General features: G+C 66.7%; 390 protein-coding genes, 4 tRNA genes and 4 pseudogenes (1 of these 398 cut by a window edge). 158 read left to right on the top strand and 240 right to left on the bottom strand.

Translation table 11 applies throughout. The features are described 5' to 3' along the window. Nucleotides 1-192: 192 nt before the first annotated feature. The 3 genes from AC1DFR_RS06875 to AC1DFR_RS06865 form a co-directional block, all read right to left on the bottom strand. On the bottom strand, nt 193-681 hold the full coding sequence (locus AC1DFR_RS06875; protein WP_028275739.1) for a PTS sugar transporter subunit IIA: 489 nt from the start codon (nt 679-681) through the stop codon (nt 193-195). Between the two features lie 89 nt (nt 682-770). Beyond that, entirely contained in the window at nt 771-2522 is a 1752-nt protein-coding gene (locus tag AC1DFR_RS06870) for a glycerol-3-phosphate dehydrogenase/oxidase (RefSeq protein WP_028275740.1), read from the bottom strand. Nucleotides 2523-2614: 92 nt separating this feature from the next. Beyond that, nucleotides 2615-3751 (bottom strand): GuaB3 family IMP dehydrogenase-related protein, encoded by a 1137-nt coding sequence (locus tag AC1DFR_RS06865; RefSeq protein WP_230007196.1) that lies wholly within the window; start codon nt 3749-3751, stop codon nt 2615-2617. 54 nt (nt 3752-3805) lie between these two features. Between AC1DFR_RS06865 and AC1DFR_RS06860 the strand changes: the two genes are divergently transcribed. Further along, the gene (locus AC1DFR_RS06860; RefSeq protein ID WP_230007195.1) at nt 3806-4438 is read left to right on the top strand and encodes a hypothetical protein; all 633 of its coding nucleotides are present in this window, start codon (nt 3806-3808) and stop codon (nt 4436-4438) included. Here the strand turns inward: AC1DFR_RS06860 and AC1DFR_RS06855 are convergent. From AC1DFR_RS06855 to AC1DFR_RS06845, 3 genes are all read right to left on the bottom strand, one after another. Continuing rightward, entirely contained in the window at nt 4425-6275 is a 1851-nt protein-coding gene (locus AC1DFR_RS06855; RefSeq protein WP_476873028.1) for an ABC transporter ATP-binding protein, read from the bottom strand. The two genes, AC1DFR_RS06860 and AC1DFR_RS06855, sit on opposite strands and share 14 nt — an antisense overlap. A gap of 189 nt (nt 6276-6464) precedes the next feature. Further along, nucleotides 6465-7976 (bottom strand): IMP dehydrogenase, encoded by a 1512-nt coding sequence (gene guaB / locus AC1DFR_RS06850; protein ID WP_018773740.1) that lies wholly within the window; start codon nt 7974-7976, stop codon nt 6465-6467. 261 nt (nt 7977-8237) lie between these two features. Then, complete coding sequence (locus AC1DFR_RS06845) at nt 8238-10322, bottom strand: acyltransferase family protein (RefSeq protein ID WP_476873027.1); 2085 nt, start codon at nt 10320-10322, stop codon at nt 8238-8240. A gap of 267 nt (nt 10323-10589) precedes the next feature. Between AC1DFR_RS06845 and AC1DFR_RS06840 the strand changes: the two genes are divergently transcribed. Next, on the top strand, nt 10590-11471 hold the full coding sequence (locus AC1DFR_RS06840; RefSeq protein WP_459385362.1) for a DUF389 domain-containing protein: 882 nt from the start codon (nt 10590-10592) through the stop codon (nt 11469-11471). 76 nt (nt 11472-11547) lie between these two features. On the opposite strand, the gene AC1DFR_RS06835 is transcribed toward AC1DFR_RS06840, so the two are convergent. The 4 genes from AC1DFR_RS06835 to AC1DFR_RS06820 all read right to left on the bottom strand — a co-directional run bounded on the left by AC1DFR_RS06835 (nt 11548) and on the right by AC1DFR_RS06820 (nt 16859). Continuing rightward, nucleotides 11548-13629, bottom strand: coding sequence for an acyltransferase family protein (locus AC1DFR_RS06835; protein ID WP_476873026.1), 2082 nt, complete (start codon nt 13627-13629; stop codon nt 11548-11550). Nucleotides 13630-13898: 269 nt separating this feature from the next. Beyond that, nucleotides 13899-15509 (bottom strand): chaperonin GroEL, encoded by a 1611-nt coding sequence (gene groL, locus AC1DFR_RS06830; RefSeq protein WP_018773736.1) that lies wholly within the window; start codon nt 15507-15509, stop codon nt 13899-13901. An 81-nt stretch (nt 15510-15590) separates the two neighbouring features. Beyond that, on the bottom strand, nt 15591-15887 hold the full coding sequence (gene groES / locus AC1DFR_RS06825; protein WP_028275747.1) for a co-chaperone GroES: 297 nt from the start codon (nt 15885-15887) through the stop codon (nt 15591-15593). A gap of 537 nt (nt 15888-16424) precedes the next feature. Next, a complete protein-coding gene (locus AC1DFR_RS06820) occupies nt 16425-16859 on the bottom strand; it encodes a hypothetical protein (protein ID WP_476873025.1) in 435 nt (144 codons plus the stop codon). Nucleotides 16860-16925: 66 nt separating this feature from the next. On the opposite strand from AC1DFR_RS06820, the gene AC1DFR_RS06815 reads away from it, so the two are divergent. Beyond that, nucleotides 16926-18149 carry a class I SAM-dependent methyltransferase gene (locus AC1DFR_RS06815; protein WP_476873024.1) on the top strand — a complete coding sequence of 408 codons (1224 nt, stop codon included), beginning with the start codon at nt 16926-16928 and terminating at the stop codon, nt 18147-18149. A 96-nt stretch (nt 18150-18245) separates the two neighbouring features. Here AC1DFR_RS06815 and AC1DFR_RS06810 read toward each other — a convergent pair whose 3' ends face one another. Next, nucleotides 18246-19079 carry a shikimate 5-dehydrogenase gene (locus AC1DFR_RS06810; RefSeq protein ID WP_476850297.1) on the bottom strand — a complete coding sequence of 278 codons (834 nt, stop codon included), beginning with the start codon at nt 19077-19079 and terminating at the stop codon, nt 18246-18248. 308 nt (nt 19080-19387) lie between these two features. Between AC1DFR_RS06810 and AC1DFR_RS06805 the strand changes: the two genes are divergently transcribed. Then, nucleotides 19388-20539: a glutamate--cysteine ligase gene (locus AC1DFR_RS06805; protein WP_476873023.1), complete on the top strand. Its 1152-nt coding sequence runs from the start codon at nt 19388-19390 to the stop codon at nt 20537-20539. Between the two features lie 82 nt (nt 20540-20621). Here the strand turns inward: AC1DFR_RS06805 and tsaD are convergent, their stop codons facing one another. From tsaD to AC1DFR_RS06775, 6 genes are all read right to left on the bottom strand, one after another. Continuing rightward, complete coding sequence (tsaD, locus tag AC1DFR_RS06800) at nt 20622-21722, bottom strand: tRNA (adenosine(37)-N6)-threonylcarbamoyltransferase complex transferase subunit TsaD (RefSeq protein WP_476873022.1); 1101 nt, start codon at nt 21720-21722, stop codon at nt 20622-20624. Continuing rightward, a complete protein-coding gene (rimI, locus tag AC1DFR_RS06795) occupies nt 21719-22186 on the bottom strand; it encodes a ribosomal protein S18-alanine N-acetyltransferase (protein WP_079550539.1) in 468 nt (155 codons plus the stop codon). The genes tsaD and rimI overlap by 4 nt, the downstream gene beginning before the upstream one ends. A gap of 47 nt (nt 22187-22233) precedes the next feature. Beyond that, entirely contained in the window at nt 22234-22905 is a 672-nt protein-coding gene (gene tsaB, locus AC1DFR_RS06790; protein WP_028275754.1) for a tRNA (adenosine(37)-N6)-threonylcarbamoyltransferase complex dimerization subunit type 1 TsaB, read from the bottom strand. After that, complete coding sequence (tsaE, locus tag AC1DFR_RS06785) at nt 22905-23609, bottom strand: tRNA (adenosine(37)-N6)-threonylcarbamoyltransferase complex ATPase subunit type 1 TsaE (protein WP_476873021.1); 705 nt, start codon at nt 23607-23609, stop codon at nt 22905-22907. Before tsaE ends, tsaB begins: the two co-directional genes overlap by 1 nt. Further along, the gene (gene alr, locus AC1DFR_RS06780; RefSeq protein ID WP_476873020.1) at nt 23606-24826 is read right to left on the bottom strand and encodes an alanine racemase; all 1221 of its coding nucleotides are present in this window, start codon (nt 24824-24826) and stop codon (nt 23606-23608) included. Before alr ends, tsaE begins: the two co-directional genes overlap by 4 nt. 656 nt (nt 24827-25482) lie before the next feature. After that, nucleotides 25483-26574, bottom strand: a complete 1092-nt coding sequence (locus AC1DFR_RS06775; protein ID WP_476850291.1) for a carbohydrate kinase family protein — start codon at nt 26572-26574, stop codon at nt 25483-25485. A gap of 93 nt (nt 26575-26667) precedes the next feature. Here AC1DFR_RS06775 and AC1DFR_RS06770 point away from each other — a divergent pair, with 93 nt between their 5' ends. After that, the gene (locus tag AC1DFR_RS06770) at nt 26668-28128 is read left to right on the top strand and encodes a family 4 glycosyl hydrolase (protein ID WP_476873019.1); all 1461 of its coding nucleotides are present in this window, start codon (nt 26668-26670) and stop codon (nt 28126-28128) included. A 69-nt stretch (nt 28129-28197) separates the two neighbouring features. Here AC1DFR_RS06770 and AC1DFR_RS06765 read toward each other — a convergent pair whose 3' ends face one another. Next, entirely contained in the window at nt 28198-28725 is a 528-nt protein-coding gene (locus AC1DFR_RS06765; RefSeq protein WP_476855721.1) for an N-acetyltransferase family protein, read from the bottom strand. 127 nt (nt 28726-28852) lie between these two features. Here AC1DFR_RS06765 and mshA point away from each other — a divergent pair, with 127 nt between their 5' ends. The 3 genes from mshA (at nt 28853) to AC1DFR_RS06750 (ending at nt 33059) form a co-directional block, all read left to right on the top strand. After that, a complete protein-coding gene (mshA, locus tag AC1DFR_RS06760) occupies nt 28853-30118 on the top strand; it encodes a D-inositol-3-phosphate glycosyltransferase (protein WP_476855720.1) in 1266 nt (421 codons plus the stop codon). An 89-nt stretch (nt 30119-30207) separates the two neighbouring features. Next, nucleotides 30208-31920 (top strand): formate--tetrahydrofolate ligase, encoded by a 1713-nt coding sequence (locus tag AC1DFR_RS06755; RefSeq protein WP_476873018.1) that lies wholly within the window; start codon nt 30208-30210, stop codon nt 31918-31920. Between the two features lie 179 nt (nt 31921-32099). Continuing rightward, the gene (locus tag AC1DFR_RS06750) at nt 32100-33059 is read left to right on the top strand and encodes a hypothetical protein (protein WP_476873017.1); all 960 of its coding nucleotides are present in this window, start codon (nt 32100-32102) and stop codon (nt 33057-33059) included. Between the two features lie 184 nt (nt 33060-33243). On the opposite strand, the gene AC1DFR_RS06745 is transcribed toward AC1DFR_RS06750, so the two are convergent. The 8 genes from AC1DFR_RS06745 to glmS form a co-directional block, all read right to left on the bottom strand. Further along, nucleotides 33244-34329 carry an inositol-3-phosphate synthase gene (locus AC1DFR_RS06745; protein WP_476850285.1) on the bottom strand — a complete coding sequence of 362 codons (1086 nt, stop codon included), beginning with the start codon at nt 34327-34329 and terminating at the stop codon, nt 33244-33246. 184 nt (nt 34330-34513) lie between these two features. Next, entirely contained in the window at nt 34514-35554 is a 1041-nt protein-coding gene (mgrA, locus tag AC1DFR_RS06740) for an L-glyceraldehyde 3-phosphate reductase (RefSeq protein WP_476850284.1), read from the bottom strand. Between the two features lie 15 nt (nt 35555-35569). Next, nucleotides 35570-37375, bottom strand: coding sequence for a malto-oligosyltrehalose trehalohydrolase (treZ, locus tag AC1DFR_RS06735; protein ID WP_476873016.1), 1806 nt, complete (start codon nt 37373-37375; stop codon nt 35570-35572). A gap of 51 nt (nt 37376-37426) precedes the next feature. Then, on the bottom strand, nt 37427-39763 hold the full coding sequence (treY, locus tag AC1DFR_RS06730) for a malto-oligosyltrehalose synthase (RefSeq protein ID WP_476873015.1): 2337 nt from the start codon (nt 39761-39763) through the stop codon (nt 37427-37429). Next, nucleotides 39760-42132 carry a glycogen debranching protein GlgX gene (gene glgX / locus AC1DFR_RS06725; protein ID WP_476873014.1) on the bottom strand — a complete coding sequence of 791 codons (2373 nt, stop codon included), beginning with the start codon at nt 42130-42132 and terminating at the stop codon, nt 39760-39762. Before glgX ends, treY begins: the two co-directional genes overlap by 4 nt. 91 nt (nt 42133-42223) lie before the next feature. Then, a complete protein-coding gene (locus tag AC1DFR_RS06720) occupies nt 42224-43762 on the bottom strand; it encodes an NAD(P)H-hydrate epimerase (protein WP_476873013.1) in 1539 nt (512 codons plus the stop codon). Nucleotides 43763-43847: 85 nt separating this feature from the next. Further along, entirely contained in the window at nt 43848-44195 is a 348-nt protein-coding gene (locus AC1DFR_RS06715; protein ID WP_018773713.1) for a holo-ACP synthase, read from the bottom strand. 4 nt (nt 44196-44199) lie between these two features. Beyond that, on the bottom strand, nt 44200-46092 hold the full coding sequence (gene glmS / locus AC1DFR_RS06710; RefSeq protein ID WP_476873012.1) for a glutamine--fructose-6-phosphate transaminase (isomerizing): 1893 nt from the start codon (nt 46090-46092) through the stop codon (nt 44200-44202). Nucleotides 46093-46237: 145 nt separating this feature from the next. On the opposite strand from glmS, the gene coaA reads away from it, so the two are divergent. Next, complete coding sequence (gene coaA, locus AC1DFR_RS06705; RefSeq protein WP_026266484.1) at nt 46238-47203, top strand: type I pantothenate kinase; 966 nt, start codon at nt 46238-46240, stop codon at nt 47201-47203. A 10-nt stretch (nt 47204-47213) separates the two neighbouring features. Here coaA and AC1DFR_RS06700 read toward each other — a convergent pair whose 3' ends face one another. Further along, nucleotides 47214-47507, bottom strand: coding sequence for a hypothetical protein (locus AC1DFR_RS06700; RefSeq protein WP_476873011.1), 294 nt, complete (start codon nt 47505-47507; stop codon nt 47214-47216). Nucleotides 47508-47586: 79 nt separating this feature from the next. Here AC1DFR_RS06700 and AC1DFR_RS06695 point away from each other — a divergent pair, with 79 nt between their 5' ends. Then, nucleotides 47587-48156 carry a M15 family metallopeptidase gene (locus tag AC1DFR_RS06695; RefSeq protein ID WP_476873010.1) on the top strand — a complete coding sequence of 190 codons (570 nt, stop codon included), beginning with the start codon at nt 47587-47589 and terminating at the stop codon, nt 48154-48156. A gap of 178 nt (nt 48157-48334) precedes the next feature. On the opposite strand, the gene glmM is transcribed toward AC1DFR_RS06695, so the two are convergent. From glmM to rplM, 3 genes are all read right to left on the bottom strand, one after another. After that, nucleotides 48335-49696, bottom strand: a complete 1362-nt coding sequence (gene glmM / locus AC1DFR_RS06690; protein WP_476873009.1) for a phosphoglucosamine mutase — start codon at nt 49694-49696, stop codon at nt 48335-48337. A 200-nt stretch (nt 49697-49896) separates the two neighbouring features. Beyond that, nucleotides 49897-50406, bottom strand: a complete 510-nt coding sequence (gene rpsI, locus AC1DFR_RS06685) for a 30S ribosomal protein S9 (RefSeq protein WP_018773707.1) — start codon at nt 50404-50406, stop codon at nt 49897-49899. A 36-nt stretch (nt 50407-50442) separates the two neighbouring features. Beyond that, nucleotides 50443-50886 (bottom strand): 50S ribosomal protein L13, encoded by a 444-nt coding sequence (gene rplM / locus AC1DFR_RS06680; protein ID WP_015937805.1) that lies wholly within the window; start codon nt 50884-50886, stop codon nt 50443-50445. A gap of 321 nt (nt 50887-51207) precedes the next feature. Here rplM and AC1DFR_RS06675 point away from each other — a divergent pair, with 321 nt between their 5' ends. The 18 genes from AC1DFR_RS06675 (at nt 51208) to AC1DFR_RS06590 (ending at nt 67638) form a co-directional block, all read left to right on the top strand. Then, a complete protein-coding gene (locus tag AC1DFR_RS06675) occupies nt 51208-51909 on the top strand; it encodes a prepilin peptidase (protein ID WP_476873008.1) in 702 nt (233 codons plus the stop codon). A 268-nt stretch (nt 51910-52177) separates the two neighbouring features. Continuing rightward, entirely contained in the window at nt 52178-52390 is a 213-nt protein-coding gene (locus AC1DFR_RS06670; protein ID WP_476855709.1) for a Flp family type IVb pilin, read from the top strand. Nucleotides 52391-52557: 167 nt separating this feature from the next. Then, a complete protein-coding gene (cpaB, locus tag AC1DFR_RS06665; RefSeq protein WP_476873007.1) occupies nt 52558-53286 on the top strand; it encodes a Flp pilus assembly protein CpaB in 729 nt (242 codons plus the stop codon). Further along, complete coding sequence (locus AC1DFR_RS06660) at nt 53283-54476, top strand: CpaE/TadZ family protein (RefSeq protein WP_476873006.1); 1194 nt, start codon at nt 53283-53285, stop codon at nt 54474-54476. Before cpaB (AC1DFR_RS06665) ends, AC1DFR_RS06660 begins: the two co-directional genes overlap by 4 nt. Continuing rightward, nucleotides 54473-55921 (top strand): CpaF family protein, encoded by a 1449-nt coding sequence (locus tag AC1DFR_RS06655; protein ID WP_476873005.1) that lies wholly within the window; start codon nt 54473-54475, stop codon nt 55919-55921. The genes AC1DFR_RS06660 and AC1DFR_RS06655 overlap by 4 nt, the downstream gene beginning before the upstream one ends. Then, entirely contained in the window at nt 55918-56871 is a 954-nt protein-coding gene (locus tag AC1DFR_RS06650) for a type II secretion system F family protein (RefSeq protein WP_476858981.1), read from the top strand. Before AC1DFR_RS06655 ends, AC1DFR_RS06650 begins: the two co-directional genes overlap by 4 nt. 283 nt (nt 56872-57154) lie before the next feature. Beyond that, nucleotides 57155-57766 carry a type II secretion system F family protein gene (locus AC1DFR_RS06645; RefSeq protein ID WP_476873004.1) on the top strand — a complete coding sequence of 204 codons (612 nt, stop codon included), beginning with the start codon at nt 57155-57157 and terminating at the stop codon, nt 57764-57766. Continuing rightward, nucleotides 57738-58304 carry a TadE/TadG family type IV pilus assembly protein gene (locus AC1DFR_RS06640; protein WP_476863737.1) on the top strand — a complete coding sequence of 189 codons (567 nt, stop codon included), beginning with the start codon at nt 57738-57740 and terminating at the stop codon, nt 58302-58304. Before AC1DFR_RS06645 ends, AC1DFR_RS06640 begins: the two co-directional genes overlap by 29 nt. 53 nt (nt 58305-58357) lie before the next feature. Beyond that, complete coding sequence (locus tag AC1DFR_RS06635; RefSeq protein ID WP_476858984.1) at nt 58358-59755, top strand: pilus assembly protein TadG-related protein; 1398 nt, start codon at nt 58358-58360, stop codon at nt 59753-59755. Nucleotides 59756-60023: 268 nt separating this feature from the next. After that, the gene (locus AC1DFR_RS06630; RefSeq protein ID WP_476855701.1) at nt 60024-60266 is read left to right on the top strand and encodes a Flp family type IVb pilin; all 243 of its coding nucleotides are present in this window, start codon (nt 60024-60026) and stop codon (nt 60264-60266) included. 86 nt (nt 60267-60352) lie between these two features. Beyond that, nucleotides 60353-60727, top strand: a complete 375-nt coding sequence (locus AC1DFR_RS06625) for a TadE/TadG family type IV pilus assembly protein (RefSeq protein ID WP_476858985.1) — start codon at nt 60353-60355, stop codon at nt 60725-60727. After that, nucleotides 60715-61689 carry a pilus assembly protein TadG-related protein gene (locus AC1DFR_RS06620; protein ID WP_476873003.1) on the top strand — a complete coding sequence of 325 codons (975 nt, stop codon included), beginning with the start codon at nt 60715-60717 and terminating at the stop codon, nt 61687-61689. The genes AC1DFR_RS06625 and AC1DFR_RS06620 overlap by 13 nt, the downstream gene beginning before the upstream one ends. A 17-nt stretch (nt 61690-61706) precedes the next feature. After that, nucleotides 61707-62468, top strand: a complete 762-nt coding sequence (cpaB, locus tag AC1DFR_RS06615; RefSeq protein WP_476873002.1) for a Flp pilus assembly protein CpaB — start codon at nt 61707-61709, stop codon at nt 62466-62468. Further along, nucleotides 62465-63655, top strand: a complete 1191-nt coding sequence (locus AC1DFR_RS06610) for a CpaE/TadZ family protein (RefSeq protein WP_476851472.1) — start codon at nt 62465-62467, stop codon at nt 63653-63655. Before cpaB (AC1DFR_RS06615) ends, AC1DFR_RS06610 begins: the two co-directional genes overlap by 4 nt. Beyond that, nucleotides 63655-65163 carry a CpaF family protein gene (locus AC1DFR_RS06605; RefSeq protein ID WP_476873001.1) on the top strand — a complete coding sequence of 503 codons (1509 nt, stop codon included), beginning with the start codon at nt 63655-63657 and terminating at the stop codon, nt 65161-65163. The genes AC1DFR_RS06610 and AC1DFR_RS06605 overlap by 1 nt, the downstream gene beginning before the upstream one ends. Nucleotides 65164-65170: 7 nt before the next feature. Beyond that, entirely contained in the window at nt 65171-66106 is a 936-nt protein-coding gene (locus AC1DFR_RS06600) for a type II secretion system F family protein (RefSeq protein ID WP_476873000.1), read from the top strand. A 7-nt stretch (nt 66107-66113) separates the two neighbouring features. Beyond that, on the top strand, nt 66114-66998 hold the full coding sequence (locus AC1DFR_RS06595; protein WP_476851475.1) for a type II secretion system F family protein: 885 nt from the start codon (nt 66114-66116) through the stop codon (nt 66996-66998). A gap of 127 nt (nt 66999-67125) precedes the next feature. Continuing rightward, nucleotides 67126-67638 carry an Hpt domain-containing protein gene (locus tag AC1DFR_RS06590; RefSeq protein ID WP_476851476.1) on the top strand — a complete coding sequence of 171 codons (513 nt, stop codon included), beginning with the start codon at nt 67126-67128 and terminating at the stop codon, nt 67636-67638. A 65-nt stretch (nt 67639-67703) separates the two neighbouring features. Here the strand turns inward: AC1DFR_RS06590 and AC1DFR_RS06585 are convergent, their stop codons facing one another. Next, a complete protein-coding gene (locus AC1DFR_RS06585) occupies nt 67704-68471 on the bottom strand; it encodes a response regulator transcription factor (protein WP_476851477.1) in 768 nt (255 codons plus the stop codon). Between the two features lie 235 nt (nt 68472-68706). Between AC1DFR_RS06585 and AC1DFR_RS06580 the strand changes: the two genes are divergently transcribed. After that, nucleotides 68707-70356, top strand: coding sequence for a sensor histidine kinase (locus AC1DFR_RS06580; RefSeq protein ID WP_476872999.1), 1650 nt, complete (start codon nt 68707-68709; stop codon nt 70354-70356). A gap of 155 nt (nt 70357-70511) precedes the next feature. Here the strand turns inward: AC1DFR_RS06580 and AC1DFR_RS06575 are convergent, their stop codons facing one another. From AC1DFR_RS06575 to rpsJ, 31 genes are all read right to left on the bottom strand, one after another. After that, complete coding sequence (locus AC1DFR_RS06575) at nt 70512-71402, bottom strand: tRNA pseudouridine synthase A (RefSeq protein ID WP_476872998.1); 891 nt, start codon at nt 71400-71402, stop codon at nt 70512-70514. 31 nt (nt 71403-71433) lie between these two features. Further along, nucleotides 71434-71988 (bottom strand): 50S ribosomal protein L17, encoded by a 555-nt coding sequence (gene rplQ / locus AC1DFR_RS06570; RefSeq protein WP_476872997.1) that lies wholly within the window; start codon nt 71986-71988, stop codon nt 71434-71436. A 76-nt stretch (nt 71989-72064) separates the two neighbouring features. After that, entirely contained in the window at nt 72065-73075 is a 1011-nt protein-coding gene (locus tag AC1DFR_RS06565; RefSeq protein WP_018773683.1) for a DNA-directed RNA polymerase subunit alpha, read from the bottom strand. A gap of 133 nt (nt 73076-73208) precedes the next feature. Further along, nucleotides 73209-73610: a 30S ribosomal protein S11 gene (gene rpsK, locus AC1DFR_RS06560; protein ID WP_018773682.1), complete on the bottom strand. Its 402-nt coding sequence runs from the start codon at nt 73608-73610 to the stop codon at nt 73209-73211. A 52-nt stretch (nt 73611-73662) separates the two neighbouring features. Next, nucleotides 73663-74037 carry a 30S ribosomal protein S13 gene (gene rpsM / locus AC1DFR_RS06555; RefSeq protein WP_028275004.1) on the bottom strand — a complete coding sequence of 125 codons (375 nt, stop codon included), beginning with the start codon at nt 74035-74037 and terminating at the stop codon, nt 73663-73665. A 173-nt stretch (nt 74038-74210) separates the two neighbouring features. Continuing rightward, nucleotides 74211-74324, bottom strand: a complete 114-nt coding sequence (gene rpmJ, locus AC1DFR_RS06550; protein ID WP_009358722.1) for a 50S ribosomal protein L36 — start codon at nt 74322-74324, stop codon at nt 74211-74213. Between the two features lie 69 nt (nt 74325-74393). After that, nucleotides 74394-74615, bottom strand: a complete 222-nt coding sequence (gene infA / locus AC1DFR_RS06545; protein ID WP_009358723.1) for a translation initiation factor IF-1 — start codon at nt 74613-74615, stop codon at nt 74394-74396. Between the two features lie 188 nt (nt 74616-74803). Further along, nucleotides 74804-75838, bottom strand: coding sequence for a P1 family peptidase (locus AC1DFR_RS06540; protein WP_476872996.1), 1035 nt, complete (start codon nt 75836-75838; stop codon nt 74804-74806). Between the two features lie 122 nt (nt 75839-75960). Continuing rightward, nucleotides 75961-76788, bottom strand: a complete 828-nt coding sequence (map, locus tag AC1DFR_RS06535) for a type I methionyl aminopeptidase (RefSeq protein WP_476851482.1) — start codon at nt 76786-76788, stop codon at nt 75961-75963. Nucleotides 76789-77033: 245 nt separating this feature from the next. Beyond that, on the bottom strand, nt 77034-77603 hold the full coding sequence (locus AC1DFR_RS06530) for an adenylate kinase (protein WP_173403039.1): 570 nt from the start codon (nt 77601-77603) through the stop codon (nt 77034-77036). Between the two features lie 5 nt (nt 77604-77608). Next, a complete protein-coding gene (gene secY, locus AC1DFR_RS06525; protein WP_026266474.1) occupies nt 77609-78919 on the bottom strand; it encodes a preprotein translocase subunit SecY in 1311 nt (436 codons plus the stop codon). Nucleotides 78920-79106: 187 nt separating this feature from the next. After that, on the bottom strand, nt 79107-79598 hold the full coding sequence (gene rplO, locus AC1DFR_RS06520) for a 50S ribosomal protein L15 (protein ID WP_018773677.1): 492 nt from the start codon (nt 79596-79598) through the stop codon (nt 79107-79109). Further along, nucleotides 79599-79805, bottom strand: coding sequence for a 50S ribosomal protein L30 (gene rpmD / locus AC1DFR_RS06515; RefSeq protein ID WP_018773676.1), 207 nt, complete (start codon nt 79803-79805; stop codon nt 79599-79601). It abuts the gene before it with no gap. A 3-nt stretch (nt 79806-79808) separates the two neighbouring features. Then, nucleotides 79809-80489, bottom strand: coding sequence for a 30S ribosomal protein S5 (gene rpsE / locus AC1DFR_RS06510; protein ID WP_173403037.1), 681 nt, complete (start codon nt 80487-80489; stop codon nt 79809-79811). Nucleotides 80490-80515: 26 nt separating this feature from the next. Then, nucleotides 80516-80899: a 50S ribosomal protein L18 gene (gene rplR, locus AC1DFR_RS06505; RefSeq protein ID WP_018773674.1), complete on the bottom strand. Its 384-nt coding sequence runs from the start codon at nt 80897-80899 to the stop codon at nt 80516-80518. 2 nt (nt 80900-80901) lie between these two features. Further along, nucleotides 80902-81438 (bottom strand): 50S ribosomal protein L6, encoded by a 537-nt coding sequence (gene rplF / locus AC1DFR_RS06500; protein WP_011692797.1) that lies wholly within the window; start codon nt 81436-81438, stop codon nt 80902-80904. An 18-nt stretch (nt 81439-81456) separates the two neighbouring features. Beyond that, the gene (gene rpsH / locus AC1DFR_RS06495) at nt 81457-81855 is read right to left on the bottom strand and encodes a 30S ribosomal protein S8 (RefSeq protein WP_018773673.1); all 399 of its coding nucleotides are present in this window, start codon (nt 81853-81855) and stop codon (nt 81457-81459) included. Between the two features lie 96 nt (nt 81856-81951). After that, nucleotides 81952-82533 (bottom strand): 50S ribosomal protein L5, encoded by a 582-nt coding sequence (rplE, locus tag AC1DFR_RS06490; protein WP_018773672.1) that lies wholly within the window; start codon nt 82531-82533, stop codon nt 81952-81954. After that, nucleotides 82533-82892 carry a 50S ribosomal protein L24 gene (rplX, locus tag AC1DFR_RS06485; protein WP_028275000.1) on the bottom strand — a complete coding sequence of 120 codons (360 nt, stop codon included), beginning with the start codon at nt 82890-82892 and terminating at the stop codon, nt 82533-82535. The genes rplE and rplX overlap by 1 nt, the downstream gene beginning before the upstream one ends. 3 nt (nt 82893-82895) lie before the next feature. Beyond that, the gene (gene rplN / locus AC1DFR_RS06480; RefSeq protein ID WP_003803789.1) at nt 82896-83264 is read right to left on the bottom strand and encodes a 50S ribosomal protein L14; all 369 of its coding nucleotides are present in this window, start codon (nt 83262-83264) and stop codon (nt 82896-82898) included. A 549-nt stretch (nt 83265-83813) separates the two neighbouring features. After that, nucleotides 83814-84122 (bottom strand): 30S ribosomal protein S17, encoded by a 309-nt coding sequence (gene rpsQ, locus AC1DFR_RS06475; protein ID WP_018773670.1) that lies wholly within the window; start codon nt 84120-84122, stop codon nt 83814-83816. Continuing rightward, complete coding sequence (rpmC, locus tag AC1DFR_RS06470; RefSeq protein WP_018773669.1) at nt 84119-84448, bottom strand: 50S ribosomal protein L29; 330 nt, start codon at nt 84446-84448, stop codon at nt 84119-84121. The genes rpsQ and rpmC overlap by 4 nt, the downstream gene beginning before the upstream one ends. A gap of 2 nt (nt 84449-84450) precedes the next feature. Continuing rightward, the gene (gene rplP, locus AC1DFR_RS06465) at nt 84451-84867 is read right to left on the bottom strand and encodes a 50S ribosomal protein L16 (RefSeq protein WP_018773668.1); all 417 of its coding nucleotides are present in this window, start codon (nt 84865-84867) and stop codon (nt 84451-84453) included. Next, entirely contained in the window at nt 84868-85710 is an 843-nt protein-coding gene (gene rpsC / locus AC1DFR_RS06460) for a 30S ribosomal protein S3 (RefSeq protein ID WP_028275116.1), read from the bottom strand. Then, entirely contained in the window at nt 85711-86076 is a 366-nt protein-coding gene (gene rplV / locus AC1DFR_RS06455) for a 50S ribosomal protein L22 (protein WP_003803798.1), read from the bottom strand. Nucleotides 86077-86114: 38 nt separating this feature from the next. Beyond that, nucleotides 86115-86396: a 30S ribosomal protein S19 gene (gene rpsS, locus AC1DFR_RS06450; protein ID WP_018773666.1), complete on the bottom strand. Its 282-nt coding sequence runs from the start codon at nt 86394-86396 to the stop codon at nt 86115-86117. Between the two features lie 12 nt (nt 86397-86408). After that, nucleotides 86409-87248, bottom strand: a complete 840-nt coding sequence (gene rplB, locus AC1DFR_RS06445; RefSeq protein WP_026266473.1) for a 50S ribosomal protein L2 — start codon at nt 87246-87248, stop codon at nt 86409-86411. 29 nt (nt 87249-87277) lie between these two features. Next, nucleotides 87278-87583: a 50S ribosomal protein L23 gene (gene rplW / locus AC1DFR_RS06440; RefSeq protein WP_018773664.1), complete on the bottom strand. Its 306-nt coding sequence runs from the start codon at nt 87581-87583 to the stop codon at nt 87278-87280. Further along, on the bottom strand, nt 87580-88200 hold the full coding sequence (gene rplD, locus AC1DFR_RS06435; protein ID WP_028275117.1) for a 50S ribosomal protein L4: 621 nt from the start codon (nt 88198-88200) through the stop codon (nt 87580-87582). Before rplD ends, rplW begins: the two co-directional genes overlap by 4 nt. A 4-nt stretch (nt 88201-88204) precedes the next feature. Next, entirely contained in the window at nt 88205-88855 is a 651-nt protein-coding gene (rplC, locus tag AC1DFR_RS06430) for a 50S ribosomal protein L3 (RefSeq protein WP_003803812.1), read from the bottom strand. Nucleotides 88856-88872: 17 nt separating this feature from the next. Beyond that, nucleotides 88873-89181: a 30S ribosomal protein S10 gene (gene rpsJ / locus AC1DFR_RS06425; RefSeq protein WP_003803825.1), complete on the bottom strand. Its 309-nt coding sequence runs from the start codon at nt 89179-89181 to the stop codon at nt 88873-88875. A gap of 410 nt (nt 89182-89591) precedes the next feature. Between rpsJ and AC1DFR_RS06420 the strand changes: the two genes are divergently transcribed. Next, entirely contained in the window at nt 89592-91016 is a 1425-nt protein-coding gene (locus AC1DFR_RS06420) for a GH1 family beta-glucosidase (protein ID WP_476858994.1), read from the top strand. Nucleotides 91017-91033: 17 nt separating this feature from the next. On the opposite strand, the gene AC1DFR_RS06415 is transcribed toward AC1DFR_RS06420, so the two are convergent. The 7 genes from AC1DFR_RS06415 to rpoB all read right to left on the bottom strand — a co-directional run bounded on the left by AC1DFR_RS06415 (nt 91034) and on the right by rpoB (nt 103712). Further along, entirely contained in the window at nt 91034-91159 is a 126-nt protein-coding gene (locus AC1DFR_RS06415) for a hypothetical protein (protein WP_256860042.1), read from the bottom strand. Nucleotides 91160-91303: 144 nt separating this feature from the next. Continuing rightward, nucleotides 91304-92494, bottom strand: coding sequence for an elongation factor Tu (tuf, locus tag AC1DFR_RS06410; RefSeq protein WP_018773660.1), 1191 nt, complete (start codon nt 92492-92494; stop codon nt 91304-91306). Between the two features lie 267 nt (nt 92495-92761). Further along, the gene (gene fusA / locus AC1DFR_RS06405) at nt 92762-94876 is read right to left on the bottom strand and encodes an elongation factor G (protein ID WP_079550516.1); all 2115 of its coding nucleotides are present in this window, start codon (nt 94874-94876) and stop codon (nt 92762-92764) included. Between the two features lie 69 nt (nt 94877-94945). Beyond that, nucleotides 94946-95416: a 30S ribosomal protein S7 gene (rpsG, locus tag AC1DFR_RS06400; RefSeq protein WP_011692813.1), complete on the bottom strand. Its 471-nt coding sequence runs from the start codon at nt 95414-95416 to the stop codon at nt 94946-94948. Between the two features lies 1 nt (nt 95417). Next, complete coding sequence (gene rpsL, locus AC1DFR_RS06395) at nt 95418-95792, bottom strand: 30S ribosomal protein S12 (RefSeq protein ID WP_018773658.1); 375 nt, start codon at nt 95790-95792, stop codon at nt 95418-95420. A gap of 399 nt (nt 95793-96191) precedes the next feature. After that, nucleotides 96192-100091: a DNA-directed RNA polymerase subunit beta' gene (locus tag AC1DFR_RS06390; RefSeq protein WP_223913813.1), complete on the bottom strand. Its 3900-nt coding sequence runs from the start codon at nt 100089-100091 to the stop codon at nt 96192-96194. A 105-nt stretch (nt 100092-100196) separates the two neighbouring features. Next, complete coding sequence (rpoB, locus tag AC1DFR_RS06385) at nt 100197-103712, bottom strand: DNA-directed RNA polymerase subunit beta (RefSeq protein WP_476872995.1); 3516 nt, start codon at nt 103710-103712, stop codon at nt 100197-100199. Between the two features lie 396 nt (nt 103713-104108). Here rpoB and AC1DFR_RS06380 point away from each other — a divergent pair, with 396 nt between their 5' ends. Beyond that, nucleotides 104109-105308, top strand: a complete 1200-nt coding sequence (locus tag AC1DFR_RS06380; RefSeq protein ID WP_476872994.1) for an acetyl-CoA C-acetyltransferase — start codon at nt 104109-104111, stop codon at nt 105306-105308. A 90-nt stretch (nt 105309-105398) separates the two neighbouring features. Then, nucleotides 105399-105884: an aminoacyl-tRNA deacylase gene (locus AC1DFR_RS06375; RefSeq protein WP_223913811.1), complete on the top strand. Its 486-nt coding sequence runs from the start codon at nt 105399-105401 to the stop codon at nt 105882-105884. A gap of 95 nt (nt 105885-105979) precedes the next feature. Here the strand turns inward: AC1DFR_RS06375 and AC1DFR_RS06370 are convergent, their stop codons facing one another. The 10 genes from AC1DFR_RS06370 to AC1DFR_RS06325 all read right to left on the bottom strand — a co-directional run bounded on the left by AC1DFR_RS06370 (nt 105980) and on the right by AC1DFR_RS06325 (nt 114907). Then, the gene (locus AC1DFR_RS06370) at nt 105980-107833 is read right to left on the bottom strand and encodes a bifunctional metallophosphatase/5'-nucleotidase (protein ID WP_476872993.1); all 1854 of its coding nucleotides are present in this window, start codon (nt 107831-107833) and stop codon (nt 105980-105982) included. Nucleotides 107834-108075: 242 nt separating this feature from the next. Next, nucleotides 108076-108447 carry a 50S ribosomal protein L7/L12 gene (gene rplL, locus AC1DFR_RS06365; protein ID WP_028276543.1) on the bottom strand — a complete coding sequence of 124 codons (372 nt, stop codon included), beginning with the start codon at nt 108445-108447 and terminating at the stop codon, nt 108076-108078. Nucleotides 108448-108524: 77 nt separating this feature from the next. Continuing rightward, complete coding sequence (gene rplJ / locus AC1DFR_RS06360; RefSeq protein ID WP_028276542.1) at nt 108525-109118, bottom strand: 50S ribosomal protein L10; 594 nt, start codon at nt 109116-109118, stop codon at nt 108525-108527. A gap of 326 nt (nt 109119-109444) precedes the next feature. Then, nucleotides 109445-110554 carry a GNAT family N-acetyltransferase gene (locus AC1DFR_RS06355; protein ID WP_028276541.1) on the bottom strand — a complete coding sequence of 370 codons (1110 nt, stop codon included), beginning with the start codon at nt 110552-110554 and terminating at the stop codon, nt 109445-109447. Between the two features lie 167 nt (nt 110555-110721). Next, nucleotides 110722-111861, bottom strand: a complete 1140-nt coding sequence (locus AC1DFR_RS06350; RefSeq protein WP_476872992.1) for a GNAT family N-acetyltransferase — start codon at nt 111859-111861, stop codon at nt 110722-110724. Between the two features lie 173 nt (nt 111862-112034). Continuing rightward, the gene (gene rplA / locus AC1DFR_RS06345) at nt 112035-112742 is read right to left on the bottom strand and encodes a 50S ribosomal protein L1 (protein WP_018773648.1); all 708 of its coding nucleotides are present in this window, start codon (nt 112740-112742) and stop codon (nt 112035-112037) included. A gap of 184 nt (nt 112743-112926) precedes the next feature. Then, nucleotides 112927-113358 carry a 50S ribosomal protein L11 gene (gene rplK / locus AC1DFR_RS06340; RefSeq protein WP_018773647.1) on the bottom strand — a complete coding sequence of 144 codons (432 nt, stop codon included), beginning with the start codon at nt 113356-113358 and terminating at the stop codon, nt 112927-112929. 129 nt (nt 113359-113487) lie between these two features. Next, the gene (nusG, locus tag AC1DFR_RS06335) at nt 113488-114357 is read right to left on the bottom strand and encodes a transcription termination/antitermination protein NusG (protein ID WP_476872991.1); all 870 of its coding nucleotides are present in this window, start codon (nt 114355-114357) and stop codon (nt 113488-113490) included. Nucleotides 114358-114470: 113 nt separating this feature from the next. Further along, nucleotides 114471-114755, bottom strand: coding sequence for a preprotein translocase subunit SecE (secE, locus tag AC1DFR_RS06330; protein WP_028276538.1), 285 nt, complete (start codon nt 114753-114755; stop codon nt 114471-114473). A gap of 79 nt (nt 114756-114834) precedes the next feature. Continuing rightward, nucleotides 114835-114907: transfer RNA gene (locus tag AC1DFR_RS06325), tRNA-Trp, on the bottom strand. 276 nt (nt 114908-115183) lie between these two features. Here AC1DFR_RS06325 and AC1DFR_RS06320 point away from each other — a divergent pair. Next, nucleotides 115184-116401: a pyridoxal phosphate-dependent aminotransferase gene (locus tag AC1DFR_RS06320; RefSeq protein WP_476872990.1), complete on the top strand. Its 1218-nt coding sequence runs from the start codon at nt 115184-115186 to the stop codon at nt 116399-116401. Between the two features lie 204 nt (nt 116402-116605). On the opposite strand, the gene AC1DFR_RS06315 is transcribed toward AC1DFR_RS06320, so the two are convergent. Together AC1DFR_RS06315 and AC1DFR_RS06310 are read right to left on the bottom strand one after the other, a co-directional pair. Beyond that, nucleotides 116606-117283 carry a LuxR C-terminal-related transcriptional regulator gene (locus tag AC1DFR_RS06315; protein ID WP_476872989.1) on the bottom strand — a complete coding sequence of 226 codons (678 nt, stop codon included), beginning with the start codon at nt 117281-117283 and terminating at the stop codon, nt 116606-116608. Beyond that, nucleotides 117280-118662 carry an ATP-binding protein gene (locus AC1DFR_RS06310; protein WP_476872988.1) on the bottom strand — a complete coding sequence of 461 codons (1383 nt, stop codon included), beginning with the start codon at nt 118660-118662 and terminating at the stop codon, nt 117280-117282. The genes AC1DFR_RS06315 and AC1DFR_RS06310 overlap by 4 nt, the downstream gene beginning before the upstream one ends. A 124-nt stretch (nt 118663-118786) precedes the next feature. On the opposite strand from AC1DFR_RS06310, the gene AC1DFR_RS06305 reads away from it, so the two are divergent. The 5 genes from AC1DFR_RS06305 to AC1DFR_RS06285 all read left to right on the top strand — a co-directional run bounded on the left by AC1DFR_RS06305 (nt 118787) and on the right by AC1DFR_RS06285 (nt 123022). Further along, nucleotides 118787-120421: a PspC domain-containing protein gene (locus AC1DFR_RS06305; protein ID WP_476872987.1), complete on the top strand. Its 1635-nt coding sequence runs from the start codon at nt 118787-118789 to the stop codon at nt 120419-120421. Between the two features lies 1 nt (nt 120422). Next, nucleotides 120423-120686, top strand: coding sequence for a hypothetical protein (locus AC1DFR_RS06300; RefSeq protein WP_028276533.1), 264 nt, complete (start codon nt 120423-120425; stop codon nt 120684-120686). A gap of 3 nt (nt 120687-120689) precedes the next feature. Continuing rightward, the gene (locus tag AC1DFR_RS06295; protein ID WP_476851311.1) at nt 120690-120944 is read left to right on the top strand and encodes a PspC domain-containing protein; all 255 of its coding nucleotides are present in this window, start codon (nt 120690-120692) and stop codon (nt 120942-120944) included. Between the two features lie 227 nt (nt 120945-121171). Then, a complete protein-coding gene (locus tag AC1DFR_RS06290; RefSeq protein WP_018773638.1) occupies nt 121172-122197 on the top strand; it encodes a 6-phosphofructokinase in 1026 nt (341 codons plus the stop codon). Between the two features lie 114 nt (nt 122198-122311). Further along, entirely contained in the window at nt 122312-123022 is a 711-nt protein-coding gene (locus AC1DFR_RS06285) for a GNAT family N-acetyltransferase (protein ID WP_223913802.1), read from the top strand. 16 nt (nt 123023-123038) lie between these two features. Here the strand turns inward: AC1DFR_RS06285 and AC1DFR_RS06280 are convergent, their stop codons facing one another. The 7 genes from AC1DFR_RS06280 to AC1DFR_RS06250 form a co-directional block, all read right to left on the bottom strand. Then, complete coding sequence (locus AC1DFR_RS06280) at nt 123039-124601, bottom strand: MFS transporter (RefSeq protein ID WP_476851313.1); 1563 nt, start codon at nt 124599-124601, stop codon at nt 123039-123041. 82 nt (nt 124602-124683) lie between these two features. Then, complete coding sequence (locus AC1DFR_RS06275; RefSeq protein ID WP_476851314.1) at nt 124684-125247, bottom strand: PadR family transcriptional regulator; 564 nt, start codon at nt 125245-125247, stop codon at nt 124684-124686. Between the two features lie 139 nt (nt 125248-125386). Then, nucleotides 125387-125782: an ankyrin repeat domain-containing protein gene (locus AC1DFR_RS06270; protein WP_028276529.1), complete on the bottom strand. Its 396-nt coding sequence runs from the start codon at nt 125780-125782 to the stop codon at nt 125387-125389. A gap of 14 nt (nt 125783-125796) precedes the next feature. Next, the gene (ygfZ, locus tag AC1DFR_RS06265) at nt 125797-126879 is read right to left on the bottom strand and encodes a CAF17-like 4Fe-4S cluster assembly/insertion protein YgfZ (RefSeq protein WP_476872986.1); all 1083 of its coding nucleotides are present in this window, start codon (nt 126877-126879) and stop codon (nt 125797-125799) included. 105 nt (nt 126880-126984) lie between these two features. Then, complete coding sequence (locus tag AC1DFR_RS06260; protein ID WP_476851316.1) at nt 126985-127734, bottom strand: flavodoxin family protein; 750 nt, start codon at nt 127732-127734, stop codon at nt 126985-126987. Between the two features lie 53 nt (nt 127735-127787). Further along, nucleotides 127788-128402: a nitrobindin family protein gene (locus AC1DFR_RS06255; RefSeq protein ID WP_476851317.1), complete on the bottom strand. Its 615-nt coding sequence runs from the start codon at nt 128400-128402 to the stop codon at nt 127788-127790. 167 nt (nt 128403-128569) lie between these two features. Next, a complete protein-coding gene (locus AC1DFR_RS06250) occupies nt 128570-129304 on the bottom strand; it encodes a permease (RefSeq protein ID WP_476872985.1) in 735 nt (244 codons plus the stop codon). Between the two features lie 243 nt (nt 129305-129547). Between AC1DFR_RS06250 and AC1DFR_RS06245 the strand changes: the two genes are divergently transcribed. The 10 genes from AC1DFR_RS06245 (at nt 129548) to asd (ending at nt 139912) form a co-directional block, all read left to right on the top strand. Further along, entirely contained in the window at nt 129548-130246 is a 699-nt protein-coding gene (locus AC1DFR_RS06245) for a winged helix-turn-helix transcriptional regulator (RefSeq protein ID WP_277526303.1), read from the top strand. Between the two features lie 335 nt (nt 130247-130581). Next, the gene (mshD, locus tag AC1DFR_RS06240) at nt 130582-131604 is read left to right on the top strand and encodes a mycothiol synthase (RefSeq protein WP_476870457.1); all 1023 of its coding nucleotides are present in this window, start codon (nt 130582-130584) and stop codon (nt 131602-131604) included. Nucleotides 131605-131693: 89 nt separating this feature from the next. Continuing rightward, nucleotides 131694-133958 (top strand): RNA degradosome polyphosphate kinase, encoded by a 2265-nt coding sequence (locus AC1DFR_RS06235; RefSeq protein WP_223913793.1) that lies wholly within the window; start codon nt 131694-131696, stop codon nt 133956-133958. An 11-nt stretch (nt 133959-133969) separates the two neighbouring features. Beyond that, complete coding sequence (locus AC1DFR_RS06230; RefSeq protein WP_476855676.1) at nt 133970-134947, top strand: NUDIX hydrolase; 978 nt, start codon at nt 133970-133972, stop codon at nt 134945-134947. 78 nt (nt 134948-135025) lie between these two features. Next, nucleotides 135026-136672: a hypothetical protein gene (locus AC1DFR_RS06225; RefSeq protein ID WP_476872984.1), complete on the top strand. Its 1647-nt coding sequence runs from the start codon at nt 135026-135028 to the stop codon at nt 136670-136672. Beyond that, entirely contained in the window at nt 136669-137070 is a 402-nt protein-coding gene (locus AC1DFR_RS06220; protein WP_476851322.1) for a GntR family transcriptional regulator, read from the top strand. The genes AC1DFR_RS06225 and AC1DFR_RS06220 overlap by 4 nt, the downstream gene beginning before the upstream one ends. Nucleotides 137071-137103: 33 nt before the next feature. Continuing rightward, the gene (locus AC1DFR_RS06215) at nt 137104-137907 is read left to right on the top strand and encodes a thymidylate synthase (protein ID WP_230007391.1); all 804 of its coding nucleotides are present in this window, start codon (nt 137104-137106) and stop codon (nt 137905-137907) included. Beyond that, entirely contained in the window at nt 137904-138497 is a 594-nt protein-coding gene (locus AC1DFR_RS06210; RefSeq protein WP_476872983.1) for a dihydrofolate reductase, read from the top strand. Before AC1DFR_RS06215 ends, AC1DFR_RS06210 begins: the two co-directional genes overlap by 4 nt. Next, nucleotides 138497-138724 (top strand): NF038396 family protein, encoded by a 228-nt coding sequence (locus AC1DFR_RS06205; protein ID WP_028276519.1) that lies wholly within the window; start codon nt 138497-138499, stop codon nt 138722-138724. The genes AC1DFR_RS06210 and AC1DFR_RS06205 overlap by 1 nt, the downstream gene beginning before the upstream one ends. Nucleotides 138725-138769: 45 nt before the next feature. Then, nucleotides 138770-139912, top strand: coding sequence for an aspartate-semialdehyde dehydrogenase (asd, locus tag AC1DFR_RS06200; protein ID WP_043435910.1), 1143 nt, complete (start codon nt 138770-138772; stop codon nt 139910-139912). 68 nt (nt 139913-139980) lie between these two features. On the opposite strand, the gene AC1DFR_RS06195 is transcribed toward asd, so the two are convergent. Next, nucleotides 139981-141087, bottom strand: coding sequence for a winged helix DNA-binding domain-containing protein (locus AC1DFR_RS06195; protein WP_476872982.1), 1107 nt, complete (start codon nt 141085-141087; stop codon nt 139981-139983). 89 nt (nt 141088-141176) lie between these two features. On the opposite strand from AC1DFR_RS06195, the gene AC1DFR_RS06190 reads away from it, so the two are divergent. Next, entirely contained in the window at nt 141177-141695 is a 519-nt protein-coding gene (locus AC1DFR_RS06190) for a hypothetical protein (RefSeq protein ID WP_476855671.1), read from the top strand. A gap of 78 nt (nt 141696-141773) precedes the next feature. Here AC1DFR_RS06190 and AC1DFR_RS06185 read toward each other — a convergent pair whose 3' ends face one another. The 4 genes from AC1DFR_RS06185 to AC1DFR_RS06170 are packed head-to-tail and all read right to left on the bottom strand — an operon-like array spanning nt 141774 to nt 145157. Then, nucleotides 141774-142841 carry a UDP-N-acetylmuramate dehydrogenase gene (locus tag AC1DFR_RS06185; RefSeq protein WP_476872981.1) on the bottom strand — a complete coding sequence of 356 codons (1068 nt, stop codon included), beginning with the start codon at nt 142839-142841 and terminating at the stop codon, nt 141774-141776. A gap of 56 nt (nt 142842-142897) precedes the next feature. Beyond that, nucleotides 142898-144208 carry an MFS transporter gene (locus AC1DFR_RS06180; RefSeq protein ID WP_476872980.1) on the bottom strand — a complete coding sequence of 437 codons (1311 nt, stop codon included), beginning with the start codon at nt 144206-144208 and terminating at the stop codon, nt 142898-142900. Between the two features lie 29 nt (nt 144209-144237). Beyond that, nucleotides 144238-144675 carry a MaoC family dehydratase gene (locus tag AC1DFR_RS06175; RefSeq protein WP_223913782.1) on the bottom strand — a complete coding sequence of 146 codons (438 nt, stop codon included), beginning with the start codon at nt 144673-144675 and terminating at the stop codon, nt 144238-144240. 2 nt (nt 144676-144677) lie between these two features. Next, on the bottom strand, nt 144678-145157 hold the full coding sequence (locus tag AC1DFR_RS06170; protein ID WP_476859391.1) for an FAS1-like dehydratase domain-containing protein: 480 nt from the start codon (nt 145155-145157) through the stop codon (nt 144678-144680). Between the two features lie 197 nt (nt 145158-145354). On the opposite strand from AC1DFR_RS06170, the gene AC1DFR_RS06165 reads away from it, so the two are divergent. Continuing rightward, nucleotides 145355-145768 carry an ArsR/SmtB family transcription factor gene (locus tag AC1DFR_RS06165; RefSeq protein WP_476851331.1) on the top strand — a complete coding sequence of 138 codons (414 nt, stop codon included), beginning with the start codon at nt 145355-145357 and terminating at the stop codon, nt 145766-145768. After that, entirely contained in the window at nt 145765-147462 is a 1698-nt protein-coding gene (locus AC1DFR_RS06160; RefSeq protein WP_230008290.1) for a SulP family inorganic anion transporter, read from the top strand. The genes AC1DFR_RS06165 and AC1DFR_RS06160 overlap by 4 nt, the downstream gene beginning before the upstream one ends. Here the strand turns inward: AC1DFR_RS06160 and AC1DFR_RS06155 are convergent. The 5 genes from AC1DFR_RS06155 to AC1DFR_RS06135 form a co-directional block, all read right to left on the bottom strand. Beyond that, complete coding sequence (locus AC1DFR_RS06155; RefSeq protein ID WP_476870450.1) at nt 147452-147676, bottom strand: DUF3188 domain-containing protein; 225 nt, start codon at nt 147674-147676, stop codon at nt 147452-147454. The genes AC1DFR_RS06160 and AC1DFR_RS06155 overlap by 11 nt on opposite strands. A 127-nt stretch (nt 147677-147803) precedes the next feature. Beyond that, nucleotides 147804-148748: a DUF2797 domain-containing protein gene (locus tag AC1DFR_RS06150; RefSeq protein WP_476872979.1), complete on the bottom strand. Its 945-nt coding sequence runs from the start codon at nt 148746-148748 to the stop codon at nt 147804-147806. 25 nt (nt 148749-148773) lie between these two features. Continuing rightward, nucleotides 148774-149637, bottom strand: coding sequence for an HpcH/HpaI aldolase/citrate lyase family protein (locus tag AC1DFR_RS06145; protein ID WP_223913776.1), 864 nt, complete (start codon nt 149635-149637; stop codon nt 148774-148776). 163 nt (nt 149638-149800) lie between these two features. After that, nucleotides 149801-150796 carry an aldo/keto reductase gene (locus AC1DFR_RS06140; RefSeq protein ID WP_476859388.1) on the bottom strand — a complete coding sequence of 332 codons (996 nt, stop codon included), beginning with the start codon at nt 150794-150796 and terminating at the stop codon, nt 149801-149803. Continuing rightward, on the bottom strand, nt 150793-152499 hold the full coding sequence (locus AC1DFR_RS06135; protein WP_476859387.1) for a glycoside hydrolase family 13 protein: 1707 nt from the start codon (nt 152497-152499) through the stop codon (nt 150793-150795). The genes AC1DFR_RS06140 and AC1DFR_RS06135 overlap by 4 nt, the downstream gene beginning before the upstream one ends. 103 nt (nt 152500-152602) lie before the next feature. Here AC1DFR_RS06135 and AC1DFR_RS06130 point away from each other — a divergent pair, with 103 nt between their 5' ends. Further along, entirely contained in the window at nt 152603-153781 is a 1179-nt protein-coding gene (locus AC1DFR_RS06130) for an ROK family transcriptional regulator (RefSeq protein WP_476870447.1), read from the top strand. A 15-nt stretch (nt 153782-153796) separates the two neighbouring features. Here the strand turns inward: AC1DFR_RS06130 and AC1DFR_RS06125 are convergent, their stop codons facing one another. From AC1DFR_RS06125 to AC1DFR_RS06105, 5 genes are all read right to left on the bottom strand, one after another. Next, complete coding sequence (locus AC1DFR_RS06125; RefSeq protein WP_476872978.1) at nt 153797-155368, bottom strand: Na+/H+ antiporter; 1572 nt, start codon at nt 155366-155368, stop codon at nt 153797-153799. A gap of 85 nt (nt 155369-155453) precedes the next feature. Then, nucleotides 155454-156113, bottom strand: coding sequence for an NAD(P)H-binding protein (locus AC1DFR_RS06120; RefSeq protein ID WP_476870446.1), 660 nt, complete (start codon nt 156111-156113; stop codon nt 155454-155456). Then, the gene (gene yidC / locus AC1DFR_RS06115; protein ID WP_230007959.1) at nt 156110-156910 is read right to left on the bottom strand and encodes a membrane protein insertase YidC; all 801 of its coding nucleotides are present in this window, start codon (nt 156908-156910) and stop codon (nt 156110-156112) included. Before yidC ends, AC1DFR_RS06120 begins: the two co-directional genes overlap by 4 nt. A 146-nt stretch (nt 156911-157056) precedes the next feature. Beyond that, on the bottom strand, nt 157057-158460 hold the full coding sequence (locus AC1DFR_RS06110) for a sensor histidine kinase (RefSeq protein ID WP_476870445.1): 1404 nt from the start codon (nt 158458-158460) through the stop codon (nt 157057-157059). After that, nucleotides 158457-159140, bottom strand: coding sequence for a response regulator transcription factor (locus AC1DFR_RS06105; protein WP_476859381.1), 684 nt, complete (start codon nt 159138-159140; stop codon nt 158457-158459). Before AC1DFR_RS06105 ends, AC1DFR_RS06110 begins: the two co-directional genes overlap by 4 nt. A 132-nt stretch (nt 159141-159272) precedes the next feature. Between AC1DFR_RS06105 and AC1DFR_RS06100 the strand changes: the two genes are divergently transcribed. Beyond that, nucleotides 159273-159680 carry a hypothetical protein gene (locus tag AC1DFR_RS06100; RefSeq protein WP_476851342.1) on the top strand — a complete coding sequence of 136 codons (408 nt, stop codon included), beginning with the start codon at nt 159273-159275 and terminating at the stop codon, nt 159678-159680. Between the two features lie 55 nt (nt 159681-159735). Here AC1DFR_RS06100 and AC1DFR_RS06095 read toward each other — a convergent pair. From AC1DFR_RS06095 to AC1DFR_RS06080, 4 genes are all read right to left on the bottom strand, one after another. Then, nucleotides 159736-159809: transfer RNA gene (locus AC1DFR_RS06095), tRNA-Met, on the bottom strand. A 62-nt stretch (nt 159810-159871) separates the two neighbouring features. Beyond that, nucleotides 159872-159943, bottom strand: a tRNA-Thr gene (locus tag AC1DFR_RS06090). Nucleotides 159944-160176: 233 nt separating this feature from the next. Next, nucleotides 160177-162294, bottom strand: coding sequence for a DEAD/DEAH box helicase (locus AC1DFR_RS06085; RefSeq protein WP_476872977.1), 2118 nt, complete (start codon nt 162292-162294; stop codon nt 160177-160179). 389 nt (nt 162295-162683) lie between these two features. Continuing rightward, a complete protein-coding gene (locus tag AC1DFR_RS06080) occupies nt 162684-163337 on the bottom strand; it encodes an MOSC domain-containing protein (RefSeq protein WP_476872976.1) in 654 nt (217 codons plus the stop codon). Between the two features lie 187 nt (nt 163338-163524). On the opposite strand from AC1DFR_RS06080, the gene AC1DFR_RS06075 reads away from it, so the two are divergent. From AC1DFR_RS06075 to AC1DFR_RS06055, 5 genes are all read left to right on the top strand, one after another. Further along, nucleotides 163525-164121, top strand: coding sequence for a Tat pathway signal protein (locus AC1DFR_RS06075; RefSeq protein ID WP_476872975.1), 597 nt, complete (start codon nt 163525-163527; stop codon nt 164119-164121). 2 nt (nt 164122-164123) lie between these two features. Then, nucleotides 164124-165335: a glutathionylspermidine synthase family protein gene (locus tag AC1DFR_RS06070; RefSeq protein ID WP_476872974.1), complete on the top strand. Its 1212-nt coding sequence runs from the start codon at nt 164124-164126 to the stop codon at nt 165333-165335. After that, nucleotides 165332-166867 (top strand): APC family permease, encoded by a 1536-nt coding sequence (locus AC1DFR_RS06065; protein ID WP_476872973.1) that lies wholly within the window; start codon nt 165332-165334, stop codon nt 166865-166867. Before AC1DFR_RS06070 ends, AC1DFR_RS06065 begins: the two co-directional genes overlap by 4 nt. 9 nt (nt 166868-166876) lie before the next feature. Further along, on the top strand, nt 166877-168085 hold the full coding sequence (locus AC1DFR_RS06060; RefSeq protein WP_476872972.1) for an acyl-CoA dehydrogenase family protein: 1209 nt from the start codon (nt 166877-166879) through the stop codon (nt 168083-168085). A 296-nt stretch (nt 168086-168381) separates the two neighbouring features. Further along, nucleotides 168382-168864 carry a hypothetical protein gene (locus AC1DFR_RS06055; RefSeq protein ID WP_476872971.1) on the top strand — a complete coding sequence of 161 codons (483 nt, stop codon included), beginning with the start codon at nt 168382-168384 and terminating at the stop codon, nt 168862-168864. A gap of 90 nt (nt 168865-168954) precedes the next feature. Here AC1DFR_RS06055 and AC1DFR_RS06050 read toward each other — a convergent pair whose 3' ends face one another. From AC1DFR_RS06050 to AC1DFR_RS06025, 6 genes are all read right to left on the bottom strand, one after another. Beyond that, entirely contained in the window at nt 168955-169716 is a 762-nt protein-coding gene (locus tag AC1DFR_RS06050; RefSeq protein ID WP_476872970.1) for an SDR family oxidoreductase, read from the bottom strand. Nucleotides 169717-169798: 82 nt separating this feature from the next. Next, on the bottom strand, nt 169799-171157 hold the full coding sequence (locus tag AC1DFR_RS06045; RefSeq protein ID WP_476872969.1) for a glycosyltransferase 87 family protein: 1359 nt from the start codon (nt 171155-171157) through the stop codon (nt 169799-169801). Nucleotides 171158-171265: 108 nt separating this feature from the next. Further along, nucleotides 171266-172627, bottom strand: a complete 1362-nt coding sequence (locus tag AC1DFR_RS06040; RefSeq protein WP_223913762.1) for an MFS transporter — start codon at nt 172625-172627, stop codon at nt 171266-171268. Continuing rightward, nucleotides 172624-173145, bottom strand: coding sequence for a winged helix-turn-helix transcriptional regulator (locus AC1DFR_RS06035; protein ID WP_223913761.1), 522 nt, complete (start codon nt 173143-173145; stop codon nt 172624-172626). Before AC1DFR_RS06035 ends, AC1DFR_RS06040 begins: the two co-directional genes overlap by 4 nt. 106 nt (nt 173146-173251) lie before the next feature. Beyond that, a complete protein-coding gene (locus AC1DFR_RS06030; protein WP_476859371.1) occupies nt 173252-174472 on the bottom strand; it encodes a cystathionine gamma-synthase in 1221 nt (406 codons plus the stop codon). Nucleotides 174473-174489: 17 nt separating this feature from the next. After that, nucleotides 174490-175875: a cystathionine beta-synthase gene (locus AC1DFR_RS06025; RefSeq protein WP_243181137.1), complete on the bottom strand. Its 1386-nt coding sequence runs from the start codon at nt 175873-175875 to the stop codon at nt 174490-174492. 81 nt (nt 175876-175956) lie between these two features. Between AC1DFR_RS06025 and AC1DFR_RS06020 the strand changes: the two genes are divergently transcribed. Then, complete coding sequence (locus AC1DFR_RS06020) at nt 175957-177150, top strand: ArsB/NhaD family transporter (protein ID WP_476851355.1); 1194 nt, start codon at nt 175957-175959, stop codon at nt 177148-177150. Nucleotides 177151-177184: 34 nt separating this feature from the next. On the opposite strand, the gene AC1DFR_RS06015 is transcribed toward AC1DFR_RS06020, so the two are convergent. After that, entirely contained in the window at nt 177185-177613 is a 429-nt protein-coding gene (locus AC1DFR_RS06015; RefSeq protein ID WP_476851356.1) for a VOC family protein, read from the bottom strand. Between the two features lie 164 nt (nt 177614-177777). Here AC1DFR_RS06015 and AC1DFR_RS06010 point away from each other — a divergent pair, with 164 nt between their 5' ends. Beyond that, on the top strand, nt 177778-178758 hold the full coding sequence (locus AC1DFR_RS06010) for a DNA-3-methyladenine glycosylase family protein (protein WP_476872968.1): 981 nt from the start codon (nt 177778-177780) through the stop codon (nt 178756-178758). 111 nt (nt 178759-178869) lie between these two features. Here AC1DFR_RS06010 and AC1DFR_RS06005 read toward each other — a convergent pair whose 3' ends face one another. After that, a complete protein-coding gene (locus AC1DFR_RS06005) occupies nt 178870-179787 on the bottom strand; it encodes a hypothetical protein (RefSeq protein WP_476872967.1) in 918 nt (305 codons plus the stop codon). Nucleotides 179788-179919: 132 nt separating this feature from the next. After that, nucleotides 179920-181608, bottom strand: a complete 1689-nt coding sequence (locus tag AC1DFR_RS06000) for an AMP-binding protein (protein ID WP_476872966.1) — start codon at nt 181606-181608, stop codon at nt 179920-179922. A 111-nt stretch (nt 181609-181719) separates the two neighbouring features. Between AC1DFR_RS06000 and AC1DFR_RS05995 the strand changes: the two genes are divergently transcribed. Next, nucleotides 181720-181998 carry a putative quinol monooxygenase gene (locus AC1DFR_RS05995; RefSeq protein WP_091558751.1) on the top strand — a complete coding sequence of 93 codons (279 nt, stop codon included), beginning with the start codon at nt 181720-181722 and terminating at the stop codon, nt 181996-181998. A gap of 108 nt (nt 181999-182106) precedes the next feature. On the opposite strand, the gene trxA is transcribed toward AC1DFR_RS05995, so the two are convergent. The 3 genes from trxA to AC1DFR_RS05980 form a co-directional block, all read right to left on the bottom strand. Beyond that, nucleotides 182107-182520 (bottom strand): thioredoxin, encoded by a 414-nt coding sequence (gene trxA / locus AC1DFR_RS05990; protein WP_018773584.1) that lies wholly within the window; start codon nt 182518-182520, stop codon nt 182107-182109. Between the two features lie 78 nt (nt 182521-182598). Then, nucleotides 182599-183144, bottom strand: coding sequence for an acyl-CoA thioesterase (locus AC1DFR_RS05985; RefSeq protein ID WP_476872965.1), 546 nt, complete (start codon nt 183142-183144; stop codon nt 182599-182601). A gap of 53 nt (nt 183145-183197) precedes the next feature. After that, nucleotides 183198-183926 carry a Type 1 glutamine amidotransferase-like domain-containing protein gene (locus AC1DFR_RS05980; RefSeq protein WP_476872964.1) on the bottom strand — a complete coding sequence of 243 codons (729 nt, stop codon included), beginning with the start codon at nt 183924-183926 and terminating at the stop codon, nt 183198-183200. Between the two features lie 182 nt (nt 183927-184108). Here AC1DFR_RS05980 and AC1DFR_RS05975 point away from each other — a divergent pair, with 182 nt between their 5' ends. Next, complete coding sequence (locus AC1DFR_RS05975; RefSeq protein WP_043436157.1) at nt 184109-184543, top strand: DUF7144 family membrane protein; 435 nt, start codon at nt 184109-184111, stop codon at nt 184541-184543. A gap of 13 nt (nt 184544-184556) precedes the next feature. Here AC1DFR_RS05975 and AC1DFR_RS05970 read toward each other — a convergent pair whose 3' ends face one another. The 5 genes from AC1DFR_RS05970 to AC1DFR_RS05950 form a co-directional block, all read right to left on the bottom strand. Further along, nucleotides 184557-184973, bottom strand: a complete 417-nt coding sequence (locus AC1DFR_RS05970; RefSeq protein ID WP_476872963.1) for a VOC family protein — start codon at nt 184971-184973, stop codon at nt 184557-184559. A 32-nt stretch (nt 184974-185005) separates the two neighbouring features. Beyond that, nucleotides 185006-185548: a GNAT family N-acetyltransferase gene (locus AC1DFR_RS05965; protein ID WP_476855641.1), complete on the bottom strand. Its 543-nt coding sequence runs from the start codon at nt 185546-185548 to the stop codon at nt 185006-185008. 84 nt (nt 185549-185632) lie between these two features. Then, nucleotides 185633-186364, bottom strand: coding sequence for an MgtC/SapB family protein (locus tag AC1DFR_RS05960; RefSeq protein ID WP_476870429.1), 732 nt, complete (start codon nt 186362-186364; stop codon nt 185633-185635). Nucleotides 186365-186481: 117 nt separating this feature from the next. Beyond that, the gene (locus AC1DFR_RS05955) at nt 186482-188074 is read right to left on the bottom strand and encodes an ABC transporter permease (protein WP_476872962.1); all 1593 of its coding nucleotides are present in this window, start codon (nt 188072-188074) and stop codon (nt 186482-186484) included. After that, complete coding sequence (locus AC1DFR_RS05950) at nt 188067-188999, bottom strand: ABC transporter ATP-binding protein (protein ID WP_476872961.1); 933 nt, start codon at nt 188997-188999, stop codon at nt 188067-188069. Before AC1DFR_RS05950 ends, AC1DFR_RS05955 begins: the two co-directional genes overlap by 8 nt. Nucleotides 189000-189115: 116 nt before the next feature. Between AC1DFR_RS05950 and AC1DFR_RS05945 the strand changes: the two genes are divergently transcribed. After that, nucleotides 189116-189592, top strand: coding sequence for a DUF1810 domain-containing protein (locus AC1DFR_RS05945; protein WP_476859362.1), 477 nt, complete (start codon nt 189116-189118; stop codon nt 189590-189592). On the opposite strand, the gene AC1DFR_RS05940 is transcribed toward AC1DFR_RS05945, so the two are convergent. From AC1DFR_RS05940 to AC1DFR_RS05925, 4 genes are all read right to left on the bottom strand, one after another. After that, nucleotides 189589-190737, bottom strand: coding sequence for an EAL domain-containing protein (locus tag AC1DFR_RS05940; RefSeq protein WP_230009956.1), 1149 nt, complete (start codon nt 190735-190737; stop codon nt 189589-189591). The genes AC1DFR_RS05945 and AC1DFR_RS05940 overlap by 4 nt on opposite strands. Next, nucleotides 190734-190910 (bottom strand): DUF1059 domain-containing protein, encoded by a 177-nt coding sequence (locus tag AC1DFR_RS05935; protein ID WP_162159079.1) that lies wholly within the window; start codon nt 190908-190910, stop codon nt 190734-190736. The genes AC1DFR_RS05940 and AC1DFR_RS05935 overlap by 4 nt, the downstream gene beginning before the upstream one ends. Before the next feature lie 133 nt (nt 190911-191043). After that, complete coding sequence (locus AC1DFR_RS05930) at nt 191044-191421, bottom strand: META domain-containing protein (protein WP_230009962.1); 378 nt, start codon at nt 191419-191421, stop codon at nt 191044-191046. Nucleotides 191422-191491: 70 nt separating this feature from the next. Beyond that, the gene (locus tag AC1DFR_RS05925; protein WP_476872960.1) at nt 191492-192085 is read right to left on the bottom strand and encodes a DinB family protein; all 594 of its coding nucleotides are present in this window, start codon (nt 192083-192085) and stop codon (nt 191492-191494) included. Nucleotides 192086-192205: 120 nt separating this feature from the next. On the opposite strand from AC1DFR_RS05925, the gene AC1DFR_RS05920 reads away from it, so the two are divergent. Next, on the top strand, nt 192206-192769 hold the full coding sequence (locus AC1DFR_RS05920) for a LysM peptidoglycan-binding domain-containing protein (protein WP_476872959.1): 564 nt from the start codon (nt 192206-192208) through the stop codon (nt 192767-192769). 117 nt (nt 192770-192886) lie between these two features. On the opposite strand, the gene AC1DFR_RS05915 is transcribed toward AC1DFR_RS05920, so the two are convergent. Together AC1DFR_RS05915 and AC1DFR_RS05910 are read right to left on the bottom strand one after the other, a co-directional pair. Continuing rightward, nucleotides 192887-192968 (bottom strand) — tRNA-Tyr (locus AC1DFR_RS05915). 172 nt (nt 192969-193140) lie between these two features. Beyond that, nucleotides 193141-193395 (bottom strand): hypothetical protein, encoded by a 255-nt coding sequence (locus tag AC1DFR_RS05910; protein WP_028276970.1) that lies wholly within the window; start codon nt 193393-193395, stop codon nt 193141-193143. A 196-nt stretch (nt 193396-193591) separates the two neighbouring features. Here AC1DFR_RS05910 and AC1DFR_RS05905 point away from each other — a divergent pair, with 196 nt between their 5' ends. Further along, on the top strand, nt 193592-194083 hold the full coding sequence (locus tag AC1DFR_RS05905) for a YajQ family cyclic di-GMP-binding protein (protein WP_018773569.1): 492 nt from the start codon (nt 193592-193594) through the stop codon (nt 194081-194083). Nucleotides 194084-194195: 112 nt separating this feature from the next. Here the strand turns inward: AC1DFR_RS05905 and htpX are convergent, their stop codons facing one another. Continuing rightward, nucleotides 194196-195065: a zinc metalloprotease HtpX gene (htpX, locus tag AC1DFR_RS05900; RefSeq protein ID WP_243181996.1), complete on the bottom strand. Its 870-nt coding sequence runs from the start codon at nt 195063-195065 to the stop codon at nt 194196-194198. Nucleotides 195066-195135: 70 nt separating this feature from the next. After that, the gene (locus tag AC1DFR_RS05895) at nt 195136-196407 is read right to left on the bottom strand and encodes an MFS transporter (protein ID WP_476872958.1); all 1272 of its coding nucleotides are present in this window, start codon (nt 196405-196407) and stop codon (nt 195136-195138) included. Between the two features lie 102 nt (nt 196408-196509). Between AC1DFR_RS05895 and AC1DFR_RS05890 the strand changes: the two genes are divergently transcribed. The 3 genes from AC1DFR_RS05890 to AC1DFR_RS05880 all read left to right on the top strand — a co-directional run bounded on the left by AC1DFR_RS05890 (nt 196510) and on the right by AC1DFR_RS05880 (nt 199339). Then, on the top strand, nt 196510-196977 hold the full coding sequence (locus AC1DFR_RS05890) for a Fur family transcriptional regulator (RefSeq protein ID WP_026537503.1): 468 nt from the start codon (nt 196510-196512) through the stop codon (nt 196975-196977). Nucleotides 196978-196999: 22 nt separating this feature from the next. Continuing rightward, complete coding sequence (locus tag AC1DFR_RS05885; protein WP_223913739.1) at nt 197000-198499, top strand: catalase; 1500 nt, start codon at nt 197000-197002, stop codon at nt 198497-198499. 189 nt (nt 198500-198688) lie between these two features. Further along, nucleotides 198689-199339 carry a DUF2461 domain-containing protein gene (locus AC1DFR_RS05880; protein ID WP_476872957.1) on the top strand — a complete coding sequence of 217 codons (651 nt, stop codon included), beginning with the start codon at nt 198689-198691 and terminating at the stop codon, nt 199337-199339. Between the two features lie 8 nt (nt 199340-199347). On the opposite strand, the gene AC1DFR_RS05875 is transcribed toward AC1DFR_RS05880, so the two are convergent. The 7 genes from AC1DFR_RS05875 to AC1DFR_RS05845 form a co-directional block, all read right to left on the bottom strand. Further along, nucleotides 199348-199953, bottom strand: coding sequence for a TetR/AcrR family transcriptional regulator (locus AC1DFR_RS05875; RefSeq protein ID WP_028276965.1), 606 nt, complete (start codon nt 199951-199953; stop codon nt 199348-199350). Between the two features lie 140 nt (nt 199954-200093). Further along, nucleotides 200094-201650 (bottom strand): amino acid permease, encoded by a 1557-nt coding sequence (locus AC1DFR_RS05870; RefSeq protein ID WP_476872956.1) that lies wholly within the window; start codon nt 201648-201650, stop codon nt 200094-200096. A 174-nt stretch (nt 201651-201824) separates the two neighbouring features. Then, nucleotides 201825-202235: a DUF779 domain-containing protein gene (locus tag AC1DFR_RS05865; RefSeq protein WP_223913736.1), complete on the bottom strand. Its 411-nt coding sequence runs from the start codon at nt 202233-202235 to the stop codon at nt 201825-201827. 16 nt (nt 202236-202251) lie between these two features. Further along, nucleotides 202252-203262, bottom strand: coding sequence for an alcohol dehydrogenase AdhP (adhP, locus tag AC1DFR_RS05860; RefSeq protein WP_476873032.1), 1011 nt, complete (start codon nt 203260-203262; stop codon nt 202252-202254). Nucleotides 203263-203428: 166 nt separating this feature from the next. Next, nucleotides 203429-204952, bottom strand: a complete 1524-nt coding sequence (exaC, locus tag AC1DFR_RS05855) for an acetaldehyde dehydrogenase ExaC (RefSeq protein ID WP_230008636.1) — start codon at nt 204950-204952, stop codon at nt 203429-203431. 145 nt (nt 204953-205097) lie between these two features. After that, nucleotides 205098-206477, bottom strand: coding sequence for a GAF domain-containing protein (locus AC1DFR_RS05850; RefSeq protein WP_476872955.1), 1380 nt, complete (start codon nt 206475-206477; stop codon nt 205098-205100). A gap of 115 nt (nt 206478-206592) precedes the next feature. Continuing rightward, nucleotides 206593-208038 carry an FAD-dependent oxidoreductase gene (locus tag AC1DFR_RS05845; RefSeq protein WP_230007477.1) on the bottom strand — a complete coding sequence of 482 codons (1446 nt, stop codon included), beginning with the start codon at nt 208036-208038 and terminating at the stop codon, nt 206593-206595. A 130-nt stretch (nt 208039-208168) separates the two neighbouring features. Between AC1DFR_RS05845 and rarD the strand changes: the two genes are divergently transcribed. The 4 genes from rarD to AC1DFR_RS05825 all read left to right on the top strand — a co-directional run bounded on the left by rarD (nt 208169) and on the right by AC1DFR_RS05825 (nt 212070). Further along, nucleotides 208169-209188 carry an EamA family transporter RarD gene (gene rarD / locus AC1DFR_RS05840; RefSeq protein ID WP_476872954.1) on the top strand — a complete coding sequence of 340 codons (1020 nt, stop codon included), beginning with the start codon at nt 208169-208171 and terminating at the stop codon, nt 209186-209188. A gap of 92 nt (nt 209189-209280) precedes the next feature. Next, nucleotides 209281-209685, top strand: a complete 405-nt coding sequence (locus tag AC1DFR_RS05835) for a DUF7793 family protein (RefSeq protein WP_223913730.1) — start codon at nt 209281-209283, stop codon at nt 209683-209685. After that, nucleotides 209672-211204, top strand: a complete 1533-nt coding sequence (locus AC1DFR_RS05830) for a putative bifunctional diguanylate cyclase/phosphodiesterase (RefSeq protein ID WP_476872953.1) — start codon at nt 209672-209674, stop codon at nt 211202-211204. Before AC1DFR_RS05835 ends, AC1DFR_RS05830 begins: the two co-directional genes overlap by 14 nt. Before the next feature lie 35 nt (nt 211205-211239). Beyond that, nucleotides 211240-212070 (top strand): class I SAM-dependent methyltransferase, encoded by an 831-nt coding sequence (locus tag AC1DFR_RS05825; protein WP_476872952.1) that lies wholly within the window; start codon nt 211240-211242, stop codon nt 212068-212070. Here AC1DFR_RS05825 and AC1DFR_RS05820 read toward each other — a convergent pair. After that, a complete protein-coding gene (locus tag AC1DFR_RS05820; RefSeq protein WP_223913727.1) occupies nt 212037-212909 on the bottom strand; it encodes a universal stress protein in 873 nt (290 codons plus the stop codon). The two genes, AC1DFR_RS05825 and AC1DFR_RS05820, sit on opposite strands and share 34 nt — an antisense overlap. Before the next feature lie 192 nt (nt 212910-213101). On the opposite strand from AC1DFR_RS05820, the gene AC1DFR_RS05815 reads away from it, so the two are divergent. After that, the gene (locus AC1DFR_RS05815) at nt 213102-213878 is read left to right on the top strand and encodes an AMIN-like domain-containing (lipo)protein (RefSeq protein ID WP_476872951.1); all 777 of its coding nucleotides are present in this window, start codon (nt 213102-213104) and stop codon (nt 213876-213878) included. Between the two features lie 164 nt (nt 213879-214042). Here the strand turns inward: AC1DFR_RS05815 and gabT are convergent, their stop codons facing one another. Both gabT and AC1DFR_RS05805 read right to left on the bottom strand, forming a co-directional pair. Next, nucleotides 214043-215407, bottom strand: coding sequence for a 4-aminobutyrate--2-oxoglutarate transaminase (gene gabT, locus AC1DFR_RS05810; RefSeq protein WP_476851247.1), 1365 nt, complete (start codon nt 215405-215407; stop codon nt 214043-214045). A 77-nt stretch (nt 215408-215484) separates the two neighbouring features. After that, the gene (locus AC1DFR_RS05805; RefSeq protein WP_476872950.1) at nt 215485-216915 is read right to left on the bottom strand and encodes a gamma-aminobutyraldehyde dehydrogenase; all 1431 of its coding nucleotides are present in this window, start codon (nt 216913-216915) and stop codon (nt 215485-215487) included. 146 nt (nt 216916-217061) lie between these two features. On the opposite strand from AC1DFR_RS05805, the gene AC1DFR_RS05800 reads away from it, so the two are divergent. The 5 genes from AC1DFR_RS05800 to AC1DFR_RS05780 all read left to right on the top strand — a co-directional run bounded on the left by AC1DFR_RS05800 (nt 217062) and on the right by AC1DFR_RS05780 (nt 224650). Beyond that, the gene (locus tag AC1DFR_RS05800) at nt 217062-218504 is read left to right on the top strand and encodes a PucR family transcriptional regulator (RefSeq protein WP_079550035.1); all 1443 of its coding nucleotides are present in this window, start codon (nt 217062-217064) and stop codon (nt 218502-218504) included. 168 nt (nt 218505-218672) lie between these two features. Next, nucleotides 218673-219965 carry an MFS transporter gene (locus AC1DFR_RS05795; protein WP_476872949.1) on the top strand — a complete coding sequence of 431 codons (1293 nt, stop codon included), beginning with the start codon at nt 218673-218675 and terminating at the stop codon, nt 219963-219965. Beyond that, nucleotides 219962-220642, top strand: coding sequence for a FadR/GntR family transcriptional regulator (locus AC1DFR_RS05790; protein ID WP_223913963.1), 681 nt, complete (start codon nt 219962-219964; stop codon nt 220640-220642). Before AC1DFR_RS05795 ends, AC1DFR_RS05790 begins: the two co-directional genes overlap by 4 nt. Before the next feature lie 377 nt (nt 220643-221019). Beyond that, nucleotides 221020-221853, top strand: a complete 834-nt coding sequence (ppk2, locus tag AC1DFR_RS05785; RefSeq protein WP_476872948.1) for a polyphosphate kinase 2 — start codon at nt 221020-221022, stop codon at nt 221851-221853. Between the two features lie 28 nt (nt 221854-221881). Beyond that, complete coding sequence (locus AC1DFR_RS05780) at nt 221882-224650, top strand: cation-translocating P-type ATPase (protein WP_476859348.1); 2769 nt, start codon at nt 221882-221884, stop codon at nt 224648-224650. Nucleotides 224651-224744: 94 nt separating this feature from the next. Here AC1DFR_RS05780 and AC1DFR_RS05775 read toward each other — a convergent pair whose 3' ends face one another. Then, a complete protein-coding gene (locus AC1DFR_RS05775; RefSeq protein ID WP_476851241.1) occupies nt 224745-225281 on the bottom strand; it encodes a hypothetical protein in 537 nt (178 codons plus the stop codon). 256 nt (nt 225282-225537) lie between these two features. Here AC1DFR_RS05775 and AC1DFR_RS05770 point away from each other — a divergent pair, with 256 nt between their 5' ends. Together AC1DFR_RS05770 and AC1DFR_RS05765 are read left to right on the top strand one after the other, a co-directional pair. Then, nucleotides 225538-226377 (top strand): DUF1206 domain-containing protein, encoded by an 840-nt coding sequence (locus AC1DFR_RS05770; RefSeq protein ID WP_476872947.1) that lies wholly within the window; start codon nt 225538-225540, stop codon nt 226375-226377. A gap of 113 nt (nt 226378-226490) precedes the next feature. After that, nucleotides 226491-227072: a hypothetical protein gene (locus AC1DFR_RS05765; RefSeq protein ID WP_476872946.1), complete on the top strand. Its 582-nt coding sequence runs from the start codon at nt 226491-226493 to the stop codon at nt 227070-227072. 25 nt (nt 227073-227097) lie between these two features. Here AC1DFR_RS05765 and AC1DFR_RS05760 read toward each other — a convergent pair whose 3' ends face one another. From AC1DFR_RS05760 to AC1DFR_RS05705, 12 genes are all read right to left on the bottom strand, one after another. Then, on the bottom strand, nt 227098-228099 hold the full coding sequence (locus AC1DFR_RS05760) for a DNA topoisomerase IB (RefSeq protein WP_476859345.1): 1002 nt from the start codon (nt 228097-228099) through the stop codon (nt 227098-227100). 174 nt (nt 228100-228273) lie between these two features. Beyond that, nucleotides 228274-229749 carry an FAD-dependent oxidoreductase gene (locus tag AC1DFR_RS05755; protein ID WP_476872945.1) on the bottom strand — a complete coding sequence of 492 codons (1476 nt, stop codon included), beginning with the start codon at nt 229747-229749 and terminating at the stop codon, nt 228274-228276. A gap of 88 nt (nt 229750-229837) precedes the next feature. Further along, nucleotides 229838-231124, bottom strand: coding sequence for a uroporphyrinogen-III C-methyltransferase (cobA, locus tag AC1DFR_RS05750; protein WP_476872944.1), 1287 nt, complete (start codon nt 231122-231124; stop codon nt 229838-229840). Nucleotides 231125-231247: 123 nt separating this feature from the next. After that, nucleotides 231248-231544 (bottom strand): putative quinol monooxygenase, encoded by a 297-nt coding sequence (locus tag AC1DFR_RS05745; RefSeq protein ID WP_476872943.1) that lies wholly within the window; start codon nt 231542-231544, stop codon nt 231248-231250. A gap of 199 nt (nt 231545-231743) precedes the next feature. After that, nucleotides 231744-232682, bottom strand: a complete 939-nt coding sequence (locus AC1DFR_RS05740) for an ABC transporter permease (RefSeq protein ID WP_476872942.1) — start codon at nt 232680-232682, stop codon at nt 231744-231746. Then, entirely contained in the window at nt 232672-233397 is a 726-nt protein-coding gene (locus tag AC1DFR_RS05735; protein ID WP_018775157.1) for an ABC transporter ATP-binding protein, read from the bottom strand. Before AC1DFR_RS05735 ends, AC1DFR_RS05740 begins: the two co-directional genes overlap by 11 nt. Before the next feature lie 44 nt (nt 233398-233441). Further along, the gene (locus AC1DFR_RS05730; RefSeq protein WP_476872941.1) at nt 233442-234617 is read right to left on the bottom strand and encodes an ABC transporter substrate-binding protein; all 1176 of its coding nucleotides are present in this window, start codon (nt 234615-234617) and stop codon (nt 233442-233444) included. 283 nt (nt 234618-234900) lie between these two features. Further along, nucleotides 234901-236340 (bottom strand): sulfate adenylyltransferase subunit 1, encoded by a 1440-nt coding sequence (locus AC1DFR_RS05725; protein WP_223913711.1) that lies wholly within the window; start codon nt 236338-236340, stop codon nt 234901-234903. Then, nucleotides 236340-237407: a sulfate adenylyltransferase subunit CysD gene (cysD, locus tag AC1DFR_RS05720; protein WP_476872940.1), complete on the bottom strand. Its 1068-nt coding sequence runs from the start codon at nt 237405-237407 to the stop codon at nt 236340-236342. Before cysD ends, AC1DFR_RS05725 begins: the two co-directional genes overlap by 1 nt. Beyond that, nucleotides 237404-238114 (bottom strand): phosphoadenylyl-sulfate reductase, encoded by a 711-nt coding sequence (locus AC1DFR_RS05715; RefSeq protein WP_476872939.1) that lies wholly within the window; start codon nt 238112-238114, stop codon nt 237404-237406. Before AC1DFR_RS05715 ends, cysD begins: the two co-directional genes overlap by 4 nt. Then, nucleotides 238111-239856 carry a nitrite/sulfite reductase gene (locus AC1DFR_RS05710; protein ID WP_476872938.1) on the bottom strand — a complete coding sequence of 582 codons (1746 nt, stop codon included), beginning with the start codon at nt 239854-239856 and terminating at the stop codon, nt 238111-238113. The genes AC1DFR_RS05715 and AC1DFR_RS05710 overlap by 4 nt, the downstream gene beginning before the upstream one ends. A 131-nt stretch (nt 239857-239987) precedes the next feature. Beyond that, complete coding sequence (locus AC1DFR_RS05705; protein WP_476872937.1) at nt 239988-240734, bottom strand: sirohydrochlorin chelatase; 747 nt, start codon at nt 240732-240734, stop codon at nt 239988-239990. A 61-nt stretch (nt 240735-240795) separates the two neighbouring features. Here AC1DFR_RS05705 and AC1DFR_RS05700 point away from each other — a divergent pair, with 61 nt between their 5' ends. Continuing rightward, nucleotides 240796-241461, top strand: coding sequence for a trimeric intracellular cation channel family protein (locus AC1DFR_RS05700; RefSeq protein WP_476851228.1), 666 nt, complete (start codon nt 240796-240798; stop codon nt 241459-241461). A gap of 20 nt (nt 241462-241481) precedes the next feature. Next, nucleotides 241482-241910 carry a hypothetical protein gene (locus AC1DFR_RS05695; protein WP_243181967.1) on the top strand — a complete coding sequence of 143 codons (429 nt, stop codon included), beginning with the start codon at nt 241482-241484 and terminating at the stop codon, nt 241908-241910. On the opposite strand, the gene AC1DFR_RS05690 is transcribed toward AC1DFR_RS05695, so the two are convergent. The 4 genes from AC1DFR_RS05690 to AC1DFR_RS05675 all read right to left on the bottom strand — a co-directional run bounded on the left by AC1DFR_RS05690 (nt 241907) and on the right by AC1DFR_RS05675 (nt 246626). Then, on the bottom strand, nt 241907-242905 hold the full coding sequence (locus AC1DFR_RS05690; RefSeq protein ID WP_476872936.1) for an endonuclease domain-containing protein: 999 nt from the start codon (nt 242903-242905) through the stop codon (nt 241907-241909). The genes AC1DFR_RS05695 and AC1DFR_RS05690 overlap by 4 nt on opposite strands. A gap of 427 nt (nt 242906-243332) precedes the next feature. Beyond that, complete coding sequence (locus AC1DFR_RS05685; RefSeq protein ID WP_230007829.1) at nt 243333-244433, bottom strand: polyprenyl synthetase family protein; 1101 nt, start codon at nt 244431-244433, stop codon at nt 243333-243335. Nucleotides 244434-244442: 9 nt separating this feature from the next. Then, nucleotides 244443-245822: a geranylgeranyl reductase family protein gene (locus AC1DFR_RS05680; protein WP_476872935.1), complete on the bottom strand. Its 1380-nt coding sequence runs from the start codon at nt 245820-245822 to the stop codon at nt 244443-244445. 12 nt (nt 245823-245834) lie between these two features. Further along, nucleotides 245835-246626, bottom strand: coding sequence for a demethylmenaquinone methyltransferase (locus AC1DFR_RS05675; protein WP_084476083.1), 792 nt, complete (start codon nt 246624-246626; stop codon nt 245835-245837). Nucleotides 246627-246779: 153 nt separating this feature from the next. Between AC1DFR_RS05675 and AC1DFR_RS05670 the strand changes: the two genes are divergently transcribed. From AC1DFR_RS05670 to AC1DFR_RS05655, 4 genes are all read left to right on the top strand, one after another. Continuing rightward, complete coding sequence (locus AC1DFR_RS05670; RefSeq protein WP_476859331.1) at nt 246780-248186, top strand: isochorismate synthase; 1407 nt, start codon at nt 246780-246782, stop codon at nt 248184-248186. A 268-nt stretch (nt 248187-248454) separates the two neighbouring features. Then, nucleotides 248455-249408, top strand: a complete 954-nt coding sequence (locus AC1DFR_RS05665; protein WP_476851223.1) for an ABC transporter substrate-binding protein — start codon at nt 248455-248457, stop codon at nt 249406-249408. 35 nt (nt 249409-249443) lie between these two features. After that, complete coding sequence (locus tag AC1DFR_RS05660) at nt 249444-250415, top strand: amino acid ABC transporter permease (protein ID WP_476851222.1); 972 nt, start codon at nt 249444-249446, stop codon at nt 250413-250415. Then, nucleotides 250412-251188 (top strand): amino acid ABC transporter ATP-binding protein, encoded by a 777-nt coding sequence (locus AC1DFR_RS05655; RefSeq protein ID WP_028276658.1) that lies wholly within the window; start codon nt 250412-250414, stop codon nt 251186-251188. The genes AC1DFR_RS05660 and AC1DFR_RS05655 overlap by 4 nt, the downstream gene beginning before the upstream one ends. A gap of 81 nt (nt 251189-251269) precedes the next feature. Here AC1DFR_RS05655 and menD read toward each other — a convergent pair whose 3' ends face one another. From menD to AC1DFR_RS05635, 4 genes are all read right to left on the bottom strand, one after another. After that, nucleotides 251270-253003 (bottom strand): 2-succinyl-5-enolpyruvyl-6-hydroxy-3-cyclohexene-1-carboxylic-acid synthase, encoded by a 1734-nt coding sequence (gene menD / locus AC1DFR_RS05650; protein WP_476872934.1) that lies wholly within the window; start codon nt 253001-253003, stop codon nt 251270-251272. Further along, nucleotides 253000-254835, bottom strand: coding sequence for an arginine--tRNA ligase (argS, locus tag AC1DFR_RS05645; protein WP_476872933.1), 1836 nt, complete (start codon nt 254833-254835; stop codon nt 253000-253002). The genes menD and argS overlap by 4 nt, the downstream gene beginning before the upstream one ends. Nucleotides 254836-255021: 186 nt before the next feature. After that, complete coding sequence (locus AC1DFR_RS05640) at nt 255022-257118, bottom strand: PhoX family protein (protein WP_476872932.1); 2097 nt, start codon at nt 257116-257118, stop codon at nt 255022-255024. 158 nt (nt 257119-257276) lie between these two features. Continuing rightward, on the bottom strand, nt 257277-258314 hold the full coding sequence (locus AC1DFR_RS05635) for an o-succinylbenzoate synthase (protein ID WP_476872931.1): 1038 nt from the start codon (nt 258312-258314) through the stop codon (nt 257277-257279). Nucleotides 258315-258673: 359 nt separating this feature from the next. Here AC1DFR_RS05635 and AC1DFR_RS05630 point away from each other — a divergent pair, with 359 nt between their 5' ends. Further along, nucleotides 258674-259747 carry a phosphatase PAP2 family protein gene (locus tag AC1DFR_RS05630; RefSeq protein ID WP_476872930.1) on the top strand — a complete coding sequence of 358 codons (1074 nt, stop codon included), beginning with the start codon at nt 258674-258676 and terminating at the stop codon, nt 259745-259747. A gap of 60 nt (nt 259748-259807) precedes the next feature. Here the strand turns inward: AC1DFR_RS05630 and AC1DFR_RS05625 are convergent, their stop codons facing one another. From AC1DFR_RS05625 to AC1DFR_RS05605, 5 genes are all read right to left on the bottom strand, one after another. Then, nucleotides 259808-260314 carry a hypothetical protein gene (locus tag AC1DFR_RS05625; RefSeq protein ID WP_476855601.1) on the bottom strand — a complete coding sequence of 169 codons (507 nt, stop codon included), beginning with the start codon at nt 260312-260314 and terminating at the stop codon, nt 259808-259810. Nucleotides 260315-260541: 227 nt separating this feature from the next. Beyond that, nucleotides 260542-261756: an MFS transporter gene (locus AC1DFR_RS05620; protein WP_476872929.1), complete on the bottom strand. Its 1215-nt coding sequence runs from the start codon at nt 261754-261756 to the stop codon at nt 260542-260544. A 38-nt stretch (nt 261757-261794) separates the two neighbouring features. Then, complete coding sequence (locus AC1DFR_RS05615) at nt 261795-262532, bottom strand: GAF and ANTAR domain-containing protein (protein WP_476855599.1); 738 nt, start codon at nt 262530-262532, stop codon at nt 261795-261797. A gap of 36 nt (nt 262533-262568) precedes the next feature. Then, nucleotides 262569-263855, bottom strand: a complete 1287-nt coding sequence (locus AC1DFR_RS05610) for a MinD/ParA family ATP-binding protein (RefSeq protein WP_476855598.1) — start codon at nt 263853-263855, stop codon at nt 262569-262571. Between the two features lie 117 nt (nt 263856-263972). Beyond that, nucleotides 263973-264788 carry an MBL fold metallo-hydrolase gene (locus AC1DFR_RS05605; protein ID WP_459385497.1) on the bottom strand — a complete coding sequence of 272 codons (816 nt, stop codon included), beginning with the start codon at nt 264786-264788 and terminating at the stop codon, nt 263973-263975. Between the two features lie 231 nt (nt 264789-265019). Here AC1DFR_RS05605 and AC1DFR_RS05600 point away from each other — a divergent pair, with 231 nt between their 5' ends. Continuing rightward, on the top strand, nt 265020-265655 hold the full coding sequence (locus AC1DFR_RS05600; RefSeq protein WP_476872928.1) for a TMEM175 family protein: 636 nt from the start codon (nt 265020-265022) through the stop codon (nt 265653-265655). Nucleotides 265656-265704: 49 nt separating this feature from the next. Here the strand turns inward: AC1DFR_RS05600 and AC1DFR_RS05595 are convergent, their stop codons facing one another. Genes AC1DFR_RS05595 through pdhA form a run of 3 tightly spaced genes read right to left on the bottom strand, consistent with a single transcriptional unit; the run spans nt 265705 to nt 269692 of the window. After that, complete coding sequence (locus tag AC1DFR_RS05595) at nt 265705-267357, bottom strand: dihydrolipoamide acetyltransferase family protein (protein ID WP_476872927.1); 1653 nt, start codon at nt 267355-267357, stop codon at nt 265705-265707. Nucleotides 267358-267359: 2 nt separating this feature from the next. Next, on the bottom strand, nt 267360-268472 hold the full coding sequence (locus AC1DFR_RS05590; RefSeq protein ID WP_476872926.1) for an alpha-ketoacid dehydrogenase subunit beta: 1113 nt from the start codon (nt 268470-268472) through the stop codon (nt 267360-267362). After that, the gene (pdhA, locus tag AC1DFR_RS05585) at nt 268469-269692 is read right to left on the bottom strand and encodes a pyruvate dehydrogenase (acetyl-transferring) E1 component subunit alpha (protein WP_476859318.1); all 1224 of its coding nucleotides are present in this window, start codon (nt 269690-269692) and stop codon (nt 268469-268471) included. The genes AC1DFR_RS05590 and pdhA overlap by 4 nt, the downstream gene beginning before the upstream one ends. A 159-nt stretch (nt 269693-269851) precedes the next feature. Here pdhA and AC1DFR_RS05580 point away from each other — a divergent pair, with 159 nt between their 5' ends. Beyond that, nucleotides 269852-270316, top strand: a complete 465-nt coding sequence (locus AC1DFR_RS05580) for an Lrp/AsnC family transcriptional regulator (protein WP_026537452.1) — start codon at nt 269852-269854, stop codon at nt 270314-270316. Here the strand turns inward: AC1DFR_RS05580 and galU are convergent. From galU to paaA, 7 genes are all read right to left on the bottom strand, one after another. Next, nucleotides 270313-271203, bottom strand: a complete 891-nt coding sequence (gene galU, locus AC1DFR_RS05575) for a UTP--glucose-1-phosphate uridylyltransferase GalU (protein WP_476855591.1) — start codon at nt 271201-271203, stop codon at nt 270313-270315. The two genes, AC1DFR_RS05580 and galU, sit on opposite strands and share 4 nt — an antisense overlap. 98 nt (nt 271204-271301) lie before the next feature. Next, the gene (locus AC1DFR_RS05570; protein WP_476855590.1) at nt 271302-272081 is read right to left on the bottom strand and encodes an enoyl-CoA hydratase/isomerase family protein; all 780 of its coding nucleotides are present in this window, start codon (nt 272079-272081) and stop codon (nt 271302-271304) included. 41 nt (nt 272082-272122) lie between these two features. Then, on the bottom strand, nt 272123-273349 hold the full coding sequence (paaE, locus tag AC1DFR_RS05565) for a 1,2-phenylacetyl-CoA epoxidase subunit PaaE (RefSeq protein WP_476872925.1): 1227 nt from the start codon (nt 273347-273349) through the stop codon (nt 272123-272125). A gap of 15 nt (nt 273350-273364) precedes the next feature. Next, complete coding sequence (gene paaD, locus AC1DFR_RS05560) at nt 273365-273949, bottom strand: 1,2-phenylacetyl-CoA epoxidase subunit PaaD (RefSeq protein WP_476873031.1); 585 nt, start codon at nt 273947-273949, stop codon at nt 273365-273367. Between the two features lie 11 nt (nt 273950-273960). Next, complete coding sequence (paaC, locus tag AC1DFR_RS05555; RefSeq protein ID WP_476859406.1) at nt 273961-274857, bottom strand: 1,2-phenylacetyl-CoA epoxidase subunit PaaC; 897 nt, start codon at nt 274855-274857, stop codon at nt 273961-273963. A gap of 20 nt (nt 274858-274877) precedes the next feature. Next, nucleotides 274878-275237 (bottom strand): 1,2-phenylacetyl-CoA epoxidase subunit PaaB, encoded by a 360-nt coding sequence (gene paaB, locus AC1DFR_RS05550; protein WP_476870388.1) that lies wholly within the window; start codon nt 275235-275237, stop codon nt 274878-274880. Next, nucleotides 275234-276259: a 1,2-phenylacetyl-CoA epoxidase subunit PaaA gene (paaA, locus tag AC1DFR_RS05545; protein WP_476859315.1), complete on the bottom strand. Its 1026-nt coding sequence runs from the start codon at nt 276257-276259 to the stop codon at nt 275234-275236. The genes paaB and paaA overlap by 4 nt, the downstream gene beginning before the upstream one ends. A gap of 104 nt (nt 276260-276363) precedes the next feature. On the opposite strand from paaA, the gene arfB reads away from it, so the two are divergent. Further along, nucleotides 276364-276786 (top strand): alternative ribosome rescue aminoacyl-tRNA hydrolase ArfB, encoded by a 423-nt coding sequence (arfB, locus tag AC1DFR_RS05540; RefSeq protein WP_476855587.1) that lies wholly within the window; start codon nt 276364-276366, stop codon nt 276784-276786. A gap of 126 nt (nt 276787-276912) precedes the next feature. After that, nucleotides 276913-277536 (top strand): arsenate reductase/protein-tyrosine-phosphatase family protein, encoded by a 624-nt coding sequence (locus tag AC1DFR_RS05535; RefSeq protein WP_476872924.1) that lies wholly within the window; start codon nt 276913-276915, stop codon nt 277534-277536. A 53-nt stretch (nt 277537-277589) separates the two neighbouring features. On the opposite strand, the gene AC1DFR_RS05530 is transcribed toward AC1DFR_RS05535, so the two are convergent. Beyond that, a complete protein-coding gene (locus tag AC1DFR_RS05530) occupies nt 277590-277841 on the bottom strand; it encodes a hypothetical protein (protein WP_343213085.1) in 252 nt (83 codons plus the stop codon). Nucleotides 277842-278294: 453 nt separating this feature from the next. Here AC1DFR_RS05530 and AC1DFR_RS05525 point away from each other — a divergent pair, with 453 nt between their 5' ends. From AC1DFR_RS05525 to AC1DFR_RS05500, 6 genes are all read left to right on the top strand, one after another. Then, complete coding sequence (locus AC1DFR_RS05525) at nt 278295-279290, top strand: LCP family protein (RefSeq protein ID WP_476872923.1); 996 nt, start codon at nt 278295-278297, stop codon at nt 279288-279290. Nucleotides 279291-279364: 74 nt separating this feature from the next. Further along, entirely contained in the window at nt 279365-280462 is a 1098-nt protein-coding gene (locus tag AC1DFR_RS05520) for an LCP family protein (RefSeq protein ID WP_476872922.1), read from the top strand. Between the two features lie 27 nt (nt 280463-280489). Further along, a complete protein-coding gene (locus AC1DFR_RS05515) occupies nt 280490-282706 on the top strand; it encodes a S9 family peptidase (RefSeq protein ID WP_476872921.1) in 2217 nt (738 codons plus the stop codon). Nucleotides 282707-282951: 245 nt separating this feature from the next. Continuing rightward, nucleotides 282952-283734 carry a peptidoglycan-binding protein gene (locus tag AC1DFR_RS05510; protein ID WP_476872920.1) on the top strand — a complete coding sequence of 261 codons (783 nt, stop codon included), beginning with the start codon at nt 282952-282954 and terminating at the stop codon, nt 283732-283734. Nucleotides 283735-283741: 7 nt separating this feature from the next. Further along, nucleotides 283742-286291, top strand: a complete 2550-nt coding sequence (locus AC1DFR_RS05505; RefSeq protein WP_476872919.1) for a hypothetical protein — start codon at nt 283742-283744, stop codon at nt 286289-286291. Nucleotides 286292-286707: 416 nt separating this feature from the next. After that, complete coding sequence (locus tag AC1DFR_RS05500) at nt 286708-287334, top strand: dihydrofolate reductase family protein (protein WP_476872918.1); 627 nt, start codon at nt 286708-286710, stop codon at nt 287332-287334. An 87-nt stretch (nt 287335-287421) separates the two neighbouring features. Here the strand turns inward: AC1DFR_RS05500 and AC1DFR_RS05495 are convergent, their stop codons facing one another. Both AC1DFR_RS05495 and AC1DFR_RS05490 read right to left on the bottom strand, forming a co-directional pair. Then, nucleotides 287422-287985, bottom strand: a complete 564-nt coding sequence (locus tag AC1DFR_RS05495; protein ID WP_476870382.1) for a GNAT family N-acetyltransferase — start codon at nt 287983-287985, stop codon at nt 287422-287424. 60 nt (nt 287986-288045) lie between these two features. Beyond that, nucleotides 288046-289215 (bottom strand): acetate kinase, encoded by a 1170-nt coding sequence (locus AC1DFR_RS05490; RefSeq protein ID WP_476872917.1) that lies wholly within the window; start codon nt 289213-289215, stop codon nt 288046-288048. 205 nt (nt 289216-289420) lie between these two features. On the opposite strand from AC1DFR_RS05490, the gene AC1DFR_RS05485 reads away from it, so the two are divergent. Beyond that, on the top strand, nt 289421-289699 hold the full coding sequence (locus tag AC1DFR_RS05485; RefSeq protein ID WP_476872916.1) for a hypothetical protein: 279 nt from the start codon (nt 289421-289423) through the stop codon (nt 289697-289699). 44 nt (nt 289700-289743) lie between these two features. Here AC1DFR_RS05485 and pta read toward each other — a convergent pair whose 3' ends face one another. After that, a complete protein-coding gene (gene pta / locus AC1DFR_RS05480) occupies nt 289744-291855 on the bottom strand; it encodes a phosphate acetyltransferase (protein WP_476872915.1) in 2112 nt (703 codons plus the stop codon). 91 nt (nt 291856-291946) lie between these two features. On the opposite strand from pta, the gene AC1DFR_RS05475 reads away from it, so the two are divergent. The 7 genes from AC1DFR_RS05475 (at nt 291947) to gad (ending at nt 299159) form a co-directional block, all read left to right on the top strand. Then, nucleotides 291947-292498 (top strand): hotdog fold thioesterase, encoded by a 552-nt coding sequence (locus tag AC1DFR_RS05475; RefSeq protein ID WP_476870379.1) that lies wholly within the window; start codon nt 291947-291949, stop codon nt 292496-292498. Nucleotides 292499-292514: 16 nt separating this feature from the next. Then, on the top strand, nt 292515-293843 hold the full coding sequence (gene paaK / locus AC1DFR_RS05470) for a phenylacetate--CoA ligase PaaK (RefSeq protein WP_476870378.1): 1329 nt from the start codon (nt 292515-292517) through the stop codon (nt 293841-293843). A 32-nt stretch (nt 293844-293875) separates the two neighbouring features. Next, nucleotides 293876-294481, top strand: a complete 606-nt coding sequence (locus tag AC1DFR_RS05465) for a TetR/AcrR family transcriptional regulator (protein WP_028276376.1) — start codon at nt 293876-293878, stop codon at nt 294479-294481. A gap of 69 nt (nt 294482-294550) precedes the next feature. After that, nucleotides 294551-295411, top strand: coding sequence for a DUF427 domain-containing protein (locus AC1DFR_RS05460; RefSeq protein ID WP_476872914.1), 861 nt, complete (start codon nt 294551-294553; stop codon nt 295409-295411). A gap of 266 nt (nt 295412-295677) precedes the next feature. Beyond that, nucleotides 295678-297054, top strand: a complete 1377-nt coding sequence (locus tag AC1DFR_RS05455) for a chloride channel protein (RefSeq protein WP_476872913.1) — start codon at nt 295678-295680, stop codon at nt 297052-297054. Then, nucleotides 297047-297748 carry a hypothetical protein gene (locus tag AC1DFR_RS05450; protein WP_476850183.1) on the top strand — a complete coding sequence of 234 codons (702 nt, stop codon included), beginning with the start codon at nt 297047-297049 and terminating at the stop codon, nt 297746-297748. Before AC1DFR_RS05455 ends, AC1DFR_RS05450 begins: the two co-directional genes overlap by 8 nt. A gap of 31 nt (nt 297749-297779) precedes the next feature. After that, nucleotides 297780-299159: a glutamate decarboxylase gene (gad, locus tag AC1DFR_RS05445; RefSeq protein ID WP_476855571.1), complete on the top strand. Its 1380-nt coding sequence runs from the start codon at nt 297780-297782 to the stop codon at nt 299157-299159. 41 nt (nt 299160-299200) lie between these two features. Here the strand turns inward: gad and AC1DFR_RS05440 are convergent, their stop codons facing one another. Further along, nucleotides 299201-300082, bottom strand: a complete 882-nt coding sequence (locus AC1DFR_RS05440; RefSeq protein WP_476859300.1) for a helix-turn-helix transcriptional regulator — start codon at nt 300080-300082, stop codon at nt 299201-299203. A gap of 297 nt (nt 300083-300379) precedes the next feature. Between AC1DFR_RS05440 and AC1DFR_RS05435 the strand changes: the two genes are divergently transcribed. The 4 genes from AC1DFR_RS05435 (at nt 300380) to AC1DFR_RS05420 (ending at nt 303123) form a co-directional block, all read left to right on the top strand. Further along, on the top strand, nt 300380-301261 hold the full coding sequence (locus AC1DFR_RS05435) for an aldo/keto reductase (protein WP_476855569.1): 882 nt from the start codon (nt 300380-300382) through the stop codon (nt 301259-301261). 18 nt (nt 301262-301279) lie between these two features. Beyond that, nucleotides 301280-302308: an aldo/keto reductase gene (locus AC1DFR_RS05430; protein WP_476872912.1), complete on the top strand. Its 1029-nt coding sequence runs from the start codon at nt 301280-301282 to the stop codon at nt 302306-302308. A 72-nt stretch (nt 302309-302380) separates the two neighbouring features. After that, nucleotides 302381-302713 carry a carboxymuconolactone decarboxylase family protein gene (locus AC1DFR_RS05425; RefSeq protein ID WP_476850188.1) on the top strand — a complete coding sequence of 111 codons (333 nt, stop codon included), beginning with the start codon at nt 302381-302383 and terminating at the stop codon, nt 302711-302713. Between the two features lie 8 nt (nt 302714-302721). Continuing rightward, entirely contained in the window at nt 302722-303123 is a 402-nt protein-coding gene (locus AC1DFR_RS05420) for a (R)-mandelonitrile lyase (protein WP_476870370.1), read from the top strand. 164 nt (nt 303124-303287) lie between these two features. Here AC1DFR_RS05420 and AC1DFR_RS05415 read toward each other — a convergent pair whose 3' ends face one another. Beyond that, a complete protein-coding gene (locus AC1DFR_RS05415; RefSeq protein WP_476855566.1) occupies nt 303288-303695 on the bottom strand; it encodes a VOC family protein in 408 nt (135 codons plus the stop codon). A 189-nt stretch (nt 303696-303884) separates the two neighbouring features. Beyond that, complete coding sequence (gene paaZ, locus AC1DFR_RS05410; protein ID WP_476872911.1) at nt 303885-305987, bottom strand: phenylacetic acid degradation bifunctional protein PaaZ; 2103 nt, start codon at nt 305985-305987, stop codon at nt 303885-303887. A 165-nt stretch (nt 305988-306152) separates the two neighbouring features. Here paaZ and AC1DFR_RS05405 point away from each other — a divergent pair, with 165 nt between their 5' ends. Next, nucleotides 306153-306569 carry a PaaI family thioesterase gene (locus AC1DFR_RS05405; protein ID WP_223913660.1) on the top strand — a complete coding sequence of 139 codons (417 nt, stop codon included), beginning with the start codon at nt 306153-306155 and terminating at the stop codon, nt 306567-306569. 234 nt (nt 306570-306803) lie between these two features. Next, the gene (locus tag AC1DFR_RS05400) at nt 306804-308111 is read left to right on the top strand and encodes a globin domain-containing protein (protein ID WP_476872910.1); all 1308 of its coding nucleotides are present in this window, start codon (nt 306804-306806) and stop codon (nt 308109-308111) included. Nucleotides 308112-308224: 113 nt separating this feature from the next. Here AC1DFR_RS05400 and AC1DFR_RS05395 read toward each other — a convergent pair whose 3' ends face one another. After that, on the bottom strand, nt 308225-310801 hold the full coding sequence (locus AC1DFR_RS05395; RefSeq protein WP_476872909.1) for a S1 family peptidase: 2577 nt from the start codon (nt 310799-310801) through the stop codon (nt 308225-308227). Here AC1DFR_RS05395 and AC1DFR_RS05390 point away from each other — a divergent pair. Then, entirely contained in the window at nt 310800-311177 is a 378-nt protein-coding gene (locus tag AC1DFR_RS05390) for a hypothetical protein (RefSeq protein WP_476872908.1), read from the top strand. The two genes, AC1DFR_RS05395 and AC1DFR_RS05390, sit on opposite strands and share 2 nt — an antisense overlap. Before the next feature lie 11 nt (nt 311178-311188). Here the strand turns inward: AC1DFR_RS05390 and AC1DFR_RS05385 are convergent, their stop codons facing one another. Beyond that, entirely contained in the window at nt 311189-311926 is a 738-nt protein-coding gene (locus AC1DFR_RS05385; RefSeq protein WP_476872907.1) for a tyrosine-protein phosphatase, read from the bottom strand. A gap of 153 nt (nt 311927-312079) precedes the next feature. On the opposite strand from AC1DFR_RS05385, the gene AC1DFR_RS05380 reads away from it, so the two are divergent. Then, nucleotides 312080-312916: an SGNH/GDSL hydrolase family protein gene (locus AC1DFR_RS05380; protein WP_476850195.1), complete on the top strand. Its 837-nt coding sequence runs from the start codon at nt 312080-312082 to the stop codon at nt 312914-312916. On the opposite strand, the gene AC1DFR_RS05375 is transcribed toward AC1DFR_RS05380, so the two are convergent. The 6 genes from AC1DFR_RS05375 to AC1DFR_RS05350 all read right to left on the bottom strand — a co-directional run bounded on the left by AC1DFR_RS05375 (nt 312913) and on the right by AC1DFR_RS05350 (nt 317724). Next, nucleotides 312913-313536, bottom strand: coding sequence for a GNAT family N-acetyltransferase (locus AC1DFR_RS05375; RefSeq protein WP_476872906.1), 624 nt, complete (start codon nt 313534-313536; stop codon nt 312913-312915). The genes AC1DFR_RS05380 and AC1DFR_RS05375 overlap by 4 nt on opposite strands. A gap of 32 nt (nt 313537-313568) precedes the next feature. Next, nucleotides 313569-314441: a 3-hydroxyacyl-CoA dehydrogenase family protein gene (locus AC1DFR_RS05370; RefSeq protein WP_476870365.1), complete on the bottom strand. Its 873-nt coding sequence runs from the start codon at nt 314439-314441 to the stop codon at nt 313569-313571. Nucleotides 314442-314443: 2 nt separating this feature from the next. Next, entirely contained in the window at nt 314444-315253 is an 810-nt protein-coding gene (locus tag AC1DFR_RS05365; RefSeq protein ID WP_230012431.1) for an enoyl-CoA hydratase/isomerase family protein, read from the bottom strand. After that, nucleotides 315253-316464 carry a thiolase family protein gene (locus AC1DFR_RS05360; protein WP_079554859.1) on the bottom strand — a complete coding sequence of 404 codons (1212 nt, stop codon included), beginning with the start codon at nt 316462-316464 and terminating at the stop codon, nt 315253-315255. Before AC1DFR_RS05360 ends, AC1DFR_RS05365 begins: the two co-directional genes overlap by 1 nt. Before the next feature lie 109 nt (nt 316465-316573). Continuing rightward, entirely contained in the window at nt 316574-317251 is a 678-nt protein-coding gene (locus tag AC1DFR_RS05355) for a pentapeptide repeat-containing protein (protein ID WP_476872905.1), read from the bottom strand. Next, complete coding sequence (locus tag AC1DFR_RS05350) at nt 317251-317724, bottom strand: SRPBCC family protein (RefSeq protein ID WP_476872904.1); 474 nt, start codon at nt 317722-317724, stop codon at nt 317251-317253. Before AC1DFR_RS05350 ends, AC1DFR_RS05355 begins: the two co-directional genes overlap by 1 nt. A 175-nt stretch (nt 317725-317899) precedes the next feature. On the opposite strand from AC1DFR_RS05350, the gene AC1DFR_RS05345 reads away from it, so the two are divergent. The 3 genes from AC1DFR_RS05345 (at nt 317900) to AC1DFR_RS05335 (ending at nt 319898) form a co-directional block, all read left to right on the top strand. Next, nucleotides 317900-318076, top strand: coding sequence for a CsbD family protein (locus AC1DFR_RS05345; RefSeq protein WP_476872903.1), 177 nt, complete (start codon nt 317900-317902; stop codon nt 318074-318076). A 102-nt stretch (nt 318077-318178) separates the two neighbouring features. Beyond that, nucleotides 318179-318952 carry a dienelactone hydrolase family protein gene (locus AC1DFR_RS05340; RefSeq protein ID WP_476859286.1) on the top strand — a complete coding sequence of 258 codons (774 nt, stop codon included), beginning with the start codon at nt 318179-318181 and terminating at the stop codon, nt 318950-318952. Between the two features lie 88 nt (nt 318953-319040). Continuing rightward, the gene (locus AC1DFR_RS05335; RefSeq protein ID WP_223913646.1) at nt 319041-319898 is read left to right on the top strand and encodes a prephenate dehydratase; all 858 of its coding nucleotides are present in this window, start codon (nt 319041-319043) and stop codon (nt 319896-319898) included. Nucleotides 319899-319943: 45 nt separating this feature from the next. On the opposite strand, the gene AC1DFR_RS05330 is transcribed toward AC1DFR_RS05335, so the two are convergent. Then, entirely contained in the window at nt 319944-321857 is a 1914-nt protein-coding gene (locus tag AC1DFR_RS05330; protein ID WP_476872902.1) for an FAD-binding monooxygenase, read from the bottom strand. Between the two features lie 249 nt (nt 321858-322106). Between AC1DFR_RS05330 and AC1DFR_RS05325 the strand changes: the two genes are divergently transcribed. The 6 genes from AC1DFR_RS05325 to AC1DFR_RS05300 are packed head-to-tail and all read left to right on the top strand — an operon-like array spanning nt 322107 to nt 328619. After that, nucleotides 322107-323612, top strand: a complete 1506-nt coding sequence (locus AC1DFR_RS05325) for a fumarylacetoacetate hydrolase family protein (protein WP_476850202.1) — start codon at nt 322107-322109, stop codon at nt 323610-323612. Continuing rightward, the gene (locus AC1DFR_RS05320) at nt 323605-324306 is read left to right on the top strand and encodes a GntR family transcriptional regulator (protein ID WP_026537409.1); all 702 of its coding nucleotides are present in this window, start codon (nt 323605-323607) and stop codon (nt 324304-324306) included. Before AC1DFR_RS05325 ends, AC1DFR_RS05320 begins: the two co-directional genes overlap by 8 nt. 56 nt (nt 324307-324362) lie before the next feature. Further along, nucleotides 324363-325877: a 5-carboxymethyl-2-hydroxymuconate semialdehyde dehydrogenase gene (gene hpaE, locus AC1DFR_RS05315; protein ID WP_476872901.1), complete on the top strand. Its 1515-nt coding sequence runs from the start codon at nt 324363-324365 to the stop codon at nt 325875-325877. A 48-nt stretch (nt 325878-325925) separates the two neighbouring features. Then, complete coding sequence (gene hpaD, locus AC1DFR_RS05310) at nt 325926-327014, top strand: 3,4-dihydroxyphenylacetate 2,3-dioxygenase (RefSeq protein WP_028276400.1); 1089 nt, start codon at nt 325926-325928, stop codon at nt 327012-327014. A 1-nt stretch (nt 327015) separates the two neighbouring features. Continuing rightward, on the top strand, nt 327016-327801 hold the full coding sequence (gene hpaH, locus AC1DFR_RS05305) for a 2-oxo-hept-4-ene-1,7-dioate hydratase (protein WP_459385538.1): 786 nt from the start codon (nt 327016-327018) through the stop codon (nt 327799-327801). Further along, complete coding sequence (locus AC1DFR_RS05300) at nt 327786-328619, top strand: aldolase/citrate lyase family protein (protein WP_476872900.1); 834 nt, start codon at nt 327786-327788, stop codon at nt 328617-328619. Before hpaH ends, AC1DFR_RS05300 begins: the two co-directional genes overlap by 16 nt. Before the next feature lie 103 nt (nt 328620-328722). Here the strand turns inward: AC1DFR_RS05300 and AC1DFR_RS05295 are convergent, their stop codons facing one another. Both AC1DFR_RS05295 and AC1DFR_RS05290 read right to left on the bottom strand, forming a co-directional pair. Further along, nucleotides 328723-330180, bottom strand: a complete 1458-nt coding sequence (locus tag AC1DFR_RS05295; protein ID WP_018775070.1) for an amino acid permease — start codon at nt 330178-330180, stop codon at nt 328723-328725. Between the two features lie 269 nt (nt 330181-330449). Next, nucleotides 330450-332132, bottom strand: a complete 1683-nt coding sequence (locus tag AC1DFR_RS05290; protein ID WP_230008319.1) for an ABC-F family ATP-binding cassette domain-containing protein — start codon at nt 332130-332132, stop codon at nt 330450-330452. 185 nt (nt 332133-332317) lie between these two features. Here AC1DFR_RS05290 and AC1DFR_RS05285 point away from each other — a divergent pair, with 185 nt between their 5' ends. From AC1DFR_RS05285 to AC1DFR_RS05260, 6 genes are all read left to right on the top strand, one after another. After that, nucleotides 332318-333079: a lysostaphin resistance A-like protein gene (locus AC1DFR_RS05285; RefSeq protein ID WP_476850208.1), complete on the top strand. Its 762-nt coding sequence runs from the start codon at nt 332318-332320 to the stop codon at nt 333077-333079. A 130-nt stretch (nt 333080-333209) separates the two neighbouring features. Then, nucleotides 333210-334487 carry a S1C family serine protease gene (locus AC1DFR_RS05280; protein WP_476872899.1) on the top strand — a complete coding sequence of 426 codons (1278 nt, stop codon included), beginning with the start codon at nt 333210-333212 and terminating at the stop codon, nt 334485-334487. A 39-nt stretch (nt 334488-334526) separates the two neighbouring features. After that, nucleotides 334527-334967: a VOC family protein gene (locus AC1DFR_RS05275; protein ID WP_476872898.1), complete on the top strand. Its 441-nt coding sequence runs from the start codon at nt 334527-334529 to the stop codon at nt 334965-334967. 21 nt (nt 334968-334988) lie between these two features. Then, nucleotides 334989-335957 carry a 1,4-dihydroxy-2-naphthoyl-CoA synthase gene (locus AC1DFR_RS05270; RefSeq protein WP_476872897.1) on the top strand — a complete coding sequence of 323 codons (969 nt, stop codon included), beginning with the start codon at nt 334989-334991 and terminating at the stop codon, nt 335955-335957. Nucleotides 335958-335980: 23 nt separating this feature from the next. After that, nucleotides 335981-337126 (top strand): AMP-binding protein, encoded by a 1146-nt coding sequence (locus AC1DFR_RS05265; RefSeq protein WP_476873030.1) that lies wholly within the window; start codon nt 335981-335983, stop codon nt 337124-337126. A gap of 73 nt (nt 337127-337199) precedes the next feature. Further along, nucleotides 337200-338081, top strand: coding sequence for a 1,4-dihydroxy-2-naphthoate polyprenyltransferase (locus AC1DFR_RS05260; protein ID WP_028276409.1), 882 nt, complete (start codon nt 337200-337202; stop codon nt 338079-338081). Nucleotides 338082-338347: 266 nt separating this feature from the next. On the opposite strand, the gene AC1DFR_RS05255 is transcribed toward AC1DFR_RS05260, so the two are convergent. Then, nucleotides 338348-338671, bottom strand: coding sequence for a DUF4229 domain-containing protein (locus AC1DFR_RS05255; RefSeq protein WP_476872896.1), 324 nt, complete (start codon nt 338669-338671; stop codon nt 338348-338350). Between the two features lie 129 nt (nt 338672-338800). On the opposite strand from AC1DFR_RS05255, the gene AC1DFR_RS05250 reads away from it, so the two are divergent. Continuing rightward, on the top strand, nt 338801-339229 hold the full coding sequence (locus AC1DFR_RS05250; RefSeq protein WP_223913634.1) for a PLD nuclease N-terminal domain-containing protein: 429 nt from the start codon (nt 338801-338803) through the stop codon (nt 339227-339229). A gap of 409 nt (nt 339230-339638) precedes the next feature. Then, nucleotides 339639-340628, top strand: a complete 990-nt coding sequence (locus AC1DFR_RS05245) for a hypothetical protein (protein WP_476872895.1) — start codon at nt 339639-339641, stop codon at nt 340626-340628. Nucleotides 340629-340957: 329 nt separating this feature from the next. Here the strand turns inward: AC1DFR_RS05245 and ccsB are convergent, their stop codons facing one another. Genes ccsB through AC1DFR_RS05220 form a run of 5 tightly spaced genes read right to left on the bottom strand, consistent with a single transcriptional unit; the run spans nt 340958 to nt 345904 of the window. Beyond that, nucleotides 340958-342076: a c-type cytochrome biogenesis protein CcsB gene (ccsB, locus tag AC1DFR_RS05240; protein WP_476855544.1), complete on the bottom strand. Its 1119-nt coding sequence runs from the start codon at nt 342074-342076 to the stop codon at nt 340958-340960. Then, nucleotides 342076-343848: a cytochrome c biogenesis protein ResB gene (gene resB, locus AC1DFR_RS05235; RefSeq protein ID WP_476870350.1), complete on the bottom strand. Its 1773-nt coding sequence runs from the start codon at nt 343846-343848 to the stop codon at nt 342076-342078. Before resB ends, ccsB begins: the two co-directional genes overlap by 1 nt. Beyond that, nucleotides 343848-344603: a cytochrome c biogenesis CcdA family protein gene (locus tag AC1DFR_RS05230; protein WP_028278104.1), complete on the bottom strand. Its 756-nt coding sequence runs from the start codon at nt 344601-344603 to the stop codon at nt 343848-343850. Before AC1DFR_RS05230 ends, resB begins: the two co-directional genes overlap by 1 nt. A gap of 12 nt (nt 344604-344615) precedes the next feature. Beyond that, nucleotides 344616-345236, bottom strand: coding sequence for a TlpA family protein disulfide reductase (locus AC1DFR_RS05225; RefSeq protein WP_476850216.1), 621 nt, complete (start codon nt 345234-345236; stop codon nt 344616-344618). 2 nt (nt 345237-345238) lie between these two features. Next, nucleotides 345239-345904 carry a histidine phosphatase family protein gene (locus AC1DFR_RS05220; protein ID WP_476872894.1) on the bottom strand — a complete coding sequence of 222 codons (666 nt, stop codon included), beginning with the start codon at nt 345902-345904 and terminating at the stop codon, nt 345239-345241. Between the two features lie 213 nt (nt 345905-346117). Between AC1DFR_RS05220 and AC1DFR_RS05215 the strand changes: the two genes are divergently transcribed. The 3 genes from AC1DFR_RS05215 (at nt 346118) to AC1DFR_RS05205 (ending at nt 348743) form a co-directional block, all read left to right on the top strand. After that, nucleotides 346118-346666 (top strand): YceI family protein, encoded by a 549-nt coding sequence (locus AC1DFR_RS05215; protein ID WP_028278101.1) that lies wholly within the window; start codon nt 346118-346120, stop codon nt 346664-346666. A gap of 218 nt (nt 346667-346884) precedes the next feature. Beyond that, complete coding sequence (locus tag AC1DFR_RS05210) at nt 346885-347622, top strand: hypothetical protein (RefSeq protein ID WP_476872893.1); 738 nt, start codon at nt 346885-346887, stop codon at nt 347620-347622. A 212-nt stretch (nt 347623-347834) separates the two neighbouring features. After that, nucleotides 347835-348743 (top strand): Yip1 family protein, encoded by a 909-nt coding sequence (locus tag AC1DFR_RS05205; RefSeq protein ID WP_476872892.1) that lies wholly within the window; start codon nt 347835-347837, stop codon nt 348741-348743. 65 nt (nt 348744-348808) lie between these two features. On the opposite strand, the gene AC1DFR_RS05200 is transcribed toward AC1DFR_RS05205, so the two are convergent. Both AC1DFR_RS05200 and AC1DFR_RS05195 read right to left on the bottom strand, forming a co-directional pair. Beyond that, nucleotides 348809-349504 carry a redox-sensing transcriptional repressor Rex gene (locus AC1DFR_RS05200; protein WP_079555510.1) on the bottom strand — a complete coding sequence of 232 codons (696 nt, stop codon included), beginning with the start codon at nt 349502-349504 and terminating at the stop codon, nt 348809-348811. A 74-nt stretch (nt 349505-349578) separates the two neighbouring features. Continuing rightward, on the bottom strand, nt 349579-349851 hold the full coding sequence (locus tag AC1DFR_RS05195; protein ID WP_476872891.1) for a glutaredoxin family protein: 273 nt from the start codon (nt 349849-349851) through the stop codon (nt 349579-349581). Nucleotides 349852-349982: 131 nt separating this feature from the next. Between AC1DFR_RS05195 and AC1DFR_RS05190 the strand changes: the two genes are divergently transcribed. Further along, nucleotides 349983-350801, top strand: coding sequence for an HAD family hydrolase (locus tag AC1DFR_RS05190; RefSeq protein WP_476872890.1), 819 nt, complete (start codon nt 349983-349985; stop codon nt 350799-350801). A gap of 226 nt (nt 350802-351027) precedes the next feature. Here AC1DFR_RS05190 and AC1DFR_RS05185 read toward each other — a convergent pair whose 3' ends face one another. From AC1DFR_RS05185 to AC1DFR_RS05175, 3 genes are all read right to left on the bottom strand, one after another. After that, nucleotides 351028-351126, bottom strand: coding sequence for a 30S ribosomal protein bS22 (locus AC1DFR_RS05185; RefSeq protein WP_003792170.1), 99 nt, complete (start codon nt 351124-351126; stop codon nt 351028-351030). A gap of 205 nt (nt 351127-351331) precedes the next feature. Continuing rightward, nucleotides 351332-351553 carry a helix-turn-helix domain-containing protein gene (locus tag AC1DFR_RS05180; protein ID WP_018775046.1) on the bottom strand — a complete coding sequence of 74 codons (222 nt, stop codon included), beginning with the start codon at nt 351551-351553 and terminating at the stop codon, nt 351332-351334. Nucleotides 351554-351752: 199 nt separating this feature from the next. After that, nucleotides 351753-352868 (bottom strand): 3-deoxy-7-phosphoheptulonate synthase, encoded by a 1116-nt coding sequence (locus AC1DFR_RS05175; RefSeq protein WP_476872889.1) that lies wholly within the window; start codon nt 352866-352868, stop codon nt 351753-351755. A 396-nt stretch (nt 352869-353264) separates the two neighbouring features. Between AC1DFR_RS05175 and AC1DFR_RS05170 the strand changes: the two genes are divergently transcribed. Further along, a complete protein-coding gene (locus AC1DFR_RS05170; protein ID WP_476872888.1) occupies nt 353265-354611 on the top strand; it encodes an alpha-hydroxy acid oxidase in 1347 nt (448 codons plus the stop codon). A gap of 103 nt (nt 354612-354714) precedes the next feature. On the opposite strand, the gene AC1DFR_RS05165 is transcribed toward AC1DFR_RS05170, so the two are convergent. Together AC1DFR_RS05165 and AC1DFR_RS05160 are read right to left on the bottom strand one after the other, a co-directional pair. After that, nucleotides 354715-355278, bottom strand: a complete 564-nt coding sequence (locus AC1DFR_RS05165) for an ArsR/SmtB family transcription factor (RefSeq protein WP_476855779.1) — start codon at nt 355276-355278, stop codon at nt 354715-354717. A gap of 81 nt (nt 355279-355359) precedes the next feature. Next, on the bottom strand, nt 355360-356583 hold the full coding sequence (locus tag AC1DFR_RS05160; protein WP_476855537.1) for an acetoin utilization protein AcuC: 1224 nt from the start codon (nt 356581-356583) through the stop codon (nt 355360-355362). A 118-nt stretch (nt 356584-356701) separates the two neighbouring features. Between AC1DFR_RS05160 and AC1DFR_RS05155 the strand changes: the two genes are divergently transcribed. Then, nucleotides 356702-358132, top strand: a complete 1431-nt coding sequence (locus tag AC1DFR_RS05155; protein ID WP_223913623.1) for a TrkH family potassium uptake protein — start codon at nt 356702-356704, stop codon at nt 358130-358132. A 40-nt stretch (nt 358133-358172) separates the two neighbouring features. Beyond that, the gene (locus AC1DFR_RS05150) at nt 358173-358811 is read left to right on the top strand and encodes a potassium channel family protein (RefSeq protein ID WP_374208249.1); all 639 of its coding nucleotides are present in this window, start codon (nt 358173-358175) and stop codon (nt 358809-358811) included. A gap of 71 nt (nt 358812-358882) precedes the next feature. Here the strand turns inward: AC1DFR_RS05150 and proC are convergent, their stop codons facing one another. From proC to AC1DFR_RS05115, 7 genes are all read right to left on the bottom strand, one after another. Further along, a complete protein-coding gene (proC, locus tag AC1DFR_RS05145; RefSeq protein ID WP_476850224.1) occupies nt 358883-359716 on the bottom strand; it encodes a pyrroline-5-carboxylate reductase in 834 nt (277 codons plus the stop codon). A 488-nt stretch (nt 359717-360204) separates the two neighbouring features. Then, nucleotides 360205-361506, bottom strand: a complete 1302-nt coding sequence (locus AC1DFR_RS05140; RefSeq protein ID WP_476872887.1) for an RNA polymerase sigma factor — start codon at nt 361504-361506, stop codon at nt 360205-360207. Nucleotides 361507-361526: 20 nt separating this feature from the next. Next, nucleotides 361527-361868: a YciI family protein gene (locus AC1DFR_RS05135; protein ID WP_028277719.1), complete on the bottom strand. Its 342-nt coding sequence runs from the start codon at nt 361866-361868 to the stop codon at nt 361527-361529. 114 nt (nt 361869-361982) lie between these two features. Continuing rightward, nucleotides 361983-362987 carry a Ppx/GppA family phosphatase gene (locus AC1DFR_RS05130; protein WP_476850226.1) on the bottom strand — a complete coding sequence of 335 codons (1005 nt, stop codon included), beginning with the start codon at nt 362985-362987 and terminating at the stop codon, nt 361983-361985. Between the two features lie 92 nt (nt 362988-363079). Next, on the bottom strand, nt 363080-363523 hold the full coding sequence (locus AC1DFR_RS05125) for an SseB family protein (protein WP_476850227.1): 444 nt from the start codon (nt 363521-363523) through the stop codon (nt 363080-363082). Between the two features lie 115 nt (nt 363524-363638). Further along, a complete protein-coding gene (gene topA / locus AC1DFR_RS05120) occupies nt 363639-366377 on the bottom strand; it encodes a type I DNA topoisomerase (RefSeq protein WP_476872886.1) in 2739 nt (912 codons plus the stop codon). Nucleotides 366378-366591: 214 nt separating this feature from the next. Then, nucleotides 366592-367293, bottom strand: a complete 702-nt coding sequence (locus tag AC1DFR_RS05115; RefSeq protein ID WP_476850229.1) for an ArsR/SmtB family transcription factor — start codon at nt 367291-367293, stop codon at nt 366592-366594. Between the two features lie 79 nt (nt 367294-367372). On the opposite strand from AC1DFR_RS05115, the pseudogene AC1DFR_RS05110 reads away from it, so the two are divergent. Then, nucleotides 367373-368638: pseudogene (locus AC1DFR_RS05110) on the top strand (MFS transporter); the annotation flags it as partial. A 111-nt stretch (nt 368639-368749) separates the two neighbouring features. On the opposite strand, the gene AC1DFR_RS05105 reads toward AC1DFR_RS05110, so the two are convergent. Together AC1DFR_RS05105 and AC1DFR_RS05100 are read right to left on the bottom strand one after the other, a co-directional pair. Next, nucleotides 368750-370429, bottom strand: a complete 1680-nt coding sequence (locus tag AC1DFR_RS05105) for a DUF7059 domain-containing protein (protein WP_476872885.1) — start codon at nt 370427-370429, stop codon at nt 368750-368752. A gap of 91 nt (nt 370430-370520) precedes the next feature. Then, a complete protein-coding gene (locus AC1DFR_RS05100; protein ID WP_476872884.1) occupies nt 370521-371300 on the bottom strand; it encodes a MerR family transcriptional regulator in 780 nt (259 codons plus the stop codon). 192 nt (nt 371301-371492) lie between these two features. Here AC1DFR_RS05100 and AC1DFR_RS05095 point away from each other — a divergent pair, with 192 nt between their 5' ends. Then, nucleotides 371493-371951, top strand: coding sequence for a hypothetical protein (locus AC1DFR_RS05095; protein ID WP_476872883.1), 459 nt, complete (start codon nt 371493-371495; stop codon nt 371949-371951). 110 nt (nt 371952-372061) lie between these two features. Beyond that, nucleotides 372062-372607 carry a DUF6023 family protein gene (locus tag AC1DFR_RS05090; protein WP_476872882.1) on the top strand — a complete coding sequence of 182 codons (546 nt, stop codon included), beginning with the start codon at nt 372062-372064 and terminating at the stop codon, nt 372605-372607. Between the two features lie 34 nt (nt 372608-372641). Here the strand turns inward: AC1DFR_RS05090 and trhO are convergent, their stop codons facing one another. Continuing rightward, nucleotides 372642-373535 (bottom strand): oxygen-dependent tRNA uridine(34) hydroxylase TrhO, encoded by an 894-nt coding sequence (gene trhO / locus AC1DFR_RS05085; protein WP_028277710.1) that lies wholly within the window; start codon nt 373533-373535, stop codon nt 372642-372644. Nucleotides 373536-373652: 117 nt separating this feature from the next. Here trhO and AC1DFR_RS05080 point away from each other — a divergent pair, with 117 nt between their 5' ends. Together AC1DFR_RS05080 and AC1DFR_RS05075 are read left to right on the top strand one after the other, a co-directional pair. Next, a complete protein-coding gene (locus AC1DFR_RS05080; RefSeq protein ID WP_223913610.1) occupies nt 373653-374345 on the top strand; it encodes a GNAT family N-acetyltransferase in 693 nt (230 codons plus the stop codon). 162 nt (nt 374346-374507) lie between these two features. Then, nucleotides 374508-376934, top strand: a complete 2427-nt coding sequence (locus AC1DFR_RS05075) for a DEAD/DEAH box helicase (RefSeq protein ID WP_476872881.1) — start codon at nt 374508-374510, stop codon at nt 376932-376934. A gap of 151 nt (nt 376935-377085) precedes the next feature. Here AC1DFR_RS05075 and AC1DFR_RS05070 read toward each other — a convergent pair whose 3' ends face one another. From AC1DFR_RS05070 to AC1DFR_RS05060, 3 genes and pseudogenes are all read right to left on the bottom strand, one after another. Further along, the gene (locus tag AC1DFR_RS05070; protein ID WP_476872254.1) at nt 377086-377568 is read right to left on the bottom strand and encodes an Rv3654c family TadE-like protein; all 483 of its coding nucleotides are present in this window, start codon (nt 377566-377568) and stop codon (nt 377086-377088) included. Then, on the bottom strand, nt 377568-378038 hold the full coding sequence (locus AC1DFR_RS05065) for a TadE family type IV pilus minor pilin (RefSeq protein ID WP_476859265.1): 471 nt from the start codon (nt 378036-378038) through the stop codon (nt 377568-377570). The genes AC1DFR_RS05070 and AC1DFR_RS05065 overlap by 1 nt, the downstream gene beginning before the upstream one ends. Further along, nucleotides 378035-378142 (bottom strand): annotated as a pseudogene (locus AC1DFR_RS05060) (DUF4244 domain-containing protein); the annotation flags it as partial. The pseudogene AC1DFR_RS05060 and the gene AC1DFR_RS05065, both read right to left, overlap by 4 nt. A 281-nt stretch (nt 378143-378423) precedes the next feature. Between AC1DFR_RS05060 and AC1DFR_RS05055 the strand changes: the two are divergent. Then, nucleotides 378424-379506 (top strand): DUF4062 domain-containing protein, encoded by a 1083-nt coding sequence (locus AC1DFR_RS05055; RefSeq protein ID WP_476872880.1) that lies wholly within the window; start codon nt 378424-378426, stop codon nt 379504-379506. A gap of 1148 nt (nt 379507-380654) precedes the next feature. Here AC1DFR_RS05055 and AC1DFR_RS05050 read toward each other — a convergent pair. Then, nucleotides 380655-381050, bottom strand: coding sequence for a helix-turn-helix domain-containing protein (locus AC1DFR_RS05050; RefSeq protein ID WP_476872879.1), 396 nt, complete (start codon nt 381048-381050; stop codon nt 380655-380657). Between the two features lie 251 nt (nt 381051-381301). Here AC1DFR_RS05050 and AC1DFR_RS05045 point away from each other — a divergent pair, with 251 nt between their 5' ends. From AC1DFR_RS05045 to istB, 7 genes are all read left to right on the top strand, one after another. After that, entirely contained in the window at nt 381302-381556 is a 255-nt protein-coding gene (locus tag AC1DFR_RS05045) for a helix-turn-helix transcriptional regulator (protein ID WP_476872878.1), read from the top strand. After that, nucleotides 381553-381735, top strand: a complete 183-nt coding sequence (locus AC1DFR_RS05040; protein ID WP_476872877.1) for a hypothetical protein — start codon at nt 381553-381555, stop codon at nt 381733-381735. Before AC1DFR_RS05045 ends, AC1DFR_RS05040 begins: the two co-directional genes overlap by 4 nt. A gap of 103 nt (nt 381736-381838) precedes the next feature. Beyond that, complete coding sequence (locus tag AC1DFR_RS05035; protein ID WP_476872876.1) at nt 381839-383512, top strand: DNA primase family protein; 1674 nt, start codon at nt 381839-381841, stop codon at nt 383510-383512. Between the two features lie 417 nt (nt 383513-383929). Then, complete coding sequence (locus tag AC1DFR_RS05030; protein ID WP_476872875.1) at nt 383930-384511, top strand: recombinase family protein; 582 nt, start codon at nt 383930-383932, stop codon at nt 384509-384511. Between the two features lie 253 nt (nt 384512-384764). Further along, nucleotides 384765-385754, top strand: coding sequence for a hypothetical protein (locus AC1DFR_RS05025; protein ID WP_476872874.1), 990 nt, complete (start codon nt 384765-384767; stop codon nt 385752-385754). 210 nt (nt 385755-385964) lie between these two features. Then, the gene (gene istA / locus AC1DFR_RS05020) at nt 385965-387641 is read left to right on the top strand and encodes an IS21 family transposase (RefSeq protein ID WP_476872873.1); all 1677 of its coding nucleotides are present in this window, start codon (nt 385965-385967) and stop codon (nt 387639-387641) included. Beyond that, on the top strand, nt 387638-388456 hold the full coding sequence (gene istB, locus AC1DFR_RS05015) for an IS21-like element helper ATPase IstB (protein WP_476872872.1): 819 nt from the start codon (nt 387638-387640) through the stop codon (nt 388454-388456). The genes istA and istB overlap by 4 nt, the downstream gene beginning before the upstream one ends. 701 nt (nt 388457-389157) lie before the next feature. Here the strand turns inward: istB and AC1DFR_RS05010 are convergent. The 8 genes from AC1DFR_RS05010 to AC1DFR_RS04975 all read right to left on the bottom strand — a co-directional run bounded on the left by AC1DFR_RS05010 (nt 389158) and on the right by AC1DFR_RS04975 (nt 407316). Continuing rightward, the gene (locus AC1DFR_RS05010; RefSeq protein ID WP_476872871.1) at nt 389158-392418 is read right to left on the bottom strand and encodes an RHS repeat domain-containing protein; all 3261 of its coding nucleotides are present in this window, start codon (nt 392416-392418) and stop codon (nt 389158-389160) included. Nucleotides 392419-393277: 859 nt separating this feature from the next. Further along, nucleotides 393278-394414: an AbiH family protein gene (locus AC1DFR_RS05005; protein WP_476872870.1), complete on the bottom strand. Its 1137-nt coding sequence runs from the start codon at nt 394412-394414 to the stop codon at nt 393278-393280. Between the two features lie 117 nt (nt 394415-394531). Beyond that, entirely contained in the window at nt 394532-397465 is a 2934-nt protein-coding gene (locus AC1DFR_RS05000) for a type I restriction endonuclease subunit R (protein ID WP_476872869.1), read from the bottom strand. Nucleotides 397466-397467: 2 nt separating this feature from the next. Further along, the gene (locus AC1DFR_RS04995; RefSeq protein ID WP_476872868.1) at nt 397468-398775 is read right to left on the bottom strand and encodes a restriction endonuclease subunit S; all 1308 of its coding nucleotides are present in this window, start codon (nt 398773-398775) and stop codon (nt 397468-397470) included. 101 nt (nt 398776-398876) lie between these two features. Further along, entirely contained in the window at nt 398877-400742 is a 1866-nt protein-coding gene (locus AC1DFR_RS04990) for a DUF262 domain-containing protein (protein ID WP_476872867.1), read from the bottom strand. Then, entirely contained in the window at nt 400739-402712 is a 1974-nt protein-coding gene (locus AC1DFR_RS04985) for a type I restriction-modification system subunit M (protein ID WP_476872866.1), read from the bottom strand. The genes AC1DFR_RS04990 and AC1DFR_RS04985 overlap by 4 nt, the downstream gene beginning before the upstream one ends. 248 nt (nt 402713-402960) lie before the next feature. Continuing rightward, nucleotides 402961-405912 (bottom strand): DEAD/DEAH box helicase, encoded by a 2952-nt coding sequence (locus AC1DFR_RS04980; protein WP_476872865.1) that lies wholly within the window; start codon nt 405910-405912, stop codon nt 402961-402963. A 906-nt stretch (nt 405913-406818) separates the two neighbouring features. Continuing rightward, nucleotides 406819-407316: a hypothetical protein gene (locus tag AC1DFR_RS04975; RefSeq protein WP_476872864.1), complete on the bottom strand. Its 498-nt coding sequence runs from the start codon at nt 407314-407316 to the stop codon at nt 406819-406821. Between the two features lie 336 nt (nt 407317-407652). Here AC1DFR_RS04975 and AC1DFR_RS04970 point away from each other — a divergent pair, with 336 nt between their 5' ends. Beyond that, nucleotides 407653-408168, top strand: coding sequence for a hypothetical protein (locus AC1DFR_RS04970; RefSeq protein WP_476872863.1), 516 nt, complete (start codon nt 407653-407655; stop codon nt 408166-408168). 368 nt (nt 408169-408536) lie between these two features. Here AC1DFR_RS04970 and AC1DFR_RS04965 read toward each other — a convergent pair whose 3' ends face one another. Further along, on the bottom strand, nt 408537-408827 hold the full coding sequence (locus tag AC1DFR_RS04965; RefSeq protein WP_476872862.1) for a hypothetical protein: 291 nt from the start codon (nt 408825-408827) through the stop codon (nt 408537-408539). A 129-nt stretch (nt 408828-408956) separates the two neighbouring features. Here AC1DFR_RS04965 and AC1DFR_RS04960 point away from each other — a divergent pair, with 129 nt between their 5' ends. Continuing rightward, nucleotides 408957-409733, top strand: a complete 777-nt coding sequence (locus AC1DFR_RS04960; RefSeq protein ID WP_476872861.1) for a hypothetical protein — start codon at nt 408957-408959, stop codon at nt 409731-409733. A gap of 294 nt (nt 409734-410027) precedes the next feature. On the opposite strand, the pseudogene AC1DFR_RS04955 reads toward AC1DFR_RS04960, so the two are convergent. Continuing rightward, nucleotides 410028-410782: pseudogene (locus tag AC1DFR_RS04955) on the bottom strand (SDR family NAD(P)-dependent oxidoreductase). 52 nt (nt 410783-410834) lie between these two features. Between AC1DFR_RS04955 and AC1DFR_RS04950 the strand changes: the two are divergent. The 3 genes from AC1DFR_RS04950 to AC1DFR_RS04940 all read left to right on the top strand — a co-directional run bounded on the left by AC1DFR_RS04950 (nt 410835) and on the right by AC1DFR_RS04940 (nt 414149). After that, nucleotides 410835-411788, top strand: coding sequence for an HNH endonuclease family protein (locus AC1DFR_RS04950; RefSeq protein WP_476872860.1), 954 nt, complete (start codon nt 410835-410837; stop codon nt 411786-411788). 108 nt (nt 411789-411896) lie between these two features. After that, nucleotides 411897-412829: an ABC transporter ATP-binding protein gene (locus AC1DFR_RS04945; protein ID WP_476872859.1), complete on the top strand. Its 933-nt coding sequence runs from the start codon at nt 411897-411899 to the stop codon at nt 412827-412829. 6 nt (nt 412830-412835) lie between these two features. After that, nucleotides 412836-414149 (top strand): ABC transporter permease, encoded by a 1314-nt coding sequence (locus tag AC1DFR_RS04940; RefSeq protein WP_476872858.1) that lies wholly within the window; start codon nt 412836-412838, stop codon nt 414147-414149. 125 nt (nt 414150-414274) lie between these two features. Here the strand turns inward: AC1DFR_RS04940 and AC1DFR_RS04935 are convergent, their stop codons facing one another. Continuing rightward, complete coding sequence (locus AC1DFR_RS04935; RefSeq protein WP_476872857.1) at nt 414275-414730, bottom strand: prevent-host-death protein; 456 nt, start codon at nt 414728-414730, stop codon at nt 414275-414277. A 326-nt stretch (nt 414731-415056) separates the two neighbouring features. On the opposite strand from AC1DFR_RS04935, the gene AC1DFR_RS04930 reads away from it, so the two are divergent. Together AC1DFR_RS04930 and AC1DFR_RS04925 are read left to right on the top strand one after the other, a co-directional pair. After that, on the top strand, nt 415057-415308 hold the full coding sequence (locus tag AC1DFR_RS04930; RefSeq protein WP_476872856.1) for a hypothetical protein: 252 nt from the start codon (nt 415057-415059) through the stop codon (nt 415306-415308). A 420-nt stretch (nt 415309-415728) separates the two neighbouring features. Next, on the top strand, nt 415729-416391 hold the full coding sequence (locus AC1DFR_RS04925) for a helicase associated domain-containing protein (protein WP_476872855.1): 663 nt from the start codon (nt 415729-415731) through the stop codon (nt 416389-416391). A 224-nt stretch (nt 416392-416615) separates the two neighbouring features. Here the strand turns inward: AC1DFR_RS04925 and AC1DFR_RS04920 are convergent, their stop codons facing one another. After that, the gene (locus AC1DFR_RS04920; protein WP_476872854.1) at nt 416616-418748 is read right to left on the bottom strand and encodes an AAA family ATPase; all 2133 of its coding nucleotides are present in this window, start codon (nt 418746-418748) and stop codon (nt 416616-416618) included. Between the two features lie 300 nt (nt 418749-419048). Continuing rightward, nucleotides 419049-419333, bottom strand: a complete 285-nt coding sequence (locus tag AC1DFR_RS04915; RefSeq protein WP_476872853.1) for a hypothetical protein — start codon at nt 419331-419333, stop codon at nt 419049-419051. A gap of 272 nt (nt 419334-419605) precedes the next feature. On the opposite strand from AC1DFR_RS04915, the gene AC1DFR_RS04910 reads away from it, so the two are divergent. After that, nucleotides 419606-419728 (top strand): YegP family protein, encoded by a 123-nt coding sequence (locus AC1DFR_RS04910; protein ID WP_476872852.1) that lies wholly within the window; start codon nt 419606-419608, stop codon nt 419726-419728. 374 nt (nt 419729-420102) lie between these two features. On the opposite strand, the gene AC1DFR_RS04905 is transcribed toward AC1DFR_RS04910, so the two are convergent. The 4 genes and pseudogenes from AC1DFR_RS04905 to AC1DFR_RS04890 form a co-directional block, all read right to left on the bottom strand. Further along, complete coding sequence (locus AC1DFR_RS04905) at nt 420103-420825, bottom strand: hypothetical protein (RefSeq protein ID WP_476872851.1); 723 nt, start codon at nt 420823-420825, stop codon at nt 420103-420105. Further along, nucleotides 420815-421360 (bottom strand): hypothetical protein, encoded by a 546-nt coding sequence (locus AC1DFR_RS04900; protein WP_476873033.1) that lies wholly within the window; start codon nt 421358-421360, stop codon nt 420815-420817. The genes AC1DFR_RS04905 and AC1DFR_RS04900 overlap by 11 nt, the downstream gene beginning before the upstream one ends. A gap of 33 nt (nt 421361-421393) precedes the next feature. Continuing rightward, nucleotides 421394-421474: pseudogene (locus AC1DFR_RS04895) on the bottom strand (hypothetical protein); the annotation flags it as partial. Continuing rightward, on the bottom strand, nt 421464-422125 hold the 3' portion of the coding sequence (locus tag AC1DFR_RS04890) for an endonuclease NucS domain-containing protein (RefSeq protein WP_476872850.1). Its footprint extends 325 nt past the window's final position; only the last 662 of its 987 coding nucleotides appear in the window; its start codon lies off the right edge, out of view; its stop codon occupies nt 421464-421466. The gene AC1DFR_RS04890 and the pseudogene AC1DFR_RS04895, both read right to left, overlap by 11 nt.

Below are 422125 nucleotides of genomic sequence, written 5' to 3'. Positions count from 1 at the left end.
GGGCCTGCCCCTAGAGAGGGGCAGCCGGGTCCCTGCGTGGCGACGGAGTCGACACGAAAGGGCCTGCCCCTAGAGAGGGGCAGCCGGGTCCCTGCGTGGCGACGGAGTCGACACGAAAGGGCCTGCCCCTAGAGTGGGGCAGCCGGGTCCCTGCGTGGCGACGGAGTCGACACGAAAGGGCCTGCCCCAATCTCAGTGGTCGAAGAACACCAGGCTGGAATTGATCAGTTCGGCGATCACTTCGGCGTCGTAGGCGCGGCGGAGCGATTCGCGGAAGGACTCTTTCGACAGTGAGCGTGCCAGCGTCGCCAGCACTTCGAGGTGATCGGAAAAGGAGCTCGCCGGGGTGGCGATGAGCAGAATCACTGTGGCCGGGCCGTCGGCCGCGCCGAAGTCCAGCGCCCTGCCGTACTTCGTGATGCCGACCGCGATGGATGTCTGTGACACGAGCTCGCTGCGGGCGTGCGGCAGGCCGACACCGCCGGGCAGGCCGGTGGCGAGCTGGTGCTCCCGGGCATTGACCTGCTTGAGGAAGCCCTCGAGATCGGAGATTCGTCCGGCAGCATGCATGCGTTCCGCGAGCTGGGCAGTGGCGTCGAGCTTGTCCGTGGCATCCATTTCGAGGATCACCATCTCGGGTGTGGTGAGCTCGGCGTCGTACCGGTCCAGTGGTTCCGCCAAGAGATGTCCCTTCGAAGTGGCGTCAGTGACGCCGGCCGGCAGTCCAATGACTAGCGTTGCAATCCTGCACTGCCGGCCGGCGCTGAGTCTTAGCGCAGGGGCACAATGTCCTCCACGCCCAGCCGTGCGGCGTCGGCGGATTCGTCGTCCGGCTGCTGTTGGCTCAGGCGCTCGGCATCAACCCGGGCCAGATAGTGCTTGATTTCGCCCTCGCGCTGCGCATCACTCCAGCCGAGAACGTCTCCCATTAGTTTAGCGACTACCGGAGCGGCGGACACACCGCGGTCCCACGCTTCAATCGAAATCCGGGTGCGGCGGGTCAGGACGTCCTGGACGTGCCGGGCTCCCTCGTGCGTGGCCGCGTAGACGGCTTCGGCGGCCAGGTAGTCGTCAGCACCCGGCAACGGTTCGGCCAGTTCCGGGCTGTCGGCGATGAGCGCCAGCACCTCCGGTGTCATGGCACCGTAGCGGTTGAGGAGGTGTTCGATCCGGGCAACGTGGACGCCGGTCTCCTCCGCCATCCGGTTCCGCTGGTTCCACGCGGCCTTGAAACCGCTCGCCCCCAGCAACGGGACGGATTCCGTGCAGCTGGCCGGGACGCGCTCGTCCATGCTGCGCGTCGCCTCGTCGACCGCGTCCTTGGCCATGACCCGGTAGGTGGTCCACTTACCGCCCGCCACCACCACGAGACCCGGCACGGGGTGGGCCACCACGTGTTCGCGGGAGAGCTTCGCGGTGGAATCGCTTTCCCCGGCCAGCAGCGGCCGCAGCCCCGCGTAGACGCCCTCGACGTCCTCGCGGGTCAGCGGGCGCTTGAGGACCTTGTTGACGTGCTCGAGCAGGTAGTCGATGTCCTTGCTGGAGGCCGCGGGGTGGGCCTTGTCGAGGTGCCAGTCGGTGTCAGTGGTCCCGATGATCCAGTGCCTGCCCCAGGGGATCACGAAGAGCACGGATTTCTCGGTCCTCAGGATCAGCCCCACCGTGGACTGGATCCGGTCGCGGGGCACCACGAGGTGGATGCCCTTGGACGCCCGCACCTTGAGCTGCCCGCGGTCTGTCACCATGGCCTGGGTCTCGTCCGTCCAGACCCCGGTGGCGTTGATGACCTGCTTGGCGCGGATTTTGAAGCTGGAGCCGTCCTCGTGATTGACCACCTTGGCGCCGACCACGCGCTCGCCCTCGCGTACGAAGTCCACAACCGACATCTGGTTGACCGCGTGGGCGCCGTAGTGCGCCGCGGTCCGCACGAGGTTGGCGACGTACTTGGCGTCGTCGACCTGGCCGTCGTAGTAGCGGATGGATCCGACGAAGGCGTCGTCCTTGAGGCTGGGGGCGGCGCGCAGGGTCCCTCGCCGGGACAGGTGCTTGTGGAAGGGGACGCCGCGGCTGTGTCCGCCGGTGATGGACATCGCGTCGTACAGGGCGATTCCGGCGCCGACATAGGGCCGCTCCAGGAACGGTTTGTGGAGCGGGTACAGGAACGGGACCGGCCGGGCCAGGTGCGGCGCCAGGACGGAGAGAATGAGGCCGCGCTCATGCAGTGCCTCTTTGACCAGGCCGAAGTCGAGCATTTCCAGGTACCGGAGGCCACCGTGGATGAGCTTCGAGGACCGCGACGACGTCCCCGCAGCCCAGTCGTTCGCCTCGACGATGCCCACACTGAGCCCGCGGGTCACGGCGTCGAGGGCGGCGCCGGCACCCACGATGCCTCCGCCCACGATCAGGATGTCGAGCTCTTTGCCGGGGGCGGTGCTGCCCCTGAGCACAGTGATTGAAGCCTCGCGAGCCGCTGGCCCGAGGGCACCTCCGGCCTCGGCAGAACCGCCGGGAAAACTGTTCATGTCACGCCTCCATCCGGATCAAACCTCGTAGGGCACCAGACTACGTCCAAGTTTCCCGGATGGGCAGGGCCCTCAACGGCCCGCGCGCGGTTTCAGTTGCCGGCGTACGGCGAGACGACGACGTCGACGCGCTGGAATTCCTTCAGGTCCGAGTAGCCGGTGGTAGCCATTGAACGGCGCAGCGCGCCGACGAGGTTGGAGGTGCCGTTGGTGTGGTGGCCGGGCCCGAACAGAACCTCTTCGAGCGGCCCGACCGTTCCCACGTTGACCCTGTCGCCGCGGGGCAGTTCGAGGTGGTGGGCTTCCTGGCCCCAGTGCCAGCCCTTGCCGGGGGCTTCGTCGGCGCGGGCCAGGGCGCTGCCCAGCATCACGGCGTCGGCGCCCATGGCGATGGCTTTGACGATGTCGCCGGAGGAGCCCATGCCGCCGTCGGCGATCACATGGACGTAGCGTCCACCGGACTCGTCCATGTAGTCCCGGCGGGCCGCCGCGACATCGGAGATCGCGGAGGCCATGGGCGAGTGGATGCCCAGGGCGCGCCGGGTGGTGGTGGTGGCTCCGCCGCCGAAGCCGACCAGCACGCCGGCGGCGCCGGTGCGCATCAGGTGCAGGGCCGGGGTGTAGCCGGCCGCCCCGCCGACGATCACGGGGACGTCGAGTTCGTAGATGAACTGCTTGAGGTTTAGCGGCTCGTGGTCCTTGGAGACGTGCTCGGCCGAGACAGTGGTCCCGCGGATGACGAAGATGTCGACGCCGGCGGCCACCACGGTCTTGTAGTGTTCCTGCGTACGCTGCGGGGTCAGGGAGCCGGCCACCGTGACGCCGGCGGCGCGGATCTCGGCGAGGCGGGAGGTGATCAGCTCAGGCTGGATCGGCGCCTGGTAGAGCTCCTGCATGCGCCGGGTGACGGCCGGGCTGTTGGTCTCGTCAGCGAGGCCCGCGATTTCGTCCAGTACGGACTGCGGGTTCTCGTACCGGGTCCACAGGCCCTCGAGGTCGAGCACACCGAGTCCGCCGAGGCGGCCCAGGGCGATGACTGTCTCCGGCGACATGGCCGAATCCATCGGCGCCGCGATGACCGGCATGTCGAACTTGTAGGCATCGATCTGCCAGGAGACGGAGACGTCCTTGGGGTCACGGGTGCGCCGGTTGGGGACGATCGCAATGTCATCCAGGGAGTAGGCACGACGCCCACGCTTGCCACGGCCAATCTCAATCTCGTAAGTCACTGCTCTAGGTTATCCCAGCGGACGCGGGGCGCCGCTTCGGCGTACTGTGGCGTCATGCTTTGGCGTAACGGACAGCGGTGGATCTTCGACGGACACATTGCCGGACTCGGCACGGGCTCGGGCCTGCGCGCGGTGGTGGGCCTATGGACGCAGTCCCCGTTCGGGTCCTTCACCGACGCGATGGTCCAGCTGCCCTCCGGCCACCGGATCCTGCTGGCACCGAGCGTCGAGGCCGCCGGCTTCATCAGCGCGGTCTATAACTTCGACGAGACCTGCATCGTGCCCCTGGCATCAGAGCATGGGGCGGGGCAGCTCGCCGTCGACGCCGGGCCGCTGCGGATCCGCGCCCGGCTCGGGTCCCGCACCCGGCTGGGCGCCGTGGCGCGGCTGGTCCCCCGGGCTCTGGCGGTGCATCCGCGCTGGCTGCGTGCGGTCAACCCCATTGCGGGCAGAATCATCCCCGGCGTGCGCACTGCGGGCACGGCCAAGGGCGGCCGGCGGGAATACTACGGGGTCACCGATCTGCACCGCATCGACTCCGCGACCGTCAGCTGGGACGGCGCCGACGCCGGCCCGCTCACCGCCATCCGCCCCGCCGTCAGCTTCGGCTTCAGCAGCGTCCCGCCCGAACCCAGCCTGGCCCGGGTGCGGACGACCATCGAGGGCGCTCCGCTTACTCGCCGCTGACGTTCTCGGTGTCCGGGACGGTGAGCTGGGACTCGAACATCCGGAAGTACCGGCCGCGGCGCGCCACAAGTTCCCTGTGGGTGCCTTGTTCCACGATGCGGCCTTCCTCGAGCATGTAGACCACATCGGCCTTCTCGATCGTGGCCAGGCGGTGGCTGATGGCGATGATGGTGCTGCTGCGGTCAGCGAAGAGCCGCGTGAAGATCCGGTGTTCCGCCAGCGCGTCGATGGCCGACGTCGGCTCGTCCATCACCATGAACGATGCGCCGCGGTAGAAGTTCCGGGCCATCGCCAGCCGCTGCCACTGCCCGCCGGAAAGGCCGGAGCCCTTCCGCCCGCGCGGGTCCTCCATCCAGTTGCTGACGTGGTTGTCCAGGCCGTTGGGCAGTTTGTTGATGAATTCGAGGGCCTCGGCATCCGCGGCGGAGCGCCGGACCCGTCCGTCGTCGCGGGGCGAATCGACGTCGCCGAAGAAGATGTTTTCCGCCGCGGTGGCGAATTCATACTTCAGGAACTCCTGGCTGAGCACCGCCAGGTGCCGGTGCCAGGAGGTGACGTCGACGGCGGCGAGGTCCACGCCGTCGAGCAGCACCTGCCCGGAGTCGGGACGGTACAGCCCGGCCAGGATACGGATCAGGGTGGACTTGCCGGCGCCGTTCTCCCCCACGATCGCGATGTGCTGGCCCTGCCTGATGGTCATCGAAATGCCGCGGATCACCTCCAGTTCGCTGCCGGTGTACGTGAAGCGGATGTCCCGCAGTTCCACCGTCTTCGGCGCCTGCAGCAGCGGCGGCGCGTGGCCGGACGGCACGGGCAGGGCCATGAAGAGCTCGTAGTCCGTGAGGTTCGCCAGGTCCTCATCGATTGAGCTCAGTGAGGAGACGAGGCTGTTGGCGGTCGAGAGGGCGCGGCTGACAATCTGCTGGACATAGAGGAACTGCCCCACCGGCTGGGCCCGGGCGATGATCTGGCCCACCACCCAGATCAACGAGACCACCTCGGCGCCGTACTGCAGGGCATCGGCCGCGAGCTGTTTGGGGATGTAGCGCTTCTGGAAGTCCAGCCGGCGCTTTTCATCGGCGTCCCGCAGGCGGGAGCGCAGGCCCATCAGGTAGCCGACAATCCCGTAAAGCCGCATCTCGGCGATGTGCTGCGGCCGCAGGAGGTTGGTTTCGATCATCCTGCGCTGCCGGCGCGAATCGACCTGGGTGTTCCAGTGCGCGATCTGTTCGCGGGAGAGCTTGAACTGCAGGTAGACGCTGGGGACGATCGCAACCAGGACGATCACGGCGATCCACCAGCTGACCAGCAGCAGCGCGCCGATCGCCAGCAGCACGGAGACCAGCTGGGTGAAAATGGCGGCGATCCGGTCCAGGACGCGGGCGTAGGAGTCGGAGAAACGCTTCGCCCGGTCGTACAGGTCCACGGTCTCTTTGTCGTCGTAGCGCCAGAAGTCCAGGGTCAGGAAGCGCTCGTACATCAGGTCACCGACGATCGCGCCGACCCGGAAACTCATGAGCTGCTGGATGTAGCGGTCCACGCTGCTGAACGATCCCCAGAAGAGCCCGAGTGCCGCGGTGATGATGACGTACACGACGGCCTGCGCGCCGGCGTCGGCGTCGCCCGCGTAGGCGGCGGCCAGCGCCGTGGTGGTCAGGGCGGCGAAGTACGTCGTGACCAGCGGCAGCAGTGCCGAGATCAGCGAGCCCAGGACCTTCATGACGACGGCGGCGGGCGAGGCGCGGAAGCTCACCCGCAGCACTTGTGCCACGGCGCGGGCGTAGGGCTTGAGCGCGAGCTTGCGTTTGGGCGCGCGTGCCGGCAGGAGTTCGGACATGCCTCCAGCCTAGGACACTCCCCCTGCCCAACTAGCTCGCAGCAGGGGGCGTTATGAGCCGCCAAAACGGCCCCTGCTGCGAGCTAGTTGGGTGGGGTCATGCCGCCGGGATTCGGTGCGCCCTTAACCCGGGTGAGCCCGCCGAAACTGTGGTTTCGGCGGGCTCACCCGGGTTAAGGGCGGCGGGTCTTAGCGTGACCCGTAGTTCGGGGCTTCGACCGTCATCTGGATGTCGTGGGGGTGCGACTCCTTGAGCCCGGCCGCGGTGATGCGGACGAACTTGCCGCGCGCCTTCAGCTCCGCCACGGTCGGTGCGCCGGTGTAGAACATGGTCTGGCGGAGCCCGCCGACCAGCTGGTACGCCACCGACGACAGCGGACCGCGGTACGCGACCCGGCCCTCGATGCCTTCCGGGATGAGCTTGTCATCGCCGGAGACGTCGGCCTGGAAGTAGCGGTCCTTGGAGTACGAGGTGTTCTTGCCGCGGGTCTGCATGGCGCCGAGGGAGCCCATGCCGCGGTAGCTCTTGAACTGCTTGCCGTTGACGAAAATCAGGTCGCCCGGGGATTCGTCGCAACCGGCCAGGAGGGAACCGAGCATCACGGTGTCGGCGCCGGCGACGAGCGCCTTGCCGATGTCACCGGAGTACTGCAGGCCGCCGTCGGCGATCAGCGGCACGCCGGCCGGGATGGCGGCCTTCGCCGACTCGTAAATGGCCGTGATCTGCGGGACGCCGACGCCGGCCACCACACGGGTGGTGCAGATGGACCCGGGACCGACGCCGACCTTGATGCCGTCGGCACCGGCGTCGATCAGGGCCTGGGCGCCTTCGCGGGTGGCGGCCTGGCCGCCGATGATGTCCACGTGCGCGGCAACGGGATCGGACTTGAGCCGGCGGATCATTTCCAGCACACCCTGGGAGTGGCCGTTCGCGGTGTCCACGAAGAGGGCATCCACACCGGCGTCGATCAGCGCCATGGCGCGTTCCCAGCCGTCGCCGAAAAAGCCGATCGCCGCGCCGACGCGCAGGCGGCCTTCGTCGTCCTTGGTGGCCAGCGGGTACTGCTCGGCCTTGGTGAAGTCCTTCGTGGTGATCAGGCCCTTGAGCCGGCCCTGCTCGTCAACGAGCGGGAGCTTCTCGATCTTGTTCGTGGCCAGCTTGTGCGAGGCTTCCTCGCGGCTGATGCCGACGTGTCCGGTCACGAGCGGCATCTTGGTCATGACATCGCTGACCAGCCGCAACGGGAAATCGGATTCGGGCACGAAGCGGGTGTCGCGGTTCGTGACGATGCCCAGCAGCCTGTTGCCCTCGTCCACGACCGGCAGGCCGGAAACGCGGTAGCGTGCGCAGATTTCGTCCAGCTCGGCCAGCGTGGCCTCGGGGCCGATGGTCAGGGGGTTGGTGATCATGCCGGATTCGCTGCGCTTGACCCGGTCCACCTGGTCGGCCTGGTCGGCGATGGAGAGGTTGCGGTGCACGACGCCGAGACCGCCCTGGCGGGCCATGGCGATGGCCATCCGGGACTCCGTGACGGTGTCCATCGCGGCGGAGAGCAGCGGGGTCTGGACCGTGATGCGCTTGGAGATCCGGGACGACGTGTCCGCTTCCGAGGGGATCACGTCGGTGTGGCCGGGCAGGAGCAGGACGTCGTCGTACGTCAGGCCGATGAAGCCGAAGGGATCGTGTTCGGGCTGGGTCATGAGTGCGCCTCTTACCTTGGGTTACGGGTTCACGGGTAGGGGTTGCAACAGATGACCAGCCCGTCATTACGGGTCTGGCCTGTGCAGAAGGTCATGCAGAAGGTTCGTGCAGATGATTCGTGCAGAAGTCCTCAATAAATAGTAGAACCTTGGCGGCGATAGCCATATTCCGGGCGGTAATGTCCGGTTTCAATGTGAGCCGCCCCATGCCGGACGGCTCCCCCGTCCGGCCGGGCCTGCTCCCGGCCGGTCGGCGTCGGACTACTTCCAGCCGGTGGCGGCGAGCAGCCGCCGTTCGAACATGGGGATCATGGTCTGGACGTACGTCTTGGTCAGGTGGTTGTCGTCCTTGTAGACGTACACGTTGCCGACCACCGCGGGGCATGTTCCGTTGGCGCAGATGAAATCGCTCATGTCCATGAGGTGCAGCCTGGGCACCTGGCCGCGGTACGCGTCCAGCGGTGAGGACCCCGCGAGCGATTCCTGCTCCGGCACGTTGCACTCCGAGGCATCCGGGCCGTTCTTCTGGACGCACTCGGGCATATTGATGGTGAAGCGGGGGTTGTCGCGGATGCCCACCACGTCCATGCCGGCGTCGGTGAAGGGCTTGATGCCCGCCAGGTACTCAGGCACTTCGGTCTCGAACGGCGCTTCCTTGTGGGTCAGGGACGCAACCGTAAAAACGGCGTCGGGGCGGTGGTCCAGGACGTACTGCGCGCTGGCCCGGTTGAAGGCGTTGCAGTCCGCGTCCCGCTCCGGGGACTCCCCGCCGAAGCGGCAGTTGCCCTTCAGCAGCGTGACAACTTCCCAGCCGTGGCTTTTCGCGATGGGGCCCAGCGCCGCCATGTACTGCTGGGCATGGGAGTCACCGAGCACCACGATCCGTTTGGTGACCTTGTCCGGCTTGTTGTTCTGCAGGCACCCCTGAAGCAGGGGGTCGCTGGGGACGTTGGCGTCCGTGCACGGCCCGTCGATGTCCGCCCACTCGTTCTTCATCGCCGCCGGCGCGGGGATGATCTTGGCTTCCGGCGTGGGCTTGCCGGCGTTTTCCGGTGCCAGGGCGGCCGCGCCGGGAGTCAGTTCCTTGGGCTGGGACGCCGCCTCGGCTTCGTCGGCCAGGAGCTGGCTCTGCCACACGGCGACGGGACCCGCCAGCAGGGCACCACAGGCGGCAATCACGACGGCGGTGCGCCAGGCGCGGCGCTTGGGCCAGTGCCATTCGCGCAGGGGCTTCTCGACGAAGCGGGTGGTGAGCACGGCCAGGACGAGGGACGCGGCAACGATGCACAGCCCCTGGAACAGGTTGGGCGCCGTGATGCCCGCCCCGGCGAGGGCCAGGACCAGCAGCGGCCAGTGCCAGAGGTAGAGCGCATAGGAGTTATCCCCCAGCGCCACCAGGGGTTTCCAGGTCAGGAAGCGGTCAACCCCGAAGCGGCTGCCGCTTTGACCGGCGGTGATGATCGCCGCGGCGGCCAGCGTGGGCCACAGCGCGATGAATCCGGGGAACGAACGGTCCACGGTCAGCAGGAGCCCGCAGGAGAGCATGGCCACGAGGCCGGCCCAGCCGAGCACGACGCGCAGGACCCTGCCCGGTTTCAGGTACGGCAGGGCGAGGGCCAGGAGCGAGCCGAGCGCGAACTCCCAGAGCCGGGCTCCGGTATCGAAGTAGGCGTGGGCCTGGTTCGTTGCGGTCTGCTGGATCGAGTAGGCCAGGGACACCGCGAAGATGGCGCCGAAGGCCGCGGCCAGCAGGGAGCGGTAACGCAGCAGGACGTGGTCCTGGCCGGTCCGGCGGCGGAGCAGGCGGGAAAGAAGTGCGGTGCCGGCAAAGACGAGCGGCCAGAGCACGAACACCTGGCCCTGGATCGAGAGTGACCAGAAGTGCTGGAGCGGGCTCGCGCCCGAATGGTCCTGGGCGTAGTAGTCCACGGCGCTGTCCGCCAGGAGCCAGTTCTGCCGGTACAGCAGGGAGGCCCAGGCCTGTTCAAGGACGTCGGGCCAGCGGCTTTGCGGCAGGATGGCCCAGGTGCCGGCGAGGACGCCGAGAACCACCACGACGACGGCGGGCAGCAGGCGCTTGAGCAGATGCAGCCAGTGGCTGAGCAGCCGCAGCGGCGCGCCGCTTTCGACTTTCCGCGTGAAGCTGAGTGTCATCAGGAAGGCTGAAATGAGGAGGAAGATGTCCACGCCGCCGGAGACCCGGCCCAGCCACACGTGGTACGTGACCACCATGAGGACCGCGAGGGCGCGAAGGCCCTGGACTTCGGGGCGGTAGCTAGTTTTTCGGGTCGCCGGAGAACCTGCATCCGCCCGTGGCGGGGTGACGGTGGTTCGCTCGTTCGACACAAAGATCCCTTCAGGCCGGTTTCCAAAACATCAATGTTACCGAAACGTAATTTTCTTTGCCAATCACACGGGCCCGGCGGTGTCCTTCACACGCCTGGCCGGCGGCGCACCCAGGGGGGCGGCGGCGCCGTCGGCCGCGGGGCGGAAGCTAGGCTGGTAGGAGTCTGAGGAGGCCGCCACGTGATCGTGCAGGTGCGCATTTGTGTTCCGGGTGAATTATCCGGAGTTGTTCTCGAAAGTTGTACGAACCACGTCGGCGTCTCGGAAGTGGCGCTCGCGAAGGCCTCTTCCGTCACGCCGCCCGGGGACGTCATCGAGGTACTGCTGGCCCGGGAGTCCGTGGAGGGGCTCGTGGAGAAGCTGCACGCCCTCGATGTCCAGCAACGGGGATCGATTACGGTCATCGCACCGGACCTTGTGCTCTCGGACCGCGCCGACAGGGCGGAGGCGGAGGCTCCAGGTGAGGGCGCGGACGCCGTGATCTGGGACGAGGTGTCGCGGCAGACCGGCGAGGATTCGCGCCTGACGTGGAGTTTCCTGGCGTTCCTGGTCCTGGCGACCCAGCTGGCGGCCATCGGCATCGTGACGGACTCCACCATTGCGATCGTCGGCGCCATGGCCGTGGGCCCGGAGTTCGGCCCGCTGGCTGCCCTGGCCGTGGCCCTGGTCCGGCGCCAGCGGCGGCTCGGACGTGACGCGGCGCTGGCCCTCGGCGTCGGTTTTCCCGTCGCGATGCTGGCCGCCGCGCTGACAGCGTGGCTCTCCGTGCCACTCGGGCTGTTCCCCGCGGACGCGCTGGACCACGGTTCGGCAGTTGAATTCATCTACCACCCCGGCCCCTATTCCCTGATCGTCGCCGTCCTCGCCGGAACAGCCGGGATGCTGTCGGTCATCAGCCGGCGCTCGGCGGCGCTGATCGGGGTGTTCATCTCCGTCACGACGGTGCCGGCAGCCGGTTTCGTGGCCGTGGCACTGGTCCTGGGCGAGTACCAGAAGGCAGCCGGCTCCGCCCTGCAGCTGTTCCTGAACCTAGTCGGAATCGTGGTGGCCGCCGTCGGGGTCCTGCTGTTCTACCGGCTGGTGACCAGGCGGCTGGCACCGGACACCGCCCGCCAGCTGCGGCGCAGGGCGGACCGCTCCCAGCACTGACGCACGGGCGCCGCAGGTGCCCGCAACGGCCGGCAGTCCTGGGGACTACGGCCGGCAGGCCCGGGGACCGTGGAGCTTAGGGGCCCCATCCGGTCGCGGCGAGGAGCCTCTCGCTGAACATGGGGGCCATGCTGGCCGCATAGCTCCGGCTGAGGTGGTTGTCGTCCAGGTAGACGTAGGTGTTGCCGACCGCGCCCGGGCATTCCGTGCCATTGCAGATCAGGTCAGTCATGTCAACGAACGCGACGCCCGGCACCTTGCCATCCAGCGCGGCCAAGGGATTCGTTGCCGCAAGCATGCCCTGCTCGCGCGGCCTGCAGTCCGGCGCGTCGGCACCCTTCGTCGCTACGCACTCTGCCATGTTGAAGGTAAAACGCGGATTGTCCCGGAGGGCCACGACCTTGATGCCCTCGTCCGTCCAAGACTTCGCGGTGGCTTCGAAGCCCGGGATCACGGTCTCCTGTGGCGACGACGGCGCCGCCTCAGTGCCCACGATGATAATGGCGTCCGGCGGGTTGTTCTTCACTTCGGATGCGACGGCCGCATTGAAATTGTCGCAATCCGCCGAGACGTGCTGCGGCGCGATGTTGGGCTTGCAGGCACCCTTGAGCATGGCGTAGAGCCGCCAGCCCTTCTCATCGCTGAGGGGAGCAATCGAGCCCAGCCATTGCTGTGCGTGGGAATCCCCGATCACGAGGACCTTTTTCGCTCCGGTGTCGGATTGATTGTTCTGGAAGCAGTCCTTCTGAAGGACCGGGTCCTGTGGCTGCAGGTCACCGGAGCACGAGTTAGGGAGGCTGGCCCAGTCCTGCGGCAGCGTCTGCGGGGTGGGGAGCAGGACGGCGTTGGCGTCGGCCTGGTCCACAAAGCCCGGCGTCAGCGCCAGGGCGCCCGGGTTGTTCTTCGGGGCTTGGGCCAGGACTGCTTCGCTTTCGAGGTGTTGCTGGATCTGAATCCCCGCCAGCGGCACGGCGGCGGTGACCACGGCCACGGCGATGGCAACGAGGGCGCGGCGCCGCCGCACCTCCGGCCACTGCCACTCACGCCAGGGCTTCTCAATGAAGCGGGTGGTGAGGTAGGCGAGCACCAGGGAAACAGTGACGATGACGGCGCCTGTGATCAGACCCGCTTTTTCCCTGTGCATCACGGCAAGGGAGATGACCAGAACCGGCCAGTGCCACAGGTACAGGGCATACGAAATGTCGCCCAGCCGGACCAAGGGCTTCGAACTCAGGATCCGGTCGACGCCCAGCTTGCTGCCCGACTGCCCGGCTGCGATGACACAGGCGGCCGCCAGGGTGGGCCAGAGCGCCACAAACCCGGGAAAGGAAGCCTGGACGTTGAGCAGGAGGCCGCAGCTGAGCATGGCCACAATGCCCAGCCAGCCAAGCCCGATCCGCCAGCCCCGCGGAAGCCGCAGGGCAGGAAGGGCCAAAGCCACGAGCGTGCCCAGGGCAAACTCCCACAGCCGGGCCCAGGTGTCGAAGTACGCCTCCGTTTGGCTCGCCTGGGTGAAGACGATCGAGTAGAGCAGCGAAACAAGGAAGATCACGGCGAAGACGTAGGACAGCAGCACACGGTAGCGGAGCCTGAAGCGCTTGGCGACGAACGCGGCCCCCACAAAAATGAGCGGCCACAGGATAAAGACCTGGCCCTGGATCGAAAGGGACCAGAAATGCTGGAAGGGACTGGCCTGGCTGTGATCCGCGGCGTAGTAGTTTGTCGCCTGGGTCTGCAGGAGCCAGTTCTCGGCATAGCCCAGGGAGGCCCAGCCCTGGTTGATGATTTCCATCCACCGGGTCCGGGGCAGGAAGAGGACAGTTGCGGCAAGGATGGCCACCAGGACGGTGACGGCGGCAGGGACGAGGCGCCGGAAAAGGTGCAGCCAGTGTTTGATGAGGGCCATGGACCGGCCCTGCTCGTACCGGCCCACGAACTGCAGCGTCATAAGGAAGGCCGAGATCAGCAGGAAGACGTCCACGCCGCCGGAAACCCGGCCCAGCCAGATGTGATAGGTCATGACCATCAGCACAGCGAGGGACCGGAGTCCCTGGATTTCGGGCCTGAAGGTGGATTTTCGGCCAGACTTGGCTGCGGGATCGTGCCCCGTCGCGGCAATGTGCCGGGCAGGCCGGGGCAAGGTTCCTTGCTGTGTCATAGAACTACCCCTCAACCAGATAACCAAAGCCTCCATGTTACCAAACCGTAATTTTGATGGCCAATCGTCACGGCGGCCACTGAACCCCATTGAGGCATGCCAACGTGGGAGTTTCCAGTGAACCCGGGACGCTGGAGCGGCACCTGACGGGTTAACTCTGCCAGAATCACGGCAACTTGCGGCCACGAACACGGCAGGACGGCAGCAGAGACTCGACAGAAAAAGGGACGGCCCGGCAGATGCCGGACCGTCCCCCCTGCGGGCAGAGCCTAGTGCTTGTGCCCTGCGTGCTCGTCTTCGTCAGCCGGCTTCTCCACCACGAGGGTTTCCGTGGTGAGGACCAGTGCCGCGATGGAGGCCGCGTTGCGCAGAGCCGCACGCGTCACCTTCACGGGGTCGATCACGCCGGCGGCGATCAGGTCTTCGTATTCGCCGGACTTGGCGTTGAAGCCCTGGTTCACGGCGGATTCGGCGACCTTGGCAGCCACGACATAGCCGTCGAAGCCGGCGTTCTGGGCGATCCAGCGCAGCGGCTGGACCAGGGCGCGGCGGACGATGCCGACGGCCGCAGCCGCGTCACCTTCGAGGGCCTGGACGGCCGCGTCCTCGTCGAGCGCCTTCAGCGCGTGGATGAGGGCGGAGCCGCCGCCGGCCACGATGCCTTCTTCGAGGGCAGCGCGGGTGGAGGACACGGCGTCCTCGATGCGGTGCTTCTTTTCCTTCAGCTCAACCTCGGTGGCGGCGCCGACCTTGATCACGCCGATGCCGCCGGCCAGCTTGGCCAGGCGTTCCTGCAGCTTTTCCTTGTCCCAGTCCGAATCGGTGCGGGTCAGCTCGGCGCGCAGCTGGGCAACACGGGCGGCGACGTCCTCGGCCGAACCGGCGCCGTCGACGATCGTGGTGTTGTCCTTGGTGATCGTGATGCGGCGTGCGGTGCCGAGCACCTCGAGGCCAACGGTGTCCAGGCTCAGGCCCAGCTCCGCGGAGACAACCTGCGCACCGGTGAGGGTCGCGATGTCCTGCAGCATGGCCTTGCGGCGGTCACCGAAGCCCGGCGCCTTGACGGCGACGACGTTCAGCGTGCCGCGGATGCGGTTGACGATCAGCGTGGACAGGGCCTCGCCCTCGACGTCTTCGGCGATGATGAAGAGCGGCTTGGAGCTCTGCAGCGCCTTTTCCAGCAGCGGCAGGAAATCCTGCACTGAGGAGATCTTGCCCTGGTTGATCAGGATCAGGGCGTCCTCGAGGACGGCCTCCTGGCGTTCCGCGTCGGTGACGAAGTACGGGGACAGGTAGCCCTTGTCGAACTGCATGCCCTCGGTCAGTACCAGCTCGGTCTGCGTGGTGGAGGACTCCTCGATGGTGATCACACCATCCTTGCCGACCTTGCCGAACGCCTCGGCCAGCAGCTCGCCGACCTCGTCGCTCTGGGCGGAGATTGCGGCAACGTTGGCAACCTGCGTGCCTTCAACCGGGCGGGCGTTCTCCAGCAGACGGGCGGCGACGGCCTCGACCGAAACCTCGATGCCGCGCTTGATTTCGCCAGGCGCGGCGCCTGCCGCTACGTTGCGCAGGCCTTCCTTGACCAGGGCCTGGGCCAGGACGGTGGCGGTGGTGGTGCCGTCGCCGGCAACATCGTTGGTCTTGGTGGCGACCTCCTTGGCAAGCTGCGCGCCAAGGTTCTCGTAGGGGTCATCCAGCTCGATTTCACGGGCGATGGTCACACCATCGTTGGTGATCGTGGGGGCGCCCCACTTCTTGTCCAGTACGACGTTGCGGCCGCGCGGACCCAGCGTGACCTTGACGGTGTTGGCGAGCTTATCGATGCCGGCTTCAAGCGACCGGCGGGCAGCGTCGTTAAACGCAAGCTGCTTTGCCATGGTTTTGTCCTTTCAAGACAGAACCCCGCGCAACTGATCCATTCAATGCGAAAGGATCGGCTGCGCGGGGGTCCAAGAGAGTTACTTTACGACGATCGCCAGAACGTCGCGGGCGGAGAGCACGAGGTACTCGGTGCCGCCGGTCTTGACTTCGGTTCCACCGTACTTGGAGTAGATGACGACGTCGCCAACGGCAACGTCAACGGGAACGCGGTTGCCGTTGTCATCGAAGCGGCCGGGGCCTACTGCAACAACTTCGCCTTCCTGCGGCTTCTCCTGCGCGGAGTCCGGGATAACCAGGCCGGAAGCCGTGGTCTGCTCGGCTTCGAGCGGGCGGACAACAATACGATCCTCAAGAGGCTTAATAGAGACCGACACTCGGACCTCTCCTTTTCGTCAGCAAATTCGTGGACTATGAAGCGGTGATGCCAAGGCGCACAGACCGTCGTCGCGGTGCCGGCAGCGTGCCTGGCGGAACGCGCTTCATGTGTTAGCACCCTCCTAGGGAGAGTGCTAATGACGACTCTATGTAAATGGTTAGCACTCGGTCAAGGCGAGTGCCAGAAATTCGTTCCGGGTGAACATTTCCCCTTAGGGGACATGCCCATTTTTCGCTGCGGCCGGAGGACACTTGGGCGTCATGCTCTGTACCCGTGCTGAGCGATGGACATACCCAACGGGTGCGGGCTGCCCGGGAGGACATGCCCATTTTTTGTTGCGGCCAGAGGACACTTGGGCGTCATGCTCTGTGCCCGCGCTGAGCGATGGACATACCCAACGGGTGCGGGCTGCCAGGGAGGACATGTCCATCCGTGGCGCAGGAGGCTGGGCATGTCCCCTGGCCCGTGGCCGTTGGCCGTTTGGCGGTGCGGTGCGCGCCCACCAGCGGCGTCTATTCGCGCGCCTACTCGATGGCTACTGGTCTGCGAGGTCGTCGAAGTCCACGTCCTCGCCGTCGTCTTCGTCCGTGTTCTGGCCTTCGTCATTCCGGTGCCGGAACGACAGCACGGCGCCGGCGGCGGCCAGCAGAATGCCGGCGACGAGGAAGATGATGCCGCCGAGCCGGGCCGCGGTATAGGTCTCGCGGATGGCCCGGGCCTCGTCCGTGGCGTCCTGGACGTTCTTGCCGCCGACGGAATACACGGTGGCGTTGAAGGAATCGAGGAAGAAGATAATCACCAAAAGTGCGACGGACACGACGGCGATCACCGCGCCGGCGATCAGCGCCGGTTTTGCGTAGCGGGCAAGTCCCTGCGGCCGCCGGCGCTCCTGCCTGGCGTCGTCGTCGCCGGCCGTGTCCTGCCCGGCCGTGTCCGCTGAGATGCTGTCGCCTGTGCCGCTGTCTTCCATGCCATCAAGCCTAGCCCCCGCCGTCCGGTCACAACGCGCCCGCGGACCTCAACTACGCTGGATGCCATGACTGACGCACCGCAGGAATATATTGCCCCGATCCTCACCCCCGAGGGCTGGGAGCTGCTGGCGTCGTTGGGCCCGTACCGCGAGGACGAGGCCTTCCGCCTCACGGCGTCGCTGCGCAAGGCCGGCCACTCCCCCGAGCTGGTCTCGGCCGTGCTCACCCAGTCCCGGCTGCGGACCAAGGCCGAGGCGAAGTTCGGCGAATTCGCCCGGCAGATGATTTTCACGAAGGCCGGTCTGGAGCAGGCCACCCGGCTCACGGTGGCGGCACGGCACGCGCAGCGGTTCGCGGAGGCCGGGATCGGCCACGTCGCGGATCTCGGCTGCGGGCTCGGGGCGGACTCCATGGCCCTGGCCTCCCTGGACCTGGTGGTCACCGCCGTGGAAATGGACGAGGCCACGGCCGCCTGCGCCACGATGAACCTGATCCCGTTCCGCAACGCCACGGTGGTCCATTCCGATGCAACGTCGGTATCCCTCGAGGGGATCGACGGCGTCTGGCTCGACCCAGCCCGGCGCACGACGTCCACTTCGGGAACCAAGCGGATCTGGGATCCGGAGGATTTCTCCCCGCCGCTGTCCTTCGTGGAGTCACTCGCCGGCACCGGTCGCGCCGTCGGCGTGAAGATGGGCCCCGGCATGCCGCACGATTCCGTGCCGGCCGGCTGCGAGGCGCAGTGGGTCTCTGTGGGCGGGGACGTGACCGAGGTGGCCCTGTGGTTCAACGCAGTGCGGCGTCCGGGGGTGCGGCGCGCGGCCCTCGTGCTCGGCCCCCTTGGTTCCGCTGAGCTCACCAGCGGCGAGGACTTCGGCGCCGGCCCGGTGGCGCCCGTTGGGCCCGTGGAGGGGTACCTGTATGAGCCCGACGGCGCGGTGATCCGCGCCGGCCTGGTGGCCGACGTCGCGCTCCAGCTGGGCGGGCACCTCGTGGACGAGCACATCGCCTACGTCTGCGCCCCGGAGCTGCATGACACCCCGTTCGCCAAGGCGTACAGGGTCCTGGAGGTGATGCCGTTCAACGTCAAGGCACTCAAGGCGTGGGTCAAGGATCAAGGCATCGGGGTCCTGGACATCAAGAAGCGCGGTATGGCTGTCACGCCCGAAGAGCTGCGCAAGCAACTCCTGCCCGGCGGCAGCGCAAAGCACAAGGACAAGAAATCCGCCACCCTGGTCCTCACCAGGATCGGCGAGGACCGGGTGGCCGTCTCGGTGGAGCCGGTCTAGCCCCGCCAGCGGGATCCCACCGGCCGAGTGCCCCGCGGCGCCGTGCCCCGCCGCCGCCGGATGTCAGCGAAGCGGCCGGTCAACTGGGCTGTCGGGCTACTGGGCCCGCGTGAACTCCTCGGCTGCCCGGATTTGCTCGTCGGTCGGCCGGACGCCGGTGTACAGCACGAACTGCTCGAGCGCCTGGATCGTGGCGACCTCGGCTCCGGTGATCACGGTCTTGCCGGCCGCGCGGCCGGCCTTGATCAGCGGTGTCTCGGCCGGGAGCGCGACGACGTCGAACACCACTTTGGCGGCATCGATGGCCTCCTGCGGGAAGGGCAGCGAGGCGGCGTCCGGGCCGCCGGCCATCCCGATGGGGGTGACGTTGATTAGCATGTCCGCCGTGCCGGTACCGGAGTCCGCAGAGCCCAGGTCCGCGCGCCAGGCGAAGCCGTACTGTTCGGCCAGGGCGCGGCCGGAGCCCTCGTTGCGGGCCACGACGGTCACGTCCTTGAACCCGGCATCCCGGAGCGCGGCCACGGTGGCCTTGGCCATGCCGCCGGAGCCCAGGACCAGCACCGAGTAGTCCGTGGGGACTGCATTGCTCTGCAAGAGCTGCTCGATTGCGGTGTAGTCGGTGTTGTACGCCGTGAGCCGGCCGCCGTCGTTGACGATGGTGTTGACCGAGTCGATGGCCTTCGCCGACGGGTCCATGACGTCAACGAGGGCGATCACGTCCTCCTTGTAAGGCATGGACACCGCGCAGCCGCGGATGCCGAGGCCGCGCACCCCGGCGATCGCCTGGGCGAGGTCGGTTGGGGCAAAGGCCTTGTAGATCCAGTTCAGGCCCAGCTGTTCGTACAGGTGGTTGTGGAAGCGCGTCCCATTGTTGCTGGGCCGGGCCGAGAGCGAGATACACAGGGTCATGTCTTTGTTCAGAATGGGCACAGCTCCATTAAACGCCAGGATCGCTCCGGCCACCCGCAGCCCAACGCGCAACCGCGCGCGCCGTCGCTGACCAGCGACGTTGTGAATACACTCACGCAGCAGCGGCAACTTTGACACCGTCCCGGGGCCGCCCCTGCACTAGACTTGGACCACCCGTAGCCCTGCCGGCCCCCGGCCGGCGCACTGGTGTGTGGGAAATTGCACGTGACACCGCCGGTGCCATGTCCAGAGGCATGTCCGAGGATGTTCGCCAGCGCATTTCCCCACCAGGACCACGGCCAGCGACAGCAGAACAGTGAAGGGACCACATGAAGATCGAGTTCGCTTCATCCAGGCAGTCGACTCTTGGCGTGGAATGGGAGCTGGCGCTCGTCGACGCCGAGACCGGTGAGCTGGCCTCCGTGGCGAACCAGGTGCTGCGCGGCGTCGCTGCCCGGCATCCCGAACTCAATGAGGACGACGAGCACCCGCACATCAAGCAGGAGCTGCTGCTGAACACCGTGGAGCTCGTCACCGGCATCTGCACCACCGTCGCGGAGGCCAAGGCGGACCTGAGCAGCTCGCTCGCGGCTGTCCGGGACGTGACCGATCCGATGGGTGTGGAGATCTTTTGCGCCGGGAGCCACCCCTTCAGCCCGCCCCAGCTGCAGCCCGTCACGGACAAGGAACGCTACGCCAAGCTCATTGACCGGACCCAGTGGTGGGGCCGGCAGATGGTCATTTACGGCGTCCATGTGCACGTCGGACTGGACAGCCGGGACAAGGTCCTTCCGGTGCTGGACGGCCTGGTCAATTACTTCCCGCACTTCCAGGCGCTCTCCGCGTCCAGCCCGTTTTGGGGCGGCGAGGACACCGGATACGCCTCGCACCGCGCCCTCATGTTCCAGCAGCTGCCCACCGCCGGGCTGCCGTTCCAGTTCGCCAGCTGGGAGGACTACGAGTCCTACGTCCAGGACATGTTCACCACCGGTGTGATTGACACGCTCTCCGAGATCCGGTGGGACATCCGCCCCGTTCCGGCGCTTGGCACCATCGAGATGCGCATTTGCGACGGCCTGGCGACCCTCGAGGACGTTGGGGCGATCGCGGCGCTGACGCAGTGCCTTGTCGACGAATTTTCCACCACGCTGGAAAACGGCGGCACCATTCCCACGATGCCCCCGTGGCATGTGCAGGAAAACAAGTGGCGCGCGGCCCGGTATGGCCTGGACGCGATCATCATCCTCGACGCCGACGGCAACGAGCAGCTCGTAACAGAGCACCTGCGCGAGACGCTCAAGCGGCTTGAGCCGGTGGCGGCGAAGCTGGGCTGCAGCGCCGAACTGGCCGACGTCGAGAAGATCATCGAGCGCGGCGCCGGCTACCAGCGGCAGCGCCGGGTCGCCGCCGAGCACGGCGGGGACCTGCGCGCCGTCGTCCTGGACCTGGTCAAGCAGATGCGCCAGGGCCCGGACGCCTAGCTCCGGCGGCAGCCGCCACGCAGGCGGCCGAAGCCCCCCGGGCCGTCCTAGCTCCACGCGGACGAAGCCTCAGGCTGTGGCCTCAGGCGGAGACTGTCGTGACCGGCATTGAGGAATCCGGCGCAAAGCCGATCCCGCTCGGTTTCACGCCGGCCATCACCAGTTGCGCCCCGAGCGCGGCCACCATGGCGCCGTTGTCCGTGCACAGCGGCAGCGGCGGCACTGTCAGCCGGATGCCGGCCGCACTGCAGCGTTGTTCGGTGAGCTGGCGCAGCCGCGAGTTGGCGGCGACCCCGCCACCCAGGAGGACCTCCGTGATGCCGTTTTCGCGGCAGGCGAGCACTGCCTTGGCGGTAATGACATCCACCACGGCTTCCTGGAAGGCCGCGGCGATGTCCGCCACGGGCACCTCCTCGCCGCGGGCCTCGAACTGCTCCACGCAGCGGGCGACGGCGGTCTTGAGCCCGCTGAAGGACCAGTCGTAGCGGTGCGGCCCGGGCTCCTCGGCGGTCCCCATGTACTTGGGCTGGGTGAGCCCGCGCGGGAACCGGATGGCTTTGGCGTTGCCCGTGCGCGCGAGCTTGTCGATGGCCGGACCGCCCGGGTAGCCCAGGCCCAGGAGCCGCGCCACCTTGTCATACGCTTCGCCGGCGGCGTCATCGATCGTGGAGCCCAGCAGCCCGACGTCGTCCGTGATGCTCCGGATCCGCAGGATCTCGGTGTGCCCGCCGGAGACCAGGAGCGCGCCCATATTCTCCGGCAGGGCGTGCGGCGTTGTTTGCGGCGACGGCGCGCCGGCGCCCTGTTGCAGGAGCCCGACGCCGACATGCGCCACCAGGTGGTTGATGGCGTAGAGCGGTTTGCCGGTGGCGACGGCGAGCGCCTTGGCCGCGCACACCCCCACCATGAGGGCACCTGCCAGGCCCGGCCCGGAGGTGACGGCGATCGCGTCGATGTCCGCGAGCGTCACTCCCGCCTCCGCGAGGGCCTCCTCGAGGGTGGGGACGAACGCGTCGAGGTGGGCGCGGGAGGCGATCTCGGGGATCACGCCGCCGAAGCGGACGTGTTCGTCCATGGAGGACGAGACGGTGTTCGTCAGCAGGGTGGTTCCCCGGACGATGCCGACGCCGGTTTCGTCGCAGGAGGACTCGATGCCGAGCACGAGCGGCTGGGTGCGGTTCATGGTCGGCCTGCTTCCGTTGGCTGGGGGCTGAGCGGTTCGCGGGGCAGCTGGAGCCGCATGATCAGGGCGTCGACGCCGTCCCGGTAGTAGCGGGGCCGGACGTGGATCTGTTCGAAGCCGAAGCGCAGGTAAAGCTGCTGGGCCCGGGGGTTGTCCGCCCTGACCTCGAGCAGCACGTCCTGGGCGTGCCGGCGCCGGCTTTCCGCGATCAGCTCGGTGAGCAGGGCAGAGCCGATGCCCTTGCCTTCCTGCTCGGGCACCACGGCGATCGTCTGGACGTCCGAGATCGGTTCGATGCACATGAGCCCGGCATAGCCCACGATCCCGCCGTGGACCTCCGCCACGAGGTAGCGGCGGGTATCCACCTGCGCCAGCTCGTCGTGGAACATCTGCAGCGGCCAGGCATCCACGGGAAAGAGCCGGAGTTCCAGGGCGTGGATGGCGGGGATGTCCGCGGCGTCCATGTCCCGCAGGGTGACTCCGCCGGGCAGCCGGACGGCTCGCTCCGCGCTCACAGGGCACGCTTCCGCGGTCCGGGCACCTGGGCGTCGGATTCGCGCAGGTACAGGGGGGTGGAGTCCAGGAGCTGTTCCCCCGCGGAGAGCCGGGCGAGTGCGAACTGGCCGAGCGAGAGGGCCTCCGGCTGGCGGGTGCTGAATTCCGCGACCGCCTTGACGGCGTCGGAGTAGATTCCTGCCCCTGCACCGTACACGGGCAGATCCGGCAGGTCCGCGGCGAATCCCACGTGCGGGCCGTCCTCCAGATGCGGCAGCTGGGCATCGGAGAGGGTGTACCGGGCCCAGTACACTTCCTTGCGGCGCGCATCGGTGGCGACAATGAACTCCGCGGCCGAGTCGGTGGATTCGGCTACTTCCAGGGCGATCGCGTCCAGGCTCATGACGCCGTACAGCGGCTTGCCCCAGACAAAGGCGAGGGTGCGGGCCGTGACGATCCCGGAGCGCAGTCCTGTGAACGGGCCGGGGCCGACGCCGGTGACGATAGCGTCGACGTCGTGCCCGCTGACGCCGGCCTCAGCCAGGAGCCCGTCGATCCCCGGGGCCAGGACCTCCGCGTGGGTGCGCGTGTCCTCGGTGGCGAAGCTGGCGAGCACGGATTCCGGCGCATCATCGGAGACCAGGGCGGCGCTGGCGACAGCTGAGGTGTCGATGGCGAGGATCAGCATCAGGGATTCCGTTCCGGGGTCTGGGGCGTGGTCCCGGGGAGGGGCCTGGCGCCGGGCATAGTCTCGGACAGCGGCTCGGCGCCGGGCAGCGTCTCGGGCAGGGGCTCGACGACGTGCCCGGGCTCGGCGCCGGGCAGCGTCGGCGCTTCAGCCCAGCGCGGACCAAAGCCGCGGATCACGACGGTCCGCGGCTCGTCGTCGTCGTCCGTGTCGAAATCCAGAACGGGACTGGCGCCGGTTTCGGCGGGGGCTTCGGGGGTTTCGGCGGAAGCGGCGGCGCCTCCGCGGGTGCGGTGGAGCTCCACCTCCAGCCGGCTGTCGCTGAGGTGCTCAACCCGGCCGCGACCCCACTCGACCACCGTCACGGAGCTGTCCATGGTGTTTTCAAGATCGATGTCGTCGATTTCAGCGGCCGACTCCAGCCGGTAGGCGTCCACATGCACCAGGTCCGGTCCGCCCGGCCGGGGTCCTCCGGGCAGGTTGGGGTGGATGCGCACCAGGACAAAGGTCGGCGAGATGATGCCGGCCCGCACTCCCAGGCCCTCCCCCAGCCCCTGCGTGAACGTGGTCTTGCCGGCACCCAGTTCGCCGGTCAGGACCAGCAGATCGCCGGTTTCCAGCACGGCGCCGAGGGCCGCGGCGAGCGCATGCGTCTGCGCCGCCGTGTGGACCTCAAGGCTCCGTTCCCACGCGGGCGCGCTCACGGCCGCTCTTCGCCGGTGGAGGGCTCTTCGTTCAGGTAGCGGCGCGGCACGCGGGGGCTGATCCTGGTGACGATCTCGTAGTTGTTTGTACCGGCGGCCTTGGCCCAGTCATCTGCCGTGGGTCCGCCGTCGGCGCCGTCGCCAAACAGCACTGCCTCGGCGCCGAGGATGCTCGGGCCTCCGGCCGCCACGTGGCGGGGTCCGAGGTCGATCACCATCTGGTCCATCGCAATGCGACCCACTACCGGATAGTTCACGCCCTCGACCCGGACGGGGCCGCCGGTGGCGATGCGCGGCACGCCGTCGGCGTAGCCCAGCGGGATGAGCCCGAGGGTGCTGACGCCGTCCGTGCGGTAGTTCAGCCCGTAGGAAACGCCCTGCCCGGCGGGCACGTCCTTGCAGTGCGAGACCACCGTGCGGACCGTCATGGCCGGGCGCAGCCCGAGCTCGGCCGGACTTTGCCCTTCGAAGGGTGACAGCCCGTACAGGCCCAGCCCCACGCGGACGAGGTCAAAGTGGGTGTCCGGCCGGGAGAGGGTGGCCGGGGTGTTGGCGAGGTGGCGGACCTCGGGGTCCACGCCGGCGTCCTGGGCGACGGCGAGGACCTGGCGGAACGCGGCGAGCTGGTCGTCGGTTTCGGGCCGTTCGGGTTCGTCGGCGACGGCCAGGTGGGAGAAGATCCCCACGACCCGGAGCAGGCCCTGGTCCTGGTGTTCCATGGCTTCGCCGACCAGGCTGTCCCAGGCGTCGAGGGTGGCGCCGTTGCGGCCGAGCCCGGTGTCGACCTTCAAGTGGACGCGGGCGGGCCGTTCCTGCTCGCGGGCCGCGGCCACGATCCGGTCCAGTTCCCAGCCCGAGCAGCCGATGTCGATTCCTGCGGCCACTGCGGCGGCGAAGTTGCTGTCCGGGGTGTGCAGCCAGGCCAGCAGCGGCGCCTCGATCCCGGCGGCGCGCAGGGCGAGGGCCTCGGAGATGTGGGCGACGCCAAGCCAGCTGGCCCCCGCGCCGAGGGCCGCGCGGGCCACCTGGACGGCGCCGTGCCCGTAGGCGTCGGCCTTGACCACGGCCATGACCTGCGCGGGTGAGGCCACCGCTGCGATGCGGCGGACGTTGTGCCGGATGGCGTCGAGATCGATTACGGCTGAGCGCTCCTCAGCGTGGGCCGGCACTGCCGCCGAACCGGGCAGGAGATCGCCTGTTGCTGCTTGGTAAGTCACCTAACGATTCTAGGCGCGGCGCTGCGGGCCGAATAATCGGCCGGGCCCGGCCACCGCTGGACATGCCCATTCCTCCCCGCGGGACATGCCCAATCTTCACGCCCAGGGCCGCGCAGAACGGGTCCATGCCCAAGCCCCGGCCCCAGCGGAGGACATGCCCACTGGTGGCACGAATCCGGCCGCACCCCCCACCCCGGGACATGCCCAATCTTCACACCAGAGGCCGCGCGCAACGGGTCCATGCCCACGCCCCGTCCCCTGCGGAGGACATGCCCACTGGTGCCACGAATCCGGCCGCACACCCACCCCGGGACATGCCCAATCTTCACACCCAAGGCCGCGCAGAACGGGTCCATGCCCACGCCCCCGCCCCAGCGGAGGACATGTCCACTGGTGCCATGAATCCGGCTGGACCCCCACCGCGGGATATGCTCATTTTCACGCCCAAGCCCGCGCACAACGGGTCCATGCCCACGCCCCGGCCCCACCGGAGGACATGCCCACTGCTGCCACGAATCCGGCCGCACCCCCACCCCGGGACATGCCCAATCTTCACTCCCGCGGCCGCGCAGAACGGGTCCATGCCCACGAATCCGGCCCCAGCGGAGGACATGTCCACTGGTGCCAGCCACGAAAGCCCAGCCGCGCCCGCCCGTCTACGCGTCGGACTGGTGGGCGATGGTCGCCGTCGCGCGCCGCTGCGCCTCGGGCGGGACGTCGTGCACGATCTCTTCCAGGAAACGGTAGCGGCGAAGCCATTGGCTGCTTTGCCGTTCCTTCCGTGCGTTGGCCCGCTGCCACCAGTCGGCAATGTCGCCCCAGCCGGGCGCGGCCAGCGAGCCGCCCACCTCCTGGACGGCCAGGGCGGCGCACAGATTGGCGAAGCGGAGACGGTCTCCCAGCGGCCAGCCGGCCAGGGATCCGACAATGAAGGCCGCACCGAAGCAGTCACCGGCGCCGGTGGGATCGTAGGCCCGGACCGGCAGGGACGGGACCCACTCCTCCTCCCCCGTTTCCGAATCCACGGCCATGGAACCCTGGGCGCCGAGGGTGACCACCGCCACCGGAACCCGGTCCGCAAGCGAGTACAGGGCGGACCAGGGGTCGTCGCAGCCCGTGAAGTTCATGGCCTCGTGCTGGTTCGGCATGAAAGCGTGGAAATACTTCAGGTGGTCCAGCCGGGTCGAGGACCACGCGCCGGTGGGGTCCCAGCCGACATCGCCGAACAGCTGGACGCCGTTCTTGTGCGCGTCGACAGCCCACGGTTCGAGTTCCTCCCCCAGCTCCGCAACGGCTGCGAGCGCCGGCGGCGGGCATCCAACCAGCTCGGTGGAAGTCACCGGCGCCGGGTGCCCGTGCGTCACCATGGACCGGTCCTTCTCCACGCTCAGGGACACCGTGACGGGCGAATGCCAGCCCGGAACACGCCGGGACAGGGACAGGTCCACGTGTTCCTGGGCGGCCAGAATCTTCCAGTTGTAGTCACCGTAGCCGTCATCGCCGAACACGGCGGCAAGACCGGTCCGCAGTCCCAGCCGGGAGGCGGCGATGGCCTGATTGGCGACGCCCCCGGGGCAGCTGCCCATCCCGTCGCTCCAGATTTCCGTGCCGGGCTGCGGCGCGTGGGGCAGCCCGGTGAAGATGATGTCCTGGAACACGGTCCCGGTCAGGAGCAAGTCGAATCCGTCCGCGGCCGGGCTGCGGACGGCAGAGAGCGGATCAAATCGCCGCGCCGGGGTCGCGTCCATATACGGCACATTACGCCGTACCGCCGTCGAGGGATACCAGGGGAAAGCGGGGCCCAAACCGGCGGCGAACAAGGCGGGGAATAGACTGTCCGCATGCGGCTCACGATCGCCGGCGGGGGCGGCTTCCGCGTCCCCCTGGTCTACCGGGCGCTCTCTGCCGGGCCTTTCGCGGGGCTGGTGCGGGAGCTGGTGCTCTACGACGTCGACCCCGCCAGGCTGGCGGCCATCGAGGCGGTCCTGGCCTCCCTGGCCCGGCAGGGCCCGCCGGGTTCCAGCCCGCCGGGTTCCGGCCCGCAGATCCGTGCCGTGTCCTCGCTCCCCGAGGCCTTGGACGGCGCCGACATGGTCTTCGCCGCCATCCGGCCCGGCGGCACCGCCGGCCGGACCGCCGACGAGCGGATCGCCCTGGACCTCGGACTCCTGGGCCAGGAAACCACCGGCGCCGGCGGGATCTCCTACGCGCTGCGCTCCATTCCGCCGATGCTGCGGCTCGCGGAGGAAATGCGGAGCCGCTGCCCCGGGGCGTGGCTGCTCAACTTCACCAACCCCGCCGGCATGGTCACGGAGGCCCTGGTCCCCGTGCTCGGCCCCAGAGTGATCGGGATTTGCGACTCCGCCAGCGGCCTGGTGCACCGCGCGGCGCGGGCCGCCGGCGTCGCGCTGCCCGAGGGCACGCTCGACGGCGTGGGCTACTACGGCCTGAACCACCTCGGCTGGCTGTACCGGCTGGAGGCCGGGGGCCGGGACGCCCTCCCGGCACTGCTCACGAACCCTGCGGCGCTGTCGGAATTCGAGGAAGGCCGGCTGTTCCCGCCCGGGTTGCTGGCCAGCCTTGGCTGCCTGCCGAATGAATATCTTTTCTACTACTACGACACCGTTCGTGCGGTGGCCGGCATGCGCGCCGCAGGTCAGACCCGGGGGGAATCGATCGCCCGGCAGCAGGCCGAACTCTATCCCCGTCTGGCTGCCGCCGGAGCCGAGGCTTTTGCGCTGTGGGAGGATGCCCGCAGGTCCCGCGAGGAGGGCTACCTCGCGGAGGCCCGCACCTCGGGCGAACGCCGCGACGAGACCGATCTCGCAGGCGGCGGCTACGAGCGGGTGGCGCTGGCGGCCATGCGCGCCCTCTCCGGCGGCGGCCCGGCGGACCTGATCCTCAACACGCGCAACGCCGTCACCACGCCCGGGTCCGCCGGCCCGGAAGCGGCGCCCGCCGGCCCGGAAGCGGGCGGCGCTGGGTCCGGAGCGCAGGTGGTGCCGGTTGTCCCGGGGCTGCCGGCCGACGCCGTCGTCGAAGTTCCGTGCCGGGTGACGCCCGACGGCGCCGAGCCAGTCCCGCAGGACCGCCCGGGACCGGCGCAACTGGAGCTGCTGCGGCGCGTCAAGGACGTCGAACGGCTCGTGGTGGAGGCGGCGACGACCGGCCGGCGGGAGGCGGCCCTCGCCGCGTTCGCCAGGCATCCGCTCGTGGACTCGGATGACCTCGCCGGAAAACTGCTGGCCGGCTATGAAGCAGCCTTCCCGGAACTGGGCCGTCTCTGGCACGGCGGGCCGTAGCTGCCCGTGGGCCTTAACGGCCCGCCAACATCAGCGTCCCGGCGGTCCCGCGGCACCGGGCCGGCTACCCTACAGCTTTCGGTACATCACGTGCAGGCCCACGTACCCCAGTTCAGGGTGGTTGAACGCCTCGGGAATGGTCGCGAGCACCTCGAAGCCCATGGACTTCCACGCTGCCACGGCCCGGACATTGCTTTCCACCACGGCGTTGAACTGCATGGCCCGGAAACCGGCGTCGCGCGCGGCGTCGAGCGAATAGGCGCAGAGGGCCCGGGCCAGTCCGCGGCCGGCCTGGCCCGGGTGGACCATGTAACCTGCGTTGGCCACATGGCTGCCGCCGCCGCCCTGGTTGGGGTGCAGCTCGCCGGTGCCAAGAATCGCGCCGGTGTCGGAGGCAACCGCGACGAATGTCCGGCCCGGCGCCTGCTTGAACCAGCGTGCGCGGGCCTCGTCCTCGGCGGTGTCCCGGTCCCAGGTGAAGGTCTCCCCGGCCCGGACGACGGGTTCCAGGATCGCCCAGATGCCCGGCCAGTCCTCCGGGCGGGCCTCCCGGATGGTCCAGCCGGCTGCAGGTTCTTGTCCTGTCGTTGTGTTCACAGCGGCCACGTTAGCAGCACGCCCCGGTCTGCGAACCGAACGGCCCCGTGAACCGGCCGGCACTTCAGGAGTAATGTTTTATCGACATGCATTGGGCAGAAAAAAATGGGCAGAGGAAAGGGGAACCGTGTCGCTGATCCGCCGCGTCGCTTTCCTTTCCCTGCACACCTCGCCCATGGAACAACCCGGCTCCGGTGACGCCGGCGGCATGAACGTGTACGTCCGGGCGCTGGCCGCCGCCCTCGCCGAAACCGGCGTGGAAGTGGAGATCTTCACCCGGTCCACCTCGGCCACGCAGCCCGCCGTCGAACACCCGTCCCCGGGCGTGTGCGTGCACAACGTCCTCGCCGGCCCGCCCCGTAAGCTGCCCAAGGAGGAGCTCCCGGGGCTGCTGCACAGCATGGTCGCCGAGATCAACCGGATCCGGCTGCTCCAGCCGCACGGCCGGTATGACGTCATCCATTCCCATTACTGGGTCTCCGGGGTGGCCGGGCTGGAGCTCGCGGAGCTGTGGCGGCTGCCCCTCGTCCACACCATGCACACGATGGCGAAGGTCAAGAACCAGCTCCTCGAGTCCGGCGAACAGCCCGAGCCGCGGCGGCGTGAGGACGGCGAGCACCGGATTGTCGACGGCGCGACCCGGCTGATCGCCAATACCGGCACCGAAGCGGCCGAGCTGGTCTCGCACTACAACGCCGACATCGACCACATCGACGTCGCGCCGCCCGGCGTGGACCTGGCCGTCTTCACGCCGGCCTTCAGGAACCGGGCCAGGGCACAGCACGGCATCGCCCCGGGCAAGTTCCATCTGCTGTTCGCAGGCCGTATCCAGCGGCTCAAGGGCCCGCAGATCCTGATCAAGGCGGCGGCGCTCCTGCGCTCCCGGCGCCCGGACATCGACCTGCAGCTGACCATCCTGGGGGCCGTCAGCGGCGCCAAGGACTTCAACCTCAAGACGCTGATCAGCGCCGCCGGAATGGACGACGTCGCCACCCACCACCCGCCGGTGAACGCCCCGGAGCTGGCCGGCTGGTACCGGTCCGCCGACGTCGTGGTGATGCCCTCCTACAGCGAGTCCTTCGGCCTGGTGGCGCTGGAGGCGCAGGCCTGCGGGACGCCGGTCCTCGCCACGAAAGTCGGCGGCCTCTCCCGCGCCGTCCAGGACGGACGGACCGGGATGCTGATCGAGGGCCACAAGGCCAGCGACTGGGCGGACGCCCTCGAGTCGCTCTTCGACGACACCCAAACCCGCACCGACATGGGGCGCGCCGCCGCGATCCATGCCCAGGAGTTCGGCTGGCAACGCACCGCCGCGATTACGCTGGAGAGCTACCACACCGCCGTAAGCCAGTATTTTGGAAGCCTGACCATCCCGGTGGGCCACACACCCTGAACCGGTTCCACCCCCTCCGCCCGCTCCAACCCCGCCCGTCAACACCGGACCGGGACAAACCCGCCGACGCCACGAGCCGAAGGACAACGATGTCTGAGACCACCACTGCCGGGAACAACGTCCCCAGCGACCTGGAAATTGCCCAGCGGGCAGTCATGAAGCCGATCGGGGAGATTGCGGCGGCCGCCGGCATCACCCCGGACGCGCTGGAATTCTACGGACCCTACAAGGCCAAGATCGACCCGGCGAAGCTGACCGTTCCGGCGGGCACCCCCGTGCGCGCGCCCGGCAAGGTGGTGCTGGTCTCCGCGATGTCGCCCACCCCCGCCGGCGAAGGCAAGTCCACCACGACGGTGGGGCTCGCGGATTCCCTGGCCCGGGCCGGGCACAGCGTGATGATCGCACTGCGCGAACCCTCGCTCGGCCCCATCCTGGGCATGAAGGGCGGCGCGACCGGCGGCGGCTACTCCCAGGTGCTGCCGATGGACCAGATCAACCTGCACTTCACGGGCGATTTCCACGCCATCACATCAGCGAACAACGCCCTCATGGCCCTCGTGGACAACCACATCTTCCAGGGCAACGAACTCAACATCGATCCGCGCCGGATGACGTTCAAGCGCGTCCTGGACATGAACGACCGGTCCCTCCGGGAGGTCGTGATCGGCCTCGGCGGGCCCGCCCAGGGCACGCCGCGGCAGGACGGCTTCGACATCACCGTGGCCTCGGAGATCATGGCCGTGTTCTGCCTCGCCACGGACCTGAACGATCTGCGCGACCGGCTCGGCCGGATCACGTTTGGCTACACCTACGACCGCCGGCCAGTGACCGTGGCCGACCTCGGCGTCCAGGGCGCCCTGACCATGCTGCTCAAGGACGCGATCAAACCCAACCTCGTGCAGACCATCGCCGGCACCCCGGCGCTGGTGCACGGCGGGCCCTTCGCCAACATCGCCCACGGCTGCAACTCCCTCATCGCCACGCAGACGGCCCGCCGCCTTGCGGACATCGTCATCACCGAGGCGGGGTTCGGCGCGGACCTCGGCGCCGAAAAGTACATGGACATCAAGTCGCGGATGGCCGACGTCGCCCCGTCCGCCGTCGTCCTCGTGGCCACCGTCCGGGCGCTCAAGATGCACGGCGGCGTGCCGAAAGACCTGCTCAAGGAGCCCAACGTGGAGGCGCTGGCCGCCGGCGTCGCCAATCTGCGGCGCCACATCCGCAACGTCGAGAAGTTCGGCATCACCCCGGTCGTGGCGGTCAACAAATTCGCCACGGACACCGCCGAGGAGCTGGACTGGCTGCTTCAGTGGTGCGCCGCGGAGGGTGTCCAGGCCGCGGTGGCCGATGTCTGGGGCCGCGGCGGTGGCGGCGACGGCGGCGACGAGCTCGCGGCGAAGGTAGCGGCCGCGATCGACGCCCCGCACGGCTTCCGGCACCTGTATCCGCTGGAGATGTCCGTGGAGGACAAGATCCGGACCATCGTGCAGGAGATTTACGGCGCCGACGGCGTGGATTTCTCCGTGCCCGCGCTGAAACGGCTGGCCGAGATCGAGAAGAACGGCTGGTCCGGGATGCCGGTGTGCATGGCGAAGACCCAGTACTCCTTCACCGACGACGCCACCCGCCTCGGCGCGCCCAAGGGCTTCACCATCCACGTCCGGGATCTCATCCCCAAGACCGGCGCGGGCTTCATCGTGGCCCTCACCGGCGCCGTGATGACCATGCCGGGCCTGCCCAAGGTGCCGGCAGCGATGCGGATGGACGTCGACGACGCCGGCAACCCGGTCGGCCTCTTCTAAACCACCTGACGCTCCCTCACCTCCTGCATCCCCCCAACCAACGATCCCTCAGGTCCGGCAACTCCCCAACCGACGCTCCCTCAGGTCCGGCGCGGCGCTTGCGCCTGCCGCCGCGGGCCGATCCGGGACATCTGTGGATAACTCCTGCGCGGCTCTCCAAATAGGTTCAAAATGCCAGCATGGAAAAGCCTACGAAGCTTCCCGGTCCACTCAGCGCAGCACCCTTTACCATCGCGGATGCAAGGTCCTTGGGAGTGCCGAGAACCAGGCTCCGGCACTCCGACGTAATTCACATCAGCCGGGGTCTCTACCGGCCCACGGATTGGGACTTCGAGCTGGAGGCGGCGGCTCGTGCGTTGGCCGCAGCGTCGCCCGGCGCCTGGATCTCCCACGTCACCGCTGCCAGGCTCCGATGCCAGATATTGCCTCCTTGGCTCTCGGACTCGGAGGAGCTACACCTGAGCAAGCCGCGGGCGCTCCCGGAGGTCCGGCGCAAAGGCATTCTCGGACACACGGTTCTTGCGTTGGAGGGCGAGGTCGAGACAGTGGACGGGATCCGGATCAGCACGCGCTCCCGGACGTGGCTCGACCTCGCCCTGCGGTTGAGCATGCCGGAGTTGGTCTGCCTGGGTGATGAGCTGGTGCGGATTCCCCGACTGGGGTTGGAAGGGCGCAGTGATCCCTTTGCGACCATCGATGAGCTGCGTTGGATGGTGGGCCGTCACCCGAACCTGCAGGGAATCGTCCGCGCCCGTGCCGCACTGGACTTGATGCGCGTGGGCTCGGATTCAGCGCCGGAGACGTTGCTGCGGCTGGCGATGTGCGACGCCGGGCTCCCGGAACCGGAACTGCAGCTCCCGCTGCGACCGGACAGTCCTGCCGCGCCGACGGCGGACCTTGGGTATCGCCGTCGGCGGCTGGCGGTTCAGTACGACGGCGGGCACCACCTGCTCCCCGCACAGATCTTCAGCGACCGCCGCCGTGACAAGGCCTTCGAGGCAGCCGGATGGACAGTGCTCGTCCTGACAAAAGATGACCTCGCGGATGGCTTCTCCGGCGCCGTCACCAAGATGAAGCGAATCCTCCGCACCTCATACCTCAGCCCGCCGGCCGCAGCTGGCTTTTCCAGCGCAATCTGAGGCAGCGAGCCGCCGATGTCTGCAAGACGTGAGGGAGGATCGGGTCGGTATCGGCCAAAGGTGAGGGAGCATCCCGGACCCAATCCGAAAACGACGACGCTCCCCCACCATTGGTGAGGGAGCGTCGGGTTGGAACACGCCAAACGTGAGGGAGCGTCCAGAGGCAGGGCGGCAGCGGGGGCGGTTAGCGCTCCAGGTCGCCGCGGATGAAGGCCTCGACCTTTTCACGGGCGAGGTCGTCGTTGAACTGCTCCGGCGGGGACTTCATGAAGTAGCTCGACGCCGAGACCAGCGGGCCGCCGATGCCGCGGTCCAGGCCGATCTTGGCGGCACGGATGGCGTCGATGATCACGCCGGCGGAGTTGGGCGAGTCCCATACTTCGAGCTTGTATTCCAGCGACACCGGGGCGTCGCCGAAGTTGCGGCCCTCAAGGCGGACGAAGGCCCACTTGCGGTCATCGAGCCACTGGACGTAGTCGGACGGGCCGATGTGGACGTCCTTGGCGGCGAGCTCGGCCTCGACGTTGGAGGTGACGGCCTGGGTCTTGGAGATCTTCTTGGACTCCAGGCGGTCGCGCTCGAGCATGTTCTTGAAGTCCATGTTGCCGCCGACGTTCAGCTGGTACGTGCGGTCCAGGGTGACGCCGCGGTCCTCGAACAGCTTGGCCATGACGCGGTGCGTGATGGTGGCACCGATCTGGCTCTTGATGTCATCGCCCACGATCGGCACGCCCGCGGCGATGAACTTGTCCGCCCACTCCTTGGTGCCGGCCAGGAAGACCGGCAGGGCGTTGACGAACGCCACGCCGGCATCGATCGCGCACTGGGCGTAGAACTCGGCGGCCTGCTGGGAGCCGACCGGCAGGTAGCAGACCATGACGTCAACCTGGGCGTCCTTGAGAGCCTGGACGACGTCGACCGGCTCCTCCGGGGACTGCTCGATGGTCTCGAGGTAGTACTTGCCCAGGCCGTCCAGGGTGTGGCCGCGCTGGACCGTGACGCCGGTCGGCGGGACATCGGCGATCTTGATGGTGTTGTTTTCGCTGGCCAGGATGGCGTCGGACAGGTCCTGCCCCACCTTCTTGCCGTCGACGTCGAACGCGGCAACGAACTGGACGTCGCCGACGTGGTACTGGCCGAACTCCACGTGCATCAGGCCCGGGATCGTGGCCTTGGGGTCGGCATCTTTGTAGTACTGGACGCCCTGGACCAGCGAAGCGGCGCAGTTACCTACGCCGACGATTGCAACACGAATCGGATGTGAAGACACGGAACTCCTTTTGAGAAACAAGGGTGACCGGCGCGGCCGCACTCTGAGGTACTGCATCAGTTGTGCGGGCGGCAGGCGGACACGACGCCGTAAGGCGCCCTTAGTAGTCTAGTCAACGCCGCCGGGGCCGCGGTTGTTCCCCGGCGGACCCGGCGCTTCTGTTAACTGCGGTAACTGCGGATGCCTACGACTTCTGGGCCCACAGGTTGATGTCTGATTCGACGGCGAATTCATCGATCGCGTCGATCTCATCAGCCGTGAAATCCAGGTTGTTGATCGCCGACAAGGTGTCCTCAAGCTGCCGGACGCTGGACGCGCCCACCAGTGCGGACGTGACCGACGAGCCCTTGCCCTGATCGCGCAGGATCCAGGCGATGGCCAGCTGCGCGAGCGTCTGCCCGCGGCCCTCGGCGATCCGGTTGAGCCCGCGCACGCGGTCCAGTTTCTCCTCGGTGATCATGGATTCGCCCAGGGACTTGTGCTGGGCGGCCCGGGAGTCGGCCGGAATGCCCTTCAGGTAGCGGTCGGTGAGCATGCCTTGGGCCAGCGGCGAGAACGCGATGGATCCGGCGCCCACCTGCTCCAGCGCCTCGAAGAGGTTGGGGCTGCCGTTCTCGGTCCAGCGGTTGAGCATGGAGTAGCTGGGCTGGTGGATCAGCAGCGGGGTGCCGAGTTCCTTGAGGATCCCCGCGGCCTCGATGGTCTGTTCCGGGGTGTAGGACGAAATGCCTGCGTAGAGCGCCTTGCCGGAGCGCACGGCCTGGTCCAGGGCGCCCATGGTTTCTTCCATCGGCGTTTCGGGGTCCGGGCGGTGGCTGTAGAAGATGTCCACATAGTCCAGGCCCATCCGGCCCAGCGACTGGTCCAGGCTGGCCAGCAGGTACTTGCGGGAGCCAAAGTTGCCGTACGGGCCCGGCCACATGTCGTAGCCGGCCTTGCTGGAGATGATCAGCTCGTCGCGGTACGGCTTGAAGTCGTCCTTGAAGTGGCGGCCGAAGTTGGTCTCGGCGCTGCCATAGGGCGGTCCGTAGTTGTTGGCGAGGTCAAAGTGGGTGACGCCCAGGTCGAAGGCCCGGCGCAGGATGGCGCGCTGGATCTCGAACGGCTTGTCGTCGCCGAAGTTGTGCCACAGGCCCAGTGAGATGGCCGGGAGTTTCAGGCCGCTACGCCCCACGCGGCGGTAGGGCATGGAGTCGTAGCGGGTATCAGCTGCCAAATATGTCATACGTCATATCCTGCCTTAGTGGGTGAGTACCGCGGCGCTGTGGCCGGGTAGATGCAGTGTTGTGGCCGGCGCCGCGCCGCCATGAGCGGGTTCAGCATCGGAAGCCGGGTCCAGCCGGACGCCGTCGTCGGTTGCCAGGGCCAGGGCCGCCCCGCGGACCGGGACCCGCCGCGCCTCGGCGGAAAAGTTCATCGCCACCTCGGTGCGGCCGCGGCGCAGCAGCAGCCAGCCCTCGTCCTCGCTGACGTCGACGGCGGTGTCCTCGAAACCGGGTTCCGTCAGGTCCGGCGTGGTGCGGCGCAGCGCGATGAGCGCCCGGTACAGCTCCAGGAGGCGGGCGTGGTCCCCTCCCGAGGCCTCGGCCCAGTCCAGCTTGGACCGGGTGAAGGTCTCCGGATCCTGCGGGTCGGGGACGACGGCGGGGTCCCAGCCCATGCGCTCGAACTCCCTGATCCGGCCCTCGGCCGTCGCCTTGCCCAGCTCCGGTTCCGGGTGGGAGGTGAAGAACTGCCACGGGGTGGTGGCCCCGTATTCCTCGCCCATGAACAGCATGGGCGTGAACGGCGAAGTCAGGGTGACGACGGCGGCGAGCGCGAGCGGCCCGTAGCCCAAGGTCTGGGACAGCCTGTCTCCGGTGGCACGGTTGCCGATCTGGTCGTGGTTCTGGCTGCACACCACCAGCGCGGCCGGGTGGACCTGGGCCGGGTCGATGGGCCGGCCGTGGTGGCGGGCGCGGAAGCTGGAGTAGCTGCCGTCGTGGAAGAACCCGCGCTCCAGGACCTTGGCCAGAGCCCCGATCGAGTCGAAGTCGGCGTAGTAGCCGGTGGTTTCGCCGCTGACGTTGACGTGGACGGCGTGGTGGAAGTCATCGCTCCACTGCCCGGCCAGCCCGTACCCGTTGGTGTCCCGCGGGTAGAGCAGGCGCGGGTTGTTCAGGTCCGATTCCGCGATCATCGTGGCCGGACGTCCGGTCTCGGCGGCTATTTCGTCGGCGAGGGCGCCGAAGTCCTCCAGCAGGTGCACGGCGCGCTCGTCCTTGAAGGCGTGCACGGCGTCCAGGCGCAGGCCGTCCACGTGGTAATCGCGCAGCCACATCGCGGCGTTGTCCAGGATGTAGCGGCGCACCTCGTCCGACTCCGGGCCGTCAAGGTTAACCGAGTCGCCCCAGGTGTTGCCCTCCCCCGATTTCAGGTAGGGCCCGAACCGGGGAAGATAGTTGCCGCTGGGGCCGAGGTGGTTGTAGACGACGTCCTGGATGACGCCCAGGCCGGCGGCGTGGGCGGCGTCCACGAAGCGCTGGTACGCGGCGGGTCCGCCGTAGCCTTCGTGCACGGCGTACCAGAGGACACCGTCGTAGCCCCAGTTGTGGGTGCCGTTGAACCCGTTGACCGGCAGCAGCTCGACGAAGTCGATGCCCAGCTCCGCCAGGTACGACAGCTTCCCTACCGCGGCGTCCAGTGTTCCCTCCGGCGTGAACGTGCCCACATGGAGTTCGTAGATGACGGCGCCCTTGAGCTCCCGCCCCGCCCACTGGCCGTCAGCCCACTGGTATTCTCCGGCGTCGAACGTGCGGGAGAGCGCGTGCACGCCCGCGGGCTGGCGGCGGGACCGCGGGTCCGGCAGCGGGGTGGGATCCCCGTCCACCAGGTAGCCGTAGTCCACGTCCCCGGCGGCGGGCGCCCCGGCGGCGGTCCACCAGCCGGGTGCCTCCGTGCCGCGGCGGGTCATGTCGTACTTCCGGCCGTCAGCGAGGAGCGTGACGTCCTGCGCTTCCGGTGCCCAGAGATCGAAGCGGTCGCTTCCGTGTGCAGGCAAGGTCATGGCATTCTTCCGTTCCCCATGTCGGTACTTTTCCCCATATCGAAGGACTGCTTAGGCGGTGGGCACCAGGAGGGCCACGGGGTAGTCCCGCAGGATCTCCCCCACCGCCACGGTGCCCGGACCGTGTGTGGCACCGGTCAGTTCATCGGCCATGGCCGCGGCGAGCTCGACGGTCGTGTCCTGCCAGCCGCCGCGCTGCTCCAGGCCGCGGGGCAGCCGGGTGGCGAGCGTCAGCGCGCCCGGGGCTGCGGGAGTCCCGCGGTCAAAGGCGAGCAGGTGCGCAGCGGCGGAGCCCGTGGCGGTGACCGGGGCGTACCCGGTGAACAGCTCCGGCCGGTCCCGGCGCAGCCGCAGGGCCCGCGAGGTGACGAGGAGTTTCGCTGCCTCGTCCAGGAACGACGCCGGACGCTCACCGGCGTCGAGCGCGGCGAGGGCGCGCCGGCGGGCACCGAAGTCGAACGGCCGCCGGTTGTCCGGATCGGTCAGCGAGCGGTCCCAGAATTCGGTGCCCTGGTACACGTCCGGCACCCCGGGCATGGTGAGCTGCACGAGCTTGGCGCCCAGAGAATTGGCGGCCCCGTAGGGCTCCAGCAGGGCCACGAGGGACTCCAGTTCGGCGGTCACCTCCGGGGTGTCGAAGGCGGCGTCGACGGCGGCTGCAAGTTTCGCCTCAAAGGCCTCGTCCGGATCGATCCAGTTGGTCGAGTTTCCGGCCTCCCGGGCGGCTTTTTGCGCGTAGGACTGCAGCCGGTCCCGGTCTGCGGGCCAGACGCCTGCTAGGGCCTGCCACAGCAGGTTGGCCAGCGGGCCGTCCGGCAGCGGCGCCAGCTTCTGCAGCCGCTGCAGGGATGCCTGCCATTCCGGTGCGAGCTCGGCCAGGACCGAGATCCGGGCCCGGGTGTCCTCGCTGCGCTTGGTGTCGTGGGTGCTGAGGGTGGTCATGGACAATGGCAGCTCGGCCTGGCGCCGGGCCATCCGGGTGTGGAATTCCTCCGGTGCCACGGCGAACTCGGTGGGGTCGGCGCCGACTTCGGTCAGGGTGCCCAGCCGGGTGTAGCGGAAGAACGCGGTGTCTTCCACGCCCTTGGCCATGACCATCCCGGAGGTCTGCTGGAAGCGCATGCCCAGTTCTGCGGAGGGGGCTGCCTGCGCGTCGAGCAGCAGCGGCAGCAGCACGCCGACGGCGCCTTCCAGTTCGGGGCGGCGGCGGACCGCGAGTTCGCATGCCTCCCTCAGGACGTCAGCACCCTCCGGAAGATAGCTGCGGTAGACCGGGAACGCGGCGATGATCTCGGACAGTGCGTCCGCCGCGGCTTCCTGGCCCAGTCCTGCGGCGGCAGGGACCAGCCGTGCCAGCCGGAGCATCTCCGAGTGCAGGATTCCGTCCGTGATCCGGCGTTTGGTGCCGCGGATCATGTCCTCGTAGTCGGCAGCGCCGCCGCGCAGTTCGGCGTCGAGCGCGTCAAGCGGGGCCTGGCCCGCGGCGTCGACGAACACCCGGTCCACGTCAGCGAGGGCGTCGTAGCCGGTGGTGCCCTCGCACTCGAAGCCGGCCGGCAGGGCCTCGCCCGGCTCCAGGATCTTCTCGATCAGCAGGTAGCTGCCGCCCGTGGCCTCCCGCAGCCGGTGCAGGTATCCCTCCGGATCGGCGAGGCCGTCCGGGTGGTCGATCCGCAGCCCGTCGACGAGCCCCTCCCGGAACCAGCGCACAACCTCCGCGTGGGCTTCATCGAAGACCTCGGGGATCTCCACCCGGATCCCGGCCAGGCTGTTGACGGCAAAGAACCGGCGGTAGTTCAGGTCCGTGTCGGCCCGGCGCCAGCCGATCAGTTCGTAGTGCTGACGGTCGTGGACCTCGCGGGGATCGTCGGCAGTCGAGTCACCTGCGGTATACGTGCCCTCTGCAAGCGGAAAGCGGTGGTCGTAGTAGCGCAGTTCCCCGTCCTTGATTTCCAGCGCGTCGACGTCGGAGTCGTCCCCCAGCACCGGGATCCGCACCCGGCCGCCGCCGAAGTCCCAGTCGACGTCGAACGCCTGCGCGTAGCGGGACTGCTGCCCCTCCTTCAGGAGCGACCACCACCACGGGTTCTGGGCCGGGGTCGCGACGCCGACGTGGTTGGGCACGATATCGACCAGCACACCCATGCCGGCCTCCCGCGCGGCGGCCGACGCCGCCAGCAGGCCGTCCGCGCCGCCCCGGTCCGGATCAATGGCGGAGGGATCGGTGACGTCGTAGCCGTGGTCCGAGCCGCGCTCCGCCGTGAGGATCGGCGAGAGGTAGATCCAGTCCACGCCCAGCGACTTCAGGTACGGCACGGTCTGCGCGGCGTCCTGCAGCGTAAACCCGGGCCGGATCTGCAGCCGGTACGTCGAGACGGGGGTTCTCATTTAGCCCGGCCCTTCGGGGTCTTCGGCTTGTCGGCCCCCGCCTTTTTCGAGCCGGAGGCTTTCGTCGAGCCCTTGGAGGCGCCGGTTGCCGGGGCCTCCGGAGCCGGGGCCTCCGGTGCCGGGTCCGCCGGAGCCGGCGCCGCCGGTGCCGGGTCCGCCGGAGTTTCCGGTGCCGGGACCGCGGAACCTGCATCCGCCGAATCCTCGTGCTCGGCCATCGCGGCGAGGGAGGCTGCCGCGGAGTAGTCCACTTCCACCTCGGGGCCGGAGTGGGCCCGGAGCACCACCATCGACTTTGCCGCCAGCTTCAGCACGGACCCGGCTTTCAGCGGGGCCTCAGTGTCCGCCTGGTCCGCGGTGTCCACCAGCACGTCCCAGAACCGTGAGTATTCCTCGGCCGGCAGGGCGAAGTCCACGTCGCCGTCGTGGGCGTTGAAGCCGAGCAGGAAACTGTCGTCGGTGATCCGGCGTCCGCGGGAGTCCTGTTCCTGGATGCCGTGGCCGTTGTAGAACACGCCGATGGTCCGGCCGAAGCCGCTGCCCCAGTCCTCCGGGAGCATTCCGGTGCCGTCGGTCTTCAGCCAGACGATGTCCGGCAGTTTCTCGCCCTCACCGCGGACCACCGGGCGGCCGTCGAAGAAGCGGCTGCGGCGGAACGTCGGGTGGTCGTGCCGGATCTTGTTGACGACGGCGGTGAACTCCACCAGCGGCTGGTCCATCGCGTCCCAGTGGATCCAGCTCAGCTCGGAGTCCTGGCAGTAGGTGTTGTTGTTGCCCTGCTGGGTGCGGCCGAGCTCGTCGCCGTGCAGGAGCATCGGGACGCCCTGCGAGAGCAGCAAGGTGGCGATGAAGTTGCGCTGCTGGCGGGCACGGAGGGTCAGGACCTGGTCGTTGTCCGTGTCCCCTTCCTCGCCGCAGTTCCAGGAGCGGTTGTGGGATTCGCCGTCGTTGTTGCCTTCGCCGTTGGCGTCGTTGTGCTTCTCGTTGTAGGACACGAGGTCGCGCATGGTAAAGCCGTCGTGCGCCGTGACGAAGTTGATCGAGGCCACCGGGCGCCGGGCGGAGCTTTCGTAGAGGTCCGCGGAACCGGTCAGGCGGGAGGCGAATTCGCCCAGGGTCGAGGGCTCGCCGCGCCAGAAGTCGCGGACCGTGTCGCGGTATTTGCCGTTCCACTCGGTCCACTGGGGCGGGAAGTTGCCCACCTGGTAGCCGCCCGGGCCGATGTCCCACGGCTCGGCGATCAGCTTCACCTGCGACACGATCGGGTCCTGCTGGATGAGTTCGAAGAAGGTGGACAGCTTGTCCACGTCGTAGAACTCGCGGGCCAGGGTGGAGGCGAGGTCGAAGCGGAAGCCGTCGACGTGCATTTCCGTCACCCAGTAGCGCAGGGAGTCCATCAGCAGCTGAAGGGAGTGCGGGTGCCGGACGTTGAGGGAGTTACCGGTGCCGGTGTAGTCCATGTAGTGCTTCTGGTCATCGTCCACCAGCCGGTAGTAGGCCTGGTTGTCGATGCCCTTGAAGGACAGCGTGGGGCCGAGGTGGTTGCCTTCAGCGGTGTGGTTGTACACCACGTCCAGGATCACTTCGATGCCGGCCTTGTGCAGCTCGCGGACCATGGCCTTGAATTCCTGCACCTGGTGCCCGACGTCGCCGGAGGAGCTGTAGGTGTTTTGCGGGGCGAAGAAGCCGATGGTGTTGTAGCCCCAGTAGTTGTTGAGGCCCTTCTCCTCGAGCGTGCCGTCGTTGACGAACTGGTGGACGGGCATGAGCTCGATCGCGGTGACGCCGAGCTTCTTCAGGTGCTCAATCACGGCCGGGTGGGACACGCCGGCATAGGTGCCGCGCTGCTCTTCGGGAATTTCCGGGTGGAGCTCGGTCAGGCCCTTGACGTGCGCCTCGTAGATGACCGACTGGTGGTAGGGGATCCGCAGCTGGCGGTCGCCGTCCCACTCGAAGAACGGGTTGATGACGACGCCGTGCATGGTGTGCGGGGCCGAGTCGCTGTCATTGCGCGAGTCGGGGTCGCCGAATTCGTAGGTGAAGAGCGCCGGGTCCCAGTCGATCTGGCCCTGGACGGCCTTGGCGTAGGGGTCCATCAGCAGCTTGTTCGGGTTGAAGCGGTTGCCGTGTTCGGGTTCGTACGGGCCGTGGACCCGGTAGCCGTACTTCTGTCCGGGCTGGACCTGCGGCAGGTAGCAGTGCCACACGTAGCCGTCCACTTCGGTCAGTTCGATCCGGGTTTCGGTGAGGTCGTCAGCGAGGAGGCACAGTTCCACCCGCTCGGCACGCTCGCTGAACAGGGCAAAGTTGGTGCCAGTGCCGTCAAAAGTGGCTCCCAGCGGGTAAGCCGATCCGGGCCAGACTTCCATGTGTACTCCTCGTGCGGAACGAATATTCTCTAGACAGACTACTTGTAAGTAGGGTTAGTATTTGCCCGGGCGCTCGGAGCGCCCCCGTTTGTTACAGCTCCCGCATCACCTCCGGAATGGCACGGGCGATGGCCGTTGCGGTCACTGGCCCCCCGCGGGAAGCCCGGACTCCGGCAAGACCGTGGATGCTGGCTGCCATCGCCGCGATCGCCGCCCATCTGGCGTCGGGGTCGATGTCATATGCACCGAAGCGCCCGACGTCGGCGCCCAACTGGGCCAGCAGCGCGCCGATGACTCCGGCCAGGACGTCGCCGCTGCCTGCCGTGGCGAGCCAGGGCGTGCCTTCGGACTGGCTGAAGAAGTCCTGGAAGGGGGAGGCCACAAGGGTCGTGGCGCCCTTGAGCAGCACGGTGGCTTCAGTCAGGCCCGCAGCCCGCCGCACAGCGCTGAGGGTGGATGCTTCGACGGCGGAGCGGTCCAACCCAGCCCCGAGGCGCTGAAGCAATGCCGACAGTTCGCCGGCGTGGGGTGTCAGGATCACTTGCGGGGCGAGCACATCAGGCAGGGCCGGCAACGCGCCGGCGTCGGCGATCGTCGGCAGGCCCGAGTCTGCGGCGTCACGGGCGCGCTGCAACTGCTCCTCATCGGAGTCATCGAGTCCGGAGCCAACGAGCCACGCCTGAACGTGCGTGTCGGCCACGGCGCCGGCGCTGCACACCACCTCGGGACAGGAACGGCGAACCAGGTCGGCGACGTCCGGCGGCCCCAGGTACCGCACCATTCCGGCGCCGGCTGCCAGGGCGCCCTGGCAGGCCAGCACCGCGGCGCCGGGATAAGCGCCGGAGCCCGCGACCACCCCCAGCACCCCCCGGGAGTACTTGTGCGCCCGCCGCTGCGGGCGTGGCAGGAGGGCGGACAGGTCTGCGGCCTCAAGCCGTCGCAGGGACGGCCATGGCAGCGCCTGCTCGATTCCGATCGGGACCACCCGGATGGCGCCCGCGAAGTCCGCGCCCGGGTCCGCCAGCAGGCCGGCCTTGGCGGCCCCAAAGGTCACCGTCATGTCGGCCGCCAGCACCGGCGCGTGCGCCTCCCCCGTGTCCGCGTCCACCCCGCTGGGGATATCGCAGGCCACCACCAAGGGGGAACGGGAGCCTGGCCGGGAACGCTCCAGGGCCGCGACCAGTTCGGCGGCCGGTCCGCGCAGCCCGCCCTGGGCTCCGGTCCCGAGGACTGCGTCGAGCACGACGTCGGCGCCGCCGGCCAGCGCGGCGAGTTCGGCAGCGTTGTCACCGGTGAGGGCCACGGCATGGCCGCCGGCCTTCCGGAACGCCGCCAGCCCGGCGTCGTGGGCCGCGCCCCCGGTGAGCACCGCCGTCGTGCGCATGCCGCGGCGGGCCAGCAGCGCGGCGGCGAAGAGCCCGTCTCCGCCGTTGTTGCCCTTGCCCGCCAGCACGGCCACGCTGGAGCCGTACAGCCGCTGCCCGCGGCTCCGCAATTCGCGGATCACGGCGTTGGCGAGGCCGTACGCGGCCCGCTGCATAAGAACAGCGCCCGCACCGGAGCCCAGTGTGTCGTCGAGAAATGGCTTTTCGGCCTCTCGCACTTGGGTTCCGGTGTAGGCGCTGATCATGGTTTCAGTCCATTCGCGGTCGCTGGGGAATGCTCGGCGCTGGGGAATGCTCGGCGCTGGGGCCGGTTCTGCCTGAACGGCCGTCTCAGCCTTCGGCGACAACCGTCGCCGTGGCGATCCCGCCGTCGTGGCTCATGGACAAGTGCCAGCGCTTGACGCCCTTGGACTCCGCCACGGCCAGCACGGTGCCTTTGACCTGGACGGTGGGGCCGTTCTGGTCCAGCCCAATCCAGCAGTCCTGCCAGTTCATGCCGGCCGGCGCCCCCAGCACCTTGGCCACGGCCTCCTTCGCGGCAAACCGCGCGGCGAGGGACCGCGTGTTCAGTTCCCGCTCGGCGGGGACGAACAGCCTGTCGCGCAGCCCGGGGGTGCGCTCGAGCTGGCGCCCGAACCGCTCAATGTCTACGACGTCTACGCCTATGCCAACAATCATGGCGTTATTCTACGGTCACGCTCTTGGCCAGGTTGCGTGGCTGGTCCACGTCGTAACCCTTGGCCGAGGCGAGTGCGAGGGCGAAGATCTGCAGCGGAACCGTTGCGAGCAGCGGCGCCAGGAGCGTGGGGGTCTCGGGGATGTAGAAGACGTGTTCGGCGTACGCCTTGACGGCCTCGTCGCCTTCTTCGGCGATCACGATCGTCTTGGCGCCGCGGGCACGGACTTCCTGGATGTTGGAGACCACCTTGGAGTGCAGCGAGTCGCGGCCGCGCGGGGACGGGACCACCACGAAGACGGGCTGGCCTTCCTCGATCAGCGCGATCGGGCCGTGCTTGAGTTCTCCTGCGGCGAAGCCCTCGGCGTGGATGTACGCGAGCTCCTTGAGCTTGAGCGCGCCCTCCATCGCCACCGGGAAACCGACGTGGCGGCCCAGGAACAGCACGGACTTGGCGTCAGCCATGGACTGGCCGAGTTCCTTGATCTGGGCCTCGTTGTCGAGGATGCGCTGGATCTTGGCCGGGATCTTGCCCAGGTCGGCCAGGATGTCCTTGATCTCGCCCTGGAACTTGTTGCCGCGCAGCTGTGCCAAATAAAGGCCCAGCAGGTAGGCGGCCGTGATCTGGGCCAGGAACGCCTTGGTCGAGGCCACGGCGATTTCGGGTCCGGCGTGCGTGTAGAGCACGGCGTCAGATTCGCGCGGGATGGTGGAGCCGTTGGTGTTGCAGATGGAGACGGTCTTGGCGCCCTGTTCCTTGGCGTAGCGGACCGCCATGAGGGTGTCCATGGTCTCGCCGGACTGGGAGATGGAGACAATCAGCGTGTTCTCGTCCACGATCGGATCCCGGTAGCGGAATTCGTGCGAGAGCTCGACCTCGGTGGGGATCCGGCACCAGTGCTCAATGGCATATTTCGCCACCTGCCCGGCGTAGGCGGAGGTGCCGCACGCGAGGACGATGATCTTGTTGACGTTCTTGAGCAGCTGCGGATCGACGCGGAGCTCATCAAGCGTCAGCTTGCCGTGGATGTCGGAGCGGCCCAGCAAAGTCTGGAGCACCGCATCCGGCTGGTCGTGGATTTCCTTTTCCATGAAGGACGGGAAGCCGCCCTTTTCCGCCGAGGCCGGGTCCCAGTTGACGTGGTATTCCTTGCCCTCGGCGGGGGCGCCGTAGAAGTCCGTGATTTCCACGGAGTCGGCGGTGATCGTAACGATCTGGTCCTGGCCGAGTTCCACAGCGCGCCGCGTGTAGTCGATGAAACCGGAGACGTCGGAACCGAGGAAGTTCTCGCCTTCGCCGAGACCGACGACGAGCGGGGAGTTCCGGCGGGCAGCGACCACAACGTCGGGCTGGTCGGCGTGGACGGCGAGGAGCGTGAAAGCGCCTTCGAGCCGCTGGCAGGCAAGCTGCATGGCCCGGGTGAGGCCGCCGTTGCTGGCGTCACCGCCGAGCTGGTTCCGGTACACATCCCCGAGCAGGGCGGCCGCCACTTCCGTGTCGGTCTCGGATTCGAAGGTGACGCCCTTGCGCTGGAGCTCGAGCTTGAGCTCGGCAAAGTTCTCGATGATGCCGTTGTGGATCAGGGCCAGCTTACCGCCGTCGGACAGGTGCGGGTGCGCGTTCTGGTCCGTCGGGCCGCCGTGCGTCGCCCAGCGCGTGTGGCCGATTCCCGTGAGGGATTCCGGCAGCGGGCGGGCGTCCAGCTCCGCAATGAGGTTGCTCAGTTTGCCGGACTTCTTCCGGGAAGAAATCGTGCCGTCGGCCACTACAGCGATACCCGCGGAGTCGTAGCCGCGGTACTCCAGGCGCCGCAATCCTTCAAGGACAACGTCCAAGGCATTGTGTCCAGCATTTACCCGGCCATCTGAGTGGCCCACATATCCAACGATTCCACACATGGTCATAAGCCTAGCGGGTTTCCGGGAGGGAGGACGTGGGACGGCCGGGCGTGACGGCCCCTGCGCGGGGCTCAGGACGGCCGGCCCCGGCTTCCACCGGCCAGTCCATTTCGCTCTCGGCGTTGTGAAGGGCAGAATCTCTAGGGTGACTTTGCAACGCAATGAAGCGAACGGGGAAGGTGTCTCCCCGTTCGTGGAGCTGGACCGGCAGACCTGGTCCCGGCTCGCTGCCCAGATGGAGCAGCCCCTTAATGAAGAGGATGTGTTCCGCCTTCGCGGCCTCGGGGACCCCCTCGACATCAAGGAAGTGCGCGAGGTCTACCTGCCGCTGTCCAGGCTCCTGCACCTTTATGTGGAAGCCGCGGGCCAGCTTCACGCGGCCACCACCACCTTCCTCGGCGAAAGCACCCAGCGCACGCCGTTCGTGATCGGCGTGGCCGGTTCGGTGGCCGTGGGCAAGTCCACCATCGCCCGCGTCCTGCGCGAAATGCTCCGGCGCTGGCCCGGCACCCCCAACGTGGAGCTCATCACCACGGACGGATTCCTCTACCCGCTCGCCGAGCTCAAGCGCCGGCAACTGCTCGAGCGCAAGGGTTTTCCGGAGTCCTACGACCGCCGTGCCCTGCTGCGCTTCGTGAGCGAGATCAAGGGCGGTGCCGAGGAGGTCCGGGCCCCCTGGTATTCCCACGTCACCTATGACATCGTCCCCGGCAAGGAAGTGGTGGTGCGCCGCCCGGACGTGCTGATTGTCGAGGGGCTGAACGTCCTGGCCCCGGCCCGGCCGCGGCAGGACGGCAGGCAGGGCCTGGCCCTGAGTGACTTCTTCGATTTCTCCATCTACGTCGACGCGAAGACCTCGTATATCGAGGAGTGGTACGTGGACCGGTTCCGCAAACTGCGGAGCACAGCCTTCGCCCAACCGGAATCGTACTTCCACCGTTACGCAACACTCTCCGATGCCGAGGCCGAAGAGACCGCCCGTGAGATCTGGAAGCGCATCAACGAGCCCAACCTCGAGGAAAACGTCCTCCCGACCCGGGGCCGCGCGCAACTGGTCCTCACCAAGGACGCCGACCACTCCATCCGCCGGATGCTGCTGAGGAAGGTCTAGCACACATGTGCTACGACGACGCGGACGGGACGGCGGGACGGCAGGAAGCCGGCCAGGAATCGCCGAGCCGCCGGGCCTTCAGCCGCCTCCTGCTGGCGGGCACGGGCCTCGCGGCGCTGTCCGCCTGCACCCCGGCCCAGTCCTTCACCCCGTCCGGCACGCCGGGGCCGACGCCGGGCACGGGCAGTTCGACGCCGACCGCCGCCGCCGCGGCGTCGACCCCGCCGGCAACCTCATCGTCGGCTTCCGTTCCGGAAAGCACCACTGCGGCGGCACAGACGCCGACGACGGCGCCGTCTGTCACTCCATCGTCCGCTGCTCGCCCTCCATCGGCCGCGGCGCCGGGGCCGCAACATTCCCTCGCGGACCCCACCAGCCCGTGGGTGGTCGTCAACAAACACCGCCCGCTCTCCCCCGCCACCTTTGTGCCGCCGGACCTGGCCCGGCCGGCCGTCCGCCTGGCAACGTCGGGCGAGGCGGCGCTGGTGAACGGCACGACGGCGGCAGCGGCTGAGAGGATGTTCGCGGCCGCGGCTGCCGACGGCGTCATCATCACCCTGGCCAGCGGGTACCGTTCGTTCGCGACGCAGCGGGCCACCTACGGCAGCTACGTGAATTCCCGCGGTCAGGCGGAGGCTGACACCGCCTCGGCCCGGCCCGGCTACTCAGAGCACCAGACGGGCTGGGCGTTCGACATCGGCGACGGCAGCGGGGCGGACGCTTTCACGCCCCAGTTCAAGGACCGTCCGGCGGCGATCTGGGCCAAGGCGAACGCCCACCGCTTCGGCTTCGTGGTCCGCTACCCGTGGATGCTGCACGAAATCACCGGGTATTTCTACGAGCCATGGCACCTGCGCTTCATCGGTGTCCAGGCCGCCACGGACATGGCCGCCCGCGGGATCGCCACGTTGGAACAGTACTTCGGCCTGGAAGCCGCCCCGGCGTACTTGTAGGGCGGCGCCCGCCTACCCGTGGGGTAGCGTCGGTCCGCGCGGAATTTCCCCATCTTTGCCACCACGACGCCGGCACACGCCGGCGCAACCGGCCCACACGCCGTCGGACGCGGGCATAGGTGGGGAAACCCGGCGTCGCCGGGCACAGCGATTCGCGGACGAAACGGTTGCCGGCCGGCTACTCGGGGACGAGCTCCAAAGCCAGTTCGGTCCGGACCACCTGGGCCAGTCGCTCCGCGACGCCCTGGGCGGTTTTGTGGTCTGCGGCCTCCACCATCACGCGCACCACCGGCTCGGTGCCCGAGGGGCGCAGCAGGACGCGTCCGGTGTCGCCGAGTTCGGATTCTGCCGCGGATACTGCCTGTGCCACCACCGCATCGCCCTTGACCCGGGTACGGTCCACGCCCTTGACGTTGATGAGGACCTGGGGCAGCTTGGTCATCACCGTGGACAGCTCCTTGAGCGGGCGGCCGGTGAGTGCCACCTGGGCAGCAATCTGCAGTCCCGTCAGTACGCCGTCGCCGGTGGTGGCGTGGTCGGCAAAAATTACGTGCCCGGACTGCTCGCCGCCAAGGCTGTAGCCGCCGTTGCGCATTTCCTCGAGGACGTAGCGGTCCCCCACGCCGGTTTCGCGCAGGCTGATCCCGGCATCGCGTAGGGCGATCTTCAGTCCGAGGTTGCTCATGACGGTGGCCACGAGGACATCATCCCTAAGCTTTCCGGCGTCCTTGAGTGCCACGGCCAGGATGGCCATGATCTGATCGCCGTCCACCTCGTTGCCTTCGTGGTCCACGGCGAGGCAGCGGTCGGCGTCGCCGTCGTGCGCGATACCGAGGTCCGCCCCGTGGTCCAGAACCGCCCGCTTGAGCGGGCCGAGGTGCGTGGAGCCGACCCCTTCGTTGATGTTGAGCCCGTCAGGTTCGGCGCCAATGACGATCACGTTGGCCCCGGCGTCCTTGAACACCTGCGGGGAGCAGCCGCTGGCCGCGCCGTGGGCGCAGTCGAGGACGACCTTCAGGCCGTCCAGGCGGTGCGGAAGCGTGCCGAGCAGGTGCACGATGTAGCGGTCCTCGGCGTCGGAGAAGCGCTGGATGCGTCCCACCTCACCGCCGACGGGCCGGAAGGGCTCCTTGCCGAGCTGCACTTCGATGGCGTCCTCGACGTCGTCGGGCAGCTTCTGGCCGCCGCGGGCGAAGAACTTGATGCCGTTGTCCGGCGCGGGGTTGTGCGAGGCGGAGATCATGACGCCGAAGTCGGCGTTGAGGTCCGCCACGAGGTAGGCGGCGGCCGGGGTGGGCAGCACGCCGGCGTCGTAGACGTCGATTCCCGAGCTGGAGAGCCCCGCTTCCACGGCAGCCGCGAGGAACTCGCCGCTGGCTCTCGGGTCGCGTGCCACCACTGCGATCGGCCGCTTTCCGGTCGTGTTGCGGTCATGGCCAAGTATGACGGCGGCGGCCTGGGCCAGCTGCAAGGCGAGCTCGGCGGTCAGCAACCCGTTCGCCAGGCCCCGGACTCCATCGGTTCCAAATAATCTAGACATCGGCCCAAGTTTAGTCGATGGGCGGGGCAAGTCCGGCTTAAACGGCGAAAGCCCGCCCCGCCGAGGGGCGGGACGGGCTTTCGTGCAAGCGCCAGAAGCGCTTGGAAGCAGAATTAACGCTTCTGGACCCGAGCGCTAAAAAGCGCCGAGGGCCCCAACCGTCGATCGCGCCAGCGGCCGACGGTTGGGTAGGCGCATTTTTAGCGCTTGGAGTACTGCTGAGCCTTGCGAGCCTTCTTGAGACCAGCCTTCTTACGCTCGATGACGCGGGCGTCACGACGCAGGTAACCGGCCTTCTTCAGGGTGGCGCGGTTGTTCTCGGTGTCGATCTCGTTCAGCGAACGGGCGATGCCGAGGCGCAGGGCACCGGCCTGGCCGGAGATGCCGCCACCGTGGATACGGGCGATGACGTCGTAGGCGCCGTCAAGATCGAGGATCTTGAAGGGCTCGTTGACATCCTGCTGGTGCAGCTTGTTCGGGAAGTAGTTCGCCAGCTCGCGGCCATTGATGGTCCACTTGCCGGAGCCCGGCACAACGCGAACGCGTGCGACGGCTTCCTTGCGACGGCCAACTGCAGCGCCGGCAACGGTCAGTGCCGGGCGTTCCTTCTTCGGCGCAGCTGCTTCAGCAGCACCGCTCTCCGAGGTGTAGCTGGTCAGGTTTTCCTCAGCCTCAACGGCTTCGGTGGTCAGTTCTTCGTTCTGAGCCACGATTCTCCTTGATAAAAAGTTGGTTGGTGGCCAGGACTACTGGGCGACCTGGGTGATTTCGAAAGTCTTGGGCTGCTGGGCGGCGTGGGGGTGCTCTGCACCGCGGTACACCTTCAGCTTGCCCAGCTGCTGTGCAGCGAGGGAGTTCTTCGGGAGCATGCCCTTGATGGCCTTCTCCACGGCGCGAACCGGGTTGGACTCAAGCAGCTCCGCGTAGTTGACGGAGGTCAGGCCGCCCGGGTAGCCGGAGTGGCGGTATGCGCGCTTCTGCTCCAGCTTGGCGCCGGTGAGGGCAACCTTTTCAGCGTTGATGATGATGACGAAGTCGCCCATGTCCATGTGGGACGCAAAGGTGGCCTTGTGCTTGCCGCGCAGCAGGATTGCGGTCTGGCTGGCAAGACGACCAAGGACAACGTCGGTGGCGTCAATGACGTGCCACTGGCGGTTGATATCGCCGGGCTTCGGGGTGTACGTACGCACGGTGTTTGCCTCGTTCTTGTTCTGGCGTTCTTGTTTTAGGCGTCACTCTTACGGTGCACCTACTATCTATGCGCTACCGGAACAGAGGTGAGGGCTCTATGTAACCAGTCATCCTGAGGTCTCGAATGTGCACGTTGAGTAGCTATCCTGCAACCGGATTCTCAAGCGGGCACGCACCATCGAGATAGGACACGCACAACGACTACCAAGAATAGCCGACTGCGGCCTCTTGGGTCAAAATGGGGTGTCCGGATGCATCCTGTCTGCCCCTCTCGTTGCGCAGACTGTCCCATGCCGGCCCGCCGCATCCCTGGAGGAACCGTGTCCCACCCCGTCACCGCCGGCTCCATCTCCCTGCTCTCCGTGCAGCCGACCGGACCGTCAACCGGGATCCTCTTTATAGCCGGCATTGGCCTCCTGGGAGCGTGCCTGGGCCAGTTGGCAGAGCTCCTCATCGGGCGCGTACTCCCCCATGTCAGCGGACCGCTGACGGTACGACTGAGAATTACGACGGCGGCGGCCACTTTTGCACTCTCGGCCCTGCTGGCCTGGCGCTTCGGGCCCTCCCCCGAGCTCCCCGCCTATGTCTTACTGGCGGTTGCCGGCGTCCAGCTGGCGCGAATCGACCTTTTGCACCATTTACTGCCCAACCGGATGGTTTTACCCCTATTGGGAGCCGGAATTGTGCTTCTTGGGATCGCCGCAGGGATGTCCGGCGAGGCAGGTAGCCTGCTACGCGGAGCTGCCGGCGCCTTAATTTTGTTCGTTTTGTACCTCTTTCTTGCCCTGACCAGCCGAAACAGCCTCGGAATGGGTGATGTGAAGCTCGCCGCGCCGCTTGGCCTGTACTTGGGCTACCTAGGCTGGCCCCACTTGTTCTACGGCGGAGCACTGGGATTCGTCGCCGGAGGTCTCGCCTCGGCTGTCATTATGCTGAAAAACCGCGGAAACAAGCCAAAGGAAGTGGCCTACGGGCCCTCCATGCTGGCAGCCGGCCTGGCCGTTATCCTGCTGCTGCCCTAGGTAGCCTCCGCACGCGCAAAGGTGCCGATTAAGTAAGACGCCTTATTAAACCAAGTAATCGGGCCCCGCCCCTACTTGGAAACTGAGTACACCTCTCAAATGCGGGCAGGTGGTGTCCACATTTTCCTTCCAAAAGTCGAGTATCGAACTTCATTGCCGTGCCGTTTGCGGCCGTGCAAATGTTGTTCCAACGAAGCTCCAGCAAATACGCAAAGGGGATTTGCCGGAAATTCGTTCACTATTCAAATCTCTGGAAAAGGAAAAGAAAATGACTGGTCTCATGGTCTCAATGCTCGCTTTTGTCTCTGGAATCAAGAACCGCCTCTCGGACGAGGAAAAGGGCGCCACCGCCGTTGAATACGGAATCATGGTCGCCCTGATCGCGGTCGTCATCATCGGCGCGGTTACCACCCTTGGCAACAACCTCAACACGGCCTTCGGCGACATCGCCCGCCAGGTCGCACCCCGGGTAGGACCGTAGCGGCCAACCGCCCACAACGCACGCCACTCTGCCGGCTGTCCGCCACACCGGGCAGCCGGCAGAGGCGTTTCGGCGGAGGGAGTACGGTGCGGCAAGCCGCGCCCAGGCTGACGCCCTAATGTGCGCCCAAGCAATCTTGAGGTTTTCCAAGAGGTGAGGAATTAGTCATGAAATCTCGTTTAGTCGCGGGGCTGGCTGCGCTAGTCCTGGCGATCGCCGGCACTCTGATGTTGGTAAATTACGTGTCGAATGCAGACCGTCGGGCACAAGAATCTCTCCAGCCCGTCGACGTCGTCGTGGTCGATTCAGCGGTTCCGGCCGGCGCGACGGTGGAAGAACTCCGTTCGCACGTACGGCTCCGGTCCATTCCGGATGCGGCAAAGGCCGACGGTGCGTTGTCCACGCTGGACGGAATCACGGGTCAGGTCACGGCTGTGGCCTTGGAACCGGGCGAACAGTTGCTGGCAAGCCGGCTGGTGGACCCGTCCCAGCGTGTCACCCCGGGCGCAGTGGAGGTGCCCGCCGGCATGCAGGAAGTCACCGTTCTCCTGCCCCCGGAAAGCGTGGTCGGCGGCACCCTTCGTGCCGGAGACTTGGTGGGACTCTACGTTACCCAGGGGGATCCTGCGGCTCCGCAAGTCATGAGCACTCAGCTGGTCTTTGACAAGGTTCTGGTGACTGCAATCCAGCAGGCGCCGCCCAGCAGCGGCAACACGGCAGATGGAACGTCCGCTGTTCCCACCGGCTCCTCGTTTGTGACCCTCGCCCGCAATTCCACTGACTCCGCCAAGATCATTCTCAGTGCCCGCGTAGGCAATATCTGGCTGACCAAACAAACGGCGAAGACACCCGCAAGCCAGCGCACAGCCGTCACCACCAGCGGGATCTTCCAATGAGCCGCTTCCTAGTCCTGACCTCATCCCCGGAGTTCGAGCGCCATCTCGCCACAGCCCTGGGCGACACCCACGACGTCCAGGTCCTTGCATCCGAAGCCGCGGGCGGCAGCCCCGGCCATCTGCTGGCCCAAAACTTGGGCGGCGCCATCGATGTGATGGTCTTCGGCCCGGACGTCCGGTCGGAGCAGATGCTCACCCTGGCGGCAAGCTTGGAGCACGCTTTCCCGGACATTGTGCTCGTGCTGGCGGCAGTCGCGGCACCCGAGCTTACGCTGGCCGCCATGCGGTCCGGCATCCGCGATGTCCTGCCGCCGGACACGGAGCCTGGACTAATGCGTCAAGCGTTGGAACACGCTGCCGAAACGTCCAGGAGCCGCAAGCAGATTGCCGCCGATGATGCCAGCCAGAAACGGGTACGTGGGCGGGTGATCTCTGTGATGTCCCCGAAGGGCGGAGTGGGGAAGACCACCGTTGCCACCAATTTGGCCGTTGGTCTGGCCAAACTGGCACCGATGGGGGCGGTCATTGTCGATCTCGACCTTCAATTTGGCGACGTGGCCTCAGGGCTTGGCCTGGAGCCGCAGTACACCATCAACGACGCAGTCTCGGGTGCCGCATCAAGTGACGCCATGGTGCTCAAGGCTTTCCTCAGCCCGCATCCGTCGGGGGCGTACGCCATGTGTGCGCCGCGCCGGCCGGCAGACGCCGACCTCATCAAGCCGGCGCACGTAACAACTCTGATCAACCAGCTCTCGCTGGAGTTCCCGTTTGTCATTTTGGATACGTCACCGGGGCTCGGGGAAGAAGTCCTGGCCGTTCTGGAACTGGCCACCGACGGGGTCTGGGTTTGCGGCATGGACATTCCCAGCATCCGTGGGCTCAACCACGGACTGGACGTGCTGCGGCAACTGGACCTCATGCCCCCGTCGAACACAATTGTCCTCAACTTCGCCGACAAGCGCAGCGGACTAACCGTCCAAGACGTTGAAGCCACGGTTGGCCTGCCGGTGGACATCATCCTGCCGTGGTCCCGCACATTGCCGTTTTCAACGAATGCCGGCGTCCCGCTAATCCAGGACAGCCGTCGGGATCCTGCCCTGAAAGGGCTGAGAAACCTGGTTGCGCTTTTCGGGCAGAATTCGTCCTCACCCGCAAGCCAGCGTCCAAACCGAAGGGGCGAAAAGCCATGAGTCTCGTTGACCGACTTGAAGCCGTCCGAATGGCCACGGAAGGCCCCGCCCGGCCAGACCATACGCCCGGTATCGCCATGGTTCCAGTGCCTGCGGCGGCCGAACCCGTCGGCACCAATCTGCTGGGAACCCTGGCCGTGGCACCCCAAGCCAACTCCTCGGACGCCCTGGCCGGGATCAAGAAGCGCGCGGCCGAGGAGCTGACAGCCCGTCTTGGCAATCGCATCACCGACAGCAGCCTGGACGAAGGCGACGTGCGCCGCATGGTGCGCGAGGCCCTTGGCTCCTTTATCGATGACGAGCAGGTCCCCCTGACACCGGAAGAAAGGCGGCGTCTCATCAGGGAGATCGTGGACGAAGTCCTGGGCCTCGGGCCGCTGCAGCGGCTTCTAGACGACCCGCTGGTCTCCGAGATCATGGTCAACGGCGCTGGCCGCATCTACGTGGAACGCGGCGGCCGGCTGCACTTGACCGGGACAACGTTCAGTTCGGATGCCCACCTGCGCAGAGTCATCGAAAGGATTGTCTCGCGGGTGGGACGCCGCATTGACGAGTCCTCGCCGCTGGTTGACGCCAGGCTTGAGGACGGTTCGCGAGTCAATGCCGTCATCCCGCCCCTCGCCGTGGACGGCCCCTCCTTGACGATCCGAAAGTTCTCCGCCGTACCACTGACCGTCGAGGACCTGATCAAGTTCGATTCCGTCTCACCGGCCATGGCACAGCTGCTCCACGCCTGTGTACAGGCTCGCCTGAACATCATCGTCTCCGGTGGTACCGGCACGGGAAAAACCACACTGCTCAACGTTCTTTCCTCGTTCATTCCCGACGACGAACGCATCGTCACCATTGAGGACGCCGTGGAACTGCAACTGCAGCAGGAGCACGTGGTCCGTTTGGAAAGCCGGCCTGAAAACATCGAAGGCCGCGGAGCCGTTGGCATCCGCGATCTCGTCCGGAACTCCTTGCGAATGCGCCCGGACAGGATCGTAGTTGGCGAAGTCCGGGGCGGGGAAGCCCTGGACATGCTCCAGGCCATGAACACCGGCCATGACGGATCCATCTCCACCGTGCACTCGAACTCCCCCCGGGACGCGGTAGCCCGCATGGAGACCCTGGTGCTTATGGCGGGGATGGATCTTCCACTGCGGGCCATCCGCGAACAAATCGCCAGCGCAGTCCATCTGATCGTCCAGTTGAGCAGGCTGAAGGACGGCACGCGTCGGGTGACCCACATTACTGAAGTCCTCGGAATGGAAGGTGACGTGGTGACTCTCCAGGACGCATTCGTCTTCGACTACGCGGCGGGCGTCGACCAGGATGGCCGGTTCATCGGCAAGCCCGTTCCCACGGGTGTCCGCCCGCGCTTCGTCGAACGGTTCGCCGACCTGGGAATCAGCATCCCCGGCGAAATCTTCTTCCCCGCCTCCGCCAAGACAGGACGGTGAGCACCGTGACCCACGACTACGCTCTGCTAGCCGGCACCGTACTCATTCTGGTTGCCTTTGCCCTCGCCCTTTTTGTCGCGTTCCGTCCCCGGTTTACGGACATCCACGTCGATCGGAGGAGGCCGCCGGCGGAGTCCAACTCCTCGATGATTTCGAAGCTGAGCGGCGTCACAGTTGCCGCCGTGGAGCGTCGCGTCGGGCACAAGAGTAGCGGCCCATTCGGCCGCGATGCACTCAGCGAGGCCGGCCTGAAACTCCAGCCCTCCGAATTCATCGTTCTCATCCTGGTTGCCTCCTTCATTCTGGGCCTGGCAGGCTACGTGCTGCAGGGCTGGCTCCTCACCGTCCTGTTCGCGGTCATCGGTCCGGTGGGCGCTAAGGCGCTACTCTCCCTCAAAACGGGGCGCCGCCGCGCCGCCTTCGAGGGTCAGCTCAGCGACATGCTCATGTCCGTCTCCGGCAGCCTGCGCGCAGGCCACAGCATTGCCCAGAGCATGCACACGGCCAGCGCCGAGATGCCGGCTCCGATGGGCGAGGAACTCGCCAGGATCGTCAACGAGGCCAGGGTCGGCCGGCCGGTTTCGGAATCGATGGCCGAGGTCGGCCGCAAGATGCAATGTGAAGACTTCGAATGGCTCAGCCAGGCGATTGAGATCAACCGTGAAGTCGGCGGCGACTTGGCTGGGGTCCTCGACCATGTCGCGGAGACTGTGCGCGAAAGAGCTCAGATCAAGGGCCAGGTCCGCGCCTTGGCGGCAGAAGGAAAGTTCTCGGCATACATCCTGATTGCGCTGCCGTTCTTTGTCGCAATCTTCATCAATCTCGTCAACCCGGGATACATGTCGGTCCTGACAACCACGGTGCTGGGCTGGGTACTCATCACAGCCAGCGTGGTCATGATGGTCATCGGCTCCTTCTGGATCAGCCGCATGGTCAAGATCGAATTCTAAAGGAGCTGAGCACATGACCCCCACAGTCTGGCTGCTGATCGCCAGCATCATCCTTCCTTTGACCTACTTCACCTGGTCCCTGATCGGCGTCGACAGGGCTTCCGGCCGCGTGATCCAATCGAGATTGGCTGCCGTTTCGGCCCCGCAGGCAGGGGCCTCCCCGGCTGGCCCTCACTGGCTGCTACGTCTTGCCCGCAGGCTGACACCCGCTGCCTATGTGTCCCACTTGGACCGGATGCTCGGGAACGCGGGCCGGCCGGCCTCCATGCCGTTGGATCGCCTCTTGAGCCTGAAACCGCTAGCGGCCCTTGGCGGAGTTCTGTTGGCACTACTTTTCGGCGGCACAAAGAGTCCGCAGGGGGTCCTGCTGTCAGTGTGCCTCACGGCAGCCTGTTACTTCCTCCCGGACCTTCTGGTCTACAACAGCGGCACGAAACGCCAGGCGAGATTGCAGCTGGACCTGCCCAATGTCTTGGACCAATTGCTCATCTCGGTCGAGGCCGGCCTCGGCTTTGAAGCCGCAATGGCCCGCGTGGGGACGAGCGGGAAGGGTCCGCTGGCGGACGAGATGGTGCGCACCCTGCAGGACATCCAGGCCGGCAGAACCCGCCGTGAGGCCTACAAGGCCATGGCCGCGCGGTCCACGGTTGCGGATTTGAAGAGTTTCGTGGGTGCCGTCATCCAAGCCGATGTGCAGGGCCTTTCTGTCGCCCGGGTCCTGAAACCCCAAGCGGACCAGATGCGGATCAAGAGACGTCTTCGGGCAGAGGAAAAAGCAATGAAACTTCCGGTGGCCGTGGTATTTCCGTTGCTTCTCTTTATTTTTCCGCCGCTGTTTATCGTCATCCTCGGCCCTGCCGTCATCAATGCAATCGCCACGTTTTCGGGCCGGTAGCGAAAGCATCCAAGCCGGCACGCAATTCATCACTCACCTCGCCGGAGTGGGCAGGAATCAACCAGATTGTAAGGAGCAACAGATGTTTAGGTCCAGGACAGGACATCGAAAGGTTCGGGATGGCCGGCAGCGCGGTGCGACGGCAGTTGAATTTGCCTTGGTGCTTCCCTTGCTCCTGTCCATGCTCCTTGGAGTGATCGATTTTGGGACGGCCCTCGGGCAAAGCGTCAGCCTGCAAGGGGCGGCACGCGAAAGCGCACGGCAGGGAGTCACACAGGGTGATGTCATTGCGTCCGCCAACCGCGCACGGGGGTCGCTTGACAGCACCAGGCTCCAGGTGCGATTCGCCGTCGACACGTCGGCTGGGGCTCCCGGGCTTATGGTTGTCTGCCTGCGCTACCCCCAGTCGTCGCTGAGCGGATTCTATTCGTGGGCACTCGGCGGCGTGTTCGAAGCAAAAGCCGTCATGAAAATGGAAAGCCCCGCGACCGTGGCCGCGGGCGCACAGCGTTGGACCGGAGGAACATGTACCCCCTGACACCAGGATCGATCCTGAAGTGGATACGTCGCGTCGGTAGTAACCGGGGGCCAGTGAACGACACGAACATGCGCGGTAAGGCAAACCGGCAGCGCGGGGCGGCGACGGTCATTTTCGCGTTGCTGGTTCCCGTACTCTTCGGAGCCCTTGCGATGGGCGTCGACGTCGGCAAGCTGGTCTACGAGCGCCAGCACCTGAGCAATGCGCTGGACGCCGCCGCACTGGCTGGTGCGTCATACCTCCCCGGCGACCCGGTGGCCGCCCGCAACGCCGCGGCGTCATTCGCCCGGGCCAACGACCCCGCGGCGGCGCCCACGGTCAACTTCTGGTGTGTGGTGGCGTCAACAGGCGCCGGCCGGACCGTGCTGAGCAGCCAGATCCCGAGCGTCTGCAATCCCGGAACGATCGCCGGTGCCAGGTGCAGCGAAACCATTTGCGCGATCCCCTGCATCCCGGGGGGTAGCAACGCCTGCAATTCGATCACCGTGACCGACGATAAGGACGTCGCGTTCAGCTTCGCGCCCGTGATCGGGATTAATACCGGCAACACCGGCTCGCTGGCGTCAGATGCCTGCAAGGGTTCCTGCGGCTCCCAGATCCCGAATCCGATGGATATTGCCATAGTGGCAGACCGAACCGGCAGCATGAGCACCGCGAATCGGGACCTGATGGTCGCCGGGATCAAGAGCACCCTCCAAACCATGACCCGGGATCAGCAATACGTGGCGCTGGGCACAATCCACCGAAGCAAGACATCTCCGGGAAGTTGTATCACCACGCCATCCACGGACAACACAGGTCCTTGGATCCCGGTTCCGTTCTCCAACGACTACACCCAAAACCCCGCAATTCCAGGCGGAACGCCACCACTGAACGCGGGCAGCACGCTGGTCAAGGGCCTGACCTGCCTGTCGGCTTCGAGCGGAGGAACGTATCTGGCGGCGCCGCTGAAAGCCGCCTCGCGGTACGTGCTTGGCACACCCAGCCTGCCCTCGCGCGCTGGAACGGCACGCAAGGCCATCATCCTGGAAACGGACGGCCAACCCAACGAGCAAAACGTCGCGGGATCCGACAACTCATTGAACAACGCAAACGACATCGGGACTACCAACGCGTCAGCTGCGTGCAACAACCTGAACGCGGTCGCAACCAACGCCAAGGCGGCGGGCCTGCTCATCGTGACAGTCGCATTCGGAGACGCAACAAGCGCGCAGTGCGGCAGCGGCGGCGCGTTTGTCCGGAACGTCCTGGCCACCGCGGCGTCGAAGGACTCACACGGCATCCCCAGCGACGCCGACAACGACTGCTCCACAGCGGCGCTCCGGAATATCGAGAACTCCGACGGAGACTTCTTCTTCTGCGCAGCAAGCGGAAACGAACTCGGCCCGATCTTCGTCTCTGCGGTCAATGCGATCAGTTCCAACTCCCGGCTGATACGGATCCCGAGCTGAATGATCGGCCGGCGTGCACGGGGCCGGCCGCAGGAGACCCAGATACCGGACCCCCTTGGACCAGAGCCAAGGGGGTCCTTCTGTGGGCCCGGCTACAGCAATGTTGCATTCCAGGCGCAAGATGCGCGCAGGGAATGTACAGGAAACGTGCAGTTTGGGAAGCCTTGGCACAGGAAGCGGCAAAGGCAATCGTCGGCGTGTCGGCGGTTGCTAAGTTCCTCTCAGTGCTGGTGCAGGGCCAGCCTCCCAACTCGCTCAGGAGTCACCAATGCGTTCCATTCTCTCCAGCTTCGCAGCCCGTCTTCGCCGCGACCAGCGCGGCGCCACCGCCGTCGAATACGGCATCATGGTCTCCCTCATCGCGGTCGTGATCATCGTCGCCGTCACGATGCTCGGCGGCACTTTGGCGACCACATTTGAATCGGTATCGTGCAGCGTCAGCGGTAAGTCGTACACGGCAGCCGTGCCGGCAAGCACCGGTGTGACTGCAGCGGCCTCTTCCTGCCGCTAGTCCGACTGCCAGCGGGTGGCAGTGGCCCTGGGCCGCTGCCACCCTGTCGCATCCAGAGCCCACACTCGAACGGAAGGCGGTCGCCCATGTCCAAAACATCGGAGAGGGGCGCCGTCGCCGTGGAATTCGCTCTTCTCGCGCCAATCCTGGTGATGCTGCTGCTCGGCATCAGCGAATTCGGCCGGGCCTACAACGCCCAGGTCACCCTCTCCAGCGCCGCCCGCGAAGGCGTCCGGGTCATGGCCATCAGCAACAGCCCCAGTGCTGCGCGGACGGCGGCCAGGAATTCAGCCACCGCGCTGAAGCCGGCGCTCAGCGACACCAATATCACCATCACCCCCGCCACCTGCGCCACCGGAATCCAAGTGACCCTCAAGATCACTTATTCGCTCTCGACGATGACCGGCATCGCGGGTCCGTTCACCATGGAAGGCAAAGGAGTCATGCTGTGCGGCGGCTAGCAGCGTCACCAGCCAACGGCGAGCGCGGCGCCATCAGCATCCTGGTCGCGATCCTCATGGTTACCCTGTTGGGGTTCGCGGCGCTGGCGGTCGACGTCGGCATGCTTTATGCCGAGCGGACCCAACTGCGCAACGGGGCTGATGCCGCAGCCCTGGCCATCGCGCAGAAGTGCGCGAAAAACATCAACGACGCCGATTGTTCCACCACCTCCGCCCTCGCCCGCAGCCTCGCCGATAGCAATGCTGCTGACGGGAAAAGCAACGTTGCCGACCTCGTACTGGACAAGGCCGCCCGCACCGTGAAAGTGACAGCCGGGGCACAGGAAACCGGGAAAGCGCCTAACCGGGTTACCCTGTTCTTCGCCCGGGCCTTGGGCCTTTCAAGCGCCGAAGTAACCGCTACCTCCCGCGTGGAGTGGGGAACGCCGTCCACGGGCACGATCCTTCTGCCCCTGGCCATTGCCCAATGCAAGCTCAACCTGCCGCCAGGTTCGCTGGCTGGCGCCGAACAGGTCCTGGACATGGATTCCGGCGGCTGTGGCGAGATCCCGGGTGGCTTCGGCTGGATTTCGGACAGCGATGCAAAATGCGGAGTCACCCTGTCAGCCGGACAAGCAAACAACTCTGGCGTTTGGTTTTCCAGCAACACGGGCGCGAGCGCACCAGGCGAATGCACCGCTGCGGACTTGAGCAAGATGAACGACCAAACAGTCCTTTTCCCGCTGTACGACGTGGCCACCGGCAACGGCTCCAGCGGCAAGTACTACGTGAAGGGATTTGCCGCCTTCCATGTCACTGGTTACCACTTTGCCTCTAACAGCTGGTCATTAGGCGGGACGCTCAAGAACAAGACCATCAGGGGCTACTTCGTGCGATATGTCTCTTTGTCCGACGCCTTCGCACTCGGCGCAGCACCGGACTACGGGACCTCAATAGTCCGCCTTACCATTGGAGTGCCCTAACAGTGAAGTCACGCTTATTGGCAGGAATCGCGGCCCTGGTGCTGGCCGTCGTCGGGGCCGTCCTGGTAGTCAGCTACGCGCAGGGCGCCGACAGCAGGGCAGTGCAGGGCCTGCAGCCCGTCACCGTTCTCGTGGTGTCGAAAGCTGTGCCGGCCGGGACGTCGGTCGCGGCCCTGAAAGCTTTCGTGACCAGCCAGGATCTTCCCGGTAAAGCCGTCACGAAGTCGGCTCTCACGAACTTGGACGGGCTGGCCGGCAAAGTCACCGCCGTCGACCTCCTCCCCGGCGAGCAGCTCGTCGCCGAGCGGCTGATTGAGCCGGAGGCACTAAAGGCGAGCGGAGCGATTGAAGTGCCTAAGGGCCTGCAAGAGGTTTCCTTCCAGCTCGAGCCCCAACGGCTCGTCGGCGGCCGTCTCGCGGCGGGCGACCATGTGGGTGTCTTCATCAACCTCAAGGACGGCGGCCTCGAGGCGAAGGCAGACAAAGAGACTACCCAGCTGACGGTACACAAGGCTCTCGTGACGGCTGTCCAGCGCGCCCCGGTGGTGGCCCCGTCCCCGCAGCCCTCTGCCGCCGGCTCCCCCGCGGAAGCCGAGGACACGTCGCTCCCCACCGGCTCCATGATCGTTACGGTCGCCGTGAATGATATGGACGCCACAAAGATTGTCTATGCCGCAAACTTCACGGAATCGGCCAGCATCTGGCTGAGCAAGGAACCGCTCAACGCCACGGACAGCGGCCGCCCCGGCATCGTAACGCGACCAGAGGTGTACAAATGAGCCGCTTTGTCCTGATTTCGCCGAACACTGATTTCGATGCCCGCGTCCGCCAGGCCCTGGCCGGCGGCCTTCCGGGCGGCCTGCAGACCTTCGCGTTCGTCAATCCCGCGAACCCGGCGGAGCTCTTCGCCAGCCTCAACCAGGAACGGCCCGAGGTCTTGATCCTGGGACCGGACGTGCCGGTGGAGGACGCCCTGCGCCTGGCGACGGTATTCGACGTCCAGCTTCCCGAGCTCAGCGTCATCCTGGTCGGCGAGGCCGATCCGAACTTCGTCCTGCTGGCCATGCGGGCCGGCATCCGCGACATCCTCAGCCCGGCGGCGGACCCGGCCCAGATCCGGGTGCTGCTGGAGCGGGCCTGCCAGTCGTTCGCCACCCGCAACCGAACCACGGCGGCCAGCCAGCCTGACAGCGCCAGGGGGTTGGTGATCGGCGTCTTCTCCCCCAAAGGCGGGGTCGGCAAAACCACGATCGCCACCAACATCGCCATCGGGCTGGGCAAAGTGGCGCCCATGGGCGTGGTCATTGTGGACCTGGACCTGCAGTTCGGGGACGTGGCCTCGGGCCTGTACCTGCACCCGGAGCACACCGTGACCGACGCCGTCTCGTCCGCGGCCAGCCAGGATTCCCTCGTCCTCAAAGCCTTCCTCACCGTCCATCCCGGGAGCATCTACGCCCTCTGCGCCCCTCGGACGCCCGAGGAGGCCGACGACATCACACCCCAGCAGGTCACGCGCCTGCTAGAACAACTGGCCGAACAGTTCCAATACGTCGTGGTCGACACCGCACCCGGGCTCCCGGAGGTCGGGCTGGCCGCCCTCGAGCAGTGCACCGACGCCGTCTGGGTGACTGCCATGGACGTGCCGAGTATCCGCGGGCTGCGCTCCGGCCTGGATATCCTCCGGCGCCTGGACCTGCTGCCCGAGACCCGCCACGTGGTGCTGAACATGGCGGACTCGAAGTCCGGGTTGAGCGTCCAGGACGTCGAGGCGACCATCGGCGCGCCCGTGGACGTCAGCATCCCGCGGTCCAAGGCAGTGGCGTTCTCCACCAACCGCGGCATCCCGGTCCTCCAGGACGGACGCAAAGATCCTGCCATCAAGGGACTGAAACAGCTCGTCAACCGGTTCGATCCCGCCTGGCGCGCCACCGCCCAGAAGAAACTGCACCGCCGGGTGGTGGTCTGATGAAACTGTCCGAACGGCTCCGCTCCGCCGAGGGAACGATTGCGTCCGCCCCACGGGCCGAATCCCCGCAGGCCGCATCTCCGTTGGCCATGTCCCCCACCGGAGGAAGCGCGACGACGGCGGCAGCGCCGGCCGCCGTCGTGCTCCAGAAGACTGACCGCCCACCGCTGCCGGCTTTCCCGGAGCACCAGGACTCCCGCGCCCGGGGCCAGCAGCCCGTCGACGCTTTCGCCGCCCTCAAACAGCGGGCCGCCACTGCGTTGTTCGAGCGCATGGGAACCCGCTTCAACGATTCGGCAACCACGGAAGAGGACCTCCGCACGTCCGCGCGGGAGGAGCTGACGCGCATCATCGACGCCGAACAGGTCCCCCTGTCCGCCGAAGAGCGCTCCCGGCTGGTCCGCGACGTGGCCGACGACGTCCTGGGCTACGGCCCGTTGCAGCGCCTCCTGGACGATCCCGCCGTCACGGAAATCATGGTCAACCGGATGGACCAGATCTACGTGGAACGCAACGGCAAACTGACCTTGACGGAGTCGCGGTTCAGCTCCGAGGACCACCTCCGCAAGGTGATCGAGCGCATCGTTTCCAAAGTGGGCCGGCGCATCGATGAGTCCTCGCCCCTCGTGGATGCTCGGCTCGAGGACGGGTCCCGCGTCAATGCCGTTATCCCGCCGCTCGCCGTCGGCGGTTCGTCGCTGACCATCCGAAAGTTCAGCAAGGTGCCGCTGACTGTCCGGAACCTCATCGAGTTCGGCACGTTGACGCCGGAAATGGCGGAACTGCTGAACGCCTGCGTGAAGGCCAAGCTCAACATCATCGTCTCGGGCGGCACCGGCACCGGCAAAACGACACTGCTGAACGTCCTTTCCTCGTTCCTGCCCCACGACGAGCGGATCGTGACGATCGAGGACGCCGTCGAACTCCAGATCCAGCAGGAACACGTGGTGCGGCTGGAAAGCCGGCCGTCGAACACTGAGGGCAAGGGCGAGGTGACCATCCGCGAACTGCTGCGGAACTCCCTGCGCATGCGACCGGACCGGATCGTGGTGGGCGAGGTCCGCGGCGGCGAATCGCTGGACATGCTCCAGGCCATGAACACAGGCCACGACGGGTCGCTCTCGACAGTGCACTCCAACTCGCCCCGGGACGCCGTGGCCCGTCTGGAGACGCTGGTGCTCATGGCCGGCATGGACCTGCCGCTGCGCGCCATCCGGGAACAGATCGCCTCGGCCGTCAACCTGATTATCCAGATCTCCCGGCTGCGGGACGGCACCCGGCGGATCACCCACGTCACGGAGGTCCAGGGCATGGAGGGCGACATCGTCACGCTTCAGGACGCCTTCGTGTTCGACTACGGCGCCGGCGTCGACGCCCACGGCCGGTTCCTTGGCAGGCCCGTCCCCACCGGCATCCGCCCGCGTTTCATCGACCGTTTCGAGGACCTGGGCATCCATGTCTCCCCCGCTGTGTTTGCTGCTCCGCTGACCCCTGCCGGAAGGGCGTGATCTGTCCATGACTCTGCTGCCCATCGGCGTCGGCCTGCTTTTCAGCGCAGTGGTGGTCCTGGGATTCGCGCTGCTCTCCCCCGGCGGGGCCAGTGTCCCCCTGGACCGGCGCAGGCCCGTCCAGGGCCAGGCCGACTCGCAGCTGACGCGGTTCGCCGGCTCGGCCGTCCACCTGGTCGACGGATTCTTTTCCGGCCGCAAAGTCCGGCTCTTCAACCGCGAGTCGCTGGAACAGGCCGGCCTGCGCCTGAGCCAGGCCGACTTCTACGTCCTGCTCCTGGCCGGAGCGGTTGCGGGGGGCCTCGCCGGGTTCGTCGTCGCGGGCCCGTTGCTGGCGGTCCTCCTGGTGCTCCTGGCGCCGGTCGTGGGCCACCTCGTGCTCCGCATCCTGGCCGGCAAGCGCCGCACCAAGTTCGACCAGCAGCTCGGCGATACCCTGCAGCTGCTGTCCGGCGGCCTCCGGGCCGGGCACAGCATCATGCGCGCCATTGACGCCGCCGCGTCCGAATCCCAAAGCCCGACGTCGGAAGAGATGCGCCGCGTGGTTACAGAGACCAGCCTGGGCCGGGACCTCCTGGACTCCCTGAGCGACACCGCAGACCGGATGCGGAACGAGGACTTCGTCTGGATCGCCCAGGCCATCCAGATCAACCGCGAAGTGGGCGGGAACCTGGCCGAAGTCCTGGACCAGGTCAACGAGACCATCCGCGAGCGCAGTGAGATCAAAGGACACATCAAATCCCTCGCAGCCGAGGGAAAGTTTTCCGCGTACATCCTCATGGCCATGCCGATCGGGATCGTGGTGATGCTGATGCTGGTCAATCCCGGCTACATGAACCCGATGTTCACGCACCCGCTGGGCTGGGGCATGATGGCGGCCTCCGTCATCCTCATGACCATTGGCGGGCTGTGGATGCGAAAAATCATCGACCTGAAGTTCTGAGGCGGCTATGGCACCTGCTGTACTACTTGCCACGCTGCTGGTGGCGTTGCCGCTCGGCTATCTGGCGTGGTCGCTGCTCTCCGTCGACCGGAGGTCACAGCGCGCCATGCGGGAGATGCTCGCGCATGGCACCGACCCGGCCGAGCTCACCCATCGGGAGCGCAGCAGCCTGCTGGAACGGGCCGGCTACCGGCTGACTCCCCCGGCGTACGTCCGCAAACTGGACCGGCTGTTGTCCCTCGCCGGGCGCCCCGCGTCACTGCCGTTGGGCCGCGTGCTCGCGGCCAAGCCGCTCCTTGGGCTGCTGGGCGCCCTGCTGGGCTTCTGGATCAGCGCCAACAGCCCGACGCCGGTCCTCAAGCTCGTGGGAATCTTTGTGTTCCTGCTCGGCTACTTCATCCCCGACCTCCTGCTCTACAGCAGAGGGCAGGAACGCCAGAAGACCATGCAGCTGGAACTGGCCAACACGCTGGACCAGATGCTGATCTCCGTGGAAGCGGGCCTGGGCTTCGAAGGCGCCATGGCCCGGGCCGGCGAGAACGGCAAGGGCCCCCTGGCGGAGGAACTTATCCGGACCCTGCAGGACATGCAGGTAGGGCGCAGCCGGCGCGAGTCATACGTGGCACTGGCGGAACGGACCAACGTGCCCGAGCTGCGCAGCTTCGTCCAGGCCGTGGTCCAGGCCGACACCTACGGCATTGCCATCAGCCGGGTGTTGCGGGTGCAGGCGAAGGTCATGCGGGTCAAGCGCCGGCAACGGGCCGAGGAGAAGGCCATGAAGCTGCCCGTCACCATCCTGTTTCCCCTGCTGTTCTTCATCTTCCCCGTGCTTTTCATCGCCATCCTGGGCCCGGCCGTCATCAACGCCATCGACACGTTCAGTGGCCAGTAAACGGCCGCCGACACGGCCACGGCCGGCACCAGCGGCAGGGATTGGTTCCCCTCGGGAAAGCCTCAGGGTTTCCGCAGGATAGACCGGGCTGCAAGGCATCGGCCGCATCAGCAAGTAGCGTGGTCACATGTCCCTTCCAAGCGCTTGCCCCGACGACGGAGATGCGGGCATTGCCCTCGCTCCCACCACCTCTCCGGGACTGCCGGCGCCTGCCCTCACGGCATCCAGCGCGGCAGCGGCCTTCCCAGAGGTCTTCCCGGAGGTCCTCCCCGAGGACCTGCCGGCGGCCCCGCTCGTGGACCCTGCCGCGCTTCAGGACCTGGGTGCACAGCTGGAAAATCCGGCCGTGGCGAAGGGATTTGCCAGGGACTACACCCGGATGTGGGACCAGCGCTACCGCTCGCTGGCCTCGGCCCTCGAACGCGGGGATCTCGCGGGCTCGATGGACGCTGTGCTGAGCCTGAAGACGTCCTCGGCCATGGTCGGAGGCCTGCGCCTGGCCCAGCTCGCCGGCGAACTGGAGAACGCCCTCAGGGCCGGAGACATTGGCCGCGCACTGTCGCTCCTGCGCGACGTTGCCGCGCGCGGCGGGGAAACCGTCGACGAGCTCCAGTTCAGCTACGTCCTGTGGGACAGCTAGGACCGGCGGGACCGCTGCCGCCTACAGGTTTCCCGGGCGCCGGGCGCCGGAAGCCCCTCCAGGGGCTACCGCGCCGGCGACAGCCGGTAGCCCACGCCGCGGACGGTCTGCAGCCAGCGCGGCTGCACGGGGTCCTCGCCGAGTTTCCTCCGCAGGTTGCCGATATGCACCTCGACGGCGCGTTCGTCGGATTCGCTGATGTAGGCGTCCGCCCGGTAGTAATCGCCCCGGACCACGCGCACCAGCTCGGTCTTGGACCGCACGGCGCCGGCGCCCTTCAGGAGCGCCTGCAGGAGGTCGAACTCACTGCGGGTCAGGCTGACCGCCACGCCGTCGACACTCACGGACCGGGTCTCGGGGTTCAGGTCCAGGCCGTTGTGGTGCAGCACCGGACTCTGGGACGCTACCGGGGCGGCGGCCGCCCCAGAATCCACCGCGGATCCGTCCGCGGCGCCGAGGTCCTGCCGGGGCCGGCGCATCATGGCACCCACACGGGCGCGCAGCTCCCGCGGCCGGAATGGCTTCGCCAGGAAATCATCAGCCCCGGTATGAAACGCCGTCAGGGTGTCCAGTTCGTCGGTTCGCGCTGTCAGCATGACCACGTACGCGTCACTGAACTGCCGGATCCGGCGCAGCACCTCGAAACCGTCGATGTCGGGAAGCCCGACATCGAGGGTGACCACGCTTGCCTCCCGTGCCCTGACGACGTCGACCCCTTCACGTCCGCCGGCCGCCGAGTGGACTTCGAACCCTGCCTGGCTCAATACGGCTTCGACAAGGTTCCGAACATCTTCGTCGTCTTCTACAACGACGGCGACTCCCATGTCGGTCATGGCCCCCCTCATGTGTCACGCTACGCTGCCGTTCGCGGATGCGGCGGCAGCAATTATCTCGCCGGCCCCCACCAGCAATGTCAGAATACCCACCCTAAGGGGCAAATTCGCGGCTGCCCGGTAACAGAAATGGCAAAACTTCGATTTATGTCAAATTTGCGTGACACAGGGTGTAAAACTGGAGCAACGGGAAGGGGGCACGGCGTCTTTGCTTAGACAGCGGCTGATCCGCAGTGTGGATCGACACGGGAAGGCTTTGGGGCCGCGCGGGCGGGTCCTCGTATGCCAGTTGCCGCTGGCCGTGATGCTGGCCGGAATCGTCATGGCTGCCCCGGCCGCCTGGCCCGGCCTTCCGGACAGCATCCTGTGCCGGTACGCCTTTGCCCTGCAGGCCGCCCTCCTGGTGGCCTGCGTACTGGTCCCCTGGCAGCGTTTTGGGCCGTTGGCGCCGCTCGTCATCCCTGTCCTGGACCTGGTTGCGATTGGGTTGCTCCGGGACGGCACCTCCGCCGGGCTGCCGGATCCAGGTGTGCTCTCCGTCTTGCCCGTGGTGTGGATTTCGGCGTCCAGGCTCTCCGCCCCCGCGAGCCTTTTATTGAGTTTCTCGGTGCCCCTCCTGGCCGCCCTGCCTTGGCTCCTGGCGGACCGGCCGGCACCGTTTGCGGCCCGCACGGCCGAAGCCCTGCTGGTGCCCCTGATGATGCTCGCGGTCTCCCTGGCCATGCGTTTCGCGCGGGCGCGCCTGCGGCGCGAGCAGCGGCGGATCAAGTCCAAGGAAGCCGAGCTGGAGGTCCTGCTCGCGGACAGCCGGGAGCGCGAAGGGCTCCTGAACACCATTCTTGACACCGTCGACGTCGGGATCGTGGCAGTGGATGCCAGCGGCCGCCGGCTGCTCACGAACACGTGGCAGGCCGAACTCGAGGAATCCGCGGCCGCGGCGCCCCGTCCTACGGCCGAACCGGCGGGGGAAGTACTGCCGGAGGATGAGGGCCGGCTCGTGCTGACCGGGCAGGACCGAAGCACCCCCCTGCCGCTGGAGCGCCGTCCCATCCGGCGGGCGCTGGCCGGCGAGTCGTTTGCCGACTACCTTGTCTGCTTCGGTGAGGCGGCGGCCAGCCGCGTGGTCTCTACCGGGGCCCGGCCCCTGAAGAACGACGCCGGCGACTTCCGCGGCGCCGTGGTGGTCTTCAACGAGGTCACCGGTCTGGTGGACGCCCTGGCAGCGAAGGACGAGGTCGTCTCCACTGTCTCCCACGAATTCCGCACGCCGTTGACGTCCATCATCGGCAACCTGGACCTGGTGCTCGCCGACACCGAGGGCCTGGACAGTCCGGTGGTCCGCCGCGTCGAAGTGGCGCAGCGCAACGCGGAGCGGCTGCTGGCCCTGGTCTCGGATCTTCTCATGTCCGCCAGCGCCGCGGTCCATGTCCATCCGCGCCGCACCGACCTCGCCGGCATCGTGGAGGCGAGTCTCGGCTCGGCCCAGGCCCACGCCCAGGCCTCCCGCGTCTGCCTCGCCACGGACGTCCAGGGTCCGCTCTGGGCCCACGTGGACCCGCTCCGGATCAGCCAGGCCCTGGACAACCTCGTTTCCAATGCGATCAAGTACTCGCCCGACGGCGGATCGGTGCGGGTCTCCGCCAGCTCCGGCGACGGCCTGGTGCGCCTTCACGTCGAGGACACCGGGATGGGCATGACCGCCGCCGACGCCGGGCGGGTCTTCACCCGTTTCTTCCGCAGCCCGGCCGTCCGGGACGGATCCATTCCAGGCGCCGGCCTGGGGCTGTCCATCACCAAGGCCATCGTGGAAGGGCACGGCGGATCCATCTCGTGCCGCACCAGTCCGGGCCACGGCAGCACCTTCACCCTCGAGCTTCCCGCCTAATTTAGGCCCGCAGGCCCACCGCCTTTTCGTGCCCACATGGCTGTGGTGGCGTCAAAGTTTCCCGACCTTTGGTGGCCGACGCCGGCGTGTTGCGCCGACCCGCCGGCGTAGAGCGGCCTCGCTCCGGCAAAGGTGGGGAAAATCGGTGGCGCAGTTTAGGCCCGCAGTGCCCGCGTCAGTTCGGCCCGGGCCAGCATGCCGCTCTCTGTCGGGTAGGCCACTTCCTCGAGCACCAGCGGGTGCGGGGCTGCGAGAACGGAGCGGGCGTCGCGCTGCCGGGCGAGGAGCCGCTCGTAGAGCCATTCCGGGGCCTCTTCGCCCTCCCCCACGTACAACGCCGAGCCCACCAGGGAGCGGACCATGTTGTGGCAGAACGCGTCAGCCTGAACGGTGACGACAATGACCCCGTCCGTGCCGCGCGCGAATTCGAAGCGCTGCAGTTCACGGATGGTCGTGGCCCCCTCGCGGGGCTTGCAGTACGAGCGGAAGTCCTGCAGGCCCAGCAGCGGCGCGGCGCCCTCGTTGAGGAGCCCGACGTCCAGCGGAACCTTGTGCCACAGGGTCGAGGCGCGTCCCAGCGGGTCCCACAGCGCGGGGCCGTCCGCTATCCGGTACGAATAGCGGCGCCAGAGGGCGGAGAACCGGGCATCGAAGCCAACGGGTGCCACGCTCACCCGGTGCACCTCGATGGCGCCGCTGAGGTCGCCCAGGCCACGGCTCAAGGCACCGCGGATGCGGCGGAGAAGGGCGACGGCGGGATCCAGTTCGGCGCCCCGGTTCAGGCCCAGCCACTCCGCCTCGCTGAGGTCCAGGTGGACCACCTGGCCGCGGGCGTGCACCCCGGCGTCGGTGCGCCCGGCAACCGTGACCCGGACGGGGCGGCGGATCAGCAGCGCGAGGGCCTCCTCCAGGACGCCCTGGACGGTGCGCAGTCCCGGCTGCAAGGCCCACCCGCTGAACGGGCCGCCGTCGTACGCCACATCCAGCCGGATACGCAAAAACCCGCCGCCCCCCAAGACGGGGGCAGCGGGTTTGAGCTCGTTCATAGACTTAAGTCTATAAGAAAGATTTAGCGAATTACTTCGCGTCCTTCTCGGACTCAGCGGCTGCTTCCTCAGCGGCCGGAGCCTCTTCGGTAGCGGCTTCGGTCTCAGCGACGGGAGCCTCTTCGGTCTCGGCAACCGGAGCTGCTTCGGCCTTTTCGGCGTCCTTCTTGTCAGCGTCGCGCTTGGCAGCAGAGGTAGCCTCGGCTACCACGGCCTGCTTTGCGGAAACCGGCTCGAGAACCAGTTCGATGACAGCCATGGGAGCGTTGTCGCCCTTGCGGTTGCCGATCTTGGTGATGCGGGTGTAGCCGCCATCGCGGTTTTCCACTGCCTGTGCAATGTCGGTGAACAGCTCGTGGACGACGCCCTTGTTGCTGATCAGGCCGAGTACACGACGGCGGGACGCGAGGTCGCCACGCTTGGCGAAAGTCACCAGGCGCTCGGCGTACGGCTTCAGGCGCTTGGCCTTGGTCACCGTGGTGGTGATCCGCTTGTGCTCGAAAAGTGCGGCGGACAGGTTCGCGAGCATAAGACGCTCGTGAGCCGCTCCGCCTCCGAGGCGCGGACCCTTAGCGGGGGTAGGCATTATAGTTTCTCCTCATTGGAAGCCGTTGGGCTGCGCACACCAGGGTGCATCCAGCCAGCCGGCCAAGATCTGTTGGTTAGAGCTCGTCGTCGCTGAACGCGGCGTCGTCCTCTTCGATGGCTGCGGCACGTGCTGCGAGATCGAAACCGGGAGGGGAGTCCTTGAGGGACAGGCCCAGTTCGACCAGCTTGGCCTTGACCTCATCAATGGACTTCGCGCCGAAGTTGCGGATGTCCATGAGGTCAGCCTCGGAGCGGGCAACGAGTTCACCCACGGTGTGGATGCCCTCACGCTTGAGGCAGTTGTAGGAACGGACCGTCAGGTCCAGATCCTCGATCGGCAGTGCCATGTCGGCTGCCAGGGCAGCGTCCGTCGGCGACGGACCGATCTCGATACCTTCAGCTGCGGTGTTCAGCTCGCGGGCCAGACCGAACAGTTCCACCAGGGTGGTACCTGCCGAAGCAACGGCGTCGCGCGGGGCGATTGCCTGCTTGGTCTCGACGTCGACAATGAGCTTGTCGAAGTCAGTGCGCTGCTCAACACGGGTAGCTTCCACGCGGAAAGTAACCTTCAGAACCGGCGAGTAGATCGAGTCGACCGGGATGCGGCCGATCTCGGAGTCGCCGGACTTGTTCTGAGCTGCCGAAACGTAGCCGCGACCGCGCTCGATGGTCAGTTCGAGTTCGAACTTGCCCTTCGAGTTCAGCGTGGCAATGTGCAGATCCGGGTTGTGGAATTCGACGCCGGCCGGCGGAGCGATGTCCGCGGCGGTGACGACTCCCGGTCCCTGCTTGCGCAGGTAAGCAACAACCGGCTCGTCGTGCTCGGAGGAAACCGACAGGTTCTTGATGTTCAGGATGATCTCAGTGACATCTTCCTTGACACCCGGAACCGTGGTGAACTCGTGCAGCACGCCATCGATCCGGATGCTCGTTACAGAGGCACCGGGGATGGAGGAGAGCAGGGTACGGCGGAGGGAGTTTCCGAGGGTGTAACCAAAGCCCGGCTCCAGCGGTTCGATGATGAACCGTGAGCGGTTTTCGGAGACGACCTCTTCGGAGAGGGTGGGGCGCTGTGCAATGAGCACTTAGGTTTCCTTTCGGCGAGCATCCGCTATATGACGCAACACAGGTGGTGGAAAGATCGGTCTGAAGACTTAACGCGGCCGGGCCTGCCCGGACCGGTGAGGGTCCGGGCAAGCTCCTGGGCGCTGGAAAGCCTTAGACGCGGCGGCGCTTCGGCGGACGGCAGCCGTTGTGGGCGCTGGGGGTGACGTCCTGGATGGAGCCAACCTCGAGGCCAGCGGCCTGCAGCGAGCGGATGGCGGTTTCGCGTCCGGAACCCGGTCCCTTGACGAACACGTCAACCTTGCGCATGCCGTGCTCCTGTGCACGCTTTGCGGCGGCTTCGGCGGCCATCTGGGCAGCGAACGGGGTGGACTTACGCGAGCCCTTGAAGCCAACCTCACCGGACGAAGCCCAGGAGATGACAGCACCGTTCGGGTCCGTGATGGACACGATGGTGTTGTTAAAGGTGCTCTTGATGTGCGCCTGGCCCAGCGCGATATTCTTCTTGTCCTTCTTACGCGGCTTGCGAACCGCGCCACGAGTCTTCGGGGGCATTTTTTCTCCTACAGAAAGTTATCGGGGGAAAACCGAGTTAATCCCTCAGGGATTAACGGGCCTTCTTCTTGCCTGCGACGGTGCGCTTCGGACCCTTGCGGGTACGCGCGTTCGTCTTCGTACGCTGACCGCGCACTGGCAGGCCCTTGCGGTGGCGAATACCTTCGTAGCTGCCGATTTCAACCTTGCGGCGGATATCAGCGGCTACTTCGCGGCGAAGGTCACCCTCAACCTTGTAGTTGCCTTCAATGTAGTCACGCAGCTCAACCAGCTGCGCGTCGGTCAGGTCCTTGACCCGAACGTCAGCGCTGATGCCGGTAGCAGCCAGGGTTTCGTGTGCACGGGTCTTGCCCACGCCGTAGATGTAAGTAAGCGCAATTTCCAGCCGCTTTTCGCGGGGAATGTCTACGCCAGCGAGACGAGCCATATTGGCAGTACTCCTTGTATAAACCGGAGGTCGTAGGCAGTACACCCGCATGTTCAGTGCGGCCCCAGCCTCCGACCGGGGGTTAGCTGTCCGGGCTCATACGTCCCAGTTCAGCTTGTGCTGCCTTTATTTACTTGCGTGGGTTAGCAACCCAGGGTTTCCTGTGAAGGAAATTAGCCCTGGCGCTGCTTGTGGCGCGGGTTCTCGCAGATCACCATGACCCGGCCATTACGGCGGATCACTTTGCACTTTTCGCAGATCTGCTTGACGCTCGGCTTGACCTTCATGGCGTTCCTTTGCGTGTTGCAGTTGGTCAGCTGGACCGGCCCTCGGCTGTTGCCCTGGCCGCCCAGTGTTTACTTGTAGCGGTAGACGATACGACCACGTGTCAGGTCGTAAGGGCTCAGCTCCACCACTACGCGGTCCTCGGGGAGGATCCTGATGTAGTGCTGGCGCATCTTTCCAGAGATGTGTGCCAGAACGATGTGCTTGTTGGTGAGCTCAACGCGAAACATCGCATTGGGCAGCGCCTCGGTCACAACGCCCTCGATCTCAATGACCCCGTCCTTCTTGGCCATACCCTCCGCTAACTGTTGTTGCCGCAGCCTCCCGGTTTGCACCGGTCATGACCGCGGACGTTTTTGATTGATTGGCTGGTGCCACCCGACCCCAAAAGGGCACAACGGGGCAGACAACCAACAGACAACACTACGCCATCGCGGCCCGATTGTTAAATCCGAAGTTAAATCCGCCCATCGTAGCGCACTCAGCGTCCGTACGCACCTAGCGTCCCGGCCGCCGTCGTCACTGCCTCCGCCTGCGAGATCCCGTCGAGGATGGCCAGCCGGACGACGTCGGCGGCCGCGCTCTGCAGGGTAATGAGGCTGATCTGCCGGGCCGCCGGGGTGCTGCGGTCAAGCGCGACGGCGCCCGTCGCCAGCGCGAACACGGTATCGCCGTCGGCGAGGGTGTGGCTTGGATTCAAAGCCCGGGCCAGTCCGGCATGGGCCGCCGAGGCGGTGCGTTTGCAGTCCGCCTTGTCCAGGACGGCGTCCGTGGCGACGACGACGAGCGTGGTGTTGAGCGGCGGGGGCGTACCGCCAACGCCGTAGTCTGCGGCTTCGGCCTCACCTCCCGCCCCAACAGCCGAAACCCTCTGCGTGCTCGCTCCTTCGTCGCTTAGACGCACGCTGCCGGGTTCCGCCTGCTGCGGCGATGTGCCCCACGGCAGTCCGAGCGCGTTGACGACCGCAATGGCGCCGACGGTCACCCCGTTTTCTAGGGTGAGGGAGGCTGTGCCCACTCCCCCTTTGTACGTGCCCCTGCCGATTGCCGCTCCTGTGCCGGCGCCGACGTTGCCGCGTTCGACGTCGTGCCCTTCCGGCTGCCCGGCGGCGGCGGCCGTCGCCGCGTAGCCCATCGCCTCTCCGGGGCGGGCGGAGAAGTCGCCGCCGCGGCCCAGGTCGAAGATCGCGGCCGCCGGCACGATCGGAACAAGCCCGCCGGGGACCGGGAAGCCTCGGCCGTTCTCCTCGCACCAGCGCATGGCGCCGCCCGCGGCTGCGAGGCCAAAGGCGCTGCCCCCGGTCAGGACCACGGCGTCCACGGTCTGGGACAGCGTGGTGGGATCCAGTGAGTCCGTCTCATGCGTCGCAGGCCCGCCGCCCCGGACGTCGACCGAGCCGACGGTGCCCGGCGGCGGGAGAACCACAGTCACTCCGCTCAGCCAGCCGTCGCCGGACTTCTGGACCTGGCCTATCCGGATCCCGGCCACGTCTGTGATGGCTCCTGTTGCTCCCATGGCTCCATTGTGCGCCCCGGCTGACCTGCGACACGCAAAATCCCTGGCGCTATCGTATTCCGGTGTCGCCAGGGATTTTGCGCGTCGCCAGAAAAACTCGCGAGTCGCCGTGTGAGTCGGGCCTAGGGAATCGGGACGGGCACGACGCCGAGCGGCGCCAGTTTCGCCGCTCCCCCGTCAGGTGCCGAGAGGACCCAGATCCCCTTCTCGTGCACGGCCACCGAGTGCTCCCACTGGCAGGAGCGCTTGCCATCCGTGGTGACGACGGTCCAGTCGTCGTCCAGGATTGCGGTCTCGATGCTGCCCCGGACCAGCATGGGCTCGATTGCGAGGCACAGCCCCGGGCGGATCTTCGGCCCGCGGTGGCCGGTGCGGTAGTTCAGCACGTCCGGCGCCATGTGCATCTCGGAGCCGATTCCGTGCCCTACATAGTCCTCCAGGATGCCCAGCGGTTTGCCCGGCACGGAGGAGACGTAGTCGTCCACGGCGTTGCCGATATCGCCCACGAATTTCCCGGTGGCCAGGGCTGCGATGCCACGCCACATGGCTTCCTCGGTAACCTCGGAGAGGCGAACGTCTTCGGGATCGGCGGTGCCGACAATCACGGTCCGCGCCGAATCGGAGTGCCAGCCGTCCACGATCGCACCGCCGTCGATCGAGATGATGTCGCCGTCCGCCAGGACCCGGCCGCCGGGGATGCCGTGCACCACTTCTTCGTTCACCGAGGTGCAGATCGTGGCCGGGAACCCGTGGTAGCCGAGGAAGTTGGACTTGGCGCCGGCGTCCTGGAGCACGGCGGCGAAGACCTCATCCAGCCGGGCAGTGGTGACGCCGGGGGCCGCGGCGGCCACCGCCGCATCCAGTGCCCGGCTCAGGACCAGTCCGGCCTCGTGCATCGTGCGCATCTGGGCGTTGGTCTTGTATTCAATGCGTGCCTGGCCGAATGCCATCGCTACCTCAAATTTTCTCTCGCGGTCCGGGCGGGCTGGATCCCGGGCCTCCACCATGGGTCATCAACCCAAGTCTTCAAGCTCTATTCTCCCGTACCGGTTCAACGGTTCGGAACGGGCTCGCTGCGGGGCCGCCCAACGCCGAAGGGCGCGTCCCGTACCCGATGGTACGGAACGCGCCCTTCTGCACTGCGTCTCTGTTCTGCGTCAGCCGCAATGAGCATGCGTGGATCAGGGGGTGAGGATCAGGCGGCCTGGGCCGACTTGATCGCTTCCATGACGCGCTCGGTGACTTCGTCGATGGCACCGATGCCGTCCACCTGGGTCAGGATGCCGCGTTCGGCATACTTGGCCACCACAGGTTCGGTCTGCTCGTGGTACAGGTCCAGCCGGTGACGGATAACGCCTTCGTTGTCGTCGCTGCGGCCAGTTTCCTTGGCACGGCCCAGGAGGCGGGTAACAAGCTCCTCGTCGTCAGCGGTGAGCTGGAGCACGACGTCGAGCTTCTGGTCAGCGCCGGCGAGGATGTCTTCGAGGTAGTCCACCTGCGCGGTGGTGCGCGGGTACCCGTCGAGCAGGAAGCCTGCCTCGACGTCGTCCTCATTGAGGCGGTCGCGCACCATCTTGTTGGTGACGCTGTCCGGGACGAAGTCGCCGGCGTCCATGTACTTCTTGGCTTCGACGCCGAGCGGAGTCTCACCCTTGACGTTGGCGCGGAAGATGTCTCCGGTGGAGATCGCAACGACGCCGAGGCGTTCTGAAATGCGTTCCGCCTGCGTTCCCTTGCCGGACCCGGGAGGTCCGATAATCAACATTCTCGTCATCGCAAAAGCCCTTCGTAGTGACGTTGCTGTAGTTGCGCATCAATCTGCTTCACGGTCTCCAGACCGACGCCCACCATGATCAGGATCGAGGTGCCGCCGAACGGGAAGTTCTGGTTCGCGTTAATCAGGACCAGTGCAACCAGCGGGATCAATGCCACGAAGCCGAGGTAGAAGGCGCCGGGCAGGGTGATCCGGGATAGGACGTACTGAAGATAGTCCGCGGTCGGCTTGCCGGCGCGGATGCCCGGAATGAAGCCGCCGTACTTCTTCATGTTGTCCGAGACCTCTTCGGGGTTGAAAGTAATCGCAACATAGAAGTAGGTGAAAAACACAATCATGGCGAAATACAGTGCCATATAGATCGGGTGGTCGCCCTTGGTGAGGTTGTTGTTGATCCACTCAACCCAGGGCTGTACCGGCTCGCCGGCCTTGGGCTGGTTGAACTGTGAGATCAGCCCCGGCAGGTAGAGCATGGACGAGGCGAAGATGACGGGCACGACGCCGGCCATGTTCACCTTGATGGGGATGTAGGTGCTGGTTCCGCCGACCGTGCGGCGGCCGATCATCCGTTTGGCGTACTGCACCGGGATCCGGCGCTGGGACTGTTCCACGAAGACCACGAGTGCCACGGTGAGCAGGCCGATGATGAGGACCAGGAAGAACGTGCCGGGGCCCTGGGCCTTCCAGATCGCACCGAGCGAGCCGGGGAAGCCTGCGGCGATGGACGTGAAGATCAGCAGGGACATGCCGTTGCCGACGCCCTTTTCCGTCACGAGCTCGCCCATCCACATGATCAGGCCTGTGCCGGCCGTGAGCGTGATGATGATCAGGACCGTGGTGACGATCGAGCTGTCCGGGATGATGGGCAGCTGGCAGTTAGGCAGCAGCTGGCCGGAGCGTGCCAGCGACACCAGTGTCGTGGCATTGAGCAGGCCAAGTGCGATCGTGAGGTAGCGGGTGTACTGGGTCAGTTTCGACTGCCCTGACGCGCCCTCCTCGTACAGCTGCTGGAAACGGGGAATGACCACCCGGAGCAGCTGGACGATGATGCTGGCGGTGATGTACGGCATGATGCCGAGGGCAAAGATGGACACCTGCAGCAATGCACCGCCGCTGAACAGGTTGACGAGCTGGTAGATCCCGCCCGAGGTCTGACCGTTCTGCAAGCATTGCTGGACATTCTGGTAGCTCACACCAGGCGAGGGGATGAAGGCACCCAAGCGGAAGATTGTGATGATTCCCAGCGTGAACAACAACTTGCGTCGCAGATCAGGCGTGCGAAAGGCCCGGCCAAATGCGCTAAGCAAGCGTCCTCCTGAGTAATAAGTAAAGTCGTGTGAGACAGGTCAAATAAACCCAACAACCGAGTCTAACGGGTGGATGCGCCCCGCGAACAATCGGCGGGGCCCGGAAAATGAAAAAAACTCCCGGCACCGGGGGCCTGAGCCCCTGGTACCGGGAGTTTCAACAACGGGCAACTGACCCGCCGCCTCGTTAGAGGGCGGTGGTGCTTCCGCCTGCTGCAGCAATCTTGTCAGCAGCGCTGGCCGAGAATGCGTGGACGGTGACGTCAACCTTGACGGTGATGTCGCCGGTGCCCAGCACCTTGACGGGCTGGTTCTTGCGAACGGCACCCTTTTCGACCAGGTTCTCCACGGTGACAGCGCCACCTTCCGGGAACAGCTCGTTGAGCTTGTCCAGGTTTACAACCTGGTACTCAACCCGGAACGGGTTCTTGAAGCCGCGCAGCTTCGGCAGGCGCATGTGCAGCGGCAGCTGGCCGCCGGCAAAGCCAGCCTTGATCTGGTAGCGGGCCTTCGTACCCTTGGTACCGCGACCAGCGGTCTTACCCTTGGAACCTTCACCACGACCAACACGGGTCTTGGCGGTCTTGGCACCCGGGGCGGGACGCAGGTGGTGAACCTTCAGTGCGTTCTGCTTCTCAGCGGCGCCCTGTGCCTTTTCGGCGGTGTTCTTCTCTGCCATTTACTTCGCCTCCTCTACCTTTACCAGGTGCGGAACCGTGTTGAGCATCCCGACGGTCACGGCGTCGGCGGTGCGGACGACGGTGTGTCCGATCCGCTTCAGGCCGAGGGACCGCAGGGTGTCGCGCTGGTTCTGCTTGCCGCCAATGGCGGACTTGATCTGAGTGATCTCCAACTTTGCGTCGGAGACAAGCACGTTCTTAGCCATGACTCAGACACCTGCCTTCTGGTTCAGGAGCGCCTTGACCATTGCCGGCGGGGCGATCTCGTCGAGCGGGAGGCCGCGGCGTGCTGCCACTGCTGCCGGCTCTTCGAGGCGCTTCAGCGCGTCAACGGTCGCGTGAACGATGTTGATGGCGTTGGAAGAACCGAGCGACTTGGAGAGGATGTCGTGGATGCCCACGCACTCCAGTACTGCACGGACCGGGCCACCGGCGATAACACCGGTACCGGCGGAAGCCGGGCGCAGCATGACGACGCCTGCGGCGGCCTCACCCTGAACGCGGTGCGGGATGGTGCTGCCGATGCGGGGAACGCGGAAGAAGGACTTCTTGGCCTCTTCAACGCCCTTCGCGATAGCGGCAGGAACTTCCTTTGCCTTGCCGTAGCCGACGCCGACCATGCCGTTGCCGTCACCGACGACGACGAGGGCGGTGAAGCTGAAGCGACGACCACCCTTGACGACCTTGGAAACGCGGTTGATGGTTACGACGCGCTCTACGAACTGGCTCTTCTCGGCCTCGCGGCCGCCGTCACGGCCACCACGGCCGCCACGGTCGCCACGGCCCTGGCCGCGGTCGCCACGCTCGCCACGACGAGCGCCACCACGGCGGTCGTCAGTGGTAGCAGGCGCAGCGGTCTCAGTTGCCGGAGCAGCTACAGCTTCAGTCACCTGAATGTCCTTTTCGTTATTTTCGGTCACAGTGCCAGCCCACCTTCACGTGCGCCGTCAGCGACGGCGGCGATCCGGCCGTGGTACTTGTTACCACCGCGGTCGAAGACAACTGCTTCGATACCGGCAGCCTTGGCACGCTCGGCGACCAGTTCGCCAACGCGCTTGGCCTTGGCGGTCTTGTCACCGTCGAATGCACGAAGGTCGGCTTCCAGTGTGGAGGCGCTTGCCACGGTCAGGCCCTTGGTGTCATCGACAACCTGGACGAATACGTGACGTGCGGAGCGGTTGACGACCAGACGCGGGCGTACAGCCGTTCCGGAGATGCGCTTGCGGATACGAAGCTGGCGGCGGCTGCGCTGGGCAGACTTGCTCTTGTTCGTACGCTTCTTGTTAATTGCGATCGCCATGGTTACTTACCAGCCTTTCCGACCTTGCGGCGGATGACTTCGCCTGCGTAACGGATGCCCTTGCCCTTGTAGGGGTCCGGCTTCCGCAGCTTGCGAATGTTGGCAGCAACCTCGCCGACCTGCTGCTTGGAGATACCTGAAACAGAGAGCTTGGTCGGGGTCTCAACTGCAAAGGTGATGCCGTTCGGTGCCGAGACGTTGACCGGGTGGCTGTAGCCCAGAGCGAACTCCAGGTCAGAACCCTTGGCCTGGACGCGGTAACCGGTACCGACAATCTCAAGCTTCTTCTCGTAGCCTGCGGTGACACCCTGGATCATGTTGGCGATCAGGGTGCGGGTCAGGCCGTGCAGCGAACGTGAGGCGCGCTCGTCGTTCGGGCGGGCGACAGTCAGGGTGCCATCTTCCAGGGAAACCTCGATCGGGCTGGCCACAGTGTGGCTCAGCTCGCCTTTGGAACCCTTGACGCTGACGACAGAGCCGTCAACCTTGACCTCAACGCCGGCAGGAACGGTGATGGGGAGACGTCCAATACGTGACATTATTCTCTTCCTTTCCCGTTACCAGACGTAAGCGAGGACTTCGCCGCCCACGCCCTTCTTGCCGGCCTGCTTGTCAGTCAAGAGGCCGGAAGAGGTGGACAGGATTGCGACACCCAGGCCACCGAGCACGTGCGGCAGGTTGGTGGACTTTGCGTAAACGCGCAGTCCCGGCTTGGAAATACGACGAACGCCAGCGATTGAACGCTCGCGGTTCGGACCGAACTTGAGCTCGAGGGTCAGCTTCTTGCCAACCTCAGCGTCTTCTTCTTTCCAGGAGGCGATGTAACCTTCAGCCTTCAGGATGTCGGCAACGCGTGCCTTGAGCTTGCTGTACGGCATGGTCACGGAATCGTGGTATGCCGAGTTAGCGTTGCGCAGACGCGTAAGCATGTCTGCGACGGGATCTGTCATTGTCATGTGGGCTCTTGCCCTTCCTCATAACGGTTTCCGCCGTGCTGGTTGTCCCGAACAGAATTCGGAAAGGAGCGCGGGCGGACCTTTTACGTAGCTAGATTAGTCTTCGGTCTTGAACGGGAAGCCAAGCGCCTTCAGCAGCGCGCGGCCTTCGTCGTCGGTCTTGGCAGTGGTCACGACGGTGATGTCCATACCGCGAACGCGGTCAATGGAATCCTGGTCGATCTCGTGGAACATAACCTGCTCGGTCAGACCGAAGGTGTAGTTGCCGTTGCCATCGAACTGCTTGCCGCTGAGGCCACGGAAGTCGCGGATACGCGGCAGGGCCAGCGTGACCAGACGGTCCAGGAATTCCCACATGCGGTCCCCACGCAGAGTTGCGTGTGCACCGATCGGCATGCCTTCGCGCAGCTTGAACTGTGCGATCGACTTGCGGGCCTTGGTTACCTGCGGCTTCTGGCCGGTGATCAGGGTCAGATCGCGGACAGCGCCGTCGATCAGCTTGGAGTCCTTGGCGGCATCTCCAACACCCATGTTCACAACGACCTTCACCAGGCGGGGAACCTGGTTGACGTTCTGGTACTTGAATTCCTCAGTCAGCGTGTTCTTGATGGAATCGGCGTACTTGGTCTTCAGACGAGGAACGATCTTGCTTGCCGGAGTCTCGAGAGTCTCAGTCATTAGATGTCCTTCCCTGAGCTCTTGGCCACGCGGACGCGCACGTCACGCTTCACGCCATCGCGCTCAACGGTCTCGGTGCGGAAACCGACGCGGGTGGGCTTCTTGGTGGACGGGTCAACCAGAGCCACGTTGGAGATGTGGATCGAAGCCTCGACGACCTCGATGCCACCGGTCTTGGTGCCGCGCTGCGACTGACCGACCTTGGTGTGCTTGGTTACGCGGTTAATGCCTTCAACCAACACGCGGTTGGTCTCCGGGTACACGCGCAGAACCTTGCCCTGCTTACCCTTGTCGCCGCCGCGCTCAGCCTTGGCGCCAGTGATGACCTGAACGAGGTCACCCTTTTTGATCTTAGCCATGGACTAGAGCACCTCCGGAGCCAGAGAAACGATCTTCATGAACTTCTTGTCGCGAAGTTCACGACCAACCGGTCCGAAGATACGGGTACCGCGGGGGTCACCGTCGTTCTTCAGGATGACGGCTGCGTTCTCGTCAAACTTGATGTAGGAACCATCCGCACGGCGGCGTTCCTTCTTGGTACGGACGATGACAGCCTTGACGACGTCGCCCTTCTTTACGTTGCCGCCCGGAATTGCGTCCTTGACGGTAGCGACGATTACGTCGCCAATGCCTGCGTAGCGACGGCCAGATCCACCGAGAACGCGAATGGTAAGGATTTCCTTAGCACCCGTGTTGTCGGCGACCTTGAGTCGCGACTCCTGCTGAATCACTATTTACTCCTTGCGTCGCGCTGGTTCTCAGACCGAAAATCTTCCTACGGAATGAGCCTTGCGGAACGGTTGATCGGGGTGTCTCTTGACCTGCCTGGATTTTGCCAGACCAGGCCTAAACGCCCGTGCCAAAAACATTTGCTTCCCAGGCGGTTCCCGACGAGTCGGGGCGCAAGGGGGCACTATGCCGTGGCACGATTGTTTACGAGGTTGATGACGGCGCGCAAAAGGCGCCATACAAACTCAAAATCTTAGCACGTTTTGGGCGTATCCCCCTATCACAGCCATGGAGCCCGCACACCCCTCCCGCGCAGCCGCGACGCCGTTACGCCGGACAGGCTTTGGGCCCGCCCGCCGCCGCGCACCCCGGGAACCCGGCCCGCCGGCGTCGTAAGCCCCCCGAAGGCTGCTTCGCGTGACGAACACGGTAAACTGCTGCCGCCAGACGCAGGCTGCCGGCTGCGGCGGCTGCCGGCAACGCAGAAGCCCCCGCTCCCCCAAAGGGGAACGAGGGCTTCTGCTGTATCACCAGGCAAACAGGTGCAGGTGTTACTTGGCCTTCTCGAGGATCTCGACCAGACGCCACCGCTTGGTAGCGGACAGCGGGCGGGTCTCGGCGAGGAGCACGAGGTCGCCGATGCCGGCGCTGTTCTCTTCGTCGTGAGCCTTGATCTTGGCGTTGCGGCGGATGACCTTGCCGTAGAGGGCGTGCTTCACGCGGTCTTCGACCTGGACAGTGATGGTCTTTTCCATCTTGTCCGAGACGACGTAGCCGCGCTTCGTCTTACGGTAACCGCGCTCGTCAGCCTTGGCTGCGTCGGAAACAGTTTCCGTCACGTTCTCGTCCTTTTCACTCACTTGGCATCCTCCTCGGATTCAACCGTTTCAGCCTTCTCAGCCTTCTTGGTTGCAGCCTTCTTGGACTTCTTCTCTTCCTTGGCTTCCACAACCGGTGCGGCAACCTCGGCACGAATGCCGAGCTCGCGCTCACGGAGAACGGTGTAGATGCGGGCGATGTCCTTCTTTACCGCGCGCAGACGACCGTGGTTCTCCAGCTGACCGGTGGCGGACTGGAAACGCAGGTTGAACAGCTCTTCCTTGGCCTTGCGGAGTTCTTCAACGAGACGCTCGTTGTCGAAACCGTCCAGCTGTGCGGATGCAAGTTCCTTGGATCCTACTGCCATTTCTACTCACCACCTTCGCGACGCACAATGCGTGCCTTCAACGGCAGCTTGTGGATTGCCAGGCGCAGGGCCTCGCGAGCTACCTCTTCACTGACACCGGAGAGTTCGAAGAGAACCCGGCCCGGCTTGACGTTTGAGACCCACCATTCCGGAGAACCCTTACCGGAACCCATGCGGGTTTCGGCCGGCTTCTTCGTCAGCGGACGGTCCGGGTAAATGTTGATCCAGACCTTTCCGCCACGCTTGATGTGGCGGGTCATCGCGATACGGGCAGATTCGATCTGACGGTTCGTGACGTAGGCCGGGCTCAGCGCCTGGATGCCCCACTCACCGAAGGAGACCTGGGTGCCGCCCGTAGCAGCGCCGGAACGACCCGGGTGGTGCTGCTTACGGTGCTTGACTCGACGTGGGATAAGCATTTAAGCCTGTCCTCCTTCTACTGACTGTGCCGTGCCTGCGGCACCGGCTTCGACAGCCGGAGCTTCGGCGGCAGGTGCTGCCTCGGCTGCGGGGCGGTCGGGACGACGGCGGCGGTCACCACGGTCGGCGCCACCCGGGCGGCCCGGGCGGTCGCCGGCACGGCCACGGGACGGAGCAGCAGCTGCCTGCTGAGCCAGTTCCTTGGCAGTGACGTCGCCCTTGTAGATCCAGACCTTCACGCCGATGCGGCCGAAGGTGGTCTTGGCCTCGTAGAAGCCGTAGTCGATGTTCGCACGCAGGGTGTGCAGGGGCACACGGCCTTCGCGGTAGAACTCCGAGCGGGACATTTCTGCGCCGCCCAGTCGACCCGAGCAAGCGATCCGGATGCCCTTGGCACCGGCGCGCTGTGCGGACTGCATGGCCTTCTTCATCGCACGGCGGAAAGCCACGCGGGAAGTCAGCTGCTCTGCAACGCCCTGGGCAACAAGCTGGGCTTCCATCTCGGGGTTCTTGACCTCGAGGATGTTCAGCTGAACCTGCTTGCCCGTGAGCTTCTCAAGCTCGCCGCGGATGCGGTCTGCTTCAGCGCCGCGGCGGCCGATGACGATGCCCGGACGTGCCGTGTGGATATCCACGCGGACACGGTCGCGGGTGCGCTCGATTTCGACCTTGGCGATACCGGCGCGCTCCATGCCCGTGGACATGAGCTGGCGGATACGGATGTCTTCGCGAACGAAGTCCTTGTACCGCTGGCCGGCCTTGGTGCTGTCGGCGAACCAGTGCGATACGTGATCGGTGGTGATGCCGAGTCGGAACCCGTGCGGGTTAACTTTCTGTCCCACTTAGCGAGCCTCCTCTTTCTCCGGGGTAGCGACTACCACGGTGATGTGGCTCGTGCGCTTCTTGATCTGAAATGCACGACCCTGGGCTCGCGGCTGGAACCGCTTCATGGTCGGGCCTTCATCAACAAACGCTTCGCTGATGATGAGGTCACCTTCGTCAAACGCCACGCCGTCGCGGTCCGCGAGGACCCGGGCGTTGGAGATTGCCGACTGAACTACCTTGAATACCGGCTCCGAAGCTGCCTGGGGGGCAAACTTCAGAATTGCCAGAGCCTCATTCGCTTGCTTACCACGAACAAGGTTGACGACGCGCCGGGCCTTCATAGGCGTTACGCGGATGTGACGCGCAATTGCCTTGGCTTCCATTGCTTTCCTTCTCTCGTCTTTGACGTAAGTGCAGGCGCCTAGCGGCGCTTGCCCTTACGGTCGTCCTTGACATGGCCGCGGAATGTCCGCGTGGGAGCGAATTCGCCGAGCTTGTGCCCGACCATCGACTCAGTGACAAACACGGGGATGTGCTTGCGTCCGTCGTGTACGGCGATCGTGTGGCCGAGCATGTCGGGGACGATCATCGAACGGCGGGACCAGGTCTTGATGACGTTCTTGGTGCCCTTTTCGTTTTCCCTGGCTACCTTTACAAAGAGGTGCTGGTCAACGAAAGGACCTTTTTTCAGGCTGCGTGGCATGTGTCCAGGCTCCTATCGCTTGTTCTTGCCAGTACGACGGCGACGAACAATAAGCTTGTCGCTCTCTTTGTTGGGACGGCGGGTGCGGCCTTCGCGCTTACCGTTCGGGTTGACGGGGTGACGTCCACCGGACGTCTTACCCTCGCCACCACCGTGGGGGTGGTCAACCGGGTTCATGGCGACACCACGGACGGTCGGGCGAACGCCCTTCCACCGCATACGGCCGGCCTTGCCCCAGTTGATGTTCGACTGCTCGGCGTTGCCGACCTCGCCGACGGTTGCGCGGCAGCGCACGTCAACGTTGCGGATTTCGCCGGAAGGCAGACGCAGCTGGGCGAAACGGCCTTCCTTTGCAACGAGCTGGATCGATGCGCCGGCGGAGCGGCCCATCTTGGCGCCGCCACCCGGACGCAGTTCGACTGCGTGGATTACGGTACCGACCGGGATGTTGCGCAGCGGAAGGTTGTTGCCGGGCTTGATGTCAGCGTCGGCGCCGGCCTCTACGAAGTCGCCCTGGGACAGCTTGTTCGGGGCGATGATGTAACGCTTGGTGCCATCAACGTAGTGCAGGAGGGCGATCCGAGCCGTGCGGTTCGGGTCGTACTCGATTTCGGCAACGCGGGCGTTGACGCCGTCCTTGTCGTGGCGACGGAAGTCGATCAGACGGTACTGGCGCTTGTGTCCACCACCCTTGTGACGGGTCGTGATCTTACCGGAGTTGTTACGGCCACCCTTTTTCGGGAGGGGACGTACCAACGACTTTTCCGGCGTCGACCGCGTGATTTCAGTGAAGTCCGCTACGCTCGAGCCGCGACGGCCCGGGGTAGTCGGCTTGTATTTACGGATTCCCATAATTTATTTCCTCGTTAAAGTGGTCTCCGCTATGAAAGCGGACCGCCGAAGATGTCGATAGTGCCTTCTTTGAGGCTCACAATTGCACGCTTGGTGTTCTTGCGGGTACCCCAGCCGAATTTGGTGCGCTTGCGCTTACCGGCACGGTTGATGGTGTTGATCGATTCGACCTTGACGGAGAAAATCTTCTCCACGGCCAGCTTGATCTCGGTCTTGTTCGAGCGGGGGTCCACCAGGAAGGTGTACTTGCCCTCGTCGATCAGGCCGTAGCTCTTTTCCGAGACAACGGGTGCAAGCACGACGTCGCGCGGGTCTTTGATGGTGGCTGCACTCACTTGGCATCCTCCTCGTTCTTTGCAACCTTGTCAGCAACGAATGCTTCGTAGGCAGCCTTGGTGAAGACTACGTCGTCGGAAACGAGAACGTCGTAGGTGTTCAGCTGGTCTGCGTACAGAACGTGAACTTCCTCGAGGTTGCGCACGGACAGTGCAGCAACATCGTTGGCGCGCTCAATGACAACGAGCAGGTTCTTGCGCTCGGAAACTCCGCGCAGGGTTGCCAGTGCTTCTTTGGAGGACGGCGTGGAGCCGGCAACCAGGTCAGCAACGACGTGGACGCGGCCGTTGCGGGCGCGGTCCGAGAGTGCGCCGCGCAGTGCAGCAGCAATCATCTTCTTGGGGGTGCGCTGGCTGTAGTCACGCGGCGTGGGGCCGTGGACAACGCCACCACCGGTCATGTGAGGAGCACGGATGGAACCCTGACGGGCGCGGCCGGTGCCCTTCTGCTTGAACGGCTTGCGACCTGCACCGGAAACCTCGGCGCGGGTCTTGGTCTTGTGGGTACCCTGGCGAGCAGCAGCGAGCTGGGCAACGACGACCTGGTGCAGCAGCGGCACGTTGGTCTGTACGTCGAAGATCTCTGCAGGCAGGTCAACCTTGACAGTGCTAGTCATTGAACTAGGCTCCCTTCACGGCGGTGCGTACGAGTACGACCTGGCCGCGGGCGCCGGGAACGGCGCCCTTGATCAGGAGCAGCGACTTCTCGACGTCAACCGCGTGGACCGTGAGGTTCAGCGTGGTGTGACGAACGGCGCCCATGCGGCCGGCCATTTTCATGCCCTTGAAGACGCGGCTCGGGGTGGATGCGCCACCGATTGAACCGGGCTTACGGTGGTTCTTGTGTGCACCGTGGGAAGCTCCAACGCCGTGGAAGCCGTGACGCTTCATAACACCGGCGAAGCCCTTACCCTTGGTGGTGCCAACGACGTCGATCTTCTGGCCGGCTTCGAAGAGCTCTACGGAGAGCTCCTGGCCCAGCTCGTAAGAGTCAGCATCTGCAGTGCGCAGTTCTACGACGTGGCGGCGAGGCGTGACGCCTGCCTTTTCAAAGTGACCAGCCAGCGGCTTGGTGACCTTGCGGGGATCGATCTGGCCGTAGCCGATCTGAACGGCGACATAGCCATCAGTTTCTGCGTTGCGCAGCTGCGTGATGACGTTCGAGTCAGCCTGGACCACAGTGACGGGGATGAGCTTGTTGTTCTCGTCCCAGACCTGGGTCATGCCGAGCTTCGTGCCCAGCAGGCCCTTTACGTTACGGGTTGCGGTCATAGTCTCTCAGCACCTCCCTACAGCTTGATTTCGATGTTCACGTCGGCCGGCAGGTCGAGACGCATGAGCGAATCAACAGCCTTGGGCGTGGGGTCGATGATGTCGATAAGACGCTTGTGCGTGCGCATTTCGAAGTGCTCGCGGCTGTCCTTGTACTTGTGCGGAGAGCGAATAACGCAGTAAACGTTCTTCTCCGTCGGCAGCGGCACGGGGCCAACTACAGTTGCGCCTGCGCGCGTGACCGTCTCAACGATCTTCCGTGCTGAAACGTCAATGACCTCGTGGTCATATGACTTCAGCCGGATGCGGATTTTTTGTCCCGCCATGTCGCCTGACTCTCTTTCAGTCTGTGCTTCCCCTGATTAGGGCTGCCCTGTTCACTTACTAGTTGTATGGCTGCCGAAGCATTTGAAGTCGTGACTACCACCCGCCGCACAAGCTGAATCCGGAAAGATCCGGGTTCCTCAACCTGCCGACGCAACCGACCCCCGCGGTCGGGCGTGTCGCATGTTTTCAAACGTACGCGTCCGCAATTCCATGGGGAGTGGGTTATGTTTGGTCTCTTACTTGGACCCTGGCATCCGGCATTATCCGGATCGGGACGCGAAAGAGCGCTTGAACAACTCATCTAGTATGCCGGAATTTGCGGGCAGAAGCGAATCAGCCCTCTGCACGGCGGTGCAATCACTGCCGGAGGGCCATTGTCCTGAATCGCCGTCGAATGGATGATAGGGGCATGACTGTGCAGGACTCTGTAGCAGTTCAGGCCCTCGCCGCACGCCTGAGCCCGGGATTCACCCTGGGTGTTTCCTCCGCGGCATTCCAGATCGAGGGCAGCCTTGCCGCCGGCGGCCGCGGCCCCTCCGGCTGGGACGCCTTTGCCGAAAAGCCCGGCAACATCCTGCACGGGCACTCCCCCGCCGTGGCCTGCGACCACTACAACCGCGCCGAGGAAGACATCGAACTGATGCGGGATCTCGGGATCGATTCCTACCGCTTTTCGATCTCGTGGCCGCGGGTCCAGCCCGAGGGCAGCGGCCGCTTCAATGCGGCCGGGCTGGACTTCTACGACCGCCTGATCGACCGGCTCCTCGCCGCCGGCATCTCCCCCATGGCCACTCTCTACCACTGGGATACGCCGCTGCCCCTCGAGCACCGGGGCGGCTGGATGAACCGTTCGACGGCGGAACGGTTCGCCGAGTACAGCGCGGCCGCCGGCAAGCGGTTCGGCGACCGCGTGGCGCAGTGGGTGACGCTGAACGAGCCCGCCTCGGTTACCCTGAACGGCTACGCCCTGGGCGTCCACGCACCCGGCCGAGGCCTGCTCTTCGATGCCCTGCCGTCGGTGCGGCATCAGCTCCTGGGGCACGGGCTGGCGGTTCAGGCGCTGCGCGCGGAGGGCGTCGCCGGCGCCATCGGGGTCACGAACCTGCATTCCCCCGTCCGGCCTGCTTCGGGTTCGCCAACAGACAGGATGCTGGCCAGGGTGTTCGACTTCGTGCTGAACCGGCTCTACGCTGACCCGATCCTCCTGGGCCGCTTTCCCCGGCTGCCGCTGATCGCCCGGCCGTGGTTCCGTTCAATGCGGAGCATCAGCGACGCGGACCTGGCCACGATCCACCAGCCGCTGGATTTCTACGGTCTGAACTATTACTACCCCGTGAAGGTGGCCACGGGCCGCGGCGTCGACAGCCCCTCGGCAACCGCGGAGGCGATGCTGAAAGTCCCGTTCCACATGGCCGCGTTCCCGGAGTATGAACGCACAGGGTTCGGCTGGCCGGTCGCTCCTGACCACCTGGGGATCCTGCTCCGGGAGCTGAAGGACCGGTACGGGTCCTCGCTGCCGCCGCTCTACATCACCGAGAGCGGGGCGAGCTTCCCCGAACCGGACCACGTCACCGGCCCCATTCCCGATGCCGGCCGGATCAGCTACCTCGCCGCACATCTCAGCCAGGCGGTGGAGGCGACCTCCCCCGGGGGCGTGGCCCACGACGTCGAACTGCTCGGCTATTACGTCTGGACGCTGATGGACAACTTCGAATGGGCGGCCGGCTACTCGCAGCGCTTCGGCCTGGTGCACGTCGATTTCACGAGCCTCAAGCGCACGCCGAAAGACTCGTACTACTGGTACCAGGCCCTCGCGCGGGCACGCCGGGCCTGAGCCCCGCCCGGCCGCTGCTACTGGTTGCGGTTGGACCTATTGATGCGCTTGGCGCGCTCGATCTCCTGGCGGAAGTGCCTCTTCGCCCAAAAGAACGCGACAACGACCGCGGCGGCGATCAGCAGAAAAATGAACCAGCCCATGGTGAGCTCCCTTCCCTTCCTGCAAAGGTATCAGGAACTTAAAAGGAACAGCCCCGCTGCAAGTGCAGCGGGGCTGTTCCCGATCCTCTTCTCAGCTGCCAGACGGCTGGCTGATCAGGGGCAAAGCATCAGATCGGCAAGTAATTACTTGATGATCTTGGTGACGCGTCCTGAACCAACGGTGCGGCCGCCTTCGCGGATAGCGAAGCCGAGGCCCTCTTCCATTGCGATCGGCTGGATGAGCGCAACGGTCATCTCAGTGTTGTCGCCGGGCATAACCATTTCCGTGCCTTCCGGCAGGGTGATAACGCCGGTTACGTCCGTGGTGCGGAAGTAGAACTGCGGGCGGTAGTTGGAGTAGAACGGGTTGTGACGTCCGCCTTCGTCCTTGGAGAGGATGTAGACGTTAGCCTCGAAGTCGGTGTGCGGGGTGATGGAACCCGGCTTGACGACAACCTGGCCACGCTCGACATCGTCGCGCTTCAGACCGCGGAGCAGGAGGCCACAGTTCTCGCCGGCCCATGCTTCGTCGAGCTGCTTGTGGAACATCTCGATACCGGTAACCGTGGTCTTCTGGACCGGGCGGATGCCGACGATCTCGACCTCGGAGTTGATGGCGAGGGTTCCACGCTCGGCGCGGCCCGTAACAACGGTGCCACGGCCGGTGATCGTGAAGACATCTTCGATCGGCATCAGGAAGGGCTTGTCACGGTCACGTACGGGGTCCGGAACGGACTCGTCGACAGCAGCCATGAGGTCCTCAACGGACTTGACCCAGACGGGGTCGCCTTCGAGGGCCTTCAGGCCGGAAACGCGAACAACCGGAGCCTCGTCGCCATCGAAGCCCTGCGAGCTGAGCAGCTCGCGAACTTCCATTTCAACGAGGTCGAGGAGCTCTTCGTCGTCAACCATGTCAGCCTTGTTCAGCGCGACCAGCAGGTAGGGAACGCCAACCTGGCGGGCGAGCAGAACGTGCTCGCGGGTCTGAGCCATCGGGCCGTCAGTGGCGGCAACCACGAGGATTGCACCGTCCATCTGAGCAGCGCCGGTGATCATGTTCTTGATGTAGTCAGCGTGACCCGGAGCGTCTACGTGTGCGTAGTGGCGCTTCTCGGTCTGGTACTCAACGTGGGAGATGTTGATGGTAATGCCGCGCTGACGCTCTTCGGGAGCAGAGTCAATCGACGCGAAGTCACGCTTCTCGTTGAGAGTCGGGTACTTGTCGTACAGCACCTTGGAAATGGCGGCCGTCAGCGTCGTCTTACCGTGGTCAACGTGACCAATGGTACCGATGTTAACGTGCGGCTTAGTCCGCTCGAACTTTGCCTTTGCCACAGGTTCCTCCTAGAACGTTTTCAAATTGACTTACCCTTCGGCCGCGCTTGTCGCGGCAGAAACTCCAGTAAGTCTACTTGGGGGGCTTTGGATTGATGAAATTGCAGATTCAGGTACTAATGCTAGTGCCTAGAGCCTGTTCGTGCAGGCGGCCGAACTCCGGCCTGGCCGGACTACAGCTGACCGGAGTCCGGCCACTTGCACCAGATGTGTCTCCGCTGGCGGAGACGCACCCGAGTTTCTTGTTGCTGCGACGCGTCTAGAAGACTACTCGCCGCGGTTCTTCTGGATGATCTCGTCGGCGACTGCCTTCGGGACCTCGGCGTAGCTGTTGAACGTCATGGAGTACACAGCGCGGCCCTGGGTCTTCGAGCGCAGGTCACCGATGTAGCCGAACATGCCGGACAGCGGGACGTGTGCGCGAATAACCTTGACGCCCTGGGCATCTTCCATGGACTGCATCTGGCCACGGCGGGAGTTGAGGTCACCGATAACTTCACCCATGTATTCCTCAGGGGTGCGGACCTCGACATCCATCAGCGGTTCGAGCAGGACAGGGTTCGCCTTGCGTGCGGCTTCCTTGAAAGCCATACGGCCGGCGATCTTGAACGCCATTTCCGAGGAGTCAACATCGTGGTAAGCGCCGTCAATCAGCGTCGCCTTGATGCCGACAACCGGGTAACCGGCCAGGACGCCGTCGTTAAGCGCATCCTGGATGCCGGCGTCGACCGACGGGATGTACTCGCGCGGAACGCGGCCACCGGTGACCTTGTTCTCGAACTCGTACAGCTCGCCACCTGAGGTGTCCAGCGGCTCGATCGCGATCTGGATCTTTGCGAACTGGCCGGAACCACCGGTCTGCTTCTTGTGCGTGTAGTCGTGACGCTCTACAGCACGCTTGATGGTTTCGCGGTAAGCAACCTGCGGCTTGCCAACGTTTGCCTCGACCTTGAATTCGCGGCGCATGCGGTCCACCAGGATGTCCAGGTGGAGCTCGCCCATGCCGGCGATGATGGTCTGGCCGGTGTCCTCGTTGAGGGAGACCTGGAAGGTCGGGTCCTCAGCGGAGAGCTTCTGGATGGCCGTGGAGAGCTTCTCCTGGTCACCCTTCGTGTTCGGCTCGATCGCAACCGAGATCACGGGCTCCGGGAAGCTCATGGACTCGAGGACAATCTGGTTGGCCGGATCGCACAGGGTGTCGCCCGTGGTGGTGTCTTTGAGGCCGATCGCTGCGTAGATGTGGCCGGCGGTAGCGCCCTCGACGGGCATTTCCTTGTTGGCGTGCATCTGGAACAGCTTGCCGATGCGCTCCTTCTTGCCCTTGGTGGAGTTGACCACCTGCGAGCCTGCTTCCACGTGACCGGAGTACACGCGGACGAAGGTCAGCTGGCCGAAGAAGGGGTGCGCGGCGATCTTGAACGCCAGTGCGGAGAAGGGCTCTTCAGAGGAGGGCTTACGGGTAAGCTCCTTCTCTTCGTCGCGGGGATCGTGACCGATCATCGGCGGGACGTCGAGCGGGTTCGGCAGGTAGTCCACCACAGCGTCGAGCATGGGCTGAACGCCGCGGTTCTTGAATGCAGAACCACAGAAGACCGGGTAGATCTCAGAGTTGATCGTCATCTTGCGGATGCCGGCCTTGAGCTCATCGATGCTGATCTCTTCGCCCTCAAGGTACTTCTCCATGAGTTCCTCGGAGGACTCGGCAACGGTCTCAATGAGCGTTGCGCGGTACTCTTCGGCCTTCGCCTGGAGGTCAGCCGGGATCTCGCGGATCTCGTACTTGGCACCCATGGTGACGTCACCCTTGGCGTCGCCGGGCCAGACCAGCGAACGCATGTAAAGGAGGTCGACGACGCCGATGAAGTCGTTCTCGGCGCCGATCGGCAGCTGCATGACGAGCGGCTTGGCACCGAGGCGGCTGATGATGGTGTCGACGGTGAAGTAGAAGTCAGCGCCGAGCTTGTCCATCTTGTTGACGAAGCAGATGCGCGGAACGTTGTACTTGTCAGCCTGGCGCCAAACAGTCTCGGACTGCGGCTCCACGCCTTCCTTGCCGTCGAACACGGCGACTGCGCCGTCGAGGACGCGCAGGGAGCGCTCAACCTCGACCGTGAAGTCCACGTGGCCGGGGGTGTCGATGATGTTGATCTGGTTGTTTTCCCAGAAGCAGGTCACGGCGGCAGACGTGATGGTGATGCCGCGTTCCTTTTCCTGTTCCATCCAGTCAGTCGTCGAAGCGCCGTCGTGCGTTTCGCCGATCTTGTGGTTCACACCCGTGTAGAAGAGGATGCGCTCGGTAGTAGTGGTCTTGCCGGCATCGATGTGGGCCATGATGCCGATATTGCGGACCTTGCTAAGGTCGGTAAGCACGTCCTGTGCCACGGTGTCTCCCTTTCGGATGGACTGCACGTTCGCCGCCGGCTCAGTCGAGCCGGCGGCGTCCGGGAAGTATTACCAGCGGTAGTGTGCGAAGGCCTTGTTGGACTCGGCCATCTTGTGGGTGTCTTCGCGACGCTTCACAGCGGCACCGAGACCGTTCGAGGCATCCAGGATTTCGTTCTGGAGGCGCTCGGTCATGGTCTTTTCGCGGCGGGCCTTGGAGTAGCCAACCAGCCAGCGGAGGGCGAGGGCCGTGGAACGGCCCGGCTTGACCTCAACGGGAACCTGGTAGGTGGCGCCACCAACACGGCGGGAGCGGACCTCAAGCGAAGGCTTGACGTTCTCCATGGCCTTCTTGAGGGCTGCAACGGGGTCGCCGCCGGACTTGGCGCGAGCACCCTCGAGTGCACCGTAAACGATGCGCTCTGCGGTGGACTTCTTGCCGTCAACCAGCACCTTGTTGATGAGCTGGGTGACCAGCGGGGAGCCGTAAACGGGATCTAGAACTAGCGGCCGCTTGGGGGCCGGACCCTTGCGAGGCATATTACTTCTTCTCCATCTTTGCGCCGTAGCGGCTGCGAGCCTGCTTACGGTTCTTGACACCCTGGGTATCGAGGGCGCCACGGACGATCTTGTAGCGGACACCCGGAAGGTCCTTCACGCGGCCGCCGCGGACGAGCACAATGGAGTGCTCCTGCAGGTTGTGGCCCACACCGGGGATGTATGCGGTGACTTCAATGCCGCCGTTGAGGCGTACGCGAGCAACCTTACGCAGAGCCGAGTTCGGCTTCTTCGGGGTCGTCGTGTAAACGCGGGTGCAAACACCGCGGCGCATCGGGCTGCCGTTAAGCGCGGGAGCCTTGGTCTTTTTGACCTTAGGCGTGCGGCCCTTGCGGACCAGCTGGTTAATCGTAGGCACTCTCGTGTTCTCCGTTTTATCCGGAGCGGCCGTTGGCGGCCGCTCTCTTGTCGCTGCGCCTCGCCGCCCGAGCTTTGAAGTTCTCTCCAGAGCAGCTGAGGCGAAGCCTTAATAGTCGGACCGCACGCCGGGGTCCAAGGACTTTCGACCCGAACTGCCCCTAGGCATGCGAAAATGTGGCATACGTTGCACAAGAACCCTGCAAACCGGAAACGTCGTCCTGGTTGAACCTTTCAGCTGCAAGCTGTCTGGCTCAAACCGGCGCACTCATCCACTGCCACAATAACAATTAGTCTCAAGTCTAACACGGACGGGTCCCAGCCCTTAATCGGCGGGGTTTTACCACTGGAAAGGCCCCGCCCCCACCGAGGTGGGAACGGGGCCTGTCAGTCACTCAGCTCAGCGGAAGTCGCTGCCGAGATCGTAGTCATCCAGCGGGATGGCGTGGAACTCGGGAGCTCCGTCGCCGCCCAGCGAGTCGTAGGAGAAGTCACTGAATGCGCTGGGGCCGGTGAACAGGTTGGCCTTTGCTTCTTCAGTGGGTTCCACGGTGACCTCGGTGTAGCGCGGGAGACCCGTGCCGGCCGGGATGAGCTTACCGATGATGACGTTTTCCTTGAGGCCGAGCAGCGGATCGCTCTTGCCTTCCATGGCCGCCTGCGTCAGAACGCGGGTGGTCTCCTGGAAGGAAGCTGCGGACAGCCAGGACTCGGTCGCCAGGGACGCCTTGGTGATGCCCATGAGCTCGGGACGCCCGGATGCCGGCGTCTTGCCCTCGGACACAACGCGGCGGTTGGCCTCTTCGAAACGGCTGCGTTCGGCGAGCTCGCCGGGCAGCAGGTCCGATTCGCCGGACTCGATGACCGTGACGCGGCGCAGCATCTGGCGGACGATAACCTCGACGTGCTTGTCGTGGATACCGATGCCCTGGCTGCGGTACACGCCCTGGACTTCGTCCACCAGGAACTTCTGCGCGGCACGGGGACCCATGATGCGCAGCACCTGCTTGGGGTCGACCGGGCCGTTGATGAGCTTCTGGCCAACGCTGACGTGATCGCCGTCTTCGATGAGAAGACGTGAACGGCGCAGCACCGGGTAGGCGATCTCTTCAGATCCGTCATCCGGGGTGATGACCAGGCGCATCTGGCGCTCGGACTCTTCGATGGTGATGCGGCCGGCTGCTTCAGCAATCGGTGCGACACCCTTCGGAGTACGGGCTTCGAAGAGCTCCTGGATACGGGGCAGACCCTGGGTGATGTCGTCGCCACCGCTGGCGGAAACAGCACCACCGGTGTGGAACGTACGCATGGTCAGCTGGGTACCCGGCTCACCGATGGACTGCGCGGCAATGATGCCCACGGCCTCACCGATGTCGACGGTCTTGCCAGTGGCCAGCGAACGGCCGTAGCACAGGGCGCAGGTGCCGACGCTGGACTCACAGGTGAGTACAGAGCGGACCTTGACCTCGGTGATGCCGGCTGCGAACAGTTCGGCAATGACGACGTCGCCGCAGTCGGTGCCGGCAGCTGCCAGGACCTTGCCCTTGGAGTCGACGACGTCGACGGCCAGGGTGCGGGCGTAGGCGCTGTTCTCGACGTTCTCGTCCAGGACGAGGACGCCGTTGGCGTCGGCCACGGCGATGGCGGTCATCAGGCCGCGCTCGGTACCGCAGTCCTCTTCGCGGACAATGACGTCCTGCGACACGTCCACCAGACGACGGGTCAGGTAACCCGAGTTGGCGGTACGCAGGGCGGTGTCAGCCAGACCCTTACGGGCACCGTGCGTGGCGATGAAGTATTCCAGCACCGAGAGGCCCTCGCGGTAGGAGGACTTGATCGGACGCGGGATGATTTCACCCTTAGGGTTGGCCACCAGGCCACGGATACCCGCGATCTGACGGACCTGCATCCAGTTACCACGTGCGCCCGAGGACACCATGCGGTTGATCGTGTTCATCGGGGACAGGCTGTCACGCATCGCCTGGGCGATCTCGTTCGTTGCCTTGTTCCAGATTTCGATCAGTTCCTGGCGACGCTCGTCGTCGTCGATCAGGCCCTTGTCGTACTGGCCCTGGATCTTGGCGGCCATGGTCTCGTAACCGGCGAGGATCCGCGGCTTGTCCGTGGGCACCTCGATGTCGGAGATGGCAACGGTCACGCCGGAGCGGGTGGCCCAGTAGAAACCGGCATCCTTCAGGTTGTCCAGCGTTGCCGCCGTGATCACCTTCGGGTAGCGCTCGGCGAGGTCGTTGACGATCCGGGACAGCTCGCCCTTGTCGGCAACATCCTCAACCCACGGGTAATCCGCGGGCAGCGTCTGGTTGAAGATGACCTGGCCGAGGGAGGTCTCGACCAGTGCCATCTGACCGGGCTCCCAGCCCTCCGGGGCTTCCCAGCCCGCGTAGGGCACGAAGCCCTCGAGCCGGATCTTGACCTTGGAGTTCAGGTGCAGCTCGTGAAGGTCGTAGGCCATGATGGCTTCCGCGACCGAGGAGAAGATCCGGCCTTCGCCAGCTGAACCGACACGCTTGGTGGTCAGGTGGTAGAGACCGATGATCATATCCTGCGACGGCAGGGTCACCGGGCGGCCGTCAGACGGCTTCAGGATGTTGTTCGAGGAGAGCATCAGGATGCGGGCCTCGGCCTGGGCTTCGGGGCTCAGCGGCAGGTGGACTGCCATCTGGTCGCCGTCGAAGTCGGCGTTGAAAGCGCCACAAACCAGCGGGTGCAGCTGGATTGCCTTGCCTTCAACAAGCTGCGGCTCGAACGCCTGGATGCCGAGACGGTGCAGGGTAGGTGCACGGTTCAGCAGCACGGGGTGCTCGGTGATGATCTCTTCGAGGACGTCCCAGACCTGCGGACGGTAACGCTCCACCATGCGCTTGGCCGACTTGATGTTCTGGGCGTGGTTGAGGTCCACCAGGCGCTTCATCACGAACGGCTTGAAGAGCTCCAGGGCCATCTGCTTGGGCAGACCACACTGGTGCAGCTTCAGCTGCGGGCCGACGACGATGACCGAACGGCCGGAGTAGTCGACGCGCTTGCCGAGGAGGTTCTGGCGGAAACGGCCCTGCTTGCCCTTAAGCATGTCGCTCAGGGACTTCAGCGGACGGTTGCCCGGTCCGGTGACCGGACGGCCACGGCGGCCGTTGTCGAAGAGGCTGTCAACAGCTTCCTGAAGCATGCGCTTCTCGTTGTTGACGATGATCTCCGGAGCACCGAGGTCAAGCAGGCGCTTGAGGCGGTTGTTGCGGTTGATCACTCGGCGGTAGAGGTCGTTGAGGTCGGAGGTCGCGAAGCGGCCACCGTCCAGCTGGACCATCGGGCGCAGTTCCGGCGGGATCACCGGGACGGCGTCCAGCACCATGCCGAGCGGGCTGTTGTTGGTCGTCAGGAACGCGTTGACCACCTTGAGCCGCTTCAGGGCACGGGTCTTGCGCTGGCCCTTGCCGTTGGCGATGATGTCGCGCAGCATGTCCGACTCGGCCTGCATGTCGAAGTTCTCAAGACGCTTCTTGATGGCCTCGGCACCCATGGAGCCTTCGAAGTACATGCCGTAGCGGTCGCGCAGTTCGCGGTACAGGCCTTCGTCACCTTCGAGGTCGGCGACCTTGAGGTTCTTGAAGCGGTCCCAGACCTGCTCGAGGCGCTCGATTTCGGCGTCGGCACGCTTGCGTACGTTCGCCATCTGGCGGTCAGCGGAGTCGCGGGCCTTCTTCTTGTCGGCAGCCTTCGCGCCTTCGCCTTCGAGACGGGCAAGCTCGTTCTCAAGGTCGCGGGCGATCGTGGCGATGTCCGAGTCGCGGTTGTCGATCAGCTGCTTCTTCTCGATGTCGTGCTCAACCTGGAGGTTGGGCAGTTCTTCGTGGCGGCTGTCGGCGTCGACGCTCGTGATCATGTAGGCCGCGAAGTAGATGACCTTTTCGAGGTCCTTCGGTGCCAGGTCAAGGAGGTAGCCCAGGCGGGAGGGAACACCCTTGAAGTACCAGATGTGCGTGACCGGGGCGGCGAGTTCGATGTGGCCCATGCGCTCACGGCGGACCTTCGCACGGGTGACCTCAACGCCACACCGCTCGCAGATGATGCCCTTGAAGCGCACGCGCTTGTACTTACCGCAGTAGCATTCCCAGTCGCGGGACGGGCCGAAGATCTTCTCGCAGAAGAGGCCGTCCTTCTCGGGCTTGAGCGTGCGGTAGTTGATGGTTTCCGGCTTCTTAACCTCGCCGTACGACCAGCCACGGATGTCTTCCGCGGTGGCGAGGCCGATCTGCATGAGGCCGAAGGAGGATTCGCTGGACATATGGTCCCTGTTCTCTCTTGTTCTCTAAATTCTGAAGTCTTGGGTTACGGGAAGAGGGAGGTGGCTTACGACGGCGAGTGCGAACCCGCCGTCGTAAACCCCCTGCTAAACCTCTTCTACGGAACTGGGCTCTGCACGAGACAGATCGATGCCCAGTTCTTCCGCAGCCGTGAAGACTGCGTCATCAGAGTCACGCATTTCAATTGTGGTTCCGTCCGTGGAAAGCACTTCCACGTTCAGGCACAGCGACTGCATTTCCTTGATCAAGACCTTGAAGGACTCAGGAACGCCCGGCTCGGGGATGTTCTCGCCCTTGACGATGGCTTCGTAGACCTTCACACGACCGTGGATATCATCCGACTTGATCGTCAGCAGTTCCTGGAGCGTGTACGCGGCGCCGTAAGCTTCGAGCGCCCACACTTCCATTTCACCGAAGCGCTGGCCACCGAACTGTGCCTTACCACCCAGCGGCTGCTGCGTGATCATGGAGTACGGGCCGGTGGAGCGGGCGTGGATCTTGTCGTCCACCAGGTGGTGGAGCTTCAGGATGTACATGTAGCCGACCGAGATCGGATCCGGGAACGGCTCGCCGGAGCGGCCGTCGAACAGACGGGTCTTGCCGGAAGAGTTGATCAGGCGGTCGCCGTCGCGGGTGACGTTGGTGGAATCGAGCAGGCCCGTGATTTCCTCTTCACGCGCACCGTCGAAGACCGGCGTCGCCACAGTGGTCTGGCCACTCTCGCGCGGCAGGTTCGGCAGCTGCTTGACCCACTCGGGCTCGCCCTCGATCTTCCAGCCGGTCTTGGCAACCCAGCCGAGGTGCGTTTCCAGCACCTGGCCGACGTTCATGCGGCCCGGAACACCCAGCGGGTTCAGGACGATATCAACGGGGGTGCCGTCGGCAAGGAAGGGCATGTCCTCGATCGGAAGGATCTTGGAGATAACACCCTTGTTGCCGTGGCGGCCGGCGAGCTTGTCGCCGTCGGTGATCTTGCGCTTGGCAGCGACGTAGACGCGCACCAGCTGGTTGACGCCCGGGGGCAGCTCGTCGTCGTTGTCGCGGTCGAAGACGCGGACACCGATCACGGTGCCGGACTCGCCGTGCGGCACCTTCAGGGAGGTGTCGCGCACTTCGCGGGACTTCTCACCGAAGATGGCGCGCAGCAGGCGCTCTTCCGGGGTCAGCTCGGTCTCGCCCTTGGGGGTGACCTTACCGACCAGGATGTCGCCGGCCTCAACCTCGGCACCGATGTGGATGATGCCGCGCTCGTCCAGGCCTGCCAGGACTTCCTCAGACACGTTCGGGATGTCACGGGTGATTTCCTCGGCACCAAGCTTGGTGTCGCGGGCATCGATCTCGTGCTCCTCGATGTGGATCGAGGACAGGACGTCCTCGGCCACGATGCGCTGGGAGAGGATGATGGCATCCTCGAAGTTGTGGCCTTCCCATGACATGAATGCCACGAGCAGGTTCTTACCGAGGGCGAGCTCGCCCTGGTCCGTTGCCGGGCCGTCAGCGATGATGCCGCCGACCTCCAGGCGCTGGCCTTCGCTTACCAGGACACGGTGGTTGTAGCAGTTGCCCTGGTTGGAACGGGCGAACTTGTTGATGCGGTAGTTGGTTTCCGTACCGTCGTCGTTGAGCATGATGACCAGCTCAGCGGAGACCTCGGTAACCACACCGGCCTTCTTGGCGATGACAACGTCACCGGCGTCGACGGCTGCGGCGCGCTCCATGCCGGTACCGACGAACGGTGCCTCGGAACGGACCAGCGGCACGGCCTGGCGCTGCATGTTGGCACCCATGAGTGCACGGTTGGCATCGTCATGCTCGAGGAACGGGATCAGGGCGGTAGCCACGGACACCATCTGGCGCGGGGAAACGTCCATGAACTCGACGTCGGCGGCGGGAACCAGCACAGGCTCGCCTCCACCACCGCGGGCACGGACCAGGACGGTCTCTTCCGCGAAACGCTTGTTCTCGTCGAGCGGTGCGTTGGCCTGTGCGATCAGGACCTCGGCTTCGTCGTCGGCCGTGAGGTACTTGACCTCATCGGAGACGACACCCTCGGCGACAAGGCGGTACGGGGTTTCGATGAAACCGAACGGGTTGATGCGTCCGTAGGAAGCCAGCGAACCGATCAGACCAATGTTCGGGCCTTCAGGAGTTTCGATGGGGCACATACGTCCGTAGTGGGACGGGTGCACGTCACGAACTTCCATGCCGGCACGGTCACGGGACAGACCACCCGGGCCAAGCGCGGACAGGCGGCGCTTGTGGGTCAGACCCGAGAGCGGGTTGTTCTGGTCCATGAACTGGGACAGCTGGGAAGTTCCGAAGAACTCCTTGATGGCTGCCACGACGGGACGGATGTTGATCAGGGTCTGCGGCGTGATGGCCTCGACGTCCTGGGTCGTCATGCGTTCGCGGACAACGCGCTCCATGCGGGACAGGCCGGTGCGGACCTGGTTCTCGATGAGCTCGCCGACGGCGCGGATGCGGCGGTTGCCGAAGTGGTCGATGTCATCGATCTCGACGCGGAGCTCGTGGTCCTGGCCGTCGCGCTTGCCCGTGAGGGTCTTCTCGCCGGCGTGCAGCGCAACCAGGAACTTGATCATGGCCACGATGTCTTCAACGTGCAGGACCGAAGCTTCCTTGTCGCCAAGGGAGCGGTCGATGCCAAGCTTGCGGTTGATCTTGTAACGGCCGACCTTGGCCAGATCGTAGCGCTTGGAGTTGAAGTACAGGTTGTCCAGCAGGGACTGGGCAGCCTCAACCGTGGGCGGCTCGCCCGGTCGCAGCTTCCGGTAGATGTCCAGCAACGCGTCTTCGCGGGTCTCGGTGGCGTCCTTCTCCAGCGTGGCGCGCATGGAGTCGTACTGGCCGAATTCCTCGAGGATCTGGCCTTCGGTCCAGCCGAGGGCCTTCAGCAGTACGGTGACGGACTGCTTGCGCTTGCGGTCAAGACGGACGCCGACCTGGTCGCGCTTGTCGATTTCGAGCTCGAACCAGGCGCCGCGGGAGGGGATGATCTTCGCGGTGAAGATGTCCTTGTCGCTGGTCTTGTCGGCGGTGCGCTCAAAGTAGGCGCCCGGCGAGCGGACCAGCTGGGAGACGACGACACGCTCGGTGCCGTTGACGACGAAGGTGCCCTTCTCGGTCATCAGCGGGAAGTCACCCATGAACACGGTCTGCTGCTTGATTTCGCCCGTGTTGTTGTTCATGAACTCGGCCTTGACGTACAGCGGAGCCGAGTACGTTGCGTCCCGGTCCTTGCACTCAGCCATGGTGTATTTGGGGTCAGCGAACTCCGGCTCGGAGAAGCTCAGGGACATGGTGCCCTGGAAGTCTTCGATCGGGGAGATCTCTTCGAAGATGTCGGACAGACCCGAGGAGGTGGCGACGCTGAGGTCGCCTTCTTCGACGGCCTTCGCAACGCGCGCCTGCCAGCGTTCGTTCCCGACCAGCCAGTCAAAGCTGTCGGTTTGCAGGGCGAGCAGATTCGGAACATCAAGGGGTTCGTGAATCTTTGCGAATGAGAGCCGGCGGGTTGCACCGTCGGTGCTGTCGGCATTGATAGCGGTAGCGTTGTTTACATTAGAGGTGCTCGAGGCGACCAAGAGGGATCCTTCCACAGACCTTCAGGCGTTGTCAGATCTCCCCCGTTATGCACTCTGCAGAATGACTCCGCAGCGCTACCAGTCCGGTTCCGCTATATGACCCGGGACCCGCGCTGTCCATAGCTGGTGCACGTGGTAGACGGCACATTGATGGAACAGCTGTCAGGCTAAGCCCACCGCTATATGAAGGCTGAAGGTAAACAGGGAAGACGCAAATATCTACGATACGGCAAAGCAACCTACTTGTCTACCCCACTTCCGGCGGGATTGCAAGCACGAAGTTTGGCGGAATTTCCCCGACTCCTCGCGGCGACGGTGTCCGCCCTGCCGAATGGATAGGTGACGGGGCTCACGATAACGTAGACATAAGTCGAAAGAAGATCGGAAGAAAACACCATGAGCAATCCTGCAGACAACAACGATGTTGTCATTCTCGCCGCAGCCCGCACCCCCCAGGGGCGCCTGAACGGGCAGCTGGCCAGCTTCACCGCCGTCGAGCTCGGCACCCACGCCATCCGCGCGGCCCTGGCCGCCAGCGGCGTCAAGGCCGACCAGGTGGACAGCGTGATCATCGGCCAGGTCCTGCAGGCCGGCGCGGGCCAGAACCCTGCGCGCCAGAGCGCCATCGGCGCCGGCATCGGCTGGAACGTGCCGACGGTGACCATCAACAAGGTCTGCCTCTCGGGCCTCACCGCCGTGATCGACGCCGCCCGGATGATCCGCAGCGGGGACGCCACGGTGGTGGTCGCCGGCGGCCAGGAGTCCATGACCCGCGCACCTCACGTGCTGCCCGGTTCCCGGCAGGGCTGGGCGTACGGCACGGTCCAGGCCCTGGACGTGGCCGCGCACGACGGCCTGACCGACGCCTTCGACGGGCAGTCCATGGGACTGTCGACCGAGAGCAAGAACCTGACCCTCGGCATTGACCGGGCCTCCCAGGACGAGGTGGCGGCCCAGTCGCACCAGCGTGCCGCCCGGGCCGCGAAGGACGGCGTCTTCGACGGCGAGATCGCCCCGATGAGCGTCAAGCAGCGCAAGGGCGATCCGATCGCCGTCACCTCCGACGAGGGCATCCGGCCCGACACGACCGTCGAGTCGCTGTCCGGCCTGCGCGCGGCGTTCGTCACTGACGGAACCATCACCGCCGGCAACTCCTCTCCCCTGTCCGACGGCGCTGCCGCCCTGGTGCTGAGCAGCCGGAAGTTCGCCGAGGACAACGGCCTCGAGTATCTCGCGGTGGTCGGCAAGCCGGGCCAGGTCGCCGGTCCGGACAACTCGCTGCATTCCCAGCCGTCGAACGCCATCAAGAACGCCCTGGACAAAGCCGGCTGGTCCGCCGCGGACCTCGACTTCATCGAAATCAACGAGGCTTTCGGTTCCGTCGCGGTGCAGTCCCTGAAGGACCTCAACTATCCGCTGGAGCAGTGCAACATCCATGGCGGGGCCATCGCCCTGGGCCACCCGATCGGGGCCTCCGGGGCCCGGCTGGCCCTGCACGCAGCCCACGAACTCAAGCGCCGGGGTACCGGCAAGGCGGCCGTGTCCCTGTGCGGCGGCGGCGGCCAGGGCGAAGCGCTGCTGCTGTACCGCGACTAAGACCGGTAACCGGCGGGCCGGGCGGGCCCGGACCACAGGGCGGCCGGGCGGACCGGAAACAGCCGCCAGGAGTCAGGAAGGTTTGACGCGATGCCAGAGCAGAAAACAACCAGCGGCCGCGAACGGTTCCTCGCCGACGCCGCGGCGCGGGGGCTGGACGTGGAGATCGTCGAACGCCTCGCCGCCCGCAGCCTTGAGGAGGCGGCCGGTATCCTCGGGATCCGGCCCGCGGATATCGTGAAGTCGCTCGTGGTCAAGCACAAGGACGGCAGTTTCCTGTTCGCGCTGGTCCCCGGAGACCGGCAGATTTCCTGGCCCAAGCTGCGGGCGCTGCTGGGCGTCAACAAACTCTCGCTGCCGGCGGCGGATACGGCTTTCGAGGCCACCGGGTACGAGCGCGGGACCATCACACCGCTCGGCAGCATCCGCCCCTGGCCCGTCTACGCCGACCAGACCATCACGGGCCGGCGGATCTCCATGGGCGCAGGGGAACATGGCTACAGCGCGTTCGTGGACGCGGATGCCCTGACGGCGGCGCTGGGCGCCGTCGTCGCCGACATCACTGAACCCAACTAGCGCGCCCGGGTTAACAACAACGCGGGGTCAGTTCGGGCCCATCCGGACGGTCGGGATGGGCCGGAAGTGACCCCGCGTTGCTGTTTGACCGGGCGTCAGGCCGTAACCGAGAGGGGTGCCCCGTTGACGGTGAGGCGCCAGTTGGCCTGGCTGAACACGGCAACGTCCAAGGTCCCGCGGTCCACGACGTAGTCGATGATGCGCTGCCGGATCTCCTGCTGGCTGTTGGACAGCACGGGCGCGCTCTTCACGGCCGGGAAGTTGCCGCCCCCGCTCTGCCGGTAGTTGTTGATGGCCAGCGCGAATTCCTGCTCGAGCCGCAGCGGCTCGCCACCGTAGGTCAGCTTGACGATCCGGTCCCCTGCCGGCCGGGCGAGGTCGATCTCGTAGTTCAGCGGCGCGTCCAGGCCGTAGACAACGTCGTAGTTGTAGTCCGGCGTGCCGTTCGGTGCCGTGGCGGTCACGGCATTGGTGACGTCCTGGGCCCTGGCTGTGGTAGCGGTCACCGGTTTGAAGTACTGGGCGGACCACTCCAGGTATGCCTTGACCTGCGCGCCCGTGACCTTGACGGAGAGCAGCGTGTTGTCGAAGATGTACAGCCCTGCGACGTCGCGGATGGTCAGCGGCCCGGCCTTGACATCCACAGCACGGGAGAAGGCCGCGGCAATGGACAGCACGGGCAGCCCGGCCGCGGGACCGTTGGCCAGCTCAGCCTTGACGGTGCTCGCCTGGACATAGTTGATGGCGTCGATCGCTGCGGAGTCCTCCCAGCAGGCGGTGGCCGTGCTGAGCGGTGCCGTGGAGGTTCCGATGACCTCATTGACGTAGTTCACCGTGGCCTCATGCCCGGCCTGCACGGCCCGGACGACGGCGGGATCCGGGTTCACCGTCTTGGCGTCCAGCAAGTGCGCATGCGCCGACGTGACGGCCCACCGCCCCTGCACCTTGGCGAGCTCGAGGTCCATGACAGATACCCGCATGCCCCACTTGAGCGGCTCGGTCAGGAGCACCTGCTTGCCGGTGGCCTTGTTGGTGACGAAACGCTCGGGGATCTCCAGGTGTGCGTGCCCGACCAGGATGGCGTCAATGCCGGGCACTTCCTCCGCCAGCTGGGTGGAGGCGTTCTCCGGGAACGGCAGGGCGTCGCCGTAGGAAGACCCCGGAGTCGCCCCGGAATGGCTCGTGACAATGACGATGTCCGCGCCGGCGGCCTTCACCTGCGGAATGACAGCTTTGGCCTCTTCGACGATGCCGTTGAAATCGAGCCTGCCTTGGACGTTGTCGCGGTCCCAGAGGGCGCAGCCGGGCGTCACGAACCCGACCAGGCCCACCGTCACCCAGCCGTTGTCCGTCTTGACCCGCTTCAGGACGTACGGCGTGAAGGCGCGCTGGCCCGAGACGGCGTCGTGCACGTTGGCGCCCAGGAGCGGAAAGTCCAGCTGCTTCTCCCAGGTGCGCAGCAGTGGAATGCCGTAGTTGAACTCGTGGTTTCCCAGCCCCGCGGCGTCATAGCCGATCGCGTTCATGGCCAGCGCCATGGGGTGTTTCACGGTGGCCGAGATGGGCTGGATTTTGGCGAAGTAGTAGGCCAGGGGCGTGCCCTGGATGGTGTCCCCGGCGTCGATGGTCAAGGTGTTCGCCGCTCCGCGCTCGGCCCGCATTGCGTTGATCAGGGTGGCAGCCTGGGCAATCCCGATCTTGTTCCCGACGGCGTCGGCATAGGGCACGTTCTTGAAGTAGTCCCAGTTGAAGACGTTGTTGTGCAGATCTGTGGTGCCGAGCACTGTCAGCGTGAAGTGCGCCTTGCCGTCCGGCCCGCCCGTGGCCGCCCGTTCGCCAGAGGCTTGGGCTGCGGGGGCTCCCGCCAGTGCGGCTGCGGCAGCGCTGCCGCCGACGAGGGCGGCTGTGAGCATCGCGCGGCGGGAGGGTGCATCGTGTGGGTTCGGCATGGTGGGTGAACTCCTGAACGTAGGGGGCCGGTGGGCACAAATCCACAGTCTAGGGGCGGCTTTACAACTGCGACAGGGGTATCAGAAAAACTTTGCCAAATCCTTGGACGCCGTTCATCCCGGGCGACGGGAGCGCTCCAGCCAGCGTGGATTCCGGTCCGGGAACGCAGGAAACCCCGCCCACTGAGTGGACGGGGTTTCCTTTGAGCAGTGCGGACCGCGATGGATCCGGACGGCGGGTGTTACTTGAGGGTAACGCGGGCGCCAGCTTCTTCGAGCTGAGCCTTTGCCTTCTCGGCAGCTTCCTTGGTGGCGCCTTCGAGAACAGCCTTGGGTGCGCTGTCAACCAGGTCCTTGGCTTCCTTGAGGCCCAGGGAGGTGATGGCGCGAACTTCCTTGATCACTGCGATCTTCTTGTCGCCAGCAGCTTCGAGGATGACGTCGAAGTCAGTCTTCTCTTCAGCTTCTTCTGCAGCAGCGGCGGGGCCGGCAACGGCAACGGCAGCAGCAGTAACTTCGAAGGTCTCTTCGAAGAGCTTGACGAACTCGGAGAGCTCGATGATGGTCAGTTCCTTGAAAGCTTCAATGAGCTCTTCGTTGGTGAGCTTCGCCATGGTGTGGCGTCCTTCCTATAGTGGTGCGCGGCGGCCCTGAGGCTCGCTGTCGCACCGGAGTCTTATGGAGAAGAGGACTAGTTCTCTTCGGGGGCTGCGGCTTCGGCCGGTGCTTCGGCCTCGGCTGCTGCATCTGCTGCGGGAGCTTCTTCAGCGGCGGGTGCTTCGGCTGCTGCCGGTGCACCGTTCTCTTCTTCAAGCTTGAGGCGCAGTGCGTCGATGATGCGTACAGCGGCGGCAGCAGGAGCCTTGAGGATCCCTGCAACCTTGGCGAGCTGCAGCTCACGGGACTCGAGTGCTGCCAGGGCAGCAACTTCGCTGGCGTTCAGTGCCTTGCCCTCGAAGTAACCGGTCTTGATGACCAGCTGCTTGTTGGCCTTGGCAAAATCCGTCAGGCTCTTGGCAGCTGCAACTGCGTCACCCTTGATGAACGCGATTGCAGTGGGGCCGGCGAGCTGACCGTCGAATGCTTCGACACCAGCTTCCTTGGCTGCAATGGCGGTCAGGGTGTTCTTGACGACCGAGAACTTGGTTTCCTGGCCGAGAGAGACACGCAGCTGCTTGAGCTGTGCAACGGTGAGCCCGCGGTATTCGGTCAGGACAGCGGCGTTCGATTCCTTGAAATCGTTAGTGATCTCAGCTACTGCTGAAACCTTGCTAGGCGTTGCCATAACCCTCCTTCCGGGGATAGTGCCGGTATGTCCGGGTCCCCGCTCAAAAGAGCTAAAAACTAAAAAACGCCCCGCGCAGATGCACGGGGCTTGTCTCGACGCGGTCCATGACCGCGGAGCTTTGCTTCGTTCACCTGCGCCGGCCGCCCTATGTTCAGGGTCCTTCGTCCGGAAATCCACTGCGCTCTCCCGGCGCGACTGCAGAAGTGAGTCTTGCTTGGGAGAGTGGATTTCCAACAACCGACGGTCTTTGGTCCTCCAAGCTTACGGGACACGGCGCGCGTGTTCCAAATCGGGCCCGGCGGGCAGTGCCGGGTGAACAGCCCTCAGCTGACAGCCGGTCCGAAGTTGGGGAGTTCTTTTTGCCAGAGACCCGTCACGCCCGCTGTCGTGAAGCCCAGCTGCTGGTTGACCTTCAGGAGGTAGCGGTTCTCCGGGGCGTTCCACGTGTACAGGACCCGGGCGTCCGGGAACTGTTCGCTGAGCCGTTCCATGTTGGCGACCTTGATCAGCAGCCCGAGCTTGTTGCCGCGGTGTTCCTGCAGCACCACCGTGTCGTCCTGGAAGACGACGTCCGGGCGCAGGGCCAGGACACTGATGGTGGTCAGGCCCACGAGCGTTCCGCTGGCGATGTGCTCGACGGCGGTGACCACCGTCCGGCGGCCCTGGGCTATGGTGACTTCCTCCGCTTCCCGGAGGATGCCGCCGTCGAACACCATTTCCTGGGCATCCGGCCCCGGCACTTCGTCCTCGCCTGCCTGGTTTTCCAGCGCGGCGACGGCCTCGAGCCACTGGTCAGGACACCGGTCCGTCCAGTGGTGCAGACGGTATCGGCCGGCATTGGCTTCCTCGGCCTCGGCCTCCAGATCGGCGACGAGCTTGGTGTCCAGCGGCAACGCACAGGAGCTGAACTGCTCGATGTGCTGCAGGGTGTAGCCGGTATGGCGGGCAAATTCCACGTCACGGCTGCCCAGCGGGACGAACCCGACACCGCTGCCGGGCACGAGCTGTTCGGCCTCCGGGTCCGTCAGGGTTGATCCCGGGTGGTTGGTGTCGATCAGGATCGTGTGGCGGCCCTCGTCCCGGGCGAAATGTTCGGCGGCCGCCAGCAGCTGCCTCCCCACGCCCTGGCGCCGGAATTCCGGCAGGATGTCGAGCGTGAATTCGGCGAGATCGAGGTTGTCCACCAGCGGCAGGGCGATGTCCGCAGTCCCGACAATCACGCCGTCGATCTTGGCGACGAGGATCACCTGGCGTTCGTAGGGGTCCGCCATCTCAAGCAGCTTTTCCTGCGGCGCGTAGGCGAGGTCGTCGGTGCCCCAGGTCTGCATCCGGACCCTGCGCCCCACCTCGATGGCGGCGAGAAAGTCGGCGGCATCGGGCGCGTCAAGGGAATCGGGGATCCACAGCTGCTCAATCCGTACATCGTTTGCCATAGAGGGCATCTTCCCAGCCGTTGTGCCACCCACCATCGGTACGGCCCGGCTCAAACCGGGCTTTCAACCGCCAGCATATGCTGGTTTGGGCCGCTGTTCCATTGGTGACGCCGGGCAGTTTCCGCTCCAGTCTGCGCCCGGCGGCTTCCGCCCCAGCCGGCGCCTGGTCAGTTCCGGATCTCATTGCCGGTGGCTGCGTCCGCGGCGGCAGCGGTCCGCTGCCATTCGCCGTCGTAGCCTGCCGGCTTGAAGCCCAACGCGATGTTGATGCCGAGCATATGGTCGTTTTCGGCGGCGTTGTACGTCAGGACGCGCCGGACCGCTGGGTAGGACTCCCGCAGCAGGCGCAGGTTGCGGATCTTGATGAGCATGCCAAGCCGGTGGCCGCGGTGGCCCACAGCGACGAGGGTATCGTCCTGGTTGGCCAGCCAGGGCTTGTCGGCTGTTGTCTGCAGGACGGTATAGGCGGCCAGTTCGCCGCTGGCCCGGTGCCGTGCCGCCACCACGAGGGAGGACTGGCCGGCGCGCCGCCAGGTGTCCTCGACGTGGCGGACCCGGGCGACGTCCCAGATTTCCGGCTCGTAACTCAGCGCACCGGAGGGGGCATCGGTGCTCATGCGGGACATGAGCACCGCGAGCTGGGCGGCATGTTCCTCCGGGCAGGAATCGGTCCAGTGCAGCAGCTCATAGTCCCCCGCGCGGGCCAGGGCGTCCCGTTCCAGGGCGTCGAGGTCCGCGGCGGGCGGGACGTCGAGCGAACTGAACCGTTCGACCTGCTCCAGGCGGTAGCCGGCTTTTCCGGCGAAACGGACGCCCGGCGCGCCGGCGGGCAGCGCTCCGGTCCCCGTGGCGGGCTTGATGAGGTTGATGCCATCGACGTCGAAATCGGCCGGGTGCTCGGTGAAGGTCTGCAGGATGGTCCTCCCGTCGGCGGCGGCCAGCGCCTCGGCGTGCTCCAGCAGTGCCCGGCCGATCCCCCGCCCGGCGAAGGCATCCAGGACGCTCACGTGCAGCAGCGCACTGCCCAGATTCTCCTGCAGTTCACAGCGGACCCAGGAGTTGGCGGCCATGCGCCCGTCGACGCGGACGAAGAAGAGCCGCAGCCGGGTGTACGCCGTGTCCCGCCAGTACTGCACGCGGGCCGCCGCGGACGATGCCCGGTCCAGGTTGCCCCAAGTCTGCAGGATGAGCTCATCGCAGAGTTCCATGAATTCGAGGAACTCCGCCGTGTCAGCGGCATCGGTGTCGGCGGCATCAAGGCTGGCGGGCAGGGAGAGTTCCTCGATGAGGTACGACGGCGTAGTCACCGGGACAGCCTAACCGGCAAGTCCGGCGGCACCAAGGGTCCCGGATGCCAAACGTTTCGCACGCCACGGGGTCCCGGCGCAGGACGGCAAAAGGCCGCCCCGCAGTTGCGGGACGGCCTTAGGCTGGAACCGGCGACGTCAGCGAAGCCGCAGTTCCGTGGATCCGGTGAGGACTAGACCTCGGTCAGGACCTTGGTGACGTTGGGGTCAACCGAGATGCCCGGGCCGAACGTGGTGGCCACGGTGGCCTTCTGGATGTAGCGGCCCTTGGAAGCGGACGGCTTGAGGCGGAGGACCTCTTCCAGTGCGGCTGCGTAGTTCTCGGCCAGCTTGATGGCGTCGAACGAAACCTTGCCGATGATGAAGTGCAGGTTCGAGTGCTTGTCGACGCGGAAGTCGATCTTGCCGCCCTTGATGTCGTTGACGGCCTTGGCGACGTCAGCGGTCACGGTGCCGGTCTTCGGGTTCGGCATCAGGTTACGCGGACCCAGGACCTTACCGAGGCGGCCAACCTTGCCCATGAGGTCAGGGGTGGCGACGGCGGCGTCGAAGTCGGTCCAGCCGCCTGCGATCTTTTCGATCAGGTCATCGGAACCAACGAAGTCGGCGCCGGCCGCGATTGCGGCCTCAGCCTTGTCGCCCGTTGCGAAGACGAGGACGCGGGCGACCTTACCGGTGCCGTGCGGCAGGTTGACGGTGCCGCGGACCATCTGGTCGGCCTTACGCGGGTCAACGCCGAGGCGGAAAGCGACCTCAACGGTGGCGTCGAACTTGGACGGGTTGGTGTCCTTGGCGAGCGTCACTGCCTCGAACGGCGCGTAGAACTTCTCCGCGTCGATCTTGGCCGCGGCTGCCTCATATGCTTTGCTGCGCTTTGCCATGCTGCTTATTTCTCCTTGTGCAGTTGTGGTCTGCGGACCGCGCTGGGCCCTGCCACAGGCGGCATTCCGGCTGGTGTATCCGTTCCGGAATTCCGCTCTTCATTGTTTAGGTGGTGCCGGCTGGCCGGCGGTGCTGACGGCGTCGTGACCGGTTTCCCGATCCCGGCGCATCAGCGGTGGGGAATTAACCCTCGACGGTGATACCCATGGAGCGGGCGGTGCCGGCGATGATCTTCGCTGCGCCTTCGAGGCTGGTGGCGTTGAGGTCTTCCATCTTGGTGGTGGCGATCTCGTTGACCTGGGCCTGGGTCAGCTTGGCAACCTTGACGGTGTGCGGGGTAGCCGAACCCTTGGCGACGCCTGCAGCCTTTTTGATGAGCTCTGCAGCCGGCGGGGTCTTGGTGATGAACGTGAAGGAACGGTCCTCGTAGACCGTGATTTCCACGGGGATAACGTTGCCGCGCTGGGCTTCCGTCGCAGCGTTGTACGCCTTGCAGAATTCCATGATGTTGACACCGTGCTGGCCGAGCGCAGGACCGATCGGCGGGGCCGGGTTAGCGGCACCTGCCTGGATCTGCAGCTTGATGAGGCCGGTGACCTTCTTCTTGGGAGCCAATGTAGGTCCTTCTCTCAAATACGTCCTGGGGCACAGGAGCGTGCCTCAGGTTGGTGGCCGCCATGGCAAGGCGGCCGGCCGCTCCGTGGCTGCTAAGCGGGCAGCCCGGGGCGAATTCTTAGGGAAAAGCTAGATCTTGCTGACCTGGTTGAACGCCAGGGTGACCGGAGTCTCGCGCTCGAAGATGGACACCAGCACCACGAGGGTCTGGGAATCGATCTTGATCTCGGAGATCGTGGCGGGGAGGGTCTCGAACGGGCCTTCCTTGACGATGACCGACTCGCCAACCTCGAAGTCGACGTCGACCTGGGCGGCGGCGTGCTTGACCGGCTTGCCCTTCTCGGCCTGCTCTTCTTCGAAGACCGGCGCGAGCATGGAGAAGACCTCATCGAGGCGCAGCGGGACCGGGTTGTGGGCGTTGCCCACGAAGCCGGTGACACCGGGGGTGTGGCGGACGGCACCCCAGGAAGCGTCGGTCAGGTCCATGCGGACCAGGACATAACCGGGGATGCGGACACGGTTGATGACCTTGCGCTGAGCGTTCTTGATCTCAACGACTTCCTCCATCGGAACCTGGATTTCGAAGATGTAATCTTCCATGTCCAGGGTCTGGATGCGGGTCTCAAGGTTGGCCTTGACGCGGTTCTCGTAGCCTGCGTAGGAGTGAATGACGTACCAGTCACCCTCCTGGCGGCGCAGCTTGGCTTTGAACTCGTCCGCGGGGTCGACGTCGGCCTTGGCGGCCGCCGCTGCCAGCACGTCGGCGTCAGCCTCATCAGCGTCGGTGTCGTCGGCCTCATCAGCGTCGGTGTCGTCGGCGTCGGCTGCAACTGCTGCCTCTGCGTCGTCTGCCGCTTCTGCTTCCGTGGCTACGGCCTCGTCAGTGACGTCGGATTCGGGCGCAGCAGACACAGCCTCGGACTCTTCCGCGGCTTCCACCGCGGCGTCCTGGCTCTTATCCAGCTCAGTCTCAGTTACCTCGAGCTCCTGCTCAGACACTTGGTCTCCTGCTTCCTCATTGCCTAACATGCCTATTTAAATGACTCAATTCCGCACACCCCGCGGAATCTCCGGTTTCCCGGGGCATCCACGCAGTCTGCGGACCGGTCGCCTTAGCTGTCCGTGGGGCCGCTGCCGCCGAAGACCCAGCTGACCGCGGTCCCAAAGGCCAGGTCCAGCAAGGTGACGATCACCATCATGATGGTCACGAACACCAGTACCACGAGTGTGTAGTTGATCAGTTCTTTACGGGTCGGTGCGACGACCTTCTTCAGTTCGCCAATGACCTGGCGGATGAAGATCGCGATACGAGCGAAGAAGCCGGGCTTGGCGGCATTCTTGGCGGGGCGGCCTTTGGAGCTGCTGGCAGCTGTTTCGGTCACCTGGTCCTCACTCATCCTCGCAATGATCGGATACCCGGCTCTGAACTGAACCATGGTTGCTGCGCTGGTTCCGGATAATCCGGAACAGCATGCGCAGGGCAGACAGGACTCGAACCTGCAACCTGCGGTTTTGGAGACCGCTGCGCTACCAATTGCGCCACTACCCTTCGGGGAGAAAAACCGCTCCGGCCGATGCGTCCCACAGGCTTCCCTGAGGCGCAGGCCATCATCGTGTTTTCAACACCGGAGAACCAGTCTACGCAACAACTGCGTCTACGTCGAACCGGCCCTCTTCGGACCCCTGCGTGCCTGCGAAAACCAACTGACAGCCGTCAGTCACATTCGGGTTCAGGCACCCCGGGGGATCCGCTGAACAGCATAGAGTAGATTTCGTCGAATCCCACATCCAGCCTTCCAGCTGCCAGCGAAGAACGGACCCGCCCATGTCTGCTGCCCGCATTTCCCAGCGCATTTCCGCCATAGCCGAATCCGCCACTCTGGCCGTCGATGCCAAGGCGAAGGCGCTGAAGGCAGCCGGCCGTCCGGTTATTGGCTTCGGAGCCGGGGAACCCGACTTCTCGACCCCCGGCTACATTGTGCAGGCCGCCATCGAGGCCGCCAGCCAGCCGAAATACCACCGCTACTCCCCCGCCGGCGGGCTCCCCGAACTGAAGCAGGCCATCGCGGACAAGACCTTCCGGGATTCCGGCTACCAGGCGGCGGCGTCCCAGGTGCTGGTGACCAACGGCGGCAAGCAGGCCGTCTACAACACCTTCGCCACCCTGCTGGATCCGGGCGACGAGGTCATTGTTCCGACCCCGTTTTGGACCACATACCCGGAGGCCATCCGGCTGGCCGGCGGCGTGCCGGTAGAGGTCTTCGCGGGCCCGGAGCAGGGCTACCTGGTCACCGTGGATCAGCTGGAAGCGGCCCTCACCGAGCGCACCAAGATCCTGCTCTTCGTCTCCCCTTCCAACCCCACCGGCGCCGTGTACTCGCCGGAGCAGGTCAAGGAGATCGGCCAGTGGGCAGCGTCCAAGGGCCTGTGGGTTGTCACCGACGAGATCTACGAACACCTGACCTACGACGGCGTGCCGTTCACCTCGATCGCCACCGCCGTGCCCGAGCTCGGCGACAAGGTGGTCATCCTCAACGGCGTCGCGAAGACCTATGCCATGACCGGCTGGCGTGTGGGCTGGATGATCGGGCCCGCGGACGTCATCAAGGCCGCCACCAACCTGCAGTCGCACGCGACGTCGAACGTCTCCAACATCCCCCAAGTCGCCGCCCTCGCGGCCGTGTCCGGGCCGCTGACCGCCGTCGATGAGATGAAGGTGGCCTTTGACCGCCGCCGCAAGGCGATCGTCGCGGGCCTGAACGCGATTGACGGCGTTGACTGCCCGACGCCGAAGGGCGCGTTCTACGTGTACGCGGACGTCCGCGCGCTGCTGGGCAAGGAGTTCCCGTCTGCGAACGGCCCGGTGCGGCCGGCCACCTCTGCCGAACTCGCGGCGCTGATCCTGGACGAGGTCGAGGTGGCCGTGGTTCCCGGCGAGGCGTTCGGCCCGTCCGGCTACCTGCGCCTGTCCTATGCACTCGGCGACGACGACCTGGCCACGGGCGTCGCCCGCCTGCAGGACTTCCTCGGCAAGGCCAACTAGTAACCCACCAAACGCTCCCGCAGGTCCTGCACCATTCCTACTGACGCTCCCGCAGGTCCTGCACCATACCTACAGACGCTCCCGCAGAACCCGACGAGCGTCCGCCGCATGTACCGCCCGACCTGCGGGAGCGTCCGGGTTTTAGGCGCCGGACGTGCGGGAGCGTCCGGGTCCTAGGCGCCGGACGTGCGGGAGCGTTTGTCGTTACAGGAGCCGGCGCTCGGCGGCCCAGCGGGTCAGCTCGTGGCGGCTGGAGAGCTGGAGCTTGCGCAGCACGGCCGAGACGTGGGTTTCAACGGTCTTGATCGAGATGAACAGTTCTTTGGCCACCTCCTTATAGCTGTAGCCGCGGGCGATAAGGCGCATCACTTCGAGCTCCCGCGCCGAGAGTTTGTCGAGCTCGTCGTCGGCGATGTCCGCGGGGGCCGTGCCGAACGCGTCCAGGACGAAGCCCGCCAGCCGGGGTGAGAAGACGGCGTCGCCGCCGGCCACGCGGCGGACGGCGCCGCTGATCTCCGCGCCGGAAATGGTCTTGGTGACATAGCCGCGCGCGCCGGCCCGGATCACGGACACCACATCTTCTGCCGCGTCGGAGACGCTCAGCGCCAGGAACCGCGTGGTGCCCAGCAGGGGCGCCGAGCCGGCCAGGACCTCGCGTCCGCCGCCACCCCGGCCGCCGGGAAGATGAACGTCAAGGAGCACGACGTCGGGGCGCTGGACTGCGATGACGGCGATTGCCTCCTCCACCGTTCCGGCCTCCCCCGCGACGACGATGTCCGGGTCCAGGTCCGCCTTCAACCCGGAGCGGAAGATGGCGTGGTCGTCCACGATCACCACGCGAATCGGTGCGGGGTTTCCTGATGCTGATGCTGGGCTGGTCACGGTTTGGCCTCTCCGTTGGCGTTGTTGGCGGCGGCCGAGGCAGTTCCGGCAGAGGCGGCGGCGACGGGCAGCCGGAGCCGCACTTCGGTGCCGTCCGGGCTGCTGGTGATCGCGGCGGTGCCGCCGTGGCGGTTCATCCGGCCGATGATCGATTCCCTGACGCCGAGCCGGTCCGGGGGAACGGAATCCGGATCGAAGCCCGGGCCCCTGTCCTTGACGAAAACTTCCGCGGCGGCGTCGGTGACTTCCAGGTAGACGGACACGGCGCCGCCGCCGTGCCGGGCGGCGTTCAGCATGGCCTCTCGGGATGCCTGGACGAGGGCCTCGTGGCGTTGGGTCATGGCGCAGTCCCCCACGCTGACCACCTCGACGGCGTTCCCCAGGGCGTCCTCGACCTCGGCTGCGGCGGCCTTGATGCCGTCGGACAGCTGACCGGATTCCTTGTCGGCGTCCCGGTACAGCCAGCCACGCAGCTCGCGCTCCTGCGCGCGGGCCAGCCTGATGACATCGTGCTCGTTGCCGGCCCGGCGTTGGATCAGGGCGAGGGTCTGCAGCACGGAGTCATGGAGGTGGGCGGCGATCTCGGCACGCTCGGTGGCGCGGACCCGCCCCGCGCGCTCTGTTTCCAGGTCGCGCCAGAACTTCAGCCCCCATGGCAGAAGCACCAGGGCCACGCCGCCGAGCACGGCCACCGAGGCCAGGAGGGCGAGCCAGGTCTGTTCCCAGGACCCCGAGCCGGACACCATGACCAGCACGCCGGCCACGACGAGGGCGAGCCCGGCCGCGAGGCGGGCCCAGCCGCCGGCCTGGTCCGCTTTGGTCTTGTCCACGAGCCCCGCCCGGCGGGTCTCGTCCAGTTGCATCCAGGCGATCGCGGCACCGCCCAGGATCGCCGCGACCGGGATCAGGGTACCCAGCGGCACGTCGACCCCCAGGAGCCGGGCGATCAGGATCCCGGCGGCCAGCAACAGGCCCGCGCCCAGCAGGATCTCCTTGCCGAAGGGCATGCCGGAAACTTTGGACCGCCAGGACCCCGGCGCCGCCGTCGTTGGCGTTCCACTGCTTCCGGGGGCTCCAGGCATGCCGGGGGCGTCGGGCAGGTTTGCCACGCCTGGGGTGTCCGGGAAGCTCACTGCCGGAGCGATGGGCGACGCCGGGCGGCGGGCGTTGCGCCGGGCGTTTTCATCCGCAGTGGGGACCATGATCCAAAGCCAGGCGTAGAAGGCCACCCCGGCCCCGCCGGCGAGCGCAGCCACTGCCATGCCGATCCTGACCATGCGCACCGGCCAGCCCAGGTGGTTGGCGAGGCCCGCGCACACGCCGGCAATCACGCGGTCGCTGCTGCGGACCAGCGGCGGGCGGGCGGGCGCGGTTGTCATGCCTCAATCCAAGCACGGATCGGGGTTTCCCGGACGCGTTTGAGGGCCCAACCGGGGGCCACTCAGGGACCGTTCAGGGTGTTCCCCAGTAGAGGCCGGCGCCGGGAACGGGAAGGATCGAAGTATGAACCCGCACACTCCGCACCCCGATGAAGGCCCGGCCTCCGCAGACCGGCCGGCCACGGATCGATCCCACCCCGAACTTCCAGAATCGGAACTTCCAGAACCGGAACCTCCCGCCACGGATCTTCCGCACACTGAGCGTTCCGTCACGGACCTTCCGCATACGGAACGTCCCGACCCCGAACTTCCAGGCACGGGCCAGCCCGCTCCGGCCTTCTCCGGGCCGGGCGGCGCGCCGCCGGAGCCGCCGCGGCTTTACCCGCCCGGCGACCCGAATGGGCCGTTGCCCGGCCGGCAAACCCAGAATTTCTTCGACTGGATCCGCAGCCAGGGTATTTACCGCGGACGCGACCGCTGGATCGGCGGCGTGGCCAGCGGCATAGCCCACCGGCTCGGCGTCGATCCGCTGATTATCCGCGGCGTCCTGATCGTCCTGACCGTCTTCGCCGGAATTGGCGTTCTCGCCTACGGCCTGGCCTGGGCGTTGCTGCCCGAACCCGACGGCCGCATTCACGTCCAGGAGGCCGCCGCAGGGCGGTGGACAGCCGGCATGACCGGCGCGCTCATCACCTCGGTCATCGGTTTCCCCAGCCTGGGCACCGGGGTCTGGGGCTGGGACCGCTTCGGCTTCGGCGCCTTCGTCTGGACCGTCTTCTGGGTGGGCGGTGCCATCTACCTCGTCTACTACCTGACCCAACGCAACAAGATCCGGGACGGAGCCACTGGCATGCCTTCGCGTTACGACTCAGGCAGCCCGGCCGGCGCCGCGGCTTTTGCAGCTGGCCCCCGCACCGCCGCCGGGCCGCAATCAGCAGGCAGCTTCCCGCAGGGCGGCGGCCGGACGTATGGCGACCCGGCTGACAGCTCTCGAGTCACCGGCACCGGCCCGGGCTGGGGTCCGCCTCCGCCGTCGGGACCCATTGCGTCCGGCCCCGTCCCGCCCGGTCCTGTTCCCCCAGGCGGCTACGGACCGGGGTCCGGCGCCACACCGCCTGCACCGGCCGCGCGCAACCTTGGCCCGGGCGCTCCGGCGGTCGCCATCACCGTCGGCTCCGCCCTCCTGGTGGGCGGGGGCATCAAGGCCCTCGACGCCGCCAACGTGATCGATCTCGGCGATGCCGGCAACGCGCTGGTCTGGGCCTTCGGCGCGGCCATCCTGGGCCTCGGGATCCTGTTCGCAGGGCTGCGGGGCCGGACCTCCGGGATCCTGGGCTTCTTCGCGGTCGTGGCCCTGCTGATCGGCGCCATCTTCAGCGTGGTCCCGCACGGGGACCGGTTCCGCTTCCAGAACGCCGACTGGACGCCGGCGAGCATTCAGCAGGCCCAAGGCGGCTTCGAGATCACCGGCGGCGCCGGAACCGCGGACCTGACCAAGCTGGCGCTGAATCCGCCCCTGGGCTCCGACGTCGTAGTTCCGATCGACGCGACGGCCAGCAACCTCACCGTCGTCATCCCCGCCACCGTTCCGGTGCACATCCAGGCGGACATGACCATGGGCAACCTCCACGACGGCAACCAGGACCGCGGCGGCATGACGACGCAGCAAAGCGACTACAACACCGCGAAACCGGGCGCCCGGCTGGTCCTGGAGATCTCCGGCACCGTCAGCAACGTGACCATCAAGGAAGGCAACTGACATGAGCAGCTATGACGACTCGCCGCTGGCCGATGCCGGGCACGACCCCGAGGCGGGTTCGCCCGCCCGGGTGGGCACAGTGGTCTGGGGACTGACAGTGGTGGCATTGGCTGCACTGATCATCATTTCCCGGCTCGGCCTCGTGGCCCTCAACGGCACCTATGTGCTGATCGGCCTGATGATCGGGGCCGGGGGTGCCCTGGTCGTGGGCGGCCTGGTCTCGGCACGCAGGCGTGACAATAAGTCAACTACAGGGAAGTCTTGACCCATGGATAAATTCTTTGACACCATCCGGGGCCTCGGCCTGAAACGTGGTCCGCAGCGCTGGGTTGGCGGCGTTTGCGGCGGGGTTGCCGCCAAACTGAACGTTGATGTGGCCTATGTCCGGATCGCCTACCTGCTCCTGAGCCTGCTCCCTGGCCCGGCGTTCGTGGTCTACCTCGCGGCCTGGCTCCTCCTCCCGGACCAGCGCAACGCAATCGTCCTCGAAAGCTTCCTCTCGAAGCGTTCCTCCCGGCCCTGACATCCATCACAGGCCGGCCAATCACAGGCCGGCCCGGCCCCGCGGCCCGGCCCGGCGGCAACCTTCCCCGGTAGCTGCGCCGCACCACGAAAAGGTGCCCCCGCCATCATGGCGGGGGCACCTTTTGTAACCGTTTGTGTCCTGCCCCACACCCGCCACTAGACTCTAGGGTGAGCTCAGCGTGGCGCTCTGCCTGTACCCCTTCAAACCAGGATTTGAGCCAAGACATGAAAATTGGAATCCTCACCAGCGGCGGAGACTGCCCCGGCCTGAACGCCGTCATCCGTGGCGCCGTCCTCAAAGGAATCGCGGTCCACGGCCAGCAGTTCGTAGGATTCAAGGATGGCTGGCGCGGCGTTGTCGAGGGCGACATCGTGGAAATTCCCCGCACCATGGTCCGCGGCATCGCCAAGCAGGGCGGCACCATCCTGGGCACGTCCCGCACCAACCCGTTTGAGAACGGCGGCGGTCCCGAGGTCATCAAAGCCAACATGGACCGGCTCGGGATCGACGCCATCATCGCCATCGGCGGCGAGGGCACGCTGGCCGCCGCAAAGCGGCTCACCGACGCCGGCCTCAAAATCGTGGGCGTGCCCAAGACGGTCGATAACGACCTCGACGCCACGGACTACACCTTCGGCTTCGACACGGCCGTGGAAATCGCCACCGAGGCAATCGACCGGCTGCGCACCACCGGAGAGTCCCACCACCGCTGCATGATTGCCGAAGTCATGGGACGGCATGTGGGCTGGATCGCCTTGCACGCCGGCATGGCCTCGGGCGCCCACGCCATCCTGATCCCGGAGCAGAAGGCCTCCATGGAACAGATCGCCGAATGGGTCGTCTCCGCCCACGACCGTGGCCGCGCCCCGCTGCTTGTCGTCGCCGAGGGGTTTGTGCCCGAAGGCCAGGAGTCCCCGCATTCGGAGCGCGGCCTCGACACCTTTGGCCGGCCCCGCCTCGGCGGCATCGCCGAAATGCTTGCCCCCGAACTGGAGGCACGCACCGGCATCGAGACCCGCGCGACGGTCCTTGGCCACATCCAGCGCGGTGGCGTCCCGACGGCGTTCGACCGGGTCCTGGCCACCCGCCTGGGCATGGCCGCCATCGATTCGGTAGTGGAAAAGCGCTGGGGCACCATGGTGTCGCTGCACGGCACGGATATTGTGCACGTCGGTTTCGACGCCGCACTCGGCAACCTCAAGTCCGTACCGCAGAGCCGCTACGACGAGGCCGCAGTCCTCTTCGGCTAAGCGGACACCGGCGGGTCCGGCTCGGGGACGGCCCGCAGGGAAGAAGCGGGCGGGCAACGCCGCAGCCAGGCAGGGAAGAGCCGGGCGCGCGGCCGCGATGGGTAGGGTTGATTCATGACTCTTGAGCCCGGTTCCGCAGAAATTGTCCAGCTCGCATGGGCGCGCCGCCTGGGGTTCGACGACGGCGCCTTCGCGGCTGCCGCCGGCGTGAGGCTCACCCGGGCGGATGAGACAGCCCGGTCCCTGCAGTTCGTCCGCCTGTTCGGCAACTCCGCCCTGGTGGGCCCGCAGTGGGCGCTGGACGCCGCCGAGGGTCTCTCGGACGAGGAACTGGCCCAGCACGTGACGCTGCTGACCATCACCCGCGGGCACGGCGGCCACGGGCTCGGCGCCGCGGCACTCTTCTTCGCCGACGACCTCCCCCTGCAGCAGCCTGCCGGGGAGCTGACGGTCTCGCACGGGAACCCGGAAGCGATCGAGCTGGAGACCTTCTGCCCGCCCGACGACGTCAACGAGGTGGGCCTCGCCGACCTGGAACACCGCTTCACCGTCCTGCATCTGGAAGACGGGCGGCGGACGCCCGTGGCCTGCGGGGCGTATGCCGAATGGGAAGGGCTCCTGGCCCATATGGGCGTTCTGGTCGCGCCCGAATGGCGGCGCCACGGCCTGGGCAAGCTGGCCGCCTCAGTAGCCGCCCACGAGGCCCTCGCAGCCGGACTGACGCTGCAGTGGCGTTCAGAAGTCAGCAACAAGGGGTCGCTGGCGCTGGCCCGGAGCCTGGGATTTTCCGCGGGCGGCATCCAGACCAGCGTGCTGCTGGGCTGATCCGGATGCCGCCAGGCTAGCCGCGCTCCGCGGCGGCCCTGTCCGTGTCTGCCCTGTCGGTGTCTGCCTTACCCGTGTCCGCTGCTGCGGCTGTGGCTGCGGCAGCATCTGGTTCGCCCCAGCCCTGGACCGGCTTGGGCTTGGCGAAGAACAGCGCCACGGCAGCGCCGAGCAGGATGACCGCCGCCGGCAGCAGGATGGACTGGCCCATCGCCGTCGAGAACCCCTCATGAAGCTCCGCCGGCAGGGCCCCGCCGAAGCCCATCGGGCTGGCGTCTGCGCCTGCTCCGGGCCGGGCGGGGAGCTCGGCCGCCAGCCGCGACTGGATCAGGACGGCGATGGCGGCGCTGCCGAGTACGGCGCCGATCTGGCGGGTCGTGTTGTAGACGCCTGAGCCGGCTCCGGCCTGCCGCGGCGGCAGGTTGCGTGTGACGGTGGAACTCAACGGCGCCCAGATGCCTGCATTGGCGAAGCCCAGCACTGCGCTCGGCAGCAGGAACAGCCAGATGGGGGTGTCCGGGTGCATGAGCAGGGCATTCCAGAACAGCGCCACGGACATCAGGACCAGGCCGGTCGCGGTGATGAATTTCGGGTTGACCTTGTCGATGATCCGGCCGACGACGGGGGCGAGCCCGCCCGAGATCAGCGCCATCGGCACCATCATGAGCGCCGACTGGGTCGGGGTCAGTCCGCGGACGATCTGGTAGTAGAAGATCAGCGGCAGGCTGAACGCGGTGACGGTGAAGCCCACCGTGGTGATCGCAATGTTGGCGAGCGAGAAGTTCCGGTCCTTGAAAAGGGACAGGGGCAGCAGCGGTTCACCCGTGTTGAACTTCTGCCACAGGACGAAGACCACCAGCACGGCGATGCCGCTGATGATCAGGCCCCAGACGGTGATGGGGCCGGCGATGGTGCCCCAGTCGTACGTCGCCCCCTCCTGGATGCCGAAGACCAGGAGGAACAGGCCGAGGGCGCTGAGCAGTACGCCGGGAATATCGAACTTGTGCGGGTGGGTGGTCAGCGAGGGCACGAAACGCTGGGCGAGGATGAAGCCGACAATCCCGACGGGAACGTTGATGAAGAAGATCCATTCCCAGCCGAGGCCGTCCACCAGCACGCCGCCGAGGATCGGGCCAACCAGCGTGGCGACGCCGGCCGTGGCACCCCAGATGCCCATGGCCGCTCCGCGGCGGTCTGGGGGGAAGATCCGGGTAATGACGGCCATGGTCTGCGGCGTCATCATCGCCGCGCCGAGGCCCTGGACCACACGGGCCGCGATGAGGATCTCGACGCTGCCGGAGAGGCCGCACCACAGCGATGCCACGGTGAAGACGACGAGTCCGGAGAGGTAGAGCTTTTTCGGACCGAAACGGTCCCCGAGCCGGCCCGTGATCAGCAGCGGCACGGCATAGGCGAGCAGGTAGGCGCTGGTGACCCAGATCACCGAGTTAATGTCAGTGTTGAGGCCCTCCATGATGCTGGGGTTGGCCACCGAGACGATGGTGGTGTCGATCAGGATCATGAAGAAGCCGATCACCAGGGACCAGAGTGCCGGCCATGGCCGGGCTACGTTTTCCATGCGGTTCCTTAGGGGCTGGTGTGAAACGGTGGATGGGCTGTGTGTGGGGCGGCCGGGTCCCGGCCGCGGTCCTGCGCGGGGTTCACCACGGCAGTTCGCCGGAGCGGAGCTGGTCCTGGAGGCTGCGGATCCAGGCGATTTCGGCGCGCAGCGTGCTCTGCTGGAACTGGACATCGATCCAGTACTTGCGCTCCACGCCCTTCTTCGCGAGCAGTTCCTCGCCGGAGACCAGGAAGCCGAGCTGTTCCTCCAACGCCTGAAGGCGCCGGTCGAGGAGTTCGACGACGACGCCGGCGGGCAGGTTGTAGGCCTCGGAGACGGCCAGCGGGAAGGCCGGGTATTCGTTGACCGGGGCGGCGAGCATGTCCTGCAGCCACGTCGTGAACGCTTCGCGGCCGGCAGCCGAGATCGTGTAGGTGGTGCGCTCCGGACGGTTGCCTCCCCGGTCCGTTCCCGTGGCTGTGACCAGCCCCTGATCCTCGAGCCGCCCGACGGCGTGATAAAGCGTTCCTGGCCGCACCTTGACCAGCCGGTCCTCGTGCCGCGCGATCAGGAGCTGGTACATCTCGTAGGGATGCATCGGTTCTTCCACGAGCAGGGAAAGTGCGGCGACACCCAGGGGTGTCAATGCGGTTGCCCGGGCCATGGTGCAGTCCTTCTCGGTTTAGCAGTGTTCTCTTCGGCCTAAACGGCAGTTACTCCACTAAAGATTATTCCACGTGGAGTATTTGAGGGCAATCCTCCCCAACCCGGGCCGGCCGCGCCCCGGCCCCAGGCGCGATTGGTCAGCCGAGGAGGGCCAGGATGTCCGTCCGGGCGAACATCTGCGCGGCGGCCCGCGCGGTGGGGGTGCCGGCGTCCGGATCGGCCCCGGCGTCCAGCAGTTCCCGGGCCACGTCCGTGTAGCCCTTGAAGACAGCACCGGCCAGCGGGGTCTGGCCGCGGTCGTTCGGCGTGTTGGCGTCGCCGCCGTGGTCCAGGATCAGCCGGACAGTGCCGGCGTGGCCGTGGTAGGCCGCCAGCATCACCAGCGAGTCGCCGGAGGAGGTGGTCAGCGTGGCCGGGGCGCCGGCGGCCAGGTAGCTGCCCAGCAGCGCGGAGTTGCCCTCGCGGGCGGCGTCGAAGAGCGCGTGCGCCAGCGCGAGTGTCTCGTCGTCGGGCGCGGCGCCCGGCTCGTTCACTTTGGACCCGCCGTTCATCGGGTGCCCCGCAGGAAGCCGGTCTGGCGGCCCACCACCTGCCCGGCGTCGGGGGCCACAATGACTTCCTGGGCCGCGGAGTACGGCTCGTCCCCGTCCACGACGGTCAGGACCTCCTCCGGGGCGACGGAGCGTTTGATCACGGCCAGGGCGACGGGGCCCATCTCGTAGTGCTGCGCCACGGAGGTCACGGCGCCCACCTTGCGCTCGCCCGCACGCACCTCGCTGCCGGCCGCGGGCAGGGTGTGCTGGGAACCGTCGAGCTGGAGGAACACGAGACGGCGCGGCGGGTGGCCCAGGTTGTGGACGCGCGCGATCGTCTCCTGGCCCTTGTAGCAGCCCTTGGCCAGGTGCACGGCAGTGCGGAGGAGGTCGAGCTCATGCGGGATGGTCTTGTCGTCCGTTTCCGCGCCCCACCGGGGCCGCCACGCCGCAATCCGCAGCGCTTCGGAGGCCATGGTGCCGGCGAGGGCACGGTCGTCCACGGTCGCGACCAGTTGGTCCGCGGGGACCAGGTACTCAAACCACGGCCGTTCCAGTCCTGGATGGGCGTCCTCGCCCACCACAGCGTAGGAGTAGCCGCCGGCGCCGACGTGCGGCCACGGGTCTTCCCAGGCCTGCAGCGCCTCCCATTCCGGGATGCGGTGCGTGGAGCCGAGTACGGCCCAGTCGGCGGAGACGTCCGCGATTTCGACCCGGAGCATGAATTTCATCTTGTTGAGCCATTCGGCGAGCGGGGCCGCCTCGGCTGCCTCGACGATCAGCCAGGTCGTGGCGCCGTCGTCCACCACCCTGGCGTCAAATTCGATCCGGCCCTGCACGCTCAGCAACAGCAGTTCGGTGGACTGGCCAGGGGCCAGGGAAGTGAGCTGCTGGGAGGACAGCGTGTTGAGCCAGCTCAGGCGGTCCGGCCCGCTGACCGTCACCACGCCGCGGTGTGAGAGATCGACGACGGCGGTGCCGGCGGCCAGCGCCCGCTGCTCCCGGAGCGGCTCGCCGTAGTGGGCGGCGACGCCGGCATCGGCGCCGCCGGCCTCAACCGCGGCCGGGCGCGACAACAGGGGGCTTTTGATAGTCATATTGAAAGGAACGTCCTTAGCTCTGTGCGTATTCCGGCCCCGGCAGGGACCATCTGGCTCCGGCAGGGACCATCTGGCTCCGCCGGACTGTGGGGCAGGCCGGTCCTAGCGGTATTCCGGATTTTCAAAGTCGAAGCGGGTGCCCGCTTTCCAGGCGTCGGGCAGGTTTCCGTAGGCGGGAATGCCGCCCGCGTCCTTGAGCATGCGCGCCAGGTGCAGCATGTTCCAGGTCATGAAGGTGGTGTTGCGGTTGGTGAAATCGCTCTCCGGCCCCCCGGACCCCTGGTCAAGGTAGCTCGGTCCCGGCCCGACGGGACCGATCCAGCCGGCATCGGCCTGCGGCGGGATGGTGAAGCCGACGTGCTGGAGGCTGTACAGGACGTTCATGGCGCAATGCTTGATGCCGTCCTCATTGCCGGTGATGAGGCAGCCGCCCACCTTCGGGTAGTAGGCCCACTGGCCCTTCGCGTTCAGCTGCCCGGAGTGGGCGTAGAGGCGCTCGATGAGCTTCTTCGTCTGCGAGGAGTTGTCCCCCAGCCAGATGGGCCCCGCGACGACGACGATGTCCGCTTCCTGGACGGCCGGGTAGAGTTCCGGCCACTCATCGGTGGCCCAGCCGTGTTCGCGCATGTCCGGGTAGACCCCGCTGGCGATGTCGTGGTCCACCGTGCGGATCACGCGGGTGCTGACGCCCTGCTTCTCCATGATCCGGCGGCTGACCTCGATCAGGCCCTGCGTGTTGGACACGTCCGGGGACTTCTTGAGCGTGCCGTTGAAGAACACGGCCTTGAGGTCGGCGTAGCTGGCGCTGCCGGGTGCTGTGCTGCCGGCTGAGCTGGTGACTGTGTCATTCACGGTATTTCTCCTGGGTCGATGGTGACAACGGAAAAATCAGTGAGACCGCGTAATTAGCCTGCTTTGGCGAGGATGGCCGATGCGTGGGCCTCCAGGCCGCCGCCCGCCGTCGAATTCTTGCCGGTGGCCACGTCCCAGCGCCACAGCAGGTTTCCTTCCACCAGCCCGAAGATCCGGGTGGCCGCCGTGTACTCCTTGGAGTGGCTGCCGCGCATCACCATGTCGGTGCTGAGCTGGATCTGGGGGCCCTTGATCTGGCCGTAGTACAGCTCCGAGATCCCGCCGGGGTGGGCGATGGAGACCGAGATGTCGAAGCCGCCGTCGCTGTTGCGCAGGGCCTCCACCTCGTCGGCGCTCTTGAGCACCGGGACGATGTCCGCCGGGATCAGGCCGGGGCCGCCGTCCTCCTCGCGCTGCTTACGCTCCAGCGCCCAGAAGCCGGTCTCGACGGTGAGGGGACGCAGCTTCGTGCCCTCGTCGTCGGTCAGCCAGCTCTCGGCGCGGTACTGCAGGTACGGCAGGCCGTTGTGCGTAAACGAGACGTGTTGCAGGAAGTGCTCGGAGTCCTCGTCTCCAGCCCCCAGCCGGCCGCTGCCCTCCCACTCACCAATGAGCCAGGACAGCGGAACGATTTCGGGGGTCAGATCAGTAGGGATTTCAATCGGCACAGCATCTACCTCTGGAAGCTACGGGGTCTGGAACGTGTTACTTCTGGCCTTTGAAGAGGCGGTACACGACAAAGCCGGCAAACCACGCCATGGACAGGCTGGCCACGCCAAGCAGGACAAGGAAAAAGATCTCATATGCAAGTACGGACATGATGCCATCCTAACGCTTAGTAGATGAGTAGTTTGTCTATGAAGTAGGCCAGGGAACCGACAGCAGAAACCGGCCCGAGCCCCATGCCCACGGCCGCCAAAACATTAAGGCCTTCACCGTTGAGGATGACGAGGCGGCGGAAACTTACCAGCACCGCCCCCACGACGACGCCGACGAGGGCCGCCGGCAGCACGGCGATGTCGGAGAACACCAGGCCGGCGAGCGGCCCGGCAAGGCCGGCGCTCACGATGCCCAGCGGCGCCACGATCCGGTCCGGCCAGCGGATCAGCCCCGCCAGCAGCGCGATCGCCGAGCTGCTGGCCGCCACGAGGATCATTTCGCGGACCCCGTTGAAGCGCGAACTCGCAATCCAGCCGGCGCCGAGGCAGGAGAGCAGGACACCCGCGCACGAGCCCAGGGTGGATTCGAGGCGCTGGGCCTGACCGGTGCCCCGGATCAGCTGCATGACGAAGATCGCCATGACCCCGACGGCCAGGAATGACGGCGTCCAGTCCAGGAAGCCCGGAGCCGGGAGATAGGTCGCAGCCACTGCCGACCCGACGCCGGGCAGGCCAATCAAGACCGCAAGGGTCTTCTTGGCGGGGATGCCGAGAAAGTAGGGCCAGCCGATACCGATGCCGGCGGCGGCGAGCGCCGCGACGGCCAGGAGGACCTCAGGCGAGGCATAGGCTCCGGCGACAATCGCCGCGAGACCGGCCAGGCCGATGATCCCGACGCTCCACGGCTTCACTGTCTGCTCGCCATCGGCAGACCCAGCATGGCCAGACCTTCGCTCACTGCGGACCCCAATTCGACTCGGCTCAATTTCGACGGGCCGCGGGCCCTGACGGTTCAATCCTGCCCTATGTGAACGGTATGTGTCGCAAAAGGAGGCGCCGGAGGTGACGGGACCATGGCCGGAATGGGGCCTTTAGGTATACTCAACATCAGCAACAAGACGCCCAACGATGCGCGGACACCCCTTGGAGGAACAATGTCGCACATCCTGCTATTGACGAACAGCACGGGAACATCCGTGGACGTCCTGCCTGCTCTGGAACTGCTGAACCACCGGGTGCATATCCTTCCGGCCGAGCCCACTGCCCTGCTCGAGACCGACCCCTGCGACATCGTCCTGCTCGATGCCCGCAAGGACCTGGTCGGCGCACGTTCCCTCACCCAGCTGCTCAAGGCGACCGGCCTCAGCGCCCCGTTGATGCTGATCCTCACCGAAGGCGGCATGGCCGCGGTCTCCTCGGCGTGGGCCGTGGACGACATCCTCCTGGAATCCGCGGGCCCGGCAGAAGTCGAGGCCAGGATCCGGCTCGGCGTCGCGCGCGCCGTTCCGGACAAGGAAGACGTGCCGACCGAAATCCGGGCCGCCGGCGTCGTGATTGACGAGGCCAGCTACACCGCACGGGTCAACGGCGCCGCGCTCAACCTGACCTTCAAGGAATTTGAACTGCTGAAATACCTGGCCCAGCACCCCGGCCGGGTGTTCACCCGCCAGCAGCTGCTGACCGAAGTCTGGGGCTACGACTACTACGGCGGCACGCGCACCGTGGATGTCCACGTCCGGCGGCTGCGGGCCAAACTGGGCGCCGACCACGAGAACCTGATCAGCACCGTCCGCAACGTCGGCTACCGCCTGACCCTGGTCCGCCAGCCCGAGGACGAACTGACCGAGGCCTGAGCGCGCCACGGCCGCCACAGCGCGGCGGCGCCGGTACGCAGGCACTGTACACAAGCACTGAACGCAGGCACTGAACGCACAAGGCCCCGGACTCTGGAATCCAGAGTCCGGGGCCTTCCTGGTGCACCAAACCATCGGCACAAACTTCTCAGTATCTAGCAGTATTTCTCAGTATTTGTCAGTGGAGGACATACGGGTCGAACGTATCGAGGCCACCCCAGTGGTGGATCCCCCTCGCATCTGGCTCAACGCCGGACGAGATAATGACTATACGCGGCCGTCCTCAGTTCGACAAAATCGGCCGCTGACCCCCATGCACCCGATAGCCTTGCACCATGAGCCCTGCGCACCCGGAAAACTGGCCCGTACACACTGAAAAAGGAACCGTGGACGCCGCGCTGCTGCGGGACGTCGCCGCCCTTGTCGCCGCGGCGGAAGAGTCCGACGGCAATCCGCCGTTGTCCGAACAGACCCTTGTCACGCTGCGCGCCGGCGATGCGGGCGAGCACTCGGTGCTTGCCCTGGCCCTCTATGCCCCGGATGACAAGTTGGATCCCGCGACGGCGCAGGACCTGGCCGGCGTCGCCGTCGTCATCGAGGAACCGGACGGCACCGGCATCCTCGAGGTCGCCGTCCATCCCAGCTACCGCAACCAGGGCGTGGGTGACCGCCTGCTGGGCGAACTGAAGACCGTCCGCGGCTTCGCCGGCCTGAAAGCCTGGTCCCACGGAAACCACGAGGCCGCGGCCGACCTCGCGGCCCGCTACGGATACGGCGCCGTGCGTGAGCTGTGGAAGATGCGGTTGATGACGGCGGCGGCGGCCCTGCCGGAGGTCCAACTCCCGGACGGCGTACAGCTCCGCGCCTTCGTGCCCGGCCGGGACGAGGACGCCTGGCTGGCCGCAAACAAGGCCGCCTTCGCCCACCACCCGGAGCAAGGCAACATGACGCGGGCCGATCTGGACGCCCGTATGGCCGAACCGTGGTTTGATCCCGCGGGCTTCCTGCTGGCCGTCGACCCGGCGGACCGGCTCCTGGGATTCCATTGGACCAAGGTGCACCCCCGGCACGGCGACCACCCCGCAATGGGCGAGGTCTACGTGGTGGGCGTGACCCCCGATGCCCAGGGGTCCGGGCTGGGCAAGGCCCTCACCGTCGCCGGCATCAGGCATCTTCAGGACCTGGGGCTCCGCGCCGTCATGCTCTACGTCGATGCCGACAACACCCCCGCCGTCGCCCTCTACCGCCGGCTCGGATTCACCCGCTGGGATGTCGACGTGATGTACGCGCCGCTGCCGCAGCAGCCATCACCGGCCGCCGCTCCCGCGCCGGACGGCGTTAGTCAAGTCGGCGGATAACCGTCCCGGCCCGGGCCGAAACCTGGGGTCATCCGGCCATGATTGCTTGTAAGGTTGAAGCTACATCGCGCCAGCATTGAGGAGACACCATGCCACGGGATACCGCCCGGACATCCACGTCTGAACCAGCAACGCCGGAAAAGGGGGCGCGTCCGGTACGTGCCCGCTTTGGCTCCTCCGAAGTGCCGGCCTCGCGCGCCACGCAGGACCGGATCGACATTCCGGAGTTCGCACCGAACCTGGAACCGGAAGGCGACATCCGCCCCGACCGGTTCCTGGACCGGGAACTGAGCTGGCTTGCGTTCAACGCGCGGGTCCTGGAATTGGCCGAGGACCCCAACCTGTACCTGCTGGAGCGGGTCAGCTTCCTGTCCATCTTCGCCTCCAACCTGGACGAGTTCTTCATGGTCCGGGTGGCCGGGCTGAAGCGGCGGATCGCCACGGGGCTCGCCGTCCCCTCCCCTGCCGGGCTGAGCCCCATGCAGGTCCTGGAGCAGATCGGCGAGGAGGCCCACCGGCTGCAGCAGCGCCACGCCCGGGTCTACGCCGAACAGATCCGTCCGGCGCTGGCCTATGAGCACATCCACCTGATGCACTGGGAGGAGCTCGACTCGCAGGCCAAGGACCAGCTCAGTGCCATGTTCGCGGAAAAGGTTTTCCCGATCCTGACGCCGCTGGCCGTGGACCCGGCGCACCCGTTCCCCTACATCTCCGGGCTGTCCCTGAACCTCGCCGTGGTGGTCCGCAACCCGGTCAGCGACAAGGAGCTCTTCGCCCGTGTCAAGGTCCCTGACCAGCTCCCGCGCCTGATCTCCATCGACGGCGCCCGCGCCGGCTCCGTCCCGGGACGGGTGGCACGGTTCATAGCGCTCGAAGAAGTGATCGCCGTGCACCTGGACCAGCTGTTCGCCGGCATGGAGGTCCTGGAACACCACATCTTCCGCGTGACCCGCAACGAGGACGTCGAGGTCGAAGAGGACGACGCCGAAAACCTGCTGCAGGCCTTGGAGAAGGAACTCCTGCGCCGCCGGTTCGGCCCGCCCGTCCGCCTTGAGGTCACCAATGACATCAACCCGAACATCCGTGCCCTGCTGATCCGCGAGCTCGGCGTCGAGGAATCCGAGGTCTACTCCGTGCCGGCGCCGCTGGACCTGCGCGGACTCTCGGTGATTGCCGGGATCGACCGGGCGGACCTGCACTACCCCAAGCACGTCCCGCACACCTCGCGCTACCTCAACGAATCGGAAACGTCCAAGGCGGCCAACGTCTTTGCCGCCATGCGGCGACGGGACATCCTCCTGCACCACCCGTACGACTCCTTCTCCACGTCGGTCCAGGCGTTCCTGGAACAGGCAGCCGCGGACCCCAAAGTCCAGGCCATCAAGCAGACCCTGTACCGCACTTCCGGTGACTCCCCGATTGTCGATGCCCTGATCGACGCCGCCGAGGCCGGCAAGCAGGTCCTGGCGCTCGTGGAGATCAAGGCGCGCTTTGACGAGCAGGCGAACATCTCCTGGGCCCGGAAACTGGAACAGGCCGGCGTCCATGTGGTGTACGGCATCGTGGGGCTCAAGACCCACTGCAAGCTCTCCCTCGTGGTCCGCCAGGAAGTGGACGGCCTGCGCCGCTACTGCCACATCGGCACCGGCAACTACCACCCCCGCACGGCCCGCTACTACGAGGATCTGGGCCTGCTGACGGCGAACGAACAGGTCGGCGAAGACCTGTCGAAGCTGTTCAACCAGCTCTCCGGCTACGCGCCGAAGTCCACGTTCAAGAGGCTGCTCGTGGCGCCGCGCTCGGTCCGTTCCGGGCTGATCGACAGGATCGAGACCGAGATCAGGAACGCCCGGGCCGGCATCCCCGCCCGCGTCCAGATCAAGGTCAATTCGATGGTGGACGAAGCCATCATCGATTCCCTGTACCGCGCGTCCCAGGCCGGGGTGCAGGTGGATGTCATTGTCCGCGGCATCTGCTCCCTGCGGCCCGGCGTTCCGGGCCTGAGCGAGAACATCACGGTCCGCTCCGTGCTGGGCCGCTTCCTGGAACACTCCCGCGTCTTCGCTTTCGCCAATGCCGGCGACCCGGTGGTTTACATCGGCTCGGCCGACATGATGCACCGCAACCTCGACCGCCGCGTTGAAGCCCTCGTTCAGCTGACGAGCGGCGACGACACGAGCTACGTCCTGGACTTGCTCAACCGCTACATGGTGCCCGAAACCGCGAGTTGGCATTTGGACAAGCAGGGTGAATGGACCCGCCACCACCTGGCGGAAGACGGCCAGGACCTCAAGGACGTGCAGTCCTGGCTGCTCGCCTCCCGCTCGCGCCAGCGCTCGACCAGCCTGCGGTAGGGATCGTGAGTGTGAGCAGCGATGCACTGGTTGCGGACCAGGCTGACCAACCCGGCGAAGAGGTTTCCGTCACGGCGGCGGGCGCCATCCCCTGGCGCCTCAATTCGGTAAACAAGGACCAGCTCGAGGTCCTGCTGATCCACCGTCCGAGGTATGACGACTGGTCCTGGCCGAAGGGCAAAATAGACGCCGGCGAGACCATCCCGGAGTGCGCCGTGCGCGAGGTGGAGGAGGAGATCGGGCTCACCGCTCCGCTGGGGATCCCGCTCCCGCCCATCCACTACCACGTGGCGGCCGGGCTGAAGGTGGTTCACTACTGGGCGGTCGACGTCGACGGCGCCGTCTTGATCCCGGACGGCACGGAAGTCGACAGCGTCATGTGGTGCCCGCCCGAGAAGGCCGCCCGCCTCCTGAGCAACCCGAGCGACATCGAGCCGCTGCAGCACCTGGTGAACGCCCACGACCGCGGGGAGCTGGCGACCTGGCCGCTGCTGATCGTGCGCCATGCGAAGGCCAAGCCCCGCTCGTCCTGGTCCAAGGCCGAGGGCGACCGCCCGCTGGCCGCCACCGGCATGCGGCAGGCGCAGTCGGTGGGGCGGCTCCTGCAGGCGTGGAAGCCCGCGCGGATCGTTTCAAGCCCGTGGTTGCGGTGCGTTGCCACCATCGCACCCTACGCCAAGGCGGCCGACGCCAAGGTCAAGCTCAACGAGGCCCTCACCGAGCACCGGCACAGCCGCAGCCCGCACAAGACGGCAGCCGTCGTCGAGGGATTGTTCGACAAGCAGCGGGCCGTCGCGCTGTGCACGCACCGTCCGGCCCTGCCCACGGTCCTGAAGCAACTCGCGAAGCACATGAACTCCCGGCTGCGGGACCTGCTGCCGTCCTCGGACCCGTTCCTGGCGCCGGGCGAGATCGTGGTCTGCCACGTCGCCCGCGGCAGCAAGAAAAAAGTGGTCGCGGTGGAGCGGTTCAAGCCGTTCGACGACTGAGGTCCTTGACCCCGGGGGGCCCTAAGCCTAGTTTGTATCAATAGCTTGATACATTACTGCTGAATCTTGGGGGATTCCGTGCCGGTCCTGTTGAACGTGCCGCCGATGCTGTTGCTCGGCCCGGCGATCGCCGCCCTGCTGGTGTATGCCGTCCTGAGGTGGGTGATCTGGGCTCCCGGGACCGGAACGTCGCCGCAGACAGTATCGGAGCACGGGCTGTGGGTAGGTGTGATCGGCTGGCTCGCAAGCTCACTCCAGGGCGCCATGACCCTGGGCATCATCCCGGCCAATCCGTCAGCGTCCGCCGTGGTGGGCGCCGACTCGATCATCCCGGCGCTGGCATGGCCGGTCCTGGGCTGCCTGGGCGTGCATGCCCTGGGACAGGTCACCTACCCGGGTCCGCGGCGAATGCGGCGGCAGGCCGTGCTGTCCGTGCGGCGCATCAAAGACTTCCTGCCCCGCAGGCTGGCATTGACCACGGCTGCGATCTTCGTCTCGGCTGCCGCGGCCATCGCCCGGACTGCCACGCTGCCCGGGTTCGCGGCCGTGGCTCCCACTACGGTCAGCGACGGCGCGTACGGCTACTACAACAGCGGCGGCGACGGCCGTATCCCCGGACCGGAGGTGGCCGCATGGCTCGGCGGCGCCCTGCTGGTGCTGGCCGTCGGCACGTGGCTGGTTTTGTGGCTGATCGCCCGCCGCCGGCAACTGGAGGCCCTTGACGCGGCGGACAACGCTGTACTGCGGACCATCGCGATGAACCGGCTGCTGCGCACAGTGTCCACAGTGGCTGCCGGCTTGGCGGTCATCGCGGGGAACTTCGCGGCCCGTCCCGATCCGGCCCAGCAAACGGGATCGTGGACGAACTTCGCCGGCCTCGCGGCGACCGTGGTCCTGCTCGTGATGTGGTGGTGGCGGCCGCCTCGGCTTGCTTCCGCCGGGCTGGGCGTCCGGAACCGGCCGGAATCAGGGATCGCCGCCGGCCGCCAGCACCCGGCCGCCAGGCTGGTCTCCTCACTTGGAGCGCTCCTGGGCCTCGCGGCCGCCGTGCCGCTGGTCGCCGGAGCCTTCCTCGCCCCCGTGATCATGGCGGCCGCCGGCTACGGACTTGCGGGACTCGTGGCCGTGATGGGCACCTGCGTCCTGCTGGTCATCGCCGGAGGCGAGCTGGTCCTGCAGCGCAACTACGGAACGCCGGAGGCGCCGCGCACCTGGCCCCGGCAGCCGGTCAGCCCGGCCCTGCTGACCACGGCGGTCCTGGCGCTGCTGGTCTTCCTGGCAGCCCTCGCCGTCACCGCCGCGGGACAGGCCCTGCTGGCCGAAGATCGCGGCTGGGTTCCGGTTGCACTGCTCACCGCCGGGACCTGCGTTGCCGCCCTGCCGGCGTTCCTCCGGGCCCGGTCCCGCCAGGGCGTCCGCGACGCCCCGCGCGGTCTGGACCCCGCGCTGCGAGCCATCACTGTCCACCGCGTCGTGCGGACCCTCGCCGCAACCCTCACGGCCCAGGCCGGTGTCCTCCTGCTGACCCAGACCAATGCCTGGGCGGCGGTGTTCGGGCCGGACGCGTTCGGCGACGCCGTCGATCCGGCCGCCGGATCGTGGTGGCCGGCGACCCTGGCAGGCGCTGTCCTGGCCGCCAGTGCCGTGGTCATCGCCGTCATCCCCGTGGGCGGCCTGGCCCGGAAGACCCCCGCTCCCCTGCCGCGGAAGGAAGTCGCCGCGTGACGGCGGGCATCGCCGTCAACCTGCGTTCGCCAGTTCCCCCCTTCGAGCAGATCCGGACGCAGATCGCCTCCCTCATCAGCGCCGGGACGCTGGCAGCGGGAACCCGGCTGCCGACCGTCCGCAGCCTCGCGTCGGACTTGGGCCTCGCGGCCGGGACAGTCGCGCGGGCCTACAAGGAACTCGAACTGGCCGGACTGGTCGAAACCCGGCGGCGCAACGGCACGGTGGTCGCCGGCAGCCAGCCGATCCTGACCCCGCCCGCACCTCCGCCGGGCACGGTCCCGGTGGAGGTGATCGCCGCCGTCGACCGCTGCATTGCGGAAGGCCGCACTGCCGGGCTCGACGACGCGGCACTGCTGGCGATCCTGCGGGCGAGGCAGGGAGGGTCACACAAATAAGGAGAGCCGGCGAGTTCTCAGTAGACTGGAACGGTGAGCATCCCTACGCCCTATGAAGACCTCCTGCGCGACGTCCTCGAGCACGGCACGCACAAATCGGACCGCACCGGCACCGGCACCCTGAGCGTTTTTGGCCGCCAGCTCCGCTTTGACCTGAGCACGAGCTTCCCGCTGATCACCACCAAGCGGGTGCATTTCAAGTCCGTAGCGGTGGAGCTGCTCTGGTTCCTCCGCGGCGACACGAACGTCAAATGGATGCAGGACCAGGGCGTCACCATCTGGGACGAATGGGCCGACGCCGACGGCGAACTCGGTCCCGTTTACGGGGTCCAGTGGCGTTCCTGGCCCACGCCCGACGGCGGCCACATCGACCAAATCGCCGAGCTCATCGAGAACCTGAAGTCCAACCCGGATTCGCGCCGGCACATCGTCTCGGCCTGGAACGTCTCCGAACTCAAGGACATGGCCCTGCCCCCGTGCCACGCGTTCTTCCAGTTCTACGTGGCGGACGGCAAGCTTTCGTGCCAGCTGTACCAGCGGTCGGCGGACACCTTCCTGGGCGTGCCCTTCAACATCGCGTCCTACGCCCTGCTGACACGCATGATCGCGCAGCAGACCGGCCTGGAACCGGGCGAATTCGTCTGGACCGGCGGGGATGTCCACATCTACGACAACCACATGGACCAGGTCCTCAAGCAGCTCGCCCGCGAGCCCTACGACTACCCCCAGCTGAACATCACCCGAAAGCCGGACTCCATCTTCGACTACACCCTCGAGGACTTCGAGGTGGTCGGCTACCAGCACCACCCGACGATTAAGGCCCCGATAGCCGTATGAGCAACGACAACACCGCGGGCGTGCAGCCCGGCGATTTCACGGAACAACTCCGAGCGTCCACCACTGGCCTCGGGCTCGTCTGGGCCCAGACCAGCACCGGGGTGATCGGCAAGGCCGGTGACATGCCGTGGCACCTGCCCGAGGACATGTCGCACTTCAGCCGCCTCACCACCGGCCACCCGGTCATCATGGGACGCAAGACCTGGGAATCATTCCCGGACAAGTACCGCCCCCTGCCCGGCCGGACGAACATCGTCATCACCCGCCAGGCCACCTGGCAGGACACCCCGGGCGCGGAAGGCGCCGTCGCCGTCGCGTCGCTCGATGACGCCTTGCTTGAATCCCAGTTCGTGGCCGGCCATGAGACCGTGTGGATCATCGGCGGCGGCGAAATCTTTGCCCAGTCCCTGGACCTTGCCGACGTCGCCGTCGTCACCACCATCGACACCAACGCCGAAGGGGACACCTTCGCTCCGGAACTCGGCTACGACTGGACCTTCTCGGCCAGCCTCCCGGCCAACGGCTGGCTGACCTCCGCCAACGGCACCCGCTACCGGATCACGCTGTGGCGCCGGACGGAGGCCAAGTAATGCTGAGGAAGCCAGAAACACTCTTTGTCCTGGGGTACATGCTCCTGCCCCTGCTCGCACTGCTCTCCGCGGTCGTGGGATTGACCATGATCCTGGGCGGCAACAAGATCCTCGGGGCGATCGTGCTGGTGGTGGTGACCCAGGTCTTCACGTTCGGGGCGGTTTTCGCGCTGCGCCGGCGCAAGGCGGCACTGCTGGAAGAGCCCCGCGGCGACTATAACGCGTGACGTAACCGACTGCGCCGGGCGGGCCGTGAAGTCTAAACTGGGCCCATGACTACAGCAGCTACCCCGTCCGTCGGCCTGGTTGGTTGGCGTGGCATGGTCGGTTCCGTCCTCATGCAGCGCATGCAGGATGAGGGCGACTTCGCCAACATCAACCCGGTCTTCTTCTCCACCTCGAACGCGGGCGGTGCCGCCCCGGCCCTGGCCGGCGCCGCTGCGGGCGCCGCCGGCAAGCTTGAGGACGCGTTCGACCTCGAGACCCTGGCGAAGCTGCCCATTATTGTCACCGCCCAGGGCGGGGACTACACCAAGCAGGTCCATGGGGAGCTCCGCAGCCGCGGCTGGGACGGCCTCTGGATCGATGCCGCCTCCACGCTGCGCATGAATGAGGATTCCATCATCGTGCTGGACCCCATCAACCGGGACGTCATCGACGCCGGCCTCTCCGGCGGTGTGAAGGACTACGTCGGCGGCAACTGCACCGTGTCCTGCATGCTGATGGGCCTGGGCGGGCTGTTCAAGAACGACCTGGTCGAATGGGGCACGTCCATGACGTACCAGGCGGCCTCCGGCGGCGGGGCGCGCCACATGCGTGAACTGCTGAACCAGTTCGGCAGCCTCAACGCCGAGGTCAGCACCGAACTGGACGACCCGGCGTCGGCGATCCTCGAGATCGACCGCAAGGTCCTGGCACACCAGCGCGCCGGCATCGACGCCACACAGTTCGGCGTTCCGCTGGCCGGTTCGCTGATCCCCTGGATCGACGCGGACCTCGGCAACGGCCAGTCCAAGGAGGAATGGAAGGCCGGGGTGGAGACGAACAAGATCCTTGGCACCTCCGCCGCGAACCGCGTCGTCATGGACGGCCTGTGCATCCGGATCGGTGCGATGCGCTCCCACTCCCAGGCCCTGACACTGAAGCTGCGCGAGGACCTCCCGGTCGCCGAGATCGAGAAGCTCGTGGACGCGGACAACCAGTGGGCCCGCGTGGTGCCAAACACCAAGGAAGCCTCAATGGCCGAGCTCACGCCCGTGGCGGCGTCCGGCACCCTGGACATTCCGGTGGGCCGGATCCGCAAGCTCGAGATGGGTCCGCAGTACATCAGCGCGTTCACGGTGGGCGACCAGCTGCTGTGGGGCGCCGCGGAGCCGCTGCGGCGCATGCTCCGCATCGCCACCGGAAACCTGTAGGAGCCCGTCCGGGACACCCTACAGGCATACGTTCAGGCACCCCTTCAGGCACCTGTTCCGGCACCTGTTCAGGCGCCAAGGAATCTGCGGTATTTCGCGGCCTGCAGCCCAAAAGACTTTTGGGCGGCAGGCCGCAGCCCGTTAACAGTGTCGAAGGGTTCGGGCACGACGCCGGCTCCCCTGCCGCCGGGTGGCCCGGCCCAGGTGCCGATCACGCCGCCGCCGGCCACGATGGTCTTCTTGAACACGCCGTTGCCGCCGGGGACGATCTTGTCGGCGTGCTCCGGCGGCAGCACGAGGGACCGGTCCGCGTATCCGAGCAGGAATTCATCGAACCCCGGCAGCGCCAGCACCGTGCGCTGACCGGGGACGCCGTCGTCGAGCAGCGCGGCTGTCTCTGCAGAGAGCCAGTAGCTGGTCCCCTCAAACTCCAGTTCCGCCAGCCGGTCCGACACCCGGGCCAGGGCGGCCCGGGTTTCCGTCAGCGGAATGCCGGCCCACCAGGCAAAATCACGTTCCGTGGCGGGGCCGTGACTGCGAAGGTAGCGCAGCAGCCACTCGGCGATGCCGTCGGAACGGTCCAGGGTCCGCGACTCGGTGATCCAGTCGCCGAAGGCCACGACCAGCTGCTGGTTGCCGGCCAGCGGACCCTGCACCAGCAACCCCCGCTGGCACAGGATCCCGAGCAGATGGATGCCGCGCTGGCCCGCCGTGGACTGGCCCGCCCGTTCGAAGGCCTGGAACAGCTCCGCCCGGCTGGCAGCTCCTCCGGAGACCAGCTGCAGGGCAGTTGCCGCGGCGGCGTCGACGTCCGCGGCCGTGATCTCGAGCTCCCGGTGGCGCCGGGCCAGGCCCTGGATCAGCCGGTCGGAGGTGATGGCCAGCATCCATTTCAAGTCCTCGGGCGCCAGCACGTGCAAGGTGCCGCGCATTGGCCAGGAACGGACGATCTCCGCCCGGTCCAGCGCCCCGCGTACGTCTTCGGCGCGGGAACCCGGCACGCGCTGGCCGACGGCCCAGAGCACGGCCTGCAGGTCCTGGGCCTGCATCGCAGTCATGCCGCGAACGGCGTCGGGGACGGACTGAAACCCCGGTCCCAGCAGTCCCTGGGCGGCGAGCCGCAGCCTGCCGATGATTCCGGGGCCAAGCCGGCGGACGCCCGTCACTGCTGCCATGGAACCATGGTAAGTCGCGTGTGCTGCCTGTCGGGTTGTTGCCCGGCCGTTCCCAGCCGCCATCCAGCAGGCTTCCCTACCCTTGAATCATGACTATGAGTGAGGTGTGGCCGCTACTGCGGCCCCTGTGCCGGAAGCTGGCCCTGCTGGGCTGGGCGTCCAGCGCCGCCGGCATGGCTGCCGGGCTCGCCGTCGCCATCGCCAGCGGTACCCGGCTCTCGCCCATGATGAGCACCCTGCAGCTGGTGGCCGCCTCGTCCATGGCGGTGTCCGTGGCCAGCTTCGTCACGGCCGCGGCGTTGCAGCCGCGGGCACGGTCTCAGGCACGGGTGCAGGCGGCCGTGAAGCACGGAAGCATCGCCCCGCAGGGCCGGGAGCTCCAGCTCGACTATGGCGGCGAATTTCCGGCCACCGTACAGGCCTTCCTGCTCGGCTCCCTGGCGTTCCTCGCCGGCGCCGTGGCGTTTGCGTGCGCCGGACTGGTGCTGCAAAGCGGGCCCAGCGTCCAGTCCGTGGCGTTCTGCCAGGTCTTCCTGCTCGGGGCCGCGGCCTCCGGTTTCACCTTCATGCTTTTCAGCAAGGTGGCACCCCGCCACACGGAACCGTAGCCGGGGCGCGGCGGTGCCCGGCCGGCGCTGCCCCGGCCTTGCCCGGGCAGCGGCCCTTTTCCTGGGGCCGGACTTTCCCTAGAGATCGACGCCGATCAGCAGCGGCTCCGGGTGCAGTTCAATGCCGAAACGTTCGACGACGCCGTGGCGGACCTCGCGCGCGACGGCCAGCATGTCCGCCGCGCTCGCCCCTCCCCGGTTGGTGATGGCAAGGGTGTGCTTGGTGGACAGCGAGGCCCGGCCGCCCGAGACGCTGTCCGGGTCCAGGCCGAAGCCCTTGGCGAACCCGGCCTGGTCGATCAGCCACGCCGCCGAGAGCTTGGTCAGCCCGTCCGCACCGGCGGGGTACCGCGGGGCCTCCTGCGGCAGCCGTGCCGCGACGTCCTCGGCCACGATCGGGTTCGTGAAAAAGGATCCCGTGGAGTAGGTGTCACGGTCGTCCGCGTCCCAGACCATGCCCTTGGACGCCCGGAGCCGCAGCACCTCGCGCCGGACGTCGGTGGAGTAGGCGCGCTGGCCCTGCTCGACGCCGAGCACCCGGGCGAGTTCGGCGTAGCGGACCGGGGCGCTCTTCCGGCCGAGCGGGAGCTGGAACTCCACGGTGAGCACCACATAGCGCGGTGAGCCGTTGACGGTGGTCTGCTTAAGGATGGAGTCCCGGTAGCCGAACTTGAGTTCGGAATTCGTGAAGGTCTTCACCGCGTTGCGTTCCCGGTCCCAGGTGCGCACGACGGCGATCGTCTGGGAGACGTCGGCCCCGTAGGCGCCGACGTTCTGCACGGGGGTGGCGCCCGTGGCACCGGGGATCCCGGAGAGTGCTTCGACGCCGGACCAGGCATGCTTCACGGCGTGTTCAACGAAGGCGTCCCAGTTGTGGCCGGCCTGGACCACCACCGCCACGCCGCCGCAGGAGTCCTCGGCGTCGACGGTGAACCCCTCCGAGGCGATCTTCAGCACCGTGCCGGGGAACCCGGCGTCGGACACCAACAGGTTGGAGCCGCCGCCGATGATCAGCAGGGACTGGCCGGCGGCGTCCGCGGTGCGCACGGCGTCGATGATCGCGGCCTCGGTGCGGGCCTCGATATAGCTGCCGGCGGGGCCGCCGACGGCGGAGGTGGTCAGGGCGGAGAGCTGGATCTGGGTCACCTGACCAGCCTAGCCGGGATCATCCGCCCGGCTAAGCCGGTACTGGCCGCACCTGGCTAGCTGTAATGTCCCGGCGCGTGCACGGGCGCGGGGAGTTTGCGGGCCACCGGGGAGAGCAGGAAACTGACGATCAGCATCACCATGACGCCCAGCAGCGAGTGGAGAATGCCGACGTGCTCGGCCAGCAGACCCAGCAGCGGCGGCCCGCACAGGAACGCTCCGTAGCCGATCGTGGACACCACGGACACCCGCGCGGCGGCCTTGACGGGATCGTCGGCCGCGGCGGACATGCCGACCGGGAAGCCCAGGGACGCGCCGAGTCCCCAGATGGCCAGGGCCACGTAGGCCAGCCACGGTACCGGGGCGAAGACGAACAGGCCGAGGCCCAGAACCGCCAGCGCGGCGCACCAGCGCATCACCGGGACCCGGCCGAAGCGGTCCAGGACCAGGGTGCCGGCGAAGCGGCCGATGGTCATGAAGGTGACGAACAGCCCGTACCCGGCAGCTCCGGCGGCGTCGGTTTGGCCGTGGCCGTCGGCCAGCGCCAGCGCCACCCAGTCCCCCGCCGCTCCTTCGGCCAGGGCCAGCCCGAGGACCAGCACGCCCAGCAGCAGGGTGCGCCTGTCACGCCAGGCCTGGGCAATGAGGCGTTTGTTGTCCAGCGGCGGCTCCGGGACCGCGTCCGCCTGCCGGACGATCGGGATGGGACCGGTGGAAGGATCCTCGAAGGTGTCTGTCCCGGACGCCTTGAAGGGCCGCTCCGCCTCGAGGGGCGTGATGTCCGCCCGGAACCAGGCCGCCGCGGTGGTCACCGAGCCGGCCACCAGCAGGCCCACCACTGCCAGGTGCAGGAAGACGGGGATCCCGGCGGCGGCAGCCCAGGCGCCCAGCCCGGCGCCCGCAACAGTGCCCAGGCTGAAGGAGCCGTGCAGCCGGGGCATGATGTGCCGCCGGACGGCGCGTTCCACCGCCGCCCCTTCGACGTTGGACGCGGTGTTCCAGCTGGCGGTGCCCAGCCCGATGATTGCCAGACCCGCGGCAACCGCCACCGGGCTGGCGAGCACCGAGGTGCCGAAGCCTGCCAGCGCCAGCCCGAATCCGACCATGATGCTGCCGATCCGGATGGTGCGCTTGGAGCCAAGACGAAGGACAATCAGGCCCGAGGCGGACACGGACACGAAGGATCCCGCCGTCATGCAGAGCAGGAGCAGCCCGATCGTGCCCGGGGTCAGGTCCAGACCGTCGCGGATGGCCGGCAGCCGGGACACCCAGGTGGAAAAGGCGATTCCGCTCGCGGCGTAGGCCACCACCACGGCGTTTCGCCAGTGCGTGATCTCGGCGGGCGGGACGAAGACTTCCTTGCTCACAGCAGCCAGATTCACAGCAAAGCCATGGGCTAGGCCACCCTGACGACGGCCTGGGCCTTGACGAGGACCTTCTGGGCGGCCGAGACGACCGTGAGGTCGACGCGGGCGGTGCCGGCGTCGGCGTCGAGGGCCCCGATGGCCCCGCTGACCTCGATCACGGCACCGGCCTCCGGTGTCCCCGTCGTGTCGGCGACGGGAACCGGCTTGGTGAAGCGGGTCTGGAAGTCGACGACGGCGGCGGGATCGCCGGCCCAGTCGGTCACGAGCTGGACGGCCGCACCCATGGTGAACATGCCGTGCGCGATCACGCCCGGCAGGCCGACGCCGGTGGCGAAGGCCTCGTTCCAGTGGATCGGGTTGAAGTCACCGGATGCGCCGGCGTACTTGACGAGGTCGGTGCGGGTGACGGTAATGCTGCGGCTGCCAATGTCCTGGCCGACCGTGAGTGCTGCGATGTCGATGCTCATGGCTACTGTCCCTCTCCGCGGACCAGGATGGACGAGGTGGTGGTGGCGACCGGCTCCCGGACACCGGTGGCATCGGTGGCATCGCCGGGGGCCAGCGCGAAGATTTCCGAGCGGGTGGTGATCATGGCTCCGCCGCCCATGGCGCGGACGCCGTCGACGTGCAGTTCGGCGACCAACCGGTCCCCCGCGATGATCGGGCGGTGGTGCGTGAACCGCTGGTCGGCGTGGACCACGCGGGAGAAGTCGATCCCGGATTCCGGATCCTCGATCAGCTGCGCGTCGGCTCGCTGCGCGACGATAATGGCGAAGGTCGGCGGCGCCACGAGGTCCCTGTGACCCAGCGCCTCGGCGGCGGCAACATCGAAGTGGGCGGGGTGGGTGGCCTTGACCGCGCGCGCGAACTCGCGGATCTTCTCGCGGCCGACGTCATACACCTCTGCGGCAGGGTAGCTGCGCCCCTGCAGGTCCGGATTGATAGTCATGGTTCCAGCCTATCGCCACGCCCGGAGCCGTCCGGCTTCGTGACAGGGTGCGCGCCGGGGACCGGACGGGCACTGACGGGCGCTCCGGCGGGTCTTGACCGGCGCGATATGATGAAAACATCAATCCATCAATCCGTATCGCCGAGGGCGCCGCCGGACCCCGGCCGCGAACGGATGCGAGAAAGTGTTTCCCCGCCATGATCTCCGCCGCTCAGACCCCCCTGTATGAAATCAAGGCCAACCTGTTCAAAGCCCTGGCGCACCCGGCCCGAATCCGGATCCTCGAGCTTCTGGCGGCCGCGCCGGACAATACGGCACCGGTCAGTTACCTGCTCGCCGAGACGGGGCTGGAGCCCTCGCACCTGTCCCAGCATCTGGGCACGCTGCGCCGGCACGGTGTGGTGACATCGGTCCGGACGGCGAATGTCGTGACCTACCGGCTGGCTCATCCCAAGATCAAGGAGCTGCTCGCGATCGCCCGGGTCTTCCTGCTGGACACCCTGGCCGGTTCCAGCGAACAGCTCCGGATAGCGCAGGAGCTGCCGGCAGGCCACCTCGACCGCGCGGGCGACGCCGACAGTACCGGCCACCTCGACGCCGCGGCAACGTGAGCGCGGCCCAGGCAGCAGACCCGGCGACGACATCTGCCACGGCACGGGGACGCTTCGCCCGGTTTGTGCCGTCCCGCCGCGACTACGAGCTCTTGAGGTCCGCCTGGAAGACGGACCTGTTCGCCGGCATCACGGTTGGCATTGTGGCGCTCCCCCTGGCCCTGGCCTTCGGGGTCAGTTCCGGGGTCGGGGCGGAGGCCGGACTCATCACCGCAGTGGTGGCAGGACTTGTCGCCGCCGTCATGGGCGGATCCAACGTCCAGGTCTCCGGCCCGACCGGCGCCATGGTGGTGGTCCTGGCCCCGGTGGTCGCCGTCCACGGCGTCGGCAGCATTGCCCTGGTCTCTGTACTGGCCGGGCTGCTGGTCGTGGTCCTGGGCGCCAGCGGGCTGGGCCGGGCCGTCGCGTTCATCCCGTGGCCGGTCGTGGAGGGTTTCACGCTCGGCATCGCCGCCATCATTTTCCTCCAGCAGGTTCCCTTGGCCACGGGCACCGAGGGAACGCCGGGCCACAACACCCTCCTGGCCGCCGTCGAGAGCGCGTCGCAGGCCACCATGCCGACCGTGCTGGAGACGCTCGCGGTGGTGGCATGCGTCGCGGCCGTGATGTACCTGCTGCCCAGGCTGAACAAGGCCCTGCCCGCGAGCCTGATCGCGGTGCTGCTCACCACTGCGGCGGCGGAGATGCTGGCGCTGGACATACCGCGGATCGGCGCGCTTCCGCACTCCCTGCCGGCGCCCTCGATGCCCTCTGTCGATCCGGCCGCGCTGGGAGGCCTGCTGATGCCGGCCGTGTCCATCGCGACGCTCGCCGCCATCGAATCCCTGCTCTCGGCCCGGGTGGCCGCCGGCATGGTCGGCCCCGACGGCCGTCCGTCCGGCGCGTACAGCCCGGACCGGGAGCTCACCGGCCAGGGGCTGGCCTCGATCGCTGCCGGATTCTTCGGCGGCATGCCCGCCACGGGCGCGATCGCCCGGACCGCCGTGAACGTCCGTTCCGGGGCCAAGACCCGGCTCTCCGCGGTGGTGCACGCCCTGGTGCTGCTGGCCATCATCTACCTGGCGGCGGGGCTTGTCGGCAGGATCCCGCTGGCGGCGCTGGCCGGCATCCTCATGGTCACGGCCGTCCGCATGGTCTCGCGGCACACCGTCACGGCGATCCTGCGCTCCACCCGGGCCGACGCCGCGGTCTTCGTGGTCACCGCCCTCATTACCGTCGCCTTCGACCTCATTGTGGCCATCCAGATCGGACTCGCCGCGGCCGCCGTGTTCACGCTGCGGACATTCGCTTCCCTGAGCGGGGTCCGGCGCGAGGACATCCCGGGGCCGCCTGTTCCGGGCGACGAGCACATCGCCATCTTCCGGCTGGACGGGGCCATGTTCTTCGGTGCAGCGGAGCGGGTCCTGCAGGAGATCAGCCAGGTCAGGGACATCCAGGTGGCCGTCATCCGGCTCTCCCAGCTGCGGATGCTGGACGCCACGGGCGCCCACATGCTCGTTGAGGTGGTCTCCGCGCTGGAGCTGCGCGGGGTCACGGTCCTGCTGAAGGGGGTCCAGCCGCAGCATCTGGAGCTCGTGACCAATGTGGGGGTCATCCGCTCACTGCGGCATCACAAGCACCTGTTCACATCCCTCCCGGACGCGGTGGAGCATGCCCGGAGCCATGTGGTGCGGAACGCGGCCGCTAGCGCTTGAGGTTTTTCCGGATCGCCTGGCCGCGGACCACAAGCCCGGCAATGTGCAGGACCAGGCCGAGTCCGATCACTGCCAGTGAGGCGAGGGCAAGGGGCTGGTTGCCGGTGCTGTTGCCCACCACGCTGAGGATGATGCCGAGGGCGATCAGGCCCATGGCGCTGAAGACGATCACCTTGTAGGTGGTTGACGCGGTGGCCCAGAATTCATTCAGCACCGTGCCAGTCTACCGGGACGGCCGGACGACACCGCGAGCCGCAAAATTCCTGGCGACACTCACATTGCCTGCCGGCGCGGGAAACGGGCGCGCCCGGTAATTTGCGCGTCGCGAGGCAATTCCAGCGTCAGAACAAGGCTTCCTGCACGGCCGGGACATCCGAGCCGTGGTCACCGAGTTCGATCACCCGGGCCTTGAGCTGGCCCAGGTTCACCACGAATTCCAGTCCGCTGCCATCCAGCGCCGCGAGGGCAATGCTGCCGCTCAGCGCGTCGATCCGGAACCCGTGCGCTCCGGCCGCCAGGTCGTGCGGATAAGCATGCCGGGCGGCCGGGGCGCAGGCCTTCGCGGAGAGTTCCGGCCGGGCCCACCGCTCATCCACCACCGCGAAGCCCTCCCCGCCGGCACCGGCAATCAGGGTCCGGGCCTCCCCTGCCAGCCGTCCGTTCAGGGCGTCGAGGTCGACGGCGGCTGCCGGGGCGAGCAGCGCAGCGGCCTTGGCGGCAGCGCGGACCTGCTGCGGCAGCCCGGCCTCGCGCGTGATCATGTCTTCAAGGAGGCGGACCACGCGGCCGTCCTCGGCACGGGCGACGTACCGGGCGACGACGGCGCCCTGCTCGGCGAGCCGGTTCCATTTGCGCCGGTGGGACGCGGTGCCGACCTTGCTGGCCCCGTTGGCGAAGGTGGCGACGTAGAGCCAGTGCGGCTGCATCAGGTACGCGCGCAGGCCCGGCGGGACCCGGCCGCCGCGGTGGAAGTCATGGATCAGCCGGAATTCATCCAGGACGAAGCACCGCCCGCACTGGCTGCCCCTGGCGGCGGGAGCCCGGTCCGGGCACAGGACGTGGTCCCGGTCCGCGGGTCCGTGCACCAAGTGATGCCCAAGGCACTGTTTCCCCGGGGCGGCGAGCCGGAAACCGAGGCGGGTGCCGGCGTCGAGCGTCACTGCGGTGAGGGCGCCGCCAGGGTCCTGCAGGCGCATCGCCGGCGGCCTGCCGCCGGACGCTGCGGCGGGCCCGGGCGCCGGAGCATCCCAAAAGACCCCGTGCACCAGATAGCGGGTATCGGTCACGGGGTCTCCTCGAGTGGTGTGGCGGCTACAGGGCCGGCTGCACGCCAAAGGCTACCGCGAGCTTCATGATCTTCTCGGCCCGGCCCAGGCGCGGCAGGTCGGAGCCGTCCCGGATGACGCGGCCGTTGGCTTCGAAGTCGGCCATGAAGTCGGTGGCCCAGGCGACGTCGGACGGCGTGGGGCTGATGACCTCGTTGATGACCGGGGTCTGGTCGATTGCGAGGCAGAGCTTCCCGGTCATCCCCATCATCACCGTGATGCCGGTCTGTTCGCGCAGGATCGGGTGGTTCGTGCCGACGGTGGGGCCGTCGATGGGGCCGGGGAGGTTGCCCACGCGGCTGGCCACAACGAGCTTGGCGCGGGGGTAGGCCATGGCTTCCGCGGTGGCCGCCATGCCGGTGTCGCGGCGGAAGTCGCCCGAGCCGAAGGCCAGGCGGAAGGCGCCCTGGGCCTTGGCGATGTTGTTGGCTTCCTCGATGCCGACGGCGGACTCGACCAGGGGGATCACCGGGGTCTTGCCGTCCATCCGGTGGAAGCTCTCCGTGACCTGGTCGGCCGATTCGGTTTTGGCCAGCATGATGCCCAGCAGGCCGGGGGTGCCGCGCAGGCCGGCGAGGTCGTCGGCCCAGAACGGGCTGGTGGCGTCGTTGATCCGGACCCACGCGCTGCCGCCGGCTGTCAGCCAGTTCACGACGTTGGCGCGGGCGGCGTCCTTCTGCGAGGGGTCCACCGCGTCTTCGATGTCGAGGATGATCGCATCGGCCCGGGAGACGGCGGACTGGTCGAAGAGATCGGTCTTCATCGCGTTAACCAGCAGCCAGGAGCGGGCGATGTCGGCCGGGATGTTGCGTTGGGGCCGAAGTGATTCGGCGGTGGTGGTAGAGGTCATGCATCTACGCTAGTCGCCCGGGGGCACTTGCCGCTAAGCGATCCGGCCCTCAGCGGCGACCATTACGACCAAAATCACGTCCACACCCAGCTGGCCGGCAGCAGAAGCCGTTTTCGGGCTCCCAACGGCCTCGGCTGCCGGCCAGTTGGGTGGGACGGACAGGCTAGGGGATGTTGCTTCCCCGGGCCGCGACCCAGAGCCCGTACCACTCGGCGCGGGTCATCGCCGCGGCGGCCTCGGCGGCTCCGGCGCAGGCGAGGATCCGGTCCGGGTTCGCGGTGCCGATCACGGGCGCAATCCCGGCAGGGTGCCTCATGAGCCAGCCGAGCACGATCGCTTCCCCCGTGGTCCCCTTCTCGGCGGCCAGGGCGGCCACGAGGGAGGTGGCGGCCTCCTCGGCCGGCGTCCTCGCGGCCGCCGGCGCCCCGGTGTAGAGGCCGCGGGCCAGCGACCCGTATGCCTGCAGCCGGATGCCGTTCCGGACGCAGTGCTCGACGGTCCCGTGCGGGAAGCTGTAGTCCGTGCCCTCGGCATGGTTGACGAGCACTGTGCTTTCCAGCCACGCCCGTTTCAGCAGGCTCATTTCGAGCTGGTTGCCCACCACGGGAACCTCGAGCCGGTCCTGCAGCATCTCGATCTGCGGGCCCGACATGTTGGACACGCCCACGGCCCGCACCTTGCCTTCGGCCATGAGCTGCCCGACGGCGGAGGCCACCTCCGCCGGATCCATCAGGGGATCCGGGCGGTGCAGCATGAGCACGTCGACGTAGTCCGTCCGGAGCCGGGCCAGGCTTTCGTTGACCCGCTCCAGGATGCCGTCCCGGCTGAGGTCGTAGTAGGCCTCCAGGCCCTGCTCGTTGAGCCGGATGCCGCACTTGGTCTGCAGCCGGATTTTCTCCCGCAGCCCGGCGGTGCGGGCCAGGACCTCGCCGAAGACGGCTTCGGCCTTGCCGTTGGTGTAGATGTCCGCGTGGTCGAACAGTGTGATGCCCGCGTTCAGGGCGGCTTCGACGGCCGCGGCCGCCTCGTCCACGTGCGCGGACGAGTACGGCTCGGCCGACCAGTCGCCGCCCAGGCCCATGCAGCCGTAGACGAGTTCCTGGGGAAGGTTCCCGGCGCCGGCGGGCGTGCCGGGCGAAGCCTGCGGTGCGGGGCTCACCGCAGCCAGACGGTGGTGTTGGCCGGCAGCTGCCCGCCATCCAGCGGGCCGCTGCTGACCAGCACCTCGCCGGCCGGCAGGTCAACCGGCGCGTCGCCGAAGTTGGTCACCGTCTGCCAGCCGCCGGGACGGCTGAAGCGCAGGACGTCGGCGCTGCCGGATTCCTGCCACTGCAGTTCCTCCGAGGTCTGCAGTTCGCGGCGCAGCTTCAGGGCCGTGCGGTAGAGCTCGAGGGTGGACCCTTCCACGCCGTCCTGGGCTGCCACCGCGTAGCGGCTGAACCAGGCCGGCTGCGGCAGGTGTGCCCCGCCGGCGCCAAAGCCGAACGAGGTGCCCTCCGGGGCCCAGGGCAGGGGCACGCGGCAGCCGTCGCGGCCAATCTCCACGCCCTTGTTCCGGAAGAAGGTGGGGTCCTGGCGCTCGGCGTCGGGGATCTCCGTGACTTCCTGCAGGCCCAGTTCCTCGCCCTGGTACAGGTAGGCCGATCCCGGCAGGGCCAGCATCAGCAAGGTCGCGGCGCGGGCCCGGCGCAGGCCGAGTTCGACGTCGAGCTCCTCGACGGGGGCGCCGGCCAGCAGCCAGCCCTTGCCGTCCTGGCCCTGGGCGTGCTTGCCGCCGCCCTGGGGCAGGCCGTAGCGGGTGGCGTGGCGGACGACGTCGTGGTTGGAGAAAACCCAGGTGGAGGAGGCACCGGACTCGGTGGCCTCGGCGAGGTTCCGGGCGATGATTTCGCGGAACTCGCCTGCGGCGAAGTCGGCCTGCAGGAGGTCGAAGTTGAACGCCTGGCCCAGGCCCTCCGGGCTGGCGTAACGGGCGCGGCGGGTGGCGTGCACCCAAGCCTCGGCGACGGCGGTGCGCGGCGGGTTGTACTCGTTGAACACCTCGCGCCATTCGGCGTAGATCTCGTGGACTTCATCGCGGTCCCAGAACGGGTGCGAGCCGTCCGGGAAGCCGTCCGTTCCGGTGTTGGCGGCACTGAGCTCCACTTTGGAGATCAGCGGCTCGGTGAGGTCCTTGGTCAGCGCGTGGGCGACGTCGACGCGGAAGCCGTCCACGCCGCGGTCGGACCAGAAGCGGAGCGTCTTGAGGAAGTCGTCGCGGATTTCCCGGCTGGCCCAGTTCAGGTCCGGCTGTTCCTTGGCGAAGATGTGCATGTACCACTGCCCGGGCGTGCCGTCGGGCTCGGTGATGCGCTCCCAGGCGGGGCCGCCGAAGACGGATTCCCAGTCCGACGGCGCGAGTTCGCCGTTTTCGCCGAGGCCGTCGCGGAAGATGTAGCGCTCGCGGGCGGCGGAGCCGCGCGGGGAGGCCAGGGCCTCCTGGAACCACTCGTGCCGGTTCGAGGAGTGGTTGGGGACGATGTCGGCGATGAGCTTGATGCCGGCGGCGTGCAGCGCGGCGGACATCTCGTCGAAGTCCGCCAGGGTGCCGAGCTTGGGGTCCACGTCGCGGTAGTCGTCGACGTCGTAGCCTCCGTCGGCGAGCGCCGAGGGGTAGAACGGGGAGAGCCAGACGGCGTCGATCCCGAGTTCCTTCAGGTACGGGACCTTGGCGGTGATGCCCTTGATGTCGCCCAGGCCGTCACCGTTGGAGTCCGAAAAGCTCCGCGGGTAGATCTGGTACACCGATGCCTGGCGCCACCAGTTGGGGTCGGCGGCGAGATCGGAACCGGACAGGGTTGCCAGCGTGGCGGTGTTGGTCAAAGGAGATTCCTTCGGGTCTGGGAGGGCTTCTGGTAATTTAGATACAAGCTAAATATATTGCCTGAACAATTATGGGTCCGGGGACAGAAGAGGTCAAGAAGTGATGCCGCACGCAGCCGCCGCCACGCCGCAGCTGCTGCGCCGCGTCAACGCCCAGGCAGTGCTGCGCCACATCCGCGGCGCCGATGTGGCCACCGGAACCGAGCTGATGGCCCTGACCGGGCTGACACGGGCCTCGGTGATTGCCGTCTGCGAGGACCTGATCGGCCGGGGCTGGATAGTGGAGCAGGACCAGCCGGCAGACCCTGCCAGTCCGCGGAAGGGCCGGCCGGCCCGGCGCTTTGCCTTCAACCGGGAAGCGGGTTTCGTGCTGGGCCTGGACATTGGTGCCGCGACCACCACCGCCGCCGTGGCCGACCTCCGCGGCACGGTGATCGGCCGTTCCAGCGGGAGCTTCCGCGCGGCGGACATCCCCGCGCAGGAGCGGATCGGCGTCGTCGATCTCGCCTGCCGCGAGGCGCTGGAAGCGGCGGGAGCTGACCCGGGCAGGGTCCTGGCCGTCGGCGCCGGGATCGCAGCGCCGGTGGACCGCGACGGCAACGTTCTGGTGACGCAGCGGTTTTGGAGCCTGTTCGACGTCGGGCTCCGCTCCGCGCTGAAGGAGCTGCACGGTTGGACCGTGCTCCTGGAGAACGACGCCAACCTGGCTGCGCTCGGTGAGCGCTGGCGCGGGTCCGGCGTGGGCGTGGATGATCTGGTGGTGCTCCTGGCCGGCGAACGCCTCGGCGCCGGCGTGATGGAATCCGGCCGCCTGCTCCACGGCCGCGGCGGGGCCGCCGGCGAGATGGGCTATCTGGACATGGTGGAGGGTGTTGGCTCCAGCGACGGCATCGCCGCCCTGGTGCGGCAGTGGTCGGCGGCCGGCGGCGGGCCCTCCGCGGGCGGCCCTGCCAGTGCGCCGCGCGTCTTCGCGGACGCGGCCGCGGGAGACCCGGCGGCCCTGGCCATCCTGGACCGGATTTCGGAGCGCATGGCCCGGGTCATCGCCTCGATCGCGAGCCTGATCAACCCCGAGCAGGTGGTGATCGGCGGCGCCGTCGCCGAGTCCGCCGGGGCGCTCCTGCCCGGCATCACAGCGCTGCTTCCCCGCTTCACCGCGACTCCCCCGCGGGTGACAGTCTCACCCCTGGGCGACGCGATCGTCACGGCGGGCGCGGTCCGGCACGCCCTGGACTACGTCGAGGCGAATGCCTTGGAGCTGGCCCTCCCCGCGCGGGGCTGACCCGGATCCGTTGCCTTAGTCCGGCATGATCATGGTGCGCAGGTCCAGCTGCCGCAGCACCCGGTCCGCGACTTCCGGGTCCATGCCCGGCTCGTTACGGGCCGCTACGACTTCCCGGCGGGCCGCATCGAGGGCGATCGTCTGCACCGCGATCGCCAGTTCCCGGCCGCGCTTGCGCTGCTCCCCCGCGCTTTCATGCCGCAGGCTCCCGTCCAGCAGCTCGGCGTGCAGCCGGGTCATTTTCTCCTTCACGAGCGCCACCTTATCCGCCGGCAGCTCCTTCATGAGCTCGTTGTCCTTCAGGGCCGCGATCGCTGCCTGTTGCGCCCGGCTTGCCAACACGCGGGCGGCGTCGCGTTCTTCGGAACCGTCCTCGGACGCCTTCAGGACACGCATGAGCCACGGCAGCGTCAGCCCGGGCAGCACCAGGGTGGCCAGCAGCACAGCGCAGGCGATCACCAGCAGCTCGCTGCGGGCCGGGAACGGCGTGCCGTCCGCAACGGTTAGCGGAAGAGCCAGGGCCAGCGCCAAGGTGGCCAGGCCGCGCATGCCGCACCACGTGAGTATCAGCACGTCCTTGGCCGAAGTAGGGCGCAGAACATCCTTCCTCGCCCGGGAGAGGCCGGACATCATGGCCAGCCAGGCGAAGCGTGCGGCGAACACCAGGACGCACACCACCGCGGCCGTCCCGACCATGCCGAAAACGCCGCTGCCTTCGTCGTGGATGACTTGCCGTACTTCCAGCCCCACCAGACCGAACGCCAGGCCGGTGACCAGCAGTTCCACGACGTCCCAGAACGCGGTGCGGGTGACCCTCTCCGCGGCCTCCCCGGGCCGGGAGTGGCGCTGCATTTCCAGCGCGGTGACGACGACGGCGATCACCCCGGAGGCGTGCACCTCCTCGGCCAAGATGTAGGCGGCAAACGGCACCACCAGGGTGACGGCGCTCCGGGCCACCATGGAGGTCACCAGGCGGGTGATCAGGCTCGTGAGCCAGCCCATGCCGATCCCCACAACCACCGCGATCGCAGCTCCCAGGACAAACTGGAGGACAACGTCCGAGGCGATCTTGGTGCCGGCGACGGCCGCGGCCACGGCCGCCTGGAAGATGACGATGGCGGCGGCGTCGTTGAACAGGCCCTCGCTCTGGAGCACGTTGATGAGCCGCCGCGGCATGTGGACCCGGCTGGCGATGGAGTCCACGGCCACGGGATCGGGCGGGGCCACCATGGCGCCCAAGGCGATCGCGGCCGGTATGCCGATGCCCGGGATCATGAGCCAGGCCGCGCCCGCGACCACCGCCGTCGAGACCACCACGAGCGCGACGGCAAGCATCAGCAACGTGCGCCAGCGGACCCGGAAAACAGCCCACGAACTGCGCTGCGCTGTCGCGAAGAGCAGCGGAGGCAGGAAAATGGGCAGGATCAGCTCGGGCGGGATCTGGATCTCCGGGAAGCCGGGGATGAACGTCAGGGCAACGGCCAGGATCAGCATCAGCACCGGGTAGGGCAGCCGCAGCTTCTCTCCGAGACCGACAGCGCCCACCGTAGCCAGCAGAAGTCCAACGATGAGTGCCAACTGATCCATGTGCCCGCTTTCCCCGGAGGCGGGCCGGGGCATCCCGGGTGGATGCGCGGACCGCCCCCACCACCCTATCGGGAAGAGTCCTGGGCTAGCCCAACGTTTCCAGCGCTGCCGCGAGCGGGAGCGTGCCGTCCCGGAACTCGATGGTGCGCCCGATCGTGGCCGGCAGCCCGAGGACCGCCGCCGCCACCAGGGCGACGTTGGCCCGGGCGGTTTCGGTGCCGTCGGACGTGTCGGCGGGGTCGACGTCGATCATCCCGTTGCCGGGTCCCGCGGTCAGCGTTCCGGGGCCCAGGACGGTCCAGTCAAGGCCTGAACCGCGCAGGTACTCATCCGCCGCGGCCTTGGCTTCGGCATAGGCGAAGAAGCCGTTGTCCGCGGGGACTCCGTGGTCCGGCCCGGCCCCGAAATAGGACACCATGACGTACCTGCTGACGCCGGCTTCCGCCGCGGCGTCCATGGAACGGATCGCGGCGTCGCGGTCCACGGCGTAGGTCCGTTCGGGGCTGCCGCCGCCGGCTCCGGCCGACCACACCAGGGCGTCGTGTCCGCGGAGGGCTCCGGCGATCTGCGCCGTCGTCGCGTTCTCCACATCCAGCAGCGCCGGTGTGGCGCCGGTGTCCGTGACGTCGGCCGCATGGTCCGGGTTGCGGATAAAGGAGGTCACCCCGTGCCCTTCCGCCGCGAGGATCCTGGACAGTTCCAAAGCCACCTTGCCGTGGCCGCCGATAATTGCGATGCGCGTCATGGTCCCATTCTGTCCCACCGGACAGCGAACTGCTGCCCCATGGTCCACAAGTTGGTGGTGGTCCAGTAGATCAGGACGCCGATGGGGAACAAGATCCCGCCCACACCGAAGACGACCGGCAGGCTGTACAGCAGCACCTTTTGCGGGCCCATGAACGGAGGCGCCACGGCCTCGCCGGACAAGCTCCTGGCCATGATCTGCCGCTGCGTGATGAGCTGCGAGGCCGTCATGGCCAGGATCATCGCAATGGAGAGGATCCACACCGAGAGCTGACTGCCGCCGACGCCGTGCAGCAGCGAGGCCGAGAGCGGGGCGCCGAAAATCGTGGACTCGTCGAACTGCGCGACCTGTTCGGGGCTCATGGCCCCGACGGCTTCGCCCTGGCCGGCCGCGGCGCTGATGCCGGACAGCATCTGGAACAGCGCGAAGAAGAAGGGCATCTGGATCAGCAGGGGCAGGCAGGCGGAGAACGGGTTGGTGCCGTGCGCCTTGTAGAGGGCCATCTGTTCCTGCGCCATGGCCTGGCGGGAGAGCGGATCGGTCTTGCCTTTGTATTTGTCCTGGAGCTTCTTCAGGTCCGGCTGCAACCGCCTCATGCGCTGCTGGACGTTGACCTGTTTGAGGAACACCGGGATCAGGGCGGCGCGGATCACCAGCACCAGCCCAATGATGGACAGCGTCCAGGTCCAGCCGCTGGCCGCCGGCATGCCGATGGCGCTGAGTCCGTCATGGAAGCCCGCCATCATGGCTGAGACCAGCCATTTGAACGGAGCCATGATGGTGCCAAGAAGGTCCACTGATATCCCCAACCGTCAGTTGCTGCAAAGCTACGGCGAAAAGTGCCTCTTGTCACGGGCGCGCGTTGCGGGAAGGCACACGGCTGACCAGGAGACGATTCAGCCGGTGTCCGGGCGTGCCCGCACTGCGCTGACGCCGTTGATTTTTAGGCTGATCTGAATTGCACGCAGGCGTCCAGGCCGGTGGTGCCCGGTGCGGGCCCGGGGGCCCTGGGCCTGAGTGTTGCTTCTGCCCCGCTGGCCCGGGCCAGTTGGTGCACGATGGACAAACCGAGGCCGCTGCCCTCGCCGCCCTGGGTGCCGCGCCAGAAACGGCCAAATGCCCGTTCGCAGTCTTCCGGGGAAAGCCCGGGGCCCTCGTCCAGGATGTGCAGTTCGATGGTGCCTGGCTGTTCACCGTGGGAGACCACGAGCTGGATCAGTGACCCCGGCGGGGCGACGGCGAGGGCGTTGTCGATCAGGTTGTCGATGATTTGCTCGGCGGCCCCGGGCAGGATCAGGATGTCTGCCGCAGGCGGGCCGTCCAGGCTCAGGCGCACACCGGTCTCCTCGGCGAGGGCCTCCCATTGTTCCTTGCGGGCCTTCGCTGCCTCGACGAGGTCGGTGGTGACCGGCGCGGCCGGGCTGCCTTCGGCCTTGCTGAGCAACAGCAGCCCGTCGATGATGCGCTGCAGCCGGTACGTCTCCTCCAGCGAGGCGGCCACCATGGTCCGGCCCGCTTCCGGGTCGGCGGGGATCGTGTCGTGGGCGTTCTCGAGCCTGAGCCGCAGCCCCGTCAGCGGGGTGCGGAGCTGATGGGAGGCGTCGGAAGCGAAGCCGCGTTGTTGCTCGAGCAGGTGTTTCATCCGGTCCGCCATGCGGTTAAAGGAACCCGCGAGGGCTTTGATCTCGGGGGCGCCCCCTTCGTCGGTTCGGGTGTCCAGGTTTCCGTCGGCGAGCAGTTCCGTGGCGTCCCGCAGCCGCTGGAGTCTCCGGGTCACGGCGCCGGCCATGACGTAGGCCAGGATGCCGGCGAGCAGTACCGTGGTTCCGGCGACAGTCCAGATGGTACGCAGCTGGCCGTTCACCTGCTCGGCCACGACCGACGCCGGATACGTCAGCCGGACGACGCCGGAAATCTTCTCACCGCTGAGGACGGGAACGGCGACGTAGAGCAGGTCCAGGCCCAGTGTCTGGGAATACCGTTGGCCCGCGTTGATCTGACCGGTCAGTGCGGAGGCGATCTCGGGCCGCGAACTGTAGGGCGATCCGGTGGCCGCCTGATCGTCGTCCGAGGTCGCCACGGCCGTCCCGACGGCGTCGACGATCACCACACGGGCCCCGCCCGCCTCCCCATACCGGCGCACGTCGGCCGCGACTTCCGGAGGCAGTGGACCGCCGGCTTTCAACGCGTCGCCGGCCCGGCCGGCCAGGAGAAAAGCGTCGCGTTCAAGGGACGTGGTGAGGCGCTCCCGTTCCACACGGACCAGATAGTTTCCCAGCGGAATGTCCTGGACCAGGACCACCAGCAAGGTGATGAGCATGAAGGCGCCGATCAGCCGCCATCTCATCCAGGCACCCCGAGCCTGAACCCGACGCCGCGGACGGCCTCGATCCAGCGGGGGTCACCGAGCTTTTTGCGGATTCCGGCAATGTGGGCATCCACGGTCTTCGTGGTGCCGTACCAGTCGCCGTCCCAGACCGCTCGCAGGATTTCCCGGCGCTCGAACACCGCGCCGGGGTCGGCGGCCAGGAAATACAGGAGTTCGAACTCCTTGGCGGTCAGATAAACCTCGGCTCCGTCCAGGAGCACGCGGCGCGAGCGCTGGTCAATACTCAGGCCGCCGATGTTCCTGCTGAGCTCCGTCCCGGGCCGGCCATCCGGGAGCCGTTCTTCGGAGCGGCGCGCCACCGCCCGGATTCTCGCGATGAGTTCCCGCATCCCGAACGGCTTGACCAGATAGTCATCGGCGCCCAGTTCCAGCGCCAGGACCCGGTCAATCTCTTCATCCCGGGCACTGACCACGATGATCGGAATCGAGGTCAGCGCCCGAATGGCGCGGCACACATCGGTGCCGTCCATGTCCGGCAGCCCCAGGTCCAGAAGGACAAAATCGGGACTGGACGCGCGGACCACCTCCAGGGCCTGGCCGCCAGTTCCGACGTGGCTGGCCCCGAAGCCGGCCCGGCCCAGTCCGTCAAGGACTCCGGTGGCAACTGATTCGTCATCCTCCACTACCAGGATCTGCATACCTGATTATGTTCCTGCCTGCCGCGAATTCTGCCGCAATCCGCGTGAGTTGGCTGATCGGGGGCGCAAACTTGGACAACTCTTGGATTTCCCCAAGACCCGTCCTTTCCCACGGATTCCTAGGGTGGAGACATGAAAACTAAAACAGTCCTCGTCCTCACGGCAGCCGGTGTCCTGCTCACCGGATCCGCGGCCCTTGCAGTCAACGCCCAGACCTTGAACGGCTCACCGGCCGGAACAACGAACCCCGCCAATACCGTCCTCCTGCCGCAAAACGCCACCACCGCCGCTTCCGGCTCCCCCACATCCACGGGCAGCACGTCCGGAACCGAGGACCGCAGCCCGGCCTCCTCGCCGAGTCCCTCCGCCACCGAGGACGCGGTCCCCGCCCCAGCACCTGCCGGCTCCAGCGAACCGGGCGAGGACCGGACCGCGGTTCCCGCCCCGGCACCTGCCGGCTCCAGCGAACCGGGCGACGACCACGGCGGACACGGCGAAAACGAGCCCGGCGACGACAAGCACAAGGGAAGCGATGACTGACAGTGGGGAGACAGAAAAACCCCCGGAATCTCAATGATTCCGGGGGTTTTGTCTGTAGCGGTGGGGAGGCTCGATCTCCCGACCTCACGATTATGAGTCGTGCGCTCTAACCAACTGAGCTACACCGCCGTAAATGAGGAAAACCTGCGCTAAGCCGGTCAAAAACCGCCTTGACACAGGCCCTCATTCAGAGCCCCCCACCGGAATCGATCCGGTGACCTCGTTCTTACCAAGAACGCGCTCTACCACTGAGCTAGGGGGGCAACGAGTAAATACTCTACCGGAAGATTCGCCCACCAACAAATCGGCGGCCGTACGACGCCGGACCGGCCGGAAACAGCGGAAATCCGGGCTCCCGGCGCCGTTTTGGGGGCCCGGATCGGCTCCCGGGACCAATCGGCGGCCGCGGCTGTGACGAAGCGAACACGGGGCCGGAATGCTTAAACAAGAACGGACCGGCTCAGGGAGCCGGCCCGCTCTCAGATGGTGCTAGTGGTTACCACTTGTTGCGGGGCTTGAAGCCGCCTTCGGTGCGGGGCTTGCGGGTGTCCGCGCCGAAGGTGCGCTGCTCGGAACGCTCGCTGAAGGAGCGGCCGCCACGGTCAGCGGAGGACCGCTCGCCGTCGCCCTTGCGGAATTCGCGCTTGAAGCCGCCGTTGCCCTTGAAGTTGCCGCTGCCGCCGGAGTAGCCGCCACGGTCTCCGCCACGGTTGCCCTGGTAGGAGCCGCGGTCGCCGGCCGGCTTACGGCCGTTGTCGAGCTCCAGGTGGATCAGCTCGCCGCCGATCCGGGTGCGGGACAGTGCCTTGAGCTGATCGGCGCTCAGGTCCGCCGGGAGCTCCACGAGGGAGTGGTCCGAGCGGATGTCGATGCCGCCGATCTGGGCCGAGGAGATACCGCCTTCGTTGGCGATGGCGCCAACGATGGAACCCGGCATGACGCGCTGGCGGCGTCCGACGGCGATCCGGTAGGTGGCGTTGCCCTCGGTCAGGGTGCGGGTCGGGCCGCGTGAGCCGAAGCCGTCCTTGGAGCGCTCGCGCTTCTGGAACTCGGGCGCTGCCGGCAGTTCCTTGACCAGCAGCGGCTGTCCGCCCTGGGCCATGACGGCCAGTGCGGCGGCGATTTCCGAGGCCGGCACGTTGTGCTCTTCCTCGTAGGAGGAGATCAGGTCGCGGAACGCTGCAACGTCCTCGGACGCGAGGGTCTCCGTGATGCGCTCGGCGAACTTGCCCAGGCGCAACGTGTTGACGGTCTCGGCCGTGGGCAGGTGCATCTGCTCCACCGGCTGGCGGGTTGCCTTCTCGATGGAACGCAGCAGGTACTTCTCGCGCGGGGTCATGAACAGGATCGCGTCGCCGGAACGGCCTGCACGGCCGGTGCGGCCGATGCGGTGGACGTAGGACTCGGTGTCGTGCGGGATGTCGTAGTTGACCACGTGGCTGACACGCTCGACGTCCAGGCCGCGGGCGGCGACGTCGGTGGCGACCAGGATGTCGATCTTGCCGTCGCGCAGGGCCTCGACCGTGCGCTCACGCTGCTGCTGCGGGATGTCGCCGTTGATGGCGGCAGCCTGGAAGCCGCGCGAGCGCAGCTTGTCGGCGAGGTCCTCGGTGGCCATCTTGGTGCGGACGAAGGCGATGACGCCTTCGAACTCTTCGACCTCGAGGATGCGGGTCAGCGCATCGAGCTTGTGCGGGCCCATGACCTGCAGGTAGCGCTGGCGGGTGTTGGCGCCCGTGGTGGTCTTGGACTTGACCTGCACCTCGGCCGGGTTGTTCAGGTACTGCTTGGAGAGCCGGCGGATCTGGCTCGGCATCGTGGCGGAGAACAGCGCAACCTGGCGGCCCGCGGGGGTCTGCTGGAAGATCTGCTCCACGTCTTCGGCGAAGCCCATGCGGAGCATCTCGTCGGCCTCATCCAGCACGAGGTACTGGAGTTCGGACAGGTCCAGGGAACCCTTGGCGATGTGGTCGATGACGCGGCCGGGGGTACCGACAACAACCTGGGCACCGCGGCGCAGGCCGGCGAGCTGGGGGCCGTAGGCGGAGCCGCCGTACACCGGCAGGACGGTGAAGTCGTCGATGTGCTTGGCGTAGGAGGTGAAGGCCTCGGCAACCTGGAGCGCGAGCTCACGGGTGGGAGCCAGCACCAGGGCCTGGGTCTTGCGGGACGGGCCGTTGAGGTCGTGGAGCTCGGCCAGGCGGGACAGTGCCGGTACTGCGAATGCTGCAGTCTTACCGGTACCCGTCTGGGCCAGGCCCACGACGTCGCGGCCTTCGAGCAGCAGCGGGATCGTTGCTGCCTGGATCGGGGACGGCTTCTCGTAGCCGACGTCCTGCAGGGCGGCCAGGACGCGGCCGTCGATGCCGAGGTCCACGAACTTGACGCCTTCTTCCTCGGCGTCCTCGTCCTTTGCCGGGGCGGAGGTGGCCTCGGTCTTGGTCTCTGCCTGCGGGGCAGCCTCGGCGGCCGGTGCTACAACGTTCGCAGGAGCCTCGGTGAATTCCGGGGCGGAGCCGGCTGCGGGGGCAGCCGTTTCAGAAGTCTCGACGTCGCTCTGGCTGGTCGCGGTGGCGAGTTCGGTGTCGACGGAGTTGTTCTGATTTTCGGGCATAGGTGAAATTTCCTCATCCATAGGGGCCAAGCGGCACAACCCGAGGTGAGCGGAGCCGCAGTACGCGTGACACGAATTGCCGGGCGTACGGTTGACCGGCGGGTCACAGAAGTCCGGCGCTTTCGCAATCCCGTGGCAGGACTTCCCGCTGCATCTCTTGGCTGCTATCCCAGCAGTCTGTACAGCGTTTTCTTTTGCCGGCTCTCCCTATGAAAATGCCCGCATCACATTTGCGGGCCCCAACACTTGCCAGTCCTGCCTCAAGAATTGGGCAGGAATAAGGGATTTCCGGAGTGGGGGATATTTCAAGTGTAGGGCATGGAACAGAACAGTGGTAGTTGAGGGGCCGACGGCGGCTGGTGAGCTTGCGCACACCGGCTCCCCATCCCCTAGACCCCGAGACGGCGCTGCAGCTGTTCGAACCTCTGGCGGTACTCGGGCTGCAGGCGGATCTGGCCGTCGGCGTCGGCGTCGCGCAGGGCCTCCATGTCCTCCAGGGTGGGATCGGTGAACCACTTGGCGATCGTCACGCCGTGGGCGGGGACAAAGAGCCGGTGGATGTGGTCTCCGGCCTCGATGCTGCCGGTCCGGACCACGCGGAGGTAGGTGCCCACCCTGCCGGCCTCGGTGAACCGCTGGACCCAGTGCGGCTCGCCCATCCGCCGCTGGAAGGTGGCGCAGGGGATGCGCGGGGAGGTGACTTCCACCTCGACGTCCAGTCCGACCTTCCACCGTTCGCCGATCACGGCGTTGGAGGCGTTGAGGCCCGTGATCCGCAGGTTTTCGCCGAAGATGCCCGCTGGCATGTCCCGGCCGAGTTCGCCGGCCCAGTAGTCGGCGTCGTCCTGCGAGTACGCGTAGAGTGCCTGGTCCTCGCCGCCGTGGTGGATCCTGCTCGCCTGGATATCACCGCGCAGGCCAAGTTTGTGGACTTTCACCGGTCCGTCCACGGGGCGCTTGTCGATCGCGGTGACCCCGACGCTGCCGGGATCATCGAGCAGCTGGTGAACCCTGCAGACAGCAAGCACGGATGCGGTTTCCATGGCACCAGTGTAGGCCTGCGGCGTGCCCGCGGCCCCGGACTCAGCGCCGGCACGCTTCCCACGCGCCCGCCGCAGACACGGCACGCCCTTTCCATCGCCCGGGATCCGGAGGCCGGTTAGGCTGGCGTCGGGAAAAGCACGCAAGCCTTCCGCGGGATACCCTGCGGCCAGACGTGAGGGGACACATTTGGGCCGAAACGACGAGCACCCGGACAGTCCACGGCAGGACCGGAAGCAGCCTCCGTGGCAGATTCCACAGCCGGGGCTCCGGCCCGAGCTGCAGAACCAGCCCGGCCAGCCCGCGCCGCCGGGACTTCCGGCTGACCCCACTGCCCCCGCCGTGGTTGACCCCTTCGCCCTGGAACGCGAGCGCGGCCTGGCGGCCGCGGCGGCGCGGAAGAAGCGTTCGCAGCGCCGTACCGCCGTCGTCGGGCTGGGCGTCACGGCGCTCCTGGCCGGCACGATCACCGCCATGGTGGCCAGCAACGAGGACGAGGCCGACTACGCCCAGGTGTGCTTCAACGACGACACCGGCGAGCGGGTCGATGATGCGCAGTGCAACAACAGCAGCACGGACGGCCGCAGCTCCGGCATCTACGCCTGGTACTTCTACTCCCGCGGCGCCGGCGTGCCCGGGTTGGGCCAGAACCGGTCGGGCTACCCCAGCTACAGCAGGACAGTTCCCACCGGGGCCAAGGCGTCCACGGGGTACAGCGCCAAGGGCGGCACGGTCAGCAGGGGCGGCTTCGGCGGCAGCGCCAAGGGCGGAAGCACGGGAGGCTAGGGATGAAACGACTGGGATCCGCGCCGCGGCCGGACTGGAAAGAGCGGATTGAAGCACAAGGCCTGGTTTTCTCCACCACGGCCCTGCCCGACGGCACGAACGTCGAGTACTGGCACGAAGGCGCCTACTACGAATTCACCATGGACGAAGTGGAGACCCTCGAACAGGCCGCCGAGGACATGCACCGCATGTGCCTCGAGGCCGCGAAGTTCCTCGCCACCGGCGCCATGGGCAACATCGGGATCGGGCCGCAGGCCCTGGAACTGGCGGCTGCATCGCTGCAGGCCGGCGATGTGGACGTCTACGGCCGCTTCGACTTCGTCTACGACGGCCGGGGCGGCCCGGCCAAGATGCTGGAGTACAACGCGGACACCCCTACCGGACTCATTGAGGCCGCCGTCGCCCAGTGGTTCTGGCTGCAGGACGTCCATCCCGAAAAGGACCAGTGGAACGGCATCCATGAAGCCCTCATCCGGCAGTGGAAGAGGCTGCAGTACCGCACGGGCATGAGCACGCTCCACGTCGCCCACTCCGAGGCGGAAGAATCCGGAGAGGACTGGATGACGGCAGCCTACATGCGGGACGTCGCGAGCCAGGCCGGCTGGACCACCATCGGCATCAACATGTCCGACATCGGCTGGGATCCGAACCTCAACCGCTTCGTGGACCTGGACAACTTCATGATCAGCACCATGTTCAAGCTCTACCCCTGGGAACTGATGATGAAGGAGCCGTTCGGGCAGCGGCTGCTGCAGCGCGCCCACAATCCGCGCTGGGTGGAGCCGGCCTGGAAGATGCTCCTGTCCAACAAGGCCCTGCTCGCGGCGCTCTGGCACCTCTACCCGGACCACCCCAACCTGCTTCCGGCCTATCTTGACGGTCCCGGGCCGCTCACGGAGTGGGTGGCCAAGCCGCTGCACGGCCGGGAAGGGGACAACATCAGGATCCACGCCGCCGGCATCGACCTCGAACAGCCCGGCGACTACGGCCGGGAAGGCTGGTGTTACCAGCAGTTCCATGCCCTCCCCGATTTCGACGGCAACCGCCCTGTGCTCGGCCTCTGGGTGGTCGACGGCGAATCGGTCGGCTGCGGCATCCGCGAGTCGGACGGGCCCATCACCGACTACTTCTGCCGCTTCGTGCCCAACACGATTGACGCGCCCGCCCCGGCCTCGAACCAGGCCCACTCCAGCAAGGCAGGTATTGCCCTATGAGCACCGGAACCACGACGACGACGGCCAGCGGCCCCGGGGGTCCCGCGGCAGTTCCGGCCAAGGGACTGCGCGCCGGAATCCTGGATCTCGGAGACTCCGTCATGTTGGGGCTGGCCTCCACCGCGCCGGTCTATTCGCTCGCGGCGACCCTGGGGCTGATCGTGGCGGTGAACGGCAACTACACCCCGTTGATCCTGCTGCTGGGCTTCGTGCCCGTGCTCTTCATCGCCTTCGCCTTCCGTGAGCTCAACAGCGCCATGCCGGACTGCGGGACCACCTTCATCTGGGCCCGCCGGGCGTTCGGTCCCTGGGCCGGCTGGCTGGGCGGATGGGGCGTGGCCCTGGCCGGCGTCGTGGTCCTGGCCAACCTCGCCCAGGTCGCCGGGCAGTACCTGTGGCTGCTGATCGGCGACGGTTCGCTGGCCGGGAACAGCCTCGTGGTCACCGCCACCGGCGTGCTGTTCATCGTGTTCATGACCTTCGTGAACTACCGCGGCATCCGCCTCGGGGAACATGTCCAGCGGGTCCTGACCTACGTGCAGTACCTCTCACTGGGCATCTTCGCGATGGCCATCATCTTCCGGATCGCGGGCGGGGTGCCCGGCGCGGCCACTGGCCAAGCCTTCGACCTTGAGTGGTTCAACCCCGCCGGTGCGTTCGCCGATCCGGGCGCGGTGGTGCACGGGGCCCTGCTGGCCCTGTTCATCTACTGGGGCTGGGATACCTGCCTCGCGGTGAACGAGGAGACCGAAAACCCTGCCACCACGCCCGGCCGAGGCGCCGTCATTTCCGCGCTTGTCCTCGTGGCGATCTACGTCTCTGTGGCCCTGCTGGTGATGATGTATGCCACGGTGGGCACGGATGGGATTGGGCTGGGCAACGAGGCCAACCAGAACGATGTCTTCCTGGCCATGAAGGACGTGGTGCTGGGCCCCTGGGGCTGGCTGATCGTCGTCGCCGTCCTGGCCTCGGTGCTGTCCTCGACCCAGACCACCATCCTTCCCACGGCCCGCGGCACCTTGTCCATGGGCGTGCACGGAGCCGTGCCGCGCAGGTTCGGCGAGGTCCACCCGCGCAACCAGACGCCGGGGTATTCCACCCAGGTCATGGGTGCCGCTGCCGTCGCCTATTACGTCCTGATGAGTCTCCTGAGCGAGAACCTGCTCGCCGACTCCATCACTTCGATCAGCTTGTTCATCGCGTTCTACTACGCCCTGACCGGCTTCGCGTGCGTCTGGTACTTCCGCGCGAGCCTGCGCGGCTCGGCCCGGAACTTCTGGTTCCGCGGCGTCATGCCCCTGCTCGGCGCCCTTATGCTGACTGCGGCATTCTTCGTCTCGGCGGTGCAGATGTGGGATCCGGACTACGGTGATACGCAGATCTTCGGCGTCGGCGGGGCCTTCATCAGCGGCGTGCTGCTCCTGGGGCTGGGCGTGGCGCTGGCCGCCGCCTGCCGTTTCGCGCCGTCCACGCGGGGCTACTTCCTGCAGCACCAGCCCGACGCCGGCGCGCCCCTGCAGGTGCGGCCGTAGGATGCTGGCATGAGCAACGACGCTGGCATGAACAATGAGGCCAACCTTTCCGACGTCTCCGATGTCCTGGCCATCGATTCCCTGCTGAGCGCGGAGGAGCGCAGCGTGCGCGAGCGCGTCCGCGATTTCACGAACCAGCGGATCCGGCCGGGCATCGCCGGCTGGTACGAGGACGCCGTGTTCCCCCTCGAGCTCGCCCCGGAACTTGGCGAGCTCGGCGTGCTCGGCATGCACCTGGAGGGCTACGGCTGCCCGGGCCGTTCCGCCGTCGAATATGGCCTCGCGGCGATGGAACTCGAGGCCGGCGATTCGGGCGTCCGCACGTTCGTCTCCGTGCAGGGCTCCCTCGCCATGACGGCCATCCACAAGTGGGGCTCCGAGGACCAAAAGCAGGAGTGGCTCCCCCGGATGGCCGCCGGCGAACTGATCGGCGCGTTTGCCCTGACCGAGCCCACGGCCGGCTCGGACCCTGCCTCGATGAAGACCTTCGCCCGCCGCGACGGCTCCGGCGATGACGCGGGCTGGATCCTGGACGGCGCGAAACGCTGGATCGGGCTCGCCTCCGTGGCGGGCGTGCTGGTGGTGTGGGCCATGACCGACGACGGCGTGCGCGGCTTCCTCGTCCCTGCCGGCACCGCGGGCGTCACCGCGACGCCGATCGGGCAGAAGCTCTCGATGCGCGCCTCCATCCAGTGCGACATCACGTTCGACGCCGTCCGGCTGGGCCCGGAGGCGCTGCTGCCCGCGGCGCGCGGGCTGAGGGGTCCCTTCTCCTGCCTCAACGAGGCCAGGTACGGGATCGCGTGGGGAGCTATGGGCGCCGCGCGGGATTCCTATGAGGCCGCGCTGGCCTACTCCCAGGAGCGGCTGCAGTTCGGCAAGCCGCTGGCCGGGTACCAGCTGACGCAGGAGAAGCTGGTGAACATGGTCCTGGAGATCCAGAAGGGCACACTCCTGGCCCTGCACCTGGGCCGGCTCAAGGACGCCGGCAGGCTGCGTCCGGAGCAGATCTCACTCGGCAAGCTGAACAACGTGCGGGAGGCGCTCAGCATTGCCCGGGAGGCGCGCACGATTCTGGGCGGCAACGGCATCACGCTGGACTATTCCCCGCTGCGGCACGCCGCCAACCTGGAATCCGTCCGGACCTACGAGGGCACCGACGAGGTCCACACCCTGATCCTGGGCCAGCACATTACGGGTCTCCCCGCCTTCCGCTGAGAGCCGCGGGGTATTTCGCGGCAGTGTTTCCGTGTCCGCTCGTCACGCGCTACGGATGAGGCCAGTGATACAAGTGGTGACTGCCGGGTTTTCGGGTAGCCAACACTCGTGTTCTCCCGGGGGCGCATTCGTACAGTGGTGCCATCGCCACCGGAGCAGAGGCAGCCAAATAGCCCACGGCACTTCTTCTCTGGCCGGTCGAACCGACGTCGTCCCGCCCGTCCCAGACACAGGAGCTGAGCACCCTGCCTGCCTGCCCGACGGGTGGAACAGGCTGCCAAGTAAAGGGGGACATCATGAGTCTCAACGCAAAGCCAGCCGCGTGGACACTTCGTTTCTTTCCGGCACGTCACGCCACTGCCGGCGCGGGCGGGGACGGCCAGGACAGATCCGCTTCCGGCCAGGGACCCCACCGGCACCGGGCCCGCATCAGCGCGGCACTCGTCCTGGACCGCGACCGGCTTCAGGAGAGCACGGGGACGGTCCAGTCGTGGAAGTTCCACGACTTCGTCAGCACATTCCAGCTCATGCTTCCCCACCGGGTCGAAAAGATTCACCAGGCCCTGGCCGGCGGGGACTGGGAGGGCGCGCGCCTGGCCGCCCAAAGCCTGTCCTGGTCCGCATCCAAGGCCGGTGCGTGCCGGCTCGAACTCATCGCCGACCTCATCGATGCCGACCTCCAGTCCGGACGCAAGACCCGGGCACGGGAGACGGCCTGCCTCCTCCAAGGCGCCGCCACCGAACTGGCAACAGCCCTCGCCCTGCTGACCGCCGGCTGAGCGCCGGCTGACCGGGTCCGGCCACCACCGGATGCTGCCCCAACACCACACACGCTCCATGAATCAGAGCGTTCCCGCGGTCCCAGCGGCTCAGGCGGAGAATCCGCCGTCGGCCTTGACCAGCTGCCCGGACATCCAGCGGCCCTCGGGCGAGAGCAGGAACGCGACGGTGCCGGCCACGTCCGCCGGTGTGCCCAGCCGGCCGCCGGGTTGCCGGCGGGCCAGTTCGTCACGGAGCGGCTCATCCATCCAGCCGGTATCCACCGGTCCCGGGTTCAGGACGTTGGCGCTGATCCCGAGCGGGCCGAGTTCGCGGGCGGCGGCGATCACGATCCGGTCCAGGGCGCCCTTTGATGCCCCGTAGGGCAGGTTGAAAGCGGTGTGGTCGCTGGTCAGGGCCACGATGGCGCCGCCCTCGGGACCGGCCTGCCGGGCGAAAGCGGCAATCAACTGCCAGCTGGCCCGGGTGTTGACCGCAAAGTGCCTCTCGAAGCTCTCCAGCGACGTGTCCAGGATGGAGGAGTCCACGGATTCGGCGTGGCTGAGCACCAGACCCTGCAGGGTTCCGGCCTCCGCCGCGGCGGCGGACATCAGCCTGTCCACGGCGTGCGGGTCCTGGAAATCCGCCGGCAGCGCCACGACGGCGGCGCCCATCGCCTCGAGCTCGGCGGTGAGGCGTTCGACGTCGTCCGGCTGGACTCCCCACGGCATCCGCGCGTCGTAGTCCTGCCAGTACGTCAGCACGAGGTCCCAGCCGTCCGCGGCGAGGCGGCGTCCGATGCCTGCGCCGATTCCGGCGAGCCGGCCGACACCGGTGACAAGGGCCGTCTTACGTCCGTCGGGGGAGCTCATGCCGACCAGCCTAGCGGTGGCGGCCGGCGCGGCGCCTACCAGGTGGCGGCCTGCTAGGTGCGCGGCCTGCTACGAGCGGTGCCTACGAGGAGGCTGAGGAAGTGGAGACGGCGGCCGGGACGTCCCGTTCGGCAGCCGGCCCGCGTGCAAGGTCCGGCTCCGGCCCCAGCGGGTCCCGCCGCAGGGCCACGAGCCAGCACACCAGCAGGGCCAGGGCGCAGAAGACGCCGGCGCTGGAGGCCATGATCCACACCCCGGGCGTCTGGATGTCGAGGTTTTCGGCGCCGAGGGCCGTACCGATGGTCTTGGGCGAGAACAGGAATACGAGGATCGACAGGCCCAGCACGCCGCCCATGGTCCAGCGCATCCCGACGTACCGGCGCGGAGCTTCCCGCAGGGTCCAGGCGAAAGCCGGAAAGACCGCCGCGACCCACACCCAGTGGTGGGACCACGAGACCGGGCTGATCAGCAGCATGGTGATCGCGGTCGCCGATACGGCCACGACGCGGGCACCCTGATCGCTGGCGGCCTTGATCACTGCGGCGCCCACGGCCACAACCGCCAGGCTCAGCAGCAGCCATGGCACGGTGACGTGCGCTTCCGGGACCCCGAAGTGCAGCAGGGCGCCCTTAATGGACAGGTTGTCCACGTAACCCGCTCCCCCCATCCGGGAGGTGTCGGGCAGCATCTGGAGCCAGAACTGCAGGGATTCGGCGGGCCGGAGCAGCCAGCCGGCCGCCACGGTGGCGGTGAAGCCGGCGGCCATGTTGCCCAGCCCGCGCCAGTCCCTGCGGACCAGAAAGTAGAGCCCGAACACCAGGGGCGTCAGCTTGATGCCGGCGGCGACGCCCACCAGGAAGCCGCTGCCGGGGAAACCGCGGGCCCAGCGCCGGTTGCGGGCCAACAGGTCCACGGCGATCAGGCCCATCAGCAGGGCGTTGATTTGGCCGAACACCAGGGTCTCGCGCCAGGGACCCAGGTTCAGCACCGCCAGGACCAGGACGGCGGCGGCCCAGCCGTTGCCCGGTGCCCGGAAGGTGTCGCGCCAGGAGGCTTTCGCGTTCCAGTACCGGACCGTTCGGACCGCGGCCAGGATCGCCACCCCGGCGCCGGCGGCGTTGAACAGGGTCAGCGCCGCCGCCAGGGGCAGCCGGGCCAAGAGGCCGAAGACGATGGCGGCGAACGGCGGGTAGGTAAACATCAGCGCCGGTCCGCCGGCCCAGTCCACGTTGCCCGCATACAGGGCTGAGGGTGCCGCGCCGGCGTCGTTGAGGATTTTGCCGCCGTACCAGTAGACGCTGAAGTCCAGGCCGTGCTTGCCCCAGACTCCGAGCGAGATCCAGATGAAGTAGCCCACCGCGGCGATGGCCGGGATGACGGAGAGCCGGAACAGGTGCGGGACGGGTGAATACCGCGCCGGGCTGCGGTCTGAAACGGGCACTGACATGTACTCCCCCATCGGGCTGCTGATGTAGACGCTGGCCGTTTGGTCGGTTCCGTCCAGGGCGGCGCAAACGCGCCCTCGCTGTCGGGTCAGTCTACAGAACAGCTACGCCGGGACCGGGACGGACTCCGGCTTCCGGGCGTCCTTGCGGATGGTGGCGCTGATGACGGCGGCGATGGTGCACATGGCAGCGGCGGCAAACCAGGCGTAGGTGTACTGGCCGGTGGCGTCCCGGACCGCCCCGGCCGCCAGGGCAGCGGCGGCCGCACCGAGCTGGTGGGCCGCGAATACCCAGCCAAACACGACGCTCCCGTCGGCACCGAACACTTGGCGGCAGATCGCGGCGGTCGGCGGCACCGTGGCGACCCAGTCCAGGCCGTAGATGACCACGAACACGATCATGCTGGGCTGGACGGTAGCGCTGAGCAGCAGCGGCAGGACCAGCAGCCCGATCCCGCGGAACTGGTAGTACACGGCGAGCAGGATCCGGGGGTTGAAGCGGTCCGTGAGCCACCCGGAGGCGATGGTGCCGATGATGTCGAAGAGGCCGACGACGGCGAGCAGKCCCGCCGCGGTGGTTTCGGGCATGCCGTGGTCGTGGGCGGAGGGGATGAAGTGGGTGCCGATCAGCCCGTTGGTGGTCGCGCCGCAGATCGCGAAGCCAGCCACCAGGGCCCAGAAGGTACGCACTTTGCTGGCCCGTTTGAGGACCTGCAGGGCACGGACCGCGGCGTTCCGGCGGGGCTCCTGCACTTCCTGCCCAGCGGCCGGTCCTGTCGGTTCGGGCCCGCTGGATTCCGTGCCCGCGTTCGGGCCGGGGGCCGGCGGCGTCGCCCCGTAGGGCAGCACGCCGACGTCGGCCGGTGAGTTCTTCAGGAACATCAGCACGAGCGGCACCACGGCCAGCGCGCCGGCACCGATGAGGAGCGAGGCCTGCCGCCAGCCCGGGTCCTGGGCAAGGGCCGCGATGAAGGGCAGGAACACGAGCTGTCCGGCGGCGCTGCCGGCGGTGAGGATGCCGATGACCAGGCCGCGGCTCTTGGCGAACCAGGTGTTGGCGATGGTCGCGGCGAAGACCAGCGCCATGGACCCGGTGCCGAGCCCGATCAGCAGCCCCCACGTCAGCAGGATCTGCCAGGACTGGGTCACGAGGACCGTCAGCGCGCTGCCGGCGCCGATCAGCACCAGGGCCACGGCCGTGACTGCGCGGATGCCGAAGCGTTCCATGAGCGCTGCCGCGAACGGTGCCGTGAGCCCGAAAAGCACGAGGTTGATGCTGACCGCGGCGGAGAGCACGGTGGTGGACCAGCCGAACTCGTTCTGCAGCGGCACCATCAGCACACCCGGGGCCGCCCGGAACCCTGCCGCGCCGACCAGCGCGAGGAAAGCCACGGCGGCGACGGTCCACGCAGGGTGGATGCGGCGGCGGACCGGCGCCGGGGTCACGGTGGTTTCAGGGGCGTTCATGCGGCGGTTCCGTTCTGGACAGGTGTTCCGGTGCCGGCCGAGGCCAGCGGCACGGGGTCCGCGGTGCGGGAGAGGCTGTGCCAGCTCGTGTTGGCGGCCGTCAGCGGTTCCCCGCAGGCCGTGCACGTGTCAGCCGAGGAGGTCCTCTCCCCGCAGCCGCTGTGGATGACGAACATGTGTGCCTGCCCGGACGGCGCCGGGAGATGCTTTTCGGCCCAGATCACGACGGCGTTGAGCACCGGGAGGGCGTCTTCGCCCATGGCGGTGAGGACGTATTCCTGGCGGGTGCGGCCGCCGTCGTCGTAGGGCCTCCGGGCCAGGAGCCCGGCGGCGACGAGCCCGGCGAGCCGCTTGGTGAGCACAGAATCGGCCGCCCCCAGCCGGGCCTTCATGGCTTCGAAGCGGCCGTTGCCGAAGAACACCTCGCGCAGGACGAGCACGCTCCATGGATCGCCCAGGATGTCGAGGCCGCGGGCCATGCTGCAGGTCCGTTGGGACCAGTCGGATCGAAGTGCCATGCGGCCACCCTAGCTGACTCTCTTAGAGAAAGCTAGGGTGGCCCGACGGAATGATCCGGGCGCCGGGGTCGGCTGCCGGTGCAGCTACGGTGCAGCTACGGTGCAGCTAGCTGCCGGCGGCCAGGGAGGAAATCGCGGCGTCGAGGTCGGCGATCAGGTCTTCCACGTCCTCGATGCCGCACGAGAGCCGGATCAGGTTGACCGGGACCGCCAGTTCCGTGCCCTTGACCGAGGCGTGCGTCATTTCGGACGGGTAGTTCATGAGCGATTCGATCCCGCCCAGGGACTCCGCCAGGGTGAACACGGAGGTCGATTCGGCCACCTTGCGGGCCGCGGCCTCGCCGCCCTTGAACTGCACGGAGATCATGCCGCCGAACTTCTTCATCTGCTTTTTGGCCAGCTCGTGGCCGGGGTGGGTGGGCAGGCCCGGGTAGAGCACGGCCTCCACTTCGGGGCGCCCCAGCAGCCATTCGGCCACGGCCTGGGCGTTGTCGCTGTGCCGGTCCATGCGCACCCCGAGGGTCTTGAGCCCGCGGGTGGTGAGGAAGGCGTCCATCGGCCCGGACACGGCGCCGACGGCGAACTGCACGAAGCCGATCTTCTCGGCGAGGTCGGGGTCGTTGACCACGATCGCGCCGCCGACGACGTCGGAGTGCCCGCCGATGTACTTGGTGGTGGAATGCACCACCACATCGGCGCCGAGGGCCAGCGGGGTCTGCAGGTACGGGGAGGCGAAGGTGTTGTCCACCACGAGGAGCGCGCCGGCGTCGTGCGCCACCTTCGCGAGCGCCTCGATGTCGGTGATCTTCATCATCGGGTTCGACGGCGTCTCCACCCACACCAGGCGGGTCTTGCCGCCACCGTCGGCCGTACTGTCGGCGGTGCCGCCTGCCGCGACGGCGGCCGCGACGGCGTCGAGGTCGGACATGTCCACCGGGGTGTTGCCGATGCCCCACTCCCCCAGGACCCGGCTGATGAGCCGGTACGTGCCGCCGTAGGCGTCGTTGCCGAGCACAATATGGTCACCGGGGCGGGTGAGGGCGCGGATCATCGAGTCCTCGGCGGCCAGGCCGGAGCCAAAGGAGAACGCGGCGCTCCCGCCTTCCAGGGCCGCCAGCTGCTCCTGCAGCGAGTCACGGGTGGGGTTGGTGCCCCGGCCGTATTCATAACCGGCCCGCAGCCCGCCGATGCCGTCCTGGGCATAGGTCGAGGAGAAGTGCACGGGGGGCACCACCGCCCCGGTGCGGGGCTCAAACGCCTGGCCGGCGTGGATGGCGCGGGTGTTGAAACCCTGGTTTTTCGAGGACGGGCTTTCAGGCACAGACATGGGACTCCTTGAACTGGTCAGTTGCTGAGGTACGCGAGGAGGTCGTGGCGGGTCAGGATCCCCACCGGGGCGCCGACAAACGTCACCATGAGGGTGTCGGCGTCGGAGAGGAGTTCGCGGGCGGTCGAGATCGATTCGAGCGAACCGATCACGGGGAGCCGGGCCTCCATGTGTTCGGAAATCTTGTCCGAGAGCTTGGCCTCGCCGCGGAAGAGCTTGGCCGTGAGGGTGCGTTCGTCCACGGCGCCCAGCACCTCGCCCATGACGACTGGCGGTTCCTGGGACAAAACGGGGATGTGCGAGACGCCGTACTCGTTCATGATGTTGATGACGTCGCGGACGGACTCGTTCGGGTGGATGTGCACGAGGTCCGGGAGTTCACCGGTCTTGGCCTTGAGGATCTCGCCCACCGACGCCTCGTCCCCGCCGGCCAGGAAGCCGTAGGAACGCATCCACTGGTCGTTGAAGATCTTGGCCAGGTAGCCGCGGCCGGAGTCCGGCAGGATGACCACGACGACGGCGTCGGCCGGGAGGTCCTTGGCGACTTCCATGGCGGCCACGACGGCCATGCCCGAGGAGCCGCCCACCAGCAGGCCTTCCTCGCGCGCCAGCCGGCGCGTCATCGCGAAGGAGTCGGCGTCGCTGACGGCAATGACGTCGTCCGGGACCGACTTGTCGTAGTTGGCCGGCCACATGTCCTCCCCGACGCCCTCGACAAAGTACGGGCGGCCCGTGCCGCCGGAGTACACCGAGCCGGCGGGATCCGCGCCGATGATCTTCACGACGCCACCCTCGGCCCCGGGCCGCCCGGCGGAGACTTCCTTGAGGTACCGGCCGGTGCCGGTGATCGTGCCGCCGGTCCCGGCGCCGATCACGCAGTGGGTGATGCGGCCGTCGGTGTCGTGCCAGATCTCAGGGCCCGTGGTCTCATAGTGGCTGGCCGGGGCGGCGGGGTTGGAGAACTGGTCCGGCTTGTAGGCGCCGGGGATTTCAGTGACGAGCCGGTCGGAGACGCCGTAGTAGCTTTGCGGGCTGTCCGGCGGGACGGCGGTGGGCGTGACCACCACTTCCGCGCCGTAGGCCTGGAGCACGGCCCGCTTGTCCTCGCCGACCTTGTCCGGCACGACGAAGATGCAGCGGTAGCCCTTCTGCTGCGCCACGAGCGCCAAACCGACGCCGGTGTTGCCCGAGGTGGGCTCCACGATCGTGCCGCCGGGCAGGAGCTGGCCCGTTCGTTCGGCCTCCTCGATCATCTTGACCGCAATGCGGTCCTTGATCGAACCGCCGGGGTTCAGGTATTCGAGCTTCACCAGGACCGTGGCTGCGATGCCATCGGTCACGTGGTTGAGTTTGACGAGCGGCGTATGGCCAATGAGGTCCAGGACGGACGGGGCGTACTTCATAGGTACAAAGTTACCGTCTCCGGCGCGGCGGGCACGTCGGCGCGGCCACGGCGCTGCCACGGCTCTGGCAGATGCGAGGATATGGCTGTGAAGAGGATCGCCCGGCTGAAGAAGTTCAAGAGCTACGCGCTGCCCGCGGGCATGCTGCTGGCCGGGTGCGCGGCGCTGGTGTCCGGGCTGCTGCCGGTCCCCGCCTTCCAGGCGCTGGCAGCACGCACCGTGCCGATACTGGCGTTCGTGGTCGCCATGTCCATTGTCACCGAGCTGGTGGATGAGGCCGGGCTCTTCCGCGTCGTCACGGAGCGGCTGGCCGCCCTGGGCCGCGGCCGGGTCCTCTTGCTGTGGTTCCTCGCGATCGCCCTGGCCACCGTTTCCACGGTGTTCCTGTCGCTGGATACGACGGCGGTGCTGGTGACTCCCGTCGTCGTGCTGCTGGCCATTCACGCCCGCATTCCGCCGCTGCCGTTTGCGCTGACCACGGTGTGGCTGGCGAACACGGCCTCGCTGCTGCTGCCGGTCTCCAACCTGACCAACCTGCTCGCGCAGGAGCGGCTCAACCTCAGCCCCGCCGCGTTCGCTTCGCTCGTGTGGGCCCCGGCCCTGGTGGGCATCCTCGTGCCGCTGGTGCTCCTGTGGCTGGCGTTCCGGAAGGACCTGCGCGGCACGTACGGCCCCCAGCCCGTCCATAAGGTCCGGGACCGGGTGCTGCTGTACTCGGCGTCGGGGGTCATGGTGGTCCTGCTCCCGGCGCTTGTCTCCGGGGTTCCGGTGCAGATCCCGGCACTCGCGGCGGCTGCTGCCCTGCTCCTGCTCTTCCTCTGGCGGCGGCGCTCCGTCCTGCGCTGGTCCATGATTCCCTGGCGCCCGCTGATGCTCACGTCCGGACTGTTCATGGTGGTGGAGACCCTGCACGCCAACGGGCTCACCCAGTTCCTGACCGGGATCGCCGGCACGGGCGAGAGCCTGCCGGCGCTCCTGCAGCTCGCCGGCCTGGGCGCCGGCGCAGCCAACGCGGTCAACAACCTCCCCGCGTATCTGGCCCTGGAACCGGTGGGCGGCTCCCCGGCCCGGCTGGCGGCCCTGCTGATCGGCGTGAACCTGGGCCCGCTGGTGACCCCCTGGGCGTCCCTGGCAACGCTGCTGTGGCACGAGCGGCTCCGCTCCCTGAATGTGGAGATCCGCTGGGGAGGCTTCGCCCTCGCCGGCGTGGCCGCCGTCGTCCTCACCGTCCCGTTGGCGGTCGTGGCGCTGTGGCTCACCACCGGGATGCAGTGAGGCGGATGCATTGCGGGCCGGCGTGCCCGGCGCGTCAGGCGCCGATGTCATTCCCGGCGTTCGCTGCCCCGGCGCCGCCCTCACGCGGGGCGTTCTGCCAGAGGCCGACCACATTGCCCTCAGTGTCCCGGAAGTAGGCGGCCCAGCCCATGGTGCCGATTGCCTCGCGCGGTAAGACGGTGCTGCCGCCCAGTGCATTGATCTTCTCCAACGCCGCGTCGATGTCATCGACATCCACAGTGACCACCGGGGATGTGAGGTCGCCTTCGCGGCGGAACATGCCGCCGTTGATGGAGCCCGGCACGGAGGGCATGCCGTTGGCATCCGTCGGCGTCGTCTTGATCATGGCGTAGCTCATCTCCGGCACCTGGCTTACCTCCCAGCCGAACGCCGAACTGTAGAACTCGCGTGCGCGGCCCTCGTCTTCTGCGGGGATTTCGAAATGTACCACTCCACCAGCCATCACACTCTCCCAAGAACAAGGATTCGGGGCCAAGAGGCGGGCGCGGACACAGCACGCCACAGCCGGATTTTAGTCCCGGCAGCGCGGGAGGTTAAGGGCCCTACGGCCCCTGCGTCGTTGCCGCGGATGCCGCTGCTGTCAGCGGGCCGTGGGAACATGTTCGAATGAGCCTTGCAGACGCCCCCGCAGGCGTTGCCGCCGCGGCGGACGCCTCATTGCGGTGGCACCCGGGCGGCCCGTTCGACTTGATGCAAACCATCGGCACGCTGCTGCGCGGCCACGGTGACCCGTCCATCCGCACCGCCCCGGACGGCATCTGGTTTGCGTTCACGACGCCCCGCGGTCCGGCCACGCTGCGCCTGGCAACGGCCGGGACGCGGGCTGACCCTGCCGTGGACGCGCAGGCCTGGGGTCCCGGAGCGGGGGACGCCGTCGATTCCGTCCCGCGCATGCTCGGGAGCGACGACGACTGGTCCGGCTTCGACGAGCCCGCATTCCACGCGAGCCTCCCGCGCATGGTGGTTGAAGCCCGGCGCCGGAACCTCGCGATCCGGCTGCCTGCAACCGGCAGGATGATCGATTCACTCGTGCCGACCATCCTGGAGCAGAAGGTCACCGTTATCGAGGCCCGCCGCGGATACCGCTACCTGATGTACCGCTTCGGGACGGCGGCGCCGGGCGCCGGCACCGTCGCGCCCGCCAATCTGCTGGTCCAGCCGACGGCCGCGCAGTGGCTGCACATCCCGTCCTGGGAGTGGCACAAGGCCGGCGTGGGCCCGCAGCGGTCGGGAACCGTCATGCGGGCGCTGCGTTCGGCCGCCGCGCTGGAACGGCTCGCCGCCCTCCCCGCCGCGGAAGCGGCCGCCAAGCTGCAGACCCTGCCCGGAATCGGGGTCTGGACGGCGGCGGAGGTGGTGCAGCGCACGCACGGCTGCCCGGATTCGATCTCGGTCGGCGACTACCACCTTGCGGCCTACGTGGGCGCCGCCCTGACCGGCCGCCGGACAGACGACGCCGGCATGCTCAGGCTGCTGGCTCCATGGGCGGGGCACCGGCAGCGGGTGGTCCGGATGATCGGGCTGAGCGGCTTCCGGAAACCGACATTTGGCCCGCGCATGACCATCCAGGACCACCGCAGCCACTGACCTCCCTCTCGCTCAAAGCAACGCGGGGTCACTTACGGCCCATCCGGGGCCCCTTTATGGGCGCGATCTGACCCCGCGCTGGTGTGGCGGGTCATGAGGGCAGGAGTTTGCTTAGGCGCGGAGCCGGGCCCTCTTGATCCGGGTGATGACGCTGTCGAATCCCTCGGCAAGATCATCGGCGTTGACTTTGAAATACGCCCATCCGGCGCTGCGGAACGCTTCGTCTCGCCGGTTGTCCCGGGTCTGCTGTTCCCGCGTGAGGTGGTGGACGCCGTCGTACTGCATGGCGATCCCGTACCTCCGGTAGCCCATGTCTGCAGCCGGTGAGCGCGGGTCTTCCGGGTCGAGCCTCAATTGCAGCTCCGGCTCCGGCAGACGCGCATCCAACAGCGCCAGCCGCAGGAATGTCTCCGGGAAAGAGTCTGCTCCCACCCGCATCTCGTCCAGCGCAAGCCGCGCCTTCTCGACGCCCTTCATGTTGGGATGCTGGCGGATCAGCAACCGCAGGCCATCCTTGTAGGCGTAGGGCTCCGACCTCAGTTCGAGGCTGGGCCTGGGCTGTCGGATGAGCTGGTCTCCCATCGCGATGAGGTAGTTGAGCGGCAGGACTGCGGCCAGATCCAGCCAAGTGCGGGGCGGCGCCGTGACAGGGATGCCGTCGACGTCGGTCAGCTCGCCCGGAATGAGCCGCACGCGGTGGCCCGTGACCCCGGCACGGCGGACTCTGGGCAGTTCATGGGGTTTGCTGAGGTGGATGGTGGGGCATTCGCCCAACCATGGCGGCAGCCCGAGCCTGGTCAGCACGGCCGCGGTTTCATGGGACGCCCAGGCACCCGGGGTAGCAGCGGCGAGGACCCTGGCCCGTTCGACGATCTCAAGCTGCCGGCCGGCCGGCAGATAGATAAGGCGGCCGCCGTCGGACAAATCGTGCGCCCGTAGACGTTTGGGCGGAATACCCAGCGCGCGCGACTCATAGACGGTGAACGGTGTGAGGGTGAGGCTTTCGGGAAGCGGCACAATGCGGACCATGCGCACCATTGTGACCGCGGATCAACCTCGGCGCTGAGGTTATCCACAGGCCCTCCGGAATCGCCTCAACACGGGGTCACTTACGGCCCGTCCGGCGCCTCGGGATGGGCCTTAAGTGACCCCGCCTTGCCGTCAGCCGCCGGTCTGGAGGCCCAGCCGGGCCGCGGCCTCCTGGCGCATGTCCACCTTGCGGATCTTGCCGGAAACGGTCATCGGGAAGCTCTCCCGGACATCCACGTAGCGCGGGACCTTGTAGTGCGCCAGCTTGCCGCGGCAGAACTCGGCCAGGCTGGCGGCGTCCATCGGCGCGGCCCCCGGCTTCAAAATGACGCAGGCCATCAGCTCCTCGCCGTACTTTTCGTCCGGGACACCGATCACCTGCACGTCCTGGATGTCCGGGTGGGTGTAGAGGAATTCCTCGATTTCCCGCGGATAGACGTTCTCGCCGCCGCGGATCACCATGTCCTTGATCCGGCCCTCGATCACGATGTACCCGTCCGCGTCCATCCGGGCGAGGTCTCCCGTGTGCATCCAAGCGTCGGCGTCGATCGCCTCGGCGGTCTTGTCAGGCTGGTTCCAGTACCCGCGCATCACCGCGTAGCCGCGCGTGCAGAGTTCGCCGATCCCGCCGCGCTCCACCACCTCTCCCGTGACCGGGTCCACGATCCGGCTCTCCAGGTTCGGCATGGTCCGGCCCACAGTCTCGGTGCGCTGGGCCATGGTGTCCACGCTCCGGGTCATCGTGGACACCGGCGAGGTCTCCGTCATGCCGTAGCAAATAGCGACGTCTTTCATGTTCATTTCCGTGATGACCCGGTTCATCACCTCGATGGGACACAGCGAGCCGGCCATGACGCCCGTGCGCAGTGTCGAGAGGTCGTAGGAGGCGAAGTCCGGCAGGGCGAGCTCGGCGATGAACATGGTCGGCACGCCGTACAGCGAGGTTCCGCCGAAGTCCTGCACAGCTTCCAGCGCCGCGGCCGGCGAGAATGACCGGCCGGGGATGATGGTGGCGGCCCCGTGGCTGAGCGCCGCGAGGTTCCCGATCACCATGCCGAAGCAGTGATAGAAGGGCACCGGGATCACCACGCGGTCGTGTTCCGTGTAGCCCAGCTGTTCGCCGATCGAAAAACCGTTATTAAGGATGTTGTGGTGCGTCAGCGTGGCGCCCTTCGGGAACCCCGTGGTGCCGGAGGTGTACTGCAGATTGACAGGGTCCTGCGCGTCCAGTGCCGCCATGCGCGCTTTCAGCTCGGAGTGCCCGACGTCGTCGGCCCGCTTGAGCAGCTCGGCATAGGTGCGCTCCGCGTCAGTGCCGGGTTCGCCGGCGGTCAGCCCGTCCAGGCCGGCGCCCGGGAGGAAGACCAGCTCGCGCAGATCCGGGCACGCCGCCAGCGCCTGCCGCGCCATCCCTGTGTAGTCGCTGTTCCTGTCCGACGGCGCGGTGACCAGCATGCGCATGCCGTTCTGGGTGACCACAAACTCGAGCTCATGGCTGCGGTAGGCGGGGTTGACGTTGACCAGGATCGCCCCGACCTTCGCGGTGGCGTACTGCAGGATGGTCCACTCGGCGCAGTTGGGGCTCCAGATGCCGATCCGCTCGCCCTTCGCGACGCCCAGGGCGAGGAGCGCACGTGCCAGGCGGTCGACGTCGTCGTTCAACTTGGTGTAGCTCCACCGCCGGGCCTCTTCGCCGGGTACCGCAGCCGCCTCGATCAGGGCGTCATGGTACGGGAACCGCGCCGCGATCCGTTCGAAGTTCGCGCCAATGGTTTCCTCGAGCAGCGGGACGTCAGTGTCCCCGGCTGTGTAAGCAAGCATGGTGTGACGCTACCAACAGTGCGGAGGCAAAAGAAGGGCAAAGCTTGGAAGACCTATGAAATCTTGGGTCATGGTCCGGCGCCTGCCCGGCAGCCCGGTAGGGTGATTGCCATGAGTGCACCCGTTGACCTTCAGGCCATTTTCATCCCCAACGACGGCGAATTCTTCCGCGTGAAGCTCGCCCTGGACATCGCGATCGACGAGGTGGCCAACGAGCCCGGCTGCATCCGCTACGAGCTCACCGAGGCCAGCGAGGACAAGCTCGTCCTGACCGAACGGTGGGCCAGCCAGGCGGACCTGGACAAGCACTCCAAGGGCACGGCCGTCCAGGACCTGAACGAATCCCTCAGCGCGCTGCTGGCCGAGCCGGTCAAGCTCGAAACGCTCTAACCCACCCTTCCAACCACAACGCGGGGTCACTCCGCGCCCATCCCAGAGGGATTTATGGGCGCGGAGTGACCCCGCGTTGCGTTAAGCCTGGGATTAAGCCGTGGCGGTTCAGGCCTCCGGGATCTGGGTGCCGTCCTGCTTGGCCGCAGCTGCGGCGGCCTCGGCCTGGGACCGGGCCACGTGGGCGTGGACTTCTTCCATGTCCAGGGCCTTGACGGCGTCGACCACCTGCTCGAGCTGCTGCGCGTTCAGGGCGCCAGGCTGCGAGAACACCAGGACCTTTTCGCGGAAGGCCATCAGCGTGGGAATCGACGTGATGCCGGCCTCGGCGGCGAGCTGCTGCTCGGCTTCGGTGTCGACCTTGGAGAAGACGACATCCGGGTGCTTCTCGGAGATCGCCGAGTACGTGGGGCCGAACTGCTTGCACGGGCCGCACCATTCGGCCCAGAAATCGACGAGGACAATGTCGTTATCCTCGACTGTCGATGCGAACTGTTCACCTGTGATGTCTACGGTAGCCATGAGTCAACGGTACGGGAGCGGGCACGGATTGTCCCCGGCATTTCGCTGTTGGCACATCCGGGCGGGGCTGTAGGCGGGTCACGCCCAGGCGTGCGGGGCCGGACGCCTGGCGCCGGGCAGGGCGTTGGTTTCGCGCCATTCGTGGATCCACCCGGGCAGCTCCAGATCCGCCGGCGGGGCGCCGAACTCGCGGATGATCTCCTCCTGGCTGACGGGCTTGCCCCTGCTCAGAAGCCGGGTGGCGATATAGGCCCGCGCGTACACTTCGCCGTCCACCACCATCCGCTGTTCGAAGTAGATGGCCTTCGAGTCCAGGCCGATGATCCTGGACTCGATCGTGTACTGCTGCCAGAGCTGCAGCGAACGGCGGAACGCGATGGTCTCCCCCGCCGCGACCGGCGTCCAGCCCCGGCGGCGCATCTTCCTCCAGGTGCCGCTGCGGGCCATGAGGTCGAAGCGGCCGAGGTCCATGAGCGAGAAGTACATGCCGTTATTGACGTGCAGGGCGATGTCGATGTCCGTGGGCAGGACCCGCAGCGGCAGCGAGGAGCTGTCCCAGATGCTCAGCGGTGAGCGGCGTGAGGACGTGAACAGCAGCAGGAGAGTCCGGAACAGGAGATGCATGAGTCATATGTTACCCGCGAGTAACAAGTGTGCCAAGGGGTGGGTGCCGGAACCTAGCTGTGCTCCGACAGAACCGAGACGGTGGCCTTGGTGCCGACGCCGCGAATCGTCCAGCAGTTCCCGGTGCCGATCACGTCCAGCTCCTCCAGGTCCGCGTGGTGCAGGACCAGGGCCGTGTCCTCGTCCACGGCGACCGCGCGGTCCACGAGACCTTTTGCCACCGCCCCAACGGCCCGGCCGAGGGTTCCCGCCTGCGCGGCGTGCACGTCGACGGCGAAAGGCACCAGGCCCAGCCCGTCGCGGATCTCCACTTCTTCCAGGCCCTCCGACCAATCCGCCGGGCAGACCTCGGTGCCGCGGATCCGGTAGCCGCCCACGATTGCCCGCACCGGCGCCACCATCGCACCGGCTGAGAATCCCATATACGGCACACCGTCGGAGACCAGACTGCGGATGGGCTGCGCGGACGGCAGCAAGCCTTTCAGATAGCCCGGCGTCGGCCCGCCCCCGACGACGATGCCGTCGACGTCGTCGAACGCGGCAGGGTCCGCGCCCCGGTTGAAGCCGAGGAGGACCGGGACGACCTCGCAGGCTGTCCGGGACTCCAGCGGCTCCACATAGGCAGGCAGGAAATATTCCGAGCTGCCCTCATGGTCAAAGAGAACCACAGCGACGCGCGGAACCCTGCCGGTGGCCCGGTGCCGGAGTTCCTTGACGAAGCGGTCGAAGACGGCAGCTGTGGTTACGGTGTCGGGGCCGCCGCCAACAAGCAGGATGGTCATGGTTCAACGTACCCGGATCCACGGCAATTGCAATGAGCCCGGCGCGGGCGGCTCCGAGGACCTATAGCGATTGACCGGTCCGGACTGCGAGGAACATAATCGGAATCGGTACTAGCTTCACCCCACGACTGCGCCGACCATGAGGCCGACGGCAGAGCATTCAACGGAAAGCGGTCGACACTATGAGTACTGCCCATCACCCTGTCACTGCGACCGGCTGGACCGGTTGGGTCCGTTTCGCCGGAGTCATTCTGATCATCAACGGCGTTTTCAGCGGCCTTCAAGGCCTCGTCGCGCTCACCGGACCCGACACCTACTATTTGTCGACCCCGGGAACCCTGTTCCTCTTCGATGCGAAGGGGTGGGGCTGGTGGAATGTCGCCCTCGGGGTGCTGTTGATCCTCACCGCCGTCGCGCTCTTCGCCGGCGCAACGTGGGCTCGAGTCGTTGGCGTCGTCGTTGCCGGCTTCAGTGCGGTCGTTCAACTGATGCTCATTCCGCAGCAGCCGTGGTGGTCCGTCATCGTCATCGCCATGGACGTGCTGATCATCTACGCGATCATCGCCCACGGCGAGGAACTGAAGGCCGAGCAGGCACCTCCGACAACCAATCCGTAGGGCACCGACGCCATCAGCCTGTAGCAATCAGCTCCACTTCGTAGCCGTCCGCGTTCACGAGGTAGGCGGCGAAGTGGGCGGGGCCGCCTGCGTGCGGATACTTGTCCGGAAACAGCTCGGCCCAGCCGTGGCTGACGCTCTCGCCCGCCATGGCGTCCACGTCAGCCCGGGTCCCCGCGCTGAACGCCAGGTGGTTCAGGCCCGGTGCCTTGCGGTCGTGCGCGGTTCCGGTCAGCGCCGGGGACTGCTCGACGACGATGTACGTCGGCCCGCGGCGCCAGCTGCACCCGTGGGCCCAGTCCTGGTAGGCCTCGTAGCCCAGCCTGCCCAGCAGCCAGCCCCACTGGTCCCTGGCCCGCTGCAGGTCCGGCACCCAGAGTTCTACATGGTGCAGGGCACCAAAGTCCCCCGGTGCAATGGGAACTGGCACAACGGGACCTGGTGCAACCGGAACATCAGCCATCAGAACAGTATCCGCTGGAAGAGGATGTGGTCCTGCCAGGATCCGGCAATCCGAAGGTACTGGGCTGCCAAACCGATCTCCTCAAAGCCAGCCCGCTTCAGGATCCGCTGGGACGCGGCGTTGTGCGGGAGGGTTGAGGCCTGCAGCCGGTGCAGTCCCAGTTCGTTGCGCGCGGTCTGGAGGGCGAACTCCACCGCGGCCGAGCCAATTCCCCGCCCTGTCAGGTCCTTGTCCACCCAGTAGCCGAGGTGGGCGCTGAGGAATGGCCCCCGGACAATCCCGCTGAGGTTGATCACCCCGATGATGCGGGAGCCTTCCACGAGGACCCAGGGCACATCCGTTCCCGCGATGAACAACCCGAGCTTGGATTCAATGCTGGCGGCTTGTCCCTCTGCGGTGAAGAATTCCTCAAACCGCACCGGTTCCCAGGGCGCCAGGTGCTCCCGGTTCCGCCGGTAGGCGTCGGCCAGGTGCCCGGCGTCGGACCTGCGCAGCACCCGCACGCACACGGTATCCGTCAAAGCGACGCTGTTCTCGGTCATCCGCAGACTCTAACGGTCATCCCGAACGGCTTCAATCAGCGTGCGCCAGTCACGGGAGTCCCGGTGGTGTGCTTGATGGGGTTCTCAGGCGCTGGGATCGTCGTCGTCCTCGTTCGGATCGCTGCCGCGAACGGTCACACTCTGCACGCCGGGCACATCAAGGAGGTAGGGGACGAGTTCCCGCAGCGGAAGATGACCATGGAAGCGGATGTCCATGAGGACGATCGGCTTTTGTTCATCGCCCGCCTTATTGATGCTCAGGATCGACGAGCTGAACCCCATATTCGTGGCGATCTCCAACACTTGCCGCAGCACGCCCCGGTTGTCGTCATAGCCCAGGTGCAGGACCCGGTGGGCGTCGGGGGTCGGGATCTTCCTGATCACGGGAGAAACGACGTACAACGTGATGAGGTGGAAAGCGGTCAGCGAAACAGCCAGGGACAGCATTCCGGCCCCGCACGCCATGCCGACGGCGGCAGAAACCCAAATGCTGGCGGCCGTCGTCAGGCCGCGGACTACGTTCCGTCCCTTGAAAATCACCCCGGCACCGAGGAAGCCGATGCCGCTGACGATTTGGGCTGCAATACGGGACGGGTCCATGGTGGCCCCGGGCGCCAGCGCGGCGGCGAAGCCGTAGGCGGAGATCAGGGTGAACGTGCACGATCCGAGGCCGACCAGGACGTGGGTGCGGTAGCCAGCGACCTTTTGCCGGACCTGCCGCTCAGTGCCAATCAGGGAGCAGAGGATAAATGTCGCCAGCAGAAGCCCGATTTCCACCAGCGTGGTCGGGGTATATAGCCCGTATGCGTCCTGCATCCCGCCCTCCGACCCGGCCCGAGAGTGGCGTCCCGTCAGTGCCGGAATGCGCCAAGAACTCTCGAATCTGATATTACCGCCGCCCCCTAGTGGCGAGTAGTGGCTGTTCTGGCCCGCTCACGGGGCCAGATCCCGGCGGCGCCAGCCGGCGTACCCCAGCGCGGCGAGCGCCGCGGCAGTCACCGTAAGTCCGAGCAACGGCCCGACGGCGCCGGAATCCAGGGGCAGCAGCGGCGAGTGCCGGAACGGGGAGAGCTCCATCAGCCACTCCGGGGCATTCCACAGCACGCCAAACTCACCAAGCGCGACGAAGAGCAGCAGCAGGGCCCAGACCGTCCCGGTGAGCCGGGGCGCCCAGCCGAACACCACAAGCACCGCAGCGGTCATGACCCAGGCCGCGGGGATCTGGGCGGCAGCGGCCAGTGTGACGCGGCCGAGTTGGTTGGCATCGGCCAGGACGGTGGCTGCGCCGGCCCCGACCGACACTCCGGCCAGCAGCATGAGCACGGCGACGCCGGCCAGCGCCAGGGCGAAATGGCTGGTCGCCCACCGCGGCCGGGTGGTGGCGGTGCCCAGCAGTGCCTCGACGTGGCCGTCGGTCTCCTCGTCACGGAGCCGGCTGGCCGCGGACAGTCCGTAGGCAGCGGCCAGCAGTCCCATGATGCTGATCTCCGCTGCAATGAAGGCATCCGTCATGGCCTGGGTTCCGCCCAGCATCATGATCATGTCCTGCGCGTTGGGCGAACTCAACAAGTCCGTGACGTTGCCGGCCAGCGATCCGATCACCACGCCGAACACCACGAAGGCGACCGCCCAGGCCGCCAGCAGCCGGAACTGGAGCCGCACAGCGAGGTCCCCGACCCCGCGGAGCGAGCCGCGAGCCGGGCCGGGGCGCTCCTGGCGCAGGCCGGAGCCGAGGTCCCGACGGGCGCGGAGTGCCAGGGCCACGGGCCCGAGTAAGGCGCACAGCACCAGAGGGAGGGCGAGCACCCACCACTGGTCCCCGGCGAAGGCCCGGATCTGCTGGTTCCAGCCGATCGGCGAAAGCCAGGACAGGGCGGAGGGCCCCGGTTCGGCGAGGTCCCCCACCGCACGCAGCGCATAGGTCACGGCAACGACGCCGAGGCTCATTCCCGTGGCCGCCCGCGCGCTGGCCGTCAGCTGGGCGGTGACCCCGGCCACGGCGCTGAATGCCATGCCGGTGGCGGCCCAGCCCAGTCCGAACGCGATCGAGCCGGCCGCCGGAAGTCCGCCGGCGGCCAAAGACACCGCAGTGACCAGCCCCAGGACAATGCTGGCTCCGAAGCTGACGGTGAGGGCGGCCGCGAGCGGCGCGTCGCGGCCCATCCGGCCGCCGCCCAGGAGCTCGAGCCGCCCGGACTCTTCGTCGCTGCGGGTATGGCGGACGGTAATGAACACCATCAGGACGGCGAGGATGGCAGCCATGAACGCCGTGTACTTGATGAGGGACAGGGCACCGAGGGACGTGGGGTCGTAGACCCTGCCGAAGAGGGCCACGAGCGAGGCCGTGGCATTCAGGGCCGTCGCGGCCTCGACCCGGCTCCCCACATCGGGGTAGAGCTCGGCGCCGGCCACCGCGGTTGAATACGTTGTCGCGGCGAATCCGGCGATCCACGCCGGCAACAGCCATCGGTCGCGGCGGAGCCCGAGCCTGATCAGGACTCCGGTCCCCGCCAACGTTTCACGCATCGGTGGTGCGTCCGCTGCTCGACCCGGCCGCGGCCACGGGCACCGCAGCGCCGTAGTGGCGAAGGAAGAGATCCTCCAGGGTGGGCGGCTGGCTGGTCAGCGCGACGAGTCCCGCGTCGGTCAACGCCCGCATGAACGGGGCTAGGCCGGACGGTTCCACTTGGGCGCTGACGCGGTGGTTCGTGACGACGACGTCGTGCACGCCTGGCAGGGCATCCAAGCCCGCCGGTACCACCGCGACATCGGCAGTGACGGAGGTGCGGGTCAGGTGCCTGAGTTCATCAAGCCGCCCCGTCTCCACCACCCGGCCCTCACGGATGATGCTCACGCGGTCCGAAAGTGCCTCGGCCTCGCTGAGGATATGGCTGCTGAGCAGTACCGTGCGGCCCTGGTTACGCAGTTCCCGGATACAGCCGCGGAAGGCCTCCTCCATCAGGGGGTCCAGTCCGCTGGTGGGCTCGTCCAGCAGGAACAGCTCAGCGTCGGTGGCCAGGGCAGCGACCAGGGCCACTTTCTGCCGGTTGCCTTTGGAGTAGGCCCGGGACTTCTTGGTCGGATCGAGGTCGAAGAGCTCCAACAGCTGGGCCCGCCGGGCCAGGTCCTGGCCGCCCTGGAGCCGGCCGAGGAGGTCGATCACTTCTCCGCCGGTCAGGTTGGGCCACAACGCCACATCCCCGGGGACGTAGGCCAGGCGCCGGTGGAGGCTCGCGACGTCGCGCCACGGGTCAAGGCCCAGCACCCGGATGGAGCCAGCATTGGCGCGAAGCATGCCCAGCAGCAGGCGAATCGTGGTCGATTTGCCGGAGCCGTTCGGTCCGAGGAAGCCGTGGACCTCGCCCGCCTCGACTGAAAAGTCCAACCCATTCAAGGCAACCACGGGACCGAACCGCTTCACAACGCCGACCATCTCCAGGACATTCGCCATGGGGGACACGATACGCCCGGGATCGGCAATCCCGCCCCGGCCGAATGACCCCTTCGCCCGCGGGCGGCCTGTCGCCGTGCTGTCACTCCGGCACCGGGGGACGTAGCCTAGCGGGCATGGAAGACCCTTACGATCTTGAACGGTTCGTGGCGGCCCAGGACGCCGGCGGAACCTACGGGCACGCACTGGCGGAGTTGCGGTCAGGCATGAAGAGGAGTCACTGGATGTGGTTCGTTTTCCCCCAGCTCGCGGGCCTGGGCCGCAGCGAAACCGCCCGGAAGTACGCCATCTCATCCCTGGCCGAGGCCCGTGCTTACTGCCGGCACGGCGTCCTTGGCCCGCGGCTGCGGGAGGCTGCCGCCGCAGTGGCCGAACTTCAGGGGCGGTCCGCGGCGCAAATTTTCGGCGGCATCGACACCCGGAAGCTGCACTCATCCATGACGCTGTTCCAGCGGGCCGCGCCCGGCGAAACCGTGTTCCGCGTCGTCCTGGACCGCTATTTCGATGGCCTGTCCGATCCCGCCACGGACCGGCTGCTGGAAGGCCAGTTGCGGGACGGACAACCCGGCGGCCCGGACCCGGCGGACGGTTAGCTGTCCGCGGCCAGCGCCGTGATCATCCGCTCCATGCGGGCGACGCCGGCAAAGCGGCCGGCGTTGTCCGTCACCAGCAGGGGGTCAAACCGGTTGGCCTGGGTCCGCGTCATGGAACGGGCCAGGGCTTCGCTGAGCGGCGTGTCCAGGTTGACCCGCATTCCCGGGCTCACGACGCCGAGGGCCGCCGCGGTGGGGTCGAGCACCGCAACGGGCCGCAGATGATCGCCCATCAGCACCACCGACTGCAGGGCCGGGTTGTCATCAAACGCGGCCGCCGCCGTCGCAGTGGTGGCGGCCGTCGTCGCGGGTTCCACGATGTCCCGGATGATGCTCTGGTGCGTCGCCGGGGGGTTGGACGCCAGACGGTGGGCAACGTCGAGATCGATTTTTTCCCACGCCGGTCCGGGCCGGGCCAGGCAATACCCCTGCACCAGGGGTACGCCGAGGGCGACGAGGGCGTCCAGTTCCTCCACGCGCTCCACTCCCTCGGCCAGGATCCAGGCATCGACGCGGCTGGCAAAGGTTCCGAGCATGGAGATCAGGGCACGCTTGGCTTCGTCACGGTCAACATCCTGGATCAGTTCACGATCCAGCTTGATCAGCGAGGGCCGCAGGGCCAGCAGGTGCCGGAGCCCTGCATAGCCGGCACCGGCGTCGTCGACGGCGATCAGCGCGCCGGCAGCGCGCAGCTGGTTGAGGTCGGGCTCAAGCTCCAGATAGGAGTCGATCGGGGTCTGCTCTGTCAGCTCGACCACCAGTCCGGCGAGGTTTCCCTGGCCGCGCCAGATGCCACGGATCTCCTCCGTCAACAGCAGCTCCGGTGAGACGTTGAGGGTCAGGAAGCAGTTCGGCGGCAATGTGGGACGCGCCGCGAGCGCCGCCCGCAAGGCTGCGGCCTCGAGCTCGGCTGCCAGGCCATGCGTGCGCGCGGCGGCAAACCACACCTCGGGATTTTTTTCGGCGAAACCCGGAAACCGGGCCAGGGCCTCATAGCCCACCACTGTGCCGCGCGCGGTATCAACAATGGGCTGGTAGGCCGCGGAAAGGCCGACACCCCGGCAGGCGGCCGCCAGTTGCTTCTCCCAATCCGGGCCCGGCGCGGCCCCGGCGTCGGGCGGGAGGCCGCCTGCCTCGTGAATCAACTAACGGGAACGATGGCTCTGTGGACCGACTGCACGACGTCGGCCGGCAGCTCCTCCAGCCCATGTGCGGACGCCGCGTGGGCGGCCACATTGACCAGAATTTCATCGTCGGTACTGCACACCCAGCGGGCGTCACAACCGGGAACCACATCACCACAGGCAAACGACTTCACGAATGCTCCTTCTTCTTCAACAGCGGACCGGACCACCCTACGTTGGCCCCGCACCGAAAACTGAGATTTAGCTTGCAGAAAAGCGGGGTGTTTGCCGGAACACGAACGCCCACAGAGTGCGAAGACGGCAATGTCACTGCTTGGCCAGGGTTCCGATCTTGTTACCGCTGTTGTCGTAGACGACAAGCACAGTCCCATCCACTTTGGCGGCGTGCGCCTGCGATAGCCACGTGTCGACGTCGTTGCAGGCCATCATGGTGGATGCGATCGGGCCGAAGTCGAAGGAATCGCCCGAAATCGATCCTTTGCCCGTCAAACGATTGCAGCCGTCCGTTCCTTGGAAGGAGCCGTCGTCGGTGATCGTCAGGTTGGGCTGACCTTTGACGGTCTGTCCCCAACTTCCGGCGAACGACTTCAGTGCCGGGCCGGAGCACCCCGTGATTGCCGCTAGCGCCATGCCGGCAACCAGCATGGCAACAACCAGCAGACCGCTTCGACGCAACCGACTCATGCCGCCATGCTAGTTGAGCTATTTCCCGCACGGAAGGATCATTCCGCCTCTCCGGGTCGCCTTCGGGCTCCTACCGGCCTGCCCCCCCTGCTTCGGCAGCGACTGCGGCCGCCTCGATGCGGGCCCGGTGCACGGCCCATTCCTCGGCGGTGCGCGGCGAAAGGTTCGGATCCCCGGGACGCTGGCCTGCGCTGCCGTCGATGAGTTCGCGGAGGATGTCGGCGTGTCCGAGGTGGTGGGCGGTCTCCACGCACATGTGCACGAGGATCTGCTGCAGGGTCACGTGCTTGCGCTCGTCCGGCCACCAGGGCACCACACCGGGCGCGTCGAGCGGGAGTTCGTCGATGGTGGCATCGCTGTGGGCCGCCGAGAGCCGGTGCAGCTCAGTGATCTGCTCCCGCGTCTCGCCCGGGGCTGCCCACATGTCCGCATCCGGCTCCGCGTCGTCGGCAAACCACGCCAGCTTCAGCTCGCTGGGACGGCCAAAGACCTCGCCAAAGTAGCCGAGTTCGACGCTGGCCACGTGCTTGACCAGTCCCAGCAGATTGGTTCCCGTGGGCGTGAGGGGCCGGCGCACGTCATACTCGCTGAGGCCTTCGAGCTTCCCGAGGAGGTCCTGCCGCCGGGTGCGCAGGTAGGTGTGCAAGATCGCTTTGTCGTCCATGACCCGCACTATACAGAACGCGCGGGCGCTGCCTGGCGGAACAGCGGGTTTCATAAAACGTATGGAATAATTGGCGCCAACGAGCCTCGGGGGGAGGCCCCGATCGACAGGATACCCAGGGTGAATCTCGATTCCGGTGCATATCGGGTCCGGCCCGCCGCAGTTCTCCTGGCCGCGGCTCTCGCCATTCTTTTGGCAGCCTGTTCTTCCGGCGCAGTGGCCCCGGACGGAGTTCCGGCGGCCCGGCCTGCGGCGTCCGCCCCCGCAACGTCCCCGGCGTCCGGAGGCCTGCGGGGGACGACCGAAGTGAACGGGTTCCTCCTGCCGATGCGCTACGCGGCCGTCGACGGCGACACCTGGGAGGGCATCGCCGCCCACTTCCGGATGACTCCGGAGATCCTCAGGAGCTTCAACGAAGCGGTGTCCGTTGCCGCAGGAGAGATTATCGACCTCAGGGGCGTGGACGTGCCCCAGCTAGGGGCCGGCGGCAGCGTGACCGGGCAGGACGGGCAGGGACGGCTCCTGTACAGGGTGGGCGCCGGAGACACTCCCTCGGGCATCGCGAGCCGCTACGGCGTCCCGCTCTATGCTTTGCGGATAGCCAACCTGAACCTGTTGACCGGAGGCGAATGGATTCCGCCCGCCGGCACCACGGTAACCATTCCGAATCCCCCGGCCGACTGAGCCGGGCCTTTGAGGCAGGCCTTTGCGACAGGCCTTTGCACTGTGGAGACGGGCCGTTGGGCCGCGGACAAAGAAAAAGCCTCCGGAACCTAATGGTTCCGGAGGCTTCTCCAAGGGTGGCAGATGAGGGATTCGAACCCCCGTAGGCGTTGCCAGCTGATTTACAGTCAGCCCCCTTTGGCCGCTCGGGTAATCTGCCGAACTTCAAAAGAAGATCACTCGCGGTTTCCAGTCCCGGAACGCCTGTTTCCAGTCCGTTCCGCTTCCAGCACCCGCGGGCAAGACAACTTTACAGAACTTCCGCCGAAGAATCGAATCGGCGCCTCAGCAGATCATAAAAGGGCCGAAAAAGGGCCAAAATCCGCGGAATTTCAGGCCTCGCCGAGAATCCGCCCCGCCAGCCTTGCCTCGAATCGTGCCGCCTGCTCGGCGGTGACCTGGTTCAGCTCGACGGCGCGGGCCAGGTCCGTGTGGACCCCGTCCATGCGGACTGATGCGTCGGCGGCCGGGCTCAGGATGATGGACGCCGCCAGCGCGGCGGCGGCTACGGAGCTCGCCGTCGCGGCCAGGGTGCTGGCAGCGGCGGCGGTGGTGCGGTTGACGTAGCGGACAGCCTTTTGGTGCATGTTCTTGCCTTTCAGCAGCGGTTCCAACTCTTGCAACTCTGGCCAGCCCGGCTTCGTTCCCGCCGTGATTGAGCTATGAGCGGACTGTGAAACCCGGGACGCAAGGCCGGCCGCCACATCGGGGGCATCCGTACTAGTCTGGAATGCAGACATCCCGGCCTCACGCAGGCACCCGGCAACCATCAGGAGGAAAGTCATGGCAGGCGAATCCACGTTCGACGTCGTCAGCAAGGTAGACAAGCAGGAAGTCGCCAACGCGCTGAACCAGGCGCAGAAGGAAATTGCCCAGCGCTACGACTTCAAGGGCGTCGGCGCCGAGGTCGATTTCAGCGGCGAGAAGATCTTGATGAAGGCCAACTCCGAGGAGCGGGTGCTCGCGGTGCTCGATGTGCTGCAGTCCAAGCTCATCCGCCGCGGCATTTCGCTGAAGTCCCTCGACACAGGCGAGCCCTACGCCTCCGGCAAGGAATTCCGGCTCGAGGCCTCCATCAAGGAGGGCATCGCCCAGGACCTCGCCAAGAAGATCAACAAGTTGATCCGGGACGAGGCCCCCAAGTCCGTCAAGTCACAGATCCAGGGCGACGAGCTCCGGGTGACCTCGAAGTCCCGCGATGATCTCCAGGAGACCATGAACCTGCTGAAGGGCTTCGACGAGGCCGACCTGCAGTTCGTTAACTTCCGCAGCTAGCGGCCCGTCCGCGGCGCAAATTTGCGCGTCGCGGAAAAGGGCTGGCGACGGTGTCGCCAGCCCTTTTGCGTGTCGCGGAACTACTCCCGCGTCGCCAGAGCCGCAGCCTGCCTCAGCTGAGCGGGCGCCCGGCCATCCGCTCCAGCCGGCCGATCCGCTCGGCCATCGGCGGGTGGGTGGAGAACATCTTGGCCACGCCTCCGCCTTTGAACGGGTTGGCGATCATCATGTGCGAGGCGTTGACCAGCCGCTGGTCCTGCGGCAACGGCGCCAGCTGCACGCCCTGCTCGATCTTGCGCAGGGCGGAGGCGAGCGCCAGCGGATCTCCGGTCAGCGACGAGCCGTCCTCGTCGGCGTCGTACTCCCGTGTACGGGAGATGGCCATCTGGATCAGGGATGCGGCGAACGGGGCCAGCAGGGCCATGGCGATCGCGGCGAACGGGTTCGCATTGCGGCGGTCCCCGCCGCCGAACAGCAACATCATCTGCGCCACCGAAGTGATGACGCCGGCGACGGCGGCCGCCACCGACGCCGTCAGGATGTCCCGGTTGTAGACGTGCATCAGTTCATGCCCCAGGACGCCGCGCAGTTCGCGGGCGTCCAGCATCCGCATGATGCCCTCGGTGCAGCACACTGCCGCGTTCTGCGGGTTCCGGCCGGTGGCGAAGGCATTTGGCGCCATGGTGGGCGAGACGTAGATGCGCGGCATCGGCTGGTTGGCCCGGCCGGACAGCTCCCGGACGATCTGGTACAGCTGGGGCGCCTCGGCCTCCGTGACGGGATAGGCCTGCATGGCACGGATGGCGAGCTTGTCGCTGTTCCAGTACCCGTAGGCCGTGGTGCCGACCCCGATCAGGGCCATGATCCAGATCGGCGCCGCACTGCGGGTCCCCGCGGCGATGAACGCCCCCAGGCCCAGCAGGACCGCCCACAGCACTCCGAACAGCGCCGCGGTCTTCAGTCCGTTGTGATGCTTGTGCACTGGTCCTCCTGATACGTGTACTGCAAGCTGATGCCCTGTAATTCACTGACCTACCAAGGAAAACGAACCGCTACGGCACCGGGTTCCGCGCGTCGTACCGCAGGAATCCGCACTCCTGGCGGGCCAATATCCAGGCCACAGCAATGCACAGCACGCCGCCGAGCAGCAGGACCCACCCCTCGTTCAAAAGTTTAGTCGCGCCGCCGGCCAGCATGTCCCCGATCCGGGGTCCGCCGGCGACCACCACCACAAAGACGCCCTGCAGACGCCCGCGCAGATGGTCGGGGGTGGAGGCCTGCAGGATGGTGGTCCGGAAGACTGCGCTCACGGAATCCGCGATGCCGGCCAGCGCGCAGCACAGGGCGGCGGGCAGCAGCCACACGCCCACGCCGTGGTCGCCGGAATGACCGGCCAGGACCACCACCAGGCCGAAGGCCGCCACCGAGCCGCCCCAGCCCATCACGGACCACACCACCGCGGCCCCCTGCCGGCGGACGCCGCCCAGCGGCCCCGAGAACAGGCCGGCCAGGAACGCCCCCACGGCCATCGAGGCCAACAGGATCCCCACCGTGGCCTCACCGCCGCCGATCATCAGCGCGCCGATGGCCGGCAGGAGCGCCCGGGGCTGGGCAAAGATCATGGCCACGAGATCGATCACGAACGTCATACGGAGGTTGGGCCGGGTGCCAAGGAAACGGAACCCCTCCACCACGGAACGGAGCCCGGCCGGCCTGGCGTGCTCGCCCGGCGGCATGGAAGGCAGTTTCAGGAGGGCCCAGAACGCAAACGCAAAGCTGATGACGTCGATCGTGTACGTCCAGCCGAACCCGGCCCACGCCACGAGCACGCCGGCCAGCAACGGGCCGGCGGTCATGGTCAGCCCGAAAATCATCATGCTCAGGGCATTTGCGGCCGGCAGCAACTCCTTGCGCACCAGCACCGGGATGATGGCGCTGCGGGCCGGCTGGTTGATGGCCTGGGCGCCGCTCTGCACCGCCACGAGCGCATAGAGCAGCCACACGTTGCCCACTTCCAGCCACGCCTGGAGGGCCAGCGCGGCGGTGGTCAGCCAGAGGACGGACGAGGCCAGGAGGGCCACGGTGCGGCGGTCATAGGCGTCGGCGATCGAGCCGCCCAGGAGGCCCCCAAAGACCAGCGGCACGAGGGCGAAGAGACTCAGCAGGCCCACGTAGAGGCTGTCCTGGGTCAGCCGGTAGACCTCCAGGCTGACCGCCACCAAGGTCAGTTGGCTGCCCAGGGCGGAGACGGCGGACCCAAGCCACAGACGGCGGAAGGCCGGACTTTCACGCAACGGCGTGATGTCCGCCAACAATTTCTCCACCGGGCAACTCTAGTGGCGAACCGGGAGTGCCCTGTGACACGGCCGGACAATATTAGCCACGCCTTATTGTGAGGCAGTCATAATAAGTGCTTGAATGAGGGTATGACGGATTCCTCGGGCACCCACGACGCATGGGCAGCCGCCCTGCGTGCCCACGGCCGCCGGGTGACCAAACAGCGCCTGGCCGTGCTGGCCGCCGTCGAACATCACCCGCATTCGCCGGCAGAGGCAATCCTTGCCGCCGCCCGGCAGGAATTGCCGGACCTGACCGCCCAGTCCGTCTACGTGGTCCTCGGGGACCTCACGGATCTGCACATGCTGCGCCGTTTTGAGCCCCCGCACTCCCCCGCGCTGTACGAGACGCGGGTCGGGGACAACCACCACCATGCCGTGTGCATCAGCTGCGGCCGGGTGGAGGACGTCGAATGCGCCGTGGGCCACGCGCCCTGCCTGACCCCGCACTGGAACGCGGACGCCAAGCCGATGACCATCCAGATCGCGGACGTGCTGTACCAGGGCATCTGCCAGGACTGCCAGCGCACCCAACAGCTTCCCTCCGAACGAAACTAAGAAACCCAACCCAAGGAGAACTATGACTGAGATCATCTCTGCGCCCGCCGTGTCCACGACACAGTCCGGGGCTCCCGTCACTTCCGACGCCCACTCCAAGTCCGTCGGCGCCGACGGCGCGATCATCCTGACCGATCACTACCTGATCGAGAAGCTCGCGCAGTTCAACCGCGAGCGCGTCCCGGAGCGCGTCGTGCACGCCAAGGGCGGCGGCGCCTTCGGTACCTTCAAGACCACCGAGGACGTCTCGAAGTTCACCAAGGCCGCACTGTTCCAGCCCGGCGTTGAGACGGACATGCTCATCCGCTTCTCCTCCGTTGCCGGCGAGGCCGGCTCCCCCGACACCTGGCGCGACCCCCGCGGGTTCGCCGTGAAGTTCTACACCACCGAGGGCAACTACGACCTCGTCGGCAACAACACGCCGGTGTTCTTCATCCGCGACGGCATCAAGTTCCCGGACTTCATCCACTCCCAGAAGCGCCTCCCCGGCACCCACCTGCGCGACGCCGACATGCAGTGGGACTTCTGGACCCTCTCCCCCGAGTCCGCCCACCAGGTCACCTGGCTCATGGGTGACCGCGGCCTGCCGGCCTCCTGGCGTGAAATGCAGGGCTACGGCTCGCACACCTACCAGTGGATCAACGCCGAGGGCGAGCGCTTCTGGGTCAAGTACCACTTCAAGTCCAACCAGGGCGTCAAGTCCATGACCGGCGACGAGGCCGAGGCCCTTGCCGGCGCCGACGGCGACTTCTACATCCGCGACCTCCAGGAAAACATTGCCGCTGGCAACTTCCCCTCCTGGGACCTCCACGTCCAGGTCATGCCGTACGAGGACGCCAAGACGTACCGCTTCAACCCGTTCGACCTCACCAAGGTGTGGCCGCACGCGGACTACCCGCTGGTCAAGGTCGGCACCATGGAGCTGAACAAGAACCCGGAGAACTACTTCGCGCAGATCGAGCAGGCCACCTTCGCGCCGTCGAACTTCGTGCCGGGCATCGCCGCCTCCCCGGACAAGATGCTGCAGGCCCGCATCTTCTCCTACGCGGACGCGCACCGCTACCGCGTAGGCACCAACCACGCCCAGCTCCCGGTGAACCTGCCCAAGAGCCAGGTCAACAACTACAGCCAGGACGGCGCCGGGCGTTACCACTTCAACGCCCCGTCCGTTCCGGTGTACGCACCGAACTCCGTGGGCGGCCCGGCTGCCGTTGAGCCCGGCGTTGCGGGCGGCGGCTGGGAGAACGACGGCGAGCTCACGCTCTCCGCGCACTCCCTGCACGCAGAGGACGGCGACTTCGGCCAGGCCGGCACGCTGTACCGCGAGGTGTACAACGACGGCGAGAAGGCCCGCCTGCTGGAGACCGTCACCGGCGCCGTCAGCGGCGTCAAGAACGCCAGCATCAAGGAACGCGCCATCGCGTACTGGACCAACGTCGACGCCGAATTCGGCGCCAAGCTGCGCGCCAACCTCGGTGCCGGCCAGGTTGAGTCCGACGCCGAGGCCGCCAACAAGGTCTGATGGTTGCATCGAACGTTGCCTGACGGCCGGCCTTGACGGCCGCCTGGGCGGCCGGTGACCGGCATTCGGTGACCGCTGGAGCCAACAAAACGCCCCGCCACGGACTCCCGTGGCGGGGCGTTTTGCGGTTATCCACATGGGTGCGCGTGCCCCTCGCCACCGCGTGCCGCGGCTCCGTAGGATTTGGGCATGACCGCATTCGCTGGCACTCCATTCGCAGGCATTCCAAGTGACGCCTTCCGGTTCTACGCCAATCTTGAACAGAACAACAACCGGGACTGGTGGCTCAAGCACAAGCCTGTCTACGAGGCCGCGGTGAAGGGGCCGCTGACCCAGCTGCTGGCCGAGCTCGAGCCACGCTTCGGACCGGCCAAGCTCTTTCGCCCCAACAGGGATGTCCGGTTCTCGCCGGACAAATCACCCTATAAGACCGCGCAGGGGGCCTTCGCGGCGGTGGACGAAGGCGTGGGCTTCTATATCCAGCTCAGCGCCGACGGCCTGCTGATCGGCGGCGGCTGCCACACCCACACTCCGGCCCAGCTGGCACGCTTTCGCGGTGCCGTGGACGATCCCGCCAGCGGCGATGCCCTGCAGGCAATCGTGCGGAAGGTCGAGACGGCAGGGTTCGCGGTGGAGGGCGAACGGCTAAAGACGGTGCCGCGGGGCTTCGACAAGGACCATCCCCGGGCGGAGCTGCTCAAGCACAAATCCCTCACGGCCGGCGTCAACGTGGGCCAGCCCGGCTGGCTTGCCGGTCCCGGGGCGGTGGAGGAAGTGGCACAGCGCTGGGAGCAACTGCGCCCCCTCGTGGAGTGGGAGGGCCGCTACGCTGCTCCCTGAGGTTCTGCTCAGATGTGCTGGCCGTCGGTGGCGAGGCGCCTGTCGAGGTTGTTGAAGAAGACCAGCATCATCAGCTCAAAGGCCTTGGTGGCTTCCTCTGGCTGGTTGTTGACGACGAAATCGAACTGCAGCCCGTAGAACGCGGCCGTGAACAGGCGGGCGTCGGTGTCGGCGAATTCCGGCTGGATGCCCTGGATGACCAGCCAGTCCCGGGCCTTCTCGTGCAACATCCGGAAGTGCTCCTGCGCTGTGCCGCGCGGCACCGCCGCCACAATGTCCTGCGCCGTGGCCTCAAATTCAAGCCGGGCCAGGTGCCGGTTGCGCTGCGCCATGGTCCACTGCCAGGACTCAAGCAGGAAGGCCCGCCACGCGTCCCGGTCGATGTCCCTGACGTCGGTGGCGCGGATGCTGTCCAGCCGGGATTCGATGCCGCGGATGATCTCGTTGATCAGCTGTTCGCGGTGCCCGAAGTGGTAGACCAGGACGTAGCTGCTGACACCCAGCCCGTCGGCCAGGCCGCGAAACGTCAGCTCCGCCAGGGTCTTGTCCATGAGGTAGTCGAGAATTGCCGACAGCAACTCTGATTTGCGTTCCGGTCTTGCTGGGCGGGCCATGTGTCCATCTTAGGGAGCGCCGCCCTGACGGAGCGGCGCCCGAACGCCGAAGTCGCCGGAGCCGTGCGGTTACGCCGGAAATTTCCGGCGAATTCGCACGGCTCCGGCGACTTCGATGCGGGAGGCCGACCGCTCCCTTCTCAGGAGCGGGTGAGCGCGTCCACGTTGTCCTCCGCGGGCGCTCCCGCCACGCTGGCCGTGCCGTTCACCGAGGCACGGGCCTCAGCGAACTTTTCATTCAGCCGGGAGTGGCGCTGGCCGTAGGCGAAGTAGATCGCAATACCGATCACGAGCCAGATGGCGAAGAAGATCCAGGTTTCCACGGCCAGGTTCGTCATGAGATACAGGCACAGGACCGCAGAGACGACCGGGAGCACCTTGCCGAACGGGACACGGAAGGCCGGCTTCAGGTCCGGGCGCTTCTTGCGCAGCACCAGGATGCCAAGGCTCACCATCACGAAGGCGGACAGGGTCCCGATGTTGATCATTTCCTCGAGCAGGTCCACGTTGGTCAGGCCGGCGACGAGCGCCACTCCGGCGCCGCAGATGATCTGCAGGCGGGCCGGCGTCCCCCGCACCGAGCTGGTCTTGGACAGGGAGCGCGGAAGCAGGCCGTCGCGGCTCATCGCGAGCACCACGCGCGAGAGGCCCATGAGCAGCACCATGATCACGGTGGTCAGGCCCACGAGGGAGCCAAAGGCAATGACCTTGGCGGCGTCGGTGTTGCCGACCGCCTCGAAGGCGGTGGTGAGCGTCGGGTTCTTGGCCTCAGCCAGCTGGGTGTAGGAGACCATGCCGGTCAACGCCAGCGACACCAGGATGTACAGCACGGTAACGATTGCCAGGCCGCCGAAGATGCCGCGGGGCAGCGTCTTCTGCGGGTTCTTGACCTCTTCGGCCGAGGTGGCGACGACATCGAAGCCGATGAAAGCGAAGAAGACCAGGGCTGCGCCGGCGAAGATACCGAGGGTTCCGTACTGGGCCGGGGCGGCGCCGGTCAGGAAGCCGAAGAACGACTGCTTGAGGACATCCGCGGCTCCGGTGCCTCCGGTCGGCTCGGAGGCCGGGACGAACGGGGCGTAGTTCTCGAACTTCACGTACGTGAAGCCGACGACGATCACGAAGAGGACCACCGCGATCTTGATGAGCGTGAAGATGTTGCCGACGCGGGCGGAGAGCTTGGTCCCGAGGACCAGCAGCACGGTGAAGATGGCAACGATCAGGAAGGCGCCCCAGTAGAGGTCGACGCCGCCCAGGGAGATCGACGGCGGAATGTCCACGCCCATGAGCGCAAAGACTTTGCTGAGGTAGATGCCCCAGTACTTCGCAATCACGGCGCCGGCAGTGAAGAGTTCGAGGATCAGGTTCCAGCCGATGATCCACGCCAGGATCTCACCCATGGTCGCGTAGGTGAAGACGTAGGCGGAGCCTGCCACCGGAATGGCCGTGGCGAACTCGGCGTAGCACATGATGGCGAGCGCGCAGGTGACGGCGGCGATCGCGAAGGAGATGGTGACGGCGGGGCCGGCAAAGTTCGCGGCGGCCTTGGCGCCGACCGAGAAGATCCCGGCGCCCACGGCAACCGCGACCCCCATGATCATGAGGTCCCACGTGCTTAGCGTGCGCTTCAGCTTGCGTCCGGGTTCATCGGCGTCGGACATGGACTGCTCGATGGATTTGGTCCGGAAAAGGTTCATTAGGAAAGTCCGCAATCTCGATAACTGGGGTGGAAACAGACCTATCCATCTTAGAGTCCATCCACTGGACGGCCATTTTTATCCCACATAGTGAGACGCAAAAGCGGGCCGTGCAGGTTTATCCTGCACGGCCCGCTTGCGCGTAGCTGCTCCGTTTCAGACCATCCAGGCCGCCTAGACCGGCCAGTTTTCCATCAGCGTCGAGCGGATCAGGAACCGCTTGCCTTCCGGCGCTTCTACCGAGAAACCACTCCCCCGGCCAGGAACGACGTCGACAGTCAGGTGCGTGTGGCTCCAGTAGTTGAACTGCTCCCGCGACATCCAGAATTCCAGCGGCTGGGGCCGCAGCCCGTCGGAAATGTCGAACAGGCCGAGCAATACGTCCGAGTCCCCCGTGATGAACTCCCCGGCGGGATAGCACATTGGCGAGGAACCGTCGCAGCAGCCGCCGGACTGATGGAACATCAGCGGTCCGTGCTGCACCCACATTTTGAGCAGCAGTTCCACCGCCTCCGGGGTGAGAGCCACCCGGGAGAAGTCCTCCCCGGGGAGGGTCACGGCGGCGTCGAGCTTTGTCGCTGGCATCAGAGTCCGTCCTTCATCAGTACTTGATGACCACTCGGCCGTCGATCTTGGCGTGCTTCATCTCGTCAAGGACGGCGTTGACTTCGGAGAGCTCCCTGGTGGACACCGTGGGGTGGATCTTGCCCTGGGCGTAGAAATCGAGCGCTTCCTCCAGGTCCTGGCGCGTGCCCACGATGGAGCCGCGGACCGTCAGGCCCTTGAGCACAATCTCGAAGATCGGCGCCGGGAAGTCCCCCGGCGGCAGCCCGTTGAATACGATCGTTCCGCCGCGCCGCGCCATCCCGATGGCCTGCCCGAATGCTGACGGGTGCACTGCCGTGACCAGGACTCCATGGCAACCTCCGGTTTCGCGCTGGATGACTTCGGCCGGGTCTTCGTGCAGGGCATTGACCGTCAGCTCGGCGCCGTGCTTCTTGGCCAGGGCCAGCTTGTCATCGGCGATGTCCACAGCCGCGACCCGCAGCCCCATCGCCACGGCGTACTGGACGGCGATGTGGCCGAGGCCGCCGATGCCGGAGATGGTGACCCACTGGCCGGGTTTGGCTTCGGTCATCTTCAGGCCCTTGTAGACGGTCACGCCGGCGCAAAGCACCGGAGCCACCTCGACGGGGTCCGAGCCGGCCGGGATCCTGGCCGCGAAGCGGCTGTCGACCAGCATGTACTCGCCGAAGGAGCCGTCCACGCTGTAGCCGGCGTTCTGCTGGGCCTCGCACAGGGTCTCCCAGCCCGTGCGGCAGTACTGGCAGTCGCCGCAGGCGGACCAGAGCCACGCGTTGCCGACGAGGTCGCCGATGGCCAGGTCCGTGACGCCCTCGCCGAGGGCGACGACCTCGCCGACGCCTTCGTGGCCGGGAATGAACGGCGGGGTCGGCTTGACCGGCCAGTCTCCCTCCGCGGCGTGCAGGTCGGTGTGGCAGACGCCGGTGGTCAGTACCTTGACCAGTGCCTCACCGCGGCCCGGCACGGGAACGGGGAGGGTCTGGATCCGGAGGTCCCTTCCGAATTCGGTAACTACCGCGGCTTGCATTGTCGTCGTCGTCGTCGTTGTCGTCGTCATGGCGAAATCCTTGCGTCATCAAACTTGGGTGTGGCTAAAGGGCGTGTGCAGTGAGCCGGCGTCCCTCCGTGTAGGTGCACAAGTGGTGCGGGCGGGGCGGATCATGCGCGATCCGCCCCGCCCGGGTCAGTGCGGCTTAGAAGAAGCCGAGCTTGTTCTCGTTGTAGCTGACCAGGAGGTTCTTGGTCTGCTGGTAGTGGTCCAGCATCATCGAGTGGTTCTCGCGGCCGATGCCGGAAGACTTGTACCCGCCGAACGCGGCCCCCGCCGGGTAGGCGTGGTAGTTGTTGACCCACACGCGGCCGGCCTGGATCTCGCGGCCGGCGCGGTAGGCGACGTTGCCGTTGCGGGACCAGACGCCGGCACCGAGGCCGTAGAGGGTGTCGTTGGCGATGCCCATGGCGTCGTTGTAGTCACTGAAGCGGGTCACGGACACCACGGGGCCGAAGATTTCCTCCTGGAAGATCCGCATCTTGTTGTGGCCCTCGAAAATGGTGGGCTGGACGTAGTAGCCGCCGGCCAGGTCTCCGGGCATTTCGGCCCGGGCACCGCCGGTGAGCACCTTGGCGCCCTCCTGCTTTCCGATGTCAATGTAGGAGAGGATCTTTTCCAGCTGGTCGTTGGAGGCCTGGGCACCGAGCTGGGTTTCGGTGTCCAGCGGGTTGCCCTGGATGATTTTCTCCACCCGGGCCACGGCGTCGGCCATGAAGGATTCGTAGATGTCTTCCTGGATCAGGGCGCGCGACGGGCAGGTGCAGACTTCACCCTGGTTGAAGGCGAAGAGCGTGAAGCCCTCCTGGGCCTTGTCGTAGAACGCGTCATTGGTGTCCGCGACGTCGTTGAAGAAGATGTTCGGGCTCTTGCCGCCAAGCTCCAGCGTGACCGGAATCAGGTTCTGGCTGGCGTACTGGCTGATCAGGCGGCCCGTGGAGGTTTCGCCGGTGAAGGCGATCTTGCGGATGCGGGGGCTGGAGGCCAGTGGCTTGCCGGCCTCGACGCCGAAGCCGTTGACCACATTGAGGACACCGGCCGGCAGCAGGTCGCCGATGAGTTCCATCAGCACCAGGATCGAAGACGGCGTCTGCTCGGCCGGCTTCAGGACGACGGCGTTGCCGGCGGCGAGGGCCGGGGCGAGCTTCCAGACGGCCATGAGGATCGGGAAGTTCCAGGGGATGATCTGGCCGACGACGCCGAGCGGCTCGTGGTAGTGGTAAGCGGTGGTGTCGTCGTCGAGCTGGGACAGCCGGCCCTCCTGGGCGCGGACGGCGGAGGCGAAGTAGCGGAAGTGGTCGGCGGCGAGCGGAATGTCGGCGTTGAGGGTCTCGCGGATCGGCTTGCCGTTGTCCCAGGACTCGGCGACGGCGAGCATCTCGGTGTTCTCATCGATCCGGTCGGCAATCTTGTTCAGGATCGCGGCACGCTCGGCCACGGAGGTCTTGCCCCAGGACGGTGCAATCTTGTGGGCGGCATCCAGCGCCAGTTCGATGTCCTCGGCGGTGCCGCGGGCCACCTCGCAGAAAGCCTTGCCGGTCACCGGGGTGATGTTCTCGAAGTACTGTCCCTTGACCGGCGCAACCCACTCGCCGCCGATCCAGTTTTCGTAGCGGTCCTTGAAGGTGACCTTCGAGCCCTCGGTTCCGGGCTGGGCGTAAACAGTCATTGCTAGCTCCTTTGCTGTGCAAGATGGGGGGCTGCAAGGCGCTTCCGGCCCCCGTTGCACCCAGCGTAGGCGCGTGAAGGTTGCAGTCAGGTTGCAACCGGAGTGAGCCAGGTCACTGGCGGGGCATTTCGGCGGTCCGCGACAGTCAGGCGCTCAGCTCGCGGTCCAGCCGTTCCAGATCGGCGACGACGGCGGCGCGCTTGGGCGAGCGCGGCGCCAGCAGCTTCAGCGCGGCGATGCGGACGTCGACATCGTCCTTTGCTTCGGGCAGCGCGGCGTATTTCAGGAGCGATTCCGCGCTGCCGTCCGTCAACAGGGCCTCGCGCATCAGCGCGGAGACCCTGGCCCGCAGCTCCACGATGCCGGGGGCCTCGGAGCGGGGCAGCACGGCGCCGCGGTAGATTTCCAGCGCTATCCGGTGGGCGCCGCGCTGCAGGCAGTCCAGCACCTGTCCGGCGTCGGGGACCAGGTCCAGCGGCAGCCGGTAGGGACGTGATTGCGGGACGGCATCGGGGTTGAGCTGCTGAAGTACCTTGCGCAGCCGCACCATTTCGGCGCGCAGCGTCATGGTGGAGGCGTCCCCGGGGTACAGGAGGGCGCAAAGCTCCTCGGCATTCAGCCCCGCCGGGTGGGTGCTGAGCAGGGCCAGGATCTCGCTGTGCCGGGCGGACATGGCCACGGTGCGGCCGTCAATGCTGAGCAGGGCCTGGTCGCGGCCGAGCAGCTGGAGGCTGTTGCGGTAGAGGCTGCTGGCGGCCGGTCCCCCGGCCGTTTTCGGCGTCGAGTTCCGCCGCCTGGACGGCGAGGACTGGCCGGCGGCAGCCAGCTGCAGCCGCTCGACCCGCAGATGCGCCTGGGCCGCGGCGACCGTCGCCTCTACCAGAGACAACGTATGCGGGGCCACGGCCGACTCCGTGCCGGTGATGTCCACAACCCCCAGCAGGGCCCCGGAATCCGGATCGTGGAACGGCACCGCCGTACAGCTCCACGGATGCACGGAGCGCTTGTAGTGCTCGGCGCCGGAGATCTGGATTCCCCGGCCCAGGGCCAGCGCGGTGCCGGGGGCGCTGGTGCCGACCGTCGCCTCGGACCAGTCGGCGCCCGGGACGAACATCATGCCCTCGGCCCGGCGCTGCAGGGCGGCGTCCCCTTCCACCCAGAGGAGCCTGCCGACCTCGTCACCCACGGCTACCAGCATTCCGCTGTCGTGGCTGGGCAGGACCAGGAGCTTGTGGATCACGGGCATGATGGCGGCCAGGGGGTGCTGGCGGCGGTATTCTTCGAGTTCCTCGCGGTCCATGGCCAGCGGCGCCTCGGGGTTGTCCGGGTTGGCCTGCAGCCGGACGGAGCGCTGCCACGATTCCTGAATCAGGGTGCTGATCCCGGGCAACTGCAGGCCCTCGGAGAACGCCATTCCACGGGAATCCAGCTGCTCATGGCCCGCGCTGGCATATTGCTGGCGCAGCGCTGCGGTGACTCCGCCTGCCGGCGGCAACAGTGCTGCGGGATGGACCAGTTTCCTCATTGAACTCCCACCGGACGGGCTCGACGGCGTGCCGAAGGCCGCCTCGTCCGGCCCAGTCTAGTTCCGCGCGGGGCGTTTGGAAACGCACCGGCCTGCCGCCTCAGGCTGTCACAGCCTAGCCGCGGGAAATCTCGATCATGTCCTCGCGCGGCACCACCTTGATGCGCTCCCGTTCGATGCCGTTGGCGGACTCCGCCGCGGACCACTCGGCGCCGAGGGCGAGCTCGTGGGCATCGAGCTTGATCCACCCTTCCCACGTGGTGTACTCGATGCCGCGCTCCTGGAGCAGGTCGATGATGGCCTGCGGGTCCGGGTTCTGCGCCGGCGGCAGCGTCAGCCGGTCCTCCAGCAGGAAGCCGATGGTCTCCAGCGCGTCGCCCTTGGTGTGGCCGATCAGCCCGACGGGGCCGCGCTTGATCCAGCCCGTGGCGTAGATTCCGGGCACGGGGTTGCCCTCGGCGTCGAGCACGCGGCCGCCTTCGTTCGGGACGACGCCGCGGCGGGCATCGTATTCCAGCTCATCCAGCGGCGAACCGTGGTAGCCGATCGCGCGGTAGACGGCCTGGACCGGGTAGTCGAGGAACTCACCGGTGCCCTTGACGTTCCCGGTGCCGTCCAGCTGCATGCGTTCGAACTTGATGCCGGCGACCTTGCCGGGGTTCGCGGCGTCGTCTGTTGTTCCATAGATTTCGACGGGGCTGTGCAGGAAGTGCAGGTGCAGCCGGCGCGAGGACGGTTCCTCGGCCTCGGCGTGCTCCTCGACGAGCCAGTTCGTGAGGGTGTTGACCATGGTCCGGATCTGGTTGTTGCTGCGAATGGCCTCGTCCGAAGCCTCGTCGAATTCGAAGTCCTCTGGATACAGGACGATGTCCACGTCCTTGGCGTGACTGAGTTCGCGCAGCTCCAGCGGCGTGAACTTCACCTGGGCCGGGCCGCGGCGGCCAAACACGTGGACGTCGGTGACCGGCGAATCCTTGAGCGCCCGGTAGACGTTGTCCGGGATTTCGGTGACCAGGAGTTCATCGGCGTGCTTGACCAGCATGCGGGCCACGTCGAGGGCCACATTCCCGTTGCCGATCACCGCAATCTCCTTGGCCTCCAGCGGCCAGTCCCGCGGCACGTCCGGGTGGCCGTCGTACCAGGAGACGAAGTCGGCCCCGCCGAAGGATCCCTCCAGGCCGATCCCGGGAATATCCAGGTCCGCGTCCTTGATGGCGCCGGTGGAGAAGATGACGGCGTCGTAGAACGCGCGGAAGTCATGCAGCGTCAGGTCCCGGCCATAGGTGACGTTGCCGAGGAACCGGATGTCGCCGCGGTCCAGGACCTTGTGGAGCGCGTTGACAATGCCCTTGATCCGCGGATGGTCGGGGGCCACTCCGTAGCGGATGAGGCCGTAGGGCGCCGGATACGCCTCGAAGAGGTCGATGCTGACCTGGAAGTCGCCGTCCTTGACCTCATTGGACTTCGTCAGGATGTCCGCGGCGTAGACACCGGCCGGGCCGGCGCCAACAATCGCGACACGGAGGGGACGGGAGGATGTGGATTCGGCCGAGTTGGACACCGGGAGCCCTTCTGAGTCTTAGGGACAGCGCCAGTAGATACAGCGCACAGGCCCCCATTCTAAATGTGACCGGCCCGCTCGCGCTCCGATTGGCAGGAATAGGCGCCGCGCAGGTGGTGTTATTGGTCTTGTGTCTAAGCCCGAAGGATCCTTGTCCCCCGCCCCATTGACAGCGCCGGCCGGCCCGGCCGCTGGGCCGGCGCCGGCGCGGCCGGGCGGACCGGCACCGGTGGACAAGGACACGACGGCGGGAATCCTGTTCGGTATCGGCGCCTACGGGCTCTGGGGGCTGCTGCCCCTGTACTTCTACGTCCTGCATCCGGCCGGCGCGGTCGAAATCGTCGCCAACCGGGTGGTCTGGTCCCTCCTGTTCTGCGTCCTGCTCATCACCGTCACACGGTCCTGGCGGGTGCTGGCTGCTGCTTTCCGGGACCGCACGGTGATTGGGCCGCTGTCCATCGCCGCTGCCCTGATCGCGGTGAACTGGCTGACGTACACCTACGGCGTGACCACCGGCCAGGCCGTCGAGGCCTCCCTGGGCTACTTCATCAACCCGCTGGTCTCCGTATTGCTGGGGGTCTTCGTCCTGAAGGAGAAGCTGCGGCCGCTGCAGTGGGCCGCCGTCGGCATCGGCTTCGTGGCCGTCGGGGTGCTGACGGTCTCCTACGGCAAGCTCCCCTGGATAGCACTGACACTCGCGCTGAGCTTTGGCCTGTACGGATTCGTCAAGAAGCGCGTGGGCCCGCGGGCGGAGGCGATCACAAGCCTTACCGTGGAGACGATCGTCCTGGCGCCTGTAGCTGCGGCCACCATGATCTTCCTCGCGGTCAGCGGGTCGGCAACTCTGGCCGGAAACGGTGCCGGCCATTTCTGGCTGCTGGTGGCGTCGGGCGTCATCACCGCGGTGCCCCTGCTGTTCTTCGGCGCGTCCGCCCGCCGTCTGCCGATGACCACGATCGGGCTGCTGCAGTACTTCGCGCCCGTCCTGCAGTTCATAGTGGCGCTCGTCGTGTTCAAGGAAACCATGACACCTGACCGGTGGGCCGGTTTCGGCGTCGTCTGGCTGGCGCTGCTGGTACTGACCGTGGACATGCTGCACACGGCCCGGAAGAACTCCGTGACCCGGAAACGGGCCCGCGCCGCCGCCTAGCACTACCGCCCCGGCGGGTTGGCGGCCTGCTTGCCCCTGCCGCCGTGCGTTAGTGTCATCATGAAGGGGATATGTCGGGGCGAAATTGAGGATTGCTGGTGCCACAAGAGGATCGTGAAACTCAGGGCGGGCGCGACATCTCGTCCCTGGACTTCGACAGCAACGGCATCTTGCGCCTTCAGTGGGCCCGCGGCGTGGTGATTGATGCCCCCAACGCCCAGCTGGCCATGGATCGTGTCAATGAGTTGTGCGGCGGCCGGCCCACGCCGCTGCTGATCGACATGGCCACCACGGAGTCCGTCAGCCGGGCCGCCCGGGCCGTGTTCGCCAAGCACTGCGACGCCTCGGCAATCGCGCTCCTCGGCTCCTCCGCCGTAGACCGGGTCCTCGCCAACTTCTTCCTCGGCGTCAATTCCGCGCCGGTTCCGACACGCTTTTTCACCAACGGTGAAGAGGCGGTCCGCTGGCTGACCTCGCAGGGCCATGACGGGGCGTGATGATGACCGCCGCCTCGAGGACCTCGTGGACGGCATCGTCGTACTGTCCTCGGGCGATCTGTCGAACCGGCTGCCGGTCTCACCGGCCCGGGACGGGATAGACGCAGTCACCACCGGCATCAACCTCCTGGCCGAAGAGCTTCAGAGCATGTACGAGGACCTGGAAGTCCGGGTCGCCGAGCGGACCGCGCTCCTGGAGGCGGCCAAAGCCGAACTCCGGCGCGTCATCAACACCGATGAGCTGACCGGCCTGGCCAGCCGCTCGCTGCTGCAGGAAAAAGTGGCCGAAGCCGTTGCCGGGGCCGGCACGGGACGCCAGCCGGCCCTGATCCTGATGGACCTTGATTCCTTCCGGCTCATCAACGACAGCCTCGGCCACGCCGCCGGGGACGCCGTGCTGCGCGAGACGGCCCTGCGGCTTAGCGCCGCGGCCGGACCGGGCCACTTGATCGCGCGCCTCAGCGGCGATGAATTCGCGGTGCTCGTCGCGGACCAGGACACGGAGTCCGTGCTGCAGACCGCTGCCCGGCTCGGCGAATCACTGAAGGACAGAATCGTTGCCGGCGGTGTGGCGGTCGCCCTCACGGCCGGCACCGGTGTCCGGCTGGGGGAACCGGGCCTGCGAAGCGAGGAACTCATCCGCGATGCCGACATCGCCATGCACGAGGCCAAGAAACGCGGCAGGGACACCCTCCTGGTGTTTTCCGCGGCCATGCACGAGGCCGCCAAGCAGCGGGTCCACCAGGTGGCGGAGCTGCGGACGGCACTGGCGATGGACCAGCTCGAGCTGGAGTACCAGCCCATCATGGACCTGCGCACCGGAGCGATCGCCGGCGCCGAGGCCCTGATCCGCTGGCGCCACCCCGCCTTGGGCCTGCTGGGGCCGGATACCTTCCTCGACGCCGCCGACGAGGCCGGGCTCACCGTGGAAATCGGCCACTGGGTGCTCCGGAACGCCATCGCACAAACCGGCCGCTGGAAGTCAGATCCGGGGCTTTCCGCGGACTTCAGCACGCACATCAACCTCTCCCCCGCGGACCTGCACCACGTCGATCTGGCACCCTACGTCGAAGGCCTGCTGGCCCAGCACGGCGTCGAGCCCCGCCATATTTCGATCGAAATCACCGAAACCGCGATCATGCGCGGCGGCCCCGAGGTGGCCGCCACCATGCAGTCACTCAATGACCTCGGCGTCCGGATCGAGATCGACGACTTCGGCACCGGCTATTCCTCCATCAGCTACCTGCGCACGCTCCCCGCCGCGCAGGCGAAGATCGATAAGTCCCTGCTCGACGGGCTGACTACGGACCGGCAGCAGGAATCCTTCGTCGCCGCCATCCTGCAGCTGATCCATTCGGCCGGGTTGGGCGCAGTCGCCGAAGGCATCGAGGACAGGGAGCAAGCCAACAGGCTGCGGCAGCTGAACTGCGAATTCGGCCAGGGGTATTTCTTCAGCCGCCCGCTCCCGGTGGCGGACATGACGGACCTGCTCGGGCACAGAGACGGCGCCGTCGCGTGAGCGTTCCGGCGGGCAGACGCAAGACAGGAAAACGCGTGCACAGGGTGGCGGACACTGTCCGGCTCGCGGCCAGGGTTGCCGTGCTCTCCCTGCACCGTCCGAGCCGCCCGGACCGGCGCTGGGATGCCTTCTGGCGCGGCGTGTCCCAGGGGTCCCTCCGGGAACCGGTCATCTGGGACGCCGCCCCGGGCGCCGGGAACGAAGAGATCCGGCACCACCTGCAGGTGATGGCCGGCGCGATGGACACCAGCCTTCCGGTGATCGATCTCGGCTGCGGGAACGGCACCATCACACGGCGGCTCACCGCCATCTTCGCCTCGGTCCTCGGCGTCGACGTCTCACCCCAGGCCGTGGCAGCCGCGCATTCCGCGCAGCCGCAGGTCGCGGGCCTCAGTTTCCGGAGCCTGGATGCCACGCAGCCGGCCGCGGCGGCTGCGCTGGCGCGCGAACTCGGCGACGCCAACGTCTTTGTCCGCGGCGTGCTCCATGTCCTCAGCCGGCGTCGGCAGGCACGCCTCGCAGGCTCCATCGAAGCACTCCTGGGCACCCGGGGCAGGATCTACCTCGTCGAAACGAACGTCCCGGGCGGCGCCCTGAGCTACCTGAGGGAACTCGGCGCCACCGGCAAGCGGATCCCGGGACCGCTCCGCCAGGCCATAGGCTCGTTGCCGAAACCGGGCCACTTCGGTGCCGGGCAACGCTCCCGCGTGTTTCCCCCGGACCGCTGGACCCTCATCGCGGAGGGACCCACCGTCCTGAAGACGGTGCCGATGGAGGCCGGTGGACCGCCCAGCAACATTCCCGCGTATTGGGCGGTCCTGGCCCCGGGGCCTCAGACCTCCGGGAAGGCATCCACCCGCTGGTAGTCGCGCGGGACCACGACCATGGGAACGGGGAGCGCCCGCAGCACCTTGAAAGCCGTGCTGCCAATGAACAGTTTGTGCTTCTCCGCCAGGCGGGAGGACCCGACGATCATGACCTCGCCGTCGTCCCATTCCAGGTCATCGATCGCTTCCTCGATCGTGCGGCCGTGGGCGACCTCCACGCTGACGTGGTGGCCCTCCGGCAGACGGTGCGCGGCGGCAGCGAGGACGGTGTTGGCGTGGATGTGGGCGGCGTTGACGTTCTCCCCGCCGTCCCCCTCGACGTCCAGTTCCACGAGGGAAACCAGCCGAAGCGGCACCCCGCGGCGCTCGGCGGATTCGATCGCGACGTCGATCGCCGCCTCCGCTCCGACGCGCTGGCCCACCGCGAGGGTCAGACGCGTGATGGCTTCGGTATGGCGGTAGCCGCGCGGCGCCAGTGCCACCGGAACCGGGGCAGCGTGCAGCAGGGCGTTGGCCACGTTGCCCACGGTATGGCGCTTGAACAGGCCGCTGCTGGCGGCACCCACTACGATCAAGCCTGCCCTGTACTCGAGTGCGGCCTCAATGAGGCCGGCCGCGAACGATTCTGCCTGTCGGACATGGAAGTGCGCCTCCAGCCCCTCAGGGACCAGTTCCATTCCCTGGCGTTCCGCTGAGCGGATCTGCTGCTCCGCGGCGCTGACCTGGTTTCCTTCCGGATTCATCGCCACATAGGGCGTGTGCCGATCCACCACATAGACCAGGTCGAGATGCGCTCCCTGCGCGCGGGCCATGGCTGAGGCCAGGGCAACGGCGTCCGCACCACGTTCGGTGGGTGTATAGCCGACTACGTATCGCATGTATGAACCCCTTTTGGGTCTGGGGCAGATGCCAGCTGCGCCCCGGGGGTTCCGGGCGACGTCGGCCGGTCTGCGTTCCTGCAGTGGATAGGAACGACTCTAGTCCAGCGGAACCTCAAAAAGGTGGTGACTTATTACCCTGACCAGCACAATCTTCCGGACCTACGCTGGAATGGTCGAGGGGAGCGCACCATGGACGCCATTCGCAACGGACGGACGCGGGCCGCGGGACTGGGAACCCTGACGCTGCTGCTGGTCCTGTCTGCCTGCACGCCGCCTGCCCCGCAGCCTTCCGCCGGCAGCCAGCCGCCGTCGCAGTCCCCGACCGCCTCCGCCGGCCCGACCGCCAGCCCGTCGCCGTCGGCAACCGGGGATGCCGACGAAACGGCACCGCCGCAACCAGGCGACAAGGTGATCTCCTCCACGGTCACCCACGACTGGTCCGTGCCGGGGCCGACCACCCCGTTCCACACGGACCACAAGAACCCTGTGCCGATCGCGCCCCCGCCGGCGGCACCGCTGCCGACGCTGTCCGCCATCGGCGCGGGCCAGCACCCCTCCGACGCGCCGCCGTACGACCAGTTGAGCTTCCGGTTCACCGGTGGCTTCCCCAGCTACGACGTCGAAATGGTCCCCGAACTCGTCGACGACGGCAGCGGCCTGCCCATCCCGATGCCGGGCACGGGAACCCTCCTCGAGGTGACCTTCCGCGGGGCCCAGTCACACACCGCGGACGGCACGGCCAGCACCGTGACCAGTGCGCCGCCGCCGGCAATCGGATACCAGGCGCTCACCAGCTACGCGCCGGCCGGGGACTTCGAGGGCGTGCTGAGCTACGGGATCGGCGTCGGCCGTCCGATGGGCACGATTCCGGAAACCAAGGTGCGGGTCACTGAGGTGGAGAAGATCGAGCAGGGCCAGCACCTGTACGTGGTGGCGATCCAGCTGGACGCGACCGCCTGGAAGTAGGACCGGATGCAGGGCCCGGATGCAGGGCCGAAAAAAGCCAGGCCGGAAACAGCGGAGGAGCCACGGACATGGTGTCCGCGGCTCCTCCGCTGTGTCGCCCGTTTTCGGGTAGCGCCGGCTCGCCGGGAAAGGATCGCCTTCCCGGCAGCTCATTGGGCCTTGGGCTAGGCGTTGGCCTTAATGGCCGCGGCCAGGACCCCGAGGCCGTCCAGCAGCAGCTCGTCGCTGATGACCAGCGGCGGCAGCAGCCGGATGACGTTGCCGTAGGTGCCGCAGGTGAGGATGATGACACCCTCCTTGAGGCAGGCTGCGGCGACGGCCTTGGTCAGCTCCGGGTTCGGCTCCTTGGAACCGGCCTGGACGAGTTCAATGGCCAGCATGGCGCCGCGGCCGCGGACGTCACCGATCACCGAACCGTCAGCAAGCTCAGCGGCGAGTTCGCGCAGCTTGCCGAGGGCGATCTCTTCAATGTGCTTGGCGCGGCCGTTGAGGTCGTACTGCTCCATCGAGCCGATCGCCGCCAGCGCTGCTGCGCACGCCACCGGGTTGCCGCCGTAGGTGCCGCCGAGGCCGCCCGGGTGGACGGCGTCGAGGAGATCGGCGCGGCCGGTGATGGCGGAGAGCGGCATGCCGCCGGCGATGCCCTTGGCCATGGTGATGATGTCCGGGACAACACCTTCGTGGTTCACGGCGAACCATTCACCGGTGCGGCAGAAGCCGGACTGGACCTCATCGGCGATGAACACGATGCCCTTGTCCTTGGCCCAGTCCGCCAGCGCGGGCAGGAACCCGTCGGCGGGGACAATGAAGCCGCCCTCGCCCTGGATCGGTTCGATGATGATCGCGGCAACCTGCTCGCCGCCAATCTGCTTCTCGATCATGGTGATGGCGCGCTTGGCAGCCTCGGCACCGGTGATCTCCGGGTTTTCCTCGCGGAACGGGTAGCTCATCGGCATGCGGTAGACCTCGGGCGCGAACGGGCCGAAGTTGGTCTTGTACGGCATGGCCTTGGCGGTCAGCGCCATGGTCAGGTTGGTGCGGCCGTGGTAGGCGTGGTCGAACGCGACGACGGCGTCCCGGCCGGTGGCCAGGCGGGCCACCTTGACGGCGTTTTCGACCGCCTCGGCGCCGGAATTGAACAGCACCGTGCGCTTTTCGTGGTCGCCCGGGGTGAGGCGGTTCAGCTGCTCGGCAACGGCGACATAGCCCTCGTACGGCGTGACCATGAAGCAGGTGTGGGTGAAGTGCTCCACGGCTTCCTTCACGGCGCCGACGACGGCGGGGTCCGAGGCGCCGACGCTCGTCACGGCGATGCCGGAGCCGAGGTCAATGAAGGAGTTGCCGTCGACGTCGTGGATGATGCCGCCGTCGGCGTCGGCCACGAAGACCGGGACGCTGGACGCGACGCCGGCGGCGACGACCGCCTTGCGGCGTTCGGTCAGGGCGACGGACTTGGGGCCCGGGAAGTCGGCCTGGACGCGGCGCTTCTGCTCGAGCCGGTAGGTGATGTCATGTGCGGTGGTGGTCATGGGAAGGCCTTCCTAAGCGTGCGGTTGAGGCGCGCGAGTTATGCGTCAGGTTGAGTTAGCAGCGTTATGCGTCGGCGTTATGCATCTAATGCAGACATGACGTGCTTGATTCGGGTGTAGTCCTCCACGCCGTACATGGACAGGTCCTTGCCGTAGCCGGACTGCTTGAAGCCACCGTGCGGCATTTCGGCGGTGAGGAGAATGTGGGTGTTGATCCAGACTGCGCCGAAGTCGAGGTCGCGGCTCAGGCGCATGGCGGTACCGTGGTTCGTCGTCCAGACGCTCGAGGCCAGGGCGTAGTCGACGTCGTTGGCCAGTTCCACGGCCTCGTCCTCGGTGCTGAACTTCTGCACCGTGATGACCGGGCCGAACGTTTCCTTCTGGACGATGTCATCGCTCTGCTTGGCGCCGGTGACGATGGTGGGCTCGAAGAAGAAGCCCTTCTCGCCCGCGCGGTGGCCGCCGGTCTCGATCTTGCAGTTGGCCGGCAGGTGCTCGACAACTGAGGTGACCGCGTTGAAGTGGTTGACGTTGTTCAGCGGGCCGAAGTAGTTGTCTTCGTCGTTCTGCGAGCCGGTGTGCAGGGTCTTGGTGTGCTCCACCATGGCGGCGACGACGTCGTCGTGCACCGAATCCTGGACCAGGACGCGCGTAATGGCCGTGCAGTCCTGGCCGGCGTTGAAGAAGGCGAACTCGGCGATCGCCGCGGCGCTCTTCTTGATGTCGGCGTCGGCGAACACAATGGCCGGGGCCTTGCCGCCGAGTTCCAGGTGGGCGCGCTTGAGTCCCTTGGCGGCACCCGAGGCGACAGCGATGCCGGCGCGGACGGAACCGGTGATGGAGACCAGGCCGGGGACCTTGTGCTCGACCATCATCGCGCCGGTTTCGCCGGTGCCCAGGACAACGTTCAGGACGCCGGCCGGGAAGATCTCACCGGCGAGCCGGGCCAGCACCAGGGTGGATTCGGGGGTGGTGTCCGAGGGCTTGAGGACCACGGTGTTGCCGGCGGCCAGGGCGGGCCCGATCTTCCAGATGGCCATGAGGAACGGGTAGTTCCAGGGGGCCACCTGCGCAACGACGCCGATCGGCTCGCGCCGCACGTAGGAGGTGTGGCCTTCGAAGTACTCGCCGGCGGACTTGCCTTCCATGATGCGGGCGGCGCCTGCGAAGAAGCGCAGCTGGTCGGCGCCCGCGGCCACTTCCTCAGAGGCGATCAGGGAGCGGACCTGGCCGGTGTTGCGGTGCTGGGCCTCCACGAGCTCGTCGCTGTTGGCCTCGACGGCATCCGCGAGCTTGAGCAGCATGAGCTGCCGCTGCCCGGGCGTGGTGTGCTTCCAGGTCTTGAACGCGTTCTTAGCTGCCGTCATGGCGGCGTCGACGTCGGCCTGCACCGAGATCGGCGCCTGCGCCACCACGTCACCGTTGGTGGGGTTCACGATGGGCAGCAATCCTGTGCCGGCGGGGGTGACAAACTCGCCGTTGATGAAGTTCTGCAAGGTTTGAACCACGGTGTACAACCTCTTTCTTACTGCCAATGACGGATGTGTGACTGGTCACGAGCCTATGTCAGCAGGCCAAGGCAGGGAATAGGCACCTGCACACCATCCCCGCAGAACTTTAGTGCGCTTGACCAGCACCCGGCTATCCTGAATCCATGGCCATTTCACTCGCAGCCCTACTGGGAGTTCCGTCCCTGAATCTCACCAAGGCCGGACTCGCCGAAACCACCTGGCACCAGGACATTCTTTGGGTGGCCGTCACCGAACAGGAGGATCCGCAGCGGTTCCTCAATGGCGGCGAACTGATCCTGACGACCGGTATGCGGCTCAAAAGTGCCGCGGAGCAGCGCCGGTTCGTGCGTCAGGTCCAGCGGGCAGGCGCGGTGGGCATCGGGTTCGGGGTCGGCCTGACGCACGACGCCGTTCCGCCGGCCCTGATCGCCGAAGCCAACCGGTGGGGCCTGCCGGTGGTGGAAGTGCCCTACGAGACACCGTTCATCGCGATCGGAAAGCTCGTGGCCGACGCCCAGTCCGCGGACCACCTGGTCAAGCTTGAGCGGCTCATCGCCGGGCACCAGATCCTGGCCCGCGCCCTGCTGACGGGCGGCGGCCTGGCCGAGCTCCTGAAACACCTGGGGTCGATGCTGCGCACCGAGATCGTCCTGACCCAGTTCACCGCCCAGCTGTACAACAGCGTTGCGGGCCACCCGGCGCCCAAGGCCGAGGGCTGGGCGTCCTATCCCATCCCCACGGGACGCCGCGATGCCTGCACCCTGTGGGTGAAGCAGCCGTTCGAGGACACGGGCATCGTGGGTTACGCCCAAAACCTGATCAGCGTTGAGCTCAACAACATGGTCAAGCAACGGCAGGCGCAGCGGGCGCTGGCGGGCCAGGTCCTCGACGACGTTATCCACGGGACGCTGGAGGCGTCCGAAGCCACCCGGCGCCTGGCCGGCGTCGGCATCAACAGCACCCGCAAGAACGTGGTCCTGCTCGCCGAATCGGCTGCCCACCAGAAGCAGCTGGGCAGCTCTTCGCTGCCCCAGCCGCTGGCCGCGGCGGTCGGCTCCGTCGTCGGGAAGGACCTCGTGGTGGTGGTGGCCGACGACGGCAGCGGTGCGAGCGCCCTGGCCCGCAGCCTCAGCGACCACCTCGCCGAGGCCGGGATCCATGCCACGATCGGCATAGGCGGGGCGTACACCAAGCCCAACGGCCTGCGCTGGAGCTATTTCGAGGCCCGCGACGCGGCCAGCCACGGGCTGCCGGTCAACGAGCCCGAGCGGCTGAGTCTGACCTCGCTGCTGCTCGCGAGCGAGGACGTTCCGCTGGCGGACATGGCCAACGAATCACTGAACCCGCTGCGGGCCTTCGACGCGGCGCACGGCGCCGAACTCATGGCCACGCTGGAAAGCTACCTCGGCAACAACGGCTCGGTGGCGGCCGTCGCCGAGGAACTGACGCTGCACCGCAATACGGTCCGCTACCGGCTGGCGCAGATCACCGAACTCACCGGATACGACCCCGCGCAGACAGCGGACCGGGTGCAGCTCTGGCTCGCGCTCGCGGTGCAGCGGCTCAGCGCCCGGCACCCGCGCTGACCGCGCTGACCGCGCTTCCAGTCCGGCCCGCAGGCAACGCGGGGTCACTTAGCGCCCATTGAGCGGCCCGGGATGGGCGCTACGTGACCCCGCGTTGCTTTCTGTCACTTGCAGAGATATTCGCCACTAAAGGCTGAGTCTCAAACATCAAACGTCTAACCTTTAGCTATGGCTAGCAGTACGGCGGTTTCCGCACTTTCCCAGACAGCTCCGCCCGGCGCGGTCCGCCCGCGGGGCGTGATTGTGGCCGGCGTCGTGGCGCTCGTGCTCATCGGGCTCAACCTGCGTGCCGGCATCACCGGAGCCGCCGCGCTTTTCCACGACCTGCAGGCTGTCCTGGGCTACGGCCCGCTGATCGCAGCGCTGCTCCCCTCGATCCCCACGCTGTGCTTCGCGGTGGCCGGCGCTGCCACGTCCTGGCTCACCCGGCAGCTGGGGCTGGAAAAGGCCATCCTGCTCTCCCTCGTGATGCTGGCGGCCGGGCTGCTGCTCCGCGGCGTCCCGTCCACCGGGATGCTGCTGGCCGGCACCGTGGCGGGGATGTCCGGGCTGGCCATCTGCAACGTGGCCATGCCCTCTTTCATCCGCGTGCACTTCGCGGACCGCACGTCCCTCATGACCGCCGTCTACACGCTGACCATGACCACAGGCGCCACTGCCACCGCCGTGCTGATCGTTCCGGTGGCCCAGGCCCTGGGCTCGCCGTCGGCGGGCGTCGGCGCGATCGGATTCCTGGCCTTGGGGGCGTGCCTCGGCTTCCTCCCGATCGCGGTGCACGCCCACCGCAACGCATCCCCCGGCAAGGCCGCCCGGGTTTCCCCGTGGCCCCTGCTGCGGACCCGCACCGGCGCGATGATCACGCTGGGCTTCACGGTGCAGGCGCTCCTGGCCTACGCCGTCCTCAGCTGGTTCCCCTACATGCTGGCCACGACGGGGCTCTCCGCGTCCGACAGCGGGCTGATGTTCGGGCTCATGCAGCTCGTCTCCGTCCCCGCCGGCATGATGCTGGTGGCCATCGGATCACGCCCCCGGATGCTTCGGACCGCGTTCTATCTGGCCACCGTGACCATGGCCCTCGGCGTCCTCTCGATGCTGGTCGTGCCGACGGACTGGGCTCCTTTGACCGCGGTGCTGCTGGGATTCGGACTCGGCATTTTCCCGCTGGTCATGGTGATGATCAGCCGCAGCGGCCGCAGCACGGCCGAGACCACCGCACTGTCCACCGTGGCGCAGTCCGCCGGGTATCTGCTGGCGACGCTCGGCCCGTTCGGCATGGGCCTGCTGCACAGCGCCACCAATTCCTGGACGTTGCCGTTGGCCCTGCTGCTGGCCGTGGCCCTCGGCCAGATCGCGGTGGGCCACCTGCTCTCGGCCGGACCGAAGGAGCTGCGGGCCAAGGAACTGGCAGCCAAAAAGCTGCGGGCCACCGCCCCGCACGCCCCGGAAGGAATCCGGCGATGACACTCACAGCTTCGCACCGGCCACCGCTGGCGGAGGAAATCACTGCCAAGCTGCGGGCCCTGATCCACTCGGGCGAGTGGCCGCTGCAGCAGCGCATTCCGGCCGAACCTGAGCTGATGGCCGCCTTTGGGGTCTCCCGTGGCACCCTGCGTGAGGCCATCAAAGCGCTGGCCCACAGCGGAATGCTCGAGGTCCGCCGCGGGGACGGCACGTATGTCCGCGCCACGAGCGAGATCGCAGGAGCCACGCAGCGGATGTATGAGGACCACTCCCAGGAGCACATCCTCGAGGTCCGGGTCGGGCTGGACACCCAGGCGGCCAGGCTCGCTGCACGCCACGCGACAGCCGACGACCTCACCGCCCTGCGCGGTTTGCTCACCGCCCGCCGTGCCGCCTGGCTCGCCGAGGACTACGCCGCGTGGGCCCGGGCAGACTGGGACTTCCATGCGCGCGTGGCGGAGGCGTCCGCCAACCCGCTGCTGCATGAGCTGTATGTCAGTTTCGGCAGCGTATTCCACAACGACCTGCTCCGCCAGCAGCGTCGGGGAGGCTTCAACGGCCTGCCGCACGAGGGCCACGACGAACTCGTGGCCGCAATTGCCGCCCGCGACGAGGCGGCCGCCGTCGAAAGCGTCACCCGGAACCTGAATTCCTGCGCGGAATGGCTCCAGGATTAACCCAAGGCTTTCCCAAGGTGCGCGGAAGATGCTCTGTCTCAGTGGCGGCCGCCACCCGCGCACCGGCCTCGCGGCCAGGCGGGTTTCCGTCATCATCGGCGTCAGCGCCGAGCCCGGACGGCCGGCCCCTGCGCCCAGCAGCAGGGGCCGGCTCGGCCGAGACACCCGGTTCCGGCGCCGCCCATTAGGGTCTTAGTGCCGTAGACCGGACCCGAGCCGCGGTCAACACTAAGAATGGCAGGACGCCGCACGAGGGTGCCCGCGACAAGTGCAGCCGCGCCCCAGTCCCGGGCCGGGGTGCCGGTCTCGTTGGATGACAGTCTCGCCGGTGTCGCAGTGTTGTGGTTTACCTCAGCAAGTACGTCGCGAGGAGGTCGATGGTGGGCAAGAAGAAGAAAAAGTCCAAGGGCTCCGACGAAGAGGACGGGCGCGCCGGGAAGAAGATGCCGCGCAAGAAGTACGAAGCGGAGATGGAGGTCCTGCAGGGTGAACTGGTCGCCATGCAGGAGTGGGTGAAGTCCACCGGAGCCAAAATCTGCATCGTCTTCGAAGGCCGCGACACGGCCGGCAAGGGCGGCACGATCAAGCGCATCGTCGAAAGGGTGAGCCCCCGGGTGTTCCGCGTGGTCGCGCTCCCCACACCGACCGAGCGGGAGAAGTCGCAGATGTACCTCCAGCGCTACATGTCTCACTTCCCGGCGGCGGGCGAGGTGGTCATCTTCGATCGCAGCTGGTACAACCGTGCGGGCGTCGAGCGGGTGATGGGTTTCTGCACCCCGGAACAGACCCAGAGGTTCCTCGACATGACCCCGATGGTGGAGAAGGCGATGGTCGACTCCGGGATCATCCTGCTCAAGTACTGGCTCGAGGTCAGTGCGGACGAGCAGACCAGGCGGCTCGAGAGCCGCATGGACGACCCCCGCAAGACCTGGAAACTCTCTCCGATGGACCTGAAGTCCTACAAACGGTGGTACGACTATTCCCGGGCCCGGGACGCCATGTTCGAGGCGACCGACACCGCTTGGGCGCCGTGGTACATCGCGCACAATGACATCAAGAAGCGCGGCCGGCTCAACGTCATCAGCCATATTCTCAGCCAGGTACCCTACGAGCCGTACCCGGGGCTCGACGTCGAGCTCCCCAAGCGCCAGAAGGCCCTCGATTACACCGAACCGGCACTGTCCGTGCGGCACATCCCCACCCCGTTCTAAGCAGCGCCCCGGCGATGAGGAGGAAGTCATGAGCGACGATCCCGGAGCAGTAGCTGGGGTGGCCCCGGCGGAGGCTGACGCGAGCTGGTACGCGCTGGCACCGGCTGAAGTGGCGGCCGAGCTGAAGGTGGATCCGGCTGGCGGGTTGAGCACGGGAGAGGCGCAGCAGCGGCTGCAGGAGTACGGACCGAACGCCCTCGCCGCCGCTAAGCAGGAGCCGGTATGGAAACGGTTCTTCAAGCACTATCAGGACTACATGCAGATCGTCCTTGTGGTCGCCGCCCTGGTCAGCTTGCTGATCGCGGAATACGGAACCGCCATTGGGCTTGCCCTGCTGACGCTGTTCAACGCGTGGCTGGGGTACCACCAGGAGGGCAAGGCCGAAGAAGCCGCCGCCTCCCTGGGGCAGATGATGAAGGCTATGGCCAAGGTGCGCCGCGACGGTGACGTTGTGGAGCTCCCCGCCGAACAGATCGTCCCCGGCGACATCGTGGTGGTCGATGCCGGTGACCGCGTCCCCGCCGACGGCCGGATCATCCTGGCGGCAACCCTCCAGATCGAGGAGGGCGCCCTGACCGGGGAGAGCGTCGCCGTCGAAAAGGACACCGAGACCATCGGCCGGCACGACGTCGGCATCGGCGACCGCCTGAACATGGCGTTCATGAACACGAACGTGACGCGGGGCCACGGCGAAATCCTCGTCACCACCACCGGCATGGGCTCGGAGGTCGGCCACATCGCCCACATGCTGTCCGGGCAGAAAGTGGAGAAGACCCCGCTCACCAAGCAGGTGGACCGGCTCACCATCTTCATCATTGTCGCGGCCCTCTTCGCGTTTATCGCCATCGTCGTGATGGGCCTGGCCTCCGGCGAGTCCTTCGCGGTGCTCTTCGGAATCGGTGTGGCGCTGGCAGTCGGCTCCATCCCGGACGCGCTGCCCGCCGTCGTCACCACCATCCTGTCCGTCGGGTCGGTCAATATGGCCAAGAAGAACGCCATCATGAAGGTCCTCCCTGCGGTCGAGACCCTGGGCTCCACCTCGGCCATCAACTCGGACAAGACCGGCACCCTGACCCTGAACCAGATGACGGTCCGCGAGATCACCACAGTGCAGCACCACTACACCGTCAGCGGTGAGGGCTACAGTTTCGACGGCCAGATCCAACGGACCACCGGGGACGCCGAGCGGGACCTGGACTACGTGATGTTCTCCTGCGCCCTGTGCAACGACTCCGATATCAACGACGGCGAGGTGGTCGGGGACCCCACCGAGGCGGCGCTCTACGTGCTCGCGCAGAAAGGCGGCGTGGACGTCAGGGAATTCCGCCGGAACAACCCGCGCGTGGCGTCGGTGCCGTTCGATTCCGACTACAAGTTCATGGCCACGTTCCACCGGATGCCGGGGGCCGATGGCAGGCCCGTGATCCGGGCCTACGTGAAGGGGGCACCCGACGTCCTCCTGAGCAGGTCCTCGTTCGGCCGGATGCCGGGCGGCCACGCCGAGCGCCTCACTGACGAAATGCGGGGCAAGGTGCTTGCCGAGAACGAACGCATCGCCAGCCAGGGCAGGCGGGTGCTCGCCCTGGCGCAGCGCGAGTTCGACCCGGCGACGTTCCAGCCTTCGGGCGACCTGATGGCGCTGATGCAGGATCTGGAGATTTCGGCGCTGATCGGCGAGGTTGACCCGCCGCGCGCCGAGGCGGTGGCCGCCATCGCCAAGGCAAAGCACGCCGGCATCCGGGTCCGGATGATCACCGGCGACCACGCCGTCACCGCTGCGGCGATCGCCGACGAACTGGGCATCAGGGGCCGCGCGGTGACCGGGGCCGAGTTCGCGGCGATGAGCGACGCGGAGGCCGACAGCCAGGTGGACGGGATCGGCGTGATCGCCCGTGTAGCCCCCGAACACAAGGTCAGGCTGGTCGAGGTGCTCAAGCGCAAGGGCAACATCGTGGCCATGACCGGCGACGGCGTGAACGACGCGCCGGCCATCGCGGCCGCCGACATCGGGATCGCGATGGGCATCACCGGCACCGACGTCGCCAAGGGCGCGGCCAAGATGATCCTGGCCGACGACAACTTTGCCACCATCGTGGCGGCGGTCGAAGAGGGCCGGCTCGTGTACGACAACCTGCAGAAGTTCATCCGGATCCAAGTCGCCAACCTGTTCATGTTCATTCTGGCGTTCATCGGATCCTCGGCCTTCGCCATAGCCGGCACGGCCCTGCTCAGCCCGGCCCAGGTGCTGTGGATCCACATGGCGATCGTCGCCCCGATTGGGGCGGTGATGGGCCTGGATCTCGCGACGCCGGGCATCATGGACCGCAAACCACGGCCCTTCAACCAGCCGATCCTCGTCCGGTCGATGATGGTGCGCCTGTTCATCGTCGGGCTTTTCATGGCGGCCGCGACGCTGATCCTCGTGCAGATCGGCAAAACCACCTACGGATCACTGGAGGTCGGCCAGACCATGGCCGTGGTGGGGCTGGGGCTGATGAACATCTTCGTGGCGCTCAATCTGCGTTACCCGACCGAGAGCGCCTTCGGGCCCGCCACGGTGTCCAACCCGAAGCTGCTCTGGGCGTTCGCGTGGGCCGTCCTCGGCTCGATGCTGATCACCCAGATGAAGGTGATGCAGGACCTGTTCGGCACGCTGCCGCTTTCCGGCCAGCAGTGGCTGCTCTGCCTGGTGCCGGGCGTGGTGCTGCTGTTCCTCGGTGAAATCTTCAAGATCATCCTGCGGGCCCGGCAATCGAAGGGCCGGGCCGCAGTCCCGGCTCCCCCCGTTCCGGCGTGAGAGTGCTGCTCCGGCGAGAGTGCGACTGCCAATGGTGAGGGCCGGAACGCGATGTTCCGGCCCTCAACAGTGGCGCATACCGGCTGTGCCGGGGCTAGCGGACGAGGCCCTTCAGGACGTTCTTAGGCCGCTGCATCTCGCCGTGCTTGGCGCCGAGCACGATCACCCAGCCGGCGAATACAGGGATGGTCCACTGCAGGATCTTCAGCTGCTGCTGCGCGGAACGGAGTTCCTCGGAGGCACCCGGCTTCGGCTCGGTGGCACCCTTGGCGCCCTCGGCGGCCAGCTTGTCCACCTTGGCTCCCTGCAGGCCCGCGTACAGGGTCACAGCGGCTCCGGCGAGGGTGACGACGGACTTGTAGACGCTCAGGCGCGTGACGCCGTCCTGCTTGGCCATCCGGCCCTTGTTCTCCCACATGACGGCGAGGCCCGAAAGAAAATGCGCCCCAAACGCCGCCGCCTGGTACGGCGCCCACTTCTTCCAGCCCAGGCTTGAGAGGCGGGTACGTTCCGCCGGGTCCTTGGCAGCAGCCGTGGCACCGTTGAGCCCAATGGCGCCCATCAGGGAACCGCCGAACCAGGCGGCTGCCGTCAGGTCGTGAATGGATCGGGCAACAAGATTACCTGCCATGTTGAGCTTCCTATCATCTGTCTTCGAATCCGAATCGCAGGGGCAGCAAGGCCGCCGGTCCGCGGCATGTCCACGAGCGGGGCCATGACCAGGCTATGGTAAGCACACTTACCAAAAACGCGGTAGTCCAAGCGGCTGCCACTTCGCCGCGCGTAGAATCGGCGCCATAGCCACACCGCCGTAAGGCACAACACCGGCACACCGCCCTAGGCACAACACCGGCACACCGGACCAGATGAGGAATAGCCGCATCACCATGGCAGAAGAAGAGTCCGGGATCGAAGCCGCCATCGGCGACGCCGTCGACACCGCGGAGGCGGCGTCGAACAGCACCGCGCTCGACGTCGTCGCCCGTTCCGGATTCGCGGTGATGGCACTGCTTCATATCGTGATCGGGGCCATCGCCGTCGCCCTGGTCCTGGGCGCGCCGGGCCAGGCCGAACCCACCGGCGCCATCGAACAACTCGCCGCCAACCCCTGGGGTCCGGTGGTCATGTGGGCGGCCTGCATCGCCTGCGCGGGCCTCGCGCTCTGGCAGCTGAGCGAGGCGACGCTCCGGGGCCGCCACCTGCCGCGCCGGGAGCAGTTGGGCAAACTCATTTCCTCCGGCTTCCTCGCCATAGCGTACGGGAGCGTCGGGCTGAGCTTCGCGGGCTTCGGGCTCGGCCAGCGCGGCGATTCGGGCGACTCGACCCGGGATTTCAGCACGGCCCTGATCCAGTCACCGCTGGGGGTTCCGGCCCTTGTCGGCCTCGGGCTCACCATCATGGGAATCGGCGTGTATTTCATCGTCAAGGGCTTCGGGAAGAAGTTCAAGGAGGAACTGCAGCACTTCGAGGGGACCCGCCGCGGCAGGGTCATCAGCGCCCTTGGAGTCACCGGGCACGTCTCGAAAGGGCTGGCGCTGATCCTGACCGGGCTGCTCTTCGTCGTGGCCGCGGCGACCAACAATCCCGGTTCCTCCACCGGCCTGGACGGCAGCCTCAAGGCGCTCCGGGACCACCCCTTCGGCCCGTACCTGCTCCTGGCGATCGGGGCGGGCTTCATTGCCTACGGCGTGTTCGCGCTGGTCCGGGCGCGCTTCGGCCGGATGTAGCCGCCGCCCTGGGTGGGGATTTTCTTGTTTGGCATCCGCCCGCGGGACTATCGTGGAGCTACCCCGGGCCGGGCTGGGACGGCCACCGGCGGCAGGTCTCGCAGAGGTATGGCATGAGCTACGTTCCGGTGAGCAGACGCACCCTCCGACGGCACCGTGAATCTGAGCGGTCCACGCGGCGGCTCGTGGCCGCCCTGTCTGCCGCGGCCGCCGCGGCCTGGCTGCTCTCGGTCACGTTGTCCACCGCGGTCCATGTCGACACCTATGTCCACCACGTCGCCGTCGTGCTGCACGTGCTGTCGATGGTGGTGGCCTTTGGCGCCGTCGTCCTGATGGACTGGCACGGCTTCCTGTGGCTGATCGGCAGACGCGACCTGGCCGAAACCATCAGGCTCGACGGCGCGGCGACACCGCTGATCTGGGGCGGCCTGGCCGGCATGCTGGCCACGGGCGTGTTCCTGAACCCGCACCTGAGCAACCCGATGACGGACCTCAAGCTCGCCGCCGTCCTTGTGCTCAGCCTTAACGGGATCATGCTCATTCCGCTCATGCGGCGGCTGGCCAGGCTGACTCCCGATGCCTCGTTCAAGGACCTGACCGCCGGGCAACGGGTCCATCTGCTGCTGTGCCTGGTGATCTCGCAGCTGTGCTGGTGGACGGCGATTGTCATCGGGTTCAAAAACGCCGAGTTCTGAGGTGCCGCCGGGCCGCGCCCGGGTACTAGCCGGCGGCCTTCCGCAGCGGCACCACGTCGCCTTCCTGGTACAGCAGGGCGCGGATCTCGGACTCGGCGGAATCCAGCCGCCTCGGGTCGATCGTTTCCCCGGCCGCGAAGTGGTCCAGCAGCCGGGGATCCACGTAGCTTTTCCGGGCGATCGACGGTGTGTTGCCCAGGACCGCGGCCGCGTCCTGCATGGCCTGGCTCACCGCGCTCTTCCGGGCCGAGACCTTCGTCTGCGGGCCGCTCTGCGCCAGGCTGACCGCTGCCGCCGCCGTCCCCCGCAGGGTGCGGAAATCCTTCGCGGTGAAGTCCTCCCCCGTGCGCTCCTTGACGTACTCGTTGATGTCCGCGCTCGACACCGGATGCCAGCTGCGGCCATCCTTGTAGGCCAGCAGGCGGGCGTTGCCGCCGCGGCGCTTGAGCTGGCGCACGACGGCGGCGAGGTCGGCGTCGTCAATCCGCGACTCCCAGGTCTTGCCGCTCTTGGCCGGGAAGCTGAGCCGGAGTTCGTCCTTGCGCACCTTGACGTGGGCGCAGAGCAGGGTGGCGAGGCCATGGCTGCCGTTTTCGTTGGTGTAGCGCTCCGAGCCGACGCGCAATGATCCGCTGTCGAGCATCCGAAAGGCGGCCGCCAGCACGCGTTCCCGCGTCAGCCCTTCGGAGCGCAGGTCCATGGTCACCAGGCGGCGTGCGGTCGGCAGGGTCTCAGCCAGCTGGAGCGAACGGTCGAACTTCAGCCGGTCCTTCCGTTCCCGCCAGCTCGGATGGTAGATGTACTGCCGCCGGCCCACCGCGTCCACTCCCGTGGCCTGGATGTGCCCGTTGTCGTACGGGGCGATCCAGACGTCGGTCCAGGCCGGCGGGATCCCGATGCCCTCGAGCCGTTCCCGCACGGGGCCCGGCGGCAGGGTAGAGCCGTCCAGGTCCTTGTAACTGAACCCGGTCCCGGCGGGGACCCTGCGGTATCCTCGGCCGGACGCGTTGCTGTGGCGGAGCCTCATTGGCCGGCCCTGGGCGAGTGTTCATCCATGACGGTAAGCCTACTGACTACCGCCCGGGTTTCCACGTAAATCAAACAACGCGGGGTCACTTAGCGCCCATAATCCCTTCCGGGATGGGCGGGAAGTGACCCCGCGCTGGTCTGCGTCGTTGTTCTGTGTTGCTCTGCGTTGCGGCTAGACCTCGACGGCGGCGCCGCGGGAGATCTCCACCATGTCCTCGCGGGGCACCACCTTGATGCGCTCGCGCTGGACGGCGACGCCGTGCGACCCGCCGGCAGCGGTGGCCTTTTCACCCAGGGCGCGCTCGTGCTCGTCCAGGGCCAGCCAGCCTTCCCAGCTGGTGTACTCGACGCCGCGGCCCGCCAGGAGCTCGACGATCGCCTCGGGGGCGGGCGCCGCGGCCAGCGGCAGGTTTTCGCGGTCCTCAAGCAGGTAGGTCACGGTTTCGAGGGCGTCACCCTTGGTGTGGCCGATCAGTCCCACCGGACCGCGCTTGATCCAGCCGGTCGCGTAGATCCCCGGCACGTGGGTGCCGGCGGCGTCCAGGACCCGGCCGCCGTCGTTCGGGACGACTCCCTTGCTGTGGTCGAACTCGACCTCGGGGAGGGCGGAACCGAAGTAGCCGATGGCGCGGTACACGGCCTGGACCGGGTACTCGACAAACTCGCCCGTGCCGCGGGCGTTGCCGTTGCCGTCCAGTTCGGTGCGCTCGAACTTGATCCCGGCGACGCGGCCGGGCGCGTCGGCGCCGTCGGTTTCTTCTCCGTAGATCTCGACCGGGCTGTGCAGGAAGTGCAGGTGCAGCCGGCGGGACGCGGTGAGCTCGGAGAGGTCCTCGGGCTGTTCGGCGATCCAGTTGGTGAGCGTGCCCACCATGGTCTTGGTCTGGTTGTTGCTCTGGATCTGCCGGTCCGATTCGGCGTCGAACTCGAAGTCCTCGGCGTAGAGGATGATGTCCACGTCCTTGGAGTGGGAGAGTTCGCGCAGTTCCAAGGGCGTGAACTTGACCTGGGCGGGCCCGCGGCGGCCGAACACGTGCACGTCCGTGACCGGCGAGGACTTCAGCCCGGTGTAGACGTTGTCCGGGATTTCGGAGACCAGGAGGTCGTCGGCGTGCTTGGAGAGCATGCGGGCCACGTCGAGGGCCACGTTGCCGTTGCCGATTACGGCGATTTCTTTGGCCTCCAGCGGCCATTCGCGGGACACATCGGGGTGCCCGTCGTACCAGGACACGAAGTCGGCGCCGCCGTAGGAGCCCTCGAGCTCGATGCCGGGGATGTTGAGGTCCGCATCCTTGATGGCGCCGGTGGCGAAGATGACGGCGTCGTAGTGGGTGCGGAGGTCATCGATGGACAAGTCCGTGCCGTAGTCCACGTTGCCGAAGAACCGGATGTCGCCGCGGTCCAGGACCTTGTGCAGGGCGTTGACGATGCCCTTGATGCGGGGGTGGTCGGGGGCCACGCCGTAGCGGATCAGACCGTAGGGTGCCGGGTAGCGGTCGAAGAGGTCGATGCTGACGGTGAGCTCGCCGCTCTTGACGGCCTCGCTCTTGGTCAGGATGTCCGCGGCGTAGACGCCGGCGGGACCGGAGCCGACGACGGCGACGCGCAGCGGGCGGGCGGCGGTTCCTACGGGGGTGCTAGTTGACACGGCTGTGTTCCTTTTTTCTTCTGCATCCGTTGCTCCACAAACGCCCTTTGGGGCTTGATAACGGCAGTTGTGGAGCAATCGACGGGTGTTAGGGGGTCAGTACGCGGGTCTTGGTGGTGCGGGGAGCGTTCGGGGAGGTGGTGCTGTAGTCCGCGGTCTTGAAGTGCGACGGCGCGAACGGGCTGACGCGGACCACGTCGCCGATCACGATCACGGCGGGATTCGCTACGCCTGCGGCCTCCGCCTGGTCCGCGATGGTCCCGAGGGTTCCGATGGTCACCCGCTGGTTTGGCAGGTATCCATTCTCTACGATGCCAACAGGCGTCTGAAGAGGCAAACCGGCGCGGGCCATGGAGGCTGCGGAATCGCGCAGCTGGCCCACACCCATGAGCAGGATCACAGTGTGGTCGGCACGGGCCGGGACTTCCGAGAGTTCCTCATGGCCGGTGACCACACTGAAGCCTTTGGCCAGCCCGCGGTGCGTGACCGGGATGCCGGCGGCGGCGGGGACGGAAATGGCCGACGTGACGCCGGAAACCACTTCGACCTCGACGCCGTGCTGCCGGCAAAATTCGGCTTCCTCGCCGCCGCGGCCCAGCACGTAGGGGTCACCGCCCTTGAGCCGGACCACGCGGTGGCCCTGCAGGGCTTCCTCGACCAGGATCCGGTTGATTTCAGACTGCGGCACCGGATGGTGGCCGGGGGTCTTGCCGACCTCCACCACACGGACATCGGGGGCCAGTTCGGCCAGGAGTTCACGCGGGCCGAGCCGGTCCGCCACCACGACGTCGGCCTGGCCAAGGAGCCGGCGGCCGCGGACGGTGATGAGTCCGGTGTCGCCGGGACCGCCGCCGACGAGGGCCACGGATCCGGGAGTTGCCCCCGTGCCGGAAACTCGGTGCCGGCGCAGCGGCAGGTCTCCGGTGGCCAGGGCGGTGGCGACGGCGTCGCGCAGGGCCATGGCGCGGCGCGGGTCTCCGCCGGCGTTGACGGCGATCTTGACGTCGTCCACCACGGCGACGGCGGGCGTCCAGGCGGCGGAGGCTTCGTGGTCGGAGGCGTTGACGCACCAGATGCGCTGCGACTCGGCGTCGGCGGAGACCTGCGCGTCCACGGCGGCGTCGCCGGTGGCGGTCTGGACGAACCAGACGCCGTCGACGTCGGACCGCCGGTACGGGCGGGGCTCCCAGTTCAGGAGGCCGGCGTCGGCAAGTTCAGCGAGCGCCGGGCAGGCGGCCGGTGCCACGACGGTGACGCGGGCTCCGGCGTCGAGCAGCCCCTTGGTGCGCCGGGCGGCCACCGGGCCGGCGCCGACGACCAGCACGGGACGGCCGAGGAGGCGCAGGGCCGTGGGGTAAATGTCCTGAATTGCCATGCATCGACGATAGGGCGGCGTCACATAGCGGAACAACGGTGCGGCAACACCAGTTCACGCAAGGTAACGCCGCGTCACATAATGGCAATCGCCGCTCCTGATCTGCGGCGGCCGGGGGCACCCCTATTTCACGGCGATGAGTTCGATCAGCTTGATGTCGGGATCCTTGGCGAGCAGGGCGGGACCGTGTTCGCCGAGGGCGGCGGGGATGGCGCCGCTGAGGTGGGCCTGACGGTCCTCCTCGGTATCGAAGGTGTCGAAGATGCCGAAGGTGTTCTCGTTGACCCGGAAGGCATACCAGGTGCGCGTTCCGGGCTCGTTGAGCACTATTTCGCGCCCTCCGATCAGGAAGTCCCAGACGTCCTGTTCCTTCCCCGCTTTGGCTTCGACCAGGGCCAGCACGCCAAATTTTGCCGCCACAGCGACCTCCTAGGAATCGGGCTTTGCATCAGCCGTGGAAGGGGCCGCAACCCGGCCTCTAGGCGTGAGTGTAGGCCCGTGCCTGTACCCGGGCAAGGAGCCATCGAAAAAGCAACGCGGAGTCACCTACAGCCCATAAACCAATGGATTATGGGCCGTAGGTGACCCCGCGTTGCTTTGGAGGAGCTGGGTGGCTGGCCTAGCGGGTGCTGCCGGCCAGGAGGCCGCGGCGGCGGAGCAGCCGCTTTTCAATCGGTGCGAACACGAGCAGCTCGATCAGGATTCCGACGGCGAGGATCAGCAGGATGGCGGATATGACGATGGTCATGTCGGACAGGACGCGGCCCTGGTCCAGCATGGAGCCCAGACCGAAGCCGATGGTGCCGCCGACGGCGATGATTTCCGCCGCCATGAGCGAGCGCCAGGAGAACGCCCAGCCCTGTTTGAGGCCGCCGAGGTACCCGGGCAGGGCCGCCGGCAGGATGATCTGCAGGGCCAGCTGAAGCCGGGACGCACCCAGGACCTTTCCGACGCTGCGGTACTGCGGCGGAATCTGGTCCACACCGGAGATCAGGCCGTTGATGATCGAGGGAATCGCACCCATGAACACCACGAAATACACGGTGGCATCCGTGATCCCAAACCAGAGAATAGCGGCCGGTACCCAGGCCACCGACGGCAGGACCTGCAGCCCGGAGATCAGCGGCCCGAAAGCGCGCCGCAGCGGTGCCACCTGGGCCAGCACGAGACCCACCGGCGTCGCGATCACCACGCTGATCAGGAAGCCCACGACGCCGCGCTGCAGCGAGGTCCAAACGGCCTCTTGAAGCTTGCCCTCCCCCCACAGGGTTCCGACCTGGCCGATGACATCCAGGGGGCCGGGCACGACGTCGCGCCGCTTGAAGCCGAGGGAGACGTACAACTGCCAGAGGATGATCAGCACCGCGAGCGCGGCCACCGGCAGCAGGATCCGGCTCCAGTCGATGCGGACCTTGCGGATGGAGTCTGACTGCAGGGAGTCGAGGCCCGCTTCGAGCTCGCGGAGGTCTTCCTTGCCGGTGGAGGAACGGGTCAGGGCGGCGTGGACCTTGCGGGTCTCCACCGGCGCTTCCGCCACGGGAAGCTGGTTACTTGGCATGGCGGCGGATCTCCTCGCGTAGCCGGGCGGTGATTTCGCCGGTGAGCTGGCCGGCCAGTCCGGCGTCGGTGCGGTGCTCTTCGCTGACGTGCCATTCCCGCACCACGCGGCCGGGCCGGGAGGAGAGCAGCAGGACGCGCTGGCCCAGCCGGACGGCCTCGCGGACGTTGTGGGTGACAAAGACGATGGTCCGGCCGGTTTCCTTCCAGATCCGTTCCAGCTCGTCATGGAGCAGGTCCCGCGTAATCGCGTCCAGGGCCGCGAACGGCTCGTCCATGAGCAGCAGCTGGCGGTCCTGGGCCAGCGACCGGGCCAGGGAGACGCGCTGGCGCATCCCGCCGGAGAGCTCGTGGGGCCGTTTGTCCCCCGCACCGCCCAGGTGCACCAGGTCCAGCAGCTCCCCCGCCCGGACCCGGCGGTCGGCTTTCCCGACGCCGCGCAGCTTCAGGGCCAGCTCGATGTTCTCCCGCGCGGTCAGCCAGGGAAACAGTGCCGCGTCCTGGAACATGAAGGCGGCGCCGTCGCTGGGCACTTCCAGGGCGCCCGACGTCGGGGCCTCCAGTCCCGCCATGATGTTGAGCAGGGTGGACTTGCCGCAGCCGGAGGCACCGAGCAGGGCGACGAACTCGCCCTGCCCGATGGTGGCGTTGACGTCGTCCAGCACCGGGGCGCCGGCGCCGAAGCGCTTGCCCAGGTGTTCCAGTACGACTGGCATGGTCTGGTCCTTACTGTTGTGGCGGATGGCTGGGGGCCCGGGCGCTAGTCCTTGCCGAGCCCCTCGGCGGAGATCTTCTTGCCGGCACTCTCACTCAGAACGCTGTTGAGCGCCGTGAGGTCGAAGATGCCGTTGATGTCGGCCTGCTTCGTGGTGCCGGCGTCGACGCCGTCCTGGAGCAGCTTCTTGTACGTCCCAGCGAGCGGGTCGGTGGTGAAGAGAATGTTCTTCAGGGACCGGTCGATGACGTCGGCCGACAACGCCTTGCCTGCGGCAGCCTTGAGTCCGTCGTTGAGGGCGGTGGCTTTCTCGGCGGCGGGCGCCGCGTTGAGCCAGTCCACGGATTCGACATGGCCCTTCAGCAACGCCTGCACCGTGGCAGGGTGCTCGGCCGCGAACGTCTTGTTGACGATCAGGACGGTGGTGACGAACTCGCCCTTCTCCCACAGGTCCTTCTCGTCGACCAGGACCTTCGCGTCGGCCTGGAGCACCAGGCGGGAGGCCCAGGGCTCAGGCAGCCACGCGCCGTCGAGCTTGCCGTCCTGGAACAACTTGAGGGTCTGGGCGTTCTCGGTCGGGTTGATCGAGACGTCGCCGCTGCCGTCCGTGGAGGTCTTGAACCCCTGCTTGCCGAGCCAGGCGCGGAGGGCCACGTCCTGGGTGCCGCCGAGCTGCGGCGATGCGAGCGTCTTGCCCTTGAGGTCGGCCGCCGAGTTGATGCCGGGCTTGACCACCAGCTGCGCTCCGCCGGCCGCGGCGCCGGCGATGATGCTGATGGACTGGCCGTTGCTCTTGACGTAGGAGTTGATGGCCGGGTTGGGGCCGATGTAGGTGGCGTCGATGGCGCCGGCGTTCAGGGCCTCGATCGCGGCCGGGCCGGCGTTGAACACCTGCGTGCTGAGCTTGGTCGCCCCGAGGTCCTTGGCGATGAACCCCTTGTTGACACCCACCAGGGCCGGGGCGTGGGTGATGTTGCCAAAGTAGCCGAGCCTGAGCTCCGCGGCCGGGCCGGCGTCCGCCGTTGCCGCTACGGGGGCGGTTTCGGGGCTGCGGGACAGCGAGGATGCAACTGCTGCGCCGGCGCCGATCAGGAGCACGAGGCCCGCGACCAGGGCGATTTCCAGGGTGCGCTTGCGTTTGGGTTTGCCGGTCTCGCCGGCGACGATCCGGGTGGTGCCGGGCTGTGTGCCGGGCCCGGGGTTTTCGGGGGTGTGTGACATGGGTGAAGTCCTGTTCTGGGGTGTGTGCGGAAGGGCCGGGCGGATGGTCAGCGCCGGCGACATCGCCCCTGGAAGTCCCTGCGGGGGAGGCCGGGGAACCGTTCCTGTGTCTTCATTCATTCACCATAGGGAGTGTCATATTCGGGGTTCAACGGCCCGGAAACCGGGGGTCACGCGGGTTCACGCAGCGTCACATTCGGCCCCAAAAGACGGCAGCTTGTTTCCCGGATAGCCGCCCATGGCGACCGACCGGGGAACAAGCTGCGCCCATGTGACACGTGGCCTAGATCGAGTAGCGCTCGTCCTCGTGGTCGCCGGGGTGGTCGTTGACCAGGCCTGCGGCGAGGGTGTTGCCGTCGAGCGGGTCGATCACGAGGAACGCCCCGGTGCGGCGGTGGTGCAGGTAGTTCTCCAGCGGCAGCGGCGCGGCGAGCCGGAGCTGCGCGTGCCCGATGTCGTTGAGCTCCAGGGTGGTGGTCGGCTCCAGGCCGAAGCTGGCGAGGTCGAGCCTGCCTGTCACGTTCCGCACCAGGGCCTGGACCGTGCGGGTGCCGTGCTTGACCAGGACCTTGGAGCCCTCCCGGAGCGGCTTGGGCGAGAGCCAGCACAGGGCGGCGTAGAGGTCTGCCGATGCCTCGCGCACCGTCCCGGCCGCCGCGATCGTGTCACCGCGGGCGACGTCGAACTCATCGGCCAGGCGCAGCGCCACGGACTGCGGTGCGGCCGCCTCGGCGAGCTCGCGGCCCGCGAAGTCGATCCCGGTGATGGTGGTGGTGCGCGGGGCCTGGCCCGGGGTCAGGATGCTGACCTGGTCCCCCAGTTTCACGGAGCCTTCGGTGATCTGGCCGGCGTAGGCACGGTAGTCGCGGTAGGCCTCGGGATCGAGGCCGCCGGCGATGGCGTCCGGAGCCAGCGCGCCCTGCGGCCGTATCACCAGCTGGACCGGGAAACGGAAGCTTTCGAGGTGGCTTTCGAGTTCGTCGGCGGCCGGCAGCGTCTCCAGGACCTCCAGGAGCGCCGGGCCGTCGTACCACGGTGTCCGCTCCGAGCGGTCCACCACGTTGTCGCCGTCGAGGGCGGAGACGGGGACGACGAAGAGATCGGAGACACCGCCTGCATTTGAATCGTCACGGCCGAGACCGAGTTCGCGCCCGACCTGTTGGACGTCCGCCTCGATCCCGCGGAACACGTCCTCGCTGAAATCCACGAGGTCGATCTTGTTCACGGCGACGATCACGTGTGCCACGCGCAGCAGCTGCAGCACGGACAGGTGCCGGCGGGTCTGCTCGAGGACACCCTTGCGGGCGTCGATGAGCACGACGACGGCGTCCGCGGTGGACGCGCCGGTCACCGTGTTCTTGGTGTACTGCACATGCCCGGGGCAGTCCGCGAGAATGAAGCTGCGCCGGTCCGTGGCGAAGTAGCGGTAGGCGACATCGATCGTGATGCCCTGCTCGCGCTCCGCGCGCAGGCCGTCGGTCAGCAGGGCGAGATCGATCGCTTTTGTGCCGGTGGCCCCTTCACCGCCGAACCCGCGGTCCGCCGAGGTGCGGGCGACGGCGTCGAGCTGGTCGGCGAGGATCGCCTTCGAGTCGTGCAGGAGCCGGCCCACCAGTGTGGACTTGCCGTCGTCGACGGAGCCTGCGGTGGCGAAGCGGAACAGCGTGGTGGGCAGCGCCGCGGCAACGAGGTCCGGGCCCGGGAGAAACGTTTCCGTGCTCATTAGAAATAGCCGTCCTTCTTGCGGTCTTCCATGGCGGCCTCGGAGATGCGGTCGTCGGCCCGGGTGGCGCCACGTTCGGTGATGGTCGAGGCGGCAACCTCAATGACGACGTCGCGCACCGTGGCGGCGGCCGATTCCACGGCGCCGGTGCAGGACATGTCGCCGACGGTCCGGTAGCGGACGGTCTTGGTGATGACTTCCTCGTGATCGCGCGGCTGGGAGACCTCGCCGACGGCGCGCCACATGCCGTCGCGGGCGAAGACTTCGCGGCGGTGGGCGTAGTACAGGCCCGGCAGCTCGATGTTCTCGCGCTCGATGTAGCGCCACACGTCCAGTTCGGTCCAGTTGCTGATGGGGAACGCGCGGACGTGCTGGCCCACCGTGTGCCGGCCGTTGTAGAGGTTCCACAGCTCGGGCCGCTGGTTGCGGGGGTCCCACTGGCCGAACTCGTCGCGCAGGCTCAGGATCCGTTCCTTGGCCCGGGCTTTGTCCTCGTCGCGGCGGCCGCCGCCGAAGACGGCGTCGAACTTGTTGCGCTGGATCGCATCCAGCAGCGGCACCGTCTGCAGCGGGTTCCGGGTTCCGTCCGCACGCTCGGCCAGCTCACCGGAGTCGATGAACTCCTGGACGGAGCCGACGACGAGCTTCAGGCCCAGCCGTTCCACAGTGCGGTCGCGGAAGTCGATGACCTCGGGAAAGTTGTGGCCGGTGTCCACGTGCAGCACCGGGAAGGGCACCTTGCCGGGCCAGAAGGCCTTCGTGGCCAGGTGCAGCATCACCACGGAATCCTTGCCGCCGGAGAACAGCAGCGCAGGCTTCTCGAACTCGGCGACGACCTCGCGGATGATGTGGATGGCCTCGGACTCGAGGGTGTCGAGGCTCGAGAGGCGTGAACCTGCGACGCCGATTGCCGCCCCCGCCCCTGCGCCGCGCGGCTGATCTTCGATCAGCCCAGCGCGCGGCTCCGACAGGCCCGATGCCACTCCCTGGGCGGCAATCGGCGTCTCAGCTGCGTCGTTGTCCAGCACCGACAGCTCCAGGTCCTCGTTGGTGATTTGAGTTCTCATACGTGTAGTCCGCATTCTGTCTTGTCGGTTCCTGCCCAGCGTCCGGCGCGGGGGTCGTCGCCGGGCGCCACCTTGCGGGTGCAGGGCTGGCAGCCAATGGACGGGTAGCCCTGTGAAAGCAGCGGGTTGACGGGAAGAAGGTTGTCGTCGGAGTACTGCACCAGCTGGTCGAAAGTCCAGGCCGCCACCGGGTTGACCTTGACCAGGCCATTGGCCTCGTCCCAGGTGACCAGCGGCGTGTTGGTGCGGGTGGGCGCCTCGTCGCGGCGGACTCCGGTGAACCAGAGCTCGTAGCCGGCCAGGGTGCGGCGCAGCGGCGCCACTTTGCGCAGTGCGCAGCACTGCGCGGGGTCGCGGGCGAAGAGGTCCTTGCCCAGGAGCCGGTCCTGCTGCTCCACGGTGTTCTCCGGCAGCACGTCCACGACGTTGACGCGCAGGTTGGCCGCGACCTCGTCACGCGTCGCGTGCGTCTCCGGGAAGTGGTAGCCGGTCTCCAGGAACAGGACGTCGACGCCGGGGAGCTGGTCCGCGACCAGCGCCGGGAGGACCGCATCCGCCATGGAGCAGGCGACGGCGACAGTCGGCAGCTCGAAATTGCGGGCCACCCAGGCGATGACATCGCGGGCCGGGGCGTCCCAGCCGAGCTCGGCGGCGCCGGCCTCGGCGAGGACCTTGAGCTCGTCGTGGGTGCGGAGTGCTGCGGTCACTGTAGATCACCCTCCTCCGCGGCGAAGGCCCACTCGGCGAAGCTTTGGCCCTCGGAGCGGTCGGCGACGAACTTGCGGACCACGCGTTCCACGTAGTCGGGCAGTTCCCCGGCCGTGACCTTGAGGCCGCGGACGGTGCGGCCCAGGCCTGCCTCCTCGCGGCTGTCGGACGCGAGCCCGCCGCCGAGGTGGACCTGGAAGCCCGGGGTGGGATCGCCGTCGGACGTTGGCAGCATCATGCCTTTGAGGCCGATGTCCGCCGTCTGGATCCGGGCGCAGGAGTTGGGGCAGCCGTTAATGTGCAGGGACAGCGCCTGGGGCAGCTGCTTGCTCTCGGCGAGGTCGGCGAGCCGGCGCTCCAGCTCGGCAACCGCCGTCGCCGCGGTCACCTTCGTTTCCACGATGGCGAGCTTGCAGAACTCGATGCCGGTGCAGGCGATGGTGCCGCGCCGGAACACGGACGGGCGGGCGGACAGGCCCAGCGCGTCGAGCTCGGCCACGAGCGGGTCCACCTCATCCTTGGGCACGTCGAGGACCACGAGTTTCTGGTGCGGGGTGGTGCGCAGGCGCTGCGAGCCGCGGGCCTCCAGGGTGTCCGCGAGCTTGACCAGCTGGCTGCCGGAGAGGCGGCCGGCCAGCGGGGTGGCGCCGATGAAGAACTTGCCGTCCTTTTGTTCGTGCACGCCAATGTGGTCGCCGGGCGTGGAGGGCTTCGGGGCGGCCGGGCCGTCGGCGAGCTTGTAGCCGAGGTATTCGTCTTCGAGGACCTGGCGGAACTTCACCGGCCCCCAGTCGGCCAGCAGGAACTTCAGCCGGGCCTTGGTGCGCATGCGCCGGTAGCCGTAATCGCGGAAGATGCTGGTGACGCCGAGCCACACGTCGGCGGCCTGGTCCGGCCGGACGAAGGCGCCGAGGCGCTTGCCCAGCATGGGGTTGGTGGAGAGCGCGCCGCCCACCCAGAGGTCGTAGCCGATGCCGAGTTCGGGGTGGACCAGGCCCACCAGGGCGACGTCGTTGATCTCGTGCACCACGTCCTGGCTGGGGTGGCCGGTGATGGCGGTCTTGAATTTGCGCGGCAGGTTGGCCAGTTCCGGGTCGCCGATGAACCGCTCGGCGAGTTCCTGGATCAGCGGTGTGGGATCGATGATCTCGTCCTTGGCGATGCCCGCCACCGGGGAGCCGAGGATGACGCGGGGCACGTCGCCGCAGGCTTCCGTGGTGGACAGCCCCACGCCTTCGAGCCGGCGCCAGATTTCGGGCATGTCTTCGACCCGGATCCAGTGCAGCTGGATGTTCTGGCGGTCCGTGAGGTCGGCCGAGTCGCGGGCGAAGTCCACGGAGATCTGGCCGATGACGCGCAGCTGCGCGGTGGTGAGCGCACCGCCGTCGATCCTGACCCGGAGCATGAAGTACTTGTCTTCTAGCTCGTGCGGCTCAAGCGTGGCGGTCTTGCCGCCGTCGATCCCGGGTTTGCGCTGGGTGTAAAGCCCCCACCAGCGGAAGCGGCCGTGCAGGTCGGTGCCATCGATCGAGTCGAAGCCGTGCTTGGAGTAGACGGACTCAATACGCTCGCGGACGTTGAGGCCGTTGTCTTCCTGTTTCCAGGTCTCGTTGGCGTTCAGCGGCGTGGTGCCGTCCACTTTCCACTGGCCGTGCGGCTTTGCGGCCGGGCGGGGAGGGCGCTTGGTGCGGCCGGCGGCAGCCTCGTCCGTGGACGCTCCGGCTAGAGCTGTATCAGTCATGCATCGACTGTAGGGGCGGCCGTAATCCCGTCACAAAGGGTCAGAAACGGGGAGTCACCTAGGGCAACATTTCGTCACGAACCGCCGGAAACCCTTGAAGTCGCCCTGCGGCTGTGCATCTGCGCGGACCGTCAGGGCCGGGGCTGCGGGGCCCCGGCCAGCGCCGCGTCGTAGCGTTCCAGGGCAATTTCGGCGAGGACCGGGGAGGGCAGCAGCGGCGCCGTCACCAGGTCCGCGCCGGCCTTGGCCAGCTGGTCATGGAAGAAGCCGGGCGCCAGGAGATACGAGGCGATGACGACGCGACCGCCAAGGTCCACCGCTCCGGCCGACTCCCCCGCGCCGGCACCGCCGGCGGCCTCCTCGCGGAGCATGGCGACGGTGTCGGGAACCGAGGGTTTGGCGGAGGCGCCGTAGGCGGCCACGATCCGGTTGGAACGCAGGGCACGGAGCTGCTCCGTGAGTTCCTCGACATTCTGTGCGGCGCTGGGATCGGAGGACCCGGCGGCGGCGAGGACCACGGCGTCGTTGTCCGTTACCCCGGCCTCGCGCAGCCGCGCATCGAGCAGGGCTGCGAGCCGCGGATCCGGCCCCAGCGGCGCCGCGGCCAGGGTGTCCGGCCGGCTCTTCACGGCGCGGGCGATGTCCACCTTAACGTGGTATCCGACGCTGAGCAGCAGCGGAACCACGACGGCGGTTACCCCCGCCGGGAGGCCCGCCACGACGGCCGGCAGGTCCGGGTCCTGCACGTCGACGTAGGCCTCGCGGACGTCCAGCCCGGGACGGAGCCCCGCGATGCCGTCCCGGAGCGCGTTGACCTCCGCGGCCCCGTGCGGGCTGGACGTGCCGTGGGCGCAGGCGATCAGGATGGGGGTATTCATAGCCGTTAGCGTAACCTTGGAGCCGCCCTATCCGCCCCCTTGCAATCGACCGGGACGCTTCATGACCTTCTCCTTCAGCCTTGTCCTGGTCTGGCTTGACCTCGCCGGCGTGTTCTTCTTTGCGGTCTCCGGCTCATTGCTAGCGGCGCGGAAGCAGTTCGACATCATCGGCTCGCTGCTCCTGGCCTCGGTGGTGAGCCTGGGCGGCGGCGTCATCCGCGACATCATCATCAACGCGGGCCCGCCCGCCGCCTTCACCAACCCGGCGTACCTGGCACCGCCCCTGTTTGCCACGGTGCTGGTGTATTTCCTGTTCTCCAGCGTCCAGCGCTTCACGTCGCTGCTGATCCTGTTCGACGCCGGCGGGCTGGCCCTGTTCTGCATCACCGGCACACTGAAGGCGCTGGCCGCCGGGATGAATCCTGTGGCCGCCGTCCTGCTGGGTGTCACGACGGCGGTGGGTGGCGGCCTGCTGCGGGATATCACCGCCAACGAGGTCCCGCAGCTCTTCGACCCCAGGGATCTGTACGCGCTGCCGGCGTTCGCCGGGTCGGCGTCGACCGTGATCCTGTCCCTCACGGGGACCTTCACCGCGGTGAGCGCCTGCGCCGTCGCCGGGGTGGTCTTCGCCTTCCGGGTCACGGCCTGGCGGCGCCACTGGTACGTTCCGCTGGCGGTCCGCGGCTGGCACCGGCTGGGCCTGGACACCGCGGAAAACGACCGCTGAGGATTAGCTAGGATAAGACCATGACTGACATGTTCCTCGAGAAATTCCGCGCGCTTGTCCCGAAGTATCTCGAAGACGAATGGCAGGAAGAAGATGGCCTCCCGGCCGAGGAGCTCGACGCCGCCCTCGCCGAGCACCAGTTCCAGGTCCCGATGGTCCTGCGCGAGTTCTACCTGGCAGTCGGCGGCTGCGAGGACATCATGGAGGCCTACCACTACTTCTGGGACCCCGAAGAGCTCGAAGTCGATGACGAGGGCTTCCTCATGTTCCTCGAGGACGAGGAAGAGCAGTTCACCTGGGGCTTCCGCGTCGGGGACCTCAGCATCCCGGATCCCATCGTGTACCGCCGCAACAACGCCCGCGGCCAGTGGAAGAGCGAGGAAGGGACCTTCTCCGAATTCGTCTTCGACATGTTCGAGTGGGCCTTCAACGACGAGGACGAAGACTAGGCTCCACGGCCCTCTCCTCCCATCTCCCGCCGACTCTCCCCTCTCTCCTGCGGTCGCCGATTCTCCCCTCTCTCCTGCGGCCGCCGACTCTCCCCTTGTTTGGCGTCCCCCACCGGCGTGTCCGGCGGAACCGCCGGCATTCTGTGGCAACGGGATTCCATACGTGGGGAAATTCCGCGGATGACCCTGCCGCGCAGCACCTGCCACACCTCATCGATCACCTTCTGCGGGTTGTAAACGACGTCGTGATATCCGTACCGGAGGACGGCGTAGCCGGTCAGGATGCTGGCGTTGTTCCGGCCCCGGTCCTTCTTGACCTGCGCGCGCTCAAGATGGGTGCTCCCGTCGATCTCCACGATCAGGAATCCTTCAAGCAGGAAGTCCACGACGCCGATCCCCGGCAGGTGCACCTGCGTCTGGGTGTAGGTTCCCTGGCTCCGGAAGAGCAGCCTGGCAACGACCTCGATCGCCGAATCCGCCGTGCCGTCAACCAGCTCCAGGACTGCACGGGCGGCCCCGTTCCGGTTTCCCGGCAGCCGCTGGCGCAGATAGTCCAGCGAGGTGCGGCCCTGCAGCAGGGCACTTTCCACCATGACCGCCGCATCCACCGGGGGCAGGCAGCGCAGCGCGTGGAGCAGAGCGTCGGTGAGTCCGGCCACGGGGCGCGGGTATTCCGTCGGGACCAGGCTGCCGCGGTGGATGACCATTCCGGGCGCTGCGCCGTGCGCGCACAGCAGGTGCAGCCGTGCGGGCTCGTGGAGGCGCCATATGTCGTGGAACGGCGCGGCGGAGGCGCAGGTGAGCATGCCGTTCGCGAGCACGGCGGCCACGAAGTCCGCCCGCGCCCCGGGCAGCGCCACCACCCCATGGCGGAGGCGGCGAATTTCCCCGGCAGCCACGGCAGCGCGGATCCTGTTCGACGTAAAACCTGCCTGCAGCAGCGTGGCCGTGCGGGCAACCGAGCCGGCGTATTCCAGATAAACCTTAACGTCCATGGGGCAAGCACACACGCGGCATGACAGCCCCGGGGGCCACAACATCGGTTATGTGGACAACTCCGCACCATCCGCGCCGCTGATATTCCCCGCTTTGACCATGTCCGACGGCGTGTCCCGCCAGCGACCGGCGTGTCCCGAAGCTGTCCGGCCAAAGGTGGGGAAACTCAGCGCGACAACGTCCGGCAATACATCGAAATCTTATGACAAGAAATTTACAGATAGGTCTGGACGCTATGACATAACTGTCATAGAGTTGTTTCTGGGTTCACCAAATGCCTCCGGTGGATCTGATGCGAACGGAGAAATGGCCCCGGTTCGGCACAACGGAAGACTCGGACGTTGTGAGGAACCGGGGCCATTCCGTTTAAGCCGGAAGCCAGGTTAATCGTCAGGCTGCACCCAGCCGGAAGAACCGGCCGGGGACCTAGCTGCTGCGGTCCACTACGGCGTGGGCGAAGCTGGTCAGCGAGGCCTTTACGACGCCTTCGGGCAGCGGGGCAAGGGCGGCAATGGCCTCATCGGCCCAGGTGCGTGCCACCACCCAGGACTGTGCAGTGACGGGGTGCTCCCGGAGTCCGGCCACGGCGGCGGCCAGGGCCTCATCCGAGCTGAGGTCACCGTCTATCAGCGTCAGCAGTTCGACGGCGGCCTGGTCGCCGTCGCGGGCCGCGTTGCGCAGCAGCAGCACGGGCAGGGTGGGCACGCCTTCGCGCAGGTCGGTTCCCGGCGACTTGCCGGACTTGACCTTGATCCCGGTGACGTCGATGACGTCGTCGGCGAGCTGGAAGGCAACGCCCACCTTCTCGCCGTACTCGACCAGGATCGGCTCGTAGGCTTCGTCGGCGCCGGAGAAGATTGCACCCAGCTGCCCGGAGGCGGCCACGAGCGAGCCGGTTTTGTCCGCGATGACGGAGAGGTAGTGCGCCAAGGGGTCCTCGTCCGGGCGCGGTCCCACGGTCTCGTGCAGCTGGCCCAGGCAGAGCCGTTCAAAGGTGCGGGCCTGGATGCCAAGCGCCCGGGACCCGAGCTCCGAGACCAGGATGGAGGCGCGCGCAAAGATCAGGTCGCCGGTCAGGACCGCGACGGAGTTGCCCCAGACCTCGTGGGCCGTCGGCGCCCCCCGGCGGAACGGCGCGGAGTCCATGACGTCGTCGTGGTAGAGGGTGGCGAGGTGCGTCAGCTCGACGACGACGGCGGCCTGCACCACTGCGGGCAGGGAGGCGTCGCCAAGGTGGGCGCACAGCAGGGTCAGCAGCGGGCGGATCCGCTTGCCGCCGGCTTCCACGAGGTGGCGCGACGTTGCGTCAGCCAGGGGATCGGAGTTGGCAATGGCTTCGCGCAGCTTCTTCTCGACGCGCGCCAGGTTGGTGGTGAGCGCCGGGCCCAGCTCGGCGTCGCCCGCGATGGCCGAGAAGCCTGCCGGCAGTTGGAGGCCGGTGGCGATCGCGGTGGTGTTGAGGCTGGGTTCAGCGCTCGGCAGGCCGTGTCCGGCGTGCGTCCAGCTTTGGTCTGCAGAGTTGGTCACGGGTTAACCCTAACTTTTTGTTGCGGAAACCGCGGAGTTGGCGCCGGAGTGCGGAACGCTGTCCGTGGTGGACGCGGCCTTGTTGGACGTTGCCTGATTGGACGTGGCGGGAACCAGGGATTCCAGGACCCGGATGACCCGGTCCTCGAAGCCCTTGGCGGCGGGATCGGTAAGGTTGGCCAGCATCCGCACCACGAAACGCATGAGCACGGGGACAGGCATACCGGTCCGGAGGGCCAGTTTCATGACGGCCGGCTTGCCGATCAGGGCGGCGAACGCCCGTCCCAGTGTGAAGTGTGAGCCCCACTGCTGGCGCACGTAGTCGGCGTACCGGGCAAGGTGCGCGTCGGCGGCCCTGGAAGCCTCCGTCCCGGTCCCCCAGCCGGCGGACGCCGACCGGGCAGCCGCGTCGGCGATGAATTCGGCCGCGAAGCGGGCGGACTCCATGGCGTAGGAGATGCCCTCGCCGTTGAACGGGGAGACCATGCCGCCGGCGTCGCCGAGGAGCAGCAGCCCCGGAGAATAGTGCGGAGTGCGGTTGAAGCCCATGGGCAGCGCGGCGCCACGGATTTCGCCCACCTGGTTGTCCGGGGTGAAGCCCCAGTCGGCGGGCATGCCGGCGGTCCATTCGCGCAGCACCTGCTTGTAGTCCAGCTTGCCGAAGTCCTTCGAAGAGTTCAGGATGCCCAGGCCCACGTTGGAGGTGCCGTCGCCGACGCCGAACACCCAGCCGTAGCCGGGCAGGAGTTTGCCGTCGCGGCCGGGAAGCTCGAGCCAGCCTTCCATCCAGTCGTCGTCGTGCCGCGGCGAGGTGAAGTAGGTCCGCACGGCCACGCCGAGCGGCCGGTCGTCGCGCTTGCCGATGCCCAGGGAGACGGCGGTGCGCGTCGAGTTCCCGTCGGCGGCGAGGACGACGTCGGCGCTGAAGTCGCGCGTCTCGCCGGTCTTGCGCCCGGAGTTGTCCAGCAGCGCTGCGCGCACGCCGGTGACCCGGCCATCCTCGGAGCGCAGCGCCTCGGTGACGCTGTGGCGTTCCAGCACGACGGCGCCCGCGGACTGGGCATGCCGGGCGAGCTGTTCGTCGAAGCCGAGCCGGGTCCGGATCAGCCCGTACTGCGGGAAGTCGGCAACCTCCGGCCAGGGCAGTTCGATCGTGCGGCCGCCGGCGATCAGGCGCAGGCCCTTGTTCCGCCGCCAGCCGTCGGCTTCGGGGTGGGCGAGTCCCAGCTTCTGGATCTCGCGGACCGCGCGCGGGGTGAGTCCGTCGCCGCAGACTTTCTCGCGGGGAAAGCTGGTTTTCTCCAGCACCGTGACGTCAATGCCGGCTTTGGCAAGGTAGTAGGCGGCGGTGGATCCGGCCGGGCCCGCCCCGACGATCAGTACATTCACAGCAGGGATCGGCTACCGGCCGGGCCGGGTGATGTTGCGGCGCAGCTTGGCCACGGGTCCGGTGTGGGCGGCCAGCGCCGCAGCGCCTGCGGCAGGGCCGGTTGAGGGGTCTGCCGGTTTCTGGGCCCGGTGCACGGCGACGATGCCGCCGCTGAGGTTGCGGTAGGTGACGGATTCCCAGCCGGCCTCCTGCAGCCAGGCCGCAAGGTGGTCCTGGTCCGGCCAGGCGCGGATGGACTCGGCGAGGTAGACGTAGGCGTCGGGGTTGGAAGAGGCCTTGACGGCGATGGCCGGCAGGGCCCGCATGAGGTATTCGGTGTACATGGTGCGCCACAGCGGCACCACGGGCTGGGAGAACTCCGCAATGACCAGCCGGCCGCCGGGCTTGGTGACCCGCAGCATCTCGGCCAGGGCCTTCTTCGGCTCGTTGACGTTGCGCAGGCCAAAGGAGATCGTGCTGGCGTCGAAGGTGTTGTCCGCGAACGGCAGGCGGGTGGCATCCCCGGCGATGAAGTCGATGTCAGGGCGGCGGCGCTTGCCGACCTTGAGCATGCCGAGGGAGAAATCGCAGGCGATGACGTTGATGCCCGCGTCGGCGTACGGCTCGCTGGAGGTGCCGGTGCCGGCGGCGAGGTCCAGGACGTGCTGGCCGGCCGATACGCCCATGGCCTCCACCACCACCTTGCGCCAACGCCGCGTCTGCCCCAAGGACAGGACATCGTTGACGACGTCGTATTTGGGGGCGACGTCGTCAAACATCGTGGCTACTTCGTCCGGACGCTTATCCAAGGATGCTCGGTTCACCCTGACATTGTCTCAAATGATCGGCGCTCCCACGAACGGGCCGCCAATTGACGCGGCTTTCACCTGCGGCAACGGCCGCGGCGGCCCCGCACAGGCCCGGCCGGCCCGTGTATATCCACCCAATGGGCGATCACGGGCTAGTGTTATGCCATCATGACGAGCACGTTCCGCACCTTGACAGTCCCCCTCGATGCCGAAACTTTCCCCGGGGGCCTGCCGTCGTTTCTGGTCCGGGACGATGTCCTCTGCTGGACCCGCCGCGAGGCCGGTCTCGTGGGCTTCGGCGAGATAGCCCGTTTCACCGCCACCGGACCCGAGCGGTTCCTGGAAGCGGACATCTGGTGGCGCCACCAGGTCCTGGAGGCAGACATCCAGGACAGTGTGGGCTGCCCCGGCACCGGCCCGGTCGCCTTCGGCTCCTTCGCCTTCTCCAAGGCCTCCGCCCATGAGTCCCGGCTGCTGGTCCCGGAAATCGTCGTCGGGCTCCGTGACGGCCAGGCCTGGCTGACCCAGCTCACGTTCGACGACGGCGACCTCACCGAAGCCGGTGCCCGCGCCGCCCTGGACCGCTGGCTTCACAGCACCAGCGCCAATCCCGGCTCAAATCCCCGAGCCAGCGCCAATCCCGGGACCAGCGTGACCGTGGTGGATGACCGGGTGCCGGCACCCGCGCAGGCCGGTGGCGCCGTCGTACGTCCTTTGCCATTGGCCGCAGGGGCAACGTTGCACACCGGCTCGCTCAGCGAGGAAGACTGGATGGCCGCCGTTGCCGCCGGCGTCGCGGAGATCCGGACCGGCGCCCTGGAAAAGCTGGTGCTGGCGCGGGACGTCGTGGCCACCGTCCCCACCGGCGTCAAGGCCGCCGAGGTGCTGCGCGAACTGTCGGCCCGGTACCGCGAATGCTGGACGTACGGGGTGGACGGGCTGGTGGGGGCCACTCCGGAAATGCTGATCCAGGTGGAGGGCCGCACCGCGCAGGCGCGCGTCCTGGCCGGCACCCTGGACCGCCGCGACGCCGATGGCATGGCGGGCTCGCCGCTGGAATTCGCCGAACGGGTGCTGGCCGGCTCCGAGAAGCAACGGCACGAACACGACATCGCAATCCAGTCCCTGACCACGCAGCTGGCCCCGTTTTCCGAGGCCATGAACGCGCACAGCGAGCCCTTCATCCTCGAACTGCCCAATGTGTGGCATCTGGCCTCGGACGTCAAGGCTGAGCTGGCTGAGGTGGAAGGCCACGTCCCCACGTGCCTGGCCCTGATCAACGCGCTGCATCCGACCGCCGCCGTCTGCGGTACCCCCACCACCGTGGCCGGGGCGCTCATCCGCAAGCTCGAGCACCTGGACCGCGGCCCGTACGCCGGGCCGGTCGGCTGGCTCGACGCGGCCGGCAACGGCGAGTGGGGCATCGCCCTGCGTGGCGCCGTCATCGAATCCCCGCACACGGTCCGGCTCTATGCGGGCTGCGGCGTGGTGGACGGCTCGGTTCCCGAGACTGAGCTCGCCGAGACGTGGGCGAAGTTCCGGCCGATGCTGGAGTCGCTCGGCATCAGCAACTAGTGTGCGGGGCTCGCGAGGCCCAAGATGCGGGTGGGGCCCGTGACGCCGGCCGGGCCGGCGAATCGGCCGTCGGACTTGCACCGCAGGAACTGGCGAAACGGACAGGAATCCGGGATCACAGACAGATCGGGCACTAAAGATATTGCATTCGGGTCTGGTTTAGTTATCCAATAGTGAAACTTAGTTTTCTGTGACGCACATCTCTTGTTCGGCGATACACTATAAATCGGCCTCGTTACGCATCCCTCCGGCAACAAAAGGTAAGAAAATGCAGATCTCCCCTTCGCTCCTGAGCAACCCCGCAATGAAGGTCGCCACGGTGCTCGCCGTCGGCGCATTGGCCTTGACGGCCTGCACGAACGCCTCCGAGACCGGCCCCTCCGGCGCGGCTTCCGCTTCGGGCAGCGCCGCGGCCAGCTTTGACCCCAGCACGGTCCAGAAGGACGACGCCCTGGCGGCCATGTTGCCCGAGTCGATCAAGTCAAAGGGCACCCTGACCGTGGGCTCGGATACCTCCTACGCCCCCGCGGAATTCCTCGGCACCGACGGCCAGACCCCCGTGGGCTACGACGTCGACATCGCCAAGGCGATCGGCGCGGCGCTGGGCCTGAAGGTCCAGGTCCAGACGGCCGAATTCACCGGCATCCTTCCGGCTCTCGGCCCGAAGTACGACCTCGGGGTCTCTTCCTTCACGATCAACCCGGAGCGGCTTGCCGCGGTGAACATGGTCAGCTACTACCAGGCAGGTACCGGCTGGGCCGTTCAGAAGGGCAACCCCAAGAAGATCTCCCTCGATGACCTCTGCGGCAAGTCCATCGGCGTGCAGACCGGCACCATCCAGGAAGATCCGGACCTCTCGGACCGCAACAAGAAGTGCACCGCCGAGGGCAAGCAGCCCATTAACATCGTGACCCTCAAGACCCAGACGGACATCACCACCCGACTGGTCAACGGCAGCATCGATGCCATGGCCGCCGACTCCCCCATCATCGGCTACGCACTGACCCAGACCAACGGCCAGCTCGAGAAGCTCGGCGAAGTCTACGATTCTGCTCCCCAGGGCATCGCCGTCGCCAAGTCGGACACGGCCCTGGCGGACGTCGTCCAGAAGACCATGACCAAACTGATGGAAGACGGTTCCTACAAGAAGATCCTTGAGGGCTGGGGCGTCACCGACGGTGCCATCACCAAGTCCGAGGTCAACCCGGCGGTCGCGTCTTGAGCCTCCCCACAACCGGATCCGCAGCAGGGGCAGAGATGGACAGCCATCAGGACCCTCACGCCGCACCGGTACTGAACAATGCAGTACCGGTACGGCACCCCGGCCGCTGGATCAGCGCCATCATCATCGTCGGCTTCCTGCTTGCCTTCCTGCAGAGCCTGTTCACGAACCCCAACTTCCGCTGGGACGTCGTCGGCACCTACATCCTGGACACCAAGGTGGTCCAGGGCGTCGTCTGGACCCTGTTCCTGACATTTGCGTCCATGGTCCTGGCCATCGTCCTGGCCATCCTCCTGGCGTTCATGCGGCAGTCCGACAACCCGGTGTTCCGCTGGTCCAGCTGGACCTGGGTCTGGTTCTTCCGCGGCACCCCGATCTACACCCAGCTGCTGTTCTGGGGGCTCGCCACAGTTCTCTATCCGACGATCGTCCTCGGAATCCCGTTTGGTCCTGCAACCTTCACCTGGGTGACCTCGGACCCCACGCACGGCCTGATCCCGGCCATCCTGGGCCTGGGCCTGAATGAGTCCGCGTATCTCGCAGAGATTTTCCGGGCCGGCCTGAAGTCCGTGGACCAGGGCCAAAGTGAGGCCGCCGAGGCCCTGGGCATGACGAAGGGCAAGATCATGCGGCGGATCATCCTGCCGCAGGCCATGCGCGTCATCGTGCCGCCCACCGGCAACGAGACAATCGGCATGCTGAAGACCACGTCGCTGGTCCTGGCGGTGCCGTTCACACTGGACCTGACCTTCGCGACCAACGCCCTGGCCAACCGGATTTACCTTCCCATTCCGCTCCTGATTGTCGCCGCCTTCTGGTACCTCGTCATCACCAGCATCCTGATGGTGGGCCAGCACTTCATTGAGGCGCACTACGGCAAGGGCGTGGACAACCGGGTTCCGGCAGCGATCAACCCCGCCGCCGCCAAGGCGTCCGCAGCCGTGGCCCCCAGCGCCGGGGCCGAGCCGGACCTCAAGATGGACTTCCCCGAGGAGGAGGCGAAATGACGATCACCACAGAGCAGCCCCTGGTCAAGATCGAGGGCCTTCACAAGTACTACGGCACACACCACGTGCTGCGCGGCATCGACCTGACCGTCAACCAGGGCGAGGTGTCGGTTGTGATCGGCCCGTCCGGTTCCGGCAAGTCCACCATGCTCCGCTGCGTGAACCTGCTCGAGACCATCAGTGCCGGGCGCATTTCCGTGGGCGGCGACCTGATCGGCTACCGCGAGGTCAAGGGCAGGCTCCATGACCTCAAGACCAAGGAAATCGCCGCCCAGCGCCGCGAGATCGGCATGGTCTTCCAGCGCTTCAACCTGTTCCCGCACAAGACCGCGCTGCAGAACATCATGGAAGCCCCGGTCCAGGTCAAGGGCCAGTCAAAGGCCGTCGCCCGCAAACGCGCCCTGGAGCTGCTGGACCGGGTGGGGCTCGGCGACCGCGCCGGACACTACCCGTCCCAGCTCTCCGGCGGCCAGCAGCAGCGCGTCGCGATTGCCCGGGCCCTGGCCATGGACCCCGAGCTCATGCTGTTCGATGAGCCCACGTCCGCGCTCGACCCTGAGCTCGTGGGCGATGTCCTGAACGTGATGAAGGACCTCGCCAAGTCGGGTATGACCATGATCGTGGTGACCCACGAGATCGGCTTTGCCCGGGAGGTCGGCGACCGCCTGACCTTCATGGACGGCGGCATCGTCGTGGAGTCGGGCGACCCGCGGGAGGTCCTGGCCAATCCCCAGCACCCCCGCACCAAGGAGTTCCTCAGCCGCGTGCTGTAGTTCCGGATTTCCGCACCGATTTAGGGCAGCCGCTACGTGGATCCACGTAGCGGCTGCCCTTTTTCGTAGCGGAAACGTGCGCTACGTCTGCGGGAGGCCCTCCACTGCCGTGGCCACCGCGGCCCGGATGGCGCGGTGCAGTTCCCCGAGCCGGTGCCGGTCCGTGCGCACCTCGATGATGCTGCGGCCCTCCGGCGGGCCGGACAGCGCCTCGGCGAGTTCCGCCGTCGTGCCGACCAGGCGGTGCGGGACGCCGTATGCCGCGGCCAGCGCGGCGAGGTCCACCCGCTGCGGGGTGGCGAAGAGGCGTTCGACGGCGTCGCCGTAGCGCCCCGCCGCGGCGACGGTGCCGTGCTCCAGGAGCCCGAAGATGGCACCGCCGGCGTCATTGAGCACCACGATCCGCAGCTGCGGTTCGGCCTCGCCGGCGCCGAGCAGGAGTCCCCCGGCGTCGTGCAGGAACGTCACATCCCCCATGAGCACGGTGGTTTCCTGGCCGCCGCCAAGCGCGATCCCGGTGGCGGTGGACGTGGTGCCGTCGATCCCGGCCAGGCCCCGGTTGGCGAACATGGTGGCCTGGGGTTCCGCGGGCGGCGCCCCGGCGAGGTCGACGTCGCGGATCCCGTTCGAGGAGCCCAGGACCAGCTGCCCGCGGGCATGTTTCCAGACTTCGGCGCCCACCGACGGGCCGGTCGCGGCCGGGGATGCGGCCAGGATCAGGTCCACGGCATGCTGCGCGGCGGCTCCTGCCAGCAGCCAGGCATCGAGCCAGGCGGCAGCTCCGCGGCCGGCGAAGTCCGCCAGGTCCGCCAGGGTTTCCAGCGGCAGTTCGGTGCGGCGGCCGGGTTCGTACCAGGCCACCGGAACCGGCTGGTACAGGGCCGACGGGACATCGGCCCGCTCCAGCAGCGCGCTCACCGGCCGGGAGAGCGTCGGCCGGCCGAAGAGGACCACGCGTTCGATCGGCTGTGCCGCGTCCGCGCCGAAGTGCTCGATCAGCAGCCGGTAGGGGCCCACCGCGTTGGGGCCGAAGCGGGCGTTGGAAGACGGCTCGGCCAGCAGCGGCAGGCCGTGCGCGCGGGCGAAAGCCTCCGCGACCGGGCCGGCGTCGTGCCCGGCCAGCACCACGGTGCGCCGTTCCGGCAGCGCCGTCGACGCGGCCGGAAAGTCCAGGGCCAGGGGGTTCCGGGCGGCCCGGTAGATGCCGCCTCCGGCGGCCGCGGGCAGCCCGTCGCCCACGGCCGGGACCAGTGGGTCGCGGAAGGCGAGGTTCAGCTGCACCGGCCCGGGCGGGGCGTCCTCGAAAGCTCCGGTGGCGGCACTGAGGGCCGTTTCGACGGCGCGCTGCGGATCGCTGCCCGCGGGCACGTCGACGGCGAAGCGGACGTGGTCGCCAAAGAGGTCCAGTTGCACGGTGGTCTGGTTGGCGCCGGTCCCCCGCAGCTCCTCGGGCCGGTCGGCGGAGATGACCACGAGCGGCACCGCGGCGTGGTTGGCCTCCATGACGGCCGGGAGGAGGTTGCCGACGGCGGTCCCGGACGTGGTCAGGACGGCGGCGGGCGCACCGGCGGACAGGGCCAGGCCCAGGGCGGTGAAGCCGGCGGACCTTTCGTCGATCCGGACCAGCAGCTCCACCCGTCCGGCGGCTTCGGCCTCGGCCAGGGCGTAGGCCATGGGCGCCGAGCGCGATCCCGGGGACACCACCACCTGGCGCACACCGGCGGCGAGCAACGTGCCGACGGCGATGCGCGCAGCCTCCACCGCGGTCAGGCCGCCAGGAGCGGATGAGCCGGCAGCGGAATCCGCCGGACTCACATGTTCTCCGGCGTTTCGATGCCCAGCAGTTCCAGGCCGCCGGAGAGGCGGCGCAGAGCCAGCGCGCACAGGGCCAGCCGCGAGTCCCTGACGGATTCCTCGGCCTTGAGCACAGGGCACTGGTCGTAGAACGTAGTGAAGAGCTGTGCGAGCTCAAAGAGGTAGCCGCAGAGCCGGTGCGGCTCCAGCGCGTCCCGCACCTTGTTCAGCGTTGCGTCGAACTCCAGCAGGTGCAGGGCCAGCGCGCGTTCTGCGGGTTCGACGACGGCGATCGCCGTGGCGGGGCCGCCGGATGCTTCGGCTGCCGGAGTGCCGGCCGCCGGAGTTCCCGCGGCGCCGGCTGACGGCGAGCCGCCGTCGCCGGTGATTTCTTCCAGTACCCCGGCTTTGCGCAGGATGGAGCGGATCCGCGCCGCTGCGTACTGCACGTAGGGTCCGGTGTTGCCGCTGAGGGCGAGCATGCGGTCGAAGTCGAAGACATACTCGGTGTCGTGGCCGGTGGATAGGTCGGCGTACTTGACGGCGCCGATGCCTACCTGGCGGGCGGTCACGGCCCGCTCCGCCTCGCTGAGCTCGGGCCGGCTCGCGTCAATGACGGCGCGGGCACGGTCCACGGCCTCTTCGAGCAGGGCCATGAGCTTCACCGGGGCGCCGGAACGGGATTTGAGGATCTTTCCGTCCTCGCCGAGCACGTTGCCGATCTGCACGTGCACGGCCTCGACCGTCTCCGGAAGCCAGCCGGCGTCCCTGGCCGTGGCCATGACCATGCGCAGGTGGACGTTCTGCGGGGCGCCCACGACGTAGAGGATCCGGTTGGCCGCCAGGTCGCGGACCCGGTAGCGGATGGTGGCGAGGTCCGTGGTGCCGTAGCCGTAGCCGCCGTCGGACTTGCGGATAATCAGCGGCAGCGGCTGCCCGTCGCGGCCGGTAAATCCTGCGGGGAAGGTGCACAGGGCGCCGTCGCTGATCCGGGCCAGGCCGCGTTCCTCGAGTTCCTGGCACAGCTGTGCCAGATGCGCGTCGTAGGAGCTTTCACCGGCGATGTGGTCATCGGTAAGGCTGATGCCGAGGGTTGAGTAGATGGCGTTGAAGTAGCGCTTGGACTGGGCGACCAGCCGCTGCCAGACGGCGAAGGTCTCCTGGTCGCCGCCCTGCAGGGCAACGACGCGGAGCCGGGCCCGGGTGGCGAAGCCGTCCTCGTCGGTGGCGGAGGCATCGAACTTGGCCCGGGCGGCCTGGTAGAACGCGCTGGGGTCCTCCACCAGCAGCGCCGCCTCCGGGGAGTCCTCGCCGATCTCCAGCCAGTGTTCGATCAGCATCCCGAACGGGGTGCCCCAGTCACCGATATGGTTCTGCCGGATCACGGTGTCGCCGAGGGCTTCGAGCACCTTGACGAGGCTGTCCCCCACCACGGTGGTGCGCAGGTGGCCGACGTGCATTTCCTTGGCGACGTTCGGGGAGGAATAGTCGACGACGACGCGCTGCGGTGTCGCGGCGGGCGTGACAGCCGTGGCCGGGGACGCGGCCTGGACCGACTCCGCATTGAGCAGCTCCTCGATCCAGGTGCCGTCAAAGCTCAGGTTGATGAAGCCGGGCCCCGAGATTTCCACACTGGTGCAGATGCCGTCCAGGTTCAGGGCGTCCACGATCCTGGCGGCGGCGTCCCGCGGCGGCAGACCGGCCTTTTTGGCCAGGGCCATGGCGGCGTTGATCTGGATGTCGGCGAACTGGGAGGGCCTGACCACCGGATCCGTCTGCCGGAACTCTTCGCCAAACGCGGTGGCAATTGCAGCCTGGACTCTGGGGACAACCAATTCGGCCGGATTATTCACAGTCCCAAATTATCAGTTCGGCAAAAACCCGACGCTCCCTCACGTCCCGCCGGCAAAAACCCGACGCTCCCTCACGTCCCGCCGCCAAAAACCCGACGCTCCCTCACGTCCCGCCGCCAAAGTAAGGGAAGTGAGGGAGCGTGGGAAGGAAACCTGCCAAACGTGAGGGAGCGTGGCGGGAGGAACCTAGCCGCCGGTGCGGAACACCTGGACCACGGACGGACGCGGGGCGCGCACCTGGCCGGGCTTCGGTGTGGCGCCGGCCGCGACGTAGTCAGGGAAGTACGAGTGCTGTTCGGCGAAGGTGCCTTCCTCGCCCGGGTGCTGAACGGCAACAAAGACGGTTCGCTCCTCGTCGTGGATGACCGGGCCGCAGGTCTCGGCGTCGCGCGGGACGGCGAGGAACTGCTCCACCCTGCCGCGTTCGGCACCGTCCAGGGTCACTTTGAAGAGCCCGTCGGCGTAGCCGATGCTGGAGGGCGCGCCGTCGGTGGAGATCCACAGGTTGCCCACGGAATCGAAGGCCACATTGTCCGGGCAGGAGATCGGTGAGACCTGGCTGGCAGGGAACCCGGCGAAGTAGGTGGCGGAGTTCTTGGCCGGATCGCCGCAGACCATCAGCAGGTTCCAGCCAAACGTTGTGGAGCCCTGGTCCCCGGTCTCGGTGATTTCGACGATGTGGCCGTCGCGGTTGAGGGTACGGGGGTTGACCTCGGTTGCACCTTCCTTGCCGGGCTTGCCGCGGTCCGCGTTGTTGGTGCAGACCACGTAGACCTTGCCGGTGTGCGGGCTGGGCTGGACGTCCTCGCAGCGGTCCATCTTGGTGGGGCCCACCTTGTCGGCGGCGAGGCGGGTGTACACCAGTACCTCTTCCACGGACATCCCGGCCACCTTGGACTGTCCGCCCACCACGAGGGGCAGCCAAACACCGGCGCCGTCGAAGGCGCCGTCGGCCGGAAGCTTGCCCGCTCCGTCGAACCCGTCGGCCGGGGAATTGCCGGTGAACTTCGCGACGTACAGGTCGCCTTCCGAGAGCAGCGTGAGGTTGTTCCTGCGGTCCTCCGCCGTCTTTCCGGGCCGGTACGTGCCGGCCGAAACGAACTTGTACAGGTAGTCGAAGCGCTCGTCGTCGCCCATGTAGGCCACCACGTGACCGGACTTGGCGACGATCACGTTGGCGCCCTCGTGCTTGAAGCGGCCCATCGCGGAGTGCTTGCGGGGCGTGGAGGAGGGATCGAAGGGATCCACTTCCACGATCCAGCCGAAGCGGTTGGCCTCGTTCTGATATCCGGGGTTGCGGGTGTCGAAGCGCGGGTCATCGAGTTCCCACTGGCGGGCGGTGGGCTTGCTGGTCAGGCCGTAACGCTTGTCGGCGTCGGAGGTTCCGGGCGCGGCGAAGTAGCCGTTGAAGTTTTCCTCGCCGGAGAGGATCGTGCCCCACGGGGTGGTGCCGCCGGAGCAGTTTCCCAGGGTGCCCTGGATGGCCCGGCCGGAGGGGTCGGCGGCGGTCTTCAGCAGCGGGGACCCGGCGGCGGGGCCGTCGAGCTCGTAGGTGGTGTCGGTCAGGAAACGGCGGTTCAGCCCGGCGCCCCGGACGTAGCTCCAGGGCTTGTTCTTGTTCGCACGCTCCAACTCGACCACCGTGAGGCCGTGGGCCGCACGGCCGATCGCGCGGGCCTCGGCGGCGTCGAATCCGGCCGGCAGCATGATGGACTCGTTGGTGTATTCATGGTTGGTGAAGAGCACGGCCCGGCGGTCCTTGGAGCTATCGATCGGCAGGATGTCGGTGTAGTCGTTGTTGTAGCCGAACTGGCGGGCCTGCGCCGCCGCGCTCTGGTGGTCCAGGTCGAAGGCCGGCGAGTCGTTGAAGAGCGGGTCGCCCCAGCGGATGACCGGCTGCCAGGTGAACCCGGCCGGGACGGTCAGCTTGTCCACGCTGGCGTCCACCGGAGCGATGGCGGTGAACTGCAGCTTGGATTTTCCAAACCCGTCCTTGGCGGCAGCGGCGAGGCCCGGGCCGCCGTCGGCCACTGCCTTATCAGCGGACGTCACGGCGTTGCCGAGGACGACGGCGAGCGCGCCGGCGGCGCCGAAGCCCAGGGCGGCGCGGCGGGACATGGTGGCGGAGGCGATGTCCCGGAAGTAGCTGTTGGTGCTGGTGTTGCAGACCTCGCCCGAGCAGGCGTTGTCGCACTTCAGCGCACAGGTGACAGGGCTTCGCTTGCCTTTGGTGTGGCCGAGCATGGGGAGCAGGGAAAATTTGCGTCCGGAGGTGACAGACATGGAGAGACCTTCCATGGGGTGAGTTGCGGTCGCGCCCACCCTTCCAGCCGCTGGCTACCGAGAGGCGTCTGTCAGATGAAGTCCCGGTGAATGCTTCGCCGTGCCGCCGAACCCATCGGTTGCTCCGTAATCGCCATTTTCGAGGTCCTGAAGGGCCGTTACGGAGCAGTCGATGCGGCCAGTACGGCATGCACCCGCCGCAGCCGGTCCAGCCACCAGTCCCGGCGTTCCGGCGAGGCGGCGTGTTCGGCCATCAGCTCGGGTGCCGGGCGGACGTCGCGCAGGGCGATCGCGCCGTCGTCGGGTACCAGCGGATCGTGAGTGACATCGGCGGCGAGCAGGGAAACCGTGCCCAGGCCGCAGGCATACGGCAGCTCGGGCAGGGCGGCGGCCAGGGCCAGTCCGGCCCGGATCCCCACCGAGGTGTCCAGCGCCGAACTCACGACGGCGGGCAGCCCGGCCTGCGCCACGATCCGCAGGGCACGCCGCACGCCCCCGAGCGGGGCCACCTTGACCACGATCAGGTCCGCGGCGCCGGCCCGCGCCACTTTGAGGGGGTCGTCCTCCTTGCGCACGCTCTCATCCGCGGCGATCAGCACGGGGACGCCGGCGGCCCGGAGCAGCCGCCTGACCTCGGCGAGGCCTGCGATCTCGGGCACGGGCTGTTCGGCATATTCGAGCCCGACGGCGGCGAGCCGGGTCAGTGCCGCAACGGCCTCCGGCACGTCCCAGCCGCCGTTCGCGTCCACCCGGATCACGGCGTCCGGCAGCGCCGCCCGGACGGCCGCCACCCGGGCGGCGTCGTCGTCCAGGCTCTGGCCGCGCTCCGCGACCTTGACTTTGACCGCGTCCACCCGGCCGAAGCGGGCCAGGATATCGGGCACCCGGTGCGCCGGCACGGCAGGAACCGTGGCGTTGACCGGGATGCTGTCCCGCAGGGGCTCCGGGAACCCTTCCCAGCCGGCCTCGATGGCGGCCGTAAGCCAGCGGGAGGCCTCGGGGTCGCCGTATTCGGGAAAGGGACAGAATTCGCCCCAGCCCAGCGGCCCCCGGAGCAGCAGGGCCTCGCGCTGCAGGATGCCCCGGAACTTCACGCGCATCGGCAGGCTCACAACGTGGGCACCGGCCAGGAGTTCATCAAGGCCGGGCAGGGGCGCGGCGGGACGTGCCGGGGGGTCCATGGGGAGGGCAGGCATGGAGCCACTGTACTGGGAATGCACTGCGGGGAATGCACTGGGAGAAATGTACAGCGGAGCTTTCCCGGACACCGGTCGGGGACGCAGGGCGCGGGAACGCGGCACCGGGAGCCGGATATGGACCTTGATTGGGCCGGCGTCGACTGGGGGTGAGTCCCTGGTCCAGGAAACTCGTCTCCGCCGGCCCCGCTCAAGGAGCGCCGTGCCGGGGACAAGCCGCGCCAGCACACACCCGACTCTACAAATCCCGGCCCGGCGGCGCACCAGTAGTAAGTACTCGTTTATTGACGGGCACTACCCTCCGCGCCGCGCGCCGGCCCTTCAGCTGGCGCGCAGGGTTCTATGGGACTCTTAATGGCATGACTTTTCGGCAGGAACGCACCCCTTGGGACCCGTCTGCCCCGGTCTATGAAACAGAGGCCCAGAGAACCCAGGCCCGGGAGATCCCGGCCCAGGAAACACAAGTCCTCCCGGCGAGTGCGCCCGAGACGCCAGAGCGCAGCACGCGGGACCGCACAACACCGGATCCGCAGGCGCGGTGGTCCCCCGGCAAGGCCACGGCAGCCTTGTTCGTGCTGGCCACGGTTGCCTGCGTGGCCGCGCTGGCCGTCACCTATGTCTTCTTTGTCCGTACCACCACGGGCCAGTTCATTGACGAATCGGCCCTCGTGGAAGCCGTGGCGCTCAGCGGGACCGCGGGCAAGGCCGCCACCAAGCTGTTGGACTGGCTGCCGGCGCTCTCCGTGGTGATCGCGTCGGTTGTGGTCGTGTTCGTCACCATCTTGCGGCGCCGCTGGTCTGCGGCGGTGATTGCGATTGCGGCGTGTGTGGGCGCCAACCTTGCCACCCAGATCCTGAAGGACTGGCTTCCGGTCCGGCCGTACCGCGGGGTTGAGACGCTGGAGCTGAATTCGCTGCCCTCGGGCCACACCACCATGGCGGCCTCGGCCGCCGCCGCCGTGTTCCTCATGGTTTCGCCGCGCTGGCGGCCGCTGGCCGGCTATCTGGGCGGCAGCTTCGCCGTCGCCACGGGCGTGTCCACGCTGATCAACCAGTGGCACCGGCCCGCCGATGTGATGGCGGCCTTCCTGGTGGTCGGGGCTTTCATGATCCCGGCCGGCTGGCTGATCATCCGCCGGGGCCCGGGCTGGAACGTCTGGAACGGCTACAACGAACACTGGGCCTCGGCCAGGGTATGGGTGGCGCTTCCCGTCCTCACCGGTCTCGCCGCGGCCGGGGTGGCGGCCGTCGCCTTACTGAGCATCGGCCCGGGCGGCCAGGAGGTCAGCACATCCAGCTACTTTTGGGCCGGCACGTCCCTGATCGTCATTGCCGGCTACCTCGCAACGGTGGCCGGCGTGTGGCTGTTCGGCCTGGCCGCCCGGCAGCCGGACCCACGACGGCGGGACAGGCCCCTGCACCAGGAACGCTAGCGCGGCGCACGTAGGCCCGGGAACAACAGCGCGCCCGTGCCCACGCAGATCCTGCGATAGCTACTTGAGACGTGCGCAGATGTCCACGGCTTTGCCTCCGCTGGAGTCCACGGAGAGCACGTTCACGGTCGCCGGCGAGTCAATGGTGAGCTTTAACTGTCCGGTGTACTGGAAGGCCCCGGCCCCGGGCGCATCTGTCGGAAAGAAGATAAACCCAAAGTGGCCTGCGGCGCTGAACGTCCAAGTTTTTCCGTCCGGATTTTGGGTGAATTTGGCCACTGTTCCGGCCGTGTTTACCCTGTACGTCTTCCCGTTGCTCAAGTTGGTATAGGTCAGTATGACTCCCTTGCCAACCTGAAAGAAGTTGCCGTTCTTGAAGTCAATCCGTGTAATCTTTCCGCCGGTGCCGGAGACGCCCAGATCAAAGCCGCACGCTAGGTCGGCCGGAACAACAAAATCCGGCGGGTTGGGCGGACGTGTGACAGTTGCACCCGCGGGCGAAGCAGCAAATAGCAGAGCCGCTGTTGCGGCCAGGGGCGCGAACCAGCGGGACTGTTTTCCTAACATGAGCATCTCCTCATTTTTTTGCGTCGAAACGCATCACCCATCCGGGCGGAGACCATGCGCTGCAAATAATCACGGGCGGACCCTGACTGCGGCACTCGTGCCGCCCACGAAGGGCCGGTCTCGATGCACCGGCGCGCTTCCCCGACCTTACTGAGCCCACGCAGGCGTCGCCCGAGTAGTCGCTACCTGATAATCACTGCCTGCTTGGGCGCCGGCGCCCAAGCAGGTCAGTAGTTCCGGCGGTGCTTGAGCCGCGGAATGGTCACGGCGAACACGGCCGCGGCGGCGAAGCCGATCACACCGGTCGCGGCCACGCCGGCCCCCAGGGACACGGCGGCGGTGACGGCGGAGAGCAGCACGGGCCCGCCCGTCGCGCCGGCGTCGGCCATGAAGCGCCAGATGCCGAGGAACTGGCCGCGGCCGTTGTCCGGCGAAAAGTCGGCCCCGAGCGTCATGTTCAGGCCCGAGCTGATCCCGTTGCCGAAGCCGATCAGGAGTGCCGCCAGCATGAGCGAGACGAAGCCCGTGCTGAGCGGAATCAGCACCATGGCCGTCCCCATGATCAGTGTGGACGGCACGGCCACCCATTGCCGGCCCTTGCGGTCCATCAGCTTTCCCGCCGGATAGAACACCAGCATGTCGATCGCCCCGGAGATCCCGTAGATCAGCGAGGCCTGGGTGGGGTCCAGGCCCAGATGATCGGCCCACAGCGGGATGGCCACCTGGCGCGAGGCGCGCAGCCCGCTCAGCAGCAGCACCCCGGCCCCCACGCTCAGGAAGACGCCGGCGTGGGAAACGGCGACGCTGCGCAAGGTGGGCTGTTGCACCGGAACGCCGTCGGCCGGTTGCGGCTTCGCCACGAGGTCGGGGATGGTGACCGACACGGCCGCCGCGGCGGCCATCGCCACGACGCCGGCCCAGTAGGCCCCGCTGATGCCGGCAAACTGCATCACGGCGGCGCCAACGAACGGGCCGATGAAGATCCCGATCCGGTTGACGCCGCCGAGGGTGGACAGGGCCCGGGCCCGGAGCATGACCGGCACGGCCTCGGTCAGGTATTTCTGCCGGGCCAGGCTGAATACGCTGGCGGCCATGCCGACCACCACCATAGCCGCCGCCAGCACCCAGAGACCTCCGGAAAACAGCGGAGCGACCGCCGCCGCGGCGAGAGCGAACGCGCTGGCGGCCGCGGCCCCCACAATCGCCCAGCGTTCCCCGAATCTCAGGGTGATCAGTGACGCCGGCAGGTTGAAGAACCACGATCCGAGGCCGATCAGCGTCACAATCAGCGCGGCCCCGGCCACGGAGGCGCCGAGATCACGGGCGGACAGGGCGACCACGGGCAGGATCGCGCCCTCCCCCAGGCTGAACATGAGGGCCGGCCCGAACGCGGGAACGGCGATGCTGCGGAGGCTGAAGGGCGCGAGGCGTGTGGTGGTCATCCCCTTCATCCTAGGCACCCGCCGCGGCCGTCCCTGCCCTAAGCGTCGAAGTGGGTGCGGACTTCCTCGCTGGTGAGGTGCCGGAGCACGTCCTCGGCGACTTCCCGGAGCTTTTGGTTCCGGTTGCTGGAGACCCTGGTGAGGATGGCCATGGCCTGGTCCTGGGAGCAGCGGTTCTGGGCCATGATCACGCCGCACGCCAGATCGATGGAAGTGCGGTGTTCCATGGCCGCCTGGAGATCTTCGGCCCGGGATTGGAAGGTTCCGAGCCGCACGGCCAGCCGGAGGGCGCGGCCGGCGAGGTCGGCGAATCCGGCCGCCTCCGCAATGATGTCGTCCGTGAACAGCCCGGTGTCCGCCCCGAAGAAGTTCAGGGCCGCGGCGGCGTCGTCGCCGATTTCCAGCGGAACGCCCAGCGTGCTGCGGCACCCGTTGGCGGCAAGTTGCCGCTGGTAGTCGGGCCAGCGGGGATCGGCGTCGACATCCGCCAGCAGGACCACGGACCTGGTCCGCAGCGCCTCGATGCAGGGGCCGTCGCCGAGGGTCTGTTCGATGCGGTCCAGGGTGACCGCCCGCGGGCTGCTGCCCGCGACCGTCATGGTGCGCTTGCGGCGCTGCAGGGTCACGCCGCACTCAATCTCGGCGCCGGTCGTGCGGCTCAGCGTGGCGGCCGAGAACTCCGCAAGGCGGCCCAGGAAGTCCTCGACGTTGTCGGTCCCCAAAAGCAGGTCCTGGAGGTGGCGGGCGGCGTCGACCCCGAGTGAGTTGTTGGCCATGCTCAAATGTACCGCGGAGGTCGGCACGGGTCGCGCTTAGACGTATCCGTCGACGATTGCCGCGGCGATCTCCCGGTACGCGCGCCGCGTTTCGGGGCGAAGCACATCAAGGGTGACGAGGTCGCCGTCGGCCACTCCGCGGTCGTGCGGAACCGCGATCAACTGGCGGCAGATGCCGGACAGGTGTTCTTCGATGGCGTCCTTGTCCACCCGGGTGGACACCTCGTCCTTGTCGGTGATGACCACGACGGCGTTGCGGGCCAGGTCTTCGTAGCCGTGGCTGGCCAGCCAGTGAAGCGTGCTGCGGGCCCGCTTGGCGCCGCTGACGGCATAGCCGGCCGCGATGATCAGGTTGTCCGCGGACTGCAGGATGCCGCTCATGGCATTGTGGGTCACGCCCGTGCCGCAGTCGATCAGCGCCACGGAGTAGTAGGCGGAGATGAGCTTGCGGATCCGCAGGTATTCCTCGGCCGTCAGCGAATCTGAGACCTCGGGGTCCTGCTCGCCGGCAATGAGGTGGAGCCTGCCGGCGTGGTGCATGTAGCGGGCCAGGGCGGTGAGGGAATCGACTGACTCGATGTTCCTGAGCAGGTCCGTGATGGTGCGCGGGCTCTGCTGCTGGTAGATCCCCTCGCCGAGGGCGCGCTCGACGAGATCGCCGGAATCGGGGTTGGCGTCGATGGCGCACGGAGGATCGCCGCGGAACTCGGCCAGGGTCAGTCCGACGCCGACCGTCGTGGAGGTCTTCCCGATGCCGCCCTTGAGGCTCAGGACGGCCGTGTTGTAGCTGCCCTGGAGCTGCCGGGAGATGCGCCGGGCCAGTTCGTCTTCCTCACGCTGCCTGGCGCTCGGGCCAAGGTTCAGGCCGCCGCCGGTCAGGTTGTAGAGGGCACCGCGGAAACCGCCGACGGGCCGGGGCTTCTGCTCGCGGACAAAAAGACCCGGTGAGCTGATGAAGTCGGGCAGCGGGGCGTCGGCCAGGGCCGCGGCTTTGCTGGCCGAACGGGTGGAACGGGTGGGCTGGGCGGGCACGGCAGGTGCGGCCTCGGGGGCAGGCGGCTTCAGCACGGGATCCTTGGACGGTTTGGCAGGCTGCGGGCGCGCCGGCGCGTCAGCGGCAGCGGCGGCCTCCGCCCAGGAACTGCTGGGGGCTGTTGGGCGCTGTTCGGCCTGGTTGCTCGAAATGATGGGCATGGTTCCTGTCCAGGCGTCGGAGTCGTCGCCGCGGCGGCGGTCTCTCCGACGCGGGAGTTGGGCCTGCTCTGCAGCTGTTTCAGCTTCAGCGAGGGCGTTGGCGGTCTTGTTTTCGACCGGTTCTGGCATGTTCGTTCCCCCCAGGGATCACAGCGCAGACCGCTGCAGTGCTCGATTGACATCGTTCAAGGAACAAGTCTAGGGGCAGTAATGAGCACACTTACCATTACCGCCATTTTCTCGGCCCTAGCGGTGGGCCCGCGTGTCCTGCAGGCGCTTGATGAACCAGCGCGACTGTTCGGGGCCGTACGGCAGGATCGGGATGGCCTTGGTGGCGTCGTCCGGGGTTTCCCGGGTGGCCTGGATCGCCTGCCGGACCGCGGTGGTCATGGTGTTGGCCATGGTCTTGACGAACTGGTCCGAGCACGGTTCGCCGTGGCCGGGAATCAGGAATTCGTAGCGGTGCCGCAGCGCGGAGAGGTGCCGGAGGGCGTCGGCCCAGTCTTCCGGGAATGAGTCCTCGAAGGACGGGTGGGAACCCTGTTCGACGAGGTCGCCGGCGAAGAGGGTGCTTGCCGTGCCGACCAGGAGGTCGCCGTCGGTGTGTCCGCGGCCCAGATAGAACAAGGTGGCGGTCTGCCCGCCAAGATCCACCAGGACCGGCTGGTCCTTCACGATGGCGTTGGGAACCACCAACTCAGCGTCAGAGCCCTGACCGGCCGCCATTTCGGGTTCCGCGGAGGCCACCAGCCGGCGCTGCTCGTCACCGTTCTCCTCGATTTCCGCGGCGCAGTTCTCGTGAGCCCAGAACTCCGTGACGCCCTCACTGGCGAAGACTGCGTTGCCGAAGAAGTGGTCATAGTGGGCGTGCGTGTTGACCACGACGAGCGGCAGCCCAGTCTTTTCCCGCACGGCAGCCAGGATCTCGCGGCCCTGCCGGGGCCCGCCGCCGGTGTCGATCACCATGGCGCGTTCGGTGCCGACCACCAGACCCGTGTTGAGCAGGGAACCTTGAGTTGTCAGTACGTAGTTGTCCGGACCGACCTCGAGCCATCGTGACATTGAATCTCCGTATTTCCGACGCTTTTCCGGCATTGTTGGTCCAGCGTTGTTGGTGCTGTACAGGCCTCGATTCTACCCGCGCTGGCTGGCATTTCCCTTCAGGGCATGCCCGTCCCGTCCCTGTGGCGGGTATGCCCGGACCCCTCGTCGTGGCCCGCGCGGCGGTGTAGCCTGTGGGCTACTTCCCTCGATGAGCCAAGTGCTCCACCGAACGAATGGGGGTGGCTCCCGTTGAAATCCGGCACGTCCCTGGAGCGGATGGTGTTCTTCAGCGATGCCGTCTTCGCCATAGCCCTGACCCTCCTGGCCCTGGACCTGAAACTGCCTGAAGGAATTCCCGCGGACCAGGTGGACGACGCCTTGGTTGCTGCCCTGCCGCAGCTGCTGGCGTACGCCCTGTCCTTTGTCATCATCGCCAAGACGTGGATGTCCCACCACTCCGACTTTGCCCTCATCCGCCGCTTCAATGCGAACCTGGCCTGGCTGAATCTTGCCCTCTTGTTCTTCATAGCCATGCTGCCCGGTCCGACGTCGATCCTCAGCGACTACGGGGACGACCCCACCCCGTGGCCGAGCGTCCTGTACGCCGCCAACATTGCCGCTGTCTATTTGATGCTGGCGGCCATCTGGGGCTATGCGAAGCATGCGGGGCTCATGGACCGCGAGATGGCCGCCCACGTCCACCGCCGGATCTTTTATGCGCGGATTGCCGTGGCGCTGGTCTTCCTGCTCTCAATTCCCGCGGCGTTCGTCCTCAAGGCCTACACGCCGTTCGCGTGGCTGCTGCTCCTGCCGGCGTCGTGGCTGGCACGGTGGCTTTCGGCGCGGCAGGGGACGGCAGGGGCCGCCGGGGCCGCACAAGAGTGATTGCGCGGCCCCTGTCCCCTCAATCGGGATGCAGATCCCCGGTTAAGCCTCACATGTCCGCGAGTGCCGACCCCGGGTTCTCGATCGCGTCCGCGACGTAGCGCAGGAAGCCGCCGGCCGCTCCGCCGTCGCACACCCGGTGGTCGAACGTGAGCGTCAGCTCGGTGACCTTGCGGACGGCGAGCTCGCCGTTGACCACCCAGGGCTTGTCGATGATCCGCCCGACGCCGAGGATCCCCACCTCGGGGTGGTTGATGATCGCGGCGGAACCGTCAACCCCGAACACGCCGTAGTTGTTCAGCGTGAACGTGCCGCTGCCCAGTTCCGCCGGGGTCGCTTTGCCCTCGCGCACGACGGCGGTGAGGCGGCGGATTTCGGCGTCCAGTTCGCGGGCGCTGAGCTTGTCCGCGTTCCGCACCGACGGCACCATCAGTCCGCGGTCGGTCTGTGCCGCGAACCCGAGGTTGACGCCGTCGAAGGCCACAATCTCCTGCATCGCCCCACCCGCGGCATCCTCGGTGGTCACGATCCGGGTGTTGAGCTCCGGGAACTTCTTGAGCCCGGCAGTGACAAACCGTGCGATGAAGGCCAGCAGGCCCGGGGTGTTGTGCGGGTCCGCCTTTTTCAGCGCGGCACGCATCTCCACCAGCGCAGTGGCGTCCACGTCCACCCACACCGTGGCTTCCGGGATCTCGGAGCGGCTGCGCGACATGTTCGCCGCGACGGCCTTCCGCACTCCCCGGACCGCCGTGCGTCCGGAAATGCCCAGCCCGGTGCGCGCGTCGGTGCCGGAACCCGCGGCAGGCGCGGCCGGCGCGGCAGACTCCGCAGCAGCCGGACGCTCAACCACCGGCGACGGCTTGATGACGGCCTCGACATCGCGCCGCATGATGAGCCCGCTGGCCCCCGAGCCGTGGAGTTCCCCCAAATCAACCCCATGGTCGCGCGCCATCCGGCGAACCAGCGGAGAAATAACGGCCCCCAGTTTCCCGGGAACCCGGGTGCGCAGCAGCACCAGGTCATCGGCAGCCTTCTCCTCAGCCGAAACCCCGGAAACCGGCTCGGCCAACGCAGCCCGCTTAGGAGCCCGGGTCCGCCGGGCAACCCCATGCCCGCCCGGAGTCCCATAACCAATCAGGACATTGCCGGACCCGGCCTTCTCCTCCTCGCGATAAGCCTCAGCCGCAACAGCAGCAGCAGCAGCAGCAGCAGGCGAGTCAGCAACAACGGCCGGCGCCTTACCCGCAGACCCAGCCGACGCAGGCGATGCCGCCACGGGAGTGGCATCGGGCCTGTCGGAGCCGGACGGCATGCTGCTTGCAGCAATGCCGTCCGGCGAAGGGGCGGGGGCGGCATCGCCTGTGGCGGCGCCACCAGCGGCATCATCCGTGCCGGCCCCACCGGGGGCGGCATTGCCTGTGGCGGCGCCACCAGCGGAAACGGAGGAAACAGCAACACCAACCGGCATCACAGAGATCAGCGGCTTGCCGACGTCGAGCGTCTGGCCGGGTTCGCCGTGCAGCACGGCCACGGTGCCGGCGTACGGGGAGGGCACCTCCACCATGGACTTGGCGGTCTCCACCTCGGCGATCGGCTGGTCCACGCGGATCTCGTCGCCCACGGCCACGAGCCAGTTCACGAGCTCGGCTTCGGTGAGGCCTTCACCCAGGTCCGGCAGGAGGAATACTTTCGGTTCGCTCATGGTCAGTCTTCCCACTGGAGGTCGTCAACGGCGTCGAGGATGCGGTCCACGCCGGGCAGGTAGTAGTGCTCAAGCTTCGGCGCCGGGTACGGCACGTCGAAGCCGGTGACACGGCGGATCGGTGCGGCCAGGTGGTGGAAGCAGCGTTCCTGGACCCGGGCGACGATCTCGGAGGCCACGGACGCGAAGCCGTGGGCTTCGGCGATCACCACGGCGCGGCCGGTCTTGCGGACCGAGGCGCAGACGGTCTCATCATCGAACGGCACGATCGAGCGGACGTCGATCACTTCCAGCGAGCGGCCTTCCTCGGCGGCGGCGGCCGCTGCGGCGAGTGCCGTCGGAACGGACGGACCGTAGGCGATCAGCGTGGCGTCGGTGCCGGGGCGGGCGACGGCGGCCCGGCCCTCGGAGGACGTGCCGCGCTCGGTGTTCGCGGCGTGCTCGGCGCGCAGCACGTCCAGGTCCACCTGGTCCTTGGACCAGTAGAGCTTCTTGGGCTCCATGAACATAACAGGGTCATCGGAGTCGATGGCTTCGCGAAGCATCCGGTAGCCGTCGGCCACGGTGGCGGGGGTGAAGACCTTCAGGCCGGCGGTGTGCGCGTAGTAGGCCTCGGAGGAGTCGCAGTGGTGCTCCACTCCCCCGATGCCGCCGGCGTACGGGACCCGGATGACCATGGGCAGCTTGACGGCGCCCTTGGTGCGGTTGTGCATCTTGGCGACGTGGCTGACGATCTGTTCGAACGCCGGGTAGGCGAACGCGTCGAACTGCATTTCGATGACCGGGCGCATGCCGTTCATGGCCATGCCGACGGCCATGCCGACGATTCCGGATTCGGCCAGCGGGGTGTCGAAGCAGCGGCTCGTGCCGAAGGTCTTGGTGAGCCCGTCCGTGATGCGGAAGACGCCGCCGAGCATGCCGACGTCCTCGCCGAAGACCAGGACCGAGGGGTCCGCGTGCATGGCGTCCGCCATCGCGGTGTTCAGGGCCTTGGCCAGGGTTATGGTCTGCGGGCCGGCCTGCTCGGCCGCAACAGCAGCTTTGGCGGCGGCGCGGGCGGTCGCGGCGCTGACGTTGCCGTTCGCCTCGGAGGACGTGGTGATGGTAGGGCTCATTTCCCGGCCTCCCTTGAGGTGGATGCGGCGTCGCGGGCCAGTTCGTCGGCGAGCATGGCGGACTGTTCTTTCAGCTGTGGTGTGGGGGTGGAGAAGACGTATTTGAAGAGATCCTGCGGTTCCACCGGGACCTCTTCGCTGAGGCCCTCGCGCAGCTGCGTGGCTACCGCCTCCGCCTTGTCGGCGATCACGGCGGCGCGGTCGTCGTCCAGCAGGCCGCGGTCCGTCAGGTAGGTCTGCATCCGGCTCAGCGGGTCCTTCGCCACCCATTCGGCGACTTCGCTGTCCTGCCGGTAGCGGGTGGCGTCATCGGCGTTGGTGTGCGCCTGCATCCGGTAGGTGTGCGCCTCCACCAGCAGCGGGCCGGAACCTTCCCGGGCGAGCTTGACGGCCCGGCCGAGGACGGCGAGCAGTGCCACGATGTCGTTGCCGTCCACGCGTTCGCCGGCCATGCCGTAGCCCACGGCCTTGTGTGCCAGGGAGGGCGCAACGGACTGGTGCGCCAGCGGTACGGAGATCGCGTACTGGTTGTTCTGGACGAAGAAGACCACTGGCAGGTGGAAGACGGCGGCGAAGTTCAGGGCCTCGTGGAAATCGCCTTCGCTCGTGGCGCCGTCGCCGCACATGGCCAGGACCACGGTGTCCTCGCCGCGCAGCTTGGCGGCGTGGGCAACGCCGACGCCATGCAGCAGCTGGGTGGTCAGCGGGGTGCACTGGATGCCGACCTTGTTCTTGGCGGGGTCGTAACCGCCGTGCCAGTCGCCGCGGAAGAGCGTCATCGTCTGGACCGGATCCACGCCCCGGGCCATGACGGCTACGGAGTCGCGGTAGGTGGGGAACAGCCAGTCACCCTCGGCAAGGCACAGTGCGGCGGCAACCTGGCACGCCTCCTGGCCGTGGCTCGAGGGGTAGACGGCCATGCGGCCCTGCCGGACCAGGGCGGAGTTCTGGTCATTGACGCGGCGGCCGATGACGAGCTGCTCGTAGGCGGCCATCAGTTCGGTCTCGCTGGGCAGGCTGTACTCGTGCCCCGGCTGGGTGCCCTGTTCCGTGTGGGGATTCAGGGTTCCGTCCGGGCCCACCATCTGGATCTGGTGGCGTGCGGGCAGCATGTAGTCCTCAACGGTGATACCGAACTTGCTCACGGCATCACCGGCTGGATCTTGTTGCGCGGCCTGCTGCGCAGCTGGCTGCGCAGCGTGGTCTGCGGAGATCGTCATTGGTCCGTCCTTCTGTAGCCACTAATCTTTCCCAGTATGCCTCCAGCCGATGTTTCGTATCCAGCCCCGCGGCAAATCGTGGAGATGTCCACAAATTTGCCCTAATCTGGAAGACAAATCGTAAGTGTGAGCTGGATTACCGGCGGGAGTCGTAGACGAATGGCAGAGCTCGAATCAGAACAGGTGGCGGTACCGCTGGACGATGTGGACCGGAACATCATCGCGGAGCTGACCCGGGACGGCCGGATGTCGGTGACACAGGTGGCCGAGAACGTCCACATTTCCCGCGCCCACGCCTACACCCGGATCGCCCGGCTCACGGGCGAAGGCGTCCTGACCAAGTTCACCGCCCTGGTGGATCCCATCAAAGCCGGGTTGAAGTCGTCTGCCTACGTCACGCTGAAAGTGCGCCAGCATTCCTGGCGCGAGTTGCGCGAACTCCTGCGCGCGATCCCCGAGGTCCATCACATCGCTCTGGTCGGCGGGGACTTCGATGTCATCCTGCTGGTGCGCGCCGTGGACAACATCGATCTTCGCCGGGTGATCTTCGATCAGCTGCAGTCCATGCCCGGAGTCCTGGACACCCAGACGTTCCTGGTGTTCGAGGACCTGGACACCCGCTAGCTGACGAATGCTTTCATCCAGGCCCGGAGCTCTTCGCCGAATTCCACCCGGTCGGCTGCGATCGAGATGACCGCCTTGAGGTAGCTCAGTTTGTCTCCGGTGTCGTACCGGCGGCCCCGGAAGACCACCCCGTAGACGCCTCCGCCCTCGCAGTCGGACACGGCAAGGGTCTGCAGCGCGTCGGTCAGCTGGATTTCGCCGCCGCGGCCGGGCGGAGTGTCCTCCAGGACATCGAAAATCTCCGGATGCAGGATGTACCGGCCGATCACGGCCAGGTTGGACGGGGCCTCGGCGGCGGCAGGCTTCTCCACGAGCCGGTTGACCCGCACATGGTCCTGGCCCGGCACAACCGAAACGTCGGCGCAGCCGTAGGCACTGATTTCCGCCGGATCCACCTCGATCAGGGCCACAACCGAGCCGCCGGTCCGGGCCTGGACATCCATCATGGCGGTCAGCAGCTCGTCCCGCTCGTCGATCAGGTCATCGCCCAGCAGGACGGCGAACGGTTCGTACCCGACATGCTGGCGGGCGCAGAGGACGGCATGACCGAGCCCCTTGGGGTCGCCCTGGCGCACGTAGTGCAGCGGGCCCAGGCGGGAAGCGTGGCGGACGGCCTCCAGCCTGTCGAAATCACCCTTGAGTTCGAGGGCGTGCTCCAGCGAGGGCTCGCGGTCAAAGTGGTCCTCCAGCGCCCGCTTCTGGCGCCCGGTCACCATGAGCAGATCCGTCAGCCCGGCCCGGACGGCTTCTTCCACCACGTACTGGATGGCCGGCTGGTCGACCACGGGCAGCATTTCCTTTGGCATCGCCTTAGTTGCCGGCAGGAACCGGGTTCCCAGTCCCGCCGCGGGTATGACAGCCTTATTTACAGATTTCCCCAGAGTCATAACCGAACATTACAAGCGGGTTCCGGAAATGAGAATGCTTCGAAGCAAAGACGAGTAGCCGGGAAATGCGTTTCCGGGTACCCCGACCGGGCCGGCCCTCAGCCCTTGAAAACCGGGCTGCGCTTCTCCTGGAAGGCCCGGAAACCCTCGGCGTAGTCCTCGCTCTTGCACAGCCGTGCCTGTTCTGCGTTTTCCTCTTCCATGGCCTCCCACAGCCCCAGCCGCTGGTCCCGGATGTGCGCGACGAGCTCCTTGCTGGCCCGGAACGCACCCGTGGCGCCGGTGGCAACGTCGGCCACGATGGCGCGGGTATTCTCAAGCAGTTCCGCCACGGGCATGGCCCGGCTGAACAGGCCCTGCGCCACGGCGTCGGCGCCGCTCATGAGCTCGGCGGTGTAGATCAGGTCCAGGGTCCTGTGCATGCCGAGGCGCTCGGTGAAATACCAGTGCCCGCCCGAATCGAGGGTGGCGCCGAGCTTGGCGAACGGTGAGCCGACCTTGGCATTCTCTGCCACGTAGACCACATCCGTGGCCAGCAGCAGCCCCAGCCCCACACCCAGGCAGGCGCCCTGGGCGGCGGCGAACGTGGGCGCGGGGAAGGCGCTCATTTTCTTCAGCAGCGGCTGGACGAGCCCGCCGAGGTAGGCCTGCGCGTCATCGCTCTCCGGTTTAACGCCGGCAATGTCACGGCCGGCGCAAAAGGCCCGGCCCTCGCCGCGGAGCAGCAGCGCCCGGACCTCGCCGCGCCCGGCGGCGTCAGCGGCGTCGTCGTACGCCCGGGACAAATCCGCGAGCGCCTGCTCGTCGAGGGAGTTGAGCTTGTGCGGGGCGTCGAGTACGACCTCGGCGACGCCGTCGGCAATGGAGAGGGAAATCATGGGGCTCCTTGGATTCGAAAAGGCCTGGACGTCGAAAAACCTTAGACGTCGAAGTCGACCGTGACTTCCGGTGTGGTGGGGTGGGACTGGCAGGTCAGGACGTAGCCCTTGTCGAGTTCATCCTGCTCCAGGGCGTAGTTCTCGTCCATGGTGACGTTGCCGCTGACCACCTTGGCCCGGCAGGTGCCGCAGACGCCGCCGGCGCAGGCGAACGGCACATCGGGGCGGACCCGGAGCGCGGCGTTGAGGATGGACTCGCGGGCATGGGTGGGGCTGGCCACTTCGCCCTGCAGCCCGTCCAGCTTGAACGTGATCTTGTAGGTTTCCTTGGATTCGTCCGTGACCACGGGCCGGCCGATGTTGCCCTCGGGGCGTTCCGGCTTGCCGGAAGTGAACAGTTCGAAGCGGACATGCTCCGGGGCGACGCCGCGCGCGGCGAGGGTGTCCCGGCAGAGCTGGACGAGTTCGAACGGGCCGCAGAGGAACCATTCGTCGACGTCGTCGGCGTGGATCGCTGTGCCCAGCAGCGCCTGCAGCTTCTCGGCGTCGATCCTGCCGCTGAGCAGCGGCGCGATCCGCTGTTCACGCGAGAGCACGTGGTGCAGCGCCAGCCGGGCGGGGTATCTGTCCTTCAGGTCCGCGAGTTCTTCCAGGAACATCACGTCCATCGCGGCCTTGTTGGCGTAGACGAGGTCGAAGCGGGTTTCCGGGTGGGCCGCCAGCAGGGTGCGGGCGATGGCGATCACCGGGGTGATGCCGGAGCCGGCGGCAATCGCCACGAAAGATCCGGTCTCCCCCGCCAACTCTTCCGGATGGTTCATGGAATTCATGACATTCTGTTCCACGGACTTGCCGTCGCGTCCGTGCTTGGAGACAAAGGCTCCCATGGGGCTCATGACGTCGAGGACGTCGCCGGCCTTGAGTTCGGCATTGGCCCACGTGGAGAACAGGCCGCCGAGGTCTTTCTTGATGGCCACGCGGATTTCGCTGCTGCCGTCCGCGAAACTGCGCGGTTCGGCGCAGATCGAGTAGCTGCGGCGGATCTCGTGCGGCTGGCCGTCGGCGTCGGGCAGGGTGGTGCGCAACGCGACGTACTGGCCCGGCAGGTAGTCGAACTGGCCGGCGAGCTCGGCCGGGACCCCGAACGTCACCTCGATGGCGTCGTCGGTGAGACGGCGGACTTCGTCCACCGTCAGGGTGTGGAAGGACGCACGACGGCGGCCGGTGGCTGCGGCCGACTCCGCGGCGGTCTGGCGGACAACCTTCATGGAAGCACCTGTTCCTTACAAGACTTTGAAGTAGTCGAACGGTTCCTTGCAGTCCTGGCACACGTGGAGGGCCTTGCAGGATGTGGAACCGAAGCGGGTGAGTTCTTTGGTGTTCAGAGATGAGCACTGGGGGCATTTGACGGCGAGCGAGAGCCGGACCGGGCCGGCGTGCCGGGCTGCTTTTCCGTCAACAGCCGCCCGGCCGGACGGCGGGGCTATCCCGTACTGTTCCAGCTTGGCCTTGCCGTCGGCACTCATCCAGTCAGTGGTCCAGGCCGGCGAGAGGACTAGTTCGACCCGGACGCTCGGGTACCCCGCGCGGTGGAAAGCCGTGGTGAGGTCATCCCGGATGGCGTCCATGGCGGGGCAGCCGGAGTACGTCGGGGTGATGATGACCTGGACGGCGGGAACCATCCCGCCGTCGTCAGTGCTTGGTTCCGTCGAGACCTGGACATCGCGCAGGATGCCGAGGTCCGCGATGGTGAGGACCGGGATTTCGGGATCGCACACGGTGGCAGCGACCGCCCAGGCCTTCTCCCGGGCAGTATTGCCCTTGGCGGCGTTGCGGCGCTCGGCGGTTTCCGGATCGGAGACAAACATTTCCATGGTCCCTACCAGTTGGCTCCGGGGTACTCGCGGGCGAGCACCTGCATCTCGGCGAGGATGTAGCCGAGGTGTTCGGAGTGCAGGCCGCGGCGGCCCCCGCCCGGTGATGGCTGGACGTTGGGGACCTCGAGCTCGGCTTCGGCCAGGATCTCGCCGGTGAGCCGGTCGAAGTCCTCGCGCAGGCTCGACGGCTGCGGCGCGGCGCCGGCTTCGCTGAGGCGTCCGGTGAGTTCGTCGTCGCGGAACAACTCATCGACGAAGGGCCAGACGACTTTGAACGCCTGGATCATGCGCCGGCGCGATTCGTCCGTGCCGAGGGCCAGGCGCAGCACCCACTGGGCACTGTGGTCCCGGTGGTAGTCAACTTCCTTGACCGCCTTGGCGGCGATGCCGGCCAGGGTGGAGTCGGTGGAGGACGTCAGCCGGCGGTAGAGCTCGAACTGATAGTAGCTGACCACGAACTGCCGGGCGATGGTGACGGCGAAGTCCCCGTTCGGCTGCTCGAAGAGCGCCGCGGAGCGGAACTCGTGCTCGCGGCGGAAGTAGGCGAGATCGTCTTCGCTGCGCCCATCCAGGCCGCCGGCATAACTGAGGAAGGACCGGGCATGGCCCAGTTCGTCCAGGGCGATGTTGCCGAGGGCGACGTCCTCTTCGAGCTCCGGCGCGCGGGAGATCCAGTGACCCAGGCGCTGGGCCAGGATCAGTGCGTCGTCACCCAGGCGCAGGGCGAACTCGGCAGCGTCCTCGCTCGGCTTCGCGGAGCCGCGGTTGACGGCGAGAGCGATGTCTTCCGGACGGAGGGCGTTGCCAGGGGTGATGCGGGTGGCGCTCGCGGTGCCGTCACCGCTGGCGCCCGCACCGGATACGCCGACGGAGATGTCGCCGTGGCCGCTGTCGTGCATGTCTGTTTCGGGAGTGGTGCTCACAGGTGCTTCACGCCCTCGCTCTTGGTGTAGTACGTGGCGTGGCGGTAGTCCTTGCCCTGGGGGGATTCAAAGAAGGAACCCTTGGAATCGGGGTCGCTGGAGGCGATGGCCTCGGCCGGGACCACCCAGATGGATACCCCTTCGTTGCGGCGGGTGTAGAGGTCCCGGGCGTTGCGCAGGGCCATGGCCGCGTCGGGCGCGTGCAGCGATCCTGCATGGACGTGGGACAGGCCGCGGCTGGAGCGGACGAATACTTCCCAGATGGGCCAGACGTTTCCTGCGTGGGGTTCGGTTGGGGCCACGGCGACAGGGGTCCCCGGCCGAGCTTGCGAGGTTGGGGATTCGTTGGGGATCATGCTGCGGATTCCTTCTGCTTGCGGCTCTGCTTCTCGGCGTAGGCGGCGGCGGCTTCGCGCACCCAGGCGCCGTTCTGGTGTGCCTCGCGGCGCCGTTCCAGGCGCTGGGCGTTGCAGGGGCCGCGGCCGGCCAGGACTTCATGGAATTCATCCCAGTCCAGCGGCCCGTGCTCCCACTTCTTGGTTTCCTCGTTGAACCGGATGTCCTTGTCCGGAAGCGTCAGGCCGAGGACCTTGACCTGCTCCATCATCATGCCGACAAACCGGTTGCGGAGCTCGTCATTGCTGAACCGCTTGATGTTCCAGGCCATGGACTGCTTGGAGTTGGGCGAATCGTCGTCCGGCGGGCCGAACATCATCAGGGCGGGGGCGTACCAGCGGTTGACCGCTTCCTGTGCCATCTGCTTCTGCTCGGGGGTGCCGTTGGAGAGTTCCAGCAGGATCTCGAAGCCCTGGCGCTGGTGGAAGGACTCTTCCTTGCAGACCCGCACCATGGCCCGGCCGTAGGGGCCGAAGGAGGCGCGGCAGAGCGGCACCTGGTTGGCGATCGCGGCGCCGTCGACCATCCATCCGATGGCACCCATGTCGGCCCAGGTGCGGGCGGGGTAGTTGAAGATGGAGGAGTACTTGGCCTTGCCGTCCATCAGGTCCTGCATCATCTGATCGCGCGGCTGGCCGAGGGTTTCAGCAGCGGAATACAGATAGAGACCGTGGCCGGCCTCGTCCTGGACCTTGGCCATGAGGATGGCCTTACGCTTCAGGCTCGGGGCGCGGGAGATCCAGTTGGCTTCGGGCTGCATGCCGATGATCTCCGAGTGCGCGTGCTGCGAGATCTGGCGCAGGAGCGTTTTGCGGTAGGCCGGGGGCATCCAGTCACGCGGCTCGATCCGGGAATCTTCTGCCATGACCTTGTCGAAGTATGCCTGGCCCTCGGCGTCGAGCCGGGCCGCGTCCTCGGGGCTCAGTTCATGCCGTGCCTGCGATGGCTCGGCGGGCACTGACTGCAGGGTCTGCGATGCCATGGTTGCTCCTAATGATTTCGGATAAATAATTACCGACCGTTCGTTCAGGATATGCGGAAGGCCGGAGATGCGTCAAGGACAGGAATCCGTGTAACGCTGGTTGCATGGATCTGGAGGTGTCGGCCGCGCTCACCATTCCCGCGTCGGAACTCCGCTGGCGGTTCTCGCGCTCGTCCGGGCCAGGCGGCCAGCACGTCAACACCTCGGACAGCCGCGTCGAACTCTCGTGGAACGTCGCGGCCTCGACGGCGCTCTCGGATGGTCAACGGCTGATACTGGCCACCCGCCTTGAACGGCGCCTCATCGCCGGAGTGATCACCGTGACCGCCGCCGAGCAGCGCTCCCAGCTGCGCAACCGCGAGATCGCCCTGGCCAAGCTCGCCGGCCTCGTGGCAGAGGGTCTTGCCCCCGAGGCCGCCCGCCGCCGGGCGACCAAACCCACCCGCGGCTCGAACCGTCGACGCCTCGCCGCAAAGGAACAGCGGGCAGCGACGAAACAGCAACGACGGCGGCCGTCCGCCGAATAGCGCCGTCCAGCCATCCAGCCGTCCAGCCAGTCATCCAGCCAGCGGGAAACGCGCGCCCGTGCCCGGGGAACGATAAGCTCGGACATTACGTCGCCGCTAAGCATCACGAAACGGAAAATGGAAGCCTTGGAGTCGTCCCCACCCATTCGGATCCTGACCGTCTGCACAGGGAACATCTGCCGTTCCCCCGTCGCGGAACGCCTGCTCCAGGCAGGACTTGACCGGATGAAACCCGGCGCCTTCGAGGTAGAGAGTGCCGGCACCCGGGCCATGGTGGGCGAGCCCGTCCAGCCCAGCTCAGCGGACATCATCCGGAGTTATGGAGGAACACCGGACGGCTTTGCCGCCCGGCAGTTGACGCCGACGATCCTGCGCGACACCGATCTGGTCTTGACCATGGCCGCACATCACCGCGGCGAAGCATTGCAGATGGATGCCTCCCTGCTCCGGCGCACGTTTACCATCCGCGAGTTCGCGCGCATGCTGAGGGTCCTGGAACAGCGCGGCAGCACCCAGCGGGATGGCACGGCGGACCCGGCGGTGGACCTGAGAAGCTTTTGGCGCGAATTGCCCGCCCGGGCCGCTGCGGTCCGGCACCTGACACTTGCCCAGGACGTTTCAGAGGACGACGTCGTGGATCCCTACGGGCGCGGCGAGGGAATGTACCGGCAGATGGAGTACGAGCTCGCGCCCGCGCTCCTCACCATCCTGCGTTTCGCGCGCACCGCAACTGAGTTCCACAACGGTTGAGTGGCCGCAAGAGCCGGGCATTCCCGGAGGAGTTTTCGTTCGACGGCCCGGAGCTATGCCGCCAACCTCCTGGCCCGGGGAACCGCCATCGGTTCCACCGGCGCCACGATGCTGAGCTGGCATTCGGACTGAAGCGGATCAATGGCGGCGGGCAGGTGGTGGGAGGCTGAGCACTCCCGCAGCTGCTCCAGGGCTGCCGGCTCCACCACGGCGTGGCTGACATCCAACACCAGATGGAGTCCTTCTCTCAGGTGGTTCGCCCGCTTGACCACCACGTACAGGGCCTGGAGGCTTCTTGCCGTCACATGTCCCTGCGCTGCTACTTCTGCCTGACCGCAATCGAGGTCGAGCCTGACAAGAACCCGGAGTTTGTGGTTCAAACGATTCCCCTGTTCGTGCATTTACTGCTTTGGCCGCGACGCTGCGACCGGTTTGGCCGCGACGCTGCGACCGCCCCCAGCCTAGGCAGGGAGTGTGACGCAGGCAACAGTGCGCTTCATATCCGGGGAACCCCGCGTTATCTAGTGCCTTCTAGGCCCAAAACTGTTGTTGCCGCGCCCGGTGTACTGTAAAGAAGGCCGCCACCGGGCCCCACTTTCCGGCACCTGGCCCCCGGCGCAGCCAGCCTGAGTGCAGCCAGCCTGAGAAGTGACAGATAGATTCCGGGCACCGTCCCGGCTGACCAAGAGGAATACATGACGCACCCCTTCGACAGCGCAGACCAAGTCCCCGCGGCCGGATCCAGGGAACGGCGGCCCGTGAGGAAACACCGGGGCCGCAAGGTGCTGATCGCCGTCGCCGTAGTCGTGGCGCTCGTCGCGGTGGTGGCCGGCGGCTACCTCTTCAACCTGGCACGGACCTTCGACTCCGGCACGAGCAAGATTGAGCAGGCCTTCCCCGACGAGTCCACGCGTCCGCAGAAGACCAACACCGCGATGAATATCCTGGTGATGGGCAGCGACAGCCGCGGCGCCACCGAGGCTGATGCCGCGGGCGGAACGCCCACGAACCAGCGCGCGGACACGCTGATGCTCATGCACATCCCGGCGGACCGCAAGAACATCTACACGATGTCCATCATGCGCGACCTCTGGGTGGACATCCCCGGGCACGGCGAGGCGAAAATCAACTCGGCACTGGCCCTTGGCGGTACGCCGCTGATGGTGCAGACCATCGAGTCGATCTTCCACCAGCGCATCGATCACGTGGCGATGATCGACTTCGAGGGCTTCAAGGGCCTCACCGACGCGCTGGGCGGGGTAACTGTGAACATCAAGGTGCCGTTCAGTTCCACCGCACTGCCGGGCCAGTCCTTCGCCCCGGGCCAGCACACCTTCGACGGAACCCAAGCCCTGGCCTTCGTGCGCGAACGCCACGCCTACGCCGACGGCGACTACCAGCGGGTCCGCAACCAGCAGGAGTTCCTGCGGGCCATCATCAAGAAATCGACTGCCGGCCAGACGCTGAGCAACCCGATCACCATCAACAACATGGTCGGTGCCGTCTCGCCGTTCGTCACGGTCGACAAGACCTTTGATTCGGGAGCCGTGGCAGGGCTGGGGCTCGAGCTCAAGGACATCCGGGCGCAGAACACCGTCATGTTCACCCTGCCGACCGGGGGCATCGGAACGTCCACGGACGGCCAGTCGATCGTGCTGGCCGACCCGGACGCCATCCAAAAGATCTCCGCGGCGATGGCCTCTGACACCCTGGGCGAGTACGTCGCCGCGAACAAGTTCGAGAACGGGAACTGACTCCCGTCAACTGAGGGGCCAGGAGAGGCCCTTGGACCCTTAGCCCGCGGCAGCAGCGGTGCTAGCGTCCGTTCATGGGGAACGCTCCGGAGCCAGCAGCCGAGGCTTCCGCGGCGTCCCCTCCCCCGTCCCCGGCGGCAGGCCGCCGTCGTCCGATTATTCTGCTCCTGGGGGCGCTGCTCGCGGTCGTCGTGGCCGTCTCGGCCTACGTCCTCACCGTGCAGCGGCCCGGGAGCCCCGCTCCGGCCGGAGCCACGGCACCGGCCGCCGCCCCGGCGGCCGCGACGGCGACGGCGGCCAGCCCCACGCCGGCGCCCACCCCCACGCCCACCCCGGAACCACCCGCCGTCGCCCTCAACATCCTGCTGATCGGGAGCGACAGCCGGGTGAATGAGCGGGCGGCGGCGGCCCGCGGCACCACCTCCGACCAGCGCGGCGACGCTCTTGTGCTGATCCACCTCCCGGCGGACCGGAAGAGCGTCTACGGCATCTCGATCATGCGCGATCTTTGGGTGGACATCCCCGGCCACGGAACGGCGAAGGTGAATGCCGCGCTGGAACTGGGCGGACTGCCGCTGATGACGCGGACGGTGGAGGCGCTGCTGGGTGCGCACATCGACCACACGGTGATGCTGGATTTTCAAGGGTTCGCGGCCATGACGGACGCGCTCGGCGGTGTCGACGTCAACATCAAACAGTCATTCACCGCCACCGCAGATGACAAGGTGCACTTTCCGGCGGGCGTGAACCACCTCAACGGGCTGCAGGCCCTGGCCTTTGTCCGCGAGCGCCATGCCTTCGCCGATGGCGATTACCAGCGGGTCCGGAACCAGCAGACGTTCTTGAAAGCCATGATGGCCAAGTTGGCTTCCGAAGGCGGCCTGGCGGACCACAGCACCGTCCGCAAACTCATCAAGACGGTGCTGCCGCACGTGACCCTGGACGCAAGCTTCACCCTGGAGTCGCTGGAAGACCTCGCCTTCGGCCTGCGGAGCACGCCGCCGGGACGTGGAGTGTTCTTCACCCTGCCGACCGCCGGCACCGGGACCAGCCGGGACGGCCAGTCGATTGTCCTGAAGGACCCTGCCGCGACCGCAGCGCTCTCCGCCGCACTGCGCTCGGGAACGCTCGCCGGCTACGTGGCGGCCAACAATCTGCAGAACGGCAATTGAGGCGCCGCTCTTCGGTAGATTGGGTCCATGACCCAGACTCCCGCCCAGCCGTCCCCGCAGCCTCCCGTCGCCCGGAAAGTTCCCTCGGTGCGCACCCATCACGGCGACGCGTTCGAGGACAACTACGAGTGGCTCCGCGACAAGGAGTCCGCAGAGGTCGTGGACCTGCTCAAGGCTGAAAACTCCTACCAGGAGTCCGTGACCGCGCACCAGGAGCCGCTGCGCGAGGCAATCTTCCAGGAAATCAAGGGCCGCACCCAGGAAACTGACCTTTCCGTCCCGAACCGCAAGGACGGCTGGTGGTATTTCACCCGCTCGGTCGAGGGCAAGGAGTACGGCATCCACTGCCGCGTGCGCGGCCAGGACACCGGGGACCGCGTCGCGGACTGGACTCCCCCGGCCGTGGAGGCCGGCGTCGTCATCCCCGGCGAGGAGGTCCTGCTCGATGGCAACCTCGAGGCCGAGGGCAAGCCGTTCTTCGCCGTGGGCGGGGCCGCCACGACCATCGACGGCACCCTCTACGCCTACGCCGTGGACAACGCCGGCGACGAGCGCTTCACCCTGCGCATCAAGGACCTCCGCACCGGCGACTTGCTGCCGGATGTGATCGAGAACGTCTTCTACGGCATCTCCTTCTCCCCCGACGGCAGCCGGATCTTCTATACCGTGGTGGACGATTCGTGGCGGCCGTACCAGGTCAAGTCCCACGTGCTCGGCACACCCGTCGGCGAGGACACGGTCATCTACCAGGAGGACGACGTCGCCATGTGGCTCGGCTTCGAGCTCTCTGCCGACCGGCGGCACCTGGTGCTCAGCATCGGCTGCTCCGAGTTCAGCGAGACCCGCCTGCTGCGCTTTGATGACCCCGACGCCGGCCTGCGCACCGTGATCTCCCGCGACGAGCGCATCCTCTACGAGGCCGAGCCGTTCCTGCTGGCGGAAGCCACGGGACGGGGCCGGGAGCGGATTCTGCTCACGCACAACAAGGACGCCATCAATTCCATGGTCTCGCTGGTGGACCCGGCCGAGCTCGCAAAGCCGCTCGCCGAGCAGCACTGGGATACCGTCGTCGCCCATTCCGACCAGGTCCGGGTCAACGGCGCTGGCGTCACGTCGACCCACGCGGTGGTCTCCGTGCGCAAGGACACCATTGAACGGGTCCAGGTCCTGCCCCTGGCAGGACTGGGCACCCCGGAGCAGGGCGCCGCCGTGGAACCTGCGTTCGCCGAAGAGCTGTATACCGCCGGCGTCGCGGGCTCCGACTACGAGGCGCCCGTCATCCGGATGGGCTACACCTCCTACTTCACCCCGTCGCGGGTCTACGACTTTGTGCTGCCCACCCCGGAGCTCCCGGCCGGTGAACTCCTGCTGCGCAAGGAGAGCCCGGTGCTGGGCGGCTACACGCCGTCGGACTACGTCGCCACCCGGGAATGGGCGGTGGCGTCCGACGGGACCCGGATTCCGCTCTCGGTCCTCCGCCATGCCTCCGTCCGGCAGGATTCGACGGCGGCCGGCCTGGTGTACGGCTACGGCTCCTACGAAATGAGCATGGATCCGGGCTTCGGGATCCCCCGGTTGTCCCTGCTGGACCGGGGCATCGTGTTTGTGATCGCCCACATCCGGGGCGGCGGCGAGCTGGGCCGGCACTGGTACGACGACGGCAAGAAGCTGCACAAGAAAAACACGTTCACCGACTTCATTGCGGCCACGGACTGGCTCGCCGGTTCCGGCTGGGTCGACCCGGCACGGATCGCGGCGATGGGCGGCTCCGCCGGCGGCCTGCTCATGGGCGCGGTCGCCAACCTGGCGCCGGAAAAGTACGCGGCGATCGTTGCCGCCGTCCCGTTCGTGGACGCATTGACCACCATCCTGGACCCCGACCTGCCGCTCTCGGCGCTGGAGTGGGAGGAATGGGGCAACCCAATCACCGACCCGGCCGTGTACGCGTACATGAAGTCGTACACGCCCTACGAGAACGTCCGTGCCGTGGCGTACCCGAAGATCGCCGCGGTCACCAGCTTCAACGACACCCGCGTGCTCTACGTGGAGCCGGCCAAGTGGGTGCAGCGGCTGCGCGAGGTGAACACCGGCAGCGAACCCGTCGTCCTGAAAATCGAGATGGAAGGCGGCCACGGCGGCGCGTCGGGCCGGTACGTGCAGTGGCGCGAACGGGCCTGGGACTACGCGTTCGTCGCCGATTCCCTCGGCGCCACCGAACTGCTGCCCGAATCCGGACTGAAGTAAGAACCCCATCGGTTGCTCCGTGGGCGCCCTTTGGGACCTCCATGAGGGCACTTACGGAGCAATCGATGCGTTTTCCGGCCGGTCAGCGGGCTTTCCGGCATTAATCCGGGAGCCCGCTACCGATATTTGGTCATCATGCTTACTATTTACTGGCATGATGGGCACTTCGACGTGGAACCCGTCCGCTGGGGGCGGGGCGTCGTAGGGCTTTGACCGGGCACACGGTGCCGGAGATGGAGTTTGTTATGAGCGTTGAGCAGGGAATGACCCCGTTGACTGATGATGAGCTGATGGCGCAGGGCGGCACCGCTCTCCCGGACAAGGAAGTCGCCTCCGTCCTGGACCTGAACGCCGACCTGAACCTGGGGATCAGCGCCGCGGCGCCGATCGACCTCGGCGTCGCGGCCAACGCCAACGTTGCCGCGCCGATTGATGCGGCAGCCTCGGCAAACGTGCTCTCTTTCGGGTCTGAGTCCCAGGCCCTCGCCGACCAGGGCACCATTATCAACCAGGGCGTCACAGGCGATGCCACGGCAGACTCCACCCAGGACAGTGTCATCGACCAGGGCACCGGTGCGGATGCCGGGACCACAGCAGCGCCTGCCGCCACGCCTGCTGCCAACGATGCGGCCACGCCTGCTGCCGCGGCCGATCTCGGCGGCGCTGTACCCGCCGGCACGGTACCCGCCGATGCCGCCGGCGTCTTGCCGGATGGCACGGCCCCGGACCTGGGCGGTGCGCTGCCGACGGATGTGGGAGCCGCCGCCGGCGCCGCGGGTGCCCTCAACGGCAACCTGCTCAACGTCGATGTGAACCTGGACGCCAACGCTGGCATCGCAGCACCGATCAACGGTGCGGTGGCCGCCAACGCCAACGTGGCCGCGCCGATCGACGCTGCCGTCGGCGCCAACATCGGCTCCATCGACAGCAACGCGTTCGCCGTCGCCCAGCAGGATGCCATCATCAACCAGGACATCCATGGTGACGCTACGGCGTCGGCTGACCAGCAGTCCGACCTGAAGCAGTAGCACCTAGATGAGCACTGTGCACGGAGGGCCGTCCGGGCAGGACGGCCCTCCGGCCCTGCCTGCCACCGGCGGCGCCACATCCGCCGCCACATCGCCCGGCACCGACTCCGGAGCCGGTGCACGCGGCGACGCTGCCGGCCCGGCGGCGTCCGCGGCGGTCGGCCTGCACCCGGTTCCGGTGCGGGCCGCCGGCGTCCAGCTGATCGGCGAGGCGAAGGGGTCCGGTTACAAGGAAGCCCCGTCCCTCGTGCGCCGTTCCGACGGCCAGACCATCCAGCTCACCCGACTGCTGTACCTGGTGCTCGAGGCGATCGACGGCGAGCGGGGCCTGGAAGAAATCGCCGGGCACGCCAGTGACACTTTCGGACGGCTCGTCAGTGCCGAGAACGTCCGCACCCTGATCACTTCCCAGCTGCTCCCCCTCGGCCTCCTGCAGCTGGCGGACGGCTCCGAGCCCGCGGTAAAGAAATCGAACCCGCTGCTGGGGATGCGCTTCCGGTACTCGGTGACCGATCCGGACCGCACCCGGAAGATCACCGCGCCGTTCGCCACGCTGTTCAACCCCTTGATCGTGGTGGCCGTGACCGCGGCCTTCCTGGCCACGTGCTGGTGGGTGCTGATGGTCAAGGGTCTGGCATCGGCAACGCATGAGGCCTTCGCCAACCCCGGCCTGGTGCTTCTGATCCTGGTGGTCACGGTGCTCTCGGCCGGCTTCCACGAGTTCGGCCACGCCGCCGCCGCCCGCCGCGGCGGGGCCACCCCCGGCGCCATGGGGACCGGCCTGTATCTGATGTGGCCGGCCTTCTATACCGACGTCACGGATTCCTACCGGCTGGGGCGCGGCGGCCGGCTGCGCACGGACCTCGGCGGACTGTACTTCAACGCCATCGTGGCGGTCGCGATCATGGGTATCTGGTGGGCCACCGGCTTCGATGCGCTGCTGCTGGTGGTGGTTACCCAGATCCTGCAGATGGTCCGGCAGCTGATGCCGCTGGTCCGCTTCGACGGCTACCATATCCTGGCCGACGCTACCGGTGTCCCGGACCTGTTCCAGCGCATCAAGCCCACGCTGCTGGCCCTGGTGCCGTGGCGGAAGACAGATCCCGAAGCCGGGCTCCTGAAGCCCTGGGCGCGGGCCGTGGTCACCATCTGGGTGCTGGTCACGGTCCCCCTGCTGCTCTTCAGCATGGCCACCATGGTGCTCACCCTGCCGCGCGTCCTGGGCACCGCCTGGGACAACGGCCTGAAACAGCAGGCCATGCTGTCCCACAGCGTCGCCACCGGGGACGTCGCCGACGCCGCCGTGCGGGTGATCGCGATCGCCTGCCTGGCGCTGCCGGTGCTGGGCATCTTCTACATCCTGCTGCGCCTGGTCCGCCAGCTGGCCACCGGCCTGTGGCGCAAGACCCGCGGCAAGGCCCTCCAGCGTGCCACCGCCATCCTTGCGATCGCGGCGGTGGCGGCGGGCCTCGCCTGGGCCTGGTGGCCGGGAGCTGACACCTACCGCCCGGTCCAGCCCTACGAGCGCGGCACCCTGGCCGACGCCACCACCGCCGTCTTCCCGGCCTCCGCCGCGTCCCGGATGGCCGAGGGCCAGGCGGGAACGACCGTTGCCTTGTGGCCGGAGGGCGCCCGGCGGCCCACACGCGAGGACCCGCAGCTGAGCATGGTCCTGGTGCCCCGGCAGTCCGGCACGGCCAGCACCGCCGGCCCCGCGGCGGCGCCGGCTGCCCCTTCCTGGGTCTTCCCCTTCGACAAGCCGGCCGCTCCGGAGGACGACGGCAACCAGTCGCTCGCGGTCAACACCACTGACGGTTCCGTGGTCTACGACGTCGCCTTCGCCCTGGTCTGGGCCGAGGACGGTGACACCGTGGACACCAGGAATGAGGCGTACGCCTTTGCCAGCTGCGCTGACTGCGCCGCTGTGGCGGTGGGCTTCCAGGTGGTCCTGATTGTGGGACAGACCGATGTGATCGTTCCGGAAAATCTCTCGGCGTCGGCGAACTACAACTGCGTCCGGTGCCTGACCTACGCCCTGGCCAGCCAACTTGTCCTGACCCTGGATGGGCCCTTGAGCAGCGACGGCATGACCAGGCTCAACGAGCTGTGGCAGGAGATCGCCGCCTACGGCAAGGACCTGCGGAACCAGCCGCTCTCGGAGATCCAGGGCCGGCTCAGCGCGTACAAGGAACAGATCATGGCGGTCATCAAGGCCGATCCGAGCGCCACCCCGGCCGGGTCCGCCGGCACAGCGCCAACTCCGGGCGCCACGCCCGGCGCAACCTCCGGCGCCACGCCTGGTGCCGGTACCGCTGCCACGCCCGGTACGACGTCGGGAGCCACTGCCGAAACCACCCCCGGCAGCACGCAGGCCCCGGCCCCGGGACCCACGGGACCCACGGGAGCCACGGCGCCGAGTGGCGGCACGACGTCGTCCGGTCCCGCCCCGGGCTCCGGTGCCACGGAGCCGGCAGGGCAGCAACTGACGCAACCCGCGGCTCCCGCACCGGGCACGGTCTCACCGGCGCCGGTATCCACCGCGCCGCCGGCACCCTAAGTCGGGAACCCGAATCGGGTTCGGCCTGGGCCCGAATCGGTTCCGAATGGACGCAGATGGCCGGAATGAGGACTTCATTCCGGCCATCTGCGTCAGATCGGCGTCCCGACAGACCGCCACCCCGTCAGAGCGCTACCCTGTCAGGTCGGTACTTCCCTTAGATTTGCGCGTCCCTTAGATTGGGGCTTCGCTGCGCCTTCGGCCGCCGGGTACCTGCTGCCGGGCCTTCCATTCATCCGCGGGGATGGTGTACACCATTTCCGTGGCCCGTTCGTCCTTGTTGTGCCACTTGCCACCTGCCGTGATTCCAGGCCCAGCCCGGGCCGGTGAACCCGGCACCCAGGCCCCAGCACCCCGGCCCCAGCACCCGGCACCCAGCACCCAGCACCCAGCACCCAGCACGGAGAGGCAACACGATGAGACTAACGCTGACAGAGTTCCTCACATTGGACGGCGTGGCGCAGGGTCCTGGATCGCCCGAGGAGGATACCAGCGACGGCTTCTCACAAGGAGGTTGGTTCGTCCCCTATCTTGACGAGGAATTCATCCAGCAGGCGGCGGACTGGCTGGGTGAGGCGGATGCGTTGCTGTTCGGCCGCCGCACCTACGTCAACTTTGCGAGGGACTGGCCGAGAATCACGGACCCTGATGATCCGTTCTCTGAGAAGATGAACGGTTTGCCGAAGTACGTGGCCTCGCAGAGCCTGGCGCGGGCTGGTTGGGCGCCCACGACCATCCTGTCCGGGGACGTCCCCGCACAGGTCGCTGAGTTGAAGAGGCAGCCCGGCCGGGAGTTGCAGATCCACGGGAGTGCCCGGCTGGCCCAGTCGCTGCTGGCGAAGGGGCTGATCGACGAACTGAGGCTGGTGATCGCCCCTGTGGTGGTGGGTAACGGCAGGCAACTGTTTCCGGCCGGAGGCGCCCCGGCGGGCCTGCGTCTGGTCCGCCATGAGGCGACGCCGGGCGGACTCGCGATTCTTGTCTATGAGTCGTCCGGGCTTCCGACGTACGGGACCTATGAGCCTGGTTCGTCCGGCACCTGAGGCCCGTGGTTGAGCTTGCGGCCGATGGTTGAGTCGGCCGCTACGCTGCACCAGGCGGAGTTGACCGAGTTCAAGCGCCGGGCCCGGTCAGCGGTCCTTCCACTCGTCCGCGAGCATGGCGTACACCACTTCCGTGGCCCATTCGCCCTTGTAGTGCCATTTGTCCACCTGCCGTGATTCCAGGCGCATGCCGAGCCGTTCACAAAGCGCCGCCGAGGCTGTGTTCAGGGCATCGAGCTTGGCGTCGATGCGGTGGAATCCGAGGTCTTCAAACCCGAGCTTCAGCAGTGCCCGGGCGGCCTCGCTCGCGATGCCCCGTCCCCGCGCCTCCGGGGCCAGGCTCCAGCCGATCTCGGCCTGCCCGCACCCCTCCAGCCACTTCAGCACCACCTCGCCGAGGAGGCCGGGCGAATCCTGGGCCTCAATGGCCAGGGCCACCCAGTCGCCCTCCTTCTCGAACTCGAAGTTGGCGTACCGTCCCACCGTTTCCATCGACTGGGTGTAGCTCTTGGCCTCGCGGGGCAGGAACCGGGCGGTTTCCGGGAGCGAGTGGTAGGCATGGAAGGCATCGAGGTCGGCGGCTGCAAAACGCCGCAGCACCAGCCGCTCGGTGCGGATGGGCAGCGGAGGCAGTGGCTTGGGTTCATTCATGTCCCCAACGCTACCCATCCGTTGCTCCGGAAGCGCCGTTTTGCGCGGCCAAAAGGGCGGCTACGGAGCAACGGATGCCTGCGCGACGGCGGCGGCCGTTGCCTCCGCGATCGCCCGTTCCTCGTCAGTGGGGACTACAAGGACCGGCAGGGCCGACGTCGGGGTGGAAATGACGCGGGGTTCCCTGGACCGTTCCCGGTTCAGCCCGGCGTCGAGTTCGACGCCGAGGGCACCGAGCCGCTGCGCCACCAGGTTCCGGAACTGGTGCGAGTTCTCGCCGATTCCGGCCGTGAAGACAAGAGCCTTCGCGCCGCCCACGGCCACGTGGTAGCCGCCGATGTACTTCGCAAGCCGGTAGGACGCGACCGCCAGGGCCATGGCCGCCTTGGCATCGCCGGCTTCCGCGGCCTCCACCACGGAGCGCATGTCGTTGTTGCCGGCCAGGCCTTTGAGCCCGGACTGCCGGTTCAGCATCGAATCCAGGTCCTCGGGTGACCATCCGTTCCGGCCGAGGAAGACCAGGATGGACGGATCGAGGTCGCCGGAGCGGGTGCCCATGACGAGGCCCTCGAGGGGCGTGAATCCCATGGACGTGTCGATTGACTGGCCACCGCGGATCGCGGTGACCGAGGCGCCGTTCCCCAGGTGGGCGATCACGGCGTCGAACTCCTCGACCGGAACATCCAGCAGCGCCGCCGCCCGGTGCGCAACGTATTCGTGCGAGGTGCCGTGGAAGCCGTAGCGGCGGATCCCGTGGTTCGTGTAGAGCTCGTCCGGCACCGCATAGCGCCAGGCGTGCTCGGGCAGGGTGCGGTGGAAGGCGGTGTCGAACACGGCCACCTGCGGCAGTTCGGGCCACTTCTTCGAGATCGCGCGGATGCCGAGGACGTTGGCGGGGTTGTGCAGCGGGGCGAGCGGGTTCAGCCGTTCAATGGCCCGGGTGATCTCGTTGTTGACCAGCACCGGCTCGGCGAAGCGCTCCCCGCCGTGCACCACGCGGTGGCCGACGGCATCCAGCACGCGGTCCCCCAAGGCGTCGTGGATGGCGGCGTCCACCTGCTCCAGCGCCTGGGCGTGGTCGCGCGGGCCCTCGATCTGGCCGTCGCCCTCACCGCCGGCACCCATGCCGATCTTCTCGACCAGGCCTTCGGTGAGCACGCTGCCGGCCTCGACGTCGCGCACCTGATACTTGAGCGAAGACGAGCCAGAGTTGATGACGAGCACGAGCATGGGGCCTCCTAAGCCTTGGCTTCGACGCTACCCGAGGGTGCGCCGGGACTGGCATCACGCCGGAGCCTGGCCGAGCGCTCCGTGGGATCCACTATAAATTGCCGGACCAAATTGCCGGAACGCCAGTGGCGCCCATCCGTTGCGAAAGCCGGGCCGGGCGCCTAGAGTCGGCGGACCAACTGGACAACTCACGAAGGGGATTTCCATGACTGACGACGCGACCCAGCCGGAGGGCACCGAACCAGCGGGCACCGAACCAGCGGGCACCGAACCCGCCAGCGGTTCCGGTAAACCGGATCCCACCGGCGTCGTCGGCGCGAACCCGGCCCTGGACGACACAGGAAACCCCAAGGCCGCCGAGGTCGGCGAAGCGCCCGAGGCCCCCGAGAATCTGGAGGACCTGGATCTCACGCCGGCGGGCCTGGCCGATGAGCCCGCCAAGGAGGAAGACCCCGAAAGTCCGGCGAAGCCGGAAAACAGCTGACGGAAAACAGCTGACCTGGAAAACAGCCGAGCCGGAACAGCTGACTATGCGCGGGCAGCCGCAGGTTCCGGCTCGGTAGCGGGCTCCACGGACTGCGCCTGCACGGCGGTGATGGCCACCGTGTTCACGATGTCCTCTACGGTGCACCCGCGGGAGAGGTCGTTAACCGGCTTCCGGAGACCCTGCAGGACGGGCCCGACGGCGACCGCACCCGAGGACTGCTGCACTGCCTTGTAGGTGTTGTTGCCGGTGTTGAGGTCCGGGAAGATGAACACGGTCGCCTGCCCTGCCACGGACGAGCCCGGCATCTTGGACGCGGCGATCGCGGCGTCGACGGCGGCGTCGTACTGGATGGGGCCTTCAACGGCCAGATCCGGGCGGCGGTCCTTCACGACTTCGGTGGCCTGCCGGACTTTGTCCACTGCTTCCCCGGTCCCGGATCCGCCGGTGGAGTAGGACAGCATGGCCACCCGCGGCTCCACGCCGAACTGGGCTGCGGTCTCGGCCGAGGCCAGCGCGATATCCGCCAGCTGCTCCGCGTTCGGGTCAGGGTTGACCGCGCAGTCGCCGTACACCAGCACCCGGTCCGGCATCAGCATCAGGAACACCGAGGAGACGATCTTGACGCCGTCCCGGGTCTTGACGAACTCCAGCGCGGGCCGGATGGTGTGGGCCGTGGTGTGCGCGGCGCCGGACACCATGCCGTCCACCACGCCGAGCTGCACCATCATGGTGCCGAAGTAGCTGCCGTCAAGCATGACTTCCAGCGCCCGGGCCAGGTCCACGCCCTTGTGCGCCCGCAGTTCCGCGTACTTCTGGGCAAACTGCTGGCGCAGCTCCGACGTCGCGGGGTCCACGATGCTCATGCCGGAGAGGTCGATGCCCTGGGTGGACGCCAGCTCCCGGACCGCCGACTCATTGCCCAGGATCGTGAGGTCGCAGACGTCCCGCCGGTGCAGAATTTCGGCGGCCCGCAGGATCCGCACGTCGTTCCCCTCGGGCAGGACAATGTGCCGGCGCTGCAGCCGGGCCCGCTCAATGAGGTCGTGCAGGAACCGCAGCGGCGTCATCCGCTCCAGCCGCGGCAGGTGCAGCCGCTCCACCAGCTCGGCCTCGTCCACGCGCTTAGCCCACAGCCCCACGGCCGAGGCCACCTTGCGGCGGTGCCCGGACCAGATCTCGCTGCGGACCTCGGACACCCGTTTGGCCGTGGTGTAGGTATCGTCCGGGGCCGCGAACACGGGGAATGGCGCCTGCGCCAGCAGCGAGTAGATGTTGGGGTCCGGGGCCAGGCCGCCGGTGAGGATGAGCGCAGACGGCACCGGAAACTCCGGCGAGAACGACGACGCGAGGCACGCGACCATCACGTCCGCACGGTCACCCGGGACGATCACGAGGGCGCCGTCGTCGAGCACGTGCAGGAAGTTGGCCACATTCATCGCCGCCACCTTGATGGAATGGACGTCGCGTTCCATGTCCTGCCGACCGGCCACCTGGCGGATCCCAAGGGCCGAGGCCACCTCCCCGGTGGTGGGCCGTGCGATGTCCTCCAGCTCGGGGAAGACGTAGACGGGGCGGCCGGACGCGCCGGGCTTCACGGCGGCGACGATCCCGTCCACGTCCTCCGGGTTGGCCCGGTTCACCATGATGGCCAGGAGGCTGCAGTGTTCCGCCGCCAGTTCCTTGCGGGCAACCTCGACGGCGTCGGCAGCCTCCGCGACGGTCCGCCCCTTCGCGCCCACCACGGCGACGATCGAGGCGGCCAGGTTGTTCGCGAGGCGAGCGTTGAGGTCGAATTCGACGGCGGCATCCTGGCCGGTGAGGTCCGTCCCCTCCACAATCACCACGTCGCAGTGGCGGGACATTTCGGCGAAGATCTCCACGCAGCGGGCGTCGATCTCGGCCCTGTTGCCCTCGGCCAGCAGCCCGCGGACCTCGGCAAACGTCAGGCCGCCGCGGCAGCGCCGGTCATCAAGATCGAACCGGGCCTTCATCAGCGCCACCATCGGGTCCGCCGCGGCGTCGTTGCCGTGAACCACAGGCTTGAAGAATCCGATCCGGTCCGCGTGCCGGTGGAGGGTGTCCGCCAACCCCAGCGCTATGAGGGACTTGCCGGAGCCCGGGGTGGTCGCGCTGACGTAAATTCCTTTGGCCATGTGTCCCAGCATACTTACACCCCTTGACAGCGGGCACCCACATGGGATTACCTAATGAACATTCGGTAAATAAAGCTGGAGGCAACGACGCATGGCTGAACTGACGGTTTCCGGGGCCACCCACCCCATCCTGAAAGACGACTACGCCTCGGAATGGATGGGCATCGAAGTCCTGGCGCTGGACGACGGGCACGCCACGATCCGCATGACGCTCCGGCAGGAAATGCTCAACGGCTTCGGCATGGCCCACGGCGGAATGATCTTCGCCTTCGGCGACACCGCCTTCGCCCTCGCCTGCAACCCGGCCAGCCCGAAACCCGGCGAAGCCGGGATCGACAGCGGCAACATCACGGTTGCTGCCGGCGTCGACATCAACTTCCTGAAGCCCGCCTTCCGCGGACAGGTGCTGACCGCCGTCGCGAACCGCCGCGCCAGCACCGGACGCAGCGGGCTGTACGACATCCAGATCTACGCCGCCGACCCTGGCGCGGGTGCGCCCGGAACACCGCAGCCCGCACCGGCCGGCGCGGCCCCCGCAGCAACCCTTCCGGGCCAGCTCCCCACCGATACCGCTACCGACGCCCCTACGTGGGAACTCATCGCCGAGTTCCGCGGCCGCAGCCGCACCATCTCCAAGAAATAGAAACAGGGAACCACTGATGACCCAAGAAACTGCCGCCGCCACTACCGACGCTGTCCTGGACCGCGAGGAGACCATCTCCCGCGACGAGCTCGAGGCGCTCCAGCTCAGCCGCCTGCAGCACACCGTGGCCTACGCCTATGACCGCGTCCCCCTGTACAAGCGCAAGTTCGACGAGGCCGGCGTCCACCCGACGGACCTGCGTGAACTCTCCGACCTCGGCAAGTTCCCCTTCACCACCAAGGAGGACCTCCGCCTCGAGTACCCCTTCGGCATGTTCGCCGTGCCGCAGAACGAGGTAGCGCGGATCCATGCCAGCTCCGGCACCACGGGCCGCGCCACCGTGGTGGGCTACACGAAGAAGGACCTCGCCGACTGGGCCAAGCTTGTGGCCCGCTCGCTGCGCGCCTCCGGCGTCCGGCCCGGCATGAAGGTGCACAACGCTTACGGCTATGGCCTGTTCACCGGCGGCATGGGCGCCCACGCCGGCGCCGAGGCCCTCGGCTGCACCGTCATCCCGATCTCCGGCGGCCAGACCGAGCGCCAGATCACCCTCATCCAGGACTTCAAGCCCGATGCCATCCTGGCCACCCCCACCTACCTGCTGACCATCGCCGACGCCATGATCAAGCAGGGCATCGACCCGGCCTCCACGTCGCTGAAGTACGCGGTCCTGGGCGCCGAGCCGTGGACCGAGGAAATGCGGCACGAGCTCGAGACCACCATGAACCTCAAGGCCTGCGACATCTACGGCCTCTCCGAGGTCATGGGCCCGGGCGTCGCCGGCGAAGCCGTGGAAACGCAGGACGGCAGCCACATCTGGGAGGACCACTTCCGGCCCGAAATCATCGACGCCTTTGACCCCACCGTAGTGCTGGGCGACGGCGAACCGGGCGAGCTGGTGTTCACCTCGCTCACCAAGGAGGCGCTGCCGATCATCCGGTACCGCACCAAGGACCTCACGCGGCTCCTGCCCGGCACCGCACGGCCGGCACACCGCCGCATGGGCCGCATCACCGGCCGCAGCGACGACATGATCATCCTGCGCGGGGTGAACCTGTTCCCGTCCCAGATCGAGGAGATCGCCCTGCGCATCCCCGAGCTCAGCCCGCACTTCCAGCTGGAGCTGACCCGGCCCGAGGGCCTGCGCATGGACCAGCTGACCGTCAAGATCGAGCGCCGCGACACCGTCACCGTCGAGGGCGCCACGGCCGCCGCCAAGGTCCTGCAGCAGCAGATCAAGATCCACGTCGGCTCCTCCTGCACCGTCGACGTCGTCGACCCCGGCTCGCTGGAGCGGTCCAACGGCAAGCTGCGCCGGATCTACGACATGCGCCCCAAGGGCTGAGCGGAGCACCAGATCGTGAGAAACTAGCCACTATGCCCAGCACAGCAACCACCACCAAGCGCGGCCGCCCCGGCTATGACCAGCAGTCGGTGCTGGTCATCGCCGTCGACGTCTTCAACCGCCACGGCTACGATGCCACCTCGATGGGTATCCTTGCTGAGAACCTGGGCATCTCCAAGTCCGCGATCTACCACCACGTCCCGTCCAAGGGCGACCTGCTGAAGCTCGCCCTGGACCACGCCCTGGGCGGGCTCGAGGCGATCCTGGACCAGCCCGGGGCAACCTCCGGTTCGGCCGATGCCCGGCTGGAGTTCGTGGTCCGCCAGACCATCTCGGTGCTGGTGGAGCGGCTGCCCTTCGTGACGCTGCTGCTGCGCCTGCGCGGGAACACGGAGATCGAGCGGGATGCGTTGGAACGGCGCCGCACCTTCGACCACAAGGTCGCCGCATTGATTTCCGAAGCTCGGGATGAGGGCTCACTCCGCCAGGACATTGACCCCCGCACCGTCACCCGGCTGCTGTTCGGCACCATCAACTCGATCGTCGAGTGGTACAAGCCGGGCGGCTCGCTGTCCCCGGAGAAGCTGGCCGACGACGTCATCACCATGGCGTTCCACGGCCTTCACGTCCCCCGCTGACCGCCTGCCGGCCGGCGGGTGGCCGGGTCAGTCGTTGACGGCGGGATAACGGACGCCCACCCTGTAGTCATGGCCACGAAGATATCTGACGTCCTCTTCAGCACGTTCCCCGATTTGCGTTACCAGCCCACCGCGAAAAGGGTCCGTGCCATGGTGGGCGGGCGTGCCGTCGTCGACACTCTGGGTGCGCTCTTGGTGTGGGAGCCCAAACGCATCACCCCCGTCTACGCCGTTTCCGAAGGCGACCTCCGTGCCCAATTGGCGCCGCCGGGGCAGCAGGCGGGCGACGTCCCGGAACACGGCTTCCGAGTGAGCCGGGAGGGGCCGCGGGCGCTGGATCCGCGCACGGCGTTCGGCAGGCACACGGCGGCCGGTGAGGAGCTCGACGTCGTCGCTCCCCATGCGAGGCTGCCCCGCGCTGCCTTCCGGCCGGCGGACCCCGACCTCGCCGGCTACGTGGTGCTGGATTTCAACGCTTTCGACTGGCTCGAGGACGACGAGGAGATCATCGGCCACCCACGTGATCCGTTCCACCGTGTGGACATCCGGGCGTCCTCGCTCACCGTTGAGGTAGGGCTCGACGGCGTAACGCTCGCCACGACGAACGGCGCGCAGCTGCTCTACGAAACCATGCTGCCGGTGCGCTACTACATTCCGCCGTCGGATGTGCGGCTGGATCTGATGCAAGAGAGCCCCAAACGGACCATTTGCCCGTACAAGGGCCAGGCGAGCTACTGGAGCTACCCTGGCTCCGAGCAGGGCAGGAACGTCGCGTGGAGCTATGACCGGCGGCTCCGCGACGCCGCGCAGATCCACGGACTTGTCAGTTTCTTCAATGAGCGAGTGGACATCACGGTGGACGGCGTCCGGCAGGAGCGCCCGGTCACGCCGTGGTCACGCCCGGACGGAGCGGGGGCACCCGGGGTGTGACCGCAACGCTTTGGTTCTCTTTCACCCGCATTGGGTGACGACTGCCCCCTTGGAAGGGTTTAGCTTGGAGAACATCTGAAGGACCACCTCTATCGCTTGTGAGACCTCGCTAAAGGCTCCCGCCGTCTGGCGGAAGGAGGAGGGATGATGTTCTGCTCGTTGATCATCGGTGACCCGCGGTGTTGCCGGCCGGGCACGCCGCCCCGACCTGGAAGAAGGACATTCGGGGTCACCCGGATCGTCACAGTCGCGCCGGGTTGCCGGGAATGAGCGAGCCTGCCGCATCGCCGCCCAGTTTCGATCCGGCCGTCGTCATTCGTTCCAGGGCGTACATCTCTGCGCTCGTGCTGGCTGCGGTCTTGGGCGTTCCCATCTCGGTCATTGCGTACGGCTTTCTCGCTTTGGTCGCGGTTGTCCAGCAGTACGTCTTCGTCGGCCTGCCTGAACAAGTCCTCGGGGGTCCCGCTCCTGCCTGGTGGCCGGTTCCGTGGTTGGTGCTGTGTGGGCTGTTGACGGCGTCGACCATCCGGTATCTGCCGGGAACCGGGGGCCACTCACCGGCTTTCGGCTTCAAGACGGGCGGCGGTCCGCCCAGCGGCCGGGAGCTCGTGGGCATTATTCTCGCGGCGCTGACCACGCTCAGCCTGGGTGCGGTGCTCGGGCCGGAGGGTCCGCTGATCGCGATCGGTGGCGGCCTCGGGGCGTTGGCGGTGCACCTGGCGAAGAAGGACGCTCCGCCGATGGCCCTGACGATCATGGCGTCGGCTGGCAGCTTCGCAGCGATCAGTACCCTGCTCGGATCCCCCGTGCTCGGTGCATTCCTGATCATGGAGGCCGCCGGGATCGGGGGAATGACGCTGAGCCTGATGGCCCTGCCCGGACTGCTCGCGTCCGGCGTCGGGGCGCTGGTGTTCGTCGGCCTGGACGGCTGGACCGGGCTGGGCAGCTTCTCGCTGGCGCTGCCCGTCGTGCCGCCTGCTGTGCCGCCGACCCTGGCGACGCTGGGCTGGGCGGTGATCATGGGCGTCGTCGGTGCGCTGTTGGGATGGTTGATCCGCTGGGTCGGGCTCTCGCTTCGTCCGCTCGTGCACCTGAACCGGATGTTGGTGACCTCCGGGCTCGGCCTGCTGATCGGTCTTGCCGCAATGGCCTACCAGTTGATCTCTGGGAACAGCTTCACGCAGGTCTTGTTTTCGGGGCAGGACGCCCTTCCGGATCTGGTCGAACACGCCACGGACTACTCGCTTGCGGCGCTCCTCCTGCTGATCGTTTGTAAGGCCTTGGCCTACGGGCTCTCCCTGAGCGCTTTTCGTGGTGGGCCCGTGTTCCCTTCGATGTTCATCGGTGCGGCGCTCGGTATTGTCGCGAGCGGGTTGCCCGGAATGAATCTCGCGGCAGGACTCGGCATGGGCATGGGAGCCATGTGCGCAGCCATGCTGCGGCTGCCGTTGACGTCGACCCTGCTGGCCACGCTGCTGCTGGGAGTGGACGGTGTGGCGGTAACACCGCAGGTGGTGGTGGCTGTGGCGGTGGCCTTCGTGATCTCCAACGTGCTCCCGGTCCCGGGCCCGAAAGGGCCCGTGGCGTCTGACGCTGGCGGCAAGGTCCACCATCGGGCTGCCTCGAGGGCCGACAATGACTGAGATCTCGAGCGCGGGCCGTTTGACCGTACGGGACCGGTGGACCGCCTGGTTGTTCATCATTGGCTCGAGTCTGTTCGCCCTGGGAGCGGTGCCGCTATACGCCGAGGCCGTGGGATTGCGCTTGTGTGCAGCCACGTTCTTCGTCGGTTCGCTGTTCTTCACCTGTGCGGCGTTCCTGCAGTACCGCGAAGCCGTTGACGCGCTCCCGGCCGTGGGTGCCACGCGGCGCCATTCGTTTTGGGTATGGGCGCCACGGAATCTCGGCTGGCTTGCTGGCGCGGTTCAACTTGCCGGCACGCTGTGGTTCAACTGGAGTACGGCAAACGCAATGCGGGTCAATCTCAGTGCGGCGCTGACCGAGCAGCAAGTGTGGCGACCCGACGCTTTGGGGTCAGTCGCCTTCCTCGTTTCAAGCGGGGTGGCGTTGCGGGATGCCGGTCGCGGCGCCATTGCCGGCCGGCCCAGGACTCGAACGTGGAAGATCGGCGTGATCAACGTGGCCGGCTCCGTTGCGTTCGGCATCTCGGCTGTCGCGGCGTTTGTCATACCGTCGAGCGGCGATGTCTGGAACGCCGAGCTGTCCAATCTCGGCACATTTGTGGGAGGCCTGTGCTTTCTCACCGGCGCGGTTCTGATGCTGAGTCCAGAATCCACCGACGCCTCGTCTCCTGCAAGCCGTGGAGCTCATCCGTAACCCCCTTTCAACAGTCTCTTTAGGAGAAGTGATGTCAATAAATTCCCAGCCGGCGGACGCCGACGTGGCACTGTTCGGCAACCGATTTGTCACCCAGGAGGTTCCGAGCCGGGAGTTCCCGGAGACCGGCATTCCTGCTGAGGACGCTTTGCGGCTGGTGTCGGAGGACCTGGCGCTGGAGGGTGATCCGGCCCGCAACCTGGCGACCTTCGTAACGACATGGATGGAGCCGCAGGCCCAGCAGATCATCGCAGCGAACCTGCACCGCAATTTCATCGACCACGCCGAATATCCCCGCACGGCCGAAATCGAGCAGCGCTGCATTCGGATGCTCGCAGACCTTTTCCACGCTCCCGGCGAGACGACGGGCGCCCGGACCCAGGGATCCTCCGAGGCGATCATGCTCGGCGGCCTGTCCCTGAAGTGGAACTGGCGCAAACGCCGCGAGGCCGCCGGCGCATCGACGTCGAGCCCTAACCTGGTGTTCGGCGGCGACGTGCATGTTGTGTGGGAGAAGTTCTGCCGCTACTTCGACGTCGAGCCGCGGATCGTGCCCCTGCAGCCGGGGAAGTACACGATCGGCCCGGAGGACGTGCAGGCCCATATCGATGAGAACACCATCGGCGTCGCAGCCGTGCTGGGCACTACGTTCACCGGGCACAAAGACGACATCGTCGGCATCAACGACCTGCTGGTCCGGATCAAGGGTGAGCGGGGCCTTGATGTGCCGCTGCATGTGGACGGGGCCAGTGGGGGGTTTGTCTGGCCCTTCCTGTACCCGGACTCCGAGTGGGACTTCCGGCTCGAGCAGGTCCGCTCGATCAATGTCTCCGGGCACAAGTTCGGACTGGTCTATCCCGGCATCGGCTGGCTGATCTTCCGGGAGAAGGCCGACCTGGCCAAGGACCTTGTTTTTGAGGAGAACTACCTCGGCAAGACCGACTCGACGTTCACCCTGAACTTCTCCACCGGCTCGTCGATGGTTCTCGCCCAGTACTACAACTTCGTGCGCTATGGCCGCGCCGGCTACACCTACATCATGCAGAACATGCAGACCAACGCCCGCGCCCTCGCCGAGAAGTTGGAGGCCATGGGCCGGTTCGAGATCATCGGCCCCGACGAGGAGCAGCTTCCCCTGGTTGCGTTCCGGCTCGCCGGCGACCCCGGTTACGACGAGTTCGACATTGCCTGGCAGCTCTCGGCCGAACGCGGCTGGATGGTGCCGGCCTACACCCTGCCGCCGAACGCCCAGGACGTGACGATCATGCGTGCGCTGGTCAAGGAAACGATGAGCCGCGAGCACGTCGACACGCTCGCCCGGGATATCGAGGAGGCGTGCTCAACACTGGCAAAGAAGGGCGGCGCGCACGAATCCGAACGAAAGAAGATCGTGACCGGACCCGGGCATTGACCTGGTGGCGCCAACAATGAGCACGGTGGAGGAACGGTCGGTCATTTCTTCTCCCTGACTGCGGCCGCTGCCGTTTCGCGCTGGGTGGCGGCCCAGCTGGCGAGGACTTTCAGGGCGTCCTCGGAGGGTGTCCCGGGATCTGCCGTGTAGACGTTGATGCGCAGCCCTGGGTCCGCGGGCAGTTCCAGTGCTTCGAAGCTCAGGTCCAGGTCCCCCACGATCGGGTGGTGGAGCCGTTTGCGGCCGGTGCGGTGGTACTTCACGTCGTGCCTCGCCCACCGGGTGCGGAACTCCTCGCTGCGGGTCGAAAGCTCTCCGATCAGGTCCGTGAGGTCCCTGTCGTAGGGGTTTTTCCCGGCGGTGGACCTCAGGACCGCGACGATGTCGTCCGCGCTGCGTTCCCAATCGGCGAAGAACTCCCGCGCTTTCGGGTTCAGGAAGGTGAACCGTGCACTGTTCGGCGGAGTCACCTGCTCAGCCATCATGTCCAGGTAGAGCGCACGGCCGAGTTCGTTGGCGGCAAGGACATCCCCGCGGTCGTTGCGGACCCAGGCCGGCGCCGTCGTGATCGCATCAATGACGCGTTGCACGCTCGGCCGCACTGTCTGCGGGCTGCGCTTTCGCCGCACCCGGGGAGCGGCCGTGGCCGCGCGGGCCAGGTCAAAAAGGTGGGCCGTCTCGGCGTCGTCAAGCTTCAGTGCACGGCAGAGGGCTTCAAGGACGCTGTCCGAGGCGCCGGAGAGGTTTCCGCGCTCAAGGCGTATGTAGTAATCGATGCTCATCCCGGCGAGCATCGCGACTTCCTCGCGGCGCAGCCCGGTAACGCGGCGGTTTCCGCCGTAGACCGGGAGGCCGGCCTCCTCCGGCGTGATCCTGGCACGGCGGGAGGTCAGGAACTTCCGCACGTCGTCGCTGTGTGTCATGGCCTCCACGCTACCCGCGGCCAATGCGACGAGGGAGGCACTGGCATTACCCGGAACGACCGTGACTCCCCTCCATTGGGAAATCACAGTTCCATGGAAAACATGAATCCTGCACCCGCAACTACTGCCCACCCGGCGGCGATCCTGGCGATCATCCTCGCCAGCTACCTGACACCGCTCGGGGCCGCACCCGCACCCCTGGCCGAGGCCGCCCGCTGACCTGGCTACATCCGAAAAGGGGGTACTCACGTGCCCTCCCATAATCCCGCACACCTGAATACCGTGAAAGGCATGCACATGGAACTTACTCTCAATAACGGCGTCACGATGCCCGCCCTCGGACTGGGCGTCTTCCAAAGCGCGCCGGAGCAAACGACGGCGGCCGTCGAAGCGGCGCTGGCGGCCGGCTACCGGCACATCGACACTGCCGCGGCGTACGGCAACGAGCGGGAGGTCGGTGAGGGCATCCGCAACTCGGGCCTGGACCGTTCCGACGTGTTCATCGAGACCAAAGTCTGGGTCAGTGACTACGGCTACGACCAGACGTTGCACGCCTGGGAAAAGGCTGTTGGCAAGCTCGGCGTCGACTACCTGGACCTGTTCATCCTGCATCAGCCCGCCCCCGACCGCTTCGAAAGAACCGTCGGCGCGTACAAGGCCCTGGAGACCCTGCTTGCTGACGGGCGCGTCCGGGCGATCGGTGTCAGCAACTTCATGCCGCATCACCTGGAGCAGCTGCTGGCGGCCACAGACGTCGTCCCGGCGGTGAACCAGATTGAGCTGCACCCGTACTTCGCCCAGCCGGCCGTCCAGGCAACGGACACCGAACACGGCATCCTTACCCAGGCGTGGTCACCGATCGGCGGCATCACTTTTTACCCCGGATGGGGCGAGAAGCGCAGGAACGTGATGGAAGACCCGACGATCGCCGGCATCGGACAAACACACGGAAAGAGCCCCGCCCAGGTCATGATCCGCTGGCACCTGCAGCAGGGCCGCTCAGCCATCCCGAAGTCGACCAACCCCGCACGCATCGCCGAGAACTTCGACGTCTTCGACTTCGAACTCGGCGCCGACGAACTCGCCGCCATCGACGCCCTCGACACCGGTGTGCGCAACGGACCGGACCCCGACGAGGCCCGCGAAGAGCGTTTCGCCATGGTCATCCCCGAAGCCTGAGACAGAGAGAAGCCACCCATGAAATATCGCCCCCTTGGCCGCACAGGCGTGCAGGTCAGTCCCCTATGCCTCGGCGCGATGATGTTCGGCCCCTGGGGCAACAACGACACCGCGGACTCCATTCGAATCATCCACCGCGCCCTCGACGCGGGCATCAACTTCATCGACACCGCCGATGTCTACTCCGGCGGGGCATCCGAGGAAATCGTCGGGCAGGCACTGGAGGGCCGGCGTGAGGACGTGTTCCTCGCCACGAAGTTCTTCATGCCCATGAGCGAAGACGATCCCAACCAGCGGGGTGGATCCCGCCGCTGGATCATGCGGGCGGTGGAAGACTCCCTACCCCGCTTGAACACCGACTACATCGACCTCTACCAGGTGCACCGGCCCAGCCCGGATACCGACGTCGAGGAGACTCTCGGCGCCCTCACTGATCTGGTCCGCCAGGGGAAGGTGCGGTACATCGGCTCCTCGTCGTATTCCGGGTCGCAGATCGTGGAAGCCCAGTGGGCATCCCGGGAACGCAACCTGGAGCGGTTTGTCACCGAGCAGCCGCCGTACTCGATCCTGGTCCGCGGCATCGAGGAGGACCTCCTTCCCACGGTGCAGCGCCACGGCATGGGAACCCTCACCTACAGCCCGCTCAGCGGCGGCTGGCTCTCCGGGCGCTGGCGTAAAAACGCAGCCTCCGCGCCCACCTCAACCGCGCGTCCGAACGCCCGGTTCGACATGACGAGCCCGGCCAACCAGCGCAAGCTCGACATCGTCGAAGAACTCGCCCAGCTGGCCGAACAAGCCGGATTGACGCTCATCGAACTGGCCATCGCCTTCGCGATCAACCACCCCGGCGTCACAGCCGCCATCGTCGGACCCCGCACCATGGAACAGCTCGAGTCCTACCTGCCCGCCGCGGACATCACCTTGGCCAGCGACGTGCTGGACCGCATCGACCAGCTCGTCGCACCCGGCGTTACCGTCAACCCCGACGACAACAGCTACGGCACCAACGAACTCACGCCCCTGGCGCGGCGACGGAAGCAACTGTGACCAACGAGGCGCCTGAAGCCCTGCATGAAGCTCTGTGCAGCAGTTCGAGCTTCCACTGAAAGAAGGAACATCATGACTGACCAACCCCAACAGATCGGCGGCGGCCGGAACATGTTCGGAGACTTCGCCCCGAAGCTCGCCGAGCTCACCGACGACGTCCTGTTCGCGGACGTCTGGAACCGCCCGGAGCTTCCGGCCCGTGACCGCAGCCTTATCACCGTCGCCGTTCTCACCGCCGGCGGCAACACCGAACAGCTCGGCTTCCACCTTGGTCGCGCCATTGAGAACGGCGTCACCCGGGAAGAACTCATCGAAGCCATCACCCATGTCACGCTCTACGCAGGCTGGCCCAAGGGCATGGCCGCCATGGGCGTGGCCAAGCGGCTCTTCACCGAGAGCAAGTAAGGATCACCATGAACATCGAACCCACTGTCCCCACTGCGAAGAACCCGCCGGCCCGGTTCGCCGGCGACGTCTGGCTCGATCCGATCGCGCTCCCGCACGAGCCGGATCAGACGATGGTGGTCGCGACCGTCCGTTTCGCGCCCGGAGCCCGCACCGCCTGGCACTCCCACGAACACGGCCAGTACCTCCGCGTCACCCAGGGAGTTGGCCGTTTCGGAACCCGGGACGGGAAGATCGTCGAAGTCCACCCCGGCCAGACGCTCTACACGCCGCCCGGCGAGGAGCACTGGCACGCGGCCGCCCCTGGCTGCTTCATGGAACATATCGCGATGCTCCAGAACGGCGAGGACGCAGCGACGACCACCACGTGGGGCGAGCACATCACCGACGACGAGTACAACGGAAGCTGACCAGCCCGCGAACCAATTGCAGGGACGCAGCTGAGGACATTCCCTCTCGTGAACCTGGGCCTGGGCGCCACCGGAAGGCGGCGAGGCGCCCTGGATGGCCGCGGGCAACAGAAAAGGGCGCCCCGCTGAGCCGGAGCGCCCGAAAATCCGCCGTTGCCCGCCGTTTAGAGCTGGTAATCAGCTGCCGTGGTGATGTTCTCGTGCACGCACAAAATATTGTGCTCGGAGTCCATGAACCAGGCGCACTTCTCTGAATCCGTTGTACAAATATGGTTCTCGGTCTTGAGGTCCGGGCGATCGTAGTCCTGGAACATGACGCCCTTGGCTTCCATTTCCTGGACCGTGCGCTCGATCTCGCTGACTTCGAAGCTCAGGGTGGTGTGCTCTGAATGCATTCCATCCTTGACTGGCATCAGCTGCAGCATTGGGCCGCCTTCTGAGCCGAACAATTCGCTTCCGTCATCTGCCACGCCACGGTGCGGGAGCCCCAAAGTGTCCGCGTAGAAATGCCGGGCACGCGCTGCATCATCAACTGGCAGGACTGTTGTGGCTTTATTGAGTACTAGGGTCATTTCGCCACCTCCTACGAGCAAGATTTTACGCCGGAGCGGGATGGAAAGAGCCCGCCAATTGCTCCCTGCACGGCGAAGCCCGCCCCTGTCCCTCCCCGGTTGCCCTATCACTTGTGGCGGTCATTTCGACCTTTTGGCAGCCACAAGTGATAGCGCAACGGGAGGTAAGGCGGGAGTGAGCGGGACGGGCTACTTCTCTACGAGGGTCAGGACGTCGTAGGTGGCGACGATTTCGTCGTTCTGGTTGGTCAGGACGGCGTCCCAGGCCACCTCGCCGTACTCGTCGGTCTCGCGCGGGGTGATCTTCTTGGCCGTCAGGGTCACGCGGATGGAATCGCCCGCGGCCACGGGGGTGATGAACCGCAGGTTCTCCAGGCCGTAGTTGGCCAGGACCGGTCCCGGTGCGGGCTCCACGAACAGGCCGGCTGCCCAGCTGAGCAGGAGGTAGCCGTGCGCCACGATGCCCGGGAAGAAGGGGTTGGCCGCGGCGGCTTCCTGGTTGGTGTGGGCGTAGAAGGTGTCGCCGGTGGAGTTCGCGAACTTGGTGATTTCCTCCAGCGAGACCTCGCGCAGCTCCGAGCGGATGGCGTCGCCGATGTGCAGGGTGGCGAGGGATTTCCGGAACGGGTGCTGGCCCTCGGTCTCGAGCGTGAAGTTGCGGTCCGCTCCGGTGTGCCAGAGCCCTGTGACGGCGGTGAGCATGTTCGGCGAGCCCTGGATGGCGGTGCGCTGCATGTGGTGCATCACCGAGCGGATGCCGCCGAGCTCTTCGCCGCCGCCGGCGCGGCCGGGACCGCCGTGGACCAGGTGCGGGACCGGGGAGCCGTGGCCGGTGGAGCTGCGGGCGTCCTCGCGGTTGAGCATGAGCACGCGGCCGTGGTGGGCCGCGATGCCGGTGACCAGCTGCTGGGCCACGGCGGGATCGTTCGTGCAGACCGTGGCGACCAGCGAGCCGCCGCCGCGGGCGGCGAGGCGGACGGCGTCAGCCAGGTCGGTGTAGCCGATCACCGAGGACACCGGGCCGAAGGCCTCCAGCGAGTGGACCTCCTCGGCTTCCGGGTTGGCCCAGCTCAGCAGGACCGGGGACATGAAGGCGCCGCCGTCGACGACGCCGATGCTGCCGTCCGCGCTGGTGACCTTGGGCGCGTCGAGCGTGCCGTAGGCGAGCTCCCCGCCGGCGTCGAGCATGGACTGTACGGCGGCGCGCACGTCGGCGAGCTGCTCAAGGGAGGCCAGGGCGCCCATGGTGACGCCCTCGGCGCGGGGATCACCGAGCACGACGCGTTCGCGGATGCGGTCCCCCACGGCGGCGGTGACGTCGGCGACGAGTTCCTGCGGCACGATCGCGCGGCGGATCGAGGTGCATTTCTGGCCGGCCTTGGCGGTCATCTCGGTGACGAGGGACTTGATGAAGGCGTCGAATTCCGGTGTGCCCTTGACCGCATCCGGGCCCAGGATCGCGGCATTCAGGGAGTCGGTCTCGGACGTGAAGCGGACCCCGCCCTTGACCACATTGGGGTGCGACTTGAGCGTGTTGGCGGTCGACGCGGAGCCGGTGAAGGCCACGAGGTCGCGGTAGTCCAGGTGGTCCAGCAGCGTACGGACTGAGCCGGAAATCAGCTGCAGCGAGCCGGTGGGCAGGATGCCGGATTCGTCGATCGCCTTGACCACGGCGGCGGCCACGTACCCGGTGGGGGTGGCGGGTTTGACGATGGTGGGGACGCCGGCGAGGAAGGCCGGGGCAAGCTTCTCCAGCATGCCCCAGACAGGGAAGTTGAAGGCGTTAATCTGCACGGCGACGCCGGGGATGCGGGTGTAGATGTGCTCACCGGCGAACGAGCCGTCGCGGGACAGCACCTCCATGGGGCCATCCACCACCACCTGGGAGTTGGGCAGCTCCCGGCGGCCCTTGGACCCGAAGGTGAACAGGACGCCGATGCCGCCGTCGATGTCGATTATGGAGTCGATCTTGGTGGCGCCGGTCTGCGCCGAGAGCGCGTAGAACTCCTCGCGGCGGCCATTGAGGTACTGCGCCAGTTCCTTGAGCTTGAGCGCGCGCTGGTGGAAGGTCAGCGTGCCAAGTTCCACCTGGCCGGTGGTGCGGCCATAATCCACGACGGCGGCGAGGTCGAGCCCCTCGGTGCTCACCTTCGCCAGGAGCTCGCCGGTGCTGGCGTCCAGTACCGGCGCCGCGCCGGCGGCGCCGGCGTCGTCGGGAGTCCACCAGGAACCCCGGATGAAACTGGGAACGATCTCGACAGTGTCTACTGCGGGTGCGGCTGTGGTGGTCATCGTTGACGGGTCCTTCCAACGGGGGAGCAAGATCAACACGGCCGGAACATTACTGACCGTCCGTTCGGTAATATGATCTACAGTACATGAATGAGGCCTGCCGCACACTAGCCGCGGCGGCACCGACCGCCCGGGACCGGCCGGCCCGGCAACAAAGGAGACGCTATGACGCCCGAGACCGGCAGCACCGAGTTGTGGAAAATCACCCTGGGGGAACTCGACGAGAAGATGGGCGTGAAGATCGTCGAGGAGTCCGTGGACCGCGTGGTCGCGACCATGCCGGTGGAGGGCAACCGGCAGTCGTTCGGGCTCCTGCACGGCGGCGCCTCACTGGCCGTGGGCGAGGCCGTGGGGTCCTGGGCCGCCGTCATCCACGCCAGCACCCTGGGCAAGACGGCGGTGGGCGTCGACGTCTCGGCCACGCACCACAAGTCGGCCCGCGAGGGACTGATCACGATCACGGCCACCCCCATCCATCTGGGCGGCACCCTGACCACCCACGAGGTGCTGATCACGAACGAGACCGGCCAGCGAATCTGCACGCTGCGGATCACCAACCTGCTGCTGGACCGCAAGGCCTGACTTCTGGCCCGAACCCTCGGGGTCGCCGGAGACCTGCGGGGTCGCTGTAACGTTCCGGCGACCCGGGAGCTTTCCGGCGAACTCGGGCCCAGGGCGGGAGGCCGCCTACACCGGACCCCGCTCCCGATGTAGGGCCGATCGGCCCGGAAGGCGCGGTGCCGCGGCTGTTAGCTTGGAAGTGCTGAGTCGCCCGGCACCGCCGGGCATCACCGGTCTCACCGGAAGGGATGCACCATGCTCTCAGACACTTCACTTCCCGTCATTCAGGCAACGCTGCCCGTAGTCGGCGAGCACATCGAGGAGATCGCCAAGCGCTTCTACAAACATATGTTCGAGGCGCAGCCGGATCTCCTGGACGGGCTCTTCAACCGGGGAAACCAGGCGGACGGCCGCCAGCAGCAGGCGCTCGCCGGATCCATCGCGGCCTTCGCCGGCATGCTCGTGGAGAAACCGGACCAGGTGCCGGATCATCTGCTCTCCCGGGTGGCCCACAAACACGTCTCGCTGGGCCTGAGCCCGGACCAGTACCAGATTGTCCACGACCACCTCATGTGGGCGATCGTGGATGTTCTGGGCGATGCTGTCACTCCCGAGGTCGCCGCCGCCTGGGATGAGGTCTACTGGCTGATGGCGAACCTGCTCATCAACAAGGAGCGCGGGCTGTACAACGCAGTGCACCTCTCCCCCGAGACCATTTGGCGGACGTGGCGGGTGGTGCAGCGGATCCAGGAGACTGCCGACGTCGTCTCGTTCGTCGTCGAGCGGACCGACGAGCGGGACGTCAAGCCGTCCCTGCCCGGGCAGTACGTGACCCTCAAGATGACCATGCCCGACGGCGTACAGCAGCCCCGGCAATACAGCCTGACCAGGGCCGACGACGGGCAGCACCGGCAGTTCGCCGTCAAGAGGGTCCACGGACTTCAGACTCCCGACGGCGAGATGTCCACGCTGCTCCACAATGACGTCCAGGTGGGCGACGAGGTGGTGCTCTCAGCTCCGTTCGGCGACGTTGTGCTGGAGTACACGGACCGGCCGCTGGTCATGGCCAGCGCGGGAATCGGCATCACGCCCATGGCCGGGATGCTCTCCCACCTCGTGCAGTCCGGTTCACGCCGCCAGGTGGTGCTGCTGCATGCCGATGACAGCGAGGCATCCTTCCCGCTCCGCGCTCAGGTCAGGGAAGATCTTGCGAAACTCGCGGACGGGACCCTGAAGACGTGGTTCCTGGCTCCCGCGGGGACAGCGGAGACCGGCGAGACGGGCGAGGGAGCCGGGGCGGGCGAAACCGGCGAGGCGGGCGGTACCGGCGGGGCGTCCGGGGTGGCCGAAACCGGCGAGAGGGCCGGGGCGGGCAGTTCCGTGTTCTCCGGTTTCATGGACGTCAGCGACGTCGAACTCCCGGACGACGCCGAGTACTACCTCTGCGGTCCCCTGCCGTTCCTGAAGTCGGTTCGGAGCGCATTGATTGCCGGTGGCGTCCCCGCCAAGGACATTCAGTACGAGGTTTTCGGCCCGGATCTCTGGCTGGCTGACTTCCAGTAACCCGCGGCTCGCTGTTCCTCCCGAATGCGCGGATTCGCCCAAAGCTTGCGGGGTCGCCGTAGCCGTACGGCGACCCCGCGGCTTTCCGGCGAGCCCGGGCTTGGAGGCCCCGGCTAACGCACCGCCCGGCGCCGGCCGAATGCCACGAAGGCCGCGCCGAGCAGCAGGGCTCCCGCGCCGAGACCGGCCACGGGCAGGAGCCCGCCGGCGCCCGTGCTCGCCAGCTGGCCTGAGGTGCCCGCCGTGTTGCCTGGTGCCGTGTTGTCCGGTGTTGTGCTGCCCGGTGCCGCGCCGCCCACAACGACGGAGGTGTCCGACGGCGGGGCGGGAGCTTGCGCCGGTTTGACCGGTCCGGCGGGAGCCCCGGCAGGGTTGGCGGGCTGTTGCGGGACCGCCGGGTGGCCAGGCGTTGCCGGCTGCACGGATCCCGGCGGCCCGGCGGGCGCCCCGGCCGGAGTGCCCCCGGAAACGGGCGTGGCCTCGACGCTGAACGCCACGGCTGCCGGCGGCGATGCGACGCCGTAAATGGTTTGCGTCACGGTCAAGGTGTGCGCTCCGGCATCCAGTTCCGCGGGGAACGTGACACTCCACCGGGCACTGCCGGCCAAGGTCTGCGCGGTCCCGGGCTCGAGCGCGGCATTGCCCGCTCCGGAACCGGAACCGGCCTGCACGGAGTCCACGGCCACCCCGTCCACAGCCACGGCCACGCCGGCACCTCGAAGGGCTGTGCCGGAGATGGTGGCTGGCAGGGCGTCCTGGCGCAGGTGCTGGCCGTCCCTGAGGTTCGACACCGCCGGAGCCGGCGGAATGACGGTATAGGTGCGGGTCGCCGCGGGACTGTCCATTTCTCCGGGGGCCGTGAGCACTGCTGTGACCGAAATTTTTCCGAAGACCGGCTGATCGGCCACGTTGATGCGCCAGCGGCCGTCTGCGTCGACGAGCCCGGTCCCGGTGAAGTCGCCGGAGAGCCGCACCGTGCCTCCGGCTTCTCCGGTGCCCTCGATGGCGTCGATGGCTGTGAGTCCCGGGCCCTCCGGCTGGCCGTCCACAGGTGAGGTGATGGCCGGAGCCGCGAGCCGGGAGACGTCGACGGACAGGGCGACTGCGCCGGAGCCGCTGAAGCCGTTCACGGTTTCAGCCGAGAACGTGAAGGGCCCGGCCAACGACGGTGCGGGGAACTGCCAGTTTCCCGACGCATCGACCGGCACTTCCAAGGGCTGGCCGTCCTTCTGGCCGGAGGTCTGGCCAGGTTTCTGGTTCAGGATGGTGATGCGGACCTTGGAATTCGGAGCCACCACGGAGGCCGGACCGGCATCGATGTGCCCGGTAATCGGCCCACCGGCTGTGACGGTTCCGTTGGAGGCCGCAGCGAGCGCCGGCTTGGCCAGGAACAGTTGCAGCTGGACACCGCCGGGGACCTGGCCCATGGCATCCTCGAGGCTGGTCGCGATGGCCCGAGTCTGGACGCCCTCGTCGGTACTTTCCGCCCCCGTGTGCAGCCCGACAGCGAAGTTCCCGCTGATCCACGGGCCGCCGGAGTCCCCGCCGCCGGAGGTGACGGACGTCGAGTCGAAGCCGCGCACCGCCCGGAGATCGTTGTCATAGTCCGGCGGCAGTGAATTTGGCCCGGGGATGGCCCAGATGCCGATCGAGTCCACCGTGCCGCACCTCCACCCGGTGGTCCGGCCGGACCGGCACACGGGCTGGCCCTGGAAAGGAGCCACGGTTCCCACGATCTTCACGGACGTCGGCCCCGGATCGGCAGGATTGTCCCAACGGGTGACGGCGGGCTGGAGGTCCAGGCCGCTCCTGATGCCCTGGAGGACGGAGATGTCCGTGCCGACGCTGGCGCCGTCCGTCGCTATCTTGGAATTGCCGGGGCCGCCGAATTGGCTGAACCCGAATGCGCCCAGGATCCCGGCGGCCGCGCCCGAACCTGCACCCCCGGCCGCTGGCGCGCCCCCCGGATTTTCGATCGCGGCCCGCTTCGCGGAGCCGTCACCGGCGCAGTGCCCGGCGGTCAGGACCAGAGGCTCGCCCGCGGGGCTGAAGGCCCCGAACCCGGCCGAACACAGCGTGCGTCCGTCAACGATGTAGCCCTGGCCGCCAAAGTAGTCTTCCTCGGTGGTGATCCGGGATCCTTGTTCCAGCGTCACGTTGGCGTAGCGGGCCACGAATTCGGCCGCGGACATCTTCGGCACCGTGCCCGGGGCTTTCGCCGGCTGCGCATCGGCGCCAGCGGCGGGAACAGCGGCGGGAACAACGGAGGCGGGAACTGAAGCGGGAACAGCGGCGGCGGGAAGGGCGTCGGCAGCCGGAACGGACTGCGCCGTGTTGGTGCCGCCGGTGCGGATGACAAAGTGGCCGTCTGTGTAGGTGACGGCCTGCAGCCCGGCGGCCCCGACCTCGCGGACATAGGCCTCGAACAGTTGCTGGGTGCTGGAGGCCAGCAGCTCCGCGGCTGACGGGACAGCGGCGGCGGCCGCGGGGGCGGCAAGCAGGAAGTCAGCCGGGCCGGACTGGTTCAGTTCGGCCACTCGGGCCCGGAGCTCGGTGCCGCTGCCTTCAACCGCGATCTTGCCGCCGGCGAGGCTGATTCCCACATAACCCGGGAGGGCCCGAAGGGAGGGTGCGGCGTCGGCGGCCCGCCGGGCAAGTGCACCGGCGGCGTCGAATTCCGCGAGGGTCATGCCAAGGTCCCGCCGCACGGCCTCGGCGAGGCCGGCATCGCTGATCGGCGTCGCGGACGGCACCGGCGAAGAACCAGCCAAAGGCGCGTCAGCCGGCGACGGCACCGGGACCGGGACCGCCGTCGAGATCGCAGACGCAGCCGGCGCTGGAACCGCCGTCGAGACCGGCACCGGCATCGGGACCGCCGTCGAAACCGGCGTCGCCATCGCCGATGCAGCTGGCGCCGGGTCGTCGGGGACTGGGGCGTTGGCTTCGGCCATCGCCGGGACCGCGGTCAGCGCAAAGGCAGGCACGGTACCGGCAACCGCAATCGCGAGGGCCGCGGCGGCCCGCACCATCGGCTGGAACTTCGGAGTCTTCACTGGCCTACCCTAACTGCGCCCACCCTATCGGCCGAGCTTTCCGAGGATGGCCGCGAGTTCCGGGGTCGTCACGCCGTGGCGGAAGAGGTAGTCCGCAGTGTTGAGGGACCGGACAAATTGCAGCAGGCTCTGGCCCCGGGATTCCAGCAGGGGCGCCAGCACATTCTCGGGCAGGAAACGCTCGTGGGGATGCGGGACTGCGGCGTGCCGGAGGTGCTCGTTGATGCCCCGCATGGAGCGCTGGTAGCCGCTCACAATGGCCTCTTCGCTGTCACCGGCGAGGTCCTGGAGCATGGCTGCGATCATGCCGCTCCGGTCCCGCCCCGCGGAGCAATGGATGACCACACCGCCTTCCGCGGCGGCCACCGCCTTGAAGACCCGGGCCAGCAGGTGCGGGAACAGCCTGGCGTTGTCCGCATAACAGGCGGGGTCGTTCAGGTAAGGCACGCAGAGCTCGCGGAATTCGCGGTTGTCCGGGTCTTCGGTGGGGGCCAGCACGACGTCGAAACCGGCCAGGGCCCCAGCCCGCACCGGCGGATCGGTCTCCCGGCGCCGGATTTCGGCTTCGTTGCGGAGGTCGATGACGGTCCGGATGCCCCGGCGGTGCACCTGCCGCCAGCCGGCCTCGGTGAGCCACTCCCGCCGTCCCATGCGGAACACGTCCCCGGCCACGTGCCACGCGTTGACGGCCCCATCCCACTCCACGGTTCCGGGCACCGCCTGCCCCTTGGCTCGGCCCAGGGGCGCTGCAGGAATCATCATCCAGAAAGCTAAGCACACGCACCGGCGCGATCCGCGGCAGGATTCACAAACGTTATACACAATGGGACCATTGGCATGGTGCGGGGTTTACGCTTCGCAACACGTTTTTCACGGCACGGGCGCTGAACCCAGGGTGCCACTGAGGAGAACACCATGGGACGTCTGAAACTTCGACGCCGGCGGACGGCTCTGGCGGCCGGTCTCGCCGCCCTGGCCATGGCGGCCGGTGTGGCGGCGGTACCGGCGGAGGCGGCGGACAGGACCCGGTACGTCGCGCTCGGAGACTCCTATGCCGCCGGGCTGGGGGCGGGGCCGTACCTGGATGATTGCTACCGCAGCGAGAACAGCTATTCCGAACTCGCTGCCCACACGAAGACCATCAAACTCGTCGCCAACGCGGCCTGCAGCGGCAAGACGACCCAGGACGTCGTCAACACCCAGCTCAGGCGGCTGACCAGGACCACCGGGCTCGTCACCATCACTGCCGGCGGCAACAACCTCCGGTTTGCGGAAATCCTCGCCTCCTGCGGCGCCGCCATGGTCAATCCCGCTGCGGGTCCGCTGTGCGATGCCGCCAGTGCCTACGCCGAGGGCCAGATCTCCAGCCATCGACTGTCCGGCGACGTGACAGCGATGATCCAGCGCGTGAAGGCTGCCGCCCCCAACGCCAAGGTTGTAGTGACGGGCTACCCCTACCTCTACGATCCCGTGGCGCCCGGCCAGGCTGATCCGATGTCCCGGTTCATCTACAAGGCCACGGTCCTGGCGGACGGCTTGAACGGCTCCATCGCCGCCGCCGCCCGGGCCACCGGAGCGGAGTACGTCGATGTCCGGGCCGCTTTCGCCGGTCACGGCGTGAACTCTGCGGCTCCGTGGATCAATTTCAGCCGTACGGCCCTGGCCAGTCCCGAAAACTTCCACCCGAACGCCCGGGGCTACGAGGCGTACTTCGCATCGCTTAACGGGGCCAAGGCCTACTCGGCACGCTAGCGCCGCTTGGCCAGCCGGGATTCGAGGGCGTTCCGGACCATCGGCCATTCATGTTCCAGGATGGAATACACGACGGTGTCCCGCAGCGCCCCGTCGGCGCTGCGCGTGTGACTGCGGAGCACGCCGTCCTGTTTGGCCCCCAGCCGCGTGATCGCCTCGCGGGACTGGTGGTTGAGCCAGTGCGTCCGGAACTCGACGGCGGGGCAGCCCAGCGTCTCGAAGGCGTGCCGCAGCAGCAGCAACTTGGAGTCCGGATTGCTGCCGGTGCCATGCACGGACGCCGCGTTCCAGGTGGAGCCGATCTCCACCCGGGGCGTGGCGGCGTCGATGTTCATGTAGGTGGTCATGCCGATCACCCGGCCCGGTCCGCCGGTAGCGGGGTCGAGCAGCCGCGTGGTGAAGGGCAGCATGGCGCCGCTGTCCTGCAGGGCCAGTCGACGCTCAATCTCGGCGGCCATGTGCTGCGGTGTGGGCACGCTGGTGTACCAGAGGTGCCATAGCTCGCCGTCGCGTGCCGCCTCGACAAGGCCGTCATGGTGGTCCTGGCTCAGCGGCTCAAGGACGACGTACTTGCCGGTCAGGGTGATGGGCGCGATCGCGGGGCGGTCCAGGGAGGTCACCGCACCATCCTAGGGGCACGGACGAATGCCGGTCACTTGGTCCAGTCGAAGAAGCCCTTGCCGGACTTGCGGCCCAGTTCGCCGCGGGCCACCTTGTCGCGGAGGATCTGCGGCGGAGCGAAACGGTCACCCAGCGTGGACTGCAGGTACTCCGCGATGCCGAGGCGCACGTCCAGGCCCACGATGTCGGTGGTCCGCAGCGGTCCCGTGGGGTGCTTGTAGCCCAGCACCATGGCGTTGTCGATGTCTTCCGCGGTGGCCACGCCCTCTTCCACCATGCGCATCGCTTCGAGGGCGATCGCGACGCCCAGCCTGGAGGAGGCGAAGCCGGGCGCGTCGTTGACCACGACGGCGGTCTTGCCGAGCGCCTCCACCCATCCGCGGGCGGCCTGGGCCAGGGCGTCGGAAGTCTGCTCGCCGAGGACCACTTCGATGAGCGTCGACGCCGGCACCGGGTTGAAGAAGTGCAGGCCCAGGAAGTTCTGCGGCCGCTTCAGTTCGCGGGCCAGACCGTTGACGGAGAGCGAGGACGTGTTGGAGGCGAGGTAGGCGCCGTCGGCGAGCCGTTCCTCGATGCCGCGCAGCGCGGTGATCTTCAGGTCCCAGTCCTCCGGAACGGCCTCGACCACCAGCTGCCGGCCGGCGAAGTCGTCGTAGTCCACGGTGACCGCGAGCCGGGAAACGATCTCGTCCAGGTTGCCGTCCACGGCGCCGCGCTCAATGCTCTTGGCGGCGGCGGACTCGACCCGCTCCCGGGCGGCCTCGGCCGACGCCTCGTCGCGCTCGACGACCACGACGTTGGCTCCGTTGATCAGGAAGGCGTGGGCGATGCCTGCGCCCATGCGGCCGCCACCGAGGACTCCCACTGCTGTCGGAAGGTTGGCGGGGAGTACGGAGTTGCCCATGTCTATTTCTGCTTCCCGGAATCTTTGGCGGACTTTTTCTCTGTTTTCTTGGCTGATTTCTTATCCAAGAATGTCTGCATGCGGTCGAACTTGGCCTGGGATTCGAAGAGGATCCCCTGTGCCAGCTGGTCAATGAGGGGATGCGCCTCGGCCGGGGCATGGAACACGGATTTGGTGATCCGGACGGCGAGCGGGTCCTGTGTGGCGATCCGGTCGGCGAGGCTGTGGGCCGCGGCCATCAGCCCGGCCGGTTCATGGATTTCGGTGATGAGATTGACGGCCAGGGCACGGTCTGCGCGCAGCACGGCACCGGCGAGCAGCATTTCCTTGGCGACGGGCTCCCCCACGAGTTCCTTGAGGCGCCAGCTGGCACCGGCGGCGGCCAGGATGCCGAGTCCGGTTTCGGGATTGCCGATCCTGACGGACGGGGTGCCGATCCGGAAGTCCGCGGCGTACGCCAGCTCGGCGCCGCCGCCGAGGCAGAAGCCATCCAGGGCTGCGATGACGGGCATCGGCAGCTTGGCGATCCGGACGAAAATGGTGGAGTTGATGCCCTGCAGGGCATCGTCGCGGCGCCGCTCGCGCAGCTGCCCGATGTCGGCGCCGGAGGCGAAAACCCCCTTGGAGCCGGCGATGATGAGGACTTTGGGGTGCCGCTCGAGATGGGCGCAGACGGTGTGGAGTTCATCGACCATCTGCTGGTCGATCGCGTTGCGGACCTCGGGGCGGTTGAGCACCACCACCACGCGGTCCTCTCGCTCTTCGACCAGGAGCGTGCCGAAGCCAGCCGGGTCGAGGGCCGGGGCCGCCACTAGACGCGCTCCAGCAGCATGGCCGTGCCCTGGCCGACGCCGATGCACATGGTGGCAAGGCCGATTTTGGCGTTTTCGCGCTCCATCCGGCCCAGCAGTGTGATGGCGATCCGGGAACCGGAGGACCCCAGCGGGTGGCCCAGGGAGATCGCACCGCCGTCGCGGTTTACGATCTCCGGGTCGAGGCCGAGCCGGCGCATGCTGGCCAGGGACTGGGTCGCGAACGCCTCGTTGAGCTCGACGGCGCCGAGGTCATCGACGCTGAGCCCGGAACGGGCGAGCACCTTCTGGGTGGCCGGAACCGGCCCGATGCCCATGATTTCGGGCTCGCAGCCGGCTGAGGCGCCGTCGATGATGCGGGCGCGGGCCGTGAGGCCAAGCTTCTGGATCGCGGCCTCCGAGGCAACGATGATGGCGGAGGCGCCGTCGTTGAGGGTGGAGGAGTTGCCGGCGGTGACGATCGAGCCGCCCTTGACTACCGGCCGGAGCCCGGCGAGGACGTCCATGGTGGTGCCGGCGCGGGGGCCCTCATCGGTGTCCACCACGGTCTCGCCCTTGCGGGTCTTGACGGTCACGGGGACGATTTCCTCCGCGAAGCGGCCGGCGGCGATGGCGGCCAGGGCGCGTTCGTGGGAGCGGACGGCGAAGGCGTCGGCGTCCTCCCGCGAGATGCCGTCAACCCGCCCCACCTCTTCTGCCGTCTCCGGCATGGAGTAGGTCATTTTGCCGTCCCTGGACAGCTCGCCCTTGGTGAACTGGGGGTTGACGAAACGCCAGCCGATGGAGGTGTCGAAGATTTCGCCCGGTTTGGCGAAGGCGGTCCGGGGTTTTTCCTGGACCCAGGGGGCACGGCTCATGGATTCGACGCCGCCCGCGATCACGATGTCCGCGGCGCCGGACTTGATCATGTGGCTGGCCATAATGATGGCGCTGAGCCCGGAGGCGCAGAGCCGGTTCACGGTGATGCCGGAGATGTGCAGCGGCAGCCCGGCTAGGAGGGTGGCCATGCGGGCCACGTTGCGGTTCTCTTCGCCGGCGCCGTTGGCGTTGCCGAGGATGACCTCGTCGATGGTGTCCGGATCGACGCCGGCGCGGGCCACAGCCTCGCGGACTACCAGTGCGGCCAGGTCATCGGGGCGGACTGCGGAGAGGGCGCCGCCGTAGCGGCCCACGGGAGTGCGGGCGCCGCCAACAAGAAAAGCCTCGACCATGAGAACATCCTTCACCAAGAAAGCGGGGCCGGCAGCAGAGTAATTTACCGACCGTTCGTTCTATAAAGATTACACGGCGGGGCAAGGGGGTCAACCGGATGCCGCCGGATTACGCGACGACGACGCCCAGATGAGCCGCGAGCAATGGAGCGAGCAGGGTGAGCTGGTGATCGTCGACGACGAGGCCGGACAGACTGCCCAGACCGCTGACGGTGCGGAAGTCGGTGCCCCGGAGGTCGAAGTCCTTGAGCCGGGCTCCGGTGAAATCGAGGGTGCCGATCGTGCAGTTCTTCAAAGCGACGCGCGTGGCGGTGCAGGAGCCCAGATCCAGCTCGTTAATGATGCAGTCGCTGATCTGCACGTCCGTGAGCTTGGACCCGCGCAGGTTCACGTAGTCGAGTTTGCCGCCGTCGATCCGCACGGACTGCCAGCCGCTTTCATAGAGCTCCGCCGATCCCCAGCGGGGGTTGCCGATCTCGACATCCCGCAGGCTGGTCCGGGCCGCCATCAGCACCGGGGCGTACGTCTCGGCCAGGATGCAGTCACGGAAAGTCGCGCCCCGCAGCTGCGTCTCATTGAAGGACATCCCGGTGAATTCGCACTCGGCAAAGTCCGTACCGCCCAGGTCCAGACCGTCTGCCGACGCGCGGCTGTAGCGGACGCCGTCGTACCGAACACCCCGCCGGAACTCCGGGGCAGGGTCGTCCTGCAGATCCCCGGGACGGACCGGCGCGAGCCGGGGGGCGGTGACCTTGGGGGTTTTCTCAGCCGCAGCGCGCCGGACCATCACTGGCACTCGGCCTTGGCCGCGATGTCCGCCAGGTCTTTTGCAAGCGCCTTGCGGGTGATGCGCATCCCGAGCGGACCGAACACGGTGAGCATGATCCTGCTGAACCGGGTCGGTTTGATGACTTCGGCGCCAAAGGTCAGCGTAAGGTCGGTTCCCCCGCCGCGCTCCGCGAGCGCGAACCTGGTGGTGTAGTCGGCGCCGCCCTGGAGGGCCTTCACAGTGGTGCTGCCGGCCCGGCCGTTCGACGGCGCCTCGGACCGGGCAACCCACATCTCCACCGTTTCCGCGCGCCCCATCATGGTGCGGATCTCCTTCCAGCGGGTACCCACGGCATAGGGTCCGTCGGTGAGCATCTGGATCGATTCGACGCCGGACAGGGTCGCCGCAGATCCGGGAATGTCCGACACCACCGCCCAGACCGCGTCCGTCGGAGCATTGATGTGCTGCGTGAGAGTGGTCTTGTGGTTCATGACCTCGAGCCTAGCCCGCGGGCCGGGGGGATTTCATCCTTTCGCGAACCGCACCGCCGCTGCCGCGGATGACGCTCCGGAGAATTACCCTGCGAGACCCCTTGAATTAGTAAGCATGCTTTGTGTTAGGCTGATCGGACAGTATTTTCAACCGGAACGAAAGGTGGCCTACACCATGGGTGTCGGAGACAAGATTCAGAACGAAGCGGAGCACCTCGGCGGCAAGGCCAAGGAAACTGCCGGAAACGCCACTGGCAACGACCAGCTGCGCGCCGAGGGCCAGAAGGACCAGGTTGTAGCCGACGCGAAGAAGGTCGGCGAAACCGTCAAGGACGCCTTCAAGAAGGACTAGTCTTTAGGACGTTGGCGGCGCCGGATTTTCCTTTGGGGGATCTCCGGCGCCGCTTTTTTGCGCCCGTGCAAGAATGGCCCCACAGACGACGGAGGGGTCAGAATGGCACGGACACACGCAGGACGCGGCAAGCCCGCCGCCCGGGATCTCAGCAATACTGACCTCGGCCGGTCCGGTGCCGCCGCCGGCGGTTCGCCGGCGCTGCGCGGCTACCTGGCGACGCCGCAGGGCGAAGGGCCGTTCCCCGCGGTCCTGATGGTCCATGAGGCGTTTGGCCTGGACGACATCACCGTCCGCCACGCCGACCGGATGGCGGCGGCCGGCTACCTGACACTGGCCGTTGACCTGTACAGCGACGGCGGGGCGCGCCGCTGCCTCGTCGCCACCATGCGCGCGCTGTCCGCGGGCGAGGGCCGGGCCTTCACCGATCTGGCCGCCGCCCGGGACTGGCTGCGCGAAACCGGCCGGACCACCGGCAAGATCGGCGTCATCGGCTTCTGCATGGGCGGCGGCTTCGCCCTGCTGCTGGCCAATGACGGCTTCGACGCCGCCGCCGTCAACTACGGGCGGCGCCCAAAAGACCCCCGGGAGGCCCTCGCCGGTGCCTGCCCGATCGTGGCCAACTTCGGCGGCCGGGACCGCACCCTGCCCGGCGAAGCAGCGAAACTCGCGGCTGTGCTCGACGGGCTGGGCGTGGAGAACGACGTGAAGGAGTTCCCGCACGCCGGGCACGCCTTCCTCAACGACGTGGAGACCGGGCCGAAAGTGCTGCGGCCGCTCATGCGGGTCATGGGCATCGGCCCGGATCCGGAATCGGCCCCGGAAGCCTGGCAGCGGATCGAGGACCACTTCGCCAAGTATCTGAACCCCAGCTGAGTCGCGGCAGGGACCGTTTTTGGTCCTCAAACGGCCCTGTCGCGTCTTACTTGGGTGAGCGGGCGCCTGGCGTGAAACCATACGGAGCATGGCCCAGAAGATTGCGTACCAGGGTGAACCGGGCGCCAACTCCAATATTGCGTGCATGCAGATGTTCCCCGAACTGGAGAGCGTTCCCTGCGCGAGTTTCGAAGACGCCTTTGAACTGGTGGCCGTCGGCACCGCCGACCTGGCCATGATTCCGATCGAAAACTCCATTGCCGGCCGGGTGGCCGATATCCATGTGCTGCTGCCCCAGTCCGGGCTGCAGATCGTCGGCGAGTATTTTCTGCCCATCCACTTCGACCTGCTGGGAATCCCGGGCAGCACCATCGAGGCAGCCACCGAGGTCCACAGCCACCTCCACGCGTTGGGGCAGTGCCGGCGTCTGATCCGCTCCGCCAGCCTGCGCCCCGTGATCGCCGGCGATACTGCCGGGTCCGCCCGGGAAGTGCGCGACTGGAACGATCCCACCAAACTCTCGCTCGCTCCTCCACTCGCGGCTCAACTCTATGGCCTGGAGGTGCTCGCCTCCGCCGTCGAGGATGACCCCTCCAACACCACGCGGTTCGTGGTTCTGGCACGGGAAAAGCCTCTGCCGGCCCGGGACATCCTGTCCGGACCGGCCGTCACCAGCTTTGTATTCCGTGTCCGGAATGTCCCCTCAGCCCTCTACAAGGCGCTGGGAGGATTCGCCACGAACGGGGTAAACATGACGCGGCTGGAAAGCTACATGGTAGGCAATGAATTTGCGGCCACGATGTTCATGGCCGACGTCGAGGGGCACCCCGAGGATTTGCCGCTCAGACTGGCGCTGGAGGAACTGGAGTTCTTCACCACAGAGGTACGCATCCTTGGCGTCTACCCCGCCGCGGAATACAGGTCCAGGCAGGCAGCCGGCCTCTGACCGCCAGCCCGGACAAACCTTGCGAAGAAGGCCAACTCCACGCGGTCACACCGCCGCGGGCCGCCCTGCCCGCAACAGGGGTGCGAAGAACGCGGCAAGCTCCGCCGTCGCCGTCAGCGGCAGGACGGTGGCCACGTACTGGTCCGGGCGCACCACCACGATGACGCCGCCGCGGTCGATGCCGCGCAACTCAAAGATGTCCGCCGCCGGGTCGGTGCCGTAGACCTTTTCGAGGTAGGGGAGCTTGAACGGCCCCACCTCCGGTTTGAACACCGCGGGGACGTTGCCGATGTCGATGCCAGTGTGATCCTGCTGGTAGATCACCTTCACGTCGAACCAGGCGTCACGGTCGGCCCCCGCGGGGGTGGCGGCGAGCGGCGAGTCCGGCGCGCTGGCCAGCCACGCGGCGAGGTCCGCGGCGGGCGACGGGGCCCCCGCCTGTTGTGCTGGCGCCGCCTGGTCCGCGAAGACGTAGATGCGCCAGCGGCCGTCCGCCGTGGCCTGGTGGCCGAGCTGGACCGGGTTGGTGTCGCAGACCCGCACAACCGGCGCGGACTTGAAGCGCTTGCCGACGGGAAAGCCGGTGGCCAGCTGCTGGTGCGTGGCCTCGGCGACGACCATCGACGGCGAGTACTCGGTCATGAAGCCGGCAGGGAACTCGGCGGTGCGCACGTAGAAGTCCTCGAGCTCGGAGGGGTTTTCAAACTCCTCGGGCTTCTTCGCCATGAGCGTCGACCACACCTTGTCGAAGTCGATCAGGTTCTTCGCGACCACCTGCCGCTCGGCCGAGTACGTGGACAGCAGGCTCTCCGGGCTGCGTCCCTCCAGCACGTGGCCGAGCTTCCAGCCGATATTGAAGCCGTCCTGCATGGAGACGTTCATGCCCTGGCCGGCCTTGGCGCTGTGCGTGTGGCACGCGTCGCCGGTGATGAACACCCGCGGCGTGCGGGTGCCCAGCTCCTCCGGGAGGACGTCGTCGAACCTGTCGGTGAGGCGGTGGCCCACCTCGTACACGCTGTGCCAGGCCACGTTGCGCACGTCAAGCGTGTAGGGGTGGATGATCGCGTTGGCCTTGGCGATGATCTGCTCGATGGTGGTCTTGCGGACCGCACCGCGGTCGTCCGCGGCGACCTCGCCGAGATCGACATACATGCGGAAGAGATGCCCACCCTCGCGCGGGATCAGCAGGATGCTGCCGCCGTCGTGGGACTGGATGGCGCATTTGAGCCGGATGTCGGGGAAATCCGTGGAGGCGAGCACGTCCATGACGCCCCACGCGTGGTTGGCCTGGTCGCCCGCCATGGTGCAGCCGATCGAGTCGCGCACCTTGCTGCGGGCGCCGTCCGCGCCCACCACGTACTTGGCCCGCACGATGCGCTCCCGGCCCTCGTCAGGACCGGCGGTGTGCGCCAGCGTCACGGCGACCGGGTACTCGCCCTCGCCGGTGACCTCCAGGCCGCGGAACTCCAGCCCGTAGTCCGGGCTCATGCGGCTCGGGGACATGGCCATGAACTCGGCGAAGTAGTCGAGCACGCGGGCCTGGTTGACGATGAGATGCGGGAACTCGCTGATCCCGCCCGGGTCATCGAGGGTGCGGGCGCTGCGGACGATGTTCGAGGGGTCCGCGGGATCCGGCTTCCAGAACGCCATCTCCGTGATGCGGTACGCCTCGGCGATGATCCGCTCGGCGAAACCGAAGGCCTGGAAGGTCTCGACGCTGCGGGCCTGGATGCCGTCGGCCTGGCCGATCGCGAGCCGGCCCGGCCTGCGTTCCACGATCCGGGTGGTGACGCCCGGGAACTGGGACAGCTGGGCTGCGGCGAGCATGCCGGCGGGGCCGGAGCCCACGATCAGCACATCTACCTCGTCGGGAAGGTGTGTGGGCCGGTCGATGCCGGCGCCGGCGGCCGGCTGGACCCGCGGGTCACCGGATACGTAGCCGTGGTGGTGGAAATGCACGGGCTTTCCTCACTTCGTTGTGTGGCGGCCTGTCGCCGACCTAGCGTGTTCGATATTAGAACGTGACGTTCGATAATAGAATTTCGGTCCCTGATCCAAAACTGTACGTCAGATATGACGCAGGTTACAAGTGTCCCCACAGGCCCCGGCAAATGCCCCGGCAAACATCCCCGCGCAAGGGGTTGACGCTCCCCGGCTTCCGGGCCATAGTGTTTCGTATACGATTTCGTACTCGATGAGGAGTAATACTTGGAACAGGTCACCGACCACATCCTGGCCGCGGCCCGCAAGGTCATCGCGGTGCATATCAACTACCCCAGCCGGGCAGCCCAGCGCGGCCGCACACCCGAGCAGCCCTCCTACTTCCTGAAGCCGTCCTCGTCGCTGGCTCTCGGTTCTGCATCAGCGCCTTCAACCGTGGAGCGCCCGGCCGGCTGCGAACTCCTCGGCTACGAGGGCGAGATCGCCCTGATCATCGGCAAGACCGCCCGCCGCGTGGGCCTCGAGGATGCGTGGAGCCATGTCGAATGGGTCACCGCCAGCAACGACCTCGGCGTCTACGACCTCCGCTACGCGGACAAGGGCTCCAACCTCCGCTCCAAGGGCGGCGACGGCTTCACGCCCGTGGGCCCGGGCCTGATCGCGGCAGACGCCGTCGATCCCGCCAAACTGCGGATCCGCACGTGGCACAACGGTGAACTGGTCCAGGACGACACCACCGTGGACCTGCTCTTCCCGTTCGCCCGGCTCGTGGCCGACCTGTCCCAGCTGCTCACCCTCGAAGAGGGCGACATCATCCTCACCGGCACCCCCGCCGGGGCGTCGGTGGCCACGCCGGGCGACGTCGTCGAGGTGGAAGTCAGCGCGACGACGGGAGGCGCCGCCGGCGGCGGGCTCACTACCGGCCGGCTGGTCACCCGGGTGGAGGAAGGCACGACGCCGTTCGCGGACTTCGGCGCCCGGCCCAAGACCGATGATCTCCAGCGGGAGGAAGCCTACGGTTCCCGTGAAGCGGCCGGCCTCGCCGCCGCCCAGCCGGCAGGGACGCCGGGCCTGTCCCCGGAGCTGAAGGCCAAACTGGAGTCCGTCTGCACGGCCACCCTGTCCTCCCAGCTGCGCAAGCGCGGCCTGAACAACGTCAGCATCGACGGCCTGTCCTCCACCCGCCCGGAGCGGCGGATCGTGGGCCTGGCCCGGACCCTGCGCTACGTGCCCAACCGCGAGGACCTGTTCACGACCCACGGCGGCGGCTTCAATGCCCAGAAGAAGGCCATCGATTCCGTCAACGAGGGCGAGATCCTGGTGATGGAAGCCCGCGGCGAAAAGGGCACCGGCACGATCGGCGACATCCTGGCCCTGCGCGCCCAGGTCCGCGGCGCCGCCGCCATCATCACCGACGGCGGCGTGCGCGACTTCACCGCCGTGGCCGCCATGGACATGCCTACGTACTATGCCAACCCGCACCCGGCCGTCCTGGGCCGCCGGCACATCCCCTGGGACACGGACATCACCATCGCCTGTGGCGGCACCACCGTGCAGCCCGGGGACATCATCGTCGCGGACGCCGACGGGATCCTGGTGATCCCGCCGGCCCTCGCCGACGAGCTCGCGGACGACTCCATCGCGCAGGAACGCGAGGAAACCTTCATCGCCGAGATGGTGCAGCAGGGCCACAGCGTCGACGGCCTCTACCCGCTCAACGCCGCCTGGCGGACCCGGTACCAGGAATGGGAAGCAGGCAAGGCCAATGACTGAGACAGCCAGGGCCGCAGCCACGCCGGCCGCGACTTCCGGCAGCAAATCCGAGCAGGCCTATGCGGCCGTCAAGGCCCGGATCGTGGACGGGACCTACTCCCCCGGCTACCGGCTGGTGCTGGCCAAGATAGCCGAGGACCTGGGCGTCAGCGTGGTGCCGGTCCGCGAAGCGATCCGCCGGCTCGAGGCCGAGGGCCTGGTCAAGTTCGAGCGGAATGTCGGCGCCACTGTGTCCGGAATCGACCCCACCGAATACCTCTACACGATGCAGACCCTCAGCATCGTTGAGGGCGCCGCAACGGCACTCTCGGCCCCGCTGATCGGGGCGGCGGACGTGGCCCGCGCCCGGGCAGTCAACGCCGAGATGCGCGAATGCCTGCAGCACTTCGACCCCGTCCGGTTCACCCGGCTGAACCAGGACTTCCACAGCGTCCTGTTCGAGCACTGCCCCAACCCGCACATCCTGGACCTCGTCCACCGGGGCTGGAACCGGCTGGCGTCACTGCGCTCCTCCACGTTCCGCTTCGTCCCGGGCCGGGCCCACGAATCCGTCGACGAGCACGAGGCGCTGCTGCAGCTCATCGAATCCGGCGCCAGCCCGGATGACATCGAAAAGGCCGCCCGCCGCCACCGCAGCGCCACCCTGGACGCGTACCTCGCCCAAACCAACGCGGGGTCACTTAGCGCCCATTAAGGCGCCCGGCATGGGCCGTAAGTGACCCCGCGTTGCACTATCAGTAAGGAAAAACAATGACGTTTACTGCCGCAGAAACCACCACTCACTACGTTCCGCAGGGCCTTCCCACCCACATCCAGCACTACATCAACGGCGACTTCGTTGATTCGGTGGGCGGGGCGACCTTCGATGTCCTGGACCCGGTGTCCAACACCAACTACGCCACCGCCGCCGCCGGCCAGAAGGAAGACATCGACCTCGCCGTAGCCGCGGCCCGCGAGGCGTTCACCAACGGCCCGTGGCCGAAGATGAAGCCGCGCGAGCGGGCCCGGGTCCTGAACAGGATCGCCGACGCCGTCGAAGCCCAGGAGGCCCGCCTGGCCGAGCTCGAAACCTTCGACACCGGCCTGCCCATCACTCAGGCCAAGGGCCAGGCGCTGCGCGCGGCCGAGAACTTCCGCTTCTTCGCGGACCTGATCGTGGCCCAGTTCGACGACGCCATGAAGGTCCCCGGCGCCCAGATCAACTACGTCAACCGCAAGCCGATCGGCGTCGCCGGGCTCATCACCCCGTGGAACACCCCGTTCATGCTCGAGTCCTGGAAGCTCGCCCCGGCCCTGGCCACCGGCAACACCGTGGTCCTCAAGCCGGCCGAATTCACCCCGCTCTCGGCCTCGCTCTGGGCGACGATCTTCAAGGACGCAGGGCTCCCCGACGGCGTCTTCAACTTGGTCAACGGCCTCGGTGAGGAAGCCGGCGACGCCCTGGTCAAGCACCCGGATGTGCCGCTGATCTCCTTCACCGGCGAAACCACCACCGGCCAGACCATCTTCCGCAACGCCGCGGCCAACCTCAAGGGCCTCTCCATGGAGCTCGGCGGCAAGTCACCGTGCGTCGTGTTCGCCGACGCCGACCTTGAGGCCGCGATCGACTCCGCCCTGTTCGGCGTCTTCTCGCTCAACGGCGAGCGCTGCACCGCCGGCTCCCGAATCCTGGTGGAGCGCGCCGTGTACGAGGAATTCTGCGACAAGTACGCCGCCCGGGCCAGGAACATCGTGGTCGGTGACCCGCACGACCCCAAGACCGAGGTCGGCGCGCTGGTCCACCCCGAGCACTACGCCAAGGTGGCCTCCTACGTGGAGATCGGCAAGTCCGAGGGCCGGCTGCTGGCCGGCGGCGGCCGCCCTGACCACCTGCCCGAGGGCAACTACATCGCACCCACGGTGTTCGCCGACGTCGCCCCGGACGCGCGGATCTTCCAGGAGGAGATCTTCGGCCCCGTCGTCGCCATCACCCCGTTCGATACCGACGAGGAAGCCCTCGCCCTGGCGAACAACACCAGGTACGGGCTCGCGGCGTACATCTGGACCCAGAACCTGACCCGCGCGCACAACTTCTCCCAAAACGTCGAGGCCGGCATGGTCTGGCTCAACAGCCACAACGTCCGCGACCTCCGCACCCCCTTCGGCGGCGTCAAGGCCTCGGGCCTGGGCCACGAGGGCGGGTACCGCTCGATCGACTTCTACACCGACCAGCAGGCTGTCCACATCACCCTGGGCACCGTCCATACGCCCAAATTCGGCGCCTAAGTTTCCCGCCGGCGCCACCCAGACCCCTTTCAAAGAAGAGAGAGCACCATGACCAACTTCGTCCCCACCCCCACTGTCCCGGCCCCGGACATCGTCCGCTGCGCCTACCTGGAACTCGTGGTCACGGACCTCGCCAAGTCCCGCCAGTTCTATGTGGACCTGCTGGGCCTGCACGTCACCGAGGAAGACGAGAACACCATCTACCTGCGCTCCCTCGAGGAGTTCATCCACCACAACCTGGTGCTGCGCAAGGGGCCCGTGGCCGCTGCGGCCGCCTTCGCCTACCGGGTGAAGTCGCCGGCCGAGGTGGACGCGGCCGAGGCCTATTACAAGGAACTGGGCTGCCGCACCGAGCGCCGCAAGGAAGGCTTCACCAAGGGCATCGGCGACGCCGTCCGCGTCGAGGATCCGCTGGGCTTCCCCTACGAATTCTTCTACGAGACCGAACACGTCGAGCGCCTTACGCAGCGCTACGACCTCTACTCCGCCGGCGAACTGGTCCGGCTGGACCACTTCAACCAGGTCACCCCGGACGTCCCGCGCGGCCGGGCGTACCTCGAGGACCTGGGCTTCCGCGTCTCCGAGGACATCAAGGACTCCGACGGCGTCACGTACGCCGCGTGGATGCATCGCAAGCAGACCGTGCACGACACCGCCCTGACCGGCGGCAACGGCCCGCGGCTGCACCACATTGCCTTCGCCACGCACGAGAAGCACAACATCATTCAGATCTGCGACAAGATGGGCGCCCTGCGCATCTCGGACCGGATCGAACGCGGCCCTGGCAGGCACGGAGTCTCCAACGCCTTCTACCTCTACATCCTGGACCCGGACGGCCACCGCATCGAGATCTACACCCAGGACTACTACACCGGCGACCCGGACAACCCCACCATCACCTGGGACGTTCACGACAACCAGCGCCGTGACTGGTGGGGCAACCCCGTGGTCCCCTCCTGGTACACCGAGGCCTCTCTGGTCCTGGACCTCGACGGCAACCCGCAGCCCGTGATCGTCCGTGAGGAAAAGAGCGAGATGGCCGTGACCGTGGGCGCCGACGGCTTCTCGTACACCCGCAAGGAAGAGGACGGCTCCGCCGGAGAAGCGACGGGATTCAAGCTCGGGGCGCAGGTTTAGCGTGCTGGATTCCGCGACGATCGAGGCCATCGCAGACGAACTGCTGGAAGCCGGCCGGAACCGCAAACCGGTCCCCCGCCTGACCACCCGCTACCCGGGGATGACGGTGGAGGACTCCTACGCAGTCCAGCGGCTGTGGCGGCGGCGCAACGAGGACGCCGGACGCCGGCTCGTGGGCCGCAAGATCGGCCTCACGTCCAAGGCGATGCAGGCCGCCACCGGCATCACCGAGCCGGACTACGGCGCCATCTTCGATGACATGGTGCTGGAAACCGGCTGCTCCGTGGACTGGGACCGGTACACCCATCCCCGGGTGGAGGTGGAGCTCGCGTTCGTGTTGAAGAAGGACCTCGCCGGTCCCGGCTGCACCATCTTCGACGTCCTGACCGCCACGGACTACGTGGTCCCGGCCCTGGAGATCCTGGACTCCCGGATCGAAATGGAGGGCCGGACCATCGTGGACACCATCGCGGACAACGCGGCGATGGGCGCCATGGTGATCGGCGGCAACCCCGTCCGCCCGGACGCCGTGGACCTGCGCTGGGTCTCCGCCATCCTCTACAAGAACCAGACCGTGGAGGAAACCGGCGTGGCCGCCGGCGTCCTGGACCACCCGGCCAACGGCGTGCACTGGCTGGCCAACAAGATCGCCGCCCACGGCGACGGCATGAAAGCCGGCGACATCATCCTCGCCGGCTCCTTCACCCGGCCCCTCTGGGTCTACAAGGGTGACACCGTGCACGCCGACTACGGACCCCTGGGGAGCATCACATGCCGCTTCGAGTAGAACCCGACGCAACCTTCAAGCACGCCCTGCGCAACCAAACCGGCGCTGCCGGCCGGCCGCTGGCCGGGATGTGGGTGTGTTCGGGCAGTCCCCTGGTGGCCGAGCTTTGCGCCGGGTCCGGCCTGGACTGGCTCCTGATCGACGCCGAGCACAGCCCCAACGGCCTCGAATCCATCCTGGCCCAACTGCAGGCCGTGCACGGCTACCCGGTCCATCCGGTGGTCCGGCCGCCGGTGAATGACACGGTGCTCATCAAGCAGTATCTGGACCTGGGCGTCCAGAACCTGCTGATCCCCATGGTGAACTCGGCAGCCGAGGCGGAGGCCGCCGTGGCCGCCACCCGCTACCCGCCCCACGGCGTCCGCGGGGTGGGCTCGGCCCTTGCCCGGGCCGCGCGCTGGAACCGTATCCCGGATTACCTCGCCCGCGCCTCCGGCACCGTCAGCGTCACCGTCCAGATTGAATCCGTTGCCGCAGTGGCCGCCGTCGGGGAGATCCTCGAAGTGGAGGGCGTGGACGCGATCTTCCTCGGGCCCTCCGACCTCGCCGCCTCCATGGGGCTGCTGGGCCAGCAGGAACACCCCCGGGTACGCGCCGCCGTCGAACACTGCCTCGCCGCCGCCACAGCGGCCGGCAAACCTGCCGGCGTGAACGCCTTCAACCCGGCAACGGCCCGCGCTTACCTGGCCGCCGGCGCCGCGTTCGTGCTGGTCGGGGCCGATGTGTCCATCCTGGCCCGCGGCTCCGAGGCCCTTGCCGCCGACTACATCCCACCGGATGCGGTGGCTGAGCCCGGCGGCACCCCCGCCAGCTACTGAGGGCCCTCCGCTTTAAACGCAGCTAAACGCGACGGCGGCAGCCACCTTTGCCAGGTGGCTGCCGCCGTCGCCGCGCTACGCTACGCGTCGGGACCGGTGGGTCCTAGCTGTAGAGCTCGCTCTTGGGCGCGTTGTTCTTGACCTTCTGCCAGCCCAGCCACAGCACCAGGGCGAAGAACGGGACGGTCGCCAGGGTCCACAGGCCCAGGTGGAAGACCTCGCCGGTCTTGCTGGTCATGGTGTCGAAGCCGATCAGCACGGTGATGGCCAGCAGCGCGACCAGCCCGGCCCAGCTGGTCCACGGCGAGCCCGGCATGGGCAGGCTGGAGACGCGGCCCTTCTGGTGGCGCAGCGCGATCTGGCTGGCGAAGATGGCGCCCCACGTGAAGATCACGCCGATCGAGGCGGTGTTCAGCGCGAGGTCGAAGGCGTGCGAGCCGCCGAGCCAGATGTTCAGCAGGATGCCCACGAGGTAGAAGGCGGCGATCGCCAGGATGGCCGCGTACGGCACGTGGCGCTTGGACATCCTGGTGAGCCACTGCGGGGCGTGCCCGTTGTTGGCCATGGTGCGGAAGACACGGCCGATCGAGTACAGGCCCGAGTTGCAGGAGGACAGTGCGGCGGTGATGACGATCATGTTCATCACGTCGCCCACCCAGCCGAGGCCCATCTGGCCAAACACGGTGACGAACGGGGACACGCCGGCCTTGTACTGGTCCGAGGGCAGCAGCATGGCCAGCAGCAGCACGGAACCGACGTAGAACACCACAATGCGCAGTACGACGGCGCGGATTGCCTTGGGCACTTCGCGCTTGGCGTTTTCCATCTCACCGGCGGTGATGCCGACGAGTTCGATGCCGTTGTAGGCGAAGATCACGGCGTTGAGCACGAGGACCATCACCAGGGCGCCCTTGGGGAACATCCCGCCGTCGTCGGCGAAGAGGTTGGCGACTGAGGCGTGGCCCGTGCCGACTTTGGCGTTGGTGACCACCATGAAGGTGCCCACGGCCAGGAAGATCAGGATGGCGCCGACCTTAAGGCAGGACGCCCAGAATTCAAACTCGCCGAACGCCTTGACGCTGAGCAGGTTGACGGCCACGAGCAGCGCGAGGGCGGCAATCGCGGAGGCTTCCACCGGCACGTTGGGGAAGAAGAACTGGAAGTACAGGCCGATCGCGATCAGTTCGGCGATCCCGGTCATGCCCCAGTTGATGAAGTACATCCAGCCGGAGAGGAAGGCGCCCTTCTTGCCGAACATTTCGCCGGCGTAGCTGACGAAGGAGCCCGAGGTCTGGCGGTACATGATGAGTTCGCCCAGCGCCCGCATGAGCAGGTAGGCGATCACGCCGGCGATGGCGTAGGAGAAGATCAGCGCCGGGCCCGTGGAGGCCAGGCGTCCGCCGGCGCCCATGAACAGGCCGACGCCGATTGCGCCGCCCATCGAGATCATCGTCACGTGGCGCCCGCTCAGGGTCTTCTTATAGCCCTCGGCGCTGAGGGTCGAGTCGACGGCGGATTCCGCGGGCGCGCTCTGGAGTTCTGTGGGGGTAATTGATGGCACAACGGTTCCTTGTAGGTCGGATTATGGCCGGGACGGGACCGGGATTCGGTTACATTCCATTCGGGTTTCTGCCCGGTGGGACAGCAAGATGTACCGAACCTCACAAGGAGTCAAACCCTCGCGCGGCTCATCCATCGTACTGGAATTCCCGGACCGGCCGTGACGCGGGCAACAGCAGTCAGGCGCTATGCCTAATTAATGACACCAAATCTGCCAAATAGCCGAATAATGTTCTATTTGGTCCGCGCAGGCTCCGGCGAATCGTTCTGCTACGCCAGGGCGCCGTCGCGCATCGAGTACCGGAGCCAGTTACCGGCGCCGTTTCCGTGCCCGGTTTCCTGCCTGGCGCCGTGCCTTGTTTCTCGGCTCGTTCCTCGCCGGGCGCAGGTGCTGAACCACTCACCCAGCGCGCGGTCGTGGCTGACCATGACCAGTGTCCCTGCGAACTCGGACAGGGCCGCTTCAAGCTGTTCCACCAGCACGGGCGCCAGGTGGTTGGTGGGCTCATCCACCAGCATCGTCCCGAAGCCGCCCAGCAGGAGCCGGGCCAGCGCCAGCCTGCGTTGCTGCCCCGCGGATAGGCTGCCCACCGGCACGTGGAATTCGCTGGTCCGGAAGAGCCCCAGGCGCAGCAGCGCCTCGGCGTGCTCATCGACATTGCCGCCCAGGCCCGCGGCAAAGGCGGGCAGGAGCCGCAGTCCCGGGCGCTGCGGGAGTTCCAACTCCTGCTGCAGATAGCCGATCCGGCCGTGCCTCACCACTTTGCCCTGGGCCGGTTCCAACGTGCCGGCGAGGACGGAGAGCAGCGTGGACTTCCCGGCACCGTTGGGGCCCGTAATGAGGATCTTCTGGCCGGCTTCCACCCGGAAATCCGTGGGTTCCAGCCGGCCGGGCACCGCGACCCCCTTCGCCTCGAGCGCCGGGCCTTCGGCCACGTCCGCCCGCAGATCCGTTGCCAGTTTCAGGGGTACTGGGGGACGGTCAATCGGGTTTGCCTCCAGCCGGCGCAGACGCTCCTGGGCGTTGCGGACCTTGCTGGTGGCCGCCTTCTGCCACGTGCCGGCCTTGAAGTCGAACCCCATCTTGTCGCCGTCGCGCTGGCGGGCGTAGCCCATCTTGCCGGCAACCGTGTCCGCCTGGAGCCGTTCGGCCGCCATCGCGTCCAGCCACCCGTGGTACTGCTGTGCCCAGCGCTGGCGCTCGGCAGCCTTCTCCCGCAGGTAGCCTTCGTAACCGTTGCCATACCGGTTGACCGACCGGCGCTCGGCATCGACCTCAATCACGGTTGAGGCCACTTTGCGCAGCAGCACGCGGTCGTGGGAGACCACCACCACCGTGCCGCGGTGCGCGGCCAGCCGCGCCTCCAGCCAGGCCGTACCGCTGGCGTCCAGGTGGTTGGTGGGTTCGTCCAGGAGCAAAATGTCCGCGGGATCGGCGAGAACGCAGGCCAGTGCCACCCGTTCCTGTTCCCCGCCGGAGAGCGAGCCCAGCGTCCGCATCCGGTCCAGCCCGCCCAGGCCGAGCCTGTCCAGCGCCGCTTCCACCCGGGATTCCGCGGCGTAGCCTTCCCGGAGCTGGTACTGCGTCTGCAGGTTTCCGTAGCGCTCCAGTTCGTCAGCTTCCGCGCCGGCCAGCCCGTCCTCCAGACGGTCCAGCTCGGCCTCCAGCGCGCGGAGCGATTCCAGTGCGGCGTCGATCGCGTCGCTGACAGTGAACAGCTCCGGCAGGCCGTGGGTCTGGGCAAGGTAGCCCACGCGGCCGTGGCTGACGGACGTGCCCTCGTCCGGGGCCTCAAAACCGGCCAGGATCCGCAGCAGTGTGGATTTGCCCGCGCCGTTTTCGCCGACGATCGCCACATGTTCACCGGCCGTGATGGCAACGTCGACGCCGGCAAAGAGCTGGCGGTCCCCATAGCCGTGGGATACGCCCGAAAGGCGGAGATGTTCGCTCAAGGAGTCCTCGCAGTAGGTGCCAGCCTGCCCGACGGCGGCTTGCGTCCTCAGTATGGCACCGCCGGCCGCCACTGGGCACTGAGGCCCCGGGCACTGAGGCGGGTGCCGCCGTCGGGCGTCAGGTCTGCGATGGCGCCGGGGATCAGCTGGACCGCGTCCTCCTGCCTCGGCACTAGGCTGGGGGCATGGGCACAGCTCTCCGTACACCACCCGCGCCGCAGCCGGAGCTTTACCGGTTCTCCCGGCTGGATTTCATCACTGTTGGACTCTATGTTGCCGTGGCCGGTCTATTCGCCGTGGCGGGCAGCCTGCTGGAGCCGCTGCTGCTGCAGATATCGCCCAATCCTGCGGTGGCGTCCTACGCGGTGAACCTGATCTTCTACGCAACGGTCGGCGTCCTTGCCCTGACCGCCGCGCGGCATGTTGCGGTCCGTGATCTCCGCGTCCTTGCCACAAGGCCCTGGTTCACGGCCCTCATGGTGCCGCTGACCGTCGTGGCGATGCTCATTCTCACCGCGGTTCTCGTGGCCCTCAGCGGACCTGTGCAGACCTCCGCCAACCAGGCGGGCCTTCAGGCGCTCATGCAGCAGGTCCCGGTCTGGCTCATGGTCCCCCTGCTGGTGTTGGTCGGCCCGTTCGTCGAGGAGTACATTTTCCGCCATTTGCTGATCGGCAAACTGAGCCGCCGGGTCAACCTCTGGGTCTGCTGCATCATGTCCGTGGTCCTCTTCGCGGCCCTGCACATCGTGGGCCAGGAGCAAATGACCCTGCAGGTGCTGATGCCGTACCTTGCCATGGGCGCCGTCCTGGTGTTCGTGTACGTCTGGACCGGGAAGAACGTGATGTTCTCCTACTTCGTCCACGCCTCCAAGAACCTCCTGGCGGTCGTCTTCATCTACGCCATTCCGCCCGAGGTGCTCGAACAGCTGCAGCAAGTGCAGGGGTAACCGAAGCAGCGCGGCGGCGCATGGCACCCGGCTCCCCTCTGGTTGTTCGCCGGCGCATGCGTTATCTTGAGGGCACTTCGCGATGGTTTGGGAGGGCTGGAGCGGCAACCTTGTATTGGGGAGGACTGCCATGAAAGCCCACGCCCACCGAATGTTCGCACTCCCGGCAGCTGCGGCGATGACGACACTTCTCGCGCTGAGCGGCTGCGTGTCCCTTCCCGGCGCCGCACCGACTGCACCGGCTGCACCGGCCACCCCAACGGCCACGTCTGCAGCGCCGGCGACCCCGCCGCCAACCAGCCAGGCGGCCGTCACGGCACCCGACCCGGTCGCTACCGGAAGCCGACAGCCGGGCGGGTGGGCCGGCACCGTCGCGAGTGTCCGCTCCGGAGTAGCAAAGATCAACGTCACGCTGTGCGACGCAGGCGGCGTCGGTACCGGTTTCCTCATCGAGAATGACCTCATCGTCACCGCCGCACACGTCGTGAAGGACCAAGCCGCCATCAGCATCAGCCTCGGAACAGAGATCTCGAGCGCGCAGGTACTCGGTATTGATGAGGCGGCCGACCTTGCTCTTTTGCGCACCGCCCGCCCGGTCAGCGGCCACATCTTCGACTTCGTCAGCGCTCCCCCGGCACTGGGCGAAGACGTGGCGGCGCTGGGCTTTCCCCTGGACGCCGACCTGACCTTCACCGCGGGACGCGTCAGCGGACTGAACCGGGAGCAGACAATCGGCACAAGGACGGTCAGCAACCTGATCCAGACCGACGCCGCCATCAATCCTGGAAACAGCGGCGGCCCGCTGCTGACCATGGACGGCAAGGTGGCAGGAGTCGTGAGCTCCAAGCGGGCCTGGGTTTTCGGTGCAGGCAGCGAAGGCAACTACAGTGCCGAAGGCACGGCCTTCGCTGTGGATGCCCGCAAGGCTGTCCTCGCCGTCGAGAGCTGGAAGAACCGCACCACTTCGCTGTCCCCTACAAGCTGCGGCCTGCCGGCACCGGCAGACACCAGCGCGATAGACGTTACGGTGAATTCCGATCACCCGCAGGCCGCCAACATCACCCAGAGCCTGGTATTTCATGGCCAGTCCATCAACCGCGGCGCATACGACCTCGCGTTCGCCATACTGACACCCGAGATGCAGGACCGGATGGGTGGACTCGAGACATGGCGGGAGGGGCTCGGCTCGTCTTTCTGGCGCACGCTGGAGGTCGAGGACGTATCCGCTGCCGGACCCGATCTCACGGCGTCCGTCCGGCTGAGGACCGTTCAGGACGCGCAGCACGGGCCCGACGGGCAGTCCTGCTCGGAATGGAAGCTCGACTACCTGATGACCTGGGATGGATCGATCTGGCGGATCGCGGACTCCCTTACGCCGCAAGGGCCTCCGGTGCCTTGCGGCGCCTGAACCCTACCGCCGCGGGCCGCGACGTCGTAGGTTCTTCCCATGACACTGAAAATCCAGATAGTCGTCGACTGCAAAAACCCGCACGAGCTCGCCGATTGGTGGGCCGAAACCCTGGAATGGGCCGTGGAGCCGCAGGATGAGGTTTTCATCCACTCCATGATCGAGCGGGGCTTCGCGACGGAGGCGGAGACCACCACGCACCGGGGCCAGCTCGTGTGGCGCGAGGGTGCCGCGATCCGCCCGCCCGAGGAACTCGACGCCAAGGCGCCCGCCCACCGCGTATTGTTCCAGATTGTCCCGGAGGAAAAGACTGTCAAGAACCGGGTCCATTGGGACGTGCGGCTCTCGGGAGGGGACAAGGACGCCGTGCGGGCCGCCCTTGAAGCGCGCGGCGCCACGTTCCTCTGGTCCGCCAGTCAGGGACCGCATTCCTGGCACACCATGGCGGACCCGGAAGGCAACGAGTTCTGCATCAGCTGACGCGATTACTAGACTCGGACTGTGAGCAACGAAATCCCCGCCAAGGTATCCGACGTCTTTGACCCCTCCCGGTGGCGCACCGTGTCCGGTTTCGACGACTTCCAGGACATGACTTACCACCGGCAGGTGGAGCGCTCCGCCGACGGGGAGGTGGTCCGGGACCTGCCCACCGTCCGCATCGCCTTCGACCGCCCCGAGGTCCGCAATGCCTTCCGGCCCGGCACCGTGGACGAGCTCTACCGCGCCATGGACCATGCCCGGATGACCCCGGACGTGGCCACCGTCCTGCTCACCGGCAACGGCCCCTCCTCCAAGGACGGCGGCCACTCGTTCTGCTCGGGCGGGGACCAGAGGATCCGCGGCCGCGACGGGTACCGGTACGTAGTACAAAACTCAGCCGACGGCGAGACCAAGGAATCCATCGATCCCGCCCGCGCCGGCCGGCTGCACATCCTGGAAGTCCAGCGGCTCATGCGCACCATGCCCAAGGTGGTCATCGCCGTCGTCAACGGCTGGGCAGCCGGCGGCGGGCACTCCCTCCACGTGGTCTCGGACCTCACCATCGCCTCCCGCGAGCACGGCAAGTTCAAGCAGACCGACGCCACCGTGGGAAGCTTCGACGCCGGCTACGGCTCGGCCCTCCTGGCCCGCCAGATCGGCCAGAAGTCCGCCCGGGAAATCTTCTTCCTGGCCCGCGAATATTCGGCCGAGGACATGGTCCGGATGGGCGCCGTGAACGAGGCCGTGGACCACGGACGCCTCGAGGAGGTCGCCCTGGAGTACGCCGCTGACATTGCCCGGCAGTCCCCGCAGGCCATCCGCATGCTCAAGTTCGCGTTCAACCTCGCCGACGACGGCCTGGCCGGCCAGCAGGTCTTCGCCGGCGAGGCGACCCGCCTGGCGTACATGACGGACGAGGCCGTGGAGGGCAAGGAAGCCTTCCTCGAGAAGCGCGATCCCGACTGGTCCGCTTTCCCGTACTACTTCTAAGGCGCGCTGTGACTTCCGGAGCCATGAACATCGAGCCTGCGCTCAAGGCGCTGGCTGCTGCCCTCCACGGCGAGGGGCCCGCCGTCGAACTCTCCGCCGGGCCGGACGGCTCGCCGGTGCTGGGATTTCCTGACACGGCCGGCATCGAGGACGCGGCCGTCGTGGTCCGGACCTCCGGGTCCACCGGCACGCCGAAGGCGACCGTCCTGACCGTCGATGCCCTGGCGGCCTCGTCTGTGGCGACCGCCTTTGCGCTCAAGGGCGAGGGCCAGTGGCTGCTGGCCCTTCCCGTCCAGTATGTGGCCGGCGTCCAGGTGCTGGTCCGCTCGCTTTTTGCCGGGACCCGCCCGTGGGCCATGGACCTCTCCGGCGGTTTTTCGCCGGAGGCCTTCACCGCCGCGGCGCTGGAGCTCACGGACAAGCTCCGTTTCACCTCGCTGGTGCCCACCCAGCTCCAGCGCCTGCTGGACGCGCCCTCCGCCGAGACGCTGGCGGTGCTGCGGCGCTTCAACGCCATCCTGCTCGGCGGCGGACCCGCGTCCGCGCAGCTGCTCGACGCGGCCCGGGACGCCGGCGTGCGGGTGGTGACTACCTACGGCTCGTCCGAGACCTGCGGCGGGTGCGTGTACGACGGCTTCCCGCTCGAGGACGTCCTGGTCAGGGTGGAGGACGACGGCCGCATCCTGCTGGGCGGGGCAACCATTGCCGCCGGCTATCTTCAGGCCCCAGAGCTCTCGGCAGCGGCGTTCATCGAAGCGGACGGCGTCCGCTGGTACCGGACCAATGACCTCGGTGAACTGGACGCCGACGGCCGGCTCACCGTGCTCGGCCGGGCCGACGACGTCGTCATCACCGGCGGCGTCAAAGTTTCCGCCGCCCATGTCCAGGCTGAGCTGGAAAAGCTCGACGGCGTGCGGGCGGCTTTTGTCGCCGGTGTGCCGTCCGCGGAGTGGGGCCACGCCCTGGCCGCGTACGTCGCAGTGGCCGACAGTTCCCCGGAAGGGCTGGCGGCGTTCGCCGACCGCCGGAACCAGACCTGGGCACCGTCGCTGGGCGCACTGGCCCCGAAAACCGTGCTGCCCGCCGCGGAACTGCTCATGCTGCCCAACGGGAAACCGGACCGGCTGGGCATGACGGTCCGGCTGGACGCCCTCCATCAGGGAAAATAGACAAGCGCTTCCGGCTTCCGGCCGGCAACTCAAACCACCAACGAGCATTCAACCAACCAACGAGGTACTGACCGTGGCCACAGCCGCACAATGGATCCAAGGCGCGCGACTGCGCACCCTGCCGGCCGCAATCGCACCGGTGCTGATCGGCAGCGCAGCCGCCTACGAGATGGATTCGTTCATCCTGCTGAACGCCGTGCTGGCCGCCCTGGTCGCCCTGCTCCTGCAGATCGGCGTCAACTACGCCAACGACTACTCGGACGGGATCCGGGGCACGGATGAGGACCGGGTGGGTCCGCTCCGGCTGGTGGGCTCGGGGGCGGCCAGCCCGGAGCACGTCAAACGGGCCGCGTTCGCAGCCTTCGGGCTGGCGATGCTGTTCGGCCTGATCCTCGTGATCATCACGCAGGCCTGGTGGCTGATCCTGGTCGGCGTCGGCTGCGTGCTGGCCGCCTGGGGTTATACCGGCGGCAAGAACCCGTACGGCTATCTCGGCCTGGGCGACGTCTTCGTGTTTGTGTTCTTCGGCCTCGTCGCAACGCTGGGCACCACGTACACGCAGGCGGGGCAGTTGAGCCTGGCCGCGATCATTGGGGCGATCGGCACGGGGCTGATCGCGTGCGCCCTGCTGATGGCCAACAACGTCCGCGACATCCCGACCGACAGGAAGGCGGGGAAGAAGACCCTGGCCGTGCGGCTCGGGGACAAGCATGCGCGCGAAAGCTATGTGCTGATGCTGGCCGTCGCGATCCTGCTGGTCATCGTCCTGGCCCCCGCCCGGCCCTGGATGCTGATCGTGCTCCTGCTGATCCCCGCCAGCCTCATGCCGTCCTGGCTGATGATCGCCGGGCGGCGCCGCAAGAGCCTGATCCCGGTCCTGAAGCAGACCGGACTAATCAACCTCGGCTTCGCCGCGCTGTTTTCAATCGGGCTCGTCCTCAGCCACGGGTTCTAGGCGGGGGCTTCTAGGCCGCGGGCTCAGGGCCGCGGGCTCCCGGGGCTTCAGGGGACCAACCCGGGGGCTCAGGGCCGCGGTTTCCCGGGGCTTCCAGGGGCTGCAGGGGACCAGCCCGGGGGCTCAGGGCCGCGGGCTCCCGGGGCTTCAGGGGACCAACCCGGGGGCTCAGGCCCCCGGTTGCCGGGGCCACAGGGGACCAGCCCGCGGGCTCAGGGCCGCGGGCTCCCGGGGCTTGCAGGGCTTCAGGGGACCAGGCCGGGGGCTCAGGCCCCCGGTTGCCGGGAATCTTTGGGGCGGTCGTCCGTGCGGACGGCAATGTCGGGGTTCTCGTCCACGAGGCGGTCTTCGGCCTCGGCGTCGGCCACCTCTCCTGCGCTGCGCATCGGCTTGGCCTTGCCCGAGAACCGGTGGTGGAGCGTCGCGGTGGCCGCGTCGCGCTGCTTCTGGAAGAACAGGAAGCTGACGGCGAAGGACATCATCCCGGCGCACAGGGCGGCTAGGAGCACCCCCAGCTGCAGGTAGAGAAAGAGCGCAAACAAGGGCGCAAACAGCGCCAGTCGAATAAGGGTGTATTTGAGGAAAGCCACGCCTCAAGTTTAGCCGCCAGGACGGCGCGCTGCTTCGGCCATCCCGCTCCCCTCGTCCGCGGTGCCGGCAGCCTGCACCCGGGCATAGTGACCGGCGCCGTCGAGGCGCCCGACGGCTAGACTGAAGGTATGCTCCGTGTAGTGGTTCCGATCGTCATACTGGCCGTGTTTGTCTATGGACTGGTGGACCTCATCCGCACTGACGCGCGGCTGACCAGGGGCATCTCCAAGACCGCCTGGATTTTCGTGCAGGTCCTCCTCCCCGTGGTCGGCGCCACGCTGTGGTTTCTCATGGGACGCCCCCGGGCCACGGACACCGCACCGGTCGCCTACAGCCACCCGGTAGCGCCCGATGACGACCCCGAGTTCCTGCGCAACCTTGAGATCCGCCACCGCAACCAGGCCGAGGCCGACAGGCTCAAGAAGCTCAAGGAAGAACTCGACGCCAAGGACCGCAAGAACGACGCCGGCAACGCGGAAGCCGGCGGCAGCGAAGGCGCCGGCGGTGCCCACGAACCCGGCGACGCCGGAACGCCCGGCACCGACGAGGTCAAGTAACAATCACGTAGCAGTCCAGTAGCACCGTTCCGTGCATCCATCTGCGGCCGTTCGCCGCAGATGGCCGGAATCCCACGCTCCAAGCGGCCACCTCCGGCAAACGGCCGCCACTCATCCGCGCCCGCCCCTGCTGCCCACACCGCTTCGGGCCATTGCGTCCGCGCACCGGGCCAAGACGCCCCTTCCCATCTCCGGCGGTCCCCCGTCCCGCCATCCCCCGTCACCCCGGCCATCTGCGGCCGTTGGCCGCAGATGGCCGGAATCCCACGCTCCAAGCGGCCACCTCCGGCAAACGGCCGCCACGCATCCGCGCCCGCCCCTGCTGCCCACACCGCCCACTTCTCCCCCACACCCTGCCCGCGCTGTGGATAACCTCCAAGCCCCATCGGCGCGGGCGCAGAATACCCGTATGCGCCCGCCCAGTGAGCTCCCCCCGCATCTTCGAAACCAGCCCTTCACCGTGGCCGAGGCCCGCACTGCCGGGGTGGGGCGACGACGGACCCGGGCCAGGGATCTCGTCAGCCCCTGTTACGGGGTGCGCGCGACCGCCGCCACCCCGGACAGTTTGCTGAAACGTGTGCATGCCCTGAGGGCCGTGACGGGCGCAATCGTGAGCCACCTGTCAGCGGCAGTGCTGTGGGGATTTCCCCTGCCGCAGGCCTTGGAGAACCTGGCTGTCATCCATCTGACGAGTCAGCCGGGCCAGCGGGCGGTGCGGCATAAGAATGTGGTGGGCCATCAGCAGGCACTCGAACCGGAGGAGATCGTGGCTGGGGTAAGGGTTAGCTGCACCTCCCCACTGCGGACGTGGTTCGATCTCGCAGGCATACTAGGCCTCGATGACTTGGTGATCGCCGGAGACTTCCTGCTGCGGCGGAGAAATCCATTGACCACGATCCAGGAGCTGGACGAGTTCCTCGCCGGGAAGCAAGGCAGGGCGGGCTACCGGCGGGCTATGCAGGCCCGGTCCCTGATACGCGCCGACACGGACTCCCCCAAGGAGACCGAACTCCGGCTGCTCCTGATTCGGCATGGCCTGCCCGAACCCGCAATCAACGTGCCCATGTTCGATGAGACCGGCGGCTGGATCCAGGACCCGGACCTCGCCTACGAAGAAGAAAAGATCGCGGTTCAGTACGACGGCGGGCATCACGCCAGTCCGGCCCAGCGTCGCAGCGACATCTTCCGGGATGAGAACGCGAGGGACGCCGGGTGGCGCGTCGTCGTCTTGACCCAATGGCACTTGACCCCGCCCGGCCCTGGGATGGAGCCTGTCGCCGTTACCCGCGTGCGTACGGCGCTGATGGAGCGCGGCTGGACTCCCGGCCCTGGCCCGAAGCCCGGGCAACGTCACCGTGCCCGCCCCCAGGCGCACCGATCTGACGCGAATGGCCGCTAAGCGCATGGACTGAGCGGCCATCTGCGGCGAATCGATGGGGCGGGCCCGCGCAGCCACCTCCGGGCCCGCGCCCAGTCGCCCGGCCCCAGCCCACGGCCGCGGCAGCCGTGCCCTCACACCCCCCCCATGCCGCACCGCCCAACCCCCGTGCAGCGTACCGATCTGACGCGAATGGCCGCTAAGCGCATCGGCTTAGCGGCCATCTGTGGCAAATCGAGGGAGCGCGGGCCCACACAGTCCCGGAAGGACCCGGAAGCACCCGGCCCGGGTGCGGTTATGGGCCCGGGTGCGGTTATGGGCCCGGGTGCGGTTATGGGCCGGGGTGCGGCTTACAGTCCCGAGTAGGAATGCAGGCCGTTGAAGAACTGGTTCACGATCGTGAAGTTGAAGACCACGCACAGGTAGCCGACGATCGACAGCCAGGCAGCACGGGTTCCGGTCCAGCCGCGGGTGGCGCGGGCGTGCAGGTATCCGGCGTAGACGACCCAGATCACGAACGTCCAGACTTCCTTCGTGTCCCAGCCCCAGAACCGGCCCCAGGCTTTCTCCGCCCAGATGGCGCCGAACATGAGCGTAAACGTCCAGCCGACGAACGCGATCGCGTTGATGCGGTAGGACAGGTTCTCCAGGCTCAGGGCGTTCGGGACCAGGCGCATGAACCCGAGCTTGTCGGCTCCGCCAGCGGCGATGGTCTTCTGCCGGTGCGACTGCACGAGCTGCAGCGCGGACATTGCGAAGGTCAGGGTGAACAGGGCCGAGGACATTACCGCGATGGAAACGTGGATGATCAGCCAGTAGCTCTGGAGCGCCGGCACGAGGTGGCCCACGGGGGTCCAGAAGGCGATGGAGGCGGCAACCAGCATGATGATGGCCAGGCCGATCACGAACGTGCCCAGGAAGCGCAGGTCGCGGCGGATCAGCACCAGCAGGAAGACGGCCACGGCCACGAACGCGCCCGTGGTGAGGAATTCGTACATGTTGCCCCACGGCACCCGGCCGGCACCGAGCGCGCGGGTGATCACGCCGGCCGCATGAATCGCGGCGCCGAGGACGGTCAGCGCGACGGCGACGCGGGCGGGGGCACGCCGCTCGCCGGCGTAGCGCATGCTGCCGTCGGCGGTCTGGCCCGCGCCTGCGGCGGTGCCGGGGCGGGAGGTGGCCGACGTCGGACGCTCGGCACGGCCTGCCGGGCCGCTGACGTCCGCATCGGAGCGGGCGGCGTCGGCTCCGGCGGCCCCCGCACCGACGCCCACGGGAACGCGCGCGGCATTGGCCTCGGCCGCCGCGCCGGAGAGCTCCGCGGCCTTGAGATCCACCGCGCGCAGCGTCTTGCTGCTCTTGGCCAGGTCCCAGGCGAAGGCGATGAACGCCACCGTGTACGTGCCCGCGGCCAGCAGCATGAACAGCTCGCTGTACTGGCCCATGGTTTCGTTGATCGAGAACGGCATTACTGATCCTTCTTCGACTCGGAAGAGCCGGCTGTTGACTGGATGAAGTCTTCTGCGGGTTGTTCAGGAGCGGCGTGCGTGCCGCTGGCACCATTCGCGGCGGTATCCGCCCGGTCATTATCCGCTGTTGCGCTGGGAGCGGGCTGGGAGCCGGTCGCGGCGTCATCGCCCAACAGCCAATCGTCGGAAAGGAGTTTCCGGATTGCCGCGGCCTCCCCGGCCAGGCGGTGGTCCTCACCGCGGGCCAGGAGACCATACTCCACCATGGTGCGGCCGTCCTCGTGGGTGCCGGTGCGGACCCAAACACGGCGGCGGTTCACATAGAGCGAGGTCACAAGCCCGGCCACGGCCAGGAGCGCGAAGATCAGGGCGTACAGCTGGCCGGGGTTGTGGTGGATGTCCACGCCGATGTAGCGCTTGACGCCGTCGAAGCTGATGGAACCTTTGCCGTTCGGCAGCGTGTAGCTGCTCCCGGGCGCCAAAACGATGCCCTTGGTGTCCAGGTTGCGGGCGTTGAGCGGCGTCAGTTTCTTGACGTCGAGCTCGAAGACGTTCTGCGGGGAGCCCGCGTCCAGGCCGAGGTCGCCGAAGTAGGAATTCAGGGTCAGCTGCGGGTTGATGAGCTCCGGATCACCGCTGAAGGACACGCCCTTGTCGGTGACAAACGCCGTCGGCAGGAAGAACCCGGCGAAGGCGAGCTGTTCGGGTTTTGCGTCCGGAACCTTGATCACCACGGAGGAGTAGTAGTTCTCGCCCTGGAGCTTGGCCACCACGGGTCCCTGCATGGCAACATTGCCCGCGCCGTCGCGAATCGTGACGACGGGAGCGTAGCCGTTGCCGGTGAGGTACACGCTGGTGCCGCCGAGGCTGAGGGGGTCGTTGACCTTGAGCACCTCCTTCTTGGCGGGTGCGTCCGGGTTTTCCTTCGTGGTCACGGCGGCGGTGAAGTCGATGGGCTGACCGAACTTGCCCTTCGATTCACGGTCGAAGGTGATGTCGAACTTGTCCAGCTGGACCGAATAGGGCTGCAGCTGGCTGCTCTGGAAATTGGTGCCGGGGGTGAACTGGTCGTAGCCGACGAGGGTGTTGACGAACGTGTCGCCCTCCACCAGGATGCGCTGCCCGCTGTAGCCGAAGAGGCCGCCGGCCGCCACCGAAACCAGCACTCCGATCAGCGCGGTGTGAAAGACGAGGTTGCCGACTTCCTTCAGGAAGCCGCGCTCGGCGCCCAAGGACGGGCGGGCGCCGTCGCGGTCCCGCACGTCGACGCGGTAGCCGCGCTTTTTCAGCAGCTCGGCGGCGTCGGTGATGGCGGCCGACGCCGGGATCCCGGCGTCGGCCGGAATCACCAGGGTGCCGTATTCGGGGAGCCTGGACAGGCGGGCGGGGGTGCGCGGGGGCTGGGAGCGCATCGCTTTGTAGTGCGCGATGGCGCGCGGGATCACGCAGCCAATCAGCGAGACGAACAGCAGGATGTAGATCGCGGAAAACCAGGCAGAGGAGTAGACGTCGTAGAGCTGCACCGAGTCCAGGATCGAGCCGTAGTCCGGGTGGTCCTTGATGTACTGCGTGACAATCGCCGGGTTGGCCGGGCGCTGCGGGAACAGCGAGCCGGGCACGGCGGCGACGGCCAGCAGCAAGAGCAGGAACAGGGCTGTGCGCATGCTGGTCAGCTGCGTCCACGCCCACCGGAGCATGCCCAACGGACCCAGCGTGGGCAGGACGGCCTCGGGCTTCGGGGACTTCTTCTTTTCGTTCACGCGCTCGCTCATCAGATTGGCAAATTCACATCGGTTTGGAACCAGTACTGCAACCCGGAGACCCAGGTGCCCCACACACCGCTCGCCATCAGGATCCCAAGCAGGATCAGGATGCCGCCGCCGGTGCGCTGGATGGCGAGCCGGTGGTTGCGGAAGAAGGACATCACGCCAATGCCGCGGCGCACGGCCAGGGCGATCAGCAGGAACGGGATTCCCAGCCCAAGGCTGTAGACAAACGCCAGGAACGCCCCCTTGGCCGCCGAGGAGCCGCCGGAGAGGCTAAGGAGCTGGACGGCCGAATACGTCGGACCGATGCACGGTGCCCAGCCCAGCCCGAAGGTGATGCCCAGCAAGGGCGCGCCCCAGAGACCGGCCGGGGGTTTGGCATGGATCTTGGCATCGCGCTGGAGCCAGCCGAAGCCGCCCATGAACACCACGCCCATGACGATCACCAGGACGCCCAGCAGCTGGGTGATCCACATGTTCTGCGAGCCCGTGATGAAGCTGCCCAGCTGCCCGAAGGCGCCGCCGAGCAGCACGAAGATCACGGAGAAGCCCAGGACGAACAGCCCGATGCCGGCCAGCATGCGCCCGCGCCTTTGCTTCTGCAGGTCGACGCCGGTCAGTCCCGTGACGTAGCCCAGGTATCCGGGCACCAGCGGGAGGACGCAGGGCGAGAGGAAGGAGACCAGTCCGGCCAGCAGCGCGACGGGAATGGCAAGCAGCAGCGATCCGTTCAGGATGGCTTCGGCGAAGGGGCTGTTCACGGTGGGGCCCCGCTACTCGGCCACGGCGGCGGCGATGAGGGACTTCAGGGTGCCCTGCTGGATTTCGCCCAGGACCCGGGATGCGACGCGGCCCTGCTTGTCCAGCACAAGGGTGGTGGGCACGGCGCCGGGCGGCACGAGGCCGGAGACGGCCAGCAGCACGGCGCCGTCCTTGTCATTGAAGCTCGGGTACGTCAGGTTGAAGGTCTTGTCGAACGCGTCGGCCGTGGCCTTCTCATCGCGCAGGTTGACGCCGAAGAACTGTACGCCCTTGGTCTTGAATTCCTGGTTCAGCGCCTCGAGGGAGGGCGCCTCGACCCGGCAGGGGGCGCAGGCGGCAAACCAGAAGTTCAGCACGGTGACCTTGCCCGGGAAGTCCGCCGACGTGACGGCCGTGCCGTCGAACAGCGTCCCCTTGAGCGCCACGGGACTCTTGCGGTCCGCGACGGCGAACTCGGTGACGGACCCGTCGCCGGCCACGTAGTTCTTGTTGTCCCCGGCCTTGGCCTGTTTGGCGAGGGCGTCGTCCTGGGCGCAGCCGGACAGCCCGAACACCGCGGCCAGCGCGGCCCCGCCGGCGGTCAGGACGCTGCGGCGGGACAAAGGCATGTATTCGCGGCGGTTCGCGGCCATGGTCAGGCTCCCGGGGTGCTGGCGGCACCGGGCAGCAGGGCGGAAGCGGGCTCGCTGTAGTCGACGCGCACGAGGCCGCCGGCGTCGTCGAACACCAGGGACGTCAGGGACGTCAGGGTGCATTCGCGCTTGCGCGGGTCGTGCCACAACGGCCGGCCTTCGGCGCTGAGCCGCGTGGCCCAGATGGGCAGCTGGTGGCTGACAAGGATGGCTTCGGCCCCGTTGCCGCCCAGCTCGATGGCACGGACACGTGCGTCCTGGACGGCCGCGATGACCCGCGCGGCCTGCTCCTTGTACGGCTCACCCCAGGAGGGCCGCAACGGGTTGTACAGCCGGGCCCAGTGTTTGGGACGCAGCAGCTCCGCCTTCGAGACGCGAAGGCCCTCAAAGTAGTTGGCGGCCTCGATGATGCGGGATTCGGTGGCAATCTCCAGGCCCAGGGCGTCGGCGATCGGCTGCGCCGTCTCCTGCGCGCGGGTCAGTGGGGACGCGGCGAGGTGGACGATCCCGGCCCCTTGCGCGGACCGCTCCCTGAAGTGTTCCGCCAGGGTGCGGGCCATCTCCCGGCCGAGTTCGGAGAGGTGGAATTCCGGCAGCCTGCCGTACAGGACACCATCGGGATTGTGGACCTCGCCGTGGCGGAGCAAATGAACAGTGGCTTGGGGCATGTCTACCAGTTTCTCAAAGATGCCGGTCGATCTGAAATCTTCTACGGGAGGTAGAACTGATGAGTTTGGAAAAATGTTCCCCGGAGTTGGAATAAAAGATGCAAATGCATGTTTATACTGGGTGAAGCAGTTAGTTGAGATTTCAACCAATGATGCTTCAACTAGCGATCAGACGAACCACCGCAGTACCAACCCGACTCAAGGAGAACCACCATGGCACTTCCCGCAAACGTCACCACCGGCACCTGGACCCTCGACCCGTCGCACAGCGAGATCGGCTTCACCGTCCGCCACGCCGGCATCAGCAAGGTCCGCGGTCAGTTCACCGACGCCGCCGCCACCCTGGACCTCGCCGAGAACGTCACCGACTCCAAGGTCAACGCCTCGATCAAGACCGCAAGCTTCGACTCCGGTGACGCCAACCGCGACGGCCACGTCCGCGGCGAAGATTTCTTCGACGTCGAGACGTTCCCGGAGATCTCCTTTGTCTCCAACACCATCGTCCCCAAGGGCGACGCCTACGAGCTCCAGGGCGACCTCACCATCAAGGGCATCACCCGCCCCGTGGCCCTCGAGACCGAATTCAACGGCGTGGCCGTCGATCCCTTCGGCAACACCCGCGCCGGCCTCAGCGCCGAAACCACGATCAGCCGCAAGGACTTCGGGCTGACCTGGAACGCCGTCCTCGAAGCCGGCGGCGTGCTGGTCAGCGACAAGGTTGCCATCAACCTGGAACTGGCCTTCATCGCTCCCGCAGCATAGCCAGCATCAAGCACGGTCGCGGCCCGGTCACTCCCGTCCGCGCCTGACGGCCGACGCCGGTCAGCCGGCTCCAGCGCCCCGCTTCATCTTCGCGATGAAGCGGGGCGCTGTTGTTTTTCGCCGCTGCTGCCTGCCCCTCTTGGGCGTCGCCGTCGGGCACCGCGACGCGGCTGCAGACTCCCTAGATAACAAGGAAACGGCGGTCTACAGTGAGAGCCATGAGCAACCCGAGTGATGTACCTCCGCAGCAGCCGGGCGCCCAGCCGCCGGCGTCGGGCAGCGTCCCGCCCGCCGGCCCACCGCAGCTTCCCGCCAACCCGCCGCCCCCTCCGGGGTACCAGGCACCGCCGCCGGGGTACCAGGCACCGCCTCCCGGGTACCAGGCACCGCCTCCCGGGTACCAGGCACCGCCTCCCGGGTACCAGGCACCGCCGCCGGGGTACCAGGGCCAGCCGGCGTCGGCCGGCGGATTCCGCTTCGAGATGCCCACCGACCGCCCCAGGAACTTCGGCGATGCACTGCCTGCCGGCGGGCTATCCGGCATGTTCAAGGTCGCTGCAATGCCCACCGAGCTGAAGGTCTCCTACTGGATCTGGCTGATCGGCGGGCTCCTGGGCCTCCTCGGTGGAGTCATCGGGTTGTTCGGGTCCTTCGTCCTGGTCGCCTTCGCGCCGGCGATCGGGCTCCTGGTGCTGCTGCTCGTGATCGTGGCGCTCGCACTGGCAACCGCTCAGATCATCCTTGCCATGAAGATGAAGGAAGGCCGGGAATGGGCCCGCTTCGCCCTCACCATCCTTGCCGGCATCTCCCTGGTGCTGACACTCATCAGTTCCGGCATCGCCGACGGCCGGGCGGGCGGAGGCCTGCCGGGCTTCCTCATCAGCCTCGTGGCGACCGTGCTCATGTGGCTGCCGAATGCACAGGCCTGGTTTGCCGCCAACCGGGGCCGAATCTAGGCCTGCCGCCACACAGGGCACCCGCGGAATCGTGGCAGCGCCAGGGCTCCCCCGCCGCCACGCGCCGGCCATCGAATGAGGCTTGAGAATACCTCTCCGGAATGATCCACACGACGGCCGGCCCGCGGTACGGTTGAGCTAAACCATGCTGGGGGCAGGGCAGGATCTCTGATCCCGGTGGCCGATTCGATCGACACGCAAAGGACCGCTTCATGAGCAATCCCCCAGTCCAGCCCCCGCCTCGCAACGGCTCCGAGCCGGGCGGGGAATCCACTCCGGCGCCGCAGGCACCGCAGTACGGCCAGAACGCCCCGCAGGCACCGCAGACACCGCAGTACGGCCAGCAGACACCCCCCGCCTACGGCCAGAACGCCCCGCAGACGCCGCAGTACGGCGAGCAGACACCCCCCGCCTACGGCCAGAACGCCCCCCAGACGCCGCAGTACGGCCAGCAGACACCCCCCGCCTACGGCCAGAACGCCCCCCAGGCACCGCAGTACGGCCAGCAGACACCCCCCGCCTACGGCCAGAACGCCCCCCAGACGCCGCAGTACGGCCAGAACGCCCCGCAGGCACCGTACGGCCAGTCCCAGTACGGCCAGTCGCCGTACGGCCAGTCCCCCTACGCCCAGTACCCGTCCGAACAGCCGCAGGCTCAGGGCGCGGTTCCCCAGTTGGTCAATACGTCGTTCTGGCTGATCATCGCAGCCGGAGCCTTGTGGGTCATCTCCATGCTGGTATCCCTGGGAACCCTGGACACCCCTGCCGTCAGGGACATGTTCGAGCAGCAGATGGCAGCGAGCGGCACGAGCGTCGATTTCGAATCCATCAAGGGTGTCCTGATCGGCACGATCGTGGTGTTTGCCGCCATCAGCGCCGGGCTGTACGCCCTCGTGGCATTCAATGTCCGCAAGGGCAAGAACTGGGCCCGCATCCTGGGCACCGTGTTCGCCGCGTTGTCGGTCTTCAACATCATCCCGCTCAGCCTCGCCACCCTGGCGGCACTCGTGGGCATTGCGGCTATCGTGCTGCTTTACCTGCCCGCGGCAGCGCCGTATTTCCAGAAGCGGCAGCCCCTTGCCAACCCCTATGGACAGCCCGGAGCCCCCTTCGGGAAGTAGCTTCGCCAGGAACAACCCAGCGGGGTACCACTCAGCGGGCGCGGGAACCGGAGGGCTGGCCGATCTTAGTCGGCGTCTTCCGGGTCCTGCGCCCTCTGTGCGTGGTAGGCCAGAATCTGCAGTTCCGTTGCCATGTCCACCTTGCGGAGGTTGACTCCCGGGGGGACCTGCAGCATCACCGGCGCGAAGCTGAGGATGCTCCGCACGCCGGCGGCTATCACCCGGTCGCAGACGTCCTGGGCCACCGCCGCGGGCAAGGCGAGGACCACCATGTTGGCACCGGTGCGCTGCAGTACCGGCTCAAGGTCGGCGGCGTCGCTGACCCGCAGCCACCCGACTTCACTGCCCACCACCATCTGGTCGGCGTCGAAAATCGCCACAATGTCAAAGCCTCGAGACTCGAATCCGCCGTACCGGGCCAGAGCTTTGCCGAGGTTGCCCGCACCGACGATCGCGACTTTCCAGTCGTGCGTCAGCCCGAGGGCAGCGGCGATGTTGCGGTTGAGGTACTGGACCTCATAACCGACACCCCGGGTTCCGTAGGAGCCGACATAGGAGAGGTCCTTGCGCAGCGTCGAGGAGCTGACTCCGGAGGCCTCGGCCAGCGACTCGGACGAGACCCGGTCCACCCCGTCAGCCAGCAGCGTGGTCAGGGCGCGCAGATAGATGGTCAGCCGGGCCACGGCCGCGGGCGGAATCTGTTTGGCCGCAGTCCCGGCTCCCCCGGGGACAGGCCCGGGAGATGAATCCAGCGAAGTCACTATCTGCTCCATTGCGTCGCGTTGTGCTTCCCACTCTAGAGCCCCCGCGCATCACGCAACAAAGCACCCCGCCGTCAGGAGGGCTGGTCGAGGACCCGTTGCAGGGTCCGGGTCAGGCGGCCCTCGTCGATCTTCCAGAAATCCCGCTGGACGCCGTTGACCAGCACCACCGGGATCTCCTCGGCGAAGCGTTCCCGCAGACCGGCGTCGTCGTCCACCGATTTTTCCGACCAATCTAGTCCGAGCGCAGCGGTGACCCGGCCGACGGCGGCACGCGCCTCTGTGCACAGGTGACAGTCGGCCTTGGTGATCAGAACTACATCAGGTAAGTGTGCGGGTTTGGCCATGCATCCACCGTAGCCCGGCGGCCACTTCGGCGTCGACGCGCGGAGCAGTCCGCCCGGGTCCGGGGCCGTCCTGCCCTCGCGTCGCGCGTCCCGCGGGCGGCCGGGGGCCCGTCATTGACTAGACTCGTGGCATGCCCGAGGAGAAATACGTCATTGTGGCCAATGAGCCTGCTGCATCGACGCAGCACGGCGAGGCCGCATTTTTCGACGTCGACAACACCCTCATGAAGGGCGCAAGCCTTTTCCATGTCGCCCGCAAGCTTCACCAGCGTGGCGCCTTCACCCTGCCGCAGGCTGCCGGGTTCGCCTGGAAGCAGTTCATGTTCGTGCTGCGCGGCGAAAACATGGATGACGTCCATGCAGTCCGCGATTCCGCCCTGACGCTGGCCGCCGGCATCACGGCCAAGGACATCGAGGCGTTGGGCGAAGAGGTCTACGACGAGATGATTGAGTCGCGGATCTGGCCGGGGGCAAAGGCCTTGGCCGAGCAGCATCTCCGGGTCGGGCGCAGGGTATGGCTCGTCACGGCGACGCCGATCGAGGTGGCCACTGTCATTGCCGCCCGGCTGGGCCTGACCGGGGCGCTGGGCACAGTGGGCGAGATCATGGACGGCTCGTACACGGGACGGCTTGTGGGCGAGATCCTCCATGGACCGGCCAAAGCCGTCGCAGTCCAGGAAATTGCCGAGGAGCAGGGCCTGGACCTGAGCCGCTGCTGGGCGTACAGCGATTCCCACAACGACATCCCGTTGCTGAGCATGGTGGGGCACCCCGTTGCCATCAATCCCGACGCCAAGCTGCGCCGCTACGCCCGCGAGCACAACTGGCCGGTCTACGACTTCCGTGCCGGCCGGCGCGCCGCCACTCTGGGCTTCAAGGCCGCGACGGTCGGAGGGGCCATCTACGGCCTGTGGCGGGGGTTCTCCCGCTTCCGCGGCCCCAGCCGCTAGGCCGCCCGCGGCTTCCGCTGCGGATTCGGACAGGCGCGGCGCGGATCAGGGCCGCCGCCCTCTGGTTCCGCAGCCCGCGTCCGAATCCGGTGCGAATTTACGCGCCACCTCCTCGCCACCTCCTCGGCGTCTCCCCGGCCCGCCCCAACGCAAATCAACCGCCGAAGGCAAGAAAAATGCCCGTCGCCTGGAAGGCAACGGGCATTTCATGCATTTCGAAGTATTGCTACTTCTTATTGCGACGCTGGTGGCGCGTCTTGCGAAGCAGCTTGCGGTGCTTCTTCTTGGCCATACGCTTGCGACGCTTCTTAATAACTGAACCCACGAAAGTTCCTTACCGGCTAGATGCAGTACCTGCCTGTTGGGAAGGGTCCGCGGGCTAAGCAGCAGACTGAAACAACTGACAGGTTCTTACAATGACGTAAAACGTTCCTTAACAGGGTACCGCCTCTGCGAGGCACCCCACGACCGCGGGCCCCGTGCGGGACCCAAAGCAGTCGATTCACGCTGTGATTGTTGCCGCTGACTGATCAGCCAGTTCCGGCGTGGCCGTCATTCCGGTCGACGACGGCACCCTTGAGGTACTGCTCGACGGCGTTTTCCGGCACGCGGTAGGAGCGGCCGAACCGCACGGCCGGCATCTCCCCCGAATGCACAAGACGGTACACAGTCATTTTCGATACCCGCATAAGTTCCGCGACTTCGGCCACGGTCAAAAAACGGGCCTTGGAGAAGTTGGCCTCCGTAGACATTTCCCTATTCCTTTGCTCAAGCGAACGGCAGCCCCACCTGTTGACATGGCGGTGTGCCGATGCTGAGCCATCAAACAACCATGTGTTAGCAACACTAGTTGCTCATGGTGCCAAAGTGAAAGACTTCCTCAGGAATCCCCGCACGATTTCCGCAGGAATCTCGAAAATCCCGCGGCACGCTCCTTCTCCTGCTCCTCCCTCAGGCACGGGTCCGCCGCGTGCGGGCCGAGGCGGCCAGCTGGCCCAGTACCGACGCCGTCACGTCCCAGTCCATGCAGGCATCAGTGACGCTCTGGCCGTAGACCAGCCCGTCCCGTCCGGAGCCGGTAACGGCGTTGACATCAAGGTTCTGGGCCCCGCCCACCAGGAAGCTCTCGAGCATGACGCCGGCGATGGCCCCGGCGGCGGCTCCGGCATTTTCCAGCTGCGCACCGATTTCGAGGGCGACCTCGGCCTGGCGGTGGTGGTTTTTGCCGCTGTTGGCGTGGCTGGCGTCGACGATCAGACGGGGGTTGAGCTGCTTCGCGGCGAGTTTCGCTGAGGCCGCTTCAACATCGGCGGCTGAGTAGTTGGGGCCCTTGCGTCCGCCGCGGAGGATGACGTGGGTGTCCGGGTTGCCGGCGGTAGCCACAAGCGCCGCCCGGCCGTCGTCGTCGATCCCGAGGAACGCCTGGGCGGCAGCGGCGGCGCTGCACGCGTCCAGCGCCACCTGGAGATCGCCGTCGGTCCCGTTCTTGAAGCCGATCGGCATCGACAGCCCGGAGGCCAACTGGCGGTGGATCTGGCTCTCCGTGGTGCGGGCGCCGATCGCGCCCCAGGCGACCAGGTCCGCGACGTACTGGGGGCTGATTGGCTCAAGGAACTCGGTGGCGGTGGGCAGGCCGAGGGCGGTGACCTGGCGCAGGAAGGACCGGGCCGCGCGCAGGCCCGCGGCGATGTCGTGGCTGCCGTCCAGCCGGGGGTCGTTGATCAGGCCCTTCCAGCCCACCGTGGTGCGCGGCTTCTCGAAGTAGGTGCGCATGACGATCAGCAGGTCTTCGCGGTGCTTCCCTGCCTGGCTGACCAGCCGGCGGGCGTATTCCAGGCCCGCCTTGGGGTCGTGGATGGAGCAGGGGCCCACGATGACGAGCAGCCTGTCGTCCACACCGTCCATGATGGCCCGGACCTCGTCCCGGCCCCGCCCGACCACCTCGGCCAGGCGGGCCTCCAGGGGCAGTTCCGCCATGAGGTCCTGCGGGGTGGGCAGCGGGGTGAACTCGCTGACGCGCAGGTTCGAGGTGGAGTGTTGGGGGCCGGTGGCTGCTTCGATGCTCATATTCGGGTCCTGTTCCGGGTGCGGAGCGGGCCCTGGTCAGAACCCGCCGAAGATATGGCGAAGGGCAGAGAATAATCTCTGCCCTGTTGGCTCTGAAGGAAAGTTGGATGCGTGTCAGTTAGACGCGGGCCCCTCCAGAGCCAACGAAAAATACGCATACCAACGGTTAGTCATAGCGTTGACCATAGCCCCGGAGCCGCGGCCGGAGCAAACGCCGGACGTAACAATCCGCGGCGGCCAGTTCCGGGCGGCCAGGACCAGGTCCGTGGTCGCCGGGCAGGCACGTCGCGGCGGTGTTCGCCGGCACTGCCGCGAAATGACATCTCGACGCACACCGGCACCACCTAGAGTGTGAGGAAACCCAGCACAGCATCCGATCCGCAAATGGAGGCAGCCATGACGCACACCGTCCCGCCCGGCAACCCCGAGGCTCCGACCACTCCCGCGGCCACGGCCCCTGGCCCTGCGGTCTCCGCATCCGGGCACCACACAGCCGCGGCCGCCGGCGGGCTCCCTGCCGCGTTGAAGCGCCGCGTGCCCAAGTACGCCGACCTTGCTCCCCTGATGCAGTTCAAGAAGCCGGAATTCAGCCGGGCCGCCAGGCTGCGCCGTGCCAGCACCATCTGGGACCTGCGGGACATGGCCAAGCGCCGCACACCCCAGGCGCCCTTCGACTACACGGACGGCGCCGCCGAGGCCGAAATCTCCCTCCGCCGCGCCCGCCAGGCGTTCCTGGACATCGAATTCCGGCCCGGGGTCCTGCGGGACGTCTCCAGCATCGACCTCAGCACCGTCATCCTGGGCGGGCCGTCCCGGCTCCCGGTGGGGATCGCGCCCACCGGCTTCACCCGGATGATGCAGTCCGAGGGCGAATACGCCGGCTCCCAGGCCGCCGCAGCCGCCGGCATTCCGTACACCCTCTCCACCATGGGCACGGCGTCCCTGGAGGCCGTGGCCGCCGCCGCACCCACCGGCCGCAACTGGTTCCAGCTGTACCTGTGGACGGACCGGGACCGTTCGCTGGAACTGATCCAGCGTGCCGCCGCCGCGGGAAACGACACCCTCATGGTCACGGTGGACACCGCCGTCGCCGGCGCCAGGCTCCGCGACGTCCGCAACGGCATGACCATCCCGCCCGCGCTGACGCTCAAGACCGTCCTGGATGCGTCCTACCGGCCGGCCTGGTGGTTCAACTTCCTCACTCACGAGCCGCTGACCTTCGCGTCGCTGTCCCGCTACACGGGGACGGTCGCGGACCTCATCAACTCCATGTTCGACCCCACCCTGACCTACGCCGACCTCGACTGGCTGCGCGAGACCTGGAAGGGCAAGCTGGTGGTCAAGGGCATCCAGACGGTCGACGACGCCCGCAGGGTGGTGGACCACGGCGCGGACGGGATTGTGCTCTCCAACCACGGCGGCCGCCAGTTGGACCGGGCACCGGTCCCGTTCCACCTGCTCCCCGAGGTCTCCGCCGCGCTGAAGGCGGACCGCAGCGACGCGGCGATCATCCTGGACACCGGCATCATGAGCGGCGCGGACATCATCGCCGCCCTCGCCCTGGGCGCCGACTTCACGCTGATCGGCCGTGCCTACCTGTACGGGCTCATGGCCGGCGGTCGGGCCGGTGTGGACCGTGCCCTCCAAATCCTGGAGAAGGACATGGAACGCACCATGGCCCTGCTGGGCGTCAGCCGGGTCGCGGACCTCACCCCCGAGCACGTGCGGATCCTCCGCACCTAGCACCTCTGACAAGCCCCTGGCGCCCGAAAGATCGGCTAGGTGCCTTTGGGCGGGGCGGATGGCCGCGCTCATACCCAGGGCGGCATACGCGGGGCAGGAAAGCCTACTTCTTGCGGCCGAATTTGGGCAGGTTGGCCAGGAGATCGGCGGCCCTGGTGGCGGCCCGGCCCACGGTCCGCCCGATCTGCTGGGGCATCTTGTCTTCCCCCGCCGTTCCCACCGGGATGACGACGGCGGGGCTCAGTGGGCTGCCGGCAGGGCGGCCCGCCAGTGCTGCGGCGGGTTGCGCGGCGACCGGTTGTGGGACGGCTGGTTGCGGAACAGCGGCGGCGGCCAGACCTTCCGGGACGGCTGCGGGGCCGGCTTCGGGGTGGAGGGCGGCGGCCGCGTCCGCCGTCGCGGCGGGGCCGACGTCGAACGCCTGCAGCCAGGTGGCGATCCCGGTGAGCGGCTTGGGGTTGAGCGTGTAATACCGCTTCTGGCCCTGGGCGCGCATGCTCACCAGGTCCGCTTCCCGGAGGACTTTGAGATGCTTGGAAATGGTGGGCTGGCTTGCTTCAAGCTCCTGGACCAGTTCCCCCACCGCTTTGTCCCCCTTGCGGAGGGCTATCAGAATGTCACGCCTGGTTGCCTCAGCAATGACGGCAAATACGTCGTCTGTCACCATGCCCTCCACACTAGCGACATATACGCCAGATGGCATCCACGAATTGTTCCGTTGGTGCAAGCCCCCAAGCCCGGCCCGGATTCAGTCGAACCAGGGGTCCAGTCCGTGCAGGGGAAACACTTCCTTGCGGGTGGCCATGATGGTGCGGTCCACCTCGTCGTTGGGGTCGAAACCCACTTCCCAGGACCGCCACCAGAGGTCCACGTCGTCGCCCATCGTCTCGGGGGGCTCCACGCCGAACCTGGCGCCATATTTGTCTTTGACGTAGTTGCGCCAATCCTCCGGAACCGGGGTGCGCAGCGGCACCGGGCGGCCGGCGGCGATGGCTATGAGGTGGCTCCAGGACCGCGGCACCACGCTGACCACGTTGTAGCCGCCGCCCCCGGTGGAAATCCACCGGTTCTCGCAGTAGCGTGCGGCGAGGTTTCCTATCGCCGTGGCGGCCTCGCGCTGGCCGTCCACGCTGATGTTCAGGTGGGTGAGCGGGTCAAGCCGGTGCGAGTCGCAGCCGTGCTGGCTGACGATCACTTCCGGTTCGAACGCGCCAATGAGCTGGGGCACGACGGCGTGAAAGGCCCGCAGCCACCCGGCGTCGACGGTGCCGGCCGGGAGGGCGACGTTCACGGCGCTGCCCTGCGCGTTCGGTCCGCCGATCTCGTTGGCAAACCCGGTGCCCGGGAAGAGGGTCAGTCCGGATTCGTGCAGCGAAATGGTCAGGACGCGCGGATCGTCCCAGAAGATGCTTTGCGTGCCGTCGCCGTGGTGCGCATCGACGTCGACGTAGGCCACCCGCCGGACGCCGCCGTCGAGCAGCCGCTGGACCGCGAGGGCGGCGTCGTTGTAGATGCAAAAACCGCTCGCGCGGTCCCGGGAGGCGTGGTGCATCCCGCCGCCGAAGTTCACGGCCCGCACGGCGCTGCCGTCCAGGACAGCTGCGGCCGCCAGCAGGGAGCCGCCGGCCAGCCGGGCACTGGCTTCGTGCATGCCGGCAAAAGCGGGGTCATCCTCGGTTCCGAGACCCCTGGCGTGGTCGGACGTGTCCGGGTTTGCGCTCACGCGCCGCACGGCGGCCACAAACTCCGGGCTGTGGACCGCGCCCAGCTCCGCGTCGGTGGCGACGTCCGGAGCCGCTACCGTGACGTGGTCCAGATCCAGCAGTCCAAGGCTGCCGGCCAGCTTCGCTGTGAGCTCCATGCGCTCCGGCGCCATCGGGTGGGAGTGGCCAAAGTTGTAGGCAGTCATGGCTGGGGCCCACACCACCGTCGTTGGCAGCGCGGTCTGAGCGAGTCCGGGCAGGAATGTCATCAATCACAGGCTACCCGAGCGGTCCCCGGCTTCCCGCGCGCGCACGGGCGTTCCCCCGGCCATTACCCGGTGTTTAGTGGTTTACTACTTGGGGAAGAAGTTTCAACCGAGGAAGAACATGACGCAAAGCCAGTCGAGGTCCACGAGCCCGGCCAGCTGGCAGCCAGGCATGCCGGAGCGGGAAGGCCTGTGGATCTTCACACGCCTGCGCGACTTCATTGACAGCATCGCGAACAGCTCACCCGCCCGCCTGGCGCTCTCGGCGTTCGGCGTCGTGATTCTGGTCTTCACCGCTTTGCTCTCGCTGCCCATGGCTTCCGCGACGGGACAAGTCACACCACTGCATCAGGCGTTCTTCACCGCGGCGTCCGCTGTCTGCGTCACGGGACTGACCGTGGTCTCCACCGCTGTGCACTGGTCCTTCTTCGGCCAGCTCGTAATCCTGGTCGGCATTTTCGTGGGCGGCCTGGGCACCTTGACCCTCGCGTCGCTGCTGGCGCTCATGGTCAGCAAGAGACTCGGTGTCCGCGGCAAGCTGATCGCCCAGGAGGCCATGAATGCCGGCCGGCTTGGCGAAGTCGGTACGCTGCTCCGGATCGTGATTGTGACCTCCGTGGTGATCGAGGCCGCCCTGGCCGTGACCCTGATCCCCCGCTTCCTGGTCCTCGGGGAGGGCTTCCCGCAGGCCGTCTGGCACGGGGTCTTCTATGCCATTTCATCGTTCAACAACGCCGGATTCACGCCGCATTCGGACGGAATCGTGCCGTACGAAACTGATCTCTGGATCCTCGTCCCGTTGATGCTCGGGGTATTCCTGGGCAGCCTGGGCTTCCCGGTGGTCATGGTGCTGCACCAGAACGGGCTCCGGTGGAAGAAATGGAACCTCCACACCAAGCTGACCATCCAGGTGTCCTTCATTCTCCTGGCCGCCGGCACGGTCCTCTGGGGCTTCCTGGAGTGGGACAACCTGCGCACCATCGGGGACATGGACCTCGGCGACAAGATCACGCATGCGCTCTTTGCCTCAGTCATGTTGCGCTCCGGCGGCTTCAACCTCGTGGACCAGAACCACATGGAGTCCACCACCATGTTGCTCTCCGATGCCCTCATGTTCGCCGGCGGAGGTTCCGCATCCACGGCCGGCGGCATCAAGGTCACCACCATCGCCGTAATGTTCCTGGCGATCACCGCCGAGGCCCGCGGCGACGCGGACGTGAAGATCTACGGCCGCACCATCCCCGAGGGCACCATGCGCGTGGCCATCTCGGTGATCGTCGCCGGCGCCACCCTCGTCTCGGTCTCGGCCCTCCTGCTCCTGCATATCAGCCATGCATCCCTGGACCGGGTCCTGTTTGAAACCATTTCCGCCTTCGCCACCGTGGGCCTCAGCACCAACCTCAGTGCAGAGTTGCCGCCGGAGGGGGTCTACGTCCTCGCTTTGCTCATGTTCGCCGGGCGCGTCGGGACGGTCACCCTTGCCGCCGGCCTGGCCCTGCGCCAGCGCAGCCAGCTGTACCACTACCCGGAAGAGAGACCGATCATTGGCTAGTTCCTCAGGCGCCGTCAACCGCCCCGCCCACAACGCCCCCGTGCTGGTGATCGGGCTGGGCCGTTTTGGTGCATCCACCGCAGAACAGCTGGTCAAGCAGGGCCGGGAGGTCCTGGCCATTGAACGCGACCGCGCCCTCGTCCAGAAGTGGGCGAGCGTCCTGACGCACGTGGTGGAAGCCGACGCCACCAACATCGATGCCCTCCGCCAGCTCGGCGCCCAGGAATTCAGTTCCGCCGTCGTGGGCGTGGGCACCTCGATCGAATCCTCCGTGCTGATCACGGTGAACCTCGTGGACCTGGGAATCGAACACCTCTGGGTCAAGGCGATCACGCCCTCGCACGGCAAGATCCTCACCCGCATCGGCGCCAACCACGTCATCTACCCGGAGGCCGACGCCGGTGTCCGCGCCGCGCACCTGGTCTCCGGGCGCATGCTGGACTTCATCGAGTTTGACGACGACTTCGCGATCGTCAAGATGTACCCGCCGCGCGAGACCGTGGGCTTCACCCTCGATGAGTCCAAGGTCCGGTCCAAGTACGGCGTCACGATTGTGGGCGTGAAGTCCCCGGGCGAGGACTTCACCTACGCACGGCCGGAAACCAAGGTTTCTTCGCGGGACATGCTCATCGTTTCGGGCCACGTGGACCTGCTCGAACGGTTCGCTGCCCGCCCGTAGGCCGCAACCGGAGCCTGCGGCTCCAGGGCTGCGGCTCCAGGGCTGCGGCTCCGGGGCCCGCCCGGGCCGGCTCAGGCGAGCTGTCGGGTGATTTCCGCGGCGCGCTCAGCCGCCGCGCGGGCGCCGTCGGCAATGATGGCCGGCAGTCCGCGCTCGTCAAAGGTGGCGATGGCCCGTTCCGTGGTGCCGTTCGGGCTCGTGACCGCCTTGCGCAATGCGGCAGGATCCGCGCCGGGCTCAGCCAACATGAAGCCCGCCCCGGCGACGGTCTCGCGGGCCAGCAACAGCGACAGCTCCGGGTCCAGGCCCAGTCGTGCCCCGGCCTCGGCCATGGCCTCCGCCAGGTAGAAGGCGTAGGCCGGGCCCGAGCCGCTGATCGCGGAGAGGGCGTCCACCTGCTCTTCCGGGATCTCCACGACCGTGCCGGCGGCTGCGAGGATGTCCTTGGCGCGCTGGAGCTGCCCGGCGGAGCAGCTGGTCCCGGGCGAGACGGAGACCACGCCGCGGCCCAGCTTCGCCGGCGTGTTCGGCATCGTGCGGATGACGGGCTGGCCGGCCGGCAGCGCCGCCTCCAGCTGCTCCAGTGACACGGCGGCCGCAACGCTGATGACGATCGTGCCCGGTGAAAGGGACCCGCTGATTTCCCGGGCCAGGTCCGCGATCCCCACGGGTTTTACGCCCAGGATCACGACGGCGGAGCCGGTGGCGGCCTGTTTATTGTTGTCCGGCTCTTCTTCGCCCGCGATGGCGGTGATCCCGGGGTGGCGCTGGGCCAGCTCGGCCGCGCGCCCGGCCCGGCGGACGGTTGCGACAATGTCGCCCGGGTCGACGCCGCCGTCGATCAGCCCCGCCATAATTGCCTCGTTCATTGACCCACAGCCCAGGAATGCGATTCGGTTGCTCATGTCCCCATCATTGCAGTCTGACGTGATTCCCAGCCAGCTCCCACCTTCAGCGCAGTCAGCGCACAACTTTGGAACCTAACGTTGTAACTACCTCATTGAGGGTGCGAGTGATGCAGCAGGCATGCGGATGCCTGCGCGGCACCGGTGGTTGCAGCGGGTTTTCCCATTTTCCCGCAGCGGACCGCCGGTGCCTTTGCCGTTTAAAGCCCCCGCGGCGGAGCCGGCCACCATCCAGGGGACGCCGTCGGATTGCCAGCGAACACACAGGGAAAACTCGCTGCGCACCCATGATCGCCCATTACCTTGGAAAGTGCCTCAACAGGTGCGAGTGATGATAGCCGGTTCCCCCGGAGCCGGCGGTGCGCCGGGCGATTTGCAGCAGAGTTCCCCCAAGTCCTGCTCCAGATCGCCCGGCCCTACTCTTTTAACCGGCGCGAACGGGCCCGCCACGGGGCGCGGCCCGGCCCAGGTTTCCAGCCGTCTGCTTTCTACCCGTCTGCGGCCCCGACGAACACCGGGCTGCGGAGCTTGCCTTCCAGGAACCGGCGTTCCGCGGCGCTGCCGGCAAGCGCCAGCGCCCGCCTGTAGCCTTCGGCGGCCTCCGGATAGCGGCGCAGCCGCACCAGGAAGTCGGCGCGGACGGCGTGGAAGAGGTAGTAGGTGTCCAGTCCCAGGCCCTCGACCGCCGCCAGCCCGGCAACGGGCCCGTGGAGCTCTGCCAGGGCCACGGCGCGGTTCAGCGCCACGACAGGACCCGGCACGACGGCCAGAAGCTGGTCATACAACTGCAGGATCTGCGCCCAGTCGGTGTCCCCGGCGGCCGCGGCGTCGCTGTGGACGGCGTTGATCGCCGCCTGGAGCTGATACGGTCCCGGCCGGTTCCGGCGCAGGCACCGGCGCACCAGCTCTCGGCCTTCGTCGGCCAGGGCGCTGTCCCAGTGCCCCCGGTCCTGGGCCGCGAGCAGCACCAGTCCCCCGTCGGGCGTGAATCGCGCCGCGCGGCGGGACTCGATGAGCAGCATCAGCGCCAGCAGTCCCGCCGCTTCCGGCTCGTCCGGCATCAGCGACGCCAACAGCCTGCCGAGCCGGATGGCTTCCGTGCAGAGCTCCGTACGTTCCGGGCCGTCGGCGGGGCCCGCGGTGTAGCCCTCGTTGAAGATGAGGTAGACCACCGCCAGCACCGATTGCAGCCGTTCGGGCAGGTCGGCGCCCTGCGGGACCCGGTATGGGACTTTGGCATCCCGGATTTTCGCTTTGGCCCGGACCAGCCGCTGCGCCATGGTCGCTTCCGGGACCAGGAAGGCCCTGGCGATTTCCGCCGTCGTCAATCCACCCAGAAGCCGCAGCGTCAGCGCCACCTGGGCGGACCCGGCCAGGGCAGGATGGCAGCAGGTGAAAATCAGCCGCAAAGTATCGTCGTCCACGTCCTCGACCCCTGACTGTTCCGCCAGGAACTGCTCTTCGGCGGCCGGCGCGGGTCCGGCCCCGGACCGCGCCGCCGCGAGCAGGGCCGCCTGTGCGTGCTTGTCCTCGCGTGAGGCTTCCCGCCGCAGCCGGTCAATCGCCCGGTGCCGTGCCGTCGTGATGATCCAGCCAGCCGGGCTGGGCGGGATGCCGGCCGAGGGCCAGTGCTGGACCGCCGCAGCAAAAGCATCCTGGACGGCGTCCTCGGCAATATCGATGTTCCCGAACGTCCGCGTCAGAACGGCTACGGCGCGCCCGTACTCGCGCCGGAACACCCGGGCGATGTCCGCCTCGGTCGCTGCCTCATGTCCACGGCGCTCACCCACACCAGCACCCCCGACGGCGGCTAGTGCTGGAACGGACGGACTTCGACGGGAAGTGTGGTGGCGCCGGCCAGCTTCCTTGCCCAGCCAAGGGCCGCGTCCAGATCCTCGGCCTCGATCACGGTGAATCCGCCGAGGTGCTCCTTGCCTTCGGTGAACGGCCCGTCGGTCACCAGGATCTCGCCACCGTTGGGCCGCAGGACTGTCGCGGACTCCGCCGGGTGGAGACCCGCGGCGAACACCCAGGCCCCCGCCGCCTGCATTTCATGGTTCAGGGCCGCCAGGTCACGCATGATGGGTTCGAGGAACTCAGGGTCCGGGGCAGGGCCGTCCGGCTGGTAAATGCTGAGCAGGTACTGCGTCATTTCGGGTGCCTCCTTGTCGAATCGGCCGGCGCCGTGCCGGCCTCTCAGCACTTACACGATCGAGGACGCTCCGGATCGACACAGTCTCGACACCCGCCGCTGGCCCAAGCCGTCTCAGAGAGCCTTTTCCGGCGACTGAAGCCGCGCCGGCGGTTGCTCTGCCACGTGCGGCGGGGGATCGATCGGCCCCTCAAACACCAGCTGGTCCAGGCGGCGGAGGATGAGTCCTTCACGCAGGGCCCACGGGCAGGTCACCATGCTGTCGAACTTGAACATTTCCAGTGCCGCTTCCGCGACGAGGGCGCCGGCGAGGACCTGCGGCGCGCGGGCCTCGGAGACGCCGGGCAGGTGGAGCCTGTCCCCTATCTCCATGGCCGAGATCCGCTGCGCCCAGAGCCCGAGGTCGAGGGCCAGCAGCTCCCGCTTGACGTAGGGCCCGGCGCCGCTGGGGGCGGCCCCGGCAATCCTGGCGAGGGACCGGAAAGTTTTGGATGTGCCCGCGACAAGGTTGGGCGGGCCCAGCTTCTCGAATTTGCGCACCGCGGGTTTGAGCGTGGAGCGGATGTAGCGGCGCAGCTCCTTGATGCTCTTGGCCGAGGGCGGGTCCTCGGGCAGCCAGTCGCGCGTCAGCCGGCTGGCGCCGAGCGGAACGGACATCGCCAGCTCGGGCAGCTCGTCCTGTCCGAGGGCCATCTCGAAGGAGCCGCCGCCGATGTCCAGGTTCAGGATGGGCCCGGCACCCCAGCCGTACCAGCGCCGGACGGCGAAGAAGGTCATGGACGCCTCTTCGCTGCCCGTGAGCTCCCGGAGGGTGACGGTGGTTTCATGTTTGACGCGGGCCAGGACGTCAGCGCCGTTGGTGGCCTCGCGGATGGCCGAGGTGCAGAACGCGAGGAGGTCGTCGGCTTTGTGCTTGGCCGCGAATTCCCACGCCTCGAGGACGAACTCGACCAGTTCATGCTGCCCGTCGTCGTCGATGTTGCCGTCGTCGTCGAGGTACTGCACGAGCGACAGCCGCCGCTTATGCGAGGCGTAGGGGACCGGGCGGGCGCCGGGATGGGCGTCGACCAGCAGGAGATGGACAGTGTTGGACCCGATGTCGAGGACGCCTAGACGCATGCTGCCATTATTCCCCCCACGGAGCGGCCGGCCTAGCTGCGACGGCGGTATTCGCGAAGAATACCGCCGTCGCAGTCTGGCCGATTACGGGCCTAAGCCGGGTCGGCGGAGCCGTCAGCGGGCTCGTCCGTTGGCTTGAAGTCGCGGCGGATGTTGGCCACGCCCTCCGGGTCGATTTCAAAACCGTAGGCGGCGCCGGGGTTGATCACCATGCCGAGCTCGGCGCCGAGGTTACCGATGATCGCGGCGCCCTGCGTGCCCAGCACGTTCGGGGCGGCGGCGAGATACTGCTCGGTGACGCGGCTCGGGTGCGAGAAAACGGCCAGAACGGGCTTGCCGGAGGAGTTGGCGAGGACCAGCGGCTCCACCTGCGAGTCGGGGCCCTCGAGGGCGTCGGAGCTGACCACATAGACCTCGTTGTTGAGGAAGGCCAGGATCACGTCCACCGGGTTGGCGTCCGGCTGCTCCCCCCGGGCGAGCTGCTCCTCGAGTTCGTTCAGCGGCTGGTTGTCCAGGTGTGCGGGCTGTTCAGTCATATTCCTACTCGATCACGTCCACGGCCGGTCCGCAAACGCGAAATCGCCGGAAACCTGCGGATTCGCCGGTATTTTCCGGCGAATCGGCAGGTTTCCGGCGATTTCGGCGTGCTGCCTACTTCTTGGCCGGGGCCTTCCGTGCGGGCGCCTTGCGGGCCGTCGTCGTGCGCTTGACCGGGCCCTTGGCCCGCTTCTCCGCGAGGAGTTCGACGGCCTGTTCCCGGGTCAGCTCCTCGACCGAGGTGCTGCGCGGGACGGTGATGTTGGTGACGCCGTCGGTGATATACGGGCCGAACCGGCCTTCCTTCACCACGATGTTCTTCTCCGAGACCGGGTCCGGTCCGAATTCGGCCAGCGGCGGCACGGCGGCACGGGCGCCGCGCTGCTTGGGCTGCGAGTAGATCTCCAGCGCCGCCTCGAGCGTGATCGTGAAGATCTCCTCTTCGGAGCCGATGGAGCGGGAGTCCGTGCCCTTCTTCAGGTACGGGCCGAACCGGCCGTTCTGCACCGTGATCGGGTTGCCGTCGGCGTCCTGGCCAAGCACGCGGGGCAGGCTCATGAGCTGCAGCGCCTCGTCCAGCGTGATGGTGTCCACGCTCATGGACGCGAACAGGGACCCGGTGCGCGGCTTGGCCTTGACGGGCTTCTTCGGCGGCTTGGGCTTGCCGTTCTTGTAGTACTCAACGGGCTGGTTGGCCAGCTGTTCCTCGGTCATCTCCGGGATGATCTCGGTGACGTAGGCGCCGTAGCGGCCGTTCTTGGCCACGATCGTGTGCCCGGTGTGCGGGTCCGCGCCGAGGACGCGCTCCTCCGGGGCAGCGGTCTCCATGAGTTCAACGGCTTTGGCGGCCGTGAGCTCGTCCGGGGCCAGGTCCTCGGGGACGTTGGCGCGGGCCGCCTCAACCACTTCGCCGGTCTCGGGATCCACCGTCGCGGTGGAGCTTTCCAGGTACGGGCCGAACTTGCCGACCCGGAGGGTGATCGCGTCCGTGATGGGGATGGAGTTGATCTCGCGGGCATCGATCTCGCCGAGGTTGTTCACGATGCTCAGCAGGCCGGGCTCGGAGTCCTCACCGAAGTAGAAGTGCTTGAGCCACGCGGGTCCGGCCGCCTGGCCGTTGGCGATCTTGTCCAGGTCCGCTTCCATGTCGGCCGTGAACTCGTAGTCCACGTAGTCGTGGAAGTGCTGTTCGAGCAGCCGGATCACGGAGAACGCGATCCAGCTCGGGACCAGCGCGGAGCCCTGCTTCCGGACGTAGCCGCGGTCCTGGATCGTGGAGATGGTGGAGGCATAGGTCGAGGGGCGGCCGATGCCCTTCTTTTCCAGCTCCGCAGTCAGCGAGGCTTCGGTGTAGCGCGGCGGCGGCGAGGTTTCGTGGCCGACGGCGACAATGTCGCTGGCAGTGAGCGCGTCGTCCTTGGCCACGTTGGGCAGCCGGCGTGCTTCCTCGGATTCGTCGTCGCCGCGGCTTTCGTCCTTGCCTTCTTCGTAGGCGGCGAGGAAGCCGGGGAAGGTGATGACGGTGCCCGACGCCGAGAATTCGGCGTCGCGGCGGTCGGCCGGGTCACCAACGGTAACGGCGCCGAGGCGGATCGTGGCGGTGGAGCCCTTGGCATCAGCCATCTGCGAGGCGACCGTGCGCTTCCAGATGAGCTCGTAGAGGCGGAATTCGTCGCCGGAGAGCTGCTGGGCCACCTGGGCCGGGGTACGGAAGGAGTCGCCGGCGGGACGGATGGCCTCGTGGGCTTCCTGCGCGTTCGCTGCCTTGCCGCTGTAGACCCGCGGCGACTGCGGCACGTACTCGGGGCCGTACAGCTCGGAGGCCTGGCGCCGGGCGGCCGTGACGGCCTCGTTGCTCAGCGCGGACGAGTCCGTACGCATATAGGTGATGTAGCCGTTTTCGTAGAGCCGCTGGGCCACCTGCATCGTGCTCTTCGAGGAGAAGCGCAGCTTGCGGCCGGCCTCCTGCTGCAGGGTGGAGGTGGTGAACGGCGCCGCCGGGCGGCGGGTGTACGGCTTGGTGTCGACGGAGCGGACGCGGAAGTCGGCGTCCTGCAGCCCCGCCGCGAGCGAGGTGGCGAGTTCCTCGTTGAGGTGGACGGCGTTGCGGGAGGTGAGTTCGCCGTTGTCGTTGAAGTCCCGGCCGCTGGCGACCTTGGCGCCGTCGACGGCGGCGAGTTTGGCTTTGAAGGAGCCGGAACCGGCGCCGAACTGGCCGGTGAGGTCCCAGTAGGAGGCAGCCTTGAAGGCCATCCGCTCGCGTTCGCGGTCCACCACCATGCGGGTGACGACGGACTGCACGCGGCCGGCGGAGAGGCCACGGGCCACCTTGCGCCACAGCACCGGGGAGATCTCATAGCCGTAGAGCCGGTCCAGGACGCGCCGGGTCTCCTGGGCGTCCACCAGGTCCTGGTCGACATCGCGCAGGTTGTCCATGGCGCGGTGGATGGCTTCCTTGGTGATTTCACCGAAGGTCATCCGGTAGACGGGAACCTTGGGCTTGAGCACTTCCAGCAGGTGCCACGCGATGGCCTCGCCCTCGCGGTCCCCATCGGTTGCGAGATAGAGAGCGTCGGCGTCTTTGAGCTGCGCCTTGAGCTCGGCGACCTTCTTCTTCTTGTCCGAGGACACCACGTAGTAAGGCTTGAAGTCGTTGTCGATGTCGACGGCGAATTTGCCCAGCGGGGTCTTCTTCAGTTCCGCGGGGAGCTCCGAGGGCTGCGGGAGGTCGCGGATGTGACCGATGGAGGCCTCGACAATGAAGCCTTCGCCGAGGTACTTGGCGATGGTCTTGCTCTTGGCTGGAGACTCCACAATCACGAGTTTCTTGCCGGTTTTGGCCTTGCTTGGCACGGTGCTCCTACAGAAAAAGGTGGCTCGGGCAGATGCGCCCATACCCGCCTAGTTCACCATATTTTGCAGAATCCCGCGCATCCGGCCGGAAATGACGGCCCGGCGGACGCGGCTTCCGGCCGCAATAGGGCCACGTGCCGGCCGGCCCCTGAGCGCACTCCGGATGCGGTTCAGCGCCGTGCCCGCGACCGGTTCAGGCCTTCCCGGCGGCGGCTCAGCCCTCCCCGGCGGCGGGCTTGACGGGGGCGGGTTTTGCGGCGGCGGGTTTTGCGGCGGCCGCCGGGCCGCGGTCGTCCGGAATCATCGACCACATCGTGGCCATGCGTTCGGCACCTTCGGGCAGGTGGTCCGGATCCTCGAGTTCGTAGTCCCGCAGCAGGTCGAAGATCCGCCGCGTCAGTTCGGCCCGCTGGTCCGGCGTCAGGTACAGCAGATTGCTGGCCAGTACTACCGAGGACGGCCCGTCGGCGGTATCGCCGCTCTCGCGCCGGGCGTTGCGGGCCGTGGCGTAGGCACGGACCCGGCGGCGGTAGGCGTCGAGCTCGAGGTCCAGGACGGCGAGCTCGGGGCTGGCCACTCCCCCCAGCGAGTGGATGGTGAAATCTGTACCGGCGGCCTGCCAGCGCCGCTCCCGGGCATCCCCCGCGGTGGCGGCGGGAATCACGATGCCCCACTTCTGCAGTGCCCGCAGGTGGTAGCTCATGGCACTGGGAGTCAGCCCGGTCTGCGCGGCAAGCTCGGTGGCCGTCCGGCTCACCTGCGTGGAATACAGCTCGGAAATGACCTCCAGCCGGGCGGCGTGGGCCAAGGCACGGATCGCCTTCGGGTCGGTGATTTCCACTTGCTTCTCCGGACGGTGCCGGCGCCTGGTGGCCGGCGGAGCCATTGACTCCGCCGTCGGGGTTTCTGCGTTCACTCCTCCAGTGTATCCAGCCCCGCCAAACTATGAAAGAAATGCTTGACATTTGTTTTGCCGCCGGACTAGGTTCCTTTTTATGAAACATACACTTCATAAATTGCCGGCATCCGCAGCCGGCGTGCCGCCCCTGTGGCGCAACCGCGACTTCCTGATTGCCGGCACCGCCCGGTTCGTGGCGACGGCGGGGATGGGCGCCGTCGTCGTCAGCGTGATGCTGCATCTGCAGAACGCGGCCGCCGCCGGCGAAACTCCTGTCGCCGGGCCCTGGCTCGTGGCCGCGTACCTGCTGTGCTCAGCGCTGCCGCTGGTCCTCCTGGCCCCGTGGGCCGGCCGGCTCGCCGACACCATGGATTCGCGCACGCTGGCGACGGCGAGTTCGGCGGTCAGCGCCGCCGCCGTCGCCGGCATGGGGCTTGGCATGCAGTACCTGGAGAACTATCTGCCCGTGCTGTTTGCCATGACGTTCCTGCTCGACGCGGCCCAGTCCGTGGCCAGCCCCACCTGGCAGGCCCTGCTGCCGCGGATCGTCGGAGAGGACCGCACCCCCCGGGCCATGGGGACCATGCAGGCGACCATCATGATCGCGGGGATGGCAGGACCCGCCGCGGGCGGCCTGCTCAGCGGCTGGGGCGGGACCGGGCTGGTGTCCACCGTGGCCAGCGGCTGCTACGTCGCCATGGGGCTGGGCGCGCTGCTGATCCGGACCCGTCGCGGCACGGCGGCCGAACGTGCCGGCCAGGCGAAGCCCGCGCTGCTGGACGGGCTGCGCCTGATCCGCCGGGACAGCCTGGTCTGGGCCCTGGTCGTGGGGGCGATGTTCTTCATCGTCGTCGGCGAAGCCACCAACGTGCTCGAGGTGTTCCTGGCCCGCAACGAGCTTGGCGCCACCGAAATCCAGTACGGCCTCCTGTCCGCAGCCTTCGGCCTCGGCATGGCGGCCGGGGCCGCGATGGCCGGCAGGATCAGGACGCCGCGGGTCCGCCTGCGCGTGCTGCTGGCCGCCATGACCGGAGCCTCGGCGTGCCTGGTCCTCACCGGGATGGTCCCGAGCGTGGAACTGCTTTTTGCGGCCTACACAGGGACGGGAGTGGCCTGCGGCGTCCTGAACGCCTGTTTCGGGGCCATCGCGATCCTGCGGATTCCGGAAAGCGGGCGCGGCCAGGCGATGGCGATTGTCGGCGGGATGACGCGTGCCGTCTCCATTGGCGCGCTGGCCCTGGGCGGTCTCCTGGGCGCCCTGGTGCCGGTCCGCGTCAGCTTCGTGCTCACCGGCGCCGTCGGGGCCCTGGTGGCCCTCGCCCTCACGGCGTACGTCCTGCCGCGGTTCGGCCGGGAGGACTCCGCCGCCAACACTCCAGCGGCGGCCAAGGCGGCGGCCGGGGCAGCGGCGTACGCGGCGTTGCCGGCCAAGGCCGCGGCCGAACCGTTGTTGGCGGGCACGGCCGCGACGGTATCAGGCAGGCAGCAGGAAGCCGTCGCGGACGAGGTTCCCGACTTCCTCGAGCAGGCCGGCGCGGAACTCCGCGCTGTCAAACCCCTCGTAGCCGCCCAGCAGCGCCTCGAGGGCGCCGATGATCTGCCCGACGGACAGGTCGCCGTCGCACGCTGAGACCAGGCCCGCCAGCTCGGTACTGAGCAGGTTGGTGCGGCGCAGCCCGGCACCCTGCCGCAGCAGGATGACGCCGGGGTGTTCCGCACCGGGGCGCTGGTGCCGTTCTTCGGTGACGTCCTCCGCGACCAGCAGGTGGGCGGCGGCCAGATCATGGCCGGCCAGCCAGTCGGCACGCTCGACGGCGGCGCCCAGGTGTGGCCCTACCGGCTGCTCGATCGGGTAGGTGATCTCCTCGAAGCGCGACAGCACCCGCCCGGCGCCGTCGGCAGGCCTCCGCAGCCAGATCATGCCGAAGCCGATTCCGGCCACATTGCGCGAGGCGAAGTCGTCCAGGTAGGCCGCGTACGAGTCCTCGTAGAGCCGGCGGTCGCGGCTTTCCGAGGCGTCCTGCAGCCAGGTCTCGGCGTACTGCTCGGGGCCCACCTGCTCGCGCTGGATGAACCAGACGTCGGTGGCCGGGCCGGCCCAGCTCTGGGGCCGGTCGGCCCAGCCGGCGCCGGCCGTGATCTCCCAGTTGCCCAGAAGCTGGGCCGTTCCGCCCGGGGCAAGGACCGAGGGCAGCGCACGGACCAGCGAGGACACAATCTCGTCCCCCGGCAGGCCGCCGTCGCGGTACGTGAACTGGTCCGTGGCGGTCTCGCCCAGGCTGCGGGGGGTGATGACGAAGGGCGGGTTGGAGACCACCAGCTCGAACTCCTGCCCCGCGACGGGGTCCAGCAGGGATCCGAGCCTCAGGCTGACGCGGGCGTCAAGGTCGGCCGGGTCCAGGTGCAGCTCGGCGGCGTTGAGCAGCAGGTTGAACCGGGTAAACGCCAAGGCGCGTTCGGAGATGTCCGTGGCTGTCACGTGCTCGGCGTGGTGCAGCAGGTGGAAGGTCTGGATCCCGCAGCCGGTGCCGAGATCGAGTGCCTTGGCAACATGGCGGCGGGCGGTGACCTGGACCAGGGTGGTGGAGGCCTGCCCAATCCCCAGGACATGGTCGTGACGAAGAACGCCGGCGCGCTGGTGGGCCGCGAGGTCGCTGGCCACCCAGAGGTCTGCTCCGCCGGCGCTGGTCCCGTCTTCCCCCACTGTCGGGTCCCAGCCGTACGGCCTGAGGTCCACCCTGGCCTGGACCAGGTCCCCGCCCGCAGGCTCCACGAGCCCAAGTTCCACCAGCCCCTTGGTACGGATGCCGGGGAGGGCGGCGTCGAGCGTCGCCGCGGGCTGCGGCTCGGACAGAAGCCAGAGACGCACGACGACGGCGAGCGCCGCCGTCGCCGGCTCCCCGAGGGAACGCCCGGTGACGATCAGGGCCGGGATGAGCTGGTCCCGGCCCAGGGCCGAGTGCGCGGCCTCGCCGAGCAGCTCCGCAACCCCGTCCACGGTGTAGCCAATCGCACGCAGGTCCGCGGCCAGGGCCTCGAGGAGGCCGGCGAGGTCGCTGCGCGGAGCGTCCGGGGTGTTGCCGGCCGTGAACGGGGCTGCGGGAGCCTGCGTTGAACGGGAGGGTGCGGCGGGGCCTTGCGCTGAGGAAGTCACCGGACAAGTTTAGTCCGGGGGCCGGGCCCGGGGGTGGGACCTGGGTTGGCCCCGTCAGCGCCGGGGCTGGGCTTGGAGCGTGCGGGTCCGGCTAGAGCTCGTTCTCGGCATAGATTTTCAGCGCGTCCCGGACGAAGGCGGCGCCGTCCTCACCGCCGTAGTTGGCGGCGAACCTGGGATCGGCCACGTACATCTCGCCGAGCCCCGTCACGTACCCCTTGATGCCACCACCTGCCGCCGGGCTGCCGCCCGCTGCGGGTGACGCCGGCGTGCCGGGGATTCCCCTGAGCCATTCGACGTGGCGCCGGGCCAGGTCCTGCGCCTGCGCGCTGTCCGCCGGGACTCCCGACGCCGCAGCAGCCGTCCACTCGGCACCGAGCTGCCGGGACTGTTCCGTCCAGGCAGCCTTCTCCCCGGCCCCCATGCTGCGCCACCAGGTGTCGGACTTTGCATAGGCGTCCTTGCCCCACCGCTGCTGGACTTCCTCCTGGTACTTGGTGTGGTCGAAACCGTCGAACATTTCCTCCGCCATGATCTTTCCTCCCGTTTGCAATGCCTCAATGGTGTGACGGACCGCGGCAATCTGCCGCCCCAGCCTGTCCTGTTCCTGCAGCAGCCACGCCAGGTGCCGGCCCAGTGCATGCTCCGCGTCCGCCTCGTTGCCGAGCACGTCCGCGATCGCCGGCAGCCCGAGCCCCAGGTCGCGCAGGAGCAGGATCCGCTGCAGTCGGACCAGGGATTCCTGGCCGTAGTACCGGTAGCCGTTGTTGCCGGTGCGGCTCGGCCTGAGCAGGCCAATGTCGTCGTAGTGACGCAAAGTCCGGCCGGTGGTGCCGGCCAATTTCGCGACCTGCTGAACGGACCAGTCCATGCCTCCACCCTTCTGCTCCTTCGAGGCCCGCGTTCCTCGGACCCCCCGCTGTTACCGTGCCGACCGGCTGCTGCCGGCCGTCGCTTCGACTCTAAACTTTGACGCAGCGTCAAAGTCAAGGGCCCCCAGGGAGAGGGCGCCCGGGACGGCGACGCGGCCGGAGGGGAGCCTGCGAGACGGTAAGTTTGAGGCATGGTTTTCCCTTCCTCCCCCGTCCCGGCCGCCCGTCTGGCAAGGCGGACGCTCACCGGTCTGGCCGCCGCCGTCGTCGTACTGGCTGCAGCGGCATGTTCCCCGGCCGGTTCGATTGAGGGCGCCGATGTCCCGGCGTGGAAGGCCACCGCGCTGCCCTCCGCCCCTGGAACAGTGCTGGAGGATGCCGGCAAAATCCTGAACCGGGATCCGATCGTCCGGACCGCGTCCGGCGTGCCCGCCGGCACCTACACCTTGACCATGACCTGCGACGGCGGCGGGAAGGCGTTTTTCGCCGTCAGCCTGGACGGCAGCCAGCTCGCCGAAGCCGGAGCCGCCTGCAACGGCAGCCGCGAAACCGCCCGCGTCAAAGTGCCCGCCGCGGGCAAGGTCACGCTCAGCACATCCAGTGTGGATGCCCCGCTCCTCTACGCGTACCACCTGGCGTCGTCCGAGTAGCACCCGCCGCAGCCCGGTCCGTGGCGTCCGGCCCGGCGCCCCCTGAAGGCCTGTCCGACCCGGACCTTTGGCCTCTGGCGTTTGATTCCGGGCCGCCCTAATCTCAAAGTATGCCAACTGTGCCGGCGAGCAGGGTGCCGCGACGGCGCACCCCGGCGGCCGCCGTGGTGCTTTCAGTTGCGGTATTTCTCGGGGCAGTCCTGTCCGGCTGCGCATATGAATACAGCGCCGACCACTGGGACGATGAATCGACCTCCGCTGCCCCTCCGCCGACCACTGACGCCGCCCTGCCCCAGGACCCCCATCTCAACGAGCCGGTGACGGGCGAGGAGCTGGATGACTGGGTCGATGCCGTACTGCCCGACGCCGAGGGGCAGGTCTTCCAGACGGGTTTCGGGACGCTGGAGGCGGACGAGGAGCGCAAAGAGACTACAGCCCAGCTGCCCAAGGGTACTTACGCCCTGACCCTGGCCTGCCGGAGCACCCGCCGCGTGTCCTTTTCCATCGAGAACGGTGAGAACGAACTCGTGGACCTGAGTCTCCGGTGCGGGACGTCCAGGGTGAACGTGGTGCAACTGGCCGCAGATGCGTCGCTCTCCATCAAAGTGGATGCGAACGCACCGGCAAACTTTGCGTACCGGGTGAGCCGCATCTGAGGGTTCCCGGCCGGCCGAATGTCCGGCTCGCGCCTCAGGCGGCGCAGCCCTCGGGGCACCGCAGGGTATCGGGGCTCGCGGCGCACCCGGCGCAATAGAGCGTCAGGGTCCGGCAGGACGGATTCGAGCAGTTTTCGAACTTGCTCGTGGGTGCCGAGCAGCGGACGCACTCGCCGATCGTCTTGGCGTCCCCGCTGAACTCGACGTGCATGCGCTTGTCGAACACATACAGTGAGCCCTCCCACAGGCCCTGGTCCTTGAAGGCCTCGCCGTAGCGGACAATGCCGCCGTCGAGCTGGTAGACCTCCTTGAACCCGCGGTTCACCATGAGGCTCGACAGCACCTCGCAGCGGATGCCGCCGGTGCAGTAGGTGACAACCGGTTTGTCCTTGAGGGCGTCGTATTTGCCGGAGTCGAGTTCCTTGATGAAGTCGTGGGTGGTGGCGACATCGGGAACGACGGCGTCCTTGAACTTGCCGATCTGGGCCTCGAACCCGTTCCGGCCGTCGAAGAACACGACTTCGTCGCCCTGCTGTTTCTTGGCTTCAATGAGTTCGTGGAGTTCCTCGGGTTTGAGGTGGGTTCCGCCGCCCACCACTCCGCCGGCGTCGACTTTGAGTTCGCCCGGGGCGCCGAAGGAGACGATTTCGTCCCGCACCTTGACGCTGAGCCGCGGGAAGTCCGCCGCGCCGCCATCGGACCACTTCACGTCGATGCCCTGGAAGCCCTTGTACTCGCGCGTGGTTTTGACGTACTGCTTCACGGCGTTCAGTTCTCCGCCGACCGTGGCGTTGATGCCGTCCTTGGAAAGGATGATGCGGCCGGTTAGTCCGAGTTTTTCGCACAGGGCGCGCTGCCAGAGCCGGACGGCGTCCGGGTCAGGCAGGGGGGTGAATCCGTAAAAGAGGACAATCCTGTTCAAAGCCACGCTTTTAAGGGTACTTGCTGGGGCGGGCGGCCGGACGACAGTCACAATTGGATAAGCAAGCGGCTTCCCCCGACCCGGCCCCTGTTGCTTGTGGCACTGCTGGAATACGCTCATCACATGAGTCTTGACGCCATGGTTGAAGACACCACTCACCTGCTGGAAATCTGGGTTGCCGGATGGGCCGGCTGCCGCGGATATGAGACGCGCAGGGAGGGCAGGTTCCCCGCGGCCTTTCGCGGTGACACCACCCACGAATGGGAGTACTTCGCCTACGATCCGTCCGACGCGGAGTTCGAGGCGCTGGCGGCAAAGACGGCCGAAGCGCCGGCCCGGGTCCTCACCATCCTCACCAACGATGTGGCCCGATTCACCATACTGGGGCAGCGGAATGGGCTGCATGTCACCTCGGCCTCCCAAACCATGATGATCGTGGACATGGAGACCCAGGATTCGGAGGACCCCTGGCTTTCGGATGACGACCTCAGGCTCGAGACGTCCCGGACCGACGGCGTCCACCACGCGGTGGTCAGCGCCGGCGAGGACGTCGCCGCGAGCGGACGCGTGTTTGTGGTGGGACATACCGCCATCTTCGACAACATCGTGACGTCAGAGGCTTACCAGCGGCGGGGGCTGGGCAGCTTCATCATGAAGGCCCTGGCAGCCCAGGCGTTCGAACACGACGTCGACTCCGGGCTGCTGCTCGCCTCGCTGGACGGCCAAAAACTCTATTCGCACCTCGGCTGGCGCGAGGTGTGCCACGTCCTGATGTTGTCGACGTCAGACGAAGGTGCCGACCTGTCCGTGGGCTGAGGCGCCGCGAGCGCCGGCCGTCCGGCGGGCCTGCGCCCGGGGCAACGCGTTTGCCGGGCAGCCGCGCCGAAGCCACCGCGAGAAGCCGCAGCGTCTGCCGGGCTGCGTGCCGGGCTGCGTGCCGGGCATGGGCGATTTGAGGGCGGATGAAAGAATATGTGAGTGAACCCGCATGAGTCCTTGATTCCGTTGCTGGGCCGAGGTCCGGACCCGGAACAGCTGCGTCATGTGCGGACGATCCCCGCCCGCCAGGCCGTCAATGCGCCGTGGCCACAGTGGTCGCACCCGGATCTCGTGGCAGCTTACGGTTCCCTGGGCATCCACGAGCCCTACCTTCACCAGGTCCGGGCCGCCGAACTGGCCCACGGCGGAGAGAACGTGGTCATCGCCACCGGCACCGCGTCCGGCAAGTCCCTGGCGTATCAGCTGCCGGCCCTGGACGCGATCCACCGTTCCGAGCTCAGGGTCCTGTCCGATCCCGGGAAAATCCACGACGACGGGGCCGTGACCCTCTACCTGTCCCCGACCAAGGCGCTCGCCGCCGACCAGCTCGCAGCGATCAGGGCATTGAAGCTCCCCACAGTCCGGGCCGAAACCTACGACGGCGACACCGATCCCGCGTCCAGGCGCTGGATCCGGGACCACGCGAACTTCATCCTCGCCAACCCGGACATGCTGCACTTCGGCATTCTCCCGAACCATGCCTGGTGGGCCAGGTTCTTCCGGCGCCTCCGCTACGTGATCGTGGACGAAGCCCACAGCTACCGCGGCGTCTTCGGCTCCCATGTGGCAAACCTCATGCGCCGGCTGCGTCGGATCTGTGCCTACTACAGCCCGGGCGGCTCGCATCCCGGACCGGTGTTCATCGCGGCGTCCGCCACGGCGTCTGAACCCGGGCAGTCCTTCGGCCGGCTGATCGGCGCGCCCGTGCGGGCCGTTTCCGAAGACAGTTCGCCCCACGGGTCCACGACGGTGGCGTTTTGGGAGCCGGCACTGACCGAACTCCGGGGCGAAAACGGTGCCAAGGAGCGCCGGACTGCAGTCGCCGAGACCGCCGACCTGCTGGCCAACCTGGTGTCCTCCCGGACCAGGACCATTGCGTTCATCAAGTCCAGGCGCGGGGCAGAGTCGATTTCCTCCATCGCCAAACGCCTCCTCGACGAGGTGGATCCCAGCCTGCCGCAGCGTGTGGCCGCGTACCGCTCGGGCTATCTGTCGGAGGAGCGGCGGGCCCTGGAAAAGGCGCTGCGCTCCGGTGAACTGTTGGGCGTCTCGAGCACGTCCGCGCTGGAGCTGGGCATTGACATTTCCGGTCTCGATGCAGTCCTGGTCGCAGGCTGGCCGGGCACCCGCGCGTCGTTGTTCCAGCAGATCGGCCGCGCGGGCCGCGCCGGCCAGGACGCGATCGCGGCCTTCGTGGCCAGCGACGACCCGCTGGACACCTACTTGGTGAACCACCCCGAGGCGATTTTCGACGTGTCGGTGGAGGCCACGGTCTTCGATCCCTCCAATCCATACGTTCTGGGCCCCCACCTGTGCGCCGCCGCCGCGGAACTGCCCCTCGGGTTCGCCGAACTGGAGCTCTTCGGGGCCACCGCTGAGAAGCTGCTGGACCGCCTGGTCCTGCAGGGCTACCTGCGCAAACGGCCGGCAGGATGGTTTTGGACCCATCCGCAAAATGCCGCAGCCATGGTGAACCTCCGGGCCGACGGCGGAGGTCCGGTGAGCATAGTGGACGCGGAGACGGGCTCCTTGCTCGGCACCATGGATTCGCCGCAGACCCATTACCAGGCCCACACAGGGGCCATCTATGTCCACCAGGGCGACAGCTACGTGGTCGAAGACCTGAATGAGGACGATCACTGTGTGGTGGTGCGGCGGGCGAACCCGGACTACTACACGACCGCCCGGGACGTGACCCAGATCGAGGTCCTTGAAACGCAACGCACCACCCAATGGGGCGATGTGGCCGTGCATTTCGGCGATGTGAAAGTGACAACACAGGTGGTCTCCTTCCAGCGCAAGGCGTTAATTTCGAACGAGATCCTCGGCGAAGAACCCTTGGAATTGGGCGCCAGGGACCTGTTTACCAAGGCGGTCTGGTTTGTCATGGACAACCGCTCGCTGACCGGCGCTGGGCTGATCGAGGCACAGTTCCCCGGAGCGCTGCATGCTGCCGAGCACGCGGCCATCGGACTCCTTCCGCTGGTGGCCTCCAGCGACCGCTGGGACATCGGCGGAGTGTCCACGGCCATCCACGCCGATACCGGAGTGCCCACCATCTTTGTCTACGACGGCCATCCCGGCGGGGCCGGCTTCGCCGAACGCGGATACGACAAGGCGAGGTTGTGGCTGACCGCCACGCGCGACGCCATCAAGGCCTGCGAATGCGAGTCCGGCTGCCCCTCCTGCGTCCAGTCACCCAAGTGCGGCAACAAGAACAACCCGCTCGACAAGGACGCTGCCGTCACACTGATCGATGTGCTGCTCCAAGACGCCACCGACCTCATGCACGCCGGCAATCCCGGAACAACGGCCGCCGCGGCCGGGACCCCGGACGATCAGCCCGCCCAGCCGCTCCGCGCCTGACCACGTCTCAGCGGCCGGTTCGTGGGCGGCGGCCGGCAGGTTGTGAGCCGGGGCGGCAGGCAGGTTCGTGGGAACCGGGCGGCGGCAGGGCCGTACGCCAGGCCGCAGACGGATGCGCGGCTTCTGGCGACCGCCGGAGTTGGTGCATCTTTCACGGTGCCGGCCCGTTCCCGGCCGCAGGGGGCGGTCCGGCCCTGGCCAGTCCCGTGGCCGCCCCGAGGAACGGTCCGGCGCTGAACTCGGTGCGCACCTGAACGGTGTCGTCCGGTCCTTCAGCACAGGCAGCCAGCGTGGCGTTGTTCTTCAGTGCGACCTTTCGAGCCACAGCGCAGGGCTCGCCGGACGTGATGCCCCGCGCGGCATCCGCCGCAGCCAGCGCTGCCAGATCGGCGGCCGCCGCAGCCCTCGATGCCGCAACGGCCGATTCGGCCAAAAGAAGCAGCAGGGCCAACGCCATGATGACCACCAGTCCGAGTCCCAGGGCCAGGACGGTCCCCGACCCCCGCTCTGAAGAAGTCCACCGGTGCCGGGGGTGGGCAGGATTCGGGCTCCGGGGTCGCGGCCCGCGGGCACGGACACGGACAGGTGCAGGTGCAGGTGCAGGTGCAGGTGCAGGTGCAGGTGCAGGCGACATCATGTGCCGCCTTGCCACGGGGAACGGGAGACGCCTTTCAGTTCGGGCTCGTCCAGCCCGGGCCGTTGTGCCGCGCCGGGAGCCTCCGCACGCGCCCACGCGCTGGCGCTGAGGGCCCAGGGAACCAGGGAGCCAACGGCCCCGGGGACCCGGCCGGAAACGGTGACCCTGTGCCACTCGCCGTCGTGCGTCACCTCGGAGTCCGCCGCGTCGCCGGCGAGACGGCGGACAATCTCACCGACTTCGCCTGCCGCGGCTCCCCTCGCCACCGCCCGGGCACCGCCGCGGGCCGCTTCCTCAACCCGCAGCTGCATCACCCCGGCCGCCGAACCCGCGAGCAGCACGGAGAGCAGGAGAACGACCGAGGGCAGCGCGACGGCGAACTCAGCAGTGACGGCCCCGCGGCACTCCCCCGTCGGCGGCGGCTCCCCCCGGCCGCCGCTCCCCCGGGCGCGCCAGAGTCCGTTCATGGCAACGTGAGCGCCGTCCGGATGAGGTTCAGGAGGAACCCGCGGACCTCATCGCTGCGCATGATGAACACTAGGACCCCGGCGAAACCCACGGCGGCCGCTGTGGTCGTGCTAAAGCGTATTTAGATGCGGGAGCGCTTGGCCGATAGATGGAAAGTGGGTCGCCCATACTGAGACTGGGAAAAATAGTGTGTCATTTGACCGGAGGGTCTTACGGGACGCTGATGGGCCCCGCACGCAATGATGCCATTCAGCGTATGTCGACCGGTGGCAGACCGGCTTGCGGGACCCCCGGTCCGAGCCCGCAGCAGGTTGCAGAGCGCTGTATGGCGGCGAGATATAGGCTGGCTGCAGTGCTGTCGGCATAGTTACCCAAGGGGGACCATTGGACGTTCGTCCACAGATATTTGTAAGCTCCACATACGAAGACCTCATCGAAGAGCGCCAGGCGGTGACACAGATTCTCCTCGAATCAGAGTGCTTTCCCGCTGGAATGGAACTCTTCCCAGCGGGCGACGAGGACAAGATGGACCTCATCCGCGGTGTTATCGATGATTCGGATTACTACATGCTCATCCTTGGTGGAAAGTACGGGAGCGTAGACCCCGACACGAACTTGAGCTACACAGAGATGGAATACGACTATGCCATCTCGACAAAAAAGCCGGTCATGGCGTTCGTCGTGAAAGACATTGGCGACCTGACTTCTCGCCGGGTGGAGGCTGATCCTGACAACGCAGAGCGACTGAGGAAATTTAGAGAGAAAGTACTCAAGCCTCGCACCGTTCGATTCTTTTCTGACAAAAAGGACCTAAGCTCGATGGTCGCGACCTCGTTGCCCAGAATGCACCGTGTCAACAAGCCGATCGGCTGGGTCCGCGGCAACCATGCGATCACCCCGGAACTTGCCCAAGAATTGGCTGATCTGCGCGCAAAGAATGCCGAACTTCGTGCCCTAAACGCCGAGCTTCGAGTCGAACAAACTTCCACAGTAGTTGCCACTGCCTCACCCATTTTTCCTGATCTTGAAGATGGAGAGGATCAGGTCAGAGTCGATCTGATGACAACTTTCTGGGACCCCTTCGGCTCGGAAAGTCGCGGACTTCAATCTTCCTCGTTAATGACGTGGAACGAGATCTTCGCAGGCGTGGCTCCGAAGCTTATTGGCGAAACCCCCAGAGAAATACTGGAGCAGTCCATCCTGAATTTCGCAGTCAATTACGCCTATCGCAGCAATACCCTGCCGGCTGCGAGCCAGGGATGGACAGCCGGCGATACCGAAGTTATATCGCCCGGATTCGCGGACCAGGTTGTCGTGCAGTTCCTCGCCCTTGGACTCATTTCACGAGGCGCGAGGCCGCGAGATGCCTCTGACCATAAGACCTATCTGGTGCTTACTCCTACAGGCAATGATCGGATGATGCAGTTAAGTGCCCGGCGTAAGCAACCAGCGGACCGGCTGCCCTAGTCTGAAGGCATCCGTTCTTGTCATCGCGGTGGCCGGGACCGCCGCCGGTGTGTAGTTCAAGATCGCCGGGACACATTTGAGTGGAACCTTCCCCCTGCTTCGTCAGCTCGTCGAGCTTACGAACGACGGCCGCCGCGAGGTCCGGACCACCCTGGTGTGCTGCTCGCTCCCGGACGCGCAGGTGTTGCAGCTGGCCCGCGCTGGCCATGCCGTGTTGCCAAAGTCGCCACATCGAGCTCCTCGAGGTCATTGGCCTCCCTACGGGGCATTGGCCCATGCGGAGCCGTCCCCGAGATCTCGCCAAAGCCATCCAGTCAGCGGCCTCGCGAACCACTGAATGGCACATACGACTCCAAAGGGTCAGCCGAATGCGGCTGACCCTTTCCGTCTACTGGCTGGTCGGTCATCATGCTCGAATAGGGATCCACTAGCGGACTGGCCTGCGGGCGTGCCGGGTGTCCAAAATGAGTAGCCCGTTGACCGCGCTTCATTGCGCGCGGCGATCCGGCCCCCCGTAGAGTTGGGCAACCCACCTGTAGCAGACAATCTCTTCAAGGAGATACATGCCAGACAGGCCTCGTGTAGAACGACTCGAAGTCAGCGCCGGAGGGCTTCCCCGAGGTCAGCTGATGAACAGCCTGAGTTCGCGTGGCATCCAGGTAAACGGTCACGCGGAAACCCTGATCGAGGACGTCATCTTCGACGACCAGGCCTCTCGTCCCGTAATGGTCACAGAACGTACCGTCGCTGAACTAGGGCTTCCCATTGGGGCGACGCTTACTCGGATCTTCGAGGTTGCACAGCAACAAGGCTTGTCGCTGTGCCCGGTGGATACTGCCCCCTATTTGCGCATGGCTACGACGTGTCGCTGACCATCATCCGCCGCCGAGGCAGCGATGGGCGGCGCACTCCGCCAGCGACAGCCTCCTCCGCCTGCCGGGCTGGCCCGCCCACTCTTAATCGGCTCACGCTGGCCCGTGCCCAGTACTTGGAATGGTGTTGAGTTGGGACACTTGGGACGTTCGGAAACATATCTCCCGATACTCGTGCGTGCAGGAAGAATGTGTTGACGGCGTCCCTTTTGTCCCAACGGCAGTGCTGCGGGGATTCTCCAGCTGCTCTCGGCGCCGCAAACGAGGCCTTGGTGCTCAGCTGCGGCGGATGGCCTCGAGTTCAGCTATGCGTCGCTCGACCGCTCGTACAGCTGCTCGTGCCATGTCGAGAGCCTCTTCGGCGAGGCTTGCGCGGTGGAGTTCCTCCGAAAGGTCGCGTTCCAGCTCACCGATCTCGTCGTCGATCGCAGCCCTGTCCCGCAACAAAGCGGACAGGGGGGTGTGGAGCGCCTCGGCAATCGCGATGGCCTCGGCCAGACGAACAGATCGCTCTCCCTTCTCGACGCGCGTCACGCTGCTGCCGTCGACCTTATAGTCGAGCAATGCCGTGACGCGCTCTGCCAGCGCTGCCTGGCTGAGGCCGGCGCGGTGTCGCTCCTCGCGCATGCGGCGGGCGAAAATGGCCGCGGAGTCTGGTCCGCTATGCACCATGGGGCATTCCTTTCATAAATCCTGAGTTTTTCTCAGTATTGCACTGGACCTCATCATGAGTTAATCTCATAACACGCCGTTGCTCCCAGTGAGCAAACCCGAGCTCCGACCAACGGAGCGAGAACCGTCAAGCGCAGCCTTCGATCTAGAGCTGCCGCGTCCGCAAAGGCGCAGAAACCGGCCCCTCATGGGCCGTACGGGGCTGAATGCGGGCTCAGAATTCATCTCCACTCATCGAGGAGCCCCTGGCGATGACTTCCGACTGCACCTCAGCGCATGCCAATGCGCGCAAATTCCCCATTCCCCGGGCCAACATCGGGTTGCCGCAACCGGCAACCCTCAACGTATCCGAGGCCGCCTTCTACCTCGGCGTCAGCGAAAGCACCCTTAACACCTGGCGAACGCGAGGCAAGGGACCGCGCTACGTCCGTCTCGGCCGGAAAGTCTTGTACCGCGTCGCGGCACTCAACGACTATCTCCTTTCCAACGAGCAGGGCAGCAAGTGATGCCCCCCGCTCTGGTCGCGGACCAACCCGACCTCGTCAAGTCCCATCCGCCCCACGTCGAGCAGCGCGGCATGCAGCCTGCCGATGACCTCACAGCCTTGGCCGCGCGCATCGTCGCGACCTGGCCAGCGCTCTCGGCAGAGCGGAAAGCCGAGCTCGGCCGCCTCCTCGCTACCTGACCAAGACAGCAGGAAGGCCCCGACGGGCGGGGCCTTCTCAAACGACTCTCCACGGATCACGAGCGCCAACTCGCGTGGACGACCCGAAGGATTCAAAGACATTATGTCACTTGCATATACCCCTAACAACGACGAACGGGACCAGGACAACTTCCACCTGACCGCCGTCCCCGACGACCCGGATCCGCTGTTCGATACGTTCGACGCGGACAGCCTTGCCCTATACGTCGAGCGCGCGAGCCTGGCCGACGACGCGAAAAACCTGCGATCTCACGCGCGCGTCGCCTATCTCGCCGCCGCCGAATGCGTCGACCGATTCATCCACGTCGCCGGCCTCGGCTGGTTCAGCTGGGACGGGAAGCGGTTTGTCAACGACATCGAGGACAAGGCGATAACGCGTGCAGTCGTACGCGTCATCGGGGACCTCGCGCCGCAGGCGTTGGGCGACAAAGAGCTCTTCTCCGACTTGGTGAGATCGCAGACCTCGAGCGGCCTCGCTGGCGTCGTGCGCCTGATGTCCACGATCGAGAGTTTGACCGCGACGGTGGCCGAGCTCGACGTGGACCCCTACCTGTTGAACACTCCGGCTGGTGTCCTCAACCTGCGAGAGCTCGAGCAGGTGGACTGGGATTCACTCACTGTCCACCCGCACAGTCCCGCGTATCGGATGACTCAGATCACGCGCGGCAGCTACGACCCATTTGCACAATCAGAGCTCTGGCACCGCTTCTTGACACGCAGCCTCCCCGACGAGGGCGTCCGGTGCTACATGCAGCAGACGACCGGCGTGGGCCTGATCGGCGAGCAGCCGGAGCACACGCTGCCAATCCACACCGGCAAGGGCCGCAACGGCAAAGGCGTCTCCTACAGCGCCATCCTGTACGCCCTGGGTGACTACGCGGCCGTCGCGAACCCAAACCTCTTCAACGTCGACCGGAACGCGACGGCGGACAAACCAAACCCCGCGCTGCTGGATCTGCGAGGACGCCGACTCGTGTTCATGTCCGAGACGGCGAAGTCGGCCGAGATGGACGCCGCGAAGATCAAAGCGCTGACTGGTGGCGACCCCATCAAGGCTCGAGGGGTCCACAGCAAGACCACAGTCGAGTTCTACCCCTCGCACCTCCTCGTCCTCATCACCAACCACGCACCTCAGCTGCCCGCCGACGACCCCGCCGTCTGGGAGCGCGTACGGAACGTGCCGTGGGACGTGGTCGTGCCCCCCGCAGAGCGCGATCCCCGGCTGGGGAACAAGCTCCGGGCCGAGTCCGACGGCATCCTCATGTGGGCGCTGCGGGGCCTTGAGGAGTATCTCCGAAGCGGTCTGACGCCCCCCGCGCGCGTCGCCGAGGCGACCGAGGAGTACAAGTCCGCCCAGGACACCGTTACCAATTTCATCGAGGAGCGGTGCGAGGACGGGTGCTCCGACAGGGAAAGCGAACCCACGAAGGTCCTGCACGTCGACTACCAGAGGTACTGCCGGGCGAACGGCGTGATGCGCGAGCACATCCTCGGGGAACGCGACTTCGGCTCCCGCCTCGACCAGTTGGGCTACCCGTCGAAGAAGTCCGGCTCGCGGCGCTTCCGCCAAGGGCTGCGCGTGCTCCTGGACGATGACGAGGCGCGCGGCGCTGATCTCCGCAGGGAGGAGGCCGCCCGCATCGCGAAGCTGTACCAAGTTGACAGCCGCCGCGACGCCGAAGCGGGCTCCGGCCACCAGACCCACACCGTACCCAGCGCCCACGTCAGCGGCGGAAAGGCACCCGTGCCCGCCTGAGCGCGATATTCCTGACGCCTCCTGACCCGGGCAACGTTCTCGCTGGGTTCTGGAGGGTCGTCGTCCGCCTCTTCACGGGGTGCCAGTGGGCCCGAGTAGACGGCATCAGGCGCTGAATGACCGGCGCCTGATGCCTCTCCTCCGATGCTTACGGGCTTTCACAGGAGTCAGGAGAACCGTTTGCGTGGTCGCTGCAAGGAAGGTTGCCTGGGACGAGTGGCCCCGATGCAGAAGGAGAAGCGATGACAAGTGGCACGAGATCGGTCGCACACAACTAGCGGCTTCTGCCGTACCCGAAGACGGAGCATGTCTCGCCTTGGAGACTCGGGACCGGATCACGCTCGGGGGGCATCAAGAAAGCTTGGTGCGGCCAGCTGCGCCACCGTCCTGACCAACAGTTCCAGGAAGGAACCCACCATGAAGTACGGCTACACCCGCACATCCACGAAAGACAAACAGGACGACGATCTGCAGCGCCGGGCGCTCCTTGATGCCGGCGTCGATGCGAAGCAGATCTTCTCCGATCAGGTTTCCGGGTCCAAGGAAGCCAGGTCGCGCCAAGGCTGGGCGAACCTCGACGATCGGCTCTGTAAAGGTGACGAGCTCGTCGTGTGGCGCATAGACCGCATCGGGCGTTCCATGATCGACGTCATCACCACGGTGAAGGACCTCCTCGACCGGGGAATCGAGGTGAGATCTCTCTCGGACGGCATTGACCCGTCGACGCGCGAAGGACGCCTGATGCTGCACCTCATGGCGACCTTCGCCGAGTACGAACGGGAACTTATCCAGGAGCGCGTCCAGGCCGGCGTCAATGCAGCCAAGGCAAGGGGCGTGAAGTTCGGGCGTCCCACCCCGGATGCGAAGAAGATCGCTCTAAACCTCCGGACGGTTCAGCATCTCATCGAGTCCGAGGGACTCGGAGTCGCCGACGCATCCAGGACCGTCGGATGGTCCAAGGCGACGTACTACCGGCACCGTTCGGCCGGAGTCTCGTAAACCTCTCCCCCCTGGCTGCCGCCTCGAAACGCTAGGGATTCGGGGCGCATAGGCTATGAGACAAGCCAAAGCCGAACCAAACGGAGTGCCCGCAAGGATCTACTTGCGGGCTGCACCGTGCGCCAGATAGCGCTGTGAAAACGCCCGTGGAAAGTCACACCCATCCCAAGCCCGCAACACAACTGCTTAGAGGGGTTCCGGCCTTGAGCAGTCGATATTCTTGCTCGCGTCACATCTAAAGGAAGTGGGTTCCATGGAAGACGGGTTCACGTTGAGCCAGCAGCTTGAGCTACGACTCGAGGCTGTTCACGACTCCGGGCTGACCGATCTGAACGTATATGCCGATGCCACGGTCACGGCCAGGTATTGCTTTTCCGACACGAATCACTACGTATTTACGGTGTCCCCCTATAGCGACAACGGCCCATCCTTGTTCTCTTGGTACGAAGTCACTATCGGTGCCTTCAACATCGAAACCCGCAGCCATGAGCACAGAAGCGTTCGCCAGGGACTGAACGAACTCCTTGCCATGGATGACAAAGAAGGCATCCTCACGAACTATTGGCGTAATGCTGTGATGGCTCTGATCGGTATCCAGGAAGTCGCTGCTGCGGACATTCGGGAATGTATCGACGAGGCGGCGAGCGAAGCATCTTTCGCAGCATCCGAGCGTCTTACCAAACGGTTTCAGCAGCCTGCGTCGGCGCCCGTTTACGTTGTCGAGAACTCCTTTTTCGATTTCGAGGCGGCCTGCCAGCGGCGTGCCCCATACTGTGACGGCATCCAGATGGATTGGGGCCACGACTTAGGCCGGCTGCCAGGCGTGGCCTTCGGCCTGGCGCCTGGCAGCTCAGATCAAATCCTCTACCAGGCGGACCCTGAAAGATCGAAGCAGCTCTATCTCAATGGCTTCTGGACATCAGAACATTGCCTTGAGGCTGACCTCCTGGAGCAGTTTCCAGATGATGCATGGGCTCGCCTGGGTGCGCGAAATGCTGCCCGGGACCTCTTGGCAATCCAGCGCGCCGGGCACGAGTTGATGGAAACCCAGAGGCAGGCCACCTTGCAGGACATCGATCAAGAAAAAAGGGATCGCCAGGTTATAGCTTTGGAAGAGGGCCGTCCTCTTGATTCGGCATGGTGGTCTGATTACGCCGGGGGATGGTTGGAGGGTGACCTCACGGATCTCTTTGAGAGAATCAAGGAATACCTCAACGACCTCCACCGGACGCAGACACTCTGATAAGTGCGAACCCGAGGCGGGAAAGCATTAAGCAGTGCAGGGCCAGTGACGACGAATGCCCTGTGACTATGACAGGTTGGGATGGCCCCGGCAGGACAGGTATTTCTGGCCCCACTTCGTGACTCGCCGGGCAGCTTGTGACGGTTATATGTGGCCCCGCCTTCAGCGTTGGATTCATCAGTGGATGGATGCGGCGGAAGGCTGGTCTGGATGGAGTCGAGAGTGGAGTTGTTCGCGCTGATTCGAAGGGACGCCCGGGTCGAGGGCCTCTCGGTCCGCGCGCTGGCCGCAAGGCACAAGGTTCACCGAAGGACGGTGCGGCAGGCTCTGGAATCAGCTGCGCCTCCGGAGCGCAAAACGAGGCAAGGGGTGGCGTGGCGGTTGGAGCCGTTCAAAGCGGCAATCGATGCCATGCTGACCGAGGACACCACCGCGCCGAGGAAGCAGCGCCATACCGCCCGCAGGATTCTGGCCCGGCTCATTGAGGAGCACGGAGCGGCCGATCTGTCGTATTCGACGGTGCGTGACTATGTGCGGGTCCGCCGGGCGCAGATAGATGTGGAGGCCGGCCGCAGGGTTGAAGTGTTCGTGCCCCAGGAGCACGCCCCGGGTGCGGAGGCGGAGGTGGATTTCGGCGAGGTCTGGGTGGTGCTGAACGGGGTGAAGACGAAGTGCCACATGTTCGTCTTCCGGCTGTCTTACTCGGGCAAGGCCATCCACCGGATCTATCCGACGCAGGCGCAGGAAGCTTTCCTGGAAGGCCACATCGAAGCGTTCAACGAGGTCGGCGGGGTGCCGGTCAGGCACATCCGCTATGACAATCTCACCAGCGCGGTCAGCGCGGTGGTGTTCGGGCAGGGCCGGCAGCGACAGGAGAACGACAGATGGCTGTTGTTCCGCTCGCACTACGGCTTCGACCCCTTCTACTGCCAGCCCGGCATCGCCGGGGCGCATGAGAAGGGCGGGGTCGAAGGGGAGGTTGGCTGGTTCCGCCGCAACCGGCTCTCACCCGTGCCCGTTGCGGAGTCTCTGGATGATCTCAACGACCGGATCCGGGCCTGGGAATCCCTGGACGAGGCCCGGCGGATCAATGACAGGATCCGCACCATTGGGCAGGACTTCACCCACGAACAGCCGTTCCTGGCTCCGCTGCCGGGAGAGACCTTCGACCCGGGGCTGGTGCTGACGCCGCGGGTGGACCGGTCCTCGATGATCACGGTGCGGATGGTGAAGTACTCCGTCCCGGCCCGGTTCATCGGCCGGAAGGTCCGGGTGTCGCTGCGGGCATCCGAGGTCGTGGTTTTCGACGGCCGCGCCGTGACCGCCAGACATCCCCGGATCGTTGCCAAGAGCGGGCAGTCAGTCCAGCTGGATCACTACCTCGAGGTCCTCAAGACCAAGCCCGGCGCGCTGCCCGGCTCCACAGCCCTGGCCCGGGCACGGGATTCCGGTGCGTTCACCAACGCCCACGAGGCATTCTGGGCCGCCTCCCGCCGAGTCAACGGCGACGCCGACGGCACCCGGGAACTCATCGACGTGCTGCTGCTCCACCGCTCCATGGACGCCCGCGACATCCAGGCAGGGATCACCGCGGCGCTGGGCGTGGGGGCGGTCAGCGCCGACGTGGTCGCCGTCGAAGCCCGGAGACACGCCTCAAGTATCCCCTCGGGCGGGTCTGGGCCGGACCGTCATCCCGGTGCTCACGACGACGTGAAAGTCCAACGGGTTGTCAGCCTGACCCAGCGCCGGCTCATGGACCCCGCCGCGGTGATCGCCGGGCTCCCGCCGGACACCCGGCCCCTGCCTTCGGTCACTGCCTATGACGAGCTGTTGGCCAAACGCGCCGAACACCCCGTCGGAACCGTCTCGAAGGAGAACATCTCATGAGCCCTGCCGCACCCTCCACGACGATCACGCCGACTCTGCGCCGGCGGCGCGGCCTCACCGAACAGGCCGCCGTCGCCGCCGTAGACCAGGCCTGCCGCCGACTGCGCCTGCCCACGATCCGGGCAGTCCTGGACGAAGCCCTGACCGTCGCCGGGAAGGAACAGCTCTCCTACCAGGGCTTCCTGGCCGAACTGCTGCTGGCCGAGTGCGATGACCGCGACCGGCGCTCCTCCATCCGCCGCGTCAAAGCCGCAAACTTTCCCCGGGACAAATGGCTCGGAGACTTCGACTTCGACGCCAACCCGAACATCAACCCCGCCACCATCCACACCCTCGCCACCGGCGACTGGATCCGCAAAGGATCACCCCTATGCCTCATCGGAGACTCCGGGACCGGGAAATCCCACCTGCTCATCGGCCTCGGCACCGCAGCGGCGGAGAAGGGCTACCGGGTCAAATACACACTCGCCACCAGGCTCGTGAACGAACTCGTCGAGGCCGCCGATGAGAAAGTCCTGGCCAAGACCGTCGCCCGCTACGGACGCGTGGACCTGCTGTGCATCGACGAGCTCGGTTACATGGAACTGGATCGCCGCGGCGCCGAACTCCTCTTCCAGGTCCTCACCGAACGGGAGGAAAAGAACTCCATCGCCATCGCCAGCAACGAATCATTCTCCGGCTGGACGAAGACCTTCACCGACCCCAGGTTGTGCGCCGCAATCGTGGACCGGCTCACCTTCAACGGCAGCATCATCGAAACCGGCACCGACTCCTACCGCCTCGCCCACACCCTCGCCCAACAAAGCGGAGGCTAGCCGCGGGGTCCTTGTTCAAGATGCCCCACCGGTCCGAAGTAACCCGGTTACTTCGGACCCCAGCGGGCTACCTGAACCAGCCGCGGGCCAAACCGGGATACTTCCAAAAAGACTCCGCGGCCTAAGACCCCGAGTCAACAAAAGCCGGGGCAGTCCCTAGTGACGACTAGGGGGCTGAAGTTGCCAGCCATGCTCTTTGCATTCTCGCTCCTGGTTGTCGATTATTGCGCTAACTCATGGCCGCTTGAATAAGCGGCACTCGGCTCTGGAGAGGAGACCCCGGACTGGAAATCAGTCCGGAGTCTCCTGGCTGCGTCATTCGGCCCAGGCAGTGCGTAGACGACCTTGTAGCTAGTGCGGTTGACCCGGTGGGAAGCTCGTCCCCACGCGATTAACGAGCACCACCGTTGGGCATGGTCGCGACAGACCATGCGGTCGCCGCCTATCCGCGCTGACGTGGAGGACGCCCAGACTTCGACTTCATCACGACGGGAAGAATGGCAAAGCCAGCCATTATTGGGCCTGCGACAAAGCCGAAAAGAAGCGCCTGCGGCCATCCGCCTATCAGGAACCCCACGATGCCCCAGATGACGACCCCAAGGATGCCAATGACAAGGATCCTCAAGGTTCTACGTCCTTCAAATAGAGTCAATGCTTGTTCACCTCCCAGACCCAGAGTAAATGCTTGTTCACATTCCAGATCACAGCTTTCCGAACACCCCGAAGATCGCGCCGCCCACGGCGCCGAGGGCGGTTTGGAGACCGGCGTCTTCATTGCTTGCTCCGTCAGAGCCAGCATTGGCGCCCGCGGCGATGGCTCCGCCCAACGCTCCAAACGCAGCTGCTCCGACCAGGCATCCGGCAACAGTAATAATGGTGATTGCACATACCGCTCCCGTTCCGGCAGTGGCGATCGCTCCGCCCACGAGGGCCCCAACTACGGTACCGAATAGATTTCGACCGGTTGGATCGCTGTTGTTGATGGGGTCGTTGGCTGCGAAGGCGTAGCGGTTCGCGTTCGCCGGGTTTAGCGGTGCGTCCAGGGTGTCCTGTTGGGTCCAGCGTCCGAGGGCAGGGTTGTACCAGCGCTGGCCGTATTTGACCCAGCCGGTGACGCGGTCCTGGATGCCGGCCTTGAACATGTAGGGGTTCTGGGAGGTGCCGAGCCCGCCGGAGTTCGCTGTGATGGCCGGGACGCCGTAGGGGTCGTAGTCGTAGGCGAACGCGGTGTAGGCGCCGCTTGTGATGAGGGCGGCGGGGTTGCCGGTGCCGTCGTAGACGTAGAGGGATTGCATCCCGGAGCTGGTGCGCAGCATCAGGGCCTCCCCGGTGACCGGGTCGTGTTCGACGTACGCCGTCGCGTTGTCCTTCTTGTACTGCTCGATGACGGGTTGGCCCTKGGCGTCGGTGCGCCCGTAGGTGACTTTGTAGGTCCCGTTCGGGGTGGTCTGGGACAGCACTTCGTTCTGTGAAGTTCCGGCGTAGGTGTAGTTGTAGGTGGTGCCGGCCTTGGTGACCGAGGTCATCTGCTGGGCAGCGTTGTAGGCGTAGGTGCCGTCCGGGTCCTTGGTGAGGTTCCCGGTCCCGTCGTAGTTGTAGTTGGAGCTGGTGATCTGGTTGGCGGCGTTCACGGTGAGGTTCTGGCTGGGCATGGTGCCGCCGCTGGCGGTGAGCCGGTTGCCGCGGGCGTCGTAGGTGTAGAGGTAGGTCGCCGGCGACGGGCCCGTGATGACTGCCTTGGTGAGGCGTCCGGCCTTGTCGTAGGTGTAGGCGGTGACGGCACCGGTGAGGTTGTTCTTGACCCACTGGATTTTGGACCGGTCCGCTGTGGTGGTGGTCGGGCAGGTCGGTGCCGTGGAGCCGGCGGAGTAGCAGTAGGTGAGGTCAACGACGTCGGTGTTGTCGGCGTTGCCTTGCCCTTGCTCGGCGATGACGCGGGTGATCCGGCCAGTGCGGTCGTAGTCGGTGTGGGTGTGGGCCATCCAGGTGCTCCGGTCGGCGCTGGCCTGCAGCCAGGTGTCGGTGCGGCGGCCCCGGTCATCGGTCGCGACAGCGAGGGTCTTGGGGGCGCCGTTGTAGAGGTAAGTCATGGTGGTCATGACCCCGGAATCGTCAAAGGCGTAGGACGTGGTGCCACGGGTGTCGGTGGTGGAGACCAGGTTGGAAGCCTTGTCGTAAGCGTAGGAGATGGTCCCTCCGCCGGCGGTGTTGACCCGGGAGGTCAGCCGGCCCATCTGGTCATAGCCGTAGGTGGTGGTGCCGGAACCGTCGACCCGGGTGATGACCTGGCCGTTGGCGTTGTACGTGTAGGCCACGGCCGGGGTGCCGTCCGAGAAGGACGTGCCGGTCATCCGTCCGACGGCGTCGTAGGAGTAGGTGGTGGTGTTACCGCGGCCATCGGTGGCGGTGAGCGGGCGTGCCCAGGCATCGTAGGTAAAGGCCCTGGCCCCGAGCGAGGAGCCGGTGACCGGGGTCAGGTCCGTGAGCTCGTGGAGGTTGTTGTAGCCGTACAGGGTCTTGTTCGTGCCGTTCCCCGCCGCGAGGGCGGAGACAACCGTGCCGTCCAGGTTGGTGTTGTACCCCAGGGTGGCTGTGGCGGCCAGGGCGTCGGAGGAGGTCAGGGCGTTGCCGGCACCGTTGTAGGTGTAGAGCGACTTGTTCCCAGAGTCGTCCGTGCTCGAGGTGGCCAGGTACTTGGTGTTCGCGGCCGTGTTGGCGTACTCAGCCTGGCCGGCGGCTCCGCCTTGGGAGGCGGAAACGGTAATGGACTGACCGGTGTTCGCCCCGTAGGTGTTTGTCGTCGTCCCGGAGGTCGTTCCGGTGCCCTGGGTGGCGGTGAGCGTATCGAAGTCCCCGGTGTAGGTCTTTGCCTGTGCCCGGCCCATCGGATCCATCGCCGACGTGACCCGCCCGCCGGTGTTCAGCGTGTAGGTGGTGCGGGGTCCGGACGCGACCGGAACGGCGGGGTCGGTGTTCGGGCCCGCGACGAGGGTCTGGGTCGATGAGGGGTACGTGATCCGGGTGATCGCGTTACCCGGCGACCCCGCGGAGGTGTTGACCCGTTCGATCTGGGTGACCCTGCCCGAGGTGTCGTAGGTCAGCTTGGTCGCGCCGCCCGTGGGCGGGGTGATCGCGGAGATCCGTCCGCTGTCGTAGCCGAATTTGGTGACCTTGCCGGCCGGGTCAGTGAAAGAGATCCAGTTGCCGTAGCCGTCGTTGAACATTGAGGCCGACCTGGTCGCTGCCCCGCTGGTCAGGGAGATGGTCTCGAGGGTGCCGGAGTAGGAGTCGTAGGCGAGTTTGCCGCTCACGCCCTTGTTCCCGCTGATGTCGGTGATTTTCCCGGTGGCCGGGGTGAACGTCGTCGTGTTGCCGTTCCGGTCCGCGAGGGATTTCACCCGGCCGTCGGCGTTGAAGGTCACGACAGCTGCGTTGGTCCTGGAGGTCAGCGTGTAGGTGCCGTCCCCGTTCTTCACCAGGTCGGCCTTGGTGCCGGCCGGTGCCGTGAACGCGGTCGTGGATCCCGAGACCGGGCTGAACAGGGCCGAATAGCCGTCGCCGGCGGTGTAGAGCACGCCCGACGGGGTCGAGGACAGGGAGCCGGTCCCGCCGAGGTTCAGGGTCCACCGTTGCGCGGCGTCCCCTTGCGTTGTGTCGGTGGACTGGGAGTTGAACACCGCGCCGAGCGGAACGTCGCTGTTGACGCCCGGCAGGGTCAGCCCGGTGACCGAGAGCATCAGGTTGCCGGTGCCGACGTCCACGGAGCCGGAGACCTGGTCCGAAATCTGCAGCGGCAGCCGGGTCGCCCCGGGCCGGGCGCCGAGCTGACCGATGGTGGTCTGCTCCCCCGACGAGGCGCCGGGAATGACCATCGGGACCGGCACAACTGCCAGGCCCGGTCCTGCCGTTCCGGCCAGCAGGCCGATGCCCAGGCAGGAGGCGATGGCGCCCCGCAACAACAAAGCCGGCGGCCTATGGCCACCGGCAGATCGATTTGAACGTTGCGGCACAGGCCGCCTTCCCCCAACAAGCATTGTGCCTCCAGACCTGGAAGTGAGTGATGACGCTCACTTTAGGCATGGGTTTTGTCCAATGACTAGAGAAGTTGGCTTGTCATTTTTGTGACAAACCTGATTCCGGTCGAGAAGCCACGCTGGCGGACGGGAAAGAGCGCCGGGAACAGATCAGGGTACTGCCAGGTGACGCCTCCCAGGTGTCACCGGTCAAGACTCTCCAGCAGCACGAAACGTGCCGGGGTGGGGCCATTTTTAGCCGTCCTTCCGGGGCCAGAGATACTTGACACAAGCAGCCCTGCCTATTCATCAGTATCTTTCGCTCTGGACCTGTCTCGCATCAGTAACGTAAATTGGGGGCGGTCAATCCACCCAGGGTTCGCCGCGTGGAGGTACAAGACAGCCCACGGAGCAATGGGGTGGCTGTGCAGACGGCTTGGACATTCTGTGCAGCCAACTTCGAAAACTGACAAACCTGCCACCGCAGCCGTTCGGCAGCCGGAGTCTCGAAAACCCCAACCCGAAGCCGGAACTTCTGAGACAACATTCTGAGACCCGTTCACCGGCGCGTTGCCGGTGAACGGGTCTCGTCTCATCTAGGAGATGCCAATGAGACGGATCTTTATCGTGTCAGCGGACGCGACCGACGCAGGTCTCCTGAGCCAGCCGATCGAAGAGGCACCTGGGCACAGTTAGGACTTGCCACTAGATGGCGAGACTCACCAAAGCTATCTAGGACAGGTGCCCAGGAATCAGCGGGCAACCGACGGCACAAAGCCCGGCGACGGCGACCTTGCCGGTCGGCAACCTAAAGCTCGGCCCAGCTTGGCGGCGAGGTCGCGTTCGTGTTCAACCAAGCCCGCTCAGACCCGTCATCGTAAAGCACGACGCGGGCCCTCTCCATCAGAAGCCTCCGGACATCAGGATCCCCTGCGTATCCAGCGGCTTTGGCGAACCGCTGTCGCAAACCCCGCGCTGTCAGATGCTCGTCCCTCGCGCCACGCCGCCAGTACAAGATCAGGTCTGCGTCGTCATTGCTCCGAAGCCCGTTGACGATGGCACGCCACCACCACCGGTCGGTATCGCCGAGTGAACAGCCGAAAATGATGAATAGATCAGTCGTGGAGAACAGGTCCGCGTATTTTACCTTGTTCTGTGCCCAGTACGGCTTAGACAGCTTTCGGGCAGCCCCCTCCGCCTCGTCGATACCAAACAATAGCGATCTCGGCGTGTATTGAATTCCGTGCGGATGGACCACGTCCGACACCAAGTACGCGACCATGTGGAACCCGGAATCCTCATGTCCATCTTCGTGACCTCGGGGATTTGGATGAAAGTAGATGTTCCGGTCTGACCACTTGTGAGGATGCGGATCAAACTGCTCCTGGTCGAGGTATACGAAGTCGTCGAGTAGCGTCGTGTAGTTGAAGTTGACGAACTTGAAGTTGAAGACGTCCCCAATATCGAGCCTCTTAATCAGGCGCAGCCTCTTGTATTCATCTGGGTCTTCGATATCGCCAAGGAACTCCGTGAAGCTGACCATTGTCCTTTTCTGCGAAACAGCATCTTCACCGAGACGCGAGAGAACGTCCGGGGTAGCGACCTGATCAAGAAAGTTTGCAAACTCGCGCTGGATCTTCCTCACGTCCCCAGAGATGCGCTCGGGACAAACTTGATCGACCGTCCGGAGCGACTCAATCGCGTTTTCGACGTCGCTCCAGTTCTCGGCACCGTCATTCCGCAAAGCCTCCATGCGCTCGAGGATGAGGTTTGTTGCGTCGAATTTCCGGTACTTCAAATAGTGGTAGAAAGACTCATATCTCGTGTCTGTGAGCGATCCGATTCCTGACAGCGCTTGGATATCGAACCCGTTACCCACTAGCGCCATTATGTTGTGCTGCGACCGAACTTCTTTGAAGCGACCCTTAAAGTCTTCGTAGGCCATGGAGGAATCTTCTCTCTGTCTCAACGCGCTCCGGTCGCGCGGGGCGGTGGGTTAGGACTTTCAATGAGCGACGCCGACATCACGGCTTCTCGACCAGCCACCCGTGTGCGGCGGTGATCATGCGCCCTTCCGGTAGGTCGCATTGAACACAGCCTCGGCGAGCCAGCGCTTGAAGCTGCTGTTGTCCTGGAATTCCTTGAAGAGCTGAGTGTCATCGGCGATGAGTCGAAGCATCACTTGGCTAAGCGCCCGGTCACTCTCGACGCGGGCGTTCACCGGGTCGTCGTTGGTCTGTGCGTTCCGGTAGGCCTCATCCTCAGACACGAGCCGCGGGATCTCCTCGGTGATGAAGCGTTCGACGCGGTCGGCATCATTCCACTCGATGTTGCCGAAGTAATCGTTGAAGCTCCTCACGATCGCGGAGAGCCGTTCGAGGTCCGGGTCCGTGCGGTGTCCGCCACCGGCGGCCGGGACAGGGTCGAGAGTGCCGTCCTCGTCGTCGAGCACGATCTTCATCGCGTTGAGCTTCTCGGCGCGGTACGACTCCAGGTCGATGTTCTCGAGGATCCCGGCGGCGAGGTCTTCCTCCTTGGGGGCTGGCAGCTTGGGGACGAGATGGTCGAGGAAGATTGAACGCTTCTCCCACTCAGCGCTGCCGTACGGCAGCACCGTGGACAGGAAGTTGTAGGTGCGCAGGAACGCCTTCGCGTGCCCCTTGAACGTCACCTGGTCGTCCTCGTCGGGGAGCTCAATGTACTTGGCGACGCAGACGTCGAGCAGCGGGTCGAGGCGGTCACGGGTCTCTCCCTCCAGGTAACGGCTGACGAACTCGTCGACATGCTCCGGCGTGTAGATGCCATAAGTGTCGAGGTCGTTGACGAGATCATGCAGCTTGTTGGCATCCGTCTCTTCTGCCAGCACCGTCGTGCGGTAGTACGGCTCGAACGCCCGTTGGATGTCGTCGGCGTCATTGGCGAAGTCGAGCACGAATGTGTCGTGCTTGGCCGGGTGCCCTCGGTTGAGCCGTGACAGCGTCTGCACAGCCAGTACGCCAGAGAGAGTCTTGTCGACGTACATCGTGTGAAGAAGCGGCTCGTCGTAGCCGGTCTGGAACTTGTTCGCGACGACAAGAACCCGATGTGGATCGGTCTTCACTTGCTCGGCGATCGCGTTGGACGGAAAGCCATTCAGACTAGCCTCTGTCACCTTCATGCCCTTGTAGTCGTGCTCGCCGGAGAACGCGACGACTACCTGGTACGGGCTCTTGCGGGCTGTGAGTGCATCGCGCATGGCATGGAAGTACTCGATGCACCGTGCGATCGATGAGGTCACGACCATCGCACGGGCCTGGCCGCCGATCTTGCGCTTCGCAACCACCTGAGCGAGGAAGTGGTCGACCATGATGCCGGCCTTCTGTCCGATCGCGTGCTCGTTGCCCTCAACGTAGGCGCGGAGCTTCTTCGAGGCGCGCCTGGCATCGAACTCGGGATCGTCCTCGACGGTCTTCATGAGCTTGTAGTAGCTGCCGACCGGGGTGTAATTGGCGAGGACGTCAACGATAAAGCCCTCCTGGATCGCCTGTTTCATCGTGTACGAGTGGAACGGCCGGAAGCCGGTGCCCCCGTCCGCGTTGGGGACCGGCTCGCCGAACATTTCGAGAGTCTTGTTCTTCGGCGTCGCGGTGAACGCAAAGTAGCTCGCGTTCGTCAGAAGCTTCTTACCTTCGATGATCCGGTTGATCCGGTCCTCAACAGTGTCCTCCTCGTCGGCTTCGACGCCGCCGAGCGCACGCGAGACGGCCGCGGAGGTCTTCGACCCCTGGGAGGAGTGCGCCTCATCGATGATGATCGCGAAGGTCCGGTCGCGGTGATCCGCGCCGATGTCGTCCAAGATGTACGGGAACTTCTGCACGGTGGTGACGATGATCTTCCTGCCCGCCGTGATCGCCCCCCGAAGATCTCCGGAACGGTCGGCGTGGACCACAGTTGACCCGACCTGCAGGAACGACTTTATGGTCTGAGTGAGCTGGTTGTCGAGGATGATGCGATCAGTCACCACCACGATTGAGTCGAACGCGATGCGACCACCGTGGGAGGCCTCGGTGAGCTGGTGAGTCAACCAGGCGATCGAGTTCGACTTGCCGCTGCCTGCAGAGTGCTGGATGAGATAGCGGCGACCCGCACCACGTGCTTCGACATCGGCGAGCAGCCGGCGCACCACGTCAAGCTGGTGGTACCGGGGGAAGATCGCCTTCGATACCTTCTTCCCGGTCCTCGGGTTCTTCTCGACGACGATCTGGGCGTAGTTCTCGATGATCCCTGCGAGACTCTCCGGCGCGAGCACTCGCCGCCACAGGTAGTCCGTCATGACGCCATCAGGATTCGGCGGGTTCCCCGCACCGTCGTTGAACCCCTGGTCAAAGGGCAGGAACCATGACGAGGTCCCCTTTAGCTCCGTACAGAACCGTGCTCGCTGGTCGTCCAGGGCGAAGTGCGCGATCGTTCGTCCGAACGCGAACAGCGGCTCACGGGGGTCACGGTCGCGCTGGTACTGCTGCACCGCATCTTCCACGGTCTGGTTCGTGATGTTGTTCTTCAGCTCGAACGTGAACACCGGCAGACCGTTGACGAACGCCACGAGGTCGACGGCGTCGCCGGTGTTGCTGACGCTGTGATGCACCTGCCGCGTGACCACGAATCGATTCGCCTCGAACAGGTGAGCAGCCTTCGCATTGCCCACCGCAGGAGTCGGGTAGTACAGGTCAAGGTGGAAGCCAAGGTGATCGATGCCGTTGCGCAGCGCGTGAACGACGCCCCTCCGGGTGATCTCTCCCTGCAACCGAGAGAGGAACTTATGGCGCGTGGGAGAGTCTGTCGCGAGGCCGAGCGGTTCAACGAGGTCGGGCTGAGTCGCTTCGATGAACGCCGCGAAGTGGCCGAGGTCGAGAGCGTAAGACGCGCCGTAGTCGTCCGGCGCGCCCTCGATCCAGCCGCCGTCTCTCATCTGGGCGACGATGAGCGTCTCCAAGCTCTCCTCGTTGAGTCGCTGCATGCTCACTCCTCGCTCCCGACCAATGCTTCCTCGAGATCATCATCGAGTTCAACGATTGCGTTGTCGAACGATTCGGGTGCGTCGGGCAACTTCGCTGCTATCGGTCCCACATCAACCTGGCCGGTCACAACATCCGCGACGAGTCGGGTACGGAACTCCCTCAATAGCGCAATCTCGTTCCCATTGCTTTCGATGGCTCGATCGAGTCGCGCTGTGCGATCAGCGATGCGGGCAATCGTGGTTCGCTGTTCAGTCAGGGACGGCATGAGAACCTCAAGGTTCTTCACCTCGTCCAGTCCCAGCCCTTGTTTCGTACCGCCGTACTCGCTTGCGCGGAACTGAATTTGACTCGACCGGCTCTTCATTGCCAAACCTAAAAATTCAGCATCGACAGCATTGTGGGCAGGTCTAATTAATGCGATGTGCTGATTTACGTAAGCCTCCGCCGTCCAGTCATCAGGGACCATCGAGACATTCCCAGTCAGCGCCCCGGTAATGCACATGAGAAGATCCCGCGGCTGCACCCGTGTACGGATGCCCTCAGATGCCGACTCGGGCAGGTCCACGCGCTGGAGGTTCGAAAGTTTCAGATCGAGCTGACGTCCGAGATTTCCACTTTGCAAGAATATTGCACCTTGATCCGCGTAGTATTCGGCCCAACCGCGGGAACCCGATGTTATGAACCGTGTAATAGTCCGGAAGCGCCGCCACTCCCACCCTTCGGGAACACTCTCCAGCCACGGCAGTCTAGAAACCGACTGGAGTGGCTTGTCACGTCCGGTCACAAGGTCATCGACTGTCCTCGCACGCTGTTCCTGGAGCAATTCGATGAGGCGACGCTTGGCAGCGATGGTCTTGTCGATGCGGGCATTCGCGTGGGCGAGGTACTTCACGATCGCCGCCTGCTCGTCTTTGGGAGGGACGAGCATCGGGGCATCTAGCCAGCGTTGATCGGTGATCTGAAGCCGAGACTTCCACACCCCCTGCGATCGAACCTGTAACTCCCATTGGAACGGATCGGAGCGAACAAGGTGGTGCAGGTAAGCGGGATCAAGCTCCGAGTTGCGTTGCCGGTACACGCCGTACGCTGTGCTGACGATACCGTGATGCCTCGCGACTCCGAGTCCCCGGCCCCAAGCCCAGAGGCTATTTATGACCAAGTCGTCCGGCCAACACAACTTGTGCCCAACATAGGTCTCTGCCTTGAACATGCTCACGGTCGCTGTCGATCGCGGAATCACACCGTGGCGCGAGGAGACCGTAAGTAGTTCCTCATCTCCGTCGGCGGAACGGAAGTCGATCGCCTTCATGATCTGTTTCGCACGCTGAAGTCGCCAATGGGCTGGCAGCGACTCCGCCCATGACAGCCCAGAGGGACGCATATCAGGATAGGTCGGCAGATTCCCGAACATCACTCCCCCTCCGTCGTCTCTGCGACACGAAGGAGGTCCTCGGGATTCCATACCTGCTTGGCGATGGATCGGTAGAGGTCTCCTCGCTCGTTGACAGACGTAGCGGTGAACGCATCGTGCGGGCGGAAGTCGAGCCCGCTACTGCGAACGAACCGAACGAAGCCCGGGTTCTTCTCGTAGGCCTGCGGATCGAGTGAGGCAGCCAGCAGATTCTGAGAGAAGTAACGCGGCCGCTTCTGCTCGTAAGCGTCGTCGTTATAGCTGCCGTTGTGCTGTTTCGGGAGTAAAAGCAGGCCCCCAATGCGGTTCCGGTGCCTGGCGAAGTCAGTCTCGTGGGCGAACTCGTCGGCGTGGCGCTCGGGGTGGTTTGCCCAGATATGTTCGACCTCGTACTTCACTCCTGTGCCACCGGTGAGTTCGACGTAACTCGAGGCCTGCCCCGACTCTGTAGTGATGTGGTCGGTGAGGCGGGCGAGGATCTTGTGGAGCTGGCCACGATTCTGCTGGTGCACGTAGAGGTCTTGGTTCGAGTCGAACGTTTCGCCCTCGTTGACGAGGTAACGGTACAACTCGCGAGCGAGTTCACTGCTGCTAAGTCCGCGGATGCGGAACATGAGCGCGGTCATGCCGTACTGCATCGTCGAGTAGTCAGTGGCGCGGAAGTTCCAGATGCGCCATGCAAGCAGGATGTCGATGAAGCGGCCGACGATCTCGAGCTTGGTATCGATGCTCTCGGCGTCATCATCAATGCGCAGTGGAGCGAGCAGCATCTGGTCTTGCAGAGTGAAGCGAAGGTCGGCGTTGAACCGGATGAACCGCAGCGGGCTCGACGGATCGAACGATACCTGGGCCCGAGTGACGCGCTCGTACTGGCGCGCGTAGAAGTCGAGGTCTCGCGTGACGAAAGTGCTGAAAGCGTCGGCCGAGGTGAGGCCGATGCGCTTGGCATCTCCGCGAAGCCATCGGTGAAACTCGGTGCCTATGCGGTCCCAGTCCTGGGGCTTCGCATCCTTCTTGCGCTCACGAATCTTGGTTGAGTACTGGCTGCGCAGCCAGGTTTTCAGGAAGTCCGAGCTGAGGCTCTCGCCGAAATCGTCGAGCCTCCGCATCCAGTAACGCCACAGGTCGTTGGCTTTCGCGCGCGGCGCGCCGTCATCGATGTTCGCAAGCAGGTAGCCCTTGAGCATGTCGGCCGGAGTCAGCTTAAGGCCGCGATCGTTCATCGTTTCGAAGATCGCGTACGCGTCATCGTCGTTGTGAGCGGTGATCTGAACGATTTGTACTCGGTCCTTGAGCCAGTCTATGAAGTACGGCAACGCGCCGCCCTTGAGTTCGTCCGGGAAAAGACCGTCGATCTCGCTGTATCGAGCGACGAGTGTATGCACTGACTCGACGGACTCAGGGGGTGCGTCATACTCGCCTTGCTCGAATAGGCCCTGCATGCTGTCGTTGCGATCGGCGACATCAAGGTTGAACGACTTCTCGCCATACGCCTCTGAGTAGATCAGCTCATCGATCTTCACTTCGGAGGTGCCAAGATCGCTCTGCAGACGACGCAAATAGGTGAGGAACAGCGTGAGCGTGGTGAGCCGCTGCTGACCGTCAACGACGAACGGCTGGCTACCCTTCTGCGAGACGATGATCGAACCGAGGAAGTACCCTGGGTATCCTCCGACCTCAGTCCGCTTGTGATCCGGGCTGTAGAGCTGCAGGAACTTCCCCGTCAGGTCGGTCACGAGCTCTGCGAGCTGTTTCGTCTCCCACTTGTACTCGCGCTGGTAGTAGTCGATCGAGTACTTCTTGTCCTTCAGTACCTCGGCGATCGTCTTAGCGAAGCCGTCAATACTGTTTGCGCGCTCGCTCATGCCTGACCTCCCGCGATCTCGGCGATCAGGTTGTCCGTCTCCGCCTCGAGCTCACGGATGTCCGCCTGGATCTCGGCCAAAGTGCGCATCGGAGCGGGCTTATAGAAATGGCGTGTGAAGGAGATTTCGTAGCCGATCTTCGTCTTCGACTCATCGATCCAGGCATCCGCCGCATAGGGGGTGACTTCGCGTCGGAAGAACGCCTCAATCCCGTCGGCGTAGTCGCCTCCTGGCTCGGTCAGCGGCACCTGTTCGATGTCGCGAAGTTCGGTGTCGGGCTCGTACTCCACCACGCGAGTGCGCCCGCCGATGGTCGTCTCGTATCGGCCGTGCAGCGGGTCGGGCGCAGCAGAGTACGGGAGCGCTTTCTTGATGACCGCAGGCGCAGTCTCGTCGCGCACCCCCTCGTCCTTGAGCTGTTTGATTTCCTTCGCCGTGTATACGCGGTTCGGGTCCACGCCCACGATGCGGAGCGGTCGCTCGACGGTGATCTTCTGGTAGCCGAAGTCGACTCCGTCGAACACCTTAGAGCGATCGCTGTCGTCGTACTGGTCAAACGCGGTGAACGCCTTGAGCACCTTGTTGGCGTCAGTGACTTTGATTTCGACGCCCTTTTCACCGAGGCTCTTCCGGAGCGGGGTGGACCATCCGGTGGCGTCAATCAGCTGTACCTTGCCCTTGCGGCGCTCCTCCTTCCGGTTGGAGAGCACCCACACATACGTCGCGATGCCGGTGTTATAGAACATCTTGAGCGGCAGCGCGACGATCGCCTCGAGCCAGTCGTTCTCGATGATCCACCGGCGGATGTTGCTCTCGCCCTGTCCCGCATCGCCGGTGAACAGCGAGGACCCGTTGTGGACCGATGCGATCCGTGAGCCCAGCTCGGTGCCCTGCTTCATCTTCGAGATCAGGTTCGCTAGGAACATCAGCTGCCCGTCGCTGCTGCGCGTCACGAGGGAGTATTCGCCGTCGCCGTCGTGCGTGACGACGAAACGCGGGTCGATGATCTTCTTCGCGCCTCCGAGGCGGTCCTGGTCGGTCTTCCAGCTCTTGCCGTACGGCGGGTTCGAGAGCATGAAGTCGAACTCCTGGCCCGCGAAGGCATCGTTCGACAGCGTCGAGTACTCCGGACCGCCAACGATGTTGTCGGCTGCTTTGCCGTCGCCCTTCAGAATGAGATCGGCCTTGGCGATCGCGTAGGTTTCAGCGTTGATCTCCTGCCCATACAGGTGCGTAGAGACCTTCTTGCCGGCGGGTTCCGTGAGATGGTGCAGCGTCTCCTCGGCGACAGTCAGCATGCCGCCGGTGCCCATCGCGCCGTCATAGAGACGGTACGTGCCCGAAGGGATCGCGTCTGCGACCGGTTCGAACATCAGCCGGGTCATCAGTCGCACGGCGTCGCGCGGGGTCCAGTGCTCGCCGGCTTCTTCGTTGTTCTCCTCGTTGAAGCGGCGCACTAGTTCTTCGAAGACGGTGCCCATGCCGTGGTTGTCGAGGCCTGCCGGCGACAGGTCAAGATCAGGCGCGAGGAACTTCTCGATCAATGATCCGAGCGCATCGGCCTTCGTAAGCCGGGGAAGCTGGTTGCGGAGTTCGAAGTTGTCGATGATCTCCTGCACGTTGGGGGAAAACCCGTCCAGGTACGCCTCGAAATTCTGCCGGAGACGGGTCGAGTTCGAGACGTGGCGCAGATCCTGCAGCGAGAACCCCGACGTGTTGTAGAAGTCCTGCTTCGCCGCGTCCCTCAGCGGCGCATCCTGATCAGCGATGCCTGCACCGTCGAGCATCTTCTTCATCGTCATCACGGCATCACGCGTCGGGCCAAGGACGCTGTCGAGCCGCCGCAGGACTGTGAAAGGGAGGATCACATCGCGGTACTTGCCGCGGACGTAGAGGTCACGGAGCAGGTCGTCAGCGATGTTCCAGATGAGCGCCACGATTCGAGCGTGGTTGATGGAGCTATGCGGCACGGGGATCCTTCACTCTTGACCAGACTGCCGGGGCGACGATCTGCTGCAGGAGAGCCGCCGAACCCGCGAAGGCGGACGGCTCCTCGGATATTCTCTCAGACCTGGCACTTCCATCTCTGAACGCGCAGGGCGACGGCACGGCGGCATCGTCAGCTGCGCCAGTCGCACGACTGCTTCCGCCGTCCGTCGTCTCCCGATCTCGTCACGGGGCATCACTCACGTATTGTGACGACCTCCGCCAAGCTACGTCATTCCGAGCAGTAGACCCTGAGCCGAATCCCGCACTGTTGGGCGGAGCTCCATGCTGCCGTTAGAAGCGCGTGCACCTGCAACGCTACGGGTTTGGGATAATCCTTCGCGAGCTCGTCACTTAGCGCTGACTTCGAAAGGCATGCCCCTAGAACCAGCCAAACTTCGCGTTCGGCTGCATGCGACTGGATAATCGCGTCGACTTGGTCCCAGTAGGCTTCACCGGACACCTGGGCCACCCCCCGGCGCAGGCGCTTCGCTGGCCCCATTGGTTTCGCGGTGGACCCAGACCTTGGCTGGATGCTCCAATCGTCCGCCCAGTATTTTGTTGCCGGGCGGTCCTGGTTTCCTATGGTCAGGAACCGCAAGCTCTTCGTCGCCTGCGAGACCACTTCGTGCAGTGCAGCGCCCGAAATCTTTGAAGGCTTGACTTCCTTTTTGCTCTTGGCATGAGCAAAGACGACTTTCCTGTCATTGAATCCCACAAAGTCAGCTATCTCGGCGCCCAAGTCGGTACACAAAACAGTTGACGTCGCGCCCAATACCTCCAGCAGGAGCACGTCATCAATGTGACCGAACACAGTGTCAGTTGGCCACGGTCCGGCGCCGTCTGCGTGCCCCTTCTCCCCCACCACACTCGCCAACTGCTTGCTCGTCTCCAAGATCGACAACAAACCGTCTGGTGAACTCGAGTTTCCACGGTTGATGGACCAAAAGTTTCGGTTCGAGTAGACAAGCCCCTCAGTTGTTGCCACCCTCACCAGCTGTTCACGCGTTACAAACTGCCAAAAAGTTGAGCCTCGATCGTTGGTGGATCTGTACGGCACGCTCTGAGCGGAAGAGAGTTCAAACCTATTGAGCGTTCTGTCCCAGCGGATTGTGACATCGATTGGGCCTCCGTTGATTTCCATTTCGAATTGCCCGTCCTCTGCGACACCGCCGGAGCAATCGATCACGAGGGGGTCACCACCGTCTTCTAGAGGTTCGAAGGTGTGCTGCGCCAAGTCGAGGAGCACGTGCGCAGCAACCGGCGGCTCGGAAATAGTGACGGGGAGTCCATAGCGTGCTATCGCCGACGCGGGGGGATCCTCCCGTTGCAGCGAAACGGACAGTTCGTCGAACCATGCTCGTAGCTCGTGATAGTGCCCCTTTGAGCTACGAGAGTCACTCACCCGGCCATTCTTCACGCCTGTGTATCGACCAACTTTATCGCCGTCAATGACGAGAGTGCCGGAGGCGGTCGAGTACCCAAAGGTCGAGTCCCCGACCTCTGCTGCCACTAAAGCAATGTCCCGAGCACTCAGTGAGCGTGAACGCACCGACCAATCGCTGAGATCATTGTTGGTGAGCGACATGGAAGTGACTGTCGAATCGCTAGGCAGCAGGCCCACGAGCGCGCCGGCACCAATCGAAGTTGTGTGGGAGCGGACCGACTCCGGGATGCCGTCCGAGTCGGACACAAACAGATGTTCTCCGTTCCAGTGAAGCACGGTGTATCCGAGCGCCATCTCCACAAAAGCCGCGTCTCGCAGGATCGGCGAGTTGCGAACAGTAAGGTGGAGGAAGACGCGCGTATCCTCGTCGGGTCTGCCTACGCTTAGCACCTGGCGATCGTTAGATGCGAGATCGTCCTCAACCTGCTTTGCGAATGCGTCCAGTCCGAACGCTTCGATGGGCTTGCGGACGGACGTGCTAAGTCGAAAATTGACCTCTTTCCACGCTTCGTCCGCGCTCAGATCCGCCTGCTCGCGAAAGAGCCGATCCCAGTAGAAAATCTCCGGTTGCGCATCCATTAGCTCGGCGACACCTGCTGGGTCAGTGGCGACTGACTTTGGGTCATCGCCGTCATCGAATCGTCGGTAGCGCTCCCAGGCTTCTTGCATCGTTGCGTCCGCGGAGAGAACAAAGGCTGAAGCATCCTCCGCTCGCGTCGGGTTACGTAGGATCCGACCAACCTGTTGGATGCGCGACCGGTCATTCCCGAAGCCTTCGTACACTGCGAGAACCTTGACCGCCGGATCATCGAATCCTTCGGTCAACTTGTGTTGATGCACTAGGAACTGCGCGTCAGGACGACCGGAGGGAGCAGGAACTGACCGTCTGAGATAAGGAGCAGTTTCATCGTGCACGAATGATTCATGTACAGCCACCACTGTGCGGCCCTTCACACTAAGCGCGCGAGCGACCGCCTCCACACTGGCCCGGTTTCCGCACCGGATAATGACCCGTTCCCCATCCACCAGCTTGTCAGCAACGTGCTCAAGGAGATCATCGACGTAGCCACCGACAGACGTAGTTTCCTTGGTAATCACAAATGTTGGTTCTCGAAGTACTTTGTCTTTCACAGCCTGGAAGTGGCTGTACCGGTAGTGCGCAGCTCCATCGAGCACGAACATGCGGTTGTCGTTTCGAAAAGGAGTTGCTGTAAACAGGCAAATAGGAAGCCCTGTGGCACGTACCGCCCGGGACCACCCCGGGGCCGGTTCGTAGTGGCATTCGTCGACTACGACAGTCGCGAAGCCTTGAAATAGTGACGCCATCTCAGTGCTGTCGTTTCCAACTGCCTTATAGATCTGCAGGACCATTGCCAGAGTGGTGACGTAAACTTTGGGCTGTCGCTGCTCCTGCGACTGCATCTTTTCGATGAAGTCGGAGGCGCTGCGTACAGGTTCCACTTTCGCAAGATTCTCGGGACGTTTCTGCGCGAGGCGCTGCCAGACCCGACTATCGATGTCCTCCAAGAGCTGCCGAGTCAAAACAGACCAAGGCGTAACTACCAGGGCGCTTTTCTTCTTTCCGCCCACCTCTGCAGCAGCAAGGAGTGAAGCGATCACGGCMGATTTGCCGCTGCCTGTAGGCATAGATATTAGTGCAGCACCCTCGGCCGAGCCCCCACGAAGATACTTGCGCAGGGTGGTCAGTGCATCTTCCTGATGATCCCAAAGTGGCACGTACCGACACCCTTCCGCGCCGCCGAGGCGCGTCCAACTTATGAAAGAACCGCAAGCCAATGAATAACTCGGCCTACTTCTTACTTCCTAACACTCCCGTGCTTCCGCATGCTCTACGAGCGGCTACGGACCGTACCCAACCTCGCTATACAGCGATGCTCAGATCGGACTCAATTAGGGGCCAAACCTAGATTCAACCACGTTCCGACTCGAATTAGCCTTATCGCCGTTCGGCACGGTCATCACGAAGTAGCACCACCCTGAACAAAGTACCGAGACGTCCGAACGTCAAAGGTCGAAGCCGCACCGCTTTAGCTAGTGCGGCCGTGGCGAGCCGCGCGAACCATCGACTTAAAGTGCCCTTGGGACATGTCCGCCGTCAGCTCGAAGAGATAGCCGGGTGGTTAGATGACTGAGCCTGAATTTCCCCATATCTCGCTAACTCGGGGATGCTCCGTGGGCAGACCGGGACTCAAGTAAGCCTGAGACAGTCCCGACGGCATTTGCCGCTGAAGACGTGGAATCGTGGGCGTCAGCGCTGGACGGGAACACCATCCTTACCAACTGCACACACATTCGGCTGCTCTCTCAACTGCGTGAGAGTTTGCCCTTACATGGAACTGGGGCATTTTTTATGACGATCTATAGGACTAACGAATGGAACGGTTACGGAAAACAGAACTACTACTGGAACGAATACAGGCTCGAGACTGACACGGTCGTCAAGTACAAATGCCATAGACAGAAGTTTTTCGACGGCCACGAAAACAGTTGGCAAGAAGATGAGCAGGTGGTGGAAAGGTGGGCAGTTGATGATCCGAACATGCCTGGCTGGCTCAGGCAATATCTCTGAACTAGGCCACGTCACAGGTTCACAGCAGGCCCACCGAGGAATCATGCGTGACGCTAAGGCACCGAGTTCTTTTGTTCGGCGATTGCCTGCCACCGGCTAACGTCCGCGGCCAAAGACCTCCCGCCGGCTGTTAGGCGCCGTACCTCGCCGTACGTCAAGCGCTCGGTGTTCAGTGCAGCCGCGGCGATCCGTTCGATATCCTCCCAAGAGGATGTGACCGTAGCCAATGCCACCGGCAAGGCCGCCTCCGCATAAGGTCCGGCGTTGATGTAATCGTCCGGTTCGTCGCCGGGTTCTGCTTCAGCAAACTCCCGCCGCTGGTGGAGCTGATCGACGATCCATCCGTAGATTTCCGTGTCACCGCCACGGCCGGCGTGATACATAATCGACTCAACGGCGGGGCCAGCCATAGCGGTCACAGCTCGGTCCCAGGCGTCTATTGCTTGACCTTTTCCGACAAGCTGCCAGTCAGCAGCAGACAAGTATTCGAACTCGCGCCCGATGCTGAGGTAGGCGACGGCATGACCAGCCTCATGCAGAGCGGTGGCCACTCGGTAGTCCGTGCGCGCGGCATCTAGAAGTGTCACGCGTATGCCGGCCCGGCCAACTCTGCCAGGACAGCGGCGATCATCCCGGGGTTCGTGATCCACATCAGACATTGCCTTGCCCCTTCTCAGTCCGCTGCATTCGTCATCTCCGAGCGGTCCACGACAGCCAAGGCACCCCAATGCTCACCAAGGCGGACGCCGCACCCAGCACATGTCTACGCCGGGAGGCCAAGACAGCTCCGCATGGAATGCAAGGCGCAAGCCGCAGCGCTTTCCGGCCGCCGTCGGATGGTCTATCGTCACATAGCAGGCACATTTTGGCATGACAGGGAACAGACAATGGCCGCACCTGAAGGACCTTCCGACCAGCACGAGGCCGGCGTCAGAGCGCGCGCCCGGTCTGCAGAACCTATCGCAGCGTTGTTCCGCGCCTTGGAGAGCGTGGACGGCGACGTCTCGCCCCAACTAGCCCGGTCCGTTCAGGCCACGATCAACGTGGTGAAGCAGATCGGTCGGGAGTTCGGGCTTCTCACCGAGAGTGAAGCCCAGGCCGCCCTCGGACAAGGGGACGCCACGGATCTGACAGACTTCGGGGTCCGGTATCGCGGCGAGACCTTGTACCCGGGATTCCTGTTTGAACCTTCACCCGGCCGTGAGATGCCGATGAGAGTCCGCCCTCTGTTGAAGGACTTGAAGGAGATCGCCAGCGAGTACGGCTGGGATGGCCAGGACACCATCTTTTGGATGACATCCCCGACGACGTTGTTCGCGGACCATGGCCGCCCCGTCGACCACCTTCATGAACCTACCGCAGTCATCGCCGCACTCACAGACGCAGCCGGCGGCCAATGGTGATCACGACCGGCTTGCTCGTGCGCCGAGCCACCCTTTAACTTCAACGCCACAACATAACTGTCATTATGTTGCTGATTTGGGACCTCTGTGGATCACTTTCCGCGGCGACTAAGAGCACCGCAGGACCTTGATCTCGACTTCGATCTCAACGACTAGGAAGTCGCGACGCCATCTACTCGGATGGAGGCTGCGGTCAGCGGAGCGCGCGTCCCGGTTCCCTGAAATCGGGACAGCCACTCTGGGACGTTCTCCCGCTGACCGAGAACCACAGTCGGCCTCGTAACCTGGCCGTCCCGGGAGCTCCCTGTAGCACCAGGTCTAATTCTCTGCGGTATTTGGCGTGTATTTCGCAGCGTTATGTGGCGCGGTCAGGCGCCGATGAGCAGGGTTTGGCGGACTGCTTCGACGAACTCCTTGATGCTGTTGAGCTGGTTGATGTCACGGATGCGCGTAATTTGGATGAAGAGGCGTGGGATTAGCCGGAAGTTGCCGTTCGTGATGCAGGCGACGGCAGCGATGGCTTCGGCCTCCGTGAAGTCGTGGGGTCGATTGTCAGGCCGAGTTCCCGCCAGCGGTTTGCCAGGACGAAGGTCAGTTCGTCGGTGCTGAAGGTCCGGTAGTGCAAGGAAGCAGCTCGCAACGCGGCCAAGCGCTTCCACTTGGTCGTCGCCGACATCCTCTCAGCCCGGTAGGTATCCCCTTGAGCGCCCAGGAGCGCCGCGAATTCATCCCCAATTGCCGTGTAGTGTCGCGTTAAACTTCCACCAGCCTTGTCACCAAAGGACAACATGAACGCCACGACAGCCGACCAGCCCGACACGCTCGTCCGCGTCTACCTCAAGGTCATGACGCGGGACGACCAGGGAGGCGGATACAGAGAGATCCAGCACCTCAACGGCGGCCTCACCCATGCCGAGGTCAACTCCCTGCTGGCCCGCCCTGCCCGAAAGAAACGCGCCAGTCGCGTTGCCGGAGTCTTCGCGGGCCTGGCGGCAGTGGCGGTGGCCGCATCTGCCGCCATGTCCTTTGCATCCAAATCGGCCGCCCAGCCAAGCTCGACACCGATTCTCATCCCCGCCTTCATTGCCCTGGCGGCAGCCGCCGTGGCCTTCATCAGCCACTCGATCGCCAAGAAGGAAGAACGCCGAGCCAACGCAGCAGCCGCAGCCGCCGCGCAGCCCTTCATGGCCAAGCTGCACGCCCTGGACCGGCACTTCACGCCCGTCGACCTGCTCCAGCTGGCCGACCAGCTCCACCAGCAGCGCAACGAAAGCGCCTCCCTCCAAGTCACCCCCGCCATCACCAGCGCGCACACCCAGGCCCTCATTGCGCTCGGCAAGCTCGCCCAACTCAAGCACCCCGAAGCCAACATCCAGGGCAGGCAAGCGGCGGCCGCTACCCACCTGCACCACATCCCCGAGGTCAAAGCCGCGGCGGACGCCTTCGAGCAATCCGCAGCGGACCGAACCGCAGCCCTCCACGCCGCGCAGGGATGCATCAACCAGGTCGGAAAACTCATCGCGGACGAAAAAGTCATCGGCGCGTCCCGCCAATCCAACACATGAGGGGCGGGCATGCCATGGCCGCCGTCAGCAGCTAGGGACCAGATGGTGTTGTTCCAGTCGACCCATGCGATGGTCACCCAAACACAGAGGTCGGGAGACGCCGAGTCGGATTAGGAGAAGGCGTCGGACAGGGAGTCCGGCCGGCGGAATGGCTCGGTCCGTGCGACGAGCACAGTGGGTTCACGGCGGACAGTTGCCGCGCCGACTCGGGCTGCGTCCTGATCCGCCGATGGCTTCCAAAATTCATCGGCGGATCGGGGCGTAGTACCCACAAGCCGCTCGCAGCGGCGCGGCTTAGACGGCCGTGTAGCCGCCGTCGACGAGGACGTAGGAGCCGGTCATGAAACTGGCCTTATCGGACAGAAGGAACGTGGTGACGTTCGCGATCTCCTCGGGTTGTCCCAGGCGGCCGAGCGGATGCTTTGCCTCGAGCCCATCGATGACTTCCTTCGGCGCAGCGGCCAGCAGCGGCGTGTCGATATAGCCGGGGCCGATCGCATTGATGCGGAGCCCCTGGGCCCCATATTCAGCCGCAGCGTTCTTGGTCAGACCCACGACGCCGTGCTTGGCCGCGGTGTATGCGGCGTTGCCGGGAGCGGCGACGGTGCCGTGGATCGACGCCATGTTCACGATGGCACCGTTGGCGGCGCCGGCGGCAAGGATGGCCGGAACCTGGTAGCGCATCCCGTAGAGGACCCCGCTCAAGTTGATGGAGATGACCCGGTCCCAGTCGTCAAGGTCGAGGTCTCCGACAGGAGCGTTGGCGCCGCCGATGCCTGCATTGTTGACGGCATAGTTGAGGGCACCATAGGTCGCGACCGCGAATGCGACGGCCTTCCTGCTGTCCTCGGCCACCGCCGTGTTGGCCTGGAATGGAACCGCGGTGCCGCCTGCGGCCGTGATCTCGTTGGCGACACGCGTGGCACCGTCGAGGTTGGGGCGACGACAACGATGTTGACACCATTCGTCGCCAGGTCCTTGCTGATCGCTTCCCCGAGTCCGGAGCCACCGCCGGTGACGAGCGCGGTCTTGCCTTCGAAGTTATCCATAAATACCTCCTCCTGCGCGGGATCAGTCCCGCAGATTTCCGTGGTGCGCTGGTTGAGCTACGCTCTTGGGCCAACCGGGTTCGAGGAGGAAACATTCCGCGGGTTTGCACGAACCGCCCAGATTCCTGCCAACCCCTCCGGCCTGGGCGTCCTGGTTACCCGGTGCGTCGCCGGCGCTGATGGCGTCCGCGCCTTGGGCCGCCTGTGCTCGCCCCAGGCAGGCGTGTGCGACTATTGCTTCACGCCGCCTTTGGGCGTCACTTTCATTGAGTATGGGGGAACCATGAAGGTCCATCGTTACAGCCAGGTCCGCGCCACAGTTCTGCCGGCATTGAAGTCCGGGCGATTGCTTCCGCTGCGGCGGGCGGTCGGTGCATTGGTGGTCGCGGCTGGACTTCTGCTGAGCGGCCTTGCCGTTCCGGCCGAAGCCGCCACCGTGTACAAGGCACCGCTGCGCACCGCCGTGCGCGGACTCATTGTCGCGGCAGAGGTCAACACCGGCTATGACCGGGACCGCTACTTCGGCACCTGGCGGGATACCAACCGAGATTGCCAGAACACCCGGCAGGAAGTCCTGATCCAGGAGTCCAAGGCAGCCGTGTCGTTTACCAGCCGCGGCTGCACGGCCAGCACGGGACGCTGGGTGACATCGTGGGACAACCGCGTCCACACCTCCGCATCGACGGTGCAGATCGACCACACGGTCCCGGTTCATGAAGCCTGGGGATCCGGGGCAAGGTACTGGTCCCAGGCCCGGCGCGTGGCCTACTACAACGACCTCGGTGACACCCGCACCCTCAGCGCCCAGACGTCCGCGCTCAACTCCTCAAAGCAGGCCCGTGGCCCGGAGGCGTGGATGCCGCCGACGAACCGCTGCGCCTACATCGGCCAGTGGGTGGCGGTGAAGATCCGCTGGGGCCTGCGCGTCGACAGCACAGAAAAGGCGGCACTCATCCGCTACGCGGACTCCTGCCCCAACGTCACACTCACCGTTACCCGCGCCTAAATCGTCAGATGGCCTCCGCGGTAACTCCGCGGATCACTCTGATTTTTTTGCAACAGGCCGTTGGCCCATCAACACCAACGCCGGCGGCAGGCCGGTTACAGTGGTGCCATGACGCTGGGGGACGCGGCCGTGGAGCCGCTGGTACACATCAAAGACTTCCGGATGGACTTCGGGGACACGACGGTCATCAAAGACCTCTCCTTCGATGTCCGGGCGGGGGAAACCTTCGGGTTCCTGGGCAGCAACGGGTCCGGAAAAACCACGACCCTCCGGGCGCTGCTGGGGATCTACCAGCCCACCGCCGGAACCCTGCACATCGGGGGCAAGCCCTTCGCCCCGCAGGACGGGGCCCGGCTCGGCTATTTGCCGGAGGAACGCGGCCTCTACAAGAAAGAGTCCGTCCTCGACGTCATGGTCTACTTCGGCCGGCTCAAGGGCCTCGACAAAACCCACGCCAAAATCTGGTCCCGGGACTACCTGGAAAGGGTCGACCTCGCCGATAAGGCCACGACCCGGTTGGACAAGCTCTCCGGCGGGCAGCAACAGAAAATCCAGCTCGGCGTGACCATCATGAACGACCCCGAACTGCTGATCCTGGACGAACCGACGAAGGGCTTCGACCCGGTCAACCGGCGCCTGCTCATGGACATCATCGAAGACCAAAAACTCGCCGGCGCCACCGTCATCCTGGTCACCCACCAGATGGAAGAGGTCGAACGCCTCTGCGACCGGGTGATCCTGCTCAAAGACGGAACCTCCCGCGCCTACGGCACCGTCTCCGAGGTCCAGGAACAATTCGGCGGAACCGTCCACCGGCTCACCTACACCGGGACACTGCCGCCATCGGACCTGTATGACATCGTCAGTGCCGGCGGCGGGCAGGCCGAGCTCTCCCCCCGACCCGGCGGTGACGAAACCGCCGTCCTGCGCGAGCTCATCGGCCACGGCGTGGCCGTGAAGTCCTTCACCACCGCCAGGACGTCCCTGGATGAGGTCTTCATCAAGGTCTACGGCGAAACCCACGACATGGCGGAGGCATAAAACCCCATGACACAGAAAACCTCCACACAGCTCCCCACCTCCGGCCCTGCACCGGCCACCCCGCCACCCGCGCCGAAGCGCCCCTTCGCCGGTCACAACCTCGGCACAGTCGTCGGGTTCGAATTCACCCGCACCGTGAAAAAACGCCGCTTCTGGATCGCCACCCTGGCCATCCCGGTGGTGATGGCGATCGTCTTCGCGCTCATCTACCTCAGCAACTCCTCCACCGCCGCCAGCGCCGACGCCCAGAAGACCGCGGCCCTGTCCTTCACCTACACCGACGCCTCCGGACTCATCACCCCGGCCATCGCCACCGCCATGGGCGGCCGGCAGGCCCCCGATCCGGACAAGGCGCTGCAGGACGTCAAAGACGGCGCAACCGAGGCCTACTTCGCCTACCCCGCCGACATCGCCACCCAGCCGGTCAAGGTCTACGGGCAGGACCAGGGGATCTTCGACAACGGCAAGTACGACGCCGTCGCCAAACAACTCCTCACCGCCTCAGCCCAGACCACGATCGGCTCCCCGCAACTGATGGCCGCGGCCAGCGGCGACGTCAAAACCGAATCCCAGACCTTCAAAGAAGGTCAGCCCGCCGGCGGCTTCGGCTCCGCCGTCCCGCCGCTGATGTTCCTGCTGATCTTCTACGTCTCGATCATTCTGCTCTCCAACCAGATGCTCAACAGCACCCTGGAAGAGAAAGAAAACCGGGTCACCGAAATGATCCTCACCACCCTGAACCCGACCACCCTGATCATCGGCAAGGTCATCGCCTTGTTCATGGTCGGCCTGGTCCAGATCCTGGTCTTCCTCACCCCCATCGCCGTCGGCTACGCCTTCTTCCGCGACAAACTCGCCATGCCCGACCTGGACCTGTCCACCCTGAGCTTCGAGCCCGGCACCATGGTCGTCGGGGCGCTGCTGCTGCTCGGCGGCTTCACCGTCTTCACCGGCGTCCTGGTCGCGATCGGCGCGGTCATGCCCACCGCCAAAGACGCCGGCACGATCTTCGGGCCCCTGATGGCGCTGATCTTCGTCCCCTTCTACGCCATGACACTGATCATTTCCGACCCGCATGCACCCATCGTGCAGATCTTCACTTACTTCCCGCTCTCCGCCCCCGTAACAGCCCTGCTCCGCAACGGCTTCGGAACCCTCTCGCCCGTCGAAGCAACCATCGTCATCGCCGAACTCTTCATCATCGGATTCCTCATCCTCAGACTCGCCGTGCACCTCTTCCGCTACGGATCCATCCAATACTCGAGCAAACTTTCCATCGCCGGCACGTTCCGCAAACGCAGTCCCCTCACCGGAAAATGACATCGTAGGGAAGTTACAACGAAGTCTTCTGCGAGACGCTCTCAGGCCGGGGCACCGGCGGGGTCACGACGCTGGTCACCAGCCAAGACCCGTGTTCGTTCAACCTCTTGCTTGTCCGCCATGCTCTAGGGACGCTCGGCGATTTCAGCGTCCTTAAGCCATCTCACGGATTCCTTGCCGAGACCGGCTGCCATTGCAGTCGCAGTCTCGCGCCAGGCTGTGAGTTCTGCAATGGCCAGATGGGGCTGGTCGGTGGCGAAAGACGCGCGCGCGGCCGCCAAGACAGCCTTCGCACAGGCATCCTGGTCCGTCTGGCTCAGGGCAAGCATCCAAGGGAAGCGGTCGCTCATGCGACCAGCCAGCGTTCCATCCGGACTCGCTGTGACAGCGACAAGCTGTGCCGCCAGTTCCAGCAGCGAAGCCCGTGCCTTATCTGCGCTCTCGGACATCAGCACCAGGGATTCGCCGTCACGGCGGGTGACCCGGACAGGGTGGTCCGCCGCGGCCGCAAAGACTTCAGCGGAGGCGCGGCTCAGTTCAGAAGACTGAAACGTCGTCCGGGATCTGGTTGGTGTGCTCATGCTCTCACACTAACTCGGAACATGTTCTGAAGTCTGTTCAGTCGTCTTATCGCGCGCCGTGCCGCCCGCTGCTTTGAGCGCCCACAAGATAACGGTCATTATGCTGTGGATTAACTGCGCACTCTCGGCCGAAGAAGCGGCCAGCAGCCTGGTGGGTGTTTGCACGACGATCCGCCGTTATAGAAACCTGCGCCGACAGGGTTTTGCCGGCGGGTGCCGCGGGAGGATGGGCTCGGCTCCCGCGAGCCTAACGTCGCCTCATACTCCCGGACTAGGTCCGAAGCGCCCCCTTGTGCAATGGCGGAACGCCATGCAAGAGTGCGCCCATGAATGAATCCGCTGCTAAGGTCGCGCGCAAACTCAGCACAATTCCAGTTCGTGTGTCTCGCCAAATGACCGCCACCGAGTATCAGGTTCGCGTGGCCGAGGTCCTCAACCTTTTTGACATAGAAGCAGTGGGTGACGAAACGGGTGTGCATTACGGGGGCGAGGGCGTTGCGCTGGAAGATCAGCCCCTACTCGCGGCCATTCGCGTACTCATTGGAAGGCGATTCGGCGTCCCGGATGATCTACAGTAGCCCGACAGTAGGTGTCCTTCGGATCTAGTGTCAAGTTCCCGGGTCTTGGTCCGGACGAAGGGGTGGCGTCGGTCGTTCCAGCCGTCACACCGGTCCTGAATCAAACTGCCATTTTCACTGGCCGGAGCTGTAGGGGTTCCACCAGGTTCACCCCCACTTATACGAAGTTATAGGGGGTTATAGGGTTTTTCCTATAACCCCCTATAACTCCGTATAACTTCGTGTAAGTCCGTATAAGTGGCAATAGTCGGACATGGAGTGTCTCTGGGCGGTGCTGGTTTGGTTGACGATGACTGGTTTGGATGTCCCCGTCGTACGGGCGTGGATGCTGAACAAACTGCTCAGCGTCAGAGTCACGACGTGTACGCATCAAAACATTGCCCCAAACGGTGGGCCGGACCGAGCCGCAACCGTGGCAAGATGACACGAATTATGGACAGGCAGTTGAGGCGCGCTCCTGACGCGGAATGGGTGTTGATGTACCGGCTCGGGCTGAGCCGGAAACGCATCGCTGAGCTGGTGCGCGCCGAACCCGCCACCGTCGGATACCACCTGGTCATCGCGCGCCGCCGGGACCCGGAGCTCGAGGCGGCACACCTGACCGCCGCCGGCGCCAAATCCAGACGCTCCGCTGTGAACCTTGCCAGGATGGAAGAGATCATCAGCTGGGTCACCGATGAAGGCCGGTTCCCTCGGGACCGCTCTGACGACATGCGTGAACGGTCGATGGCCCGGTGGCTCTCTTACCGCCGGCGCGAAGCCGCCGAGGGGACCCTCGACCCGGCCTACCGTGACGGTCTGGCCCAGATGCCAGGGTGGCAGGAAAACCGCAGGGAATCCGAGGACGAAGCCAGATGGCACCGACGGCTAGCCCAGCTCGTGGACTTCCGCGAGGAAGGCCACGACTGGCCCCGACACAAGAAGTGCGATTCAGAGCGGGAACACACTCTCGGCGTGTGGGTGCATGCCCAGCGGCAGAAGCACCGTCGCGGGGAGCTCGAAGCTGAAAAGGTCAAACTTCTGGACACCGCCGTTCCCGGTTGGCAGGCCGGAAGGACCAGGGGCCGCCTAACGCGGCGATAAGCATCACAGGCCGGCCCACCTACGACCGCTTCGACTGCCACCACACGCATTGAGGTGCTCCCGCCCCAGCTCGGACAGCCGCGAACTCCACGTTGAGTCCGGGATTCGCGCGGCACTACTGGGATGGAGCACAGACGGGTCACTGGGTCGCGTTACTGCCGGCGGTCACCATAGGCGTTCATGTTGCTCGGGTCCGCTGTGCAAGTCATATTCCGGTTTCAGAATCAACGCCCGGCCCTACTTCGAGACCCTATCTCACGTATCCGGTAGCTGAACTTCTGGAACTCCTCAGGCACATCTGTCGCGGCTTCGGCGCCGCGGCGAATGGCGCTGACCGACATGTCAGCTTTGTAGGTCCTGCTCAGCCACTGTTTGAAGTTATGAAGGCCCTTTCTCTTATCCAGTGACGGAATTGCCTGATCGTGTTCCCTCCGCAGATCTTCCCAGGACTTTTCGGCTTCTGGAACCATCACCTCGACAGGCAGGTACTCGATAATGTCGCGGGCACGGAAGCCGTAGGGTTCTATGCGTGAATGTACTTGGTGCTTTAGCGCCCGCCCAAGCCAATTCGTGATCCACTCGTACTCACTGCCCTGTCGCCCGCGGAATGCGCTGGTTAGGCGTGTCATGGCCAGATCTTGTTCGTTGGACTTCCATAGCTTCACTGCTTCATTCCACACCTCGTTGACTTCGTGGATCCTGATATCGTCCAATACCGCGACAAGATGTGCGTCTGTGAGGTCAAACAGAACCTGGCTCTCAATTGATCCAGGCAGATTCCTTCCTCCATGCATAGGGATAATCTTGACCCTCGCTTCGTCTAGGGCCGGTCCGCAGAAGGCGCGTAGAACGATCTCGTCGTGGACACCTTCGACTAGGAGGAATATGCGGTAAAGGCCCAGAAGGTCGGACGGAGACAGTCCCAGAACTGCAAGGGACTCCGGCCGCAAGTCGGGAACCTGTCCGACACTCGTTTTCCCCTCGGTTTTCGACACATGGACGCCCTTAGTGGCACTGGAGTTGAGAACTTCCGGAGAGTGCGTGGCGACAATGAGTTGGGGTCCAAATGCCGTTAGTGCTTCGAGGCCCCCAGACATGTGCCGCTCAGCCGCGCGATGGAGCGCCGCTTCTGGTTCGTCAATGACGGAAGCCGCGATAAGCGAGTGGAAGTCCAGTGCCCTGCGGATGGCGATTCTGGCCCATCGACGTTCAGCCCGGGAGAGTGAGGTGAGAGGCACGGCTTCGTGGCCATAGCGAACAATCCATTGCAGGGGTTTTTCAGCCAGCCACCGCGACGGGTGTGACAGCTTAAGGGTGAGAGTAGGAGCATCCTGCAGGAGAGTCGAGTAGATGGTATTAACCTCAGTTTCGAGTTCCTGAACCCAGCGACGCAGTAGTTTGTCTGTGTCTTGGCCCGCCTTTTCTTCCTCCGGCCGAGAATCGAGACGTGCCATCAGCTTCACAGCTGTAACCCGGTCTAGATCAGAGTCGTCCTCGTCATCCTCCAACTCGAATGGCATTGTCTTGGTGGAGAAGAGCTTGACCACGGGAACTGGAAGGCCGTCTCCAAGCATACGGCTGATGAACCGTCTGACGCTGTCTGCTGCGTCGGACCAAACAAAGTCCCAGGCGAACCCTGCTACTGGTTCAAAAATGCCCCATCCGACTTCCCTACCGACCTCTTCCCACTCAACTTCGATTTCGTCTTGTCTCTCCGAAAACTTTCCTTCTGTTATCTCCCCAGCTTCGAATTGCGCCTCAAGCTGCTCCTCTTTGGCTAGAAGAAGGGCCTCCCGCTCGTCCTCCTTGTTCCAAAGATTGACAAGCCGCGCCACGGCTCCCTCGATGGCCGGGGATCCTGATCCTTGCGGAGGCATGCAGAGCCAGACATCCCAAGATGACTCCTCACCACCTGCAGGAAGGATGGCTATCGAGGTCAGGGCGGCTAACTCATCGACAAACGCGGATTTTATCTCGTCCTCGCTGAGGGAGGGATCAAAGTGCCTTCCGCCCGATAGGAACCAGGAGCGGATCGCGTACCGGATAACATCAGCATCCGCGCTTTCATATTTTAACTCGTAAGAAAGATCACGAGCAGTGTCTTTGATGCTCCGCACTACCCAATCAAAAGCCACCGAACCCTTGTCAGCCTGCATGATGAGTTGAGTAATATATTTTGTTCGCCCGGCAAACGCGTTTCGCAGGCCGTTGAGAATAGAGGTTTTGCCGGCACCGTTTCTACCGTAGAAAGCTGTGAGCCCGGGACCGAATTGAACGGTCACGTCAGAAAGAGGGGGGCCGTAGAGTCGCATCCCAAGCAGGGAGGGGCGCGGTTGTAGGTGGGGAACTTGGTCCATGCAGATATTGTTGCCGCACTTTCACCGACATGCGAATCTGACCCGCAGATCGAGGGGCGCGCCCGACTGCGGTCGTGTCAGTTCCGTTCGTGTCCAGCAATAGCTCGGAGTGTAAGTTCGCGGCCACTCACCAGAGTTTCTATTAGCCTGGATTCGCGAAAGCGTACGGCGGAGCTCCCATCGCATCCCGGTTCAGTCCTTCGCGGCACGCCAGTACTGCCTGCGTCGATTAGCACCTGCGTTCGACGCCTCAGTGCGAGCTGACTCTCTGACATGTCTGCGGCCCGTCGCCAGCACCCCCTATAGCCCGCTGCTGCCCTTCCACTCCTCGGCCGTCACGCGCTTGATGCTGGCTGACTGCGCCCAGCCCAGGTGGTACGTGCCGGAAGCATCCAGCCACTCGATCAGGCCGTAGCTGTTTGACCAGGCCACCGCTTTGCCGTAGATGCTGCCGACCTGCACCAGGGGGCGCCCGTACTTGGGGAAGTCCCGGATCGGCGAGCTGTCATCCATGGGGCGGCCCTGGTCGGCGTCCAGGCGCGCCATCATCCGGTCCATGTCCTCGGGAGATCCTGACTTGATCACGGCTCAATTTTAGGGCAGATCCCTAGGCGTATAGAACATACATTCTCCACAGGGTTATGCACATGTGAACAAGTGTTCGATTTGTATGATGTGGCTGCTCAAGGATTGATCGACCATCAACTTCCGCATCATGTGCTTAGGCACATCAGCGATTCCCCCTCGTCGCCCTAGGTGCCACTGCTTAGGATGGTTGCGTCGGGCACTGTCCCGGCGGTTTGCACACTCGGGCTGCATGATGCGGCTCCGTCATCGCGGGACAAGGGGACAATCGAATGGCCGGGAAGTACGAAATTTTCGCCGACGAAGCGGGCGGTTACAGGTTTCGATTGAAGGCGTCCAACGGCGACATCGCCGTAACTTCGGAGAGCTACAAGACAAGGACCAGCCTGGACTAGGGGCTTGAGCGGTTCAGGAAGAACGCCGCCACTGACAACGTGGACGACCTGACGCAGGGATCCTGAGCACATTTAGGCTCTCCCAGAGCACCAGAGTGCCTGCCGAGGCCCGAAAGTTCTTATCGGGGTCTACCATCAGCTGAGCGCCCGGCGCGCCGTGTCGCCGTCGAGCAGGACCGTAGCGCGGGCCGGCACAAGGCCGCTGAAGAACGCGATTTCCTTCCGTGCCAACGGTCGCTGCCGCGGCGGCATCGATCGGCTCAGGGGCGGCAGCGGCACACTGCCGCGCGCCCCCCCCGGGTCCACACCCCGGGCAGCGCGGCGGCAGAACTCCTTGACACGGTGCTCACCGTGTCCACTTCCCGCTGAAGGGGCTAGCTCAGGGACTGGCGCAGCCTTTCCACGCCCGGTCCACCTTCGGGAACGAGAGCGATTAGTCCGGGATCACGGGCGAGGTGGCCCAGCATGTTAGCCAGGTGGTCGCGTTCTGCGGGCCCGTAGGCGACGCCGCGGAGGTCACCGGCTCCTACGACGGCGGCCAAGGTGAGGAAGTCGGTGATGTGCCGTTCCCGGCCGGGGTCGTCCATGATCGTCAGGGCCGCTGCCTTGCCGATCAGGGAGCCGATCAGGGTGGGCCTGTTGACGCTGCCGGCGGCTGATCCGGCGATGACGTCGACGGTTTCTGCACGGTCCAGGGCTTGCTGGCTGGCCGGGGCGGCGATGGTGGTCCCGCCGGTGACCCCACGACGGCCGTCGGCTCGCTCCCCGAGGTGCCGGGGGATGAGAACGTCCACGACGGCCTTCCCCCGCAGCCAGCGGTGCTGGTGGCCCTCCAGGGATTCGCCCGCCGATTCGAAGCCGAGCTTCACCAGCATTGCGGTGAAATCGCGGAGCATCGTCGGGTGGGCGCGGATGTCCAGGGCCATGTCGGCGTCTTTGGTCGGCCTGACGAGCGGGGCTTCGCGCTCGATGGCGTGAAGGTAGACGGCCTGGCCGCCAATCAGCACCCAGCCGTGGGACATTGCCTTGTGGATCTCGAACACCGCCTGCCAGGCTTCCTGCTGTTCGGTGAGCATGGCGGGCAGCTCAATCGGCATGGATGCCTCCAATGATTTCGCGGGCGGCTTGTTGTTCCCGGACGCCGGGACGTTCGGCAAGGTCGGCGGCGACGACCAGCGGCGGCAACTCGTCGGGGATCTCCTCCGCGACGTGAAGGAGGACGTTGGCCCGCTGGCCGGCGCGGGCCTTGACCAGGAACCAGTCCTTGATCACGGCTTCAAAGTCTTTGCGGCTGACGTACGCCTCAAGCTCCGAGTTGGAGAGCAGGCCGGAGGCGGGATGCGAGACGCCTGAGAGCTTGATGCGTTCATCTTCCCGGAGGTCGGCCAGGTCGGCGGGGCTGGAGGAGAACTCGAATTTTTCGGCCCGCTCGGCCAGCAGTGAACGGATCTTTGCCGCGGGGTCGGGAGCCTCCAACAGGGACGCGAGGTGGCGGCGCAGGCGGGACTTCTCCATAGGGTGGATGTCCGCTATGTGGCCGTCGGCGGCGTAGTTGGCGATCCGCCATGCGTTCATTCCGGACAGGGGCCGACCAGCGCGGGGCTGGTACTTGGCCACCTCGGATTCATCCACGACCCAATTATTTCCGACGCGCTCCGCTTTGATCATGCCGTGGGCGACAAGGTTGCGTGCCCGGGAAGGGGATACACCCAGGCGTTCCGCGAGTTGAGCAACACTAAGAGCCATCACACAAGTATAGCGGAGTCGCAACAGATGTGTGAGGGGACTTACGTGGGGTCTGCCGCCCCGTCGAACTTCGTTTGTACGCCACCACCGTGTAATCACCGCCGAGAAACAGCCGAATATCTGGTGGGGCCTCGAAAGTGTTGTATGCAGCCATATCGCAATGACGAGAGACAAAAACACGGGTCCATTCGTCAGTTTCAGCGGTAATGGCAGATAGATGGCGGCCAAATTGACCACTCTGATGGAGAGGTATTTCTTGGGCCCCAGCCCACCGCTCGTAGCGCTCGAAGATGTAACTGAAGGTGACAAAGGGGGCAAAGTCCTGGGCATGGGTCATCCAGAACCGCCGAACGGTCTTGTCAACCGGGAACTGACCTGTCCCAGCCGGCAGCACAATGATGCGATTGGGAGGGGCTGACACTCTCGTCGCCAAGTGAGATTTTTCCTCCACGTCTCGATCAGACCGACAGCACGGGATGAGGCTGACCTCATCCGACTGGGCGACGTACCGGAACGTCGACATGGAATAGCCGTCATCGAGAAGCGCAAGGATGCCGCCAGCCGTGATTGCGTGGACAGAGGCCGCAACGATGATGATTTGCTGAGACTCGTTCAATACCGTCGGTAGGGGGCGGCCGAAACGCTGCTCGA

Source organism: Arthrobacter sp. 05T410, from assembly GCF_056396505.1.
This window is presented reverse-complemented; position numbering and strand designations above follow the sequence as displayed.

Coding starts and splice junctions, on each gene's coding strand:
- AC1DFR_RS05865 (WP_223913736.1), bottom strand. CDS start 202,235: ATGCCAGCGACAAAGCTCGACGCCGCCGTGACCCTCCCCGGGGAGGAC.
- AC1DFR_RS05125 (WP_476850227.1), bottom strand. CDS start 363,523: ATGACTGAACAGCCCGCACACCTGGACAACCAGCCGCTGAACGAACTC.
- AC1DFR_RS05515 (WP_476872921.1), top strand. CDS start 280,490: ATGACCCAGACTCCCGCCCAGCCGTCCCCGCAGCCTCCCGTCGCCCGG.
- AC1DFR_RS06290 (WP_018773638.1), top strand. CDS start 121,172: ATGAAAATTGGAATCCTCACCAGCGGCGGAGACTGCCCCGGCCTGAAC.
- rpsK (WP_018773682.1), bottom strand. CDS start 73,610: ATGCCCCCGAAGACTCGTGGCGCGGTTCGCAAGCCGCGTAAGAAGGAC.
- AC1DFR_RS06355 (WP_028276541.1), bottom strand. CDS start 110,554: ATGGCAAACGATGTACGGATTGAGCAGCTGTGGATCCCCGATTCCCTT.
- AC1DFR_RS05800 (WP_079550035.1), top strand. CDS start 217,062: ATGGCCATTTCACTCGCAGCCCTACTGGGAGTTCCGTCCCTGAATCTC.
- AC1DFR_RS05890 (WP_026537503.1), top strand. CDS start 196,510: ATGACGGATTCCTCGGGCACCCACGACGCATGGGCAGCCGCCCTGCGT.
- cpaB (WP_476873007.1), top strand. CDS start 52,558: ATGAAATCTCGTTTAGTCGCGGGGCTGGCTGCGCTAGTCCTGGCGATC.
- AC1DFR_RS06280 (WP_476851313.1), bottom strand. CDS start 124,601: ATGGAAAACGTAGCCCGGCCATGGCCGGCACTCTGGTCCCTGGTGATC.
- AC1DFR_RS05005 (WP_476872870.1), bottom strand. CDS start 394,414: ATGGCCTACGAAGACTTTAAGGGTCGCTTCAAAGAAGTTCGGTCGCAG.
- AC1DFR_RS06175 (WP_223913782.1), bottom strand. CDS start 144,675: ATGAGCATCGACATCGCAGCACTCACGGTCGGCCAGGACATTGGCAGC.
- AC1DFR_RS05620 (WP_476872929.1), bottom strand. CDS start 261,756: ATGACCACCACACGCCTCGCGCCCTTCAGCCTCCGCAGCATCGCCGTT.
- AC1DFR_RS06245 (WP_277526303.1), top strand. CDS start 129,548: ATGTCGCACATCCTGCTATTGACGAACAGCACGGGAACATCCGTGGAC.
- AC1DFR_RS06370 (WP_476872993.1), bottom strand. CDS start 107,833: ATGCCGAACCCACACGATGCACCCTCCCGCCGCGCGATGCTCACAGCC.
- AC1DFR_RS06030 (WP_476859371.1), bottom strand. CDS start 174,472: ATGTCTGTGCCTGAAAGCCCGTCCTCGAAAAACCAGGGTTTCAACACC.
- AC1DFR_RS05250 (WP_223913634.1), top strand. CDS start 338,801: ATGCTCCGTGTAGTGGTTCCGATCGTCATACTGGCCGTGTTTGTCTAT.
- AC1DFR_RS05885 (WP_223913739.1), top strand. CDS start 197,000: ATGACTGAGATCATCTCTGCGCCCGCCGTGTCCACGACACAGTCCGGG.
- glgX (WP_476873014.1), bottom strand. CDS start 42,132: ATGGAAGTCTGGCCCGGATCGGCTTACCCGCTGGGAGCCACTTTTGAC.
- AC1DFR_RS05595 (WP_476872927.1), bottom strand. CDS start 267,357: ATGAGCGAACCGAAAGTATTCCTCCTGCCGGACCTGGGTGAAGGCCTC.
- AC1DFR_RS05165 (WP_476855779.1), bottom strand. CDS start 355,278: ATGGTGACAGACGACGTATTTGCCGTCATTGCTGAGGCAACCAGGCGT.
- AC1DFR_RS05590 (WP_476872926.1), bottom strand. CDS start 268,472: ATGAGCCCTACCATCACCACGTCCTCCGAGGCGAACGGCAACGTCAGC.
- AC1DFR_RS06590 (WP_476851476.1), top strand. CDS start 67,126: ATGTCCCTTCCAAGCGCTTGCCCCGACGACGGAGATGCGGGCATTGCC.
- AC1DFR_RS06055 (WP_476872971.1), top strand. CDS start 168,382: ATGAGTCTCAACGCAAAGCCAGCCGCGTGGACACTTCGTTTCTTTCCG.
- AC1DFR_RS06815 (WP_476873024.1), top strand. CDS start 16,926: ATGACTGACGCACCGCAGGAATATATTGCCCCGATCCTCACCCCCGAG.
- AC1DFR_RS06195 (WP_476872982.1), bottom strand. CDS start 141,087: ATGGCAGCAGTGACGGGCGTCCGCCGGCTTGGCCCCGGAATCATCGGC.
- AC1DFR_RS05760 (WP_476859345.1), bottom strand. CDS start 228,099: ATGAGGCTCCGCCACAGCAACGCGTCCGGCCGAGGATACCGCAGGGTC.
- AC1DFR_RS05945 (WP_476859362.1), top strand. CDS start 189,116: ATGGAAGACCCTTACGATCTTGAACGGTTCGTGGCGGCCCAGGACGCC.
- resB (WP_476870350.1), bottom strand. CDS start 343,848: ATGAGCGAGCGCGTGAACGAAAAGAAGAAGTCCCCGAAGCCCGAGGCC.
- AC1DFR_RS05170 (WP_476872888.1), top strand. CDS start 353,265: ATGACGCACACCGTCCCGCCCGGCAACCCCGAGGCTCCGACCACTCCC.
- AC1DFR_RS05395 (WP_476872909.1), bottom strand. CDS start 310,801: ATGACCCTCGCGGAATTCGACGCCGCCGGTGCACTTGCCCGGCGGGCC.
- AC1DFR_RS06110 (WP_476870445.1), bottom strand. CDS start 158,460: ATGAGATGGCGGCTGATCGGCGCCTTCATGCTCATCACCTTGCTGGTG.
- AC1DFR_RS06285 (WP_223913802.1), top strand. CDS start 122,312: ATGACTCTTGAGCCCGGTTCCGCAGAAATTGTCCAGCTCGCATGGGCG.
- AC1DFR_RS05425 (WP_476850188.1), top strand. CDS start 302,381: ATGACTGACCAACCCCAACAGATCGGCGGCGGCCGGAACATGTTCGGA.
- rplA (WP_018773648.1), bottom strand. CDS start 112,742: ATGGCAAAGCGCAGCAAAGCATATGAGGCAGCCGCGGCCAAGATCGAC.
- AC1DFR_RS05955 (WP_476872962.1), bottom strand. CDS start 188,074: ATGCGTGAAACGTTGGCGGGGACCGGAGTCCTGATCAGGCTCGGGCTC.
- AC1DFR_RS05765 (WP_476872946.1), top strand. CDS start 226,491: ATGAGCTACGTTCCGGTGAGCAGACGCACCCTCCGACGGCACCGTGAA.
- AC1DFR_RS06050 (WP_476872970.1), bottom strand. CDS start 169,716: ATGAGCTCCCCCGACGGACGTAAGACGGCCCTTGTCACCGGTGTCGGC.
- AC1DFR_RS05210 (WP_476872893.1), top strand. CDS start 346,885: ATGAGCAACCCGAGTGATGTACCTCCGCAGCAGCCGGGCGCCCAGCCG.
- AC1DFR_RS06310 (WP_476872988.1), bottom strand. CDS start 118,662: ATGACAACCGCGCCCGCCCGCCCGCCGCTGGTCCGCAGCAGCGACCGC.
- AC1DFR_RS04920 (WP_476872854.1), bottom strand. CDS start 418,748: ATGGACCAAGTTCCCCACCTACAACCGCGCCCCTCCCTGCTTGGGATG.
- rplR (WP_018773674.1), bottom strand. CDS start 80,899: ATGGCGATCGCAATTAACAAGAAGCGTACGAACAAGAGCAAGTCTGCC.
- AC1DFR_RS05000 (WP_476872869.1), bottom strand. CDS start 397,465: ATGCAGCGACTCAACGAGGAGAGCTTGGAGACGCTCATCGTCGCCCAG.
- AC1DFR_RS05345 (WP_476872903.1), top strand. CDS start 317,900: ATGGGTGTCGGAGACAAGATTCAGAACGAAGCGGAGCACCTCGGCGGC.
- AC1DFR_RS06585 (WP_476851477.1), bottom strand. CDS start 68,471: ATGACCGACATGGGAGTCGCCGTCGTTGTAGAAGACGACGAAGATGTT.
- AC1DFR_RS06010 (WP_476872968.1), top strand. CDS start 177,778: ATGAGCCTTGCAGACGCCCCCGCAGGCGTTGCCGCCGCGGCGGACGCC.
- AC1DFR_RS06190 (WP_476855671.1), top strand. CDS start 141,177: ATGACTATGAGTGAGGTGTGGCCGCTACTGCGGCCCCTGTGCCGGAAG.
- AC1DFR_RS05420 (WP_476870370.1), top strand. CDS start 302,722: ATGAACATCGAACCCACTGTCCCCACTGCGAAGAACCCGCCGGCCCGG.
- secE (WP_028276538.1), bottom strand. CDS start 114,755: ATGAGTGAGGACCAGGTGACCGAAACAGCTGCCAGCAGCTCCAAAGGC.
- AC1DFR_RS05875 (WP_028276965.1), bottom strand. CDS start 199,953: ATGGCCCGCCCAGCAAGACCGGAACGCAAATCAGAGTTGCTGTCGGCA.
- AC1DFR_RS05770 (WP_476872947.1), top strand. CDS start 225,538: ATGGCAGAAGAAGAGTCCGGGATCGAAGCCGCCATCGGCGACGCCGTC.
- AC1DFR_RS05830 (WP_476872953.1), top strand. CDS start 209,672: ATGACGGGGCGTGATGATGACCGCCGCCTCGAGGACCTCGTGGACGGC.
- AC1DFR_RS05930 (WP_230009962.1), bottom strand. CDS start 191,421: ATGAGTCGGTTGCGTCGAAGCGGTCTGCTGGTTGTTGCCATGCTGGTT.
- AC1DFR_RS05995 (WP_091558751.1), top strand. CDS start 181,720: ATGAGTGCACCCGTTGACCTTCAGGCCATTTTCATCCCCAACGACGGC.
- AC1DFR_RS05870 (WP_476872956.1), bottom strand. CDS start 201,650: ATGAACCTTTTCCGGACCAAATCCATCGAGCAGTCCATGTCCGACGCC.
- AC1DFR_RS05820 (WP_223913727.1), bottom strand. CDS start 212,909: ATGCGATACGTAGTCGGCTATACACCCACCGAACGTGGTGCGGACGCC.
- AC1DFR_RS05245 (WP_476872895.1), top strand. CDS start 339,639: ATGCGCCCGCCCAGTGAGCTCCCCCCGCATCTTCGAAACCAGCCCTTC.
- AC1DFR_RS06025 (WP_243181137.1), bottom strand. CDS start 175,875: ATGAAGTACGCCCCGTCCGTCCTGGACCTCATTGGCCATACGCCGCTC.
- AC1DFR_RS05485 (WP_476872916.1), top strand. CDS start 289,421: ATGACTGACGACGCGACCCAGCCGGAGGGCACCGAACCAGCGGGCACC.
- AC1DFR_RS05740 (WP_476872942.1), bottom strand. CDS start 232,682: ATGCCAAGTAACCAGCTTCCCGTGGCGGAAGCGCCGGTGGAGACCCGC.
- AC1DFR_RS06080 (WP_476872976.1), bottom strand. CDS start 163,337: ATGGAAACCGCATCCGTGCTTGCTGTCTGCAGGGTTCACCAGCTGCTC.
- AC1DFR_RS05880 (WP_476872957.1), top strand. CDS start 198,689: ATGACCGCATTCGCTGGCACTCCATTCGCAGGCATTCCAAGTGACGCC.
- exaC (WP_230008636.1), bottom strand. CDS start 204,952: ATGACTGTTTACGCCCAGCCCGGAACCGAGGGCTCGAAGGTCACCTTC.
- AC1DFR_RS05030 (WP_476872875.1), top strand. CDS start 383,930: ATGAAGTACGGCTACACCCGCACATCCACGAAAGACAAACAGGACGAC.
- trxA (WP_018773584.1), bottom strand. CDS start 182,520: ATGGCTACCGTAGACATCACAGGTGAACAGTTCGCATCGACAGTCGAG.
- AC1DFR_RS05490 (WP_476872917.1), bottom strand. CDS start 289,215: ATGCTCGTGCTCGTCATCAACTCTGGCTCGTCTTCGCTCAAGTATCAG.
- AC1DFR_RS05035 (WP_476872876.1), top strand. CDS start 381,839: ATGTCACTTGCATATACCCCTAACAACGACGAACGGGACCAGGACAAC.
- groL (WP_018773736.1), bottom strand. CDS start 15,509: ATGGCAAAGCAGCTTGCGTTTAACGACGCTGCCCGCCGGTCGCTTGAA.
- AC1DFR_RS06125 (WP_476872978.1), bottom strand. CDS start 155,368: ATGGATCAGTTGGCACTCATCGTTGGACTTCTGCTGGCTACGGTGGGC.
- AC1DFR_RS05045 (WP_476872878.1), top strand. CDS start 381,302: ATGACTTCCGACTGCACCTCAGCGCATGCCAATGCGCGCAAATTCCCC.
- AC1DFR_RS05215 (WP_028278101.1), top strand. CDS start 346,118: ATGGCACTTCCCGCAAACGTCACCACCGGCACCTGGACCCTCGACCCG.
- AC1DFR_RS05665 (WP_476851223.1), top strand. CDS start 248,455: ATGCAGATCTCCCCTTCGCTCCTGAGCAACCCCGCAATGAAGGTCGCC.
- AC1DFR_RS05775 (WP_476851241.1), bottom strand. CDS start 225,281: ATGGCAGGTAATCTTGTTGCCCGATCCATTCACGACCTGACGGCAGCC.
- AC1DFR_RS05400 (WP_476872910.1), top strand. CDS start 306,804: ATGCTCTCAGACACTTCACTTCCCGTCATTCAGGCAACGCTGCCCGTA.
- AC1DFR_RS05175 (WP_476872889.1), bottom strand. CDS start 352,868: ATGAGCATCGAAGCAGCCACCGGCCCCCAACACTCCACCTCGAACCTG.
- rpmD (WP_018773676.1), bottom strand. CDS start 79,805: ATGGCTAAGAACGTGCTTGTCTCCGACGCAAAGTTGGAGATCACTCAG.
- asd (WP_043435910.1), top strand. CDS start 138,770: ATGACTACAGCAGCTACCCCGTCCGTCGGCCTGGTTGGTTGGCGTGGC.
- adhP (WP_476873032.1), bottom strand. CDS start 203,262: ATGCAAGCCGCGGTAGTTACCGAATTCGGAAGGGACCTCCGGATCCAG.
- AC1DFR_RS05790 (WP_223913963.1), top strand. CDS start 219,962: ATGACACTCACAGCTTCGCACCGGCCACCGCTGGCGGAGGAAATCACT.
- AC1DFR_RS05510 (WP_476872920.1), top strand. CDS start 282,952: ATGAGCGTTGAGCAGGGAATGACCCCGTTGACTGATGATGAGCTGATG.
- AC1DFR_RS05440 (WP_476859300.1), bottom strand. CDS start 300,082: ATGACACACAGCGACGACGTGCGGAAGTTCCTGACCTCCCGCCGTGCC.
- rplJ (WP_028276542.1), bottom strand. CDS start 109,118: ATGGCAACGCCTAGCAAGGTTTCAGCAGTAGCTGAGATCACTAACGAT.
- AC1DFR_RS05135 (WP_028277719.1), bottom strand. CDS start 361,868: ATGACGCAGTACCTGCTCAGCATTTACCAGCCGGACGGCCCTGCCCCG.
- paaD (WP_476873031.1), bottom strand. CDS start 273,949: ATGTTTGTCTCCGATCCGGAAACCGCCGAGCGCCGCAACGCCGCCAAG.
- AC1DFR_RS06575 (WP_476872998.1), bottom strand. CDS start 71,402: ATGAACGAGCTCAAACCCGCTGCCCCCGTCTTGGGGGGCGGCGGGTTT.
- AC1DFR_RS05225 (WP_476850216.1), bottom strand. CDS start 345,236: ATGGCCGCGAACCGCCGCGAATACATGCCTTTGTCCCGCCGCAGCGTC.
- AC1DFR_RS06130 (WP_476870447.1), top strand. CDS start 152,603: ATGCCGCACGCAGCCGCCGCCACGCCGCAGCTGCTGCGCCGCGTCAAC.
- cobA (WP_476872944.1), bottom strand. CDS start 231,124: ATGGCAATTCAGGACATTTACCCCACGGCCCTGCGCCTCCTCGGCCGT.
- AC1DFR_RS05205 (WP_476872892.1), top strand. CDS start 347,835: ATGAGCAATCCCCCAGTCCAGCCCCCGCCTCGCAACGGCTCCGAGCCG.
- AC1DFR_RS06775 (WP_476850291.1), bottom strand. CDS start 26,574: ATGGACGCGACCCCGGCGCGGCGATTTGATCCGCTCTCTGCCGTCCGC.
- AC1DFR_RS05625 (WP_476855601.1), bottom strand. CDS start 260,314: ATGTTAGGAAAACAGTCCCGCTGGTTCGCGCCCCTGGCCGCAACAGCG.
- treZ (WP_476873016.1), bottom strand. CDS start 37,375: ATGACCTTGCCTGCACACGGAAGCGACCGCTTCGATCTCTGGGCACCG.
- AC1DFR_RS06005 (WP_476872967.1), bottom strand. CDS start 179,787: ATGGTCCGCATTGTGCCGCTTCCCGAAAGCCTCACCCTCACACCGTTC.
- AC1DFR_RS05580 (WP_026537452.1), top strand. CDS start 269,852: ATGGCAGAGCTCGAATCAGAACAGGTGGCGGTACCGCTGGACGATGTG.
- AC1DFR_RS05660 (WP_476851222.1), top strand. CDS start 249,444: ATGGACAGCCATCAGGACCCTCACGCCGCACCGGTACTGAACAATGCA.
- rplV (WP_003803798.1), bottom strand. CDS start 86,076: ATGGAAGCCAAGGCAATTGCGCGTCACATCCGCGTAACGCCTATGAAG.
- AC1DFR_RS04945 (WP_476872859.1), top strand. CDS start 411,897: ATGACGCTGGGGGACGCGGCCGTGGAGCCGCTGGTACACATCAAAGAC.
- AC1DFR_RS06390 (WP_223913813.1), bottom strand. CDS start 100,091: ATGTCCAGCGAATCCTCCTTCGGCCTCATGCAGATCGGCCTCGCCACC.
- AC1DFR_RS06770 (WP_476873019.1), top strand. CDS start 26,668: ATGCGGCTCACGATCGCCGGCGGGGGCGGCTTCCGCGTCCCCCTGGTC.
- AC1DFR_RS05435 (WP_476855569.1), top strand. CDS start 300,380: ATGGAACTTACTCTCAATAACGGCGTCACGATGCCCGCCCTCGGACTG.
- AC1DFR_RS05360 (WP_079554859.1), bottom strand. CDS start 316,464: ATGGTCGAGGCTTTTCTTGTTGGCGGCGCCCGCACTCCCGTGGGCCGC.
- AC1DFR_RS05705 (WP_476872937.1), bottom strand. CDS start 240,734: ATGAATACCCCCATCCTGATCGCCTGCGCCCACGGCACGTCCAGCCCG.
- AC1DFR_RS04940 (WP_476872858.1), top strand. CDS start 412,836: ATGACACAGAAAACCTCCACACAGCTCCCCACCTCCGGCCCTGCACCG.
- AC1DFR_RS06670 (WP_476855709.1), top strand. CDS start 52,178: ATGACTGGTCTCATGGTCTCAATGCTCGCTTTTGTCTCTGGAATCAAG.
- AC1DFR_RS05700 (WP_476851228.1), top strand. CDS start 240,796: ATGACCTTCTCCTTCAGCCTTGTCCTGGTCTGGCTTGACCTCGCCGGC.
- AC1DFR_RS05340 (WP_476859286.1), top strand. CDS start 318,179: ATGGCACGGACACACGCAGGACGCGGCAAGCCCGCCGCCCGGGATCTC.
- rplD (WP_028275117.1), bottom strand. CDS start 88,200: ATGACTAGCACTGTCAAGGTTGACCTGCCTGCAGAGATCTTCGACGTA.
- AC1DFR_RS06070 (WP_476872974.1), top strand. CDS start 164,124: ATGAAACGACTGGGATCCGCGCCGCGGCCGGACTGGAAAGAGCGGATT.
- rpsH (WP_018773673.1), bottom strand. CDS start 81,855: ATGACAATGACAGATCCCGTCGCAGACATGCTTACGCGTCTGCGCAAC.
- AC1DFR_RS06805 (WP_476873023.1), top strand. CDS start 19,388: ATGAAGATCGAGTTCGCTTCATCCAGGCAGTCGACTCTTGGCGTGGAA.
- rplB (WP_026266473.1), bottom strand. CDS start 87,248: ATGGGAATCCGTAAATACAAGCCGACTACCCCGGGCCGTCGCGGCTCG.
- AC1DFR_RS06020 (WP_476851355.1), top strand. CDS start 175,957: ATGGCTGTGAAGAGGATCGCCCGGCTGAAGAAGTTCAAGAGCTACGCG.
- ppk2 (WP_476872948.1), top strand. CDS start 221,020: ATGGTGGGCAAGAAGAAGAAAAAGTCCAAGGGCTCCGACGAAGAGGAC.
- cysD (WP_476872940.1), bottom strand. CDS start 237,407: ATGAGAACTCAAATCACCAACGAGGACCTGGAGCTGTCGGTGCTGGAC.
- rimI (WP_079550539.1), bottom strand. CDS start 22,186: ATGGACGCCGCGGACATCCCCGCCATCCACGCCCTGGAACTCCGGCTC.
- AC1DFR_RS06100 (WP_476851342.1), top strand. CDS start 159,273: ATGAAAACTAAAACAGTCCTCGTCCTCACGGCAGCCGGTGTCCTGCTC.
- gabT (WP_476851247.1), bottom strand. CDS start 215,407: ATGACCACCACCGCACATGACATCACCTACCGGCTCGAGCAGAAGCGC.
- AC1DFR_RS05065 (WP_476859265.1), bottom strand. CDS start 378,038: ATGAACGGACTCTGGCGCGCCCGGGGGAGCGGCGGCCGGGGGGAGCCG.
- AC1DFR_RS05090 (WP_476872882.1), top strand. CDS start 372,062: ATGCCAACTGTGCCGGCGAGCAGGGTGCCGCGACGGCGCACCCCGGCG.
- AC1DFR_RS05670 (WP_476859331.1), top strand. CDS start 246,780: ATGACGAGCACGTTCCGCACCTTGACAGTCCCCCTCGATGCCGAAACT.
- galU (WP_476855591.1), bottom strand. CDS start 271,203: ATGACTCTGGGGAAATCTGTAAATAAGGCTGTCATACCCGCGGCGGGA.
- AC1DFR_RS05220 (WP_476872894.1), bottom strand. CDS start 345,904: ATGCCCCAAGCCACTGTTCATTTGCTCCGCCACGGCGAGGTCCACAAT.
- AC1DFR_RS05850 (WP_476872955.1), bottom strand. CDS start 206,477: ATGAGGAAACTGGTCCATCCCGCAGCACTGTTGCCGCCGGCAGGCGGA.
- rpsM (WP_028275004.1), bottom strand. CDS start 74,037: ATGGCTCGTCTCGCTGGCGTAGACATTCCCCGCGAAAAGCGGCTGGAA.
- paaC (WP_476859406.1), bottom strand. CDS start 274,857: ATGCACGACAGCGGCCACGGCGACATCTCCGTCGGCGTATCCGGTGCG.
- AC1DFR_RS05275 (WP_476872898.1), top strand. CDS start 334,527: ATGACACTGAAAATCCAGATAGTCGTCGACTGCAAAAACCCGCACGAG.
- rplO (WP_018773677.1), bottom strand. CDS start 79,598: ATGGCAGAGAAGAACACCGCCGAAAAGGCACAGGGCGCCGCTGAGAAG.
- AC1DFR_RS05415 (WP_476855566.1), bottom strand. CDS start 303,695: ATGACCCTAGTACTCAATAAAGCCACAACAGTCCTGCCAGTTGATGAT.
- AC1DFR_RS05905 (WP_018773569.1), top strand. CDS start 193,592: ATGGCAGGCGAATCCACGTTCGACGTCGTCAGCAAGGTAGACAAGCAG.
- AC1DFR_RS06165 (WP_476851331.1), top strand. CDS start 145,355: ATGATCTCCGCCGCTCAGACCCCCCTGTATGAAATCAAGGCCAACCTG.
- AC1DFR_RS06595 (WP_476851475.1), top strand. CDS start 66,114: ATGGCACCTGCTGTACTACTTGCCACGCTGCTGGTGGCGTTGCCGCTC.
- AC1DFR_RS06145 (WP_223913776.1), bottom strand. CDS start 149,637: ATGACCTCTACCACCACCGCCGAATCACTTCGGCCCCAACGCAACATC.
- AC1DFR_RS05195 (WP_476872891.1), bottom strand. CDS start 349,851: ATGGCCAAACCCGCACACTTACCTGATGTAGTTCTGATCACCAAGGCC.
- AC1DFR_RS05910 (WP_028276970.1), bottom strand. CDS start 193,395: ATGCACCAAAAGGCTGTCCGCTACGTCAACCGCACCACCGCCGCCGCT.
- AC1DFR_RS06820 (WP_476873025.1), bottom strand. CDS start 16,859: ATGGAAGACAGCGGCACAGGCGACAGCATCTCAGCGGACACGGCCGGG.
- AC1DFR_RS05285 (WP_476850208.1), top strand. CDS start 332,318: ATGGGCACAGCTCTCCGTACACCACCCGCGCCGCAGCCGGAGCTTTAC.
- hpaD (WP_028276400.1), top strand. CDS start 325,926: ATGACCAACTTCGTCCCCACCCCCACTGTCCCGGCCCCGGACATCGTC.
- AC1DFR_RS05815 (WP_476872951.1), top strand. CDS start 213,102: ATGGACGCCATTCGCAACGGACGGACGCGGGCCGCGGGACTGGGAACC.
- ygfZ (WP_476872986.1), bottom strand. CDS start 126,879: ATGACTATCAAAAGCCCCCTGTTGTCGCGCCCGGCCGCGGTTGAGGCC.
- AC1DFR_RS05975 (WP_043436157.1), top strand. CDS start 184,109: ATGAGTACTGCCCATCACCCTGTCACTGCGACCGGCTGGACCGGTTGG.
- AC1DFR_RS06630 (WP_476855701.1), top strand. CDS start 60,024: ATGCGTTCCATTCTCTCCAGCTTCGCAGCCCGTCTTCGCCGCGACCAG.
- AC1DFR_RS04990 (WP_476872867.1), bottom strand. CDS start 400,742: ATGAGCGAGCGCGCAAACAGTATTGACGGCTTCGCTAAGACGATCGCC.
- AC1DFR_RS06835 (WP_476873026.1), bottom strand. CDS start 13,629: ATGACACAGCAAGGAACCTTGCCCCGGCCTGCCCGGCACATTGCCGCG.
- AC1DFR_RS06065 (WP_476872973.1), top strand. CDS start 165,332: ATGAGCACCGGAACCACGACGACGACGGCCAGCGGCCCCGGGGGTCCC.
- AC1DFR_RS06295 (WP_476851311.1), top strand. CDS start 120,690: ATGGATAAATTCTTTGACACCATCCGGGGCCTCGGCCTGAAACGTGGT.
- AC1DFR_RS05925 (WP_476872960.1), bottom strand. CDS start 192,085: ATGGACGACAAAGCGATCTTGCACACCTACCTGCGCACCCGGCGGCAG.
- AC1DFR_RS05610 (WP_476855598.1), bottom strand. CDS start 263,855: ATGCCAGAACCGGTCGAAAACAAGACCGCCAACGCCCTCGCTGAAGCT.
- AC1DFR_RS05460 (WP_476872914.1), top strand. CDS start 294,551: ATGGCCACGAAGATATCTGACGTCCTCTTCAGCACGTTCCCCGATTTG.
- rplE (WP_018773672.1), bottom strand. CDS start 82,533: ATGACTGAGACTCTCGAGACTCCGGCAAGCAAGATCGTTCCTCGTCTG.
- AC1DFR_RS05265 (WP_476873030.1), top strand. CDS start 335,981: ATGAACATCGAGCCTGCGCTCAAGGCGCTGGCTGCTGCCCTCCACGGC.
- AC1DFR_RS05500 (WP_476872918.1), top strand. CDS start 286,708: ATGAGACTAACGCTGACAGAGTTCCTCACATTGGACGGCGTGGCGCAG.
- AC1DFR_RS06105 (WP_476859381.1), bottom strand. CDS start 159,140: ATGCAGATCCTGGTAGTGGAGGATGACGAATCAGTTGCCACCGGAGTC.
- AC1DFR_RS06750 (WP_476873017.1), top strand. CDS start 32,100: ATGGAAAAGCCTACGAAGCTTCCCGGTCCACTCAGCGCAGCACCCTTT.
- arfB (WP_476855587.1), top strand. CDS start 276,364: ATGGATCTGGAGGTGTCGGCCGCGCTCACCATTCCCGCGTCGGAACTC.
- AC1DFR_RS05960 (WP_476870429.1), bottom strand. CDS start 186,364: ATGCAGGACGCATACGGGCTATATACCCCGACCACGCTGGTGGAAATC.
- AC1DFR_RS05025 (WP_476872874.1), top strand. CDS start 384,765: ATGGAAGACGGGTTCACGTTGAGCCAGCAGCTTGAGCTACGACTCGAG.
- AC1DFR_RS05570 (WP_476855590.1), bottom strand. CDS start 272,081: ATGATTTCCCTCTCCATTGCCGACGGCGTCGCCGAGGTCGTACTCGAC.
- rpmC (WP_018773669.1), bottom strand. CDS start 84,448: ATGGCAGTAGGATCCAAGGAACTTGCATCCGCACAGCTGGACGGTTTC.
- istA (WP_476872873.1), top strand. CDS start 385,965: ATGGAGTCGAGAGTGGAGTTGTTCGCGCTGATTCGAAGGGACGCCCGG.
- AC1DFR_RS05655 (WP_028276658.1), top strand. CDS start 250,412: ATGACGATCACCACAGAGCAGCCCCTGGTCAAGATCGAGGGCCTTCAC.
- AC1DFR_RS06655 (WP_476873005.1), top strand. CDS start 54,473: ATGAGTCTCGTTGACCGACTTGAAGCCGTCCGAATGGCCACGGAAGGC.
- AC1DFR_RS05605 (WP_459385497.1), bottom strand. CDS start 264,788: ATGTCACGATGGCTCGAGGTCGGTCCGGACAACTACGTACTGACAACT.
- AC1DFR_RS06640 (WP_476863737.1), top strand. CDS start 57,738: ATGCAATCGCCACGTTTTCGGGCCGGTAGCGAAAGCATCCAAGCCGGC.
- AC1DFR_RS05385 (WP_476872907.1), bottom strand. CDS start 311,926: ATGATGATTCCTGCAGCGCCCCTGGGCCGAGCCAAGGGGCAGGCGGTG.
- AC1DFR_RS05795 (WP_476872949.1), top strand. CDS start 218,673: ATGGCTAGCAGTACGGCGGTTTCCGCACTTTCCCAGACAGCTCCGCCC.
- AC1DFR_RS05495 (WP_476870382.1), bottom strand. CDS start 287,985: ATGAATGAACCCAAGCCACTGCCTCCGCTGCCCATCCGCACCGAGCGG.
- AC1DFR_RS04925 (WP_476872855.1), top strand. CDS start 415,729: ATGACACGAATTATGGACAGGCAGTTGAGGCGCGCTCCTGACGCGGAA.
- AC1DFR_RS06120 (WP_476870446.1), bottom strand. CDS start 156,113: ATGACGCGCATCGCAATTATCGGCGGCCACGGCAAGGTGGCTTTGGAA.
- rplL (WP_028276543.1), bottom strand. CDS start 108,447: ATGGCGAAGCTCACCAACGAAGAGCTCATTGAAGCTTTCAAGGAACTG.
- AC1DFR_RS05985 (WP_476872965.1), bottom strand. CDS start 183,144: ATGCATCTCCTGTTCCGGACTCTCCTGCTGCTGTTCACGTCCTCACGC.
- AC1DFR_RS06540 (WP_476872996.1), bottom strand. CDS start 75,838: ATGGGAGCAACAGGAGCCATCACAGACGTGGCCGGGATCCGGATAGGC.
- AC1DFR_RS05095 (WP_476872883.1), top strand. CDS start 371,493: ATGGTTTTCCCTTCCTCCCCCGTCCCGGCCGCCCGTCTGGCAAGGCGG.
- AC1DFR_RS05280 (WP_476872899.1), top strand. CDS start 333,210: ATGAAAGCCCACGCCCACCGAATGTTCGCACTCCCGGCAGCTGCGGCG.
- AC1DFR_RS05450 (WP_476850183.1), top strand. CDS start 297,047: ATGACTGAGATCTCGAGCGCGGGCCGTTTGACCGTACGGGACCGGTGG.
- AC1DFR_RS05520 (WP_476872922.1), top strand. CDS start 279,365: ATGGGGAACGCTCCGGAGCCAGCAGCCGAGGCTTCCGCGGCGTCCCCT.
- mshD (WP_476870457.1), top strand. CDS start 130,582: ATGAGCCCTGCGCACCCGGAAAACTGGCCCGTACACACTGAAAAAGGA.
- AC1DFR_RS06305 (WP_476872987.1), top strand. CDS start 118,787: ATGAACCCGCACACTCCGCACCCCGATGAAGGCCCGGCCTCCGCAGAC.
- AC1DFR_RS05965 (WP_476855641.1), bottom strand. CDS start 185,548: ATGACCGAGAACAGCGTCGCTTTGACGGATACCGTGTGCGTGCGGGTG.
- AC1DFR_RS06060 (WP_476872972.1), top strand. CDS start 166,877: ATGAGCAACGACGCTGGCATGAACAATGAGGCCAACCTTTCCGACGTC.
- rpsG (WP_011692813.1), bottom strand. CDS start 95,416: ATGCCTCGCAAGGGTCCGGCCCCCAAGCGGCCGCTAGTTCTAGATCCC.
- AC1DFR_RS05080 (WP_223913610.1), top strand. CDS start 373,653: ATGAGTCTTGACGCCATGGTTGAAGACACCACTCACCTGCTGGAAATC.
- tsaD (WP_476873022.1), bottom strand. CDS start 21,722: ATGAACCGCACCCAGCCGCTCGTGCTCGGCATCGAGTCCTCCTGCGAC.
- paaE (WP_476872925.1), bottom strand. CDS start 273,349: ATGAAGGTTGTCCGCCAGACCGCCGCGGAGTCGGCCGCAGCCACCGGC.
- AC1DFR_RS06000 (WP_476872966.1), bottom strand. CDS start 181,608: ATGCTTGCTTACACAGCCGGGGACACTGACGTCCCGCTGCTCGAGGAA.
- rplQ (WP_476872997.1), bottom strand. CDS start 71,988: ATGCCTACCCCCGCTAAGGGTCCGCGCCTCGGAGGCGGAGCGGCTCAC.
- AC1DFR_RS06530 (WP_173403039.1), bottom strand. CDS start 77,603: ATGTTGATTATCGGACCTCCCGGGTCCGGCAAGGGAACGCAGGCGGAA.
- AC1DFR_RS05950 (WP_476872961.1), bottom strand. CDS start 188,999: ATGGCGAATGTCCTGGAGATGGTCGGCGTTGTGAAGCGGTTCGGTCCC.
- AC1DFR_RS05505 (WP_476872919.1), top strand. CDS start 283,742: ATGAGCACTGTGCACGGAGGGCCGTCCGGGCAGGACGGCCCTCCGGCC.
- mgrA (WP_476850284.1), bottom strand. CDS start 35,554: ATGACATATTTGGCAGCTGATACCCGCTACGACTCCATGCCCTACCGC.
- AC1DFR_RS05180 (WP_018775046.1), bottom strand. CDS start 351,553: ATGTCTACGGAGGCCAACTTCTCCAAGGCCCGTTTTTTGACCGTGGCC.
- paaA (WP_476859315.1), bottom strand. CDS start 276,259: ATGGCATCGCAGACCCTGCAGTCAGTGCCCGCCGAGCCATCGCAGGCA.
- glmS (WP_476873012.1), bottom strand. CDS start 46,092: ATGTGTGGAATCGTTGGATATGTGGGCCACTCAGATGGCCGGGTAAAT.
- AC1DFR_RS05300 (WP_476872900.1), top strand. CDS start 327,786: ATGCCGCTTCGAGTAGAACCCGACGCAACCTTCAAGCACGCCCTGCGC.
- glmM (WP_476873009.1), bottom strand. CDS start 49,696: ATGTCTAGATTATTTGGAACCGATGGAGTCCGGGGCCTGGCGAACGGG.
- AC1DFR_RS06415 (WP_256860042.1), bottom strand. CDS start 91,159: ATGGGCTGGTTCATTTTTCTGCTGATCGCCGCCGCGGTCGTTGTCGCG.
- AC1DFR_RS05630 (WP_476872930.1), top strand. CDS start 258,674: ATGACTTTTCGGCAGGAACGCACCCCTTGGGACCCGTCTGCCCCGGTC.
- AC1DFR_RS04970 (WP_476872863.1), top strand. CDS start 407,653: ATGGCCGCACCTGAAGGACCTTCCGACCAGCACGAGGCCGGCGTCAGA.
- AC1DFR_RS05355 (WP_476872905.1), bottom strand. CDS start 317,251: ATGGTCCGGCGCGCTGCGGCTGAGAAAACCCCCAAGGTCACCGCCCCC.
- AC1DFR_RS05350 (WP_476872904.1), bottom strand. CDS start 317,724: ATGAACCACAAGACCACTCTCACGCAGCACATCAATGCTCCGACGGAC.
- AC1DFR_RS05980 (WP_476872964.1), bottom strand. CDS start 183,926: ATGACCATCCTGCTTGTTGGCGGCGGCCCCGACACCGTAACCACAGCT.
- AC1DFR_RS05100 (WP_476872884.1), bottom strand. CDS start 371,300: ATGGACTGGTCCGTTCAGCAGGTCGCGAAATTGGCCGGCACCACCGGC.
- map (WP_476851482.1), bottom strand. CDS start 76,788: ATGGCATTCGGCCAGGCACGCATTGAATACAAGACCAACGCCCAGATG.
- rpsJ (WP_003803825.1), bottom strand. CDS start 89,181: ATGGCGGGACAAAAAATCCGCATCCGGCTGAAGTCATATGACCACGAG.
- tsaB (WP_028275754.1), bottom strand. CDS start 22,905: ATGCTGATCCTCGCCATCGACACCTCAGCTGTCGCCAGCGCCGCCCTG.
- gad (WP_476855571.1), top strand. CDS start 297,780: ATGTCAATAAATTCCCAGCCGGCGGACGCCGACGTGGCACTGTTCGGC.
- rpmJ (WP_009358722.1), bottom strand. CDS start 74,324: ATGAAGGTCAAGCCGAGCGTCAAGCAGATCTGCGAAAAGTGCAAAGTG.
- AC1DFR_RS05370 (WP_476870365.1), bottom strand. CDS start 314,441: ATGGGCAACTCCGTACTCCCCGCCAACCTTCCGACAGCAGTGGGAGTC.
- AC1DFR_RS06320 (WP_476872990.1), top strand. CDS start 115,184: ATGTCTGCTGCCCGCATTTCCCAGCGCATTTCCGCCATAGCCGAATCC.
- paaZ (WP_476872911.1), bottom strand. CDS start 305,987: ATGACCACCACAGCCGCACCCGCAGTAGACACTGTCGAGATCGTTCCC.
- AC1DFR_RS05050 (WP_476872879.1), bottom strand. CDS start 381,050: ATGGTGCATAGCGGACCAGACTCCGCGGCCATTTTCGCCCGCCGCATG.
- AC1DFR_RS06855 (WP_476873028.1), bottom strand. CDS start 6,275: ATGTCCGAACTCCTGCCGGCACGCGCGCCCAAACGCAAGCTCGCGCTC.
- AC1DFR_RS04910 (WP_476872852.1), top strand. CDS start 419,606: ATGGCCGGGAAGTACGAAATTTTCGCCGACGAAGCGGGCGGTTACAGG.
- AC1DFR_RS05155 (WP_223913623.1), top strand. CDS start 356,702: ATGACGCAAAGCCAGTCGAGGTCCACGAGCCCGGCCAGCTGGCAGCCA.
- AC1DFR_RS05635 (WP_476872931.1), bottom strand. CDS start 258,314: ATGCCTGCCCTCCCCATGGACCCCCCGGCACGTCCCGCCGCGCCCCTG.
- paaB (WP_476870388.1), bottom strand. CDS start 275,237: ATGATCCCCAACGAATCCCCAACCTCGCAAGCTCGGCCGGGGACCCCT.
- AC1DFR_RS06715 (WP_018773713.1), bottom strand. CDS start 44,195: ATGATTGTTGGCATAGGCGTAGACGTCGTAGACATTGAGCGGTTCGGG.
- AC1DFR_RS04935 (WP_476872857.1), bottom strand. CDS start 414,730: ATGAGCACACCAACCAGATCCCGGACGACGTTTCAGTCTTCTGAACTG.
- AC1DFR_RS06720 (WP_476873013.1), bottom strand. CDS start 43,762: ATGATCAGCGCCTACACCGGAACCCAAGTGCGAGAGGCCGAAAAGCCA.
- AC1DFR_RS06035 (WP_223913761.1), bottom strand. CDS start 173,145: ATGGCACTTCGATCCGACTGGTCCCAACGGACCTGCAGCATGGCCCGC.
- AC1DFR_RS05475 (WP_476870379.1), top strand. CDS start 291,947: ATGGCTGAACTGACGGTTTCCGGGGCCACCCACCCCATCCTGAAAGAC.
- paaK (WP_476870378.1), top strand. CDS start 292,515: ATGACCCAAGAAACTGCCGCCGCCACTACCGACGCTGTCCTGGACCGC.
- pdhA (WP_476859318.1), bottom strand. CDS start 269,692: ATGACGATCTCCGCAGACCACGCTGCGCAGCCAGCTGCGCAGCAGGCC.
- AC1DFR_RS05465 (WP_028276376.1), top strand. CDS start 293,876: ATGCCCAGCACAGCAACCACCACCAAGCGCGGCCGCCCCGGCTATGAC.
- AC1DFR_RS05130 (WP_476850226.1), bottom strand. CDS start 362,987: ATGCGTCTAGGCGTCCTCGACATCGGGTCCAACACTGTCCATCTCCTG.
- treY (WP_476873015.1), bottom strand. CDS start 39,763: ATGAGAACCCCCGTCTCGACGTACCGGCTGCAGATCCGGCCCGGGTTT.
- AC1DFR_RS06300 (WP_028276533.1), top strand. CDS start 120,423: ATGAGCAGCTATGACGACTCGCCGCTGGCCGATGCCGGGCACGACCCC.
- AC1DFR_RS06420 (WP_476858994.1), top strand. CDS start 89,592: ATGACTGTGCAGGACTCTGTAGCAGTTCAGGCCCTCGCCGCACGCCTG.
- AC1DFR_RS06605 (WP_476873001.1), top strand. CDS start 63,655: ATGAAACTGTCCGAACGGCTCCGCTCCGCCGAGGGAACGATTGCGTCC.
- AC1DFR_RS05780 (WP_476859348.1), top strand. CDS start 221,882: ATGAGCGACGATCCCGGAGCAGTAGCTGGGGTGGCCCCGGCGGAGGCT.
- AC1DFR_RS06625 (WP_476858985.1), top strand. CDS start 60,353: ATGTCCAAAACATCGGAGAGGGGCGCCGTCGCCGTGGAATTCGCTCTT.
- AC1DFR_RS05615 (WP_476855599.1), bottom strand. CDS start 262,532: ATGGCCAACAACTCACTCGGGGTCGACGCCGCCCGCCACCTCCAGGAC.
- proC (WP_476850224.1), bottom strand. CDS start 359,716: ATGAGCAACCGAATCGCATTCCTGGGCTGTGGGTCAATGAACGAGGCA.
- AC1DFR_RS05405 (WP_223913660.1), top strand. CDS start 306,153: ATGACGCCCGAGACCGGCAGCACCGAGTTGTGGAAAATCACCCTGGGG.
- AC1DFR_RS06375 (WP_223913811.1), top strand. CDS start 105,399: ATGCCAGAGCAGAAAACAACCAGCGGCCGCGAACGGTTCCTCGCCGAC.
- AC1DFR_RS04995 (WP_476872868.1), bottom strand. CDS start 398,775: ATGAAGGCGATCGACTTCCGTTCCGCCGACGGAGATGAGGAACTACTT.
- rplP (WP_018773668.1), bottom strand. CDS start 84,867: ATGCTTATCCCACGTCGAGTCAAGCACCGTAAGCAGCACCACCCGGGT.
- AC1DFR_RS05335 (WP_223913646.1), top strand. CDS start 319,041: ATGGCCCAGAAGATTGCGTACCAGGGTGAACCGGGCGCCAACTCCAAT.
- AC1DFR_RS06085 (WP_476872977.1), bottom strand. CDS start 162,294: ATGCCCGAAAATCAGAACAACTCCGTCGACACCGAACTCGCCACCGCG.
- AC1DFR_RS05320 (WP_026537409.1), top strand. CDS start 323,605: ATGACTGAGACAGCCAGGGCCGCAGCCACGCCGGCCGCGACTTCCGGC.
- AC1DFR_RS06170 (WP_476859391.1), bottom strand. CDS start 145,157: ATGACTATCAATCCGGACCTGCAGGGGCGCAGCTACCCTGCCGCAGAG.
- AC1DFR_RS04930 (WP_476872856.1), top strand. CDS start 415,057: ATGAATGAATCCGCTGCTAAGGTCGCGCGCAAACTCAGCACAATTCCA.
- AC1DFR_RS05730 (WP_476872941.1), bottom strand. CDS start 234,617: ATGTCACACACCCCCGAAAACCCCGGGCCCGGCACACAGCCCGGCACC.
- hpaE (WP_476872901.1), top strand. CDS start 324,363: ATGACGTTTACTGCCGCAGAAACCACCACTCACTACGTTCCGCAGGGC.
- guaB (WP_018773740.1), bottom strand. CDS start 7,976: ATGACCCAGCCCGAACACGATCCCTTCGGCTTCATCGGCCTGACGTAC.
- AC1DFR_RS05390 (WP_476872908.1), top strand. CDS start 310,800: ATGCCAAGGTCCCGCCGCACGGCCTCGGCGAGGCCGGCATCGCTGATC.
- AC1DFR_RS05735 (WP_018775157.1), bottom strand. CDS start 233,397: ATGCCAGTCGTACTGGAACACCTGGGCAAGCGCTTCGGCGCCGGCGCC.
- rplF (WP_011692797.1), bottom strand. CDS start 81,438: ATGTCACGTATTGGACGTCTCCCCATCACCGTTCCTGCCGGCGTTGAG.
- AC1DFR_RS06205 (WP_028276519.1), top strand. CDS start 138,497: ATGCTGAGGAAGCCAGAAACACTCTTTGTCCTGGGGTACATGCTCCTG.
- rpsS (WP_018773666.1), bottom strand. CDS start 86,396: ATGCCACGCAGCCTGAAAAAAGGTCCTTTCGTTGACCAGCACCTCTTT.
- AC1DFR_RS05380 (WP_476850195.1), top strand. CDS start 312,080: ATGGGACGTCTGAAACTTCGACGCCGGCGGACGGCTCTGGCGGCCGGT.
- AC1DFR_RS06235 (WP_223913793.1), top strand. CDS start 131,694: ATGCCACGGGATACCGCCCGGACATCCACGTCTGAACCAGCAACGCCG.
- AC1DFR_RS05070 (WP_476872254.1), bottom strand. CDS start 377,568: ATGTCGCCTGCACCTGCACCTGCACCTGCACCTGCACCTGCACCTGCA.
- AC1DFR_RS06610 (WP_476851472.1), top strand. CDS start 62,465: ATGAGCCGCTTTGTCCTGATTTCGCCGAACACTGATTTCGATGCCCGC.
- AC1DFR_RS05190 (WP_476872890.1), top strand. CDS start 349,983: ATGCCCGAGGAGAAATACGTCATTGTGGCCAATGAGCCTGCTGCATCG.
- rplC (WP_003803812.1), bottom strand. CDS start 88,855: ATGACCGCAACCCGTAACGTAAAGGGCCTGCTGGGCACGAAGCTCGGC.
- istB (WP_476872872.1), top strand. CDS start 387,638: ATGAGCCCTGCCGCACCCTCCACGACGATCACGCCGACTCTGCGCCGG.
- AC1DFR_RS05455 (WP_476872913.1), top strand. CDS start 295,678: ATGAGCGAGCCTGCCGCATCGCCGCCCAGTTTCGATCCGGCCGTCGTC.
- AC1DFR_RS06210 (WP_476872983.1), top strand. CDS start 137,904: ATGAGCAACGACAACACCGCGGGCGTGCAGCCCGGCGATTTCACGGAA.
- AC1DFR_RS06870 (WP_028275740.1), bottom strand. CDS start 2,522: ATGAACAGTTTTCCCGGCGGTTCTGCCGAGGCCGGAGGTGCCCTCGGG.
- AC1DFR_RS06660 (WP_476873006.1), top strand. CDS start 53,283: ATGAGCCGCTTCCTAGTCCTGACCTCATCCCCGGAGTTCGAGCGCCAT.
- infA (WP_009358723.1), bottom strand. CDS start 74,615: ATGGCCAAGAAGGACGGGGTCATTGAGATCGAGGGCGTTGTGACCGAG.
- AC1DFR_RS06860 (WP_230007195.1), top strand. CDS start 3,806: ATGCTTTGGCGTAACGGACAGCGGTGGATCTTCGACGGACACATTGCC.
- AC1DFR_RS05430 (WP_476872912.1), top strand. CDS start 301,280: ATGAAATATCGCCCCCTTGGCCGCACAGGCGTGCAGGTCAGTCCCCTA.
- ccsB (WP_476855544.1), bottom strand. CDS start 342,076: ATGCCGTTCTCGATCAACGAAACCATGGGCCAGTACAGCGAGCTGTTC.
- AC1DFR_RS06015 (WP_476851356.1), bottom strand. CDS start 177,613: ATGGCTGGTGGAGTGGTACATTTCGAAATCCCCGCAGAAGACGAGGGC.
- AC1DFR_RS05695 (WP_243181967.1), top strand. CDS start 241,482: ATGACTGACATGTTCCTCGAGAAATTCCGCGCGCTTGTCCCGAAGTAT.
- AC1DFR_RS05160 (WP_476855537.1), bottom strand. CDS start 356,583: ATGACATTCCTGCCCGGACTCGCTCAGACCGCGCTGCCAACGACGGTG.
- AC1DFR_RS05690 (WP_476872936.1), bottom strand. CDS start 242,905: ATGGACGTTAAGGTTTATCTGGAATACGCCGGCTCGGTTGCCCGCACG.
- AC1DFR_RS06600 (WP_476873000.1), top strand. CDS start 65,171: ATGACTCTGCTGCCCATCGGCGTCGGCCTGCTTTTCAGCGCAGTGGTG.
- AC1DFR_RS06275 (WP_476851314.1), bottom strand. CDS start 125,247: ATGGCCCGGGCAACCGCATTGACACCCCTGGGTGTCGCCGCACTTTCC.
- rplX (WP_028275000.1), bottom strand. CDS start 82,892: ATGGCTAAGATCAAAAAGGGTGACCTCGTTCAGGTCATCACTGGCGCC.
- AC1DFR_RS04905 (WP_476872851.1), bottom strand. CDS start 420,825: ATGCCGATTGAGCTGCCCGCCATGCTCACCGAACAGCAGGAAGCCTGG.
- AC1DFR_RS05640 (WP_476872932.1), bottom strand. CDS start 257,118: ATGTCTGTCACCTCCGGACGCAAATTTTCCCTGCTCCCCATGCTCGGC.
- pta (WP_476872915.1), bottom strand. CDS start 291,855: ATGGCCAAAGGAATTTACGTCAGCGCGACCACCCCGGGCTCCGGCAAG.
- AC1DFR_RS04960 (WP_476872861.1), top strand. CDS start 408,957: ATGAACGCCACGACAGCCGACCAGCCCGACACGCTCGTCCGCGTCTAC.
- AC1DFR_RS06380 (WP_476872994.1), top strand. CDS start 104,109: ATGAGCAATCCTGCAGACAACAACGATGTTGTCATTCTCGCCGCAGCC.
- AC1DFR_RS05725 (WP_223913711.1), bottom strand. CDS start 236,340: ATGAGCACGGAAACGTTTCTCCCGGGCCCGGACCTCGTTGCCGCGGCG.
- AC1DFR_RS06755 (WP_476873018.1), top strand. CDS start 30,208: ATGTCTGAGACCACCACTGCCGGGAACAACGTCCCCAGCGACCTGGAA.
- AC1DFR_RS05710 (WP_476872938.1), bottom strand. CDS start 239,856: ATGACTGATACAGCTCTAGCCGGAGCGTCCACGGACGAGGCTGCCGCC.